Source organism: Methylomonas sp. AM2-LC, assembly GCF_039904985.1.
Lineage (GTDB): Bacteria > Pseudomonadota > Gammaproteobacteria > Methylococcales > Methylomonadaceae > Methylomonas.
Genome location: NZ_CP157005.1, coordinates 1,845,486 through 2,306,858, shown reverse-complemented (window position 1 = coordinate 2,306,858; position 461,373 = coordinate 1,845,486). Strand labels below are relative to the sequence as shown.

Annotated in this window: 415 protein-coding genes, 3 tRNA genes, 4 pseudogenes and 3 riboswitches (2 of these 425 running past the window's edge); of the genes and pseudogenes, 218 read left to right on the top strand and 204 right to left on the bottom strand. The window is 43.9% G+C overall.

Annotated elements, in window-relative coordinates; translation table 11 throughout:
- The 5 genes in view from ABH008_RS10485 to ABH008_RS10465 are tightly spaced (at most 46 nt apart) and all read left to right on the top strand, a layout consistent with a single transcriptional unit that may run on beyond the window.
- Positions 1-113, top strand: the final stretch of a protein-coding gene (locus ABH008_RS10485; RefSeq protein WP_347989966.1) for an ATP/GTP-binding protein. Its footprint begins 424 nt before the window's first position; the window shows 113 of its 537 coding nt (coding positions 425-537); its start codon lies off the left edge, out of view; the stop codon is at positions 111-113.
- 3 nt (positions 114-116) lie between these two features.
- Positions 117-761 carry a hypothetical protein gene (locus ABH008_RS10480; protein WP_347989806.1) on the top strand — a complete coding sequence of 215 codons (645 nt, stop codon included), beginning with the start codon at positions 117-119 and terminating at the stop codon, positions 759-761.
- Between the two features lie 46 nt (positions 762-807).
- Positions 808-1,170: a roadblock/LC7 domain-containing protein gene (locus ABH008_RS10475; protein WP_347989805.1), complete on the top strand. Its 363-nt coding sequence runs from the start codon at positions 808-810 to the stop codon at positions 1,168-1,170.
- A gap of 24 nt (positions 1,171-1,194) precedes the next feature.
- Entirely contained in the window at positions 1,195-1,671 is a 477-nt protein-coding gene (locus ABH008_RS10470) for a PAS domain-containing protein (protein WP_347989804.1), read from the top strand.
- 15 nt (positions 1,672-1,686) lie between these two features.
- Positions 1,687-2,442, top strand: a complete 756-nt coding sequence (locus ABH008_RS10465) for a PhnD/SsuA/transferrin family substrate-binding protein (protein WP_347989803.1) — start codon at positions 1,687-1,689, stop codon at positions 2,440-2,442.
- A gap of 121 nt (positions 2,443-2,563) precedes the next feature.
- Here the strand turns inward: ABH008_RS10465 and ABH008_RS10460 are convergent, their stop codons facing one another.
- The gene (locus tag ABH008_RS10460) at positions 2,564-5,179 is read right to left on the bottom strand and encodes a chemotaxis protein CheW (protein ID WP_347989802.1); all 2,616 of its coding nucleotides are present in this window, start codon (positions 5,177-5,179) and stop codon (positions 2,564-2,566) included.
- A 65-nt stretch (positions 5,180-5,244) separates the two neighbouring features.
- Complete coding sequence (locus ABH008_RS10455; RefSeq protein WP_347989801.1) at positions 5,245-5,439, bottom strand: hypothetical protein; 195 nt, start codon at positions 5,437-5,439, stop codon at positions 5,245-5,247.
- Between the two features lie 220 nt (positions 5,440-5,659).
- Between ABH008_RS10455 and ABH008_RS10450 the strand changes: the two genes are divergently transcribed.
- Entirely contained in the window at positions 5,660-6,202 is a 543-nt protein-coding gene (locus ABH008_RS10450) for a flavin reductase family protein (protein ID WP_347989800.1), read from the top strand.
- Between the two features lie 182 nt (positions 6,203-6,384).
- Here the strand turns inward: ABH008_RS10450 and ABH008_RS10445 are convergent, their stop codons facing one another.
- Entirely contained in the window at positions 6,385-7,842 is a 1,458-nt protein-coding gene (locus ABH008_RS10445; RefSeq protein WP_347989799.1) for a rhomboid family intramembrane serine protease, read from the bottom strand.
- Positions 7,843-8,262: 420 nt separating this feature from the next.
- On the opposite strand from ABH008_RS10445, the gene ABH008_RS10440 reads away from it, so the two are divergent.
- The gene (locus ABH008_RS10440) at positions 8,263-10,161 is read left to right on the top strand and encodes a pyruvate kinase (protein ID WP_347989798.1); all 1,899 of its coding nucleotides are present in this window, start codon (positions 8,263-8,265) and stop codon (positions 10,159-10,161) included.
- Positions 10,162-10,342: 181 nt separating this feature from the next.
- Here ABH008_RS10440 and ABH008_RS10435 read toward each other — a convergent pair whose 3' ends face one another.
- Complete coding sequence (locus tag ABH008_RS10435; protein ID WP_347989797.1) at positions 10,343-11,386, bottom strand: rod shape-determining protein; 1,044 nt, start codon at positions 11,384-11,386, stop codon at positions 10,343-10,345.
- Positions 11,387-11,625: 239 nt separating this feature from the next.
- On the opposite strand from ABH008_RS10435, the gene gatC reads away from it, so the two are divergent.
- From gatC to ABH008_RS10410, 5 genes are all read left to right on the top strand, one after another.
- Positions 11,626-11,913, top strand: coding sequence for an Asp-tRNA(Asn)/Glu-tRNA(Gln) amidotransferase subunit GatC (gene gatC / locus ABH008_RS10430; protein ID WP_347989796.1), 288 nt, complete (start codon positions 11,626-11,628; stop codon positions 11,911-11,913).
- 8 nt (positions 11,914-11,921) lie between these two features.
- Positions 11,922-13,373: an Asp-tRNA(Asn)/Glu-tRNA(Gln) amidotransferase subunit GatA gene (gatA, locus tag ABH008_RS10425; RefSeq protein WP_347989795.1), complete on the top strand. Its 1,452-nt coding sequence runs from the start codon at positions 11,922-11,924 to the stop codon at positions 13,371-13,373.
- An 11-nt stretch (positions 13,374-13,384) separates the two neighbouring features.
- Positions 13,385-14,824 (top strand): Asp-tRNA(Asn)/Glu-tRNA(Gln) amidotransferase subunit GatB, encoded by a 1,440-nt coding sequence (gene gatB, locus ABH008_RS10420; protein WP_347989794.1) that lies wholly within the window; start codon positions 13,385-13,387, stop codon positions 14,822-14,824.
- 231 nt (positions 14,825-15,055) lie between these two features.
- On the top strand, positions 15,056-15,511 hold the full coding sequence (locus ABH008_RS10415) for a hypothetical protein (RefSeq protein WP_347989793.1): 456 nt from the start codon (positions 15,056-15,058) through the stop codon (positions 15,509-15,511).
- Between the two features lie 395 nt (positions 15,512-15,906).
- Entirely contained in the window at positions 15,907-16,965 is a 1,059-nt protein-coding gene (locus ABH008_RS10410) for a hypothetical protein (RefSeq protein WP_347989792.1), read from the top strand.
- Positions 16,966-17,327: 362 nt separating this feature from the next.
- Here ABH008_RS10410 and ABH008_RS10405 read toward each other — a convergent pair whose 3' ends face one another.
- On the bottom strand, positions 17,328-17,582 hold the full coding sequence (locus ABH008_RS10405; protein WP_347989791.1) for a hypothetical protein: 255 nt from the start codon (positions 17,580-17,582) through the stop codon (positions 17,328-17,330).
- Between the two features lie 465 nt (positions 17,583-18,047).
- Here ABH008_RS10405 and ABH008_RS10400 point away from each other — a divergent pair, with 465 nt between their 5' ends.
- Complete coding sequence (locus ABH008_RS10400) at positions 18,048-18,233, top strand: hypothetical protein (RefSeq protein ID WP_347989790.1); 186 nt, start codon at positions 18,048-18,050, stop codon at positions 18,231-18,233.
- Positions 18,223-18,531: a type II toxin-antitoxin system RelE/ParE family toxin gene (locus ABH008_RS10395; protein WP_347989789.1), complete on the top strand. Its 309-nt coding sequence runs from the start codon at positions 18,223-18,225 to the stop codon at positions 18,529-18,531. Before ABH008_RS10400 ends, ABH008_RS10395 begins: the two co-directional genes overlap by 11 nt.
- Before the next feature lie 267 nt (positions 18,532-18,798).
- Here ABH008_RS10395 and ABH008_RS10390 read toward each other — a convergent pair whose 3' ends face one another.
- Complete coding sequence (locus ABH008_RS10390) at positions 18,799-18,963, bottom strand: hypothetical protein (protein ID WP_347989788.1); 165 nt, start codon at positions 18,961-18,963, stop codon at positions 18,799-18,801.
- Positions 18,964-19,255: 292 nt separating this feature from the next.
- Between ABH008_RS10390 and ABH008_RS10385 the strand changes: the two genes are divergently transcribed.
- The 3 genes from ABH008_RS10385 (at position 19,256) to ABH008_RS10375 (ending at position 21,693) form a co-directional block, all read left to right on the top strand.
- Positions 19,256-19,741: a hypothetical protein gene (locus tag ABH008_RS10385; protein ID WP_347989787.1), complete on the top strand. Its 486-nt coding sequence runs from the start codon at positions 19,256-19,258 to the stop codon at positions 19,739-19,741.
- A gap of 118 nt (positions 19,742-19,859) precedes the next feature.
- Positions 19,860-19,939: riboswitch (cyclic di-GMP riboswitch) on the top strand.
- Between the two features lie 58 nt (positions 19,940-19,997).
- Entirely contained in the window at positions 19,998-20,573 is a 576-nt protein-coding gene (locus ABH008_RS10380) for a hypothetical protein (RefSeq protein WP_347989786.1), read from the top strand.
- Between the two features lie 157 nt (positions 20,574-20,730).
- Positions 20,731-21,693 carry a hypothetical protein gene (locus ABH008_RS10375; protein ID WP_347989785.1) on the top strand — a complete coding sequence of 321 codons (963 nt, stop codon included), beginning with the start codon at positions 20,731-20,733 and terminating at the stop codon, positions 21,691-21,693.
- A gap of 275 nt (positions 21,694-21,968) precedes the next feature.
- Here ABH008_RS10375 and ABH008_RS10370 read toward each other — a convergent pair whose 3' ends face one another.
- Both ABH008_RS10370 and ABH008_RS10365 read right to left on the bottom strand, forming a co-directional pair.
- Positions 21,969-22,562, bottom strand: coding sequence for a hypothetical protein (locus ABH008_RS10370; RefSeq protein WP_347989784.1), 594 nt, complete (start codon positions 22,560-22,562; stop codon positions 21,969-21,971).
- Positions 22,563-23,115: 553 nt separating this feature from the next.
- On the bottom strand, positions 23,116-24,969 hold the full coding sequence (locus ABH008_RS10365; protein ID WP_347989783.1) for a TonB-dependent receptor: 1,854 nt from the start codon (positions 24,967-24,969) through the stop codon (positions 23,116-23,118).
- A gap of 115 nt (positions 24,970-25,084) precedes the next feature.
- Positions 25,085-25,309, bottom strand: a riboswitch (cobalamin riboswitch).
- A 288-nt stretch (positions 25,310-25,597) separates the two neighbouring features.
- On the opposite strand from ABH008_RS10365, the gene ABH008_RS10360 reads away from it, so the two are divergent.
- The 4 genes from ABH008_RS10360 to ABH008_RS10345 all read left to right on the top strand — a co-directional run bounded on the left by ABH008_RS10360 (position 25,598) and on the right by ABH008_RS10345 (position 28,060).
- Positions 25,598-25,807, top strand: coding sequence for a hypothetical protein (locus tag ABH008_RS10360; RefSeq protein WP_347989782.1), 210 nt, complete (start codon positions 25,598-25,600; stop codon positions 25,805-25,807).
- 568 nt (positions 25,808-26,375) lie between these two features.
- Positions 26,376-26,981 (top strand): TIGR02281 family clan AA aspartic protease, encoded by a 606-nt coding sequence (locus ABH008_RS10355; protein ID WP_347989781.1) that lies wholly within the window; start codon positions 26,376-26,378, stop codon positions 26,979-26,981.
- Positions 26,974-27,666, top strand: coding sequence for a hypothetical protein (locus ABH008_RS10350; protein ID WP_347989780.1), 693 nt, complete (start codon positions 26,974-26,976; stop codon positions 27,664-27,666). The genes ABH008_RS10355 and ABH008_RS10350 overlap by 8 nt, the downstream gene beginning before the upstream one ends.
- A gap of 244 nt (positions 27,667-27,910) precedes the next feature.
- On the top strand, positions 27,911-28,060 hold the full coding sequence (locus ABH008_RS10345) for a hypothetical protein (protein ID WP_347989779.1): 150 nt from the start codon (positions 27,911-27,913) through the stop codon (positions 28,058-28,060).
- 402 nt (positions 28,061-28,462) lie between these two features.
- Here the strand turns inward: ABH008_RS10345 and ABH008_RS10340 are convergent, their stop codons facing one another.
- Positions 28,463-29,497: an IS110 family transposase gene (locus ABH008_RS10340; protein ID WP_347985910.1), complete on the bottom strand. Its 1,035-nt coding sequence runs from the start codon at positions 29,495-29,497 to the stop codon at positions 28,463-28,465.
- A 237-nt stretch (positions 29,498-29,734) separates the two neighbouring features.
- Between ABH008_RS10340 and ABH008_RS10335 the strand changes: the two genes are divergently transcribed.
- The 5 genes from ABH008_RS10335 (at position 29,735) to ABH008_RS10315 (ending at position 37,152) form a co-directional block, all read left to right on the top strand.
- Entirely contained in the window at positions 29,735-31,627 is a 1,893-nt protein-coding gene (locus tag ABH008_RS10335) for a PAS domain S-box protein (protein WP_347989778.1), read from the top strand.
- A 233-nt stretch (positions 31,628-31,860) separates the two neighbouring features.
- The gene (locus ABH008_RS10330) at positions 31,861-33,084 is read left to right on the top strand and encodes an HDOD domain-containing protein (RefSeq protein ID WP_347989777.1); all 1,224 of its coding nucleotides are present in this window, start codon (positions 31,861-31,863) and stop codon (positions 33,082-33,084) included.
- A gap of 30 nt (positions 33,085-33,114) precedes the next feature.
- Complete coding sequence (locus ABH008_RS10325; protein ID WP_347989776.1) at positions 33,115-34,746, top strand: HD domain-containing phosphohydrolase; 1,632 nt, start codon at positions 33,115-33,117, stop codon at positions 34,744-34,746.
- A gap of 260 nt (positions 34,747-35,006) precedes the next feature.
- A complete protein-coding gene (locus ABH008_RS10320; protein WP_347989775.1) occupies positions 35,007-36,341 on the top strand; it encodes an ATP-binding protein in 1,335 nt (444 codons plus the stop codon).
- Between the two features lie 241 nt (positions 36,342-36,582).
- Positions 36,583-37,152, top strand: coding sequence for a hypothetical protein (locus ABH008_RS10315; protein WP_347989774.1), 570 nt, complete (start codon positions 36,583-36,585; stop codon positions 37,150-37,152).
- 520 nt (positions 37,153-37,672) lie between these two features.
- Here ABH008_RS10315 and ABH008_RS10310 read toward each other — a convergent pair.
- The gene (locus tag ABH008_RS10310) at positions 37,673-38,452 is read right to left on the bottom strand and encodes a hypothetical protein (protein ID WP_347989773.1); all 780 of its coding nucleotides are present in this window, start codon (positions 38,450-38,452) and stop codon (positions 37,673-37,675) included.
- Positions 38,453-38,791: 339 nt separating this feature from the next.
- Between ABH008_RS10310 and ABH008_RS10305 the strand changes: the two genes are divergently transcribed.
- From ABH008_RS10305 to ABH008_RS10295, 3 genes are all read left to right on the top strand, one after another.
- Entirely contained in the window at positions 38,792-39,394 is a 603-nt protein-coding gene (locus tag ABH008_RS10305) for a hypothetical protein (RefSeq protein WP_347989772.1), read from the top strand.
- A 436-nt stretch (positions 39,395-39,830) separates the two neighbouring features.
- A complete protein-coding gene (locus tag ABH008_RS10300; RefSeq protein WP_347989771.1) occupies positions 39,831-40,400 on the top strand; it encodes a hypothetical protein in 570 nt (189 codons plus the stop codon).
- A gap of 407 nt (positions 40,401-40,807) precedes the next feature.
- A complete protein-coding gene (locus ABH008_RS10295; protein ID WP_347989770.1) occupies positions 40,808-42,001 on the top strand; it encodes a methyl-accepting chemotaxis protein in 1,194 nt (397 codons plus the stop codon).
- Between the two features lie 49 nt (positions 42,002-42,050).
- Here ABH008_RS10295 and ABH008_RS10290 read toward each other — a convergent pair whose 3' ends face one another.
- On the bottom strand, positions 42,051-42,452 hold the full coding sequence (locus tag ABH008_RS10290) for a DUF2934 domain-containing protein (RefSeq protein ID WP_347989769.1): 402 nt from the start codon (positions 42,450-42,452) through the stop codon (positions 42,051-42,053).
- A 347-nt stretch (positions 42,453-42,799) separates the two neighbouring features.
- Between ABH008_RS10290 and ABH008_RS10285 the strand changes: the two genes are divergently transcribed.
- A complete protein-coding gene (locus ABH008_RS10285) occupies positions 42,800-42,979 on the top strand; it encodes a hypothetical protein (RefSeq protein WP_347989768.1) in 180 nt (59 codons plus the stop codon).
- Between the two features lie 209 nt (positions 42,980-43,188).
- Here ABH008_RS10285 and ABH008_RS10280 read toward each other — a convergent pair whose 3' ends face one another.
- The 3 genes from ABH008_RS10280 to ABH008_RS10270 form a co-directional block, all read right to left on the bottom strand.
- Complete coding sequence (locus ABH008_RS10280) at positions 43,189-44,136, bottom strand: NAD-dependent epimerase/dehydratase family protein (protein ID WP_347989767.1); 948 nt, start codon at positions 44,134-44,136, stop codon at positions 43,189-43,191.
- 279 nt (positions 44,137-44,415) lie between these two features.
- A complete protein-coding gene (locus ABH008_RS10275) occupies positions 44,416-45,105 on the bottom strand; it encodes a response regulator (RefSeq protein WP_347989766.1) in 690 nt (229 codons plus the stop codon).
- Complete coding sequence (locus ABH008_RS10270; RefSeq protein ID WP_347989765.1) at positions 45,102-46,469, bottom strand: ATP-binding protein; 1,368 nt, start codon at positions 46,467-46,469, stop codon at positions 45,102-45,104. The genes ABH008_RS10275 and ABH008_RS10270 overlap by 4 nt, the downstream gene beginning before the upstream one ends.
- A gap of 841 nt (positions 46,470-47,310) precedes the next feature.
- Here ABH008_RS10270 and ABH008_RS10265 point away from each other — a divergent pair.
- The 4 genes from ABH008_RS10265 (at position 47,311) to ABH008_RS10250 (ending at position 53,449) form a co-directional block, all read left to right on the top strand.
- Complete coding sequence (locus ABH008_RS10265; RefSeq protein ID WP_347989764.1) at positions 47,311-47,541, top strand: hypothetical protein; 231 nt, start codon at positions 47,311-47,313, stop codon at positions 47,539-47,541.
- Positions 47,542-47,732: 191 nt separating this feature from the next.
- Positions 47,733-48,818, top strand: coding sequence for an efflux RND transporter periplasmic adaptor subunit (locus tag ABH008_RS10260; RefSeq protein WP_347989763.1), 1,086 nt, complete (start codon positions 47,733-47,735; stop codon positions 48,816-48,818).
- A 22-nt stretch (positions 48,819-48,840) separates the two neighbouring features.
- Positions 48,841-52,023, top strand: a complete 3,183-nt coding sequence (locus tag ABH008_RS10255) for an efflux RND transporter permease subunit (protein ID WP_347989762.1) — start codon at positions 48,841-48,843, stop codon at positions 52,021-52,023.
- Positions 52,016-53,449: an efflux transporter outer membrane subunit gene (locus tag ABH008_RS10250; RefSeq protein ID WP_347989761.1), complete on the top strand. Its 1,434-nt coding sequence runs from the start codon at positions 52,016-52,018 to the stop codon at positions 53,447-53,449. The genes ABH008_RS10255 and ABH008_RS10250 overlap by 8 nt, the downstream gene beginning before the upstream one ends.
- Positions 53,450-53,720: 271 nt before the next feature.
- On the opposite strand, the gene ABH008_RS10245 is transcribed toward ABH008_RS10250, so the two are convergent.
- Positions 53,721-54,080 carry a hypothetical protein gene (locus tag ABH008_RS10245; RefSeq protein WP_347989760.1) on the bottom strand — a complete coding sequence of 120 codons (360 nt, stop codon included), beginning with the start codon at positions 54,078-54,080 and terminating at the stop codon, positions 53,721-53,723.
- Positions 54,081-54,785: 705 nt separating this feature from the next.
- On the opposite strand from ABH008_RS10245, the gene ABH008_RS10240 reads away from it, so the two are divergent.
- The 4 genes from ABH008_RS10240 (at position 54,786) to ABH008_RS10225 (ending at position 62,179) form a co-directional block, all read left to right on the top strand.
- Entirely contained in the window at positions 54,786-55,340 is a 555-nt protein-coding gene (locus ABH008_RS10240) for a papain-like cysteine protease family protein (protein WP_347989759.1), read from the top strand.
- A 934-nt stretch (positions 55,341-56,274) separates the two neighbouring features.
- Complete coding sequence (locus ABH008_RS10235) at positions 56,275-59,442, top strand: filamentous hemagglutinin N-terminal domain-containing protein (protein WP_347989758.1); 3,168 nt, start codon at positions 56,275-56,277, stop codon at positions 59,440-59,442.
- 85 nt (positions 59,443-59,527) lie between these two features.
- Positions 59,528-61,369: a ShlB/FhaC/HecB family hemolysin secretion/activation protein gene (locus ABH008_RS10230; protein WP_347989757.1), complete on the top strand. Its 1,842-nt coding sequence runs from the start codon at positions 59,528-59,530 to the stop codon at positions 61,367-61,369.
- 147 nt (positions 61,370-61,516) lie between these two features.
- On the top strand, positions 61,517-62,179 hold the full coding sequence (locus ABH008_RS10225) for a TonB family protein (protein ID WP_347989756.1): 663 nt from the start codon (positions 61,517-61,519) through the stop codon (positions 62,177-62,179).
- Positions 62,180-62,359: 180 nt separating this feature from the next.
- Here ABH008_RS10225 and ABH008_RS10220 read toward each other — a convergent pair whose 3' ends face one another.
- Positions 62,360-64,336 carry a serine/threonine protein kinase gene (locus tag ABH008_RS10220; RefSeq protein ID WP_347989755.1) on the bottom strand — a complete coding sequence of 659 codons (1,977 nt, stop codon included), beginning with the start codon at positions 64,334-64,336 and terminating at the stop codon, positions 62,360-62,362.
- A gap of 557 nt (positions 64,337-64,893) precedes the next feature.
- Here ABH008_RS10220 and ABH008_RS10215 point away from each other — a divergent pair.
- Positions 64,894-65,241, top strand: coding sequence for a hypothetical protein (locus ABH008_RS10215; RefSeq protein ID WP_347989754.1), 348 nt, complete (start codon positions 64,894-64,896; stop codon positions 65,239-65,241).
- Positions 65,242-65,471: 230 nt separating this feature from the next.
- On the opposite strand, the gene ilvD is transcribed toward ABH008_RS10215, so the two are convergent.
- Positions 65,472-67,325, bottom strand: a complete 1,854-nt coding sequence (gene ilvD / locus ABH008_RS10210) for a dihydroxy-acid dehydratase (RefSeq protein ID WP_347989753.1) — start codon at positions 67,323-67,325, stop codon at positions 65,472-65,474.
- A gap of 329 nt (positions 67,326-67,654) precedes the next feature.
- On the opposite strand from ilvD, the gene ABH008_RS10205 reads away from it, so the two are divergent.
- Positions 67,655-68,128 (top strand): type II secretion system protein, encoded by a 474-nt coding sequence (locus ABH008_RS10205; RefSeq protein ID WP_347989752.1) that lies wholly within the window; start codon positions 67,655-67,657, stop codon positions 68,126-68,128.
- 157 nt (positions 68,129-68,285) lie between these two features.
- On the opposite strand, the gene ABH008_RS10200 is transcribed toward ABH008_RS10205, so the two are convergent.
- Complete coding sequence (locus ABH008_RS10200; protein WP_347989751.1) at positions 68,286-69,110, bottom strand: hypothetical protein; 825 nt, start codon at positions 69,108-69,110, stop codon at positions 68,286-68,288.
- A gap of 437 nt (positions 69,111-69,547) precedes the next feature.
- Between ABH008_RS10200 and ABH008_RS10195 the strand changes: the two genes are divergently transcribed.
- Positions 69,548-71,494, top strand: coding sequence for a hypothetical protein (locus ABH008_RS10195; RefSeq protein WP_347989750.1), 1,947 nt, complete (start codon positions 69,548-69,550; stop codon positions 71,492-71,494).
- A gap of 538 nt (positions 71,495-72,032) precedes the next feature.
- A complete protein-coding gene (locus ABH008_RS10190) occupies positions 72,033-72,440 on the top strand; it encodes a bacteriohemerythrin (RefSeq protein WP_347989749.1) in 408 nt (135 codons plus the stop codon).
- Between the two features lie 204 nt (positions 72,441-72,644).
- On the opposite strand, the gene ABH008_RS10185 is transcribed toward ABH008_RS10190, so the two are convergent.
- Together ABH008_RS10185 and ABH008_RS10180 are read right to left on the bottom strand one after the other, a co-directional pair.
- On the bottom strand, positions 72,645-74,186 hold the full coding sequence (locus ABH008_RS10185) for a diguanylate cyclase (protein ID WP_347989748.1): 1,542 nt from the start codon (positions 74,184-74,186) through the stop codon (positions 72,645-72,647).
- Positions 74,187-74,720: 534 nt separating this feature from the next.
- The gene (locus ABH008_RS10180; RefSeq protein ID WP_347989747.1) at positions 74,721-75,695 is read right to left on the bottom strand and encodes an AAA family ATPase; all 975 of its coding nucleotides are present in this window, start codon (positions 75,693-75,695) and stop codon (positions 74,721-74,723) included.
- A 493-nt stretch (positions 75,696-76,188) separates the two neighbouring features.
- On the opposite strand from ABH008_RS10180, the gene ABH008_RS10175 reads away from it, so the two are divergent.
- The 8 genes from ABH008_RS10175 (at position 76,189) to ABH008_RS10140 (ending at position 82,465) form a co-directional block, all read left to right on the top strand.
- Positions 76,189-76,701 (top strand): terminase small subunit, encoded by a 513-nt coding sequence (locus ABH008_RS10175; RefSeq protein ID WP_347989746.1) that lies wholly within the window; start codon positions 76,189-76,191, stop codon positions 76,699-76,701.
- Positions 76,679-78,202, top strand: coding sequence for a hypothetical protein (locus ABH008_RS10170; RefSeq protein WP_347989745.1), 1,524 nt, complete (start codon positions 76,679-76,681; stop codon positions 78,200-78,202). Before ABH008_RS10175 ends, ABH008_RS10170 begins: the two co-directional genes overlap by 23 nt.
- A complete protein-coding gene (locus tag ABH008_RS10165) occupies positions 78,203-78,556 on the top strand; it encodes a hypothetical protein (protein ID WP_347989744.1) in 354 nt (117 codons plus the stop codon).
- A gap of 59 nt (positions 78,557-78,615) precedes the next feature.
- On the top strand, positions 78,616-79,452 hold the full coding sequence (locus ABH008_RS10160; RefSeq protein ID WP_347989743.1) for a hypothetical protein: 837 nt from the start codon (positions 78,616-78,618) through the stop codon (positions 79,450-79,452).
- 15 nt (positions 79,453-79,467) lie between these two features.
- The gene (locus tag ABH008_RS10155; RefSeq protein WP_347989742.1) at positions 79,468-79,740 is read left to right on the top strand and encodes a hypothetical protein; all 273 of its coding nucleotides are present in this window, start codon (positions 79,468-79,470) and stop codon (positions 79,738-79,740) included.
- Positions 79,741-80,002: 262 nt separating this feature from the next.
- The gene (locus ABH008_RS10150) at positions 80,003-80,431 is read left to right on the top strand and encodes an Hsp20 family protein (protein ID WP_347989741.1); all 429 of its coding nucleotides are present in this window, start codon (positions 80,003-80,005) and stop codon (positions 80,429-80,431) included.
- Between the two features lie 160 nt (positions 80,432-80,591).
- Positions 80,592-81,599 (top strand): ribokinase, encoded by a 1,008-nt coding sequence (locus tag ABH008_RS10145; RefSeq protein ID WP_347989740.1) that lies wholly within the window; start codon positions 80,592-80,594, stop codon positions 81,597-81,599.
- A 101-nt stretch (positions 81,600-81,700) separates the two neighbouring features.
- The gene (locus ABH008_RS10140) at positions 81,701-82,465 is read left to right on the top strand and encodes a GntR family transcriptional regulator (protein WP_347989739.1); all 765 of its coding nucleotides are present in this window, start codon (positions 81,701-81,703) and stop codon (positions 82,463-82,465) included.
- A gap of 364 nt (positions 82,466-82,829) precedes the next feature.
- On the opposite strand, the gene ABH008_RS10135 is transcribed toward ABH008_RS10140, so the two are convergent.
- Both ABH008_RS10135 and ABH008_RS10130 read right to left on the bottom strand, forming a co-directional pair.
- Positions 82,830-84,491, bottom strand: coding sequence for a portal protein (locus ABH008_RS10135; protein WP_347989738.1), 1,662 nt, complete (start codon positions 84,489-84,491; stop codon positions 82,830-82,832).
- Positions 84,491-84,697: a hypothetical protein gene (locus ABH008_RS10130; protein ID WP_347989737.1), complete on the bottom strand. Its 207-nt coding sequence runs from the start codon at positions 84,695-84,697 to the stop codon at positions 84,491-84,493. The genes ABH008_RS10135 and ABH008_RS10130 overlap by 1 nt, the downstream gene beginning before the upstream one ends.
- A 204-nt stretch (positions 84,698-84,901) precedes the next feature.
- Here ABH008_RS10130 and ABH008_RS10125 point away from each other — a divergent pair.
- The 3 genes and pseudogenes from ABH008_RS10125 to ABH008_RS10115 form a co-directional block, all read left to right on the top strand.
- Positions 84,902-85,105, top strand: a pseudogene (locus ABH008_RS10125) (type II toxin-antitoxin system CcdA family antitoxin); the annotation flags it as partial.
- Between the two features lie 288 nt (positions 85,106-85,393).
- Positions 85,394-85,831: a PIN domain protein gene (locus tag ABH008_RS10120; RefSeq protein WP_347989736.1), complete on the top strand. Its 438-nt coding sequence runs from the start codon at positions 85,394-85,396 to the stop codon at positions 85,829-85,831.
- The gene (locus ABH008_RS10115) at positions 85,828-86,028 is read left to right on the top strand and encodes a hypothetical protein (RefSeq protein ID WP_347989735.1); all 201 of its coding nucleotides are present in this window, start codon (positions 85,828-85,830) and stop codon (positions 86,026-86,028) included. Before ABH008_RS10120 ends, ABH008_RS10115 begins: the two co-directional genes overlap by 4 nt.
- Positions 86,029-86,265: 237 nt before the next feature.
- Here ABH008_RS10115 and ABH008_RS10110 read toward each other — a convergent pair whose 3' ends face one another.
- The 19 genes from ABH008_RS10110 to cutA all read right to left on the bottom strand — a co-directional run bounded on the left by ABH008_RS10110 (position 86,266) and on the right by cutA (position 109,873).
- Complete coding sequence (locus tag ABH008_RS10110; protein ID WP_347989734.1) at positions 86,266-86,547, bottom strand: antibiotic biosynthesis monooxygenase; 282 nt, start codon at positions 86,545-86,547, stop codon at positions 86,266-86,268.
- Between the two features lie 64 nt (positions 86,548-86,611).
- Entirely contained in the window at positions 86,612-87,154 is a 543-nt protein-coding gene (locus tag ABH008_RS10105; protein ID WP_347989733.1) for a DinB family protein, read from the bottom strand.
- Between the two features lie 440 nt (positions 87,155-87,594).
- A complete protein-coding gene (locus tag ABH008_RS10100; RefSeq protein WP_347989732.1) occupies positions 87,595-88,497 on the bottom strand; it encodes a hypothetical protein in 903 nt (300 codons plus the stop codon).
- A gap of 194 nt (positions 88,498-88,691) precedes the next feature.
- Entirely contained in the window at positions 88,692-91,277 is a 2,586-nt protein-coding gene (mprF, locus tag ABH008_RS10095; protein WP_347989731.1) for a bifunctional lysylphosphatidylglycerol flippase/synthetase MprF, read from the bottom strand.
- 62 nt (positions 91,278-91,339) lie between these two features.
- The gene (locus ABH008_RS10090) at positions 91,340-92,695 is read right to left on the bottom strand and encodes an AcvB/VirJ family lysyl-phosphatidylglycerol hydrolase (protein WP_347989730.1); all 1,356 of its coding nucleotides are present in this window, start codon (positions 92,693-92,695) and stop codon (positions 91,340-91,342) included.
- A gap of 31 nt (positions 92,696-92,726) precedes the next feature.
- Positions 92,727-93,608 (bottom strand): alpha/beta hydrolase, encoded by an 882-nt coding sequence (locus ABH008_RS10085; RefSeq protein WP_347989729.1) that lies wholly within the window; start codon positions 93,606-93,608, stop codon positions 92,727-92,729.
- A gap of 339 nt (positions 93,609-93,947) precedes the next feature.
- Complete coding sequence (locus tag ABH008_RS10080) at positions 93,948-95,006, bottom strand: hypothetical protein (RefSeq protein ID WP_347989728.1); 1,059 nt, start codon at positions 95,004-95,006, stop codon at positions 93,948-93,950.
- Positions 94,987-95,337: a hypothetical protein gene (locus tag ABH008_RS10075; RefSeq protein ID WP_347989727.1), complete on the bottom strand. Its 351-nt coding sequence runs from the start codon at positions 95,335-95,337 to the stop codon at positions 94,987-94,989. The genes ABH008_RS10080 and ABH008_RS10075 overlap by 20 nt, the downstream gene beginning before the upstream one ends.
- Positions 95,338-96,123: 786 nt before the next feature.
- Positions 96,124-96,438: an addiction module antidote protein gene (locus ABH008_RS10070; RefSeq protein ID WP_347989726.1), complete on the bottom strand. Its 315-nt coding sequence runs from the start codon at positions 96,436-96,438 to the stop codon at positions 96,124-96,126.
- Between the two features lie 191 nt (positions 96,439-96,629).
- Positions 96,630-98,483: a methanol/ethanol family PQQ-dependent dehydrogenase gene (locus ABH008_RS10065; RefSeq protein WP_347989725.1), complete on the bottom strand. Its 1,854-nt coding sequence runs from the start codon at positions 98,481-98,483 to the stop codon at positions 96,630-96,632.
- Positions 98,484-99,119: 636 nt separating this feature from the next.
- Positions 99,120-99,482: a c-type cytochrome gene (locus ABH008_RS10060; RefSeq protein WP_347989724.1), complete on the bottom strand. Its 363-nt coding sequence runs from the start codon at positions 99,480-99,482 to the stop codon at positions 99,120-99,122.
- Between the two features lie 8 nt (positions 99,483-99,490).
- Positions 99,491-99,919, bottom strand: coding sequence for a hypothetical protein (locus ABH008_RS10055; protein ID WP_347989723.1), 429 nt, complete (start codon positions 99,917-99,919; stop codon positions 99,491-99,493).
- An 11-nt stretch (positions 99,920-99,930) separates the two neighbouring features.
- Entirely contained in the window at positions 99,931-101,355 is a 1,425-nt protein-coding gene (locus tag ABH008_RS10050) for a hypothetical protein (protein ID WP_347989722.1), read from the bottom strand.
- A 477-nt stretch (positions 101,356-101,832) separates the two neighbouring features.
- Entirely contained in the window at positions 101,833-102,459 is a 627-nt protein-coding gene (locus ABH008_RS10045; protein ID WP_347989721.1) for a cytochrome b/b6 domain-containing protein, read from the bottom strand.
- A 14-nt stretch (positions 102,460-102,473) separates the two neighbouring features.
- Entirely contained in the window at positions 102,474-102,896 is a 423-nt protein-coding gene (locus tag ABH008_RS10040; protein WP_347989720.1) for a DUF1924 domain-containing protein, read from the bottom strand.
- A gap of 369 nt (positions 102,897-103,265) precedes the next feature.
- Positions 103,266-105,923 (bottom strand): tetratricopeptide repeat protein, encoded by a 2,658-nt coding sequence (locus ABH008_RS10035; RefSeq protein ID WP_347989719.1) that lies wholly within the window; start codon positions 105,921-105,923, stop codon positions 103,266-103,268.
- Positions 105,916-107,139 carry a hypothetical protein gene (locus ABH008_RS10030; protein WP_347989718.1) on the bottom strand — a complete coding sequence of 408 codons (1,224 nt, stop codon included), beginning with the start codon at positions 107,137-107,139 and terminating at the stop codon, positions 105,916-105,918. Before ABH008_RS10030 ends, ABH008_RS10035 begins: the two co-directional genes overlap by 8 nt.
- A gap of 200 nt (positions 107,140-107,339) precedes the next feature.
- Complete coding sequence (dsbD, locus tag ABH008_RS10025; protein ID WP_347989717.1) at positions 107,340-109,574, bottom strand: protein-disulfide reductase DsbD; 2,235 nt, start codon at positions 109,572-109,574, stop codon at positions 107,340-107,342.
- Positions 109,556-109,873 (bottom strand): divalent-cation tolerance protein CutA, encoded by a 318-nt coding sequence (gene cutA, locus ABH008_RS10020; RefSeq protein ID WP_347989716.1) that lies wholly within the window; start codon positions 109,871-109,873, stop codon positions 109,556-109,558. The genes dsbD and cutA overlap by 19 nt, the downstream gene beginning before the upstream one ends.
- 73 nt (positions 109,874-109,946) lie before the next feature.
- On the opposite strand from cutA, the gene ABH008_RS10015 reads away from it, so the two are divergent.
- Positions 109,947-110,393, top strand: coding sequence for an FxsA family protein (locus ABH008_RS10015; protein WP_347989715.1), 447 nt, complete (start codon positions 109,947-109,949; stop codon positions 110,391-110,393).
- A 58-nt stretch (positions 110,394-110,451) separates the two neighbouring features.
- Here ABH008_RS10015 and ABH008_RS10010 read toward each other — a convergent pair whose 3' ends face one another.
- Positions 110,452-110,724 (bottom strand): DUF2892 domain-containing protein, encoded by a 273-nt coding sequence (locus tag ABH008_RS10010; RefSeq protein WP_347989714.1) that lies wholly within the window; start codon positions 110,722-110,724, stop codon positions 110,452-110,454.
- A gap of 106 nt (positions 110,725-110,830) precedes the next feature.
- On the opposite strand from ABH008_RS10010, the gene uvrD reads away from it, so the two are divergent.
- Both uvrD and ABH008_RS10000 read left to right on the top strand, forming a co-directional pair.
- On the top strand, positions 110,831-113,008 hold the full coding sequence (gene uvrD / locus ABH008_RS10005) for a DNA helicase II (RefSeq protein WP_347989713.1): 2,178 nt from the start codon (positions 110,831-110,833) through the stop codon (positions 113,006-113,008).
- Between the two features lie 30 nt (positions 113,009-113,038).
- On the top strand, positions 113,039-113,896 hold the full coding sequence (locus ABH008_RS10000) for a transporter (protein ID WP_347989712.1): 858 nt from the start codon (positions 113,039-113,041) through the stop codon (positions 113,894-113,896).
- A gap of 30 nt (positions 113,897-113,926) precedes the next feature.
- Here ABH008_RS10000 and ABH008_RS09995 read toward each other — a convergent pair whose 3' ends face one another.
- The 4 genes from ABH008_RS09995 to ABH008_RS09980 form a co-directional block, all read right to left on the bottom strand.
- Positions 113,927-115,045: a GGDEF domain-containing protein gene (locus tag ABH008_RS09995; protein ID WP_347989711.1), complete on the bottom strand. Its 1,119-nt coding sequence runs from the start codon at positions 115,043-115,045 to the stop codon at positions 113,927-113,929.
- Positions 115,046-115,461: 416 nt separating this feature from the next.
- The gene (locus tag ABH008_RS09990; protein ID WP_347989710.1) at positions 115,462-117,636 is read right to left on the bottom strand and encodes a glutamine synthetase III; all 2,175 of its coding nucleotides are present in this window, start codon (positions 117,634-117,636) and stop codon (positions 115,462-115,464) included.
- Between the two features lie 219 nt (positions 117,637-117,855).
- A complete protein-coding gene (locus ABH008_RS09985) occupies positions 117,856-118,257 on the bottom strand; it encodes a type II toxin-antitoxin system VapC family toxin (protein WP_347989709.1) in 402 nt (133 codons plus the stop codon).
- Positions 118,257-118,481: an AbrB/MazE/SpoVT family DNA-binding domain-containing protein gene (locus tag ABH008_RS09980; RefSeq protein WP_347989708.1), complete on the bottom strand. Its 225-nt coding sequence runs from the start codon at positions 118,479-118,481 to the stop codon at positions 118,257-118,259. The genes ABH008_RS09985 and ABH008_RS09980 overlap by 1 nt, the downstream gene beginning before the upstream one ends.
- 263 nt (positions 118,482-118,744) lie before the next feature.
- Between ABH008_RS09980 and ABH008_RS09975 the strand changes: the two genes are divergently transcribed.
- The 4 genes from ABH008_RS09975 to ABH008_RS09960 all read left to right on the top strand — a co-directional run bounded on the left by ABH008_RS09975 (position 118,745) and on the right by ABH008_RS09960 (position 121,900).
- Positions 118,745-119,401 carry a penicillin-insensitive murein endopeptidase gene (locus ABH008_RS09975; protein WP_347989707.1) on the top strand — a complete coding sequence of 219 codons (657 nt, stop codon included), beginning with the start codon at positions 118,745-118,747 and terminating at the stop codon, positions 119,399-119,401.
- A gap of 288 nt (positions 119,402-119,689) precedes the next feature.
- Positions 119,690-120,592, top strand: coding sequence for a hypothetical protein (locus ABH008_RS09970; protein WP_347989706.1), 903 nt, complete (start codon positions 119,690-119,692; stop codon positions 120,590-120,592).
- A 57-nt stretch (positions 120,593-120,649) separates the two neighbouring features.
- Positions 120,650-121,201: a hypothetical protein gene (locus ABH008_RS09965; protein ID WP_347989705.1), complete on the top strand. Its 552-nt coding sequence runs from the start codon at positions 120,650-120,652 to the stop codon at positions 121,199-121,201.
- Between the two features lie 51 nt (positions 121,202-121,252).
- Positions 121,253-121,900: a hypothetical protein gene (locus tag ABH008_RS09960; RefSeq protein WP_347989704.1), complete on the top strand. Its 648-nt coding sequence runs from the start codon at positions 121,253-121,255 to the stop codon at positions 121,898-121,900.
- Here the strand turns inward: ABH008_RS09960 and ABH008_RS09955 are convergent.
- Positions 121,876-122,130, bottom strand: a complete 255-nt coding sequence (locus ABH008_RS09955; protein ID WP_347989703.1) for a hypothetical protein — start codon at positions 122,128-122,130, stop codon at positions 121,876-121,878. The two genes, ABH008_RS09960 and ABH008_RS09955, sit on opposite strands and share 25 nt — an antisense overlap.
- A 1,034-nt stretch (positions 122,131-123,164) precedes the next feature.
- On the opposite strand from ABH008_RS09955, the gene ABH008_RS09950 reads away from it, so the two are divergent.
- The 9 genes from ABH008_RS09950 (at position 123,165) to ABH008_RS09910 (ending at position 136,429) form a co-directional block, all read left to right on the top strand.
- Positions 123,165-123,476 carry a hypothetical protein gene (locus ABH008_RS09950; protein ID WP_347989702.1) on the top strand — a complete coding sequence of 104 codons (312 nt, stop codon included), beginning with the start codon at positions 123,165-123,167 and terminating at the stop codon, positions 123,474-123,476.
- A 574-nt stretch (positions 123,477-124,050) separates the two neighbouring features.
- Positions 124,051-125,952, top strand: coding sequence for a prenyltransferase/squalene oxidase repeat-containing protein (locus tag ABH008_RS09945; RefSeq protein ID WP_347989701.1), 1,902 nt, complete (start codon positions 124,051-124,053; stop codon positions 125,950-125,952).
- Positions 125,953-126,013: 61 nt separating this feature from the next.
- Positions 126,014-128,782 (top strand): transglutaminase-like domain-containing protein, encoded by a 2,769-nt coding sequence (locus ABH008_RS09940; protein ID WP_347989700.1) that lies wholly within the window; start codon positions 126,014-126,016, stop codon positions 128,780-128,782.
- A 4-nt stretch (positions 128,783-128,786) separates the two neighbouring features.
- The gene (locus tag ABH008_RS09935; protein ID WP_347989699.1) at positions 128,787-133,556 is read left to right on the top strand and encodes an RHS repeat-associated core domain-containing protein; all 4,770 of its coding nucleotides are present in this window, start codon (positions 128,787-128,789) and stop codon (positions 133,554-133,556) included.
- A 60-nt stretch (positions 133,557-133,616) separates the two neighbouring features.
- A complete protein-coding gene (locus ABH008_RS09930; RefSeq protein ID WP_347989698.1) occupies positions 133,617-134,216 on the top strand; it encodes a hypothetical protein in 600 nt (199 codons plus the stop codon).
- 44 nt (positions 134,217-134,260) lie between these two features.
- The gene (locus tag ABH008_RS09925; protein WP_347989697.1) at positions 134,261-134,818 is read left to right on the top strand and encodes a hypothetical protein; all 558 of its coding nucleotides are present in this window, start codon (positions 134,261-134,263) and stop codon (positions 134,816-134,818) included.
- 140 nt (positions 134,819-134,958) lie between these two features.
- Complete coding sequence (gene xrtM / locus ABH008_RS09920) at positions 134,959-135,411, top strand: exosortase family protein XrtM (RefSeq protein WP_347989696.1); 453 nt, start codon at positions 134,959-134,961, stop codon at positions 135,409-135,411.
- The gene (locus ABH008_RS09915; protein WP_347989695.1) at positions 135,392-136,021 is read left to right on the top strand and encodes a hypothetical protein; all 630 of its coding nucleotides are present in this window, start codon (positions 135,392-135,394) and stop codon (positions 136,019-136,021) included. Before xrtM ends, ABH008_RS09915 begins: the two co-directional genes overlap by 20 nt.
- Positions 136,022-136,045: 24 nt before the next feature.
- Positions 136,046-136,429, top strand: a complete 384-nt coding sequence (locus tag ABH008_RS09910; RefSeq protein ID WP_347989694.1) for a hypothetical protein — start codon at positions 136,046-136,048, stop codon at positions 136,427-136,429.
- Here the strand turns inward: ABH008_RS09910 and ABH008_RS09905 are convergent.
- Positions 136,424-136,606 carry a hypothetical protein gene (locus tag ABH008_RS09905; protein ID WP_347989693.1) on the bottom strand — a complete coding sequence of 61 codons (183 nt, stop codon included), beginning with the start codon at positions 136,604-136,606 and terminating at the stop codon, positions 136,424-136,426. The two genes, ABH008_RS09910 and ABH008_RS09905, sit on opposite strands and share 6 nt — an antisense overlap.
- Positions 136,607-137,122: 516 nt before the next feature.
- Here ABH008_RS09905 and ABH008_RS09900 point away from each other — a divergent pair.
- The 5 genes from ABH008_RS09900 (at position 137,123) to ABH008_RS09880 (ending at position 141,120) form a co-directional block, all read left to right on the top strand.
- Positions 137,123-137,365 carry an AbrB/MazE/SpoVT family DNA-binding domain-containing protein gene (locus tag ABH008_RS09900; RefSeq protein ID WP_347989692.1) on the top strand — a complete coding sequence of 81 codons (243 nt, stop codon included), beginning with the start codon at positions 137,123-137,125 and terminating at the stop codon, positions 137,363-137,365.
- On the top strand, positions 137,362-137,772 hold the full coding sequence (locus ABH008_RS09895) for a type II toxin-antitoxin system VapC family toxin (RefSeq protein ID WP_347989691.1): 411 nt from the start codon (positions 137,362-137,364) through the stop codon (positions 137,770-137,772). Before ABH008_RS09900 ends, ABH008_RS09895 begins: the two co-directional genes overlap by 4 nt.
- Positions 137,773-138,680: 908 nt before the next feature.
- Positions 138,681-138,902: a YceK/YidQ family lipoprotein gene (locus ABH008_RS09890; protein ID WP_347989690.1), complete on the top strand. Its 222-nt coding sequence runs from the start codon at positions 138,681-138,683 to the stop codon at positions 138,900-138,902.
- Positions 138,903-139,126: 224 nt separating this feature from the next.
- Entirely contained in the window at positions 139,127-139,858 is a 732-nt protein-coding gene (locus ABH008_RS09885; RefSeq protein WP_347989689.1) for a class I SAM-dependent methyltransferase, read from the top strand.
- A 248-nt stretch (positions 139,859-140,106) separates the two neighbouring features.
- Entirely contained in the window at positions 140,107-141,120 is a 1,014-nt protein-coding gene (locus ABH008_RS09880; protein ID WP_347989688.1) for a hypothetical protein, read from the top strand.
- A gap of 90 nt (positions 141,121-141,210) precedes the next feature.
- On the opposite strand, the gene ABH008_RS09875 is transcribed toward ABH008_RS09880, so the two are convergent.
- The gene (locus tag ABH008_RS09875; RefSeq protein WP_347989687.1) at positions 141,211-141,567 is read right to left on the bottom strand and encodes a hypothetical protein; all 357 of its coding nucleotides are present in this window, start codon (positions 141,565-141,567) and stop codon (positions 141,211-141,213) included.
- Between the two features lie 248 nt (positions 141,568-141,815).
- Complete coding sequence (locus tag ABH008_RS09870; protein WP_347989686.1) at positions 141,816-142,178, bottom strand: SirB2 family protein; 363 nt, start codon at positions 142,176-142,178, stop codon at positions 141,816-141,818.
- A gap of 436 nt (positions 142,179-142,614) precedes the next feature.
- On the opposite strand from ABH008_RS09870, the gene queF reads away from it, so the two are divergent.
- From queF to ABH008_RS09780, 18 genes and pseudogenes are all read left to right on the top strand, one after another.
- The gene (gene queF, locus ABH008_RS09865) at positions 142,615-143,004 is read left to right on the top strand and encodes a preQ(1) synthase (RefSeq protein WP_347989685.1); all 390 of its coding nucleotides are present in this window, start codon (positions 142,615-142,617) and stop codon (positions 143,002-143,004) included.
- A 6-nt stretch (positions 143,005-143,010) separates the two neighbouring features.
- Positions 143,011-143,304 carry an EscU/YscU/HrcU family type III secretion system export apparatus switch protein gene (locus tag ABH008_RS09860; protein ID WP_347989684.1) on the top strand — a complete coding sequence of 98 codons (294 nt, stop codon included), beginning with the start codon at positions 143,011-143,013 and terminating at the stop codon, positions 143,302-143,304.
- Positions 143,294-144,154, top strand: a complete 861-nt coding sequence (gene asd, locus ABH008_RS09855) for an archaetidylserine decarboxylase (protein WP_347989683.1) — start codon at positions 143,294-143,296, stop codon at positions 144,152-144,154. The genes ABH008_RS09860 and asd overlap by 11 nt, the downstream gene beginning before the upstream one ends.
- 118 nt (positions 144,155-144,272) lie before the next feature.
- A complete protein-coding gene (gene yajC, locus ABH008_RS09850; RefSeq protein WP_347989682.1) occupies positions 144,273-144,623 on the top strand; it encodes a preprotein translocase subunit YajC in 351 nt (116 codons plus the stop codon).
- A gap of 65 nt (positions 144,624-144,688) precedes the next feature.
- On the top strand, positions 144,689-146,539 hold the full coding sequence (gene secD, locus ABH008_RS09845) for a protein translocase subunit SecD (RefSeq protein WP_347989681.1): 1,851 nt from the start codon (positions 144,689-144,691) through the stop codon (positions 146,537-146,539).
- Between the two features lie 219 nt (positions 146,540-146,758).
- Complete coding sequence (ndk, locus tag ABH008_RS09840; RefSeq protein WP_347989680.1) at positions 146,759-147,190, top strand: nucleoside-diphosphate kinase; 432 nt, start codon at positions 146,759-146,761, stop codon at positions 147,188-147,190.
- Positions 147,165-148,277 carry a 23S rRNA (adenine(2503)-C(2))-methyltransferase RlmN gene (gene rlmN / locus ABH008_RS09835; protein WP_347989679.1) on the top strand — a complete coding sequence of 371 codons (1,113 nt, stop codon included), beginning with the start codon at positions 147,165-147,167 and terminating at the stop codon, positions 148,275-148,277. The genes ndk and rlmN overlap by 26 nt, the downstream gene beginning before the upstream one ends.
- Positions 148,267-149,037 carry a type IV pilus biogenesis/stability protein PilW gene (gene pilW, locus ABH008_RS09830; RefSeq protein ID WP_347989678.1) on the top strand — a complete coding sequence of 257 codons (771 nt, stop codon included), beginning with the start codon at positions 148,267-148,269 and terminating at the stop codon, positions 149,035-149,037. The genes rlmN and pilW overlap by 11 nt, the downstream gene beginning before the upstream one ends.
- A gap of 24 nt (positions 149,038-149,061) precedes the next feature.
- Positions 149,062-150,348 (top strand): histidine--tRNA ligase, encoded by a 1,287-nt coding sequence (gene hisS, locus ABH008_RS09825; protein WP_347989677.1) that lies wholly within the window; start codon positions 149,062-149,064, stop codon positions 150,346-150,348.
- Between the two features lie 28 nt (positions 150,349-150,376).
- Positions 150,377-151,030, top strand: coding sequence for a tetratricopeptide repeat protein (locus ABH008_RS09820; RefSeq protein WP_347989676.1), 654 nt, complete (start codon positions 150,377-150,379; stop codon positions 151,028-151,030).
- A gap of 12 nt (positions 151,031-151,042) precedes the next feature.
- Positions 151,043-152,257, top strand: a complete 1,215-nt coding sequence (bamB, locus tag ABH008_RS09815; RefSeq protein ID WP_347989675.1) for an outer membrane protein assembly factor BamB — start codon at positions 151,043-151,045, stop codon at positions 152,255-152,257.
- Between the two features lies 1 nt (position 152,258).
- Complete coding sequence (gene der, locus ABH008_RS09810; RefSeq protein WP_347989674.1) at positions 152,259-153,656, top strand: ribosome biogenesis GTPase Der; 1,398 nt, start codon at positions 152,259-152,261, stop codon at positions 153,654-153,656.
- Positions 153,657-153,745: 89 nt separating this feature from the next.
- On the top strand, positions 153,746-154,246 hold the full coding sequence (gene tpx / locus ABH008_RS09805) for a thiol peroxidase (protein WP_347989673.1): 501 nt from the start codon (positions 153,746-153,748) through the stop codon (positions 154,244-154,246).
- Between the two features lie 669 nt (positions 154,247-154,915).
- Positions 154,916-155,230 (top strand): hypothetical protein, encoded by a 315-nt coding sequence (locus ABH008_RS09800; RefSeq protein WP_347989672.1) that lies wholly within the window; start codon positions 154,916-154,918, stop codon positions 155,228-155,230.
- Entirely contained in the window at positions 155,227-157,401 is a 2,175-nt protein-coding gene (locus tag ABH008_RS09795) for a mechanosensitive ion channel domain-containing protein (protein ID WP_347989671.1), read from the top strand. The genes ABH008_RS09800 and ABH008_RS09795 overlap by 4 nt, the downstream gene beginning before the upstream one ends.
- Before the next feature lie 393 nt (positions 157,402-157,794).
- Complete coding sequence (locus ABH008_RS09790; RefSeq protein WP_347989670.1) at positions 157,795-158,403, top strand: hypothetical protein; 609 nt, start codon at positions 157,795-157,797, stop codon at positions 158,401-158,403.
- Positions 158,357-158,668, top strand: a pseudogene (locus ABH008_RS09785) (DUF4158 domain-containing protein); the annotation flags it as partial. The gene ABH008_RS09790 and the pseudogene ABH008_RS09785, both read left to right, overlap by 47 nt.
- Positions 158,669-159,000: 332 nt before the next feature.
- A complete protein-coding gene (locus ABH008_RS09780) occupies positions 159,001-159,504 on the top strand; it encodes a prepilin-type N-terminal cleavage/methylation domain-containing protein (protein WP_347989669.1) in 504 nt (167 codons plus the stop codon).
- A 44-nt stretch (positions 159,505-159,548) separates the two neighbouring features.
- On the opposite strand, the gene ABH008_RS09775 is transcribed toward ABH008_RS09780, so the two are convergent.
- The 14 genes from ABH008_RS09775 to ABH008_RS09710 all read right to left on the bottom strand — a co-directional run bounded on the left by ABH008_RS09775 (position 159,549) and on the right by ABH008_RS09710 (position 174,220).
- Positions 159,549-159,911 carry a helix-turn-helix domain-containing protein gene (locus tag ABH008_RS09775; RefSeq protein WP_347989668.1) on the bottom strand — a complete coding sequence of 121 codons (363 nt, stop codon included), beginning with the start codon at positions 159,909-159,911 and terminating at the stop codon, positions 159,549-159,551.
- 121 nt (positions 159,912-160,032) lie between these two features.
- The gene (locus tag ABH008_RS09770) at positions 160,033-160,230 is read right to left on the bottom strand and encodes a hypothetical protein (protein ID WP_347989667.1); all 198 of its coding nucleotides are present in this window, start codon (positions 160,228-160,230) and stop codon (positions 160,033-160,035) included.
- Positions 160,231-160,486: 256 nt separating this feature from the next.
- Positions 160,487-160,873: a T6SS amidase immunity protein Tai4 family protein gene (locus ABH008_RS09765; protein WP_347989666.1), complete on the bottom strand. Its 387-nt coding sequence runs from the start codon at positions 160,871-160,873 to the stop codon at positions 160,487-160,489.
- Complete coding sequence (locus tag ABH008_RS09760) at positions 160,870-161,361, bottom strand: type VI secretion system amidase effector protein Tae4 (protein ID WP_347989665.1); 492 nt, start codon at positions 161,359-161,361, stop codon at positions 160,870-160,872. Before ABH008_RS09760 ends, ABH008_RS09765 begins: the two co-directional genes overlap by 4 nt.
- A 1,628-nt stretch (positions 161,362-162,989) precedes the next feature.
- Positions 162,990-164,165 carry a lysophospholipid transporter LplT gene (gene lplT, locus ABH008_RS09755; protein WP_347989664.1) on the bottom strand — a complete coding sequence of 392 codons (1,176 nt, stop codon included), beginning with the start codon at positions 164,163-164,165 and terminating at the stop codon, positions 162,990-162,992.
- Complete coding sequence (locus tag ABH008_RS09750; RefSeq protein WP_347989663.1) at positions 164,158-166,332, bottom strand: AMP-binding protein; 2,175 nt, start codon at positions 166,330-166,332, stop codon at positions 164,158-164,160. Before ABH008_RS09750 ends, lplT begins: the two co-directional genes overlap by 8 nt.
- A 253-nt stretch (positions 166,333-166,585) precedes the next feature.
- Positions 166,586-167,590, bottom strand: coding sequence for a sulfate ABC transporter substrate-binding protein (locus ABH008_RS09745; protein WP_347989662.1), 1,005 nt, complete (start codon positions 167,588-167,590; stop codon positions 166,586-166,588).
- A 305-nt stretch (positions 167,591-167,895) separates the two neighbouring features.
- Positions 167,896-168,090, bottom strand: coding sequence for a YezD family protein (locus tag ABH008_RS09740; protein ID WP_347989661.1), 195 nt, complete (start codon positions 168,088-168,090; stop codon positions 167,896-167,898).
- A 383-nt stretch (positions 168,091-168,473) separates the two neighbouring features.
- Positions 168,474-169,703, bottom strand: a complete 1,230-nt coding sequence (locus tag ABH008_RS09735) for a caspase domain-containing protein (protein WP_347989660.1) — start codon at positions 169,701-169,703, stop codon at positions 168,474-168,476.
- 11 nt (positions 169,704-169,714) lie between these two features.
- Positions 169,715-170,203: a hypothetical protein gene (locus ABH008_RS09730; RefSeq protein ID WP_347989659.1), complete on the bottom strand. Its 489-nt coding sequence runs from the start codon at positions 170,201-170,203 to the stop codon at positions 169,715-169,717.
- 70 nt (positions 170,204-170,273) lie between these two features.
- Positions 170,274-170,651, bottom strand: coding sequence for a hypothetical protein (locus tag ABH008_RS09725; protein ID WP_347989658.1), 378 nt, complete (start codon positions 170,649-170,651; stop codon positions 170,274-170,276).
- A 28-nt stretch (positions 170,652-170,679) separates the two neighbouring features.
- Positions 170,680-171,042 carry a hypothetical protein gene (locus ABH008_RS09720; protein ID WP_347989657.1) on the bottom strand — a complete coding sequence of 121 codons (363 nt, stop codon included), beginning with the start codon at positions 171,040-171,042 and terminating at the stop codon, positions 170,680-170,682.
- A 539-nt stretch (positions 171,043-171,581) separates the two neighbouring features.
- The gene (locus tag ABH008_RS09715) at positions 171,582-172,412 is read right to left on the bottom strand and encodes a PHP domain-containing protein (protein ID WP_347989656.1); all 831 of its coding nucleotides are present in this window, start codon (positions 172,410-172,412) and stop codon (positions 171,582-171,584) included.
- Complete coding sequence (locus ABH008_RS09710; RefSeq protein ID WP_347989655.1) at positions 172,412-174,220, bottom strand: ABC transporter ATP-binding protein; 1,809 nt, start codon at positions 174,218-174,220, stop codon at positions 172,412-172,414. Before ABH008_RS09710 ends, ABH008_RS09715 begins: the two co-directional genes overlap by 1 nt.
- Positions 174,221-174,306: 86 nt before the next feature.
- On the opposite strand from ABH008_RS09710, the gene ABH008_RS09705 reads away from it, so the two are divergent.
- The 5 genes from ABH008_RS09705 to galE all read left to right on the top strand — a co-directional run bounded on the left by ABH008_RS09705 (position 174,307) and on the right by galE (position 180,223).
- Positions 174,307-176,223, top strand: a complete 1,917-nt coding sequence (locus ABH008_RS09705) for a transglycosylase SLT domain-containing protein (protein ID WP_347989654.1) — start codon at positions 174,307-174,309, stop codon at positions 176,221-176,223.
- Positions 176,224-176,300: 77 nt separating this feature from the next.
- Positions 176,301-176,816, top strand: coding sequence for a 3-hydroxyacyl-[acyl-carrier-protein] dehydratase FabA (fabA, locus tag ABH008_RS09700; protein ID WP_347989653.1), 516 nt, complete (start codon positions 176,301-176,303; stop codon positions 176,814-176,816).
- Between the two features lie 9 nt (positions 176,817-176,825).
- A complete protein-coding gene (gene fabB / locus ABH008_RS09695) occupies positions 176,826-178,046 on the top strand; it encodes a beta-ketoacyl-ACP synthase I (RefSeq protein WP_347989652.1) in 1,221 nt (406 codons plus the stop codon).
- A 47-nt stretch (positions 178,047-178,093) separates the two neighbouring features.
- Positions 178,094-178,951: a tRNA 2-thiocytidine(32) synthetase TtcA gene (gene ttcA / locus ABH008_RS09690; protein ID WP_347989651.1), complete on the top strand. Its 858-nt coding sequence runs from the start codon at positions 178,094-178,096 to the stop codon at positions 178,949-178,951.
- A gap of 228 nt (positions 178,952-179,179) precedes the next feature.
- Entirely contained in the window at positions 179,180-180,223 is a 1,044-nt protein-coding gene (gene galE / locus ABH008_RS09685; protein WP_347989650.1) for a UDP-glucose 4-epimerase GalE, read from the top strand.
- 5 nt (positions 180,224-180,228) lie between these two features.
- On the opposite strand, the gene ABH008_RS09680 is transcribed toward galE, so the two are convergent.
- Positions 180,229-181,341: a sensor domain-containing diguanylate cyclase gene (locus ABH008_RS09680; protein ID WP_347989649.1), complete on the bottom strand. Its 1,113-nt coding sequence runs from the start codon at positions 181,339-181,341 to the stop codon at positions 180,229-180,231.
- Between the two features lie 408 nt (positions 181,342-181,749).
- Here ABH008_RS09680 and ABH008_RS09675 point away from each other — a divergent pair, with 408 nt between their 5' ends.
- Positions 181,750-183,705: a PAS domain S-box protein gene (locus tag ABH008_RS09675; RefSeq protein WP_347989648.1), complete on the top strand. Its 1,956-nt coding sequence runs from the start codon at positions 181,750-181,752 to the stop codon at positions 183,703-183,705.
- Between the two features lie 37 nt (positions 183,706-183,742).
- Here the strand turns inward: ABH008_RS09675 and ABH008_RS09670 are convergent, their stop codons facing one another.
- Both ABH008_RS09670 and ABH008_RS09665 read right to left on the bottom strand, forming a co-directional pair.
- Positions 183,743-184,117, bottom strand: coding sequence for a Rieske 2Fe-2S domain-containing protein (locus ABH008_RS09670; RefSeq protein ID WP_347989647.1), 375 nt, complete (start codon positions 184,115-184,117; stop codon positions 183,743-183,745).
- A 95-nt stretch (positions 184,118-184,212) separates the two neighbouring features.
- A complete protein-coding gene (locus ABH008_RS09665) occupies positions 184,213-185,220 on the bottom strand; it encodes a helix-turn-helix domain-containing protein (RefSeq protein WP_347989646.1) in 1,008 nt (335 codons plus the stop codon).
- Between the two features lie 263 nt (positions 185,221-185,483).
- Here ABH008_RS09665 and ABH008_RS09660 point away from each other — a divergent pair, with 263 nt between their 5' ends.
- Positions 185,484-185,924, top strand: coding sequence for a hypothetical protein (locus tag ABH008_RS09660; protein WP_347989645.1), 441 nt, complete (start codon positions 185,484-185,486; stop codon positions 185,922-185,924).
- 228 nt (positions 185,925-186,152) lie between these two features.
- Here ABH008_RS09660 and ABH008_RS09655 read toward each other — a convergent pair whose 3' ends face one another.
- The 3 genes from ABH008_RS09655 to ABH008_RS09645 form a co-directional block, all read right to left on the bottom strand.
- Positions 186,153-189,182, bottom strand: coding sequence for a putative Ig domain-containing protein (locus ABH008_RS09655; protein WP_347989644.1), 3,030 nt, complete (start codon positions 189,180-189,182; stop codon positions 186,153-186,155).
- A 469-nt stretch (positions 189,183-189,651) separates the two neighbouring features.
- Complete coding sequence (locus tag ABH008_RS09650; RefSeq protein WP_347989643.1) at positions 189,652-192,156, bottom strand: TonB-dependent receptor plug domain-containing protein; 2,505 nt, start codon at positions 192,154-192,156, stop codon at positions 189,652-189,654.
- 17 nt (positions 192,157-192,173) lie between these two features.
- Complete coding sequence (locus ABH008_RS09645; RefSeq protein WP_347989642.1) at positions 192,174-193,574, bottom strand: HupE/UreJ family protein; 1,401 nt, start codon at positions 193,572-193,574, stop codon at positions 192,174-192,176.
- A gap of 268 nt (positions 193,575-193,842) precedes the next feature.
- Between ABH008_RS09645 and ABH008_RS09640 the strand changes: the two genes are divergently transcribed.
- Positions 193,843-194,106, top strand: coding sequence for a hypothetical protein (locus tag ABH008_RS09640; RefSeq protein WP_347989641.1), 264 nt, complete (start codon positions 193,843-193,845; stop codon positions 194,104-194,106).
- Positions 194,107-194,378: 272 nt separating this feature from the next.
- Here the strand turns inward: ABH008_RS09640 and ABH008_RS09635 are convergent, their stop codons facing one another.
- Positions 194,379-194,618, bottom strand: a complete 240-nt coding sequence (locus ABH008_RS09635; protein WP_347989640.1) for a toxin-antitoxin system HicB family antitoxin — start codon at positions 194,616-194,618, stop codon at positions 194,379-194,381.
- A 425-nt stretch (positions 194,619-195,043) separates the two neighbouring features.
- Positions 195,044-195,562, bottom strand: a complete 519-nt coding sequence (locus ABH008_RS09630) for a hypothetical protein (protein WP_347989639.1) — start codon at positions 195,560-195,562, stop codon at positions 195,044-195,046.
- Between the two features lie 519 nt (positions 195,563-196,081).
- Between ABH008_RS09630 and ABH008_RS09625 the strand changes: the two genes are divergently transcribed.
- Positions 196,082-196,441: a hypothetical protein gene (locus ABH008_RS09625; RefSeq protein ID WP_347989638.1), complete on the top strand. Its 360-nt coding sequence runs from the start codon at positions 196,082-196,084 to the stop codon at positions 196,439-196,441.
- 943 nt (positions 196,442-197,384) lie between these two features.
- On the top strand, positions 197,385-197,786 hold the full coding sequence (locus ABH008_RS09620) for a hypothetical protein (protein WP_347989637.1): 402 nt from the start codon (positions 197,385-197,387) through the stop codon (positions 197,784-197,786).
- A 46-nt stretch (positions 197,787-197,832) separates the two neighbouring features.
- Here ABH008_RS09620 and ABH008_RS09615 read toward each other — a convergent pair whose 3' ends face one another.
- A complete protein-coding gene (locus ABH008_RS09615) occupies positions 197,833-198,297 on the bottom strand; it encodes an SRPBCC family protein (protein WP_347989636.1) in 465 nt (154 codons plus the stop codon).
- A 164-nt stretch (positions 198,298-198,461) separates the two neighbouring features.
- Here ABH008_RS09615 and ABH008_RS09610 point away from each other — a divergent pair, with 164 nt between their 5' ends.
- The 4 genes from ABH008_RS09610 (at position 198,462) to ABH008_RS09595 (ending at position 201,171) form a co-directional block, all read left to right on the top strand.
- The gene (locus ABH008_RS09610) at positions 198,462-199,025 is read left to right on the top strand and encodes a heme-binding protein (protein ID WP_347989635.1); all 564 of its coding nucleotides are present in this window, start codon (positions 198,462-198,464) and stop codon (positions 199,023-199,025) included.
- Positions 199,026-199,035: 10 nt separating this feature from the next.
- Complete coding sequence (locus tag ABH008_RS09605) at positions 199,036-199,407, top strand: CbiX/SirB N-terminal domain-containing protein (protein ID WP_347989634.1); 372 nt, start codon at positions 199,036-199,038, stop codon at positions 199,405-199,407.
- Between the two features lie 185 nt (positions 199,408-199,592).
- Positions 199,593-200,525: a protein-methionine-sulfoxide reductase catalytic subunit MsrP gene (gene msrP / locus ABH008_RS09600; RefSeq protein ID WP_347989965.1), complete on the top strand. Its 933-nt coding sequence runs from the start codon at positions 199,593-199,595 to the stop codon at positions 200,523-200,525.
- Between the two features lies 1 nt (position 200,526).
- The gene (locus ABH008_RS09595; RefSeq protein ID WP_347989633.1) at positions 200,527-201,171 is read left to right on the top strand and encodes a protein-methionine-sulfoxide reductase heme-binding subunit MsrQ; all 645 of its coding nucleotides are present in this window, start codon (positions 200,527-200,529) and stop codon (positions 201,169-201,171) included.
- A 453-nt stretch (positions 201,172-201,624) separates the two neighbouring features.
- Here ABH008_RS09595 and ABH008_RS09590 read toward each other — a convergent pair whose 3' ends face one another.
- The 4 genes from ABH008_RS09590 to smbP form a co-directional block, all read right to left on the bottom strand.
- The gene (locus ABH008_RS09590) at positions 201,625-202,215 is read right to left on the bottom strand and encodes a hypothetical protein (protein WP_347989632.1); all 591 of its coding nucleotides are present in this window, start codon (positions 202,213-202,215) and stop codon (positions 201,625-201,627) included.
- A 9-nt stretch (positions 202,216-202,224) separates the two neighbouring features.
- Entirely contained in the window at positions 202,225-202,854 is a 630-nt protein-coding gene (locus ABH008_RS09585; RefSeq protein WP_347989631.1) for a hypothetical protein, read from the bottom strand.
- A gap of 511 nt (positions 202,855-203,365) precedes the next feature.
- Complete coding sequence (locus ABH008_RS09580) at positions 203,366-205,009, bottom strand: hypothetical protein (protein WP_347989630.1); 1,644 nt, start codon at positions 205,007-205,009, stop codon at positions 203,366-203,368.
- A 689-nt stretch (positions 205,010-205,698) separates the two neighbouring features.
- A complete protein-coding gene (gene smbP / locus ABH008_RS09575; RefSeq protein WP_347989629.1) occupies positions 205,699-206,043 on the bottom strand; it encodes a small metal-binding protein SmbP in 345 nt (114 codons plus the stop codon).
- A gap of 613 nt (positions 206,044-206,656) precedes the next feature.
- Here smbP and htpG point away from each other — a divergent pair.
- The 3 genes from htpG to ABH008_RS09560 all read left to right on the top strand — a co-directional run bounded on the left by htpG (position 206,657) and on the right by ABH008_RS09560 (position 211,562).
- Positions 206,657-208,591, top strand: coding sequence for a molecular chaperone HtpG (gene htpG / locus ABH008_RS09570; RefSeq protein WP_347989628.1), 1,935 nt, complete (start codon positions 206,657-206,659; stop codon positions 208,589-208,591).
- Positions 208,592-208,986: 395 nt separating this feature from the next.
- Positions 208,987-210,240, top strand: coding sequence for a glycosyltransferase family 4 protein (locus ABH008_RS09565; protein ID WP_347989627.1), 1,254 nt, complete (start codon positions 208,987-208,989; stop codon positions 210,238-210,240).
- Positions 210,241-210,425: 185 nt separating this feature from the next.
- A complete protein-coding gene (locus tag ABH008_RS09560; protein WP_347989626.1) occupies positions 210,426-211,562 on the top strand; it encodes a hypothetical protein in 1,137 nt (378 codons plus the stop codon).
- 650 nt (positions 211,563-212,212) lie between these two features.
- Here the strand turns inward: ABH008_RS09560 and ABH008_RS09555 are convergent.
- The 3 genes from ABH008_RS09555 to ABH008_RS09545 all read right to left on the bottom strand — a co-directional run bounded on the left by ABH008_RS09555 (position 212,213) and on the right by ABH008_RS09545 (position 216,396).
- The gene (locus ABH008_RS09555; RefSeq protein WP_347989625.1) at positions 212,213-213,760 is read right to left on the bottom strand and encodes a hypothetical protein; all 1,548 of its coding nucleotides are present in this window, start codon (positions 213,758-213,760) and stop codon (positions 212,213-212,215) included.
- A gap of 241 nt (positions 213,761-214,001) precedes the next feature.
- Positions 214,002-215,006: a cytochrome-c peroxidase gene (locus ABH008_RS09550; protein ID WP_347989624.1), complete on the bottom strand. Its 1,005-nt coding sequence runs from the start codon at positions 215,004-215,006 to the stop codon at positions 214,002-214,004.
- A 227-nt stretch (positions 215,007-215,233) separates the two neighbouring features.
- A riboswitch (cyclic di-GMP riboswitch) is annotated at positions 215,234-215,313 on the top strand.
- A gap of 912 nt (positions 215,314-216,225) precedes the next feature.
- The gene (locus ABH008_RS09545; protein WP_347989623.1) at positions 216,226-216,396 is read right to left on the bottom strand and encodes a hypothetical protein; all 171 of its coding nucleotides are present in this window, start codon (positions 216,394-216,396) and stop codon (positions 216,226-216,228) included.
- A gap of 195 nt (positions 216,397-216,591) precedes the next feature.
- Here ABH008_RS09545 and ABH008_RS09540 point away from each other — a divergent pair, with 195 nt between their 5' ends.
- The 8 genes from ABH008_RS09540 to ABH008_RS09505 all read left to right on the top strand — a co-directional run bounded on the left by ABH008_RS09540 (position 216,592) and on the right by ABH008_RS09505 (position 221,492).
- Complete coding sequence (locus tag ABH008_RS09540) at positions 216,592-216,750, top strand: hypothetical protein (protein WP_347989622.1); 159 nt, start codon at positions 216,592-216,594, stop codon at positions 216,748-216,750.
- Between the two features lie 120 nt (positions 216,751-216,870).
- A complete protein-coding gene (locus ABH008_RS09535; RefSeq protein WP_347989621.1) occupies positions 216,871-217,107 on the top strand; it encodes a hypothetical protein in 237 nt (78 codons plus the stop codon).
- Positions 217,104-217,319, top strand: a complete 216-nt coding sequence (locus ABH008_RS09530; RefSeq protein ID WP_347989620.1) for a DUF2283 domain-containing protein — start codon at positions 217,104-217,106, stop codon at positions 217,317-217,319. Before ABH008_RS09535 ends, ABH008_RS09530 begins: the two co-directional genes overlap by 4 nt.
- Before the next feature lie 228 nt (positions 217,320-217,547).
- Positions 217,548-218,084: a transposase gene (locus ABH008_RS09525; RefSeq protein ID WP_347989619.1), complete on the top strand. Its 537-nt coding sequence runs from the start codon at positions 217,548-217,550 to the stop codon at positions 218,082-218,084.
- 162 nt (positions 218,085-218,246) lie between these two features.
- On the top strand, positions 218,247-218,414 hold the full coding sequence (locus tag ABH008_RS09520) for a hypothetical protein (protein ID WP_347989618.1): 168 nt from the start codon (positions 218,247-218,249) through the stop codon (positions 218,412-218,414).
- A 250-nt stretch (positions 218,415-218,664) separates the two neighbouring features.
- Positions 218,665-219,276: a DUF4082 domain-containing protein gene (locus ABH008_RS09515; protein ID WP_347989617.1), complete on the top strand. Its 612-nt coding sequence runs from the start codon at positions 218,665-218,667 to the stop codon at positions 219,274-219,276.
- 262 nt (positions 219,277-219,538) lie between these two features.
- Positions 219,539-219,760, top strand: coding sequence for a hypothetical protein (locus ABH008_RS09510; protein ID WP_347989616.1), 222 nt, complete (start codon positions 219,539-219,541; stop codon positions 219,758-219,760).
- 181 nt (positions 219,761-219,941) lie between these two features.
- A complete protein-coding gene (locus tag ABH008_RS09505; protein WP_347989615.1) occupies positions 219,942-221,492 on the top strand; it encodes a hypothetical protein in 1,551 nt (516 codons plus the stop codon).
- Positions 221,493-221,545: 53 nt separating this feature from the next.
- Here ABH008_RS09505 and ABH008_RS09500 read toward each other — a convergent pair whose 3' ends face one another.
- From ABH008_RS09500 to ABH008_RS09485, 4 genes are all read right to left on the bottom strand, one after another.
- Entirely contained in the window at positions 221,546-222,271 is a 726-nt protein-coding gene (locus tag ABH008_RS09500) for a glycosyltransferase family 25 protein (RefSeq protein ID WP_347989614.1), read from the bottom strand.
- A 299-nt stretch (positions 222,272-222,570) separates the two neighbouring features.
- Positions 222,571-223,854: an L-fucose:H+ symporter permease gene (fucP, locus tag ABH008_RS09495; RefSeq protein ID WP_347989613.1), complete on the bottom strand. Its 1,284-nt coding sequence runs from the start codon at positions 223,852-223,854 to the stop codon at positions 222,571-222,573.
- Between the two features lie 10 nt (positions 223,855-223,864).
- Positions 223,865-226,054: a glycoside hydrolase family 3 N-terminal domain-containing protein gene (locus tag ABH008_RS09490; protein WP_347989612.1), complete on the bottom strand. Its 2,190-nt coding sequence runs from the start codon at positions 226,052-226,054 to the stop codon at positions 223,865-223,867.
- 582 nt (positions 226,055-226,636) lie between these two features.
- Positions 226,637-228,067 (bottom strand): IS66 family transposase, encoded by a 1,431-nt coding sequence (locus ABH008_RS09485; protein WP_347985933.1) that lies wholly within the window; start codon positions 228,065-228,067, stop codon positions 226,637-226,639.
- A 269-nt stretch (positions 228,068-228,336) separates the two neighbouring features.
- Here ABH008_RS09485 and ABH008_RS09480 point away from each other — a divergent pair, with 269 nt between their 5' ends.
- Positions 228,337-228,789, top strand: a complete 453-nt coding sequence (locus ABH008_RS09480) for a hypothetical protein (protein ID WP_347989611.1) — start codon at positions 228,337-228,339, stop codon at positions 228,787-228,789.
- Between the two features lie 43 nt (positions 228,790-228,832).
- Entirely contained in the window at positions 228,833-229,540 is a 708-nt protein-coding gene (locus ABH008_RS09475) for a hypothetical protein (RefSeq protein ID WP_347989610.1), read from the top strand.
- Between the two features lie 47 nt (positions 229,541-229,587).
- Here ABH008_RS09475 and ABH008_RS09470 read toward each other — a convergent pair whose 3' ends face one another.
- Complete coding sequence (locus ABH008_RS09470; RefSeq protein ID WP_347989609.1) at positions 229,588-230,349, bottom strand: SDR family oxidoreductase; 762 nt, start codon at positions 230,347-230,349, stop codon at positions 229,588-229,590.
- 257 nt (positions 230,350-230,606) lie between these two features.
- On the opposite strand from ABH008_RS09470, the gene ABH008_RS09465 reads away from it, so the two are divergent.
- Positions 230,607-231,854 carry a hypothetical protein gene (locus ABH008_RS09465; RefSeq protein WP_347989608.1) on the top strand — a complete coding sequence of 416 codons (1,248 nt, stop codon included), beginning with the start codon at positions 230,607-230,609 and terminating at the stop codon, positions 231,852-231,854.
- Positions 231,855-232,136: 282 nt separating this feature from the next.
- On the opposite strand, the gene gspD is transcribed toward ABH008_RS09465, so the two are convergent.
- From gspD to ABH008_RS09405, 12 genes are all read right to left on the bottom strand, one after another.
- Positions 232,137-234,473 carry a type II secretion system secretin GspD gene (gene gspD / locus ABH008_RS09460; RefSeq protein ID WP_347989607.1) on the bottom strand — a complete coding sequence of 779 codons (2,337 nt, stop codon included), beginning with the start codon at positions 234,471-234,473 and terminating at the stop codon, positions 232,137-232,139.
- Positions 234,460-235,074, bottom strand: coding sequence for a hypothetical protein (locus tag ABH008_RS09455; protein ID WP_347989606.1), 615 nt, complete (start codon positions 235,072-235,074; stop codon positions 234,460-234,462). Before ABH008_RS09455 ends, gspD begins: the two co-directional genes overlap by 14 nt.
- Complete coding sequence (gene gspM, locus ABH008_RS09450; protein WP_347989605.1) at positions 235,071-235,661, bottom strand: type II secretion system protein GspM; 591 nt, start codon at positions 235,659-235,661, stop codon at positions 235,071-235,073. Before gspM ends, ABH008_RS09455 begins: the two co-directional genes overlap by 4 nt.
- A complete protein-coding gene (locus ABH008_RS09445; RefSeq protein ID WP_347989604.1) occupies positions 235,658-236,824 on the bottom strand; it encodes a PilN domain-containing protein in 1,167 nt (388 codons plus the stop codon). Before ABH008_RS09445 ends, gspM begins: the two co-directional genes overlap by 4 nt.
- A complete protein-coding gene (locus ABH008_RS09440) occupies positions 236,802-237,767 on the bottom strand; it encodes a type II secretion system protein GspK (RefSeq protein WP_347989603.1) in 966 nt (321 codons plus the stop codon). Before ABH008_RS09440 ends, ABH008_RS09445 begins: the two co-directional genes overlap by 23 nt.
- Before the next feature lie 117 nt (positions 237,768-237,884).
- Positions 237,885-238,538 carry a prepilin-type N-terminal cleavage/methylation domain-containing protein gene (locus tag ABH008_RS09435; RefSeq protein ID WP_347989602.1) on the bottom strand — a complete coding sequence of 218 codons (654 nt, stop codon included), beginning with the start codon at positions 238,536-238,538 and terminating at the stop codon, positions 237,885-237,887.
- An 11-nt stretch (positions 238,539-238,549) separates the two neighbouring features.
- Positions 238,550-239,014 (bottom strand): prepilin-type N-terminal cleavage/methylation domain-containing protein, encoded by a 465-nt coding sequence (locus ABH008_RS09430; protein ID WP_347989601.1) that lies wholly within the window; start codon positions 239,012-239,014, stop codon positions 238,550-238,552.
- Entirely contained in the window at positions 238,998-239,465 is a 468-nt protein-coding gene (locus ABH008_RS09425; protein ID WP_347989600.1) for a GspH/FimT family pseudopilin, read from the bottom strand. The genes ABH008_RS09430 and ABH008_RS09425 overlap by 17 nt, the downstream gene beginning before the upstream one ends.
- A gap of 6 nt (positions 239,466-239,471) precedes the next feature.
- Positions 239,472-239,897, bottom strand: a complete 426-nt coding sequence (gspG, locus tag ABH008_RS09420) for a type II secretion system major pseudopilin GspG (protein ID WP_347989599.1) — start codon at positions 239,895-239,897, stop codon at positions 239,472-239,474.
- Positions 239,898-239,915: 18 nt separating this feature from the next.
- Positions 239,916-241,133: a type II secretion system F family protein gene (locus tag ABH008_RS09415; protein ID WP_347989598.1), complete on the bottom strand. Its 1,218-nt coding sequence runs from the start codon at positions 241,131-241,133 to the stop codon at positions 239,916-239,918.
- Positions 241,134-241,193: 60 nt separating this feature from the next.
- The gene (gspE, locus tag ABH008_RS09410; RefSeq protein WP_347989597.1) at positions 241,194-242,900 is read right to left on the bottom strand and encodes a type II secretion system ATPase GspE; all 1,707 of its coding nucleotides are present in this window, start codon (positions 242,898-242,900) and stop codon (positions 241,194-241,196) included.
- Between the two features lie 220 nt (positions 242,901-243,120).
- Positions 243,121-244,227, bottom strand: a complete 1,107-nt coding sequence (locus ABH008_RS09405) for a GNAT family N-acetyltransferase/peptidase C39 family protein (RefSeq protein WP_347989596.1) — start codon at positions 244,225-244,227, stop codon at positions 243,121-243,123.
- Positions 244,228-245,080: 853 nt separating this feature from the next.
- Between ABH008_RS09405 and ABH008_RS09400 the strand changes: the two genes are divergently transcribed.
- The 3 genes from ABH008_RS09400 (at position 245,081) to ABH008_RS09390 (ending at position 246,817) form a co-directional block, all read left to right on the top strand.
- On the top strand, positions 245,081-245,335 hold the full coding sequence (locus ABH008_RS09400; RefSeq protein ID WP_347989595.1) for a plasmid stabilization protein: 255 nt from the start codon (positions 245,081-245,083) through the stop codon (positions 245,333-245,335).
- On the top strand, positions 245,332-245,748 hold the full coding sequence (locus ABH008_RS09395) for a type II toxin-antitoxin system VapC family toxin (protein ID WP_347989594.1): 417 nt from the start codon (positions 245,332-245,334) through the stop codon (positions 245,746-245,748). Before ABH008_RS09400 ends, ABH008_RS09395 begins: the two co-directional genes overlap by 4 nt.
- Positions 245,749-246,052: 304 nt before the next feature.
- The gene (locus ABH008_RS09390) at positions 246,053-246,817 is read left to right on the top strand and encodes a methyltransferase (RefSeq protein WP_347989593.1); all 765 of its coding nucleotides are present in this window, start codon (positions 246,053-246,055) and stop codon (positions 246,815-246,817) included.
- A 133-nt stretch (positions 246,818-246,950) separates the two neighbouring features.
- On the opposite strand, the gene ABH008_RS09385 is transcribed toward ABH008_RS09390, so the two are convergent.
- Together ABH008_RS09385 and ltrA are read right to left on the bottom strand one after the other, a co-directional pair.
- Positions 246,951-247,700: a hypothetical protein gene (locus tag ABH008_RS09385; RefSeq protein ID WP_347989592.1), complete on the bottom strand. Its 750-nt coding sequence runs from the start codon at positions 247,698-247,700 to the stop codon at positions 246,951-246,953.
- Positions 247,701-248,162: 462 nt separating this feature from the next.
- Positions 248,163-249,494, bottom strand: a complete 1,332-nt coding sequence (ltrA, locus tag ABH008_RS09380; protein ID WP_347989591.1) for a group II intron reverse transcriptase/maturase — start codon at positions 249,492-249,494, stop codon at positions 248,163-248,165.
- Between the two features lie 584 nt (positions 249,495-250,078).
- On the opposite strand from ltrA, the gene ABH008_RS09375 reads away from it, so the two are divergent.
- The 7 genes from ABH008_RS09375 (at position 250,079) to ABH008_RS09345 (ending at position 257,197) form a co-directional block, all read left to right on the top strand.
- On the top strand, positions 250,079-250,909 hold the full coding sequence (locus ABH008_RS09375; protein ID WP_347989590.1) for a transposase: 831 nt from the start codon (positions 250,079-250,081) through the stop codon (positions 250,907-250,909).
- A gap of 344 nt (positions 250,910-251,253) precedes the next feature.
- The gene (locus ABH008_RS09370) at positions 251,254-251,772 is read left to right on the top strand and encodes an aspartate carbamoyltransferase (RefSeq protein WP_347989589.1); all 519 of its coding nucleotides are present in this window, start codon (positions 251,254-251,256) and stop codon (positions 251,770-251,772) included.
- 102 nt (positions 251,773-251,874) lie between these two features.
- Positions 251,875-252,051 (top strand): hypothetical protein, encoded by a 177-nt coding sequence (locus ABH008_RS09365; protein WP_347989588.1) that lies wholly within the window; start codon positions 251,875-251,877, stop codon positions 252,049-252,051.
- A gap of 326 nt (positions 252,052-252,377) precedes the next feature.
- Positions 252,378-253,394 (top strand): lytic transglycosylase domain-containing protein, encoded by a 1,017-nt coding sequence (locus tag ABH008_RS09360; protein WP_347989587.1) that lies wholly within the window; start codon positions 252,378-252,380, stop codon positions 253,392-253,394.
- A gap of 370 nt (positions 253,395-253,764) precedes the next feature.
- Entirely contained in the window at positions 253,765-255,645 is a 1,881-nt protein-coding gene (locus tag ABH008_RS09355; protein WP_347989586.1) for a di-heme-cytochrome C peroxidase, read from the top strand.
- 214 nt (positions 255,646-255,859) lie between these two features.
- Positions 255,860-257,041: a pyridoxal phosphate-dependent aminotransferase gene (locus ABH008_RS09350; RefSeq protein WP_347989585.1), complete on the top strand. Its 1,182-nt coding sequence runs from the start codon at positions 255,860-255,862 to the stop codon at positions 257,039-257,041.
- Positions 257,042-257,121: 80 nt separating this feature from the next.
- Positions 257,122-257,197: transfer RNA gene (locus ABH008_RS09345), tRNA-Thr, on the top strand.
- Between the two features lie 475 nt (positions 257,198-257,672).
- Here ABH008_RS09345 and ABH008_RS09340 read toward each other — a convergent pair.
- Both ABH008_RS09340 and ABH008_RS09335 read right to left on the bottom strand, forming a co-directional pair.
- Entirely contained in the window at positions 257,673-257,993 is a 321-nt protein-coding gene (locus tag ABH008_RS09340) for a helix-turn-helix domain-containing protein (RefSeq protein ID WP_347989584.1), read from the bottom strand.
- Positions 257,994-257,998: 5 nt separating this feature from the next.
- Complete coding sequence (locus ABH008_RS09335) at positions 257,999-258,295, bottom strand: transcriptional regulator (RefSeq protein ID WP_347989583.1); 297 nt, start codon at positions 258,293-258,295, stop codon at positions 257,999-258,001.
- A 1,386-nt stretch (positions 258,296-259,681) separates the two neighbouring features.
- Between ABH008_RS09335 and ABH008_RS09330 the strand changes: the two genes are divergently transcribed.
- The 7 genes and pseudogenes from ABH008_RS09330 (at position 259,682) to ABH008_RS09300 (ending at position 266,767) form a co-directional block, all read left to right on the top strand.
- On the top strand, positions 259,682-263,377 hold the full coding sequence (locus tag ABH008_RS09330; RefSeq protein WP_347989582.1) for a DUF6701 domain-containing protein: 3,696 nt from the start codon (positions 259,682-259,684) through the stop codon (positions 263,375-263,377).
- Between the two features lie 288 nt (positions 263,378-263,665).
- Positions 263,666-263,848 (top strand): annotated as a pseudogene (locus ABH008_RS09325) (IS481 family transposase); the annotation flags it as partial.
- Between the two features lie 439 nt (positions 263,849-264,287).
- The gene (locus tag ABH008_RS09320) at positions 264,288-264,662 is read left to right on the top strand and encodes an EF-hand domain-containing protein (RefSeq protein WP_347989581.1); all 375 of its coding nucleotides are present in this window, start codon (positions 264,288-264,290) and stop codon (positions 264,660-264,662) included.
- A 161-nt stretch (positions 264,663-264,823) separates the two neighbouring features.
- Entirely contained in the window at positions 264,824-265,105 is a 282-nt protein-coding gene (locus ABH008_RS09315; protein ID WP_347989580.1) for a hypothetical protein, read from the top strand.
- Between the two features lie 449 nt (positions 265,106-265,554).
- Positions 265,555-265,737 (top strand): CsbD family protein, encoded by a 183-nt coding sequence (locus ABH008_RS09310; protein ID WP_347989579.1) that lies wholly within the window; start codon positions 265,555-265,557, stop codon positions 265,735-265,737.
- Positions 265,738-265,943: 206 nt separating this feature from the next.
- Complete coding sequence (locus tag ABH008_RS09305; RefSeq protein ID WP_347989578.1) at positions 265,944-266,093, top strand: lmo0937 family membrane protein; 150 nt, start codon at positions 265,944-265,946, stop codon at positions 266,091-266,093.
- Positions 266,094-266,320: 227 nt separating this feature from the next.
- Positions 266,321-266,767 (top strand): DUF2383 domain-containing protein, encoded by a 447-nt coding sequence (locus ABH008_RS09300; protein WP_347989577.1) that lies wholly within the window; start codon positions 266,321-266,323, stop codon positions 266,765-266,767.
- A 230-nt stretch (positions 266,768-266,997) separates the two neighbouring features.
- Here ABH008_RS09300 and ABH008_RS09295 read toward each other — a convergent pair whose 3' ends face one another.
- A complete protein-coding gene (locus tag ABH008_RS09295) occupies positions 266,998-267,378 on the bottom strand; it encodes a four-helix bundle copper-binding protein (protein ID WP_347989576.1) in 381 nt (126 codons plus the stop codon).
- Between the two features lie 144 nt (positions 267,379-267,522).
- On the bottom strand, positions 267,523-268,923 hold the full coding sequence (locus tag ABH008_RS09290; RefSeq protein WP_347989575.1) for a sorbosone dehydrogenase family protein: 1,401 nt from the start codon (positions 268,921-268,923) through the stop codon (positions 267,523-267,525).
- Between the two features lie 804 nt (positions 268,924-269,727).
- Between ABH008_RS09290 and ABH008_RS09285 the strand changes: the two genes are divergently transcribed.
- On the top strand, positions 269,728-270,288 hold the full coding sequence (locus ABH008_RS09285; RefSeq protein ID WP_347989574.1) for a ferritin-like domain-containing protein: 561 nt from the start codon (positions 269,728-269,730) through the stop codon (positions 270,286-270,288).
- A 767-nt stretch (positions 270,289-271,055) separates the two neighbouring features.
- Positions 271,056-271,604: a formaldehyde-activating enzyme gene (gene fae, locus ABH008_RS09280; protein WP_347989573.1), complete on the top strand. Its 549-nt coding sequence runs from the start codon at positions 271,056-271,058 to the stop codon at positions 271,602-271,604.
- Positions 271,605-271,996: 392 nt separating this feature from the next.
- On the opposite strand, the gene ABH008_RS09275 is transcribed toward fae (ABH008_RS09280), so the two are convergent.
- From ABH008_RS09275 to ABH008_RS09260, 4 genes are all read right to left on the bottom strand, one after another.
- Positions 271,997-272,563, bottom strand: a complete 567-nt coding sequence (locus ABH008_RS09275; protein ID WP_347989572.1) for a nitroreductase family protein — start codon at positions 272,561-272,563, stop codon at positions 271,997-271,999.
- A gap of 316 nt (positions 272,564-272,879) precedes the next feature.
- Positions 272,880-273,557 (bottom strand): hypothetical protein, encoded by a 678-nt coding sequence (locus ABH008_RS09270; protein ID WP_347989571.1) that lies wholly within the window; start codon positions 273,555-273,557, stop codon positions 272,880-272,882.
- Between the two features lie 496 nt (positions 273,558-274,053).
- Positions 274,054-275,154, bottom strand: a complete 1,101-nt coding sequence (locus tag ABH008_RS09265) for an NADH:flavin oxidoreductase/NADH oxidase (protein ID WP_347989570.1) — start codon at positions 275,152-275,154, stop codon at positions 274,054-274,056.
- Between the two features lie 244 nt (positions 275,155-275,398).
- Positions 275,399-275,983 carry a DUF308 domain-containing protein gene (locus ABH008_RS09260; protein ID WP_347989569.1) on the bottom strand — a complete coding sequence of 195 codons (585 nt, stop codon included), beginning with the start codon at positions 275,981-275,983 and terminating at the stop codon, positions 275,399-275,401.
- Positions 275,984-276,311: 328 nt separating this feature from the next.
- Here ABH008_RS09260 and ABH008_RS09255 point away from each other — a divergent pair, with 328 nt between their 5' ends.
- From ABH008_RS09255 to ABH008_RS09235, 5 genes are all read left to right on the top strand, one after another.
- Positions 276,312-277,973 carry a DUF1800 domain-containing protein gene (locus ABH008_RS09255; RefSeq protein ID WP_347989568.1) on the top strand — a complete coding sequence of 554 codons (1,662 nt, stop codon included), beginning with the start codon at positions 276,312-276,314 and terminating at the stop codon, positions 277,971-277,973.
- Positions 277,974-277,978: 5 nt separating this feature from the next.
- The gene (locus tag ABH008_RS09250; RefSeq protein WP_347989567.1) at positions 277,979-279,343 is read left to right on the top strand and encodes a DUF1501 domain-containing protein; all 1,365 of its coding nucleotides are present in this window, start codon (positions 277,979-277,981) and stop codon (positions 279,341-279,343) included.
- Positions 279,344-279,522: 179 nt separating this feature from the next.
- Entirely contained in the window at positions 279,523-279,672 is a 150-nt protein-coding gene (locus tag ABH008_RS09245; RefSeq protein ID WP_347989566.1) for a hypothetical protein, read from the top strand.
- Between the two features lie 29 nt (positions 279,673-279,701).
- Positions 279,702-280,145, top strand: coding sequence for a hypothetical protein (locus ABH008_RS09240; RefSeq protein WP_347989565.1), 444 nt, complete (start codon positions 279,702-279,704; stop codon positions 280,143-280,145).
- 1,239 nt (positions 280,146-281,384) lie between these two features.
- On the top strand, positions 281,385-281,666 hold the full coding sequence (locus ABH008_RS09235; protein ID WP_347989564.1) for a hypothetical protein: 282 nt from the start codon (positions 281,385-281,387) through the stop codon (positions 281,664-281,666).
- A gap of 140 nt (positions 281,667-281,806) precedes the next feature.
- Here the strand turns inward: ABH008_RS09235 and ABH008_RS09230 are convergent, their stop codons facing one another.
- From ABH008_RS09230 to ABH008_RS09215, 4 genes are all read right to left on the bottom strand, one after another.
- Positions 281,807-284,686: a tetratricopeptide repeat protein gene (locus tag ABH008_RS09230; protein ID WP_347989563.1), complete on the bottom strand. Its 2,880-nt coding sequence runs from the start codon at positions 284,684-284,686 to the stop codon at positions 281,807-281,809.
- Between the two features lie 1,524 nt (positions 284,687-286,210).
- Positions 286,211-287,020 carry an ABC transporter permease gene (locus ABH008_RS09225; protein ID WP_347989562.1) on the bottom strand — a complete coding sequence of 270 codons (810 nt, stop codon included), beginning with the start codon at positions 287,018-287,020 and terminating at the stop codon, positions 286,211-286,213.
- Positions 287,017-287,754, bottom strand: a complete 738-nt coding sequence (locus ABH008_RS09220) for an ABC transporter ATP-binding protein (protein WP_347989561.1) — start codon at positions 287,752-287,754, stop codon at positions 287,017-287,019. Before ABH008_RS09220 ends, ABH008_RS09225 begins: the two co-directional genes overlap by 4 nt.
- Positions 287,751-288,725, bottom strand: coding sequence for a PQQ-dependent catabolism-associated beta-propeller protein (locus ABH008_RS09215; RefSeq protein WP_347989560.1), 975 nt, complete (start codon positions 288,723-288,725; stop codon positions 287,751-287,753). Before ABH008_RS09215 ends, ABH008_RS09220 begins: the two co-directional genes overlap by 4 nt.
- A 526-nt stretch (positions 288,726-289,251) precedes the next feature.
- Between ABH008_RS09215 and ABH008_RS09210 the strand changes: the two genes are divergently transcribed.
- A complete protein-coding gene (locus tag ABH008_RS09210; protein WP_347989559.1) occupies positions 289,252-290,037 on the top strand; it encodes a metallophosphoesterase in 786 nt (261 codons plus the stop codon).
- 42 nt (positions 290,038-290,079) lie between these two features.
- Here the strand turns inward: ABH008_RS09210 and ABH008_RS09205 are convergent, their stop codons facing one another.
- Positions 290,080-291,105, bottom strand: a complete 1,026-nt coding sequence (locus tag ABH008_RS09205; protein WP_347989558.1) for a nucleotidyl transferase AbiEii/AbiGii toxin family protein — start codon at positions 291,103-291,105, stop codon at positions 290,080-290,082.
- Positions 291,098-291,694 carry a DUF6088 family protein gene (locus tag ABH008_RS09200; protein WP_347989557.1) on the bottom strand — a complete coding sequence of 199 codons (597 nt, stop codon included), beginning with the start codon at positions 291,692-291,694 and terminating at the stop codon, positions 291,098-291,100. Before ABH008_RS09200 ends, ABH008_RS09205 begins: the two co-directional genes overlap by 8 nt.
- A 525-nt stretch (positions 291,695-292,219) precedes the next feature.
- Here ABH008_RS09200 and ABH008_RS09195 point away from each other — a divergent pair.
- The 5 genes from ABH008_RS09195 (at position 292,220) to ABH008_RS09175 (ending at position 296,381) form a co-directional block, all read left to right on the top strand.
- Positions 292,220-293,347 carry an acyltransferase gene (locus tag ABH008_RS09195; RefSeq protein WP_347989556.1) on the top strand — a complete coding sequence of 376 codons (1,128 nt, stop codon included), beginning with the start codon at positions 292,220-292,222 and terminating at the stop codon, positions 293,345-293,347.
- Between the two features lie 343 nt (positions 293,348-293,690).
- Complete coding sequence (locus ABH008_RS09190) at positions 293,691-293,945, top strand: type II toxin-antitoxin system RelE/ParE family toxin (RefSeq protein WP_347989555.1); 255 nt, start codon at positions 293,691-293,693, stop codon at positions 293,943-293,945.
- Complete coding sequence (locus ABH008_RS09185) at positions 293,942-294,301, top strand: helix-turn-helix transcriptional regulator (protein ID WP_347989554.1); 360 nt, start codon at positions 293,942-293,944, stop codon at positions 294,299-294,301. Before ABH008_RS09190 ends, ABH008_RS09185 begins: the two co-directional genes overlap by 4 nt.
- A 515-nt stretch (positions 294,302-294,816) precedes the next feature.
- The gene (locus ABH008_RS09180; RefSeq protein WP_347989553.1) at positions 294,817-295,341 is read left to right on the top strand and encodes a phosphatase PAP2 family protein; all 525 of its coding nucleotides are present in this window, start codon (positions 294,817-294,819) and stop codon (positions 295,339-295,341) included.
- On the top strand, positions 295,338-296,381 hold the full coding sequence (locus ABH008_RS09175; protein ID WP_347989552.1) for an MJ1255/VC2487 family glycosyltransferase: 1,044 nt from the start codon (positions 295,338-295,340) through the stop codon (positions 296,379-296,381). The genes ABH008_RS09180 and ABH008_RS09175 overlap by 4 nt, the downstream gene beginning before the upstream one ends.
- 126 nt (positions 296,382-296,507) lie before the next feature.
- Here the strand turns inward: ABH008_RS09175 and ABH008_RS09170 are convergent, their stop codons facing one another.
- Positions 296,508-297,518 carry a hypothetical protein gene (locus ABH008_RS09170; protein ID WP_347989551.1) on the bottom strand — a complete coding sequence of 337 codons (1,011 nt, stop codon included), beginning with the start codon at positions 297,516-297,518 and terminating at the stop codon, positions 296,508-296,510.
- Positions 297,519-297,772: 254 nt separating this feature from the next.
- Between ABH008_RS09170 and gcvH the strand changes: the two genes are divergently transcribed.
- The 7 genes from gcvH (at position 297,773) to ABH008_RS09135 (ending at position 302,903) form a co-directional block, all read left to right on the top strand.
- Positions 297,773-298,147 carry a glycine cleavage system protein GcvH gene (gene gcvH, locus ABH008_RS09165; protein WP_347989550.1) on the top strand — a complete coding sequence of 125 codons (375 nt, stop codon included), beginning with the start codon at positions 297,773-297,775 and terminating at the stop codon, positions 298,145-298,147.
- Between the two features lie 10 nt (positions 298,148-298,157).
- Positions 298,158-298,517: a diacylglycerol kinase gene (locus ABH008_RS09160; protein ID WP_347989549.1), complete on the top strand. Its 360-nt coding sequence runs from the start codon at positions 298,158-298,160 to the stop codon at positions 298,515-298,517.
- Between the two features lie 11 nt (positions 298,518-298,528).
- Positions 298,529-299,461 (top strand): carbohydrate kinase family protein, encoded by a 933-nt coding sequence (locus ABH008_RS09155; RefSeq protein ID WP_347989548.1) that lies wholly within the window; start codon positions 298,529-298,531, stop codon positions 299,459-299,461.
- Positions 299,458-300,261 carry a nucleoside triphosphate pyrophosphohydrolase gene (gene mazG / locus ABH008_RS09150; protein ID WP_347989547.1) on the top strand — a complete coding sequence of 268 codons (804 nt, stop codon included), beginning with the start codon at positions 299,458-299,460 and terminating at the stop codon, positions 300,259-300,261. Before ABH008_RS09155 ends, mazG begins: the two co-directional genes overlap by 4 nt.
- The gene (locus ABH008_RS09145) at positions 300,261-300,752 is read left to right on the top strand and encodes a hypothetical protein (protein WP_347989546.1); all 492 of its coding nucleotides are present in this window, start codon (positions 300,261-300,263) and stop codon (positions 300,750-300,752) included. Before mazG ends, ABH008_RS09145 begins: the two co-directional genes overlap by 1 nt.
- Positions 300,753-301,124: 372 nt before the next feature.
- The gene (locus ABH008_RS09140) at positions 301,125-302,114 is read left to right on the top strand and encodes a hypothetical protein (protein ID WP_347989545.1); all 990 of its coding nucleotides are present in this window, start codon (positions 301,125-301,127) and stop codon (positions 302,112-302,114) included.
- Between the two features lie 57 nt (positions 302,115-302,171).
- Entirely contained in the window at positions 302,172-302,903 is a 732-nt protein-coding gene (locus ABH008_RS09135; protein WP_347989544.1) for a hypothetical protein, read from the top strand.
- Positions 302,904-303,383: 480 nt separating this feature from the next.
- Here ABH008_RS09135 and ABH008_RS09130 read toward each other — a convergent pair whose 3' ends face one another.
- Positions 303,384-303,674, bottom strand: coding sequence for a hypothetical protein (locus ABH008_RS09130; protein WP_347989543.1), 291 nt, complete (start codon positions 303,672-303,674; stop codon positions 303,384-303,386).
- Positions 303,675-303,901: 227 nt separating this feature from the next.
- On the opposite strand from ABH008_RS09130, the gene ABH008_RS09125 reads away from it, so the two are divergent.
- The 3 genes from ABH008_RS09125 (at position 303,902) to ABH008_RS09115 (ending at position 306,559) form a co-directional block, all read left to right on the top strand.
- Positions 303,902-305,455: an efflux transporter outer membrane subunit gene (locus tag ABH008_RS09125; RefSeq protein ID WP_347989542.1), complete on the top strand. Its 1,554-nt coding sequence runs from the start codon at positions 303,902-303,904 to the stop codon at positions 305,453-305,455.
- Between the two features lie 181 nt (positions 305,456-305,636).
- On the top strand, positions 305,637-305,774 hold the full coding sequence (locus tag ABH008_RS09120) for a hypothetical protein (protein ID WP_347989541.1): 138 nt from the start codon (positions 305,637-305,639) through the stop codon (positions 305,772-305,774).
- 23 nt (positions 305,775-305,797) lie between these two features.
- Positions 305,798-306,559 carry a zinc ribbon domain-containing protein gene (locus ABH008_RS09115; RefSeq protein WP_347989540.1) on the top strand — a complete coding sequence of 254 codons (762 nt, stop codon included), beginning with the start codon at positions 305,798-305,800 and terminating at the stop codon, positions 306,557-306,559.
- A 5-nt stretch (positions 306,560-306,564) separates the two neighbouring features.
- Here ABH008_RS09115 and ABH008_RS09110 read toward each other — a convergent pair whose 3' ends face one another.
- From ABH008_RS09110 to ABH008_RS09100, 3 genes are all read right to left on the bottom strand, one after another.
- Positions 306,565-307,083, bottom strand: coding sequence for an aspartate carbamoyltransferase (locus tag ABH008_RS09110; protein ID WP_347989539.1), 519 nt, complete (start codon positions 307,081-307,083; stop codon positions 306,565-306,567).
- 190 nt (positions 307,084-307,273) lie between these two features.
- The gene (locus ABH008_RS09105; protein WP_347989538.1) at positions 307,274-309,010 is read right to left on the bottom strand and encodes a hypothetical protein; all 1,737 of its coding nucleotides are present in this window, start codon (positions 309,008-309,010) and stop codon (positions 307,274-307,276) included.
- A gap of 257 nt (positions 309,011-309,267) precedes the next feature.
- Positions 309,268-310,086, bottom strand: coding sequence for a hypothetical protein (locus ABH008_RS09100; protein ID WP_347989537.1), 819 nt, complete (start codon positions 310,084-310,086; stop codon positions 309,268-309,270).
- Between the two features lie 342 nt (positions 310,087-310,428).
- Between ABH008_RS09100 and ABH008_RS09095 the strand changes: the two genes are divergently transcribed.
- Positions 310,429-320,676, top strand: coding sequence for a filamentous haemagglutinin family protein (locus ABH008_RS09095; protein ID WP_347989536.1), 10,248 nt, complete (start codon positions 310,429-310,431; stop codon positions 320,674-320,676).
- Positions 320,677-320,919: 243 nt separating this feature from the next.
- Here the strand turns inward: ABH008_RS09095 and ABH008_RS09090 are convergent, their stop codons facing one another.
- Entirely contained in the window at positions 320,920-321,546 is a 627-nt protein-coding gene (locus ABH008_RS09090; RefSeq protein WP_347989535.1) for a hypothetical protein, read from the bottom strand.
- Positions 321,547-322,134: 588 nt separating this feature from the next.
- On the opposite strand from ABH008_RS09090, the gene ABH008_RS09085 reads away from it, so the two are divergent.
- Both ABH008_RS09085 and ABH008_RS09080 read left to right on the top strand, forming a co-directional pair.
- Complete coding sequence (locus ABH008_RS09085; protein ID WP_347989534.1) at positions 322,135-323,019, top strand: hypothetical protein; 885 nt, start codon at positions 322,135-322,137, stop codon at positions 323,017-323,019.
- A gap of 262 nt (positions 323,020-323,281) precedes the next feature.
- Positions 323,282-324,124 carry an Rpn family recombination-promoting nuclease/putative transposase gene (locus ABH008_RS09080; RefSeq protein ID WP_347989533.1) on the top strand — a complete coding sequence of 281 codons (843 nt, stop codon included), beginning with the start codon at positions 323,282-323,284 and terminating at the stop codon, positions 324,122-324,124.
- 13 nt (positions 324,125-324,137) lie between these two features.
- On the opposite strand, the gene ABH008_RS09075 is transcribed toward ABH008_RS09080, so the two are convergent.
- The 6 genes from ABH008_RS09075 to nudE form a co-directional block, all read right to left on the bottom strand.
- The gene (locus ABH008_RS09075; RefSeq protein ID WP_347989532.1) at positions 324,138-325,310 is read right to left on the bottom strand and encodes a heparan-alpha-glucosaminide N-acetyltransferase domain-containing protein; all 1,173 of its coding nucleotides are present in this window, start codon (positions 325,308-325,310) and stop codon (positions 324,138-324,140) included.
- Positions 325,311-325,503: 193 nt separating this feature from the next.
- The gene (locus ABH008_RS09070; RefSeq protein ID WP_347989531.1) at positions 325,504-326,385 is read right to left on the bottom strand and encodes a carbohydrate kinase; all 882 of its coding nucleotides are present in this window, start codon (positions 326,383-326,385) and stop codon (positions 325,504-325,506) included.
- Between the two features lie 191 nt (positions 326,386-326,576).
- Positions 326,577-327,851: a magnesium/cobalt transporter CorA gene (gene corA / locus ABH008_RS09065; RefSeq protein ID WP_347989530.1), complete on the bottom strand. Its 1,275-nt coding sequence runs from the start codon at positions 327,849-327,851 to the stop codon at positions 326,577-326,579.
- 92 nt (positions 327,852-327,943) lie between these two features.
- Positions 327,944-328,672: a phosphate signaling complex protein PhoU gene (gene phoU / locus ABH008_RS09060; protein ID WP_347989529.1), complete on the bottom strand. Its 729-nt coding sequence runs from the start codon at positions 328,670-328,672 to the stop codon at positions 327,944-327,946.
- Between the two features lie 174 nt (positions 328,673-328,846).
- Positions 328,847-330,247 carry a mannose-1-phosphate guanylyltransferase/mannose-6-phosphate isomerase gene (locus tag ABH008_RS09055; RefSeq protein WP_347989528.1) on the bottom strand — a complete coding sequence of 467 codons (1,401 nt, stop codon included), beginning with the start codon at positions 330,245-330,247 and terminating at the stop codon, positions 328,847-328,849.
- 175 nt (positions 330,248-330,422) lie between these two features.
- Entirely contained in the window at positions 330,423-330,974 is a 552-nt protein-coding gene (gene nudE / locus ABH008_RS09050) for an ADP compounds hydrolase NudE (RefSeq protein WP_347989527.1), read from the bottom strand.
- Positions 330,975-331,279: 305 nt separating this feature from the next.
- Here nudE and yrfG point away from each other — a divergent pair, with 305 nt between their 5' ends.
- Positions 331,280-331,936: a GMP/IMP nucleotidase gene (yrfG, locus tag ABH008_RS09045; RefSeq protein ID WP_347989526.1), complete on the top strand. Its 657-nt coding sequence runs from the start codon at positions 331,280-331,282 to the stop codon at positions 331,934-331,936.
- Here the strand turns inward: yrfG and rhlB are convergent.
- Positions 331,899-333,197 (bottom strand): ATP-dependent RNA helicase RhlB, encoded by a 1,299-nt coding sequence (rhlB, locus tag ABH008_RS09040; RefSeq protein WP_347989525.1) that lies wholly within the window; start codon positions 333,195-333,197, stop codon positions 331,899-331,901. The two genes, yrfG and rhlB, sit on opposite strands and share 38 nt — an antisense overlap.
- A gap of 101 nt (positions 333,198-333,298) precedes the next feature.
- On the opposite strand from rhlB, the gene trxA reads away from it, so the two are divergent.
- From trxA to ABH008_RS09015, 5 genes are all read left to right on the top strand, one after another.
- A complete protein-coding gene (gene trxA / locus ABH008_RS09035) occupies positions 333,299-333,625 on the top strand; it encodes a thioredoxin TrxA (RefSeq protein ID WP_347989524.1) in 327 nt (108 codons plus the stop codon).
- Between the two features lie 172 nt (positions 333,626-333,797).
- Positions 333,798-335,054, top strand: a complete 1,257-nt coding sequence (gene rho / locus ABH008_RS09030) for a transcription termination factor Rho (RefSeq protein WP_347989523.1) — start codon at positions 333,798-333,800, stop codon at positions 335,052-335,054.
- Positions 335,055-335,490: 436 nt separating this feature from the next.
- Positions 335,491-337,185, top strand: a complete 1,695-nt coding sequence (locus ABH008_RS09025; protein ID WP_347989522.1) for an ABC transporter ATP-binding protein/permease — start codon at positions 335,491-335,493, stop codon at positions 337,183-337,185.
- A 97-nt stretch (positions 337,186-337,282) separates the two neighbouring features.
- Positions 337,283-338,401, top strand: a complete 1,119-nt coding sequence (locus ABH008_RS09020) for a glycoside hydrolase family 5 protein (protein WP_347989521.1) — start codon at positions 337,283-337,285, stop codon at positions 338,399-338,401.
- Between the two features lie 170 nt (positions 338,402-338,571).
- On the top strand, positions 338,572-340,284 hold the full coding sequence (locus ABH008_RS09015) for a diguanylate cyclase (protein ID WP_347989520.1): 1,713 nt from the start codon (positions 338,572-338,574) through the stop codon (positions 340,282-340,284).
- Between the two features lie 114 nt (positions 340,285-340,398).
- Here the strand turns inward: ABH008_RS09015 and ABH008_RS09010 are convergent, their stop codons facing one another.
- On the bottom strand, positions 340,399-340,788 hold the full coding sequence (locus ABH008_RS09010; protein WP_347989519.1) for a hypothetical protein: 390 nt from the start codon (positions 340,786-340,788) through the stop codon (positions 340,399-340,401).
- 154 nt (positions 340,789-340,942) lie between these two features.
- On the opposite strand from ABH008_RS09010, the gene ABH008_RS09005 reads away from it, so the two are divergent.
- The gene (locus tag ABH008_RS09005) at positions 340,943-341,515 is read left to right on the top strand and encodes a TetR/AcrR family transcriptional regulator (RefSeq protein ID WP_347989518.1); all 573 of its coding nucleotides are present in this window, start codon (positions 340,943-340,945) and stop codon (positions 341,513-341,515) included.
- Positions 341,516-341,614: 99 nt separating this feature from the next.
- Here ABH008_RS09005 and can read toward each other — a convergent pair whose 3' ends face one another.
- Positions 341,615-342,274 carry a carbonate dehydratase gene (can, locus tag ABH008_RS09000; protein ID WP_347989517.1) on the bottom strand — a complete coding sequence of 220 codons (660 nt, stop codon included), beginning with the start codon at positions 342,272-342,274 and terminating at the stop codon, positions 341,615-341,617.
- Positions 342,275-342,485: 211 nt separating this feature from the next.
- Between can and ABH008_RS08995 the strand changes: the two genes are divergently transcribed.
- A complete protein-coding gene (locus tag ABH008_RS08995) occupies positions 342,486-342,677 on the top strand; it encodes a hypothetical protein (protein ID WP_347989516.1) in 192 nt (63 codons plus the stop codon).
- A gap of 63 nt (positions 342,678-342,740) precedes the next feature.
- Here ABH008_RS08995 and ABH008_RS08990 read toward each other — a convergent pair whose 3' ends face one another.
- From ABH008_RS08990 to ABH008_RS08980, 3 genes are read right to left on the bottom strand one after another with little or no spacing between them, the layout of a single operon-like run.
- The gene (locus tag ABH008_RS08990; protein ID WP_347989515.1) at positions 342,741-343,070 is read right to left on the bottom strand and encodes an SMR family transporter; all 330 of its coding nucleotides are present in this window, start codon (positions 343,068-343,070) and stop codon (positions 342,741-342,743) included.
- A gap of 44 nt (positions 343,071-343,114) precedes the next feature.
- Entirely contained in the window at positions 343,115-343,273 is a 159-nt protein-coding gene (locus tag ABH008_RS08985; protein WP_347989514.1) for a hypothetical protein, read from the bottom strand.
- Positions 343,261-343,596 (bottom strand): UPF0175 family protein, encoded by a 336-nt coding sequence (locus ABH008_RS08980; protein WP_347989513.1) that lies wholly within the window; start codon positions 343,594-343,596, stop codon positions 343,261-343,263. The genes ABH008_RS08985 and ABH008_RS08980 overlap by 13 nt, the downstream gene beginning before the upstream one ends.
- 540 nt (positions 343,597-344,136) lie before the next feature.
- Between ABH008_RS08980 and murI the strand changes: the two genes are divergently transcribed.
- Entirely contained in the window at positions 344,137-345,042 is a 906-nt protein-coding gene (gene murI, locus ABH008_RS08975; RefSeq protein WP_347989512.1) for a glutamate racemase, read from the top strand.
- Positions 345,043-345,126: 84 nt separating this feature from the next.
- On the opposite strand, the gene ABH008_RS08970 is transcribed toward murI, so the two are convergent.
- Positions 345,127-345,294, bottom strand: a complete 168-nt coding sequence (locus tag ABH008_RS08970) for a hypothetical protein (protein ID WP_347989511.1) — start codon at positions 345,292-345,294, stop codon at positions 345,127-345,129.
- A gap of 203 nt (positions 345,295-345,497) precedes the next feature.
- Here ABH008_RS08970 and ABH008_RS08965 point away from each other — a divergent pair.
- The 3 genes and pseudogenes from ABH008_RS08965 to ABH008_RS08955 all read left to right on the top strand — a co-directional run.
- Positions 345,498-346,163 (top strand): annotated as a pseudogene (locus tag ABH008_RS08965) (RHS repeat-associated core domain-containing protein); the annotation flags it as partial.
- A gap of 6 nt (positions 346,164-346,169) precedes the next feature.
- Positions 346,170-346,622, top strand: a complete 453-nt coding sequence (locus ABH008_RS08960) for a hypothetical protein (protein ID WP_347989510.1) — start codon at positions 346,170-346,172, stop codon at positions 346,620-346,622.
- A gap of 156 nt (positions 346,623-346,778) precedes the next feature.
- Positions 346,779-347,462 carry an IS6 family transposase gene (locus ABH008_RS08955; RefSeq protein WP_347989509.1) on the top strand — a complete coding sequence of 228 codons (684 nt, stop codon included), beginning with the start codon at positions 346,779-346,781 and terminating at the stop codon, positions 347,460-347,462.
- A 99-nt stretch (positions 347,463-347,561) separates the two neighbouring features.
- Here ABH008_RS08955 and ABH008_RS08950 read toward each other — a convergent pair whose 3' ends face one another.
- From ABH008_RS08950 to ABH008_RS08780, 35 genes are all read right to left on the bottom strand, one after another.
- Entirely contained in the window at positions 347,562-347,990 is a 429-nt protein-coding gene (locus ABH008_RS08950) for a hypothetical protein (RefSeq protein WP_347989508.1), read from the bottom strand.
- Positions 347,987-348,259: a hypothetical protein gene (locus ABH008_RS08945; RefSeq protein WP_347989507.1), complete on the bottom strand. Its 273-nt coding sequence runs from the start codon at positions 348,257-348,259 to the stop codon at positions 347,987-347,989. The genes ABH008_RS08950 and ABH008_RS08945 overlap by 4 nt, the downstream gene beginning before the upstream one ends.
- A 316-nt stretch (positions 348,260-348,575) precedes the next feature.
- The gene (locus ABH008_RS08940) at positions 348,576-349,601 is read right to left on the bottom strand and encodes a Fic family protein (RefSeq protein WP_347989506.1); all 1,026 of its coding nucleotides are present in this window, start codon (positions 349,599-349,601) and stop codon (positions 348,576-348,578) included.
- Between the two features lie 416 nt (positions 349,602-350,017).
- On the bottom strand, positions 350,018-357,511 hold the full coding sequence (locus ABH008_RS08935) for a JAB domain-containing protein (RefSeq protein ID WP_347989505.1): 7,494 nt from the start codon (positions 357,509-357,511) through the stop codon (positions 350,018-350,020).
- 2 nt (positions 357,512-357,513) lie between these two features.
- Entirely contained in the window at positions 357,514-359,715 is a 2,202-nt protein-coding gene (locus ABH008_RS08930; RefSeq protein WP_347989504.1) for a transglycosylase SLT domain-containing protein, read from the bottom strand.
- Positions 359,716-359,801: 86 nt separating this feature from the next.
- Positions 359,802-360,023 carry a hypothetical protein gene (locus ABH008_RS08925; protein WP_347989503.1) on the bottom strand — a complete coding sequence of 74 codons (222 nt, stop codon included), beginning with the start codon at positions 360,021-360,023 and terminating at the stop codon, positions 359,802-359,804.
- Positions 360,023-360,736 (bottom strand): hypothetical protein, encoded by a 714-nt coding sequence (locus ABH008_RS08920; RefSeq protein WP_347989502.1) that lies wholly within the window; start codon positions 360,734-360,736, stop codon positions 360,023-360,025. The genes ABH008_RS08925 and ABH008_RS08920 overlap by 1 nt, the downstream gene beginning before the upstream one ends.
- Complete coding sequence (locus ABH008_RS08915) at positions 360,729-361,187, bottom strand: hypothetical protein (protein WP_347989501.1); 459 nt, start codon at positions 361,185-361,187, stop codon at positions 360,729-360,731. Before ABH008_RS08915 ends, ABH008_RS08920 begins: the two co-directional genes overlap by 8 nt.
- Positions 361,188-361,545: 358 nt before the next feature.
- Positions 361,546-361,977, bottom strand: a complete 432-nt coding sequence (locus ABH008_RS08910) for a Gp49 family protein (protein ID WP_347989500.1) — start codon at positions 361,975-361,977, stop codon at positions 361,546-361,548.
- A 19-nt stretch (positions 361,978-361,996) separates the two neighbouring features.
- Positions 361,997-364,240, bottom strand: coding sequence for a hypothetical protein (locus ABH008_RS08905; protein ID WP_347989499.1), 2,244 nt, complete (start codon positions 364,238-364,240; stop codon positions 361,997-361,999).
- Between the two features lie 3 nt (positions 364,241-364,243).
- Positions 364,244-364,939 carry a hypothetical protein gene (locus tag ABH008_RS08900; protein WP_347989498.1) on the bottom strand — a complete coding sequence of 232 codons (696 nt, stop codon included), beginning with the start codon at positions 364,937-364,939 and terminating at the stop codon, positions 364,244-364,246.
- 3 nt (positions 364,940-364,942) lie between these two features.
- Positions 364,943-365,350 (bottom strand): hypothetical protein, encoded by a 408-nt coding sequence (locus ABH008_RS08895; RefSeq protein WP_347989497.1) that lies wholly within the window; start codon positions 365,348-365,350, stop codon positions 364,943-364,945.
- Between the two features lie 4 nt (positions 365,351-365,354).
- Positions 365,355-366,317 (bottom strand): hypothetical protein, encoded by a 963-nt coding sequence (locus ABH008_RS08890; protein ID WP_347989496.1) that lies wholly within the window; start codon positions 366,315-366,317, stop codon positions 365,355-365,357.
- A gap of 70 nt (positions 366,318-366,387) precedes the next feature.
- Complete coding sequence (locus ABH008_RS08885; protein WP_347989495.1) at positions 366,388-367,263, bottom strand: hypothetical protein; 876 nt, start codon at positions 367,261-367,263, stop codon at positions 366,388-366,390.
- 216 nt (positions 367,264-367,479) lie between these two features.
- Complete coding sequence (locus ABH008_RS08880; protein ID WP_347989494.1) at positions 367,480-369,660, bottom strand: hypothetical protein; 2,181 nt, start codon at positions 369,658-369,660, stop codon at positions 367,480-367,482.
- Positions 369,657-370,256 (bottom strand): hypothetical protein, encoded by a 600-nt coding sequence (locus tag ABH008_RS08875; RefSeq protein ID WP_347989493.1) that lies wholly within the window; start codon positions 370,254-370,256, stop codon positions 369,657-369,659. The genes ABH008_RS08880 and ABH008_RS08875 overlap by 4 nt, the downstream gene beginning before the upstream one ends.
- Positions 370,256-370,483: a hypothetical protein gene (locus ABH008_RS08870; RefSeq protein WP_347989492.1), complete on the bottom strand. Its 228-nt coding sequence runs from the start codon at positions 370,481-370,483 to the stop codon at positions 370,256-370,258. Before ABH008_RS08870 ends, ABH008_RS08875 begins: the two co-directional genes overlap by 1 nt.
- 95 nt (positions 370,484-370,578) lie before the next feature.
- Positions 370,579-371,064, bottom strand: a complete 486-nt coding sequence (locus ABH008_RS08865; protein ID WP_347989491.1) for a hypothetical protein — start codon at positions 371,062-371,064, stop codon at positions 370,579-370,581.
- Complete coding sequence (locus ABH008_RS08860; protein WP_347989490.1) at positions 371,064-371,330, bottom strand: hypothetical protein; 267 nt, start codon at positions 371,328-371,330, stop codon at positions 371,064-371,066. The genes ABH008_RS08865 and ABH008_RS08860 overlap by 1 nt, the downstream gene beginning before the upstream one ends.
- Before the next feature lie 76 nt (positions 371,331-371,406).
- Entirely contained in the window at positions 371,407-371,601 is a 195-nt protein-coding gene (locus ABH008_RS08855) for a hypothetical protein (protein ID WP_347989489.1), read from the bottom strand.
- A 4-nt stretch (positions 371,602-371,605) separates the two neighbouring features.
- Positions 371,606-372,058 carry a Bbp16 family capsid cement protein gene (locus tag ABH008_RS08850; protein ID WP_347989488.1) on the bottom strand — a complete coding sequence of 151 codons (453 nt, stop codon included), beginning with the start codon at positions 372,056-372,058 and terminating at the stop codon, positions 371,606-371,608.
- A 66-nt stretch (positions 372,059-372,124) separates the two neighbouring features.
- Entirely contained in the window at positions 372,125-373,342 is a 1,218-nt protein-coding gene (locus ABH008_RS08845; RefSeq protein ID WP_347989487.1) for a major capsid protein, read from the bottom strand.
- Between the two features lie 93 nt (positions 373,343-373,435).
- Positions 373,436-374,197 (bottom strand): hypothetical protein, encoded by a 762-nt coding sequence (locus ABH008_RS08840; protein ID WP_347989486.1) that lies wholly within the window; start codon positions 374,195-374,197, stop codon positions 373,436-373,438.
- Positions 374,184-374,501, bottom strand: coding sequence for a hypothetical protein (locus ABH008_RS08835; protein WP_347989485.1), 318 nt, complete (start codon positions 374,499-374,501; stop codon positions 374,184-374,186). Before ABH008_RS08835 ends, ABH008_RS08840 begins: the two co-directional genes overlap by 14 nt.
- Positions 374,501-376,180, bottom strand: coding sequence for a portal protein (locus ABH008_RS08830; RefSeq protein ID WP_347989484.1), 1,680 nt, complete (start codon positions 376,178-376,180; stop codon positions 374,501-374,503). Before ABH008_RS08830 ends, ABH008_RS08835 begins: the two co-directional genes overlap by 1 nt.
- Positions 376,180-376,389: a hypothetical protein gene (locus ABH008_RS08825; RefSeq protein WP_347989483.1), complete on the bottom strand. Its 210-nt coding sequence runs from the start codon at positions 376,387-376,389 to the stop codon at positions 376,180-376,182. The genes ABH008_RS08830 and ABH008_RS08825 overlap by 1 nt, the downstream gene beginning before the upstream one ends.
- A gap of 2 nt (positions 376,390-376,391) precedes the next feature.
- Positions 376,392-377,993 carry a hypothetical protein gene (locus ABH008_RS08820; RefSeq protein ID WP_347989482.1) on the bottom strand — a complete coding sequence of 534 codons (1,602 nt, stop codon included), beginning with the start codon at positions 377,991-377,993 and terminating at the stop codon, positions 376,392-376,394.
- A complete protein-coding gene (locus ABH008_RS08815; RefSeq protein ID WP_347989481.1) occupies positions 377,990-378,532 on the bottom strand; it encodes a terminase small subunit in 543 nt (180 codons plus the stop codon). Before ABH008_RS08815 ends, ABH008_RS08820 begins: the two co-directional genes overlap by 4 nt.
- A 155-nt stretch (positions 378,533-378,687) precedes the next feature.
- The gene (locus ABH008_RS08810; RefSeq protein ID WP_347989480.1) at positions 378,688-379,158 is read right to left on the bottom strand and encodes a hypothetical protein; all 471 of its coding nucleotides are present in this window, start codon (positions 379,156-379,158) and stop codon (positions 378,688-378,690) included.
- Positions 379,148-379,357, bottom strand: a complete 210-nt coding sequence (locus ABH008_RS08805) for a hypothetical protein (RefSeq protein ID WP_347989479.1) — start codon at positions 379,355-379,357, stop codon at positions 379,148-379,150. Before ABH008_RS08805 ends, ABH008_RS08810 begins: the two co-directional genes overlap by 11 nt.
- 444 nt (positions 379,358-379,801) lie before the next feature.
- The gene (locus ABH008_RS08800) at positions 379,802-382,261 is read right to left on the bottom strand and encodes a VapE domain-containing protein (protein ID WP_347989478.1); all 2,460 of its coding nucleotides are present in this window, start codon (positions 382,259-382,261) and stop codon (positions 379,802-379,804) included.
- Positions 382,251-382,565: a hypothetical protein gene (locus ABH008_RS08795; protein WP_347989477.1), complete on the bottom strand. Its 315-nt coding sequence runs from the start codon at positions 382,563-382,565 to the stop codon at positions 382,251-382,253. Before ABH008_RS08795 ends, ABH008_RS08800 begins: the two co-directional genes overlap by 11 nt.
- Before the next feature lie 18 nt (positions 382,566-382,583).
- Positions 382,584-382,880, bottom strand: coding sequence for a LuxR C-terminal-related transcriptional regulator (locus tag ABH008_RS08790; protein WP_347989476.1), 297 nt, complete (start codon positions 382,878-382,880; stop codon positions 382,584-382,586).
- 100 nt (positions 382,881-382,980) lie between these two features.
- Positions 382,981-383,051, bottom strand: a tRNA-Ile gene (locus ABH008_RS08785).
- A gap of 91 nt (positions 383,052-383,142) precedes the next feature.
- Complete coding sequence (locus ABH008_RS08780; RefSeq protein ID WP_347989475.1) at positions 383,143-383,355, bottom strand: YdaS family helix-turn-helix protein; 213 nt, start codon at positions 383,353-383,355, stop codon at positions 383,143-383,145.
- A 35-nt stretch (positions 383,356-383,390) separates the two neighbouring features.
- On the opposite strand from ABH008_RS08780, the gene ABH008_RS08775 reads away from it, so the two are divergent.
- From ABH008_RS08775 to ABH008_RS08765, 3 genes are read left to right on the top strand one after another with little or no spacing between them, the layout of a single operon-like run.
- Positions 383,391-383,834 (top strand): helix-turn-helix transcriptional regulator, encoded by a 444-nt coding sequence (locus ABH008_RS08775; RefSeq protein ID WP_347989474.1) that lies wholly within the window; start codon positions 383,391-383,393, stop codon positions 383,832-383,834.
- Complete coding sequence (locus ABH008_RS08770; protein ID WP_347989473.1) at positions 383,835-384,206, top strand: hypothetical protein; 372 nt, start codon at positions 383,835-383,837, stop codon at positions 384,204-384,206.
- Positions 384,207-384,329 carry a hypothetical protein gene (locus ABH008_RS08765; protein ID WP_347989472.1) on the top strand — a complete coding sequence of 41 codons (123 nt, stop codon included), beginning with the start codon at positions 384,207-384,209 and terminating at the stop codon, positions 384,327-384,329.
- Between the two features lie 96 nt (positions 384,330-384,425).
- Here the strand turns inward: ABH008_RS08765 and ABH008_RS08760 are convergent, their stop codons facing one another.
- Entirely contained in the window at positions 384,426-384,740 is a 315-nt protein-coding gene (locus ABH008_RS08760; protein WP_347989471.1) for a hypothetical protein, read from the bottom strand.
- A 180-nt stretch (positions 384,741-384,920) separates the two neighbouring features.
- Between ABH008_RS08760 and ABH008_RS08755 the strand changes: the two genes are divergently transcribed.
- From ABH008_RS08755 to ABH008_RS08690, 14 genes are all read left to right on the top strand, one after another.
- Positions 384,921-385,277 (top strand): hypothetical protein, encoded by a 357-nt coding sequence (locus ABH008_RS08755; RefSeq protein ID WP_347989470.1) that lies wholly within the window; start codon positions 384,921-384,923, stop codon positions 385,275-385,277.
- Positions 385,277-386,110 carry a DUF2303 family protein gene (locus ABH008_RS08750; RefSeq protein ID WP_347989469.1) on the top strand — a complete coding sequence of 278 codons (834 nt, stop codon included), beginning with the start codon at positions 385,277-385,279 and terminating at the stop codon, positions 386,108-386,110. The genes ABH008_RS08755 and ABH008_RS08750 overlap by 1 nt, the downstream gene beginning before the upstream one ends.
- A gap of 52 nt (positions 386,111-386,162) precedes the next feature.
- The gene (locus ABH008_RS08745) at positions 386,163-386,555 is read left to right on the top strand and encodes a hypothetical protein (protein WP_347989468.1); all 393 of its coding nucleotides are present in this window, start codon (positions 386,163-386,165) and stop codon (positions 386,553-386,555) included.
- Between the two features lie 100 nt (positions 386,556-386,655).
- The gene (locus ABH008_RS08740) at positions 386,656-386,937 is read left to right on the top strand and encodes a hypothetical protein (RefSeq protein ID WP_347989467.1); all 282 of its coding nucleotides are present in this window, start codon (positions 386,656-386,658) and stop codon (positions 386,935-386,937) included.
- 24 nt (positions 386,938-386,961) lie between these two features.
- The gene (locus tag ABH008_RS08735; RefSeq protein ID WP_347989466.1) at positions 386,962-387,906 is read left to right on the top strand and encodes a hypothetical protein; all 945 of its coding nucleotides are present in this window, start codon (positions 386,962-386,964) and stop codon (positions 387,904-387,906) included.
- 10 nt (positions 387,907-387,916) lie between these two features.
- Positions 387,917-388,468 (top strand): glycosyl hydrolase 108 family protein, encoded by a 552-nt coding sequence (locus tag ABH008_RS08730; protein ID WP_347989465.1) that lies wholly within the window; start codon positions 387,917-387,919, stop codon positions 388,466-388,468.
- Between the two features lie 7 nt (positions 388,469-388,475).
- A complete protein-coding gene (locus tag ABH008_RS08725) occupies positions 388,476-389,006 on the top strand; it encodes a hypothetical protein (RefSeq protein ID WP_347989464.1) in 531 nt (176 codons plus the stop codon).
- 1 nt (position 389,007) lies between these two features.
- Entirely contained in the window at positions 389,008-389,343 is a 336-nt protein-coding gene (locus ABH008_RS08720) for a hypothetical protein (protein ID WP_347989463.1), read from the top strand.
- On the top strand, positions 389,340-390,161 hold the full coding sequence (locus tag ABH008_RS08715) for a DHH family phosphoesterase (protein ID WP_347989462.1): 822 nt from the start codon (positions 389,340-389,342) through the stop codon (positions 390,159-390,161). The genes ABH008_RS08720 and ABH008_RS08715 overlap by 4 nt, the downstream gene beginning before the upstream one ends.
- Positions 390,162-390,172: 11 nt before the next feature.
- Positions 390,173-390,340 carry a hypothetical protein gene (locus ABH008_RS08710; RefSeq protein ID WP_347989461.1) on the top strand — a complete coding sequence of 56 codons (168 nt, stop codon included), beginning with the start codon at positions 390,173-390,175 and terminating at the stop codon, positions 390,338-390,340.
- Positions 390,341-390,353: 13 nt separating this feature from the next.
- Positions 390,354-390,515 carry a hypothetical protein gene (locus ABH008_RS08705; protein ID WP_347989460.1) on the top strand — a complete coding sequence of 54 codons (162 nt, stop codon included), beginning with the start codon at positions 390,354-390,356 and terminating at the stop codon, positions 390,513-390,515.
- Positions 390,512-390,832, top strand: coding sequence for a hypothetical protein (locus ABH008_RS08700; protein ID WP_347989459.1), 321 nt, complete (start codon positions 390,512-390,514; stop codon positions 390,830-390,832). Before ABH008_RS08705 ends, ABH008_RS08700 begins: the two co-directional genes overlap by 4 nt.
- Entirely contained in the window at positions 390,832-391,095 is a 264-nt protein-coding gene (locus tag ABH008_RS08695) for a hypothetical protein (RefSeq protein ID WP_347989458.1), read from the top strand. The genes ABH008_RS08700 and ABH008_RS08695 overlap by 1 nt, the downstream gene beginning before the upstream one ends.
- 515 nt (positions 391,096-391,610) lie before the next feature.
- Complete coding sequence (locus ABH008_RS08690; RefSeq protein ID WP_347989457.1) at positions 391,611-392,675, top strand: tyrosine-type recombinase/integrase; 1,065 nt, start codon at positions 391,611-391,613, stop codon at positions 392,673-392,675.
- A 66-nt stretch (positions 392,676-392,741) separates the two neighbouring features.
- On the opposite strand, the gene ABH008_RS08685 is transcribed toward ABH008_RS08690, so the two are convergent.
- Positions 392,742-392,831, bottom strand: a tRNA-Ser gene (locus ABH008_RS08685).
- 96 nt (positions 392,832-392,927) lie between these two features.
- On the opposite strand from ABH008_RS08685, the gene ABH008_RS08680 reads away from it, so the two are divergent.
- From ABH008_RS08680 to fae (ABH008_RS08660), 5 genes are all read left to right on the top strand, one after another.
- The gene (locus ABH008_RS08680) at positions 392,928-394,055 is read left to right on the top strand and encodes an ATP-grasp domain-containing protein (RefSeq protein WP_347989456.1); all 1,128 of its coding nucleotides are present in this window, start codon (positions 392,928-392,930) and stop codon (positions 394,053-394,055) included.
- Positions 394,039-395,025 carry a methenyltetrahydromethanopterin cyclohydrolase gene (gene mch / locus ABH008_RS08675; RefSeq protein ID WP_347989455.1) on the top strand — a complete coding sequence of 329 codons (987 nt, stop codon included), beginning with the start codon at positions 394,039-394,041 and terminating at the stop codon, positions 395,023-395,025. Before ABH008_RS08680 ends, mch begins: the two co-directional genes overlap by 17 nt.
- A gap of 305 nt (positions 395,026-395,330) precedes the next feature.
- Positions 395,331-396,248 carry a RimK family alpha-L-glutamate ligase gene (locus ABH008_RS08670; RefSeq protein ID WP_347989454.1) on the top strand — a complete coding sequence of 306 codons (918 nt, stop codon included), beginning with the start codon at positions 395,331-395,333 and terminating at the stop codon, positions 396,246-396,248.
- Positions 396,227-397,090 carry a triphosphoribosyl-dephospho-CoA synthase gene (locus ABH008_RS08665; RefSeq protein WP_347989453.1) on the top strand — a complete coding sequence of 288 codons (864 nt, stop codon included), beginning with the start codon at positions 396,227-396,229 and terminating at the stop codon, positions 397,088-397,090. The genes ABH008_RS08670 and ABH008_RS08665 overlap by 22 nt, the downstream gene beginning before the upstream one ends.
- Before the next feature lie 95 nt (positions 397,091-397,185).
- Complete coding sequence (gene fae / locus ABH008_RS08660) at positions 397,186-397,701, top strand: formaldehyde-activating enzyme (protein WP_347989452.1); 516 nt, start codon at positions 397,186-397,188, stop codon at positions 397,699-397,701.
- A 171-nt stretch (positions 397,702-397,872) separates the two neighbouring features.
- Here the strand turns inward: fae (ABH008_RS08660) and ABH008_RS08655 are convergent, their stop codons facing one another.
- Positions 397,873-398,550, bottom strand: a complete 678-nt coding sequence (locus ABH008_RS08655) for a HisA/HisF-related TIM barrel protein (RefSeq protein ID WP_347989451.1) — start codon at positions 398,548-398,550, stop codon at positions 397,873-397,875.
- 16 nt (positions 398,551-398,566) lie between these two features.
- Here ABH008_RS08655 and ABH008_RS08650 point away from each other — a divergent pair, with 16 nt between their 5' ends.
- Positions 398,567-399,571 (top strand): ATP-grasp domain-containing protein, encoded by a 1,005-nt coding sequence (locus ABH008_RS08650; protein WP_347989450.1) that lies wholly within the window; start codon positions 398,567-398,569, stop codon positions 399,569-399,571.
- A gap of 50 nt (positions 399,572-399,621) precedes the next feature.
- On the opposite strand, the gene ABH008_RS08645 is transcribed toward ABH008_RS08650, so the two are convergent.
- Positions 399,622-399,888, bottom strand: coding sequence for a hypothetical protein (locus ABH008_RS08645; RefSeq protein WP_347989449.1), 267 nt, complete (start codon positions 399,886-399,888; stop codon positions 399,622-399,624).
- Positions 399,889-400,437: 549 nt separating this feature from the next.
- On the opposite strand from ABH008_RS08645, the gene ABH008_RS08640 reads away from it, so the two are divergent.
- Positions 400,438-401,514: a PA0069 family radical SAM protein gene (locus tag ABH008_RS08640; protein WP_347989448.1), complete on the top strand. Its 1,077-nt coding sequence runs from the start codon at positions 400,438-400,440 to the stop codon at positions 401,512-401,514.
- Between the two features lie 42 nt (positions 401,515-401,556).
- A complete protein-coding gene (locus tag ABH008_RS08635) occupies positions 401,557-402,153 on the top strand; it encodes a methylated-DNA--[protein]-cysteine S-methyltransferase (protein ID WP_347989447.1) in 597 nt (198 codons plus the stop codon).
- On the opposite strand, the gene ABH008_RS08630 is transcribed toward ABH008_RS08635, so the two are convergent.
- Entirely contained in the window at positions 402,119-403,027 is a 909-nt protein-coding gene (locus tag ABH008_RS08630; RefSeq protein ID WP_347989446.1) for a MerR family transcriptional regulator, read from the bottom strand. The two genes, ABH008_RS08635 and ABH008_RS08630, sit on opposite strands and share 35 nt — an antisense overlap.
- 90 nt (positions 403,028-403,117) lie before the next feature.
- Between ABH008_RS08630 and ABH008_RS08625 the strand changes: the two genes are divergently transcribed.
- The 10 genes from ABH008_RS08625 to ABH008_RS08580 all read left to right on the top strand — a co-directional run bounded on the left by ABH008_RS08625 (position 403,118) and on the right by ABH008_RS08580 (position 413,517).
- Complete coding sequence (locus tag ABH008_RS08625; RefSeq protein WP_347989445.1) at positions 403,118-404,401, top strand: RNA polymerase sigma factor RpoD/SigA; 1,284 nt, start codon at positions 403,118-403,120, stop codon at positions 404,399-404,401.
- 39 nt (positions 404,402-404,440) lie between these two features.
- Positions 404,441-405,607, top strand: coding sequence for an FtsH protease activity modulator HflK (gene hflK / locus ABH008_RS08620; RefSeq protein ID WP_347989444.1), 1,167 nt, complete (start codon positions 404,441-404,443; stop codon positions 405,605-405,607).
- Positions 405,604-406,470, top strand: coding sequence for a protease modulator HflC (gene hflC, locus ABH008_RS08615; protein WP_347989443.1), 867 nt, complete (start codon positions 405,604-405,606; stop codon positions 406,468-406,470). The genes hflK and hflC overlap by 4 nt, the downstream gene beginning before the upstream one ends.
- A 105-nt stretch (positions 406,471-406,575) precedes the next feature.
- Positions 406,576-408,480 carry an ATP-dependent zinc metalloprotease FtsH gene (gene ftsH, locus ABH008_RS08610; RefSeq protein ID WP_347989442.1) on the top strand — a complete coding sequence of 635 codons (1,905 nt, stop codon included), beginning with the start codon at positions 406,576-406,578 and terminating at the stop codon, positions 408,478-408,480.
- A 114-nt stretch (positions 408,481-408,594) separates the two neighbouring features.
- Positions 408,595-409,008: a hypothetical protein gene (locus tag ABH008_RS08605; RefSeq protein ID WP_347989441.1), complete on the top strand. Its 414-nt coding sequence runs from the start codon at positions 408,595-408,597 to the stop codon at positions 409,006-409,008.
- A 4-nt stretch (positions 409,009-409,012) separates the two neighbouring features.
- The gene (locus ABH008_RS08600) at positions 409,013-409,903 is read left to right on the top strand and encodes a TIGR01777 family oxidoreductase (RefSeq protein WP_347989440.1); all 891 of its coding nucleotides are present in this window, start codon (positions 409,013-409,015) and stop codon (positions 409,901-409,903) included.
- 14 nt (positions 409,904-409,917) lie between these two features.
- The gene (locus ABH008_RS08595) at positions 409,918-411,282 is read left to right on the top strand and encodes a deoxyribodipyrimidine photo-lyase (RefSeq protein ID WP_347989439.1); all 1,365 of its coding nucleotides are present in this window, start codon (positions 409,918-409,920) and stop codon (positions 411,280-411,282) included.
- Between the two features lie 21 nt (positions 411,283-411,303).
- Positions 411,304-411,819, top strand: coding sequence for a lipocalin family protein (locus ABH008_RS08590; RefSeq protein ID WP_347989438.1), 516 nt, complete (start codon positions 411,304-411,306; stop codon positions 411,817-411,819).
- A gap of 325 nt (positions 411,820-412,144) precedes the next feature.
- The gene (locus tag ABH008_RS08585) at positions 412,145-412,522 is read left to right on the top strand and encodes a transposase (RefSeq protein ID WP_347989437.1); all 378 of its coding nucleotides are present in this window, start codon (positions 412,145-412,147) and stop codon (positions 412,520-412,522) included.
- On the top strand, positions 412,519-413,517 hold the full coding sequence (locus ABH008_RS08580) for a class I SAM-dependent methyltransferase (protein WP_347989436.1): 999 nt from the start codon (positions 412,519-412,521) through the stop codon (positions 413,515-413,517). Before ABH008_RS08585 ends, ABH008_RS08580 begins: the two co-directional genes overlap by 4 nt.
- 208 nt (positions 413,518-413,725) lie before the next feature.
- Here ABH008_RS08580 and ABH008_RS08575 read toward each other — a convergent pair whose 3' ends face one another.
- From ABH008_RS08575 to ABH008_RS08560, 4 genes are all read right to left on the bottom strand, one after another.
- Entirely contained in the window at positions 413,726-414,907 is a 1,182-nt protein-coding gene (locus ABH008_RS08575) for an acyl-CoA dehydrogenase family protein (protein WP_347989435.1), read from the bottom strand.
- Positions 414,908-414,950: 43 nt separating this feature from the next.
- Positions 414,951-416,348 carry an outer membrane protein transport protein gene (locus ABH008_RS08570; RefSeq protein WP_347989434.1) on the bottom strand — a complete coding sequence of 466 codons (1,398 nt, stop codon included), beginning with the start codon at positions 416,346-416,348 and terminating at the stop codon, positions 414,951-414,953.
- 413 nt (positions 416,349-416,761) lie between these two features.
- Positions 416,762-417,067: a hypothetical protein gene (locus ABH008_RS08565; RefSeq protein WP_347989433.1), complete on the bottom strand. Its 306-nt coding sequence runs from the start codon at positions 417,065-417,067 to the stop codon at positions 416,762-416,764.
- A 115-nt stretch (positions 417,068-417,182) separates the two neighbouring features.
- Complete coding sequence (locus ABH008_RS08560; RefSeq protein WP_347989432.1) at positions 417,183-419,111, bottom strand: alpha amylase C-terminal domain-containing protein; 1,929 nt, start codon at positions 419,109-419,111, stop codon at positions 417,183-417,185.
- A 750-nt stretch (positions 419,112-419,861) separates the two neighbouring features.
- Here ABH008_RS08560 and ABH008_RS08555 point away from each other — a divergent pair.
- The 3 genes from ABH008_RS08555 to ABH008_RS08545 all read left to right on the top strand — a co-directional run bounded on the left by ABH008_RS08555 (position 419,862) and on the right by ABH008_RS08545 (position 424,089).
- Positions 419,862-421,985 carry a bifunctional (p)ppGpp synthetase/guanosine-3',5'-bis(diphosphate) 3'-pyrophosphohydrolase gene (locus tag ABH008_RS08555; RefSeq protein WP_347989431.1) on the top strand — a complete coding sequence of 708 codons (2,124 nt, stop codon included), beginning with the start codon at positions 419,862-419,864 and terminating at the stop codon, positions 421,983-421,985.
- A 118-nt stretch (positions 421,986-422,103) separates the two neighbouring features.
- On the top strand, positions 422,104-422,808 hold the full coding sequence (locus tag ABH008_RS08550; protein WP_347989430.1) for an MgtC/SapB family protein: 705 nt from the start codon (positions 422,104-422,106) through the stop codon (positions 422,806-422,808).
- Positions 422,809-422,877: 69 nt separating this feature from the next.
- Positions 422,878-424,089, top strand: coding sequence for a DUF2252 domain-containing protein (locus ABH008_RS08545; protein WP_347989429.1), 1,212 nt, complete (start codon positions 422,878-422,880; stop codon positions 424,087-424,089).
- A 34-nt stretch (positions 424,090-424,123) separates the two neighbouring features.
- Here the strand turns inward: ABH008_RS08545 and ABH008_RS08540 are convergent, their stop codons facing one another.
- Positions 424,124-424,621 carry a TlpA disulfide reductase family protein gene (locus tag ABH008_RS08540; protein WP_347989428.1) on the bottom strand — a complete coding sequence of 166 codons (498 nt, stop codon included), beginning with the start codon at positions 424,619-424,621 and terminating at the stop codon, positions 424,124-424,126.
- Positions 424,622-424,674: 53 nt separating this feature from the next.
- Positions 424,675-425,169, bottom strand: a complete 495-nt coding sequence (locus ABH008_RS08535; protein ID WP_347989427.1) for a YchJ family protein — start codon at positions 425,167-425,169, stop codon at positions 424,675-424,677.
- A gap of 104 nt (positions 425,170-425,273) precedes the next feature.
- Here ABH008_RS08535 and ABH008_RS08530 point away from each other — a divergent pair, with 104 nt between their 5' ends.
- Positions 425,274-426,509, top strand: a complete 1,236-nt coding sequence (locus ABH008_RS08530; RefSeq protein ID WP_347989426.1) for a dicarboxylate/amino acid:cation symporter — start codon at positions 425,274-425,276, stop codon at positions 426,507-426,509.
- A gap of 223 nt (positions 426,510-426,732) precedes the next feature.
- Positions 426,733-426,996, top strand: a complete 264-nt coding sequence (locus ABH008_RS08525; RefSeq protein ID WP_347989425.1) for a hypothetical protein — start codon at positions 426,733-426,735, stop codon at positions 426,994-426,996.
- Positions 426,997-427,266: 270 nt separating this feature from the next.
- Here ABH008_RS08525 and ABH008_RS08520 read toward each other — a convergent pair whose 3' ends face one another.
- The 16 genes from ABH008_RS08520 to ABH008_RS08445 form a co-directional block, all read right to left on the bottom strand.
- Positions 427,267-428,259, bottom strand: coding sequence for a DUF2628 domain-containing protein (locus ABH008_RS08520; RefSeq protein ID WP_347989424.1), 993 nt, complete (start codon positions 428,257-428,259; stop codon positions 427,267-427,269).
- A gap of 45 nt (positions 428,260-428,304) precedes the next feature.
- Positions 428,305-428,682 carry a DUF805 domain-containing protein gene (locus ABH008_RS08515; RefSeq protein WP_347989423.1) on the bottom strand — a complete coding sequence of 126 codons (378 nt, stop codon included), beginning with the start codon at positions 428,680-428,682 and terminating at the stop codon, positions 428,305-428,307.
- A gap of 1,051 nt (positions 428,683-429,733) precedes the next feature.
- A complete protein-coding gene (locus ABH008_RS08510) occupies positions 429,734-430,294 on the bottom strand; it encodes a hypothetical protein (RefSeq protein WP_347989411.1) in 561 nt (186 codons plus the stop codon).
- A gap of 36 nt (positions 430,295-430,330) precedes the next feature.
- On the bottom strand, positions 430,331-430,774 hold the full coding sequence (locus ABH008_RS08505; protein WP_347989410.1) for a hypothetical protein: 444 nt from the start codon (positions 430,772-430,774) through the stop codon (positions 430,331-430,333).
- A 125-nt stretch (positions 430,775-430,899) separates the two neighbouring features.
- Positions 430,900-431,745, bottom strand: coding sequence for a hypothetical protein (locus ABH008_RS08500; RefSeq protein WP_347989409.1), 846 nt, complete (start codon positions 431,743-431,745; stop codon positions 430,900-430,902).
- Between the two features lie 1,002 nt (positions 431,746-432,747).
- Positions 432,748-433,368, bottom strand: coding sequence for a class I SAM-dependent methyltransferase (locus ABH008_RS08495; protein WP_347989422.1), 621 nt, complete (start codon positions 433,366-433,368; stop codon positions 432,748-432,750).
- A 136-nt stretch (positions 433,369-433,504) separates the two neighbouring features.
- The gene (locus ABH008_RS08490; protein WP_347989421.1) at positions 433,505-433,969 is read right to left on the bottom strand and encodes a DUF2147 domain-containing protein; all 465 of its coding nucleotides are present in this window, start codon (positions 433,967-433,969) and stop codon (positions 433,505-433,507) included.
- A gap of 29 nt (positions 433,970-433,998) precedes the next feature.
- Positions 433,999-435,237, bottom strand: coding sequence for a hypothetical protein (locus tag ABH008_RS08485; protein ID WP_347989420.1), 1,239 nt, complete (start codon positions 435,235-435,237; stop codon positions 433,999-434,001).
- 3 nt (positions 435,238-435,240) lie between these two features.
- The gene (locus ABH008_RS08480; RefSeq protein WP_347989419.1) at positions 435,241-436,032 is read right to left on the bottom strand and encodes an outer membrane lipoprotein-sorting protein; all 792 of its coding nucleotides are present in this window, start codon (positions 436,030-436,032) and stop codon (positions 435,241-435,243) included.
- Positions 436,029-438,383: an MMPL family transporter gene (locus ABH008_RS08475; RefSeq protein WP_347989418.1), complete on the bottom strand. Its 2,355-nt coding sequence runs from the start codon at positions 438,381-438,383 to the stop codon at positions 436,029-436,031. Before ABH008_RS08475 ends, ABH008_RS08480 begins: the two co-directional genes overlap by 4 nt.
- Before the next feature lie 149 nt (positions 438,384-438,532).
- On the bottom strand, positions 438,533-439,855 hold the full coding sequence (locus ABH008_RS08470) for an aminotransferase class I/II-fold pyridoxal phosphate-dependent enzyme (protein ID WP_347989417.1): 1,323 nt from the start codon (positions 439,853-439,855) through the stop codon (positions 438,533-438,535).
- Positions 439,852-446,223 carry an SDR family NAD(P)-dependent oxidoreductase gene (locus ABH008_RS08465; protein ID WP_347989416.1) on the bottom strand — a complete coding sequence of 2,124 codons (6,372 nt, stop codon included), beginning with the start codon at positions 446,221-446,223 and terminating at the stop codon, positions 439,852-439,854. Before ABH008_RS08465 ends, ABH008_RS08470 begins: the two co-directional genes overlap by 4 nt.
- Positions 446,220-447,770, bottom strand: a complete 1,551-nt coding sequence (locus ABH008_RS08460; protein WP_347989415.1) for a polyketide synthase — start codon at positions 447,768-447,770, stop codon at positions 446,220-446,222. The genes ABH008_RS08465 and ABH008_RS08460 overlap by 4 nt, the downstream gene beginning before the upstream one ends.
- A gap of 372 nt (positions 447,771-448,142) precedes the next feature.
- Positions 448,143-449,438: a citrate synthase gene (gene gltA, locus ABH008_RS08455; RefSeq protein ID WP_347989414.1), complete on the bottom strand. Its 1,296-nt coding sequence runs from the start codon at positions 449,436-449,438 to the stop codon at positions 448,143-448,145.
- 395 nt (positions 449,439-449,833) lie between these two features.
- Complete coding sequence (locus ABH008_RS08450) at positions 449,834-450,208, bottom strand: hypothetical protein (RefSeq protein ID WP_347989413.1); 375 nt, start codon at positions 450,206-450,208, stop codon at positions 449,834-449,836.
- 393 nt (positions 450,209-450,601) lie between these two features.
- Complete coding sequence (locus ABH008_RS08445; RefSeq protein WP_347985983.1) at positions 450,602-451,762, bottom strand: IS30 family transposase; 1,161 nt, start codon at positions 451,760-451,762, stop codon at positions 450,602-450,604.
- A 78-nt stretch (positions 451,763-451,840) separates the two neighbouring features.
- Between ABH008_RS08445 and ABH008_RS08440 the strand changes: the two genes are divergently transcribed.
- A complete protein-coding gene (locus ABH008_RS08440; protein ID WP_347989412.1) occupies positions 451,841-452,353 on the top strand; it encodes a YqiA/YcfP family alpha/beta fold hydrolase in 513 nt (170 codons plus the stop codon).
- 311 nt (positions 452,354-452,664) lie between these two features.
- On the opposite strand, the gene ABH008_RS08435 is transcribed toward ABH008_RS08440, so the two are convergent.
- The 6 genes from ABH008_RS08435 to ABH008_RS08410 form a co-directional block, all read right to left on the bottom strand.
- The gene (locus ABH008_RS08435; protein ID WP_347989411.1) at positions 452,665-453,225 is read right to left on the bottom strand and encodes a hypothetical protein; all 561 of its coding nucleotides are present in this window, start codon (positions 453,223-453,225) and stop codon (positions 452,665-452,667) included.
- A gap of 36 nt (positions 453,226-453,261) precedes the next feature.
- Positions 453,262-453,705, bottom strand: coding sequence for a hypothetical protein (locus tag ABH008_RS08430; RefSeq protein WP_347989410.1), 444 nt, complete (start codon positions 453,703-453,705; stop codon positions 453,262-453,264).
- A 125-nt stretch (positions 453,706-453,830) separates the two neighbouring features.
- Entirely contained in the window at positions 453,831-454,676 is an 846-nt protein-coding gene (locus ABH008_RS08425) for a hypothetical protein (protein ID WP_347989409.1), read from the bottom strand.
- Between the two features lie 871 nt (positions 454,677-455,547).
- Complete coding sequence (locus tag ABH008_RS08420; protein WP_347989408.1) at positions 455,548-455,850, bottom strand: XRE family transcriptional regulator; 303 nt, start codon at positions 455,848-455,850, stop codon at positions 455,548-455,550.
- Entirely contained in the window at positions 455,847-456,047 is a 201-nt protein-coding gene (locus ABH008_RS08415; protein ID WP_347989407.1) for a type II toxin-antitoxin system RelE/ParE family toxin, read from the bottom strand. The genes ABH008_RS08420 and ABH008_RS08415 overlap by 4 nt, the downstream gene beginning before the upstream one ends.
- Complete coding sequence (locus ABH008_RS08410) at positions 456,038-456,190, bottom strand: hypothetical protein (RefSeq protein WP_347989406.1); 153 nt, start codon at positions 456,188-456,190, stop codon at positions 456,038-456,040. The genes ABH008_RS08415 and ABH008_RS08410 overlap by 10 nt, the downstream gene beginning before the upstream one ends.
- Positions 456,191-456,453: 263 nt before the next feature.
- Here ABH008_RS08410 and ABH008_RS08405 point away from each other — a divergent pair, with 263 nt between their 5' ends.
- Complete coding sequence (locus tag ABH008_RS08405) at positions 456,454-456,630, top strand: hypothetical protein (RefSeq protein WP_347989405.1); 177 nt, start codon at positions 456,454-456,456, stop codon at positions 456,628-456,630.
- A gap of 237 nt (positions 456,631-456,867) precedes the next feature.
- Here ABH008_RS08405 and ppgK read toward each other — a convergent pair whose 3' ends face one another.
- From ppgK to ABH008_RS08385, 4 genes are all read right to left on the bottom strand, one after another.
- Positions 456,868-457,650 (bottom strand): polyphosphate--glucose phosphotransferase, encoded by a 783-nt coding sequence (gene ppgK / locus ABH008_RS08400; RefSeq protein WP_347989404.1) that lies wholly within the window; start codon positions 457,648-457,650, stop codon positions 456,868-456,870.
- A 672-nt stretch (positions 457,651-458,322) separates the two neighbouring features.
- Positions 458,323-459,387 (bottom strand): cobalamin-independent methionine synthase II family protein, encoded by a 1,065-nt coding sequence (locus tag ABH008_RS08395; protein WP_347989403.1) that lies wholly within the window; start codon positions 459,385-459,387, stop codon positions 458,323-458,325.
- Positions 459,388-459,427: 40 nt separating this feature from the next.
- Positions 459,428-460,105 (bottom strand): (5-formylfuran-3-yl)methyl phosphate synthase, encoded by a 678-nt coding sequence (locus tag ABH008_RS08390; protein ID WP_347989402.1) that lies wholly within the window; start codon positions 460,103-460,105, stop codon positions 459,428-459,430.
- Positions 460,105-460,671, bottom strand: coding sequence for a DUF447 domain-containing protein (locus ABH008_RS08385; protein WP_347989401.1), 567 nt, complete (start codon positions 460,669-460,671; stop codon positions 460,105-460,107). Before ABH008_RS08385 ends, ABH008_RS08390 begins: the two co-directional genes overlap by 1 nt.
- Positions 460,672-460,839: 168 nt before the next feature.
- On the opposite strand from ABH008_RS08385, the gene ABH008_RS08380 reads away from it, so the two are divergent.
- On the top strand, positions 460,840-461,373 hold the 5' portion of the coding sequence (locus ABH008_RS08380; RefSeq protein WP_347989400.1) for a response regulator. Its footprint extends 270 nt past the window's final position; the window shows 534 of its 804 coding nt (coding positions 1-534); its start codon is at positions 460,840-460,842; its stop codon lies beyond the right edge, outside the window.

The following is a 461,373-nucleotide window of genomic DNA, read 5'->3' as shown; positions in this document are numbered from 1 at the left end:
ACAGTCAGGGATTAAAACTGCCGGTATTTTCAGTCGATGCCAGAGAAAAAAACGATGTATCGTTGCTAGTGCAAGCTTTATTGTTTTCACTGGATCCTGGCCTGATAGGTTAGTCCATGCAAACATTAAGTTTAGTGGAAGGATTATATTTATATCCTACTCCAGCAGGTGCATTTTATGCCACGGCTTCACAGACAGCTGATAAAGCCCGTGATTTTTTATTAAACTTGCTAAAACAACAACAAACCCCGGCCTTAACCCTGGTTAACTTACAAAAACTGACCGGAATTGCCGAACCCGAAAAAGCCATGGAGCAGCTTCTACACTGCCAAAAACTAGGCTGGGTACAAGGCGTGGATAACCCCTTAACCGTTCCTGGCGGCACAATAGAAGATCTGTTGCCGGACTTGTTGGCAAAAATCTCCGAGCACAATAAAGTGCTGTTGGCCGATGAACAGGGCTTTTATTTAGTATGCAGTGGCTTTCCGCATGAAGTAGCGGAAGAGCTATCAGCACTTAGCGCCGAACTAGCTTCTGTCTACGCACGCCGTTCTGGCTTATTAATGAATAACATGGGCATTTTTAGCCAAGCCTGGGCTATCGTCGATGCTTGGGGACACAGTCAGATTGGCTGCTGGCCCTTATTCATTGGCAACCAGCGGTTTGTGTTGGTTATTTCCGGTGTTCCCCATTTCAATCATGCCGAGTTTGTCACATTAGTTTGGATGTTGATCACTCGTTATTTGAAAACCAGCAATTAACAAACATGTTGATTGTTTCAGTTAACTTACTTAGGAGGGTAAAAATATGAAAGCAGAAATGTTGATTTCGGTTTTAACAGATCTGAATGGAACGACAGCAGATATTGAAGCATCGGGAGTTATTTCAACCGATGGTTTAATCATGGCCTCTGTATTACCAGCAGGTATGGATGAAGATCGTGTGGGAGCCATGAGTGCCGCCATGCTGTCTTTAGGCGACCGAACTGCGCAGGAATTAAATCGCGGAAATCTTGAGCAAGTGTTAATAAAAGGTGCCAAAGGTTATGTCTTGATGACTTATGCAGGCAACGAAGCCGTGCTAACGATATTGGCAAAACCCAATGCTAAACTTGGACTCATTTTCCTCGATGTTAAACGTGCTGCTGCCAGCATTTCTGAAATGATCTAAGCCCGCTACCGATAGGAGTATTGAATGATTGTTGATATGCAGCCAGAATTTATCGTGGGTGAGTATAAGGAAACCACTCAGCATTTTTTTAATGGGTGTAGCCGCAAGGTGTTTTACACTGAAATTGAAACACCTTATCCAGACGGTAAGCTAATTGTCTCTACGACGAGTCCTGAAGGTATCATAAATCATGTCAATAAAGCGTTTGTAGAAATGTCGGGATACACGGAAGAAGAGTTATTGGGGGCTCCACATAACATTCTTCGGCATCCCGATATGCCAGCTGTCGCCTTCAAAGATTTATGGGATACCATACTCCGCGGCGAAAAATGGCAGGGTATCGTCAAAAACCTGCGTAAAGATGGTGGGTATTATTGGGTAAAAGCAACGGTAATTCCTAATGTACGAGCAGGTAAAGTTGTTGGTTACACCTCGGTGCGCCGGAAACCGTCCAGAACTAAAGTTGAAGCCTGTATCCAGCTTTACCCCACCCTTTTTTAACACAGGAGATTCTACATGAGCTATCTGTTTACGGTAAGTCCTGATTTTGCTCCAGATCGCTTGTCGGGTTGGTATATTTTCAATACCTGGCTACAAAAAAATACATTTGAAGCCATTCATTTAGAGCTATTTAATAACTACAATAAATTACACGATGCTATCGGTGCCGGTAAAGTAGATTTGATTTACGCAAATCCATTCGATACGGCCTCTCTGGTTAGGAATTACGGTTTTTTACCCTTGGTAAAACCTGAAGGCTTATCGGATGAAGCTTTGATTGCGATCAGAGCCGATAGTGACACAACGGATGTTACCGAATTAATACCAGGAACACGCATCGCCCTAACAAATGACCCAGATGTAAAAATGATAGGCATGATGATGCTGGAGCCCAGCGATTTGGATGCAGGCAGCATTGAAACCATTCCTTCGGAAAATTATGTTTTGGTGGCTAAACATTTACTACGAAGTGAAGCAGAAGCAGGCATTTTTCTGGCAGAGGCATACGACAATCTGTCGGCACTCATAAAAAATCAGTTAAAAGTGCTAGTACGCAGTCAAATCAGCGTTATTCATCATGCGTTGATGATAGGCCCAAACTTTCAGCACAAACGCGAGGAAATTCTGGCCTTATTAACAACCATGCATGAATGCGAAAAAGGTATGGGTGTTTTGAACAGTCTGGGGTTTAAAGGTTGGCAAAAGATTGAAGATGAAGAGATGGAGTTTATGATTGATTTGATGGATACCTTGAATACCGATATTTTGTAAAACGGGCTTAGTAGCCCTTGCCATGTGGGCAGGGCTTTATGGTGCGGTTCGTGCCTTACCGCACCCTACAATGGCTGTTGCCAATGCTTATTAACTTGGTATTTGGACTCGTCTATAGTTTTTAATTGGTCATTCTGGATAACTTCATTCCAGAAGCCAATTTCTCGGCTAAGCGGTCTATATTTAAAACTAATAATAAAAATTCGTCGGCTGCATTATCAGGGGCAATGGCGGTGTCGGCTAATAAGGATCCACCGCTGAGCATGGGTGGTAATTTATTCATACGGGATAGTTCGATCTCTGGGATTTCGCCTAAGGCATCTGAAATAATCCCGAAACGGGTGCTAGGGTCATACTGTATAACGATCACTTGCTGTGAGTTACGATCAGAACACAACGCTTGATTCTCTGTTGCACAGACAGCCGTTCTTATATCGAAAACTGGAATAGGTATTTGATCGTACACTAAATAGCCTTCGCATTCTGCGCCTGCACCGGGTGCTGGCGTAATATTGTTTGGATCAACCGCTTCCAAAATTTGGTTGGCGCGGATACCAAACCATTCCTTTCCTAATCTAAAAGTGGCAATTTCTACATTATCGCCTTTATTGCCGCGATCGGAATGGATGGTTGGACGGGGAACTTCTTGAACTTTGTCTGGATTTTCGTTAATGGCACATAATTGTTTGCCTACTAGCGCAATCACGGTGTTTTTATAAGCATCGCTCTCACTCTTGTATTCTCTATATCCTTTAGAGGCATAAGCACCTATCGCATAGTATTCGCCTTGCAGAGCAATGACATCCATTAAGTTTTCACCCGATTTTAGATGCAATAAGTAGCTAGAAACGGGCAAATTTTCGCCGGGTTTATAACGATCATCAGAACAAGCAATAACACGACCCTCTTGGTTTACAAAAACTGCAAACGAACTTGAATCGATCTGTCCATCGGCATTTTTGGGTAGCGCATCTTGCAACATTGCCGAAAATTGCGGTGTTGCATCGAAAACGATGCCTATACCACCAAGCACTTTATTTTCATGTGCATCTGTTATGGCAGCGCCATAGATATAGGTGGGTTGGTTATTATAAAAGCGAGTTACGGTAAAGTCGGAAACAGCATAGCCTTGTGAATCGCCTATCATCAGTACACGTTTATGCCAATCTTCCGCAACATTCTGCCCAACCAGATGTGATTCGTTGACATTGGATACGGCCAAAATACGTCCGTACTTATCAAAAACAAACAAATTGGTATAAACGGTATATAAATTATTGATATAGGTTAGTATGCTTGAAATGCGCTGTTTACCTGTAGCAGAAACTTCAGCTTCAGCAAGTATTTCGCGGAATGATGAAGTGAGCGCCCACCAGCGGCAGTCGTTGGCGCGTTCATATAAGTTACGATCCATGATATCGATAGCGAGAGACGCTTGAAAGCGGCTATCTTCAAGTACGGATGTCACCACTGTTTCGTGTAAATTGGCGATGGATTGCTGAAACACTGATTGGGTTTTAGCGCCCGTGTTACTGATTTCCCACAACAGAATTTTGGAAAATCCGGCATCTTTTCCATCTTGATGATGATATTGTTTTACGTTCCCATTCCACACTGAACGATTAAGTTCTCTTTGAATCAATTCGGCTTGCTGCGGTATGTTACGCAAACTTTCGCCAAATAATTGTGAATGCTCCATAACCGTATTGAGTCTTTGCTGTGGGATGGTGTTAAGGATACCTGAAGCGTCACGATTAAAGGCATGTTGTAAGGGCAACATCACATGCGCATACCATTTAGGCCCGGCATAACCTTGGTAGTTATGACTAGTACGCGTACAGGCCAGATATTCCTGACCGGCAAAGCGCTGAATACGAAACTCCTTATCCAATACGGGCGATAATTTTACCTGAAGGGCGATATGATCAATGTCCGAACTGGCAATAACGTGCCCTGCTTCATTCAAGAGTGTAATGACAGACCAATCATCCTCAGCCACTAAATTATTGAATATACCTGCTAATTCGTTCTCGAATCTAAAACAAAGGCATAAAACACCGATTGCGATATTTTCTTCGTCTAGCACTCGATACGAATACACTAATGAAGTTGATTCATCAGGCAAAAAATCGATAGTATCAAAGGTTTCGAGGTAGCCATCTGTTGTTTCGAGGGATCGTTTTACGAGAGAATGTTGGGTTTGTTCTACCGTGTTTTTATCATTTAGACGCACCAAAATTTTACCTTCGGTATCCAATAAAACAATATCTGAATAAACTGAATACTTAGAATAGTATTCAAAAAATCGCTCCTTTAGCTTAACTAATGACACTTCCAAATCATGCATTCTGGAGAATTTTTTTTCTAATAATTTTGCTGATTTAGCGACAGCAATAATATCCTCATCTGTTGCTAAAAAACCAATATCGGCAGTGCGTTCAAAAAGATTTCTGACCAGTATGTCAATGGCTACTTGCGCCTTGGATGTCATCTCTAAAACACATTTTCGCAAAGTTTCGTTAGCAAGTTGATTTAAGAGTGATCCGGTTAACTTTTGGAAAGATTGGCGAGTGCCATTCATATCCGTACCCGTACCCGATAACTGTCCCAGCAAGGTAAGATTATCCCAAATACCTTGTAAATTATTCAGTTCTACTCGGCATTCTTCTACGATTTGCATATGCCGTATCATCTTGGTTAAGCTTTCTTCTACATCAAGGCTTTTGTTATTAAGCATAAAAAGTTTTCCGCATGTTCAATACTATTTCCAATCGGTGTAGTTGGTTGAGGATAACAAGTAAGCTAATCGCCTATTTGTTTCTTGTTGCTGTGCTTAATTAAACAGTTGTGTTTAGGCATCTGATGCTTTTTCTCAATGATTTCTGGGATGTTGGGTTGGGTTAATGGTTGGGTTAAGGTATTTATGCGATTATTAAAATGTTGCAAATCGCTAATGTCTTTTTTTCCATGCTTATCTGCATTCTGCTGATTAAGCAAGCATTACGCCAAAATTTTTATGAAGAGTAGAAATCATCATTAATTTTAATAAAGGCTTAAAATTCAATGTAATTTAAAGTGTAGATGTCAGTTATCTTAATTCCACCTCCCCTTTAACGCACACAGGTGGTGCGCATTCATTAAAATAGTGCGAAAGTACAGGTTCAATAATGTTGTGACGCAAAAAGTTAGGCGTAACTGATGGTAAGGAGGTAATTAAATGAATGCGTTTGACATGAGTAAAGCGTTTACCTTGATAGAACCTGGACCTGTGGTACTAATCACCACTAATGATGGCTTGAAAAATAATATCATGACCCTTTCGTGGACTATGGTGTTGGATTTTACCCCTACATTTGCCATATGCACGGGGCAATGGAATTATTCGTTTGCCGCTCTATGCAAAACAAGAGAGTGTGTGATTGCAATACCCACTGTTGACATGATAGATACAGTCATCGGCATAGGTACTTGCTCGGGTAGTGATACGGACAAATTTGCCCAATTTAAGCTGACCGCTGTGCAAGGTAAAATTGTCAATGCGCCATTGATTAAAGAATGTTTAGCGAATATTGAATGTAAGGTTAGTGATATCGTCAAAAAACACAATATAGTGATTTTGGATGCTGTTGCCGCCTACTTTGACCCCTTACATTCTGAGAAACGGACTATCCATGCCGTGGGTGATGGCTCGTTTATAGTTGATGGGCGCACACTGGATCGAAAAAAAATGATGGCATCCAAAATTCCAACCGGTATTTGACTGTATTATGTTTGCCATGCGCTTTGGTTTTGCTTGACACATGCCCCCATTTTAAGCTGATAACTATGGATGCGCATCTGTCGTGAGTGCTGCGTCAATAGCATCGGCACCCCCCGATGCCAGCTTACCTTTACCTTGAATAGTGGCTTAATGCCAGCATTGACTAAGCAAAATGCTTAACACTACAGCGACTCCAGTACTCTGGCTTCTTGGGAATCGGGAAAAAGCAATTGTAAACGCTGCCGGTTTTTTTCTGCATGTTCGGCTTTTCCGGCCAGACGCTGGCGTTTAATCAAAGCGGCCAGCAAGCCGGGCAATTTAAGGTCGTCACTTGCATTTTGTAGCAGTTTTTCCAGTAAATGCTCTGCTTGGCTGAGATGATGAAAATGGATAAAACGGGCGATCAAATCCAATGCTTGAGTTTGCTTAATCTTTGGCGAACTGGCAATTTGCATATGTATTTTGTACATTTGAGCTTGCAACGCCACACTGGTATCGTCTTTGCTGCTTAAGGCAAACACTTTGGATGATAGGCGTTGAAAGTGCGTACTTAAGGGTTGGTTTTTGCATAGGTTAAACAGCTTGGCCAATAGTTCCGGGTGGCCGGGATATTTTTCCAATAAAATAAAATAGGCCTGTCGCGCTTTGTCTATCTCCAGTTTGTGCATTAAAGCGTCTGCCAGTTCTAATTCCTGCTTGTATCCACCCTGCGCTGCTTCCTGCTCAAACTCGGTGTCCACTTTAAGCTTACCCAGTAATCGCGCCATGTACACCAACAAGGCACCTGTCACCAAACCACCGGCATGAGCCATATAAGCGACATTACTTTCGGGTGTGGATAATTTCTGGTAAATCTCATTGCCGACCCATACCGGTAATAAGACAATGGCGGGTAATCTAGCCAGATCGAAATAGATTAAAATCCAATAGAAGAACTCAATTTTGCGTAAACCAAACAATACCGTGTACATACCCATGACTGCGGCAATAGACCCAGAAGCCCCTACCAGAGCAATGTCATGTCCTAAACTGGCGGCCCAAAACACGCTGGCGGCTCCCATCCCTCCCAGCAGGTAAAACAGCAAAAAACGCACACTGCCCAGTGCATCTTCAACGATATAGCCTACCAGTAACAATATCAGCATATTGCCGAATAAATGTCCAAATCCAGCATGCATAAACTGGTGGCTAATAAAGGTAATGGGTTTTAGGTCGCGACTGTCAAAAGCGTAACGATCTGAAAAACGCGTACCTAACATGCGGTTAAATTCTTGGCGTTGCGGTTTCCAGGTATAGTAGATACGTTCGTTATCTTTCACTATTTTATCTGCCGCTAAAGACTTGAGAAATACGCGATCATGTTCTAATTCGCCTAATACGCTATAGTCTTTTTTCTCGATTTTTTGCGCTATTTTATCCGCTTTTTCCACTTGACCCTGTTGGCGCAAATATGCTTCGTAGCGTGGAAATTCGATAGTTTGTAGATCGTGCTGAAAATAATATACGGCCGCCAAGTCTCTGGCTTGGTAATCTTTGTACTGGAAGCCAAAAAACACAAAGCAATTAACCAGCACCAGCAACAGCGTAACGATAGGTGGACGCCTCCAATCCGGTTTACGACCAACAGGGACAATCAGCATAAGCAAATCCAAAAACAGAGGGTTGACGATATACAGTGATGACTAATTTACCAGGAATGCTTTAATTTTTCTATGCATTTTCACTCATGCTGACTAGAGCCAACAATCTGCTTGACTGCAGCAATTGCCTGCACTATTTTTTAACATTATGCATAGCGCTTTTGATTGAACACTAATGACGTAGCCCAGTTTAATAAAAATTAATATCCTTGACTGCTTTCTTCATTACCCCGCAATTTTAATGAGTGCCTAAAACAAGCAATTAACTAATTTTGGCCATTTTATTTTTAAGCTATCTATAACGATAAAATAAACTCATTATATGTATTGTTATTTGAACCTAAGAGGGTCTTAGCGCTCTAATTTTGGATAATTAGCCTGGGCAAATCCCCTACACTTCAACTTTTCAGGATGATAGCAATGACGAATACGGCTTCTGTGCTTGCAAGTGATGATTCCTATCAATTGATACTAAAACAATTGTTGAACGAAATGTGTTCCATACGCAAAAGTGTGGTTGAGAACGCCGCTTATCGGTTAGCAAAATACTCGACGCTTTACCGCTCTGGGGTGTTTACCAAAAGTGCGATTAATCTGGCGCAATATTTAGCGCTCCGACAATTCGACCTAAGGCACTTGCAATTGCGCTTGGCACAACTGGGTTTATCATCCCTGGGAAGAGCGGAAGCCTCTGTACTGTCTACCCTGGATGCAGTAATCGATATTTTGCGCCGTGCAACAGAACCGGGTTATGTTTCTGATGGCAAAAATCCCAGCGAATATGGTTTCTCGCGCGGGCAGCAGTTACTCGACCAGCACACCATTGAATTATTTGGGCCTTATTTCGAAAAAAGTAAAGCGCATGTCATGGTGACACTTGGTACTGAAGCGGCTTGGGATTATCAATTGATTTGCGAGTTGTTGCAGAAAGGCATGACCTGTGCGCGCATTAATTGTGCGCATGATCAGACCAGTATCTGGCAAGCCATGATCAGAAACGTGCGCAGAGCAGAAGCCGAATCGGGCAGGCGCTGTCGTATTTTGATGGATCTGGCTGGTCATAAAATCAGAACCGGTGCCATACAGCTTGGCCCTGCCATTCACCACATCAAAATAAAATGTAATGCCTACGGTAAATGCATAAAACCCGGCCGACTGATACTTTACAATACTGCGCTGCCAGCCAAGCCAGCAGTGGATACAGAAACTGTAGAGTTTAAAATTGGACTTAGTGATGACTTTTTTCGCCAGTTGACAGTGGGTTCGGAACTGGCTTTTACCGATGTGCGTGGCAAAGCACGCAAACTGATAGTTGAAACTATCTTAGCGGATGGAGAATTACAGGTTTGTTGTGAGCAAAGTAGTTATCTGGAATCCGGTACTGAGCTTACTCTGTTTAACCCGGCTGAAGATTCTGAACAGTCTGTAGGCACTGGCAGGCTGGGTAGCTTTTCAGGACAAGCACAGACTATTCTGCTATTTAAAGATGATTTACTGTTACTGACCGAACACAGTATAGAGGGAGCGCCCGCTGAGTACGATAAAGAGGGAGCTATTATCAAACCAGCATACATAGGTTGCACTTTGAATGAGGTTGTCAGCCGCTTGACTGTTGGCGACCCGGTGTGGATAGATGATGGCAAATTAGGTGCCGAAGTGACCGCTATTAATGAAGACGGTGCTTTACTGCGTGTTACCCGAGCAGGTACTCGGGGTGTAAAAATAATGAGTGATAAGGGCATTAATTTTCCTGCCACGAATCTGGCCTTACCGCCCTTAAGTGAAAAAGACCTGGAAGATCTGGATTTTGTGTGTGAGCATGCTGATTTAGTGGGCTTTTCTTTCGTAGAATCGCAAGCAGACATGGAATATTTGATTGAGGAATTGGCTAAACGCAGCGCCACAGACTTACCGATTATCGCCAAAATTGAAACTAACAGAGCCGTTAAGAACATGCCGGAAATCATACTTGGCACTATAGGCCGTCATAGCTTGGGTATTATGATTGCGCGTGGCGATTTGGCGGTGGAACTGGGCAGTGCGCGACTGGCGGAAATACAGGAAGAATTGCTTTGGCTATGTGAGGCGGCACATGTACCGGTAATTTGGGCAACACAAGTATTGGAATCTATCGCTAAAAAAGGCACAAAATCCAGACCCGAATTTACCGATGCTGCCATGGCGGTAAGGGCTGAATGCGTAATGTTGAACAAAGGCCCTTATGTGGTGGATGCCTTATCGGCTTTAGTGAATGTGATGATTAGAATGCAGGAACATCAGCACAAAAAATTTCCACGTCTGCGGGCATTGCATTGGTGACATGCACAGGCTGTTGGTGGTGTGTCAGGTAACGGGTGTCGGCAGTTATTTTGCTGACACCCTACTTGTCATTATGGTTGTTTGATCATTTTTGACATGTTTTGGCTTCGAGCCCCGGATTCCATTTCATTGCATCCAGGCTACATATGTCGAATTAACTGAAGTGCATCCGGGGACGATTTTATTCCAGAGAAAACGCAGAAGCGCCTTTGGAATCCAGCATTTCTAATACCATACCGCCACCGCGGGCTACACAGGTTAACGGATCATCGGCGATGTAAACGGGTAAGCCAGTTTCTTCGGATACCAAGCGGTCAATATCTTTCAGCAAGGCTCCACCGCCGGTCAGCACGATACCGCGACTGGCAACATCGGCACCCAGTTCGGGTGGGGTTTGTTCCAGTGCCACGCGTACGGCACTGATAATGCCCGACAAAGGTTCTTGCAAGGCTTCCAGTATTTCGTTACTGTTTAACATAAAGCTACGCGGTATACCTTCGGCCAGATTGCGACCCGTGACTTGCATTTCCCGTACTTCACTGCCTGGGTATGCGGCACCGATTTCGTGTTTGATTTTTTCGGCAGTGGCTTCACCAATCAGGGTGCCGTAGTTACGGCGCACATAGCTGATAATGGATTCGTCGAAGCGATCGCCACCGATACGTACTGAAGCTGAATAAACGATACCATTTAAAGAGATTACCGCCACTTCGGAAGTACCACCGCCAATATCCAACACCATAGAACCATGGGCTGTATCGACTGGTAAACCGGCACCGACTGCGGCTGACATGGGCTCTTCTATCAAATATACTTCACGTGCGCCAGCCATAGCCGCAGATTCGCGAATGGCGCGTCTTTCTACTTGTGTGGAACCGCAAGGTACACAAATCAAAATACGTGGACTGGGTCTTAATAATTTGTTTTCGTGTACTTTTTTAATAAAATGTCTGAGCATGCGTTCAGTGACCGCGAAATCTGCAATCACGCCATCTTTTAAGGGCCGGATGGCGGTAATGTTGCCGGGGGTACGACCCAGCATATTTTTAGCGTCAGCACCAATCGCAGCGATGGTCTTTTGTCCTCTGACTTTATCTTCTTTGATAGCCACAACGGATGGTTCGTTTAGAACTATACCTTGGCCTGGAACGTAAATTAGTGTGTTTGCCGTTCCCAGATCGATAGATAGATCGTTGGAAAAAAGGCCACGAATTCGTTTAAACATGATTACCCCAGAACGCACTGTAAATCCTGCTACTTTAACAATCAAGCGGGCAGTTGGGCAAGATATAAAGTATTATATTTATATAAATTGTACTTCAGATAGTGTCAGGGGCTTTGCCATCAGCCTTGTTGCAGTCAAGAACTTGATAGGGTTTCCCGCTTCTGGGCGGGTGCTGGCACACTCAAACTAAAGCACTTAAGTACAATACAAGAATATTTTAAAAAACACGGAGCCAATACATGTCGTTGACTACAGATGACGTTAAAAAAATCGCTCACCTGGCTCGGCTGGGAATTGCCGAACAGGATATTGAGCATTATGCTAAAGATTTATCCGGTATGCTGGATTTAATGACGCAAATGGGAAGTCTGGACACACAAGGGGTAAAGCCGATGGCGCATCCACTGGACCAAACTCAACGCCTGCGTGCGGATGTGGTTACCGAAACCGATCAGCGTCAACGTTTTCAAAGCATTGCACCACAAACCGAAGCCGGATTGTATCTGGTACCTAAAGTGATTGATTAAGGACGATTATGCATAGCAAAAGCCTTACCGAACTGGCAGCGGGTCTGCGCAGTAAACAATTTTCCAGTGTGGAACTGACGCAGGCCTTTTTGGCGCGTATTCAGCAGTATCAACACCTGAACGCTTTTATTACCGTTAGCGCGGAAAGCGCGTTGCAACAGGCGGCACAGGCCGATGTGGCATTGGCGGCTGGCACTGCCGGGCCACTGACGGGTATTCCACTGGGTCAAAAAGACATCTTTTGTACACAAGGCATTAAAACCAGTTGCGGCTCCAAAATGCTGGACAATTTTATTGCTCCTTACGATGCCACGGTGATTCATCACTTTAATCAGGCTGGTGCGGTGATGCTGGGCAAACTGAATATGGATGAGTTTGCCATGGGTTCCTCTAACGAAACCAGCCATTATGGTGCGGTGCGTAATCCTTGGGATGAAAACTGTGTACCGGGCGGCTCTTCGGGTGGCTCTGCGGCGGCGGTGGCGGCTGGATTGGTGGCGGCCAGTACCGGTACTGATACCGGTGGTTCTATTCGTCAGCCAGCGGCCTTATGTGGCATTACTGGCTTAAAACCTACCTATGGTCGGGTGTCGCGCTATGGCATGATCGCCTATGCGTCCAGTCTTGATCAAGGTGGACCGATGACACGCAGCGCCGAAGATGCGGCAATTTTGCTGCAAACCATGGCGGGTTTTGATGAGAAAGACTCTACCAGTGTGGATACCGCTGTGCCTGACTATAGCGCCACGCTAAACGACAGTTTGCAGGGATTGAAAATCGGTTTACCTAAAGAGTTTTTCAGTGCCGATTTGGACAGCGCCATGGCCGCTGCGATACAGGCCGCTATTGCCGAATATCAAAAACTGGGTGCGGAAGTGGTGGAAGTGTCCATGCCTAATTTAAAACTGGCTATCCCCGCATATTATGTGATTGCTTCGGCTGAATGCTCTTCTAATTTATCCCGTTTTGATGGGGTGCGCTTTGGTTACCGCTGTCAAAATCCGGAAGATTTAAGTGATTTATACACGCGTTCGCGGGGTGAAGCGTTTGGCGCAGAAGTGAAACGCCGTATTTTGATGGGTACTTATGCCCTGTCTGCTGGGTATTACGATGCATATTATCTGAAAGCGCAACAGGTGCGGCGTTTAATCAGTGATGATTTTAAACGCGCGTTAAGCAGCGTGGATGTCATCATGGGGCCGGTGACGCCTAGCCCGGCTTTCCGCATCGGTGAAAAAACTGGCGATCCGATTCAGATGTATTTATCCGACATTTACACCATTGCCATTAATCTGGCGGGTTTACCGGCCATGTCTATTCCGGCTGGGTTTGTAGACAACAAACCAGTGGGTTTGCATGTGATCGGCAATTATTTTAGCGAAGCACGTTTGCTGAACATAGCCCACCGCTATCAGCAAGTTACCGCTCATCATCAACAAATTGCGCCTGGCTTTGCCTGAGGAATACGCTTATGAACAGTCAATGGGAAGCCGTTATCGGCTTGGAAATACATACGCAACTGGCCACACGCTCCAAAATATTTTCTGCGGCTGCGACTGCCTATGGCGCAGAGCCGAATAGTCAGGCCTGTGCGGTGGATTTAGGTCTGCCCGGCGTATTGCCGGTGTTGAATGAGGAAGCGGTGCGCATGGCAGTGACTTTTGGCTTGGCGATTGATGCTGAAATTGCGCCGCAATCCATCTTTGCGCGTAAAAACTACTTTTATCCGGATTTACCCAAAGGTTATCAAATCAGTCAGTTTGAATTACCGATAGTGGGTAAAGGTTATCTGGATATTGAGGTGGATGGGGTTAAAAAACGCGTGGGCATTACCCGTGCGCATTTGGAAGAAGATGCGGGGAAATCGCTGCATGAAGATTATCAAGGCTTAACGGGTATCGACCTGAATCGGGCCGGTACGCCGTTGTTGGAAATTGTTTCGGAACCGGATATGCGCTCGGCCAAAGAAGCCGTGGCCTATATGCGCAAGTTGCACGAACTGGTACGTTATCTGGAAATTTGCGATGGTAATATGCAGGAAGGCTCGTTCCGCTGCGATGCCAATGTCTCGGTACGGCCTAAAGGCCAGGTGGAATTTGGTACACGTGCCGAAATCAAAAACATTAACTCGTTTAAGTTTGTGGAAAAAGCCATCAATCATGAGATTGAGCGCCATATCGACATTCTGGAAAGCGGTGGGCGTATCGTGCAGGAAACGCGTTTGTACGATGCCAACAAAGACGAAACCCGCTCTATGCGCAGCAAGGAAGAAGCCAACGATTATCGTTACTTCCCCGATCCTGATTTATTGCCAGTGGTGATTGAAGACAGCCTGAAAGCGGCTATTAAAGCCACGCTGCCAGAACTGCCCGAAGCTAAGAAACAGCGTTTTGTGGCGCAATATGCGCAGGATGATGAAACGGCTAGCACCCTGACCTCTTCGCGCGAATTGGCGGATTATTATGAAGCACTGGTAAAAATCTCTGGCTGTGAAGCTAAATTATGCAGTAACTGGCTAACGGGCGATGTGTTGGGCGCTTTAAACAAGGCAGGACTGGAAATTAGCGACTGTCCAGTCAGTACCGAACGTTTGGCTGGCTTGTTGCAACGCATTGCCGATAAAACCATCAGCGGTAAAATCGCCAAACAAGTGTTTGATAAGTTATGGAACGGTACGGCGAGTGCCGATGAGATTATCGAACAGGAAGGCTTGGTACAAATTACCGATATGGGCGCGATTGCGGCCATTATTGATGCCATTATCGCTAAAAACCCTGCGCAGGTTGAGCAGTATCGTAGTGGTAAGGATAAGGTGTTTGGCTTTTTTGTTGGGCAGGTGATGAAAGAAAGCCAGGGTAAGGCCAATCCTGAGGAAGTGAACAAATTGTTAATTGAGAAGTTGAGTGGTTAGAGGCTTTAGTCAGTTAATTGTGTTTGTTTAAGCTGGTTTTTATAGGATGATGCCGACGTAAGAGCGCATCTTTCGCGACAGATGCGCTTCACTCTGTTCAGCACCTATAGGCCTGACTCATAATTTGCAGGGTGTCAGGTAGCTTAAGACCGACACCCGTATTGCGTTACACTCCATACAGGCTACGCTGTTTTAATATAAGCTACCAATCATCAATAGTGAGACATATCTGTGAGTTTATGGATTGCGCGCGGTAAAAACTTTGCTATGTATATGGGTATCAGTTTGGCGGTGCCTTTGTTATTGCTGTTAATCGCCACACAAGCACCACCTGCCCTTGCCAAACCGGGTATCGAATTTGCCATATTACCGATGGAGCTGTTTAATTTTGATACTCAGACCTTGAATCAACTTACCGTGTTTGTGTTCGGCAGTTTGCTGCCTAATTATGCGCCGATACAAATTGTTATTTTGTTTATATTTTGGTTTTGTGTGTCGTTGGGGATGGCTTTATTGTTTAAAGTGAGTCCGGGTATATCGTTTTCTAAAAAGATTAGTTTGGTTTTGGGGTTGATAGTTTTAGCGAATGCAGGTGTGTATTGGCGTGATCAAAAACAGATTGATAGTTGTTTAGAGCAAGGTGGCCGCTGGCATTGGGGGTTTGGGGTTATTTGTGTTATTGAGTGATTGAGTGATGGTTTTGGGGGGTTATTGATTTGGTGATGTATTTAGAACGTTTTGGCTTGAGTCGGTAACGACTTGCAGCCAGCGTAATAAGAATGTTGCCTTCAGAATCTTACGATTACGCTAACATTAATCGTACCTACGCACTCTAATTCTAGCTAGCCCTAAGCGCGTTCCATATTTTTGTAATAAAAATTTAACATTAAATTGTTTTGAATTGTAATTTTGGCATGATTTAATATCCACTGAGAAAAAAAGTTAATACTGTCGAAAGGGAGTAACTGAAAATCGCCGGGGTTGTATCTCACGGATAGCCTGATTAAAGCTCATTTAAAATAATGAACTACTTTCCAGTGACTCAAACTAAATTTTCTATAAATCGTAAATGGGTTTCTTTTATGGAATTAAGAATTAAAAAACATCTCGGTACAATTATCATGTTTGGTGGCTCAATTTTTTTTTCGATGCCAAATTATGCTGATAGCTACTCCTTTACAACTTTGACAGATACAAATACTGTGCCTGGTTCAAACTATCCAGTATATGCTGACCATATTAATAACAGCGGGGTCGTCGTGGGTATACTAGCTGGAAATTTATATGGTCAAGGTTTTATTTATAACGGTAGTAATTTTAGCAGTGCGCAGGGTGGTAATAATTTAGGAATCAACAATAACGGACAGTTAACTGGGAGCAATCTGTTTTGCTACGGTTATTGTGTAGCTGGCACTAATATCTCCGGTTTTATTTCCAACGGTAGTTCTATCACCTCTTTCAAAGAACCAAATGCGTACATGGGACCAACCTATTCCCTAGGCATCAACGATAACGGTGTGGTTGCGGGATATTTTGTCGTTAACCATCCAAATGACATATATAATCCTGGCCAAGCTAATGTAGGAAATAATGGCTATATATATGATGGAAAAACTTATACCACCATTGATGTACCCAACTCATCGGAAACCATCGCCACTGACATTAACAACAATGGAGAAGTCGTGGGGTATTTTGGCAACGCGACAGGTATACATGGTTTTGAATACAACCTTGTGACTATCAATTTAGGTTTTATGGGGTTGCCACTATTTATGCAGTTGCCATCTTATACAACAATAAACGATCCCAACGCAACTTCCGGCACTTGGATTACCGGTATAAATAATAATGGAGAAATATCGGGGTATTACAATGACGCTACTGGTGCACATGGCTTTATTTATAACGGCAGTACATACACCACAATTGACGACCCACTAGCTGTGGCAGGCACGACCAAAATTACCAGCATAAACGATAGCAGACAAATTGTTGGACAATTTACTGATTCGTTGGGCATTACCCAAAGTTTCATTGCCTCACCTACTGCTGTACCTCTCCCCTCATCCTTATGGTTATTCGCTTCCGCTCCTTTAGGTTTTTTAGGCTTTAATAGCCGCAAAACTATTCAAAAATAATCCGAAACGGAGTAATTAAGGCCATAACGTAATCATCAATGCAATGCGATAAGGATTGAGTAATACGAAATTTTCTAGCTTATCACATTGACAGCTTTTGTATCATTATGGGTGTTTGATAGTTTTTGCAGTGTTTTGGCTTCGAGATCCCGGATTCCATTGCATTTCATCCAGGCTACATTTATTCAATTAATAACGCGGTAAAGGCCTTAAGACACAATCATCCGCTGAAAATCGTGGAAACGGAGCGCAAGCGAAGTGAAGATTTTTAGTCCCCGATAGGCGTAGCGCCGGGCGGGTTATCGCAGCGAAGCGAAGAAAACCTGCAAGGCATCGCGAAACGCCGTCAAGCCATTTGGAGCCTAGCTCTTAAGCCGTTTAGGCGCAAGAGCAGGCGACGAGGGCGAATCGGGGCCGCCGGAGGCATTAAATGGTCGCGTAGTTTTTGCCGCTTGTTGGGGCTGGGATGCCCCTAAACAAGCTTTCGCAAAAATAGCGACTCTCTTGAATGCAGTTGCTTCATAGGGTGCCAATAGCGAAGCGTATTGCACCTGTTGCATGGTAAAACTTGTGGTAATACACGGATTAACTTGTTTATTCAAAGTCGTATGGTGCATGCAGCAAAGCTCAGCTTTAGGATGTGGTGAGCGAAAGCAAACCGCATTTTATTAACAAGCAACATCTTTATTTGATTTTGTTATTCTTTTGTCCAGTCTTCAAAATGAAGTTCATTATTGAATTTCTTTAATAAAGGGAATAATGTATCAACGCGGTAAGCCTCAATTGCCTAGGCAACAGCCTCATAGAGCGCATTAGATTCAACAAGATCAGGAGCAATCATCAAAGCCGTAGCCTTGGCGAAATCCGTGGTGGGCACAAAAGGCTGTTGCTATGGCGGGTTATGATGCGCGAGAAATAAAAAACGGAATCAACACGTATCTAACACGCCCTACGACCCTAGCATTAATAGATTCGTAACTTGTGTTAAACTATTTTTTAAGGGGTAATGTTGAAACTGATCCCGGATAGCTAAAACACAAAACTAGGCGATTGGTAGACAAAGTATCTTAGGGGTAAACATCATGCAAACAGCAAAACAATCGGCAAAACAACTAATTGAACAGATTCCCGATCAGGCGAGTTGGGATGATATTATGTATGAGTTTTATGTCAAGCAAAAGCTAGAGAAAGGCTTACAGGCTGCTCAAGAGGGCCGTACCGTTTCCCATGAAGAAGCTAAAAAACAGCTTATGGCTAATGCGGATTGAATGGACTGAACCTGCCTTGGATGATTTAGTAGGGATTCAAGCCTATATCGCTAAAGATTCACCCTATTATGCCCGGCAATTTGTGGAAAGATTATTTGAAGTGACCGAACACTTGTATGCTTACCCTGAAATGGGACGTAAAGTACCGGAAGCCGAAGATCGGGAGGATATTCGGGAACTTATTTTTCATGGTTACCGGATTATGTATTGGCAGCAACCTGACCGGATTGCAATTTTGACCGTGATACATGGCAGTAGAGATTTAGCTGGCATGGATAATAAACCGTGGCTTGCCTGAACTTAATCAACGCGATAAGGCTTAATCATCAAAGCAATTACCTCATAGGGGTCAATAGCGAAGCGTATTGCACCTGTTGCATGGCAAAATTTGTGGTAGTACACAGATTAACTTGTTTATTCAAAGTCATAAGGCGCATTCATCAAAGCAGCAGCCTAATAGGCAAAAGCTGTATTGCGCCCTATCCCGCTTATCGCGTTTCCAGCCTGCTTAGCCTGCTCCAGTCGTACCTTTTTGACCTAGGGCAAGACGAAAACCCATAAATTCTTACACGTAATTCGGGGCTAAGCTGGCGCGAAAAGCTGATCGGCAGCTTCCACCTGGACCGATAAAGCTGCCTGGCGCTATCCAGCGTAAATACTGGCTGACGCCTTGTATCTGCAATAACAGATACGGGCCGTATACGTTATTTTCGCCCAATTTTGTCGCCAAAGGCGCAGCTAGTTGTGATGGTAAGTGGTAGGTGTTTGTGTATAGTATACCGAGACAAGATATTTAGCTGAGGAAACTTGTTAATCTGGAATTAATTTAAATATTGAATAGTAAACTCCAAACTTAAACGACAAAACCAGTACTTTCGTACGGGTACTAATGTAGTATTGACCCATTTCCAGGGCTTTACTATGATTTAATCGAAATTCAATATCCAGAATTGAAGAAATTTTTACTATTTATGGCATGACTTTTTTCTCAATGTCTTAAAATCATCTAGAGGGATATTAAAATGAAAATAATAATTACGCTTTTTATCGTATTTCTGTCGGGCTGTGCTACGTTTACACGTCCAGCTAGCTATGACAGCTTGGGGAATAATGGCACTTATTGGATGAGTTATGATTCTTCACGCCGTGGTGCTTTTATAGACTTAAGAGACGGAAAAATACGTTCCTGTGCAGAACAAGCGCCCGATGTTGCGTTATCTTTCGCTAATACGGTTAAAGCAAATGCGACTTCCAATGGTGTAACTGGCGGTATAGACACGTCTTTTGCAGCAACCGCATTAGCACTTGCTGGCCGTGATGACCTGGTATTATTGGAACGCGAAGCTCTATTTAGAATTTGTGAAGCTAATTTAAATGGATCTGTGGCTAATAGCGATGTTGGTCCACTTATGGAAGCCTTATTCAAGCATGTAGAAGTAATGTCTATCAATAAAAAAGAACAGGCAAATGCAACACTTAAAACACTTCAAACCTTGCAAGTTAAATAATGCAAAAGTTGTTAGGGTTGTATGATGTGGTGAGCGAAAGCAATACGCGATTACAGAGGATAAAGAAAATATGTTAGATAGATTTGAATTTCCTTATTTTTTATGTTAAAAATTCTCCAAGAGTAAAGGCCAACTCTATCGAATGATGGAAGCGGAAAGTCTTAGGGTTCCTAATGCAAGGATTGCTGGATTGCCTCTTTGAAATAAAGATATTCACTAAATACATATTTTTCAAATACTCAAAGAGGGTTTGTTCATGGATTTTCGATTTACAAAAACACTAATCTTAGCGATAGGTTTAGCTCTTGCAAATAGCGCAAACGCCAATCTGATAGATGTTTCGTATACAACGAGTGGCTCTGCCGGTAATTGGACGTACGATTTCACAGTGGCGAACAATGTAGGCGACCCGAATAACATTTACTTCTTCGGCGTATATATACCTAACGGCACCTACTCAAACGCACCAGGACCTTTCACCACAGAATACTCGGGTTGGACGAACTGGGGGCTGGGGGGATCCAATATACTCTATAGCAATACATGGACGGACCAATCCTTGGGAGGAATAGTCAGTGGTGCGAAGTTGAGCGGATTTGATGTCGGATCTACAACAACATCAGCGTTGGCGTCGGTACAATGGTTCGCTTTCACTTATAACTCTAATGAAATAACATACACCGCTGGCGGCAATTTCAACGGTTTTACCTTTAATCCAGGGTTTGAAGGGGTTGCCAATGTAACCTCATCAGTTCCAGAAGCCGAAGAATGGGTAATGTTGTTATTAGGCTTGCCATTATTAAGCAGGGTTGTGCGTCGTAAACCATGTTAACTCTGCACCAAGGTAACCAGAATATTCTAAATCTGGCTACTCTGATGAATTTTTGATTATGCAAGGACATAAGTCGTAATTGCCAACGCGATAAGTTCATTTAACACATTAGCTGTAAAGTCGCTACTCAAACCTACTCACTTTTGCCAGGTACTTAATGGAAACAACCACTGTCGAGCAACAACAAACCCCTTCAGCTAGTCATCTCTGGTTGCGTCATTTGTTATGGATATTTTTATCGCTGATTTTTGCTGTTTTAATCCTGCTTTATAAGTTATCTTCAACGCCGCTGAGTACTGCCCCAACCAATGAACTTTTTTACCTAGTGTTTTACAATTTGTTCGGGGCTATCATCGGCCAATATTTATTTACCAAATTATCCGGCCGCAAAACGCTAAATTGGCGAGTTTTTTATATGCTCTTGTTTTTAACTAGCGGGGTATTAGGTGATCGTATTGTCTATGATCAAAAACAAATTTTCGGTTTTAAACAGTCAGTACAAGAAATTCAGAATAGTAGCACCAGTATTCAAGGCAGTAATCGAGCTAATGGGGTGTTAGGCGAAATTGAAGCTGTGTTGAAAAAAAGTCATAATCAAACGCTGCAATTGAGCAAGGAAATGGACAACGATTTTACGGCTGCCGGCAGTGAACGGCTATTGGATGCCAATCGGTTAAAAGGGGATAAGAATTTTAGGGAAAGCAAAGAGATGATACAAAAATTTAACCAGATTATCGATCAATATCACGCCAAACAAACTGCCCTGCTGAATAGCATCCGCCAACAGCTTACGCAGCTAAGCCTAGACGAACAGGCCAGCAAAGAATTGCTGGAACAATTTGATAAAGGTGCGATTGATTATCACGAATTTATCGATAAAGACGCGCAAATTTCCAGGCTAACGGTCACCGAAATGAGCAACACCATTGATTTTTTGGCTAATAAAAAACACATCTGGAGCGTTGAGAACGGCCAATTCATGTTTACCAGCAATAGCTCATTAACTGGATTTAATGCGCATATTGCAAAAATCCAGCAATTAGCTCAACAACTCATTGATTTACGCACAGCATACGCTGAACGGAGAAAACAGGTAGTGAGCCGTTTAATTGACAACTAGTTGCTAATGGTATTACTTTATATGCCTGTAAACAAACAACTATTTTAGTAGCCTAGTGAATCAGCGACAGACACTATTAAAAACAAGAGTAATCAAATTTTATTAGCCCCACTCTAGATTTTTAAAGGTTTGCAGCTTCGATTGTTGGGTTGCAAAAAACTGCAACCCAACGAAACTTTGATGCTTTATAACGTTTTGACGTGAGTCGGTAATAATTTGCGGGATATCAGATGCGTTAATGGCCGACACCCGTATTGCGTTTCACTCCATACGGGCTAGGTTGACTGGTGTTGTTTTCGGGTTAATGCGGCAAAACCTAACAATCCAGAAACAAACATGACTAGGGTTGAGGGTAGCGGAACTGTGAATGTGCCTACCGACCAGGTACCTGGAGCGACGCTGACAAAGGTGGTGCTTTGGTAGGGAATGGCGGTATCGTAGCTACTTTCGGTATCACCAGTGGTAGACGCCAAATAAGTAACCACCGCAGCATGGTAGACGTTGTAGTTTGCGGGCCGGGTCACTCGTGTGTATGGTGAGGTGGCTTCAATACTCCATGCCGACACTTGAGCATTAGTAATGGTAATATCGAAAACCGAAATGGTTGGTGTTCTGGTTACGCCACTGCCATCTATGAATGACGCTGTAAAAAAGTTTTCCTTAAAGCCTGCTGGTTGTGCGGCAACCGAGGCAAAATGGTAAGTGCCATCTGCTAAGGCGTTGTCGACCGTAAAACTGCCTGCAAACGATACATTTCCGGTAAATCTTGGATCTGCGTTATCGGTGTCAGTATAGGTAACATAAGCGTTTGCCTGATTGGCAGCGAAAATGGCAAGGGTAAAAAATACTGTTTTGAGGGTATTGTTCATGGTCTTAGTTTAATTGAATGATATTTGACGCCGTTTTAGCTTAAAGTAGCCACCCATTCAGCTAAAAAACCTAAATCACTAGGGGTGGTTTAGAGTTGTTTATACTGTTTGGGGTGATTAAAACGTTTAAAATCACTTAGAACCCGCAATTACCATACCAAAATTATAGGATATTATTAATACCTATATAAATCAAAACATTGATAATTTATACTATTTCCAGAACAGGCATTTTCTTTATTTTGTCTAGCATAAGCCTGCAAACTTGGTAGACAAATAGGCGTGAGTATACGTTTTTTGCAGTCCAGATAAGTTTTAACGGTTATGTAGTTTACATAGCGTTTGCTGATGTGTAGGGTGCGATATTGGGAGTGATACAGTCGATTTCGTTTACTCTATCTTGCGCACGGGCTTTTCTTGTTAAATAGAGTATGTAGGCTTTTTGCATGCTTACTGCTTCGATTGTTGGGTTGCAAAAAAGCAACCCAACCTACGCGCTATCAAAAAGACCAACACTTCTTTGCGTTTCTATGCATAGGGGTGTTAGTTGTTATTAAAAGTTGTAATGGACGGTAACGAAGAAGTTGCGGCCAAAGTTGGCGTAGCCTTGTCTGTTAACCGTATCAAAATTGGTTTGGTATTGTTTATCCAGCAAATTGTTTAGCTTGGCGCTGACAGACCAGGATTTATCGAACTGGTAGCCGCTGCGTAAATCAATGGTCAGATAGCCGCCTAGCCTGTCGTTGTTGGCGGTGTCTGCAAATCTGCCCGCCTGGGCGATGAGCTTTGCGCCGTAATCCCAGTTTCCATAGGCACTGGATAGGTCGTAGGAAAAGGTTTCCTGCGTGCGGTTGGCTAACAATAAATGTGATTTAGCATTTTTGGGGGACAGTAAAGTGCCGTTTAATTTGTGTTGCCATCCCATTAATTTCCAGCCCAATTCTGCTTCAAGACCTTCTATGACGGCTTTATCAATATTGGAGGGTAACCATACCCCGCTACTGTTGGGAGCCCAGTTGATCAGATTATCAACATTGGTGTGATAGGCTCTTAACTCCCAGTTGAGTACATCGATACTGCCAGCAGCGCCTACCTCTACCGTACGGGAGTTTTCGGGTTTTAAGTTGGGGTTATTTTGGCCGGGATAATACAAATCGTTAAAGGTGGGTGCTTTAAAGGCGTTACCAAAACTGGCAAAGGTGTTGATGGCTTTATGCCAATTTGAGCGCCAGCCAATATTACCGGTAACAACATCACCAAATGACTGATTATTATCCCAGCGGATGGAGCTATTGAGAAAATGGTTTTCAAATACTTTATTATGCAATTCGCCAAACAGGCCATAATCGTAGCGGGAGTTTTTGGTAAATACCGAATCACTTTGTAATTGATCCAGACGGTAATCCACGCCCAAGGTTGCGTTATGGTTTTTATTGAAACTTAATTGATTTAACCAACTGACATTCCATCTTGAGGTATTGAACATACTTGAAAATTGGGTATTGCTAAAATTGGTTTGATCATCCTGCGTCTGGCCGAATTTTAAACTGGTGCGCCATTGCTCATAAATATCCCACGAACCATTGATACCCACCACTTGCGAGACGAATTCGCGTTTATTGGGGCCGCCAGAATAGCCGACATCAAATAAATTGGTGCCTTCTGCACGCATGAAAAACGATTCTATGTCACCTTTATTAAAGTGTTGCCCCAGTCGGGCATTGACGGCGGTATTGCGATAACCGTAGCCGTTGGGATTGGCACCAAAAGGTGGCGTGACATAGGCCTTAAAACCATCGCTTTGCAGATTTGAGGCACCGACAGAATAGGTGGTATTGTCAATTTTACCGCTGACGGTACCCGATTCGTTATGTGTGTTGTAAGAACCGCCGCCGGCGTTTATGGAGACGTGGTGAGTGTCGTCGGTTTTTCCTTTGCGAGTAAAAATTTGGATAACACCGCCTATCGCTTCCGAGCCGTACAGACTGGATTGCGGGCCTCTGATAATTTCTACGCGCTCAATCTGATCTATGGGCAGTAACTCAAATGCGGTGGTGCCTAATGACACCGAACCCGCGCGAATGCCGTCGATCAACACTAACATTTGATTGGAGTTTGTGCCACGCATAAAAATACTGGTGGGCTGACCGTAACCACCACTTTGCACTACATCCAGGCCAGTGGAACCTTTCAGTAGTTCTGGCAAGGTTCTTACCTGTAGAGTGTCAATATCTTCACGGGTAAAAACGGTCATGGCCGTGGCTAATTCGTTCTTTTTGGTATCACTGCGTGTTGCTGTTACCAATACATCAGACAGGGGTGCCTCTTGCTGGGTTTCTTCAGCGTGACTTGTAACGGGCATGACTAGCCCGGCCAACATTATAGAAGGGAAAATAAGTTTGTTCATTGTTTCCTCTGTGCCCGCCGCACATATGGGTAAATTAATGACGACGGAGGAAAATGAAACGAGAATGACAAAATACAACTATTGAATTTCGCTATTCCATCCACAGCCCTCCGCTGTCTCGAATATGCGATGTGGCCAGTCTCCGGGCTTATAAGCGGATTATCCTAGACTGCAGCCTTCCCATGCGATTTGCACAGTGGCATTGTTGCAGCCCTTAACTTATTGACCGTTGCGGGGGGCAGCGTTGGCTTTGTTACATAAGCAATTATGCAGCGCACCAACTTCCTGTTTCAGCTAAGCTTTGAATAAAAGCTTAGTCACCATAAAGCCAGTTAATGTTAACAAAATAAAAGCTGAGTAACAAGTTTAGCTATTTGCAAGCAACCTACATGGAATCTAGTTTTAGGCAGTTTTGCCTGGGTATTTATCCGTTTAAGCGCGGTTTATGGCTGCGTTTTCTAACATTTTCAACAGGGTTTGCAGCGCTGCAAGCATTTGATTTAAAATAGACTAAAAGCTTGTTTGTGCAAAACCATGCGCTGATACCCTCTTGCATCGACAAACGCTGGACGTATAGTTTAGCTAGGCTATTGTCCGGGCTTTATGGTGTTGCCGCCCGTTAACTCTTATGATGACTCTCTATACATTACACGCGAAAATCGGGCCAAATAAATGGATACGGCTGAGTGAATTATCTAAATCGTTGTCTGAATTGGATAAAGAATACACGCTACGTGAGGATGCAGATAAAGCCAAAGGTTATGCCAAGAATTATCTGAAAGCACACGAACCTGCCAACAAGGTGCCTTTACGCATTCAGAGCCGGATAATTGATTAACGGGTTTTCGGTAGCTGCCGGATAAAAAACTTTTGCCGCGATTAATGCTGGGGTTGATTTTGAGGTTTATGCGGGTGGGTTTAAGCTTTATGATGCGGTTCAAGCCTCACCACATCCTACGCAAGGCCATAAGGTTAAAGGCAAGATGTATAGCTTATCTACCAAGGCATTGGATGTGGTGAGCGGCAGCGAACCGCATCAGTTTACAGTCAATACAGCTACCCTCTTTATCATCATTCAATTATAGTCTTTGCCGTGATTTTGCGGGTGACATATATGATTAAGGCTATGATGCGGTTGGTGCCTCAACACATTTTGGCAGGTGCCTTGCGAGTCTGGATTTGAAGGTTTTTTTAACAGCGGCCTTAAAAAATCTTTTGCCTCGATTAATAACTTATCGCAAACAACACTTACACGTGTATTATTTAGTATAAAGGGCAAGTTTTACAGCCTGTGCAGACGCTGGGTGGTGTATCAGTCGTGACTGATGCGCTACGCTTCGTACCGTCCATTGATTTAAACAAACTATACACTTAAAGTAATTGCCATTCTGGCCTGTCCCTTATTAATGATTAAACAAAAAAATCAAATAAACGCGGTCTTTTCCCTATTAAAATATATTAGTTTGCTGTTTATCTGTGCAGTAGGCTATGCCGTTGAAATGACACCTGGCGCGGAAGCGGGGCAAATGGTGTTACATGCTGATGGCAATGGGCATTTTCGCGGTACCTTGTTGATTAACAAGGTTTCTATGCCGTATGTGATTGACACCGGCGCTACTATAACTACCATCCCGATGAACCTGGCGGCGCAAGCGGGTTTATCGTTAGGTCATCAGATCGAAATTGCCACCGCTGGCGGACGATCCTTTGCCAAAACCACCACGCTGAAAAGCATGCAAATCGGCGCTTATGAAATTAAGAATATTGATGCGCATGTCAGCCAGTATTTAAAGGAAGTGCTGGTGGGTATGAATACCCTAAAGCATTTTAAAATTACGCAAACAGCCGATACCTTGACGCTCAGCCTTAATCAGAGCAATGAATCCGGCGTTTCCATACCGAGCGATTTGACGACGCCTGAGAGCATAGACGATACCCCATCTAGACCTATTAAGAGCAAGGTGGTCTGTGATACTGAAAAACATTGTGTGACCCGTTTTGATAATGAATAAATTAGGGCGCTTTATCTGCCAACTATTTGCATTCATTGTGCTTTATGCTTTAATCATAGTGTCTAACGAGGTACATGCAGCGCTCAACAGCCATGCTCTGCTTAACGAACCACTAGCGGTTGCCAGCCCCAAACCGCTGCCAGCACTGGAACAAGCGCTTAACAAAGCCCGCTTGGCACAGAATGCGGCCTTATTAGCCAGCCGCCAGGCTTTAAAAGCGGCAGATGCCGCGCGTAATGCACTGGCTCAGGCTTTAAATGGCGATAGCAAGTATAACGTGATTACCGATAGCGAGGGTTATCGCTATGCGGGCGGCTGGCTGGCTAAACGACCGAATAATAAGGGTTATCATGGCTTTGGGATCTTATCGTGGCCTAATGGTAATCGTTACGAAGGTGGTTTTTTACTGGGTCGTAAAAATGGTTATGGGGTGTTTAATGGCGGCAATGGTGACCATTATCAGGGAGTGTTTATTGATGGCGAAATTGGCGGTTACGGTCAATATCTGTTTCCAGAGGGTAACCGCTATGAGGGTGAGTTCCGCCATGGATACCGACACGGTTATGGGGTGATGGTGTATGCCAATGGCGAGCGCTATGAAGGCGAATGGCGCGACAATGAGAAAAGAGGTTACGGGGTTTTATTTGCACCGGATGGTAAACAATTGCAAGCGGGTATTTGGTAGGCTGTGTAGTTTGTGATTGTGGCTGGCCGTTAAGGCTTTATGCAGCAGTAAACCGCATCAGTTTTACAGCTACCCTCTTTATCTTCATCCAAATCAGTTTTACAGCTACCCTCTTTATCTTCATCCAATTGTAGTATTTGCCGCGATTTTGCGGGTGACGCATGCAATTAAGGCTTTATGATGCGGTTCGTGCCTCACCACATCCTACGCAAGGCCATTTTGCCCGCGTGAGGTTACACCCAAGATGTATAGCCTATCAACCAAGGTATTGGATGGGGTGAGCGGCGGCGAACTGCATCAGTTTACAAGCCAATACAGCTACCCTCTTTATCTTCATCCAATTGTAGTATTTGCCGTGATTTTGCGGGTGACGCATGCAATTAAGGCTTTATGATGCGGTTCGTGCCTCTCCACATATATGGACTTCCCCCCTATTGCAAGACAAATTTTACCAAAATGAATGATTTCAAAAGTAATCAAGATTGCCGCCATATATTCGGTTTCAATTAGAGGTTGATTAATTTAACCACTGAACCTTGATGAACGTATTCGCGCGCTATTTCCACAAACATCCTAACGATTTTTAAAATCTATGTGCTTGAACGGGATAAATAGCACCGGTCTGACCTGTTGTTATCATCAATTGGATTTACTTGCCTCCGCAATCTGTTTTACTCTGTGTTACACCATTCACTTTTAATCATATCAACTGAGGGTTATCCACGCCTTACCCAACACCGGAACCCTTCTATCACGTGTAGGTGTTGGGTAAGGCGTGGATAACCCGGCCTACACGCTACGACATGACTACATCGGCGGACCTAACCTCATACCTCTTATTTTGTGTAGCCATTACCCACAAAATTCGGGCATTTTTATTGGCCAGTGCGACGGCCGCTTTGTTAAAACCACGTCGTTCAATTAGCGCCTGCAACCATCGACTTAGCGAGTCTGTTTTACCTTGGCAGTTTTTCAAGACTGATCGGGCGCCGTGAATCAGTAAAGTTCGCAGATAGCCATTACCTCGTTTACTGATACCCAACAACACCACCTTGTCACCACTCGTGTGCTGTTTGGGTACAATGCCTAAACTGGCTGCATAATTTTTGCTTTTGGTATAGCCTTTACCGTCCCCTATATCCGATGCAGCCATAGTAGCCGTAATGGCTCCTATACCTGGAACCTCTACAAATCGTTGACATAATTCGCTCTGAATACAGAGTTGATCAATCTGCTTATCATACTCTTTGATCGTTTTATCCAATTCCTTGAGTTTTTCAAGCTGTTTGGCAAACAGATTTCGACTGATCACGCTTAAACCATTCTCAGCATCTTCAATAATTTCAGTGAGGTGCGTTCTGAGCTGATTGATGCCTATAGGCAGCACAATTCCCCACTCACCTAAAAAACCCCGAATTCGATTCGCCACCGCCGTCCGTTCATCCACTGTACTTTGACGCAATCGATGCAGCATTTGAATATCTTGCTGCTCAAGCGTCTTAAGCGAAACTGTTCGTCTTTTCGGTTGGTGTGTTGCCGTCCAAATAGCCTCTGCATCGTTATAATCATTTTTATTGCCCACCACAAACCCTTTCACATAACGGGCATTCAGCAATACCACTTCATGCCCCAGTTTCTTGATTTCTCGCGCCCAATAATGCGAGCCTCCACAGGCTTCCATACCAATGATACTGACTGGCAAGTTCGCTATGTACGACAATAAATCCGCTCGCTTTACTTTCTTTTTAATCTGTTTCAGTTCAGCATTAAAACTCACCAGATGAAAAATGTTTTTTGCTAAATCTAAACCAATTACGTTATTCTTGATCATGGATTTCTCCTTACCCTTGTTTATTTGCCAGGTGCATTATGACACCGTTAGGGGTGGGGAGAAGTCCATGCCATCATCCTACGCAGTGGTTTGTTTTTACAACGATTTCTATGATTTCGATACTCAATCAATTGTCCGTTATTTTCTTTCAAAGTTTTAGCTAGCTCACATTAGCAGATTAAATTAACTGCTATACTCAATCGAAATTAAAACATCAGTTCAAGGGTATCGCTGCGCATGGCTGAAAGACTCAATACAAAACGTTTTTTTAGCTCGATTTTTACAATTATAGCGTTTATTTGCTTAGTGTTTTCCATATTACAGTGGTATAGCTTTAATGATATTGAAAGTAAACAACAGGAACTGACACAGCAGCAGCATAACGTGATGCTGGTTAAGGAGATCCGCAATCACGCAATCCAACTACAGCAGTATTTAACCAATGTTGCTGCCACACATCGCCAGCAAGGTTTTCAGGCTGCTGCCAGCCACTTGCATGCTTCGCAATTTGAATTACGGGAATTGTGTACCGACCTACCAAACTTAGCTGTACGTTGTGATGCCATAGAAAGGGAAATTATTTCAACGTATGAGATTGGTGTAAAAATGGATTGGGATTATATCAATCAGGGTATGGAAGCCGGCAATTTGCTCATGATTGAATTTGACAGCAAAAACGCTGCATTGACTGCTGAGCTAAGCGATTTGGCACAAATACTGAGCGCGGACTTAATGAACGATATGACAGACAACAGTATCACTCTGTATCTGAATCGATTAATTTTGATTTTATCCACACCGATGATCTTGGGCATATTGGGGGTGTTTATTGCAAAAACCAGTCGGATTATTAAAAGTAAAATGAACGACCTAAGAGATCGTACTGCGCAATTAAATACCATTCTGGATACCGCCGCCAGCGCCATTATTACCATAGACAAACATGCGGAAATTTTAAGTTTTAATCAGGCCGCCGAACTGATATTCGGCTATCAGCAGTCAGAAGCACTGGGCATGACTATCAATAGTTTAATACCTGCATTTATGAGTGATAAACAGGATAACTATTTACAACATTATCTGAAGACGGGTGATAAAAGCCAATTGGCAACTAGCCTTGAATTTGAAGCACTACGCAAAAACGGTGAGCATTTTCCGATTACTCTGCGCGTTAATCCCATGAAAATTCATGGACAAGTGTTTTTTTCCGGCGTAATAGATGACATTAGTGAAACTAAAACCCTGCAATCACAATTAAATCAGGCACAAAAACTAGAAGCCATTGGTCAGTTGGCATCGGGTATTGCGCATGAAATCAATACGCCTATCCAGTATATCGGTGACAATCTGATGTCTGTGTATGAAAATTTTAACGACATTATTGCTTTCCGCGAGGATTTGGATCAGTTAGGCGATGCCGATTTTAAACAGGCATTGCAGGCACTGGATAAGCGTTTTGATCTGCCTTATATTCTGGAAGATAGCCCAAAAGCAATTAAGCAAGCCAAAGAAGGTGTGGAAAGAGTGGCGGAAATTGTAAAAGCCATGAAAACTTTTTCTCATATTGATAGTGGCTTAACTTTAATGAATATTAATCTGCATGAAGCTCTAAATAGCACTTTGACCATTACCCGCAACAGTTACAAAAATATAGCCGATGTGGAAACAGATTTTGCAAACAATGTGGACTTTATAGAGTGTTATGCCAGCGAATTAAATCAGGTGTTTCTGAATCTGATTATTAATGCTACTCATGCTATTGAAGAAAAACAGCAGGGACGCGGCTTGATTAAAGTCAGTACCCGTAAACTGGATGAAAATACGGTTGAAATCCAAATTGCTGATAACGGTGCAGGTATTCCCGAAGCCATTAAGGAAAAAGTGTTTAATTTGTTTTTTACCACAAAACCCGTGGGCAAAGGTACCGGGCAGGGTTTAAGCTTGGCGCATAGTATCATTGTGGAAAAACATCGCGGTAAATTGTTTTTTGAATCAACAGTGGGTAAAGGTACCACCTTTCATCTGCAATTGCCGCTGTTGCAAGATAATAAAGTTAAGGTAGCGGAAACACAAAGGGTAGACAATTTTTTATTGGACAATCTAACTCCCACCTTGATGGAAACCACCTAGAAATGTTGAATTTATGTGATTGAAGACTAAGCTTGTTGATTATGGGTAAGTTTGGGTTAGGACCGGGGAATGGGTTTGTGTTTACTGGATTGGAATTTGCTTCGACGCTGGGTTTCATTGGCATTCAACCCAGCCTACGCCACATAACACCTTACGGCCCATTAATTTAAAATAACAATAACTACGCTGAATTGTACCCACTTTTATAAGCAGATTACTTAACTGGCTTGGACATGACAATTAAAAATATCTTGTTTGTTGACGATAATGAAAACATCATTAACGGTATCAGACGACAGTTACGACCTTACCGTGACGAATGGAATTTGTTTTTTGCCGCATCGGGCGGCGAAGCCTTGGCACTGATGGAAAAGCAACCCATCGATTTGATTGTATCCGACATGGTTATGTCGCAGATGCGTGGCGATGAATTGTTAAAACAGGTCAACCAAAAATATCCGGCTACAGTACGTATGATACTGAGTGGTTATACCGATGAAGAAACCTTGCGTAATGGCTTGGAGGTTGCTCATCAATATCTGAGCAAACCTTGTAGCGCAGAAGTATTGCGTGAGGTAATTACCCAGGTATTTAAAATTCAGGCCTGTGTGAGTAATCCGCTCATTATTGCCGGTATTGGCGATATCAACAGTCTGCCCACCCTGCCAAAAATTTATCATGATCTGAATCGTACTATTGCCGACGAAAATACTACCATGCAGGATGTGTCTGCAATTTTCTCACGCGATATGGTGCTGTCAGCAAAATTGTTGCAATTGGTCAATTCGCCCTATTTTGGTTTAAACCGCAAAATTTCCAGCCTGACTGAAGCGGTTAATCTGATTGGGGTAAAAAAATTAAGCAACTTGGTATTGTCTGTACATGTTCGCAATTCGTTTCCGGTCGATAACCCACATATCGAACGTTATATGGAGTATCTGTGGCTGGATGCTGCCCGCGTTTCGGACTTGGCCATGCTCATCGCATTATCTGAAGAGCAACCGGATGACCGTCCGCATCAAGCCTATTTGGGGGGGTTGCTGCATAATTTGGGTTTGCTGATTTTTCTGTCGCGGGGCGGCGATAAATTGAAAAAACTCATGGAGTTGACCAAAAACTCCACCAAACCCGTGTGTGAGTTGGAAACCGCTATTTTTGGTTTTACCCGTTGTGAAGCTGCGGCCTATGTATTAAGCCTGTGGAAAATTCCACCGCGTGTTATAGAATCCATTTTATTGCAAAAAACCCCTAATGAATCGGATTATGATGGTGTGAATGCCCTGACAGCTGTGCATGTAGCTGCTTGTTTATTGCGCCCTTCTGTGATGTTGGGCTATGACCGCCTGTTTGAAATTGACCTGAACGAAGACTATTTGCGCCGTATTAACAAATGGGACAGACTGCCGCATTGGCAGTTATTAGCCGATAAAGTGCTTAGTCAATATGAAAAAAAATAAACCCGCCTTACTCTTTAGTTTGGAATGCCCATGAACGCACCTATAGCGACTATTAGCCAAAAAATCCTGTTTGTGGATGATGAAGTGCTGTTGCTTGAGGGTATAAAACGCCAATTGCGCCGTGACCTGGATGTTGATATTGCCGAAGGCCCTCTGGCAGCGTTGACGTTATTGGCAGAACAGGGACCGTTTGCAGTGGTAGTGTCGGATTACAATATGCCTGACATGGATGGTATAGCCTTTCTGAATGAGGTATACACCCACTACCCTAAAACGGTACTGGTGATGTTAACCGGGCGCACTGAGTTGGATATTGCAGTAAACGCTTTACATAATGCGCATATTTCCCGGTTTTTGAACAAGCCCTGCCCCAAAGAAATTTTACTGGAAACTCTACAGGATGGTTTGGAGCAATACCGGTTACGCATTAGTGAAGAATTATTGCAAATTCAATTGCAACAAAGTAATGCCCAGCTTAATGAGTTGAACAATCATCTGGAAAGCCTAGTGGCGGAAAAAACCCTGACTTTGCAGATTCAGTACCAGTATGCGGCGCAAATGACCCGTATCAAGCATATTAACGAGATTGTGTCCGCCTATATTGCTACCCTGGAAAAACTCACCGGCCTGACTGATTTGCGTTTATGGCTGAGTCCTCACCAGGATGCCCAGTTTAGTTGTTATTATCCAGCCTTGTGTCCACACCTGAATTTTAATGCGCAAGCACTGAGCAACGGCTTACTGTCCACAACGCTTAAACATCGGCAAACCTGGTGTTTAGAGCCGGATACGACACTAGCAGTCGGTGAGCAGGAACAGGGTATTTTGGGTGATCGCTTGTTAATGCTGATACCCTTGGTTAACCAACAGGATGTATTGGGCTTACTAGTGTTAGCTGGTGATGCTCTCAAGCCGCTAAGCAGCGAAGTGCGTAATGCTGTGAACGGCATGACCGATATTACCGCGACCGCACTGCAAAGCTACTGGTATAGTGAAGCTCAGGAAGAAGCGCAGGATGCCATTATTACTTCGCTGGCTAAATTATCCGAATACCGTGATCCGGAAACCGGTGCGCATTTGGAGCGCCTAAAGCGCTACTGTTATTTGATTTGCCAGTATCTGGCTACTACCGACAAGTTTCGTGACATTGTCACTCCAGCCTTTAGTAAAGATTTGGTACGCTCTTCTCCCTTACATGATATTGGTAAGGTTGGCATTGTGGATGCCATTCTGAAAAAACCCGGCCGCCTGACGCCTGAAGAATTTGAAATCATGAAGCATCATGCGGCCATCGGCGGCGATACCTTGCGTAGCGTCTATGAAAAATATCCTTCTCAGAGTTTTATTAAATGCGGGATGGATGTGGCTTATGGTCACCACGAAAAATGGGATGGCAGTGGTTATCCCTTAGGCTTACAGGGTGAAGCAATTCCTTTGGTGGCGCGGATTCTGGCTTTGGTGGATGTGTATGACGCCCTCACCTGCCGACGCGTGTATAAGCCACCCTTTCCGCGTGAAAAAGCCAATAGTATTATTTTAGAAGGCAAAGGCAGCCATTTTGACCCGGATATGGTGGATGCTTTTATTGTTTTGGAAGCAGACTTTCATGCTATTTCCGAGCTGTTAGCAGACGTGATTGAGGAGCCAGTTGCTTTACAATAATGGATGTAATCAACGCTAATGAGTGGCATTAATGGTGACTGATACGCATATCTTCGTTCAGCACCTAGAGCGCGAATTAGCTTTTAGTACTAGAGTAGTTGGCAGATCACGCGGTATAACTAATGCTAAAGAATGGCATCGATAGCAACTGATGCGTATCACTTCGTTCAGCGCATCCTACAGCCATTGCTTGCTAAAATTTTTTACCACGCATAGTGACCCGGTTTTTGACTATTCTCACAACTACTTAAACTCTGACTATGTTTATCGATGACGAAGAAAAATCGACCATTCTGGTCATTGATCCTAATCCGATTTTGCGGGAACAACTGGACGAAATATTTAATGGCAATAAAGAAGCCAGTTTAAACCAGAATGCGGACAATTGTAGTTATGCCATTTTAGGTTGTGTAAGCTGCAGGACCGCTAAAGAACACGTTTATGAGCAATTGGCAGCGCATAGGCCGTTTCAGTTATTGTTTGTTGAATCGCAATTATGCGATGGGGATGGATTAAATCTGATAAGTGATTTATGGCGCATGGACGCTGATATTCATGTGGTGTTATGCAGTGCGGATAGCCAATTAAACTGGCAACACATAGTGGAGACTGTTGGTGAAAGCGATCAATTATTGTTTTTACAAAAACCCTTTAGTCTCTTGGCGTTGCGGCAGATTGTGCATGCGTTATTACGCAAATGGCAGTTGAATAAACAATCGCATAATGTGATGAAGTTTATGGAAAAGCAAATAATTGAACGTACTGAAGCGATTGCCGAAGCCAACCGCAATTTACATCAGGCCGAGAAACTAGCATCCATTGGTCAATTAGCGGCGGGCATTGCGCATGAAGTTAACACGCCGGCTCAATATGTCGGCGACAATATCAATGCACTCGGCTCTGTTTTTGACAGTTTAACTAAGCTGATAGATTTTTATCGGCAACAATTGCAATGTCTGGGTAATCCTGAACTAATACTGGAAATGCAGAAACGGGAGCAACGCGAAGATTTACCTTTCATCCTGGATGATACCCCCTTGGCTTTGCAACAATCGCGTGAAGGCATGGAACAGATTAGCCAGATTGTTCAGGCTATGAAAGGTTTTTCGCACGTGGGTGCGGGCACCCTGAGCCGTGTGAATATTAATTTATGTTTAGAAAACACCCTGATTATCGCTCGCAGCAGTTATAAATACATTGCGGATTTACATACTGAGTTTGGCGAAATTCCTTATATTGAATGTAACGCTGGCGAATTAAATCAGGTGTTTTTAAATATTATTGTCAATGCTGCTCATGCCATTGAAGATAGCAAAAAAGACCACGGTCTGATTAGCGTGATTACCCGCCCTACTGAAACAGGTATAGAGGTACGCATCTCTGACACGGGTACTGGCATCCCCAAACACATTCATGACCGAATTTATGACCCCTTTTTTACCACTAAAGTGGTGGGGCGAGGCAGTGGTCAGGGCTTGAATATTGCTTATCGGATTATCAAACAGCATCGTGGCAGCATACACTTTGAAACCGTAAGTGGCGAAGGGACAACGTTTATTGTTGCTTTGCATCAGCACCTGCCTTTGGTGGAGTGAGATTTAGCCAGCCTAATATGGGTGTAGGCAGCGCCGCCTATTCTGATAGCGTTGGCCGTCATGTAGAGTGCGTTTATTTACTATTCTCGAAACTATGCTATTTTTGTTATACCTTTGCGTAGTAAACCGACACTCTGCATAGCATGTGCACTTTATAACAAGCGACTCAACGCGTGGGAAAAATCAGACTGCTTTGTTAATCGCGGCAGAGAGACTTAAACAATAACAATCAGGTTAACAGATGAAAATAAAATCACTTCCCCTTATTATTTCTGCCTTACTAACATCCAGCTTGGCTTATGCTGTACCGAACGAAATACCAGCCACTATTACTAATACCTCGATATCGTCTAATGTGGATAACGGCTATGGTGCTTTGAAATGGACATTTGGTGAAGGCTTTTTTCCTGAACTCGTGGTGGGCTTTCGGCATGCATCGGTCAGCTCTAACGGCGATGTATATGGTGGCGATGCTTCTTTTGCCTTTAAAATTTTTGATGGTAAAAGCTGGGGGTTTTTACCCGGCAAATTTAGACTTAAATATTTTAACGGTGCTGATTATTTGCAAGCTGAAGTAGGTGGCGGTTATGATTTTGGCAAGAACAGTTTCTTTGTCGGCATCGGTGGTCAAGCACCTTTTTCTACACTGGGTTTAGATTACAGCTTTACGGCCAGCAATCCTTTAGAACCTTATTTTATGCTTAACTCGCTGGGGCAGTATACCAAACCGGGTACACGTCAGTTGCTAAGCTGTCCATCGGGCACACAACTGCTTGCAAATGGCAACTGTGCTTTTAACCAGCAAGTATAACAAGCTAACAGGGGCTAAGCTTTATGTGGCTAAATACCTCGGCAGAACTTTTTAGTGTGTTCTGGCGGGGTATCATAAATGCTATCAATAGGTTTTAGGGCTAATGGTGCGATTGGTACCTTTCTACATCCAACTAAAATTTTGAGCTTGATGGTTGTGATTAGGGCTTTATGGTGCGGTTCGTAAACTCACCGCACCCTACGTGCTATTATTAATTTTTGATACGTACTGGCGTGAATAGCTTCGACAGACTCAGGACGAACGGTTTTTTTCGTTATTAGCCATGTGTAGACGAGGTAGAAGATAACATATGCTATCGATAGATTTTAGGCCTATTGATGCGGTTCGTTCCTCACCACATCCTACGCAGGACTCCTCTTTGCCCTGTTTAATTTGCTTGGTGCATTTGACAGCGTTAGGGGTGGGAGGAGTCCATGTCATTATTCTATGCAACTAATACCGGTTTCATTACTGTCTAATAAAGGCCGAATCAGATTGCAATTGAGTTGTTTGCCAGGGCTTAATGGGGTTGCGTGACGACCATTTGCGCTTTGGCGTAGGCACCACGATAGCTGACCGGAAAGTCGTTAATTGCATTACCGGCAATCAGTTGTCCTATGACATTATTGCGCGATGTGTAGAAATTAACTACCGAACTAAAATCAAAATTGATCAGCGGAAATGTAGTGGCCATTTTTACTTCATGTTCGCTGCCAGCAAACCACCAATTAGCCAAAAATGGGCTGGGGTAAGTTGGATTGGTGACCGTGCCGTGCAAAAACCAGGTGGGTGAAGTAGCATCTAGTGGCGCTACGGCGGCATATAATTCGCTGGGGCCTTGTGCCGGGCTGTATTCATAGTCCAGACCACCAGCATACGCTGCGGGTACGCCAAAATGATTTAAGGCTTCCACCAGTTCTGGGACATTACTGGCGTAGGACAGGGTGTAGTTATTGATGCCGGTGTTGGGATTGCTGGCTGTACCATCCGGTGAAATTAATTCGATCCCCGTATGTGCCACCCTGCCCGGCCGCGCACGGTGATTTGCCACACTGATGCCCTGACAATCGGATACACGCACCACTAAATATGCTTGTGTGCCGTTGGTATCCAGAGCGAACTGCGCGGGGACCAATGCGCGGGCGCTACTGGCATCGACGGGTGCAACGCCTGCAAATTCGGTGCAGTTAGTAAAGTTGACGGTTAAGGCTTGGTGATGCGCGTGGTCGTCAGCATTGACGATAGGCGCAATGACTAGCGTTGGTAAGCTTAAGCAGAGGCTTAGTAGAAAGCGTTTCATGGTTCTCTCCATTTTATTATAAATATTAATGATTTGACTGTGTGTCGAGGCGATTTTAGACATATATCCAGCGGCTTGGCAAGTAATCGTCTATGCTCGGTTTTTGCGCACAACACACAGGGGGGATAACAGTAGCGTAATACCTGCTATGGATGCGTTTTAGGCCAAAGCATGCGCTTTGTTTCTTATCACAGTCTGCGAAACTTACTTTTTTTATTATTGTCAAAACTATGCTATTTTGTGTCTGCTCAGCGCTGTACGCCGACACTTTGCTGCATAGTAGTCCTACCATGGGCTGCTCAAAGCGGGTGACACATACAATAACAATTAGGTTACTCCATGAAATTAAACACACTACCGCTCATTATTTCTACTTTACTCAGTTCAAGCCTTGCCTTTGCTGTTGGCGATGCGCCGACTATTATCACGAATACGTCAATATCGTCTAATGTCGATAACGGTTACGGTGGTTTGAAATGGACGTTTGGTGACGGTTTTTTTCCAGACATCGTGGTGGGCTTTCGGCATGCGTCGGTCAGCTCTAACGGCGATGTATATGGTGGCGATGCTTCTTTTGCCTTTAAAATTTTTGATGGTAAAAGCTGGGGCTTTTTACCCGGCAAATTTAGACTTAAATATTTTAACGGTGCTGATTATTTGCAAGCTGAAGCCGGCGGCGGTTATGATTTTGGCAAGAACAGTTTCTTTGTCGGCATCGGTGGCCAGGCACCATTCTCTAATATTGGTTTAGATTATAACTTTACTGCTAGCAATCCTTTAGAACCTTATTTTATGCTTAACTCGATTGGTCAGTACACCAAACCGGGTACACGTCAGTTGCTGAGCTGTCCGACAGGTACGCAATTGGCAGCTAACGGTAGCTGTATCACCTTTTTAAATGCACCTATACTACAACAACCTAATAATGGCCAAGTTCTATAGCCTGAGTTTAGATAAACATCCACTAACTAGGTTATAGCCGTAAGGCTATGGTTTTTATCACTCTGTATGGTAACCTGGAAAAACCCGGCTTTTGTGCTTGGACTGGGCTTAGTACGAACGGTAAGCTATTGATATATAAATACCACCGTTCGCCCTGAGCCTTTCGACTTTGCTCAGGAGAGCCTTGTCGAAGGGTGGTTTTTTGGAAGTACCGGTAAATTTGTTAATGTCAGGAGACGCATCTATTGGAATAGATGCGCTGTCATTTTTTCAACACATCTTCTATTCCTCTGCTATTTTTGTTGGTACTCAGCGTAATCAACTGACAATCTGCTTGCCATGTTTATCCTACAACGACAGCTCGATATGCTTGAAGTGTTCGATATATTTGCTAAACGCGGCAGAGAGACTTAAACAATAACAATCAGGTTAACAGATGAAAATAAAATCACTTCCCCTTATTATTTCTGCCTTACTAACATCCAGCTTGGCTTATGCTGTACCGAACGAAATACCAGCCACTATTACTAATACTTCGATATCGTCTAATGTGGATAACGGCTATGGTGCTTTGAAATGGACATTTGGTGAGGGCTTTTTCCCTGAAATCGTGGTGGGCTTTCGGCATGCATCGGTCAGTTCTAACGGTGATGTATATGGTGGCGATGCCTCTTTTGCCTTTAAAGTTTTTGATGGTAAAAGCTGGGGGGTTTTACCGGGCAAATTTAGACTTAAATATTTTAACGGTGCGGATTATTTGCAAGCTGAAGCAGGCGGCGGTTATGACTTTGCCAAAAACAGTTTCTTTGTCGGCATCGGTGGCCAGGCACCTTTTTCTACGTTGGGTTTAGATTACAACTTTACGGCCAGCAATCCATTAGAGCCTTATTTTATGCTTAACTCGCTGGGACAGTATACCAAACCGGGTACACGTCAACTGTTGAGTTGTCCAGCAGGTACGCAACAGGCTGCCAATGGCAGTTGTGTGTTTAATAATTTTGGCTAAGCGCTTTTGCTTTGCTTAGATAGACGTCTGCAATTAATGATAGTGACTTTAAGCGATAGTACTTGGTCACTATCCACGTTTTTTTGAGCTTGTGCTGACGTGGTTAGTGTGTCAATCGCGATAGATGCGCTTCACTTTGTTCAGCACATCCTATATAGGGTGTTGGCATTTCTATAGTTATTCACTTCGATGCTGGATTTCGTTATTATTAAACGCCCATCTACGCCGCGATAAGGTTCAGTCAATCCAAGTGTCAGACTTGATAATTGCAGTTTTTTATCCTGACATATCCAACCTTGCATTGCATGGGTAAATTGCAAAAAATTTGCTATAAATTAAGCAAATTAAAGCAATATTTATCCATCCCATTCTACTCATTGAGTTTATACTGTTACTGAGGAGGATCGATGCAAACAATACACTCATTATTGAATCGGATTCGGCAATTTAACGTTCAGTTTTTTTTGCTGGTGGTACTGGTTTTGTCAGCTTTGCTCGGCATTAATCTGTGTGTGTTAAACGGTATTAACGGCATGCAGTTATGGCTGATTTCCGCAGGCTGTTTTGTGCTGATTGCGGCTTTTGCAGGCAATTTATATGTGCAAGTGCGGCGCTTACTGGGGGGTAGCCCTAACTATTTACGCAGTTTGATGCGTGATATTTCCAACGGCGAATTGCACGAAGAGTTGCAACTGGTTGATCTGGATAGTGACAGTATGCTGGCGGGGATTACCCTATTGCGCAATACCCTAATCAGCAGCGTAAAGCAACTTTATGCAAATACACGGGAAATTAATGCCGGTGTGCAACAAATGTCTGCTCAATATAACGAAATTAGTTTTGCCTCGCAAATGCAGACGCTTTCTACCCAGCAAACCACCGAATCGATTACCGAAATTCAGGCGCGTATCAACACCATTTCTAACATCGTCACTGAAACGGAAGTAATTTCGCATAGGGTAGTCAGTCAATCCGTTTACGGTGCTAATTTGTTAGCGGATAGCCTGAAAGGCATGGCTGAAATTAAAGTGATGATACAGGAAACTGCAGAACGGATTGGCCGCTTGCAGGATGGTTCCAGAAATATTCATGAAGTGATTAATTTAATCAAAGGCATCGCTGATCAAACTAATTTGCTGGCTTTAAACGCTGCAATTGAGGCGGCACGCGCGGGTGAACAGGGTCGTGGATTTGCGGTGGTGGCTGAAGAAGTGCGTAATTTGGCCAAGCACACCACTAAAGCTGCTGTCGATGTATCCCGAATGGTGAATGAGGTGCAGGAAGAAACTTATCAGGTTGTGATCTCTATGGAGCAGGTACAACCCATGATAGATACCGGCGTCAATCATTCGGAAGTGGCTGTGGATGCGTTAAAGACCATTGAACAACAGGCTGCACAAACTTTGCAGAAAATTAATTGTATTTCCGCAGCGGTACAGGATGAAATTAATCGTTCGGTGGATATTGTGGACAATTTGGGGCAGATTAACGAGATGCTAAAAGTAACGGATGCGGCGGTTGGGGCTGCTGCCAATACAACGGTGGGTCTGGAACGCTCGGTAGCGGGATTGGAATTGGCGGTAAAGCGGTTTAGTGCTTAAGGCTGTTAATCACCTAGTATGAAACATGCATGGCAAAGCCTGTGCTGGTTTACTGCTGTGGATGCCATTTGGCAATTAATTTTTTACATTCGGTTTTCCACAAACAGGTTTCGGACTGATTACACTCGGTATAGAAACAAGGCTCGTTTTTGCTGGCGACCTGTATGGCATGTATTAAATCGAGTACCTGAGTCAGACCGCTTGAATTGACCACCCCAACCGCTGTGGCCAGACGTTGCAAACCGATAACACTGACGCCGCCGTCTTCATACGCCAGCTGCAAATAGCGCTGAATCAGCATTTTACAAAACTCTTTTTCGGCTTGTAGCCAATCATCCAGCGCCCTGCCGGGTATAAATTGCCTGTGTTCTGCCAGAAAGTAGGCCGCCTCAGATACCCATAACTCACGGTAGGCTGCTTCCCGCAATCGCGATTCTGATCGTGCTTTCATCCGGGAACGATCATTAAAGCTATATCCAACATGCACAACCTCTAAAAATTAACAGTAGTGTAAGAAAATGTGGCGCTTTAGGTAAAAAGTTGAGACTGATTGGCTTTTGTTTAGTTCAAAAATTTACACTTTAACTGTGAGATAACTTACACAATTAGCTGATTTAAAAATACTGTATTTTTAGAAAAAAATACAAAATATTGATTTTAATAGATTTTATTATTTTGTTTGCCTCGATTTTATCGAGATTAGAGATTAAGCATTACCCTAAAGTACTATTTACATAGCCGATTGATGTGCGCTAAGCTTAGCTTATACGACTATCAACAGTAATGGGTAAACCTGAAATGATGACTATGCTGAAACTCTTTTTTGCAAAACCTGCGCAGTCGCATATATCCGATTTTTACTTTAGCCAGTTTTATCATAAGTTGGGTGCGGTTTATGTGTCAGTGAATGCGGCAATCGTGGCTTATAAAGCAGACCGTAAAGCCAAAAAAGCCATTAAGCGTTTTATAATCGGATAATTCTGTTAACGCGGCTAAGGTGCTTAGCGCTGTAAAGGCTTGCTGGGTTACGATGCGCAGATGTGTTATCTATGCTTTAAGTTTTAACAAATTGCGCACCTAACCCAGCCTACGGCCTTCAATTTTAGGGATTTATTGCAATTGGCTCAACCCATTTCAGCCATAGTATCTACGAGCATTGTTATCGCCAGATAGCAGTTTATAACACCCTAGGCAAAATAGTTTTGTTTTGCCCAGGTCACGGTGTCTTGAGTGGCTTGCTCTTCGCTCACCAGTTTGACATCAAACTCGGCACGAAAGCGACTGTCGTCCACAATAAAAGGCTCATTCCATTGATAGGTCATTTCGTTTAATTCGTGCAGCATAGGTATGACCAGTGCCAACGGCTTTAGCAACCAACCCGGCACCGACTTGATGTTAAGCGCGTGGTTGAGATAAGGGGCAAAGCGTTTTGCTAAGGCTCGGGTGGTGACTGCGGGTTGGCAGGGCAACATCCAAGTTTGACCGGTAGCGTGATCCCCTGCCCCGCCCAAGGCGGCAAGGCCTTGGGCTACATCGGGGATATAATGGTAGGTATGCACCACATCAACATTTAGGGGCATCATTATGGTCTTTCCGGCTAAAGCGGGTTTCCAGAAGAAATCGCCAAAAAAGGTTAAGTTGCCGCGTGGCCCATAAAAATCGGCTGCTCTACCACAAATGGCGCGAACTTGACCTTGTTGATGTGCTTTAAACAAGGATTCTGCCAGTTGGGCGCGTATTTCGCCTTTTTTGCTAGTGGGATTGATGGGAGTATTTTCGTTCATGGGCTTACCGTGGGTAGCGCCATATAGGTATAAATTGTCTAAAACCACCAATCGCGCACCGACACTGCCAGCTGCATCAATCAAGTTTTCCAAGTAAATCGGCAGAAGTTCATGCCATATTTTGGCCGAATACTCTGGGTTAATGCAGTGATAGACCACTTCTGCACCCATGCAGGCTTGGTAACAGAAAGCCGCGTCGGCAACATCGCCTAACATCAATTCAGCCTCTGCCGGCACAGTGGCGGGGCTACGTTTTACGATGCGCACCCGATGTCCGGCTTGTAGCAGGATTTGAGCTAAAAAAAAGCCAACTTGGCCAGCGCCGAAGATGACATGCAAGTCTGGATTCATTGTTTTTATCCTTGCTGCTTGATGATTTAATGATTGGAAATCTGCTACTATTGAATGAGCGTCATCGTTAAGATTATATTCAGTCTAAACGCAACGAGGTCTATTCGTCAACGAGACAATCTATTAGGACGTTAGGCTACAGCACACTGGATAGCTGTGCATTACTTCGATCAGAACATCATTCGGCTGTGAGCCAAGCGGAGTGCATACAACGCGATTAATGCGCCTTCTGGCATCGGCACATATAGGGGTTTAACGATATCTGTATAGTAAATATTTTTATTGTTTTACATCGGTGGCATCATAACGGTAGCCGGCACCGTAAACCGATTGAATTAATTCTTGTTCGGGAATTAAATCGGTTAGTTTTTTTCTTAATTTTTTGATATGGCTGTCTATGGTTCGATCTGAAACAATACGCTGATCCTGATAGATCATATCCATTAACTTTGAACGTGAAAAAATTCGACCGGGTTGCAGATACATGGTCTGTAACAGCTGAAATTCAACGGAGGTTAATTCCACGTCTTTACCTTCTGCCGATACTCGAAATGTATTCGGGTTTAGTTTTATTTTAGAGAGATTTGCTGTGGGCTGTTCCGCTTGTAATTGTTTGCGTCGTAATACGGCTTTGACACGCGCAACCATTTCGCGAAGACTATAGGGTTTACAAATATAATCATCTGCACCCAACTCCAGACCCAGCAAACGATCTATTTCTTCTATACGCGCCGTAATCATAATGATAGGTACGTTACTGAAAGCACGAATTTCGCGGCAAATATCCAGACCATCGCAACCTGGCAGCATTAAATCCAACAAGATTAAATCCGTAATATTTTGCTTAAACCAGGGTACAACTTCATAACCATTTTTTAAGCTATCGACATTAAAGCCCGCGTTTTGTAAATATTCGAGCTGTAAATTTGCCAGTTTTACTTCATCTTCAACAATCAGAATACGGTTCATACGCTCAGTGGAAATTCTAAGTGAATAGTTAACCCTTTCAGGGCGGAAGGTAAAGCTTGAATAGAACCATTATGCGCTTTGACTATATTGCTGCATATTGCCAAACCTAATCCAGCGCCACCTGGATGATGGTTAAACGAACTGTCTTGACGATAAAAGCGATCAAACAACTTAGGGATTTCGCTTTCCGGTACGCCTGGAGCGCTGTCAGAAAAATTGAGTTGCAGATTATCCTTTTCCAAGGAAATAGTAATGGCTAATTGACCATTTCTATCTGTGTAGTTTGCACTGTTTTTAAGCAAATTCCGGTACAGTTGTGACAAACGGTCTGGATCGGCGTAGATACTGACGGGATGCGCTAAATTTTCTTTCCATAACACCTGGATGTTTTTGTTTTGGAAATCGGGTTGTATGGCGTCCAAATCGTCTTTTAACAGCTCGATGGGATCAACATGGGTTTTGCGATAACTTAACGCGCCTTCATCCGACAACGACAGAAGATAGAGATCTTCTGTTAAACGGTTAAGCCGCATCACATCGGCAAACAGTGAATCGATTGCCGCTGCGTTTAAAGGGCGTATACCGTCTTGTAAGGCTTCTAATTCACCACGTAAAACGGCTAAAGGCGTCCTGAATTCGTGTGAAATATCGGCCACCCAACGGCGTCTGGCTTGTTCCGAATGCTGCAATGCGGCAGCCATATCGTTAAAATCGCGTGCTAATTGTCCGAGTTCATCCCCTGAATCAAGCGGGAGACGCATATCGTAGCGCCCCACTGCTAAGGCTTTTGCGGCGCTGGTAATCAGCTTGATTGGTCGACCTAAAATATAGGCTAATAATAAGGCCAGCCCGGCAGACAAACCTATCATTAACAATGCAATCCAGATAAACGATTCTGATTGCCGCTCTAAAAACTGTGTTTCACTGACATGGCTAACTGCTTTTCCGGGAAGTAACCCCAGGTATCCGACAATCTGTTCTTGATAGAGTATGGGTAGTAAGGTGAGTTGTGGCAACGACTCTTCACGACCAAAAATGATTTTTTTCTCGCCATCCAATAGCATTACACGTAATTCCAGCGGTGGAAACAGTCTTTTTTCGGATTCTTGGACGATGGCTGGCGGCCAATCACTTTTAGGCTCTTCTAAAGCTTGCTTAATCCAGGCTGGGGAGCGCAGGCGTGGGTTGGATTGCAACAACAAATCAATCCACTTTTGTTTGTCGCCTGATAGTTTGCTCCAATTCTGCTGGCTTGCATAGTAATCGGAAAGTCCTTCGACCAGATGATAAACCCCCTCTTTTTGCCTAGTCTCTATGAAATCTGAAAAACCCTGATGTAAAGACCAGCGCATAAACAGATACATGCCGGAAACCACAAAAAATGTCGTTGCAAGAAAGGTTAAAAATAATTTGAATCGGACTGATTTGAATATAAATGCTGTCATGGAATGAATTTTAAACCGTATATACCCTATTTATTATATTTATTTTCGACTGTGAGCGGACATGCTAATCGCTTCACCATTTATTTGGGGGTAAAACAAATAATCGGTTTTCCACAGTTAATGTAACGACAAAATGCTTAAAAAATTGGGAGGAAATGTGCAAATACAGTGAAAGTATGCATCGTAACGGGATTATTAAAACCATCAGCCCCGAATGGCACTGACTTATGCGAATTTTCTTTAATATTCAAAGATATAATTACGTAGGACATGGTGAGGCACGAACCGCATCTTCCGCGAATTAGGCATAAGCTGAATGTTCAGCCGACTTGATGCGGTTCGTTACCTCACCACATCCTACAGGTATGCCATTGTTAATAAAGGTAAACAGGCTTAAGTCAGTGCCATTCCCATCAGCCCCTTTAAGTTACCGGCAATGACTATTGTCCGGGCAAACAATTCATCTCAGTTTGCATACGCTCTTGACGGTATCTGCCTGATCAACATTGGTGCTTGCACGAAATTTACACATTTCCTTCAAATTGTTTGCGCTTTTCATCGGTAGTGTAAGTATCCAGAACCGAAGGTCCTGTTTTGCATCCTTCAGCATAGAAAAAACCGCCATGTACGAAAAAATGTCTAGTATTAAAGGGTACTATCCATCTGTATAGCGGCAATGTCTATGCTTACTGGTTTTAATGGATGGCGGTATGAGAAAGCATGCAATCACAGTCATTTAACAACGAGATTAAGAATGTTAATGAACAAATTAGAAAACAGCCCATTAGCTGGAAAAAAGAGCAAATTATCCGTTATTGAACAAGCAGTACAACGCGCCGATCGCGATGGAGTGCCTAAGGCTGCAGCGGATTTTGGGATTCCTGAATCCACTTTGGAAGCTTGGCGGGAAAATCTACGTCTGGTCGATGAAGTGGCATTGTTGGAGATATCAACCACCCATTTTTTAAACAACCCCAGATTCAGCCATTAAATGATAGCTACTATTAATCGTTTCATAAGTTCTCGCGTGGAAAACACCCTGCATGCTTCGACAAACGCTGGACGTACGGTTTTTTTCATGATCAGCCTTAGGGATATAGACCGCGAAACTTTTGCAACGATTAATATTAGAAATATTTAGTGTACGGAACTTAAAGCATCAAGTATGAGATACAACATAAAATGATTACGAAAACATCTGTAGTTCTAGTCTTAATTGCCACTTTACTAAGTGGTTGCCAACATGCAGACACGGAGGAAAAGGAAGAAATGCCTACACTGGAGGCAACCACACCTTTACGAGAAGACACTGACGTTACCAAAGAATATGTCTGTCAAATCCATGCCATTAGACATATTGAAGTACGTGCATTGGAAAGAGGTTACTTACAGAATATTTTTGTAGATGAAGGACAATTGGTGCCTAAGGGACACCCTATGTTTAAGATCATGCCCAATATTTATCAGGCAGAGTTGCTAAAAGAGCAAGCCGAAGCCAGTACCATGAATATTGAATACCTGAATACCAAAGGTTTGGCGGATCAAAAAATCGTTTCTCCAAATGAATTGGCTTTGGCAAAGGCAAAGTTAGACAAAGCGAATGCGGAAGTAAAACTAGCGGAAACCCATTTGGGCTTTACCGATGTTAATGCGCCTTTTGAAGGCATTATGGACCATTTGAACGTGAGAAACGGCAGTTTGGTTGAAGAAGGTGCGTTGCTGACCACCCTTTCTGATATTAGCAAACTGTGGGTGTATTTCAACGTGCCGGAAGCCGAATATCTGGATTATAAGCAGCACAAAAATGATCGCGCTTCCACCACCGTGCGCTTAAAAATGGCCAATGGGCAAATTTTTAATGAAAACGGCATTATTGAAACCATAGAAGCGGATTTTGATAATACTGCTGGTAATATTGAATTTCGTGCCACGTTCTCTAATCCTGACAAACTGTTACGGCATGGTGAAACCGGCACTATCTTAATGGAGAAGCCGTACAAAAACGCGATGCTGATCCCGCAAAAAGCTGTATTCGAAATTATGGATAAAAGCTATGTGTACATTATTAATAAAGAACAGAAACTTGAACAACGACTGATTAAAATCGAAGTGGATATACCCAATCTGTTTATCATTAAAGAGGGCTTGCAGGACGATGACAAGATTTTGATCGACGGCTTACGCAAAGTACACGCCGGACAAGAAGTGAAAATTGATTTAAGGCCCCCAGAAAAGGTTCGCTCAGAGTTGAAATTGTATACCGAGTAACCATTTTTATAAGAGATCAATCATGTTTAATGTATTTATCAAAAGACCGGTGATGGCGATTGTGTTATCACTTGTGTTTCTATTTATGGGTGTGTTGGCGATTCGAAGTTTGCCAATTGCCCAGTTCCCGGATATTGCGCCGCCACGGGTCACGGTTGCGTTATCGTTTCCAGGCTCCAGTGCCGACGTGCTGGTCAAATCGTCCCTGATTATGATAGAACGCGCCATCAATGGCGTACCCGGCATGCGATACATCACCTCGGATGCGACCAGTGCGGGCGAATCAACCATTCAAGTGTATTTTAATCTGGGCGTTGATCCTAATATCGCCATGGTTAACGTAAAAACGCGTGTGGACCAGATGATGAGCCGACTGCCTAAACTGGTACAGTTGGAAGGCGTTATCGTGAACTTTGTTCAGCCCAGTATGCTGATGTACGTTAACTTGTACAGTAAAGACAAGAACGCGGATCAGAAGCTGTTATTTAACTATGCCTATGTCAATGTTATTCCGGAAATTCAGCGTATTACCGGTATTGCCCAAGCAACCATATTGGGTGCCCGTCAATATGCGATGCGGATTTGGCTGAATCCAGACCGGATGCGGGCCTATAGTGTCTCGGTAGACGAGGTGATGGATGCCATTGGCGATCAAAGTATTATCGGACGTCCGGGAAGGTTGGGCCAAAGTACCGGTCTTGCTGCACAGGCCAAAGAATATGTGTTGGTATATAAAGGACGTTTCAACAAGCCGGAAGAATATGGTGACATTATTATCCGGGCCACCCCGACAGGTGAGATTCTGCGCATTAAAGACGTTGCCAGGGTTGATCTAAACAGCGAGTTTTATAATATCTACTCGGATAAAGACGGCTACCCTTCGGCATCTATCGTACTTAAACAAAACTACGGCACGAATGCGCAAAAGGTTATCGAAGATGTGAAGATAAAACTGGAAGAGTTGAAAAAAACCTTCCCGGAGGGCATGGACTACGAAATCAACTACGATGTCTCTAGATTCGTTGAAGCATCGGTTGAAAAAGTGCTGCACACCTTGGCCGAAGCGTTCGTGCTGGTGTCTTTGGTGGTGTTTATTTTCTTGGGCGACTGGCGCTCTACCCTGATTCCCCTGCTTGCGGTTCCAGTTTCGTTAATCGGGGCATTTGCGGTGATGTCGGCATTCGGGCTTTCGATTAACTTGATTACGCTGTTTGCCTTGGTGCTGGCCATCGGGATTGTGGTGGATGACGCCATCGTGGTGGTGGAGGCGGTGCATGCAAAAATGGAAGCTGAGCATTGCACGCCGTATGTCGCTTCCAGAAAAGTATTGGGCGAAATCGGTGGTGCTATTGTGGCGATCACATTGGTGATGGTGTCGGTGTTTATCCCTATTGCCTTTATGTCTGGCCCGGTCGGCGTATTTTATCGGCAGTTTGGTATTGCCATGGCATCGTCCATCGTTATTTCAGCGATTGTGGCGTTATCGCTATCGCCAGTGCTGTGCGCGATGATCCTTAAAAGCAATCATGGACAACCGAAACGGAGAACACCGATCAGTATGTTCATTGATGCATTCAACGCTGTTTTTGAAAAGATTACCGGCCGCTATATTAAATTCCTCAATGCAGTCATCATGAGACGAATGCTAACCTTATTGATTTTAGGTGGATTTAGCTTCGGTATTTATTCTGTCAGTTTAACCTTGCCTTCCGGTTTTATTCCGGGTGAAGACCAAGGCATGATTTATGCGATTATTCAGACACCGCCGGGTTCAACCATTGAGGTGACCAACAAAGTGGCACGGCAGCTGGAAGAGATTGCCGAAAAAATTGATGGCGTGCAATCGGTTTCTTCTTTAGCGGGCTATGAAGTACTGACTGAAGGCCGTGGTTCGAATGCGGGTACCTGTATTATCAACCTGAAAGATTGGTCGCAGCGTAAACATTCCGTACAGGATATCATCAGCATATTGGAGGAAAAAACCCATGACATTGGTGCCGTTATTGAGTATTTCCAACCTCCGGCAGTACCGGGTTACGGTGCGGCATCCGGCTTGGCATTTCGTTTATTAGACAAAACCATAGACACGGATTATTTTGAGTTTGACAAAATTAACCATACCTTTATGGATGCCATGCGTGAGCGTAAGGAGTTGACTGGATTATTTACCTTTTATGCGGCCAATTATCCGCAATACGAACTGGTTATTGATAATAAACTGGCCATGCAAAAAGGGGTTACCATCGATAAAGCCATGAATAATCTTGACATTATGATTGGTAGTACCTACGAGCAAGGCTTTATTCGTTTCAATAACTTTTTTAAAGTTTATGCACAAGCGCTGCCCGAATTCCGCCGCTCCCCTGAAGATGTGTTGAAGTATTTCGTGAAAAACGATAAAGGCGATATGGTGCCTTACTCGGCCTTTATGACCATGAAGAAAACGCAAGGACCTAACGAGATTACTCGTTACAACCTCTACAATTCTGCGGCTATTCGTGCCGAGCCGGCTGCGGGTTATACCACCGGCGCTGCCATCAAGGCTATCCAGGAAGTGGCTGCTGAAGTATTACCGAAAGGCTTTGATGTGGCCTGGGAAGGCTTGTCGTTTGACGAAGCCCGCCGTGGTACCGAAGCGATAGAGATTTTCGTGATTGTTATCGTGTTTGTGTATCTGGTGCTGGCGGCACAGTACGAAAGTTTTGTGTTGCCGTTAATTGTTATATTTTCGCTGCCACCCGGTATTTTTGGTGCGTTCTTCCTGCTGAAAACCTTAGGTTTAGCCAACGACGTCTATTCCCAGCTGGGGTTGGTGATGCTGATTGGTTTGCTGGGCAAAAACGCGGTATTGATTGTGGAGTTTGCGGTGCAGAAACAAGCCCAAGGCATGTCTGTTAAAGAAGCGGCGATTGAGGGCGCGAAAGCACGGTTTAGACCTATCCTGATGACCTCATTTGCGTTTATAGCCGGTTTGATTCCCTTGGCCATGGCAACCGGTGCAGGCGCTGTGGGTAACAGAACCATAGGTACCTCTTCGCTGGGCGGGATGCTTTTCGGTACCGTGTTTGGCGTTATTATTATTCCAGGACTTTATTACATATTTGCAAAAATGATAGAAGGTAAAACTTTAATTAAAAACGAAGATATTGATCCTTTAACAGAAACTTATCACTATGGTTCCGGCGATGAAAACGATTATGACTAAAATTTTTCATCCAATCGCATTAGGCTTGCTGGGCTTGATGATGCAAGCCTGCGGTATTCCTGACTTGACTGTCAAAAACGAAGATACTCATCTTCCTGAGCAGTTTAAAACAGATCTTACCGAACAGAGCACGGGTGGCCCGGTAGTGAAATGGAAGGATTTTTTTGAAGATCCCAATCTATTAAGCTTGATTGACATAGCCATTGTTAATAACAAAGAAGTGAATATGATGCTGCAACGAATTAGCGTTGCAGAAAATGAGATTCAAGCGCGTAAAGGTCAATATTTACCCTTTGTTAAGTTAGGTGCTGCTGCGGAAGGCGAAAAAGTGGGTGACTTTACCCGCAATGGCGCGGTTGAAAATAGCCTGATGTTAAAAAACGGCCAGGCCTTCCCTACCGTGTTGGGTGATTACCGCTTTGGGCTGTTTTCTACCTGGGAAATTGACGTTTGGAAAAAGCTGAGAAATTCGGCGCAGGTAGCTGTGCTGGAATTTATGGCCACCAACGAAGGTAAAAACTTTTTGGTGACAAATCTGGTCTCTGAAGTGGCACATTCTTATTATGAACTGCTGGCCTTGGATAATCAGCTGGATAATTTAGTCCAAAATATCACTATCCAGCAAAATGGTTTGGAGATTGTCAAGCAACTACAGTTTTTTGCAAGAACCAGTACCCTGGCGGTGAAACGTTACGAAGCGGAAGTGGCCAAAAACCAAAGTAAAATGTATGAAATTAAGCAGCAGATTACTGTGGTTGAAAATCGTATCAATTATTTATTGGGACGTACACCACAGCCTATTCAGCGTGCTTCGTCAGGTTTTATGGAGTTAAAACCTAAATTTATTCAGGCCGGTATTCCGTCGCAGTTGTTGCAAAACAGACCGGATATTAGAAAAGCGGAGTTGGAACTGTCTGCGGCGAAGTTAAATATCGATGTCGCTAAAGCTAATTTCTATCCGTCTTTTGGCATTAACGCGGGTATCGGTTTTGATGCGTTTGCGCTTAAATATTTGATTAATACGCCGGAGTCTTTAGCGGCCTCTATTGCTGGTGAGTTGGTGGCGCCGGTGGTTAACAAAAATGCCATCATCGCCGAGTATAAAAACTCGAACGCTAAGCAGATTCAAGCGGCGTATGAGTATGAGCAGAGTATTATTAACGCGTTTACCGAAGTGGCCAATCAGCTTTCGAATATTGATAATCTGGATAAAAATTATCATCTTAAAAGAGGCCAAGTAGATGCACTGGTCAAGTCCATCGATATCTCTGTGCAGCTGTTTAAATCGGCGCGTACCGATTATCTGGATGTGTTATTAACACAAAGGGATGCGCTAGAAGCCAAAAAAGAGTTGATTGAAACCAAACAGAAGCAAATTATCGCCATGGTGGATTTGTATAAATCGCTGGGTGGTGGTTGGCAGTAGATTGGCCGGGTTGGGTTAGCTCGATAGAGGTAACCCAATCTACGATTTCTTTTGCTAAGACGACATGTTGGGTTATGGCTTGCGGGTAATCTGATCTAAGTTTTGAGTTTGATGGTGGGGATTGAGGCTTTTGGTGGGGTTGGTGGCCAGGCCGCATGGGAAGCTTTTCATGCCCATGATTACGCTGACGCTAATCGTGGCTACGCCGGTTATATTCAACTTTAATGATATTTATATGCAAATTAATAGCATTGTTAAATTTGTGTATTATTTATTTTTTATTAGTTTCGTTTTGGATAAATTCACATAAAGCAAAAAGAGCACTTTCAGGGCAATCTATTCGTTTTTGTTTAGGAAGTTTGGCTGCAGTTGTATAATAATCTAAATGTCTATGTGGCCTATTGACTCGACCTCCTTCTTCTAGAAGATTATCATAATATTTATTCCTTTTATCAATAAATTGAGATTTACTGATTAAATACCGATCAGCAACTTCACAAATAAAAGTATTTTTTTTGCACGAATAACATTCTACTGATGGTCCAAAAGACTCAGGGCCAAATTTGCTTCCTGTTTGCAATGCTTTAGACCAATTTAAAGGGCAGCCTGTTTCAATCTTATCGTTATTCATAAGTACCCATAATGGAATTGCTAGGAAATGGGTGAAGATGAGTCAGCTTGTGCCGAAAAATCGGGTTGAGCGACAAGTTATTAGCTAACTTCTTGGAAATCATAGTGATATGCCTGTATTTTTAAAATATCACCCGTTTGCATTTCAATCCAATAAAATTGACCATCAAACTTAACAGTATTAATACAGGATGAATCACCCCATTGTGAATGGTGAGGAATTTCGGCATTTGTAACATTTTCAAAAATAAGTATGCATGGCTTTGCTTTTATTGTCGGATCTAGGAATACGTCCAATTTTATCGTTACACGCTTTTGAGTCCAACTAAAAGTTATCTCTTGTACGACTGAGATAAAGGGCCGATGTGCCAACCCAACTAACAATTGAGCTGATTAAGGCTTTATGGTGCGGTTCGTGACCTCACCGCACCCTACGAGCTTAGAAAACCTGTTGCCATCTAATAGCCAATTGAAAGGTAAGGTTTTGGGCCATAGGCGACATTCGGTTTAATTAGTCAATGAACAAAAATGAAAAATAAGCCGAGAGTAGGCTTGCAGAAATAAGCTGGGTTGAATGATAATGAAAACAGTTTCAAACCCAAACTGATAGTTTGAATGCAAAGAAATGCGTTTATTTACAAGCTTTAGCTGGGTTTTACGTTGATCAACTCAGCCTTCGGCTCTACCGCCCTAACAGGAAAATATTATGTATCTTGATATTGGATTTGTTTCTCAATTGAATTTCGGAGCGGGGAATAACATGAACGACCCGACTGGTTGCTGGTATGCATCCGCCTCGATGATCGGCTTTGCGTACGAAGCTGGGCCGCGTTTAGGTATTCCACAATTATATTCTCGCCCTATCACTCACGCTGACGGCAGTTCTGGAACCGGACATTGGGCGATGGAATTGGGTTGGGTAGACACTTTAATGAAAAATGAAAACCTGGTAAAACTTGATGGCGGATTACCCGACAAACCCGTTCTAATTGCCACTGCCTTAAAGAAATGGGGACCATTAATGCTATCCTGGTGGAAAACCAATCAGAATGGTGCTTCCTATGGCCATGCGTCAGTGCTTATTGGAATTGAAAAGGATATCGTAATATTGCATGATCCTGAGAATGCGCCAAGAAGCCGGATACCATTATCAGACTTTTATCCTAGATATCAGAAGATGGCGGGTGCAGGCCAAATTTGGTGGCCGGTTTTACGCAGAAATGCACCAGCATTTAGCTATACGGGCAAAGTAGTTGGGTAAATACGGTTGCTTTAATCTGCGTAAGCACAACATCATTAACGTTAGGCACCAGGAATGTTGGTGTTAGGCTATTCGGTCATGAGGATAGATTAACTTTCAATTGATACGCCGTCCGCTGGTTGGCACATCCTACCCAACCAATAATTGAGCTTGATGGTGGCGATTAAGGCTTTTTGGTGCGGTTCGTAATCTCACAGTACCCTACGAGCTGGGTTGCTTGGTTTTCATTTCATACCATCAATAATTTAGATGTCTATAATAATGGTTGGCATAAATCACACCACTAATAGCTATCCATTGCAACGCCTTCCTGCGGGTCGCGTTTCTCCAAATCGGGCTAGCCAGCTAAATCCAGATTCTGCAAACTAAATAACTATAAAGCAGACATTTAATGCCGATATTAAGATAGTAAATAACATTAATACCAGTCACCAGTCATTACGCTAAATTCAAGTTCTATTACCGATAACAAAATACTGAGTTTACCCGGACTAACGTCTTTTTTTTAATCATCAGATACAAATTTACGTCATTCCAAGTTCAAACTAGAGGTTTTTGGGGTGAACAGTAATTGTTGCCTATTACGAAATAGTTTTGTCGTATTTTCAACACCAATAATTCGTTGACGAACAAGTGAGGTTAGCGCTATCGTTATATACAGCTGAAGATAACGAATTCGAATAAAAGCGGTTGTAATGATAGACCTGGTGCATTTATTTTCCATATTGTCGAGTTGGTTTATCGCGCTCATTACTTTTAATACTTTTAGAGAAAGTTGAGTTATAGCAATCAAAAACACGGGGTATTACAGTTATGTTGCATGATAAGGCTTTAATCTGGGCGTTACTGGTCGTAGTAACGGAGCATTTCACTGGTAAACAATTGGCACATATTGTGTTATTTACAAAATGTAATAACAAGGGTGGATAAAATCATGATTGTAATCCAGCTCTTGTGCGAACCATTCTCGCACCCTAAACTTGTTCTTGCCATTTCGACTACCCTAGCAATAAGCCCCTATGCGCTGCTGGCGGCCCCCATAGACGGAGTAGTCACCAGCGGCAACGCTCAGATTGTCCAATCAGGCACGGCAACCAACATCACCCAGCACACGTCGGAGGCGGTGATCAACTGGCAGGGCTTCTCTGTGGGTAGTGGTGAATCGGTCAATTTCTATCAGCCTGACTCATCGTCAATCACCCTCAACCGGGTACTGGGTAATGAACGAAGCGTTATCGACGGAGCGCTCAACGCCAATGGACAGATATTTCTAATCAATTCGAATGGAATACTGTTCACCAAAGGCAGTAGTGTCAACGCCGCCGGACTGGTAGCGAGCACGATGGACATTAGCAACAAAGATTTTGAAACCGGGCACTATGTCTTTCAGGAAAGCAGCGGCAGCGGATCGGTGATCAACATGGGCACCATCAGCGCGGCTAACGGCGGTTATGTAGCACTGCTGGGCAAGGAAGCACTTAATCAGGGTGTTATTGTCGCCACCCGCGGTACGGTTGCGCTAAGTGCTGGTGAGCAGATCACTCTCAACTTTAACGGTGACTCACTGCTTAACGTCAGTATAGACCAGGGCGTGCTTAATGCGCTGGTGGAAAACCGGCAGGCAATCTATGCAGACGGTGGCAAGGTTTTCCTTACCGCCCGTGCGGCTGATGAACTGCTAACCAGTCAGGTGAACAACACTGGGCTGATAGAGGCGCATACCCTTGGCGATCTCAAGGGGGAGATCGTCGCACATGCCTATGGCGGTAGCGCCCATATCAGCGGCACACTGGACGCTTCGGCGCCTAACGGCGGCGACGGCGGTTTTATCGAGACCAGCGGCGATAAGGTGGAGATTGCCAGCAGCGCGCGCATTACGACCCAGGCGGCGGCTGGCAAGACCGGTCACTGGTTCATCGACCCAGATGGCTTTACCATCGCTAAGGCCGGTGGCGACATAACAGGTGCGGCGATCAGCAACGCTCTCAACTTAAATAACATTAACTTCGCCTCAACTCAAGGCGGGGGCAATAACGGTGACATCAATGTCAACGACCTGGTGAACTGGTCGGCCAACACCACTCTTGGACTGACTGCAACCCATAGCATCAACATCAATGCGCCGATCACTGGTGCGAACGGCGGTCTCACGCTGAGTGCCGGGGCAGACGTCAATTTCAACGCGCAGTCCTCCGCCAATGTAGCAACCTTGACCGCGACCGCCGCTGGCAATGTCAACTTCAATGCGCCGCAATTCTGGACAACGCCAGGCACCAGGACCTTCGCCGGCAATAACATCAACGTCAACGATGCCGTGAGTTGGTCCGACGGCGTTCTGAGTCTCAATGCAGCCAAGTTCATCAATCTGAATGCGGTGATGACGGCGAGCGACAATGCGCGACTGGTAGCGACCTATAACACCGGCATAGATACCAGCACCGATGCCAACGGGGTTCCGACGCCTACCTACGGCACGCCATTAGGGGGCATCAACCCGCTTTTTGACAGCACGCGACAGGAGTTCGTGGGCAGAATCGATTTCACTAACAATACTGCCACTAACCCTCTGACTATCAACGACCATCAGTACACGCTGATCACCAGCATTGGTGCATCGGGCGCGCATGATATGAGCATTATTGATGCGAATGGAGGCATCGGCTTTTATGCCCTGTCCACTGATCTGACCGCACCCTCCACAGCCTTTTCTCAGGTACCGGTACTTCAGCTCGGCGGTGTCGATGCCGCCTTGAATTACGTGCCATCTGCCCTGGAAGGGCTTGGCCACGCCATCAGGGACCTGACTATCAATCAGCAGCAACAACAATATGGCACTGGCTTGTTCGGAATGATCGTCGCTGGAAGTTCTGTCAGCAACATCAATCTGGTCAATATCAATGTGACGGGAGCGTATGACAAGGTCGGTTCTTTGGTCGGTTACAACTACGGCGGTTCTATTAGCAATGCCTATGCGAGCGGTGCGGTAAACGCGACAGCGGTTACAGACTCATTTGGAAGTCTTCATAATGTGAATTATGTCGGCGGCTTGGTCGGGTATAACCTGGGAATTATTTATCGGTCCGGGGCGAATGTGGATGTGACGACAAAGGATGTTTGGTACGTCGGCGGTTTCGCGGGCATCAATGACTCATACGGCACTGCCCCCTTGGACGGCGTCATTATTGGGTCATACGCAAAGGGTGCAGTGAACCTGAAGTTCACAAATTATAACGCTGCGGTCAATCCAGTAGACGACACCGGCTTCGGTGGCTTCGTCGGCACTAACCACTTCCATATTAGCAGCTCATCGTCGAGCGGACCGGTCAATGTCGTGGCACAAACACCCCTAGGCTTTCCAATCTCCCTCGCTAACATTGGCGGATTCGCCGGTGTGAATTCCGGTTTTACCTCGGGTACCACTGCCCTCATCAGCGACTCGTCCTCGTCATCATCCGTAAATGCTCAAGTAGTCGGCGGTCCGGACCAAGGAGGTTTCGGCAATGTCGGTGGCTTTGTGGGGCGAAATGACGACGGGGTCAATAATTCATCCGCGTTTGGGCATACTTACGCGGACAATTCGTATAATGTCGGTGGCTTCGCCGGCGGCAACTTCGGCGTTTTAACCGGAAATACCTTCAACTCGGCGACCACCGGCCAGAATTCTGGCGTTGGCGGCAGTGGTGATGTACCCCCTTCAAATGTGGGTGCTACCAATACGACGGCCACACAGCCGTCAACTACCCAGGGGTGGCAGCCGTCGTCTCAGGCAAAGTACGCAACTGACGCGCGAGCCCAGGCTCAAGCCCTGGCCAATCAGTCTATTACACAGCGGGGCGACGTGGCAGCACTGGATCAATCGGCCACGCAAGCCACTGTGGCCAGTACAGCATCACAGTTGGGATCGGCGCGGATGGCGGAGGTTCAACGCTATGCGGATTCCAGCGCCCTCGCCTCCCCCTTGCCAGACTCAGCGCCACCCTCTATTGACAATAACATTGTTTCCATCGAGCCCTCTAGTTATTCGGCACATGTGCAAAGTATTGAAGTCGATGGCGTGATTTATGACTTAGACGAGGAGGATAAAAAACAGGGTAAAAACTAAATCATTAAAATTAGATTGGCGTCGACTTACTGTTGACCCGTGAGAGATACCTCATAGACTCGCATTATATTTATAGGGACAAACTATGAATCAACAGTCAAGATGCCTCTGTAACGTAATCGGCATCCACAGGCATAGTGATGATTTTGATCCGCTTTCTGGCCTTTTTTTCCAGTTTTTAGTTATCAAAACTAAGCAAATGAACCGTTTTTTTCGCTCTGACTCCATTGCAAATTGCCGACTACTACTTTTTGTACCGATTTTAAGCTTTATAGGTTCCGCAGCAGTGCAGGCCGCGCCTCCAGTGGTGCCTAACTATGGCGCGGGCGAGGCTGTCAAAGATGCGCAACCGCTACGTAGCCTTACACCGCACGAGGCACCCGAGCCGGAAATCATCGAGCAAGAAACGCGTCCACTGGTACTGTCCAAAGGTGAGAGTTTGATGGTGCGTGAGTTCCGCATTGAAGACAGCGAATTCATTCCCGAGGCCGAATTGCAAGCGGAACTGGCCCCTTATAAAGGGCGCTCGCTTGGCATGACCGAGATTCAGGAAGCTGCCGCCAAACTCACCGCGCTTTATCGCAGCCGGGGCTACTTGGTAGCGCGAGCCATTGTGCCAAAGCAAGACGCCACTTCGGGGGTGCTGACTATCCGAATTATCGTCGGAAAATATGGCAAGTTCACGCTCGACAACCAATCACTGGTCGGTGACGATTTGCTGCTCGGTAATTTCGCTTCGCTACAAGGGGATAATGCGGTATCGAGGGCCGAGTTGGAGCGCGCCATGCTGCTCATCGACGACCTGCCCGGTGCAGCCATGCCCAAACTTACGATCACGCGGGGCAAGTTGTTCGGTACCTCGGATTTCGGCATTGAGGTACCTAAAGACAAGCGAGTACAAGGTTATCTGCAGGGCGACAACTTGGGGTCACGATACACCGGTGAGTATCGGCTGAGTGGTGGGACATCCTTGAATTCGCCATTAGGCTTTGCCGATCAGCTTAACGTTCGCGGGCTGGTCAGCGACGGTACCGGGCTGGTCAATGGCAGTACGTCATACAACTTCCCGTTGCTGGACAACGGTCTTCGGGCACAAATCTCTGCTTCGGTAACAACCTACCAACTAGGCTCCAACTATGCCAAACTCGATGCGACAGGCACAGCCTATTATTTCGAGTCGTCGCTGAGTTATCCGCTGCTACGTAGCCGCGAAGAAAGCCTGTATCTATCGCTGGGGCTAGCAAAGAAGTTGTTGCGCGATACTGTCGGCGTATCTGGGTTCATTACTGCTAGAGAGGCGCAAACCGCCAATATGACTGTGCGCCATGAGCAGTGGGGTTCTTTATTCAATATGGGGGTATATCACAACCTGACGGGAGCCTTCACCTACGGTAATCTGGACTACAACGACCCTGAGCGAAAGGTTTTCAACAAAGCTGGTGTCAATACTGTAGGGGATTATGCGCGTTTCAATTTTGATTTTTCTAGCATAATCTCGCTGACTCCGTTATGGAGTCTGAACGCTACACTTAGCATGCAAAAAGCGTTGATAAACAAAAATCTCGATCCCATCGAGCAGATGTACCTGACCTGCAGCAGCTGCGTCGGCGTTAAGGTTTACCGCGAGACGATCAGCGGCGACAACGGCTTTATGGTCGGAACTGAGCTACGCTACAGCCTGCCGGTATGGGGCAGCATTAAGCATTCGGCAGGGGTGTTCGCCGACACCGGCGGGGTCTATGCAGAGCATGCCGGTTTTACGCAGGTGAGTCATATCCAACTGTCCGACGTAGGTATAGGTTACTACGCAGGCTGGGGATCTTTCAATTCGCTGGTCCAGTTCGCGCATAGTATTGGACCTATCCCAGTTGCCGTGACAAGCGAAGAGACTTACCGTCTGCGAGCGCAGGTTGGTCTGGCGTTCTGAGTCGATTAAATAGACGTCGACAAGAATAGCATGGCAGACACCGGACTTGAATGTGCTGCACCCTAGGTGAGCTTAGGAAATGAAGAGATACAACTAGTGGCAGGGATAAAATCGTTGGTATTTGAATATCGTTGTGTCCTACTCAGCATGGCAGCTTCACTGGGGCTGCATACAGTTGTGGCTATTGGTATATTAGGCAAAAACCAGAGCAAGCCGCCGCAACGTGAAGAGTTAGTGGTCGAGTTGATTGGTATGGTGAGTACCCGCCAGGTCGAACAGAAGCAGCAGGGAGAGGTCAGTCCTAGCAGCACGCAGAAAGCGGCCAAAAAGATGATGACGCGCGTCCACAAGGCCTCGAATCCGGTAAAGGCAATGGCTAGGCCGGAAAAGACTAAGCCTGAACCACAACCACAATCGGAGCAGCAGGCGTTAAGCGCTACGCCGCCCGTAATTGGCAATACGGCGCCTTTGGGGTCTGAATCGCCGCAGATGCAACAAATTTTAAAGCCGCGCGAATCCGAAGCAAGCCTGATCCGCGCGTATCTTGCTGGTCTTAAACGGGAGATCCAGAATCATCTGGACTATCCAGATGACGCGCGTGACATTGGTAACGTAGGCGCCCCTACAATCCGCTTTACCATTACCGAGAGCGGCGACATTCTGCCAGGTTCGTTGTCCATTTACCTGAGCAGCGGTTCGGCACAGCTTGATGAACAGGCCATACGAGCAGCACAGAGCTCAGCCCCGATGGCTAAGCCGCCGCGGCCGATGACAGTGACGATTAAGGTGGCATTCATCCAAGACAAGTGATCTGGGTAGAACTGGCAAGGCCGTAGATGTGCCAACCAACAATTGAGGTTGATGGTGGCGATTAAGGCTTTTTGGTGCGGTTCGTGGCCTCACCGCACCCTACAGGCTACGGCTATTAGTTTAAATAATATAGTTCGCTTGGGTTATAGGTATTTTGGTTAGCATTATACTTGCGTAATATCACCAGGCTTCGAGTACCACGACTTTCCAGGCGCGATTTTCGGTGGGGCGTAAGGTTTCCCAGGAGGCGATGCGGTGGGAGGTTTCGGCTTCGGCTGCGGACTGATTTTCATAATAGCCGACCCCTGCTTCCTGCTTGGCTATTTGTTGGGATAGTTGGCGCAGCTCTGGGATTTGCAAGTAACGGTCTTCGCGAAACAGATTGCGGCCAATTTCATCAGGATTGTTGTCGTACAAAATTAGTCCATCGTCTTGCACTACCCAGATATCGCGTTGCGCAGTATGTTGGTCTTCTGCCAATAAGCCGCCTAAAAACTCGGCAGCTTGTATACGTGCTGCAATGAAGCCTGTTACTTGCTGGCCCTGCTTAACAGGTACCACCAGTGTGACGGCGGCAAAGCCTTCTGGAGCCATATACACGCGACTGAGTACCGGCTGGCCGGTTTGCAGGGTTAAAATATTGTGTTCCAATTGCGAGGTATCGGCACCGATGGCGTGTCGATATTTATCTGGCACCACCGCCATAATGCGCCCCGGTGCCTGACTGGCAGCGATACTTTCCACACCAGCGGATTGTTCAAGCAGCACAGCCAGTGCCTTAGTCAGCTTTGGGCCGGGATTAACGTTGTGCAGACTAGCTGCCAGTTGTGTCTGCCCTTGTTGCAGGGTTGCCAAACGCTGCCGAATCAGGCTGGCAATATGATCTGCTGCGGTGAGGTTGGTATTGGAGATGCGAGTGACCTCCGCCAGTGCGGTTTCTACTTTGTGCTTTTCGCGTTTTACGTTTTCGCTTTCTGTCTCGGCCAGTTGCCGGGCTTGTTGGGCTTCTACACCAAATTTAAAGGCCAGCCCGGCACCGATGAGTATGGCGATCAATACTGCCAGTGCTGCCAGCAGTGCAATGCGGTTACGGGCGATAAAACGCCGCAATAGTTCGGCGGGTGAATAGGCGTAGGTATTCACTAAGCGCCCGTCTCGGTAGGCACATAATTCTTCGGCCAGTAAGGCGGCATTGGCAAAGCGTAGGCTGGGATTTTTTTGCAGTGCTTTATCGCAAATGGCGGTTAACTCTGGCGGTAATGCTAATTTGGGATGCCGGGTTAGAGGCATGGGCTGGGTACTGCTTAATTGCGCCAGAATATCATCGGTGCTGCCACGTAAGGGTGGATGCCCAACCAGCAAATAATAAAGCATGCAACCTAAAGCAAACACATCGGAACGTGCATCCACTTGGCCGAAACTTGGATCGGCCTGTTCTGGAGCCATATAGGCTGGCGTGCCCAATATATCGCCGATACAGGTTAGTTCTGGATTATCCTGCTGACTGGGTTGTTGTGGGGTAAGGTTGTCGGCTTCGTTTTCGACCTTGGCTAAGCCCCAGTCCAGCACGATGGTTTCGCCAAATGGCCCTAAGACGATATTGCCCGGTTTGATGTCGCGATGGATAATGCCTTTGGAATGCGCGTAGGCGATGGCTTCACACACATCGATTAATCTGTCTAATAAACCTAACCGCTGCGCTAGTGCCTGTTCGGGGGCCGGACATTGATTGCAGGCGTTAAGTTTTTTAGCCAGAGTGTCGCCACGCACCAAACGCATGACGTAGTAGGGAGCGCCACTCTCTTTTGTACCTAGATCGTAAACGGGCACAATACCCGGATGTTCCAGGCGTCCGGTAATGCGTGCCTCGCGCAGGAAACGGCTGCTAAGCGATTCGTCCTGATGTGCGGCTTGATCGAGCATTTCTTTGATGGCCACTTCGCGGCCGATGCGTTCATCAAAACCCAGTAATACCCGGCCTACCCCGCCCTCGCCTACTGCGCCACGCAGGGAATAATCACCAGAAAATTTTTCGAACTGTTCGCTGTCTGCGGCGTTTTCGGTGACGGGGGTTGGATAATGCCGTGAACGTAGCACGGTTTTATCATCCTCTGGCCGGGGTTTTATTAGGGTGTAATCATCATCGGAAGCTATCATTTGCCGGTTTATTAAAGCAGTTAGCAAGCTTTAAGTGTAGACGCAAATGCAAATGATGAGAGGGAGATTAGGTGAGGATAATAGTTAATGTTGTTTTTTAATGCCTTGGGGATTAGCCAGTATAGGTCGCAATCGGTGTAGCCTTAATGCAACACGGTGGCCTTTGACCATGGGGATTGGGGTAATGTAAACCAAAATTTTGAGCTAGATGGCTGCGATTAAGGCTTTGGGGTGCGGTTCGTGACCTCACCGCACACTACGCTTTTCATTCCCACGATTACTTACACTAATCGTGGCTACACTGGCTAAAACTAAAGGTATTGGTTTTTTGTCGGCTCCTTAGTATACGGTATATCAAGCCAGCCATCTTGTGAAAAATAACGCATAAATAATGTTAATTTATTGATATTTTTAAAAAATCTGTATTTATAAAATGAGTCAGCCTAGTTACTTTTGCATTGTTATGCGCAATGGACTTGGCTTGTGTCTATTTTTAAAAAATCCGGTAGTCTCAAACTTTACCGGGATTAATATCATTTTAAAATCGGAGTCTTGTCATGAAAAAATATACAATGCTGCTACTGGCTTCCCTATTTATGTCACCATTTGTAAATGCAATGGAAATGTCAAATGGATGGTGTGCGCCTGAAAACGCTAGTTGTGATGGTAGCATCGATAGTGGTGATACTAGTGGCGGCGGCGGTGTTAGTGGCGGCGGTGGTGGCGGAACTGGCAGTACTGACCATGAGTTATGTATGTTGGGATGCGATCAAGACCTTAATACAGAATTTCTAAATGACTGTGTGGCTAGGGATAACCTTGAAAGTGAACTTGCCTGTTTGGAATCCGCCCTAGCACAGTATCGTTATTGTGCTGCTGACTGTGATAATAGATATAGTCATTAACGCTGACATGGGTGACAGTTGCATTTGTTTCTACCCACACGATAAGCTGCTATAGGTCGTAATAGGCGAAGCCGTATTGTGACACGGTGGCTTTCCTCTGGATAAACGAGTTAGAGCTTCTCAACTAACCCACTATGGGTATTGGGGTAATGCAAAGCAAAATTTTGAGATTAATGGCAGAAATTAAAGCTTTATGGTGCGGTTCGTTTCCTCACCGCACCCTACGGAGCTTAGTTTCTTTCGACTTGTGATACGTCTCTGACAGCACCTTTGGCGGCGGAGGTGGTCATGGCGGCATAGGCACGTAAGGCGGCGGAAACGGTTCTATCCCGATTGACCGGTTTCCAGGCGGCGGTACCTTTGGTGTCCATGGCCTGACGGCGGCTTTGCAGGGTTTCTGCTGACACGGCCAAATTTATGCTGCGGTTGGGTATATCAATTTCGATAGTGTCGCCCTCTTCTACTAAGCCTATGGCACCGCCCTCTGCCGCTTCTGGTGAGGCGTGGCCGATGGAAAGTCCTGAGGTGCCGCCTGAAAAACGACCGTCTGTGAGTAAGGCGCACACTTTTCCTAAACCTTTTGATTTGAGGTAGCTGGTGGGATACAACATTTCTTGCATGCCTGGGCCACCTTTGGGGCCTTCGTAGCGGATAACCACTACATCACCCGCAACGATTTTGTCGCTTAAAATACCTGCAACCGCATCGTCCTGGCTTTCGAAAATACGGGCGCGTCCGGTAAATTTAAGTGCGCTGTCATCGACACCTGCGGTTTTGACGATACAACCTTCTAAAGCAATGTTGCCGTACAATACGGCCAGACCGCCATCTTGCGAATAAGCATGGGCTTTGTCGCGTATACAGCCTTCGGCGCGGTCGTCATCCAGGCTAGCATAGCGCATGGATTGTGAAAACGCTACGGTGGTGGCTATGCCACCTGGTGCAGCTTGGTAGAAAGTTTTTACCGCATCGTCTGTGGTTCGCAGAATATCCCACTCTTCTAGCGCGGCTGCCATGTTAGCGGCATACACGGTGGGTACATCACGATTGATCAGGCCGGCACGATCTAGTTCGCCTAAAATACGCATAACACCACCAGCCCGGTGTACGTCTTCCATGTGGTACTTTTGTGTAGCGGGTGCAACTTTGGATAAACACGGTACGCGGCGGGAAATAACATCGATATCGGCCATGGTGAAATTGACGCCCGCTTCGTGAGCGGCGGCCAATAGATGCAACACGGTATTGGTAGAGCCACCCATAGCCACATCCAGACTCATGGCATTTTCAAAGGCGGCAAAGGTGGCAATATTACGTGGCAGTACCGCGTAATCGTCTTGTTCATAATGGCGTTTGGCCAGTTCTACGATGCGACGACCGGCACTTAAAAACAACTGTTCTCTGTCGGCATGGGTAGCCAGCAAAGAGCCATTGCCGGGTAAAGATAAGCCTAGGGCTTCGGTCAGACAGTTCATGGAATTGGCGGTAAACATGCCCGAGCAGGAACCGCAGGTGGGGCAAGCAGAGCGCTCCACGGCAGCCACTTGTTCATCGCTGATTTTGTCATCAGCGGCTTCTACCATGGCATCGACTAAATCCAATTTTCGAGTTTGACCGTTCCAGTTGACTTTACCGGCTTCCATGGGGCCGCCGGAGACGAAGATGACGGGTATGTTTAAACGTAATGCGGCCATCAACATGCCGGGGGTGATTTTGTCGCAATTGGAAATACACACCAAGGCATCGGCACAGTGGGCGTTGACCATGTATTCCACGCTGTCGGCTATCAGGTCGCGGCTGGGTAGCGAGTACAGCATACCGCTGTGGCCCATGGCGATGCCATCATCCACGGCGATAGTGTTAAATTCTTTTGCCACGCCGCCGACTTTTTCGATTTCGCGCGCCACGAGTTGCCCCATGTCTTTTAAATGCACATGTCCGGGTACAAATTGTGTAAAGGAGTTGGCGATGGCGATGATGGGTTTGTTGAAATCGCCTTCTTTCATGCCAGTAGCCCGCCAGAGGGCGCGTGCGCCTGCCATATTACGGCCATGGGTGGTGGTGCGGGAACGATATTGTGGCATGAGAGACCTCGATATATGTAAAGCGGAAATTGGACAATTGTACTCTATGCGTCTAAGTTGCTCCAGCGAGATGCGTCTGGCTCGGTTTAATTTTTTTGGGTTTAGGTTGGGTTATGTGGCCGAGTTTGCCTTGGTTTGGTGTAATCTTGATTAAAATTTTGAGTTTGATGGGGGTGAGTAAGGCTTTTGGTGCGGTTCGTGACCTCACCGCACCGAGGCTGCAAAGGCTTTGTAACTTGTATTTACACTTACTTCAATTATATTTAACTAACGTTATTTAACCTTAATAAAATTGACTAAACAAAGTTTTGAGAAAATAAATGGGATAATTGCGGAAATTTCAAACTGGATTTACCTTAATTGAACTGGTACTTGCAATTGTCATTCTCGGCATTCTTGCGGCTACAGCCTTACCCAAAATACTTAACGTGGACACTTCGGCCAAAATCAATTCGGTTAATGCACTGGCCGGGGCAATTCAATCTGCCGCTAACAACTATAATGTTTTGTGTGCAGCAACTCCCAGTTGCAATCTTAAAAATGATCAACTACATATTTATATTAACAACCAGTGGCTTTGGTTGAATTATGGCTGGCCAGACGCGGGTGACGATATTGGTGTAGACGAAATAGACACTACCTTAAGTACCAGTGGATTTACCATATCCACGCCGAATATTTATACTACGGTGTTCAGCCTCTCCAGCGCACGAACCCCAGCCAACTGTAGTGTATCGTATTTGCAGGCTTTATATAACGTAAGATACAGTCCTGTAATCACCACGATCACTACGGGTTGTTAATGGATTTGGGTTTTGTCACAATGTTTTACAGCATCAGGGAAAACACGCTTTCGTTTTAAATTAATAACAATGGCTACAGGGAGGGTTAAATGTGGGTAAAAATACTCTACACCTCCAAAATAGCTATAACACCTGTACTGTACTCAATAAATATCCATTAATCATAGATTCGTTCGTGAAGATCGCCACCGAAATGGAAGTTTGCTTTCAGGAAGAATAAATCGGAGCCTTCGGTTAATCCAAAACCCAAACCCAGCGAGGAACGTAGGGTATCAAATAACACTGTGTGTACAGTTGGCACTACATAGTGCTGTTGTTGGCCTATGGGGGTAATGTCGTTAACTTTGCCGGGTGCGCCATAGATTTGCAGACCCAGCCGGGTCAATTCGCTCATTTGATAGCTGGCTTCGCCGCGATATCCGACTTCGAATACTTCTTTGTGGTTGTCGCCTATCATAACTTTATCAATATCTGGAGCGTTGATAATGAAAGTCCAGTCGCCTATGTCTTTTTGCATAGTGAGCATGAATTCGCCCTCTACCTGATCATCATTGAATTTGGAACTCCACCATTCAATTTCGCTGTACCAACCCAGATCAACGGGTAACTCGCCTGCTTCTGCAAAGCGGCCTCGAAACCGGAATTTGGAACCCGCATATTGCAGATCTTGTGCATCGGGTTTGGCCAGATTGAGGTAGTAGGCAAAATCGAACTTGTCGGTTATACCGTATTCCAGTTCCACCGCGTATCGCATCATGCTCTGACTGGCATAGGTGGGTGATGTTCCGCCCTGCCCTTCTGCATGACCTGAAACGATATAACTGCTCAGCAATTCTGGATCGACATTGCCCTTGCCTTGGGTTTGGTAGCCATAGACCTGAAACTCGAAAGGATCCACATCGGCGCAGACAGGGGCTGTTATAAGCAATGCTAACCAGCCACAACAATACGGTAGCCAACTGGCCTGGGGTTTGCAAAACATGCTAATGCCTCGTTTATATCAATGAATTAGAAATAATGATAACCATTCTCATTTGTATTTGTCAAATCAATTCAATTTTATAAGGTTTTTAGGAGAAACCAGCGGGTGACCAATGGAATTGAAATACGAGTCTGTGAAAAGCAAACTTGATTAGTAACAGCCGCTATAAATCGTGATGTTTTAAGGGCTGAATGGCTAGTCTGGTGTGGTATTGCGGTGGTATAAGGTGAGCTTAATTTGGACTTGACGCAGTGGACTTCGTCTGGTATCCTTTTGGACATTATGCATAGAGTGCTGCCATGCTACTTAAGTGCTTAGGCACTCTGGATAAGGAGATCGTTATTTGTAATGGTCTCGATTGAACGACAGCCTTTACCTACGATTTTTACAATGGCGATAATGCCCTGACTCCGACTACCCGAATCACCAGGAAAACCATGATTAATCAGATTCTTGCAAAAAAAACCAAGAGCCATTGCGGCAAAACCCTGACATTAATGGCATCGGCAATGCTGTTTAATAGCATAACGGCGCAAGCGCAGATCTATACCATACCCTACTCGATTACGGGATCAACAGGTTTAGCTGGAATAGATGTTGGTATTAGCGGTAGCGACGGCCAAAACCTGGATATCATTAGCGTTACGGCTTCCCTGTTACATCCCAATCAGGTTGTAGCCGGCGATATAGTTAATTTGACTCAATACGCACTTTCTGGCGCTGGCGGCAGTTCGGTGTATGCCTATGGCGGTAAGGGTGGTTATGTTAATTCCATCCAGGATTGGACCGAATATAACGCTGCATCAACCAATATTCATACCACTGCCCTCGCTGCCAATGGTGGGAATTCTACCTATTTTAAAGGTGGTTTGGGTGATGTGGCTTTTGCATCCAGCACTGTTAAACTGGGCGGCAATGGTTTGCTGAATGTGGTTGGCTCTGGCGGTAACGGTGGTAGTGGTAATATGGGTGGCGCTGATGGTGCTAACGGGGTCGCGCAGGCCAGTGGCATTACCAGTCTTGACCATAGCATGGATGTTACGGTTTCCGCCGACGGCGGCAGCGCTGGCACGGGTATCATTGGTGCGGGCGGTAATGCCGCTAAGGGTGTAGTAGTGAGTGCCTATGGCCAATCGGATACTGGCACAGTCTCTGTCTCTGCCACACAAACGGGCGGCAACGGTGGCGCTGCCTATCATGGTATTGATGGCGGGGGTGGCGCTGATTCTGTGGTCAGTAATGTGGTGAGCGGCTCGACAAGCGGTATGCTGACCTTATCTCAACGCGCGACCGGTGGAAATGGCGGCTTTTCTTACGGCTCTGGACAAGGTGCCCATATTGCTGGCGATGGTGGCGTTGGCTCTTCTAGCCTTAACTATACTGACAGCAAGGCCAGCCAACTTAATGCGTATGTCTACGCGCGCGGTGGGCAAGGTGGCGCTTCCGACGGCGGAGTGATTGGAAAAGGTGGAAATGCGCTGGCGACCCTTAACTTAACATCAAATAATGTAGGTGCCGGCGTTAAAGCGATATCACAGGCCATTGGTGGTAATGCAGGTAATAGCGCAAATGGCATACAGGCCAACGCAACGGCGACAGCCACGGCCTCTATGGTGGGTGAAAACGACAGTCAAGGTGCTTATGCAACTGGCTGGGCGCAGAGCGCTGTTAACAGCAACGCCACTGCCACCAGTATTGCCCGCAGTTCGTTGACTAATCCGGCTATTATTGCTACCGCCAACAGCAATACGGTGTCGGGCGGTTTGGCCGATAGCCAAAGCGCGGCTTTTTATCAAAACCTGACCTATAACATACAAACAGACTTTATCGGACAACCGACCAGCTCTGTATATGCCACAGCCATGCCGACCTATCCCACTTCAGCGCTACCCGATGGCGGATCGGTGGTTATTGGTGAATTCGATGCCGAAGGCAATTATCTAACCACTCAAAGCGGTGTGTCTACAGTAACCGACACCGTGAGTTTTGATATCGATACCAGCCAGATACCCTTGACAGGCAATATCTTCCTTTCGGGTAAAGGCTTTGCTGTTGGTAACTTGAGTTTATCGCAAAGTGAAAGCGTCAAGATCAACGGTACTATCGAGACTTTTACTATCCAGATTATAGCGCACTTAAACAGTGTTGGCGCTGCATTCGGTTATAATTTTATTGCTTATGATCCTGTCGCAAATCCTAATATGCAAAATTTTAATCAGAGCTTTAGTTCGGCTAAGGATGTTAACAACTTTTATAGCCAAAACCAGATATTTGATATGGGACCGGCAGTGGTTGCCACGCCGTTGCCAAATGTAGGGTTTATGATGCTGTCTGGCCTTGCTTTGCTATGGGGTACGCAACAGAAACGTAAAGTGGTGGCCTAGATTGCGGCTTTAGAGTTGGTCTTTGCCGGGTTTGTTAAAGCGGGATTTATACAGGGCTAATGTAGGCCAAAATTTTGAGTTTGAGGTGGGTGAGTAAGGTTTTGGTGCGGTTCGTTCCTCACCGAACCCTAAGGGGCTTGATCAAAATTTGGGTTTGATATGGGCGAGTATGGCTTTTGGTGCGGTTCGTTCCTCACCGCACCCTACGACTGGCAATATATTCCTTTCGAAAGGAGGCGTGTCGATCGCAACCGCTGCACTTCATTTTGTTCAGCACCTATAATCCTTTGTTTGATTTATTCGAAATCAGACCCAATAGTCATATTTGCTTACCCTAAAATACCGTTTTTACAACAGAAAGTCGCCAGAGACTGTTTGCATATTGCGGGATAGCAGTTTTGCATTATGCCAAATACCCAGCATATTTTTACGTTTATTATTCTTACAATAATTGAGGTTTAATAGCTCTGAGAAGCGGAGTGGTTTATGACCACCCCCACTTCTCGGTTTGTATTGATAATAAGAACAGGAGACGAGCATGTCTTTACTTAACTGGTCTAGCGCTTTTTGCGTTGGCGTAACAGAAATTGATGATCAACATAAAAAACTGGTTGATATGGCAAATCGACTGAATGATGCCATGCAAATTGGTCAGGGCCGGGAAGCATTGGCTAAGATACTCAATGAACTGGTGGACTATACGGTTTACCATTTTGGCACCGAAGAAAAACTAATGAGTGTGCATCAGTATCCGAATCAGGCCGCACATAAAGAGGAACACAAAAAGCTTATTGCTGCTGTTAGTGATTTCAAAAGAAAATTTGATACTGGGGATGCGGCAATTACGTCTGAAATTATGAATTTTCTGCGTGATTGGCTGACCAAACATATTTTGCAGTCTGATAAGTTATTTGCGAAAGATTTGAATAGCAAAGGGGTAAAATAGCTTAACTTTATTTAACTTAAGCTGATTATCCTCTTGCTTTAGTAACAGTTATTTCAATACGATGGCGCATCAATCGCGACTGATGCGCTTCACGTTGTTCACACATATAAGACCATTGATTTTAATTACAATCAGTTGTTAAAAGCGTATAGCGGCAATACTGCGGGAAACGAAGTGACTGGTTAGAAGCGGAGAAAATCGCATCTAGACTAAGGCCACGATACGATTGCGGCCCAGTGTTTTTGCCTGGTAAAGCCGTTTGTCAGCTTTATTTAGTAATTGTTCGATAGTGGTGTCTTGTTCGGTTAATACGGCAATGCCCATTGATACCGTAATGCGCAAGCATACTGCTCGCTCGACGCGCATATCGGTACAGTTAATGTTTTCTTGTAGGCGTTGCGCAAGCTCGACTGCACCGTCCAAATCGGTTTGTGGTAATAGTACGGCGAATTCTTCACCACCCAGGCGACCGATGACATCCACGGCGCGAAAGGTGTTGCGTAAAATGCTGCTAAACATTTGCAAGACTTTATCACCGGCTTTGTGACCGTATTCGTCATTGACGCGTTTAAAAAAATCCAGATCCAGCATAATTAAGGCCAGTGATTGCTGATAACGCCGGGTTCTGGCCAGTTCTCTCTCAGCCAGTTCTATAAAATAACGGCGATTGGCAATTTCGGTGAGGAAATCAATATGCGCCCGATATTCGAGTTCGGTTTGTAAACTCTTTTGCTGGGTAATATCTTGCACTGAGCTGATGCTGGAAATACTGCCTTGTTCATCCAGTAACGCCGCTACCGATAAGTTTACCCAGGCTATAGAACCATCTTTGCACAGATAGCGTTTTTCCAGTTCATATTGTTTCAACGTTCCATTCATTAATTGTTTAAACAGATGAATGTCCTGCCCCAGATCGTCGGGATGGGTAATGGCCTGAAAATATTTAATGTTGTACATTAATTCATCATGACTATAGCCAGTAATGTGGCAGAAGGTTGTATTGACCAGCTGGAAACTACCCTCGCTATTCACTTGTGCAATACCCACTGCTGCGTTTTCGAAAATACCACGAAAGCGTTGTTCGCTGGCTTGCAGTGCTTGTTCGGTTTTTTTTAAGGCATCCACATCGGTATGTGTACCGCTCATACGCACAGCATTGCCGTATTCGTCTCGTTCCACAACTCGCGCCCGATCCAGTATCCATTTATAGGCACCGGATTTGGTTTTCATGCGATACATCAGTTGGTGTTCGCTAGTGATACCTTTTAGTGCTGCTTCAATGGATGCGCAGGCGGCTTCTCGATCTTGCGGATGCACAAAATCGGACCATTGCTGGGTGGTTTCATTAATTTCTTTAAAATGAAAGCCTAACATTTCTGCCCATGTGGCATTGCGTTTGACCTCGTTGCGGGTAAGATGCCAATCCCAAAAGCCTAATTGGCTGCCGTTCAGCACACTGAGCAAAGTTTCTTCACTTTGCTTAAGCTTGTCAATTTGCTTGTTATGCCGAGCAAAAACCTCATTTAACCCGCTATAGAGCACTAGCGAACTGAGTATCATAAACAAGGTTATGTTGAGACATGAAAAAAACGTAACAATGTCAGAAAAATGCAGCACATACACGCTTATCAGATAGCTAACTGTTACCCACAGCGCAGCAAACCCGATGTAGAGTTGTATTTTTTTTCGCAAAGCCAGCCATGATCTGGCTTTCTGCTGCTTTAGTATTGATTCGGTACTGTTCATTTTTTAAGGAATAAATGACTCAATTATTAGTCTATAAACCGCAATTTAAGTAGAGTCTATCAGCTATCAAGACCAAGAATAAAGAATTAAATAGCAAAATTTAACGGTGATAGCTGGCTGAAAAAAAATAAGGTATCTAAAAAGTTTGAATAGAGTTCCCTAATCCAGTAAACCAACAAAGCAGGCACCTTTGTTTGCGGTTTTAGCTGTAGGTACACTGAGCCTAGGTAAAGGTTTTTGACCAAGCCGAACTCAGTTTATCAAATAACTTAGTCATCGTAACTATTCTGTGTGGTTTTTTATAATTCAATCAATGGACTGTAGATGTGCAGAACGAAGCGAAGTGCATCGTTTTCGAGATTGATGCGCCTCCTGACGTAGACACATCCTATAAATATTTACCTGATACTATGTGGGTGCAATAGTGATAAATCAACATACTTGATCACCAATAGCATACATCAGAGGTCAATTAGCTAAAATTAATAACTAACTGCCAGACATAGCAGCCACCTAATCTTGGGGTATTTGCGTTTATTTAACCTTGTAGCCTTGGTCAAAAATAATATCGGTGAGCATTTCGTAATCCAGAGTCATGGCTTTGACTTTGTTTTGCGTGTTTTTGATTAAGGTTGTATAGCTAACATCAGATTCTTGAAGTTTTTGACACATGCGTGCGTAAGACTCTAGCATTTGCTGAGAATGGGTGGTAGCAAATATCTGACAATTACATTGTTTGGAAATGCTGAATACTAATTCTGAGAGTTTATCTAGCTTACTGTAGTGCACGCCTTTATCAATTTCGTCTATAAACAAATAACCATTACGATTGGCACAAATACCACACACCAGGGTAATAAAGTGACGTAAACCTTCGCCAAATTCCACAATGTCGCGGTATTCTCGCTTGCCCGACTCGGCCACGCAGCACTGCGGTTTATCGCCGATGACTTTAAAATTAAGTATGCTGTGATCAAAAGCGTTAATTAAATGATTTAATTCGGCTTCTTTATCCTGTTTCTGAATGAAATGATAGGCTTGTGCCAGTTTGGCATCCGACCAGCCTGAGCTTTCTATAAAATTAAATGTACCAACATGCTGATAACTATCAAATTCTATTTTATTGGCTGCAATGTTAACCACGCTGTCATTAATAGTGCCAAAGTAGGCTTTGATTTCGTTATTTTCTTTAATGGCTAAAAACTGTTTATTAATATTGGAGCTGAGTTTAATGTCTTTTATATATTCTAAAAAACTACGCGCGCACTCGGCATCGATACCGCCAGTAATATTTCTTTTTTCGCGCATGGCTTTTACGGTAATGAGACCAATCAATAAATACTTGATATCTTTAGCATACAGATTAATAAAACAAGCTTCCATAAAAGCGGTTTTACCAATATTGTTTTTACCGCTAACTAGATTAATACGCTTAAAACCTTTGGCTTCCAGGCCATTGAAGCATTTGTATTGATTGATTTCAATATTCTTAAGGAAGTGGTTTGACATTAACTTATATTTTCCAATAATTTGTATGTATCCGTTACTTGTAGCGGGTTTGGCTTCAGTTAAACAGTGTGCTAATGCGTCAGCACTTTTAAAACCTAAAAGATAACGCTGATCTGGCCGTTATCCTTTAGAGATATTAGCTATACTTGTGAACTTTACGGCTGACAAGACAGGGGGCATAAGCTTGATTACTATTTGCCTAATTTAATTACTCTGAAGAGTCTTTATATCATAAATTAGCACGTCACATTGAGTGAAATTTACACTGGCACGGCATACTCTTGCTGGCTACAGATCAACCTTAGCCTCTTTAAGGCCATAGCGACTGATTTACGCGCTAATCGCCGCTATGCTCACCTATTTTTGTAACTATCAGCTGACTTTTCGGCTAGCCGCATTAACAGCCTTGCCTTGCCAAACTCATCCACACTAAAACGGTTGATATAAACCATTAATCAGATACAATTGGTTTATATCAACCGTATAAACTTTTATGCCACTCTCTAAAAAACAACAGCTATTTATTGACGAATATTTGATTGATCTAAACGCCACGCAAGCAGCTATACGAGCGGGTTATTGCGTTAAGCGTGCCAGTGATCGTGGTTATCAGTTGTGTCTGTCTCCCCTTGTTCAGGCACAAATTGCGGAAAAAATGGCAAAGCGTGCGCAGCAATTGGCACTGGATCAAAACCGGGTGGTGTTAGAAATTGCGCGTTTGGCATTTAATGATCCACGCCGTGCATTTGCGGCAAACGGTGCCCTGCTTGCCATTCAAGACTGGCCGGATGAGGTGGCGGCGGCCATTTCTTCGATAAAAGTACATGAAATAAAAGACAGCGAAGGGAATGTGATCGGCGAGTGTAAGGAAATTAAATTTTGGGATAAAGGCAAGCAACTGGAGTTGGCTGCCCGACATCTGGGTATGTTGAAAGATAAACTGGAACTATCCACGCCTGTTTCTGAATTAATTAAGGCCGCACGTGAACGCATCCGCACAGATTGAGTTGGCTGAGTGGATGGCAAAGTTCTATGCCGATCCGTTGGGGTTTGTCTTGTACGCATTCCCCTGGGACACTGACCCTGCCCTGCAGATTGTGCCTTTAACCGCACCTTATCAGCGCCGCTTCAATTGCCGTTTTGGCCCGGATGTTTGGGCCTGTGAGTTTTTGGATGAATTAGGCGCGCAGGTTAAACAACGTAATTTTGATGGCGTACATGCGGTGGACGCGATTCGCATGACGGTAGCATCTGGGCATGGTGTGGGAAAGAGTGCCATGACCGCCTGGATAGTTAACTGGATAATGTCGACCCGGCCATTTGCCAAAGGCATTGTCACCGCGAATACTGCGGAGCAGTTATCCAGCAAAACCTGGGCAGAAATCAGCAAGTGGGCGAAAAAATCGGTTACCCGCGAATGGTGGAAAATCAGCACAGGTAAAGGCGCCATGAAGATGTGTCATGTAGATCATCCTGAATCCTGGCAGGTATCTGCACAAACTTGTCGGGAGGAAAACGCCGAAGCTTTTGCCGGTTTACATGCGGCAGATTCCACGCCTTTTTACTTGTTTGACGAAGCCTCTGCCATACCGGATGCCATTGCCGAAGTGGCTGAAGGTGGTTTGACTGATGGCGAGCCTATGTTTTTTAAATTTGGAAATCCAACACGTAATAGTGGTGATTTTCATCGTTGTTTTCATGGTCAGCGCCATCGTTGGATTTGCCGACAAATTGATTCGCGCAATGTGGCCATCACCAATAAAAGACAACTGCAACAATGGCTGGACGATTATGGCGTGGACAGCGACTTTGTAAAAATCAGGGTGCGCGGGTTGTTTCCCAGCCTATCGGCCAAACAGTTTATTGCCACTGCCGATGTGGATGCCGCGTTGGGGCGAGAATTACGCCAGGAACAGTTTAATTTTGCGCCAAAAATTCTGACTTGTGATCCGGCCTGGGAAGGTGATGATGAATTGGTGATTGGTTTACGCCAAGGTTTACTGTTCAAGATTTTACGGGTTATACCCAAGAATGATAACGATATTCATATCGCTAACATTCTGGCGCGGGATGAGGATGAGCAGCAAGCAGATGCAGTGTTTGTAGATGCGGGTTACGGCACGGGCATCGTTTCGGCGGGTACCACGTTGGGTAGAGATTGGACCTTGGTGTGGTTTGCTTCGGCAGCGGCGGATGCGGGTTGCTTGAATAAACGTGCAGAAATGTGGAAGTTGATGCGCGACTGGTTAAAGTCGGGTGGTTGTTTGCCTGACGATAAGGTGTTGTATGCGGATTTAATCGGCCCGGAAACGGTGCCACGCCTGGATGGCAAAATACAGTTGGAAAGTAAGCAGGATATGAAACGGCGCAAGCTGGCATCGCCGAATCGGGCCGATGCACTGGCTTTGTCGTTTGCAGCGCCGGTGACGAATAAAGCAGCGGCTGATTTTAATCAACGTTCGCGGGAGCAGGCAATCCGCGGCCACGACCCTTTTGCGAGGTTTTAAATGATAGCTTGGTTACGTGCAAAAACGAATCCGGTACCGATTCATTATGATTGTTTATTGTTGCTGAATAGCGGCGAAGTGGTACTGGGCAGGCCGCAAGCAGACTGGTTGATAGTGGCTTGGTCTACACTGAACCGCCCAGACTGGGTGCAGAGTAAAACCGTTAAACCTGGTCATGCGCGTGGAGAGCGCCATCCTAAGGTGTTTTTATCGGATGCGGATTGCGAATTAATCCGCGATTTGTATGGTGATGGCGGTGTGTTGACTTATCAGCAGCTGGCGGAAAAGTTTGAGTGTAGTAAGTCTACGGTCAGGGATATTGTTAAGTGTCGGACGCGGTATGTGAGTCAATAACGGATTTTTATCTATTAATTCGAAATACCTATACAATTGACTGATGAGTAAAATGAAATATGGTATTCTTTGCCTATAAATATAAATTATCAGCTGAACTAAAAACATTATTTCCAGCTATTCTTTTGGATTTTTTTTGTAAAAACCACACAATCAGAAAGATGACTGCGCAACCTCAAACAACTGCCAAGGAGCTTGTTGATAGACTTGCCGGTTTTGCACGTTCTGAAAAAACACCTTCCGAATTTGAAATAGCTGCATTTAAGCGCGAGTCTAAAAAACTTGCTAAGGTTGATCAAGCAAGGTCAGACATGTGTTTAGGCATGATCGCCTGTCTTGAAGGAAATATTGAGGTATGTAAAAAAAAGCATGAACTATCTATTCGTAACGGTCAAGAGTTTGAATTTCATATTAACTATTATGCTTCTTTAATTCACCTCAAACGACTGTATGATGCTAATTTATGCCTTGAAAATGCATTGCTTTTATATCCTAACAATCCTGAGCTAATAAGTGAGATTATGATTAACTCATACTTTTTAGGCTTGTATGATAAATCACTCCAGTATGCTGATAGATTGGCAAAAGTTGATTCCGGTATACTGATCACAGATATATCAAGTGAATCCAAATTGGTTTTAGATTTAGGTATATCTATTGATTCACTTTATCAGGCTGCTAAATTCATTGACGAAGTATGCCGTAACTACTCTGTAAAAATGGACCATGTTAGATTAATACAAGTGGAAGATGGGGTTTTAAAATGGATCGAAACATCAACCGATGTGGCGACGACAGTTGCTATGAATTGTGATCTGTTTGAAAAATTTGCCAAAGCTGATGACTTTGATTTGGGTGATTTTTCGGTATCATTTAGATCTAGAGCAATTGGTTAAAAATGAGAAGAATTTTTGATCTTTGCTAAAAACTTGCCCGATGATATTGAAATTAATCTAAGAAATGCCATCAGTAGAGCTTATTATGCCGCTTACCACTCCTGCCTTGGAAAAATTGAAGTTGATAAAACGGTAAAAGGTGGTGTGCATCAAAAGTTGATTACTTCCTTGAAAAAAACACCTAATAGTAAGGCCAAAGAATTGGGTTATGCACTTGAAGTACTTAAGCGAAACAGGACTATTGGGGTTGATTTTAAGAAACTCTGCAGTACGCGATTCTTTGTTTAATATATCAATCTCCACTTTTTCGTAGTTGATGCCTAGTTGGTTTAACAACAATCTAATTTTGTAGCAATTTCCAGAGGGTAAAAAATCATAAAGTTTGTACATTTTTGTTCCGAAGCTGTTTTAAAAGGCTTGCTTACTCTAGCATTTAGCATCCAGCATTTTCTATTGATTTTTTCTAAATCATCCACCTTGAAATTTTTCTGCCTAACTCCATTTTGGTTTTGTAAGAATAATTTTTACTGGATAACACAGGAGAAATGACATGACTACTTTGAGTCCATTTATGCACAGGGGTTTGATTGACGAATTATTTCGCGATGTTAACCCTGGTTATTTTATTAAACCTTTACACGGTGACGGCCTACCCGCTCAGATTAAGGTGGATATAAAAGAAAATCCATCCGAATTTATTGTACACGCCGAAATTCCCGGCACAGCCAAAGAAAACATCCACGTGAGCATAGAGCGCAATGTGGTGACTATACGCGCAGAGATTTTGCAACTGGATAGTGAGAATAAGGATGATAAATTATTACGCAGTGAACGTTATTTTGGTGAAGTGTCGCGCAGCTTTCAATTGCCCGTAGAAATTGACGACGTTAACAGCAAAGCGCGCTACGAAAATGGCGTATTGACGTTGAATTTATTGAAAAAGCAGAAACAGGCTGGGCAACGCATGTTGATTGATTAATCCCCTGCTTGTGGGTAGGAGTGTGGTGCTGTACGAGGAGCGTGAAAACAACAAACTGCTCAATATACGGCATCACATCGCCTACCTATGCCATTAAATTGATGGACAACCCATCTAATCAGCATTGATAATACTTATTAAAAGCTGATTAAATACCAAAATGCACAAATTAGATGCCAATAACAGCGAGAATTTACCCGCAATAGACTCTTTAAAGTTTTTTGTGGCTGCAAACTTTGTACAGGCCTGTTGCTGGAAAGTACCGCGCTTACCGGTTTTGGGTGAAACACTGGTGGCCTCTGCATTAAGTATAGAAGCGGGCGGCAAGGGTTTAAATGTGGCTATTGGTTTGCGTCGTTTGGGGGCGCAAGTTGATGCATTGTTGGGTATTGGTAACGATGCAGCGGGTGACAGCTTGACTCGCTTATTAGACAAAGAGAACATCCCGGTAACACATGTGCATCGACTGGCTGGCGCCTCCGGTCATGGTGCTGGCTTGATTACCGCTGGCGGTGAGAATGCCATAGCTGTCTATCCGGGTGCCAATCTGTTACTGCGTGATGAACATGCCGAGCTGGCGGAAACCGCTATCAGCGCGGCCAACTGGGTGTATGGCCAGTTTGAAACGTCTGTGTCTGTGGTGCAGCGCTGTTTCGAGTTGGCTAGACAACATGACTGCTGTACAGCTCTTAACCCTTCGCCCTGGCAGGAAATACCCCCTGCCCTATTGGCCGCAACCGATATATTAGTGGTAAACGAGATTGAAGCGGCAAAGCTGCTGCATATACCCGATTTACCCATCAATTTGAGCGCTATTGCCAGCGTGTTAAGCAGCGCCAGTGAACAATTATGGGCTAGCTGGTCGGGGCAATTGTTAGTGGTAACACTGGGTGAATTGGGCTGTGTGGCATTACAGCCAAAGCACACGGCGCTGGCGATACCGGCTTTTAAAATAGAGGCATTAGACAGTGTGGGTGCAGGCGATGCTTTTGCGGCTGGCTTACTGTATCAACTGGCCTTAAACACCTCCCTGGCCGAGGCCTTGCGTTATGCAAATGCCTGTGGAGCAATGCTAGCATCAAAGCTTGGGGTACTGGACGTATTACCCAATCATGCTCAGGTAGCCAGTTTTATAGCGGCTGCCCCTCATTCGTCAACTACAGTGTGAATTATTTCGCTGATAGACTGTGATCTTTACACTTGCTTTTGTAAATTCTTGACTGATTTCGGCTATAATAGCAGCCGTGTTCAGTTCTTTGTAGGACTCTAATGCTTAAAACTCCTAGTCATGAGAATGTGTTTCAGCAATTACGTCTGGATCATCATAGTTCTCAACCTTATTATCAGCAATTGCAACAACAATTACTGGGTCTCATTGAGTCGGGTGCGCTTGCGCCAGGCCAGAATTTGCCCGCCGAACGAGCGCTAGCCGATTTACTGCAAATTAGCCGCACCACGGTTAAACGCTGCTACGACCAGATGCGCGAAGCGGATACTCTAGTAACGCTGGGGCGTGGTGGTACGGTGGTTCAGGCTCCAAAAGGTATTAGTCCAGAGATGGGGCGTTTGAAAGGTTTTACCGAAGAAATGCAGGAACTAGGCATGTCGCCCAGTACCAAACTGCTGGAACGTAAGATCGTGCAAGATCGTACTTTGGCATCGATGTTTGGTCGCCCGGCTGTGGCAAAATTCTTAAAACTGGTACGTTTGCGCCTGGCAGACGAACAAAGCATGTCACGGGAAGTTGCTTGGTATGACTTAACGCTGGCACCTTCGCTGGCAGATTGGGACGCCATGGGTTCATCTTATGCTTATTTACAGGAAAACTGTCAAATACGTTTCGCTAATTCTGAACAAAGCATAGAAGCGGTATTAAGCTCTGAAGAGGAATCTCAGGTTTTTGGCTTTACGCAACCCAGCCCGTGTTTATTGATTAAACGGCGTATTTATTCTGATCGTCAACAATTAGTTGAATATGTGGAAGGTACGTTTCGGGGCGATGCGTATGCGTATAGAATTAAACTGCAGGTGTAGCGTATCCAGATAATCTGATTAATGCTCGGGTGGCCGGAAAGAACTAAAACCACCCGAGACGCCAATCAGTTTGCTACTGAAGGCTTATTTCTCGATTAGAGGTTCTCGTTTCCGATTGTGATAGGTTTTGTTTTCGTGGCTTGCGCGGCAGTGGCAATATTCTTTTTGCGGATAGCCGTAATCTTTTGTGTCTTTTATGTGTTTTTTCCTCATGACATTTCACCTTTGGGTTAAAGAAACGATGGTTAAATTCTATAAAGCACTCCAGTTTAAAACCGTTATTTACATCACAATACTGACAGAGAGTTTAAAGCCGTTTCTGACCACTACGCGCTGTAATATGACGGTTTGATGATAGCGTACCTTATGTGTCATTTTTCTGCAACATTCCCAATACATCGCCTGCAACATTGCCCGATTGGGTGGAAGTTTGCCCCAGATTTCTCAAGGTTTCGCTACCTTGTTGCAGAGCCGTTTGTTGTTGTGCGGCTTGCGCTTGCTGGGTGCGTTGCTGGCGAATCAGGGCTAATTGCTGTCCGGCAATCACCAGCTCTGGATCGATACTGAGCTTATCGCTATACAAATCTGCCCAATGATCGGCATCGAATTTATCCAGTACCTCGGGCTTTATGCTGGCGATATGCCCCAGGTTTAATACGAAACGATCGATACCATTAAGAGCCACGGCTTTTTGCGCTTGGGCTAATAAAGATACGTATTCGATATTGAGATTATGGCCTTGTAGTTCTGGGGGTGGCGCGGGCAATAAACCACCTTGTAACAAGCGGGTAAAGGTGTTTTCCAGTAAAGGATCGAGTAGTTCGTTATTTAGGCGCTCGACCACCGGGCCGAGCATCAGCATTTTTTCTTCGTGGCGTTCGGCCACTTCGGTTGCCGTCATATTTTGATTCTGTTCTGATATCATCATGAACAAATCCGCATAAAACGCCGAGTTGATGCGACCACGCACATCTTGAATATCTTCCAATAAATATTGCAGGTTTAAATTGACTTCGAATGCGGTTTTTACCCCTTGACTGGCAGTTGCGGCATCGTAATAACTAATGCCACCCGGAAACAGCTGGTTTTCGCGGTTTTTCATGCTGCTGGGTAATTGCAGTGGCGGATTGGCCTGATAATCGATGGCTTGCGATTTACGGAACTGTTGCGCCTGTAATTGTTTAACATCGCCCAATGCTTCCATACCGGGGCTGTTACCGTAAATATCGCCGCCTTGCGTAGCCCAGCGTGGCACCAAACACGGGAACGATTGAAAGCCGGATTCGCGTAATACTTTTGTGGCATTGCCGGTTTCCCAATACACGGAACGAAACGGCATATTGGCGGCATCACGCTTGTTGGCTAGTCGTTCGTTACGCGGTTCTATAGCATGGCGTAAGGTAACCCAACTGTCTTGTTGCTGGTTTTTTACTAGATTCTGCACGGTGGTTGAACAGTTTTCGTAGCCAAACTCGGCGACGATTTCAGCGGCAGTTTTATCGAATTCGCGATACAGGGTAACCACATCGCCTTTCCAGTCGGTGGCGATGGCGTATTCGCCTATGGTAAACGGGTGCAGATGCAGGATATTTTGGTAATCGTCTGCCATTACGGCTGCGCCAGTACCAAAAGCGCCCAGTTCTTCGTAGAGCATGTGCAAGACTCGATAGGCATTTGAACGCGCCAGTACGTCTTGTACTTGCTCGGTGACTTTGTTTAACCAGATTTTGACATTTTGCTGCGCCATTAATTCTGGATCGCTAACTGCCAGTTTAAACCAGGGACGTGATGGACTGGTCATGCCCGACATCATGCCAGCGGCTAACACGCGCAAAGCGCGGCTGGCAGTGCTGTCGTATAGTGTATTATTACGCTGCCAGCCTTTGTCTCTATCGTTTACAAAATAACGGCCATTGCGTGGCAATAGGTAACGGCTGAGTTCTGACCAGTGTTGCCACCAGGAGGAACGTTCGTTTTTTAATACTTGCCAGCGTTGATTGAGTTTATCCAGTTCTGACTCACTCATTATTGCCCCAGCAGGGATTGTTTACCCAGATTAGTGTTGTTAAGCGGCTCTGCACCCATGCCTGTAGTGAGTAAAGTGCCATTTTGAGGGTTATTAGCCTGTGCTGCGGTATTGGCTCTGACCACGGCGGCGCTGGGTGTTTGTGCATATTGCGGGGGTGGCGGTGGCGCAGGTGGTGCGGCGGGGGCCGAGGCTCCAAAACACATAGATTTTCTCCAGATTGTTGATAATGACTGGAGTTTAGGGGGGGATGGGTGGAGTTATCCGCACTTTTGGGGGTTGGAAATATAGGCAACGCTCGTTAATCTTGAAATGCATACCTGGCATGCGAAGAATCCCTGCGCATAAATCTCCCAGCTGGAGATGATATGTAAACTACTTACAAACCCAATGCATCCAAAACAGCGGCCAATTTCAGCATCAACGCAGATTTATTGAATCAGGCTACAGAGCTGAATATCAACTTATCAGCCACTTTGGAACAGGCACTCACTGAAGTGATACGCCATAAGCAACGCCAACAGTGGCAACAAGACAATCAGCAATCTATCATGCAATATAATCAATTGGTAGAAAGCGAAGGTTGTTTCAGTGATAGTTTACGGAATTTTTGATGGTGCAATTTACGCTTTAGCTTAATTCGAATCGACAAACCCAAAACCGTTATCCTTATTTGCTTGATGTACTGAACGACTTTCTTGATGCATTGCAAACCCGTTTGGTTATTCCTGCGGTAAAACTGACCGGCCAGTAGCCAATATCACCCTTGAATCCATTATTCACATGGTAAGATGAGCATTATATGCTGAACACACATGAAATGATCTAGACAAATTTACTAACCAGCAAATTTGCATTTAAAATGAAGTATTGTATTTTTCCGACTTAAATATGAATTAATTATGCTTTTATATTTAGATAATTGCTGCTTCAACCGCCCTTACGATGATCAGTCGTCGGCCAATATTTTCCTGGAAACTCAAGCTAAATTGTATATTCAGGAAAATATTTTAAACGGAAAGTATCAATTGGTTTGGTCTTATATTTTACAATACGAAAACGATCAAAACCCTTATATTAACCATAAGCTAGAAATACACAAATGGAAACAACAGGCAAGCCAATTAGTTTCTGCATCAACAGAAATCATTGTTAGGGCAAAAAATTATCAAACAATTGGCATGCATGCAAAAGATGCTTTGCATTGTGCTTGTGCTGTTTCTGTTAACGCAGATTATTTTATTACAACGGATAAGCAATTGATAAAGGCAGGCAAAAAGCTCGCCGAGCTTAAGGTTATAAACCCGCTTTCATTTATCCAAGAGGAAGTTAGCTCATGAAAACAGACAATGAAGTAATTCACAGTGGCTTTGAATCCATTTTCTCCACCCTCGGAATGGTTGATGCCGAGCGTTTTATCATGTTAATTAAACGTGATAAATTTGATTATACCGAATGGCAAAAAAAACTATGGGCTAACGAGACGGTGGAATCCCTATCTGCACAAGCGCAAAAAGCATGGGAACATTCTGTTTGAATTTTGGGTTAGTTCATCCAAATCCATTCGTGAGGGCGAACTGCTTACAGCTAAATAATTTTTTAACGTAAAGAAAGTTACGATGCGCGTAGCCGTTTGAGAACAATTAAAGCTCTAACTAATGCGCATATAACCCACTCTACGCAACTATACAATTTAGGCTAAATCGATTATGAGCCAAGTGATTAAGTTTACCTAACAAATTCGCTTTTATCCAAAACGTATTGATTTTATAGTTTATAGCACGCCTTGCTCTATTGCCTGTAAATAGATAAATTCCGGTGCTTTTACGCCCGCTTTTTTCCTGATTTCCACCAATTCCGGTGACTCGAAAAAGCGCCGCGCATTGTCCAGCGTAGACCATTGCGAGAAATGGACGATGTTATTCGCATCGTTATCGTAGCGTAGTAATTGGTAGCTGATTTCGCCCGCGCTTTTCCTGATATCTGCGGCTTGATCGAAAACGGCTTTCCAGGCTGGATAGGATTCCACTTCGTGAATAATTAATACATAGGGCATGCACACTCCAAAATAGGTTGTTTTGCTATTAATTTTAACAGGTCTTGCTTCGCTAACTAGCGTTTTACTCAGCAGCTTGATTAGGAATAAGCTCAAGCAGATCGGTAACACCCACATCAATACCCTGTTGAGACAGCAAGGTAGTCGCCTGGCCACGATGATGGGTTTGATGGTTGAAAAAGTGCATCACCAAACTGAAAAAGTTTTTGTTGGCAGCGATGCCTTTCATGTTAGCGTAGTGTAAAACATGGCTTAAATCAGCTTCTGTCAGTGATTTTGCCCAGGCATTGATAACGCCATCCAGCCAATGCCGATGTTCTGTCAGACTAGGCAAATCTGTAAACAATAACTGATCAAGCCGTTCCGGTGATGGAAGTGCTTGCATGGGTGCAAGTGACAAATGCTGGCTGGGGTGAGCTGCAAAACGTTTGAGCCAAACGGTATCCGCCACCACTATGTGATTAAGTGTGCCAAGAATTGATGTGAAGTAAGCACCTTTGTCTGCCTGTATTTCTTCTGCGGATATTTGCGCTGCTGCTGCATAGAGCTTGGCGTTCATCTCTGTGTTGTAAGAGGCCATGAGAATGATATGATCGAGGCGGCTCATGATAGGGTTCCCAAAAATGTATATTCTAGCAGGGGCGTGGCTGGGTGGAACAGCGTAAAACCTAGCAGCTGCTATACATTTTTAGTTATTTGGTGGAATTTGTGGCACCCGCAGGTATTTTGGGCGACTAGGGCTTTATGGTGCGGTTCGTGACCTCACCGCACCCTACGATATTGTCAAAACACACTTGAATTATTTAACGAAATATCTTATACCCGCAAGTTTTTGGCAACTTGGCAGTTTTGTTATGCCCACGCTGGTTTACGATGCGCGCAGCAGCTTTGGTATCTTTAAAGTCAACCAATTGCGCGTCTAACCCAGCCTACGCTTTAGGTCGTAGGCTGGGTAGAACAACGTGAAACCCAGCAGAGGTATTGAAATTAGCAAACTTCTTTGCCATCAAACTGGACTTTAGTTTACAAACCGATAATAAAATACCTTTAGGCAGGTACGACGCAGTAGCTAGGTACCCAGGTTTTTTCCATTAAGGGCGTCGGGATTTCTTTATAATCGAATACCAGGGCTTCTTTAATCATGTTATCAATGTTAAAGAACAGTTTGGTTTCTGGGATGTCGTGGAAGAACATTTTGAACAGCGGCGGTGTAATCCAGGCTGAGACTTTAATGCCAAAATCGCCTATATAATTGCGGCGTTGGCCAATGTGCGCCAGTTCGTCTATGGTAATTTCGTTTAATAATTCGCGTAAACGCGCACAGGCTTCGGGTTCGTCGGCAAAAACTTCGTCCAGAATATTATCCACATAGCGATAAAACATAATGCCCATCAGCTCGGTTACAAAGGCAAACGGGCTCATTAAATCTTCCGGTAGTTTGGGGAAGAATTCGTAGACTTTTTGTGCGATGGGGCCTAAGGGTACCCATTCGGTTTTATCCAAACCTAAGGTACAAAACATTTCATGAAACAGACGTGTATGCGAAAACTCTTCAGCTAGGTGATAGCGGCTGATACGGTCGGTAACATCTTTTGAGTTGGCAAAATCGGGGGTTGCCGCCCATGCACCGGTAATACCCACCCATTCGTGGCGGGCAAATTTGTAAATACAGGTTAACAGCAAGGTTTTACGATCCAGCGTACTAACATCATCCTTTAGTTCTACATAATTTCTATAAAAAGCCTCGGGCTGGGCAAAAGGCTGTCTTAATGTAATGGGATTGGCTTTAAAATGCGCTAGTACGGCGCGTTTTTTAGTTAGATCTTGTTCGCTTTCCAACAAATCGCCGGAATGCTGCTGGGTAAAATCCCAATAATTTTCAAAATTATCCTGGCGCTGTTGAGAAGAACTGGGCGAAAAGATAGAAAGGTATTGTTTTACTTGATTCATAATTACCAGGCTGCTTATTGTGATAAGGTATTGTTAAATGGTCGTTTTTTGTGTTTTGCAAAACCCCTGCCTTCAAGCTGGCAAGCAGGGTGAATTGCCCTTGACATGTTTCCCGGTAGCAAACCTGAAGTTAAGCCAATAACATAGTAGCTAATTTTACCACACGCGGGGTCTGCTAAGAATCTATGTGCCAATTATTTGCTAAAGATGCCGTGCCATCCCCCCGAAATTAAGCGGGTAATGATCATCAAAATATAGGGTACCGACAAACTGGCTGGCGCCGCCAAATAGCGGGGCTGCCAGTGCGGGGCAAATTTGGCTTTATATTCATACAGACCTTCAAAATTGTAAAACTGGTCTCCAATATCAAAGATAGTGGTGCCTATTTTATGCCATAGCGGTGCCAACGGGTGCCGCTCCAACCCCGCCAAGGGTGCCATACCCAGCGAGAACCATTGGTAATGTCCAGCTTTGCCCCACAGCATTAATTCTGCAAATAGAAAATCCATAATGCCCTTGGGACTGGAGGGATCGTAACGCATTAAATCGATGGATAACTCCTCCAGTTGACTGGTTTTCCATAAATTGGCAAAAGCTTTTATTTCGCCCAATTCGTCTTTAATCACCACGATATCGGTGTGACGTAAATAGCTTTCCGAAAAAAATCCCAAGGAAAAGCCTTTTTCACGCGTATGTTTGTTTTGCAACCAAGCATCGGAAATTTGCCGTAAACGCGGCAAGGCGGCTTCTATGTCTTCTAGGTTAGACAGTATTTCAAAGCGATAGTTCAATTTGGTAAATTTATTTCTGGCGCTACGCTGATCTTCTCGCTTTTTACCTTCTAAGCTAAACTGACTTAAATCAATACGCGCTTCTTCACCCAGTTTAAACAGCGACAACCCCTGATCCAGATAATAGGGTAACAACTCGGCACTGACCTGATAAAACACCGCTTTGGCACCATAATTATCCGCCTGTTCGCGAAACTGCCAGAACAAGTCGTCAAATGCGGCATTGGCACCAATAGGGTCGCCCATGGCAATCCAGAATTGTGGGGTAATATCGAACATGATGAAAGCGTTGCGCTGCTGATTCCAGAATAAATACTTATCGCCCAACAACGCTAAAAACCCATGGGTATTAGCATAAGCCAGCATAACACTATTAGCTTCGCTCAGTTCGGCAGCATCCGGTTTAGCCAAATACTGCGGGGGCGCTACACTCAGCAAACGCACCAGACCGTAGCAAACCATCACCACACAGATGAGTAAACCGGCACGTAAAAAGCGCGGTGCATTGCCGTCATAAGAAAACTGCCACCACAAATCATGGGCATATTCCACATCGCGATAGGCAAAAAACCCCAGCCATAAGGAGCTCAACAATACCACGCTAGTCATCACCAGCCAGGTGCGGGTAAATGACATATGCAACAGCGAGGAACGTCGCGGAAAGTAACTGCGTGCGGGCAACATTAATAGAAATACCAACATTAACAAGCTGGCTTCTAACCAATGCCAACCTTTAAGCAAAGAAAACACGGCACCTGTCGCCAGCAATAACAAACTCCCATACCAGGCTGCATCTATTTTCAGGCGAATGCCGCGCGCCAGAAACAGCAGTAGTAAACCGATTAAGCTACCGGCCAGATGCGAAAACTCTAGCACCGGCAATAGCAGAAATTGACTTAAATCCTCACTGATATCTTCGTCTAGCGGAATAACACCAGAGAATAACAATAAACTGCCGATAAAGAACAAGAGTACCGAGCAGATTTGCGGCACAATGGCCGAAGCCAGACGACTAACCGCCAAACCGCTATCGACGATGATCTGGCGGCAATGGTAGACTTCGTAAGCGAACAGTCCGCAACCGGCCAGTAGTAAGGGTAGAAAATAATAAATCACTCGATACAGCAACAGTGCCGCAATTAAGATTAAATGCTGGTCTTGGGCTTCTATATCGGACATTAACCACAGAAACGCACTTTCAAAAATACCGATACCCCCCGGCACCTGGCTGATGACCCCTACCACTTGTGCCACCACAAATACGGCCAGAAAAGCACCAAAGCTGATATCGACTTTACCGAGCAACAGCACCCACAACACCAATGAAGACAATACCACATCCAGGCTGGCCACCAAGGTTTGCCAAACCGCCATGCGCGGTGAAGGTAAATGTAATTCGAAATTCTTGATGGTAAGCGGTTTACGCCAGAAAAACACCGCCAGCCAAAACACCGCCAAGCTGGCCGCACACACCAGGCTGACCCAATGTATGGCAGCCGGTTCTTGTACACTACTGACCAAAAAACACGGCAACAATAAACTACCTAACAAACCTAAGCTGAGTGCGCCCAATAAATAGGTTACGGTTTGGAATAAGGATATTTTTAATATATCCCAGCCTGGCACGCCCCATTTTGAATAAAACCGATAGCGTATGGAACCACCCGCAGCCCAGGCATGACCAGTATTGTTACTGATGGCATAGCCTAATAAAGCGGGTGGTATCATTTCCAACAACGGGATGTGTTTATGACCGGTAAACCGTAGCGCCAACCAATCATAGCCCGCTAATACCAGATAATTAATCACCGTTAAGGCAAAAGCCAGTAGAGCAATACGCCAGGGTGTGGTGCGTAAAGACGAAAGAATATCGTCCAGATTATGCGATTGTAGTTGATTGTGAACAATAATTAACGCACAGATAAACAACAGTAAGGGTAATAACTGTGCCAGTTTATGTGGGATTTTGCTTAAGGTTTCACGGTTCATGATTAGGTTAATTAAACGTTAGGTTGATGGCAAAACTCAACAAGTATTTGCATAATCATGGTTTATTTAGCGGCGATAGAGGTGGTAATCCCCTTTTGCCGATACACATCCAAAATTAAACGGGTTAATTTGGCATAGTCTTCATCAAAATGATGTCCACCGGGTAATTCTAAAATGTGCGCTTCGCTATTTTGTAATTGCGTACAGGCGGTTTCGGCTTTTTCTTCTGCGCCATACACACATAAGAGCTTTTGCTTGGGGATACGTGCCAACTCCGGCGCCAGGGGCTGCCCCTGCCCGCTTTGTCCTAACCAGCCGGAGACATGGATTTCAAAATCGGCAGTCTGGGCCAGAGCCAGCAATACCAATAAACTAACACTGTCCTTATCTTCGGCACTCAGGTGATTATATACAGCGGGCATGATATCGGCACCAAACGAATAACCAGCCAATATAAATTTTTTGCTACCCCAATGCTGACGGTAATAGTGCATGGTGCTACTTAAATCCGCCGCGACCTGTTCTGCGGGTTTTTGTTTCCAGAAATAGCGTAAAACATCGACCCCCACCACCGGATAATTTTGTTTGGCCATTTCACCCGCCACGGTACGATCCAAATCACGCCAGCCACCATCGCCTGAATAAAAGATAGTGACGCTATCACTGGCTGTGGCTGCGGGGACTTCTACCACGGGCATATTGGTTGCAGCCTCTTCGGTGTGATTAACCAGAATATTAATCTGCTGCACCAATAATGTATCTAAGGGCGTATCGTAAGCGGCAATGCGGGTATCTGCCTTAGCTAAGGCACGCACAAAAACCCCTGTTTTATCTTCTGGCTGATCGGCCCAGACCGATAACCAGTTACTGTTGAGGCTACCTTGATACTTTAAGATTAAGTCTTTGTCTTGTTGCTGGGTGGCCAACGGTGGACATAAGACTAAATCTTCGGGTAAATTGACCGAAAAATCGATAGAAACATGCGTGTTATCTGTTTTGCTATTGAGAGCATGAATAAAGGGTAATAACGCACCTTGCGAGATACCGCTAATAATATGCTGGGGCTGGATTAATTCGGCATGCGGCTCCAACAGCGTGTTAATTGCGTTATTTAAATGCGTGCTATCCAAACACTGACCAGAGGCGGCATTATAGTCGCTTAAAAAACGAGGGCTATCGACTATAAAGACGGTAACGCCCAATTCTGCCAGACGTTTGCCCAAAGTTAAGGCTGGATATTTTTGCGTATCGGCAAATACCAATGTGCTGGCCTTAGCACCCCATAAGGGTTTAGCAATTAAGCCGTTATAGCCCAGGGCTTTATACATTAAAGGGGGATGCGTATAAACCGCCCAGATAATGACGGGGGAAATCAGGCTTAAAAAGGCGTAAATAAGAGATCTTTTTTTGAATTTCATACAACTTTCGCTAAAGAGGCCGTGAAGTGTTTCATGGCGTGATGGGAATTTGTAAAAAGCTGGCAATTAACTGATTAATCTGCTCAGGATGGGTAAAGGGTGAAGCGTGTCCGGCACCCAATACGATTTCGATACTGCCCTGCGCCAACATTTGCGCCATTTCACCCGAGTGCGGTAAATCAATAATATCATTCTCTCCGGCAATCACTAAAGTGGGTGCGGCAATGGCTTGTAAATCACTGTGTTTAAGTTGCGGCTGGGTTTGCCATAATGTATTTAATTCGGCTTCCAGTTCGGCATGCCTATCCCCTGCCCCAGACCACCAGACCTGAAACCAGCTTTTTAGGGTATTCATTAGGCTATAAGACACATCAGGATCTGGCGTATCAAAACCACCAATCACACCACCCGGATGAAAATTGGCACTAATTGCCACGATGCGATCTACACGTTCAGGTGACTGCAAACCTAACAACAAGGCGATAATGCCGCCATCACTCCAGCCGACAATATCGGTACGCGTTATGGCCAGCCTATCCAATACTTTTAAGGTATCTTCGGCAAAAATTTCGTAACTGAGCACATCACTGCCACGGCTGGAACGCCCGTGTCCGCGCGTATCCACCAACACCACCTGCCGCCCGGCTTTTACCAGCCAGGGAATTTGCGAAAACCAGCAGAGTTTGTTACTTAAGCCGCCATGCAACATCAGCACCGGCTTGCCACTACCTATTACTTCGTAATGTATATGCGCTTGCCGATAATCGATATTACCCGTGACAACCGGCGCATCAGTGCTGTATTTCCACAGCATATAATTAAGAAAATTAGTAGACATGGGGGTTAGCCAAACAAAAATTGCCAGTAAACTTAACAGGAAAAATGCTGAAAGCATAGACAGCAATCGTTTCATAACAGGCAACAGTGACAAGCAATGTTTCATTATAACAATGATTGTTGCTGTGGGTGGGAATGAGCGGTTTTGTTTGGATTATGTCGGACTAAGGTAGCTATGAGCTGTGATGTTTTGTGTTTTTAACGTAGCCTGGATGAAATGTAATGGAATCCGGGGTTCGAAGCTGAAGCACTTTAAGGGTTTTTGGGACAAGATGATTTGCAGGGTGTTAGCGATATACGTGCCGACTTGTCGTAATACGGCTTCGCCTATTACGACCTATTCTGGCGTGTCGAATTGGATGAAATTTAATGGAATCCGAAGCGGGCTACATTTTATTATTTTTCGAAAAACACATTAAATTAATCGAATATCACACCTTTGATGTTTGATGTTTGATGTTGACGTCTGCTCTAATGCCAGTTTTTGCGCAACGATACAAAATATAATGGTAGGCCCAACCGTTACACTGAAGAAGTTATACGACATTTCGTAGCCTAGCACCGCTGTAAATATCAAACTTAAGCCGATGATCGCAACTGTCAGAAAGTGATTGTTTATTGACAAATTTTTTGCCAGCGAATCAAGGTAAATGAAACGTGCTACGACTAACAAACAGAGCAAGAAAATGCCCCCTTGAGGCCTTAAAAACCGAATATAAACAGCTACACCTCTTTTACGTTCTAATTGATAGTTCATATGCTGTTTAAACAAATCCCAATGCTGGAAGATGTGTATTAACTCAACAATAAATGCTAAACCCACCACCATAAACAAAAACCAATCCAGTGTGCGAATGACAGGCATTTTTTTGGCGTAGAAATAAAGCGCAAAATTTATTGCAAAATAAGCAAATGCGGTAGGAGCCAGGATGGGATGGATTAACATACTGCCAAATAAGAGTGTAGCCGCTGCCACTCTATAGCTATGTAAATGTAACAGAAGGCAAATGGCCAACACGGTGAAAATCAGTGCCTCCATGCGCACCATATTCGCCGCAAATATCAGGGGTGGGGTTACCAGCAACAATGTGGATAAACAGCCGATGAGCCATGAGTCTGACAACTTTCGAAAAGCCAGTGCAAATAGACAGACACCCAAGGCAACGGTTACTTCACAGGTGTAACGGGCAACTTCTATGCTATGTCCAAACAGGGCTAAAGCACTTCCTATAAACAGTGTAAAGCCGTCTGGAACCCAGAATATTCCTTGTGGCGCATTTATATTGGCGGGTTGAAGTGACTGGTGTTCCGCCCACCATAAGGCTGGCAGATAAAATCGCGCTTCGTCGTTGCAGGGTAACGGAAAACCAAGTTGATTCAAGTAGGCCAGCAATAAAACTATAGCGCCAGCCAGAATAGCAAATAGTTCATAAAAGCCAATAAGGTAAGGGCGATTAATTTGTATTTTTGTCATCTGCATTTGGGCATGGATATTGAGTGACTTGATAGCCAAAGCGTTTATCAGTTGAAAACCATTGGTCTACAATAATTTCTGTGGCGCTATTCTCATCGGTACTTTTATACTGTGGTGGACTCAGTTCCCGTACCCGTAACATTTGACAGTTTTCTTTATCGGCATTAGAAAAAGGTGTTACTACTGTTTCCCTAACCGGTTCGCAACTAGCTAAACGATTTGCAGCGCCTATTAAATAGGGAGAAACCACATCATCATCATCGAACAGTATTTTATTGATACCGTTCTTTCCACACTTTACTTTTGCTATTGCTGCTATGCCGTCTTTCATTTTAGAAAAGCTGCTCACATCATTTAGGTGAGTAGCGGAAAAAATTATGTTGCCCTTAATATTGTAGGTAACCAACCATTGCATGCAATAGTAACAAACAGCAATCAGGCACAGTTTGCTTGTTTTGGACAAAGTCATAATTGTCTGTAAATTTATTTAGAATGAGGTTATCAGCTTGAAAGGTGCATTAACAATAATCGACGGCTATTTAGCAGACTGTGTTTGTAAGACTAGTCTGTCAAAACAGCTAAATACCAGAGCTTTGCTAGCTGTTTTTACTTTTTTGCGAAGTAGTATAAACCATTGTTTCACACATCTAAAACAGTTGGTTAATAAAAACCCGCTTGTCTTGCGTTATCGAATAAGTTAGACGCTACTGGATTATTATTAAGCATAAAACGCCACATTTTTTTGCGCCTGGAGTGAGCATTGTGAAAACCGCATTCAAAATAAGGTGTTAGCGGTATACGTGCCGACACCCATTAGACGTAGCCTGGATGAAATTTAATGGAATCCGGGGCTCGAAGCTGAGGCGCTTTAGGGATTTTTGGGACGGGATGATTTATAGGGTGTTAGCGATATACGTTCCGACTTGTCGCAATACGGCTTCGCCTATTACGACCTATTCAGGCTTGTCGAGTTGGATGAAATGCGATGGAATCCGGGTTTCGAAGCTGTGTTGCTTTAATGATTTTTTGGGCGATAAGATTTTCAGGGTGTTAGCAGTATAAGTGCCGACACCCGTATTTAGTTACACTACATACGGGCTACACATTGATTGATAAACTAAACTTCTGAGCCTGAAGGTGACTGTAGCGGCTGGACACTAAAGCGAAGCCCTAAAGCTCTTAGAATTGCAGAAAAGTTACTCAAGGCCGGATTACCCTTTTCAGATAAGGTACGATAAAGGTGAGTTGGATTAAGTTCCGCAGATTCGGCAACCATTTGCAAACCCCCAAAAGCCTTGGCTACTTTTCCAAGTACAATCAAAAATTGGCCCTGATCACCATCCGCAAGAATAGTGTTTAACAGTTCAATAACGTAATCAGGGTTTTCCCGAAACTTTGCTTCCATGACATCAGCATGTGTTATCTCTTTCATGTTAACCTCTCGTTTGCCAGTTACGCCTGTATTCGCAAGCGGTGTGAATATCGTACACCTATTGCCATTATTCAAGAGCTGGCAATAGGTTGATAGTAAAGGCTTGGCGACAAATACTTATCACCAAGCCCGCTCTTTTTTAAGCCATGTTAACGGCGCTTAATATCCATTTGACTGATCCGCTTAAGCGCTTAATCCGGCAGGGCAAACACAGTAAAAGCACCGCCCAATTTGGTATAGGAACTTAAACTTCTGTAAGCCCCCACTGCACCCAGACCTTCTGAATTGGTTGCAGAGGTACCGTCGTCCAAACCTGCCGCGATGCCAATACCGGCCCAGCCGCCGATACCGGATAGAACGCCGACATATTGTTTGCCTTCATATTCCCAGGTATTGACATTGCCAATGATGCCGGAAGGTGTTTTAAATTTATAAAGCTCTTTTCCGGTTTTAGCGTCTACCGCTTTCAGATAACCTTCCAGCGTGCCATAAAACACCACACCACCGGCAGTTGCCACAGAACCGGACCAAACAGAGAATTGTTCTTTGTTAGACCACACAATTTTGCCGGTTTTGGCATCAAAAGCTGTAAATTGGCCCAAATTGGTGGTTCCGTCTTTTTGACCTGTCATCACATCGGTACCTGGCGGCATCATACTTACGGTGGCACCCACGTAAGGTTGGCCAGCGGTGTAAGAAACTTCGAATGGTTCGTAGTTCATACAGATGTGGTTGCCGGAAACATAGAACAAACCCGTTTGTGGAGAGTATGAAACAGGTTGTTGATTTTTCGCGCCTAACACTGCCGGGCAAATTCCTGCGGTGTTAACATCTTCACCATGGATTTCCGGACTGTAATCAGAGGCGACAACGGGGCGGCCCGATTTCATATCGATGTGCGTAGCCCAGTTAACGGCTTTGTCGAATTTTTCGGCAACCAGTAATTCGCCCGTTTCCCGATCCAGCGTATAGCCAAAACCATTACGGTCAAAGTGAACCAAGGTTTTACGCAATTTGCCGTTAATTTCTTGGTCTACCAAAACGGATTCGTTGATACTATCGTAGTCCCATTCATCGTGCGGAGTGATTTGGTAAACCCATTTAACTTCACCGCTGTCAGCATCTCGCGCCCACAAGGACATGGACCATTTATTGTCACCCGGACGTTGTGCCGGATTCCAAGTGGATGGATTGCCAGAACCGTAGTAAATCAAGTTCAATTTAGGGTCGTAGCTGTACCAACCCCAGGTGGCACCACCTCCGATTTTCCATTGATCGCCTTTCCAGGTACTTAGGCTGGATTCAGGGCCGACTGGTTGAACCTTGCCCTCTTTCCAAGCCGTGGTTTTGCTGGGATTAATTAAAGTGTCTTTATCTGGCCCCATGCTGTAGCCTTTCCACTCTAGTTGACCCGTATTGATATTGAAAGCCGCCAAAAAGCCGCGCACTCCAAATTCACCACCGGCAATACCCGTTATCACTTTGTCTTTTACCACTAACGGGGCATTGGTGTTGGTCATGCCCAATTTAGGATCACCATTTTGCACGCTCCATATTCTTTTACCGGTTTTCGCGTCCAGAGCAGTAAGAACGGTATCGGCTTGTTGCAGAAAAATTTTGCCATCGCCATAAGCCAAGCCACGATTTACGGTATCGCAGCACATCACAGGAACAGTAGCGTCTGCGTTTTGGACTGGGGTAAATTCCCAGATGACGGCTTTGGTTTTTTGATCGATGGCATAAACGGTGTTTGGGAATGGCGTATGAATATACACCACGCCGTTAACCACTAATGGCCCACCTTCATGACCACGCAATACGCCAGTGGAAAAAGTCCAGGCGGGTTGCAGATTTTTAGCGTTTGCAGTATTGATTTGAGAAAGTTTGCTATAGCGGGTTCCTGCGTAATCTCCACCCCAAGTTGCCCAGTTGCCAGGGTCTTGTTGTAATTTTTCAAGATCACTGTTGGCCATCGTTACAGCGGGTGCCGCAAGAATTGCAGCTATAGTTGTAGCAAGCAACCAGTTATTGACAGGCTTATTCATAGTGTACCTCCAGGTAATCTGTTAAATCGACAGAGTGTGTTTTATAGTTGTTAAGACTTGTCTGTGCAGCGTCGTCATTGTTTATTCGAATGCTAATTAGCGTGGATTAAAGACGCGATGAAACAACTTTACCGGTCAGTTTTTCGACAGTTTTTGAATCTGTCAGATTAAAATATATTACAATTAGTGCTGTTATTTTCATAGGTTTATCAAATGTTTCCGTTAAAAGCATGTATATAAAACATCTATTTATGAAATTAGTAAAATATCGATTTTCTATGAGTTAATAGGTTTTTCCTATTTAATTAAAAAGACAACACGTTTTATGATTGTTAAATTGAATTGGTTAACGTAGCCTGGATGAAATGAAATGGAATCCGGGGTTCGAAGCTGAAGCGCTTTAAGGATTTTTTGGACGGTATAACTTGTAGGGTGTTGGCGGTATAAGTGCCGACTTGTCGCAATACGGCTTCGCCTATTACGACCTATGCAGGCTTGTCGAGTTGGATGAAGGAATCTGGGATTTGAAGCTGAAGCGCTTTAGGGCTTATTGGGGAGGGTTGACTTGCCGGGTGTTAGCAATATAAATGCCGACACCCGTATTTCGTTCCACTACATGCGGGCTACATTGGTGAATTACTGCGGGTGGTTTTGCCCATAATCAGCATAAAAACTAGCTAAATTGGCAATATCCTGATCAGTTAATTGTGAAGTAACGCCATTCATGTAGGGGTGAATGCGTTTATTATCGCGAAAATCTTTAAGTTTTGCGGCCAGATAACCTTTTTTCTGTCCCAGAATATTCGGCGACATCACCATCGCCACGCGAATATTTTGCGGCCCATGACAGCCACCACAAGTTAAATAGGCAGTGCGTTCGGCTGCGGCTGCTGTATCGGCAGCGGGGGTTTTTTCAAACACTGCACAGCCTTGCAGACCAACAGCCAGTAAACTGATGGTTAACATCAGGCTTGCAAATCGTTTTATCGTTTTAATCATCACTCTGTTTACCATTTTTTAGCGGGTAGACGGGAATAGAATTCACTTAAATCTATAATTTGCTGATTGGTGAATTTTGCGGCGATATCTTCATGCCCTTCGCATTGGTTACCCTGATTGCGACAGCCTGCCAGCCAGCCACACAGATACAATGGTTCTTGACCTGCCAAATTGGGTACCGTATCAGAAACACTGATACCCTGGTTGCCGTGACAACTGCTGCATTGACTGTCAGCCAAATTTTGAATGGTTTTGATTTTGCTCTCGGCCAAATCAAAACCGGCGGTATTACCCAAGGCATGTCCCATATGCTGATGGCTAATGCCCTCAGGACAGCTTCCTGATTGTGCTGCGGCAAAAACAGCAGTATTGAGCACCCATAAACAAAACAGGGCCATTACCTTGAAATTAAAGCTTATTTTTGAATAATTTTTCATAGAATGCATCATTAAAACATTATATTACCGGAAACATACAAGGTATTGTTTGCTTCAGGACTGCGTCCGTTACCATCGTAATTGCTATAGGCACCATTGAATTGTGTATAAGCCCAATATTGCATAGACAGGCGCAAATTTAGATAAGGATCGGAGCCTGCAACACCCTTACCAAACGGTACATAGTCGGCTTCGAATAACAATGAATTGGTATTGGGCGAACCGTTAAAACTGCCCGTTATAGCATTGCCACTACCGTATAAGGTAGGATCTATACTGCCGGTCATATTCATCCAGCCCACGGTTAAATTATAGGTTTGCTTATAAGTCCACATCCCCATCATCATGAGACTATTCAGGTGATTCTGGCTGTTTGCCGAGATTCCTAAGCCTTGACTAGCAGTCATATTCATTTCGTCGCGGGTATATCTAAACATAGCCATCAACATATTATCGTCGTTCAGCATATAAGAATAATTTGCATCGGCGTTATATTCAACATAGGTATCCAATCCACTGGAACGTTGATATTGCGGAAAAACCCGTGCTGCTAAACCATAGGTACCTATCATCATGGTATGTGGACCAACAGTATGTTGTAAAAATGCCCGCCAATAGGGTGCTGGACCATCGATTTGTCCGGTTTGTAAAGACGTACCGTGCGCAGCGCTAGATACCCCCAACCCTTGTTGCATCACCCTGGCTTGTGAAGTGTACGCACCCGCTTCCAGATACAGATGATTATTAATCATGGTATAAAGGGTAGCGCCCGCCGTATAGGCACCCGACATCAAACCCTGCAAATAGGGGTGAGCGGCAGGTTGCACAGTAACCGAAGACTGAGTATAGGGATACATCCACGCATAGGTAGACATCCAAAAATCAGACATAGTGGGTGCATTGTTAAGCGATAAACCATAGGTGATGTTATTACCGTTGTAAGCTAAGTGATTAGCATAACGTATATCAGCCATTGCCAAACTGATAGAGCGACCAGTCTGTGGACTAATATTCATCTGTAGATAACTGCCGATTTTATTGGTAATACGTCCTGTGTAATACACTGCTGTCCAATCATTTACCAGATTATTATTAGCTGATGATTGATATGATTTATTACTGACATAGGCATCACCCGTATTATCCTTCTGGGTATTAGTGAAAGACCCTACTATTTCCAACGAAAACGGATTCAATGCATCTGGCAACTTATTAGCATTACCCGCCACATAACCATCCAGCTTAAATTTTTGACCGTATTGGGTTAACCAAGGCCCATAGCCTTGCATATGGCAAGCAGTACAAGGCTCACCCGTTTGACGTGAAAACGCGGTGGTCGCCCAACTTGATTGCAGCGGAGCCAAGCAACACAGAATAATTAAACACAGCCGGTAGAGCCGCATTTTTTGGGTAGTAAATGAAACTGCTAAAACCATTTTAGACTCAATGAGGAGACAAAAATTACTGAATAGCAATTTTTATACCTATTAATATAAGCCACTGTTTCTTATATTTACAGCCCAATTGTACGGAGAAAAATAACGCTGGATTGACTCAAAATTAATTAAACTATGTTATTTAACACATTTTTACTGTGTCATATAACCTAAAAATAGTAGCGTAGAAGCTACCTGCTAGCATTACACAGCTGAACAAATTTACGCTTTTAATTCTTATTTATACTTTATTATCATAGTGTTAAGAATATTTTTTCTAAATATACCCAGCTAATTTAAGAAAAAATCTAGCGAATTTACACCATAGCTTGCGCGCTACTGCGGAATTATTTTTAATTAAACTATGTTATATAACACAGTTTAATTAATTAACTGACTTCATAAGTCAATTTTTAACGCTTACGCTATCACAGAGTGAGTGTTGCGGCTCGTAAGCTCACCAATCGGGGTTTACAATTAATTAAGGTTTAATTGATCCTGAAAAGACCATAACCAAAAACCAATGACCGTTAGCAACAACAGCACGGCGATGAGTGTATGCGACTTGGGAATGGCATACTCAGCAGCGATTATTTTTTTGCCATCCAGCATGGCACGCAGCAAATTCTCACGCTGCCAATAACTACTGAACAAAACACCCATAATGTGGATTAATACCAGACATATCATTAGCGTGGCAGCAACATCGTGACATTCTTCCAGCTCTGCCCCACCCAAATCAGCATAGATTAGCCAACCTGAAATACTGCATATCAGACCGACTGACAATATTAGCAAAATGGCAATAGCACCCAGAGGGTTATGTCCAATAGTCGGCTTGGATTGTCTGTTCGGTAAATTTTTAAGGTAGTGGAGCGTGGTGGCAGGTTTATACAAAAAAGCCGTAAAACGCACGTAACGACTACCGACCACACCCCAAAACAGGCGAAATAGTAATAAAGCAAAAAAGCTAAAACCACTGGTGATATGCACTAAGGCCCAACGCTCGCTCTCGGCACTAAAATAGGCCAGCAAAAAGTTAAGTACCAGTAACCAGTGAAAACACCGGGTCGGCAAATCCCACACCAATCTGCGTTGTTCCATAACGGTTTTACCTATTAATGCCCAAGTGATAATAAATAGCTAAGCACATCGCCTTTTTCTTGAGCCGTGCATTCGCGACTCAGCACATCTTTACAATTACGCTTAAACCATTTATCCACTTTAGCGCCACTGGTAAAGCGTTCGGCATTGGCTGCTGGGGCCATGGGTTGTATCTCTTTTTCGGTAACAATATGTTTGCCGGGCATTAAGGGATTATCGGTATGACAACTGGAACAACTCCAATCGCCACCGTGGCGCGCTTTAAAAAACTGTTCGCCACGCCCGGCATCAAAACCCGTAAAACTGGCAGTATCGGTTTTGGCTTGTGCTGAAAACTGGCTTAAAAAATCCTGGGCTTGTTCGGCTTTAAGCGGGTAACTGCTTAGAGCCGCAATCATTAGGATTAGCAGGCTGATTTGGTTAGTCTGTAAACGCATAAGGGCTATTGATAAATGGTGAGTTTAATAAGGCATACCGATAATTTTTTACCGCCTGTCTGTTGCTTGAGTAATTTACACCAAAAATAGGCAAACGAATCAAAAGTTCAGTTTTGATTGATTTTAGCGAAAAAAGTTTAAGTAAATGTTTTGGTAACTATTCAGCTTATTTTTTTCAATTAGAATCAATGGACTATAGGATGCGCTGAACAACGTGAAGCGCATCTGTGGCGATTGATGCGCCTCCTGACGTCGGCACATCCTATCTAGGCTTACTTTTACGGTGAACAGTTACAAAATATCTAAATTACCTCGCGTAGCCACGATTAGCAACAGATGCTGCATAGGATATTGATTTATATATAATTATTACTTAACCTTACTTAAGTTTAATCGCTTCGTGATTATTTCTGCCTGATCAGGCATCCCTAAGTCTTCCAGCAAACTCACTAAATTGGCATTCACTGTCAAAATATTGGGATGTCCTGGTACTAAGCTGTTTTCTAAAATTGCCAACGCCTGTCTCATTAGGGGTTCGGCCTCGGCTAGGCGGTTGGTGTCCTGAAGTAATCGAGCGAGGTTGTTGAGATCTCTGGCCACATTGGGATGATCTATCCCAAAGCTGGCCTCATCAATTGCCAAAGCCCTGCGCATCAGTGGTTCGGCCTCGGCTAGGCGGTTGGTGTACTTAAGCAATTGAGCGAGGTTGTTGAGATCTCTGGCCACATTGGGATGATCTATCCCAAAGCTGGCCTCATCAATTGCCAAAGCCCTGCGCATCAGTGGTTCGGCCTCGGCTAGGCGGTTGGTGTACTTAAGCAATTGAGCAAGGTTGTTGAAGCGTATTGCGACATTGGGATGATCTACCCCAAAGCTGGCCTCATCAATTGCCAAAGCCCTGCGCATCAGTGGTTCGGCCTCGGCTAGGCGGTTGGTGTCCTGAAGTAATCGAGCGAGGTTGTTGAGATCTCTGGCCACATTGGGATGATCTACCCCAAAGCTGGCCTCATCAATTGCCAAAGCCCTGCTCATCAGTGGTTCGGCCTCGGCTAGGCGGTTGGTGTCCTGAAGTAATCGAGCGAGGTTGTTGAGATCTCTGGCCACATTGGGATGATCTACCCCAAAGCTGGCCTCATCAATTGCCAAAGCCCTGCGCATCAGTGGTTCGGCCTCGGCTAGGCGGTTGGTAGCCTTAAATAATTGCGCAAGATCATTTAGCGTCCATGATAGTAAACCATCATCGCCAAGCGGCGTTGCTTCCTCTAATGCGGCTTTCAGTTCAGTTTCAGTTTCCCCCCAACGCGCCAAGGTCATCAAAATTTTGCCAAGCCGTAAGCGTAACTCCACGCGGTACTTGGCCTGCGGTAGCAAAGTCAAATACTCACGCAGAAACGCGATTTTAGTTTCCGACCAGGAATTGAACGTCAACCCCTCCCCCAACATTTTCACTTTGTCGACGAACGACTCAAGTTCCCCTGCCCGCAAACTATCCCAACAAGTAATTAACTCATCAATTTCCGTTAAGTAATCCAGTTGTGGTTCAAACTCCGCACGATTGACGATCCAGGTACCCATATTGTCTAAGGGAATGCTGCGCACCTCACGAAGATAGACTTTGGCGTATTCGGGGTTTCCCTCTTTTACATGCATGTTGGCCAAGCGCAGCTTCTCGCTCGCTCGTTCTTCAGCCGTTCCCACTTCGGACAAGTAGTCGAGTCCAGCATGTAAATCTGCTGAGGAAATTGCGTTATGTGGCGCATCAAACTCGCCATTGTGCAGGCGCTGGCGGTATTCTTCGCGCTTGCGATTTCTCTCCTCTATGGATGGATAAAACTGCGCAAAAAACTCCACCAAAAATGGCAGCCGTTGCCGTGCGCCACGACTGACGTTCATCGCCAGCCAGATATCAAAAAAACCTTCACGTATGGTGTAGAAGCGCGAACGTTTATCGTCTACGTTTTCGATTGAGCGGATATATTGCGATGTAGACAAACGTTTCAGTAACGTTGAGACTTGCGCCTGTTTCATGCGCATTTTAGCGGCGATTGCCGTGGGTGTTTTAGGCTGGTCACGCATGATTGCCAGGGTTTCCAGTACCGCCCGTTCTTGTGGGCCGAGGTCGCGCATTCTATCCTGATAGAAAGGGGTGATTCTATCCAACAACAGTTCAAACTGCCGCTTCACCTCCGAAACTGCCTCATGGGCAATTAACTCGTACAACATTAAGGTCAGGCGCGGACTGCCACCCGTCATCCGATACAGCGCCAACAATTTTGGCCGCAGTTGGCTAAAGTCTGCCAGTAAATCGTTACGTTGTTCCCACTCCAGATTTTTGTGTATCAAGGCTATGGTTTGTGTTTCGGACAGTTGATCAAGAATCTGCACATCAAAAAAGTCGTAGAAGGGTTGTTTATGATCGGTAATTCCACCGAAATGCAGCGGAGCCGTTGCCACCAGCAAGCAGCCGTTGTCTTCCATGAAAAAACCGCGTAGCGCCGCAATGGAACGGGTATCTTTGATTTGCTGTTCGAAAACCTGGTGCAAGTTCTCCAGCATAATGATGAGCGCTTGCTGGGTTTGGCGACGGCGCTTGCGAATGGCCTGAATCAGCGTATCGACGATAATTTCATCGCGTTCCTCACTTGCTAATTGTTGCTGCAATTGCCGCCATTGCGGTTCATCCGGCAAAGTGTCACTCAGAATTTCACACACGCCCAACAAAAAATCGCAGAACGAAAGAACGCGATGCGATTCTTCTGCAAAGCGCACCACGTGGTAAGCACTTGTCAACGCCACATCGCGGCCAATTTCATCTTCGATGAGTGATAATAAATGCGTTTTACCAATACCACGCGGCCCGATAAACAGAAAGTGATGTTTGGGTTTCTTGTTAATCGTTTTGCGCAAAATCTCGATAACATCCTGGAATAGCGACTCCCGACCCACAGTGATACTGCGTCTATGCTCTGGACCTGTGATACCGGCGCGATACAGACCTAATTGCGAACTGGGACGCGAATCACGCATAGTATTTTCTCCACCAATCTTTGAGTAAACCGCTGGCAAAGTCGTATTGGTCTGGCGATGCCTCTACCACGTAAAAATCGTTTTCGAGATCGCGCAGCAACTGATTGAACAGACGTTTTCGCTCATGATCGGCTGGCGAAATACCTAGCGATTGAATAATACGTTCAAACTCTTGTAGCAATGTCGAACGCTCCAGATCAACTGGGCTTAGGCTTAGTTTGGCCAATAGCGCATAGGCGGCTGTGCGTTTGGGTTCGTCGTAATATTGATGGATGCGCGAGTAGTAATGTTGCAGTTTGTCGCGTGCTGCGCTGCTAACGATCAAATCGCCAAATGCGATTTTGACATCGTTCAAAACCAGTGGCCGAGATTCTCGTTTACTGGTGCGATAAAGATCCTGGGTGATCATTTGCAAAAATAATGGCACTGGACGACCAATTCGTTGTGCCACTTCCCTGGGTATACCCTCATCCATGTCCACATCACGCTCTGCTAACATGCGCAACACAAACTCCTCGACCTGAGACGAGGTTAAGACAGGGAGACGTTCTTCGTGCAAAGCGTTGATCAAGTCGAGGGAATCCATTGCATCCAGGGTGCTGGAAAGATTGACTGAGCCACCCAGCAGCCAACGCACAGAATCATGCTTTGGACGCGGATTCAGGCAATGACCACGAAACCAGGCTAAAAACGGACGCACCAAATCCGGATGGTTACGCTTCATGTTCAGGATCATATCCGGAAATTCGTCTACTATGAATAGCAACGGTGTTTTCGATTGCCTAACCACGGTGAAGAAATCATCATCCCCCAAGGCCTTCCATTCATCGTGCAAATTGGGATTTTGCTGACGCAGTGCCACTTTGAATCCGGCAATCTCGACTTTTTCCACTTGACCAAGTAGCTTTCCAATACATTCAGAACCGGTTTGAAATATGTTGCGAAACAACTGCGGGTGCTTTGCTTCGAAAGCATCCAAAAGTGTCAATAGAAATTCGGCGGGATGATCAATATCTTGCACAAATATTGAAATTGCAGAATACCCTGCCTGTGGATATGCAGCCAAATGATCCATAACGCTGGTTTTGCCGGTTCGACGTGGTGCCGTCAACAAAACGTGTTCGGTTCGTAAAGTTTCCCATAACAGATCTATGAAATCATCCCGAAACCACAGATCCTCTGGCTCCAGTGGCGATCCTGTATAAAAATCGGACATAAAATATTCCTAGACAATTTTGTTGTATAACCATGTTGTTAATTAATTATATACATAACAAAATTGTTGTACAACAAAAAACATTCTAAGCGGATTGGGTTGCTACAACCCTTAAGCCAACAGCTAACTGTGGCATAAGCTGATAGTTTCGATTGTTGGGTTAGCGCTATTGAGCCAACCCAACAATCGTGCGTAATTGATTAATGCAATTTTTGCAAAGTCTGCAAAAACTGCGCGGCATCCTGATAACCCACTACCCGACTACTGGTTTTTTCCTGCCCATCTGCTGCAAAAAAGATAATGCCCGGTGGACCAATTAAACCAAAGCGTTTTAATAAGGCTTTATCGTTTTGATTGTTTTCGGTAACGTCGGCACGTAAAAGTACAGACTGCGCTAGGTTTTTTTGCACTTCGGCATTTTTAAACGTATAGGCTTCCATTTCCTTGCAGGACACACACCAATCCGCGTAAAAATCCAGCATAACCGGTTTATGTTCGGCTGCCGCCTGTTTTAGCCTGGCATCCAGTTCTGTCGTACTATGTACGGCTTCGAACACCAGTCCTGATTTAACGGGCGTGCCGCTGTTTTGATTAGCCGTAAAACCTTGCAAAGGTTGCAAGATAGAGTAGCTTCCGGCACTTAAACCAATGATTTCCAGGCTACCGGCCAGCAACACTATAAAACCCAGGCCTTTAGTGAATTTTTGCAGCGGCGTAGCAGGCACTGGCTGCGGTGCAAGTGCATTTAAAAACATGGCCGACATAATCAACAACAACGCCACCAGCAACTGCGTGATGGCCTCCGGCAGGATGCGCGACAGCATCCATATCGCCACAGCCAGCATAATGACGCCAAATACGGCTTTGGTGGTATTCAGCCAGGCACCCGATTTTGGTAAAAATTTGCCAGCAGAAGTGCCGATTAATAATAAGGGTAAGCCCATCCCCAGTGCCATCACAAACAGGGCTGATCCGCCCAATAACACATCGCCACTCTGGCCGATAAAAATAAGGGCGGCTGCCAAAGGCGCTGCCACGCAAGGACCTACTATCAATGATGATAAGGCCCCCATAATTGCCGCCCCCAGATAGGAACCATCACGATGCTTATCGCTGGAGTTTAATACCCGCGCTTGCAGCGCTTGTGGTAATTCCAGATTATAAAAACCGAACATGGATAAGGATAACAGCACAAACAAGGCGCTAAAAGCCGCAATCACCCATGGATCTTGAAATGCCGCTTGTAGATTACTGCCAAACAATGCGGCCAGAACGCCAAACAGGGTGTACATAACAGCAGAAGCCAGTACATAACTTAAGGATAATAAAAAGGCTTTACGGGTGGTAATTCCGTCTCCCTGACCGACAATAATGCCGGATAAAATGGGGATCATGGGAAAAATACAGGGGGTAAAGGCCAACAATAATCCAAAGCCAAAAAAGCTTAGCAGCGTAACGCCCAAGCTATCATTTTGCAAAGTGTTAACAATTTGATCCTGCTCAGAGAGCGGTGCTGTTACGGGAACTGACGAGGCTTCTGCTGCCAAAGCACCTGACAGCGCAGGTAGTTGCAAGTTTACTTGGGTCTGCATGGGGGCATAACATACGCCGCGATCGGCGCATCCTTGAAATTTGGCAGTTAGGGTAAGATTTTGCGCGGCACGCTCGGAGCGCAATAAGGGTATATCAGCACTCACTGCCTGATGATAAATCTCCACCAGCCCAAACTCAGGATCGTTATGCGTTTCGCCCACCGGCAAGGTATAGCTACCCAATTTAACGGAACTGACAGCATCCACACTGATTTTCAGTTTGTCTTTATATAGATAATAGCCTTCCGCTGCCACCCAGCTAACATGCAATGTACCTCCGTCTTTCACTTCGGCAAAAAATTGAAAAGCTTGTTCGGGTTCCAGCAGTTCCTGGTTAAATAAACCCGGAATTAAGGCTTTAACGCCCTGCCCTAGTTGCACTAAGGCGGGCGTATCAGCCACCTTGACAGGCTGGGGTATGCTTAATTCCAACAGATTTTTCTGTGGCGGGTAACAAACCCCAATATCGGCACAGCCCTGATATTTAACCTGTAGTTTGAGAGTTTTTTCGTTCTGTAAATTTTTTATGGGCAGACTGATTTTTATAAAATCGCGATACACCACTTGTTCGCCAAATACGGCATCCTGTTCAATTTGTCCGGCTGGCATTTCAGCCTCGCCCAGTTCAATGCCAGCTGTTTGCGATTGAAATTTAAATTTATCTCTATACAGGTGATAACCGGAGACTATGCTCATTTCCAGCTCTACCTTATCGGCCGAAAACATGTCGGCAGTCAGTTTAAACACCTGTTCCGGTGGCAAAATATCCTGGCCTTCGATAGCGTGGCTTATGCGGGCAACACTTAACAACAAAAGTAGAATAATCAGTCGCGTTGTAAACATGTATCTATCCATTTTATATAGTCCTTGGAACCGCGCTCAATAGCGATAGCAATAATCTCGGGTATTTGGTAGGGGTGTAGTTTTTTTATGGCTGCTTCAATGGCAGCATAATGCCTGTCATGGGTTTTAATTAACAACAAATGTTCCTGCGCGTTTTCTATCTGTCCTTGCCAGCGGTAAACAGAACGGATGCCGGGCAATATATTGACACAAGCGGCTAACTGTTCGTTCAACAGCTGTGTGGCTATGTTATCCGCTGTGTTTTGATCAGGACAAGTACATAATAACAACTGATGCATAACAATATTATCCGGTAAATTGCGAGTAAATGCTTTAGTATTATGTCAATTTTAAAGACTTTTGAGACTGACCGTGAAGCCTATCCAAATTTTGATTGTGTTTTTTTTAGTCATACCGTTTATAGAAATTTATGTGCTACTGGAAGTGGGTAGTTTGATTGGTGCTTTCCCCACCATCTTTCTGGTTGTGTTCACGGCAGTATTGGGCGCGTGGCTATTACGCAGACAAGGCTTCGCTACCTGGCAGCGCTTTCAGGAAAATCTTAAGCAAGGTGTCATTCCCGCTTACGAGATGATAGAAGGACCTATTTTATTAGTGGGTGCCGCGTTGTTATTAACACCGGGCTTTTTTACCGACTTGTTAGGCTTTGCCTGTCTGATCCCTTCCCTGCGCCGCAAAATTGCCCAATACGTCATCGAGAACCACTTACTGACTGCTGATACCGGCAATATGTTCCGCAGTCGTTCCACTATGGAGAGCAATGTGATTGAAGGTGAGTTCAAGAAAGATCAGGAATAAATACTTAAACTGAATCCGCAACCCCCAAGTTACGGATTCAGAACGTACAACTCAGCAATTAATGGCTGTTATCCGCTTCTTCGCTGCTTTCCGGTACAGATGTTGCTTGGGCATCTGCGCCACACAGGGTATTATGACCGAAACCTGAATAAGCAGGACACCAGCCAAAGTAGCTGGTTGCCACCAATACACCGCCAACCAGTAACATTAATACGCTACCCAGGAACAAAGACACAAACAATAGCGCCAGACCAGCATACATGCGGACTTTTTTATCTTTTACGCCAATATTGTGTTCAAATTTTACCAAACGTTTATAATCAAAATTCATGTCCAATCCTCTCTTCTCTAGTTGTGTTTTTATTATCCTGACGCATTGCTTTCCATTAAATAGATAAGCAAATATACACATAGCTCACTAAAAACTGCAAATAAAAATGGATGCTACCCGAATAATTAACACTTTGAATGATGCTCAACGCCTTGCTGTTTCCGCTCCAGCTCAGGCTATGCTTGTGTTGGCAGGTGCAGGCAGTGGTAAGACGCGTGTATTGGTGCATCGTATTGCCTGGCATATAAAAGTCAATCAAATTCCTCCGCAAAATATTTTGGCAGTGACTTTTACCAACAAAGCCGCTCAGGAAATGCGTATTCGGGTGGAAGATTTATTGGCCATCTCCACACGCAGCATGTGGATAGGCACTTTTCATGGCTTGGCGCATCGTTTACTCAGGCAACACAGTAAACAAGCTAAATTACCGGATAATTTTCAGGTGATGGATAGCGATGATCAGTTGCGCCTTATCAAGCGTTTGTTAAAGAATCTGCAAATTGATGATACTAAATGGCCGCCCAAGCAGGTTTTATGGTTTATTAATGCGCAAAAAGAAGAAGGCATACGCGCCCGGCATATGGCCAATAATGGCGACTTCTTTTATAAACAGATGCTACTCATTTACAAAGCCTATGAAGACTTATGTGAACGTTCGGGCCTGGTGGATTTTGCGGAGTTGTTGCTAAGAGCCCATGAACTGTTACGTGACAACGAAGACTTGTTACAGTTTTATCGGAAACGCTTTCAGCAAGTACTGGTTGACGAGTTTCAGGACACCAATACCATACAATACGCTTGGTTACGCTTACTGACAGAAGGCAACAACAATCTGTTTGTGGTGGGTGATGATGACCAATCCATTTATGGCTGGCGGGGGGCAAAAATTGAAAACATTTTTAGTTTTCAAAAACATTACCCTGAGCATCAGGTCATAAAACTGGAACAAAACTACCGTTCTACCACCAATATTCTGCAAGCAGCCAATGCAGTGATTGCTAATAATGACAATCGTATGGGTAAGGAATTATGGTCAGACGCTGGCGAAGGTGAGCGCCTGTCGCTGTATACTGCTTTTAATGAACAGGATGAAGCGTATTTCGTGGTCGAAAAAATCCGGCTGTGGATTAAAGACGGCGGCTTGCGCAGTGATATCGCCATATTATACCGTTCTAACGCCCAATCGCGACAATTTGAAGAACGTTTGATGACCACGGGTGTACCGTATCGGGTATACGGTGGTTTGCGCTTTTTTGAGCGCATGGAAATTAAAAATGCCCTCGCCTATCTGCGTTTATCTACCAATCCGCATGATGATGCCTCTTTCGAACGTATCGTTAATACCCCTACACGCGGTATTGGTTTGAAAACCTTGGATGACATGCGTATGCTGGCGCGTGATTTGCAATTGTCTTTATGGCAGGCAGCGCAGCATATGCTGGCACAAAAACAGTTATCTACCCGCGCCGCGCAGGCCTTACAGGGCTTTATGCAGTTGATTATGCAACTGGCTACGGATACCCAGGGCAAAACCCTGGATGAAACAGTTAAACATGTGGTAGAAACCAGTGGCCTGATTGAATTGTATAAAAAAGAAAAACAGGACAAAGGTGAAGCCAGGGTGGAAAACCTGGAGGAATTGGTGAATGCCGCTAAACTGTTTGATTATGACAGCAGCGCGCTTGAATCTGAAGTACCTCTGAGTGAATTGGACATGTTTTTAACCCATGCTGCTCTGGAAGCGGGTGGTACTCAGGCGGATGCCAGTGAAGATTGTGTGCAATTAATGACACTGCACTCGGCAAAAGGACTGGAATTTAAACTGGTATTTATGGTCGGCATGGAAGACGGTCTGTTTCCCTCGCTGCAATCGGTTGACGACATGAGCCGTCTGCAGGAAGAACGGCGTTTATGCTATGTTGGCATTACCCGTGCCATGTTGCAATTGTATTTAACCCATGCCGAATCTAGGCGCTTATACGGCAAAGATCATTATCCGGAAGCGTCGCGCTTTTTAAAAGAAATACCCACGCAGCTGATTCAGGAAATCAGAATGCGCGCCAATGTTAGCCGCCCCTATGCGCCAACCAGTTCTAATAGCTCTAGCCATACCACGGCGCAGGATACGTTTCGCATGGGCCAGGCCATCAGGCATGAAAAATTTGGCGAGGGTGTGGTGTTACAAACCGAAGGTGAAGGCGAACAGGAACGCGTACAAATTAATTTTAGGCAAGTGGGTATTAAATGGTTGATGCTGGCTTATGCCAAACTGGAGAAGATTTAACAACATTAAACGTGGTCTACCCCCCTACTGATGAAGCCACTGATTTTTATTTTCTTTATATTTGAGCTAATCAGTCCTTGTGCCGTGGCTATTGAGGATGGCGCAGGTAATTATCTGCCTGGTTTTTATGGCGATTTTCAAATGGCTAGCCTACCTAAACGAAGCGGTTTTTATTTAAACAACTTATTTTCAGCTTATCAGGATAACCAAGCCAGCACAGGAAATTTACTGGAAATGCCGGGCATCATTTATGTAAGTGATAAAACCCTATTGGGCGCGACACTTGCCAGCGGTTTATGGCCGACCGTGCAGATAAGCAAAGCCAAGGATGGAGGGAATAGTCAATCCCGTCTGGGCTTGGGCGATCCTTACCTAATGCCGGTTTTGCTAAGCCGAGATTGGGACACTATTAAGCTACAAGGGTTCGAAGGCATTGTGGCACCTTTAGGCTATTATAATAAAGATCAACTGAGTACTGGCTGCAATATCTGGACATTTGATCATAATCTGGCAGTCACCTTTATGCTGCCCAGCGACAATGAGCTATCCGTGGATGTGGGTTATATGCAAAACACCCAAAATACGGCCACCCATTATAAAAATGGCGACGAATTGCATATTGATTATCTGCTGGGGCATTATTTTCAATCTGACTTTGCGCTGGGCATCACCGGTTCTTATTATCGACAAGTGACGGCCGACCAGGCACCTGCACAAAGTTTGGCGAATGTATTTAACCGCGCCGATACCATTGGCCCCGCTGTCATGTATACCCCTCCGCTTGGCAAGCGGAATATTAATATGTCGTTAAAATGGCTGCACGAATTTAATGTGCAGGGGCATATACCGCAGGATTATATTCTGTGGCGGGTAGACAGCCCTTTTTGATATTTTACTGTAGCCGGGGTAAACTGGGTTTTATCTCTGCTGCTTTTGCTGATACATGGCTTTATCGGCACGACCCACAATTTCGCTGGCCGAACAGCCCGAAAACGGAAAAATGCAGCTACCAAGCGAGCCGTGTACCGACAAGCTTTGACTTATACCCGGCGGCTGCATGGGCGCTTGGATAGCCGCGGCTATTTTAGCTTCTAATGCCTCTACATCAGCGTGGCTATCGATCTCTGGCACCAGAACAAAATACTCGTCACCACCTAAGCGGCACACGGTATCGGTATCACGTAATAAGGTCGATAAACGATGCGCCACTTCCTGTAGTACCCAATCACCGCAAGCATGACCCTGTATATCGTTAATGGATTTAAAATCATCCAGATCAATGTAGATGCCTGCCGCTAATTGTTGACCGCGAAATGCATTGGCTATGACACACTCCAGGCGATCAAACAATAATACCCGATTGGGAAGTCGTGTGAGTGGATCATGTAAGGCTAGTTGCTGATGAAAATGGCGTTCTTGTTCCAACACTTGTTTATGCACAAACAGTTCGCGCCTATGTTGCTCTACCAGATAACCCGACACACCACCGATAAGATTGGCGGAAAGAATAAAAAAATCGTGATTGATCATAATGGGCATAGGAAATTCTCGCCACCAGCCAAACAGTAAATTGTAAGTAAGCAAGAAACCAATATCGACACAAACAGCGTAAATAAAACGGGTACCAATAAAGTTATAGGTATAAAAAGTGGTTAATACCAAACCGACGTAATAGTAAACAGCCGTATCGACAGGTAACTGGTACAACATGGCAAGTAAACCACTACCTGCTGCCAGACCCACTAGAGCAAGCAACTCATAAACATGACGCTGAAACAGTGCATGAAAACTGAGGGCAAAAACAATGGCGGGTACCAATAAGGCACTTAACCTGAACAGCCAAACGGTGGTTTTTACTGCTGCCGGTACAAACCAGATATCGAGTATGCCGTATAGCAGATAAACCGTCATACCCACCAAAATAGCGACACGCCCTTGTTGACGCAGACGCTGGAAGTCGTAGTCTCGATATCGGGTTTCGACATCGTCAGCATAGAATCTAAGGGTAAAGGGAGATAGTTTAAATTCAGAAGTCATGCAGTTAGGAATACGATTGAAAAATAGTGCGAAAGTGAATCAGATTATTGCCATTGTAAAGGGGAAAAGCATGCATAACGAAATAAGTTAATTGCTAACTCTAAATTTATAAGGTTTTGAGCTAATGCGATGCCAGAATAACAGCTTTGATCACCAAGCATTGACATTGCTGAAGAGGATGAGTACACAGGAAAACTAATGCAACCTTTAATAGACCCATAAACGTAACCCGTATGCCGTGTAACGACATACGGGTTGGCTTTTCAATCTTAACGCGATAAGCCAGAATAGGTCGTAATAGGCGAAGCCGTATTGCGACACTGTTGCTTTCCACAATGCGGCATTAGGCTGAAGCTAATGCGTCCTTTGCGGCTGGCAGGTTGGTAATTGCGACTTACCGCGTTAATTGTCTCAGTTTACTTAATAAACAACATTTCCTGATAAGTTGGAAATGGCCACAAATTATCGGCAACTTCGCTTTCCAGTAAATCGGCATATTGACGCACTTCGTCCATTAATGGGCGAATGGTTTTTGCGCAAAACTGCATATGTTCTTCAACCGTGGCAAAATCATGTTTGTGTAACGCTGTACTGAGTTTGCTGACGGTGTCAGTCATGTTAGCCAAACTTTCTGCTATCTTAAGCATGCTGGCATTATCCAAGTCTACACCAAAACTTTTAAGGCTGGCTGCTGTTGCGGACAATTCGGACAGGTATTTCACTACTGCCGGATATATGCCGGTTTTGGCCATACTGATAACCAATTTGGCTTCCACATCAATAGCCAGAATATATTGTTCTGCGTAAATTTCAAAACGACTGGCCAGCTCGACGGGCGATAATACGCCAAATTTGCTGAACAATTCCACGATATAGGCTTCTTTTAATACGGGTAAAGCATCGGCTGCTGTTCTTAAATTGGCTAACCCACGCTCTTCTACCGCCATTTTATGCCACTCGGCAGAGTAACCATTCCCGCCAAACACTACCGCTCCATGCTGATCGATAATGTCTTTTAGGGTTTTCAGAATGGCGGTATCCAAATCAACACCTGCAGACAGCTGGCTTTCCAGGCTATCGGCCACCCAATCCAGTGATTCTGCCAGCATGGTATTCATGCTAACCAGTGGGCCTGCCACCGATTGCCCAGAACCTACTGCACGAAATTCAAAACGATTACCAGTAAATGCAAAAGGTGAGGTTCTATTTCTGTCACCTGCATCTTTATTAAACACTGGCAGTGTATTGATGCCCAAATTCATCACTCCGGCGTTTAAAGAACCGGTAATTTTGCCATTACTGATTTGTTCGAAAACATTATCCAGTTGCGAACCTAAATACACAGACATGATGGCAGGAGGTGCTTCATTAGCACCCAAACGGTGATCGTTACTGGCGGTGGCAATTGCGGCACGTAACAGCGGGCCATATTTGTGCACTCCGCGAATAACCGCTCCACAAAACAATAGAAATTGCGTGTTTTCGTGCGGGGTATGGCCAGGATCGAGTAAATTGCCTTGTGTAGCGTTACCCACTGACCAGTTAACATGTTTACCTGAGCCGTTAATGCCTTTAAACGGTTTTTCGTGCAGAAGACAAACCAGCCCGTGTTTTTTGGCGGTATTTTTCAAGACGGTCATCAATAACTGCTGATGGTCGGTCGCGACATTGGCCGATTCGAAAAACGGTGCAATTTCAAACTGACCGGGAGCTACTTCGTTATGTCGGGTTTTAGCGGGAATACCTAAGCGGTACAACTGTTCTTCCACATCCTGCATATAAACTTGAACGCGTTCAGGAATTGCTCCGAAGTAATGATCATCAAACTGCTGACCTTTAGCCGCTGAAGCACCAAACAGGGTTCTACCCGCTAATAACAAATCGGGTCTGCTACTGACAAAATTGGCATCGACTAGAAAGTATTCTTGTTCAGCGCCACAGCTGGAATTAACCGTAGCAATGTCTTTATGCCCCAACAGCGATAAAACCCGGGTGGCGGCTTTGTTCATGGCGGCGTTAGCACGCAGTAAAGGCGTTTTTTTATCCAGTGCTTCACCGGTCCAGGAAATAAACACCGTTGGAATACAGAGTGTTGCACCGTTATCTGTCGTCATTATATAGGCAGGGCTGGTGACATCCCATGCCGTATATCCGCGCGCCTCAAACGTGGAGCGTATACCACCATTAGGGAATGAGGAACCATCCGGCTCGCCTTGCACCAATACTTTACCGCTAAATTCAGAAATGACGGAGCCGTCACTTTGTACAGAAATAAAGCCGTCGTGTTTTTCTGCTGTGGCATTGGTTAAGGGATAAAAGACGTGGGCGTAATAAAGTGCGCCTTTGGAGAGCGCCCAGTCTTTCATGGCAATGGCCACCACATCGGCAATGGACACATCTAATTCGGCACCCACTTCAATGGTTTTCTTAACGGATTTAAATACCTCTTTAGGCAAACTTTCTTTCATTTTACTGAGCGTAAAAACATCAGTAGCCCATAAATCGCTTAGCGATTCTGGCATTTTGGCTGGCATGGGTTGTCTGTTAGTGATGGTTTGAACGGCTTGAACGCGGGCAGTATTTCCACTCATATTTTTTCCTTTCGCTTTAAACAGGGGGTTTACAATTTCAGTAGTCAATTGCTAGCAATTTTCGAACCGATTTTGCATTTAACTGAGAATATGCTCTAAATGACTAAGGAATGAGGGGTAATAAAAATGTTAACTTCATCACATACCGCAAGTAAACGCACCGAAATGGTGCTGTAAACTTTTTTAGCTACATCTTGGTGCAGATTAATAATTGCTGTTTCAGGGTGCTATCACCTGTAGCGATGGAAAATAGGATTGGTATCGGCCTTTGTCGCGGGTAAGAATACTCCAACCTTTTATAGCTGCGTGTGCGCCGATGTAAAAATCGGGCAACGGCGCATGCTTTGTCCCACCCGCTTTACGATACTTCAAAAAGCATTTACCGGCCAGGAAAGCAGCCTCATAGGGTAAATCAGCCCGTTGGATGTAATCGGAGGGCAAGGCATTTTCTAAGTCTTCAATACGTTTAAAACCAACGGAAATTTCTGAATAAATTATGGGGTTTATGTACAGTATAGATTTCTCGGCTAATTCAGCCAGGGTAGTTGATGACCATTCATACCAGTGTTGATCTGCTGTAAAAATATCCAATAGTACATTGCTATCAACCAGTATGGGCATTATTCGCCTCGGGTTAAGCGCATAATTTCGTCGGTACTCATTGAAACAGTGCTTTTGCCGCTCATAGCTTCAAGCAATTTTTTTCCACGCACTGATTCTTTAGCCTTACGAATCCGCAGTTCATCCCCTATACGTTCAAATTCAACATCGGTGTGGGGTAGCATTCCCAATGCCTCCCTAAACTCTTTTGGAATGGTTATTTGGCCTTTCGAAGTAATCAGCATTAGCAAACTCCTGATAGTAAGAATAATACCAGTATTACATATATTAAAAATGAAATCTAATTCTCAACGCCTAAGCAGGAAGATTTGGTAAATAACGAAACGAATTGCTACAAGTGCGGCTTTGATCATACCGGGCATTACAATGAAGCTAATTTACCTTAACAGGTTATAATTACAATTAAAATCAACATAATTACTGAGTTTTACGCGACCCTTACTGACCCCCACAACAATGCATGTATCGAACTAGCCTGCTAGCACTTATGCTCATTTCTGTACCGACTCATGCCAATGAAGAAAGTGTTTGCTTTGGCAGTCAGGATAGTGGGCGTCTTGAGCATGGCTGGCAACTGCCCTCTGGTGGTAAAAATTATACTGCCTACAGCCAAACGGGGGTTTTGTTAGGCAGAAATTATGTGCATAGCCAAGTTTATAAGGTTGTTGTAGACGCTTACGCTATGTTAGAAACACAAGCTCCCGCAAAGGTTTTTGTTTATGGGGAGTCGGGTGATAAAGACGGCGGTAAGTTTAGACCGCATAAAACCCACCAAAACGGCTTATCTGTGGATTTTTTTGTACCTGTTGTCGATAGTGATGGTGTTTCTGTGCAACTGCCAACCTCTATTCTAAACAAATGGGGCTATGGTATTGAATTTGTAGGCAGCGGTGAATACCATGGCTTAAACATTGATTATGATGCAATGGCTTTACATCTTTGGACCTTAAAAGCTTCCGCAGAGAAAAATGGCGTAAAAATTTGGCGTGTTATTTTTGATAACGATCTTCAGGTGCAACTATTTAAGTCGCCTGAAGCGAAAGGATTAAGGGAGGTGATGGCCTTTTCAACCAAAAAACCGTGGGTTAGGCATGATGAGCATTATCATATTGATTTTAGTGTGCCATGCCAGCCTCTCAGCTAAATTTGTAAACACTAATGTTTTTTTAGTATAAATATATGTCGCCAATGTATCTTATTTTGCTTAATGCTTTCTTTATGGTTCTATTTGTTTTTTAAATTACGGTTTGTTTATCTTTTGGAGAGAGTTTAAAAACAAAAATTCGGCATTATATGTATTCTGTTTCAACCAATTTCCTATGGCAATAAGATTCTATAAAATATTTTTACCGACTTTTTTTATAATTTTTTCTATCAAAATTGCATTTGCAATATTTCAGATATATAAATTGACTCTACAGTAAGAATTAAAATGGATTCACATTATTTATCTGATATTGGCCTATATTGTACGCTTGCTGTTTTTTTTGCAATAATTTTTATTCTACCTTTTAGAAAATTACCAGAAGAAAAAATGAAGCTATCGTTACATTCTGAAAGATGTACGACTTATTGGAAAGCAATGCATGGTATATTAGTATCTGGTGGCCCATCGGCAAGAATTACTTTTTATGATAATTTTTTTATTGTTGCACGGGTGACGATACAGCCAAATGTACCGATTCCTGGACAATTGACGTTATCTGCGGCAAATCAGCATTGGCAAGATGGCAATGGTGCGCCCTTGAATATTGACATTAGTACACTGGATTTGAGTAACGTTCAACTTCCAGCAAATTCTCTATATCGCGCTCAACCAAATTTTGATGGAAGTAGTTTTTCATCTGCCAATGATGCCTTCGTTTACGGTACTGTTACCCTTTATCCAGGCCCTAATAATACTGTTGTTGGTGGGTATGATACCTATAACTTTGATTATAAAGATTGGTCTTTAAGTACAGCTCCGAGAAACATTTCCACATTTTTTGCTAAGGTTATCGCCGGAAATGGTACACCTTACAAAATTAATTTTACTGGAACTGGTCAAGTAGGAAAAACTGCAAGCGGTTCTGGAGCTTCAAATGCCACTAATCAAGCAGCAAATGCTGCGGCAGCCGCTGTTAATAGTGCAATGGATAATATTAATTCCATTTTGAGTGCACCAGTACCGTCAGCACCCGTATCATCGCCGAGTTCAGGAACGACATACCCATGTCCGGCATGTTTGCCATCTAATTTTAATGATGAGCAAATTAGCGCAGCTGATGGTGGATTCATACTGTATCCGAATATGTCTAATACAAGTCAAATTCAAAGCGTTTATAGCAAACACTAGCTAACCGCTTAATTTGGAAATGGATAATTGTAATGGCAAAAATAGAGGAATTTTTTCTTGTCCGATGCTATGACAGTATTTCTTCGTAAGTGCATTAGTGTTACATTTGCTACCTTAGCTTTATTTTCGGCACTGTTCGCTATTGTTTTTATTTTAGGGGCATTTAGCGGCATTGCTGAAGATACAATTCAAAATGCGCGAGAAATCTCAAAGTCTTTTTCTCTCGCATCTGGCTTTGTTGAGCGTTTCAAAAACGAACATGGTCGCTTTCCTTATGAAAACGAATTTTCAGAGTGGGCAAAAACTCAACCCGAAAATATCAGTCTGCATGATATGGAAATCATGTACTTTCAGCAGCAATTCCCTCCCGAAGTTATCGAAAAATTTGGATCACCACCCATCGATAGTTATATCATAGAATATTGGAGAGGTGAGTGGGAAGAATACTATGCTTCGTGGGTCAATGCTTCTACATTAGAGTTAGACGTTAAGAAGTTATATTTCCTTGGCCTTCCTCCATTTCTTGATAGTTTATCGCTTTTTGTTCTAAGTTTGGTACTTGGTGCTATAGCTTACTTTATCTGGACGCGCGATGTTGACGCTGGTTGAAAATAAGGATAACGAAGTAAGTTACAACATCGTAAAATTTACTAGAAATATTTGTCAAAGAAAATGTGCGTTTTAGTTCGGTTAAAGCAATTTATCCATACTATTTTCATCACGGTGCTTTTTTTTGGATTTGGTTTGGCAGGCGCTGATGTTTCAAATGATAAATATTTAGTGTTTGTTGGTGAGAAAATAAGCGTTGACCCTGTTATTCCTATTCATGGCGAGGCTAAATTTGATCTACAATTTACTGCTAAATATCGAGTCCTAGAAAAAATTTATGGGGATTATGATAGTGAGTTTATCGAATTCAATGTATTCGATCATCACGGATTTCCTTCCTTTGCAAAATATGAACATGCGCTAATTTATATCGTGATCCACAACGGGAAGTATTATCATGCAAAGTATATGTATTCGCCCTTGTTCGAAACGGTAGACGGTAAGTGGGCTGGGCCTTATTATGATGCCGAAGACTATAATCATGTCAACAATACTGATACGCATATCAAGCCTGAAATTATTTTATTTCGGAAACCGGTAACATTCGATATTTCGCACTGGCAATCAAGCGATGTTAAAAAGTTTTATCCTAAGTGTAGCTGCTTGCAATCGAAAACGCGCAAACCAGCAATCAGCGCAATTTTCGACCGGAATTATCTGCAACTGACGGCGGCTCAAACCGACATTATTTGCAACTGAACTTGCAATCGATTACGCAAACTTGCAATCATCCAGCGCAAACCAGGATTATTTGCAACTGACACCAGTTCCAGAAACTCAACACCAAGGAAACAATATGGACGTTGATTCGTTGACGAGATAGTTGGACGATCAAGACCAGATTCGGCGTGAAGCGCATCTTGGCAAGACAAACTTCCAGAAAACGGACGTATTCTGGACTTGTTATTTTCCGAAGTCAGTGTCAGCATGTGCGCCGTACGTTACGAAGGATTGGTATGTATTTCATACGCGCTACTCGCTTGGAATCACTTAGTTACAGCCTGGCGATTTCTAATTTGTAGCTGCTTGATTGGCAAAAACCGACTCAAGTCCGTATTTTATATTAGATATTTGGGGTGCTTGTTAATGACGCAACTGACTTTCGTTAAGAAAAAACTCTAATTATCCCGTACTGGAATTAAGGCGCTTTAACCGAGCATGAACCTAAAAGTAAAAGTATTTTCAGTAATTTTCTTTACAGTAATCATGCTAGTCAGTTCCATCCAATTATTTGACACATATTACTTTCTACCAAAAACTGTTTTGAAAATTAACGAACTACCTAAGTCCACTGAGATTATTGAATCAGGTAATAACGCAAGTATTGGGACTCAGCTATTTGTTAACCAATGGTTATTTGGCATATCAACTGAACAACTGCCAATAATTTTGTCTGGGCACCAATACTTATCATGTACGGGAGTATCTAAAGGCTACATAGTAGCCGATACCCTACAACGCCACAAAAAGTTCTTTTATTCCAACTGTTATGAATTCAAAGATGATTCATCAAATATTCGGCCACTTACGAGGATTTTTGCAAATAGCACTGACACAGAGCTATTGGTTGAGTATCAGACTGATTAATATGACAACAAATCTCTCAACCATGACGCTTTGCGCATACGGGCATGCTAAAGACTGCGAGCAAGCGTTCATTTTATATTGAAGACTGAGTCTTAATAGCTGACTGTGAATGGTCGAGAGTGATTTTTCAGTTGCAAATAATCCTGGTTTACGACAGATAATTGCAGGTTGGTGGCAACGATTGCAGGTTCAGTTGCAAATAATGTCGGTTTGAGCGCCCGTCAGTTGCATTTAATTCTGGTCAAAAATTGCGCTGATTGCAGGTTTATGGGTTTTTGATTGCAAGCTACTACATGTAGGTCTTATGAAGAACATCGTTGTGTTGCTATTCACCACAGCTTCAATTTTAGTTTCAGTAACCGGGTACTGTGATCAGTTGCGGTTCACGGGGAACACTCGCGCCGATATTACTCTGATAAAAGATGCACTACGTAATGTGCAATTACTGGCTCAGGCTAAATTTGCATGTGAGAGCATAGAAGCTGTTGAGGCAGAGGCGCTGCCAGAAGACTACAAACCACCCAGTGGGCCTTACCCAGAGGGAGAAGCAAAAACACAGTATGAAAGCTGGATTGTCACGCTGTGCGGGAGGAAAGATCAGTTCTTGATTGCTACATGGCATACCCCACCAAACCCCGGAGTTATGTTCCGTGTGGGATTTCCTTTTCCTTCGGCACCCAAGCAATGAGGCCAATTCATTAAAACCTTTTAAGCTTGTCGTGACAGATTTTTGAACTGATCCGGCCAAGTAAATAAACTGATTATTTTTTATCATGGATTTAAGTCTTAAATTCATGAAGTTAACTAGCATTTACTGACCTGAATTGTGCTTAAGCGCAATTGAATTCTAAATTTTTTGAACTTTTCAAAACATGTCATCGAATTGACATATTCGTTATTTATAATGACTCCAAAAATAAGGCCGTAACGCCTGCTTTTGCTGCTTTTGCTGCTTTTGCTGCTTTTGCTGCTTTTGCTGCTAGATTTTTCTTTCACCCCTCTTTTTCATAAAGGATTGTGAAACTCATCGCAGCGTAAGGAAGTGCTGATCTCAGATATAAGCACAGCTCGTTCACTAGATGTGTTTATCCACTCAGCCATAACGTATCCATTCAAGTTGGTTTAACCAACTGAATTTTAAACTCAGCGCCCATGCGCTGTAGTTTGACCCATAACACTCGCAAGACTGTTGTTAAACCCTTCGTCTGAAGGATTCAAAAACGTGCGCGTCAAAAATGCGCCTGTTAAGGATGGGTATATTCGTGAAAATGCGTTATTTTATTGCTTTATTGGCGGTTATTAGCTGTTTGGATGCACAGGCCACCTCTTATAATGCCAATCTGTCGCAAGGTGTGAAGTGGTTAACCGGTCAGCAGAATAATGACGGTAGCTGGGGTGCTAATCCTAATTTACAGCCGGTATACACCAGCGCGGCGGTGCAGGCCTTAGCCAGAGCTTATAACACGGATGCCGCTTATTATGCCGGGGTCACCTGGCTGGAAGATCATGCCATCAACAATGTGGATTTGACTTCCCGTAGTGCGGAAGCCTTGATCAGCCACGGCGATAGCCTGGGCGCTGCTTTGACCTATTTGAACAATGACCAGTATGTTAACAGCGGCACTTATGCCGGTTGGGGCTTGAACGGCAATTACACCAGCTCCACCTTGGACACGGCGTTAGCACTGATTGCCATTAAAGACTTAGGGACAGACGCCAATCTAGCCGCCGCCGTGACTTTCCTGCAAAATCAGCAAGGCACAACTGCTGGTAATCAAGGCTGGACGATTAACAGCAGCTCCAATACCAGCAGCGATCCCGCTGTCACCGCTATTGTGATTCAGGCATTAGCCAGATTCACCGGTACTTATTCCGCGCTATCCACCAATATTGCCAATGGATTGACTACCTTAAACAGCCAGTTGAACAGTGCTTCTCCGCCTATTCAATTGGCATTGGCGGCACAAGCGGCCCAGGACGCCGGTGATACAGCCAAGGCGACGACTTTTCTAAATTACCTGGTTGCCAGCCAAAGCACGACTGACGGGTCTTGGAATCAAGACCCTTATATCACTGCCGTAGCCACTCGGGCCATTGCTACCAATGTGCAGGCGGCTGCGCAAAGCACCATCGTGCCGATTACCGATCAAAATCTACAGGCCGCCATCAACAAGGCTTTGGGCCGGAACGCAATGGACAGTCTGAACTTAGGCTTACTAGCGCAACTGACCACGCTTAACGCTGCCGGTGACGGCATCAGCAACTTAAGCGGTTTGCAAAACGCGGTTAATCTTAAAACCATCAATTTGAACAACAACAATCTTGCCAACATTAGCGCCATTAGTTCCTTAACGGGCGCGACCGTCACTTGGTATGACAATCCCGGCAATCCTAGCAATCCGCCTGGCACACAAGTACCGGCCATGCCGCCATTAGCCATGCTGATATTGGCGGCTGGTTTGTTCAGCATGATGCAATTTTTCAATCGTAAACCGGTTTCCGGCAAGGCCGGGCAGTTATTCGGTTTGCTGGTAATGTGCTTGCTGATGGTCAGCGGTAATAATACTTACGCTCAAACTGTAACGAGCAACGGTAATAACTCGCTACCTGCGCCAGCTACGACCTTGCCGGAATTACGCGCCAAGGGATTGCCTGCGGAAAAGTTACAAATTATTCAGCAAATAGGTGGCAATGTTCTGCAAGCCAAGCGCACCGCTACGGTGGAACCGGGTGATAAAGATGTGTTAAATCAAGTTCAGGCGACGGTTGCTAATTTACTTAAAATTGAAAAGCAAGGTGTTGGAAACATCGGGCTGAGCGCTAATGCTCAATCTCAACAAGAGGGTGCTTTAAAGAAAGCGCAATCGGCGGCTTGGGAAGTTGTGACAACACTGCGCCAGGAAAGTAGCTTATTACAAGGCTCAGGCAAAAAATTGCCTAAAAAGCAAATTCTATCCGGCGGTAAGCACGTAGGCGAGCAGCGCGGCAGATTGTATGTGTTATGGGCTAATCAATTGGATAACATTCTGGGTAATCAAGATACCAGCGCCCGGTTAAAGCAATTGACAGATTTAAATAATCAACTTCTACCCGTAACCAGTATCTCTAAACGATTAGATAATCCCGGCAGCACACCGAAAATGCATCTTAATTCGCGTTTGTAAGCCCCAAGCAATGAGTGATAGTTGTTATCAATCTAACGAACAAATTAAAAGGATAGTTGTTATGTTAAGCCGCGAGTGTTTCCTTAAAAAAAGATTCAATCAATTTGTCATTTCGGCGCTGTTCAGTTTTTTGTCTTTTTCCGTTAATGCGACACAACCAACCACGGATGAAATAGATTTTACCTCAACGGCAGCTCAGCCATTGGCAAACGAAGCCCTGCAATTGGCGAAACAGGGCAATGCGGTGGCGATCTACGAATACGCCTACAACAATTTCATATTTGAAACTTATCACGGCTCTCGTTCCGGTTCAGCTAATACTTTCTTAGGTCTGCATGGCAGTGATGTCGATATTGCCAGCACCTTAATCGCCATGCTGCGATCACAAAACATCCCGGCCCGCTATGCGACCGGCACAATACAGCTTAGCGCCGCCCAATTGAACAACTGGTTTGGTGTCGGTAATAGCAATGTCGCATTTCAATTAATGGTAGATCAGGGTTACCAAAAGCTTAGTTATTCAACTGGCGGCGCCTATACCGCCCTGAGCGGAACACAGACCTCGACAGGTTTTGCGTATTACTTTCCAACCTCGGCAGTGACTTCCGTGCAATTTGAGCATGTATGGGTGGAAGCATTGATTCCGTTTGATCAGTACCGCGGTTTACCCACCCCAACAACAGTGGATTGTTCGGTAGCCGCTAATGCTTCTCGCTGTGTTTGGGTGCCTTTGGACGCCAGCTTTAAGCAATACAGCTACAACAGCTACGGACTTGACCCAACAAGCGGAACTAGCCCCGTTACTTTTGATTACAATTGTTATTACAATGCTTATCAGACCGGCTATAAATGTTCATCCGGTGCTAATCCGGTTTCATTTCAGAATAAAAATCCTCTGACCATATTGGAAGGTCAAATTACAGCTTGGCTGCAAACCAATTATCCTGGGAAAACTTTGGATGATGTTGCCAATGAAGGCCAACTCATCCAAGTGCATGACGGCTTGTTACCGGCTTCTTTGCCTTATCCGGTAATTGGTAAAGTAAGAACATATGATTCGGTTGATCTCCATGATGCGGCTGCGCCGCCGGTTTGCACCAGCGCCTGTGCGGAAACAAAAAAATGGGCTAAAACGCTTTCCATCAATTTTAATACCACGGCAGTGGTGACCACCACAACTTCCAGTACTTCATATCCGATCAGCGGCACAACTCAGCCGGTTAAAGTCGCAACGCTTAATACGGCGCGTTTGACAATGCATGTGACCACTGCGGCTTCGAGCAATGTGCCTTCGATCACCTTATATTTGGGCGGCCAGCAAATTTTAGCGCCTGCAACCGGTAATATTCCGGGATATACGCTGAATAATGGCGACTTATATTCCGTTACTTTAAATGTTGACGGAGTGCCTGATCCCTTGGGTGGCACAAATGAAAGTAATTTTTCCGCCGCTTATAATAATTTAACTTATGGCGGATATTATTTACTGGCCATAGGCGGTTCTTATTCCAACTGGTCACAGGTTCACAATGCGGCGGATCAATTGATTGCCGATAGTGCTACCTATAAGGTCGTGCTTAATCCAAAAGACGCAGGCACAAGCAATGGCGCTTGTGATTTTACGATCGGTTTGAATTGTACACCTTATGTCGATACTGCCGGCACTGGTGTGTATGCCGCTACCGATCCTACGTTGTTAAATGACCCGACGGCATTGGATGCTTTAACCGGCGGATTGCTTTACACGGCGTCCAGCCAATATTTAGCGTATTATCGCGACTATATTGATCGTGCTAACCACTTGATGAAAACTGCCTTCGAGCCGGTCTGTCTTTTTGGTTTAGTCAGCTCTACTTATGAAGCCGAATATCTGAACAATACCGCTTTCTCCGTCATGCCGGGCGGTTTGGTTATCGACATGAAAGGCCAAGAGTTTGTTGGAGGCTTTAAAGTCAATGCCAGTCCGACCATTGCTAACAGCCAATTTCTATTCCAAGGACACATGATGTCGGCGCTTGAGCATGAAATTTGGCAGGAATTAACCGGTTATGATGCTGTTTCCACCGTGCGCGGTATCCAAATGGCCTTGGCCAATACCAGCGGCTTGGGAACATCCTTGTTGACTGTGAATAGCCAAAGCTCGGTACAAAGCAACTATGCCACTTTCGGTTTTAGCTCTACTTTGCCTAGCGGCTTCACCGCTGATCCATTTACGATTTTTTCAACCAAGCCTTATACCTGGACGAATACCAAATCGCCCGTCAGCTTTGATACCTTGTTAGGCACGGTAAGCAGCAGCAATACTTCGGTGCAGCTGGAAACGCATACATACACCTATGATCCGACAAACGGTGCCTATATATATGCTTGGGCCAATTGTACAAACAATTTGATCACTAGCGTCAAAACAGTTTCCTCTATTCCGGCCAGCGCTGGTGCCACCACTTGCTGGGGAACGCCTATTTCAGGAACGCAAGCAGCGGTGCTAAGCGAAATCAGCACCGATTGGTCGAATAACATCATTCCATTCTTGAATTACTATATTACTGACCAATTTACTTATTTTGATCAAAGTCAGGGATTCACGACGACGAATCGTTTATACCGTAGCTATCCGCCTCTGGTTAGCCAGTATTCGCCCAGTACGGTTGCGTCGATTAGAAACGACTTCTACATCCCGCCTAGTAATTCATCGATTTCCTACACCATGCCGTCAACTACGGTAGTGACGCCTTTTAACCGGTTTGAAGTGTATATTCGCAGCAATATCAATACCTCCACTGGAAATTACAACAGCTTAGATTTTGTTATCGGCAACCTGGGACTATAACGTCATGGAACAGTTACACTTTTTAAAAAAATTAAACCTTAGTTTATGGGTCTCGGCCTGTGTTTTTTTGTTGGGTAACGAAGTTGTTCAGGCGGGTGGCTATGTCAACGGCAACCAAACTTTAAATCCCGCAAATACCGGCTCGGTGACTGTTACGCCGACTTTTAATAATGCCCAGTTCACTAATAAAGTTCTGGTGTCAACGGTGAACAATAATCCTATTAAAACACCTTCTACCGCCGATCCGGTGTCGACGATTACCGGCAACAATTACCATGATGAACTGGATTTCCAGATTCGTGGTCGTAATGGCTTAAATTATGTATTCTCTCGTACTAATAACAGTGCTCAAGTTGCAGCTACCGCTGATATTGGCATGGGATATGGTTGGGTACATTCGTATTCCATGAATCTGGTATCCAATGATTTTGGTTCTTGTCCAAACTGTACAAAAGCACAAGCGCCGCAAAACTTTGATAGCATAACATCATCCATTACCTATACCGATGAACGTGGCGGTCAGGTTAATTTCTTGGAAACTCCGACGACAACCAATGGTGTCACGACTTATAGTATTGGTAACGCTTTAGGTGATTTTGACACTTTAACCATTGCCAGCCCTGTTACAACTAATGGTGTTCAGAATCAATTACTGACGTTAGCTTTTCGCAATGGTACGCAATATCTATTTAAGGTCACTGGCGGTGATATCGGCTTGACGCCCAATCTGACCGCCAAGCTGACCACGATTAAAAACCAATGGGGCGATCAGCTTAATATCAACTATGACAGCAGCGGTCGCATATCGACCATTACCGATAATCTGGGCATTAGCACCCGCACCGGTTTGACTTTTAACTATGCTAATGGCGACAACCATATCAGCAGCATTAACGACTGGGCAGGCAGAACCTGGAAATATTCCTATACCAGCGGGTATTTAAGCACCTACACCGATCCTTTAAACAATGTGTTAAGTTATTACTACACAGCTGGCAAGTATTACAATAACTTTCAAACCGGTGTTGGCAATTATCTGCTGCAATCCGTTGTCAAGCCGCAAACTCGCAATGGCCTTTCTGTTTATACTATCTTCAATTTTTATCAAAACGGTAGGGTCATTAACTATTGGGATGGTATGCAGGATACTGAAATAATGGATTACGACTTGTACCGTCAGCGTACCCGCGTTACTGATCCGCGCGGTTTTGTTCGTCAATACGATTACGATGGTAATGGTTTTCAAACGGAAATGAGAGAACCGGATGGCGGTATTTTGAACTTTACCAGTCAAGCTGATAATTTACGAGCCACAAAGACCGATGCTTTGGGGTATAAAACCCAATACAGCTACTGTCTAAATCAATCTTTGACCGCTTGCGCTACCAGCTCCGGTGGCAGTGATACCGGCGGTAATGTGACGTTAGAACAGGACGCATTAGGTTACACCATTAAAACCACTTATGGCCCTTACGATCAGGTGGCCAGCGTCACTGACAAAAACGGCAATACCACTAACACTAGTTTTTACACCACAACCGGTCAGCAGACCAACAAATGCGATTTGGCCGGTAAGCCTAACACCGTCAGCATCGCCGTTTTGGGCACAGCCACTAATGTGGCCTTGCAGACTTATTGTTGGAATAGCAATGGTACGTTAAACAATTTGAAGGAATATCTGGACACGGCCAGCGCGCACATCCGCACCACCGGTTATACTTACGATAGCACTGGCCTGAACGTTACCGATGTCAACGTCACGGCCACCAACACCACGGCGGTTATCCATACCCAGTTTACCTATGATAATTTAGGCCGGATGCTGACCAACACGTTAAACCGCACCACGTCCATTACCAACAGCGCCTTAGAGCAGCTAACCACGACTCACACTTATGATGCGCTGGATAGAGAAATAAAAGTGCAAAACCCGGAAGGGCGCATTGACCAGACTATTTATGACGGTAATGGCGAGATTTACCAGCAAATTACCTGGTATCCTAGCACCACGGCTCGCCCCAACTGTGCAGCTCCAGCCACACCAACGGGATACACTATTAGCTATGTGCAATGTACCGAAGCCACTTATAGCTATGATGCCGCCGATAGGCCAATCAGCGTAACCGATATTTTTGGCAAAACCATCAGTATGGTTTACGACCAATCCGGCAACATGATTAGCTTCACTGATGCAAACGGCCATACTAGCCAGTTTCAATATGATGCCATGAATCGGGTGACGGTTGCGATAGATGCTAATGGCCGCACCAGTAAGTCGGTTTACAACGAACGCGGTGATCTGGTCTCCGCCACCAACCCTAATAATGAAACCGTGACCAAGGTGTACGATGCGTTAGGCCGTTTAACCAAGGTGATGGACAATATTGGCAACGTCACCACTTTTTCCTATGATAAAAACGGTAATACAATCTGTGTGGTAGACGCCAACGGTAACAGCGTTTCAACCGCGCTAGGCCATCAACCGGTTAACTCCTTAGGCTGTACGGTAAGCTACACCTATGACCAGCTCAACCGTAATACGCAAGTGACCGACGCACAGAATCATGGCACTGCATTTACCTACAATTTACTGGGTCAAACTTTAACGATTACAGATGCTAATAGTCACTCCACTACCTTAGCCTATGATGATCTGGGGCGTTTAACAACGGCAATCGATCCAATGACCAATAGCGTCGGCGTGGTGACGGACGAAGCAGGTAACGCCATTCAGATGACCAACCGCAAAGGTCAGATCAGCCAGCACTTTTATGACGTAATGAACCGTAAAACTCAAAGCAGTTATACAGCGGACGGAAGCAGCGACACTTTTACTTACAATAGTTTTGATGATTTGACTAATGTGCAAAATAACAGCACGGGCAATACTTTCAGCTACAGCTTCAATTACGACAGCAAACACCGTTTAATCAGCAAAACCGACAGCAGATTAGGTTTATCGGAAAGTTGGACATATGATCCGGTGGGCAACATCTATACCAAAACCGACTATCAAGGCAATGTCACCACCTACCAGTATGACGACAGCAACCGTTTGACTGCGGAAACCAATCCGGTTTATCTGGAAGTCAGCTACCATTATGATCCTGCTGGCCGCATATTAGACCGTATTCTCAGTAACGGCGCAAAAACCAGCTATAAATACGATGCTGGTGGACGCTTAAGCAGTCTGGTGAACAGCACCATCACTAACGCCTTGGTCAACAGCACCACTTATACCCGGGATGCGATAGGCAATATTTTGACCGCGATAGAAGCCAGCGGTACCAGCCAGGTGGCTGGCAGCAGCACATTTACCTATGATCCGGAATACCGCTTGTTGACAGCGGCTTACCCAACCACGACCAATAACGAAACCATTACTTATGATCCGGTTGGCAATCGCACCAAATACATCAAAGGTAGCACCACGCTTTTTTATAACGTCAATGCCGCCAACCGCTATACCACCACCAACACCACCAGCGCCACTGGCCCGGTGTATGAAACGTATACTTATGATAAAAACGGCAGTCTGACCAATATTACCGGAAACCGCACCCTGACCTTGACTTGGGATGCCCATAACCGGGCTAGTCAAATCCAGGTAGGCGCTATTCTTCCTTATAGTTACCAATATGACATCAACAGCTACCGGATATTGAAAAACCTGGGCGCAACCACTAGTATTAATAACTATTATCTGGAAAATGGAAAACTGGAATCCATTTACGATAACAGCGGCAATGTGCAAGCCAAATACATGCGCGGCAGTGTCATTGATGAGGTAGTCAACGGCTATCAAACCAACAGTGGGGCGATGACTAACTACACCTATCATCATGATGCCCTGGAATCCGTACTGGGACAAAGCGGCAATACCGGCACTGTGGCTGCCGCGCAAGGCTATACCGCGTTCGGTAGCATTGTTAACGCCACTGGCAATAGTAACAATACCTTAAAATATAGCGGCAGGGATCTGGATAGTGAAACTGGGTTGTATTACTATCGCGCAAGGTATTACGATCCGTTAACCGGCAGGTTTTTGAGCGAAGACCCAATCAGATCAGGCATTAATTTTTATACCTATTGCGGCAATAATCCAGTGAATTGTAATGATCCGTTTGGATTAACCCAAAATGATATTGATGTTGCAAGGCAACTGGCAATCCAAACACAACCTGATCTAAAATTTCCAGCTAGTTATGGTTCTCAAGACTTGCCGGGAAAACAAGTTGGATGGACTATGTTTGAAAGTGATAAACCAGATGCAGTTGCATGGGCTACTGTACTAGATATACGGTATCAACAACCACTAAGTGATGAAGATGCAGCTAAACTGTTAGATACCATTATTCACGAAGCGATACATTTTACTTATCAATTAGGTGATTCACGTCAACCTGATGATAATGGAAAGGGATATCCATATACTGAAGCTAATCACAGAACGACAAAAAGCTTGATCAGATTGTATAACCAAATGCGTAAACAAAATGGTGGGAATACATCAAATCCGGCAAAACCATCAAGTTCAAACAATAATTCCTCTGTTCCAGATGCAGGTCTTATAGCGGCAACCAACAGTGCAATGGATTCTATAAATTCAATGTTGCAGCCTAATATTCCGGCGGCCCCAGTTCGGGTCGGTATAGTTGAAGTACTCCCACTCGAAGAAGCATCTAATGATGGAGGTGGGGCTTATGGCGGCTTTGTAATCTATCCAAATATGTCTAATACAAGTCAGATCAAAAGTGTTTATAGTAAACATTAATAAATAAATTATATTATATATGGTTATAAAAATATTCACTGATTTTACTAAATAAATGTAATGAGCCATTATTTAACAAATAAATATTCTTTGATAACTTGTTTATCTATTTTGTTGCTTGTAACCTGCTTTCAAACAAGTGCAAAATCTGTTGCAAATAAAAAAATAGATTTACCTGGTAAATGTAGCAACAATAATAAGCTCCTAATATTTGACACCACTTTTGCAGCAAGTCAATCAGGCGATAATAACTTTGAAAAAGGCATCTATATTTTTACTTTAAGCTGTAGACTTGGAAGTTGGTCTCTATCGCTTTTTTCAATGAATGAATGTCATGTCAATGAAGGTGGCGTCAAAAGTTTCGAGCCGAGCTTGGTTGGTTGGTATGATTTGTATGGGCAAGTAGAAGCCAAGCAAATTGATGACAATAAATTTAAAATAACAGTTTATCAGGCTGAAAATAAGCAGTTGCCTGCTAATATATTGCTTACTTTTGATCAAAATATACAGCCTTTTAAAAATCTGGAATCGATAGAACTTAGTGGGTTTATTGATCAAAATGCACTGCCAGACCGGGTTATACCTGTCGATTATTTACCGCTGTTGCATAACAGGTACAAAAATCCGGACTGTCCTATTCTTTTAAGGGGGATAGACTGAAGTTAAGCTATTAATTTTTGCAGACAGATAAATTGATATATGCTATGTTAAAACTAATAATATTTCTAGCTGGATTAAATGTTTTATCCGTTTTTGAGGCTAAAGCATCTGAATCATTGCCTAACATAAAAGGTATTGAATTTCCTTTTAGTTTTACTGTGGCTACACATGAAAAAAATGAAGGCATAATTAAAAATGAAGTTAAATTGTTTCAAATTCAATGCAGACCTGACCGATGTATTTTAAAAAGGTTTTCTCTGAATAATTGCAAAAAAAATCAAGACGAACAACTTTCATCAAAGCCAGTTGGGGGGAATATTAGTACTGACACTGATTTCTTAACGGCAGAGTTGAACAATGGCATACTGAAAATGACTTTATATCAAGCAACTGGGCATAATATGCCAGCTACAATTATTGCTACATTTGATAATCAATATTTAACTAAATTGAAAACATTTGAAGCAACTGGTTTTATAGATACAAACCAAAGTTTGGAATCTTTTTATGCAAATTTTGATAAACGTATAGAATATGTACCTGTCAAAGGGAAAATTCTAAAAAATCTTGATTGTCCAATTTTTTTGCCTGGAATTAATTAATATAAAACACTTTATTATTTATATAATGAATATTGTTGTCATTAATTTTAATAATTACTAGGCTTTTCAGTTACTACAATCTAAAAAAACCATGACTTATGTTTTTGTGGCAGTTTATTCTATTTGTTGGCTGTTATTGGTTGTTAAATCAGATTTATTTTCTGATTCCCGATCAGATATATAGTGATATGATCTATCACTATGGCGTAGTATTACAATGCGCTAGTCTAATCAATGCCTTTGCTCCACTTGAACAGGTTGCAGCCGTCCAGAACCATTTGATGTCTGTTCATGCCGATCTGCAAATTATTCGTGGCTGCGATAGTGCCGGGGTGTTGTTTTTGATGATGTCTGCCGTGTTGGCTTTCAGGGCTAACTGGCCGAAAAAGCTGCTGGGTTTAGTCTTGGGTATTGCCTTAATTTACGGCTTGAACATTGCGCGGGTGACGGGCATCTATTTTCTGGTGGCTTATCATCGGGAGTGGTTTGAGTTTGTGCATGTTTATCTGGCTCCAACATTGATGACCCTCTTCGCTTTTATTTTTTTCGCCTGGTGGGCCATTGGCTGTCGAGATGTGGCTAAACCGGCGTGATCTCATTTTCTTTAGTCTAAAAGTGCTGTTGGCATGGGCGGCGCTGACCGGCTTGATCGTGTTTTACGGGGAATGGCTGCTGACACCGTTGTTCCCTTTGTTTAAGGCTATTATGATTTCGGTGGTTTCCGGATTTTCGCCTACTTTAAAATTCATCCCGGCTGTGGATGGCGGCCAACTGAAATTGACCGTGTGGGTACTGAGTACCGTGCCTATCGGTACCGGGATTGTGATGCCGAAAGGCATTGAGCTGTCCTCATCCATGCATGTGCTGCATGGCCTGGTTCCCATTGCCGTGGCGCTTTCCATTTTACTGGTCTGGCCGGTACAAAGTTGGAGACACAAATTGCTGTTAATCGCCCTGGGTATATTGACTTCGGTGTTGATTTTGCTGGCGACCGTACCGGTATTATTGGTCGCCTTGCTGGAAATGCCTTTTCAGGAAAAAGCCATGCAGGCCAATGCCCTACATCAAGCCCCTTGGTTTATGGATTGGATGATCTTTTGCGAAATGGGCGGGGCTTTACTCCTGGCGTTCATCGGGGTGTGTTTTTGCATTGGGTTGCAACGGTTTGTCTGGCGGATGCGAGCATCACTTCTGATTGGTTGATAGATATAAAGAGGAATAGTATCAATGGGTAAAAAGCAAACGATCATCATTGCGGTGGCGGCCGTGTCGGCGCTGGGTTTTCTGTTATGGGCCGTCAACCAACAACAAAGTCATCAACCGCAAGATAAAGAGCCTGCGCCGCAATTGCCTTCGCCGATTGCCATGCAGAGCATGGCGAATCAGAAATGCCCTAAATTGATTCAAAATAAAACCGGCGCTCAAGTCCACTTCCCTTCCAAAAGCGATACGGATCAAAAAACTTACGTGACCATGGCATGGACTGGCGGCAAAGGTGCTAATTTTAAAACGGCTTCCTGCACGGTGCTGTTTTCATCTGGAGAGGTCTCCAAATTGGTGATCGATGATCAGGTATTGATCGACGTTACGGCTAAATCGCCTCAATCATAGAGACGCACGGCAAAAACCGCCCGTTGCGCCGTTTTCCGGATTGGATTGAGCGGCATTGGAGGAAACGCCCGCCGGAAAGGGTTTGGCTGGCCAAGCGGGGACGACCGGTTCTTCGGCGCTTTTTTTTGCTATACTTTTAGTGCCGATAAGCCCACTTCCCGGAACTAATCCTACCATGTGAAAGCCGGACGGTGGTTGCCGATCTTCACCGCGCAATCGAGCTATCCAAAAAAGACGTGATGAAAATAGCTGGTTATTTCGACACGTTCCCTTTACATGTTTACCGTATCGACATATTTTAATGATGTGTCGAAATATTAAGGATTATTAAACATGACATGACTGCCCGATCAAGCTTATAACCATTTACCCAGGGCAAACGCATTAAAATTTTAAGCCAAATACGAAGGTAGTTCCAACATATAAGTATTTTTGATTAGTCGGCGACAGCCTTCCGCAGTGTACTGGTCTTCTTTTTCACCTTGAGAGAACGCAATCGACTTTGAAAAGTAACATGTGCTCGGAAAAATTTGCGACAAAACCCAAACTCAATCAAGACAACCAACTTGATCTTTAATTCTCCTTACTATATAGTAAGGATGAAGCAATATTGTAATCTTATGCGGTTTTTGCCTAGTAAGTTAGGGGCATGACCTAATAAGCAAAAATGTTACAACGATTTAGGGATTTATTATGGCAACATCGACAATCACCAGCAAAGGGCAGATAACTATTCCTGCTACGGTTCGGGCGGCACTCGGTATCTCAGCAGGCGACAAGGTTGAGTTTGTCCAGGTGGAATCGGGGCGCTTTGAATTGTTGGCGGCCACCTTGCCAGTGAGCGCTTTAAAAGGCATGGTCAAGAAACCAAGCAAACCGGTAACCATAGAGGAAATGAGCGAGGCTATTGCTTCAAATGGGGCAAAGGCTAAGTGATCGGCCTAGATACGAATGTATTGGTTCGTTACATTACCCAAGACGACCCCATTCAATCTGAACAGGCAAACGCGCTTTTAGAATCCCTTTCAACTGGTTTAGAGGCTTATATTACTGTTGTTAGCTTGGTGGAGCTGGTTTGGGTTCTGTCTAGCTGCTATGGTTCAAGTAACGCTGAAATAAGCAATGTGCTAGAGAGCTTGATGCACACCAAGCACATCATCGTTCAGAACGCAGATATTGTTTGGAAAGCGTTACGCAATTACAAGGAGGGTAAAGCGGATTTCCCAGATTGCCTAATAAAGCATTCATCATTCAATGCAGGTTGCAGTTCCGTAGTCACTTTTGACGTTAAAGCCGCCCGGGATAGTGGCATGAGCCTTATTGGTTCTGAGTCTATTAAATAGCTGAAGTTTCCCAATTTTTAAATGCCCTAAGCCCGCTATTAATGCGGAGTGGGTATTTAACGCAGGGTTTGCATCGTTTATGGCAAACCCCAATTTAATTCGTTTTCCTTGTATAGGCTGCTGACTCAAAAACTGGGAAACTTCAGTTAAATAGGTGTGGTTGTCAATTAGGGCGTCCATTTTGGGTATACCCTTACGGTACACCGCCATTGAGACAACTTTTACGTATCAATAGGGTTTATTTTGGTTTTTGAGACACTTCAGCATGAAAGTCTAGACCTAAATGAGACGAAATCAGGGGTATTCTACAATTGCAAATATTGTGAGCCCGCGAATATGAATTGCGAGCCGGTGCCGATACCGGACAGTCGACTGGGTTAGAAGATGCCTTAACTATTGAAATTGGAAAGTTACCCCGAACGACGGCAATTGGCCGGGTCAAGCCAAAGAGGACGCAAGGTTGCTTGCCGAAAAGCTGCCATTCGCTGAATTAAGGGATGGAAAATTTCGCCAGCTTCCTCAGTGTCCGGTTATGGCCGGGTCAAGCCAAACACGACTCAAGGTTGCTTGCCGAAAAGCTGTCATTCGCTGAACTTAGGTATCGAGAATTTCGCCGGCGTCCACAACTGCCGGTTATGGATGGACGGAGCCGGTAGCCACCTGTGATTTTCTCGAAATATTGCTAGTTCGAATTTCAGGGATACGGTAATTTTCAACATTCGACAAGGTAGAATTGAAAGTTGGTTTTTCATTGTTTTCAACAATCAATGGTTTTTTTGACTCAGCCAAACTTTAACTCTTCAACACCCAATTCCGAATACCCATTTATCAACATGCTGATTAAATGCCTAGTATTAACAATGGCGTGTTTAGCCCTCTCCGGTTGCGCGGGCATGTGGGGACGGGCAATGATGGCTGAGCCGCCCACGTGCGGCATGTTTTTTGGTGGTGTTATCGGCGATACCACCGAATTTATGATGGATACAGCAGAGCCTTGGGTGGTCGCAGGGGGTGTTCTTGACCTTCCGTTTAGCTTGGCAACTGATGTGATTTTAGCGCCTTACGATTTGTATCAATTGCAAAAGGCAAATTATGTTTATTGCGGACGTGCTAGCACCGGCATGCAGTAACTGGTATTTGTTGTTAGTCAAAACCGAGTCAAGTACCCGATAGCAATTTCATACTTTACTAAACGCAGTTGCTTTGAGACTATGACAGATGAGAAAGTCGAAATAGTCACGAATCGACTTAAGTAAAATCCTAAACTATATAACACCTCGGACGATGTTTTTTGACGCTAATATCCGTCAAACTGCACGCCAGAATTAAATCCACCCTTTATTACAGGTAAGAAATGAGCACAATTGTCGCTGAACGTTTGTTTGATGGCCCCATCGCTGAAGAATATAATCTCTTACATATCATTTGCCCGGCTGCAGCTGATATTAGTCAGCGTATTGGTGAATTTGTTGGTCACTGGAAAGAGTCTAATGCTTTAGACAGCATAGAGATATTGGAAATCGGTTGCGGCACTGGCTTTACCACAAAGCAATTGTTACGCCACAGCCCTAATTCCCGCTTGACGGGTATCGACAACGCACCCGATATGCTGGAGCAAGCGGCTGTTAACCTTAACTCGGCAATATCAGAAAACTTTGTTAGCTTGCTTGAGGTAGATGCCCTGTCACATTTGCAAGCCACGCCCAGTGCTAGCCTGGATGTGGTCGCCAGTGCCTATGCTATCCATAATTTTCTGGATGGCTATCGCGAACAAGTTTTACACGAAATTTATCGCGTGTTGAAGCCGGGTGGATTGTTTGTCAATGGTGATCGTTATGCAGTGGATAACAGTCTGGAGCATTTACGTCTTACCCAAGCAGAGGCGCGTGAATATTGCCAAGTATTCACCAAAATGCAACGCCCGGATCTGTTGGCAGAATGGATAGTGCATTTATTTAGCGACGAATCGCCTGATCACATTATGCGTCTGCAACCCGCGCTGCAAAGCATGCAAACAATTGGTTTTCAAGCCGTTACTCTGCATTACCGCCAAGGGGTCAATGCGCTTATCAGTGGCACAAAATAATCACTTATCTTGTTGCCAAGCGGTCATGCTGGGTTACGGCTAGCGCCTAACCCAGCCTACGCCATTGATTTAAAATAATTTTTCCTCAAAAAAGTAGCATTCTACCCCACTGATTGTTTTTTTCTATTTGACGCAAGCTACAAATTCATTTAACGTTATATTTGTATATATACATCGAATAAGCTTAAGCCATGTTGCGCATTCGCCTATACCTGGCAATTTATTAATCAGACCTTAGGATCATACTTATGTTAGAAATAAAACTACCGCTGAGCTGGGCCTCCACTTTTGGATCGGCACTCTTGTTATTAAGCTCGGCAACGACAGCCTCAGCTGACACAGCCGTGAGTCTAGGTGGATTTTTAAGCGCCTCCAGTCCCACTAGTTTTACGATTGCCGACTTGCAAACTTATGCAAGCCAGCATGCGTCTGCCGTTAAGAGCGTGACGGTTGGCAGTGATACCTACACGGGCGTTTCACTGTTTAGTTACCTTAACTCTGTGGTTGCAACCGATCCGAAAGTGCCTAAGAATGATATTTTGCGCGACTATGTGGTCGCGTCTGGCAGCGGCGGCTCCAGTTTTACCTATGCTTTAGGCAGTTTGAGTGGCAGTGGTTTCGGCAATTTGAACGATATTATTGCTTACAGTGACAGTAATGGCGCTTTAAGTAATGCCAGTATTATTGCCGCTGACGGCGCAAATATTACTAATTTAAGCAGCCTGAACATTGGACATGTCGATTATTCAGGCGCAGGTGCAGGCGGACAAAATACCAGCTTTGTAGTGAATGGCTTAGTCAGTAATCCAACCGTTTACAGTGCAGCTAATTTGCCGAACACGCTAGGCACTGATAATGTCACTATAGGCACCAATACTTATAATGGCGTCTCGCTATGGAATCTACTGCTTCAGGCAGGGCTTTCAACCGACCCGGCCACCTTAGCCAATGAATATGTAATCGCTACCGGTACGGACAACTACCAAGCCATCCTATCGCTGGAAGAGCTTAATCCCTTATATGGCAATCTAAATGATATTTTGGCCTATGGACTTGGCGGTGGTTCTTTGGGAACAAACGGTTTTGCGCGCATAGTATTACCGGGTGATACCAAGGCGGGCCGCTTTGTGTCTAATCTGGAAAGTTTGACGGTTGTATCCTCAGTGCCGCTTCCCACCTCAGCTTTACTGATGTTAAGTGGGTTACTGGGTATGGGGTTCAGAAGTCTTGCTAAAAATCTGAAATCGCGACTGACGGTTTAAACAAGTTTGCTTCGCTTTTTAAGTATGGGGAATTTGGCGCTGATGATGGCGTTAAATTCCCTTACTCTGTTAATCTTTGTGGCAAGTCAATTAATCTTCTACAGGCTTGCCGTCTGTCAACGCATACCAGCCAACTGCTATTCTGAAAATCATCCAGATTAAAGTCATGGCCAAGGTAACAAAACCAACGCCAAATTCAAAAGTCAGGCCGGAAATGGCAAAGCCTGCCAAGGCTATCCAGGTGGTTTTAATCTGGGAATTAAAATGTGACTCCAGCCAAGTACCTTCTACTTCTTTGCGTTTATAGAAATTGATGGCCACCCCCAATAGTAATGGCAAACCTAATAAGGTAAAGGCAAGTACTTGGCAAAGATAAACAGTCGCGGTTATTTTTTTTAAGGTTTGCAGCGAATCTACAGCTGTTTGTTTGGTTGTAAAGCTATTCATTAAGCACCTCGTTGATGATACTGCGGGTTAAATTAAGGTTTGAATTAAAGCATTTGCTCCATTTTCAAACTTTGTACGATTAAGATCAGTTTATAAAATCTCTAACCTTAAGGTCTGTACGCTACCACACGCAAAATCATCACTTTGGTGACTATTACCGTTAGCCGATATGCTGGGTTACGGCTAGCGCCTAACCCAGCCATTGATTTAGCTACGGCTTTCGTCATTGAATTTAAGAGTATCCATCTTTACAGAAAGAAAAACGCTTGCTTGGTAAAGGCTACTTTGACGATATATACCACCACAATTAATGCACCTGCAAACGCATACCAGCGATTATCGCCCTGAGCGCGTATAGCAACTATACCCAAGCCGATAAAGGCAAACATGGCTATTATTTTGGCTATTATCCAGCCGTAATCGCCAGCCAGCCAGTTTCCTTCAAAAACTAAACCCACCCCGGTGAGTAACAATAAGGTAGCCAGAACATGCGGGGTAATTTTCATCCATTTGGCGGCTAATAATTCGGGTTTAAACTGCGCGATTAACACTCTAGCGATAAATAAGAGCACGACAATCGCAACGAAGAGTAAATGGGTATGTTTCAGCATAAAAGTTCCAGATTTAAAAAAAGTGACAACCAAGAGGCACTCAACACCTAATACCTACCCGCTTGGATGGTTGGACTTCTTGCCGTCTCACCATCCTACAAGCAAACCCTGCCAGTGTGTTTTGCACATCAGTAACTTGCTTACTTTACCCCTAAGCCGGGCTGCAAGCAAAAGCAAAAATTATTACCACGATTCAGCGCAATTTTTTTGCAATTAAAATCAAGGAGCTATAGCCTGTGCCGCACAAAGTAAAACGCATCTGTCGCGATAGATGCGCCATTTGGCGTTTGCTCATGCTAGGCTGGCTTACATTCCTTACAAATCATCAAACTTTGGCATTTGGCTAGCCACTCGGCATTCAAAACAACTGGACTAAAAATAAATTTGCTGCAAAAACTGGTAAAATACGCTTTTTTAGCGTTTGCATACTACGACCATGACCACCCAACCCAGCACTGAACTCAGTACCTTCGATAACCCCAGACCGGGCCGCGACTTTACCATTCGTATTGATATACCCGAGTTTACCTGCTTATGTCCTATGACGGGTCAGCCTGACTTTGCCAAGCTAACTCTTGAATATGTACCTGCTGCACTGTGCGTGGAATTAAAATCGCTGAAATTGTATATGTGGACATTCCGTGAACGCGGTGCTTTTCATGAAGCGGTTACTAATGAAATACTGGACCATATCGCCAGCCGCATTAACCCTAGCTTTATGCGTCTGCGTGCCGATTTTAACGTGCGCGGTGGCATCTATACCACGGTAGTGGTTGAGCATCGTGACCCAAACTGGGTAGCACCCAGCGTGGTTACCCTGCCCTAAGCCCTGATGAGCAGTAAAACCTATTACACCAGTGATATTGCCGTTGCTTTAAAATACGATGGCAAAAATGCCCCTAAAGTCACCGCTAAAGGGGAAGGTTTTACTGCACACCAAATTCTGGAAATTGCCGAAAAACACGGCGTTCCCCTGCAAACCGATCCAGAATTGGCCCGCGTATTGGCACATATTCCACTCGGCGATGAAATTCCTCCACAACTGTATATTGCCGTGGCTGAAATCATCGCTTTTGCCTATTATCTGAGCGGAAAAACACCGGAAAACTTTCAAAATGACCTTTAAAGAAATTGTAACTGTACTCCCCCAATATCTGCTGCCACATCATTTATTATCGCAGTGGCTGTCTAAATTGACGCATTGCGAAAACCGCCTGTGGAAAAACTTTTTTATTCGTACCATTATTAAGGTGTATGGCGTGAATATGAGCGAGGCTAAACAGCCAGACATAAACGCTTATAAGAATTTTAACCAGTTTTTTACCCGTGAACTGCAAGCAGGTGCGCGTCCGCTTACGGCGGAAGCCGAGGCTATAGCCAGCCCTGCCGATGGTGTTATCAGCCAGGCCGGAGCTATTACTGAGGGTAGAATTTTTCAAGCCAAAGACCATAGCTATACGGTTGAAGAATTGCTAGGTGGCAATAGCGACCGCGCCAAGCCGTTTGTTAACGGCAGTTTTGCCACAATTTATCTGTCACCCAAAGATTACCATCGTCTGCACATGCCATTGTCTGGCACCTTAACAGAAATGGTGCATATTCCTGGGCGCTTGTTTAGTGTTAATGGCACGACCGTGAATAACGTGCCTAATTTATTTGCACGTAATGAACGGGTGGCCTGTATTTTTGATAGTGAAGCAGGTCCAGTGGCATTGATACTGGTGGGCGCTATTTTTGTATCTAGCGTTGAAACAGTGTGGCACGGCGTAGTAACCCCACCGTCTTGCAAAGAACCACGTAGCTGGCAGTATAGCGTAGATGCACCACAACTGGCTAAAGGCGCGGAAATGGGGCGTTTTAATATGGGTTCTACCATTATTGTCTTGTTTGCTGAAAACAAGGCCACTTGGAATGACGATTTGCAGGCTGGCAAAGCGGTCAGACTGGGTGAAAAACTCGGACACTGGCAGTTCTGAGCATAGACGACTGCAAAGCCAATACGATAACTGAGTTTTGTGTGGCATAATAGGCGGGTTTTCCAGTTTGCTAGCTGGACATTAATACAACATAACGATAACAAGATAGAGGATAACAATGAGTTTTTTTATCTCTGATGCCTTGGCACAAGCGGCACCAACTAGCGTACAACCCGGCTTTGAAGGCATGCTTTTTCCTGCGGGTATTTTGCTGTTTTTTTATTTTCTGTTTATTCGTCCGCAAGCAAAGCGTACCAAAGAGCAGAAACAAATGCTGGCAGCACTGGATAAAGGTGCAGAAGTGGTCACCAGCGGTGGCATTTTAGGAAAAGTCATTGATCTGGATGAAAATTTTGTTAAACTTGAAGTTTTCGAAAACAGTTTTATTCTAGTGCAACGCCATCAAATTGCCAATATGATGCCTAAGGGTACTTATAAAACATTGAACAACAAAAAACCTAAAATTTAAGCTTGGTCTGACTTTATACCCCTGTAACTAACAGTCTGACTGTCACTGCTTTTAATGGAATAACCATGCAAAATCATTTCCCTGTCTGGAAGAACGTTCTAGTCTTAACCGTTCTGCTTATCGGTTTTATTTATTCGCTGCCAAATTTGTACGGTAATGATCCTTCTGTACAAGTGGCCTCCTCCACGTCTACTCCGCTGGAGCAAAGACAGGCAGATAGCGTGGCAGCCAATATTAAAGATGCTGGGTTTACGCCTAAATCATTTGAATTTAGCAATGGCAAAGTTCTGGCTCGGTTTAGCAATACCGACGAGCAATTAAAAGTAGCTGATTTGTTAAAAGCTAAAATGTCCAACAATGCCACAGTGGCCTTAAGTCTGGCACCGGCCACACCGGGTTGGCTAAGGGCACTGGGTGCAGAACCCATGCATTTGGGTTTGGACTTACGCGGGGGGGTTCACTTTCTATTAGAAGTGGATATGGATGCCGCCATCAAGCAGGATGAAGAACGCTATGTGAATGATATTCGTTCCGCCTTCAGAGACGCTAAAATCCGCTATCAATCGGTTTCCAAAGAAGCCAATGGCATTAAAATCAGTCTGCCGGATAATAACGAAACCAAAGCGGCTGCCATAGAAGTATTGAATAAAGATTTTAGACAGTTGGATATAGACGAAAAAACCGATAGCGAATTGCTGGCAACTATTCCTGAAAAGCAATTGAAAGAATTAAAAAAATCGGCCTTAGGTCAAAACATTACCACCTTACGTAACCGTATTAACGAAACAGGGGTCGCCGAACCTATCATCCAACAACAGGGTGAAGATCGCATTGTGGTGCAATTACCTGGCGTACAAGACACCACCAGCACTAAAGACCTGTTAGGCACCACCGCTACGTTAGAATATCGCCTGGTGGATACTGAACATGATGTGCAATCGGCGGTTGAAGGCCATGTACCTGTAGGTAGCCGTATTTACCCTGACAAAAATGGACGTCCGGTATTATTAAAACGGGCGGTGATTGTGACAGGTGATCAGATTACTGATGCCTCGTCTGGTCTGGATCAGGAAGGCACGCCGGCTGTATTTATTACGCTTGATAATGTCGGCGCCAAAAAAATGGGCAAAATGACCCAAGATAATATTGGCAAACCCATGGCGGTGGTGTTTATTGAGTATAAATCGCAAACCAAAGTGGTTGATGGTCAAAAAGTTCAACATAAAGAAAAAGTTGAAAAAGTGATCAGTGTCGCGACTATTCGTGACTCATTTAGCAAACGTTTCCAAACTACCGGTTTGGATAATGTTCAAGAAGCCCGCACATTGGCATTATTATTAAGAGCAGGCGCTCTGGCCGCACCAGTGGAAATTGTTGAAGAACGCACCATTGGTCCAAGTCTGGGTCAGGAAAATATTAATCAGGGTATTTTGTCCATTGAAGTGGGCTTTTTCCTGGTGGTTGCTTTCATGCTAATTTATTATCGCGGTTTTGGTTTAATTGCCAATTTCGCACTATTTTTTAACTTGCTGGCTTTAACCGCCATTTTATCCATGTTGCAAGCGACCTTAACCTTACCGGGTATGGCAGGTATCGTATTGACACTGGGTATGGCGGTGGATGCTAACGTGTTGATTAACGAACGTATCCGCGAAGAGTTACGCAATGGTCACAGCCCGCAAGCCAGTATTTATATTGGTTATGAAAAAGCCTTTGCGACCATTTTTGACTCTAACACTACCACCTTACTGGTTGCTTTAGTGTTATATGGTTTTGGTACCGGTCCGGTAAAAGGTTTTGCGGTGGTATTGGCACTGGGTATTATCACCTCTATGTTTACGGCCATTACCGGTACGCGGATGTTGGTCAACTGGATTTACGGCGGTGATCGCCAAGTGGAAAGACTGTCTTTGTAAACAGAGATAGCAGTGCTGAACACCAGGATGCGCATCTGTTGCGATTGATGCGCCTCCTGACGTCGGCACATCCTATAAATGCTTGACGTAGCTTGTGTTACGGCTATTGCCTAACCCAAGCTAAGCCTACTATTTTTTGGATTGCCACACGGAATACGTGCATCCTTCGCGCAAGCGTAAACTAATTTCTTACACTACTATTAAATTTGGAGTTTTAAAATGGCAATTGAACGTACGTTCTCAATCATCAAGCCTGATGCGGTCGCTAAAAATGTGATTGGTGAAATTGTAAGTCGTTTCGAAAAAAACGGTTTGCGCGTAGTCGCAGCAAAAATGTTGCAACTGAGTCAAGAACAAGCTGAAGGCTTCTATGCTGTGCATAAAGAACGTCCTTTCTTCAATGATTTAGTTAAATTCATGATCTCTGGCCCCATCTTTGCCCAAGTGCTGGAAGGTGAAAATGCTGTATTAAAAAACCGCGAACTAATGGGTGCTACCAACCCTAAAGATGCAGCACCAGGCACTATCCGTGCGGATTTTGCGACTAGCATCGACGAAAATGCGGTACATGGTTCTGATGCTGCCGAAACAGCTAAAGAAGAAATTGCTTTCTTTTTCTCAGCTAATGATCTCTGCGACCGCATCCGTTAAGCCGCCGCTGGTTAATCTGCTGGATTTTGACAGAAAAGGTTTACAAGCCTTTTTTGTCAATCTCGGCGAAAAACCATTTCGGGCCACACAGGTTTTAAAATGGATTTATCAGGAAGGTGTCACTGATTTTAATCAGATGACCAATCTGAGCAAAACCCTGCGCACCTATTTACAAGACTATTGCCAGATTAAAGCGCCAACTATTGTCGCTGAACAACTGGCCAGTGATGGTACTTGCAAATGGGCAGTTGAAATGCATTGTGGTAATCGCGTTGAAACAGTGTATATCCCGGAAGAACGCCGCGCCACTTTATGCGTTTCTTCTCAGGTAGGCTGTGCGCTGGCGTGTACCTTTTGTTCCACTGCCAAACAAGGTTTCAATCGTAATCTAGCGGTCAGCGAAATCATCGGTCAGCTGTATCTGGCGCAACAGCGCATAGGTAATGCACAAAGAATCACCAATGTGGTGATGATGGGCATGGGCGAACCACTGTTAAATTTTGACAATGTGGTTGCCGCCATGAATTTAATGATGGACGACTTCAGTTATGGGCTGTCTAAACGTCGAGTGACTATCAGCACGTCTGGGGTAGTACCAGCCATGCGACGCTTGAACGAGGTGTGTGATGTAAGTATGGCGGTATCGCTGCATGCTCCTAACGACGAATTACGCAACCAGATAGTACCCATTAATAACAAATACCCGTTAAGCGAATTAATGGACGCTTGCCGGGAATATGCTAAAACCGGGCCGCGTAAACATATTACTTTCGAGTATGTGATGCTGGAAGATATTAATGACAGTGTCGAAAATGCGCATGCTTTGGTAAAACTGTTAAAAAATGTACCCTCCAAGGTGAATTTGATTCCGTTTAACCCATTTCCACAATCGGATTATCAATGTTCCAGTTTTAGCGTTATTTTAAAATTTAGAGATATCTTAAATAATGCCGGCATAGTGACCACCATTAGAAAAACGCGTGGCGAGGATATTGATGCGGCCTGTGGACAATTAGTGGGACAAGTACAAGACAAAAGCCGCAGACATTTAAAATTGCAACAGGCTAAAACCATTCATGCAAATTAGATTGGCCACTCAAGTTGTGTATTTTTTAAGTCTTAGCCTACTCACGTGTGCTTGCGGCCTAATACCCAACATGAGCGGCGACTCTAAATCCAATGCTGAAAAAGCACAGATTTATCTGGAAATGGGTATCAATTACCTGGAATTCGACAAACTGGATATTGCCAAGGAAAAACTGGATTTAGCTCTCCGATACGATTCGAGCAACCCAAATATTTACAATGCATTAGGCAGCTTTTACGAACATATTAAAGACTATGCCAATGCCGAAATGAGTTATGACTCTGCCCTGAGTAAAGGCCCGGACAACTTTGTGGTGGAAGCCAATGTCGGACGCTATTATTGTGAGCGTGGTAATTTTGAAAAAGGCATAAGTTTAACTCAAGAGGCGATAGAGCAGCCCATGAATAATCGCCAATGGTATGCCTATACCAATAAGGGCGTTTGTTTTGAGAAGCAAAACAATTTTGCAAAAGCTGAAGAGTTTTTCCGTCTCGCGTTAAAATTACAACCGGAATTTGCACCTGCCCTGTTGGAAATGCAAAAAATCAGTTACGAAAACCGCCAGTACATGTCTGCTCGAGCATTTCTGGAACGTTATTTATCGGTATCCCAGCATACGCCACAGTCTTTATGGATTGCGTTTCAGACTGAACGGGCGCTAGGTAACAGCAAAGCGGCTGAAGACTATGCTAACCAGTATCTGGAAACCTTTCCGGCAGCCAAAGAATCCGATCAAATTAGAACCCTACTCGGAAAATAATCCGACAGTGATAGAATAAAAAACATGGCCAAACAACAACAGGCTCTACAAGCCATACGCGGGATGCACGACATCCTACCTGAACACTCACCACGCTGGCAATGGCTGGAAGCCAAAGCCAAACAGGTGTTGAGTGCATACGGTTATCAGGAAATCCGCTTACCGATTGTAGAAAAAACCGAATTATTTAAACGTTCAATTGGTGAAGTGACTGATATTGTCGAAAAGGAAATGTATACCTTTGACGACAGAAACGGTGATTCACTCACATTACGCCCTGAAGGCACCGCCGGCTGTCTGCGTGCCTGTCTGGAGCACGGGCTGCTGCATAATCAAAGCCAGCGCCTATGGTATTACGGGCCAATGTTTCGTCACGAACGCCCACAAAAAGGCCGTTATCGGCAGTTTTACCAGTTAGGCGTAGAAACCTACGGTATGCCTGGCCCGGATATTGATGCTGAAATCATATTGTTAACCGACCGGTTATGGAAAAATCTGGGTATTCGAAACAAAGTGGAACTGCAAATCAACTCGCTGGGCACCAGTGCGGAGCGCGCCAGTTATCGGGACATTTTAGTCACTTATTTTAAACAGCATATTGAATTGCTGGATGAAGATAGTCTGCGCCGCCTGGAAAGCAATCCGTTACGCATTTTGGATAGTAAAAATCCGGCCATGCAAGCCATGCTGGCACAGGCACCGGTATTATTAACCCATTTAGGCGAAGAAAGTCTGGCTCATTTTAATACGCTAAAAGCCACTTTAGATGCCATTGGTATTGGCTATCAAATCAATACCCGTTTGGTGCGTGGCCTGGATTATTATGGAAAAACCGTGTTTGAATGGGTAACCGATGAACTCGGTGCGCAAGGTACAATTTGTGCGGGTGGCCGCTACGATGGTCTGATAGAACAATTAGGCGGTAAAGCTAACCATGCTATTGGCTTTGCCATGGGTATGGAACGCATTCTGGCCTTACTGGAACAAACTGACAATCTGGCTCTCGAAGCCGTTGCCGATGTGTATATGATCCGGGTAGGTGCCGCAGCAGAAGCCGCTGGCATGCAATTAGCCGAACGTATTCGCGACCATATTCCCGGCTTAAAACTGGTGGTCAATTGCGATGGCGGCAGCTTTAAAAGTCAATTTAAAAAAGCGGATAAATCCGGTGCTAGCTATGCCATTATACTGGGCGACGACGAAGTGGCGCAGCAGGTGGCGGCTTTAAAATCTTTACGCATTGAGCAGGAACAAACTACCCTGCCCTTTGCAGATTTACTCAATACCTTGCATCACTGGCATACCAACTAATTCCTTACAACTGCATAAGAGACACGACGTGGCAATTTACGATACTGAAGAAGAACAAATTGAACAATTTAAAAGATGGTGGAGCGTTAATCAAACCTCGGTCATCATTGGTGTTATAACCGCCATTGTGATTGTCAGTGGCGCTAATTTTTGGCAACGTTACCAGCAGGAAATCCGCACTCAGGCTTCGCAGGCTTTTCAAGAAATGCTGGATAATGCCGCCAAAAATAATTTGGATGGGGTTGAAAAAATCGCAGAAAAATTAAATAAAGAATATGCCAGTTCTGCCTATGCGCAATTTGCTGCGTTGGAATTAGCTAAAGTTAAAGTGCAAAAAGGCGATCTGGAAGCGGCCAAAGCCATTTTGGACAAGCAAATTAAAACCACGGATAGCGACGAAATTAAACATTTGGCACGCTTGCGCCTGATTGAACTGGACATTGCTACTAAGCAGTATGAACAAGGTTTACAGTTGATTGCAAGCGTTGATCCTGCCACTAGCGAAGGATTTGCCGCCAATTACGACGAATTGCAAGGCGATATCTATGTAGCGATGGACAGATTGGATGAAGCACGTACTGCTTATCAAAGCGCCATCAGAACTGGCCAGGCTACGCCGTTAATTCAATTTAAACTGGACGATATTTCGGCCCCGGCTTTCACTGCAACACCCGCAAAATAGGCATTGGCCACCATGTTATTTTTCCGTAATCGCCCGCCACTCTCTGTTTCAGTTTTTTTCTGCTGCCTGTTATTGTTAACTGGTTGTGCGGGTTTGGATACCATGGGCGATATGATGTCCGGGATTACCGATTTGTTTGCGGATGACGATACGGCTGACCCACCCGCAAAACTGGCGGAAGATTATCAGGGTGAAATACAGGTAGATTTATTATGGTCCGATTCCGTTGGAGTGGGTGCCGATAATAAATCGCTAAAATTGCTACCTAAAGTACGTGACGGTATTATTTACGTTGCCGATTTTCGTGGTTTGCTGCAAGCGCGTTCGGTTATTGATGGCGAAATTCGCTGGGAAACTAAAACCGAATATAACTTTGCCGCTGGCCCCGGCCTAGGTAGACAAGTGCTGATTATGGGTACTAACCATGGCGAAGTATTAGCGTTTGATATTAACACCGGCGCACTTAAATGGAGTACCACCGTATCCAGTGAAGTACTGGCGGTGCCGGTGATCGCTGAAGGCAAAGTCATCGTACGTACCACCGATGGCAAAATCATCTCATTACGCGAAGAAGATGGCGGCGTACAATGGTCTGCTGAACATAGCGTGCCTGCTTTAAGTATCCGTGGTGCTGGTACACCGCTGGTGCTGGATGACAGTATGATTGTAGGTGCAGCCAACGGCAAATTACTGGACATTCAGATTAAAGACGGCAAAGTGTTATGGGAATCGACCATTTCCATACCCAGCGGCCGTTCTGAAGTGGATCGTTTGGTTGATTTGGATGTTGATCCGGTGGAAAGCCGAGCCTCATTATATGTTTGCAGTTATCAAGGAGGAACAGCCGCCGTTTCTAAATCCGATGGTGAAGTCATCTGGCGTAACGAAAACGTATCCTCTTATACCGGCATTAGTTACGACTCCCGTTATTTATACATCAGTGATACCCATGGCGAAGTCTGGCAAGTGGACCAGCGCAACGGCGGTTCGTTATGGAAACAAAAAGATTTACACAATCGCCAGCTTAGTGCGGCGATTAATTATGAAAAATATGTGGTAGTGGGTGATTTTGAAGGTTATGTACATTGGCTTTCAACCATGGATGGCCGTCTGTTGGGCCGTATAAAAGTATCGAAAGCTGCCATTGAAACCAAGCCCGTCATTGTTGACGGTATCGTTTACGTATATTCAAAAGACGGCATCCTCGCTGCCTTGAAAGTGAGATAAAATGCTCCCAGTTATTGCTTTAGTGGGTCGACCGAATGTCGGCAAATCTACCCTGTTTAATTATTTAACGCGCAGTCGTGAGGCGCTGGTGGCCGATTATCCGGGTCTAACCCGCGACCGCCAATATGGCCGGGTAAAACGTGGTGAACGTGATTGTCTGGTGGTTGACACTGGCGGTATTTCTGACGACGGCGATGGCATTGATGCTTTTTCCAGAAAACAGGTGGATATTGCCCTGCAAGAAGCTGACGTCATCTTCTTTTTGGTGGATGCGCGCGACGGTTTAAATGCCAGCGACGAAATGATTGCAGAATCCTTGCGTAAACTGGCAAAACCCGTGGTTTTGGTCATCAATAAAATGGATGGCATCAACAGCGATACCGTCACTCACGATTTCTACAGTTTAGCCTTAGGCGAACCCATTCCCATTGCCGCCACACACGGTCGTAATATCCACGAACTGCTCGAGCGTATTGACGAGCTGTTGCCTGTCACTGACGACGATATTGAAGAACAGGAAAAAGGCATTGCTATTGCCATAGTGGGCCGCCCGAATGTGGGTAAATCCACCCTGGTTAACCGCCTATTGGGTGAAGAACGTGTGGTGGTGTTTGATGAAGCGGGCACCACGCGTGACAGTATTTATATTCCTTTTGAACGTAACGGCCAAAAGTTTACCCTGATCGACACCGCAGGCATGCGCAGACGCGCCAAAGTATCCCTGCTGGTAGAAAAGTTCAGCATTATTAAATCGTTGCAAGCCATTGAAAAATCGCATGTGGTCATTTATTTAATCGATGCGGTTGAAGGCGTCACTGATCAGGATGCGCATATTTTAGGTTTAATTCTGGAAGCTGGCCGGGCCTTGATTATTGGTCTGAATAAATGGGATGGCCTGAATGCTGAGCATCGCGAATTTGTCAAAAAGCAGATCGACATTAAATTAGCGTTTTTAGAATACGCAGAAAAGCACCCGATTTCGGCTTTGCATGGCAGTGGCGTAGGCAAATTGTTTGACACTGTGCATAGCTTGTATGATTCGGCCATGATCGATATGTCTACCCCGTTATTGACCCGCATTTTGAACGACGCGCTGGCAGCACATCAACCACCGCTGGTGAGTGGACGCCGCATTAAATTGAAATACGCGCACCAAGGTGGTCGTAATCCACCCATCGTGGTTATCCACGGCGTACAGACCGATGCCCTGCCCGGCGCTTACATCCGCTATCTGATGAATTATTATCGGGAGCAGTTACAATTAAAAGGTACACAGGTGCGACTGGTATTTAAATCGCCAGCCAATCCGTTTGAAGGCCAAAAGAATAAACTAACCGAACATCAGCAGAAAAAACGTAGACGTTTGGTGACCTACCGGAAAAGTCAGAAGAAAACGTAAGAGTGCTTAGTAAGCCCTCAATTTTTTAACGACTATCGCCAGTTTTAATCGGTATTAATCAGACATTTATTAACTGACAGGAGCTAAGCATGGCCACTATTACCTTTCAAGGCAAACCCATCAATACGGTGGGTGAATTACCCGCAGTGGGCGTCAAGGCACCTGCCTTTAAACTGACTAATCGCAAAATGCAGGATGTAGGTTTAGAGGCTTATGCAGGCAAACGCAAAGTATTAAATATTGTCCCCAGCCTGGACACACCGACTTGCGCCACCTCTACCCGCAAATTTAATGAAAAAGCCGCGCATATTCACGATACAGTGGTACTGGTCATCTCTGCCGACCTGCCCTTTGCCCAAGCCCGCTTTTGCGAAATTGAAGGTATTAAACACGTAGAAGCTTTATCCAGCTTCCGCTCCAGTTTTGCGCATGACTATGGTGTACATTTGCTGGATAGCATACTGGCAGGACTAACAGCACGAGCCGTATTGGTAATTGATGAAAATGATCAGGTTATTTATTCACATTTAGTACAAGAAATTACCGAAGAGCCCGATTACGCAGCGGCTTTGGCTGTTTTAAACGCGTAGACTGTATGTAACGGGTGTCGGCTGTATACAGTGCTGACACCCTAGATGATATATTGGGTAAAGCAATGCAAAGCCCAATATATTGAAGCGGATTTGCTGTAACTATCCTATGTCTAAAAAAATCAACTTATACAATCTGGTTTATTGCTTCTAACATTGGTTTTCCTGTCGCCAACTCAACACAGAAGCTATCTATCTAATAGAAGTAAACCAGCGTAGCTACGATTAGCGTCAGCGTAATCGTGGGAATGAAAAGCTTCCCATTCATAGAGGCACTTTTTAACAATCGGTTACGCTTAACTAATCCTACGTAATTATTGGGGTAACAGCTTAAATATTGCTATTGGTGGCGATGAGTTAAATAAATGCTACCGTTGGGCAAGGCTAATGGATATTCGGGCAGTTTACATTCCCACGATTACGCTGACGCTAATCGTGGCTACGCGAGTTCGTCCAACTTTTACCCTGCAAATCCACAATTCACCAAAAATTCCGCTTGTACGGATAATACCTGGAAAGCTTTTGCCGAGTAATCCCAAACAATGTTATTACTCTCGTTAAGCCCTATCACAGTATGCTGGCTAACGAACAGACGGCAAAGCTAAATAATGGCAAGATACACATTGCGGCTTTCTAAAGGAAGGGAGGCTAATTAGTATTGGAGCATACATGATAGCAAACGTGTCAACAAAGCAAGGGGTATATGCCGCGTTAATGGAGGATATTCTGCTTGCCGTTACAAATAACTGGGCTGTCAATCGTGTTTCACTGAGCCAAGCAATTCATGGATTAGTTGAGACTGGCAACCAAGTCTTACAAATTTACGTGAGACTTTGCGCCACACAACCAGTAAATCTTACACATACTCAAGGCCAAGTCTGGCGATTGATGGTTTCTATTCTAATTTTTGCGCTTGGCGTAATAGCATTCATCGATGCCGCAGCGTTGTATAAACGCCGATTAGTTAAACCCGACCGACTATGAAACAGCTACTTTTCATTATAGTCTGGCTTTATGCGACTACAATTTCAGTTACGCAAGCCGTCGCCAACAACGGCACCGAACAGGTTTTGCAGTCCGATAAAGCGGCAACAAGCGTTCCGAAATTGCCTGATCCGGCAAAGTTAGCCACGAATTGGTGGCTATTTTTTGTAACAGACCCTGCATTGCTCAAAGATCGTATCGAACAATTTGCACAAGAATTAAAGCGCCTTCAACCAAAATTATTGGCAACTGGCAAAGCAGACACGCAAGCAAACCTTGATCGGCTTAAAACGAATTTACTTACTTACTTAGATGTACGTAGCAAAACTGCGCTGAAAACGCCAGCGGAAATTACCTTACAAAACACCTATACCATTGAAGAATGGTTAGATATCGTTCATCAGCAGCGTACCCTGGATATGGAAATACAATCCGCTCAGGAAGATTTACTGATAGATGAAAACCAAATTAAGGCCACTGAGCAGCGTTTTGATTCACAAACTGCCGCCTATCAGCAAGCCGATACCAAATTAACACCCGGTATTGTATTAATGGCGACTTGGGCGAAGTTTGCCACACAAGGCGAACAGTTGCGCCTGCAAAAACAGGCACTGGCAGCAAATAACATGCAATTGGCGCAACTCACTCAAGCTGCGACCACAGCCGAGGAGCGGTTGTTTATATCCGCAACCTATTTACAACAACTCAAAAAAGAACTATTCAGCAAAGAACAAGAATTTAATAACGCGCATGCCATTCTTATTCACTTAGAAACCGCTAGTGACACGGGCAAAGGCAATGGTGATGAAATACAGGCCTATAAACTACTTTTTGAACAAAGGATTAGAAATGCCACCATTAGCGCGGCTATTGCCAATACAGTGTTTAGCCGTGAAAAAATTCAACAGGTGCTGGCACAATTATTAGTGTCCAAAAACAATGTCGAACCTCAAGCGCTCAGTGCAGAGCTTCATGACAATAGGGATAATATTAGCCAAATTAATGCTCGGCTGGGCGTATGGCGCCCTGAAACAGAACGCGAACAAAGTCGAGCCAGCAAATCATTGGCTGCTCTGCTAATTGCTAACGTAAAACAAAACAATGTGATCGTTAAGCTCACTCAGCAACGTCTGAACGAAGTGCAAGTCAGCTTGCTTGCCCTACAACGTCTGGATAGCGAAATTCGTGACGCCAATCTTATTGCAGACAAAGCCAAAGCCCTACTGACTGGTCAGCAAAGTGTAATGAAAAATGGACTAGAGGACATTAAAATTTTTTCTGCGCAGACGTGGAAAATGCTAGGCAATAACTTAAGCACCAGTCTATTTAAAATTGGTGAGTCACCCGTGACATCGCTGGGCATCGTAAGACTGCTGTTTATCATCAGCATGTCCTGGACTCTTTCGCATTTTGTGCGGCGTGGTTTAAGACATTTTAGCGAGTGGCGACACGGCAGTATTGGGTTTATCTATACGCTAAGCAGACTAACGCATTACCTGATCTTAATTGCGGGCATCAGTATCGGACTCTCCAGTATCGGCGTAGATCTCAGCAATTTTGCCTTGATAGCCGGCGGTTTAAGTTTGGGCATCGGCTTTGGTTTGCAGGCTATCTTCAGCAACTTTGTTTCTGGACTGATTGTGCTTTTCGAGCGCAGTTTGCGAATCGGCGATTTCGTCGAACTGTCTACCGGGATTACCGGAGAAGTACGTGCCATCAATGTGCGCAGTACCCTACTGACTACTCAGGATATGGTGGAAATTTTGGTGCCGAATTCTGAATTTGTTAATGGTAAAGTGATCAATTGGACCTTAAATGACGCATCGCGACGTTTCCATATCCCGTTTAGCGTCGCTTACGGTAATGACAAACAGTACGTGCGGGAAGCTGCTTTAAAGGCTGCAGCTAAAAGCCCACATACACTGAAAGATTACAAAGGCCGGGAAGCGGAAGCCTGGCTGATCGGTTTTGGCGATACTAGCCTAAACTTTGAACTGGTGGTGTGGCTACAGCCACAAGCCGTTAAAATACCTCAGCAAGTTAGAGCGGATTACTACTGGGAGCTGGAAACTGCGCTGACAAAACAGGGCATTAAATTGCCTGCTACGCTTGCGGCTAGTATCTTATTGCCTGAAGTAGTGCCTGGTTTAGACGTTGCAGGGGTGAAGTGATTAATCGGCAAAACGGCAAACTGCCTTAAGCCAGCGTAGCCACGATTAGCGTCAGCGTAATCGTGGGAATGAAAAGCATCTAAGCATAGAGACGCATTTAAACAATCGGTTACGCTTAACTAATCCTGCGTATTTGTTGGAGTAACTGCTTAAATATTCATATTGGCGGCGATAATAAAAATTGGTGCTACTGTTGAAAGTAAGGCTAATGAATATTCGGTGAGCATACATTCCCACGATTACGCTGACGCTAATCGTGGCTACGTGAGCCACATGCATGCAGCTAAACTTAAAAGCTAATCATTATTTATAAAGAGTAATCAAGAGAATAATTTGGTATAGTTAGGCGAAAATGGTACGATACAAATAACCTTACTAATACTTTTTATGGTTATGCAGCGACTTATCTATTGTATTTTCGTCTTTGCACTTTTCCTTAAGTTTGATTTAGCAAAAGGCGATGAATACTTTGCGTTTGTTGGTGAAAAGATAAGCGTAGAACGTATTGACCCAAGCCCCGACACAATTCAGTTTTCTCAAAAATACAATGCAAAATATCGCGTACTAGATATAGTCTACGGTAATTATAATAGTGAAATAATAGAGTTCACTTTATACAGTCATAAAGGATCCCCAGCGTTTGCTGGATTTGAACACGTGCTACTTTATATGACTGTTCATGAAGGTAAATATTATCATCATAATGTTTATTCACCATTATTTGAAACAGTGGATGGAGAATGGGCTGGACCTTACTACACCAATGGCTACAGTTATAAGACAAATATCGAGCCAGAAATTATTTTTTTTCAAAAGCCAGTATCATTCGATATTTCGCAACTCCCGTTTGAGTATATTAATGAATTCTACCCTAAGCCTTACTACAAATATCAGAATAAACGTGCAATAGCAGTTTATGGTAATTATGTGCCAGAATTATTTCTGCTTGCGTTGAATGGAGTGCTACGCGCTGACGATTTTAACCCAGGACGAGATCAATGATCTTTACGAAATACCCACGCTGGATGACGACGAGCGATCATTTTTATTTGCCATCGATATCGATGACATAGCCGTGCTCGATAGCTTTGAAAACAACACCGCCTGTAAAGTGGATTACATCCTACAGCTTGGTTATTACCGGGCTGTCAATTACTTCTTCCTATTCGGCATCCAAAAGGTTAAAGCTGATGCAGTGTTCATCATGCGGCTTTATTTTCCAGATGAGCCATTTCCCAAAAAGCAGGTGTCTAAAAATTATCACTATCCCCAGTACAGCTGGTTTTGTGATCACTATCGAGACTGGTTGGGGCGACGGGATTAACCAAGGCCGAGATTGCTAATCAAGTTGGCGTGGGTGAAGCTACGGTTTATAGGGTATTGGCTAAAGTAAGAAAAAGTTAATCTATTGATTATATTGTACTATAATTAACTTTCTGACGAAGATGGCACTTTTGACTGCTATGTGGTAACTACCCCATTTGATAAGAAATCGTTATTATTGAACATTCCAAACTTTCGGAGTTTGGGCTTAGCCACCCTAACAACACTTTACTTTTTAAAGTTGACGGTAGTTTCTACACAGGGAACAATTGGTAGATGAAATTTAATAAAAGCGGCTTTACCTTGATTGAATTAATTGCTGTCATCGCTGTTCTAGCTGTACTTGCAGCTGTTGCCTTACCTCGTTTTATCAATTTTGGCAAAAGCGCCAGAATTGCGGCTTTAAACGGTTTAGCTGGCACGCTTAACAGCACTGCAAATATGGGATACGCGATGTGTCTGGCGCAACCCAGTGTTTGCAATCCTACCGTCTCTGCTTGCTCAGGCTCATATCCATATTTCATGAATGGTTCAAACAAAATCTACACTCATTACGGCTGGCCTAGTGGTTGGGGTGCTTGCTGGGTAAATACCACTAGCGGCTCTATTGTGGATTTAATTCAATTATCGAGCGATTTTAGCTGGTCTACACAACCAGGAAATTTCAACGGTATATTCCAACTCCAAAACAGCCCGGATCCCACCAATTGCAAAGTTGTTTATCTGCTAAACTCATCCAGCCAAACTATGGTTGTAAGTATCGAATCCAGCGGCTGTTAGGGGGGGTTGCCAAGTCGCCTCAGTAGATCCCCTACAACTACAAATTAGAGTCTATTTTGGTTATACGAATCATTAGCCAATTCCTTAAGCACATTAGGCTGACGTTCAGCGATCTTGAATAAAGTTTTTGCGGCCCCGGTTGGCTGTCTGCGCCCCTGTTCCCAGCCTTGTAATGTACGCACCGAAACCCCCAATAGCTTTGCGAATTGCAGTTGAGTCAGCCCAGTGTTTATTCTTGTGCTAGCTGCCGACGTCAGCAGTTCATCACTTTCTATCGTACCATCGGTCTTAGTCACTAAACGGCGCACAGTACCGTCAGCTTGTGGGATAAATTCGGTTTTACGTGTCCACTCCCCCGATTTCATCTGGCTTACAGACAATAATAGGTCATCACAAAATTGTTTCATTTCGTTATCCACTTTCTGCATCCTCTTTCAATTGTTTTAAAAATGCCGTTGGTAAATTGTCAAACTTGGCTTTGGTGTAAACAATGATCAGAACAATGACACCGGATTCTAAGCGATTAAACTAAATTACTCTAGCCCCGCCACGTTTGCCTTTTCCATACGCCGACCAGCGAACCTTACGCAATCCGCCCGTTCCTGGAATCACGTCCCCAGCAAGTGGGTTATCAGCAATCCAAAATTTAAACGCTACTCGCTCACTATCAGTCCATGTGTTGGCTGCGTACTTTTCAAATATAGCGGTTTCAATAATGGTATACATGTATATATGGTACGCCATTGGCGTATATTGGCAATCTATTTTTTAATAAACGTTTAATTAATGACTTTATGGCCTCGCTGTAAAAGACAGTTGTTATAAGCGTTTTTATAGTGGCATCCGATTGCAATCCCTATTTTGGGGGTGTAAGCCCAAACCGCCGAAAATTCCGACGGCGTAGTCTCAAGGTATGTACCCAACCGCCATTTCGCACACCAGCGCAAGTTTGGCGTTCATATAGAGAGCAAATTTCCTGTGTCTACTTTTTTTTTGAGAACTTGCTGGCCAAGTCATCCAGTTCTTTGCTATGGAATAGATCAATACATTTCATCGTATTGAAATCGGATTTGATTGAGCCTGCATATTTTCGATTTACATACTTCTCTACCAGACTCCTTAGTGTGTCATAATCTTCTATACGCTGTCGTCCGAATTCAAGATAGGCACTTGCAGTTGCATTGGCGTCCTCTCTTGCACCAACGTCTTTGGAAATTTGAGCTAGACAGACACTTAAGGCCCAATTTTTCAATAGTGTTTTCTGTGAATAGCTTTCGATGGGGTATTTCATGATGGGGGCTGTTTTTTCGGCCAGAACTGGCTGAGCACCCACGCACAGCCCCAATCCCATCAAGACAAGTTTTTTCATGGTAGCACCCAAATGGAGGCAGTCTCTGGAACGAAAGGACCATTCTCCGGATCATGCATAAGATGGCAATTATCAGAACATCTGGTACCATCCCACAGGGTCACATGCCCTTTTGCATTACCCCATCCATGTCCCTTAACGACGATGATTCCTTTTATACCAATGAAGTCGGATGGCTTTGGTGACTTTACAGTTTTATCCGGTTTGCCAAACGTATTTTCAAGGTAGCTCATCATGTCGCCAATACGGTAAATATACTGGCGATGATCCGCACCACTAACCATCGCATATCGAGAGCTTTTATGAATGGGGAAACCTGTCATGTTCAACACATAACTCATTCGGATAGGACAAGCATTTTCAAAGCCGCCAGTGGGCAACTTAGTATTCTTCTCTACGTTTCCACCAATCTTTTTCCCAACTTCCACAACTGTGAGCCGCACTGCCATAAAGGCGTTCCATGCGGTGGTGAATAAAGGTCTGTCCATATTTTCCTCGTGTTGAAAAATTTAAAATAGTACCAGTCGATTTGGTTCATTACTGGCTATAACGCCTAACACTTGATTGAATGATTTAGGCCGCGTTTGTTAATAGGGGTAGTTACCACATAGCTGTAAAAAGTGCCATCTTCTTCTGATTGGTGTATTAATTATATATAATCAATAGCTTAAGAATTTTACAGATTTTAACCAGTATTCTATCATTAAGCCACAAAATACCTAAAATCACTCTCAATGGGATATTTTTCGACTTATGATAGACTGCATTTTGGATGCTTTTGGTTAAGTTTAACCAAGATGGCGGTTTTTACAGCTATGTGGTAACTACCCCAAGTAGTGATGGTTTTTGGATAAATAGCTGTGGCAATTCAACCGAATTCACAGATAATTTAGACATGATTTGCATCATCAAGAACGCCTATCGAAGATGATTATGCATAAATCATTCATCAGAATTGCCAAAAATATAGCGATAGCCAGTTATGCATTGTTGATCCCAGCACTGATAACTGGCTGTGTTCCCTTCCCTCACGGTTCGAATTTAACACCGGGAGTCGCTGGACTAATAACTTCGCATGGTATTCCAATTGTATCTACGCATATGAGGTTAGTTTCCGTTTCGTCTGAAGGCTCAGATCCATGTTCTGGCGAATTTTATGAATTTCAGACGTCACCAAATGGCTTGTTCTACGCCCCACCAATTCGTGAGTTTAATTGGTTCATGTACATAATGGCTCATAGGGACTTTCCCTGGACTTTATGCTTGGATCAGCATAATCAGTGGGCTAGCATTTATCATGAAACCACATATACCCTTATGGATACAGGCCCGATGTTGCTAGTTGAGATCTCTTGTAATGAGGAAACAGAATGGAAGTGTAAATTGAAGCCAAACGGATCACCTTCCAATGAGCCTATTCAGTAACTGGAGAAACGCAATGATTAATTTGCATATCTGGGCTATGCTGGCCAGCGTAGCCCAGATTAGCGTCAGCGTAATCGTGGGAATGAAACGCTTCCCAATCATAGAGGCGCTTTTTATCAATCAGTTACTCTTAACTGATCCTGGGTACTTGTTGGGGTAACAGCTTAAATATTCATATTGGTGGCGATGATTAAAATAAATGCTACCGTTGGGAAACTAACAGCTATGCACACAGCGATTTCCAACGCCGTAAAACGCAATTATCAAATTGGTTAACATGCCAGGGTAGCCACGATTAGCTGTAATTTTGACTTTCTGAGGTTAACACATCATGCTATTTCAACCACTTGGAATCGGATTGAATCGCTTTAATGCCAAGTACAACAACCACTAACACCTTGAACGCACTCCAAGCTAGATAACTGAATGGATGGGTGTTTGACCCAGATTGAAAAAAGCCAGCAGCCATTACAATCAAATCCACACTACAGACGATTGTTACAATCACGCCAAAGAGAATCAATAAAATTCTTAACATACCCCCCCTGAAAAGTAAAATTAATTGATCTCTAGCTTAGCCAGCGTAGCAACGATTAAGTTGTGCGAAATATGTTCACTCATTTTTCACACAACTAACCCGCCCTACCTGCTAACTTTTTATCAGATTGCTAACATCGAAAATTAGGTATGCTTATTTTGGTGTAATTTTTTGCGTTACGCTTTCTGGCAAGCGCCACATTAATAACAGGGTGGCTAAAATTAATAGCACACCCAAGCCCCATAAGGCGGTAACGGGGTCTATGTGTTGCGCGGCTGCTAAGGTATATAGGCCAACGGACAGCAACATGGCGACATTTTGAAAAAAGTTCTGCATGGCGACTGCGCCGCCACTACCGATACTTTCTTGCCCCAATTCCTGTAAGGCGGCATTGATGGGAACGATAAACATACCACCTGCGGCACCCATGCAAAATAATACGGCGCGTGCCGACCACTCTGTGTTGGTAAAACCCAAGGCGATAATGAGCAAGCCCATCATATAGGCGGGATAACGGGCGCGGCGTAAATGTTCCAGTGGAATCAGCACGGGCACCACGGCTGCACCTACCACAATACCTAAAGCTAAAAACAGGGTTAAATTGGCAATATCGCTAGTATCTTTAGTCAGTAGTACTAAAGGCGCCCAAGCAATAATGATCACCCTGACACTGGCAGCAGCGGCCCAAAACAAAGATCCGCCCAATACGGCAAAGCGTGGTCTGGGTTCGGCAAAAAAACTGCATATTTCGTGATAAAACAACACAATTTTCCAACCTGCTGGTAGGATTTTAGGCGCTTTAATCGGTAAAAATAAGGTGATGAGTGCGGACAGCAGGAACAAGCCTATGGTAGTCAATAACGCCACGCTAATGGAATAGTCGGCCAGACTGGCTCCGACACTCATACCGGTTAATATTGCCAGTATGGTTGATGACTCTATCCAGCTATTCACTTTTACCAACTGCTGATGCCCTGCCAACTCTGGCAGAATGCCATATTTGGCAGGACTGTAGATAGCCGCGCCCACCCCAACCAGACAATAGGCAATCAGCGGTTCTACTTGTAAAAATAATAAGCCACCACCGATTGCCTTAATGAGATTACCCGCTAATAACACGCGTGGTTTGGGATATTTATCGGCAAAACCACCCACCCAAGGTGCCAGCAACACAAAGGCCACTAAAAACAGACTTTGTAAGGCGGGTACATACCAGCTTGGCGCATGTTCCAGTTTTAACACCATGGCGATCACGGTAAATAAAATCATATTGTCAGCAAACACCGACAAAAACTGGGCTATCAAGAGTGGATAAAAGGCTTTATTCATCGGTTTCAGTGTCGGTATGGGCGTTTAACAGTTGGCTAGCCAGGGTTGTGGAACCGACATAATCAGTTTTGCCCGTGGCCAATATCGGCAGTTTATCCAGTGCAAACACTTTTCTGGGTAAACTGATAGCGGCCACCCCCGGCGAAGCCTGAGCCAGTCCACGCGCACTCGCCAAACGTTGCGTGGTTAACAGTACCAGTTGTTCACCTTTTTTGGGATCGGGCAAGCTGACCACAACATGTTGTGCCTCTGGCCAGGCATTAATGGCCAGTTGCTCAACTGCTGATAGCGATATCATCTCACCACTGATTTTGGCAAAGCGTTTGCTGCGTCCCTGAATAAGAATAAAACCATCTTCATCGACATGCACAATGTCGCCGGTATCGTGCCAGCCTTCGCCGTAAGCTTCAGAACAGGGTGGCACCAAAATACCGGGATGTGCGGGTAGAAAATAGCCTTTCATAATATTGGGGCCGGCCACATGTAATTTACCGGCATTTTCTATGCCCGGCACGGGTTCCAGCTTATGCAACATGCTGGGCATAAAGCGGCCAACCGTACCGGCTTTGTAATCCATCGGTGTGTTAACCGAGGTTACTGGGGATGTTTCGGTAACACCATAACCTTCCAGTATGCGGATACCAAATTTATTTAGCCAGGTCATGCGCGTGGTTTCTTGCAGTTTTTCGGCACCGGCCACTACATAGCGCATTTTATGAAAATCGTAAGCATGCGCTTTCTTGGCATAGGCGGCAAAGAATGTATTGGTACCAAACATGATGGTAGCCCCGGTATCGTAAGCAATTTCCGGAATAATGGAAAAATGCAGGGGCGAGGGATAAAAGAAACTGGTCATGCCATTCATAATCGGTAACAGCGTACCGACAGAAAAGCCAAAGGAATGGAACATGGGTAGATAATTCAGCACAATATCCTGTGGGGTAAAATCGATACGGGCTTTAACCTGTTTGTGATTGGCCAGAATATTGGCATGGGATAATACCACCCCTTTTGGTTCGCCTTCTGAGCCGGAGGTAAACAATACCACGGCCGCTTCATCGGCCAGCAACGGCGAACTTTTATACCAATAATCAGCGGTTTTTGCCTGACACAAACCACTGAGTTTATCCCACACAGTTAAGGATGCAGCAATATCTTCCAGATAGACCAACTTAACTTTTTGTGCCAATTGTGTGGCTTCGTCGCCTAGATTTGCCATTTGGATAAATTTACGCGCGGTTAACACGGTTTTGATTTGCGCTGTATTACAGGCAGAAATCATGCCGGCTGAACCTGTTGTGTAATTTAACATGGCGGGTACCCGTTGATAGAGTTGCAAACCCAACACCACGTTGACTGCTTTACAGGTATTTGGCAACAACACCCCGACATTTTCGTCAGGTTGGGTAATCTGTTTAACGAGTTTTCCGACTATAAGACTGCGGGTAATTAATTGATTGTAGCTGACAGGCACCCGTTCCAAATCTTCTGCAACCGTGTGTTTACCACCATGAATGCGGCGGGCTTCCAGCAATGCGGCAAACAGGGTTTGTTGATAGTGCGTGGTTTCGAACATCATTTCGGTCATGATGTCGGACAGTATTTGTCCGCTGTGCTTGCGTCGGGCTTTACCGGTAATGTCGCCGTGGGTTTCTAGATGGATGGCTGGCAAGATATGTATACGGATAGGCGGAAACCAGCGTAACCGTACCTTATTTTGCAGTCTGGAAAAATGACTGTATTCTGCCCCTTCAATGCGAACTGGCAATACCATAGCCCCGGATTTATCGGCCACCATACCAGGCCCGTCATAAATTTTCATCAGCGAACCGCTATCGGTAATGCGGCCTTCCGGAAAAATAACGGTATGAGTATCGTTTTGTAGATGCGCTATCAGGGCTTTTAGAGAGAGCGGATGGGTGGGGTCCATGGGGAACACTTTGGACAAGCGCAAAAACGGTTTTAACCACCAGCGCTGCGATATATGTGTGTTTATTGCAAAGGTAATGTCTTCGGGTAAAAACACACCCAGCAATAATGGATCCAGAAACGAACTGTGATTGGCAACAATTAAAACGCGTTTGCCCGCTTTTGCATAATTGTCAAGACCGATGACTTTAACTCTAAATAAGACAGTCAGCAGTACCTGTAAAAATTTCTTTAACATAGTATCCTCCTGCTATATATCTTAGCATTAGCTGCCAGGATTTATTTAAACAGGATGACGATATATTTAGTCACTATTCAGGAATCTATCGGACGCCCTTAACTCTTGGGCATCTGAGCTGTTTGCTGATACCCATGCTGGGTTAGGCTGAGCACAGCCTATTTTGAATTTTTTTATTGAACGATATTATCTGGGGCTTACCGTGACTAAGCCTGGAGCGCGGCAGTCACGGCAAGTCCAAAAAATTAAGTGCTTACTTTGCGTAAATTTTGTCAAATACGCCATCATCCAAAAAATGCTTGTTTTGCACTTCTGTCCAGCCGCCAAGCTGATTGATGTTAACCAGTTCCAGCTTGGGAAATTGGTTAGCGTATTTTGCAGCGATTTCTTTATCACTGGGACGATAAAAGTTTTTGGCAATAATTTCCTGCCCCTCTTTGCTATACAAATATTGCAAATATGCTTTAGCTACTTCCGTGGTGCCATGCTTGGCAGCGACTTTCTCTACCACGGCCACAGGTGGCTCGGTAAGAATACTGAATGAGGGGGTAATCACTTCAAAGTTTTCATTGGCAAATTCTTTCAAGACCAGATAAGCTTCGTTTTCCCAGGTAATGAGAACATCACCTATGCCGCGCTCCGCAAAACTGGTGGTTGAACCACGTGCGCCGGTATCTAAAACCGAGGTGTTTTTGTACAATTTATTTAAAAACTGTTTAGCGGCTTCTTCATTGTTGGCGTTATTTTTTAGCGCATAAGCCCACGCGGCCAAATAATTCCAACGTGCACCACCGGAGGTTTTTGGATTGGGGGTGACGACCCCAACACCTTCTTTCAATAAATCATCCCATTGTTTGATGCCTTTAGGGTTACCTTTGCGCACCACAAACACAATAGTGGATGTGTATGGGGAACTGTTCCCTGGCAATAAGGATTGCCAGTTTTCCGGTATCAATTTGCCTTTTACGTTTAATTGATCAATATCATAAGCAATTGCCAGAGTAACCACATCGGCTTCCAGGCCATCCAACACTGCACGCGCCTGTTTGCCACCGCCACCGTGCGATTGATTTATGGTGACGGTATCCCCGGTTTTGGTTTTCCAGTACTTGGAAAATGCTTCATTATATTCTTTGTAAAGCTCTCGGGTTGGGTCGTAAGAAACATTTAACAAGGTAATGTCTGCCGCAAAAGACGAACCTGTTGTCGTGATTGCCAACAGTAAGGCAGCTGTGCTTAATAAACGATTTTTTTTCATATTTACCTTTAAGTTAAATAAAAAATGGGTGTTTTAAGTAATTTGTCGCTGGCCTGATTTGCCATTGATCAGCCCCCTGCAAAGCAAGCATTGAATAGTGCTTAACCGTTATTTCTACTTTTGGGAACTTCGATAAACCTGGCTTTTGTGCTTCGACACGGCTCTCCTGAGTTGTATCGAAGGGTGGTTTTTCGAAACGCCCTTTTATCTAACGTATATAATTATCCGCAATAGCCAGCACTGGTTATTTGAATCTCTACTAGAATAGCTATCACTACTGATGGACTTTATTTTAATAATCAGAGTTACTCGCTAACCCGAAAACGTTCGCGTTTATCGATTTGCACAACCTTGCCATCGTGTACAACAATCTCTACCGAACCAAACCGTATATCTTTTAATATTGCCGCCACTTGCTGAGCAATATCCAACTTATTTTCATGCTTTAAGCTATGATTCACTTGTTGTTGCTGGGTATGTGTTTTAAATGCAAGTGCCATTCTATGAGCTCCTAAAAAATGAGAATGTCTGGTCTGCAATGCTTTGCCTACCTGCCATGATGTTGATTATCTTAATCAAGCCTAAGTCTGATTGAAAACGATATAATTTGAAATGAGTATCTTTATTTTAGATATACGAATGCAAGATTTTGTATGATTTGAGTAAGGTTTCAGAGCTGATTTCGGTGGGGAGTACTACGTTTAGCAGTTAAAATTAAGATCATCTGGTATGCATCATCATGATGCAGATTGCTAATACGGCATCCGAGCGGGTTTTGTGCTGCATGCCGTTTCCAAGGGGGGTATAGGTAAGGAAAACCAGCATGCATCTGAGCAAGGCAGTACCATTCTGGTCTTCACGCTATATAGGAGGGCTAGCTTACTCAATCACCTTTGAAATAAAACTCGCCCTCAATAGATCCATTTTCCCAAGGCACTTGCTGACCACTGGTTTCTTCTTTAACTGCGGTACGCACTTTGCGTAACAACATGCCGACTTCCAGCCCAGGTTGATTTATTTCCTCTAATAGATGCTTGGTATAAGTGCCGTTGCGACCATTGCCATCCAGCGCCACATTATCGGGATTGGTGGCAAAAACCAATAAAGTACCATTGGGAGCAGACATGCCAATCAAACCTCTACCCATAGACCGGGTGGTACTGGGAAATGGATTGTTTCGACAAGCATCCAGGAAAACCAAGTTAAGATGGCTTTTACCTTCCCCCATTTTTTCTACCACATCATTCGCACTGATAGCTTTACGTTTGACATCATCTTCGCGGGTTAAATTGGCATCCACAGGTAATAAATAGTTTTCGCCTTTAACCTGTAAACCGTGTCCTGAATAATAAAACAAACCGATGCCGCCGCCTTTCAGGTTTTCCCCAAACTGGTAAACGGCATCGGCCATGGTCTCGAGACTTGCATTGGTTTTTAAGGTCACTTGAAAATTAACCATTTTAAGCGCTTGTGCCACATCCTCTGCATCATTAGTCGGATTAGGTAATTGTGGCGCATATTGATAGGCACCATTACCTATCACTAAAGCGACTCTGCGCTCTGATTTATTATTGCTGTCCAAATTAATAGTACTGACATTGGGCGCTTTAACGGAACTTGGTGAAGTTGCATGGCTAACAGTGGGTGCCGGAGCGCTTGCCTGGACACTGGGAGTGGTAACCGGCGTAGTGATTGGCATATTAGTCAATACCACTGTATTTTCACTACTACCCGTACTCATTGCATTTCCATTTTTATCATTATTGATAAAATTGAATGAAATCGGTGAACGCTCATCGTAAGGTGGTTGCGTATGATGCGGTTTTTGCTGATAACCGGCAGCTGCCGCAACGATGTCGTGACTCTGCCGATTGACCAGTATTTTAAGTTCCCCCCCGGCACTAATGGGGGAGCCTATGCTTTTGCCATCGACAGTAAATTGGGTATTGTCTTTATTGGAAATTAAGGTAACAACCTGATCGGCATCGGCAGAGGCTTTTGGATAGCTCAGTTTGTCTTGTTCAGAAAATTTGGCTGAGGTGCAAGCACTCAAAATTAATGTGCACGCTATCACCAGCACGATAGGTTTGGTCATCATTCTGGTCATAGTCATGCCCTTTTGGTTTAGTGCTTTTTACGCGTATTCAGCTTTTTTTCTAGCTGAGGTGTCGCTTGAGTGGCTTGAGGTGCCACGGCTTTACAATCGGCAAGCATAAAGCGAAACTCATACACAGGAAAATCATAAGGTGGCCTTAATCTTTCCGTTTTGGCCTCACAACCGGGTGGTTCTGCCACCACGGTATGTTGTGCGCTACTATCAATACAAACCTTTAATTGTTTGGCACGACCCATTTCTTTACCATCAACGGTAAATAGCGTTTGTTCTTCGCTAGAAACCAAGCGTAAAACTTCATCGGCCTGATCGGATACTTTAGGCTCATCAGCGCAGTTTTTGGATAAACCCTCTTCAATATTGGTTTTAGTATCGAAAATACCCGTCTTGGTGTTATCGACCTGCTTTTCAAAGTCGCGTCCAAACTTGGTACCACAACCCATACTCAACATTGTAACCATAGCACTCACTGCAATGAGCGTAGATCCCGTAAATTTCATGCATTTCTCCGTTGTAGCGAAATCAACAATCGCTCATTAACCGGAAAGGTTAATGAGCGATCTATTTTTATTATTGATATTTTGATTTTTCAAGCAAGGATTTCTCGCCGACTTGCATTTTTGCAGCGGTACCTTCCAATTTAACAGTTTGCACGTAATAAAAAGGATAGGATGTATAAGTGGTATCTAGGCGGTAATTGATAATGGTATCAGCACCGGGTTGTTCAGCTAACGCATCACTCATAAGTTTTAATACTTTTTCTTTAGTTAACTTCGGTGGAATTAGGAACATGCCTTCTTTTACCTCCGCACTAATATGTCCCAATGGTTGAACATTTGAATTTGGATAAGCAAAATGGGTTGTAGGCTCAAAAGTCCCGTGTGTTGAAGAGCAACCGATCTGGAACAGGGAAAGAGCTACGATACTTGTAACTGTTAATAAGCGCATGGTATTTCTCATTAGTTAATTAGTTGGATTATTTCAGGACTTGAGTGCCGACCTTCATTTTTGCAGCCGTACCTTCAACGCGATAGGTAACTGTGTATATGGGTAATACCAAAAATTGAGTAATATCCATAAAATGCAGGCTATTAACTAATAAATCTGCCCCAGGACTTTTCTCAATTGCTTTTGTAACCGCTTCGTATTCGAGGCTAGACGGTTTGTCGGGTGGCACAAAAAATGAAGTTTTACTGGCTTGCCCTTCAACATGGCCCTGAGGATAAACATTGCTGTTTGGATAATCAAAATGAGATTGTGGAGATAATTTAGCGACATAGGTTTGTGTGCACCCAGAGGCTAATAAACACAATATACTTAAAGAAAGTAATTTTTTCATGGTTCTTCCAGTTCTTGGATAATTTTAATAATTAAAAGGGTTTGGATTATAAAGCGCACTTCTACTTTCACATCTTTTGCCCCAATAGAAACATAAACGCTTTCATTTAAGGCAAAACCAACAGCCTAATCGGCCAAAGATAAAACGCCACCCATTTAAAGTTTAAAATTATTTTCATTGCAAGAAATAGGTGAATTTCAACATTATCACAAACATGACTAGTATTTCAAGTATAGCGCGGATAGATTTTAATACATGCATTTGAAGCGTTTTATCTAACGATTTTTTTACATCGCCAATTCAACGCTGAAAATGAGGTAGCGCAAGAAACAGTAGGTGACAATTAGGGGAGCTTCGAAAAACCTGGCTTTTGTGCTTCGACAGGCTCAGCACGAACGGTAGGCTATTGATATATAAATACCACCGTTCGCCCTGAGCTTGTCGAAGGGTGGTTTTTCGAAGCTCCCTTAGGTTTGATAGCACTCAGCGTATTACACTACGCCATTGCAGCCTTATGACGAAAACACATTGATAATTAACTAAAACAATTCCCAAACCGGCTTTAATTGCGGCGGCAACGCTGCCAGCCGGCCTAATTCCAGCCAGGGATTATCCGGCGCGTGAAAATCAGAACCCACTGAGGCGTATAACTGATATTTTTGGGCATAGTCAGTGCTAAAGCGGATTTCGTCGGCACTGGCTCGACCGGTCACCACTTCAATGCCCTCACCGCCCATCTCTTTAAAAGCCTGCAAAGCATTTCTCAACCATTTGGCACTGAGTTTATAGCGCATGGGATGAGCCAATACGGCAACGCCTCCGGCTAGTTTGATCCAGTTAATGACATCGGCCAGATCGGCCCAAACGGTGGGTACATAGGCGGGTTTACCTTTGCTTAAATAACGATCAAAGGCTTCTTGCTGGGTGCTGACGTAGTGGTTTGCCAGTAAAAAATCGGCAAAATGTGAACGGGTAATCTCGCCATTACCCGCAGCCAGCGAGACAGCGGCAAAGGCACCCGGTATGTGTTTTTTTTCCAGCTTGGCAGAAATTTTTTGCGCTCGTTCGGTACGTAACAACTGCTGTTTTTGGGTACCGGCAATTAATTCGGCTTGTAATGGATCGATATTTAAACCGACGATATGCAAACACTGACTTTGATAACTGGCGGATAATTCGATACCGTTTATTAATCGGATACCCCATTGTGCTGCGCTTTGTCTGGCTTCTGCTAAACCGGCAGTGGTATCGTGATCGGTTAAGGCCATCACACTGACACCTTGAGCATGCGCACGGCTAACCAGTTGCTGTGGGCTTAAAGCCCCATCAGAAGCGGTGGAATGCGTGTGCAAATCATATATTTCTGGCACTATTGGTAATCTCCGTACAGTTTTGCATAAAGGCCATTCTGCTGAATCAAGGTTTCATGCTTACCTTGTTCACAAATCACGCCTTGTTCAAACACATACACATGATCGGCTTGTTTAACGGCACTTAGGCGGTGGGCAATAATCAGCGTGGTCCTACCATTCAAAAATTGATTAAGCGCCTGATGCAGTTTAAATTCTGTTTCGCTATCCAAGGCCGATGTTGCTTCATCGAGTATTACCACGGACGGCTTACTGACTATCATACGCGCAATGGCTAATCGTTGTCGCTGTCCACCGGATAAGCGCACCCCCTGGCGACCCACCACGGTATCCAACTTTTGCTCTAAATCCATTACGGTGGATTTTAATTGGGCGATTTCCAGTGCATCCCATAACTCTTCATCCGCCACCTGTCGCCCCAAGGTCAGATTGGCACGAATAGAGTCGTTTAACAGCGCCGGATGCTGCAACACCGTGGCCACATGCTCGCGCACCACGTCCAGACCAATGTGATGAATGGGTACACCATCGTAATAGATCATGCCTTGTTGGGGGGCGTACAAACCGATTAGGGTTTGCGCTAACGTGGATTTCCCGCCGCCACTGGCACCGACCAGCGCTATTTTTTCTCCAGCAGCAATATTAAGCGAAATGCCGTTTAACACCGGTTCATCTTTATAACTGAAATACAGGTTTTCAACTGTCAGTCGCACGGTTTTATTCGCCAAAAACGGATTTTGCAGATGCGGGTAATCCGGCTCTTGTTTTAGCAGAGTTAGCGCATTTACTCGATGTAGTGCGCCTTTGGCTGCATAATAAGCCTGCTGAATATTCAGTATCTCTTGCACCGGTGCCATCATGAACCACAAATAACCAAACACGGCCAGCATTTCCCCTATGGTTAAACCGGAATATAAAACCATCAGCATGGAAGTAGCGCGAAAAATATCGAACCCAAACAAAAACGTTAAAAAGCTAAGACGTCCGGTTGCATCACTTTTCCAGGCAAATACGGTAGAATGACTTTTAACGGCATGGGCACTGGCTATCAGTTGTTGACAATAATGCTGTTCGCGATTACTGGCACGAATCTGATGTATGGCTTCCAAGGTTTCACTCAGCGCTTGCTGAAACACAGCATAGGCCTTGTTTTCATTGGCTTTAAGCGTTTTAATTTTTGAACCAATGGCTCTGGCAAAATAAATAACCACCGGGTTTAATACAATAATAAACAAGCCCAGTTGCCAGTTCATCCACAATAGAATAAGTGCTGTACCCAACACAGTTAAGCAGGCCACTAATAATTTACTGATGGTGGAACCAATAAAATTGTCCAGCGTATCCAGATCCGTCACCATATAGGCTGTGACTGTACCACTGCCTAAGTTTTCGTATTCGGACATGGAAATATGCTGCAAATGTTTGACCAGACCAGCACGAATGTGAAAAATAACATCTTTGGCAATCATTGAAAATTGCCGGGTTTGTATCACGTTTAAAACCACCGCTATCAAACGTAACAGCAAGCTGGCAATTAAAACGCCGGAAATATACACGAAAGGCTGTTGCCAAGTAATTGGCAAATAGGGATTAACAAAGTTTAATACGGTGCCGGGATGGTTTAACAGTACCTCATCGACCAGTAACGGCATTAACAGCGGGACAGGCACACTGACTACTACAGCCAACAAAGCAAAAATATGACCAGAAATTAATGGTTTTTTTTGCCGTAAAGCGATATTAAAAATAGTGTGCCAAGAATATTCAGATTGTTTAGGCAAGTCTGTTTTTTTCAAAAGAGAAGACATATTAAGATTGGACTGAGAGAATTATACTACCTAATGTTGACTGCCAAAAACCATTCCGGGTTCACACTTTTATTCTGGAGAATAATATGATACTCGCTATCAGAATGTTATGGTTAACCGCTTTGCTTTTAGCATCGGTGTGCCATGCAGAAAATGCCGTATCCTCTCTCCCCGCTTTGCGCAAAGTGTTCCTGCAAACCGAACAATATATCTATCAGGATCGGGATGCTGAGTATTTTACTTTGGCAGAAACCTTAAAAGACTACCCTTTATATCCGTATTTGCACTATCAATGGCTGAAAAAACATCTGGACGATACACAGGCCGTACAAGATTTTTTAAACACTTACGAAAGCAGTCGCTATAGCCGCTTATTGCGCCCAAAATGGCTATTGCAACTGGCAAAAACTCAGCAATGGCCATTGTTCAGCAAGCAGTATCGTAACAATGACGATCCTGACTTGCATTGCTATTATGCGCAAGCACAATGGCAAAGTGGGCAGCAACAGGCCGCCCTGGAGAGTGCGCGACAATTATGGCTATCTGGAAAATCACAACCAGCCAGTTGTGATGCGGTGTTTGCGTGGCTAAAAACGTCCAGCATTTTTACGCCTAATCTGGTTTGGCAACGCTTTCAGGCGGCGCTAAATCAGGATAACCTGCCGCTGGCAACGGCCTTGCAGACTGGGTTACCGGAAGCCGAACAACCAGATGCACAGCTATGGCTGAAATTACACCAGCAACCCAGCTTACTGGCTGAGGCCAGTGAGTGGAAACACAGTTACCCTTTAGCACCAGCTTTATTTGTGCATACACTATTGCGCTGGCTGGATAGCGATCCCGGCGCCGCTTTGCAAGTATGGGAAACAGAAAAACAAAATTTTGCCATTGCAGCAGATACCTTGTCCGACACGGATAAACGCTTAGGGGTCGCCTTAGCATTAAAACGCGACAGCCGTGCTTATGATAAATTAGCGCAAATTGCTAACAAAGACGCCAGCACGCGTGAATGGGTGGTACGCGCAGCTTTGAATCAACAAAACTGGCAACAAGTCTACCAAGCTTTAAACGATCTGCATGCCGAAGAAAAAATACAGGATAAATGGCAGTATTGGCAGGCCAGAACATTAACATCGCTGGGACAAACCGAGCTGGGTTTAAGCATTTATCAACAAATTGCCAAAAATCGCAGCTTTTATGGCTATTTGGCCGCTGACCATCTTCTACAGCAACCGCTACTGATAGACCATCCCTTGCAGGTGTCTAGTCAGGAGCTGGACAAATTAGAACAAAAAACCGAATTTCAGGTCAGCTCTGAATTACTGGCCATCAACCGCAAACAAGAAGCCAAGCATCAGTGGTGGTATGCTATCGCCAATCTGGAGCAACATGATTTGATGGTAGCCGCTAAACTGGCACAACGCTGGCAATGCCCTGCTCTGGCTATTTTTACCATTGCCAAGGCGAATGAGTGGAATGATATTGAGTTACGCTTTCCATTACAATTTAACAGCCAGATCCAACTAATTGCCAATGATCAACAGCTTGATCCGGCTCTGATTTTTGGCTTGATCCGCCAAGAGAGTGCCTTTGATGAATATGCCGATTCGCCAGCGGGTGCCAAAGGCTTGATGCAAATCATGCCGAAAACGGCACAACAAATTGCTCAAAATTTTAACGAAAACTGGACTGGCGAAACCAGTTTGTTCAATCCGCTGCTGAATATTAAATACGGTAGTTTTTATTTCAAAAAACTGCTCCAGCAATTTAATGGCAATCATGTACTGGCTACAGCGGCCTATAATGCAGGTCCAAACCGGGTAAAACGCTGGTTACCGGAAACAAAATCTTTACCCGGTGACATCTGGATAGAAACTATTCCTTATAAAGAAACCCGAAGTTATGTGTCCTCGGTGTTACTTTATGCCTTGATTTATCAGCAACGGTTGCAAAAAAACAGCCTAAAACTGGAAAATTTAATCTCTATCATCAACCCCGGTTAAAAATTGAGCTGATTTTTTATGCTGACTATTGGATAATGGGAGGTGTTTTCATATCACTCTAATCAGGTAAAAATTTAATGGAGAAACAGCACAGTTTCACACGCGAAGAGTTGTTAATGTCAGGTCGTGGCGAATTATACGGTCCAACCAACGCACAACTGCCACTACCAAATATGCTCATGATGGATCGCATCATTCATATTTCCGACACGGGCGGCAAATATGATAAAGGTGAAATTATTGCTGAATTGGATATTAATCCTGACTTATGGTTTTTTGGCTGCCATTTCCAAGGTGATCCAGTCATGCCAGGCTGTCTTGGTTTGGATGCCATGTGGCAATTGATTGGTTTTTATTTATGCTGGATGGGCGGCCCCGGCAAAGGTAGGGCACTGGGTTGTGGCGAAGTTAAATTTACCGGCCAAGTATTGCCCACTGCAAAAAAAGTGACCTATCGAATTGATCTTAAACGCGTTATATTGCGTAAATTGGTAATGGGCATTGGTGATGCTATCATGGAAGTAGACGGCAAACCCATTTATGAGGCCAGCGATCTACGTGTTGGTCTATTTACTTCTACCCAAGATTTTTAAGGCATCTGTATGAAACGCGTTGTAGTTACCGGCTTAGGTATCGTTTCCAGCATTGGCAATGATCGCACTGAAGTGGTCGAATCATTAAAATCGGGCCGCTCTGGTATTTGTCATGCCGACATTTATGAGGAATTAGGTTTTCGCAGCCATGTGCATGGCCCCATCAATCTGGATATCGACGCACTGATAGACCGTAAGATAAAACGCTTTATGGGTGATGGCGCGGCTTATAATTATATTGCCATGCAACAAGCTATCATCGATGCCGGATTGGAAGACGACGAGGTTTCCAATTATCGTACCGGTCTGGTGATGGGTTCTGGCGGACCTTCCACCTCAAACTTGGTGGATGCTGCCGACATACTGCGCTCCAAAGGCGTCAAAAAAGTGGGCCCTTACATGGTGACCCGCGCCATGTCCAGCACCAACACGGCTTGTCTGGCCACACCGTTCAAAATTAAAGGTGTTAATTACACCATCAGTTCTGCGTGTGCTACCAGCGCACATTGTATCGGTCACGCCATGGAGCTGATACAGCTGAATAAACAGGATATAGTATTTGCTGGCGGCGGTGAAGAATTACACTGGACTATGTCGGTATTATTCGACGCGATGGGCGCCCTCTCCTCCAAATACAATGACAGCCCAGAAACCGCTTCCAGACCTTACGACAGCAACCGGGATGGCTTTGTTATTTCCGGTGGCGGTGGCGTATTGGTGATAGAAGAACTGGAACATGCCAAAGCGCGTGGCGCAAAAATTTATGCCGAGCTGGTCGGTTATGGCGCAACCTCTGATGGTTATGACATGGTGCAACCGTCCGGAGAAGGTGCGGTTCGCTGCATGCAGCAAGCCATGGCAAGCATACACGAAAAGATCGATTATATTAATGCACACGGCACCAGCACCCCGGTGGGCGATACCCGCGAACTGGAAGCCTTGCGTAATGTATTTGGTTCTGGCCATGTGCCGGCAGTCAGCTCCACCAAGTCATTAACGGGCCATGCTTTGGGTGCTGCCGGTGTTAACGAAGCCATCTATTCCTTATTAATGATGCAGGAAAACTTCCTCAGCGCGTCTGCAAATATTACCGACCTGGATCCTGATGCGGCCGATATTCCTATTATCCGCGACTATCAAAGCCCGGTAAGCCTGAATACGGTGATGTCTAACAGCTTCGGATTTGGCGGCACCAATGCCACTCTGATTTTTCAGCGTTATAACGGCTAACCTTAAGTTGCTACAGCTTTTGCGCTGTAGCAACATACTTCAGAGTCATGACCGAATTAGAATATAAAACCAGAACCCAGTTCAACAAACTCCAAAAACGTCTGCGTCGCGGCGTTGGAGAGGCCATTGTCGATTACAATATGATCGAACAGGGCGACAAAGTAATGGTTTGTCTATCTGGCGGCAAAGACTCCTATACCTTGCTGGATATTTTGCTCAATCTGCAAAAAACCGCGCCTATCGACTTTGAAATTCTGGCGGTTAATCTGGATCAAAAGCAACCGGGCTTTCCAGAGCATGTATTACCGGAATATCTTAGTCAGATTCAGGTACCGTTCCACATTATAGAAAACGATACCTATAGTATCGTCAAACGTATCATCCCTGAGGGCAAAACCACTTGCAGCCTATGCTCCAGACTGAGACGCGGCACTTTGTATAGCTTTGCCCATGAACATAACATAACCAAAATCGCTTTGGGTCATCACCGCGATGATATTATCGAAACGCTGTTTTTGAATATGTTTTATGCCGGAAAAATGAAAGCCATGCCGCCTAAATTGCTGAGCGACGATAAGCGCAATATTGTGATTCGGCCATTGGCCTATTGCCGGGAAAAGGATATTAACCGCTATGCGGCATTTAAAAAGTTTCCGATAATACCTTGCAACCTATGCGGCTCTCAGGAAAACTTACAACGCAAAGCAATGAAACAAATGTTAAATGTCTGGGACAAGCAATTTCCCGGTCGTCTGGAATCTATTTTTGCCAGTTTACAAAATATTGCCCCCTCGCAAATGGCTGATACTGGACTTTTTGACTTTGCCACCTTAACGCGTAATCCGGATTCTGGATTAGCGCACCAACCTACTGAAGAGTTTGGACTGGATATTCTGGAGCGTTAAACATCAGGCTATATTTGAAAAATACGTTGACATTATTCCGCGTAAATTTAGGTTTGTATAGTATAGGCTAACGCCAGACGGGCGTAGTAATCGCGACAAATGTGCTTGATTTCGTTCAGGACAAGTTACAGCTCACAACTTTTAAATTATAAAGATTAAATAATACGATAAAACCTAACACTGAATGCGCAAAACACCTAAATGTAATGCTTACATGGACTTTTTACTATGAATAAAACAATTTTGGTGACGGGTGGTGCGGGTTATATTGGCAGCCATACCTGTGTTGAATTGCTAAAGCATGGCTATGAAGTCATCGTAATAGACAATCTGAGTAACAGCAAGATTGAAGCCATTCGTCGTATTGAGACCATCACAGAAAAAACCATTAGCTTTCACCAAGCCGATCTCAGAAACAAAATCACCCTAACCCGGATTTTTGAGTGTTCTAAAATTGATGCGGTTATCCACTTTGCTGGTTTAAAAGCCGTCGGGGAATCCTGTCAGAAACCACTAAGTTATTATGATAACAATATTGGCGGCAGCTTGGTGTTGTTGGAAACCATGACTGAACAAGGGGTTAAAACTCTGGTATTCAGTTCATCTGCTACGGTTTACGGTGACCCACACACGGTCCCCATACTGGAAGATTTTCCATTGCAGACCACTAATCCTTATGGGCGTACCAAATTATTTATTGAAGAAATATTACGCGATGCCAGTGACGCCGATACTTTAAACCAGCACCCACATCCTTGGAAAATAGGCATTTTGCGTTATTTTAATCCGATAGGTGCGCATAGTAGTGGTCTGATAGGTGAAGATCCGCAAGGCATACCCAATAATTTAATGCCCTATCTGGCTCAGGTTGCCATTGGCAAACGTGACATTCTTTCCGTATTTGGTAATGATTACCCTACTCCTGATGGCACTGGCGTGCGCGATTACATCCATGTGGTGGATCTGGCGCAAGGTCATATTAAAGCCTTACAATATCTGGAAGCAAAAGCAGAAAGCAGTGTGGTGTGTGACGCTTTCAACCTGGGTACCGGCATGGGATACAGTGTATTGGATTTAATCAATACCTTTCAAAAGGTTAACAATATGCAAATACCGTATCAAATAACCGCACGCCGCCCTGGCGATATAGCCACCTGTTATGCAGACCCTGGTTTGGCTTATGAAAAACTGAACTGGAAAGCGGAAAAAAGCCTGGATGAAATGTTGGCTGATACCTGGCACTGGCAGAAAAAAAATCCTGCGGGTTATTAAACCAGTTAAATTAATCCGCCATTCTCCACGCGATTTCGACCATTACGCTTAGCCGCATACAAAGCGGTATCGGCGGATTTAATCAAGGCCACAGACATATCGGTTAAGCCGACTTTTTGTCCTTGTACCATCTTGCAGGTTGCTACGCCAATGGAAATAGTGACCGGAATTGGCTCTCCACAATATTCTATCTCTAAGGAAGCGATATTAAAGCGCATACGTTCAGCTATGTCGTTTGCCGTATTATTGTCACACTCGCACAATAAAGCCACAAATTCCTCCCCCCCATAGCGCGAGAGCACATCATTACTGCGCAGGAATTTTTTGCTGACTGAGGCCACTTGCGCCAACACATAATCACCGGCCTGATGTCCATAGCCGTCATTAATGCGTTTAAAAAAATCAATATCCAGAAACAAGCAGGACAGTGCGCTACGATTACGCCGACTGCGCTCCAACTCTTCGGTCAGACGCTGCTCTAAAAAACGCCGATTATTCAATCCGGTTAAAGGATCGATCAAACTGGTATGGCGCAGCGCCTCGAAATTAAGATTATTTTCAAAACAGATGCCTATTACCGCAGCAATATGTTGAATAAAATCAGTTGCCATTTTCTGGGTAAAACGGTTTTCTTCATAACTACCCAGATTAATGGACCCCATACATTTACCGCGCCTTAACAAAGGCACAATAACCACTGAGGCGGGTTTTTTAGGCAAGTCAGGGAAAAAACCGGCACAACTATCAGCTTGATAGATACCTAGAAACGGGCGTATGGGCCTGCCCAGATTACTGTGCAAGCATTGATCATCTGCGACTAAAAATAAAGATTCGACAGCTTGATAATCATAGTTATCAATCTCTAGATAATGGGCAATTTCACCTTTAGGATCGACCAGACAGAGGCTAATGACATCCAAATCCAATAAGGCTTTGCTTTCACCTAAAATAAAATCGATCATCTCTGCTAACGAACTCATCCCCAACAGATGTCGCTCAAAATGCTGTAAGCGCCTTAAAGTATCGCTATTTTGCTGCACTCGATCCAACATGCCATCAAGATGACTTTGCAAAACGGATAAATTGGTAGTGATATCTTCTTCCACTCTGTCTCTCAAATCGATTCCTGACCCCAGTTAAGCCTAGCAGTTTTCTCTAAAATTGTGTGTTTTAGTTGTATAACTGTGGAGTGGTTATTAGAAAAATGACACTATTCGCAGTCAGCACTTGCCATCTATAGTAACGAATTGCCAAAAAACAAGCTAGATACCTAGGTTAAGCAGCATTTGCAAGTCGTTATGTATATTGGATAAGTTTTAACGGAATAAGGTAAAATTTGTGTCACTATTCTCCGTAAAGGCAAGCCTGTATAAAATCTGCTGCTGCCAGTTGGTGTATCAATGGTGACAGACGCGCTAAAGGCTGTTAGCACATCGTATCGCGTATTGATTTAAAATTATAAAAAACTACACTTAATAGTTACAAATTTGGTAACTTTCTCGACTCTTATCCTTTTACTTGGTTTTATGCCGAAAAAATCTCCATACTCCGCGTATTTTAAACTACTCAAGCACCTATCCACAGTCCCTCATCGTGGATTTAGCGGTTATTTTGTAGCGGTTTTATCATGTTTTGCCGCCCTGCTGATCCGCTTGTTAATTTTACCGATGGAATCAGGATTACCCTTTCTAACTTTTTTTCCAGCCGTTATTTTTGCAGTTTTTTTTGGCGGCAAAGGCCCCGGAATTGTCGCCTTGCTATTAAGTACTATCGCTGCAAACTATTTATTTATTCCTCCCTTTGGCTATTTCACTTGGTTTTTTGATCACACCACCATAGGCTCAAATGCGGTTTTTTATAGCCAAGTATTGATAGTGATGTGGGTAATAGAGGCATTTCACAAGCAACGCCAAAACTATACTATCGTTTCTCAACAACTGCGGCTAGATCAAAATCGCATAAAATTCCTAGCTGACAATATGGATGGATTTGCGACTTATACGATAGATCCGCACGGCTATGTACAATCCTGGAACAAAGGCGCACGAAAGCTATTGGGCTATAGTAAAAAAGCCATTTATGGACTATCGAGTCAGCGCTTTTTCACCGAGGAAGACATTAACAGCGGCCTACCTACTTGCATACGCGAACTTGCCCGTCGCAATGGTCATTATGAGAATCCGGGCTGGCGAGTGCGTAAAGATGGCAGTTGTTTTTTTTCCAAAATCATCGTATCCCCTTTGTATGATGAACGCGGTAACTTAACGGGCTTTGTGGAAATTCTTCGCGATTTGTCCGATCAACCTCACTATGAAAAGTATTTGCAAAGCATTATTCAATCAGCGCCTATGCCCTTGTTGATGGTGAATGCTGATGCCGAAATTATTATGGTTAATGCCTATACCGAAAAGCTTTTTGGTTATCAAACCGATGAGTTAACGGGTAAAAACTTTGACGTTTTGGTACCGGAAAGATTTAGAGAACATCATAAAAATTATTTGTCTGAATATTTGCAGAACCCAGACACTCGCAATACCACGGTTGTTCGTGAAATAAAAGGTGTCAATCAACAGGGTAAAGAATTTGCAGTACATATCGGCTTGTGTGCTATTGATTTAGCCGATGGACAATTAATTTTGGCAACCATTAACCCCATCAACCAAGCTAAATTTCGGCGTAGGGATACGGATTTATTATATGCGGGTTTAAATAACAATCCAGACAATGCTAAAAGTGCTGACATACTGAGCGAGGATATTGCGCCCCTAATAGTGGATAAAGCCAGCAATGAAGCCCCTCTGGCAAACGCTGCAAGTGCAACAGTAGTACAGACAAGCAGCGAATCCAGCCCGCCACCACCTGAACAAGTTAGCAATAGCTCCCCAACTCCAGGCACTTTAATGCCTGACTTGGAAAGGGCCGCCAGTTTAGGACTACAAGGCAATCAGTTACTGCTAAAAAAATTACTGTTTAGTTTCGCAGCAAACTACGCAACTGCAGATAGGCAAATTGAAAGCCTGCTGGCGGATAAGCACACAGAAAAAGCCGCCGAATTGTTACATCGTTTGCAAAGTGCTGCCGCCAATCTGGGTTTACAGGCATTAGCCACCACCGCGCAGCAATTTAAGAATGAGCTGCGATGCGCCCATCCTCTGAACGCACAGCCTGAGTTTGCCTTACATCTGCAAGACGCAGTAGCGTCTATTCAACAACAACTACCGGCCGATTTGGAAATAGCGACAAACACCCCTGCTGATCCTGAATTTATTCTGCATAAAATCACAGAATTAAGTGATCGCTTAAAGAAACGCGAAGTACCCAATGACAGCGAAATACTCGCATTAAACCAACTGCTTTTCGCACAGATTGACGAGGATTTACTGAATACTTTTGCCGAAAACCTATCAGCATTTGATTTTTCAAGCGCATTACAAACTTTAGATAAAATTACCGACCAGTATAAAAACAGCTTATCAGCGTAATTTGTTGGTGTCTGCCAGAAAACCGGCAGACACCCCATTAAACGGCTAACTGCGTTTTTTTATCCACCAGATACACCCATTCCTCGGTTTCTGTCACTTTAAAAGCCTTGAGTTTTTTACCTTCACACAAGGCACTGACCGAAGCACCCGTCACCGGATCATAGCAAATGCTGTGCATGGAACACTGAATATAGCGCCCGGAGTCATCAAAGATCTGACTGGCTTCGCAATCCAGCGCTTTAGGCATATGCACGCATTGATTCAAATATCCGTAAACCACACCCTTAAACCTAAGCAATAAGGCATCACGTTTTACGCCTTGATAAATGACAGTTAATGCAAATTTCCCTAACTCTGGCACTTGGGCACTACGGCAAATAGGTGTGGATAGGCTGATTATTAATTTCGACATGACTCATCCCAAACAAAACATAAATTTTGCCAGCATCAACCGGCATTTGCATAATTCTCTACTAAAACAATGGGCTAATCCTAAATTAAGCCCATTTATAGTGTCTTATGCTTTAGGGCCCCCTGCCCTAGTTCGCGTCTAAATTCACGTGGAGAACACCCATAGTGTTGTTTAAATACGCGGCTAAAATGCGCGGCATCATTAAATCCCCAGCGAAAGGCAATATCAGCCACTGGCTGACCTGAAAACAGCGGGCTTAGCAATTCTTTTCGACAATTTTCTAATCTGCGCTTCCAGACAAAACGCATGGTTGATACACCTTCATCAGCGAATAAATCGTTGATATAGCGTACCGACAAACCAGCATATTGGGCAATAATAGTGGTGTTGAGTGCTTGATTACGCAGGTTTTTCTCGATAAACGTTTTGATCGTATTGAGTGAAACGGCCCGACTTCTGGATAAATGATAGTTAGATGGCCGAATTGCGGAGAGCGCCAGTGTCAATAAATCTAATGATTGATCGGAAAGTCTGGCAAATTCTTCGGCCTGCAACTGCGCAGCCTGAGTGGCAAACGCGTGCAGAAAGTTTGCCGCCACAAAACCGATACCCTGATCACCGGGAATACGTAACGCGGTACAACGATCTATGCCCGCCACCCTGTCTCTCATCACTGTTCTGGGGATAGCAAATATCAGCTTGCTGAATTCGCCCGGACAATGGATACGATGCGGCAGAGTTGCATCATACAGAGTCATGTCGCCCGCTTGCAGAAAAACTTCTCTACCATTTTGCTCAAGTAGGTAGTCGCCAGACAGCAGTATGACGGCAAAATAAGCATCCTGACTCGGCAAATAGGCTTCGCCGGGTAAACGCTGTAAAGAAATAGCACTGGATTGAACCACAGACAATTGTAAATCATCCCCAGGGTAAATAATCAGCTGTTGGGACATATCGTCTTTGACAGCAGAGACTATATCAACATGCGTATATTCTCGGCAGATAACCTCGCGTAACCAATTCGCTCTTTCGCGGGGTGGAATAGCGTTTGTGGAAAGCTTGATACAGGCTCTCTCGGGGTTGGAAGGCAGTTTTGCTGGCATAGTCTTCACTTGTTTTTAATGCATATAATCCTTCCAAACAGCCGTTATAGTCAAGTTTTGGTGCCGTTTAGTACCAACACGAAACACTATAAAATGGGATACTAGACAATGTCTTGCAAAGCTTACACCGGCTGGCTTACACGTTTAATATAGATCTGTTCAAGCTAAGCCTATGCAAGCATACTAACCTGCTGTTTACAGGAAAAAAAGTTAGCCTAAATAAACAATAAGCTTACACATTTACTTCAGATAAGGAAAATAAAATGGAAGAATTACTCAACCACACTGCAGCTAGAATTGCGCTGAGTGCCTCTGGCATTTTTTTTATGATCGGTTTATTAACCGGGCTTTGGAAATATATTTGCATGCGGCGCAGTGAGAAACTCGAAGCACCATACTATGTCAACACGGCACACCGTGCCGCGTTAATGTACGCGTTTTCCGCACAATTGCTGGCAGTTTTTGCCGCACTCAGTGCATTTTCCGACACCGTTAATACCCTGGCAGTGATCCCACCGCTGCTGTTTTTTGCTATTGCCATCGGTCACTATATCAATCTTGGCCTAACGACTTTAAGCAATAACAGCATACGCGATTCCTTAGATCGCAATAAAGATTACACTATATTAAATGTCTTATCCGTTGCAGAAATTGGCGGGTTTTCGGTATTGTTAGTGGGATTCTTTTTACGCTTGTGGGCTTAAGCATCCGTTTTCATTGTCTGAACTCAAAGTTAATATCAAAAGAATATACTTTGTAAAAATACTCTAAAATAACATTATTAATCAATGAGCTAGTATAAGTAATACCATTACATGGTGTTACTTATACTAACGTGTCATCTAAAAAAAAAGCCGTGATCAATACAATCACAGCTTCTTATTAATGACTTTTTATGCAGAAAGGACCCGAAGGTCCTTTCATTTTAGTACTTACAGACCGTTATCAACTGTTAACGATGTAGCAGTGATTACGCCATTCAGGACATAACCTTTTTGTACCTGTACGTTATAACCAACACGTATTGCTTTGGTCAAACCGGTCCAGTTACCCTGCCAAGATATTGCAGTACAGGCCGGAACATTAACAACAACACCTTTAATGGTAACAGAAGTACCTGATACTGCAGTTGCATTACCTTGTATACCGTTATAGGTAGTCGCGCCCGCAGGTTTAGTGCATGTCAAAACTGGAGCAGAAGCAATTGTCAGCGGAGCTGTTGTAGAAAATGTTTTACCATTCGCATCAACCACCGATAAGCTTACAGAGAATGTACCATTTGCAGTAGGCGTACCTGCAAGAGTTACAGTACTTCCACTCAAAGAACCACTTAGACCAGCAGGAGCACCTACCGTGACGGTATAAGGCGCTAATCCACCCGTCGGTCCGGCAAATGTCGTGCTATAAAGCTTACCAACAGTAGCCGATGGTAATGTAGGAACTGCAATGCTCAAAGGTGTTACACAAGTGTTTGTAGGAACATCCAAAACTTGTGGAGCAGTGCAAACAGCTGGTTTCGGCTTAACAGTTACAGTTGTTGGAACACACCACATTGGATTACCATTGGGTCCGCCTGACGCAGCACCATAAGAACCAGAATAAGTAATCAAAGCGCCTACTGGGAATGAGCCATTGGCCAGTCCTTGTAAGAATGTGTAAGTTACGCCAGTTGCAGGAATCGCTACATTGTTTGCTGCGGTTGAAATGTATGGAGCCTTGATGATGATTCCATTAAACAGCGCAATATTTGTGTTTCTTGCCGCACTTACAATACTGGTAATAGCTTCATCTGTACCGGCACAAGAGGCTGCGACAGGCGCTGGAGCAATGACCAAAGTTAATGCGCTATTGCTGGTTTGTCCATTGTTATCGTTAACAGAAATTGAAACATTGTAGGTTCCAGCGACAGTTGGTGTACCAATCAATGTGTTTGTAGCGTCAAGCGACATTCCTAATGGAAGTGGATTTGCAACAACAGTGTATGGGCCGATACCACCACTGATACCAATTTGTGCAGCTACGCTACCAGCAGGTACGATAGAGTAGTCAACACCAACCTGACCGCTATACGGAACAGGATAAGTAACATTTAAACCTTGAGCAATTGCAGCAATAGAGGCAACACAATGATTAGTTGCATTGTCAACAGTACCCGAATAAGTCAACAGGTTATTCGCAACAAACGCATTAGCTGCCGTAAGTGGCGCATTAAATGTAACACCTGCGGGCAAATCAACTGTTTGACCATTATTGGCAATACCACCCGCAATGTCAGCAACAGTTGCAGAAGCACTTGTCATCACTTTATTGTTACCTGAACAAGCGACTGGAACAGGAACAGGCGGCACAACTACCACGGGTGCTTTGCTGATTACCAAGTTTGATGACGCTGCATTTTGTGTGAATCCCAGACTATCTTTAACAGTCATTATGATCGCAAATGTACCGTCAATTGAAGGCGTTCCAGCCAGTGTATCATTAACGATAGCCAAATTTGCAGGAAGAGGACTTACAGTTGAGTAGGTTTTTGTTCCATATCCACCCAGAACAGAGAATGGGTATACATAAGGCGTACCAACAGTTGCAGGCGCAAACGTCACATTAAATACCATCGGTGCATCAGCAATATCAATTGCCGTTGTAGCCGAAATGGTTGTTCCATTGCTTTTATCGTCTGCTTGAATGGTAATAGGGAAACTACCGACAACAGAGGGTGCACCGCTAATAGTGACTTTGCTACCAACAGTAGCATAAGTTAACCCTGCAGGCAGACCTGTAATGGTTACTACCAGTACATCGTTTGCAAGAATTGGAGTGACATCAAATGTGCTGCTATAGGCTTGTCCAACAACACCGCCGGCAATCACTGCGTTGATGGTAGGCGCAATGGGAAGTGGCGGAGCTGGCGGAATGTTACCATCAAAGTTTACCCCAGCCATCTGTGCGCCCAAATATCTGCCTACAGTGACTGGAGGCGTCGAACTACCCGATGTATCAACATTTGATCCCGGAATTACTGCACCATTAGCATCTAAAATACCAATTGCTTCATGGGTCTGCGGATCAAAGTCACCGTTATACGCATAGTACTCAAAACGATACGCAACTGCGATTGCACCTGGATCAAGAGCAACACCGCTCAAGTCAATTGTGCCGTTAGCACCACCACCCGTAGCACCCGCATCATACTGCAGACGTTGCCATTCAATTTGGGTTTGGGCTTTTTGCATAAGTGCGTTATTACCCATCAAATCTTCAACAGCAATATTATTCAAAGAGCCAGTAGCAGTCACTTTAACCCAACGTGGCTCACCAAATTCAAACTGATTTGGCGCAGGAGCTGCCATAACTGCATGAATAGCAGCGGCGGGTGGTTGATTGACAGGTGGCGGCAAAGGTAAGCCAGGCGCAGGTGCCGGTGGCTGTACTACAACAGCCGGAGGTACTTGTGCAATATTAATCTGCACGTTTGGTACAAAGGCATCCGTCCTTGAAATTGGACCCGTAGTTGCTCCAGCGGGCCAAGGTGTAGTTTCAGTCAACCAGTTATAACGAACAACGGGTGTAGGCTTATTTGTACTAACACCAAAGTGGTCACACGGATACTGCGGGCCATATCCGTTAGGACCAGGAGCGCCTAATGGCCAACAGCTGTCGTGAGGAGATACGACGAGCGTTCCAGACGGGGTCGATTTTGTATCATCTCTATAAGTAACACGAACACCCGTAGCTGTTGTGGTGACGACGGGAATACCATAGCGTTCCATTCCAGTCCAACGTGTAGCATCACCGAATAGTGAGGTAATGTCAGAGGGTACAATACCATCCAGTTCAATCTCAAAACCATGTGCCACTTTGCCGGTATCATTTATAACGTCAAAATTTGCAACAGGTCCATATGTGGCAGCATTTGTTGACAGTGGTAACATCATTAATGCTGGAATTAATAATAGTTTCTTCATATTTTTCCTATGCTATTTGAGCTTTTTCAATAAATTTTAATTAGTAAAATCGCATAAATGGTTTCACAAACAATTGAAACTGGGTTTAGCCCACGATTTTACGGATACGACACTCATTATTTTTTATATTAAATGTGATGCCGATCACGGCTAGATATAACAATAAATATGCCAATTGTTACCGTATTGAAATTTATGATACTTTTTATTTTGACACAATAAATACCCTACCAAAATTGCAGTCTCTGCAAATTTTGTCTACCTATTTTGCATAAATGATTAATACCGTCATTCGACATTAACAGGATTTGTCGTGTGTCAGTCATTGCGAAATTTCATGATATCAACATGAATTTTTTGTCACGAAGCATGCATAATGACACTCATACAAACGAGGAAGCAGGGTTTCAAGCTGGGTCTCATTTTCACTTAACCCAGCTTACACCCTGCCCTAGTTTACAGGTGGTTTTTAGAAATAAATGGTAATTCCGGCTCTGGCCATGCGTGGTTCGACCGGATGTCTGACGATGCCAAAGGTGCCGGTCTGCGCACCAGCACCAGCGGTTGAGGCATAGTTATAGGCATAAGCAATATCACTGGTGGTTTCGCCCAGCAAATTGAAGATATTGAAATCCAGTTTATAATTTTTCTGTTTGTAGCCTAAACCCAGATTGAGAATATCAACATTCGATGTCCAAAAAGTACCGTTGGAATCCAGCGGCGAATCACCAAAATGCCGCAAGCGCAAGGACCCATACATTCCATTCGGCGCCACCACTTGAATACCGGCCGCGATAACGGTGCCTACCAAATTAGGTATATAGTTGCCGGTACATGCGGCGGTAGCACTTGCCGTAGGGCAGCTCGGCGTGCCGTTTGAATAGTCGGTTTGAGGGGTGTTCACAAAATGACCGTAGCTTTTTGCAAGATCAAAATCCAGTGTTAACCAGTCGGTTGGTTTATAGTAGTTGGTGAACTCCAGTCCATATCGCTCGGATTTACCGTTTACATTAGTCGCCCCCTCATCCCCTGCAAACACCAGCTCTTGGCTGGATTGTAACCACCATAAGGCTAAGGTGCTGTTTAAATTAGGAATAATATTGCTACGTGCGCCGATTTCTCCACCGCGCTGCCACGCCATAGGCGTGACCATGCCACTGCTACCGGCAGCGTTGCCGTCAGGTGTAATTTGTAGTGTCGTACCGCGCGCATCGTTAGAATGATAACCAGAACCGGCGTTTAAGAAATACTCGGTGTTATACCAGGGACCCAGTATCGCGCTAAACTTTGGACTGATCATTTCTTTAGAGCGATAACCGGAATTGGCTGCATTAATGGCGGCAGAAGTGGTCGCATTGGCCAGCGTAATTTCTCCAGCACTGACGGCACTTGAATAAGCCGATGTAGAGGAGGCATCCATTTGTGCTATTGCGGCATTCCCTGTGGTAAAGGGATTAGCAAGCGCCTCAACTTGCATGGTAATAAAATCGGCTCGCAAGGCTTGTATGGTTCGAAACTTCTCGTTCCAGTGGATCTGGTTTTTAAAATACAGACCACCGGTACTTTCCGATACATTATCCAGACTGATGGTATTCAATAATTGTCGGTTAACCGTGTTATATAAACCCAGCCCCATGATTTCGTCGTGCCGGAAACTCATACCATAGGTGTTGTCCATATCCAGTCCGAATAGTTGGTCGTAATGGGTGAGTTCTTCATTGCCACCCACTTGCACCCGATGTTCACGCTGATTCATCTGATCCCCCCAAGGGCCGCTGGTGTAACCACTAAAGTTAGAATACAGATTTAAGTCGTAATAGACCGCATAAACATTGGCATCGTTTTTCCAGTCCTGGCCTTTATTCCAAACATTGGTAGAGAAACTGTAACGATTGGTGTTACCGCCGTCTGACGGACTTAAAGAGCCATAAAGTCCCAATTGACCACTATCTATGGCAGTTTGAGCAATCTGGTTGGTCGCCGTCCAGGCATTGCTATAAGCTTTGGCATTGACTGCTACCCCCCAATTATCATGGTCCTGGGTATAACGCAGTATACCGTTGTATTTATGGCCGTTTTCCGGTACAGCCCACGCGCCGTTATAAGTTTGAAACTCGGCACCATACAGCAAATTGCCATCACCCAGTTTGCTGGAATTGGCCGCTACGGTTCGGTAAAAATCGAACTCGCCGCCGGTAAACTTTAAAAAACCTTGGGGTAAGGTTTTCGTGGTTGTCATTTTGTTAAAACCTGCCGAAGAAAAATCACCAATTTCAGCGTAATACGGTCCTTTACCGTATTCGATTTTATCGACCAATTCTGGAATTAGGCTATTCAGGTCCATATAACCCTGCCCGTGGGCATGGCTGGGCATGTTCATCGGAATGCCATCGACAATAGTGGTAAAATCGGTACCATGATCAAGATTATAGCCACGTAAAAAATACTGATTGGCTTTACCAGAGCCACTGTGTTGAGTCGCAATCATACCGGGGATCAACTCCACCAGCTCACCCGGACGCGATGAGGCACGGAATTGAATTTGTTCCTGACTGATCACCCCCTGTGAAGCAGAACCGGTTTGACCCAGCAAGTTTTTGGAGCGACCGGCTTTAACGCTGATTTCGCCCAACTCCTCAACTTTCAAGGTTTTAATTACGGGCGCGTCTGGATCGCTTTCCTCTACCTGTTTGCCTGAATTTGTTGGCTTTACTTGCGCAGGTGCGGTAGGTTGCTGCTCCTGAAGAGCTGGGGAAGTTTGACTAGGTGTAGTTGCCTGTTGCGTCTGTTTTATAAGCTTAGCGGATTTTTTATTCTTGGCTTTTTTAACCACTTTAGCCTGATCGGATGACGTTACCTGCGCGGTTGACTCAAGACCCGGCGCAGCATGAAGCTCGACAGAACTGCATCCTAAAATAACACCCAATCCGATAATCAGTTGTTTCTTTTTAAAAATAGTGTCGTAACTGCTCACTGCCTGCTCCTGATGCGCTAAATTATTATTTTATTGAAGCCATCTAACTGATAGCTTTTAGGTTTGGATAGAAAAAAGGGGGTATCAGCACTAAGCCATTCTGCCAACAGTGCCATTTTTGCAATTTGAAACAGACTAGGATTGTTAGTGCTTGTAGCAAAAGAATTTTGAGACTTGTAATTATCAGCGTTGCCCTTGCGCGCAACCCAAGGCTGCACAGTAATGCGTTTGACAAAGCGAAGCTGAGGGTAATTAAGACGACGGTGTGATTTGTTTACAGTATTGCCGCTAGGGAAACGGGCAAAACAACACTGAAGATTAGCGGCTTCAGTTAAATAAAAACAGGTATTTTGGAACGGGCGGGGAACGAGGAAAGCATAAAACCAAGCGGGTGGCGAAGTAAGACCAACGCCATTGCTAAGGAGGTGCTTACCAGGTGTATGGTTAATCTTTGGAAAATAATTTTTAAAATCCAAGTTTTGACAATCGGCACTGTCACTGGGATAAAAACGCTGAGTGATGGAAACCACACCCGTATTGATAAAAGAGTGTTTAACAGCAAATAGCTGATAATCAGCAGCGCTGTTTAGTTTCTGCTGTTGCAGCTGTTGCAGCTGTGATTGCTGGTTCTGCTGAGCGGATAGTAGACCGGAAAGCTGAGTAGTGAGTGATGATAGCACTCCGCCGCCCGCATCTTGCCTGGCAAACTGTTCGCTGAGGACATGTGGACTATCAAAGCTGGCATTGGCAGGGTTAACCTGATTTTGAAACTGATGCACGACAGGATTATTATCGTTAATATTGATAACGGATTCTGCGGTTTTAGCCAGTGCCGAGCTGGAAAAAAGTACGGTCAATAAACAAGTAACCGCCAAAACCACCAGTTTGGCAACCAAAATACCGGCACCGTGCAAAAGCAAGGTGGCCAACATAAATCCCGCGATATATGAAAGCAGGCTGGCAGACGTAGAAATTTCCTGGCCGTGCGCGAAACCATGAAAAAAGGCGAAAAAAGCAACAATCAAAACATTGATTTTGCTGCTGAAACGAATGTTGCGCGTGATCAAAACACTGAAAACCGCACAAGAAACTAGAATAATGCCGTCCACATTTGGTATGTCCACACCCGATGCGCCAGCAAGACCACCCAAACTCATGACACTAACAAAAGCCAATGGCAGCATCCAAACGGCTCGCCCACGTAATTGCGCAGCCCAGATACCGACAGCCAGCATGGTCACTAGATGATCCCAGCCGGTTAAAGGATGCGAAAAACCATTCGCTAAACCGATGTCGTTGACATTAATGAAAGATTTACCCAAAAAGGCTATGATCAGCACCAGCGGCAAGCCAAAAGAAAACACTAGCCTGAAAAGACTATATCTTGAATCAGATTGTTTTCTTGAGAAAAAGCGCATTTAACACTCGGCCATTAAGGTGGGTAGGCAGAAAGCATAACAAAAATTTCAAAAATGATACAATAACTGCAGAAAAAAAACCTTATGCAGTTGATTTTTTATCCATTTTGCTAGTGTTTTTGCAAACCGCTATCTGGTAATTGCCCCAATGATTTTAACGGGTGCAGAGCATTAATTAGCCACAGTGCGGTAGCCAGCATGCTAATCGGGTTATTGATAAATTGCAGCATTGCATGAGTCACTTTACATTTCAATCTGGAGACAGTTTATGTCACAAAAAATTATTTTACTCAGCATACTAATCATAGCTTGCCGCTCTGTGTCTGCCGCTGATACTGTTGACCCGGTTTTGACTGCTCCAACCGCATCTAGTGAACAGTCCACGCTTAAACAAGATCAACCTGCTAAAGATGTAGAAAATCAGTCAAAACAGATTAGCACTACTCCAGCCAAAAGATCACGGGTTGAGCAAGACAATTTCCAACAATCTACCAGTAATGCACAGGACTTATTTCAGGGCGACCATAATTAACGGGTTACAATTTCTGCGCCTATGCTGAGCAAAGGAAACATATATTCTTACACTTGATAAAGCAGTCTAACTTTACTAACTGATTGAATTAATAACTCGATAAGCCAGAATAGGTCGTAATAGGCGAAGCCGTATTGAGACGCTGTTGCTTTCAAACTCGTGGCGCAATGGGCTGGACCATTGACGCCCTTTAAGGCTATCACTTTGTGTAGTTGCACCTTATGGCCTTGCGGGAAAACCGCAGGAATAAATCAATATTGACCGATGCTTAATCAAGTCAATTCATCGCCTACTAGCGGTTTTATATCAGGGCTGGCGTTAAGCCAGATATCAAAGGCATTGAGTTCGCCGCGAGATTGCCGCTCACGAAAATAGGTCTCGGTTTTTAACGCGGAAACCTTTTCGGCAATAGCCATGACAAAAAATTGGTTCATTGATACATGCTCTTCCTCCGCTACTTTGCGGGCGTAAGTAAACAGAGATTCTGGGACACGCAAGGCATAGTTGGTCATTAGGTATTCTCCTTTTGCAAATGGCGCAAAAAAGCACCTGGGGTCAAAACCGGCAGTCGAAAATGGCTGGCGGGAACAAAATCAACGCAATAAGCCAGAATAGGTCGTAATAGGCGAAGCCGTATTGCGACACTGTTGCCTTCAAACTCGTGACGCAATAGGCTAGGCTATTGATGCCTTATGAAGCTATCACTTTGAGGTAATTCCCTCGATTACGCTTCGAGACCGTGAAAGTATTCAATTTTTAAAATATTTACCTCTATATCTAGTAGTGAAAAATCACAAACCAACTATATATAGACTATTTTGACAAGAATTATGAATACTTTCACAGTCTCCTTCGCTAATCGTGGCTACATTCGCTAAAAAAATAATACCACTTATATCTGTGCGCAAATTGATCGCCATGTAGAGCTTTTCAGTCATTATGCAATTCGAATGTTGCGAAGAACGAGCTGGACAATAGGATGAGGCCACGACTCAAAACTAGAAATTCCGGGCTGCAGAGGAAGAATGCTGGTCTTTGCAATTCCCTTTTTTCCGGGTACTGTCATCAGTGCATCAACGTTGAGAGTATGTTTTGTATTGTTGTGCATGCTAAGAATCATCATTGAGGTTCCATCTGACTTAACCTCTTGAGTAAATTTGAGGGTCAGATCTGCCTTCTTCAAATCCTGCTGGTATTTAACGGTCTTAATTGAGTTGTCTTGGATGTCGAGGTTGAGACCAAATTCGTCGCCCTTGAAAAGATATACGTCCCCATCATAGACAAAGGGAATTTTCCCAAGCTTCTCTTCGTAAAAGCGCTCTTTATCGACGTGAAGAGTGAGTGTGAACGGCTCACGGAAGATCAAACCCTCGACGAGCTTGTTGGTTGCATCATCCGCTGCAAACGTGATACTAATAGAAGCAAGAAACAAAAGTATTAAGTGGAGTTTTTTCATAGTGAGTTTGAGTCTGTGAGCAATGGAATGCACAACGTTTCTAACGTATTCAGGGACTGCTCCAATATTCTAACATTTAAATACTAGAATATTGCAACTGACTCCAATAGTTACCATTTCAAAGTTATTGTAAATCGTACTCTTAAATTTAATAAAGCAATCCAATTTTACCAATAGCCTGGATTAATAGAGGCATGCTACCTATTTCTAAGGATGAGATAAACTGCGCAACCTGATTAAAAAGACAAAAGTACCAGTTTATACTTCCCACGATTACGCTACGCTAATCGCTGCTACACTGACTACTGAAATTATTTAACGATTCACAAAAAAATGATAAATATTTTCAATTTTGTTAAGAGCAATAAAGCTACGCTTTTTGTATTTATATTCTCGATAGTTGTCTGTAGCAGCCCTAGTTTGGGTAACGGTATTTTTATAATTGCTTACCCGGTGTTGTTATACCAAGGTATTCAATTAATTCGTTTTTGGAGTTTACCTCCAAAACGAGCAAATAAAATGGCAATAATGCTAGTTGCTATTCTTTCGGTGTTTTTGGTAAAGGGTATGCATAGCTATCGCGAACACTCACGACGCGATGTTGCCGACCAGATCGTTAAGGTAATAGAACAATTCAAATTGGATAATAATCGCTACCCCAACTCGCTTGAAGAAACAAATCTAGAAAAAAAGTGGTTGGATCAAGTAATGCTACCTGCCAAGCGATTAGACGAAGCGAAGAAGAAAGAAAAAAATCGCTGGATATATTATTCGTTTCAAGATGAACGTCCCGATTTGATTTATGATGCCTCGTTTGAAATTTTTGATTATTGGTGGTTCAATTTTCCAGCCCAGAGTTGGCAATATACATCGCCCTGAAGCGTTAACTATAATCCGAAAATAGAGTACTTAACATTGGTAAATGTGCAGCAATAGCCTATTAAAATTTCCGACTCTAAAATCAATACCGTTATCAATTCTGTAAGGCAAACATAAAAATGGCATCAGCATTTTCGCACATTGCAATACCAGCGGTTTTATATGCTAGCTTTAAAAGTAAATCTGTAAATTTCAAATTATTTCTATTGGCTGCATTTTGCTCAGTACTTCCAGATGCAGACGTTATCACCTTTAAGTTTGGTATTGCTTACGAATCTCAGTGGGGGCATCGAGGTTTTACACATTCATTGCTATTCGCTTTTGCTTTAGCAAGCATATGTAGTTTGTTTTGCCGCAAAATTGGCGCAAAACCGTTAAGCACTTTCGCGCTTTGTTTTATAGCATGTGCGTCGCATCCTCTGTTAGATGCCATGACAAATGGTGGATTGGGTGTTGCACTGTATTGGCCTTTTAGCACAGAAAGACTATTTTTTCCGTTTAGACCCATTCAAGTTTCTCCCATTGGAGTTGGCTCATTTTTCTCAGAAAAAGGCTTTAGAGTCATTATATCCGAGCTAATCTGGGTTTTATTACCATCATTACTGCTAGGAATAATGGGATTTGTTTGGCGGCGCAGGCATGAAAAACAAAGGCGGTAGCCTGTATTGAACAATTTAAAACCCAGCAGGCTCTTTAAAAAATAACGTTATTTACATTCAATCTATCCTTCGAATTCCTAGGTTTATCAGCTTCGATAGGGAATATACATTCTTAGGTATTTACTCTTGATAAAAAATAAAGCCTGTTTCGTAAATGATACAAAAATACTGATAGATCGGCGGGCTTTTTGTCATCTTCTTAGATAATTTTCATCAGCTATTGAATTTAAATGCGTACCACTTGTCAGTAAAATTAAGTTTACATCGCTAATAGGTAAGCGTTTATGGCAATTTTTATAAAAAACATACCCAACGATACGCACTTAAGTGACCTTTATCATTTTGTTGAGCCTACTTTGAAGCGGCGTTTTCCCTTTAAATCGGCTCAAATTGCTAAAACTGAAATTGTGTCATTTCTGGATAAATCCACCCATCTTACTGAGAATCATGGCATCGTTCATATTGAGCCGGAAGACGAAGATCAAAGGGTGATACGCAAACTCAGCTCTATGCGCTTGCAAAACAAGCTTGTTATTGTTAGAGAATACGTTAGTCGTAATTGGCATAACGACAGAAGGCTAGATTACCCTGAAGTGCCTGCCGTAATTAAAAATAAACGTGTTGCTGATAGAAGGCGTGGTCATCATGTAGAAGTGATTAAAGACACAGCGATGTCTTGGCAATAAGCGAGCGTGACCAACTTATTGCCAGCCTAGCTTTAACAATCTGCGTCTAAGGTGTTAAGCCCCATTGCTGTTTAAGAAACGTATAACGGGTATCGAAAATACGTTTCAATTTTTCGCCGATGATTAAAGCGTGTAATAATTCACCGAGCCAGCCCCACGGCATGGCATAGAAGACAATATCGTCCATGACTATTCCCTCTGCGGTTTCTGTAATACTGACCTCATGACTCCAAAACTTAAAAGGGCCTACACGTTGCTGATAAACAAATCGCTTAGGCTCATCGCAATGACATATTTCCGAAAGCCAGGCCATTGGTAAACCAAATACAGCTTTCATGCGGTAACTGATCAATAGACCCGCATAAATGTTATCGGGTACCGGGGATGTGATTTCAACGTGAAAAAAATCCGGGGTAATTTGATTGAGAAAATGCGGCGAGCTAAAGAAGCGCCAAGCTTCAGTTTGGCTCATCGCTAGCGTTTGTTGCCGATAGAGTGAGTAAATTTTCATCAATGTAGCGTTTAATTGGTTTATATACGCTTAAGTTACCGCAAATTTTTTATTTTGTGGCATGCTACCGTTAACAGCACAATGCAAAAAACTCTATAGAAAATACGCTAGTGAAAAAATTAATCGGATTTATAAGCACTCTTTTTTTGACAGGTTGCACACTAATGGGCATTCGAACCAGTGAAGAAGCACCCTTTACCCTTATATCACAACAGGGTGATATACAAATTCGGCAATACCCAGCCATCGTAGTGGCAGAAACAGAGGTTGAGGCCAATTACGCAAGCAGTGGCAGTATCGGTTTTAATCGCTTGGCTGGCTATATTTTTGGCAATAATATTCAAAATCAGAAAATGGCAATGACCACACCCGTGTTTCGCGAAAATGCCGGTGAGAAAATGGATATGACTGCACCGGTATTTCAACAAGCTGTTGATAATAAATGGCTGATGTCGTTTGTAATGCCGTCAGGCTATGATTTAACCAATTTGCCCACGCCATTGGATAAGCAGGTCGTTCTAAAAGAAACACCCACTAAAAAAGTTGCCGTATTGCGTTATTCTGGCAGTTTAACAGTAGAGCGAATTGCCGAACAAAGCCAAATATTGTCTGATTGGCTAACAGAACATCACTATCGGCAATTGTCTAAACCGCGTTCCGCTGCCTTTGATCCACCCTGGACCCTGCCAGCCTTACGCCGCAACGAAATACATATTGAAATAGAATAGAACCTAAATCGTGCATTTATTACTGATCGCTCACGGCAGCCGCCAAGAATCCTCCAATGACGAAATACGCTCATTAACTGAACGTTTACGGCAATTTGAAACACCTTTTTCCGGAATAGACTGCGCGTTTTTGGAAATTGCCGAACCCTCTATTACGCAAGGATTACAACGTCTTATTGCTAATAATATGACAGAAATTGTGGTAGTGCCTTATTTTCTGTCGGCTGGGCGACACGTGTTAGTTGATATTCCACACCAAATTGAACAGGTAAGACTACAAGCACCGCATGTTGTGATTAGGATAGCGCCGTATTTGGGCGCTGCCGAGCAAATTGATCAGCTGTTGATGCATCAGGCTATGTCCATACTTAAAAATGTGTAAGCCGTTACACGTGTCTTATAGGGCAATGTAACAAAAAATTACGGGTACTTGCGAATTTTATGCGATGCTACCAACACCATTAAAGCTTGTGGTATCGAAATTTTGGCAAACTTCCGAGCAAACATGCGTTTCGCGAAGTTAATCAATAACGGCTATCAAATTATCACCATTTAACACTGACAATGATGAAATCGTATAAATCCACACCGATTGACGCTTCAGAGATCACGCCACAAGAGATATTTCATAATCGCCGACAGTTTATGCAGTTAGCTGCGGGTACCGCTCTGGCGGGATTATTACCCTCTACGGTAATGGCCGGAGAGCCCTTGGCAAATGTCAAAAAATCCACAGAAAGTGTGTCGGACTCATTAACCCCTTTGAAAGATGTCACCAGTTACAACAACTTCTATGAATTTGGAACAGGCAAAGAAGATCCCGCCAAAAACGCCGGTAGTTTAAAAACACGTCCGTGGACTATTACTGTAGAGGGTGCGGTTAATAAACCGAAAGTATTTGATATTGAGGAATTGCTGAAACTGGCTCCTTTGGAAGAGCGTGTTTATCGCTTACGTTGTGTAGAAGCGTGGTCTATGGTGATACCTTGGGTAGGTTATTCGTTAGCTGAATTACTGAAACGGGTAGAGCCAAACGGCAATGCCAAATATGTAGAATTTATCAGCCTGAAAGACACCGAGCAAATGCCCGGACAACGATCAGCCACTCTAAACTGGCCTTATCGGGAAGGCTTACGCATAGACGAAGCCATGCATCCCTTAACAATGCTGGCAGTAGGTTTATACGGTGAAGTATTGCCCAACCAGAATGGCGCACCAATACGTCTGGTGGTACCTTGGAAATACGGCTTTAAGAGCGCTAAATCCATAGTAAAAATCCGTTTGGTAGAAAAACAACCCCTAACCAGTTGGATGGAAGCCGGGCCTAGCGAATATGGTTTCTACTCGAATGTGAATCCCGCCGTTGATCATCCGCGCTGGACCCAGGCCAAAGAACGGCGCATTGGTGAATTTTTAAAACGACCTACCTTACCTTTTAACGGTTACGCAGATCAGGTGGCGCAACTTTATACGGGGATGGACTTAATTAAAAATTTTTAACATGATGTCACTAAAAACGCTTAATAATAAGGCATTAGCCTGGATAAAATTTGCCGTGTTTATAGCGGCATTGATTCCGTTGCTTAAATTAGGCACTGCTGCTTATTTAGATAATCTGGGGGCTAATCCGATTGAAAAAATCACCAAAACCACTGGTTATTGGACACTAACCCTGTTATTAATCTCGTTAAGCATTACGCCATTACGGCGATTCTCTGGCTGGAATTGGCTGCTGCGTTTACGGCGTATGTTGGGGTTATTTGCATTCTTTTACGCCAGTCTGCATTTTTTAACCTATCTGGTGCTGGATCAATTTTTCGATTGGACCAGTATCGTGAATGATATTGTGAAACGCCCGTATATAACCGTTGGCTTTCCAGCATTCTTATTACTGATTCCACTGGCCATTACCTCTAATAATCGCGTCATCAAGCTACTTGGCGGTAAACGCTGGCTGTTATTACATCGCACAGTGTATGTGTGTGCCATCGGTGGAGTGGTGCATTATTGGTGGTTAGTCAAAAAAGATTTAACCAATCCAATCACTTTTGCGGTACTGCTGACCGTGTTGTTGAGTATCCGTTTATTTTACTGGTTGCGCGGGTTGCAAAAATCGGGGGGTTTGTCTTGGAATGTTAGGGGCTAAGTTGTTTCTATGGGTGTATCCAAGGCGGTTATCGCCACCGCCGCCCTAGGTATAAGCTACGCATATCGACCTTTTACGCAAGCAAGTGAGTTTAGCTTGAAAAATATACTATGGGGAACTTCGAACCCCTCCCTTCGACAAGGCTCTCCTGAGTTGAATTGAAGGGCTCAGGGCGAACAGCGATTTTATATATCAATAGTTTACCGTTCATGCTGAGCCTGACTAAGCACGAAAGCCAGGTTTTTCGAAGTTCCCTATGACAAATATGAGTTGAGCCAATTGCAAATCAATCCTTAAAATGAGTTTTCGAACATCAACTTAAGGTGAATTAAAATGCAATCGACTCATTTTGTCATAGTATCTACGAGCTACCCTGTTAATTAGCGTTTAACGCCCAATGCTACGAAACAACTTAGGGTAGCGCCCATTTTAGGTTGAGGTATAACGAGTAATTTAAAAAATTCCTTTTGCATGACCTTCAATCAAGCTATTTCGATTAAGATCATAAAGTATATCTTTACCTACAGATGATGGCCAATTAAAGGGCATCAATGGAAACATAAATAATTGTATCCAAAAGTCGGTATATTCAGATTTTTCAACTGTCCCCAATACAGCGCCGCTTTTATCTTTATATGTAGTTTTGATGATAAACCCTTCACGTACATGACTAGGAATTAATCCCATCGTGAAACCAGTGATAAAAGCCAAACCTTTATTATTTTCACCTTTATCCAGAATATTGATATCGGCATAAATATCTGCAGTATCGCCACCAGATTTTATTGCTGAAAAAAAGTTGGAATCTTCATAAGCGCGCAGCACTTGATTTCGCCAGTTCTCTAAAAAACGAGCATTAGTTTCTGCTGGTTTACCATTTATTTCCAGATTACCAGTCATTTGTATAGCAATGTTTTTATTTTTTATTGCATTTTCAGGGGGCCATTGTGTGATAGTGGGATTTGCACCATCACGAAAGGATGCACAACCATTAAAAAATATAAATGATACAACTACAACTATTATAGTTTTATATATAGACACAAAGACTCCTTATTGAGTGTTATTAATTTTTTTATCATTGAATTTACCAATAGCTTGCGTCAAAAGATCTTGCATCAGTGATGTTCTAGCGTTTATGCCACTGGGTAAAGAATATTCTGTTGACCAAATATTTACATTATGTTCATCATGAATATTGGAAGATACTTGGAATAATTGATTACCTACAGCATCTTGACATGACAAAACACCCGATATATCAGAACTATCAACATAAATGGGGCCGCCAAACCAGATATAAAATGTCAATGTTCCAATCGCCAAGGGAAAATAAGCAGGATGCACGCTACGTGTTTGATTATATTTACTAAACTGAAAGTTGAATTGCACGTCATTGCCGTTCAAATTACCGGGCAAAGTATTAACAGATGAAAAATAGGCGACTTGGCTAAAATAGTTTTTTATGTTGCCTCGCAGAGAATCCTGAACTGCCAATTTATTTACTACGTTTTCATCAGTTATTTTTACGCTTCCAATCCATAAATTACGTTGAATTGATTGTTGTAAGGGATCGGGTTTATTTAGAGTTGTGCCAGTGGGTATTGATACACAACCCGATAACAACAAAAAAGCCGAAAAGAAAGTCTTTCGACAGACAGACTTAATCCTGTTCAGTAACATAAATGCAAAAAAGCTATTGAACAAACTTAATTGAGGATAATATATTGATTCCATTCTTGCCTTATAATTATATTATAAATTTCAAAAGTTTTGATAAAAAGACTGCTATTTTTAGCTGTGCAAATATTTGAACAGCCTTTTACTAACAAATGATTACTGCCACATTTATACATTAAAACTTGTATAGAGCCTACAATGATGTTTCGACTAACTTAAGAGACTAGTCTATGTTAAGTTATATTAGAAGTCAACTTAACAACTGTATACTCTCAACCTTAAAATGCAACATCATCCCCATGTCTTCATGTTCTACCAGATGACAATGATAGGGAATTCACCGGAATAGCTGTCTGGATTGTCCAGATTAGAGGGGAAATAGACTAACAACGCGATAAGCCGAAATAGGTCGTAATTGGCAAAGCCCTATAGCGACACACTGTTGCCTTCGACCATACGGTGCATTACGCTAAAACTAGTGCGCCCTATTAGGTAATGAGTTGTCAATTACGACTTATCGCGTTATATTTCTCCAGCTATCTTCTGATGTAATTCGATATAATTTTTCAGTTTTAAAATGATATAACCAAAACGGATATATAGCCTGCCAACTACTATGTAGTATCACTTTTGCAGAATCGACGGTTGTTTCAGCTGTATTAACATTCGCTGTAAAATTAATGGAAGGATTGGATATACTAAGAGAATTTGTCAGATCCCACGACTCACTAAATATAGGTTCATTATTCACCTGTTCAGGGAAGTTTCTTGGAAGCATTGCAATTAGCGTTATGTCTTTATTATTTTGAAGACCTTGTTCATAAATAGCTGCGTTTATTTTACTAATATTATTGTCGTTAAATTTGCAAGCAGCAATCCATGCTTCACGTTGACCTATCACTGACATTGAAAAGAAGGCAAAAAAACATACAAATATCATGGAAAATAATTTTCTATCCGTCACCTGGTTTAATGAATTAAATAAAGTAATAAAAATGCATGCAGCAGCCAGTGATGTACTAAAGCGAATAGCCCCTAGCGTTCTATTATTAAAACCAGCTGAAACTGGGTAATAATATGAAAACACATAAATTAGATGACAAGCTATAAATAAAATGACGGGTAAAAGAAAAAAATTAATTTTATCAATTATTGTTATTTGTTTTTTATACAAAAAAAATAAATAATCACCATACGAATTATTAATGCAAAATTTTGTTATTATTTTATACAAAAAATAGGAAATTAAACTTAAAACAACGGTTACTAAAAAAAGATAAGGAATTGAAAGTAGTTCAATATTGCTTAAAGCGTGATTCGAAATTTCAATAGAATCAAACAAAGCAATCTTAACACCTTCATTCAAGCTTATAAACAGTTTTAACAAGGAATGATAAAATGAAAAAATATTAATCCTAGAATAATGAGTATTAAATAATATACTTTCTATATAAAATTTATAAACCCCGAATATCAACATAGCAAATATAGCCGGTAGTGCCTCAATTAAAAACACTTTGAAACTTAATCTGTATTTATAAAAAAACACACTTGACACTATATTTAAAATAAATAAAGGAATAAAAGACTCGTAAGAAAGGCAGGAAAATAATAAACAGATTGTAATGATAATATATTTAAAATTAATTTTTTTGGTCGACAAATATAATGCACCAGTCCAAAATAATGCGGCGAGATTAGAATTCATCATAATTGATGAAAATACCGTACTTGAAGAGCAGGGATATACCAAAGCCAGCAAAGACGCTAACAAAGCGATTTCTGCTGAGAAAATGCGTTTTATGGATAGATAAAACAATAAAATTGAACTTAGAAATAGTGTTAAATTAACAAAATGATAAGCCCAGAAATGTAATCCAAAAAACCAATTACACAAACCATGCAATATTGCCGATATTGGGCGTGCAGTCATGGTTAATTGGGATGAAAGCGACCATTGATAATGCCAATACCCTAAATTCTGATTTGAGTTTGGGATGATTAATATGCCTGCATCATCCCCAAGCATGCCGCCATGAATGATATAGGGGATATACAATAGCCCCCAAAGCAGAATTAATATTGATATTTCTTTATATTTAATGGCATGCAGGGTGTTATAAACACCTATCAATTGAGTGTGCATGTTTATTGTCATTATAGTTATCCATTCATAATCCGACAGAGATGCAGTAAGCAATGCCGCAAAACTCAGCACAAAAGCTACTTCAAGATGCTAGTGGCTTGACTTAGCTTAAAAGTATATCACGCACTAACGCCCAATGTATAGAGAACAATTTAAATGGTATTCACTTTCACTTAGGGGAACTTCGAAAAACCTGGTTTTTGTGCTTCGACAGGCTCAGCACGAACGGTAAGCTATTGATATATAGACCACCGTTCGCCCTGACCCTGTCGAAGGGTGGTTTTTCGAAGTTCCCTTAGGATAACGACAAAACCTCTAAAATGACACTCAAAATGGGCAACGCAAAATCAAACCCATCTATTGGTAAACAAGGCCATAAATCAAAGCAATTACCCTATGGGGCGACAATAGCGCAGCGTATTACTTCGCATGATCGGAAGACAAATGTGTTTAAAATGGCTTCGCCTATTACGACCTATTCCTGTTTATCGCTTTAATTGCGTAAGGAAAATTGAAACTTATTGAAAAGACCTTGAAGAACCTCCCTATAGTAACTCGTAAAAGTGAGAACAAAATCTCATCGTTGACAATTAATGCGCTAGCTATTGCTCGGCTTTATATTTATATCATGAACTTAAAAAAAGGGTGCAAGTTCAATTACGTGTTAATTAAACTCGCACCCTTTTGTTTTGCTTATTTTGTTATTTCTTCTCGGTATTAGATGCCTGAATCAAGTGTGATTCAGCATCTTCAGCATGCTTGGTCGCAACGGCGCTGTGCCCACTTTTTTCTTCCTTAATGGCTTCGTGCAAATGATGAATACTGCTTTCAACATGCCCTTTAGATTGTCCTTTCTCTACTTTCAAAGCTTCTTCAGCATGCGCTATGGATTTGGCAGCATGTTCGACAAACAATCCGACATGACCTGCTTTGCCGTGCGTAACAGCCTCATTAACATGCTCTAGTGCTTTGGCAACATGCTCCTCTGCAAACGCAGAAGAACAGAAAAACAACGATGCCAAAATTAGCGGATAAAAAAACTTCATAACTCCCTTCCTGTTGAAATACAAAAATTTATTATTACTGGCAAAAGTACTCGCTAATGCCAAGACAGCATCAACTGGTCGATAAATAAAGACCAACCAAATCACAAATCAATGCTGTTTAACATTACTCTATAATTTAGTAAATTTCAACCTCAAGCCAGCGAAGCCACGATTGATGAAAGACTCCAACACGACAAGCCGGAATAGGTCGTAATCGTAATAGGCGAAGCAGTATTGCGACACTATTGCCTTCGACCATGAGGCGCATTACGCTAATGCCAATCACCCTATTAGGCAACGCGCTGTCAATTACGACTTATCGGGTTAGTCGGTAATTGACTTCAATCGGTGGAATACGGTCGCGATTAATGCGCCTCCTGACGTCGGCATCCTATAAATACTCGCCTTTACGCTGAATAATTAGCATTATTTTCTTCACCCAGACTAACTTTCGCTTATTGGTCAGAAACAAGCAAAATCAACACTATCACTGGCCGCTAAGCAGTAAAATTTAAAATTCTCCAGGTTTTGGACTTGAAAATCAAAATGACTACCCCCAGATTTGCACAGTCTGACATTTTTTATTTAGTCTTAACTTGAAATGAGCACAAACATGACTGTTGAAGCAAAAAAAGAAACTCTGGGGTTCCAAACCGAAGTAAAACATCTGCTGCATTTAATGATCCACTCCTTATATAGCAACAAGGAGATTTTTTTACGTGAATTGATTTCTAACGCTTCTGATGCTGCTGATAAACTGCGTTTCGAGGCTTTAGGTAGCGACACTTTGTACGATGGCGACAGCGATCTGAAAATACGCATCGATTTTGACGAAAACCTGAAAACCATCACTATATCCGATAACGGCATCGGTATGACGCGCGCTGAGGTGCAAGAACATATTGGTACCATTGCTAAATCCGGCACTAAACAGTTTTTTGAACGCTTAACAGGCGACCAGGCCAAAGATAGCGAATTAATCGGTCAATTTGGCGTGGGTTTTTACTCCGCTTTCATTGTTGCTGACAAAGTAACGCTCACTACCCGCAAAGCCGGTGCAACAGCAAACGAAGCTGTGCGCTGGGAATCGATAGGCGATGGTGAGTACTCTATCGAAACTGTCGAAAAAGCACATCGCGGTACCGAAATTGTTCTGCATTTAAAAGAAGGTGAAGAAGACTTTTTAAATGGCTGGAAACTACGTTCCATCGTTAAAAAATTCTCTGATCATATTTCTTTACCGATTATCATGAGCAAGGATATTCCTGCTGAAAAAGATGAAGAAGGTAATGAAACCAGCCCAGCGGGTAAAGAAGATGAAGTGGTTAACAGTGCTTCAGCATTGTGGACCAAATCCAAAGACGAGATTAGCGAAGAATCTTACAACGAATTTTATAAACATGTATCGCATGATTATCAAGAACCGCTGACACATGTGCATAGTAAAGTAGAAGGTACTAACGAATATACCTTGTTACTGTATGTTCCTACCCGCGCACCTTTCGACTTGTGGGATCGTGACGCTAAACATGGCGTTAAACTGTATGTTCGCAAAGTATTTATTACCGACGATGCCGAGCAACTGATGCCGCGCTACCTGCGCTTTATCCGTGGCGTAATTGATGCCGATTCCCTACCTTTAAACGTATCACGCGAGATTTTGCAACAAAGCAAACAAATCAGCACTATTAAAGCGGGTGCGGTTAAAAAAGTATTGGGCTTACTGGAAAGTCTGGCAGAAAACGATGCCGAGAAATATCAGACATTTTGGGAACAGTTCGGTAATGTGATTAAAGAAGGCCCGATTGAAGATCACAAAAACAAAGAGCGTGTCGCCAAATTGTTGCGCTTTTCTTCTACACATACCGACAGCAAAACCCAGAATGTGTCATTGGATGATTACATTAGTCGCATGAAAGAAGGTCAGGACAAAATTTATTTTGTCACTGCAGACAGTTTTGCGGCGGCCAAAAACAGCCCGCATCTGGAAATCTTCCGTAAAAAAGGCATCGAAGTATTACTGTTGACAGACCGGATTGATGAATGGCTGATATCCAGTTTGACAGATTACGACGACAAACACCTGCAATCTATCGCCAAAGGCGAGCTGGACCTGGATAAATTTGATACGGAAGAAGAAAAACAGCACCAGGAAGAAGTGGGTAAAGACTACGAAGCCGTATTAAAACAAATGCAGGAAGTGCTGCAAGACAAGGTGAGTGAAGTACGCCTTAGCCATCGCTTAACAGACTCCCCTGCTTGTTTGGTTACCGGTGTGTATGATATGAGCCTGAATATGGAACGTATCATGAAAGAAGCCGGGCAATCGCTAAATATGATGGGCATGGGTGGCAGCAAACCCGCATTTGAGATTAATCCCGATCATGCGTTGGTTAAAGCCATTAAAAATGAACAGGATGATGGCCGCTTTGCTGACATCACCCACATCTTGTTTGATCAGGCTATTCTTAGCGAAGGCGGTCAATTGGATGATCCATCCGCGTTTGTACACAAGCTGAATCATCTGCTACAAGGTTTGTTAGCTTAATACCTTATGCATAAAGCGCATCTGTTGTTTGGATGCGCTTTATGACTCATTGAGCAGCACTGCTTTTAAATCCACTCATTACTCATGTAGCACTATAAATACAGGTTTTCCATAGCCTGCAATCCTGTCAATTAAGCGCACACCTGCCCTACCCTGCAAAGTTCAACAATCGTCTTTGCCCCCGCCATTAGTGGCTATAAACATAAATATCCTTGTCCAGAGTCGTCTAATTGTTTATGATGAGGACACAAACTCGCTAAGCACATCGTTAATCCATTTTTAAACACCCAGTGGGGTTACGGCTTACGCTTACTGATGTTTTTCACCGCAACATCACTTTCAAGTGTCTATTCATGCGAATCTATACCTCAATAAAACCACTATAACGGCCCTTTATGAAAGTTTTAATTCTTGCCGAACAATGTAATTCTGAATGGGCATCACTACCTTTCTTTTCTTATGAACTGGCAAAAGCCACTGCAGATCAGGTTGATGTGGTAGTTGTAACGCATATCCGCAATAAACCAGCCATTGACAGAACCGGTTTTGGGCGTGCGCAAGTGGAGTATGTCGATAATGAATATATTGCGGCCCCACTTTACAAACTGGCCAATCTGTTTCGTCGTCTTAAACTGGGTAACTGGATGATGGGTATGGCCTTAAGCTACCCGTCTTATATTGCTTTTGAATATGAAGTCTGGAAAAAATATAAGCAACGTCTGGCAGATAATGAGTTTGCGCTAATACACAGAATTTCGCCTGTTTCGCCAACACTGCCTAGCCCGTTAGCCAGCTGGACGACAGTGCCGTTTATACTGGGGCCTATTAATGGTGGACTGGGATGGCCAGACACATTTGTGAATGAATTAAAAAAAGAAAAGGAATTTATCATTTATTTCAGGCAGCTATATCGGCTGTTACCTTATTATCACGCCACTTTTAAACATGTAAAACGGGTGCTGGCCGCGTTTAAACATGTCGAACGCGACATTCCAGAATACGCCTTAGGCCTTGTAGAACGTTTTGATGAATTGGGCATTAATCCAGACGTTTTTAATGCCGACAACAGACTTAACAGCAGCGAACAATGCCACTTTCTGTTTGTGGGCCGCTTAGTACCCTATAAAAACGCAGACGTGGCAGTGCGAGCGTTTTTAGCCGATAAAAATTTGTATGAAAACCATAGGCTCACTATTGTCGGCGATGGCCCGGAAATGCAAAGCCTGCAAAATATCATTAGCAAACACAGTGCAATTAGTCAGAACATTGCGTTAGTGGGGTGGAAATCGGCAGCCGAAATTAGTGCCTTATTAAAAGCAGCACAGGTTTTTGTGTTTCCAACCATTAGGGAAGTAGGCGGCAATGTGCTGGTAGAAGCCATGGCGTGTGGCTTACCCTGCATTGTGCCAGATTACGGCGGGCCGTCTGAATTGGTGAATCAGGAAACAGGCATAAAACTAAAGCTTACCGATAAACCCAATCTGATTAGCGCAGTCACATCTGCCATGCTGGAACTGGCTAATAATCATGAGCAGCGTAATGCCAAGTCCATTAAAGCAGCTGAATTTGCTAAACAACACTATACCTGGGAAAGCAAAGCACGGCAGTTAAAATCCATTTACCAACGTTTGCTAAATGTAGCGGATTAAGCGTAAAAAATACTAGCGCACACCGCATAAGATGCCGTTAGCCATGCGGATTTTTCTGCCGATTGGTCAAGCCGCTAAGGTTTCAGATCGAATATACGTTTAAACAGATCTACATACTCTTTAGAGTGCTGGTTTATCGCATGGAGTAATAACATCGATTTTTAATATTCGCAGTAGGACTTACTATGACCTCGGACCAAAAACAACAGCTCTACGTTCTATTACCCATTTTAATATCGCTGATTCTAATAAATTACCGAGGTTCTTACCCGCAAGTAGAAACGTCATGGATATGGGATTATCAGTTTGGTTTAATCAAGCGTGGGTTAATTGGTAGCTTACTTGGCAGTTGGGTACCTATTAGCAGTAAAACCGTATCGGCTATTTCTTTGCTGGTAATCGTTTCTAGTAGTTTAGTTTATTTATATTTACTGGTTCAGGTCTTTGTAACCGAGCAGAATAGCGCTTTTAGGCTAACCATGATACTTTGGTTGGCAACCATTCCCGGCTTTATTCCACAGCATACCATGAGTGGTGGAATATTAGATTTATGGGCCATTCCTTTTGCGGTTATTCATATACTCTGTACTTATAAGGGCTGGCATCGTCGGGTGTTTTACCCAGAGATTCAGTTGGTTTCCCTGATATTTTGTGTCTTAATTCATGAAGCTTCTGTATTTTTTTTGGGAACACTTTTTTTTGCAAGCGCTCTGCTTGATCAACCTACGCTTAAAGACATACTTCGCTCTAGAGTGACGTATTATGTGTTTTTATCGTTCATTTTCTCTATTACCCTGTCTAAATTCACCCTGTTAAATTACATTTCAATGCCTGATGCGATCAATTACTACCATTCTGTTGCACCGAAAGTGGAGATTGATGAGATGAGCATGAAAGTACAATTTACATCGCTAGACGAAAATAAATCAATGGGTTTGGATGCCATGCGTGGCTCTGGGTTTTGGTTTTATGTTTTATTATATCTGCCGGCATTTATGCCGTTTTACTTACTGTTTTTTAATGCAGCGCGCACATTTAAGCAGCAGCCACTCATGCCAATTGCACTTATTATTACTTTTCTAGTGCCGTTATCATTGAGCATAGTAGCCACTGACGTTGACAGATGGCTTTCCATGTCAAATTTGGCTCTGGCACTACTGACGGTTTTGATTTACGCGCGTGGCAAGCTGGAAAAAACCTTTAATGCCAACGCCTTTCAGTATGCCGTATTATTCACCTTGGTCTACCAATGCTTGATTTTTTCGATCAATAGTAGCTTTCAAACAGTGTTGAAACTGCAAAACCTGTTAAGCAGCCTATAACCATCACCCGTAGTGCATCCTACTCGATACAAAACGTGATTTAATTTATCACAGCAATTATCAAAGCGGTCGCCTCATAGGGCGTCAATAGCCAAGAGTATTGCGCCAGGATGCATGGTAGGCAGATTTTGTTTACGAATACTTTTAGAACATGAATCGCTAAAATATCAATTCATCCCAGACTATCGCTATTCTGGGGTAGTTACCACATAGCTGCCAAAACCGCCATCTTGGTTAAACTTAACAAAAAGCATCCGAAATGCAGTGATTGAGCTCCTCTCATAAGTCACAAAACAGCCTATTTAGAGTGATTTTGGGTATTTTGTAGTTTAGTGATCAATCACTGGTTAAAATCTAAAAACACTTAACATATTGATTGTATTTGGTTAACTCGCCAATCAAGAGAAGATGGCACTTTTGGCAGCTATGTGGTAACTACCCTATTCTACACAGGGTGGCATTTTCTTAAATACGTGACAAGCCATCTGTTTGGCAATAACATTCTGGGATGTTAAGACAGCATTACCTTAACTATACGGCGATTGACTTCAATCGGTGGAATACGGTTTGCACCTATTCCACCCTATGAAAAACCAACCATTTATTGAAGGCCATAAGCCGCAATTATCAAAGGGGTTGCGATGTTATGCTTAAGGCGTGGAAACATACTTACACGCATCAATTGATTTTTTATCCAGTTGCGTTTGTATGTCTTTTACGGCCATAAATTTGGGGGCAGTCTCTATCTTTTGTCCACCGCTTTCCAATAAGCCCCACGAACCCCATTTTCCAGGAATAAAGGTGGAGGAGAACCAGCCAATCATACCACCGCCCACATCAACCCAGTTTTGGTAATGTTGTTTATAGATTTCGTTCATTTTCGGATGTCTATTCGCAGCAATAAACAAATCGGCTAATTTAACGTTATCGGGTAAGTAACCCAGGGCTTGATTAAAGCCAGCACCCACTAAATGTTGACCGGCTTCGTAAGACACCAAACTGATTTTATATTTATCTGCAATGGCTTTCTGTGCTATTAAAAATTGTTTTTGTTTAGCTAAGGCATTCAGTTTAACATCGTCCACTAATTGATCAACCGTCATATTCACGGTTTTTTCAACTAATTCGCTACCGTACTCGTAACCAAAATAATACCCTACCGCCAGAGCATCGGTATGTTTGGCAATATCTTTCCAGCTAAAGATTCTTTCACTCACCCAAGGTACGGTGGCTTGCGTTCCAACTACCCTTACGATTCTATCGGCACCGCCAAACACTTGTTCCCAGGCTTTAAAAATACTCAAAGCGCGATCAGCATAAAACTGATGCGGGTCCATGCCATGTTTTTTTCCTTCGTTCACCATGTAGCCAAATTGCTTAAATCCACCGTTCCAGGCCTCATTCGAATATTCAATGTAAACCTTAAGCTTAGGATCTAAATGCTCTTTTACATAGCTAGCCAGATTAACAATGTAATCATCCGTTGCCATGTGCGGTATATTAAGCCAAGGTGCCACTTGCGCTTTATTGGCTAAGTTAATAATGTCTTCAATGGGAACACCGCCATCAGCACCATAGGCAGTAGTTTGTTTTCTGGTCTGCCAAGTAGTGACCAACGAATCGTTAGTTGCCATAAAATCCATAAAACGCCACACCGGAAACATACCCCAGGTTTTTAGATATCGCTCTCTAAAGGGATGCTCAACATAGTTTTTTTCAAAGTCTGACGGGATTAACCTAAGATTGCGAATATGATTATCTGGATTTGTCTTAATTATATCCAGATATAAATTATTCATATAAGGTTTAAACAAAATTCTGCCTGGGCCTTCCTGTAAAATTTTATCCGCAGGCAGGCCGGTTTTTAACTGGCCTTCACCGTCATACAAAAGCACGTATTTATCATCTAGCTGGGGATCACTCTTCCAGTTGTCGTAGGTTACCAAACTTTCTGGCGCTCTACCTGTTGGATCAAAGCTGATTGGATAGCCATCCTTGTCTAATTGTAAGGCCCTGTTTTCAGGAGAAATCCAGTTGCCAGCGACTTTGGCCAAATCGATAAAAGCCCGGTCGGAAGAAAAGTAAGAAAAACTGTCAAGATTAATACCACCAGCTTTACAAGCGGATATATCGGCCGCCTGAGTGCTTGCTGATAGCGATAACAGTCCTATATTTGCAATTAAAAGTAATTTTTTCATGGGTGGAAAAATCCTTAACATAAAATTGAATAACTGAAAGATAGCGCAGTTTTAAAAAACAGGCATAAAACATCTAATCAGTGTAATGTTAAGCTTTATAGAATGTGCCGACATCAGCAGGTGCATCAATCGCGACAGATGCGCATTACTTCGTTCGGCACATCCTATAAAGCCCATTAATTTTGTTTACAAAAAAGGGGGCTATTAGCCCCCTCTCATCTAGCAGTACAACTTATATACCTTAATTGAAGGTAGTGCCAGGAGTACCGGGTAATGTTGGCATGGTTTGTTGTGGAAACTCCCCGGTCAACGCATTAAGAAAAGCCACGATATCGGCAATATCTGAATCGGGCAAGGTGATGTTCATTTGCATTTTTGCCATCATCTTAACAGCAACATCCAAAGTTTTAACCGAACCATTATGGAAATACGGTGCAGTTAAAGCAATATTACGTAAGGTGGGTACTTTCCACATATGTTTATCACTGTCTTTTTTAGTGACTTCGGCTAGACCCAAATCTTTAGTAAAATGGTATTGCGCGTCAAAATAGCCGTCAGGGAAAACCGGGAATTTTTGGAACGCACCGGGGCCATTAAAGGCTGGGCCACTATGACAACTGGTACAACCCAATTCGGTCACTTTTGTTAAACCGCGAACTTGTTGTGGGGTTAAGGCCGATTTATTACCACTAATATATTTATCGTAAGCACTGTTAGGCGTAATTAAGGTTCTTTCATACGCGGCAATTGCTTTAGTGGCATTCTCTTTAGAGATTGCGTTTTTATCGCCAAATGCGCTTTCAAAAGCAGTTTGGTAACCTTTAATGGTTTTTAAACGTGCTACAACATCATCCCAACTTTTCATACCCATTTCTATGGGGTTAGTAACAGGACCTGCTGCTTGATCTTCCAGACTGGCCGCACGGCCATCCCAGAACTGTACACTATTAAATGCTGCGTTCCACACGGTAGGTGCGCTACGACCGCCTGTTTGCCCATTAACCCCCATCGAATTAGGACGATTGTCTTCACCACCTAGCATGGTGTTATGGCAAGAAGAGCAAGAGACAGTTCCGGTAGAAGACAAACGTGGATCGTGATACAACATTTTACCCAACTGCACTTTTTCTGGAGTAGTGGGATTATTAGCGGGTGCAGGTGCGGTGGTCGGCAAAGTATCTGCCGCCATAACCGAAAATGAGCTGGTTAATGCAATAGCACTGACCAATAGACGAAAACTAAACATGCGAACCTCCTGAGTTATTATTGTATCAATCTGAATAGTTATTTATAATCAATTAGTTATACGTGTTTCCATGAATTGAAATTGAAAAACGATAGACTTGATTTTTTCTTGTTGAATTCTATCGCTTTTCTGGGTTTGAGGCTACTGATAGATTTAAGGCGCAGAGGATATAAAAAAATATGTTAGATAGAATTGAAAATACTTATTTTATATGTTAATTATTAACCAAGAGTAAAGGCCAATTCTACCAAAGGGTAGAAGCGGAAAGTCTTAGGGTTCTTGTTGTAAGGATTGCTGGATTGCCTCTTTGAAATGAAACTTGAAACCATCGGTATTAATTCGGTGAAAATTTATTGTAACAAGCAATTCAAAGGAATATTGATGCAACTCAACTCAACTCAACTCAACTCAACTCAACTCAAATTATAGCAAGTTCATTTCTGAATTTTAGGAAAAATAAGCAGATTATTACAACTGTTTTATTAGCTGGACTTGTCGCTGTTATACCAACCACGCAAGTCACTGCTGCTACTCTTGATTTTGGCACAGATAACACAAATGTTGGTAACTGGTCTTTTTCTGACGGCACAAATAGCCTTAATAGTTATGTAACATATGGTAGCTCAGTTGGTTCAACCTGGGTTACTGGAAGTGGTTACACACTTAGCCAAAATATTACCCAATCAACATATACAGGTTGGTCTTCAGGTGTTCGTGATTTTAATATTAGTAGTATAGACAATTCACAAAATGTTCAAGTAAATATCGCATCATTTGGTGCTGATGACCGCGCAGCATTACTTATAAATGGTACGTTAGTTGACCTTGTTTATACTAAATCAACACCAACAACAGGAGCATTTCAATTTGTATCTGGCGGTTCCTATATTACAGAAAATTTCGACGGAGGTAATACTGGTGGAACATTCACTTTTTCCAGTAATCTGCTCAATATTGGCAGCAATCAAATTGAGGTAATTCTTAATAATACGAATAATGGTGCTAATGGTAATACCATTAGTAATACTGGCGCTGACACTGCTGGGTATTCTCTAAATGCCAGTTTAACATTCACAGGATCTATATCAGCAGTTCCCGAAGCAGGAGAATGGGCAATGATGTTATTAGGCTTGCCATTAATAGTCTGGGTCGTTCGTCGTAAACAATCTTAATAGTTATCAGGGTAGCCACAATTATAATATTCTGGCTACCTTTTTGATTATGCGGCAGGTGTTGAAGCTGTATCTACAGTTTTACTGACTACATTTACAGTTTTACTGACTACATTTACAGTTGCACCTACAAGACCATAAGCCGCAACTATCAAAGCGATTGCCTCATAGGGCGTCAATAGCGAAGCGTATTGCGCCGCATGATAGACACTAACCACCACGTTTGCTAAAATTTTTGGAACACCTAAAATATTTTTTTATTCATGTCCAACTATCGACGCTACCGCATACCCGGTGGAACCTACTTTTTTACCGTTAATCTGCTAACGCGATAAGCCGGAATAGGTCGTAATAGGCGAAGCCGTATTGCGACACTGTTGCCTTCGACCATGCGGCGCATTACGCTGAAGCTAATGCGCCCTATGAGGCTGACGCGTTGGCAATTACGACTTACCGTGTTGACTACCTTTTTTTATTATGCGGCAGGTGTTGACGCTGTATCTACAGTTTTACTGACTCCATTTACTGTAGCACCTACAACATTGGTTAACGAAACCCAGCATCGAAGCTAATCTGCTTTATAGCTGTGCATACTCGCCCAAAACATTACCATCAAAGGTTGTGCATCAATCCGCACAGAATGCGATCAATGCCAAAATTGAACAATGTCTTTTTATACATTATTATAAGACATGGATCACCCAACTACAGCTTATTTTCGTAATGATGTTTTAGTTAAACGGCCCTATATACAGATAGATTGGTGTTTATCAGCGCTGATTCAAACTGCTCACAAAGAAATCCAGGAAGATGGTCGAATTCGGCACTGGATATATGTGCAAGAGCTAGGTAAATATTTGCGAGTGGTAACGCTCGAAGACGGCATAACCCTACACAACGCCTTTCCGGATCGGAGATTTAAACCATGAAGCTTAGCTACGATAAAGAAACTGATTCGCTATATATTCATCTATCCAATACTCCATCTGTTGACTCAGACGAAGTTGCTGAGGGTGTAGTATTGGATTTTGATTGCAACGGTAAGCTTGTGGGAATTGATGTACAGAACGCGAGCCAAAAAACGGATATTGAATCTATATCGCTTGCACATTTACCTTTACAAACTTTGGAAGCAGCATAAAGGCTGGGCTGAGATAACGAAACCCAGCTTCGAAGCGACAAACTTTGCAAATAAAAAGACAAGTTTGTTTTACCCCCAACTTTGTTCGAAAACATTAAGACCATAAGCCGCAACTATCAAAGCGATTGCCTCATAGGGCGTCAATAGCGAAGCCTATTGCGCCGCATGATAGACACTAACCACCACGTTTGCTAAAATTTTTGGAACACCTAAAATATTTTTTTATTCATGTCCAACTATCGACGCTACCGCATACCCGGTGGAACCTACTTTTTTACCGTTAATCTGCTAGAGCGAGAGCCTAATGATTTATTAATCCGCCACATTGACATCCTAAGGCATACCGTTAAAAACGTAAGAAGACGTTGGCCTTTTCATATTGATGCCTGGGTGGTTTTGCCTGATCATTTACACTGTGTATGGACTCTTCCCCAAGGTGATACCGATAACACCACCCGCTGGCGCTTGATCAAGCAAGCTTTTTCAAAAGCATTACCCATCACTGAAAGACGTTCTGCCGTACGTATTGCCAAGGGTGAAAGAGGCATTTGGCAACGGCGTTTTTGGGAACATCTAATTCTTGATGATGCCGATTATGCAGCACATCTTGATTACTGCCACATTAATCCTGTAAAACACGGATTGGTTAAACAAGTGATTAATTGGCCTTACTCCACTTTTCATCGTTGTGTTGATCAAGGTTTATACCCGGCAAATTGGGCAACACCCTTACCCGTTATTGATGTTGATGGTGAACGAAGTTAAACCATGCGGCGCAACGGCTTATCGCGTTGATTGATGTAGATGAATCAAGACAGCTTAGGCAAAGCCCTAAAGCTAACGCGATAAGCCGGAATAGGTCGTAATAGGCGAAGCCGTATTGCGACACTGTTGCCTTCGACCATGCGGCGCATTACGCTGAAGCTAATGCGCCCTATGAGGCTGACGCGTTGGCAATTACGACTTACCGTGTTGCGTAAGCAAGGCATTACTATCCGCAAAACCATAGACACACTGATTGCAACCTATTGTATCGAAAGCGGTTCCCCCTCTTGCATGCAGATAAAAATTTCCAGCCATTTCAACAGCTTTTAGGCTTAATAACAATATAAAAACCTAGCTGAATTAACTATGATAAGTCCGACGATGTTATAAGGCGCAATACAACTACACCCTATATCGGCTGAATAGAAAATACGTTAGGCAGAACTTAATAAACTTTGTTTTTATGTTAGACTATTATGCGTTAAAAGCAAAATAACGCCGTAGGTAAGCGATTAAAGCCATATTGAATTACAGTGCTGCATCGTCTTATGATTAACTTAACATCAAGGATATTTAATTCATGGTTTCTATGAAAACATCAATCACATCAATATTTCTGACATTTTCATTAAGTTTTGGAATTGCACAGGCTGATACACCAGCTATCTCTTTTAATTCATTGGCAGGTAATCTCTCAGGGAGTAATTGGAATCTTGGTTTCGAATTTCAGGCCAACTCCAATGTTGATGTTACAAAACTTGGCTCTTTAACTGCCGGTGTTAGCAGTAGTCCAGTTGAAATTGGTCTATGGGACAGTTCTGGCAACTTATTAGCCTCAGCATCAGTCACTAAGTCAAGCCCAGTATTGAATCAATTCAGCTATGCTGCAATTACTCCAGTGGAACTCAAAGCAGGTTCGGATTACTACGTAGCTTCAGTAGGATATACAAACTACGGGGCAGGTGCAATTGGTGCAACTACTGCGCCACAGATTACCTATATTAAAGATGCTTGGAATTATAATGGCAGCTCTCTCGCTTTCCCATTTAAATCTAATAATTTCAATCTGAGTAACGCTGGTATTTTCGGGGCTAATTTGCAAATTTCAGCAGTACCAGAAGCTCAAGAATGGGCAATGATGTTATTAGGCTTGCCATTAGTAGGCTGGGTCGTTCGTCGTAAACAATCTTAACAAGTTTATAAGCCTCAATTTTGCCTCATTAGAGCCATAAGACGTAATACGGCTTATGGCCTTAAAAAAATTGGATTAGATTTTCAATATACAATGTGTTTTGGTGGGCGTTTTAGTCTTCGATGCTGGGTTTCATTTGCATTTAACCCATCTACGCCATACTTCGCCTATTACACCCAATTCCGGCTTATCGATTTGTTATATGTTACGCTCAATTCTAGTTCCAGTATTGTTATTCATCTTAAGTTCGCTGCTTTGCCTGATGACTTTTTTTGCGGTCTATGCATCCCTGGCAGTTGGCTTAAGCCTCTGCGCTACCGCGCTTATTATGGCCCAGCGAGGCGCTGTTCCTGAACAAAATCGTCGACTGTTCAGGTTAGCACTTACCTTGCCAAGTATGCGTGCAGGCATCGCGCTTCTGTTAGCTCCGACAGTTACCGTTGCACTTGCCACAGCCTTAATGGCGGGCATGTTTAGTGCATAAACAAAAAATGTGACTGTGTCATTATATTTTAAAAGCATGAGTTGTTAGCCTCGACACAGGGTTTCATTCTCATTGGACACCATCTACGCCCTACCCTCTTCCCTTAGTCCGTTTAGATTTACTCAAAATTCGACAGCGGGTGTAAACTTATTCCCACTTATCAAACAATTCCTACTAAAACATGCGTTCATTCAAAGCAACTGATATTTTGGCCTCTTATTCCGAATGCGTTATCGCTACGATGCTATTACTGGCATTTACAGGCATTTTTATCTGGTGCGGATTTAACAGCGTAGATTTTGGTGCGCATTGGGATGAGGGAAAATTGATTGGTTCGGTGATTGATACCGCTAATACCGGGGTGATTTTACCTCGGTGGTATAACTATCCCTCGTTAAGCTATTTAGTTTGTCTTTTTACAGCTCTATTTGGCTATGTTGCCCAGGTAATGATAAATCCTGACATCATTTTCCCGCCTATAGACAAAGAAGGCATTGTGATAATCAATAAGCAATTTATTGATTTTGTTAATACTCAAACTTATCATTTTGAAGTACGTAGCGTTTTTATTTTACTAACCGCCAGCAGCGCACTTGTGGTTAGCCTTTCAGCAAGACTGCTGGGCGTTAATTGGATAGCTTCGGCAACAACGGGCATTACCCTGCTGTTATCCTACCCCATTTTTTATCACTCGCGCTGGATTGCGCCAGATACCTTATTAATGTTAATGACTGCACTGGTTATTTTAACTACAGTATGGGCAAGCAAACATAACAGCAGCCAAACACTGACGTTTGCAGCAATATCGGCAGGTTTGGCTGCAGCGGCCAAATACCCTGGTGGTATCACCTTGTTTTTACCGCTTTACGTTGCCATAAAGGGCAAGCATAAATTCCAGCGACTGGGGATAATTATGACCTTCTTTATGTTAACCTTTCTATTTATCACACCCGGCATTCTGCTTGAACCTGTTGAATTTATAAAGAATGTCAGGGGCGAGATGAATCATTATAAAACCGGTCACGCTGCGCATACCCTTGAAACTAAACTGGACGGCATACAAAAGTTATCGGAGTTTATTTTGTTCAGGCTATTTTCACCGGATGCGGCAATTTCAGTGGGTGTGATACTACTAGCCGTAATGGGTGCGGTATTTATCTGGCAGCGCAATAAAAACCACGCGTCTATTATTTTAATACCCATAATCGCTTACCTAGTCTATTTTTCAACACAAAAAGTATTATTTGTGCGTAATTTGCTGATGTTGACACCTTTTATTGTGGTATTGGTGGGCATTGCCATAGACGCGTTAATGAAGTATTTTCCTGGCAATGTGTTGCGCTTTGCCATTCCTGTCGCCTTTCTGGCATTATTATCTAGCAATTTAAATTACTATTTTAAGGCGGTTGATAGCTTACAAAATCCCCGTCAAGATGCCTGGGGAATGGCTCTGGAACAGTATTTGGATAAAAATCCTACTAAAAAAATAAGCATTTCTGACAAAGCCTTAGATTATGTGTCTGAACGTTATAAAAGCACGCATTCGGCTTTTGTGGCAAGAGAATCGGCAGATATTTATATTTTTACACTTAAAGAAGAATTATGGATTTGTGCAAATCGGCGTAATTCGTTTCGAGTGCTGGCTGGCCCGGATGATACCGATTTGGATTATTACCCAGAATGGGTAGGTTATAATCGCGTGGTGGCATTGGATCAACAGGTGTGTCATTAGCCTTCTAAGCTGGATTACATTTTCATGAAACTCAGCCTAGGTTTTTAAGCCACTCAAGAACGCAATTTTCGTAGCAGCTTGCGCACGATCTGTGTGATGGTACGTATCCCAATGACTTGATCGTACCATTTTAATTCGTGAATATCGGTTCTGGACATGCGTTGATAGCCTAGTTCGGGTACCGACAAAAACACTCTTACATGCGGATGCTCTTTTCTAAACCAAGAATAGGCACCGTCTACATGCATAGGCCCACATTCTGGGCTACCTGCCGGACGGGTTAAAGCTTGTTCCAGATAATTGATCAAACCATCAATCACAGGCTGACGAAAACCTATAAAATGTGCGGTAACCACTGTCAGATCAGAGTCTACTTCAACTAAATCTGCTTGGTTTGTTAGTGCTAAAAGCTTGGATAAGCGGTGGCCGCCATAATAAATGCCCCAATCGGCGGTTTTTAACTGTTCAATTAAACTATCGACTCTTGCTAAAAAATCACTCGCAAAATCCAGATCATCTTCAAAAACTAATATAGTTTCAAGCTGACGACTTCTGGCATCTTTTAACACGCCTAAATGACTTAAAAAACAACCTCTTGCACCAATATTTTCAAACTCCCCCGCATCATCAGGACGAATGGCCGCAAACACATGAATATTAGGATGATCAAGACTTAAACCGATTTTTTTGAATTGATCTTGAATTTCACTGAGGCGATCTGTTCTCGAAGGCAAATTAATAATATAAATACCTTGAAAGTAATCTAATAATTGTGCCATTTTAAATCTAGCCTTTATTCTTCAGTAAAGATTTGATTCTACGCATCAAAATAGAGATTTTCAATTTTATTTTCATGGCTTGCAAGCGATACAAATACTGGTTAAGAGCTTAGCAATAAATCAGTGTGTATTTTTTACGTCTGATCGGCTAGTCCGCTCATGGTTTGACTAGGCTCACCACGAACGGACTAGCCAATGGTGTGCCTACTGCGTTTTCGTGAGCAGCTTATCTATCAAAAAACCTTTCAACCCATTAAATTAGGTAGAGTTTTGCAGGATAGTGACACCTTTACAATTTGTTATAGCGACTTTTCTGCTGTCAGCAAAGACCTAAAGCGTAAGGCTTGATAAACACCATAAAACATAATATAGGCATAACACAGCACTGGCACAAAAAACGCGGCATGAATACCGATGCTATCGGCACACAGCCCTTGTAGCACTGGCAAAATGGCACCACCGACAATAGACGCACATAATATTCCGGACCCTTGACCGGTGTGAGGCCCCAAACCGGCAACAGCCAGTGAGAAAATGGTCGGGAACATGACGGAATTACACAAACCCACCGCCAGTATGCTCCACATTGCCAAGCTTCCAGTACTCAATATGGTTAGCAATACCAATAACATGGCACAAATAGCATTAAAAGCCAACACCTTGGCAGGCGTGGTTTTTTGCATGACAGCCGCCCCCACAAAGCGACCCAACATGGCCCCACCCCAATAAAAGGAAACGTACTTACCGGCTTCTGCTTCTGGAAGATTGCCTATTTGTGCATCACCCAAGAAATTGACTAAAAAACTACCAATAGAAACTTCTGCACCGACATACATAAAAATGGCAATGGCACCTAATACTAAATGCGGATAATGCCAGGCACTGTGTTTTTCTGTATAGCTTAGGGGCTGATTTTCGCTGGTTTGGGTTGCAATTTTCGGTAATTTTAAATAAAAAAACAGCATAGCCAGACTCAACAATACCCCAGCCAAAAACAGATACGGATATTGCACACTGGTGGCCTGTACCGATTGATAGGCGCTTAATTGTTGTGCATCCAGAAGCGTCAGTTCGGCGGGCGATTTGACAGTATTACTTAAAATAAACAGTGCACCAAAATACGGTGCCACAGTCGTTCCCAAGGAATTAAAAGCCTGAGTTAAGGTTAAGCGACTGGACGCGGTTTGACTATCGCCCAGCTCGGTTACATAAGGATTAGCAGCAACCTGTAACAGGGTAATACCCGTTGCCAGAATAAAAAAAGCTATTAGGAACAACGCATAGGAATGTAGTGCTGCGGCTGGATAAAACATCAGACAAGCACAAGCAGCAATAGCCAAACCGACAATAATACCGCCCTGATAATCGATTTTTTTCAGTAAATAACCACAGGGGATAGACACCACAAAATAGGCGGCAAAAAAGCAAAACTGTACCAGCATGGCTTGTGTATAGCTTAACGTAAACACCGCTTTTAAATGCGGGATAAGCATATCGTTTAAACAGGTAATAAAACCCCATAGAAAAAACAATGAGGTTAATACCTTTAACGCGCCTGAGTAAGTATTTTGTGAGTTATACATATCCTGCATACTAGGGATGTGTAACAGTAAATTCGGCAGTTTCGGTACCGACCATCACTTTAAACTCGCCAGGCTCGACTATGCGTTTCATATCAACGCCGATGAAAGACATATCGTCGGCGGTGAGTGTAAACTGCAAAGTCTGCTGCTGACCGGGTTTTAATTCCACCTTTTTAAAGGCTTTCAGTTGTCGGGTAGGTCGGGTGACTGAAGCGGCTTTATCATGTAAATACACCATAACCACTTCTTTTCCAGTTAATTGACCGATATTTTTAACCTTTACGCTGACATCAATGCTTTCGCCAAGCTTAATTTTGTTTTTATTCAGTGTTAAGCCATTGGTTTCGAAGCGGGTATAACTTAAACCATGTGCAAACGCATAAAGCGGCCGATACTGATTAAACTCAAAAGACTCCATGGGTTTATGATCGTAAGGCACAATATCATTGGTATTACGCGGATAAGAAATGGGCAATTTACCACTGGGATTAACATCACCAAATAGAATATCTGCCAGCACCTCGCCGCCTTCCATACCGGGTAAAAACCCCAATACCACGGCCGCCGCTTTTTCGGCTATGGGGGTAATAATGCGTGGTCTGCCGCCCAAAGTGACCAGTATCACCGGTTTGCCAGTAGCCAACACGTCATGCGCCAGTTTTAACTGATTATCGTCCAGATTTAAACTGTCGATGTTGCCCGGTGTTTCTGTATAAGGCTTTTCGCCTAAAGCCAGAATAATGTAATCATGGTTACGCGCCGCGCTGACAACCTGTTCTATATTGATTTCATCACCAAATGCTTTGCCTCCCACATAGCTTACTTGACCTGTAGTTTTTTTCTGTATTGCCTGCAATAGGGTTAATTTGTTTTGTGGATAAAGTTCTTCTTTATCGCCTTGCCAGGTTATAGTCCAGCCGCCATTCATGACACTCAGCAAATTTGCCGCAGGCCCTGTCACCAAAATACTGGCTGTTTTGGGCAAAGGTAACAATTGCTGGTCGTTTTTAGCCAAAATAATGGATTCTTCCGCTGCTTGACGATTGACAGCATTGGCGGCAGGCGTATCAAAATACTCGGCTTCGTTGATCAGAGGATGCGGGTTAAATAAACCCGTGGCAAATTTTACCCGCAAAATACGCGTCACCGCTTCATCGATACGACTGAGGGGTACTTCACCGCTATGTGCCAGTTCCAGCAGTAAGTCGTAAAAAGAGTAATTAAAAGGCACCATGCTCATATCAACGCCGGCCATCACTGCTATTTTTACTGCTTCTTTAGGCGACGCGGCCATTTTATCGCGATCATACAGGCGAATAATGTCTTCCCAATCGGAGATAGTAAAACCAGTAAACCCTAATTCACCCCGCAATATACTGGTTAAATACTGATAATTTGCATGGCCGGGAATACCATCCACTTCACCGGAATTAATCATCACAGTCGGTGCCCCCGCTTTTATGCCTGCGGCAAAGGCGGGTAAAAAATATTCACGTAACGCTCGTTCGCCTATCCAGGCCGGACTGCGGTCTTTGCCGTTTAAAGGATAACTGTAGCCAATATAGTGCTTGAGACAGGTGGGGGCTTTAGTCGCGGCCGAATAATCTGCACCCTGATGACCTTTGATGTACGCACTACCCATGGCACTACCTAAATATACGTCTTCGCCATAGGTTTCCCATAAGCGTGGCCAAAGTGGTTGCCTGCCTATATCCATCACAGGTGAAAAATTCCAATCCAATCCAGAAGCTTTTACTTCTGCGGCGGTAATTTCGCCTTCTTGAAATGATAACTGTGTATTAAAGGTAGCCGCCATATTGATGGCTTGCGGGAATAATACCGAACTGCGCGTGTAGGTTGCACCATGAATGGCGTCAATACCGTAGATGACCGGAATTTTAAGCCGGCTTTTGGCTGCGACTTCGCGGATGCTATTGGTTAAACGCCTCCATTTTTCAATGGGTTGGGCTTTGTTATTGGGGGTAGACGGCGTATTGAGTATAGAGCCTACATGATACTTAAGCACTGCCTCCTCCAATTTTGCCTGATCGATGGGATTATCGATATCCTGAGCGTTTTCTGCTGAAATAACACTAAAGTCGATTTGAGTCATTTGCCCGACTTTTTCTTCCAGACTCATCTGTGCCAGCAAATTCTGAACCTGTTTTTCAATCTGTGGGTTTAATTCTTGAGCGCCCAAGGCTGTCTCCATCGCTACCAAGAGCGAAAAAAATATTAAAGAGGATCTAATTTTCAAGGGGTTTAATATGGAGTTAATAAAAAATCGAAATTATTCAGCTTAAACGAATACCTGTAAGTAAAACCAGAGTTATCGGGTTTTAAGTTAATAGATTTGGAAACTTAGCAGACGTACCAAAGACTTAATTCTGCATTTTAACAGTCTCACAGATAATATAATCCACCAGATCAGAAAGCAGTATCTAAATAAACGAATATCATATCATTCTTTATAAAGCTGCTTACATGCAAAAACCTGATAACACTACCATCATTCTGTGGCAGACCCTCAAAATTACTGTGATTATGCTCACAGTTTACATGTTGCTCACATAACAGCTTTTCAGGAACCATTTAGCTATTCTAAATCCACATCAGAACAATTCAGTTAACACAATAAATACAGATTTGCTCTGCTGTATTCTGAAATGGTGCTTTGCAATGACTTCAAGTCAGCATAAGCGGCATTTTTCACTAGATTCTTAGGAGAAACTATTATGGTAACTATTCAGCGTAATTTATCACGCTCAGCGAATTTTGGTCGTCACCGTATAAAATCCGGCAATTTGCCATTAAAGAGCAGTGTCAACGCTTCGCTGGCTGATATGTTGTTTTTCCGGCATGTTGATAAATAACTTCGAACACGGCAAAAAATATCAGCACCTTCCTGACTACGAAAACAGCCTGAAATCTTTTGGTGAACCTTGGTCATTCTGATGTCGTTCTCTCCTTGGTTATTGGTAAAGGGTACCTTGGCATCAGTCATAAACCTTAAGGTTTGCTGCTCAAAGTTGATTAACCGCTCCAATAAGTTTCGCGATTTACTGCGTTTAAGTCGTCCCCGTTGTCCTTCCTTTCTCTCTGGGAGCGGGGGAGGACATTCCTGCTCAGCCTCTTTAAGAATTGCCCGATATTGATCGGTATAGCCTGCCGCTATAGAATCGGATAAAACACCGCCCTGGGCCTTAACAGCCTCATTGATAGAAACAAGCAACTCTCGCATATCCTTAGCCCATGCTTGGTTCTCTTGTTCTTCGGCATAGGTCAGCTCGCGCAAATGGTGAGCGTTACATAAGGCATGCAGGCAGTTCAACTGGAAATAGGGCTTCCAGTGATCGTGGCAGAGAATACCTGTAAAACGGGTTAAAACATTCATAGCGGTTATTGCTTCCATGCCGCGTTTGGCGTGGGCGTAAAAGAGCGTCCATTGCTGGTTCGAAATACAGTGCAGCCAATGATTTTTCCCATTGATGTTGATCCCGGTCTCATCGGAATGCAATAGGGACGAGGCGAGTATTTTCGTGATGAGTTTCAATTCAAATTGTTCGAGCAAATGATAAGCTTGCTGGTTAAATTCAAAGATTGAGCCGACACTGATCGGTAGTTGGAATTGATCCTGAAATTGCTCTTGAACACGTTGGTAGGGAATGAGTTGATATTGAGACAAATACACGGCCTGTGCTTTGACGCCATTCCCGTATTGCACCGCTTTAGTGACTTCAACCGGAAAAGAGGCTGTAAAACGTTTGCCAAATTGATCTTCCAGAACTTGAGCGCGGTATTCGGTCACAAGGCGCTGAATCTCAATATCAAATACTTGGCGGATCTCAAAACCAACTTCCTGATAGTTCCCTGGTGGTAAAGTCGCCCGATCTAATTCCAGAATTTCAATTTCATCGGGATCGTCCACTTTTTTTAAAGTTGTACCTATCCGACCGAACTGCCCACCGCGCTTTCTATTTTTGCCTTTGTTCTCGTCATCGCCACTGACTTTGTCTTGATCTTTAAAACGATCCGTAGAAGGCGGTTTGCTGCTATTTCGGCTAGTCAGGCTTAAACGATTAGCCATTATTTGAATCAGCATGATCATGACTTCTAAGGTCGCACGCAAAGCTGATGACATATGCTCTTCATCAGCGATCAGTTGCTGAACTTTTTTGATGGTGTCTTCAATGTTGATATTATCGACAGTCAAACTAATATACCGCTAAACCGTTACTGTTAGCGGTATTATAAGGCCAGTTTTAAAAGTCGATTTTTGCCTTCGAGGTTGCGATGTAGGCCACGAACGACCAAGAGTCACTACCCTTCTATTTAATGTTGCAATTGAGGAATTGTAGTTGCCGAATGCGTAGCTAAATACGTCATTCCACTACAAGCTGGCAGTTCACTGAATTTTTTATTTTTCGACCAAAAACCTTGTCAAGCTTTTTTTTAATTATTTACGCTGAATAGTTACCTATTATGAAAACAATTATCGCATTAAGTTTAAGCCTTTCAGTCACCTTGTTTAGCGCACTAGTTCCAGGCAACGAGGCTTTCGCAGGAATGCCAACCGTAGAAAACGGCTCAAGTTGTGAACCGTACTATGGCAGTCAGGCTACGCAGCTTGACCATTATACTGGTGCACATACCAATACTGGCATGTGGGTTACTTGTCCATTAACGGTTACACATACTTCTGGTACAACCACTGGTTATATTTATATAGACACCAATTTTCCCAGTGCTTCATATTGTTACCTAACTAGCTATAGCTATACGGGAGTGAGCCTAGGTTATAAATATCAAGCTATTGCAGCTGGCGTGCAAGATACTATGATCAGTTCAGTACCTGCAAATGAGTGGTCAAGCCATAGCGTCTATTGTTTCGTGCCTACCGGCGGTATTATTTTTGACACTGCATCTTTTTTCTAAATCTAAAAACTTGAGTTGATCGATTTTATTCGGAAGCAAATCCATGAAAACTTATTATGGCTATTATCTCGGGATTGTCGTCGCCCTATGCACTGGGGTATATATTTATAATGCTAAGCAACCCGCAACAGATAGCGTGGAGGGAAAGACGCATGCTATAACTAACACCAATCTGGTTATGCAGCATGCTACCAATGAATTTGCAGCCAGGGATGGCTTTTTGGACAGCAAACAAGCAGGAGTTGGACTTCGAGAGCAGGTGACCGCGTTAAGCAACGACATCGTTCTACTTAAGGCTGAAATATTAAGCTTACGCACGGCCATGCAAGCTCAAAACCTAGCTTCAAATACTGTTGTGGCTAGCTCAATACTGAGTCCGTCTGAAGAAAAACAGCGCCTTTCCGAACAACGTGCCCATGAAGAAGAACGTTTCAATCAACAAGCACAATTATTGGAAATCGATTTCCGCAAACAACGACTCGATGCCAACTGGGCTACTAGAACCAAAAATCTGATAAAAGCCGCGTTAGAGGAAGAACAAATAGTCCCTGCCGACATTATCGGCCTAGAATGCCGATCAAGCATGTGCAGACTAGAGTTAGCTATTGATAATAGAGATGAATTAGCCTCAAAATTGACTATGTTGCCTATAAAAATTGGCTCAGAATTACCTAGTATTTTAATCAGTCAGCACAATGATAACCAAAGCAATACTATTCTCTATTTATCAAAAGATGATTTGGTTTCCTAGTTTAGATTTCTAGATTACGATTAGGCGAGTTAACCCAGCCTCTTAAACTAAGGATAATCCTGACGCGTGGGCCGCACCACAATATCGCTAATATGCACATGCGGCTTTTGGCTCACCATAAAATAAATGGCTTCGGCAACTTCTTCGCTAATGAGTAAGGGTCCAAATTTATCTTTAAAATTTTGCACCATTTCATCGCTATACCCTGCTTCTGCCTGAAAACCACTGATGACCAGTCCCGGTTCTACCAGCGATACGCGTATACCCTGCGGCCCTAATTCTCGGCGCAAGCCTTCCGCTAAGCCATGTACCGCAAACTTGCTGGCACCGTAAACGGCACTAAACGGTGACACATTCCGGCCCACTACCGAACCCACGATAATAATATCGGCAGTGGCCTTAGGATAGAGTGGTGCGTGACTGACCAGCATCTGTCTGGCCGCTTTTTGTAATAGAGCCAGCGTGCCAGACACATTGATTTTAAGCACTTCTGTAAATGCTTCCAAATCAGCATCTTTAACGGAACCGCCCAAACCACGCCCGGCATTAGCCACCACAATATCAGGCGTTTTTCCAAAGTGTGTTTGAGCTGCTGTAAACAAACTATCCAACAACTGTTCGTCGCTAGCATCACCCGCAATACCACGAAAAGCAAGCCCCAACTCCTGTTGCAATTGTTCCAGTTTTTGAGCATTGCGTCCTGTACCGATTACACCATATTCAGCTGCGACAAATTTTCGAGCTGTCGCCTCACCTATTCCGGATGTAGCGCCCGTAACGATGGCTATGCGTTTAAAATTGTTAGGCATAAAATCTCCTTGTTGGTGGTGTAAAATAATGTGGTTAAAAGGCGACTTTTCAGACTAGTCTATTGTAAATTTGGCTGTTATTAACCAGCACCTTACTGAGTAGTTTAGCAAAATCCAGCCGAAAACTGGCTGCTTGCTTACCAAGACTTGCAGGCTAGTGTAGAGCAGAATATTCGACTTAGGTAATCAATCTAGCGCGTTATAATAGCTATCCTTAATAATATACGATCTATCCGCTTATTCGGTTTATGAAACTCATGAAAATATTCAACGGCAAATGGCTATTGTTAGCAACACTGGTATTGGTAAGTGGTTGCGCCAGTTTTGGTAGAGGCATTACTGAAGCCATTCTGGAAAAACAGGATGAGCAGGACATTCGGCTGTGCGAAATAACCGGTAATAATTTTCGAGGGTTAAAACCGCAACTGGAAGTGGCAGGGCGAAAAATGAAAGTATTAATGGTACACGGAGTAGGTAATCATTTGCCCGGCTATTCTACACAATTTTTGGAAAAACTGGCCAAAGAGCTGGATTTACCTGTTACCTCTACCGATGACAAAAATATCAAATTAGCAGAACCGCATCACCCTGACAAAGAATTGGGCAATCTGCGTATCACACGTTATCTGAGCAAAGATAAAAGCCAGGAATTGTTATTTTATGAATACACTTGGTCAGAAATTACTGCTAAAGAAAAATCGATATTGGCCTATGATAATTCTGGCGAACAATCTTTTCGACGCGCTGAAGTCAATAATCTGCTGAAAAAATTTTCCAATGACACCGGACCAGATCCCATTATTTATTTGGGTGAGAGTCGTGAAGATATACTGGGTGGCTTTGCCCAGGCATTTTGCTGGATGATTACTGACGACTGGAACACTTTACCCAACGAAGTACACAAAACCTGTCCACCCAGAAATATTAGCCAGTTTTACAACGACAGCTATGCCTTTGTTTCGCATAGTTTGGGTAGCCGTATCACCATTGATGGTTTACAACGCGTGGCGGCCATGCAGGATAAAAATGAAACAGCACTTTATGATACCGGTATTGCTCAGGCTATGAAAAACAAAGAAATACCTATCTACATGATGTCTAACCAGTTACCCATGTTACAACTGGGTCGCAGCCTGCCTGCCATCAGCAATCAACACCAAACCTATTGCAAGGCGGATGGTGAAAAATACGCAGAGCGCATGCTGGCTAAAACGTCAATAATTGCATTCAGTGATCCCAATGATTTGCTGAGTTATGCTATACCGCCTGATTTTGTATCTAAATATCTGGATTCAAGACTTTGTTTAAATGTGACCAATATTAATATTAACGTGGCCAAAGTCTACGATGCTTTTGGACTGGGCAAATTAGCAAACCCAATGGAGGCACACATAGGTTATGACACCGATGATCGGGTAATTGCTTTGATAGCCAAGGGTATTGGCAATGAAAAAACCGCGCAGATAGTTAATGAGCGCTGCCGATGGACTGAAACGGTTGATTAATCAATCTATAATTTGTCACTATTCGAGTTTTTATACTGTACTGAGAGTGTGGTGGCGTCGTATCAATCTAATTAGATTCGCTTCACTGGGTTCAGCACCTACTACAAATTGATTTAAAATTATAAAAACAACGACGGATAGTTGCTGTTTAATTTTAGTTGGGTTGCAAAAAGCGCAACCCCACCGACGAACTAATCCCGTTATCTTGGCCTGATGGTAAGGCTGAACCAGCTTTTGGCTGGCACAGCCTTACAGTCTGCAAAGAGTGTTTAAGCTCCCTACTTATTGTTGCGTGGTTTCTGGCATCATAGCAGGGATGCGTCTGTCGTCGTATATGCCGGTCAGTTTACGTTTAAACTCTTCGGTCACATCCTGAGCATCCTGACGACTTTTCATAACGCGCGGTGTTAATAAAATAACCAGTTCAGACTTTACTTTATCGCGGGTGGTGCCGCCAAACAGCGAACCTAGATAAGGGATTTCGTGCAACCATGGCACGCCATCGGTATTATTGGTATTGGTTTCTTGAATCATGCCCCCCAGCACCACAGTTTCACCACTTTGTACGGCAACATTGGTCTGAATTTGCCGTTTGGAGATAGTGGGGGAATTGATGGTTGAGGTATTGGTGGAATTGGCCGCGTTGACGCTCTGCATAATATCCATTAATACCAGACCATTGGCATTTACTCTTGGTTTAATGCCCAAGCTAACACCAGTATCGGTATAAGAGTTGGTGGTACTACTACCGCCAATGGAACTGGTTACCGTACCAGTTTGTATCGGCACTGAATCACCCACCAAAATAGTGGCTTCACCATTGTTTAACACCATTAAAGACGGCGAAGAAATGACGTTGACATTGTTATAGGTGGCTTGTGCCTGTAACACAGCCATGATATTTTTGGAATTAAAGATATAAGAAAAACCACCTGTGGCAACGCCACTGGCCAAGGTAGTAATCGCTGTAGTGGTGGCTTCAGCGCCACTACCGCCACTAGCGGTATTATGACCGTGTGTTAAAAACCATTCTATACCGTATTGTAAATCATTAGTTAATTTAACTTCGGCAATAGTCGCATCGATTAACACCTGCATGGGTAAAACATCCAGCTGTTTTAAGACCTTGGACACTGTGGCATATTCCTGGGCATTGCCGACAATAATCAGGGCATTATTACTTTCGTCGGCAATAATTTTTACATTGGGTAACAAAGCCTGTTGTCCACCACTGATACCACCGCCACCGGAACTAATGCCGCCCAAAGTATTGTTGTTACCCATACTACTACTGGAACCGAAACTACCCAGGCCACCTGACATGCCGCTACTTGAACCTGACAATCCTCCACTGGAAGAGCCAGACTGCAAGCTGTTGCTGCCACCGATACCACTGGAATTACTACCCAGCATGCCGCTGCTGTTGCTTCCTGACATGGATGAACGTCCGGATGCGATAGAGGTTTGTGTATTTTGCTGGCGGTTACCGAAAATAACATTTAAGGTATTTGCTAATGCCATGGCTGGATGGTGTTGTACGCGGTAGACATTTACGCCGCCTTTACCTTCGCTATTGGTTTTATCCAGACGCCTTACCCAGGTTTCAATTTCGGTTAAATCCTGTGGACGGTGTGTGACTGCCAAAATTGCATTTAAACGATCAATTTCAATGAAGCGATAAAAGCTGCCGCTGGGGCTGGCTGCGCCGCCGGCAGATGCCGCACCACCTTCTTTGTCTTTTTCTTTTTCTTTTTTACCGCCAGAGCTGGGTTTTGTGGGGGTGGCGTTATTAAAGATCTGCTCCAGTTCATCAATGATGACACCAGCATCGGCATGTGCAGGGGTGATTAAGGCAAAGGAATTGCCTTTCATGACATCTACATCAAAAATATTGATTAATTCCAGTACCCGTTTTAACTCTGAGCCGGAACCTGCCACTAACAGAATATTTCTTTTATCATCCACTTGCAGCAAGGACTTTTCAGGCAATAGCGGTTTTATAATTTCGGCAATTTCATTGGCAGCCACATTTCTAATGGGGATGACACGTAATTGATAACCAGCACCGCCCATACCATTCATGGTGGTACTGTACAAGGCTTCAGTCGACGGTTTAATGACGTACAAGCCGTTTTGATTAACCATTGCGGCATTATTGACACTCAACAACATATCGAGTGCCGGTAATAATTCTTCTTTGGTTAAGGGCTTAGTGGTTTGCAAGGTGACTTTGCCAGTGACTTGCGGACTAAGCGTATAGTTTTTACCGAGTATGTCGCTGAGTATGACTTTGGCCACCTCGCCCAGATCGGCATCATCAAAATTTAAACTGTATTCGCCTTTTCCCCCTTTTGCTTCCCGGTTAACTTCACCCGATTTATCTACATCTGTAGAGAAAGAATGTCCAACTTGATTATTAGCGTCAGTTGCCGGAAAAACCTCGACCTTTGTGGTTTTCTTGCTGTCATCCAGTTTGGTATCCTGCGGCAGGATAACAGTGTCTTCTTGGGCAGGAGCTAATTGTGGCAGCGGCAATTTTGTTTGCATCTGCGGACCAATGAATTCGCAACCAGCCATCGACAACGCCAGTGTCAACAGGGGTAATTTAATTCTTTTCATCGTTTGCATTCTCAGGATTAATATTAGGCGGTGGCACAAGGTTTTTGGGTTGTTTGGGCGGCGGCGGAGGCCTTGACGCGGGTTTGCCACCCGGTACAGCCGGTGGTTCTGCGCGTGGCTTTCTTAATAACACGGTTTTCTGTTGTCCTGCTTGCTGCAAAATAACCCGATCAGGCTGAATATCGTTAAGCACACAACCGGAAATTAATTGTCCGACTTTAATTTTAAGATATTTTTTTGCTTCGGTTTTTTTGGAAAACAGAGCCACGGGTTGATTATCTTTATGGTAGATGCCAATCAATGACCAATCGTCTATTTGACTGATTTCTGCCTGCTGCGCGTTTTCGGCGGGTACTTCGACGATGGGTTTACGACCTTCTATAAATAAGGGCCGTTCCACCACTTCGTTAAATTCTGTTGCCGCGGTTTTAAGATTCACTATGCTGGGTAGTTCGGCAATACTGGCCGTATCGGCTGCCTCTGCTTTCAGTTGCTGTTGTAATTCGCGGTTACTGTATTCGGCATAGCCCCATTCTGCAGCCAGAATTAAACAGAATAAGGCACTGAGCAAGGCTTGAACTTTAAGCAGTTTCAGGTTCATGGTGCTGCACTCCGCATAAAACTGACCACCTGAAAACTCACATTGAGTTGGGAGTTAGAATTGGCGTCATTTTTGTTGCCTACTGGCCGACTGCGACCATTACCACGTATGGGGGTAATGTCGAGTTGATCAACAATTAAAATAGGCACCGAAATTGCAAAAGTATGTAATACGTTACGCAAGGTTTCGGTATTGGCTGTCATGCGCACCCGCACAGCCACGCGATTAAAACCGTTTTCCATTTTTCCAGGCAATCCCTGGGTACTGGTTAATTGTCCGCCGGCATCGGTGACGGCGGTTTTTGCAATTTCTTGTAAGTCAGCTGAAGCCAATGCTTCAGTTGAACGGTTACTAAAATAGCCCTGTTCTTGAAATTGGTTTTTGATGGTTTCCAGATTTTGCGCCACGCTGTCTTTACGTGCGGCAATTTTTTGCTGGCGTTGTAAGCGAAACAACAAATCCGTTTTTTGATCCCGATACTCTAAACCACTGCTGATTAAGGGCAAAATCAACACTAAAAATATCGTAGTGAGTAACATCACTAATAAGCCAACGGCTAACCATTTATGATAGCGCACCAGATTCATGGCTGATCCTCAGGTAAGGAAAAAGATTTGGACGACTCGTTCCCTGCCGCTCCTGAGCTGGTAGGTGCTGCATTGGCTTCTACCCCAGAGCTAACATCCATACTAATCTGAAAACGCTCAAATCCGGTTACTTTATCTTGCGTCAGCGGTGACACAAAACTGACTTTACTGAAATACGGCGAGGCTTCCAATACCCCGATCAAGGATGAGGCGGAAGGTGACTGCCCGGTAATTTGCATATGCTTTTCTGAGTATTGCAAATTACTCAACCAGGTATCGTTCTTTAATAAATGCGTCAACTCATTTAACACCGGCACCAATTCGGGCGTTTGCGTTTTAATGCTGATCAGTTTTTGCGTTTCATCGCGCTGGGCATCAATTTCTAATTGTTGCTGATCAACCAGACGCGTGTCTTTTTCCAATGCTTTGATTTGTGCTTTTAGATAATCCACCGCCTGCTGTTCTTGCCAGACAGGATACACCATGACCGCTATCAACAATATCAGCATTACCCCATTTAATAGCCAATGTATGGATTTTTCAAACGGGTTTGAGCTGGGTTGGTATCGTTCTGGCAACAGATTATAGACACCCTCTGTTTGCGGATACGTGCTTTGTATGGATGCAAATTCTATTCGGCCCGGTTGTACACCCCAGCTATTGAGTTGCGCGAGTAAATCGTCCAGTATGGCTTGCGGCGTTAACACCAGTAACACTTGAATTTGCCCAAAACCGGTTTTGCCCAGGGAAACAGCCGTGTAATACACCTGTTCTCTTTTAAAGGGTGTATAGCGGTCAAGTTCAAAACCCACCACCTGTTGTAGATTTTCCTGCGCGGCTTCCGGCAAATACACAAACTTTGCCATGGCCTGTGCATCGCTCAAACGCAGAATAAAATCGGCTTTGTCGATATCGGCATATTGATTTAGCAGATTTTGATATGCTGCATTATCCTCAATTTTGACCTCAAATACTTTATGCTGCGGGTTATCTTCGCGCAGAAAACACACTGTAAAGCCGTCATTACCGGCAGTAAAAATTAAACTACCCGTTCTGTCGCTGATTAATTGTTTGACTTTTTTGGGTACCAGGAACGCAAGCTCCTTAAGCCACCACCGATAAAAGCCTTTAATGTCTAAATCAATTGTTGATTGTAAATTCATTTTGAATGGTTATTAACTGGGATTCCGTGCCATTAGCAAATAACGAAGGAAGCAACTGATTCTGTTTCCATGCCAATACTTGTTGAGCAGCTTGCGTTGCATCTTGAGTCTGTAATTTAATTATAGCTTGCAATGAGGCAGATGCATTATCTTCCATTACTACGTCAACACCAATAGCATAAATACTATTAGGAGTGCTGGCAGCCGTATTATTGGTATTCGTTGTAGAAGTAGAATTTGAAGTAGTAGGTGTTTGCTGAGAGCCTGTGGGTATCTGTTGCGTTTGACCCGATTCTACACTACGCAGTATCTGTAATACTTCTGGGGTAGCCTCGTTTATATTGACATCGCTTTGTCCAGAGTAAACAGTTAACAACGGTTGTATGGCATTGTAAATTTCTGGGGTTATTCCTATTATCATTTGTAGTTCTTCTAACGATTGTAGCGGACTATTGGTCGGTTTATAAGGCAAGCCTGCCTCATCGTACTGTTTTTTTTCGGCACCCTGAGGTCGAGGTTCGTCATCTGCATCGCGCCAATCAAGAATACTATTTAATAGCTTTTGTTCAGCCCAAAGATCATTCGTTACTGATTTTATCACAGCTGACAAAAGTTTTTCATTGGCGGCATTGATATCGATTTTACCGGCTTCAGAACTGACTTTAATTCTGATTTGTGAGCCATCGGCGCGCAAAATTTGATAGACAGAACCATCAGTCAACCATCGTTGTTCGGGGTCTGGATTTTGCATCATAAAAACAGCTAATTCCATACCACTTTCAGCGGCAGCCATTGCCTCTGCATTTTTTTTCAAAGCCACACTGACACTACTATCACGCCGCATACTCAGCGCAAAGCTTCCCGCCATTAAGCTGAGCAGGGTTAGTATCCAGATAACCACTACTAACGCAAACCCCTGATTTGATTTATTAATGGCGTGCATAGGCTAGTGTTTAGTGCGGTTAAGCAGGTGTTTGGGGTAAAACAACTCTGCATATAAAAAACTGCACGCATTGCTTACAGGCAAAATTATTGAGCTGTCAGCCATTATCAACATACGTTAATCTGGATTACCAATGGAGTGAAGCTGACTGTTTCCAATCTGCCCATCGATTTTGAGCTGAAACACCATATCTGGCCAATAGCTATCATCATCCAACAAAATACTCACCTTAATCAGTTTAGGCAATTTATCGGCAGACCATTCATTCATCCAGCCACCTGGACCGATCTGATCGATATTGCCGAAATAGGCAAACTTGTATGATTTAACATGATCTACCAGAACTTCTTTATCTGCTTGCGCATTGTCTCCACCGATAAATGGTGACAAGGCTACCATTAATTTTGAGGCATCGTCAGTATTGGCGGCGATCTGAAAAATCTGCAAGCCTTTACGTGCCGAGCTGACGGGTAATGCACCGACAAAACGCATGGCTTGTGCTTGCCCAATAAAGGATGGTTGCGGGGTAGCATCGCCCAATAATTCGGGTTGCGTGGTCTGAACCACTGGTAAAATGCTGGTTAAATGTTGCCTAAAAAACTGATACACCACCGCTTTTTTATTAACAGCGACCACTTTGTCTTCGCCCACATTCCAGCTATTGGCTGCAATTTTAAGGCTACTGAACAGTAATACTACCATCACACCCAACAGGGTCATGGCAATGAGCATTTCGATCAGGGTAAATCCTTTATGCGGCTGATTAATCACGTCTTTTGCTCTTAACCTAATTTTAAGGTGCGTAATTCAACACTGCGTGCATTACTGCCCTCATCGCCCCAAATGACAAGCACCTTGACGGCAAACAACGTAGTCTGCTGCTCTGCCTGTCCCGGTTGTCCGCCTGTTTGCCCTGCTAATTGTCCGGTTTGTGCCCTTTGCCCACTGGGCGTCTTTGCAGACTGCTGGTTATTGGCATTATTCTGCCCAACCACATTGACAGAAACCAGCCAGTGATATTTATAGCCTTCTACGCCAGAGGTTTCGCCAATATTCATTGGTGCTTCCACCCCGGTTCGGGCCATTATGGACTCTGCAATTTGCACGGCAATGTTATATTCTTCGGAAATAATGGCATTGTTAACCCCAGAGCCAAAAATCCGCAATACGATAGTGATGGCAACCGCCATAATGGAAAAGGCGACCAATATCTCCAGTAAAGAAAATCCTTTAGGCTGGCGTATCACTGATCTTAACCTCACCTGTTATCCAATTCACATCCAGTCTCCGTATTTGTTTACCCCATTTTAAAATTACGCGCCCACCGGTCGAGGAACCGTCTGAAAAAAAACGGATACTGCCTTCGCCACCTTCACCACCATTGCTACTTGCTGAAAACTCTTCTTGAGCGACAGTGACGGACACTTCTATCTCCCCCGGAAAACGGTACACTTTATCGCGATCATTGATGCGGTAACTGTTATCATCCAGACTGATAGTCACACTCGCTGGTATGCGCGTCATTAAAGCCTGCCCATGCGCATAACGTAAAGCAGACGCAATATCGCGGGCAGTTGCCTGTATTTTGGTTGTCTGATTACCCGAAGAGATATTGGTACCCAGTGCGGCAAAGCCCAACACACTGATGACCAATACAATAATGAGTTCCAGTAATGTAAAACCTTGCTGGGGTTTCACTAGCCATTAATCCCAGCTATTGATATCCTGGTCTTCGCCAGTACCGCCTTCTTTTTCGTCGGCACCGTAACTAAATAGATCGAACTTACCATGCTGACCTGGAAACACATAATGATAGTCTTGTCTCCATGGATCTTCTGGCACTTTTTCTTTGCGCAAGTAAGGCCCATTCCAGCGTCTGGCATCGGAAGGTTTTTCGATTAACGCTTGTAAACCTTGTTGCTGAGAGGGGTAACGACCCTCGTCCAGTTTATACATATCCAGCGCAGAAGACAGATCTTCTATCTGAACCTTAGCCGCTTTGGTTTTAGAATCGCCCATATGCTTCATTACTGCTGGGCCAACGATACCCGCCAGCATGGCTATAATGCCCAAAACCACCAAAAGTTCAAGTAACGTAAAACCTGCGTTACGCGGTAACCCGAATTTCATAATCATTCCTCTAAAGATTTATACTGCAAGATCGTTAACACTTAAAATAGCCAGCAAAATAGACACAATAATGCCACCTATCATCAAACCCAGCGAAATTATTAGCGCTGGCTCTAGCAAAGCTAACATGCGTTGAATGGTGGTGCGTAATTGTTTATCGTAGATAACAGCAATACGCATCAACATTTCTTCCAGACGCCCGGTTTCTTCGCCCATTTTAATCATTTGTACTGCCAGACGCGGAAACATATTTTGCTGGGTTAAGGATTCCGACATGGTTTTACCTTGTTTTAATTGCCCTTCTGCGCTTTCCAGTAATTCGGCCAGCACACTATTGGTGACAGTTTCCCTAACGATGGTTAAGGAGTTAAGAATTGACACGCCGTTACCCAATAATGTTCCAAATGTACGACTAAAATTGGCAATTTCCATATTCAGGATAATATCGCCAAACAAGGGGGCTTTTAAAAACCGTTCGTCCCAAACTTTTCGAGTAACGGGATTGGCCAACTGTGTCTTCATAAATTGTACGGCTGTGATAACGATTAACAGCAGCACCCACCAATAGCTTTGTAAAAACTCGGCCATGCCCACCACAATCTGTGTGGGTACCGGCAGATTTTTTCCAGCGCTTTCAAACATTTCTTTAAATTGTGGCACTACAAAAGTCAGCATCACAAACAGTGACGCCAGTGACATTACCAGCAAAATGGCTGGATAGATAAGTGCTGTACTGACGGTATCTTTTAATTCTTGCGTGCGTTCCAGATAATCGGCCAGACGTTGTAATACGCCGCCCAGATTACCGCCCATTTCCCCTGCACGAATCAGATTTAAATAAAATTTGGAAAATACCCCGCTCCGCCCTTGCAATGCATCGGCCAGTGATTTACCGGCTTTAACCATTTCCAGAACTTCAGCCACCATTTTATTCAGCTTGATATTCTCTTCGGTTAATTGCATTAAAATCATCAGGGAGCGATCCAGTGGCAAGCCCGATTCCAACAGGGTTGCCAGCTCGCCAGTAAACATGCCAATTTCTTTTTGTGATAAGCGCTGTGAGGCGGATTTTAGCTTAAAACCCAGAAAAGTTTTATCTTTAGCCAGTTGCACACGGATCGGTATCAAACCCTGATTTTGCAAATCCAGCAGCAACGTGGCTTCGTCGCTGGCATCACGCACACCTTCTTCGGCAAGCCCTTGATTATTGACTACTTTATAGGAAAATAATGGCATGATTTAGTTTATCGGATTTAAAGGGTATGAATTAAGGTGTACTGAGCAGTCTACACTGACTCAGGATTCTGTGGTTACCCTTAGCACCTCTTCCAGAGTGGTGCCGCCCAGTAACGCTTTACCCACCCCGTCTTCATACATGGTTTGCATGCCTTCCTGAATAGCTGTTTGTTGAATAACAAACGCTTCTTCGTGCTTCATGATTTGTTTGCGAATGGCATCTGACATGCTTAAAAATTCAATAATCGCCATCCGACCTTTATAACCGATATTATTACAACTTGGACAGCCAACAGGCGTAAATACTTTGATTTCGCCAGTTGGTTGCCAGCGTCTGAGTTGCATTTGCTCGATCAAGGCGTCTGAAGCCGCATGGCTTTGTTTGCACAGCGGACAGAGTTTGCGAACCAAGCGCTGTGCGAGAATGCCGTTAATGGTTGAACTGAGCAAATACTCTTCCAGGCCCATGTCTAGTAAGCGCGTGACACCTGCGGCGGCGTCGTTGGTATGTAAGGTAGATAATACTAAGTGACCGGTAAGTGCCGATTGCACCGCAATTTTTGCTGTTTCCAAATCACGCATTTCGCCGATCATGATGACATCGGGATCTTGACGCACGATAGAACGTAATGCCGAGGCAAAGGTTAAGCCGATTTGTGGCTTGGCCTGAATCTGATTAATACCTTCCATTTGATATTCGACCGGATCTTCAACCGTAATGATTTTGCGCGCCGAGGTGTTAAGCTGTTTAAGAGCGGCATACAGACTGGTGGATTTACCGCTACCGGTTGGCCCGGTAATTAAAATAATGCCATGCGGTTGCGCCAGCACTTCCATAAATTGCTGGGCCATTTTGCCGGAAAAGCCTAGGGCAGCAAAATCTAAAACAGCGTTTTCTTTATCGAGCAAACGGATAACTACGCTTTCACCATACATAGTGGGGATGGTGGATACCCGCAAATCCAATTCCTTGCCTATCATTTGCAATTTTATACGTCCATCTTGCGGCAAGCGCCGCTCGGCTATATTTAATTTTGCCATGATTTTTATTCGAGAGAGTACCGCTGCAGTTGACGCTACCGGTGGAGAATCGATCTCTTGTAGCACACCATCAATGCGTAGGCGCACTTTTAGGCTTTGTTCAAACGGTTCGATATGTACGTCAGATGCCCGGCTTTCTACGGCTTTTTGCAGAATAAAGTTTACCATTTTGATAATGGGCGCTTCACTGGCCAAGTCTTTTAGATGCTCTAAATCTTCGGTACCCACTTCTTCGACACTGAGATTATCAACCAGCTTATCCATGGTTGATTTGCCTTCGCCATATTGTATTTCTAGTGCATTATCAATCTCGGACAGTTGTCCGATAGATACCAGAATTTGTTTGCCGGTCGCCAAGCGCAATACTTGAAACACATATTCATCCAGCGGGTCCATGGCTGCGATTTTAATGGCTGTTTCGCTTTCTTCATATCCCGCTATATGGTGATATTTGAGAAAACGTTGCGGGATGAGGTCGGAAAAAGGCGATTGCGGTGGGAATTGTTCGGTACGAATTTGCGGAACATCGCACACATTGGCAAAGGTTTGTGCGACATCGGCATCGGAACACAATCCCAATTTGATGAGTAGTTGCGGCAAGGTGTCGTCCATGGCCGTTTTCTGCATACGTTTGACTTTAGCTAAATCGTTATCCGACAGCTTGCCGTTATTTTTCAACAACTGCAAAAACTCGGTATATTTTTCAGAATTATCGACAATTTCCATGTTTGCTTTTTATACCTAAAAAATGAGACTGCGTGCTGTTGTTTAAATTCTATCAAAACGTCACCGAAAAACCTATGACCGAGCGGAATGAACATAGTTCGTTTGAAGAACAAATTTATCAGCCAGTGCGTAAAACGGGATTATATTAAAAATATAAGTCTATAAAACAATCACTTGAAAAAAATAATTTACCCCTTCTTAACCAGAGCAGGCATAAAGTCTAATCGGCGGTGGCGCGAATAATTACCGCGGTTCGTAAGCGGTTTTTGCCAAAACAGGACATACGCTCCAAATCTTCTTTGGCAATGGGGATATATTGACAATCCAAATCATTTTGGCGTTCCTCGTCTGGATCGGAATCGTGCATGTATAAACAATCATCGTCAAAACCGCTCATCACTACCCAATGCGGTGCTTTTTTACGATCCATGGCATAGGTGCTAATTAAAATTAACGGAATAGCACCGGAATTAAAGGCTGCAATCAATTCATCCTGGCTGATGGGGGTATAGTGGACGGGAATACCCTGCTCTTGCACTTGGCGTTTAAATCCGTTATCTACCAATTCTACAACTTGTTTTTTGGATTCGTTACGCACGCCATCTATAAATAAGGTACCCGTCTGATTAATCCATACTTCCACCGAAAAATGTCGGCGTTTTGCTGCCAGCGCCAAACCCAGCGGATGACAACCGCCGTGCCCGGAGGTCATAAAAATAGTGGTTGCCTCGCGCCATATATTGATTTCTTCTTCCTGTGAGGGCAAATACTGTTTATTAAGTGCATGCATAGCCATCATTAATGCGGCGGGCCCACAGGTAAACGGTGTGGTTTGTCTTAACCAATGCACACTGCGATGCTGCGGTTTATCATGATATGAGCGTATGCGCTTCTGATAGCGCAAAGCATCTTTATGATCCTGATAATAATCTCGATACAAGCCAAAATTCTGAAAACCCAGCGCTTCATAGAGCTTGATGGCCGCAGTGTTATCCACGCTAACTTCTAAGCGTAAATATAAACGGCCATCGGCATTGGCAGCCTGCTCCCCCGCTTTTAACAACGCTTTGGCTATGCCCTGCCCGCGCTGTTGTGGCAGAACGGCCAGCGAATAAATGCGCGCCAAGCGAGTACCGGGATGATGAATAATCAAAATATAGGCGGCCAGAACTTGCTGTGCTTCTGCCACCAGCAAAGCACAATGCGTATTGCTTAACCAATGCTTGAAACTACGCCGGCTTAGTCTATCGCTGTTAAAACAAGCATTTTCCAAAGCGACCAGACTACCGAGATCGCCGGGCTGGGCAGGACGTATCAAAAAATTCATAATAACGTAAATATCATTACTGGGATTATCATAGTCGGTATTGTCTTTAATACTATTTGTGTAACTACTTAGGTATTTAGGGGCTGCTATCGCGACAGATGCGCTTCGCTTTGTTCAATACATCCTATAGCCCATTGATTTTAATTATCAAAAATCACGCCGACTCGTTACTTACTGGGCTACTTTACTCGCAGCATTGCACGCTGACAACCACCCAGTTTGAATAAGCGATTTTATGCTCACTGATTTTCACAAACTAATTTTGATTGAAAGATATGATCTCTGTGTTTTCTCGGCTGAACTTAAAAATTAAGTTAATAAGACTAAATTTTTCCAAATGTTGTAATGTGGAAACTGAGCCCAGTGTTTTCGTTTGCACCTATTCCACCCTATGAAAAACCAACGCTTTATTGAGTGCGCCTTATGGCCTTGACCACATTGTTTTCTCGGAGTAATAAAGGCGTAAACCCTATCTCTACAATTGCAGCTTTGGCAGCTCGTAGCCTCGGTTAGTGAAGCGTAAACGAGGGCAGGATGCTATGGCTTGCCGCAAGCCTATTGTTCCCACGATTACGCTGCCGTTAATCGTGGCTACGCGGGCTCGTTTCTCCTGCTTAATATTTAAACCGGAATGATGTTAAACGTGGGTTAGTTTTGAGGATGTAGTGGATTTCCAAAATGCATGCACCCTTAAAAGTCGATAACATTGCTAGTTTTAGCATGCCTGAATGAAGAGCCTTCCTTTTGTCAAAATATATGTAATATTGACCTTTTACGACATCACGAATACTTGTATAAATGAAGTCAATATCACATAATGCATTCATTGAATGAATGTATAAAAGGTGATGCAATGGCAATGTTAACAGTACGCAATCTACCCGATGATGTCCATAGAGCATTACGTGTGCAGGCCGCCCAACATGGACACAGCACCGAGGCTGAAGTCCGCGAAATACTGACAATGGCTGTCAAGCCTGACGTGCGCGTTCGGGTTGGTGATGCTTTATCTGCATTGGGACGCAGAATTGGCATGACCAACGAGGATTTAGAAGTATTTGATCAAGTCAAAGACAAAACGCCTGCTGAACCATTGAGGTTTGAATGATTGTCCTTGATACCAATATTGTTTCCGAGGCTATGAAGGCTGAGCCACACCCTGTCGTAATGGCTTGGTTGAACGAGCAAGTGGCAGAAACACTGTTCCTGTCCTGTGTAACGCTAGCCGAGTTGCTTTTTGGTATTGCTGCGCTTCCAACCGGCAGAGGTAAGGACGTGCTTTCGCAGGCCCTAGATGGTCTGTTGGAAATATTTAGGGATCGGGTATTGCCATTCGATACCCCTGCGGCACGGCGATATGCTGACTTGGCGGTGACAGCCAGGACTAGCGGGCAAGGGTTTCCAACACCTGACGGCTATATCGCTTCAATTGCGGCTTCACGAAATTTTATTGTAGCATCGCGCGATACCGCGCCTTATGAGGCTGCTGGTGTACCTGTCATTAATCCTTGGAAAACTTAATGAGATACATGACGCGACCATCTTGTCTGAACCACGCCAAATTGAAACGACGCATAGGATCCGGAAGGGCCAGTAATCGGAATCCGGCTTACCAGCAATTTATGTCGTTAGCAGTGCAATTACTTCTTAAAATTAAGTTTTTATAGGCTGTGTTGATACAATGAGCTGTTGCTATCGTGACAGATGCGCTTCACTTTGTTCAGCACATCCTGTAGTCTATTGATTTTAATTATAAAAAATTACGCCGACTCGTTACCTTTCGGGCTACTTTACTCGCAGCATTGCACGCTGACAACCACCCAGCTTGAATAAGCGATTTTATGCTCACTCATTTTCACAAACTAATTTTGCCAGCATGAGCATTTTTCGTTGCCAACAATTTTCGGTGCAACAAAACCACGCAGCTATGAAAATTTGCACCGATAGCCTGTTGTTTGCCGCCATGGCCGATCTTAATGAGGCTAAGCAGGTGCTGGATATAGGCACGGGTAATGGTATCTTGGCGTTGATAATGGCACAATTGGGCGCGACTAACATTACGGGTGTGGAAATAAACCCCGAAGCATGTAGAGAGGCGGCTGAAAATTTTTATAACAGTCCGTGGGCAACCCGCCTGCAATCCGTTAATCAATCGATTCAGGATTTTGCCCAAACCAACCCGCGTCGATACGATTTTATTATCAGTAACCCGCCATTTTTTGAACAGCATTATAAAACCACCGCCAGCGCTAAACGTCTGGCAAGACACAGCGATGGTTTACCGCATGCCGAACTTATTGCGAATGCAGCACAATTATTAAGTGCTGATGGGCGTTTTTATGTGCTGCTACCCACACAGGCCATTGTTAAGTTTATTGACTTGGCAAAACTGGCGGGCCTGTATGTATTTAAGCAAATAGAATTACAGGCGCATACCCATAAGCCGGCCAAAGTAGCGGCACTGAGTTTTAGCCGCCAGCAAACTACTTACCAATGCGAGGTTTTTACTGTTTATTCTAAACCGGGTGAATATAGCCAGGCTTATTGTGACTGTTTACGGCCATTTTTGTTGCGGTTTGCTGAAAGCTAACTGGTTGAAGGGTTTTACTCAATTAAGCTTTGTTGAGTGCATAAAGTACGTCTTTGATGTCGCCGCCAATGCTGGCATCCCCTGACACCAGAATCAGTCCATCGTATTTTAGCGACATAAACATGCTTTGAATTTATGTGTCTAGTTTACGGCGTAAAGCTAAAGTAATCAGAGGCAAACCCAGCAGAAACAGTGTCAATAACTCTGGCTCAGGTATTGAGTTTACAGCTGTTGGTGTATAGTTATAAATTATTTCAGTAGTGCCACCAACAACTGCTTCGCTATTGAAAAATACCTGTCCAGTTGGGAAACCCGTTGCAACAACATTAGGACTGCCGAAATGAATATTTAAAGTGACAGGTAATGTATTTTTTTCAAAATCAAATAAATTAGTAGTCAAGGTTTGACTGTTTGAATGACTAACAGGAAGCGCATCTCCCAAAACAGTGGCGGAACTAGTTGACGATGTAGCGCCTAACATACTTACTGATAGATTATCAACGTAAGAAACACCATTTAAACCGGAAACGGTTACTGGTATAATGCCAATAGCTTGTATTTGCCAAACTTGCCATTGCCAAACTGAATAACTAACCACCCCGAAAGGTGTATCAATTGTTGTTGTTTGTTCACTTCCAGCACTATTAAATGCTGTGACGCTATCAGTACCACTAACAGAAACCAACACCTCAACAGAGTTAAGTATACCTAATGCCTTATTGAAAGAAGGCAGTGTAAAAGTGTCTGAAAATCGAGCATTTATGTCAAAATTTGAGTCGATTTTAGGGGGTGTAGTATGAGTAAATATCTCTGTGTCAGCAAAAACAGAACCACTTATAAAAACTGACGCTAACACAGCTAATCTTAGAATACCTAACTTCATATCGGCCTTTAATATAAAAATTACTGACTTTTAAACAAAAATATCAAATACGATAATTAAAGAATTTTTAGTTTAAAAATTATGATGCACAATTTTAGATTACCGCAACAAAATAGTCGACTCATTTTGAACGTTAAAAAATGCCGCTTTTTTGCAAACAAATGTCGAGTGACACCATTAATGAAAAAATTGACAAAACAGTGAAAAACTTCTGACACAGATAATGAAAATTTTTTGATAATGTGATCTCTGATTTGTCCGACTATATTGAAAGTTTCCAGATAGCGGATCGAATCATACGAGAGCAAGAAGTTCCGGCCTCAAGCAACGTGGACGGCAGGGCCACCGAAAGAATTCACCGGGCACACAATGGGTAGAGTAAGGAGCAGGCTTGCGCCTACCCCTCCTCATCAAACCGTGCTTGCAGTTTTCCCGCACACGGCTTTCCGATGCTCTTCGTACTCAGGCATGCACTGATCGCCAGCCAGCTTTCCCTGGAACCTTAAATAAACCATAGCGTTTGTATAAATCTACGCTAGGAAATCGACCTTCGCCAATCTTTCGATCTTTTATCTTATGGCGTTTCATCAAGTGTTTACGCAGGCGTTGCTCTGCGTGTACCTTAACTTTCTCAAATACCTGACTAGAGTTTTGATAATGGAAATAGTTTGTCCAACCTCTGAGGCTTAGATTAATATTTCTGATCATAATTTCTAGTGGCAGGGTGGTTTGATTTCGCCCCGTCATCTGTGTCAGCTTGTCCTTGATCTTCTTCGCAGATTTAGCTGATGGGCAGACATGCGGGTATGGCTTGCCTGTTCGCCTTCCTTGGCTCATTCTGATTGAAAATCCCAAGAAATTGAAGCTTGATTGGGTAGCGTCAACAATGTGCGTTTTGGATTCGTTCAGGGTAAGACCTAATCTTTCCAGCACTTGCTTTACAACCAACATGGGTGTTTCAACATCCTTTCTACACAACACAACAAAGTCATCGGCATATCTCACCAACTGCGCTTTTAATTTGCCTTTGAGCTGATGTCGTTGCCATATCCGGTCAAGAATATGTAGGTAGCAGTTTGCCAATAGCGGGGAGATTACACCACCTTGCGGCGTTCCTTTACGATTGGCTTTTCCACCACCCAACACCTTCCTCTTACCGTTTTCATCATTACCAATCACGGGGGCTTTCAGCCATTGCTTGATCAGTGCGAGAATCTCACCATCAACAATGCGTTCTGCAACCACTGCCATCAGCTTTGCATGCGGTATGCTGTCGAAATATTTCGTCAAATCAGCATCTATGACTTGTGTATAACCCGCCCATAGCGCATTGGCAATGTCATCCACCGCATCATGCGCCGATTTCTTTGGTCTGAATCCATACGAATTCGGACAGAAGTCTGCTTCGAATATGGGCTCAATGACAAGTTTAACCGCCATTTGCGCCACCCGGTCACGTATCGTCGGAATCCCCAGCGGTCTTAAACTACCATCCGCTTTAGGAATCATAACGCGCCGGACTGGCTGGGCTCGGTAGGTCTTTTCTTTCAGATCATGGACAAGTTCCAACAAAAACTTATCTAACCCAATTACATGCTCTATGGCTTCAAAGCTTATCCCGTCAACGCCGGGACTTCCCTTATTAGCTCTAACCAGACACCAGGCGTGATAGAGGACATCTTCCCGGTATATCTTGTCGTAAAGCGCGTAAAAACGATAGGCTGGTTCTTGCTTGGCCTTGGTATATAGCTTCCTCTGTAATGTCCTGATTTTCGTAGGAGTGACTAGCAACATGGCAATCTCCTCATCCTCCATTCTTGGGTTGCGTGAACAAAGTAGAGCCCCTTCCCTCAGCCAAGGTTATGTTGTCCTTTGGCTTCAAACGGTACTATGAGCCCCTCCGACTCCTGTATTCAGCCATTGAAATTTCGTTTCCTTATATCCAATGATCGATGGCCTCCCCATCCCTCAATACAGGTCTCCAGCACTGGACTACAAATCTTCTAGTACATGCCAACCCTGCTACCCCGGAAGAACACAAACACCATTTCCGTTATTTAAGTGTTCGTACGACGACCTTCCCCTTCTGACCACAGGGTCGGCTTCTTCGATTACGTTTACGAGGCTACTTATAGGTTCACTTTCGTTTCGGCCTGCACTTTTGCTATTTGAAAACTTACGACCCCGTGTCGCCACAACGCCGCTTTCTCATGCTACCGTGGCGTACGGACAATTCCACGGTCGGGACTTTAACCCGCTAGATTTGCAGTTGTTACTGCGTACGGTCAGGTCTTTCAATAACGCATTTTTATGTTAAAATAAATGTACAGCATATACAGAATGAATAACATAAATATATATATGAAAGGTTAAACAATATGGCAAGACCTTTAAGAATTGAATTAGCGGGCGGTTTGTATCATGTCACTTCGCGAGGAAATGCTCGCGATGATATTTTTTTAGACGATGACGATAGATTATGTTGGCTGGAAATATTTGGTCAAGTTTGCGAGCGATTCAACTGGATATGCCATGCTTATTGTTTGATGACTAACCACTACCACGTTGTTATTGAAACCATTAAAGGTAATTTATCAGCTGGCATGCGGCAGTTAAATGAGGTTTATACTCAAAGATTTAACCGCAGGCATCAACGGTTAGGGCATGTCTATCAGGGAAGATTTAAAGGAATTTTGGTTGAAAAAGAGAGCTATTTACTGGAATTGTCGCGATATGTGGTTTTGAATCCCGTTAGAGTGTTAATGGTGTCATTACCTGGACAATGGAAATGGAGTAGTTATAACGCTATGATTGATAGTGTAATACCCCCTAGATGGCTGCAAACGGATTGGTTATTGAGCCAATTTAGCCTTAATAGAGCACATGCAATAATTCAATATCTTGATTTTGTAAATGCTGGCGTTGGTTTGCCACCAATTTGGCAGAATTTACGCAATCAAATTTATTTAGGAAATAAAGACTTTGTTCTACAACTACAAAGCAATTTAAAAGGCAATTCCGAACTTATTAATGAAATTCCCAAGGCTCAACGGCGTCCACCCGCTGAACCGTTAGAGTTCTATAAGAATAATTATCAAAATAAGAAAGAAGGTATGAGGTTAGCATTCAAAACAGGCGACTTTACTTTACAACAAATAGCGACTATTTTTGGTGTGCATTACTCAACAGTTAGTCGAACGGTAAAATGAAATTACTTGCATGTGTCATGGAAAGACCTGACCCCAATGCCCACTATCATGACCCATTTTTGATGTTTATAGATATCAAGCAAATTGGCGTTGCTGAAAAAACACATTAACAAATTAGGTATATGCGGTATAAGGTCTAGCATACCCGTATTTTAGAGCTTTAGGGAACTTCGAAAAAACCACCCTTCGACAGGCTCAGGGCGAACGGCGTCACTTATGTATCAATAGCTTACTATTCGCAATGAGCTTGTCGAAGCACAAAAACCAGGTTTTTCGAAGTTCCCTTTAGTGCTGCATGCGAGTCTAATTGACTATAACAATAACTCACTATCTGGAGCACTATTATGAAACACTACCCTTTGGTTTTTATCAGCTTTCTGCTTTTAGCAACGCCTGTTCTTGCTGCTGATAATGCAGCCGGCAAACCCATTGCTGAAGCAAACAAAAATACGCAGCAGGCCTTGCCAGCTTATGCTTTGGATCAAACCTTACAAACATTTTCTAAATCTGTTCATGGCGGCGTTCTGCATGTGATTGCCAAATTGGATAACAATGTTACGCAAATAAAGCTTATACAAGCGCATCTTCTCAAAATGACCAATGCCTTTAAACAAGGGGATTTTTCCGCTACGGAAGCCAGCCATGGCGCCAATATGCCAGGTTTAGCGCAGTTAAAAGCGGCTAAAACTGACGAGATTAGATTTGATTATAAACCACTGGCAAATGGTGCCCAGATTCATTTTTCCTCTGAATACCCTAAATTGGTGCAGGCATTGCATGAATGGTTTGATGCGCAGATAACCGAGCACGGCAATGCGGTGATTGATGAACATAGCCAGCATCACGCCAAGCCTTCAGAATAAATTGGCTATTTGTATTCTAGGGTTGGAAATTGGAACAGTTCATGTTTTTTAATCGCGCCGTTTTGTACAAAATGTGTTTGGGTGGTTGATGAGGTTGAATTCATGTCTATCCGTTACACTTGGGCAGGATGTGACAACCAGCGGGATGATGATAGATTAAATTTCAATCGATGCGCCGCCCGTTGGTTGGCACATCCTACCCAACTAACAATTGAGATTGATGGTGGCGATTTAGACTTTATGGTGCGGTTTGTAAACTTACCGCACCTTTCGAGATAAATTTGATGCCATTGAAAGCAGCAAGCTGCTTTGCAAATCAGTCAAAATAGTGTTTTTTATTCATTTTTGCTATTCAGCATACAAAACCTTGTCATTTTTTTTTAACAAATAGGTTTATGCACTATAATACAAAACGAATAAGCTGATATAAATCCAGTAGTTCGTTAAACTCTTTAAACCTGAGTATAACCATTACCTTGGAACTGGCTTGTGCAAAATTTTACACGGACGTGTTCCAAATACTTGCTTAATTTGAATCAATTATCATGACCAATACGCATCGACTTTTTTTACGATTTTCGCTTATGCTCGTGACGCTGGTATTTATGAGTGCTTGTACGCAGTCGACAAAAAAAGACTCTCTGGCATTGAATCCGTATGAAACTCAAAATCGTTCTGGAAATATCAACACCCCTAAAAAAGATAAAGTGATAGTCTCGACAGGTATTTTTCCAAAACCGGCCGTACTGGAACCTGCTGTTGAGTTTTGGCGTAAAACATATGCGGTATGGGCGCGTTCGCAAGTTGCTTTTCATGACGATAGGCATTTGGATGTGATTTACGAAGTGATGGATTTACCCGGCAATGTGGGGGAAGGCTTAACCAACGATCAGAAAGAGATGATTAACCAACGGCGTGAATTCTGGCGCAACCAGCTGTATGGACTGGAATACAAATTAAAGTATGGTGCCGAATTAAACGCTAATGACAAACAGTTAATGGCCAAACTGCAAAGCAGCGGCAAATCGGTTAGTTTTTTTAATGGTGCGGGTGATCGTTTGCGTTCGCAACGCGGCACACGGGAACGCTTTAAACGCGGACTGGAAATTAGTGGCCGTTATGATAATCATTTTAGAAAAGTTTTCCAGCAAGCGGGTTTGCCGGAAGATTTAGCCTATTTGCCTCATGTTGAGTCTTCTTTTCAAGTGTCTGCAAAATCGTCTGCTGGTGCAGTGGGTTTATGGCAATTTACTAAAGCCGCCGCCAAAACTTTTATGCCAGGTGACGACAATGCTGAATGGCGTTCTGATCCGTTTATATCTGCTACTGCTGCCGCGCGTTATTTAAGTCATGCTTATAATAAATTGGGCGATTGGCCAAGCGCCGTTACTTCTTATAATCATGGCATAGGCGGTATGAAGCGCGCGCAAACCCAAGTGGGTAATGATTTTGGGCGCATAGTACGTGAATATGATGGTCCGGCTTTTGGTTTTGCCTCGCGCAATTATTATGCACAATTTTTAGCGGCCCGAGAAATTGCTTTGGACCCCAGACAATATTTTAAAGAAGGCATTAGTTACGAAATGCCCGTTAACCCTGGTCAATACTTGGCTTCTGAATAAATGGCTATAAGGGTTGCGAAATTGTGTTATTTCGCAACCTAAATTTCATTCCCCTGCTAAGCCGTAAGGCGCATTACCTAACCCACCCCCCTAGCCAACGGCTAAACAAATTACCCTGCCAAACCGTGCTTCTAGCGGCAAGTTCCGCAAAACTATTGACTTGATTTGTGCTTTACTGTAAAACGCAAAATCGCCTAGCAGCAAAACCTAGCTTTTTTTACTTAAACCACCTGTCTTTTCTAATTGTGGTCTATGTAATCTATGCCCGACTGCTCGATAAATAAGTGCTGTTAATGATGGCCACCGAAATAGAGTTTAGTTACAACGGCCACGGAAAGCTATAAATTATAATAAAGTTGGAGGATAACAAATGTTAGATTTTCATCAGAAATACTGCAAAAATATGGGTTTTATTTTATGGTTGGGCAGCCTATTTTTACCCCAGGTAAACGTAATGGCCGCCACTGGCGATAGCCAGTTTGTTTACCAAGGCCAAAAATGGACAGAAGCTGAGCGCAAAGCCTACTATAGTCAGGATCAAGGATCACAACTGATGCCTCTTAAATGGTTTCAGTCTTTAAAACAAAGCAATGGCGAATTATTTTTGGCCGACAGCTTGAAACGATATGGCTATCTTGCCAATCCTGCCAGCCCTACACCCGGCTTGCCGGTTGGCTTTACCGTCACTAAAGATGGCAGCCATGTGGGGATGACTTGTTCGGCTTGTCATGTGCGCGAAATTTCTGTCGATAAACAGCTTTACCGAATTGATGGTGGCCCCGCCATTGTCGATTTTCAAAGCTTTGCCACTGATTTGGGCATTGCGGTTAAAAGCGTACTTAATGACCCCAAACAGTTTGATGAATTTGCCAAACAGGTGTTAGGCAATGCCGCTACAGCCGACAAACAAGCCACATTGCGTAAACAAGTTGAAGACTGGGATTTGCCCTATCGCACTATCATGGACAATGCCTTACCCAAAGATAAACCTTGGGGACCTGCCCGACTGGATGCGGTGGGCATGATTTTTAATCGGGTAACTGGCCTGGATATTGGTACCTCTGCCGACCACATCATTGCCAGCAACATTCATCTAGCCGATGCCCCTGTTCGTTACCCTTTTGTATGGAATGCGCCTATTCAAGATAAAACCCAATGGCCCGGCTTTGCGGACAACGGTAATAGCATACTGGGGTTATCACGCAATTTGGGCGAAGTAATTGGCGTATTTGCCCATTTTAACCCGCAAAAAGACGATTGGCGGGTGTTAGGCATTGATTATCTGTCTGAGAACTCCGCTAATTTTGATGGTTTAAAAGCACAGGAAGTACATCTAAAAAACATAGGACCACCGCAATGGCCTTGGAAACAAGGCCCTTATGCGATCAATTTACCACTGGCAGCACAGGGTAAAACTATTTTTGAAAGTACCACTAAAACCGAAGAAGGCGGTTGTGCAGCTTGTCACGGCATCCGCAAAGGCAGCCCGCGCGGTAAAGAGCAAACCTGGGCAACCCCATTGTGTGATGTGCAAACTGATCAACGCCAATTTAACCTGTTAAGCTGGCAAGTGGACACTGGCGTATTGGCGGGGGCTCAAATTCCATTTTTGGATAAACCTTTAAAAGCCGAAAAAGAACTGGCTTTTAACGTGTTGGGAATTTCGGTGATGGGCTCGGTTCTGCAACACGAAACCAGTACCGTAGTCGCGCTTGAATCGGCAGCCAAAAAAGAAGCATTGAAACTGGAATCGTTATTAGGTGCTGAAAAAACGCAAAAAATTCAAGAAAAAGCCGCCGCATTGCGTAAATTGCAGGGCAATTTGATTACTGAGCAAACCTCTGTATTACAGGGTGCTTTTCAAACCTTGTCGCATGCTGAACCAGCACCGGGTGCTAGCACACCTACCTGTAAAGATAGTTTTAAAAGCGCCAGCCCTAAACTTGCCTTTGAATCGCGTGTATTACAGGGCATATGGGCGACTGCACCGTATTTGCATAATGGCTCAATCCCCACTTTGACTGATTTATTAGAACCGGTTGCCAATAGAAGCACTGCGTTTAAAGTTGGACAGGCTTACGACCCTATCAAAGTTGGTTTAGCCAGTGAACAAAGCCAGTTTAACTATACTTATCAAACGACCGACTGCAAAGAGATAACATCTGGCAATAGCCGCTGTGGTCATGAGTTTGGTACGCAACTGAATGCCGCGGATAAAAAAGCGCTATTGGAATATTTAAAACAGCTATAAAGTTTGCCTGTAAAAATGACTGCTCTTCCTGTGCATCTGTGCAGGCAGAGCCGTCTTGTTTTAAGCACAGTACCTATTATTCTAGATTGCAAGGTATGGCTTATGATGATGACTCGACCACGCTAAAAACGACAAGTTTGTTAGCAAATCCGCATATTTTCTTCTGCAATACCGTATAATATGCAGCATTTTGAGTTCATTTGCCCGAGGAATCATGAGCATCTTACTGTCCAACAGAGTTAAAGCGGTTAAACCATCCCCTACTTTAGCGATAACCGCCAGAGCTGCAGCCATGCGCGCTGCTGGAAAAGACATTATTGGTCTAGGCGCTGGCGAGCCAGATTTTGACACCCCAGACCACATCAAAGCCGCTGCCATTAAAGCCATTGATAATGGTTTTACCAAATACACCGCTGTAGATGGTACGGCTGGCCTGAAAAAAGCTATTATCCAAAAATTTAAACGCGATAACGGTTTTGACTATCAACCGAATCAAATTCTGGTATCTTGTGGGGGCAAACAAAGCTTCTTTAATTTGGCACAAGCCTTATTGAATGCGGGTGACGAAGTGATCATTCCTGCCCCATACTGGGTATCTTATCCTGATATGGTGTTACTGGCCGATGGCGTGCCTGTGATTATTGAAGCCGGTCAAAATCAACACTTTAAAATTACCCCGGCGCAATTGCGCAATGCCATTACCGCTAAAACCCGGTTGCTGGTGATCAACAGCCCTTCTAACCCAACGGGTGCGGCTTATTCCTTAGAGGAATTAAAAGCACTGGGCGATGTATTGCGCGATTTTCCGGATATTTTGGTGGCCACTGATGACATGTACGAACATGTTTTGTGGAACAAAGGCGAATTTGTAAACTTTTTAAACGCTAACCCGGATTTTTATGCACGGACCATCGTGCTGAATGGCGTTTCTAAAGCTTATTCCATGACAGGCTGGCGTATTGGTTATGCCGCTGGCCCTGTGGATTTGATTGAAGCTATGTGCATTATCCAATCGCAAAGTACATCTAACCCGACATCAATTTCGCAAGTAGCCGCCGAAGAAGCTTTAAACGGCGATCAAAGCTGCATTGATACCATGTTGGTTGAGTTTAAAAAACGCCACGACTTTGTGGTTGCCGAACTGAACAAGATAGAGGGCATTGAATGCATACCGACTGACGGTACTTTTTATGTGTTTCCAAATGTTGAAAAACTGATTGCCAAACTGAGCGGCATTAACGACGATTTGGAATTTGCCGAATACTTAATTGAAAAAGCCGGAGTTGCCTTGGTACCGGGTTCTGCCTTTGGCTGCCCTGGACATATTCGTATTTCTATCGCTACCAGTATGAGTAATCTGGAAAACGCGTTAATACGTATTCAACAGGCTAGTTAATATTGCTGAAAATTTTGGATATTGATTTTGCCTAAAAGGCTTGCCAAGATAAAATTCGCAGAGTATAATGTTCAAATATTGCTGGTGTAGCTCAGTCGGTAGAGCAGCTGATTTGTAATCAGCCGGTCAGGAGTTCGAATCCCCTCACTAGCTCCATATAAAAGAAGGCCTTAGGTGTGAATCTAAGGCCTTTTTTATTGCCTTTAGCTAAAGCAACCTATTTCTAAAAACGCCAACCAACGCACCACATATTTGACCAAATACTGACTTGATAAATTAGCGTTGCGTCACACCCCTCTATTTCGGAAAAACATTCATTGATGTCTTAACTCTGTATTGCCTTAACTAAGCAGTGGTTGAGTTTAAGTATTAAAACTAACCTGACCCCTATAATGATATATGGGTAACCACCGAAGCTTCAGCAACAGGCGCAACAGCACAACAGGTTGCTGACTTAATCATAACAACTGCAAATCAGTGGGCAATAGTTGGGGCAAAAATCGAAGCTGCCAGGCAGGAAGCTAAGCGCATTATTAAAGATACTAATACAACTACGACCAAACAGATTTGTGATGCTGTAGCAGCTTTTAAGGTGGTGATGGATAGCTTGTAAAAGCTTTGTCGATCGTAATTATGAGTGATTAATTTGCGATAGTTCATCAATGACATCAGGATGATTACTGATAATGTGAAGCAAACAAACTACAGCGCCGGACGGACTAAAGCGACCTTGTTCCCAGTCGCGTAAAGTAGCAACAGGAGTTTGTATTAAATCAGCAAATGCCTGTTGCGTTTTGCCTGTTTTATTTCTAGCCTGGCGAAGAAGCATTTGTTCTGGGGTATGTGTTCGTCCGGCTATGCCTTGCTGCATTTCAGCTAGGCTATCAACCAGCCCAGGCAATTCAAATCCAGCATCTGCTTCAATGGCTTTGGCTATTTTTTCAATATCCATAATGTCTATACCTTTTTAAGAATTTCGTTAGGGGAAATATTTTCTTTTTCTGATTTTTGATAAAGCGTGATTAGATAGATGACGCCTTGATCGGATATATTGAAATAAATAACACGTACACCACCGCGTTTACCATGACCTTTGGCTGACCATCTAACTTTTCTAGCGCCATTGGCACCCGGTATAACATCGCCTGCCAATGGATATTGTGCAATCCATGCAATAAAGTCTAGGCGATCATTCTCAGACCAGATTTTATCGGCTAACTTTTCAAAGGTTGGGGTTTCAATAACTGTTCTCATGGTTTTATTATACGGGATACCCGTATAATGTCAAGCAAATTTTAAAACGTAATAATCTTAAAAAAGGCGTACAAAACGCAAAACGCAGGTCAATTAAATCAATCACTTATAAACACCTGTGTACAAAATTATTTTGTGTTATGATTTTGATAAGGTTAGCTTAAGAATGTAATTTGTTATCAGCCGGTCAGGAGTTCGAATCCCCTCACTAGCTCCATATAAAAGAAGGCCTTAGGTGTGAATCTAAGGCCTTTTTTATTGCCTTTAGCTAAAGCAACCTATTTCTAAAAACGCCAACCAGCGCACCACATATTTGACCAAATACTGACTTGATAAATTAGTGTTGCGTCACACCCCTCTATTTCGGAAAAACATTCATTGATGCCTTAAATCAGTGTTGCCTTTACTGGGTGGTGGTTGACTACAAGCGTTGTAATACAGTTTACAACTATTACCCCATATGAAAACCAGCATTTTTTTAGGCTTTGACTCTAAACATTAAAACTAACCTGACCCCTATATATTGTTTATAACCTGACCCCTATATATTGTTTCGGAAAAACATTCATTGATGCCTTAAATCTGCATTACCTTTATTTGACGGTAATTTACTTCAAGCGGTGCAATACAGTTGACACCTAATGCACCCTAAAAACTAGCACTCTTTTAAGTGCCCTTTATGGCTTTGACTCTAAGTATTAAAACTAACCTGACACCTATTTGTATAGATTTTTTATATTAAAAATTGAATCCAACATTTGTAATCTGCCGATCAGGAGTTCGCCCCCCCTCACTAGCTCCATATTAAAGAAGGCCTTAGGTGTGAATCTAAGGCCTTTTTTATTGCCTTTAGCTAAAGCAACTTATTTCTAAAACGCCAACCGGCACACTAAATATTTGACCAAATACTGACTTGATAAATTAGTGTTGCGTCAAACCCATCTATTTCGGAAAAACATTCATTGATGTCTTAAATCAGTGTTGCCTTTACTGGGTGGTGGTTGACTTCAAGCGTTGTAATACAGTTTACAACTATTACCCCATATGAAAACCAGCATTTTTTTAGGCTTTGACTCTAAACATTAAAACTAACCTGACCCCTATATAGAAAGGATATCTATGCATCACACAGGATTGAGGTAATTATTGAGGGCGTTGAAATGGAACAACAGAGTGAATTTCTCGTATCTAACGATTGCCTTTTCTATTTATGTTAACTGATCGGCATATTTTAGGTTTCGCCCTAAGGGGATATTGTTCGATCTATGATATTGTGCATGTTTAATAAGCTAACAAAAATTGCAAAATGTTCCGATGAAGCGCCTTTTTCCACAATGGTCTAAATTAAGTTTTCTGCTCAGGGCACTGATAGTTTTTTGTTTATGTATGAGTTCGTTTAAAGCTCTGGCCAATATCACCTATATCAGCGAGTCTAGCGGTTATAACGGCGCATTACCAACCGATGGATCACCTGGGGCTTTGGTCATTAACAAACCTCCAGGAACAGTGGCAGGCCAAACTTTAATAGCCTCAATTGTTGCTCGTCCATACACTGTAACTTATACAGCTCCCCCTGGCTGGACGCTGATGACCAGTACCCAGCAACCCAATGGAGGTACTTCAACCGCACCAGGAGGTATAACCTTATTAACTTATTACAATATTGTCGGCATTAACGATCCAAACAGTTATACCTGGACATTCTCTAATTCACATTTATCAGGAGGAACAGCCGTAGGTGGCTTTCTGGCCTTTTCTGGCGTAGATACTACCGCCAGCCCAATTAATGTCTGGAGTGCGCAATTAAACCCAAGCTCTATGACGCAATCGACGGCTTCTATTACCACTACCGTGGCTAATAGCATGATCATTTCATCACTTACTTATCTATCGGCTTCCAGTTTTGGCACCCCAACGGGGATTAGTGGTATGGTAGGAAGACTTGATCAATCTGCCCCGTTAGCTGCCAATGCAGTCGGCACTACCATTCAAATGGCTACCGCTACTAAAGCTAATGCCGGAGCAACGGGTTCCGCCACGGCAGTTGCAACCGGGGATTCCAGCTTTGCTGATTATGGCGTTGGGCAATTAATGGCACTAACGCCTTCGCAGGTTGATACTGCGGTTACTATAACGCGAAGCGGTAACTTAATTGCGGGTAGTAGTGCCAGCTATACGCTGAATGTATCCAACTTTGGATTAAAATCTGAACCGGGGCCATTAACCATTGTTGACACCTTATCCAGCTCGTTAAGTTATGCTGCTTATTCGGGCTCTGGTTGGAGTTGCAGTGCTTCAGGAAAAACGGTGATCTGTACACGCACGGGGGCAATAGCGTCTGGTGGGTCAGCGTCCGCACTAGTCCTTTATGTCAATGTGTCGAGCAGTGCGGCGGGTACTGTTACTAATACCGCTACAGTCTCTGGCACGGGAGGCGACCAAAATACGGTCAATAATACTGCCATTGACAGCTATCAATTTCCTTCAGAAATTTATGCTTACTATGCCATGGAAGAAAGCACTTGGGGCAACATACAGGACTACAGTGGTAATGGTCGTTCTGCGTCAGCATTAGGCACGGCCACCCCTACTGCTGGAGCTATTCCTAACTCTCCTTACTCTGCAATTACGGGTAATCCGGGCACTTGTGGGGCTGGGCAAGTGCCAGCCGGTACTACTGCAATGGGTGTAAACACCGGCATTGATGTAAATAGTTTAGGCAATACCGGTACTATCGCTTTCTGGTATACCGATAATGAAAACTGGAATAATGGCAAAAATCGCATTTTATTTGATGCGTCTAACCTGGTGGGCAGCTATTCAAATCATTTTTTCCTGGCTAAAAATAATGTTGGTGCTTTGGTATTCTCTATTTCGGATACTGCCTATACCGTTTCTACTGCCACATCGCCCAGTTATAATTTTTCTGCCAATACTTGGCATTATATTGCCGTAACCTGGGATTTAAGTGTTAATCAAACTGCTATTTATCTTGATGGCAACACTCTGCCTATTGCCACTTCCACGAGCGTACTCAATGGTAGTTTAGGGGACATGGCAACGCTGTATGTGGGAGCGCAACGTATGTCCGGCATCACAGGTTCTGTTTCTGCTTATACCAGTAATACCGCGAATGGCGATATTGACGAACTGCGCTTATATCAGGGCGCTTTGTCGGCCACTGAGTTGTCTTCTCTGGAAACTCAAACACATGCGTGCGTGTCGGTAGTGGCTAATCTGCCACCACCCTATGCCTTTAATTGCATAGAAACTGGTCAGGATGCGTTAAGCGGACATCTTTATACTAAATTGATTAATACAGCGTTTGCTTTTGATGTGGTGGCGTTGAACGATGCCAATAATGATGGGGTTGCCGATAGCGTAGATAATAATTATGCTTCCAATGGCAGCAAAGCGGTCACCTTAGAGCTGGTAGATGGTACGGGTAATGCCAGTTGTGCCCAACGTACGGCTATATCGCCAGCGGTTAATCAGACGCTTATTTTTTCCCAGGTTGGACAATTAACCGCTCAAGGTAGATTACGTAGCGCCTTGATGAGTGTGACAGCTGCCTATCCTAATCTAATGTGTCGGGTTACTGATGCTAATCAGACTCCAAATGTTGTGGGTTGCTCTACGGATAGATTTTCGGTACGCCCGGTGAGTTTTACCGTGACGGGAAGTGTCAATGCCGATGCAACAGGGGTGAGTACCACTGCCACACCCACCATCAAAGCCGGTAGCCAGTTTTCGCTGACCGCCAGCACTTCGGCAACCGGTTATAACGCAGTACCACTAATAGATAACAGTAAAATAACCGCTCATACTGGTGCAACACAAGCGGGTACTCTTTCGGGTAGTTTTAGTGCAGCTACTGCAAATTCGGGTACTGCAACAGGAGCTGCATTTTCCTATTCGGAAGTTGGATATTTCAGCTTCGCCGCCGATGGCGTTTATGATAGTACCTTTACTGCTGTGGATGCTAATGTGGGTGATTGTACCAATGATTTTTCTACCTTGGCTGTGAACAATCAGTTCGGTTGCAATTTTGGAAATACGACTGCAAGTAATTTTTTCGGTCGTTTTATTCCTGACCATCTGGATGTGAGCTTAAACACACCGCAACTGACACCCGCCTGTAGCACCTTTACTTATATGGGTCAACCTGTCAAATTTGCAACAAACCCGATAGCAACAGTGTCCGCTAAAAATAGTGCCGGGTCGGTTACACAAAATTATACAGGCAGTTATTTCAAAATTAATACGAGTAACATTTCTAATGCCACTTATAACGATATCAGTCAAAGCGTTAGTGTACTAAATGGCTATAATCTCGCTATTGCTGATTTAGGCCAAACGTTGGGTGGCACCAACTTTGGATTGGGAACTCTGACGTTTTCAGATACTAGTTACAATGCTTTGGCGATCACACGTCCAAGCAACCCCATAGCACAATACAATGCCAATATTGCCCTAAGTTTTAATTTATTGGATATTGATAATGTAGCAGTAGCCAATATTAACGGTACAAGCATCAATAACTCTACATCAAAAATAAGCTTTGGGGCTAACACGTTGGGAAATGGCATCAGTTTTACGGGTGGCAATAACGCGATGTTGTGGGGACGTTTAGCTATGGGCAATGCACATGGTTCAGAATTATCGCCTTTAGTTATTCCTGTATCTGCTCAGTATTTTAATGGCATTAATTTTGTAGCTAACAGCATGGATAATTGTACTAGCCTTAGTTTAAGCAACCAGATTTACCTTAGTAATGGAACCAGCAATGGTGGCGCTTACCAATCAGCAACCACTGCAATAAGCTTGGGCACGGGCAGTACTAATGCATCTTTACTGGGAAGCACTTTGCTTTCAGGTAGCGGAGGTATTAGCTTTAGTGCTCCCGGTGCCGGAAATACGGGGGCAATCAGCGTGCAAAGTAATATTTCCAATAGTTTGCCATGGTTACTTTACCCTTGGAATCAAAGTAACTCGCAAAATGCATTATCACCCTCTGCCCTGGTAACCTTTGGTGTATATCAGGGAAATTCAAAAGTAATTTATTTTCGGGAAGTTTATTAATACGACAAGTACTAACTTTAGGGATACTCTAAAATCTGTCTAAGGGTACCGAATTTTTACCCCGTACATGCTTTGGAGGCACTATACGATGGTGATGAAATGCAAAACCAACGCCATTAACTATAGTAACCAACTATTGTCCATTTATATAATTCATTGTTATTATAAAAACCACACTTGAAATCACATTGACTCCATTAATTCTCATTGTAAAACGCCGTTATTGCAAAACAAAGAAAAGGAAACCGGTTGAATTTTAATTTAATTTAACACTAACCTTTTAAATGGACTGATCGGGAAACCGAGTATGGCGGTAAAGTGGATCAACACGATTATCAGCTTTAGTTGGCTATCAATGACATTGATCACACCAAAACGAAAGCGATGTCACCACAAACCAGTGGTACCGGCAAACTCTTCCATAAAATGATTTTGCCAGAGTTTTACCGGGTTACTTTCCGCAAAAAAATCTGCTGGTTATATATACATTTTAACTAGATACGCTTTACTTGACGGTTAAATCATATGTTCGTCATCGAACGGACACTCTACACATTTTGCTGTAGATTCAAAGCTAAGCATAAGTCTATTCTTAATCTTACCCGATTACCTATAAGCCTCGCCCCTGTCATCAAATAGAAGTAACCGACAAACTTGAAGTGATGACCATCCAGGATTTTGCAACGAGGCATTCCAGCAAAATTGGAATGGCTGACCACCCCTCTGTTGATATGTGCTGAAGCTTATGGGTAATCAGGCGATAGTAAGTGGACGTTATTTTAATAATATCATTCATAAAAATCTAATTTAGATACTTTTTAAAGAAAAATAAAAGTACATATGCTTAATCAAGCAATACAAATTTAACTATACAAAACAACTTACGAAACCATCACCGAGTATTACTATTATGAAAACTAAAACAAACACACCTAAAATATTTCATAACCCAAATCAGGCCTTTAAAATGATATGGGTTGCAGGCATCATAGGTATTGGTATCAGTACGATTATCAATCCTACATGGGCTGAAAGCTCAAACCCAGTCAATCAAAACTCTAAAATCGAAACAGAAAAAAAACTAGCTGATGGGAATGGCAATTTACCCACATTTTCCCAAGCTGATAGCAATGGGGACCACTATGTTACTAAAGATGAATTGCAAAATCACCCCTCTTTATTGCAGCTATTTGACAAAGTAGACGCTGGTCATAACGGCAAACTCGAACAGCACGAATATCAAAATCTGGAAATGGAGACCAAACGGGAAGGGGAAGTTAAGTAGCAAGTTTAGTACGAAATCTGCAAATAAAGGCATAGCGCCCTACCCTTTAGGCGCTTGTATTTATTTAAATACTTCCTGATTCCCCATACGTTTCAACCCATGTAAACGTCTAGGCAGTACCAATCGTTTTATTTGAAACACGTTCTTAGAGGAGTTTTAACATGCGTAATTTAGTTACTGGATTAATTTTAATCATGACTTTGCCTATGGTTTGTAAGGCCGAAGAAGCACCAAAGCCAAGCGAAGCCTTCACCACCTGTTTACGTGCTACTGAGCGCTTCGAGCAGCAGGAAGCCGCCAATGGGACTAGCAAAACGTCTGCGGCACCGCTGTCTGCTTCGTGCAAGACAGAGTTGAAACCAGCATCGTATTGGCTTTGCATGGACAAGGAATCCATTGCGAAAGTCGATTTTAATGTCGCCCATAGCCATTGTGCGAAATAAACTGAACCAATAAATTATTTTATTTGTTTTCTCGATTGAGATTCTATCAGTAACCTGCGAGAAAAACATATAGTCGCTAAGCGAGCGACAGATAATAAGCGCTTAGCAATCAATCAGTCTGTATTTTTTACGTCGGATCGGCTAGTCCGTTCATGGTTCGACTAGGCTCACCACGAACGGACTAGCCGATGGTGTGCATATTGAGTTTTGTCAGCGGCTTAAGTGATCTGTATCGAAAATTTTACAACAGATTTGTAATTGTTTGCAGAATGCAATCAGCAAACATGCAGGAGTCGATATATGAATTGTTTAATGACTTTTTTCATCAAAAAATTCCTATTATGTTCGATGACGAACAGAGTCTGTTTAATTCTGAATGTATTGTAAAAGATGAGCGATGAAACACATCAGTCTCATTCATAATTAAATTAACTATCAGGAGAAATAACATGAATAAAGACCAATTAAAAGGCCGGGTAGAAGAATCTAAAGGTAAAGTCAAAGAGGTTGTCGGTAAGTTATTCGGTGATAACGAAATGAAAGCAGAAGGTAATGTCCAAATAAATACGGGTAAACTTCAGGCTGTATTTGGTGATATTAAGCATACTATTAAAAATAATCTTGACGATTAATCAGTCGAATTTTGCGACGCGGTTCAGGCTAAACAGAATAGGCTAACCTGTTGCAATAAAATTATTCGATTAACAAAATTAGGTTAGAACCTAAAATGACTATAAAACTAATGGGTTAATATATTTAACACCTTGAAGTTTTATTAAATAAACTAATTATTGTTGAATTTATCTATCATTCAGCAGTCTTTTATGGAGCAGCACAAATGATTCAAACTATTGCAATCATCTTAATTATTCTCTGGGCTCTCGGTTTGGTTTCCGCGTACAGCCTGGGTGGATTCATTCATGTATTATTAGTCATCGCTCTTATTATGCTTTTGGTAGGATTTATTCAGGGTAGACGAATATCATAGCAAGCTCTGCGTTAGTTTGCACCAGCCAAAAATTCGTAACTATATGGATTAGATTTATATTACCAAGATAATCAACAGAGATACTTTTGAATAAGACGAGAACTCGCGCATAGCGGCTTAATCGTAATAATTCATGTCTCCTTCATTTATACAGAGCGCTCTGAGTATCGACGGTATTAACCGAGGCGACTTCAGTTAATCAAATATTACACTATTGGAGTTTTATTATGCATAACATTGAATTACTTAACAAATTTCTGAAAGATGAATTATCAGCAACAGAAACGTATCAACAGGCTTTGGATAAACTAAAGGAAAATGCCGATCTTGGCAATTCTGAATATTTATCCCCTATTTTTTATGAACATAAAGAGGCAGTCTCCAGTATACAAGCGCTAATAAATCAATTGGGAGGAACACCTTCCGAAGACTCCGGCGTATGGGGTAGTTGGGCACAAATAGTGGTAGACGGCGCCAAATTACTGGGTAATAGTGCGACACTAAAAGTCTTGCAAGAAGGTGAAAAAAATGGGGCCGATGATTATGAAAAAGCGCTTTTGGATACAGAGTTATCTGTTGATATTCGCACTTTGATTGAAAGCAAATTATTGGTTTCCAATCAAGCCAATATACGTACTTTAGATCAACTTTTAGACACGGCGAAAGCGGCATAAGCCTTAAAACCGTATAGTATGTCAATTTGTTAGAAACCCTAAGGCATACTGTTAGGGTTTCTATCCATTTCTACAGCTATAATTCAACTTTTTCAAGAGGTGCCCATTTATCATCGGCACCAACATTGTTCGCATTTTTCATGGTTGAGTGCTATTTAGCCATTGACACCCGAGGTAGACGCATTAACACGCTTAACGTATTTCTTATCTGCTAAATCGCTGTCTTTTACTCAGACTTTATTTGCGCAACTACCATTATCTTCAAGTGTGTAACTTGCCATATGCCGACAACTTGCCGCACAGTCACGGCATGCCTTGACACATTCATCCATACCACCAATTTTTTCGCAACTCAGCGCACAGGCTTCACAGATTTCAGCACAAACTTCGCAAATACGCTGATGAAATACAGAGTTACCCAGTTGGGAGTTAGCCGAGGCTTGGCAAATTTCGGCACAGCTCATCATTAGACGGAAATGTTCTGCCTCTACATGCTTACCGCCAGTATTTAGGCAGTGACCCAAAGCAGTTTGTAAACAAACCTGATGGCAATGGCTACAAGCTTCTATACAAGATTGCATACAATGTTTATTGTGATCCAAATGGTTCATGAAATTCCCCAGTATATTAATTAAGTTTGATAAAAAATTGATAAATTTACTGAGCAACAATCAAGATTTAAATTAATACTCAAGTATGGAACGTAACGCTATAAGCATTCTAGTTATAAATTCCGTGCCAATCGGTACGGTATCCTACATAGGTAAGGATGCCGAGCGTAGCTCACACATTTCTCCAGTGGAGGTGTCGGTTTTTAGCATCTTAGATGTTTGGGAATTTAGATTGGATGCAGTAACACGCCAGATAATATTGCCTACATCATCGGCAACCAGTAATGCGATTTGCCGATCAAGCATAGCAACGCCCACAGGTCTGCCGAAAGCTTCATCATCGGTACTTACAAAACCAGTCAGTACCTCAAGCGGATCGCCTATGGGTTTACCGTTACTAAATGGAATGAATATGACCCGATAACCGCTGCGTGGCTTGCGGTTCCACGACCCATGTTGACCGATGAAAACGCCATTTAGATAAGGTGTAGGCCAAGCACTGTTGTTGGAATAAGCGAGTCCGAGTGAGGCTGTGTGTGGTCCGAGTGCATAATCAGGCATAATGGCTTTGGCGACCAAATCGGGACGCTGTGCTTGGATACGCTCATCCACCTGTTGGCCAAAATAACTGTATGGCCAACCATAAAAGCCACCGTCAACGACCGTAGTCAGATAATCCGGCACCAGATCGCTACCCAGTTCATCGCGTTCGTTAACTACTGTCCAAAGCGTTACGCCATCCGCCCCCCAAGCTAAACCATTTGGATTGCGTAAACCCGTGGCATAAACACGGTGAGTTTTTTGTTTTAGATCAAATTCCCAAATAGACGCTCGCCCGTCCTCTTGCGAAATACCGTTCTCGGCGACATTACTATTCGACCCTACCGTTACATACAGGCGCGAACCCTCCTTGTTGCTAAGCAAATTTTTTGTCCAGTGATGATTAATAAGGCCAGCGGGTAAATCCAGCACCTTAATTCCGGTTGCATCAATATGGGGTTGGCCTGGTATATAGGGATATTTGATAATTGCATCCGTGTTAGCCACGTAGAAGTCATTACCCACCAGCGCCATACCAAACGGTGAGTTAAGCCCTTCGATAAACACTGACCGCGTTTCAGCGACTCCGTCGCTATCAATATCGCGAAGTAGTGTAATGCGATTAGCGCTAGCAACACCCGCACCTGCTTTTTTCATCACCCACTTCATGATCCAACCCTTAATGCCGGTTCCATCCTCCGGTTTCGGTGGAGCATTGGTTTCGGCCACTAATACATCGCCGTTGGGTAGCACATAAAGCCAACGCGGATGATCAAGTTCACCCGCAAATTTGTTTACTGTCAGTCCTGCTGCTGCCAAGGGTTTTCCATCAACAGGCCAACCCTTGGCGGTGGCAATATTAATAGTTGAAATTAATGTTGGGTTAGGTGGAGGCAATTGCGGGTGTGGGCCAACGCCGGAAGAAACCGGTAATTGTGCAACGTCACCACAGGCCGTTATTGCTATCCCGACCAAGGCGACTAACAATGAGTTTGTTGGATACATGATCATAAATCTCGATTAAGGTGGAAGACGGTCAACTTGGCGAGACCCTCATCGAACGTCTGAGCTAGAGCTACCGAGCCAAAAGCAGTAAAAAATAATTTATCCGCTATATCAGTCTCAGTCTGTACGGAATCGTACATTGCATAGTTGGACAACCCAGCAGTTGACCATATTAATTACCCCATTAAATACCTATGAATGTCTTTTAAATATATCTAGAGGCGTAAACTAAGTCTGTACGTCATCACCTATATATGTGTGATGACGTACAGACTTAGTTTAGTGCATCCAGTATCTTAAATAAGCGCTTAGCAATAATTCAGTCTGTGTTTTTTACGTCGGATCGGTTAGTCCGTTCATGGTTCGACTTGGCTCACCAAGAACGGACTAGTCGATGTAGTGCATACTGAGTTTTTGTAAGTAGCTTATAGCCGACATGGATGCTAGGGATTATCTTGAATCTTGAGGAGGGCTACTATGCCAACACGCTTATCGTTAGCTATGTTTACCTTAACGCTATGAAGGCAAAATCAAAATGGGAAGCGCTTTGATTTTTGTCCGTACAACTGACAATGATGAACGGACTAAAGCGAAAGACATTTTCATGCATGCTAAAGCAGAGGATATTCACTCAACAGAGGCATCTACCCTAGCGGCTTAAACATCTTTGATTCAATACGAAGCACGAAAATTACGCAATTATAGGCTTTGATCACCATGCCACTCTAGAACTACTGATTGCAGGACTTCGATTTTCTGTCAGTAGACTACCCCATCAATTACAAAACACCACCAGGTAAAAAAATGAATACCTCTACAAACGAAACTTCCATTGATAATGAATCGGTTCTATTGGACATTAAGAGCTTGCGCAAGCATGCCCGCCATAATATCGAGAACGGTGCTGTTACAAAAGGCTACTCAGCAGACCGAAAAGAAGTCATCAGGCTTTTAAATGAAGCACTTGCCACTGAATTAATCTGTGTTCTACGTTACAAACGTCATTACTTTATGGCAAAGGGAATACATTCCGAACCGGTAAAAAACGAGTTTCTGGCACACGCCAATGAAGAAATGCTCCATGCAGATCGTTTGGCAAAACGCATTGTCCAATTGGGCGGTGAACCCAATTTTTCTCCAGACGGATTGAGCGAGCGTAGCCACGCTGAATACATCGAGGGTGATACGCTTAAAGCGATGATCAAGGAAGATCTTATTGCCGAAAGGATAGCTATCGAAAGTTACCAGAAAATAATAGCCTATATGGCTGAGCATGATTCTACGACACAGATTATGCTCAAGGATATACTGGCCAGTGAGGAAGAACATGCGGACGATCTTGCCTCGCTTTTAGAAGGCATATAAACCTAAAGCGCATGGGGGGACGAAACTGTGCGCTTTTCGGTTACAAGCTTGCTGGTTTTATTTTAGGCGGTTTTCTATAAACTTAATGAAAAACATTAGGTTACGTCGGCTTATGAGCGATAAAGGCAGTGTATTGCTTGGTATATCCTTAATACGGTAGTATTCATCTTCTCTCTAACCAGATATACCTGACACCGGCAACACTGATCTCGATTTGATGTTCTGTTTGCCGTTGAGCGGATTACTAAACTTGACCTAAGTTCGGTGTTTGTAGTGAAAAGTTGATCACGCGATTTTCAATTTCCATTAGGTTACCTGATTACTCACAAGCTTCAGCTAAACAGTCATACCAACAGGAATCGGGCATACGTAAGCTTCGAAGCTGGGTTTCGCTATCGCACTTTTCAAGTCATTTTTATTCAACCCAGCCTACACCCTGGATCCTGGTAGGTTCATGCCGGAATTACAGTTTCGATGGCTAATAATTGAAGTTGCTAAAGATTATAGGTAATCAGGTTAGGTTATGCTGATATAGGAAACTTTATTATTTTGATTAAACCCGCTAATAACATCGTGCTTGTTTCTATAGCAATTGAATTTGTCGATTTGTACCATTGCCGCGCCTTATAAGTACGCCTGATAGCTGTTGGTGCCAAGATTGATGTCTAGATTAGCGTCAAAATGACCTGAACCTTACTCCATGTTATGCTACCTGAACATGATAGGGTCATTTTCCCAACCGTTTTTTACCTTAAGAGGAATCCACAATGAGAGAAAGAATCGTGATGCGTACCGGAGAAGCTTTGGTTGCTGGTGGGCCTCCTGGTACCGCCGCAGAACCTGAGGTGATTATTGGCGAACTGGATGGGCCTGTGGGTACGGCAATTGCTTCGCTGACCGGCGGTCAAGTCAAAGGCCACACTCGGGTTTTTGCCATATTAAATACCGATATACAGGTTAGGCCGGTGACGTTAATGGTGAGTAAGGTTACCGTTAATAGTACCCGCTACACCAATATTCTGATGGGTACTGTGCAAGCCGCCATTGCCAATGGGGTTTTGGATGCCGTTCGGGCGGGTGACATTCCAAAAGAAAAGGCCAACGATTTGGGCATTATTGTCTCGGTTTGGCTTAATCCAAGCGTGACCACAGACGATAACCTGGACCATAAAATCCTTTTTGATATTCACCGTAAAGCCATGGCAACAGCCATCCACAAAGCAATGAATAACCAGCCTGATATCGATTGGTTATTGGAAAATCAAGAGACAATTACTCACAAGTATTTCCAAATGGGCTTGGACGGTAAAATCTAAAGTGTTGGGATACGCTGAAATGATGCGGATGGAATGGTCACACTTGTTATTCTTAAAGCGATGGTGTCAAACAGGATTGATTCAGCATTAATTATAATATTGATGGCATTGAACTGTATTGATGCGCCGCCCGTTGGTTAGCACATCGTACAGTCCTTTTGCTATCCGCTTCTTTCAGGCTGGCCTCGCGACTTGCCCTTTGCAGATTTGCTACGGTTGTCGTTACTATCTGCGGTTATCTCCTTTCAGATAACATGTTTTAGCTCATGATGGACACACCTTAATGCGCTACCGCCTACGACAAACTGATGGCAAGCGGTGATATGCGGTTGGCAGCTATTGCACCGACACAATACGACTTATGGCCTTGCTATAATTTATTGTCCACCCTTTCATATCCAGGACAGAACTTCTGGCAGTTTGCGTGAGACGAGGGGCGTTTCAGTAGCGGGAAAACCTACAATAATGGGGGCAATGGCAGTCATTTCTGCAGTAATTCCCAGTTCTTTTTTCCATGCGGGGGTGTTTAAGGCGGTTACGGCTAAGCCGATTACGCAACTGCCAAGCCCGCTGGCGCAGGCAGACAGCATCAGGTTTTGTGCGGCCAGCCAACAGTCTGCGGCAGCAAACTCACCCATCGGTTTTTCACAAATGACGATCAAGGTGGTGGCATTGTAAAAGACATTAAATGCCGGTGCTATGAATTGATCCGCGCCCTGTGTTAGCTCGTGTGGATGTATGGGATCGCCGCCACTAGACAGAAGTTGTTTCACGTCATCCGACAAGCGGTTCAACAGACTCTTGTTTTGAATAACGACAAACACCCATGGCTCTTCATGCATAGCGGTGGGGGCATGCACAGCTGCATTAAGCAGTTGATGGATTGATGCCTCATCGACTTTTTTGCTGGTGTAATCACGGACTGAGTGGCGTGAATTAATGATCTCTGTGATATTCATTTGCTATACCTTAAAGTTTAAAATTTGCAGCGCAAGTTGTCACATATGTTTGAATATTATGTTGACTCAGCATAACGTTGTAAAAGCGGTTAGTCTGTGCGTTAAATAACTTTGTGGTATTGGGGATGGTAAGCGAGAGGAGTAGGTCAATTTGTGCATCGGGCGATAGATGTGCCTGACGGCGGCATCCCTATTTGTCGATTTTTTTTGCTTAAACTTACGATTTAAGGCATTGTCCTTAGGTTTGATTTAAAAAATTTTGGGCGAAAAAAAAACCACCCGAAGGTGGTTTTTTTATGGAACTGTGGGTTTACTCTTAAACAGCTTTGTTGGCATTGCTGTTTCTGCTTAATCCTAAAAAGCCCACTATGCCGGTTAAGAACATCCAAGTGGAGCTAGACAGAGGAACAGCATTCACTGTCCCTGGGCTAGTTAGTGGATAGGTGGGTTCTAAAAACAAAGTGCCACCCACTGTGCTATTGCTATTTTCTGAATGACCAGTGAAAACCAATTCATAGCTATCAGTACTATTAAGTAAGATGCCGCCAAGACTGGCTGAGTAGCTAGTTTGTGTGTAGGTATCAGAAGCGTTTATAGGGCTAACTTTAGTAACAGTGTTACTGGTGAGATGGGCTGCGGTGCTTTTATTTGAGGTAATATCCAATAAGTAGACATTAGTCAAGGAAGCGCCATTGGTTAAAAATGATAAACCACCCGTACCCAGTGTATCAACCGAATTGCCGGTAAATGAAAAAAGCGCGTCACTAGCAACATTAAAAGAATAATAGTCTGTAAAGTTACCAGCTGTGAGATTGAAAATGTTAAAGCTATCTCCTTCTGTAGGAGATGGAACACTCAAAATACTTGCATTTGCCTGAGGTAAGTATATAGCAGCAGATAACGCTAATATAACACCCAAATATCCGTTTTTTTGCTTAACGTTCATACCGATTCCAAAAAAAAAAAATGTAACCACGATCATATTAATGATCATACACATACGTTCAGAATAAATTGCGAATTGCTAGCGGTCTATTGTACTAATGTACAATTTATCTTTTTTGATTAGACCTTAGGCAGCTCAACTCAATATTTACGACCAAATTTTCATTGGCGCAGACTTATTACAGTCATAAGTCTATTAAATTCTACGTGATATGACGAAGATATGTCAAATTGACTTTGTGTCGAAGCAAGCATTTTATTTGCAAACACGCTGCAAAATAATGTAGCAGTGTGCCGAATTTGTGCTATGCAAGGGATGGGTTTAGACGGTACTTTGTTATAAATAAACTTATTTATTAAACACATACATATAACTACGCACAAGCCATAACCCAACCTATCAGTTTTGTAAACGTTTACAGACTCGATTGTTGGGTTACGCTGTGTTGAATGAATTCCGCCTATATAACTGGCAATATATTGGTAATAAATAGTATACGGGGGTTAACTTAGCTTAGCTTAAGCGCAACTTTTCGCCTAACTATTTAGCCATCGGCATGATATTTCTCTAACCAATACGCATAAGGAGCTGGCAATAGCCAAGCAGGACGTTCTACATTCAGTTTTAAAGCTGCCTGATAGGGCCAATGCGGATTTGCAAGATGGGCGCGGCCCACCATAACTAGATCAAGCTCAGCATTTTCAATGGTTTTCTGAGCCACTTCTGGGGCATCAATTCCCCAGGCGGCGGCAACGGGCAAGCCAGCCTCACGACGAATGCGTCCGGCAATGGGGGCAAGAAACGCTGGCGCCCATGGAATAACAGCGGTGGGTGTCGAAAACCCAATGCTGACGCTTAACAGATCCAACCCGGTTTGTTTAAATGCTTTTACCAGTTGAATTGATTCTGCTAGCGTTTGCTCGTCGTTTCCATCGTATTCTATAACACCGAAACGTGCCGTCAACGGCAAATGCTCTGGCCAAACCTGACGTACTTCTGCAAGGGTTTCCAGCAGAAATCGACTGCGGTTTTCAAAGCTGCCACCATAGGCATCATCGCGCTGATTGGCGTAAGTCGAAAAAAAACTCTGGCCTAGGTAACCGTGCGCAAAGTGTAGTTCCAGCCATTCAAAACCTGCATCAACAGCCCTTTTGGCGGCTAACACAAAATCCTTTTGCACACGTTTAATGTCATCCAAGCTCATGGCCTTGGGACATTTCGGCAGATTTGCACCAAAAGGAATGGCTGAGGGCGACAAGGTTTCCCAGCCGCGTGTGTCGCCGTCTGGAATGTGATCATCCCCTTCCCAAGGCCGGTTGGCGCTGGCCTTGCGTCCGGCGTGGGCAATCTGAATACCCGGAACAGCGCCAGCTGCCTTTATATCGGCGACCACGACGGCAAATGCCTCGGCTTGCTGATCGTTCCAGATACCTGTACATCCGGGCGTAATACGGCCCTCAGGAGAAACGGCGGTTGCTTCAACAATGACCAGCCCTGCTCCGCCTCTGGCTAATCCGGCATAGTGAGCATAATGCCAATCGTTGATCAGGCCATCGACAGCGGAATACTGACACATTGGAGGAACCGCGATGCGGTTGCGCAATTTAATATCTTTGATGACAAGGGGTTGGAATAACGCTGACATTATTTCGCCTTAAAATTTAATGGAGATTAGTGCTGATGCTTTGAAAAGCAGCAGCATTTCTAAATATTAAATCATGCAGTGTAGTAGGTAGTTATCTATTGCGCAAAAAAAGAACCGATCCGCAATGTTAGTGCAACAGAATATAAAACGAAATTTTATCAATCATAATTGACACTAGCATGACAGTTCTTTATTTGATTACCCACAAGCCTCAGTTGGTAGGATGGGTAGAGAGCCATTCAACTCATACAGATTTATGCTGCAAGCTAATACTGAGCAATGACCATCCAGTAAAAATCAGGTTAATGCCTAACAATAAACCCGGCACCCATAATGCTGTTCCCGGCCAACCGGCCCATACAATAATCAGCATCAACAACGAGGCTATACCGCTAAAAATCAACCAACCCCAACTCGCCAGCGGCCGAAACATTAACGCCAAATAAATTTTTGCCATGCCATCCATAGCAAAATACAAGCCTAGCAAAACAGCTAAGGTCATACGTCCATCCAGGGGATCGGTCACGAAAAAATAACCGATGATAATTTGTATAATAGCGGAAAAAATCCATAAGCGCGCGCCCGGCAAATGACTGGTAGTAAAGACTCTAACCATTTGCAGTATGCCGCTGATTATCAACAGCCAACCTAAAAACAGGATGATGCCTAAGGTAAACACATTAGGCACAATAATCGCAGCGCTTCCCATGATGATTAAAAACACCCCTTCCACAAACAACCATTTCCAATGTTGTTGCAGATAACCGCGTATTTTTAGTTGAATCTGGTTTATTTCGCTACTTACATTAAATTCTGCATTAATATTCATAAGTCTTCTTAATATCGTAATTTGAAATAACCAGCACCTTTATTGGGCTACCCAAAATGGCACTGCAACCGATAACAGTACACTTAACTGCCAGCGCACTCTCTTAGGTTTAACAACATAGGTGAATGGCTAACAGATGTCCGTGCTTTAACGAACATAGGGTGCTGCGCTACAGCCTGTTACGCGCCTAATTGGTAGAAATAAGCCTTGGGCGGTTAAATCCGCTATTTCTAGGATAATGCCAAATTGCTCACAGTTATAGGCTCATATACCCCCTAGACTACCCACACCACGACATAGCCATACAGTAAACAACCAAGGTAATAACATGCCGAAACAACATTTATTATATTTTGCACTCGCAGGGCTAACGATGGGATCGGCTGCCACCGCTGGCAGTATCAGCCAAGCAGATGTCACTCGCTATCTGGAACAGTCCACCTGGGGGCCAACCTCGGATGCGGTTACGGCCTGCCAAAAACTGGGCAGCATCGACAAGTGCCTGGCGGCAGAATTTAAAATCCCAGCCACCCTTTACAGAGTGCCAGCGGAAATGCCGCCAAGTTCTGGCCTGGGTTGCCCAAAAGGTAGCCCGGCCACCTGTCCTCGCGACCACTATTCTCAGTATCCCAATCAGGTGGAGTTTTTTAAACACGCTTTAACCGGCCACGACCAATTGCGGCAAAGGGTTGCTTATGCGCTTCATCAAATATTAGTGGTATCTGGGGTTAAAATTCCTCAGCCCGGCTATTACGCACCCTATCTGAACGTACTGTTGGACGACGCCTTTGGCAATTTCCGTCAGTTATTGGAGAATATAACCCTTAATCCAGCCATGGGTCACTATCTGGACATGGTGAACAACGACAAGCCATCCGCTAATGGCAAAACCAGCCCCAACGAAAATTATGCCCGCGAGGTGCTACAACTGTTTTCTATTGGTCTAAACTGGCTGAATGACGACGGTTCCATCCTATTGGATAAACAAAACCAGCCTATCCCCACTTATGATCAGGATAGCATTGAGGGCTTTGCGCATGTATTCACTGGCTGGACTTTTGCTAACCGCAATTCAAGCAGTGCCAGCCATTTCCCCAACCCGGTTAATTACGCCGACCCAATGGCACTGTATCGCGATAGCAAGGGGCAGGATATCCACCATGACAAATCCGTCAAAACCTTACTTAGCCTAACGCCGGGGGGTATGGTAACCACCCTGCCCGCCAATCAGGATGCTGAATTAGACCTGAAGGATGCGTTGGACAACATCTTCAATCACCCCAATGTTGGCCCCTATATTGGTAAGCAATTAATACAGCATCTGGTGACAAGCAATCCTAGTCCTGATTATGTTTCCCGTGTCACTCAGGCTTTCAATACAGGAAAAAGCCATGGCTTTGGGTCGGGTAAGCGCGGCGATATGCAGGCAGTTATCGCCGCTATTTTACTAGACCCATCGGCGAGAGGATCGGCACCCGCTAGCGCTAATTTTGGTCACCTGCGGGAACCCGTACAATTCGTGGTTAACACCTTGAAGACTTTAAACGCGCATAGTGATGGCTTTCTCAATCCGTATACCCATATTATGGGGCAAGACCTGTTTTACCCGGCAACCGTGTTCAACTACTATCCGCATCAATACCAGGCTCCCGGTACAGTGCTACAAGGACCGGAATTTGGCATTGATTCCTCGACCAACGCCTTGGCGCATGAAAATTTTGTTAATGAACTGGTGTTCGGCAAAATACAACCCGACAAAACCAGCAGCGGCAGTGGCTTTGACCTGACGCCTTTGAGCAAGCTGGCCGTCAATCCCACCGAGTTGGTTGCCCAGCTTAATCGACAATTTATGCATGGAGCAATGTCAGCCTATATGCAATCCGAACTTTTGACCGCCATTAACCATGTGCCTGCCAAAGAGACCAAACTACGCGCGCAAACTGCGTTGTATCTGGTGCTAGCGTCTGGACAATATCAAATACAGAGGTAACCAGGATGAACCACTCCCGTCGAAATTTTTTGAAAACCAGTGGTTGCGCCTTAAGTGCTGGCCTTTTGCTGCCCAGCTTCAGTACCTGGGGATCGACAATTGCCTCTGGCGTTTCTGGCACATCCAGTTATCAGGCCATGGTGTGCATTTTTTTATATGGCGGTAACGATGGCAATAATATGGTTATTCCTTATGACAGATACGCCGATTATAATCGCATCAGGGGTACGTCCGCGCAATTGAACATTCCGCAAAGCAGTCTGCTAAAAATTCAGGCCGCCAGCCAGGGTAACCAGACTTTTGGTTTGCACCCCAATATGCCGGAACTGCAAAATCTCTATCATGCCGGTAATTTGGCAGTACTTTGCAACACGGGTCCGCTGATAGAGCCCATCACGCGCACTCAATATTTGGACAAAATTGGCCTACCCGATCAGCTTTACTCGCACGCAGACCAGCAAAGGGAATGGCAATCCGCCACCACTTATTCCGACGATCCGTTGGCTGCCACAGGCTGGGGTGGGCGTAGCGCCGATGATTTGGCCGACACTGCCCTCAGTAGCGGCTTGCCGATCATGCTTACTTTCGCTGGAAACGACACTTTCACGCAAGGGGTGAAAACCCATCCATTCGCACCGGGCAACCACTTGGCGGGTTTTCCAAATCCAATGTCGGGCAGTTCCCGCTATCAGGCCTTGCACAACATTCTTAACGAAAGCGGCACACCTACCCTAACCGCTGCTGCCAACAAACTGTTAAGCACTGCGATTAACTATAGCCTTATTTACAATAACGCGATGACGCCGGAACCCACATTGAAAACAGTGTTCCCAAAAACGGATCTTGGCAACCAACTGCTGTCGGTGGCAAAAACCATTGCCGAGCGTAAAACTCTGGCTGGACAGAAGCAAATATTTTTCGTCTCTCTGGGTGGTTTCGACACCCACACGGGCCAATTAGCCACTCAAGCCCGTTTATTGCAGGAAGTCAGCCAGGCTATGCATGCCTTTTATCAGGCAACCGTGGAATTAAGCGTAGCCAACGAAGTGGTTGCTTTTACCATGTCCGACTTTGCACGTACCTTACAACCCAACACAGACGGTGGCAGTGACCACGCCTGGGGGAACCATCACCTGATAATGGGCGGCTCAGTTAAGGGTGGTGATTTCTACGGAAAATTCCCCACCTTAAAACTCGGCGGCACAGACGATACCAGCAGCGAAGGACGCTGGATACCGTCTACGTCGGTGGATCAGTACGCCGCGACGCTGACGGCTTGGTTTGGTCTTAACAACGCGCAACTGCTGGCTAACTTTCCTAACCTACGTAATTTCTCCATACAAAACCTGGATTTTATGCATCCGGTTTAGACTGGTCGTATAGAGCGCGGCGGGCGATTATTTCCCGCCGTCTCCTGGTTTTCTAAAAATTGATTGGTATAACTACTAATTGTTAAACACGTGTTTAGCCTATAACCTACTAGTTTATGAGGTAAATCTAATAAGGTTGCATCCTTTTTGGGTTTTTATATTACAACTGGATTAACAACATGTTATATGCTTTGGCTTTGGCTTTGGCTTTGGCTTTGGCTTTGGCTTTGGCTTTGGCTTTACTGTACCAGCAGTCTGACAGTGATCGCCTAATTGACCAACATAATATGCGGCAAGGTATTAATCTCGCCCTACAACGATCTGCATGACATACAGACCAGCACAAGAGGTTAATATCATGTCAACAGCATCGACACCACTTACCCAGGAAGAATTGATCCAAATCGCTCTGGCAGCAGTTCCCGAGGTGTTTGTGTCATCTATGCGTAGCTATCTTGTTGAACGGCTGGATGGCGGCAACGCTTACTACTTGGTCAAACTGAGTGATAACCAGACTCTAATGGCTATGGTAAGAATTGAGGAAGGCACGGGGCGTGTACTTGGACACCTTAGATTGGCTGGAAGTCATACTGTATTTTCAGTAAATGAGCTGGCTGCAATTAAACTGGCAGGTATAGGTACAAATGCTAAAGCGGATTTAGTCTGGTTCCCCAGCAAGGTCTCAATGTCACCTTTTTTGCCCATTTGGCGAGTGAGGAATGCAGAGCAAACTGTCTATGTCGATCAGGCTGGAACAAGATGGTCAACGTTGCCTGCCATCAACACAAACAACCTAGTCTAGTTGCAAAACACTTTTAGTTCTTCGGGTAGTATTGTGATAGGCCTGCACATGACGACCATGGCTTTGTCTTGCTAACCATAACAAGTATTAAAACTAACCTGACCCCTATATATGTTAGATTGGCTGGAAGTCATACTGTATTTTCAGTAAATGAGCTGGCTGCAATTAAACTAGCAGGTATAGGTACAAATGCTAAAGCGGATTTAGTCTGGTTCCCCAGCAAGGTCTCAATGTCACCTTTTTTGCCCATTTGGCGAGTGAGGAATGCAGAGCAAACTGTCTATGTCGATCAGGCTGGAACAAGATGGTCAACGTTGCCTGCCATCAACACAAACAACCTAGTCTAGTTGCAAAACACTTTTAGTTCTTCGGGTAGTATTGTGATAGGCCTGCACATGACGACCATGGCTTTGTCTTGCTAACCATAACAAGTATTAAAACTAACCTGACCCCTATATATGTTAGACCCCTATATATGTTAGATTGGCTGGAAGTCATACTGTATTTTCAGTAAATGAGCTGGCTGCAATTAAACTAGCAGGTATAGGTACAAATGCTAAAGCGGATTTAGTCTGGTTCCCCAGCAAGGTCTCAATGTCACCTTTTTTGCCCATTTGGCGAGTGAGGAATGCAGAGCAAACTGTCTATGTCGATCAGGCTGGAACAAGATGGTCAACGTTGCCTGCCATCAACACAAACAACCTAGTCTAGTTGCAAAACACTTTTAGTTCTTCGGGTAGTATTGTGATAGGCCTGCACATGACGACCATGGCTTTGTCTTGCTAACCATAACAAGTATTAAAACTAACCTGACCCCTATATATGTTAGATTGGCTGGAAGTCATACTGTATTTTCAGTAAATGAGCTGGCTGCAATTAAACTAGCAGGTATAGGTACAAATGCTAAAGCGGATTTAGTCTGGTTCCCCAGCAAGGTCTCAATGTCACCTTTTTTGCCCATTTGGCGAGTGAGGAATGCAGAGCAAACTGTCTATGTCGATCAGGCTGGAACAAGATGGTCAACGTTGCCTGCCATCAACACAAACAACCTAGTCTAGTTGCAAAACACTTTTAGTTCTTCGGGTAGTATTGTGATAGGCCTGCACATGACAACCATGGCTTTATCTTGCTAACCATAACAAGTATTAAAACTAACCTGACCCCTATATATTTTTTGTTGAACGGCTGGATGGCGGCAACGCTTACTACTTGGTCAAACTGAGTGATAACCAGACTCTAATGGCTATGGTAAGAATTGAGGAAGGCACGGGGCGTGTACTTGGACACCTTAGATTGGCTGGAAGTCATACTGTATTTTCAGTAAATGAGCTGGCTGCAATTAAACTGGCAGGTATAGGTACAAATGCTAAAGCGGATTTAGTCTGGTTCCCCAGCAAGGTATCAATGTCACCCTTTTTGCCCATTTGGCGAGTGAGGAATGCAGAGCAAACTGTCTATGTCGATCAGGCTGGAACAAGATGGTCAACGTTGCCTGCCATCAACACAAACAACCTAGTCTAGTTGCAAAACACTTTTAGTTCTTCGGGTAGTATTGTAATAGGCCTGCACATGACGACCATAGCTTTGTCTTGCTAACCATAACAAGTATTAAAACTAACCTGACCCCTATATACAGTAATTTTATTCATGATATATCCACATCACAATTTTAATAATCTACCGGCAACCCAGTCCCGGTTGTTTTGGAATTCGACATACATAGGAAAAGAATCAGCTAACTCGACCAGATGTCGCTCTGCTGTTTGGTAAAAGCTTTTGGCTAGCTGATTATCACCTGCTATTTCATAAAAGCTACCCAATTTTATGTAGGAAATCGCCAACCCGTTTTTAAAGGACACGTTGTTGGGGTAGGCCTCATACAGCTCTTTTGTTAATTGAAGATCATTTTCAAAAAAGCCCAAGGCCCGCTCCAAATTGCCCAGCGCGGTGTGCGTCTCACCCAGTTTTTCGTAGGAAATCGCCAACCCGTTTTTAAAGGACACGTTGTTGGGGTAGGCCTCATACAGCTCCTTGAATAAGTCAGTTTCCTCTTCAAAAAAGCCCAAGGCCCGCTCCAAATTGCCCAGCGCGGTGTGCGTCTCACCCAGTTTTTCGTAGGAAATCGCCAACCCGTTTTTAAAGGACACGTTGTTGGGGTAGGCCTCATACAGCTCCTTGAATAAGTCAGTTTCCTCTTCAAAAAAGCCCAAGGCCCGCTCCAAATTGCCCAGCGCGGTGTGCGTCTCACCCAGTTTTTCGTAGGAAATCGCCAACCCGTTTTTAAAGGACACGTTGTTGGGGTAGGCCTCATACAGCTCCTTGAATAAGTCAGTTTCCTCTTCAAAAAAGCCCAAGGCCCGCTCCAAATTGCCCAGCGCGGTGTGCGTCTCACCCAGTTTTTCGTAGGAAATCGCCAACCCGTTTTTAAAGGACACGTTGTTGGGGTAGGCCTCATACAGCTCCTTGAATAAGTCAGTTTCCTCTTCAAAAAAGCCCAAGGCCCGCTCCAAATTGCCCAGCGCGGTGTGCGTCTCACCCAGTTTTTCGTAGGAAATCGCCAACCCGTTTTTAAAGGACACGTTGTTGGGGTAGGCCTCATACAGCTCCTTGAATAAGTCAGTTTCCTCTTCAAAAAAGCCCAAGGCCCGCTCCAAATTGCCCAGCGCGGTGTGCGTCTCACCCAGTTTTTCGTAGGAAATCGCCAACCCGTTTTTAAAGGACACGTTGTTGGGGTAGGCCTCATACAGCTCCTTGAATAAGTCAGTTTCCTCTTCAAAAAAGCCCAAGGCCCGCTCCAAATTGCCCAGCGCGGTGTGCGTCTCACCCAGTTTTTCGTAGGAAATCGCCAACCCGTTTTTAAAGGACACGTTGTTGGGGTAGGCCTCATACAGCTCCTTGAATAAGTCAGTTTCCTCTTCAAAAAAGCCCAAGGCCCGCTCCAAATTGCCCAGCGCGGTGTGCGTCTCACCCAGTTTTTCGTAGGAAATCGCCAACCCGTTTTTAAAGGACACGTTGTTGGGGTAGGCCTCATACAGCTCTTTGATTATGCTGAAATAGCTTTCAAAAAAGCCCAAGGCCCGCTCCAAATTGCCCAGCGCGGTGTGCGTCTCACCCAGTTTTTCGTAGGAAATCGCCAACCCGTTTTTAAAGGACACGTTGTTGGGGTAGGCCTCATACAGCTCTTTGCTTATGCTGAAATAGCTTTCAAAAAAGTCCAGCGCCCGTCCTAAATTACCTGTAGTCTTATGAAAATTTCCGAGTCTTTCGCAAAGTAAGGCTAGGTTCTCGTCTTTATCCGCTAAACGTTGCAGTATATTTTCTCCATAATGGGCAAGTACAGCTGCCTCGGCATAACTGGCCTGTATGAAGTGTCCGGTACCGGATTCATAGTCGAGTTGTGCTATCAGCGCGGCCATCAATTCCAGACAATCCGTCAACAGTCGCAGGCGGTTTTTTTCCAGGGTAATTTCCTGCACCACCGGGCTGACTTTAAAACTGCTGTTGGCGTGGTTAGCCAGCCAGCCCTTTTGCGCTAAGGTCAGTAGCGCGGCATCCAAATTCTCCATGCCAACCAATAAAGTCTCCAGCACGGCGTAGGGGATATTTTCCGCTGGTAGCACGGCAAATACAGAAAGCAACACAGTTTCTTGCTCATCTAGCTCGCTTAAATCATACATGGCGGCGATGATAGATTCCGGGCTTTCCTCGCGCAAGGCAGGCCCTTGGGCATGGTAAGCGGTATTGACTACTTGATTCTGTATCGCCAGCAGGCCTTTTTTTTGCAGGTCAGCGAGTAGATCAGCCAAGCGATAACGGGTTTTAAGCCGATTGCTGATAGCTAGCGTTTTCGCCAGCAGCTCAATAACCAGCGTGTTGTAGCCGACAGCTACCAGAATGCTATGCAATACAGTGTTTTCTTCAGGTTGGTGTTGTGGATAGTGTCTTATAAACAGCTCGATAGCTAGCTCAACGGGCAAGTTGGTAATGGGATGATAGGCCGCCTGCTCGAATTCGGAGATGCGTGTGGTGAGCAGAATATGAAAATTCGGGCAGGCGGAAAGCGCCAAATAGTAACGTTTAAGCTCGGTTAAATTATTGGCGTTATCGATGACTAGCAAACAGGGTTGTTGCAAATCAGCCATTTCAGCCAATAAAGCATTTAACTTTTGTTGGGCTTGCCATTCCGGCGGAAATTCAAGCCGTAAGGATATCGCCAAGCTTAACAATGCATTCAGCAGACTACTTTCGGCAAAAACCCAGGCCAGATGTTGATAAGTTTGAGCATACTGCCGGTAATAATGCGCCGCCAGCGTGGTTTTGCCGATGCCGCCTTCTCCATTCACCAGCAACAGCAAATGACCGTCTCGAAATTTTTGATGAACCGCCTGAATATCCGCATCCCGGCCGATAAACACATCAGAAATAAACGGCGGCGCGGTTAGATTTTTTGGTATCCGCTTGTCACCGTAAGTTACAGAGACGTTGCCTTCGGCATAAATACTTTTGTTTCCTTGATCAATTTGACGGTGCTGATCATTCATGAAATTATGCTTAAAAAGTTAAATCGTCTGATTAATATATCTGTTAGTCTGGCATACTTCAAGCAGAAACTAAGAGTATTATAGGGGTCAGGTTAGTTTTAATACTTAAACTCAACCACTGCCTAGTTAAGACAATACAGAGTTAAGACATCAATGAATGTTTTTCCGAAATAGAGGGGTGTGACGCAACGCTAATTTATCAAGTCAGTATTTGGTCAAATATGTGGTGCGCTGGTTGGCGTTTTTAGAAATAGGTTGCTTTAGCTAAAGGCAATAAAAAAGGCCTTAGATTCACACCTAAGGCCTTCTTTTATATGGAGCTAGTGAGGGGATTCGAACTCCTGACCGGCTGATTACAAATCAGTTGCAAATGAAAAACCATAAAACGTCATAACAAACTATAACAATAAATTCAATGTGTTAACGTATTTTCTTTGTTGCTGGTTGTTGTGGTTTTTTACTGTATTTTATCTACAATTGTCCCGCCAGTGTCCCTTGGGACATTGATATTTTGCTGCCCAGTGGTTGTCGATCACGTCCAGCATCGCCGGTGTTGCCCGTGGCCGCCAATCTCGGTGGTGTCGAACCAAGTTGACATTCTAAGCTTTGCGCTCAATGTCGGCAGGCATCCAATGAGCTGTCATTCAACTTACGCAAATAACTGGCGCTGAGTGACTGCGAAGCATCTATGTTAATTTCCCTTATTAAATGCTTTACAACCATATAGCTCATGCTCTGAAATACCATTATTGATACCATATGATAGAAATATCTCCTTCGTTTCTTCAACAAATCCCAAACATCTCTTTACCATTAAAAATGATTCACGACAATAAATTCGTGAAATGAAGGGATTTTCCCATCAGGGCCATAGGTGCTGAACAGCGTGAAGATCATCGATCACGATTGGTGCAGTTCGTAAACTCCCACGTCCTACGCCTCCTTTTGATCGACAGGAGTCGATCACATCCAGACATAATGTGTAACCTGATAGATGTCAGCTTGGAATAGTGACCAGTTGGGTCCACCCAGAGGAATTGGGAAAATAACCAGTCTATTTCGGCGTTTAAAATCGATTGCTTTAGACACAAACTTCCAATGAAAAATAATTTTTATATTAGGGGGATTTGTTAAATTGCAAATTCGAATTTATTACTGTTTGCTATATTGATCTATGGTTTTTCGTTTTAAACTGATTTGTAATCATCCTGTCAGTATTCGAACAATTGATTTACTCAATAAATAACTGATGATATGGTTTAGAAAAAATATAGGTGCAAATTTTACCCCTATATTACACTTATAGGTTTGTAAGCAAATGTTTTAATTATAAATTGTAGTTAATGATTAATTAAGTCTTATCAATTTGGATTAACACAATGCTTTAAGAAAAAAAGCCGATAATCAATTAAGACTATCGGCTTTTTTCTTGTGCGTATGCAAGGCGTTTTATTCAACTGTGACGTGAGTGTGACGCAATAAATAATCAGGACATCAATAAAAACATAAGCTATTGTTTTACAATCAGTCTCCGCCCCCGCCCTTCCTGACCATCATCCCTTTAGACGGGTTATACCCTAAAATGGCCGCACCCATAAATAGGATAAAAGCACTTGCGGTAAAGATGAGTGCTGACTGATTAAATTGTTCGTATAAGGCAAAGCGGATTAATTCTACGGCTTGCGAGAATGGGTTGTATTGGGCTATGTAGTAGAGCCATTCGCTGGATTCTTTGATTTTCCATAACGGGTACAAGGCTGTTGACATAAAAAACAGCGGGAAAATAACGAAATTCATTACCCCGGCAAAGTTTTCCAGTTGTTTGATGAACGAGGATAACAGTAAACCCAACGCGCCCAACATCATGCCGGATAAAACCAGAGCAGGCAATATCCATACAAATCCCATTAAGGGTGGTTGAATATCGTATAACCAGGCAATACCCAGAAAGGCGTAAGCTTGTAATACCGAAACCGCAGTGCCGGCTATCAATTTACTGCTTAACAGGAACCAGCGTGGTAATGGGCAGACCATTAACATGCGCATGCTGCCCATTTCCCGGTCATACACCATAGACAAAGAACTTTGCATACCGTTGAACAACTGAATCATACCTATTAAACCAGGTGTGATATACACTTCGTAAAGGATATAGGTTTCGTAAGGTGGGCTGATGGCAATACCTAATGCGGCGCGAAAACCCGCTGCAAATACAAACAACCACACCAACGGCCTAACCAGCGCGGATACAAAACGCTCGCGCTGATGTAAAAAACGCAGTAACTCGCGGCCAACGATACCAGACAGGGCGCGCCAATAATGTATGAGTTTCATGCGTTCTGCCCCTGGGTTAGTTGCGAAAACACCTCGGCGGCGCTGGCGGCTCCTGTGGTTTGCAACACCGTACTCAGCTTGCCTTGCGCTCGAATAATACCTTTATGCAAAACGATCAAACTATCATCCTCGTTAATTTCATCAATTAAATGTGTGGCCCATAAGACTGCCAATTGCTGTTCTTTAACCAAGGCGTGTACGTGTTCTACTATGGCTTGCCGACTGGGCATATCCAGCCCCACGGTGGGTTCGTCCAGTAATAATAAGCGCGGTTGATGCAGTAAGGCGCGGGCAATTTCGACACGGCGTTTGTGGCCGCCATTCAGTTGCCGGACTTTTTCGAAGCGGCGTTCAAACATGGCAAGCCGTTCCAGTTCGTTTTGAATACGCAAGTCTGCCTGTTTACGGCTTATGCCGTGTAATGCGGCGTGATAACGTAAATTTTGCATAACCGACAAGTCTGGATCGAGCGTGGTTTGCTGAAAGACGACCCCTAAATGCGCTAAAGCCTGACAGCTATGGGTTTTAAGATCGTAACCACATAAGGCTATACGGCCTTCATGACTGTCATACAGGCGGGTAATCAGGGAAAACAGGGTACTTTTACCGGCACCATTGGGGCCGAGCAACAGCGTACATTCACCGGCTTGCACATTAAAACTCAGTTTATCCAATGCTTTTTTTTGCCCATAGGCAAAATTGAGATTATCAACAGTTAAAGCGCTGGCTGTCATGGCTTTACCGTTAAGCCCCAAGGCTCACGACCCACAGCTATGGATTTAGTGACTTTCTGCTCCTGCAAATCGATGATGGATACATCGTTACTTAGGCCGTTGGCGCTATACAGATGTTTTTGATCGGGCGAAAACACGATATTCCAAACCCGCTGCCCTACCAGAAAATATTTTTCCACCTTATAGGTCTGAGCATTAATCACCGCAATGCGGTTGGAGGGACCCAAAGCCACATAAGCAAAGCGTCGTTCTGTGTCGATAACTACGCCCACGGGTTGTATTTGTTCCGGCGTAACACCCGGTATTTCGAATTTAATGTTGTGGATAATTTGTTTAGTGTTGGTATCCAGTACTTGCAGGGTACCGGCCATTTCGGATGTTGCCCACAATTGCTGACTGTCTGCGGTAAAACTGGCAGCGCGTGGCCGGGTATCGACCAAGGTGTTCTCGACAATTTGCCGGGTTTTGGTATCTATCCAGTGCAGCATATTGGTGGTTTCGGAGGTTACTATCACCCAGCGATTATCTGGACTGACCGCCACCCCTTCCGGCTCGACTCCGACTTTAATTTTTTGTACGGCCTTACGGGCGTTAATATCAATAACCGTCACTTCGCTATCATCTTCGTTGGAAACATATAAAAACTTGCCATCCGGGCTGATGGCAAAGGTTTCTGGATCTTCGCCAGAAGGCAGGCGGCCTATTTCTTTTAGGCTATCGCTATCAAACATTTTAATGGTATTTTCATCGCTGGTCGCAACGTATAAAACTTTGCCATCCTGACTAGCCACAATACCGCGTGGCTGTTGGCCTATAGTGATGGTTTGTAATAATTTGCCTGCTACAGGATCCACTACAGCCAGAGCATTGTCTTTTTCCAGAGTAATGAAAACGGTTTCGGCTTGCAGGCTTTGGCTGGCTAGAGGACCCAGCAGGCTGGCGATTAATAAAAAATGCGTGGTTTTTTTCATGATTAGCAGTTAAATAAGGGACTGATTATTTGATTGAGTGCTTTAAACACATGGTTTTACGGTTCATAAGTTCTGGCGTAAAAAAGTCTATCCATGCTGTGACAAGTTCAAAACAAACAAGTTTTGTAACTATTCAGCGTAGTTTTTTTTCAATTAAAATCAATGGGCTATAGGATTTACTGAACAACGTGAAGCGCATCGGACGCGATTGATGCGCCTCCTGACGTCGGCACATCCTATCCAGGCTTACTTTTACGGTGAATAGTTACCAAGTTTTTAATCCAAGCACAACGCCATTACTTTGGTTTCTTTAATGTTATTGTTTATCCGCTGCATAGACATTTTTTTTCGGATTGCCACTCTAAAAAACCTTAAAGTATCTAGGTCTGTCAATTACTTTAAAACGGGCTAAACTACAATAGGCAGTTTACATGATCACGGACGCTTTTCGTACTATGGTATCGCAAATAGGGCGTAAAATCTGCCCTCCCCACGGCTACTTAACTCTATTTATACAGGCATCGGTATGCTAAAAATCCTGCAAATCTCGGACTTGCATATACTTCCTGATGCGGCTGACACGCTGCTGGGGGTGAATACCGAGTTTTATTTTCAGCAAGTTATACAACAAGCACACGCGACACATGTGAAGTTTGATTTGATACTAGTAACAGGCGATTTGGCTCAACACCCTTGCTCTGAAAGTTATATGCGAATTTTGCATATTCTAAACAGTTACCACACCCCAACCCTGTGCTTGCCTGGTAATCATGATGACTTTGCCTTGATGGAATCGCTGTTAAACACAGAATGGGTTAGTTGCCATCCACATTTTATCTTGGAAAACTGGCAAATTATTAGCTTACAGTCCCAAAAACCGGGCAGTGCTGTCGGTGAAATCAGCCCAACGCAATTACAATTTTTAAGCGACTGTCTGCTAGACTACCCCGATACGCCGACATTACTGACCATGCATCATCATTGCATTAGCAGTGAGAGTAGCTGGATGGATACCATGCAGATTGTAAACAGTGATACCCTGCTGGATTGTATCAGCGCATCTGCGCAAGTTAAAATAGTGACTTATGGACACATACATCAAGAGACAAACCGCTATCAGCACGGTATAGGATTTTTTTCTGCACCTGCCAGCTGTTTTCAGTTTACGCCACGAAGTACCTGTTTTGGCGTTACACAACAGCCTCCTGGCTACCGGGTGTTTGAACTTAAAGACGATGGCAGCTATCAGACGCAATGCTACTGGTTAGCCGCAGCGCCAGCAGGTTTAAATCCCGACTTAAAAAGCTATTAAGTCTGCCATCTTATTTTGAGCATGATCATAATGATGACACAATCAAGATATTCGATGTTTATTCACTTGATCTTGGATATCTTGACATTTGTCAATAACCTCGGCAAAGCTAGGTTGATTAATACTCAGCAAACCGTCCTTCAGCATGTTTTCATAATCACGCTCTAATGCAGTTAGTGATTCACCCTGAGGGATAAGCAAAAGCTGCCCTCTTGTAGCAGCGTAATAATCGATTTTTGAGCCGTGCTTATCCTTTTCCACAAAAAACATTGTCTTATGCTCCGCCACCATATTGGCCAGTTCGGCATCGTTGCAAGCAGTAAAAAAGTAAGCTGATTTTGCTAAAGCGGTTAAGTCATACCAGTGACGTGAGTATCGTTCGCCACGCAAACGTCCTTGCAAGCAATACACATGAGCTGCTGTGGCTTTTTCCCAGAATGTCCGCTCAGCAGTCATAACCAGCGGCTTAGCCTTTGGAAAAATCACATTTTCAATTGTCTGTGAAATATCACAAATCACTGAGCGAACATGGTGAGGTTCGCCTGTTGCTCGACCACCAAATTCTAACTGGATTGTGGGTGCTGAATAACCATTGCCGGATTTTACGGCTTGATAACCTAAAACCAGCTTTTCGCTTTCATTCCCCGTTTGCGTTATTTCAGCTTCAATGCCCTCTCGCTGCAAAGCCTTTTCTATAATTGGTTTTACTTTTGTTTCAATCCAGATGGGCAAATTATCACGCACCAGCTTGCTTATCTTTTGTTGCTGACTAGTATTTTTGGGAATAGGGTTTCCATTTGTTAAAAAATTACCCAGCAATTCTCGAATGTCATAAGTTAGATCGACATCTTCCGAGAATCGATCAATGATGCCATATGCCTTAGATAAGGAAGTCCCGCCTTTGAAAGTAAGTTTTTGGGCTAACTCTGATTCATAAATAACTGATATTATCCAAACCACCCAAATATCTTTCTCAAGCAAATGTGCTGGTCGCCCAGTTTTTGTAGCTGCATATTCAAGCGCTTCAGATTTAACGTCTGCACTAAGTTCGAACCATGTCTCAGCCATGCGCTAACTCTTCGCTTACAGCTTTCGCCATCCAACTGGGCAAAAGTGAAAGCACGTTATGCATTGCATCCCACTCTGATTTAGATAGCTTTTCTCGAAGTGTCTTTAATGCTGTAGGTGCTTGTTCAGGTCCTAACCAGGAAAGCGCGCGAACCACCCTACCTGCCTGGCGTTTCCCTAGAACTAATTCCCAGCGCTTTCCGTGTTTGAGTTCCACGCAACGATTACCTAATTGCAATAGGCGAGATGGGCCAGAGGTAAAAAATACCTCGCGTGTCGGTACTTGTGTAGTCAATCCTAATGCATTAGCTTCTGTTGCGCCATTGGATACCACCGTTTCACCGTAACTGGTTTCAATTGCATGCACCACTGACTCGGTTGATGGTGCACGCACCCCGAACCGACCTTCATATGGGGCAACATAAATACCGCGACTTACACGCATCAATTTGCCTTCCTGAACCAGTCGCGATAGGGTCTTGTCCACAGCCGCACGCGACCCCAGATGTAAAAACTCCTTTGGTGACAGTAAGCCACCCTCAGGCTTGCCTTTGGCTGCATACAAAATTTTCTCAACAAGATGACTCATAATTAATTCCTCGCTTTGTCAGAAGTATAATAATAAATCTGACAAAGTGTAAATAACAATCTTGATCACATCTTAGTGAGAACCGGAAAATGCGGTGAACAGGAATGTACCCTATTAAAGCGTTCTGTTGACATTCTTGGCTCCAGCAAGAGCCATTAATTCGGTCTGTATCTATTTGTGTATGCTAAGTATTGTTCAACACATTTATTTTTTGTTGCTCGACTTGATTAAGTTAACTTTAATCTGTAACTACTCACTCAGTTGCTCAGCTACCCGGTTTTGATGCCGTTTATGAAACTACTCGCCCAATTTTTCTAAGCCACTAAATTGCTGACAATGTTGGCTTTTGTTGCTGGGATTGTTGGCAGAGGTGTTCGTTTGTACCAAGCCATGAACGTATTTACAGCGTCTGCTGTCAGCAATCCCAGTAGCAAAAGCGGGGAAGCTGCTAAACTGACATACTGGGTTACTGCTTATTGCTAACCCGAAGTCATTTTATTAAATACTTAAAGATCAACCATTCTTGTGCCAACTAAACAACATATAGCCTATTTGGATTCCATACGTGGTCTTGCTGCGCTAACCGTACTCAGTGAACATTTTATAATTGCTTATGGCTTACCTTGTCAGGAGACCGTTTGTCAATATGTTCTGGATTATTCGCCTTTGCATTTTTGGTGGGATGGCGGTGCGGCGGTATCCATGTTCTTTGTACTCAGCGGTTTGGTGTTATCGTTGAAATATTTTCGTAACAGGCCAACAGCCGATTTAAACCAGTTTAGTTTAATGGCTTATACCATTGCGCGACTGTGTCGAATTTGGCTACCGTATTGTGCTGTATTAGCAATTAGCGCCCTACTTTATAACCAATTTACACTTAACCCACCAAGTCAGACGCCCTTGCCTGCTTCTGACTGGATTACCGATTTATGGCAGCGACACCCGCTGAAAGTTCTGGACATGCTGCGCGAAGCATTTTTGTTAAAACTTCCTGAGGTGGATGTGCTGCTACCGCAAGCCTGGACCTTGAGTATAGAATTGTGTTTATCGCTGTTATTACCCTTGGCATTATTAATAACAACGCGTGGCACAAGCTGGCTGGTGTTCTTTACCTTGCTGGCGGTTTGTTTTTTAAAGTTGCCGGTATTTGCCATACATTTTGTACTGGGCTTACTGCTTGCACAACAGCATGCTTTAATTGCCGACTTTTTAGGAGCAAAACCGTGGCTAAGACGCTTGATAGCGGTGCTTGGATTTATGTTCTATACATTGGGTGATGCCGTTCAGTTACAGATTCCAGAGCCTTTGCTGTGGACCAGCTCTGGCTTGGGTGCAAGTTTGTTATTAATGTATGCCTTAAGTTCGGAACGTTGTCAAAAGGTGCTGTGTTGGTGGCTGTTTCGACTGCTGGGCAAAGTATCTTACAGTAGTTATTTAGTGCATATTGCGGTTTTGCTTTGTGTTACCCCCTATCTCTTAAAAGGTTTGGCGACTATCAGCGCTGAACATACCCTGCTTTGGTTTGGCGGCTGGCTATTAACTGTTGTTGTGGTACAACTGCTATCCTTATTTTCTTATTATTATCTGGAAATACCGTGTGTTTCACTAGGTAAACGACTCGTTCAGCATTGGTATTCAATCAAAACCAAATGAACGGATAATAGGTTCTGCTCTACTACTGCTGTATACAACATAACAGCAAACATAAAGTTATCAGGTCTTGCATAAACACATTTTCGAATACGCGTCCATGAGTTCAACTTTGCACGGAATCGATAGAGTTAATATTAATGTAACTATTCAGCGTGGTTTTTTTTCAATTAAAATCAATGAACTATAAGATGTACTTAACAACGTAAAGCGCATTTGTCGCGATTGATGCGCCTCCTGGCGTCGGCACATTCTATCTAGACTTACTTTTACGGTGAATAGTTACATATTAATAAACACCTTTTTTAGGCAATGAAGATTTATTACAAAATGCTATAATTTAGGCATGTATAAAATCACTTACTTAAAATCCGCTGTAAAAGCCCTTACGAAACTACCGCAACCATTTGGACAACGCATCATTGCTAGCATGAAGCGCATTGCTGAATGCCGGGAAGAAGGCTTGGATATTAAGAAGCTGGAGGGTAGATCAGGTTACCGATTAAGAATGGGGTCTTATCGGGTGATCTATGAAAAGTTTGAAAATGAGTTATTAATTGAGGTTATCAAGATTGGTAGCCGTGGAGATATTTACAAATGAGTGTGCAATATATCGAAAATAACGGGAAGCGCGAATTTGCTATATTGCCGATTGATGAGTATGAAAAGCTGATCGATCTGGCTGAAATGGCCGAAGATGTGTTGGCTTATGATAAAGCAAAGGCTGGCAATGATGAACGCATACCCAGCGAAATTGTAGAACGTATTTTAAGCGGCGAAAATAAGTTGAAAGTTTGGCGTGAGTTCCGGCTATTGACCCAAGCAGATCTGGCTGAAAGATGTGAAATTGCGCAATCCACTATTGCGCAAATGGAAGGTGGCAAGCGTGGTGGCACGATTAGTGTCTATAAAAAACTTGCTGAGACGCTTGGTCTTGATGTGGACGATCTGATTTAGTTTTGCTATTAAAAGAGTCTTACAGAAGACGTAACCACGATTTTCGAAGTGTAATCGTGGGAATTTAGCTAGCTACATAATTGACTTGCTACCGATTTCCACGATTACGCTTCACTAATCGTGGCTACGCATTGAACATACCCTGCTTTGGTTTGGCGGCTGGCTATTAACTGTTGTTGTGGTACAACTGCTATCCTTATTTTCTTATTATCTGGAAATACCGTGTATTTCACTAGGTAAACGCTGCGTTGCCTATTGGCACGCAAAAAAAACTATTTAACACACAATAGCGCTTGGCTTTGCCAGAGCAATAATTCGCATATGCGAATAGTGCTTAGCATTTCAATATTTACAGCGCTGTCACAAAATCTTCAACAAATCTTCATCTATCTGTCATATAGCTCATTTAAGCTGGCTAAGTAACTTAAGGAATCGACACTAAACGGAAAATCAATGATTTCCACCGCTGTTACCAGGTCGCGGTCGACCGATACAGCACCTAAGAGGATATAGCCATGAAGCTGATTAACTCCATCCATCAATTTGATGTTTTCATGTTTACCTGGTTAAACAATGTCAGCATCCACACGACTCTGGTACGTATTTGTCGTTATCTTTCCAAAACTGGCGATGGCCTGCTGTATATTTTATTGGCTGGCTGGTTGTTTTGGTTTCAAGGTGGCAACGATCCGTTACTGCAAAACATGCTACTGGCATTTGCGATTGAAAGACCAGTTTATTTTATTTTAAAAAATGGTTTTAAACGGCATCGTCCACAGCAAGCATTACCAGATTTCCGTAGTGTCATTACACCTTCCGATCAATTTAGTTTTCCATCTGGACACACTTCTGCAGCGTGTTTGATGGCTACACTGCTGAGCTTTTATTTTCCGTACTTATTGATAGCGTTATTTATCTGGGCGGCACTTATTGGTTTTTCGCGGGTGATTTTGGGTGTACATTTTCCTACCGATACATTGATGGGGGCTGCTTTAGGGGTGTGTTCAGCTATTTACAGTCTTAATATTAATTTACTATGAAAATTTTTTACGGTGTACAAGGTACGGGGAATGGTCACATTACCCGCGCCAGAGTAATGGCCAGAGAATTATTGGCAGCAGGTATTGATGTAAAGTTTCAGTTCACAGGACGTCCAGCTGATAAGTTTTTTGATATGGAAATCTTTAACGGCTATCAAATCAGAGAAGGTTTGACGTTTAACACCTCTAAAGGCCAAGTGTCTTACTTAAAAACGGCTTTGGAAGCCAGCCCGATACAATTTATTAAAGATATTTCCAGCCTGGATTTAAGCGGTTATGACCTAGTCATTTCTGATTTTGAACCCGTTACCGCCTGGGCCGCCAGAAAACAAAATATAAAAGTGCTGGGCATTGGTCATCAATATGCATTTTCTCACAATATACCCCGTAAAGGTTCCGATCCTATTGCTAATAAAGTGATGCAATACTTTGCCCCTGCTGATCGGGGCGTGGGTTTGCATTGGCATCATTTTGGGCAACCGATTTTGCCACCGATTATTGAAACCCCTGATTTTCCGACGCAAATACAAGCCAGAAAAATTGTCGTGTATTTACCCTTTGAAGAACCGCAACAGGTGATTGACCTGTTATGCCCGTTTGAGAGTTTTGAGTTTCACATTTACTCGCCGGAAGTGGTTTCTTCAAAGTATGCGCATATACACTGCAAGCCGCTATCCAGATTGGGTTTTCAGAAAGATTTGTATGACTGTACAGGCATTATCAGTAATGCCGGCTTCGAATTGGCCAGTGAGTCTTTACAATTAGGCAAAAAAATTCTGGTAAAACCTTTGCATTCGCAAATGGAACAAATTTCCAATGCGGCTGCTCTGGAACAACTGGGCTACGGTCAAACCATGTTTGATTTAAATGCTAAAGTCATTGAAGATTGGCTACATAATCCGCATGCCATTCATATCACTTACCCCAATATTGCTAAAATTCTGGTGCAGTGGCTGCAAGACGGCATGCCTGAAATGGACAGTGAGTTTATCGAAAAAGTTTGGGATAGTGTGCAGGTTTTGAAAATTAAACATGAGTAACGGTAAAAATACCGCTACTGCGTGGTTAGCTAAAACCCGGCGCTACTATTGATGTAATTTTATTAATAGCACCGGGTTTATCTATAGCGTGCCACTTACGCTTAAGTGTTTAGCCTGCGAGTGGAATCAATCATCATCTTCGTCAGGTATCTGTGCTTTCAATTGTTGGGACAGTAAAGTTTGTGCGCCGGTAGTAACAATTTCTTCGCCAGCAGCAAGCGTTCCGGTCACAAAATAATCATTTTCCCCGGCTGTGTAACTGACTAAAGCTCTGCGACTGAATTGTTGATCGCCGATTTTAATATACACATAGGCTTGCCCCATATTCCACACCAGCGCTGTTTTTGGAACACTGACACCGCTGAGTTGCTGTGCGTCGCTGGCTATCCAGGCGGTAATATGGGCGCCGACAGGCATTTGCCGACCGGTGGCTTTAAAAAAATAATTTTGTCCCTGCGTCAGTGCATCGATGCGTGGCGAAGCGGAAATAAGAGTGGCTTTAATGGCGGATGCACGCTGACCGTGTGTATCAACGGCAATTGTCTGTACAGACGCGGGCAACTGCTGATTAGCTGGCAGGGTAATCTGGATTAAATGTGCGGTATGATTTAAAAACGAGCTAGCGGTTTTATCCGCTGTTCTGACAAACCAGTCGGTTAAAATATCGCCCCATTCCAGGCGACTTGTGTCGAGTATGCTGTTTTGTTGGGCAATACTTGCATCCAGATTGGCTTTGTCAGTTTGCCATTGTGCTTGCTGTTCTTGTAATCGCCGGGTGGAAACGATGTCTTGCTGATGCAGATTTTCGGTACGATTAAGATTGAGATGGGCTTCGTTATAGCGGGCTTTGGCGCTATTTTGATGTGCCAATGCGGCCAGATATTGCTGACGTAACTGTACTAAGGGTTCTGGACTCAGCACGCGGCCATAGGTAGTCAATTCAGCTTGTTGCTGTACCGAGATCAATGGCTGAGTTTTGATACCCGCCAGCTGTTGGGATTTTAAATCTAATCGAAGCATGTCTGGCGCTTCGGTGTTTGCAGGGGCATCCGGCTGTGAATCTGCTGCCCATGTAGAGACTGCAAAACTATTTTGCAAAGCAATGCTGAACACAGCGATAATTATATATTTGCGCATTTAAACTGACGAGTAAATAAGATTTAACTGCGGATTATAAAGAACGAAACCGCTCACGGTTTTTTTTTGTTATGTCCACCAGTGAGCAGGGCAAAAGCAGTTGATCTCGAACTGTCATCTCCTTATGCTAAGTTTGGTAGACTACTGGCATAAAACGGTACGTAGCAACAGGCGTAAAACCTGAACGAGTAACAGGTAGCGATTCAATGCAACAAACACACTATTGAAATCAAGAGGAGTTAAGGATGGTTGATATGTTGGAGAATTTAAAATTTGCACAAACGCACGAATGGGCAAAATTGGAAGATGAGCAGATAGTGAGAGTTGGCATTACCGATTTTGCACAGTCTGAGCTGGGTGACATTATGTTTATTGATCTACCTGAGATTGGTCGTAAGGTGGCCTATCAGGAGCATATAGCTGTGGTAGAATCTGTAAAAACCGCCTCTGATTTATTCAGCCCGGTCAGCGGAACTGTCATCGCCATCAATAGTGCCGTACAAGACGAACCTGAACTGGTGAACGAAAATGCGTTTGCAAACTGGTTGTTTTGTATTAAAGCGGATAATCCCGACGAACTTGCACAACTGATGAATGTTGACGCTTACCAGCAGATGATTGGACAATAGAGGATATATAATGGCAAACCAAAATGCAAAAGGCTTTAAACGCTTAGTTAATGCGTGTTTTTTTTCTATCGCTGGCTTCAAAGCCACTTGGCAACACGAGGAAGCTTTCCGTCAGGAAGTCATGTTATTTGTAGTAACCACGCCACTGGCCTTATGGCTGGGAGCCGACAATATTGAAAAAGTATTGTTAATTGGTAGTGTGGTTCTGGTGCTACTGGTCGAACTATTAAACTCCGCAGTGGAAGCTGTTGTCGACCGCGTTGGGTTTGAACATCATGAGTTGTCTGGGCGGGCCAAAGACATCGGTTCAGCGGCTGTCATGCTATCGTTATTTTGGGCTGGCATTACCTGGGCTTTAATTTTATTGTAAGAAGGAAAAGTATGAATGCATTAATTTGCGGCTCTATGGCCTATGACACCATCATGGTGTTTCATGACAAATTCAAAAACCACATATTGCCTGACAAGCTGCATATTCTTAATGTTTCATTTCTGGTACCTGCCATCCGCAGAGAATATGGTGGCTGTGCCGGTAATATTGCCTATAATTTAAAACTGTTGAAAGAAGAACCGTTCATTATGGCGACTGTGGGCCATGATTTTGAACCTTATGCGCATTGGCTTAGCCAGCACCGCATAGCCAGCCGCTATATCAAAGTCCTGGACGATCACTACACCGGACAAGCCTATATCACCACCGATGTGGACGATAATCAAATTAACGCTTTCCATCCGGGAGCCATGAACTTCTCTCATCTGAATTCTGTACCTGTCGATTCGGAAATTGGTATCGGCATTGTTTCGCCAGATGGAAAACAAGGTATGCAAGAACATGCGGAGCAATTTGCCGAACTGGGTATTCCGTTTATTTTTGATCCCGGCCAGGGTATGCCGATGTTTAACGGCGAGGAATTGTTACATTTTCTGGATTTGGCTAATTACGCCACGTTTAATGATTACGAATCCGAATTGTTACAAGACCGTACCGGATTGACGCTGGAACAAATTGCTGAAAAAGTGGATGCCTTGATTATTACCTTGGGTAGTCATGGTTCGCAAATTTATACTCAGGGTGGGTGTATTGATATACCGGCTGTGGCACCTGCGCAAATTGTTGATCCTACCGGCTGTGGCGATGCTTATCGGGCTGGCTTGCTGTATGGATTAATGAATGATTATGACTGGGAAATTACCGGACGTATCGCTTCTTTATTGGGTTCGATTAAAATCGAGCATGCTGGCACCCAGAATCACACGTTCACCATGACGGAATTTAAACAGCGTTATCAACAAAGTTTTGGTTCTACATTTTGAGTTTAAGCAACACCCAGACTTTATTGGCTTTAATGGCCCGTTTGCGGGATCCGCAAACGGGTTGTGCGTGGGATATCAAGCAGGATTTTCATAGCCTGATACCGTATACCATTGAAGAAGCCTATGAAGTTGCTGATGCCATAGAACGTAATGATTTTGCAGACTTACGCTTCGAATTAGGCGATTTATTATTGCAAGTGGTGTTTCACTCTCAGATTGCCCAGGAACGTGGCTTGTTTGATTTTGAACAGGTAGCGGCGGCCATCTCCGAAAAATTGATCAGTCGCCATCCGCATGTGTTTGCTGACGTGCAGTACGACAACGATACCCAGCGCCAGCAGGCTTGGGAAGCGGCCAAAGCGCAGGAACGGCAGTTAAAAAATCCACAAGCAGAAGCTGAAAGCGTACTTGCTGGCGTAGCTAACAATTTGCCAGCCTTGGTACAGTGCGAAAAAATCCAAAACCGTGCCGCCAGCCATGGCTTTGACTGGCCAGTAATTGAACCGGTTTTTGATAAGGTTAAAGAAGAATTACAAGAAGTACACGAAGCCTGGCAATCTGGCGATCAGGCCCATATACATGAAGAGGTTGGCGACTTATTACTGGTGGCTGTTAATCTAGCCAGACATCTGCATGTCAATCCAGAACTGGCTCTGAAAGCGGCTACCAAAAAATTTACCCGCCGCTTTAATTATATAGAGCAGCAGATTGCCGCTTCTGGACGCACCTTGCGCGATTGTGAATTGCATGAATTGGATGGTTTATGGAATCAGGCCAAACAAACCGAGAAATCTGTCTGATGTACCCACTGTTTAATTTTGCGTTAAGTGCGAAAAATAAACTCGCCAAAAAACAAACTTTAGTTGTTAAGCAACTATTGTTTGGACTATGGCTTGCCTGCCTTACACTGCCAGTGAAAGCGGAATTATTGGGCAAAATTTCTGATGAGACGGAACAACCGACTGCCGATAAAATAGCCCCTGCCCCCAACAATCAGCATAGAATTACTTATCGGGTTATTTGTAGCCCTGAGGGCGAAGTCCTGCCTGATTGTGAGAAACCCCCGCTTGAGGACAGCGCGGACTCTCACACCAGCACGGCTTTGGCAGAAGACAATGCGGCTACAACGGAGCAGAAAACCGAGCAAACACAGGCTAGCGACTCTGTAGTTGAACCCGGCAATTTACCTAAAAAATCGTCCGCTCCGCATAAGCGACATCATAAAGCTCAGCCACATAGCGGCAAAACGTCTGGCAAACAGACGCATCAGCACAGAAAAAACAAGCATTAAGGTGACTGGACAATGACTGGTAAAGTTCGTCCTGAATAGCATTTAATTAATTTTAATTCAATTACGTGGATGTGGTGCAGTACGAGACGCATTGTGTAAAAGTCAGAATTAAATATGACAATGTAGAAAACCAGTTGCAATCTAATCGTACAATGAAAGACAAGGTTCGACCCATTGCTGTCTAATGCCTAATCTGATTCAATGACAGCAACTGCATCATTACCAGACATAATCAACGGACAGCGATGATTTACAGAACAGAAGGCAAAGTTCTCAGCTAATCAATAAATTAGCATGTCAAAGAACATTTTTAGGTAGATATACTGTTAACAGTTAAATAAATTGTTAATGTTCTTGTTGGAGATATTAGTATTGTTTGAAGATAGCGACATAGATAAATACCCTTTTGAAGAAATTCCTCTTGATAGAGATTGCTTTCTAATGAGCGAAATCTACATGAATGAGTTTGATGTGGCGCTTAGAAAGATGCTTCGGAGAGAAGAATGCAACCCTTATGAGGTCGGCTATGTAAGCCCAGTTGCCGTCAGAAAAATAAACAGCAACTCTCTTGATCTGTCTTGGTATCCCAATACATTCACACGGTTTCATGAGGTTTCAATAACCCTCCCCAAAGACAAAATCAAAGTTTGTGTGGGCTGCTGGCAGTACGATATTAAGCCTTATATATTTGTTGAACATAAATGGTTGGAGCAGCTTCATCTGCGGGAGTATTCTGTATTTGCGCTGGTTGACGCTATCGGTGTAAAAAATGCGATAAGAGATAATACCCTTAATAAAGATAAGCTAATAGAGCTAAGAACCAGAATAGATGAGCTTGCAGACAATGAAAGCGAAATAGCTTTCATTTCGTTTGCTGACAGTTTGATACTGAAAACCAATTGGGATGTTGGATATTTTCACAAGGGCATTAAATGCTCATACAGACCTGAAAAAATACTCTATGTAATAAAAGAGCTTGATCGTATTTACCAAGAAGTACTTGGTCTGCCGATTTATGCAGTACTTACGCAGGGTGGTAATGAGTACTATGGCGAACCCTTGTTACACATATCAAAAAGTAAAAATCATATTTGTTTAAATAGTTTGGGTGTGCCATTCGCTGAGCTTCTTGCTATCGAAAGTTCTGCGAAAGCGGCAATTAAATCAAGAATACATCCGCCCATGCAACTGTATTTGGATGAACAGCTGTATCATTCGTTGCAATTCAAATTCGAGTTCGCGAAAAACGAAAAACCTAAGAATGCCTACTCGGCCATTATGAAATCCAGCCAATCTAGCTACTTTTATTCATCATGCGATGTGCTGATAGAGAACTTAGATGATCGAGAAAGCAAACATTAACAAAGCGCTCCAGCCGACGCCAAAAAACGGCACAACTAATCTTTTATGTTGGACGGCATGATGAACCATTTAATCCAACTGGTAGGTGCGACATTTGGTGCTCTACGGAATGGTCTTCTAGTAATTTTTATCGTTGCCTTATTTGCATCAAATGTTCTTCTGCTTACCAACTCCGCTTTCTTTTCAGTGGCGTCAAGTCTCGTTTCTAAGCTACCATTAGGAAGCCTGCTGGAAGGCAGTCCGAGTCGAAAACAAAAGATGCTAGAAGCGGAAAACAAAAGCCTACGTGAGAATAATGAGAAGATGTTCGCTGAACGTGAGCGATATCGGGCGAAGGTCAAGAATGCTCGAGCCGTTTCTAAGAGAATTGCCAAACGCACCGCGCGAAATGTCGCGGTTGATGTGGCTGACATGGTCGCAGAGGCTACACCATACATTGGTATTGCTTTCGTTGTCGCCGATACTGCGATGGATGTTAATGATGGTTGCGATACCGTTCGTGACGTGAACGAAATTCTGGATTCTCTGGACGAAGCAAACGAGAGGGTTGATGAGTCAAAGGTTTGTGGCATGGAGGTTCCGAGCGCCGAAGAAGTAGTCGCTCGAATCAAGAACAACATTGGCGACACATTGCATCAGTCCAAAGAAAATATCCGGGAAAGTGCCAAAAAGTGGAACGAAACGCTAGGCGGAACCATTGATCAGAGCGTGAAGAATGTGAAAGAAGGCGGTCGGGAATTTCAGGATGCCTTGGGGGGAACCATCTATCAGCTGTTACACGGTGATTAATAATAGGGTGTAGTTGCCACACAATCGTTGCAAGCGACGTCTGACCCGCTGAGCCCCCTTGCTCTGCAAACTGCACATCGTTTCCAACCACGCCTGAACATGACCGTTATATGAGCAATTTCCAGCATTAACCGTCCATTCAGAAATTCACTCCAACAGGCAGGTAATGGCCGAACTTTGTCAGTCATTGTCCAATCTGATCTGAGCATGAAAACTTAAATATCAGATTTGGTTTGGACTTTTACAGCTGATACTTTTACAGCTGATAAGCAAGTCATCATGATGCGGTTCGTGCCTCACCGCATCCTACACTACTAGTCAATCAACACCCAAACTGATAACGCAATACTCAGCGCATCTAGCAAAGCGTAATCAAACCTAACTTTCTTACCAGTGCAAGTTGCTCATTACACCTACGATCCTAAGTTTTCTGCTTCATTTTGGACTTTTACACTAAGGCATGTGCAACCCTTAATATGGCTACAAAAACTTGAATACTAACTGGTTATTCAGAAAATAATCAATCACTTGCATACTATTTACACAATCTAGACCTATACTTTTTCTCAGACGCTCAGCAGCATAAATTATGCTGATATACAGCTTGGCTTCTGGAACAAAACACTCGGAAATCTGTCGTAGCATGAATTGATACCTAGCACTTGCTGTAAACTGTGTTGCCACAAAAATGGGGACATTCTGAAAATCAGCATCGTCAAAATAAATGCCATAATGATGATAGACTTTGTATTCTTTACTTAACGGGAACAAGATTTAGAAACCCATACTGCTTTGTATCCGGCTGACTAGCTACACTAATGCCCTATTATGATAACCACCTTGAACATGCCTATTATTGATGGCCTGATTTTTAGTCAAATGCTGATTTTGTCCACAACGCTATCGTTTATTGATATATGTATCGTTTCTGCATAGTCATTTATAAGCGCATTTTTAACCCTACCGCTTGCCTAGCGCATAAACCATTATAATTTTGCATGATATTTTGCTTAAAACGTCCGCTGTTGTATACCTTGCTTAGCACGCAGTTGACAGCTTGTATGATGGGGCCTGACTATGTGCGGCCCGATGTCAATCTGCCGAAAGAATTTAAAGAGGTAAAGGGTTGGAAGCAAACCGAACCACGCGATAACGTAGTGATTGGAAATTGGTGGGAAATATTCAACGACCCACGCTTGAATGAACTGGAGGCACAAGTTGCCAAGGCTAATCAGTCCTTAATTCAGGCGGAAGCGCAATACCAACAAGCAGTACATTTGGTATTAAGCGCGGAAGCGCAATTATTTCCAACCGGTACGGGTACGGGTTCGTTTAACCGCTTTGTAGCCGCCAGTGGTACCAGTATTGCACCAGCCGGGGTTAGAAACCTGATCAACAATGGTTTATCGGCTACCTGGCAACCGGACTTATGGGGTAATGTTCGTCGCCAAATCGAATCTGATGTTAATGCAGCACAGGCCAGTGCCGCCACCATGCAGGCTTTACAGCTCTCTATACAAACCACTTTAGCCGCAGATTACTTTCAGCTTAAAATGCTGGATGCCGAAAAAGTGTTACTGGATGAAACTGTAGCCAGTTACACTAAAACGCTGGAGATTACTCGTAACCGCTATGCAGTGGGTGTGGCGGCAAAAAGTGATGTAGAACAGGCTTTGGCACAAACGGAATCGGTACGCGCCCAGGCAATCAATCTAGGCGTGCAACGCGCGCAATATGAACATGCGATTGCGGTTTTGATTGGGAAAGCCCCACAGGAATTGAATTTGGAAGTGGCTCCGTTGGATGCTCAACCACCGGCCATTCCTTTAAAACTTCCCTCTGAATTACTGGAAAGAAGACCGGATATTGCTTCCGCTGAACGTAAAATGGCGGCTGCGAATGCGTTAATCGGTGCAGCTAAAGCCGCATATTACCCTAATTTAAATCTGAGCATATCTGATGGTTATCAAAGCAGTTTATTAAATATTAATACTTTTTATACACTAGCCAAAAATTACTGGGCTTTAGGTCCTGCTTCCGGAGCCATGACACTCTTTGATGGCGGCGCGAAAAATGCCCAGTATAAAATGGCTATCAACAATTTCGATGCCACCGTTGCTAATTATCGGCAAACCGTTTTAACTGCATTTCAACAGGTTGAAGATAATCTGGCCGCCTTACGCATCTTGGAAGAAGAAGCAGATGTACAAAAGCGTGCGGTTGATGCCGCCAACCAAGCCTTGGCTTTAACGATTAATCAATACAAGGCTGGTACCATCAGCTATATTAATGTAATGACTGCGCAGGCTACCGCATTAACGAATCGGGTTACCGCTGTGCAATTGCAAGGTCAGCGCCTGAATGCGGCAGTACAATTGACCACGGCATTGGGCGGCAGTTGGAATTTAAACATGCTACCCAGTAGTGACGACATTGGTGATCAGATTAAATGGTCTGATTATCTGACCTTGCCCGGTGTGGATCAGGGTAAAAATGAAAACACTGCCAATGTGCCTTTTGCGGATTTATTGCAGATGCATTTTTTACCGTAGGATTTTGCTAGACACACAGTTACAATCTAGAATCAGTAGCACAATTTTTGAACGTCGCAAATGACTATAAAAGAAAACCCGATAGAACATAGATGCAGAATAAGGCGTTTGCAAATTGGAACACACTGCGTTATGAATTGAAATTGAACAGTGACCAAAGTTCTAAATAAGGTATAAATTTATGGAAGCCATTCGTAACATACTGACTGTAAAAAACGGCGAAGTTCATCTGCAATTGCCCCAGCAATTTTGGGGGCAAGAAGTTGAAATTATTGTGCTTGCTATGCAGCAAGCCACTACTTTTCAACTAGCATGCTGAATCACTAATGACATTTGGAAGCCATGATTTGTCCAAAATGCAACTATAAATTATCGGTAGAATCGCCAAGCTGTCCGCAGTGCGGGATCGTCTTTCAAAAGTATTTTAAGTATCATCCTAAACTTAGTGATCACGGCGATTTTCAGACGCCAGCAGAAGCTATCCCTCCCCGCCTGACAGCCACTAGCAACGAGTTATTAACAGAAACACAGCCAAGCAATCCAGCCAACCTTATTGGCGGGTTAATTATTATTGCGGGTCTGATTATTTGGAGTTGGCAATTGATAGGCCCGCCTATTGTAGCGAATGCGGCTGGAAACTCGTTTCTGCATATGGTTAATCTGCCGTTTCATGAGGCAGGACATATCATTTTCCGGCCCTTTGGCGCATTTATTACCTCTCTGGGAGGTACGCTGGGGCAGTTGTTAATGCCGTCTATTTGTATGGGGGTGTTATTACTAAAAAACCGTGATCCGTTTGCTGCCTCAGTTGCTTTATGGTGGATAGGTGAAAACTTTCTTGATATTGCGCCGTATATGAATGATGCCAGAAGTGGCACTTTACCGCTGCTAGGTGGCAACTTCGGCCATTCTGCACCGTATGGCTTTCATGATTGGCAATATTTGTTAACCGAATCTGGCCTGTTAGTTTACGACCATACTTTGGCTAAAATGGTGTTTGCCTTTGGCAGTTTCATCATGCTATTGGCATTAGCATGGAGTAGTTTGTGGTTATTTAAGCGTTATCAGCAACTAAAGTACTCTAACACTCACAATTACTATTAATTGGATTATGGCTGCATATGATGCTGATGATGCATTAGCATGGCATCATGCCCATGATCGTGTAATTGTGCATCAAACCAAGTATGTATTGCAGCAACCCATTCGGGTTTTTGCGCGGTAAAGGTGATGCTGGCACCTTGCGGTTCTGGCTTGTATGCAATTTGTATATCATCCGCTTTGGCTTTTTTTAAAGTTGCCAGACCCGGCATGTCTGCACCATGTATCGATTCTGGACCGGAATAATCCCCCACCTTAAATTTTTCTGCCAACTGTTGCAAATGCTGCCTGATTAACTGAATTTGTGCGACATCATTTGCATCGCGAACCACCACGCGTTGGATACCACCAGTTTCGGTCTTGCTAAACTGGTGCTGGGTTTTCTCCAGTTCAAAAGGCATTACCTGTGCGCCACGTTTAGCAACTTCAGCTTGTCGCAGTGTTTCTTCTGCCAGTAAGCCTTGCATTGACAATAGCAGCACTAATGCCAGTAAGCGTTGTATCAAACTATTTTTTGCTGACCGCATGCTTTTACTCCTAATCAATTTAGTCAAGACAACAGGCCAATAACGGCAGCTGCCACCCGCGCGAGTTAGACAGGCTAAAAGCCTCTAAGCTAGGTTGCACATCCCTGTGCAGTTTAAAGTTTAACGCATAGGCTTAACTTTAATTCCAATTCTTTTTAACTAGCGAATTAAGCGCTAGCAAACCATCGGCCTAGAACAATTGCGCTTGACCATAACTGCTATTAACGGTTGGAATGACACAAGCATTAGGATGATTACCACTATCCAATCGGCTGTAAGGCGTGGTTGGATTTGAAGTATTCCAAACCAAAGGTGGTTGAAAGCCATTATCCACCAAAGACAGATATCCGGCTTGCCCAAATAGTTGCGGACTCAAGCTGTTATTTCTTGATGCAATGGTAGCTGGCAATTTACTATAGGCAGCAATTGCGTTTAAAGCCAAATGTTGATTGGCAGTCACATTTGCTTGGTTCCAGGACAATGCATAAGTGCCTATTATCGGATAATGTCCCAAATAGGCTGCTTCGCCAGTCGGCGCAGCGCCATCTATGGCAATAAACCGATAGTTAGCACCGTTGGTGGCATTGCGTTCTGTGGTCTGGATACTCAAAGCCCACTGATTACCGTGTTTTGTTGTGCAGCTACTCACAGCGGATGAACAAGGCGGTTGTGGGTAGGGAGAGGGATTTGTCGTACCAAACCAACCATTGGTGCCATCATTAAAATCGGCCAGACATTTATCGACTGCACCTAAGCTGGTGGCATATTCCACATCGGTATATGGAGCCGATTGCGGTGTCGCCAGTTCTGGTGCGGTTGATCCCAGACACGGATACTGTAGCAGGTTGGCCAGAACAGCCACTTGTTGTCCCGCTCCATTTTCACGTCTACACAAATGCACCTGCGTATCTAATGGTGCTGACACGCCCGACCCTGTCGGAGCAGCCGCAATTAAATCGTAAAGTGTTTTAGTTGCAGTGATCTGAAACTGTGACCAATCGGAAACAGCCCCGGTGAACAGGCTGGTCAATTGTTGCTTGGTTAAGGTAGGCATACAATCAGGATTGGTATCATTACCCACAGTACAGGTTGAAGGTAATTGCCCCGTTGAAATTTCTGCATATTGCAAAGCATTGCGTAACACTAACGTGACAGGCACACCGATAATATGTCCGCCCAGCGCATGAATATTAGCGGTGGGTATCTGACCCGGTTGAATAGGGGCATAATTAAGCGTAGAACCTGCTGGTGGTAAGGCAACGTTATCCGCAGCGTAAAATACATCGGGGGTTATATCAGAAGTGGCAGCACTGGCTGGAATATTACCGGTAATACCATTCGCTGTGCCCGTTGCACTCACTGTAGAACACGAATAATTCCACTGATAGGTAGAGCCGCCGGTACTATAAGAACCGTTAATAGCTGTACATCCGGCAGTGGTTGGATCTGCCAGGTAGGTTAATACCGCGCTGGCATCGGTGGGATGCGCGACTGCATTCAAACCAATATAGGAAGCGCCTAAACGGCGTCTGGAAATCCAAAGTTTGGTTTTATGATGATTACTGGCATCACCTGTGGTTAAACCGGGTATTTTTGTATCATCGGTATAGCAATAAATGGCTGAGTAGTTGTCGTTAATAGCCGCTGTTGGTGAACCAGACAAATAGTTAAAATATATATGTGTCGTGGTATCGGTATTTGCACTGGTACCTGATAACGCGCCAGGCAGTGCTTTATCCAAACAAACTGCATTGGCCACTACTGTGTTTTTAACTAAAAAACCAAATGCGGGATCGTTAGCCTGCGAGCCAGGAATAAACAAGGATAAATCGGGCGTGCCGTCCTGTGGAGTTAAAGCCCAGGCATTAGCAGACAGCGCCAATGCCATAGCAACGGCGTTTAATTGATATTTGAATGATTTTTTCATGGAACATAACCTTTGCTTAAGGAGTAGCGGTGCTACCCTCAATTTAAAAATAAGTGGATAGGCATCAAATCCTCCTAAAGGCTTAACAATTAATCGTTACATCAGTTATAACCGCGTATCCTTAGCCAAAACGTTACTGAGTACTGACTAAGCGCTCTGCATGAGCGGTCTATTTTCATTATCAGCCTTAAAAATAAACCGCAAATACTTTAGTAACCATTAATATAAAAGCCTGCCTTTAGGAGAAGATACCGAGATCAGCAAGTGATAGCAGTAACCTGATTGCGTTTTTTACCAACCAGTAGCGATAACAGACCACCTATGAACAACCAGCTGGCAGCTGGAAGTGGAACAGCAGTAGCCGCAGCCGTTGATGTCCAAATCACGCCAGTATTGCTCAACGAAAAATAACCTGGCAACAGTGACATATTGACAGGACCATTTTTAGTAACCGTAGCGCCCGGAGAAGACAGATATTGGGCAACCAATTGATTCAAGCCGCCATTACCATAGGTAGAACTCAAATCATTCGTTCCCAAACCTTCACCAATGCCCCAGCTTACAAAGTTGGCGTTAAATCCTGCTTCCTGCAATGAGGTTGAGTCAGTCAATAAGCCGGTACCGGTTAAATTGATGGCAGACACCCTTTTACCGAAATAGGCTACATCCTGAGTAAAGGTAATGTCAGCAGGTGCGTAAGTAAATTCACCATAGGGTGGCACATTAGTGACTAATAGGCCTTGATTGGGATCTTTGTAGCCAGTAGCTGCATTGACACCTGCGATGTTGTATTCAATGGTATCCCCTGCTGCCAAGGCCCCGCTAACCCAAGTGTTATAGGTAGGATCGAGGGTATAATTTAAAGTTTGACCACCGCTTAATGAATTAGCAGCACCTACAAAGTCACCCACAACAACACCCAAATCTGCGTTATAGGAATAACCCGTGTTGATATCGAACGCATTCAAAAATACATCATTTGCTACCAGACTACCCGCTTGGGCGGCTTGTACACTACTCGCCAACACTATACCTAGTGTCAGTTTCTGGTAAAAACCCCAATTTTCCGTTTTCATAAAGACCTCATTAGCGTAATTTGCCATTAGATTGATTTAAATTGCCTATGTCTCACCCTATTGCATCCCTTGCACCGAAAACAAAAAACTGAATAATCCGCCTGTTTCGTTATGTCCATTAATACATAACGTAAAACACTTTTGTATAGGGTGTCAAATATTTCATAGCAAATATATTGTTTCTTTTTGTGAAACAGTACCGCTATTCAAAAATAACATACCGCAAATTATGCACTCTACGACTCATTTATGAGATTTAACCTTGTTTAAATATCAACATATTGCTGTATACACCCAAACAGTGATATATATATGAATATATATTGAAACCAGGGTGCAACTATGCACAGAAATCAATCCGAATTACCCGATCAAACATCCAGCCAGACTGAAAAAATAGCGAATAAAACCTTCTGCTGCCTATTTAAAAGCGGGGTTTTAATCATTTCAAACGCGACGGCTTGTTGGGCTGAACCTGCAGGCTTACCGGTTCCGGTGAATAGTCTCAATCATCTGACTAATCCCAGTTTGCACAACACGGTGAATGTGAGTACGGTTGGGGAAGCCACGGCTTCGATTAGCAGCGATGGGCATACCATGACCATTGATCAAACCACCGGCATGGCTATTCTGGACTGGAGCAGTTTTAATATTGCACAAGGTAACACCGTGCAGTTTGTGCAACCCACCAGTACCTCGGTGGCTTTGAATGAAATAGGCCAGAGTGACGCCAGCCAGATTATGGGTCATTTGCTGGCCAATGGTCAGGTGTATCTGGTCAATACCAATGGTTTTTTATTTGGCTCACACTCTGTAGTCAATACGAATACGCTGGTGGCAAGCAGTCTGGAAATCAGTGACAATGTTTTTCAGCAAGGCATCACCAATGTGGTGACTAATGGCGCCCCCACCACCAACACGGGCAGTAATTCGACAACAACGCCCGTTGCTGCTTTAAGTGGCAATAGCAATAATAGCGTGGAAATATTGGTGGAAAAAGGTGCCAATATTAAGGTTGCTGATAAAGGCCGGGTAATTTTAGCGGCACCCGTGGTTGAAAATGATGGCACCATCAGCGCCCCGGATGGCCAAGTTATTCTGGTGGCGGCAAAAGATAAAGTATTTCTGCAGGAATCCAGTTCTGCGGATTTACGCGGCTTGCTGGTAGAGGTTCAAACTGGCGGCAGCGCAAAAAATCTGGGTACTATTATCGCTGAACGTGGCAATGCAACCATGATGGGTTTTGCCGTTTCTCAGCAAGGAGTGGTTTCTGCCAGCACCTCAGTTGCCTTAAATGGCAGTGTGCGCCTGTTGGCTAGAGAAGGTGCGCAACTGGTTAATACCTCGGTATCTAACACCACGAATTATTTGCTGGAACCCGCCAGTGACAGTACCGTGCGCAGTAACGATTTGGGTGATGGCTTGGGTAAACAAGCAACAGTGACCATGAGCAAAGCCAGTAACACCACAGTGACACTGGATGATTCAGCCGGTAGTGCCGTATTGGGATCTAAACAACCGCAATCCATAGTCGATGTGGAGGCTGGCTATATTGATATGCAAAATGGCTCACAAATTGTGGCGCATGATGGCTTGGTCAATTTAACAGCCAACCAGTCGCCCACTACCAGTAATAGCCATTTTGGCACCCCTCCCACTCTCACGGCCAGCAATAACAATACTAGCCGCATATTATTAGAAACAGGCAGTAGCATTGATGTTTCTGGGGTACAAAACGTGGCAATGGCCATGTCCAGCAATATTCTGGATGTCAGTTTATACAGTTATGAATTGCGTAATGATCCCACTCAAAAACACGGGCTGCTGTATGGAAAAAATGTTGAGATCGATATGCGGCAAGGTACTAGCTTGGCCGATATTTCTGAAGCAGAAGCGGCTATCAAATATTCGGTTGCCTACCATAACAGCCAAGCAGGTACGGTTAATTTAGCCTCTGAAGGCGATGTTATCGTACAACATGGCGCTAATATTAATATTTCCGGCGGTTCTATCGCTTATCAGGCGGGAGAGATTCAAACCACTGAGTTAGTCTCAAATGGCGTGGTATATAGCATGGCTACTGCCAGCCAGAATTTAAACTATCAGCAACTGATTACAGTTAATACCTATCAAGCCGCTTATACACAAGGCATGAATGCCGGCAAAGTAAATATCACTAGCCGTGATGTGCTTTTGGATGGTGCCATTCAGGCTAAAACCATCGCAGGCGAATATCAACGCAATGTCAGCAGTTTACCCAGCGCGGGGCAACTGGCAATCGATACCAGCTGGACAGGATTATTGCAACAAGATGTGATTTTTACCAACACACAAAACCTGACCACTACACCCGACTTAGCCAGCGCGGTTACTTCGCCATTGTATTTGAGTAATACTTTGTTCAGCCAGGGTTTAAGCAGTCTGAATCTGAAAACGGGTGGCGATGTTAGCATAACCCAGGATACGAACCTGACCTTGCCCGCACTGGGAAATTTAACTGTACAAGCCGGGTCTATTTCTGTTGAAGGCAATATTAGTGTACCCGCAGGCACCGTGGCTCTTAGCACTAATGTGAGCAACAATCCGGCTGGAGCTAAACCGGATGGCATTATCTCGCTAGCGAAAGGCAGTGTCATTGATAGCAGTGGCGTATGGGTGAATGATTTGCTGGCAATGTATGATCACCAGCCATTACAGACTTTACCCATCAATGGCGGCAGCATCAGCTTACAGGCACAAGGCGATTTATTATTGGAAAAAGGCGCAAAACTGAATGCCAATGGGGGTGCCTGGTTACAAAACAATACTACACTCAGCGCTGGTTTAGGTGGAAACATCAGTCTCAGTACAGCGGGTATCGGCGCTAATAGTAATACTCATTTACTGCTGGGTGCTGATTTGTCTGCCTTTGGTTTGAGTGAGGATGGACATTTGTCTATTGCTGCCAACAGTATTGATATTGTTGCAGACCCTGCCCTAACCAGCACAACGTCCAGCACCTTATTTCTATCTAACCACTTTTTCGAAAAGAGTGGCTTCAGTACTTATACGCTTACCGCCAATAATGGCGACTTATCTGTCGCAGCCAATACCACTTTGAATTTACAGCAAACTAATTGGCAATTAACGGCGGCGGCTTATAACATGGCGAGTGGTACGCCGTTACAAAATTTAACCGCGCCTATCGAATTGTCCGGTAGTCAACGCAATCCGGTCAATTTAAATTTGAATTTATCGCAAACTGTAGAGGGCGTTAATCCTGCAGCAAGCTTGAGCATAGGCAAAAATGCAGTTATCAATGCAGATCCACTGGCGAGTATCCGTCTCACATCCGACGCCAATATCAACATTGATGGCCGTTTGAATACACTGGGTGGTAGTATCGATATAAGTATTACCTCCCCGGCCAATAGTAGCTCTGATCCCGGTTACAATGCCAACCAAGCCATTTTATTAGGTGCTGACGCTTATTTAAACGCCAGTGGCGGCAGACTACTAACCCCCAATAACCGTAATCAGTTACTGGGAACCGTACTGGATGGTGGCACGATTACCCTTGCTGCAAACCGTGGTTACATTCTAATGGAAAGTAGCAGCACTTTAGATGTTTCCGGTAGCCAAGGCTTATTAAATATTAGCAATGCCCAGGGTCTGCAAACAGAAAACATAGCATCAGCGGGTGGCAGCATTAATCTGACTGCTGCCGAAGGCATGGCCTTACAAGGCCAGTTTTATGCAGCGGCTGGACACGGGCAAGTAGCCACCAACAACGGTGTTGCTGCCGGGGGCAGCCTGAATATTTCTCTGAATGCGCAAAATCGCGGCGAACCCCTGAATGTCAGCTTTCCAACCAGTGAACGTATTATTCAGCTAAGTGCCAAGCCCAGCGTTTTACTCAGCGATGCGCAAATGAGTAGCGGCATTATCCCTGCCAGTATTAATGGTCTTGCCAATATTTCTGCCAGCCAAATTCAGACTGCGGGTTTCGATCATTTAAGCTTGGACACGTTTATCAATGCTCAAAGCATGTTTGCACCTGAGCCCTTAGTGGGTGCGGTGCAAATTGTGGGTGATTTGAATTTGACAGTAAAACTAAGCATAGACCTTGACACCCCTATTCTCACGCATAGCTGGACTGGACCAGCGGATAGCGGCCAAGTAACGGTTACCACCGATATGTTTACTTTGGGTTCCAGCCAAAATCAAACCACCCTGCCAGGAAGCCTGACTAATTCCACCAGTAACGCTTTTAATGGCAAAACACCCGCCATTTTAACCGTGAATGCTGACACTATTAATTTACAGGGCGCCAGTGCATTGAGTGGTTTTAACCAGACACAGCTGTTAAGCAGCGATGCTATCAGTTTAATTGGCGTTAATCCCAACGGACAAAATAACTTGCTGGGTAGTCTGCAACTGACTGGCGAACTGGATCTGGGCGCGCGTGCTATTTTTCCAACCACTATGACGCAATTCAGCATTACTATTGACGCTACGCAAAGCCCAAATGGCTTGGTGAAAATTTTACCCAGCCAGGCAAACCGGGTTACCCCGTTGTCGGCAGGTGGTGAATTAACCATTAATGCCCCTATTATTGATAGTTACGGGGTGATGCTGGCACCGTTTGGCACCATCAATCTGGCTGCATCTTCAGCCTTAACTTTGGAAGCGGGTAGTTTTACCTCTGTGAGTGATTTTGGCATTGATACCGCACAGGGAAAAAACATTGCTCCGCCTGTTACTATTCCTTTCGGCAAAACAGAGGGCAATGCTAGCTATTGGTATTATCCCATTGGTAGCTCACAAAATATTCTAAGCGGTACTCCGGAAAAAGCCATCAGTCTGAATAGCCCCAATATTAAGTTGTTAACGGGGGCTACTATTAATCTTAATGGCGGTGGCAACTTATCTGCCTATGAATTTATTCCTGGCCCAGGCGGCAGTATGGATTATCTGAGCGCCAGTTATCAGCACAGTTATGCAATAGTACCCACCTTAAACGCTGCCTATGCGCCATACGATGCCTTGGCCACTGCAAGCAGCGGCCTGAGTCTGGGTGAAAACATTTATTTAAGTGCCAGCGCAGATGGCTTGGCCGCTGGAAATTATGTATTACTGCCAGCCATTTATGCCCTGCTGCCCGGCGCATATTTAATTACACCGCAAGCCAGTATGCTGGATATGGCCGCAGGAACCACCTATACCAGCAGCGATGGTGCTACGGTAGTTGCAGCTTATACGGAAACGGCAGGCAGTAATGTCGTAGCCAGCCATTGGCAGGGTGTTGAGGTGCAATCTGGACAAGTTGCTTTTGATTATTCGCCCTATCAAGTCACCACAGCCAGCAGCTTCTTTACCAGCCACACGCCCAGTACTGCTGTTGCTTCATTACCCGAAGATGCAGGCAATCTAAGTTTACTAGCCAGCCAAACTTTAAGCATAGATGCCGACATTATGGCCAAAGCCAGTACGGGTGGTTTGGGGGGGCAGCTCGACATTAGTGCCAATAACATCGATATCGCCAATAGTGCCCCTGCTACACCGAGCGCTAATATTACTCTAACTGCCAGTGGCTTAAATGCATTGGGTGTAGACAGTATTTTAGTGGGCGGCGAACGCAAACGCAGCAGCACTGGCACGACTGTAACAGTCAATGCCGAAAACGTGAATGTGGAGGCCAATATTGCTTTAAAGGCACCGGAAATTATTTTAGCAGCCAGCCATTCTATTGATGTCGCCTCAGGAGCCAGCATTAGCGCGACGGGCAGTTTAAACCGCACCGACACACAACTGACTATTGTTAACGGTAGTAGCAATAACAACAGTGGCAATGGTGCTTTGTTAAGAGTATCGAATGCTGGCCAAGCTAGCGTCGTGCGCAATCATGCCGCAACAGATCCGCTTGCGGGTTCGCTCACCATTGAAAGTGGTGCAAGCTTAAGCGGCGCTGGCTCCATATTGCTGGATGCCACTGGTAGTGGCAGTTTACAAGGCAGTATTCAAGGCAGTACACCCAACACCACCTTAGACACTTTAACCTTAAACGGTAGTTTAATCACACTGGGCGGTACCGCCACAGCAAATACTGGCTTCCAGTTAGCAGACAACACTTTAAATACCTTGAAAGTTGCTAATTTGCAACTGCTCAGCGCCAGTACTATCAATATTGCAGATACCATTAATTTGCATCTCAGTCATTTAACGCTGGATGCCAGCGGGCTGATCGGCACAGCTCATGATGGGCAAATCGCCACCATCAATGCCGATAGCGTGGTATTACAAAACAGTACAAATCAGGCTAGCAGCCCCATTAGCGCGGGTACACAACAATTAAATTTATTGGCGAATACCATTACGCTGGGTAGCGGTCACTATGCTCTAGGTGGATTTAAGCAAATTAATTTAGAAGCTAATCAGCATGCTAATGCTGCCCTGAAAGACAGCGGCACAGGCAGCCTAACTAGTGTGGGTGACATGACGATCACCACGCCAGTCTGGACTGCATTGGCGGGTGCCAATACGACTATGACTATTGAAAATGGCCATTTAACCACATTGGCCGATGGCAGTGCGGTTAACAACGCTGCGCTAGGCGCCAAACTGCAGTTGACCGCCGAACAAATTGATCTGTATGGCAATATTGCAATAGCCTCTGGGGTGGTTAATCTACAGGCAGCACAGGATGTAAATCTGCATACGGGCAGCAGTATTGATACATCAGGCCAAGTTATACAGCTGGGTAACGATCAAATCGGTACGGGTGGCGGTAGTATTTCGTTAAAGAGTGATACAGGTAATGTGACGGTAGAAACGGGAAGCAATCTGAATGTGTCCGGCTCTATATTGGGTGCCAATGCGGGCAGTGTGTCACTCAATGCCGCTATGGGTACGATCAATGTAGCCGGCACTCTACAAGGCTTTGCTTATCAGGGCGGCACGGGCGCTAGTTTTAATTTAAACGCACAACATATGCTGGGTAATTTTTCCAAAATTAACTCTTTATTGCAGGAGGGTGGTTTTGATGGTGATTTAGCTCTCAGACTGGGTGAAGGCAATCTGACGATTGGCGCAACTGACAAAGTACAGGCACAGAATATTTCTCTGATCACTGATAATGGCTTGATTAAGGTGTATGGAACACTGGATGTGAGTGGCGCTCAGGCGGGTAGCCTGCAATTGGCCGCAAATAAGGGCATCCTGATAGAAAGCGGCGCAACGCTGAAAGCAGTTTCGACAACGACCACACATGCCGATGGCAGTATCAAATTAAGCTCTGATCCGTTACCTGTTAATGGTATAAATAAAGGTATTGGTGTGGTGATTTACAACGGCGCAACACTAGACGCAGGCAAAAGCAGTGTTGAAGTACTGGTTAATCGTTTAAATAACCATGATGCTGCTGTCAATATTGCCAATAATACCGTATTGGGCAGCGGGGCTTTAAATGTCTACGTCATGGCGCATTATGCTGACCTTACCCCAACCGATGCACTTTTTCAACAATGGCTGACAGACACTCAGCATTATTTAAATGCGGCCAGCACTAACACGGATTTAAACACCCGCTTGGCAGGCTTTAACTTGTTACCCGGACTGGATATACAAACTCACGGGAATTTAAACTGGAATATCTCTACAGCTTTGACCAATCAGGTCAGCACACCGGGCTTACTTAGCATAAGAGCCACTGGCGACATCAATTTTCAGAAAACGCTGAGTGATGGTTTTGTACCGGGTAATACCGCCCTAACCTTACAAAGCGGCCCTTCCTGGAGCTATAACATTGTGGCAGGTGCCGACTTAAGCAGTGCAAACAATCAAGACACCTTAGCCAGCAGTAACGGCTCTGTGCATATAGGCAGTGAGACCAGTGTCAGAACCGGTACCGGTAATATTTATGTTGCTGCCGCTGGCGACATTACCCTGACCGATTTTACCTCGACTATTTTTACGGCTGGCGAAAGTGGCTCTATCCAAGATCCTTATAAAGCCTACCGACCCACAACTTTCAGTGTTCAATATCCTGTGAATGGCGGCAATCTGACGCTGAACGCGGGTGGTAATATTGTGGGTGCCAGTACCCCGCAATTAATGTCTGACTGGTTACAACGTTCCGGCAGTTGGACGGCAAATAGTAGCACGGTGAATAGAAACAACTTGCCAACTGCTTGGGGCATAGATTTCGGCAGCTCGGTGGCAGCCATTACAGGTGCCTATGGCGTCAATTCCAGCCTGGGCTTTATGGAAAATATAGGGGCTTTGGGGGGCGGTAATGTCACTGTGCATGCGGGTGCCAATATTCAGGACTTATCGGTCATGTTGCCCACCACCGCCATTGCCAGCTTACAGAACGGCAGTATGACACTACAGGAAAACGGTGGTGGTAATTTACTAGTAACTGCGGGGGGTAATATTGCAGGGGGTGTTTTCTATGTCGAAAAAGGAACTGCAAATATCTCTGCTAATGGTGCGATTACCGGCGGCACAGAATATTCGTCTGGCCCGATTTTCGCTTTGGGTGATACACAATTTAATGTTACCGCTGCAACTGGGCTGGATGTGGGAGCAGTGCTCAATCCGTTTATTATTGCTCAAGCTGGTGTGCAAAGCTCTAAAACGAATTATTTCAGCACTTATACCGAACAAAGCGGGATTAACTTACAAAGTTTGACTGGCGATATTAATCTGAATAACAACATCAGTTTGATAGAGAATCAAATCAGCACTTGCAGCGATTTGGCCTGTGAGCAAACGGATTTAGTCTACCCGTATTTAAACGCCGAGACCGAAATTGCACCCTTGTTAGCCATGTATCCCGGCAATTTACATGCTTATGCTTTAAGCGGCAATTTGGCAATTAACCATAATCTGAGTTTGTATGCTGCGGCCAACAGCAGTTTTAGCCTGGAAGCCGCCGCCAATATAATACTGGGCGATAACGTGGATTTAACCCAATTAGATATTAACCCGACACAGTATCTGGCGGTTCTGACACCGTTAAATGCCAACAATTTTACTCTGGACACTGCTTATTGGCTAAATCAAAACAGCTACGAAAACACCAATGCCCATGCCGCCGTTCCAGTACATAACAGCGATACCCAACACAATAAAATAATCTCTGCTAAAGGTAGTATTCTTGGCACGGGCAACAGCGCCTTTATCATTTCCGCCAAAGCCACCGATATTAGTGCGGCTCTGGATTTAAGCAATTTGAATTTATCTTTGCAAAATCTGAATAGTACTTATCAGGATGTCAGTAGCCTTAGCGTGGGTGGCAATATCAGCTATACCGCTACTCCAGATCCGGTATCTGGTTCTTTTACCAGTTCCAAATCGCCCGGCATACAAATCGCTGGCCCCGGTTGGCTGAATGTGTGGGCGGGTGGCAATATTGATCTGGGTATTTCAAACGGTATCACTAGTGTGGGCTCTCTATACAACACCGCGCTTCCCAGCCTGGGTGCCAATATTACTGTTTTAGCTGGGCAACCGGCACTGCAAATTAGTATATCGGTAGACGATTACCTGCAAACTTATGTATACAATCCTGATTATGAAGCCTCTTTACAGCAACAATTACAAACATCACAATCCGTTCCCTTAGCAACGGCTTTACAGAACCTGATTGCCGCGATCAATACCAGCAAAACCAATCTGGCACAGGCTAAAAACAGCAATAGCAGCTTACAAGCCGCAATCAGCGTGTTATTTTCGCAATTTAACTGGGTGGATACGGCGGTGAATACCAGCGAGGGAACAGCCGCATATCAAGTCGGTTATGATGCCATAAAGCTGCTGTTTCCTGATCCGGGCAAGGGTAATATCACTTTGAATTTTAGCGAAATCCAAACGCAGGCAGGAGGCAATATTAATCTGCTGGCACCCGGCGGACTAGTGAATGTTGGTCTGAATGCCTCAGACCTTTCTATCAGCAAATCGGCTGATCAATTGGGTATTGTTGCCCAAGGCCAAGGGAATGTAAACATTCTCACTTCCGGTGATGTACAAGTAAATCAATCAAGAATATTTACGCTTGATGCGGGTAATATAACCGTCTGGTCCTCCGAGGGTAATATCGATGCCGGACGCGGGGCTAAATCATCTCTGGCTAGCGAATTCCCCATTGCTAACTACGATGCATACGGGAATCTGATCCTGACCTACCCTGCCACGGTTTCAGGCAGCGGTATCCGCGCTCAATCCGGCTATAACAGCACTGAGATTGGCAATATCAGCCTGATTGCACCGCATGGTGAAGTCAATGCTGGTGAGGCCGGCATAGGCGGTAACAATGTCATCATTGCTGCACTGATTATCGGTAATCCAGGAAATATACAGAACTCTGGCTTTAGTCTGGGTATTCCACAAGCACCCAGTACGGTTATCGCAACTGATAGCACAGGTTCTGCTTTGGCAGGTATTACCAAGCAGGTCAGTATGAATTTGAATACGGAGGATGATACCTTAACCAAACAATCGGCCAAATCTGAAAAAGTGGCTATTTTAGACACTGAAATTCTGGGCTTTGGGCAGTGTAGTGTCGCGGATATTAGAAAGGGTGTATCGGGGTGTGGGGGGGATCACTAGAGATGATTGGCGTTTTAAAAGGGGTAAGATTTACCAAGCAACGGCTTTTCAAGCAAACCATAACTGCTTAGCTACCCGACTTTTGGTGATGGAGTCTCTGTGGGTAGCAACGCGGGCGGAGACAATTGTACTTCTTTCCATCGCGCTGCATCAATTGAATCCCATAGATCGTCCATAGCACCTAACGTAAAGTTAAGGGGCACCGCGATTCTACGGCGTCCTGCTTGAACATTGGGTTGGAGGTCATACGTACTCGATCTTGTTTAAGCATACACCTTTGAATTTAGCTGCTCTAATTGCAGTTCCGACTTCAGTACCAACAACAATAACAGGGGATTGTTCATGAGCCTGTGCAAACTCTAAATCTGTGCGATACATACCTAGAGAAATGGGGAACTCGACACCTTTGAACCGAAGTCGGCTTGTGCCAAAAACACCTGCGTAGCATTCGCATAGATCACAATAGTAAAGAAACCGAATCCCCAATGATGTGCTCTTATCAACTTCTAGAATGTTGCGTATAACAAGCCAATAATGTTTTGGTTGAGATGGCAAGGTAATAAATTCAATGCCATTTATCTCATGGTTCTCGCAAAAACTCTTGAATTTATCCGAAACGATTGTGTAGCCATCATATGTTGAACTGATGTCCATGCTTTTCTTGTGAAGCCTAAAGCTTGGATCAATATAATCATGGTTAATTTTCCTTCCGCATTTGGGACAAGTCGCAGGATGTTGTCCACCATTTTTCAGAAAACGCCAGTCAAAAAACTCGCGCTCTCCATCTAGTGCACGCTGTGTTTCTTCTCCGAGCATATAGCTGACGTTGTCGTGACTCGAAAGGCTATAACCGATAAGCTGCTTTGTCATGATGCCCAACAAGTTATTAAGCTGATAACAGTAAATCTGTCCCTAAACCTGTGTCGCAACAATAAATTTGTAAACTGCAAGAATTTTTCCTTTCCGAATATCATCCAAACCGAATCAATAGCTGAAATTGGAGGATGTCATGTTGACTGTTCCTGCATACGTGATTCAGACGCTAGAGTCGCTGTTTAGCTTACGTAATATTCTGGATTAGAGCGCCGCGATTGTCATTAGCTCGGGTGTGATGAGTTTACGAACCGCACCATAAAGCCTTAATCGCCGCCATCAAACTCAAATTTTTAGATTGGTAGAAAATACATGGTTAGGTCTTTCGATGACACATTTAACCTCTAATTAATACTTATTTTAAGACAAATATGTGTTATTGAAAGACCTGGCCATATTGATTCTGAGTGAAGCTGACCCATAGGCGATAATTGGTTTAATATTAACAATTTAAGCTATAGTATCTACAGTACTTTGCTTATCAAGAGTTACAGACAAACAATTTAGTATTTTCATTAAATTTCGATTCTTGTAATTAAGAAAATATCTAGGTTGGTGTATTTTTCAATTTTTTAGGAGAAAAACATGTCAGATGAATATATTAAACTGATTCGAGATAGCCTCAGATCAAAATCGCACGGGATTATTAGTCGAGGAAATCAGCCCAAAGAAAGTGGTGATGATGATGTAAATTTGCTTACCAAACATGTAGAAGCCAGATTTATCGGTCTTACTTCACATTGCACAACCATACATCATAAAGCTTCTACTATTAGCTTGGAACAATCCACATTACTAAAATCACGAACATATAACAAACTAAATGATTGGTTGAGAACTGGTGCTGGTAGAGCCGCTCCTATACGATCTTTAGATTTACAGGTAAAGGCGGGTAGCCAAATTATTTCTCCGCCTTATGATAGGGAATGGAGTTTGGGCGTTGCGGATGCTTTCGGCGCAAAAGCTGATGGGAAGTTTCTGACGTTACAGCCTAAACCATACGATATATCGGCAGCTGGTGTTGGATTTATTTTACAGTCATCAACGCGATTAATGGCCGAGATAACACCGCAGGGAAATTATCAATTTAGTGTTATATCATTTGAAAATCATCATCCTGATTATTCGTCTCTAGGAGGATTAGGAGTAACCGTTGTGCAAACCAGTAATAATTTAACGACTTTTTCCAACAACATTGCATTGTGGAGTGATAGTAATTTTACCCCATTTTCAGGCATAAACGGTAATGGACTGCTATCCGACACAGCTAACATAGGTTTATTTGGCCCATTTGGTTCAGATAGATTAACACCTTTTACTATCATACTTGAACCGGGTGAAAACTACCTAATTTGGATCTGGGCTTGGCAATGGACAAATGTTCCCGATAATTCCAGTTTTCTGGCTATGCTGAATGTTTCCATACCTTTTATTTCTATTCTGGCAGGTATTCCTCCTATGACTAAATGACAAGTATTTACTTGCCGATAACTCATTATTTGAGCAATGGGTACAAAGCGCGAAGGATGTGGAGAGTTTACGAACCGCACCATAAAGCCTTAATCGCCGCCATCAAGCTCAAATTTTTAGTTTGGTAGAAAATACAAAGTCAGGTCTTTCGATGACATATTAAATATCTAATTAATATATATTTTTAAGTTACGGCTTAAGCCTCCAGAGCTAACTATAGCTTATAATACCTATTCAAAATCATCCCAACAGATACCAACCCGTGCAAACCGATAGCCTTTTCTACCGCTTGTTCCAAAACTGGCCGCAGTTAGCTTTAAGCATGTTGCAATTACCGTTTCAGGCCGATAGTTATCAATTTGTTTCCGAAGAAATCAAACAAACCAGCTTTAGAATCGATGGCATATTTAAACCAACTGCTAACGATTCTACGCTACCGCTAATCTTTGTTGAAGTGCAATACCAACCGGATCAGCACTTTTATGGCCGTTTTTGCAGCGAGATCATGTTGTATTTATACCAGCAAAAACCAGGACGGGATTGGCTGGCTTTTGTGGTTTATCCTAATCGGGCAACGGAAAAACCACCCGCAGCAGAGTTTTCTTTTTTACTCACGCTACCACAAGTGAAGCGGCTTTATCTTGAAGATTATCAACATAGCAATGACCCTGCTTTCACATTATTAAAACTACTAGCTTGTACAGTTGCAGAAACTGCGCCATTAGTGCAAACTTTGCTGGCACAACAAACCGAGAATGGAACTGCACTCAGTAAGGATGTGCTGGAATTTATTGAGACTGTACTAGTCTATAAACTACCGAATTTGAGTCGAGAGGAGATCAGAATCATGCTAGCCTTAAATGATGTGCAATTAAAACAAACCCGTTTTTATCAAGAAGTAGTGGCAGAAGGTAAGATAGAAGGTAAGATAGAAGGTAAGATTGAGGGCGAAACCCAGCTGTTACTTCGACTACTAAACAAACGCTTTGGCCCATTACCGTTATGGGCACAACAAAAACTGGCGGAAGCACAAATCGAACATCTGGAAATCTGGGGGGAACGCATACTGGACGCCAACACACTGGAAGAAGTGTTTAGCGCATAGTGCGGATTATATATCATGGCTTTCTCAAAACGAATAGCAAAGATAATAATAGTTGGCCTAATGTCTTGTATTCGATAGATAAACTGGAAGCCTGAAAGCCATAATAAAAAGTTAGAAAGGCAACAGGGATGTATAAAACCATTAGCCCTATCGTTCCAACTTGGGGGTTTAATGATTGACGCATCATATTACCTAGAGAGTTAGTGCCTTTTGCTAACCAAAAACTGAGTGCTAAAATAACTAATATTAGCGGAAAAAATGTGTTTAAGTCTTTTTCTACGAATACTAAAGAAACCAGATAAATAATATAATAGTGTATGGGTACAACTGCCAAGGACGATGTACCTCTTAATGATAGCGCATGCTTGATAGCTGTTAGGCTTGATAACGCACTGATTATCCACACAAAGGCTAAACTCAACAAAACTACTGCAAAGCTACGGATATAAAAACCAACACCGACAGTACCCCATCTAATGAAAGAAAAACCCCGCCTTTCAGCAACAATACTCAACACTGCGGGTAAAAGCGCTAAACAGATAAGGGTAACAATTAATTTAACTTTATGGGTTTCGATTATTGGACGGTAATGCATAATGTAAAATCCAACTATATAACCCCATAACGGATAAACCATCCAGGGAGAAAGCGGATAAGTTGCACCTTGAACGCCAATATTCCCAAACACCCAATGTTGTAAATTTGTGATGAAATTATTTTCGGTAACTGGATCAAGATGCGGCCCAATTGCATAGCGAAACAGCGAAAAAGTTAAAATCCCTACTAGGCATGAAATAATGGGATTCTTCGAACACCGGATAAACTCAAGAACAACTCCCGATATAGCGATAAACCCCAGAAAATCTATTCCCCAGGCTATGCCTAAACTCCAAAATCCCAACCAATCAGCTAATAGCAGGACGGCTGTTTTATATAAAACCGGATACCAATTAAAATTCTTTAATTTATACGTTGACTGTATACCTGCACCAACCCCTGTCGCAAAAAAAAATAATACAGGCGCATAACTACTGACAACTAAAACAAGATCAAAAATTGAATGACTGTATAACTCTGGCTCTACTAGGTTATATCCGGCATGATTAACTATCATAAAAAGCGCAGCCAATCCGCGCAAAACATCTAACTCATCACAACCTAGCTGTGCTTTATTGATAGCATTCATAATTTGTTATTTCAGGTTATTATTATTGAATCATTTAGGTATAAATTAATCGGAACAATTATTGTTACCGGGATTAAGCCACCCACCCAAATCTTGGCTTTATTAGCATCTAGGCAGGTGGGGGTTAAGAAAATAAATCAGCTTAACTGAAAGACGTGCTTAACTCGCTAATCATCTGTGCCGGATAGGCTATTTATAACGCCCATTCCTCAAGAAACTGCTGATAAAACGCTAAACTATCCACTGTAGCGCCCCGTTGCCCAACTAAAGCGGAGGCAAACGTTTGGGCGCGTTGCAAGGTGATAGGCAAAGTCCAATTTTGTTGAATACCCCACAGTAACACAGCCGAAAAAGCATCTCCTGCACCCACGGTATCAACGACTGTCACCTGCGATTCAGGTGTAACATGGATAAAATCAAGAGCCGTGGTAACAGCAACTGCCCCAGCACTACCTCTGGTGACTATCAATCCGCTTAATTGATACTGTTGCAGAAAAGCGTGCATTTTGCTTTCTAGACTGAGTGGAGTTGGGTTGAGTAACTGTAATTCCTGCTCGTTGAGTTTTACCCAATCGGCCTCGGCTAGCCAGTTCTCCAGCATGGCTTTGTCCCACCACGGACTACGCAAATTAACATCAACAAATACTTTGCCCTGAAAGCGCATTTTTAAGCTACGCAAGGTTTGTCTGCAAGTCTCATGTCGCAAAGCCAAACTGCCATGGTAAAGAATATCTGGCTGAGGATCAGGAAATGCTTGTGATTCGATAAAATCATAAGCTTGATTATCTACAATTTGGTAGCTGGGCTCACCCTTGTGCAAGCTGACACTGACAATACCGGTAGGATGTGTGGCATCAATTTGCAAACCCGCTACGCTCATTCCCCAACCTTGCATTGCGTTACGGATTTGGCTGCCCGCATGATCATCCCCTACCCGACTAATGAATAAAGGTGATTGGCGAAAGGCTTGCAAATGCCAGGCTACGTTGAAAGGTGCGCCACCCAATACCTGCAATCCATCGGGAAAGCAATCGAATAATACTTCGCCGAAAATGGCGATAGTTTTGTTTTGCATAGTGCCGTTACCAGAAATTCTGTTTTAAGCGGTTAGATTAAACTAAGCCATAACTACTCACCCGGTTGATCAGTTACCTGGCTTTTGATGCTGGGCTGGGCGCCGAGATTAGTCAGATAAGTTGAAACACAATGCTGGGTTTCGGCTTTCGCCTCTACCCAGCCTACGATGGTTAACCAGCCAACGAGGGTTTAACGTAACCAGCCTTTACGTCTGAAAAACAGATACGGCAATAGAACGGAGGTGATCATCAAACCTAAGGCAAACGGGTAGCCCAACATCCACTCCAGTTCTGGCATGTGTTGGAAATTCATGCCATAAATGCTGGCGATTAAGGTGGGTGGTAGTAACGCGACAGAGGCCACCGAGAAAATCTTGATGACTTTGTTCTGGTTAATATTGATAAAACCCACAGTGGCGTCCATCAAGAAGTTTATTTTACCAAATAAAAATGCAGTATGACTATTCAATGATTCGATGTCGCGCAGAATTTGCTGGGCATCTTCCAGTTGCGTAGAGGTTAACAATTTACGACGCAATAAAAAAGACACGGCGCGCTGGGTATCCAGAATATTACGCCGGATGCGACCATTTAAATCTTCCTGTTCAGCAATATCGGCCAGAATTTGTGCGGCATCTTCGTCAGTCATGCTATGACTTAATACTTGTTTGCTAACCAATTCCAGTTCTGTATAGATATCTTCAAGCGAGTCAGCCGAATATTCTGCCTCTGCCCCATATAAATCCAGCAGCATATCACGACTATCTGACACAAACCCCGGCTGGGTTCGCGCCCGTAAGCGTTGCAGACGAAATACTGGCAACTCTTCATCACGTACCGAAAACAGTATATCGCCACGTAACACAAATGCCACGGGTATGCTACGGGCTTTGCCTTCCCTATCCAGCAAAAAATCAGAGTGGATATGAATTTCGTCTTGTTCAACATAAAAGCGCGCACTGGCTTCCAGATCTGTCAATTCGGCAGGATCGGGTAATTCCAGTCCGTAATGCTGACCTATCAGTATGCGCTGTGCCTTGGTGGGTGCCAACAAATCAATCCAGATAGGATTAATTGAGGCTAAATCGTGACGACAGGTAATCGCTACTTTAGACAGACGACCATTAACCAGTTCGAAAGCACTCATCTGTCCTTCGCCGCAATGCGGCTCCCTATCCCCCACCAATTCTTCGCGCAGGGTATCGGAAATTTCCCACAGTACATCGTCTTGCCGCTCAACCTGAATTTGCTCCCACACCAGAATAGCATCGTCCAATTCCAGTGAAGAGAGAATTTGGCCAATTTCTATGGCGGTGAGGCGGCGCAATAGTGTGTGTAATTCCACCATATGCTGTTTTTGCACTAGCGATGTGACCAGCTTACGTCGATGCATGGGTTGATTTTGCAACATGCTCTCGACTAGCCGGTGTTTTTTCAGCAGGTCGTTGACGGTTTGCAGGGACACGAGTGGCTCCAAAAAAATACGGTTACCTGCTAATAATAACCGACTTTAGCACTTAAAGTGCCAACAAACTCAAGCAAATTTGATTTTTTTACTTATTTGGATGCGCGAGGGTTGGGTAAATACTCGCTATGCCTGACATTTTGCCCTTCAATCATAAAAATCATGTATTCGGCGATATTTCGACAAAAATCGCCACAACCTTCCAGCGCTTTCATGATTTCCATAATATCCAGTGCGCGGCTAATCACACGTGCATCCTGCACCACAATACCCAGTTGATGCTTGATGCCTTCCTGCAATTCCAACTGACAATCATTATCGTACTTCAATAAGCTATACGCCAAATGTACGTCTTCATTTTCAAGTAAAAACAGCATATTCTGTAACATGAGTTTCACAAAAGTGCCGATTTTAACAATGTCAGTGAGTAGATCGGGATTGGGGTCACTGGATTTTGGATCGAACAATTTCAGGATGACTTTGGCAAAAATGACTATTTCTTCACCGATTTTTTCCAGTTCCGAGGCAATTTTAGAGGTTGCCATCACCCGGCGTAAATCATTGGCGACTGGACATTGACGAGCCAGTATTGCAATCACTTCTGCATCGGTAAGAATTTCTAACTGATTAACGTCCTGGTCACGCAATACTACTTTTCTAGCCATTTCAAGGTCGCCATCATGCAATGCCTGCATAGATTGATCAAGCTGAAACACAACTAGCTTTGCCATTTGCAGTTTCAATTCGTTTAAATGCTGCAACTGCCCATCAAATTGCTGCAAAGTATGTGTGTTGTTAATATTCTCGACTGGATTGCTCATACGTTGACTCACTCGATTAATCGCTGGCGAAACATAAATTAAAGAAATCTAATCAAAATTTATGACAATTTGAAGACAATTTTAAAATAACACCCACTTATCCAAAACAGATCATCCATGATCTGTCGCATTTTCAGGGTAAAACACACTGCGCATTTAAAAACTAATCAGTTTTTAAACACGACCATATTTATCTTTATAGCGCACAATATCGTCCTCACCCAGATAACTTCCAGATTGTACCTCGATCATCACCAGCGGGATGACGCCGGGATTTTCAAGGCTATGCACGACACCTAAGGGAATATAAATGGATTCGTTTTCAGTCACCAACAATTCCTCGCCATTTTTATTCACCGCAGCCGTGCCTTTAACCACAATCCAATGTTCAGCACGATGATGATGTTTTTGCACGGATAATTTTGCACCTGGCTTTACCACGATTTGTTTGGTTTGATGGCGATCACCAAAATCGACCAAATCATAATGTCCCCAAGGTCGATAAACTTTGCGATGCGATTGCGCTTCTACCCGCTGATTGGCTTTCAACTGATCAACGATCAGCTTAACATCTTGCACTCGCTCTTTAGACGCCACCATGATGGCATCATCTGTTTCAATGACTACCAGATTGTCTAAACCAATGACGGTAACCAGTTTATTACTGGAGTGTATAAAGGAGTTTTTGGTATCTACAGTTAGCACATCGCCTTTGATAGCATTTCCAGATTCGTCCTTCTGGGTCACATCCCATAATGCCGACCAGGAGCCCACATCGTTCCAGCCGGCATCCAAAGGAATTACCACTGCTGCATCGGTTTTTTCCATGACCGCATAGTCAATAGAATCGGCAGGACAGGTTGAAAACAAGGCTTTATCCAGCCTGACAAAATCCAAATCCTGCTTTGCCGCTTGCAAGGATGCCCGACAAACTTCTAACATTTTTGGGTTGAATTTTTCCAGTTCCTTGAGAAAACGTCCGGCTTTAAACGCAAACATGCCGCTATTCCAAAAATAATCACCACTCTCCAGATAACGCAGCGCAGTTTCATGATTGGGTTTTTCGACAAATTTAGCCACATTGTAAGCATTACCCTGCCGCACGCTACTGGCTTTAATATATCCGTAGCCGGTTTCTGGCTCAGTGGCGACGATACCAAACGTCACTAGAAAATCCTGTTCAGCCAGTTTACGGGCCTCATCAATGGCTGCATGAAAACTTTCGGTGTCGGCAATGACATGATCAGCAGGTAATATCAGTAATACATCATCTTCTGATTCTGCGCTCAGGGCAGCAATAGCCACTGCCGGGGCGGTATTTTTACCCACAGGCTCCAGCACAATGGCTGCGGGTTTGATACCAATTTCCATTAGCTGCTCTGCAAGCATAAAACGGTGGTCTTCATTGCAGACAGCGATGGGCGCTTTTAGATGTGTGACACCGTTCAATCTCAGCAAGGTTTCTTGTATCATCGTATACTCAGAAACCAAAGGTAAAAACTGTTTTGGATATTGGCTACGAGACAGCGGCCACAGCCGGGTACCGGAACCACCGGATAAAATTACGGGTATCATATTTTTACATCCTTTTTGGCTAATTTAAGGGGGGATTATTCCTCGAATAAGGCATCATAAATCTTGATTGTATCAAGCCCAGTATAGTCTAACATTGACGTAGCGATTAAGGTCAATGGTTACCAGGTAAATGTCTGAAAAAATCAAAAGAGCGTTGCTTCAGCCGCTGTTAAATTTATGCGCCGCGCAGGTAGGCAGCCGCCATATACAAGGCTGCAATAGAACGGGCTTCGCTGCATTCACCACTCAATAACAGCGTATCAATACGGTTAATATCCCAGGGTACCACTTCCAATTCTTCCGGTTCATCTCCAAACAGTTTTTCTGGATATAACTCTTCGGCCAAAAAAATATCGATAGTATGCTCAAGATAGGCGGGTGCCAGTGACACCGTATGCAGATGCTTTAATTTTCGCGCTCCGTAGCCCACTTCTTCTTTCAATTCCCGGTTGGCTGCAGCAATAGGCGTTTCGCCGGCATCCACTTTACCCTTCGGTAGTCCTAATTCGTAACGATGCAAGCCCGCAGCGTATTCTCTTACCAGCAACACTGTATTTTCATCCAGCATGGGCACCATTAAAACCGCCCCCATACTCATTGAGCGGGCCAAACGTTCATAGTGACGACTTTCACCACTACTAAACTCCAATTCCAGTGCTTCAATCCGAAACTGCCGGGTTTGAGCGATAATTGATTGACTACGGATGTGCGGTAAAATTTTGCTCATGACCTGACAAAATGAATTGATTGGTAACACCAATCGTAACAGAGTGATGATAGTATTGCTTCTGGTTTTTCGTTAGCATCGCCACTAAAGGCAATAGGCGTTTTACCTGCAAGGATAACAACAACTAATCAGGGCAAAATACCACACGGTGCTAAGGCACTCAGTATATCGCTAAAATAGCGACAGCCTAAAAAATATTAGCCCAAAGTTCCTATGGCATAGACGTATAAATATGAATTAAGGCGCAATAATCACGAAAGCTGATTAGTTATTATTAATCATCAGATTCAACAGGATAATCCCAAATGATCGCTTGGCAAGAAATAGATACTGTATTACTGGATATGGATGGCACTTTACTGGATTTGAATTTTGACAATCACTTTTGGCAAGAATTTGTACCTTTAAAATTTGCACAACTGCATAACTTGTCCGTAGCAGAAGCCAAACAACAATTAATGCCGCGCTTCAAAGCGATGGAAGGCCAACTGGAATGGTATTGTCTAGACTATTGGACAAAAGAATTGCAATTAAACATTATGGGGTTAAAGCAGGAATTGTCGGGACTGATAGCCATCCATCCGCATGTAACCGAGTTTTTGGACGCGGTACGCAGCAGTGGTAAACGCCTGATACTGGTTACCAATGCTCACCAGGACAGCTTAAACCTAAAAATGGAAAAAACCTCGTTACAGGTATTTTTCGATGCCATCATCAGTGCGCACGATCTGGGATTGGCCAAAGAGCAACAGGGATTTTGGCAAATTCTGCAAGACCAGCAGCAGTTTGAGAAACCGCGCACCTTATTGGTTGACGACAACTTAACTGTGCTGCGTTCTGCTCAGACTTTTGGCATCGCCCATCTGGTATCGATCAGTAAACCGGATAGTCAAGCACCTAAAAAAACCATTGAAGATTTTATATCTATTGAGGACTTTCGGGCTCTGATGCTGGGGTTGTAGTGCGTTGCGGCGACCGCGGTTTATGTTCTCGTGGCGGTCTTTTGCTATGCGGCATCACGCGTTCCCTAGGTAAACGTCGTTCCGGTTTAACGACATCGGCCATCAATAACTCTGGCGTAATTTGCTGCATGGGTATTTTTTCGCCAATAAAATCTTCAATATCCGGCATAGAGTAGGCGTATTCCTCGCAAACAAAACTAATGGCTTCACCACTGGCCCCAAAACGAGCAGTACGGCCTATACGATGCACATAATCCTCAACATCCTGAGGCAAATCGTAATTAAACACATGCGAAACGTCGGCAATATGCAAACCACGCGCAGCCACATCGGTTGCTATGAGCAAGTTCACCCGGTTTTCTTGAAAATCATTCAGCAGACGTTGGCGTTTATCCTGAGGCACATCCCCACTTAACAATGCGGTTTTATAACCGTTGGCTTGCAAATAATCATCCAGTGTTTCCGCACTGCGTTTGGTATTGACGAACACTATGCTGCGTAAGGGTTGATAGTGATTTAACAATCCTAACAGTAATGGAATTTTTTGCTCATTTGCTGGACAAAAAGCCTGTTGATTAATGGCTTTTGAGGTTACTTCCTCTGTTTCGATACGAATCAGCACTGGATTATTCATATGCTCATACGCCAGCTCTGTGACCTTGTAGGACAAAGTGGCCGAGAACAATAAGTTAAGCCGGTTTTCTGGTGGTGGCATGCGACGCAATAAAAAGCGGATATCTTTGATAAAGCCCAGATCAAACATACGATCAGCTTCATCCATGACGGTTACCTGAATATTATCCAGCGTAAAAGCCCCTTGCCGATAGAAATCGATAATACGCCCCGGTGTACCGATAATGATATCGACATTGGTTTTAATTTTGTCGAGCTGCTTTTGATAATCGGTACCACCGTAAATCAGCGCAAATTTCAGATTCAGATACTGACTCATCAACAGCGCATCTTTGTGAATCTGTATGGCCAGTTCGCGTGTAGGCGCTAAAATAATGGCACGCGGATTCTTGATTTTTTCGCTTTCATCGTTAATTAAATGCTGAAAAGTAGCCAACAAAAAAGTGGCGGTTTTACCCGTACCCGTTTGTGCCTGACCCGCAACATCTTTACCGCGCAAAGAAAGTGGCAAGGATTTATCCTGAATAGGCGTACAGTTTATAAAGCCTGCGTCGTTCAAACCCTTGATTATGGAGTCGGAAAGCTCCAGATTACTAAAACGTGTTTCCGTCAAATGTGTTTTTTTCATAGCCTAATAGGATAACTTAAAAATGGCTTTGATTGAAATCGATTGACAATTTCCTGCTTGAGAATCTATAGTTTCGACTTTCTAACTAATTGGAGAATGGCGTGAGTGACTTAGTCCTTCATGTGTCTGATGCTGATTTCAACGAAACCGTAATCAAATCCGATGCCCCTGTGCTGGTTGATTATTGGGCAGAATGGTGCGGCCCTTGTAAAATGATCGCCCCAGTTCTGGACCAAGTGGCTACTGAATATGCAGGTAAAATCACCGTTGCTAAACTGAATATCGACGATAACCCTAAAATACCGCAACACTACGGGGTACGTGGTATTCCAACGTTAATGATTTTTAAAAATGGCGATGTACAAGATACTAAAGTGGGCGCGTTAACTAAATCGCAACTGACCGCTTTTATCGATAGAAACATTTAATTTTATATTGTCGAACCGGATTTATCATAAAACGTTTTGATAAGTCCGGTTATTGCGTTAGAATTATTCGTACTTACACCTTTAGTAAAACCACCCTGAGTTATTCCAAAACTACCTCCCGCTGTAAACGGCTTTCTGCCGCTTTGCGTTTCTATCATTTCTCATAAACCATATGAATCTTACCGAGCTAAAACTAAAACAAGTCAGTGAAATTATTGCAATCGCCGAGTCTTTAGGACTGGAAAATATCGATAGAGCCAGGAAACAGGAGTTAATTTTCTGTATCTTGAAGAAACAAGCTAAGAGTGGCGAAGATATTTTTGGCGATGGCGTGTTAGAAATCTTGCAGGATGGCTTTGGATTTTTACGCACGCCTGGCGCCTCCTATCTTGCGGGTCCCGATGATATTTATGTTTCACCCAGCCAGATACGTCGCTTTGGACTACGCACAGGTGATACTGTCAGCGGCAAAATCAGACCCCCTAAGGAAGGCGAACGCTATTTCGCCATGCTCAAGGTTGAGAGTATCAATTTCGAATCGCCGGAAAACGCTAAAAATAAAATATCCTTTTCCAACCTGACCCCACTATTTGCCAATAAACGTTTCCGTCTGGAACAGGGTAATGGCACCAGTGAAGACTTAACTGCCCGCATCATCGACCTGATTGCACCTATCGGAAAAGGCCAGCGTGGCTTGATCGTTTCTCCGCCTAAAGCGGGTAAAACCATGATCATGCAAAGTATTGCCCATGCGATTGCCGAAAATAATCCAGAATGTTATCTGATTGTGTTACTGATCGATGAACGCCCAGAAGAGGTTACCGAAATGGAGCGTTGCGTACGAGGCGAAGTGGTGTCCAGCACCTTTGATGAACCCGCCACCCGCCATGTACAAGTGGCTGACATGGTTATTGAAAAAGCCCGTCGCTTGGTAGAACATAAGCACGATGTGGTTATCTTGTTAGACTCCATAACCCGACTGGCACGTGCCTATAACATGGTGGTACCGTCCTCCGGCAAACTGTTATCTGGCGGTGTGGATGCCAATGCCTTGGAAAAACCCAAACGCTTTTTTGGCGCAGCCAGAAATATTGAAGAAGGCGGCAGTTTAACCATTATTGCCACGGCACTGGTGGAAACCGGTTCCAGAATGGACGAGGTTATTTACGAAGAATTTAAAGGTACCGGCAATATGGAGTTGCATTTAGAACGCAAAATTGCCGAAAAACGTATTTACCCTGCCATTAATATCAATCGCTCTGGTACCCGTCGTGAAGAATATCTGGTTGATCCAGATGAGTTACAAAAAACCTGGATTTTGCGCAAAATATTACAACCTATGGATGAGTTGGCGGCTTCTGAATTCTTGCTGGGTAAATTAAAAGACTTTAAAACCACTGCTGATTTCTTTACCTCTATGAAACGTTAATCTGAAAACGGTGGGCAAAACCACATTGCCCACCTTTCTACATGACTATTTTCTAAGGTGATACCGAAAAAAGACCGTTTGTCCTAAGCTTGTGTAAAGATGCACGGTCATTTTTTGGTATCAACCTATAAATCGATTAATTTCCTTAAGCATTTCATTGATATCTTGCCTGGCAATGGCACTATTTAAAAGTTTAGTAGGCCAGCTGCAATTCAATAAATAGGTTAATGACTGGCCGCCCAACCAGTAAAGCCCACAGCGTTCTCTCTTCAAGCAAAACCCCGTCAAAACCCTACAACAAACGCGATTAAATAATTTTAATTTTTTCTAACCCGTTTGCCTTTGTTTTTATTAAGTGCTGATATAAAAAATTCATGCTTAAAATAAGGTTAAATTTGATATATTGGGCGATAAAATAATAACAAGGAGAATACCCTTGAGAACCAGCAGCCAGTTTTTTATCCAATTTATCCGACTAGCAGGACCGTTTTGGCAGTCTGAAAACAAAAACACTATCCGTGGTCTATCCCTAGGCTTAATTGTACTAACTGCCTTACAAATTGCGATTTCTGTGATTGTTACCGAATGGAGCGCCAATCTGTTCGATGCACTTGAACAACGTTCCATGACCCGGCTATTTACACAAATCGGCCTGATTATTTTAATTTTTGCCGCTAATATGGCAGTCACTGCGGCGCATTTAGTGGTGAAACGTCGCTTACAACTTGATTGGCGAAAATGGCTGACAGAGCGCATGATAGGACGTTGGATGTTTAATGGCCGCCATTATCTGGTTACACATATTGAGGGTCAGCACGACAACCCGGATGGCCGTATTGCCGAAGATATTCGTATTGCCACGGAATACGCACTGGATTTACTGCATACCTTATTGTTTTGCACCCTGTTATTGATTAGTTTTACCAGCATACTGTGGAAACTATCCGGCACTATTACCCTTAATCTGGGCCTGTTTAGCATTCCGGTTGAAGGCCATTTGGTCATGTTAGCCCTGATGTATGCGGCCAGTGCCTCTATATTGGGTTGGTGGATAGGTCGACCACTGACCACGGCAACCGACAATCGCCAAACCGTAGAAGCCAATTTTCGTTTTGCACTGGTCAAAGCCCGTGAAAACGCACAAGCTATCGCCTTAATAAAAGGCGAAAATCATGAAAACCCACATTTCATGCAATTATTTGGTGGTATCGTCGCCGCCTGGAATGAACAAACCAAATCCTGGGCACGGATTATCATGTTTAGCTCCGGTTATTCTGTGTTATCTATGGCATTCCCTATTTTAGTTTCTGCCCCGCGTTATATTTTAGGCAGTATTACTTTGGGAACCTTAATGCAATCTGCTCAAGCCTTTCAACAACTCGTCTCGTCTTTATCCTGGCCGGTTGACAATATGGGTAAAGTGGCAGAATGGCGGGCATCTGTTGAACGGGTACTTGGCCTTAGTAAGGCTCTGGAACAACTGGAACGCGAAATCGCCAAACCCGATCCGCATCGCATCCGTCTGGTAAAAGGCTCAGAAGGTATTTTGGCATTCCGCGATTTATGCATCTCCAGACTGGACGGTATTGTTTGTGTCTCTTATCTGAATCAGGAAATTATGGCGGGCGAACACATTCTCATCGACGGCAATGCTTTTACCGGTAACAAATTATTTAAAGCCATTGCCGGTGTGTGGCCGTGGGGCGAAGGCAGTATTGAACTTCCCGGTGATGAATCTTTATTTTTTATGCCACCACGCCCTTATTTACCTACAGACACCTTACGCGCTGCCATTTGTTATCCTTATGAAAGTAGTATATTTGATGAAAGTGCCTTGGAAGATGCCTTTTTACTGGCAGGTGTAAAAGATTTATATAGACTGCTGGATGAATCGGGTGACTGGGGTAAAAATCTGGAACGCGAACAACAACAGCGTTTGGGCATGGTTAGACTGATACTACAAAAACCCAAATGGATATTAATGCAGGATGCTTTTGCATCACTGGATCCTAAAGAAGAATTGGCCATGGTAAATTTAATTCATAAATTACTGCCAAATGCCACTACACTTATCATCAGCAAGCAACCAGCCATACAAGCACTACACCAGAGAAAAATAACACTTTGCTAATTTGTAAAGTCTGCGAGCCTGCTGTTTGCAGGCGCGCAGACGGGTTTTAAAACCTTGTCCAGCCGTATTCGTAATTGCGTTAGGCATTGAGAAAACCATGAAAGCGGTGTATACACAAAAACGCGGTAAAAAAATCCGGGGCGTCAATCTAGGTGGCTGGCTGGTTTTGGAAAAATGGATGACTCCCAGCCTGTTTGCCGGTATCCAAGGCGAAGACGAAACCGCCTGGTGTCTGGCAAAAGGCGCTGTGGCAGAAAAACAGTTACAGGAACATTGGCAAACTTTTATACAACGCCACGATTTTGCCTGGCTGGCAAAGATAGGCATTAATGCCGTGCGCATTCCCATTCCTTACTGGTTATTTGGCCCGGACTACCCTTACCACCCTAGCTTTGGCGACACACGCTACCCGTATGTCACTGGCGGTCTGAGTATACTGGATAAGGCTTTCGATTGGGCTGAGGAGTTGGGCTTACTGATCGTATTGGACTTACATACCGCACCGGGTTGCCAAAATGGCTTTGATAACGGCGGCCTTAAAGATATTTGCGAATGGCATACCCAGCAAAACTATCAGGATTATGCTTTAACCGTACTGGAACGTTTGGCCGAACGCTATCAACACCGCCCTGCCCTGCAGGGTATTGAGGTACTTAATGAACCACGCTGGGATATTCCTACCGATATTTTACTAGCTTATACACAAGCAGCTTATCAACGCATCCGTCAATACTGTACTGCCGAACAAGTAGCGGTAGTTTTTCACGATGGTTTCCGACCCTACCACGAATACAACCCGTTATTAGCCGCCAATTACGACAATCTGGTGTTTGATATACACCGCTACCAATGTTTTGTGCAGGAAGATGTAGACACCGATGTGCATGGACATCTGATTAAAGCAGCACAAGACTGGCGACTAGAGGCGGATGACATCATCAGCCATGCCAACTGCTGGACCTATGTGGGTGAATGGAGCTTGGGGCTTAACCCAAAAATGCTGGATTTATGGCAACAAGCCCCACAACAACCTAAAGCAAGTAGTATGGATGCTTTTCAACAAGCGCTGACTTACCGCGCCTATGCCGCCGCACAACTACTGAGTTTTGAAAAATACCTGGGCTGGTTTTTCTGGAGTTATAAAACGGAGAATATGCTGCATTGGTCGTTTCGAGATTGTGTCGCCAGCGGCTGGTTACCGGAACGGTTTGATTAATATTGATTTATCAATTAGGCTTAATGACATACACAGCAATTTGTCAACCAAAGTAAGTCTGGGATTAAAAGCACTCATTATGCTCTAAATTTAAGTATAGATAGAGAAGACAATTCCTGATGGAAGATGCATTCTTCTTCTTGATCGTTTTTATTGAATAGGTCTTAAGTATGTCAGACGAAAATAAAACGTTCGAAGACCCCGCTTATACTGAAAGTGCGGCAGTTGACCTGGCATTACTGCCTCTGTTGGAGCAGATGCTTAATGGTGTGGCCTATTGCCGAATGCTGTATAAGGAAGAGCAGCCAATTGATTTTATTTATGTCTATACCAATCCAGCGTTTGAGCAGTTAACCGGGCTTAAAAAAGTAACTGGCAAGCGTGTTTCAGAAGTCATTCCCACTATACGTCAATCTGACCCCGAACTTTTCAAGATATATGGCTGTGTAGCAGCCGGGGGCGCTCCTGTTAAGTTTGAAACCTATCTGCATGCACTTGGCATGTGGTTTTCGCTATCCGTTTACAGCCCGAAACACGAATATTTTGTTGCCATATTTGATGTGACTACCGAACGCAAGCTGACTTTAGAAAAATTAAAGCGATCTGAAGAAACCTATCGAACCTTGTTTGAGACCGTTGCTCATGGCGTGGTGTATCAGAATAAAAATGGACATATCATTTCTGCTAACCCTGCCGCTGAGCATATTCTGGGCTTATCGTTAGACCAGATGCAGGGCCGAACTTCCATGGATCCGCGCTGGGGAGCCATTCATGAGGATGGCACGCCCTATCTGGGTGAATTACACCCCACCATGATTGCAATTAAAACCGGCAAGCCTGTTTATGACGTGGTGATGGGTATTAAACAGCCTAAGCTTGAACAACCGGTATGGATAAAGGTTTATGCCACACCCATCTTAAAAAAAGGCACAGAAGAAGTTGATTATGCCTATTCTACCTTTGAAGACATTACTGATCGTAAGCGTAATGAAGAGGCGATTAGAGAAAACAGCCTACGACTAAAAACTATTCTGGACAATTTATTTACTTATGTTGCCCTATTAGATAGCAATGGTGTGGTAGAAGAAATAAATAAGGCCACCCTAGAACGCACGGGTTATCGCCGTGAAGAAATTATTGGTCAATATTTTTGTGACGCACCTTTGTGGAATTATAACGATGAGGTTCGGTCACAACTGATCGCAGCCATTAATGCTGCCAAACTCGGCAAATCCAGTCGATATGATGTTGTTGTGAAATTGAATGATGAATTGGTTCCAATTGACTTTCAAATTTCCCCGGTTCTGGATAATTCTGGTCAGATCATAGGGCTGCTGCCAACTGCGGTAGACATTACAGAACGCAAATTTCTAGAAGAAGAACTTAAACGTCAGGCGCATCTTGATTACCTGACAGAGCTTCCTAATCGACGTCGATTTATGGAACAGTGCAAAGTTGAGCTATCGCGTTCGCAGCGTTACGATCTAACGCTTTCAATATTGATGCTGGATATTGATAAGTTCAAATCAATCAACGACATTTATGGGCACCAAGCCGGCGATCTGGTGCTTAAAAAATTAGCCCTTATCTTTCAAAAAGTGCTGCGTAATATCGACATTGCCGGGCGCATGGGTGGCGAAGAGTTTGCGATCATTCTGCCTGAAACGGACATTGAGGAAGCACTGCTGATCGCAGAACGATTACGAGAAATTATTTGCGCAACAGAGGTGTGTTTAGCAAACGGGCTTAACATCGACTTTACTGTTTCTATTGGCATTGCAACCCTGGTGGATAACAATACAAATATCGAGATATTGGTAAATGAAGCTGACAAAGCACTCTATAGAGCCAAGCAGGCAGGCAGAAACAAGGTTTGTACATAAAAGCCTTAATAAAAGTTGGCTATAAATGCTTGCTAGGTGCCGATAAAGTTGGGCAGCCAAAAAGCAGCCCAACCTAAACGACAATTATTTTTTGCAGGTAATTTTTAATAATGCTCACAAAGCATGTTTAAGCAATGCGTAGCCAATCCCAACAAAACCAATAGTGGTAATGCCAAAAGATACAGCAGTATAGATACGCCAATGCTGTTTCTTCCAAAAATCGGTATCAAATGCGGCGATTGTAAACACAGTGGGATTAGCAAAGCCACCTATTGCCACACACCAGCAAGCTAATACGGGCAGATCGATACCAAGGCCATAAAAACCTAAATTGAATAGCGCCATTAAAGCGTAATCGACATGAGCCCTGATCATGGTTTTGTAATCTACCAAAAACTTACCATCGATACCCTCGATTGGGAACCAGCGCGCAAAAGTCATTAGCCATGCGGATAATATTAACGCAGCCATACAGGCAACTGCGCCTAAAAGTAATACACTCATAACAACCTTTTTTATTTTTTATTGTAAAACCAGAAAAACCTGACACAAAAATCATCTTGTGAGACTCTCTGGACATAAACCTTACCAGTCAGAAACTTGAATATAACTTACCGGTCAGTATAATGTCAAACAAGACTAAATTCGGTAACTTCCTATGGCAAAAAATTTGCACCAACGCCTACTCGATGCGGCATCCGAACTGTTTTACAGCCAAGGCATACAAGCCACAGGTATTGAGGCTATAGTCAAACATGCCGGAACCAATAAAATGACACTGTATAAATATTTTCCTTCGAAACAGGATTTGGTGATTGCCTTTTTGCGTAAACGAGATACAGATTTTACACAGTGGTTTGTTGAAAACATTAACCACAAAGCGGATTTACCCAAGGATAAGTTGCTGGCTATTTTTGAGGTGATTGAGGAGTGGATGGCTATTCCTGCATTTCGCGGTTGTGCATTTATCAATGCCACAACTGAGTTTCCGCTGGAAGCCAATCCGGTTCATCAGTTATCAACCGAGTTTTACGATAAATTCAAAAATTATATTAGTGGTTTGGCTGCAGAATGCGGCATAGCACAGGCGGACAATTTAGCGATGCAAATAACGTTGCTGGTTGAGGGCTGTATCGTATCCGAACAGATGAAACATCATTCGGGATCGACACATCATGCCCGGCAGGCAGCCACAATTTTGATCGACACCTATCTGCAACAAGGCGGCTAAGTATTAGTGTTTACGTCAGCTATCCTGTATCAGAGCGGCAACACATAAGATACGCCGACGGCTTCTGTGCAGTTTTTTTTGCTTAGCATGAAGCACTCTTTATGTAGTTAACGCAGAAATCGCATTTGCAATTGCCAATTCCACTAATTTTTCATCTTCTGCATTTCCATTTAAAGTCACATTTAAATCCTTGAGTAATCCGTTATTGAGTCCATAGACCCAACCATGTATGCTCAAATTTTGTTTGCGTCGCCAGGCATGACCTACTACGGTGGTTCTGGTAATATTTCTAACTTGATGGATTACATTAAGCTCGCACAGCACTTTCCAGCGCAAATTGACGTCGATATGCATATTTTTGAAAGCGGGGTAAAGATCGCGCACATCTTGTATATGGCGCAACCAATTGTCAATTAACCCCAAATGAGTACCTTCTAGCGCAGAGAGCACCCCGCCACAACCATAGTGCCCAACTACCATAATATGTTCAACTTTCAGTACATCTATCGCATATTGAATGACGGACAGGCAATTTAAGTCGGTATGCACCACAATATTAGCGACATTGCGATGCACAAATATTTCACCGGCGTTTAGCCCGGTAATTTGATTTGCCGGCACTCGGCTATCCGAACATCCAACCCACAGATACTTTGGCGATTGCACATTGATCATATCGTTAAAAAAATCGGGATCTTTTTCTAAAACTCGCCTAGCCCAGTTAATATTGTTGTTAAATAATTGGTTTAGATTTGCCATAACGATTAATTAAGATTGATAAAAGAAAAACCAGGCTAGAAATTATATTTTTAGCTGATTACTCTTAGCTTATGCTAAACACAACAAAGCGAATTGCGTAAACCCATGGCAATGGGTTTTATTTTTATACAACCCAGGCTACGCCGAAGACTCTGGCAATCTATGCCGGAACGACAGCTTTGATGTATATAAATTGCATTTGCAGAAGCTTATGGGTAATCAGCTATTTTATATAAGCTATTTACCCAGTAAGCATAGACGAGAATTTACTTTTTTATATTACAAACAGCAGAATTTTGCAGGTGAAGCTGTGCCGTTAGAAAAAACATTGGCAACTGCCTGTCAAAAAATAGGAAAAATGAGCGGTTGTATTTTTGATGTGCGCAAAAATAGGTTTAGCTAACTAGACCAAAACCCGCTGTCGTGATGGAAGGGTTACCGCTGCATGAGTGAATCCACAAAATTATTAATTGCTGACTGATTTTGAAAATACGTTGAGTACGATTACGCCTGCGGCTATCAGCAGCATGCCCACCACCGCAGCCGTATCTAGCCTTTGGCCATATAAAATCCAGCCAAGTAAAGAAATACACACAACCCCCGCCCCCGACCAAACGGCATAGGCAATACCAACCGGAATTGTGCGTAGTGTTAAGGAGAGAAAATAGAACGCTAAGCCATATCCAACCACCACTATGACTGACGGATAAAGCTGTGTAAAGCCTTCTGAAGCCTTTAAAGCTGAGGTTGCAAGTACCTCTGAAACAATTGCAATTGCGAGATAGAACCAATTCATACTAAACGCCTAAAAGTGATGTGATAGTTTATGTATATAATCCCTTAAAAATGGGTTAATGCTTCTTTTGAATGATTACGAAGACATTCTTCAGCGACAAATTGTGTAATGGTAACGTGTATAAATAGCTGTGGTAATAGCTGCAAATGATCAACTTTTGCCAGCGCGATGAGTGGCCCAGCATCGGCAATTATGACAACCACGTATCCAGAGTCTCCAGTTCCTTACTCGTTTGCTGATCGGCCACAACAACATCAATATCTAGCTGGGTTAAGTGATCAATAAATTCAGAAATGCTAAGGCCACTAATTTGCGAGGCAGCACCTAAAGACAATACACGATCTTTGAACAAACTTGCCGCTAATGCCGGTTTTAATTGTTCATTGATATCGCCTAAAGATGTCTTTACATTAAAAATCATCGCATTTGGCTCATTGCCTTTCATAATCAAAACAGGTTCTTGCTCAGCATGTCGCAACGCTTCTGATGGATTTTTCTTTAAGTTACGGACATTGGTTGCATACATAGCCTATACCTCAGTCTAAAAATCACAGCGTAGTCTACGCCAAGTAGGAACGCAAATTATTATAGAATAATCAATCATTAACTTTTTATTCGCTTAATAAAATCAGTTTTTTGCATTATGATAAGGCAAGGACATAAGCCGCAATTATCAAAGCGGTTGCCTCATTGGGCGTCAACAGATGCAGGGTAGGCATATTTTGTTTACGAATACTTTTAGCACATGAATCGCTAAAATATCAATTCATGCCAGACTATCGCTATTATAATTATGGTGGCATTTTCTTAAATACGTGATAAGCCATCTGTTTCGCAATAATATTCTTTGGGATGTTATGACAGCATTTCCTTAATTACAAGGCGATTGGCTTCATAGGGTGGAATACGGTTTGTACCTATTCCACCCTATGAAAAACCAACGCTTTATTGAGTGCGAATTATGGCTTTAAATACACTGAACTGAATTTTTTAAACCTGAGCTTTTTTTTGTTTATCCATTTTTTGATTTATTCAACAAAGCCGAGTCCATTCCAAGGGAACATCGGTGTATAACTCCGGACCGAAAGAGTGGCAGGACCGAATCACTGCGCGTTCGGCTGGCGAGATCGCGGGAACGACTTCCTGCTCGATGGCTGCCGCTAGTGCGGTAGGCGTGTTCGACTCGGGCATCGGCGGCTTGTCGGTGCTGCGTCACATCCGCACGCAACTACCACACGAGAATTTGCTGTATTTCGCCGACACTGGTTTTGCGCTTTACGGCGACAAACCAGAAGACGTGATCGTTGCGCGTTCGCTGACGATTGCCGCTTTCCTGATACAACAAGGGGCGAAGGCATTGGTGGTTGCCTGCAATACTGCCACCGCCGCGGCTATCAAGGCCTTGCGTTCATCCTACCCTGCTCTGCCTGTCATTGGCGTGGAGCCGGGTTTAAAGCCTGCAGCGGCGCTGACGCAATCAAAAACCGTGGGCGTACTGGCGACTAACCGCACACTAGCCAGCGCAAAATTCAATTTGCTACGAGAACAAATCAACGCCGCGACCAACGTGCGCTTTGTAACGCAGGCTTGCATCGGTCTCGCTGACCAAGTCGAAAAAGGCGATTTGCAGTCATCGGCGACCGCGTTGCTAGTACATCGCTATGTCGCGCCGCTAATCGCACAGGGTGCCGATACACTGGTACTGGGTTGCACACATTATCCGTTTGTACAAACATTGATCGAAGAAGCGGCGATACGCTCTGGCAAATCCCCGGTCACCATCATCGACACCGGCGAAGCGGTCGCACGCCAATTGCTGCGCTTGTTGGAACAGGATGGAATACAAAACCCGGCCAGCAATACTGGCACGCTGAAAGCGTTCTCGACAGGTAGTAAAACCACACTGGCAGCTGCATTCGCCACGCTGCTGAATCTACATCCGGCCTTTATAGAAGGACGGGTGATGCTTTGAGGTACACATGTTCTAGGCTTGGTTGAATTAATAAAAACAATGGGGATGAATAAATGCAGGGTATTAGCCTGCCCTATTGAATTATCAGCTCTTACGGATGCTAGCATAGACAATTGCAGCGATAAATAACATGACTAAAGTCGCCGTATATATATAAACCGTAATGGCATCGCCAAATATTATACTGCTTGCCAGCATTAAACACGGTGCAGCAATATACCCCATCAGAAATATAAAAAAAGGATTTTTCATTTTTAATCACCTTTGCCTGAAATCAATTGGGGTAGACTTTAATACTGCTAAAATAAATTTGCTTGGTTTCGGTTGAACATATTATAAATTCACACTGTCCACATTGGTTATCATTGTAAAACGCTGATATTGCATAACAAAGAAAAGGAAGCAGTTTGAATTTAAATTAACCTGACCCCTTTAAATATGATTATGATCCGTATGGCAACCCCGTACAAACAGCCGGTACGGGTGCAACGGATTTTAGATACGCGGGTATGTTTTACCTGCCCAATCCGGGCGGCACAGCAGGCACGGGTCTTTACTTGACCCAGTATCGGGCGTATGATCCGTCTACAGGAAAATGGATTTCTAGGGATCCGATTGCGGAAGAAGGAGGTGTTAATCTCTACACCTATGTTAGTAACAATCCACTTCGGTATACTGACCGACTTGGATTAAGTGGGAATTCATCACCTACAACATATAGTTTTCCTTCTAGCCCCCTTACTTTGCCTTTACCAAATACCAATGATCCTCGTTGGATTGGTAGTCCAGCAAACAAAGCTTTTGTTGATAGTGTTTACAACGCATGTCCCAATAACGGTGATGCGAAAAAGCATGGTGGCGACGCTCATAATGATGCAATAGATGAGCTAATTGATAAATTAAAGCAAAACCCTGATGTTGAAAATATTCGTAAAAACCAACAACAGGTTGATGTTAATGGCAATAAAGTAGGTACAAATAGACCTGATGTTCAGTACGATAAAAATGGTGATCACTATGTTGTTGAATATGATAATGTTCCCAAGAATAGTGCTGATCATGGCAATGTCATTCAAGCTAATGACCCTAAAGCAATTGTAGATCTTAATCTTTTGAAGTAATATTAAATGAATAATACGACTTTGGAAGTTTTATTGAATAATTTGGATGGTTCAGGCTCTGATATAGAAATAAATGCTATTCGTGAACTTCGCAAATTAGTAGGTAGCGGATTACCTGCTCTTTTGTTAAACAAGTACCGTGTTTCGAAAAAATGGCAGGTAAGAAGTTCTTGCGTATACCATTCCATTTGTTATGCTCGTGATGTAGAAGAATCAGTTCAGTTAGGGATTGAAGCATTATCAGATAAATCAAAAGTTGTACGGTATAGAGCTTGTATGCTGTTAGCCTGCTCTTTAAATAAAAATGCAATTTCTGTTTTGAAAGAATTAGAGTTGTTAGCTAGTGATAGCGAAACTCAGGCAAATGCTCATGCAGCAATAGACGCTATAGAAAACCAAAATACAAATTATTTTGTTGATCGTAATCACACAGGTAAAGTGAAATTGAATTTTCAATGAAAGCTGCAATGCAAAAACGGTGTAACCCCGATAAGGTACGCTAAATAGAATGCTGCCCAGATGTATCATTCTCGTGATATATATGGAATCAACGGTTTTGTCGCAAATTTTGCTGGCTCTTTGCGATAATGCCCGGAATTTGAGTAGGTCAAAAGCATGATCAATTTCCGTGATGCCCATTATCCAAAAGATGCCATCCTTTACGCTGTTTATTTTTATGTTCGTTATGGCGTATCGTATCGGGATCTTGAAGAAATTTTAGAAGAGCGCGGTGTCCACGTTGATCACTCAACGCTCAACCGCTGGGTGATCCGGTATTCGCCGATGATTGCCGAGGCCGCGAAGAAAAGCAAACGAACGGCCGCCGATTCCTGGAGGATGGACGACACCTATATTAAAGTCAAAGGCCAATGGGTATACCTGTACCGGGCCATTGATAAGTATGGCGATACTATTGATTTTATGCTGTCAGAACGCCGGGATGAAGAGGCGTCCACACGCTTTTTCAAACAGTCGATCGATAACAATGGCCTGCCGAACCGTGTAGTCATCGACAAGAGCGGTTCAAACGAAGCCGGTTTGCTGAACATGAACATCTTGTTATTCCTGGTCGGTTGGATCTACCTCATCGAGATCCTGCAGGTCAAATATCTGAACAATCGAGTGGAACAGGATCATCGGTTCATCAAAAAGCTGACCAATCCGATGCTAGGGTTCAAGGCATTTCATTCTGCCCAAGCGACCTTAGCCGGCATTGAAACGGCGCATATGATCCGGAAGGGCCAGTTGTCGCAAATCGGAATTCCGGCTTACCGGCAATTTATGTCGTTAGCAGGATAACTCTGTCCGGCGGAATGTTGGTTTTTGGTTCCTGAAAAATTTGCGACACAACCTATATTGGGTTGCAAGAGAAAGCAACCCAACCTGTTACTTAACTCGTTATGATTCTAAGAGGCCATTCATAATAGAAGCAGACGCAACTATTTCATTACTAACCCATAGCTGTAAACCCAAGTGAAAATATTCAAATGGTGTTTGTATTTCACCATTATCAAACAGCACAGACGTTCCTATTTCACTTGGTTCACAACCTAAAATTTCACTAAGCTGATTTACGCTCATACCTATGATATTTTTATCTTTGTAAATAAATTCTTCATAAGAAGTAATCGAAATTATTGATTCGTTATCGACATAAATATAAATTTCAACGTTAGGTATTTTATAGCCTACTAAATCAGTTGCATGCCCATCATCTTCATCATCGTCATCCAATAAATGTAATGTGTCAATATAGCTGGCAATCTGATCTCCTAATTTAATAATGCCTAAACTAAAATTAGGCACCCATTCCCAAATACAGCTCATCGTTTACATCCTCGGCTATGTTCTTCACCTTTCCTATTTTTTTGAGCAATTCTTCTAATGTTTTCAATTTTAGCTTTGATTTTCGCTCTTTCTGATCCCGTTGCATTTTCCAATTGTTTTTCAAGATCATCAATTTGTTTTTGTTTTTTTGAAAGAGCTTGATCATCCCCGTGTTTCTCATTCTTGCCATTATCGGTAGCGTTGTAAATATTATCAATCGCACTTGGTTGATCTACTGAATCAGCAATTATCGCAGCACCAAGAGCCACAGTAGCTGCATTAACTAGAAACTCACCTGCCGACCAAAGTGCGATTCCTTCGACTATGCATAAGTCTTCTAAGCAAAGCCCAGTAGAGTCGGTATAATTTAGCGGGTTATTGTTAACATAGGTGTATAAATTAACCCCGCCCTCTTCCGCAATCAGATCTCTTGTGTAAAAAAGGGGTCAGGTTACTTTATATCCTATAAATCAAAAAATTTTTGTAAAAAAATCGATGAGCTTATATCTAACCATCTCACTATATATGGACTTACGCTCTAACATATTAAAGCCAAAATAATGCTCCTAATACCTAGCATTTATTCTATTCTCTTTTAATAAGCCGATATTTTTGTTTAGAACTGGTCGGTTTATCAGGAATCGTTGCTTCTACCAAACCAGCGTCTATTAATGGCATTAAGATATTCTGACGAAATTTGCTTCTGTCTGCGCGTTTAAGAATAGCCATTAATTCAAGCAAACTCATTTCTCCATTAAACTGAGCAAGTAGCCGAATCTGATCTGCGTTTAAATCAGACTTAGTGCCTACTTGCTGCCGACTTGGTGCCTCAACTTCAAAAATCTGAGCCAACACCACTTCCTGCATGGCAACCAATAAGGCTTGCAGCATATATTCTATAAAACCTGTTGCATCACTGGCTTTATCTGCGGCACTTAGTGCTGCGTAATAGTCTGCCTGTTGCTGACAGATTACCGTTTCTACTGGCAAATAAGCCAAGGCCGTTTTCCATTTTGAAAGGATCAGAGTTTGCCATAAGCGCCCCATACGACCATTACCATCGCTAAAGGGATGAATAAATTCAAATTCGTAATGAAAAATACAACTGGCAACCAAAGGATGAACGGCACTTTTTTCCAGCCAGACTAATAAATCGGAGATTAACCGCACAACTTGACTGGGTGGCGGCGCCATGTGTATCAGTAGTTGATCGCGGTAGATTCCAACCCCCGTTTGTCGCCATTGCCCTGCATCATCGACCAAGCCCTGCATTAACAGATCATGTGCTGCCAACAAATGCTTAGGATTATGCGCTTGCCAATCTGGTAATTTTTCATAGGCGGTAAATGCATTGCGCACTTCCTGAATTTCGCGAGGTAAACCTAACACGCGCTTGCCATCCAGTAAAGCGGTTACTTGCTCTAGCGTTAGGCTATTATGTTCAATGGCAAGTGAGGCCTGAATGGTTCGGATACGATTGCCACGCCTTAATTGCGGCGATAAAGCATCATCACCCAATAATGCACTCCAGCGCCCCAGTTGTTCACTGATGTCTGCCACCAAAGTTAAAATGATAGGCGTAATATTGTAGGGTGGCTTATAAGCGGGCATCTATAATTCACTATACGCTTAGATTAAAGCCATAGGAGCAGTATTATAGAAAACTATTGGATAAACTAAAGAAATAGATTTTATGTACATCAATTTACCTATTTCATAATAGCTAATTTATGAACATTTGATCAATTTAACTCTTCAGCATCGGGACGGCTAAAGAGTTAATAAATTTGTGACGCTATTTACTTATCAGTGACTTAAACAAGTAAAAGTAAAATGGCGGAGAGCTAGGGATTCGAACCCCAGGAGGGGTATTAGCCCTCAACGGTTTTCAAGGCCGACATTAATAAAAACAATATCAGTATATTACATCGGTTTCACTTCAGCAATTACAAAAATATTTTATTTATAAGTGACTGTTTTTTATAAATACAATTTACAATTGCTGAAGTGGTTTTAGGATCATATTTTTAATGCCTAGCCTCCTTATACCCAAACGCAATCGCCAACGGATTATGCGTTTTCCCCTGCGCCAACGCCTGCACCCCAGAAATAGTATCATTCACCTGCGCAGCACCCGGCAATTTCCCAACATCACCCAAAAACGACACCATCGCTTTCCGGAACCCATCATCAAACTCACCCTGCCGACCCTGCACAGTCAACTTATACGCATCTTCAACAATCTTCAACGACGTTGGCCCGTGATAATCAAACCCATGTCCCAGCAAACCCTCCTGAAACACACTATCAAACTCCCGAACGCCCACAATCCCGCTTAACATATTCGACAAAGTAGCCGATGCCACTGACCTGGGCAACTCCTCCCACTTATCATCATCACCCGGCACAAACAACGCCAGCAATAAAACAGAATAAAACGCCGTCATCACATACAAATTTAAAAACGTAGCCGCCTTACTCCCTGCAGACTTCGCAGACATACCGCTATTAAGCCCTAAATTCAAAACCGTATTCTGAAACGAATAAAACATCGTAAATAATTTTGCCCACGGAATCCGCTCAACCTCCGCCTGATCCATCATCAACCCACTGCCCTGACTGTCTTTCACCGCCTGATCAGCCAGATCAATCGCCAACCGTTCCTCACGTCCTTCCGCACACGCCTTACTATAAGCACCCACCCAAGTCGGCAAATCCACCATCTCCTGCATGCGAATAATCAGAAAATACCCATTATCATTCAACCAACGCTGAAACGCAGGATCATCATTCAACCGATTACGTGCATCATTCAAATCTCTAAACTGCGTGCGCTGGCGATTAGCCATAAAGCTCGACAACTCATGTACCCGTTCCCTGCTCCATTCTGGATTAGACACATACTGTTTAATCCCCTCAACCATCCAACCCTTACCGATCCGCTCTGCAGTCTGCACAAAACCCGTAATCTGTTGTACACCCGACATCAACCGCAAACCCAACACCGACAAGCCCACATATTGACGCATCACCCCAAACGCACGGCCAACCACATCCGACATATACTTTTCACCACCCGCAATATCTTTTTGCGCATGTTTAAAAATACCCACCGCCTCTGGCCCATAATGCGCACGAATCACCTCATCAACACCGCCTTTTTCTTTCATCAACTGATTCATATCAATCATGATTTCATGAAAGGCCAAATCGTTAACCACCTCATTCAAACCATCAAACAACCCAGCCCAATTCAAAACCAGCGGACGATTAAATACCTCATCTACCCGCGCCTTGGTAAACGAACGGCGTGTAGTCGCCGACGTATAAGCCGCCTGCAATTGCTCTTTTAAAGTCTGGGCCGCGCCATGTTCCGCCGCTTTCTGGCTAGCCCTGGGGTCGAACTTTACAGGATAATAACCACCCGACGCCTTAAACACATGACCATCGGCTGTCGTCACTTCAAATGGCAACGGATCAATCCATGCAGGCTCAACCCCATAAACCCGACGCTCCTTAGCCGCAATCTCAGGCCGCAACGATTCGAATAAATCCCAAACGCCCTGCACTGCCTGCCATTCCGCCAGCGTCAAACTCTCGCGTATTTTCTGCACCTGCTGATAATTCCATTTTTCACCCGCCATTAGCCGCTGCATATTACTCTGATTACCGCTATTAAACGCTACAGCCATCCGTTCAATTCTGTTCAAGCCTCGCCCAATCGGTTTAGATTTACCCCAACCTTTAAATAAACCGCTCACACGCTCATCATCTTGCTGAATTTTTGGCAACTCCGGAAAATACATTACTTCCTGCATACGCCCTAACGCATAAACCGGCGACATTAACGCATCCACCTTTTTCGACAAATCCGCAATCATGCCCGTTTTCCAATCGCTAGCAATATTCAACGGCCTAACGATATACTCCCACATAGCCCCCGCGTCCGTATCACCATCCAGAATACGTGCCGCCGTCGGCATTTTAAAATGCGCAGCCAAAAATGACCGGGTCAACTCACGTAGCCGCCCCGCTTTATCCGTTGCCGTTCGTGTATTCGATACCCTGTCACCAGCATATTTTTCAACCGACGCCACAATCTCCGCTTGCGCCTCCTGCACATTCCTCGCCTTCTGACTCTTAAGCAACTTATTCTTCATGCGCCCAAGATGCTCAATTTGCTCAATCGTATCCTTAAGCCCCCGCAACTCATCAACCCTCAGATCCTTATAATTAATCCTATTCGCCGCATCCAACCAAAAATCAGGAATATCCGGCTCCTTACCAATCGCCTTTTGCTCTTCCACAAACTTCTGCAAACTCGCCCGCCGTCCACGCGTCCGCTGACTCACCGGCCGCAACTCAACCCGCTCCAACAACTCCACAATCTGATCCGTATAATCCGCCGCCACCAAACTCCGTATCGATCGGGAATCGAACTTAGCAAAATACCGAATCATCTTCTCAATCTCATCAAGCGCATCTAAGCATTCCTTGCCCGCATAAAAATTATAAATCTGATTACGCTGCTCAGCTGCCGCCGTCGCCATATCCCCCTTACGCAACGCCTTAACCACGGCTTGGCCAGCGCGTCGCTCCGCTGCTGTATACTGACCAGGCTGTAAATCCCGCACCCGTTGCCGCGCAATAATCTGCCGCGCAAACTCCCTGGCCGCACGTTCCTGTATGCGTTTTTTACCAGACGCTTTAGCCAGCGCATCCGCTTCCGATTTTAAAAACCGCGCCCGCACCTCATTATGTATCGCCAAATTAGCCGCCTGCTCCAACGCAGCAGGGCTGGTAATATCACCATACGTTTCCAACATGCGTTCATCGGTGCGCCGTTCAATTTCCTCACGTGGCGTAGGGGCAGCTGCCAACGTCCGCACCAACTCATCACCACTGCCAAAATCAATACCTGGTAACTCAGCCACCAAATCAGGATGCAACCCATCTTTAGCAGTCATACCCGCATCCTCAAGGTTGGCCACAATCGCCTCTGGCAACTGCATATTTTTCAACGCATTCAAATCTAAGCGCCCCGCGCCCAATCCTGCTGGATTTACCACATGCTCGCCGGGTCTTGCTTCATCAGTAAAGATATCGTTAAACGCAGCCTGATTGCTGTACTGCTTATCCCATCGCAATTCCTTATCAAACAAGTCTTCAAGCTGGTTAGGCAAAGCACCCTTTTCGCCAGGCACAATATACCCATGCTGTACTAAACCCTCTAACATATGATCAATGGTAAGACCACCCACTTTACGTACTACCGGCTTACCAAATACCCCACTCGCTGGCGCTTGTGCCGGATCGAATCCCCAAGTGCTTTCCAGCTCTTCCCTGTTCAAACCGCCTAGTTTTGCAATGGCCGTAAACAAACTATCCAATTCTGGATCAAGCACATCAGGATTCGATTTACGTGGACGTGGTGGGATAATTTTATCGCCCGGTGTTAACTTATTGGTCAAAAACGCCCAGGCACGGTATACAGGTTCACCAAGCACTTCCATGCGTACCTCACGCCTAATCGCTTTTCGCTTGGCCTCGTTCTCTGCCTGCATACGCTTCAATATGCCAGAACGCGCGTTCTGTACCCACTGCAAATCCTGCACAGCCCGGCGGCCTAATAACATATCCGCACTTTCCGTCGCCCCAAACTCGCGCGCCTGATACGCCGCAAACTCATCAGGCGTCATACCCGCTTCCACGGCATCCTTAAATATCGGCATCATAGACTGGCTACGCTGCGCAATAGCAATCTGCTCATCACTCGCCAACAACCGATCAAACACCCTACGCACCTCGTCAGACAACTCCACATTCAACGCCGAAAAATGTTCGTAAACCTTTTTAAGCCACGCCGCAAACTTATTAAATATCCCCGCCAACTCTAACGACGGCGCTTTGCCCTCAAACAAATACGACTCAAACCCGCGCGCAAACTGCTCGTGATAAGGTATCTTTTGCTCAAACGGCAACGCATGCCACGCATCAACCCCGCCATTAATACCAAACCACTCTAATATGCGTTCAAAATCGCCCACAATCTCAACAGGCGCATCCGCTTGTGCAGCCAGATCGGCCAACGTCTCCAAATAAAAATGCCCGCTTTCATGTAAAAAGGTAGACGCATCAGCTTTTTTCAAAAACGTAATCGTATGATCATGTGGCGTAAAAGCACCTCGGTTATCACCTTCCTGGTTAAAATGCGTACCCTTAGTCAATAAGCCGCTTTCAGCATGCGAAATAAATTTACGCCCCTGCTTTTCCAGCACATCTAATACAGAGACATCTGCTCCGCGCAAAAAATTAGCCAAATTATGCTGCTCAATTGGCCGCATATCGCCCTGATTAACCACAATCGCATTCGACGCATTCGACATCGATAACGCCCTAAACAGCGCATCCATACCACCATTACCGCGTAAAACAGAACTATCATTACCATGCATAGGCACAAACGCCACCGGATAATGTTGCGTATCCATCAACATAATACCCGATTGCCCACCACTCACCTGATCAGCAGCGGCAACCGCATTCTTAAAATCATTAACAGACGCATCTGATAATTTACTTTCGTCCGCAAACACACGCTCAATCACAGGCGTTTTAACCGTTTTATTCACGGTACCAGTAGTACCGTACTCATCATTGCTTACATAATCGGTATACACCCATTTACGCCCAGCACCCTCCGCACCACCAATTGCTAACATGCCTCGCGGCGCAATCGCGCTGCCATCAAAAATGTTATAAAGCTTTTTATATATATCCCGATCGGCACGCGACAACTCAGCGGTACCACTGGGATGATTATGCGCAAACCAAATATTCGCCGCACCCTTAATCCTAAACGCTTCACTCACAATCGTTGCCGGGTAAACACTTGCAGACGCAATCGCACCTTTAAACGCACCTACCACAGCCAACGGTTTACCATCTTTATCCGTTACCAACGCATCTAACCGCTCAACAGCCCCACGCGCCAAATACGCTAACGCTTGCGCCGCCTCAGCAGGCGAATTTACCGCAGCCGCACCCAGCTCCCGCGATCCCTCTTCCGACATTTTAGTTTTCGTCGCATACGTACCCGGTGGCGTATCATCGCGGTATAGCGATTCATGCGCAGCCGGGGTGGCTCCAGCGTCTCCTCGCCCTTGGGATAAATCATTGCCGAATAAGTCATGGGTATAAATATCGCCTTTACGCTTTTGATACAACGTAGATTGATGAAAAACAGTATTGTAATCCTGAATATCTTGTGCTAGATTGTCAATAGGCTCTGCATTGCCGATTGAGATCCGTTCAAGACCATCGTGCTTGGCAAGTGACTCAACCAACATGGTTGCAGAGCCTTCCTTTTCCACTTTCAACGATTCAACCGTATAAATCTTACGTCCCTGATCAATCTGCGACGATTCTTTAACGGTCATTTTAACCAAACGCATGCCATCTTTAGTCATCATCGGCGCAAAAAAACGATGCACAGCATTTAAACTATGATGCTTATTATCATCCGCCTTACTCCAACCATGCACAGCCTCAGCAAATAACTTATCTAAATTTGCCACCGCCAACGCATGATCACTCGCAGAACTGGATTTATTCACCGCTTTCGCGCTTAACATCTTATCCAGATTATTACGTGAAACAGACGCTTCAAAACCATGTCCACCTGTTAAAGTAGTACCCTGAAAATCCTTAGCCGCAGCCCGCGCCTCATTAAAACTAACCGCCTGCCGTGGCATACTGGACTTATTCTCAAGCTCAGTCTGATAATACCCCGCCTTACCCAAACCCTCTGCTCTAACCCTAAGAGGATACTTCGCATGCAACGCCTCAGCATCCACACCCAAGCGCCGCGACATCGTGCCAAAAAACGCACTCATCAAATCCGCATACGCCTCATTCACCTTGGGCCGATGCACCCCTATCGCCTGTAAATCCGCCAAAATATTAGCACGCACATTCTGCACAGCCGTCCGTTCAACTGTTTGCCGATCATGCCACTGCAAAGCTTTTTCCATTTCAGAGCGCACCACATCACCACTCTCAAACGACGACATAAACGCGTCGGCTTCATAATGGCTCATCTCCTCAGGCTTCAAGCGCAAATGCTCCAGCAGCCCGCGGTCCATCTCGGTACCGGCTACATGCGTTAAATACTCATCCATCGGAATGCGAACATCGCCACCGCTGGCCAACGCCTCCCCATACTGATCAGCCACAGCAGGCGACACCCGTTTTAAATCATCAGCCAACCCAGATTGATGCAAAACCTTAGCATCAATATACACATTTTCCGCATTGCTACCATTACTGGCATCCTTAACAAAATCCTGAAACGTCGAAATGGACCGACCACGTACTTTATTAGCCGCCGCCAACGCAGACAACGCCGCAATATAATGTTGATCATCCATGCCGTTACGCGCCTGATCCGCACCATTCAAAGCAGAATCAAGGCCTTTCATAATCGCCACCTGACCGCCACCACCCACCAACGTCGCTACCGCCGTTTGTATGGCTGCATCCGGCCGCGCATCCAAATAATCCTGAAACGATTTTTCCGGATGAATATTCAACCACTCATTCATATCTTGCAGCGCGGTGGCGGCTTGTTCGCCTGGCATCTCCCTTGCCAAAAAATCGCCCATGGTTTTCAGCATCGGCGATCCAGCTTTCAAACTTTTAAACAGATTATCAACGCCAAACTTTTCCGTCGCATATTCAATCGCCGCATCACCCGCGCCATACAACACCGCGCGATTGGGCGATAAACCCTCATCACGCGCTTTGCCATAACTCTGGCCGCCCGTCATTGCCGCCATACCTGACAAAGCCAAATCAGGCCTATCTATAGCCAAAGCCGCAGGAAGCGCTAGCGCATTCTGACTCAAAGATTGCAAACCAGAATAATAACCACTCTCCAAATTCCGCAACGGCGAATCAGGCGCTGTCACCATATCACCCGCACCCGCTTCCAAATGTTTACGCCACGCCGTTTGGCTCTCGCGTATATTCTTAAACATAGCGACCACAGGCTCAGCAATATTCACAGGCAATAGCGTACCTGCCGTCGGCTCCAGCAATTGCTGTACCTGCTCAGCACCCGCTTGCAATACACCCGCAATACCCTCGGTACCCGCAAAAATACCCGACGATATAGACCGCCGCGCATTCGTCGGAAACTGCAAAAACTTTTCCAATGTGCCTAAATTATGTACATCATCATGCGATATCGCAGCTTTTTCAGGATCACCCAACACAGCCCCAGTCGCCGGTAACTGACTCACCAAACTGTCATAATCCAGACTATCAACCGTTTTCAGTCGCTCATAATCCGCCTGATTAAACCGCACCGTATCCACCGGCACTTGATATTGCTTAGCCGTAGACTGCAAAGCCGCTTCCTGATCCGGATTTTTATCCGCCACCGCAAACACATTTTGCCGCAAACCCTGCGCCGCATCAGCCGTATACTGATCAATCAACTCATCATAATTATCAGCCATGTTTACAGTCCTAAATGTTTACGATACAACGCATTAATCTCAACCTCATTCGGCGCTCTGCCCACTTTCTGAGCAAACTTATCCACAATCGCCGCTCTGTCCTCAGCGGGTACCGCTAAGTTCTCAGTACCTTTTAATAAACCCGCAATAGTATCGGTTTCATTAGTGCCGTAGATACGCCCAGGCGTCACCACCTTAACCGGCGTAAACACCCCCGCAGCCACTTTCCGCACCTGGTCCTCAGTCAAAGGCTTTTTCTGTATATCCTCCTGGTGTCTAACCGCAGTAATAAATTTCGATTGCAAAGTGGCGACCTTATCTACGACCTCTTTATTTTGTAAGACGCCCTTATTATCAAACCGCGCCCCCGTTTCCAAACCCGCTTGATGTGCATAATCATTAAAAATCGCATCATTACTTTGCAAACGCGTCATCGCCTCCGGCTGTTTCTGCGTAGTCTTCCGCTCCGTCAACTGCTCAAACTGATTGTTACTCAACTGATAACGCAAAGACAGTAAATCGGTCTGTTGTAACTTTGTCCGATTATTCATCAACTCAGACCACAACGGCCAGTTATCCGGCGGCTCCGAACCATTCGCCACTCGATGATCATACTGAATCATAGCGTCATAATGCCCTGCTGGAACCGCAGAGCGGATACTCGGCGGCATCTGCGCCAACTGCCCAGGATTCTGCTCAATCCAGCGCTGTGCCGCCGATAAACCATCAGACTCCTGCTGTTTAATCGCCTGATCATGCAGCCTGAAATTGCTAGACGCTTGCTCACGCACCAACCGCAATGCTTGCGGATCAGCATTGCCGCCCTGCGATTTTAAAAACAAATTCGTCGCATCATTCACAACCTGTTCTTCCGTGGGCCGCGCAAACTGACCACCACCCGTAGAGTACGCGGTCATATTTTTCTGCACATAGTCTTGGGTTTCCTTGGGCAAATACTGCAAAGGGCTACCACCCTGCTCCCGTGCCTGATCAATCGCCGCATCAACCTTACCCGGCCCGGCGTTATAAGCGGCCCACCCCAAACGCAAATCTCCATATTTTTGCATCTGGGTCGATAAATACGCAGACGACAACGCCCGGTTATACTTCACCGCAGCGTCATCTTTAGCGGCATCCCCGCTCCGGTGCGCATTAAACAACTCAGGCAACCACGGCAACCCCGCCGCCTTAGCGGCTTCCGGTGCGGTATCCGGCATAATCTGCCCAATACCAATCGCTCCGGCGGCGCTTTTAGTGGGTGCGCCGGTATCATCCCAATGCTGACCGCTCGATTCACTGCCCACCGTAATATTATTAATACGCGCCTGGTCGCCCGTTTGCAAATAAGGCGCAGCGGCAACCATCGCCTGATTCGCTGCTTGAAGTGCCGCACTCTGAGTACTGTAATTATTCAACGCATGACTAGCCGCCAGCCAATCATCCGGCGTCATATGCTTACCAAAATTTCGTAAAATCTCATTAGCTGCAGCCGGGTTCTTTTGTTCCAAAGCCACCCCAAACGCCCCCTTTAACGCATCACTAGCATGTTGCGTACCTGCAGCAATCCCGGCTTCCGGTGGCAAACCCTCCAACTTGGCCAAGTCACCCGCCGCTTGATAAATACCCCCCACTTGCTGCTCCAACAGCGTCACATTATTATTATTCGCCGCCATGGTCTGCTTGTTGGTATCAATCGTCGCCTGATACACCCCACGCTGATATACCCGCGCCTGCTGGCCCATATGCTGCAATATTAAGCCGGACGTATGCGCCGTCTGCTCATTCGCCCATTCCAAATACTGGCGTTTCGACTCATCATTACCCAGGCTATCCGCCACCGATTGCGCATGGTCTTTAAACGTATTCAACGCACTATCCAATGGCGATACGCCATTCGCATCCGCTTGAAACGCCGAAGCACCCTGCCTGCTCAACACGCCATTATTCGGATCATAAAGCAGCTTATTTAAAAACTGCTGGCTCTGATTACGCCCATCTAACGCCTTATCTCTAAAGAATTGCTGTTGCTGTGCCGAATAAATATCCGAATAAACCTTATTCGCCTCCTCACCCATCTGGCTCAATCCACCCGCCACCACCGCCGCATTCGGATTTAATAACCGCTCCGGGCTGGCGTTAATCTCCTGCCGCGCCTCCGGCAACGCACCCAATTCAGTCGAACGTTGATAACTGGCCACACTCATAAATTCACCTTACAAAAAAAAAGCCCGCAAACGCGGGCTAAAATTTAAACGAAACTTTTTTAAACAAAATACGCGTTAAACGCAAGTCAACCACTCGGTACCGTAATAGGGCAAAAATACACAGGTATCTTAGGCATCACCAACAAACCGCCCGATGTAAACACCATCCAGCCACCCGTAGCAAACCCATCATCATCACGCCAAAACCCCACCCGGCATACGCCTTGCTTAGCCGGTGATGGCCGCTCAAACCATAACAAAATATGTGCACCATCTTTCGGTGCTTGGTCAATCGGCAACCAATCCATTAGCCGCGATTCGTAAACATTAAATTACCGGCATTACCCATGGCATAACGGCTGCCACTCGTTAATAACGTGGAGCCTCCCGTCATCGCCGCTGCCAACCCAGGGCTACTGTTTTTCGCCTGCCAATTTGATAGTGCACTATTCGCGCTATAATTTTGTGCCTGCTGACTATAACCCCACGCAGACATGGCCGCATTGGCTTGTATAGTATTCACATCCGCGTTATTCAAAAAATGCGTCGTCGTCAATAAATCGACCGCACTCCCACTATTCGCCATCACCCCATTCCCCGCCAAGCCTGCACGCTGCTCACCCAACACCTGTGCCGCCTGCTGTTCAGACTGCATCGCCGCCGCCTGCCCAGCCTGTAAAGTGCTACTACGATTATCCAGCGCCAACTGCGCGTTATTCGCCTCTACTTTCGATTGATACAGAGCCGATTGCTGCTGTGCGTTAGATTGCAAATACTGGTTATAACCCGATAACCCAGATGACGCTAACGACAAAGCGGTACCTGTTCCCAGCATACTACCAACACTGCCAATACCCGCACCTGCATACGCACCAATACTACCCATAGTCGATGCCGTGGCTGTAGAAGCCAAGCCCACAGACGTCGCCTCACCCGCAGCTATACCCGCCGCAGCCGTACCACCCTCAGTCCCGGCAACAGAAGCCGCCGCTAAAAACGCCTCCGAAAATCCATCACACATGCGCCACCCTCTCAAACCGCATCACATTAAACCCTGGCCGCGCTTCTTGACTATATAGCATGTCAAATCCCAACAGCTTCAACCACCGCATTACCCGTACCTGGCGCACATCAATCACATTACTCAACACCGGATACACTGCCAGCATGGCATCCACCCCGGCCCGCGCCTCCTTGGTCAAGCGCAACAAATGCTTATCCAACAAATCGGTACCCAACAACCACGGTGCCGCCCGTGTAGTATTAATCGGCGAACAACCCGCAATACACAACAACTCACCATCCGCCAACCAAGCCCTAAGAAACTGCGGATCACTCGCCTGCACACTCGCAATCACCGCCTCACAAGGTTTAAGCGCCGTCACGGCTTCCAGTTCCTCAATATCCCCTGGCCGCAGATGCTCAGCCAGATAAACCAAATCATTATCTTGCGGAAAGCGCGACGTAATCATTCATACCTCTGATAAATACCGCAATTAGGGCATAAATGCCCCTCAGGTGTTAGATGAAACAAATCATTTTCACACTGACAAACCCTGCGTGTTTCCGGTTGAAACTCAAATTTGTATTTGCCTTTCATAGTTAAACATGCAGGACATTCAAGTTTAGTGGTACCCGTGGGTGCTACTGCCTGCCATTCATGTTTACAATGCAGGCAGAATGCCAATCCAAAGCCCGTCTGTTCAGAATAAACCAGGTCGGTTTCAGGTTTTATAAAAGGAACCACCTTATTTTCAGACTTAGGCCATTCACAACCACGATTACCACAAAATGGGGTTCTAACGGATGGATTGCATTTACACATAACTTTTATAGATAACCTTTGCCGTGACACAATCCACAACGATCATCACCGAATTTAAAAACGCCATTGGGATTACATTCAGGGCAAGGACTGTCTCTTAATTTTTGCTCAAGCTCCAATTGTGCATCTTGAAAAAGCTTTGCCCGATAAAGTTCGCATTTCAAACGATACCCCTCTAACTGCCAAACTTTATTACGTGCATTTTCAAAAGCAATCTTGTTTCCCAATTCTTGATCAAAGTTTTCAGGAGAGGCACACGCAGACTCACCGGTCACAGTAAAACCGTTTTTAAGCGTTAACAGGGCCACTGTAGTAGTGGTGCCGGGAAATGTATAAAACGCTTTTTTAGTAATCGCCGTATCAATATCAGACGGCTTTATACGTAGCGCATTTAAACCTTTCGCTTGAATTTCATTCTCAATCTCTTGTTCACTCATAAAATAATCCTCATAAAAACTAACCACCCACCGCAACTTCCAACGTCATCCCCACCACCGTCAACGGCAGCGGATCACTCATCAACACCATCACCTGCGAACTTTCATTCAAACTCGATGTAATCGCCACCTGTAAAATATCACTCACTAACGGCGTAGGCGCACTCGGCGCAAACACCCCAGTAGTCACTTGCACTAAATTCGGCACATCTACCGCCGCATTCCCTGTATAAGGCCCGGCCATAAATGCGCCAGAATCCACTACACGCACCCAAATATCATTGACATCTTTAACGCGGCTCTGCCCCATATCCGCATCACCCTGAATAATCGGCGGCGGCGTTATCAATTGTGCAGTAAACGGCAAACCCACCTGCACCAGTGTCGCTGCAAAATCCAGATTCACCACCCCCCCGGTTACCACTTGCTGGCTCATCACATAACCATCCGCCAAAATAGCCACCGTTTCGCCTTCCAACCAATTCAAGCCAGCGATTGACGAAACAGGCCCCGTGCTACTGGTAAAACTCGCCCCAGCATCCACGTAAAAAGCATTCATTAAATTAACCACTAAAGGCGGATCAATATATTCCAAATAACGTACCGTGTTTCCGTTCACGGTACGCTTCACAATCACATACAACCGATCAGCACCATTTTCGGGAATGGAACAACAGCTTTCAAAAACACCATCCGTCACATGTTGGTGCCAAGCGCGAATATCCTGATCTGGCACATACGTCAACCCCAACAACACCCCCGCACTATTAATCGCCCATACAATCGGATTCGGCGTATGTGTATACGCCATATCCACAATCGTTTCGCCATCAAACAAATGCTGTGCCAGCAAACACAAATCCGCGGATTTATACCCTTGGATGGTCCAGTCAAACGATAACTCGCGCAACCGGCCACCGTTATATTGCGGATACACCACAAAATTATTGCTGGTAATGGGCATTACATTCGCAGCGCCATTCTGCGCCTGACTTTTAATCGCCAAACTGGAGGGCGTCAATGCATCCCCCGAAGCGGTATAAATCCGAAACTCGTTAGAAGCCGTAAATGCAATCAAATCCAACGATTGCACTAAGTGCAATATTTGATTCTGCCCCCGCGCATAAATACCAAACCGCAACGCGTCACTGGCTTGGCTCGGAATCGAATAATCCATATTATTCTCGGTACCCGATTGCGTCGCCCAGCAATTAGACGGTTGATTGATCGTGCCACCAAAGAACTTACGTTGCTCGTAATAACAGACAGCGCCCGGATAATTTCCCGCGCTATTAAAAATGGTGGTGTTTTGCGGCGGCGTCTGCCCCATATCCGGCGTAATATTGTTATCCGTAAATGTATTTACGCCATACGGCACCTGCCCCGCATAACCAAACGCACCGCCATTAATGCTTTTATACACGTTATACGCGCCAATCGTCTGCCCGCTCGGTACTGTCGCCGCCGTCCAAGTAATAGTGTTATAGTCACCCGTCACCGTTAAATCATTGGTGACTGCACCACTGGCTGTGCTGGGCAAACTTTCCTGCACCCCCAAACTATCGACAGTCGTCACTTGGTATTTAAACGTCTCAGTAACAGACGCATGCGGTGCAGTCGCCACCGCCGTCACGGCCGTGGGTGGCGTAAATGCCGACGAAAACGCAATAGGCGCTAATACCCACTGTGTATTTCCCAGCCGTTGCAATTCTTGTGGCGGATAATTTGGATGCACTAACGTAATCACATCGCCCGATTGCACATAATGCAACGTCGATAAATCTGATTGGTTATACGGATTCGGTATTTCATATTCTCCCGTACCCGGCATAGCATACCAATTCAACGGATTAGCAATCGGGGCCAGCCCTGTATTAGCGAGTATGCAGTAATAATTCACACCACCTGCCACCACCGCATCACCCACATGATACGCAGTCACAATCGCCCATGTCGGCAAAGTACCTGCCAACAACACAGCGCCATCGGCATAAAATCTAAAATTACCCGCAGATGCCACAATCACAAAATTCTGTGTCTGGCTAAAGTTAAACTCAATCAACTTGGCATAAGCCGTGCCGTTTTTAATCGCCGCCACAAACGCGGTACCCAAACGCCGAATCACAGGGCCTTGCGGTGTCACCAGCATATTCAAACACGTCGCCAACCCATTCGCCACTTTGTCAATATCCACCCGCTCATACATCAACGGCGATATTTCCCCGGTCGAAAAACTTAATCGTAACGTTCTACTATTCGGCATAAATTAAGCACCGTTTCGCATAGCCAGTGCGGCTGGCACATAACGTGGATGCTCCACACGTCGATTCGCATCCGCCACCTTGGCTTTATCCAGCCAAAACGTATACGTCTGCAACAATTTTTCAACCGCCGTCACACCTACATCCCCTTTAATCATCGCCCCCGCCAATTTACTGGCCAGCATACAACTCAACGCTTGCACAAATAACGGCGGAAAATTCGCAGCACTGGTCACAAACCGCACATACTTCAGCATAGCATTGGCTTGATTGGTCAAAATCAAACCATTACCCTCACTATCTGTTTCACAGGTAAAGTCCTGCTGGGTGGCCAGTTGCATGCCCGGCGAAAACGTCGGGTAAAAACTCACCAAACCCAACGGTGCAGGATAGGCGTTCGAAAATGTCCCGGTAATATCACCCTGTGCATCCGATTCATAAATATCCAAAGGCGTCACGACATCCCCGGGTAACTGATACGCGTACTGCCACAACTGATTTGGATTATCCACATTCGCTAACAACACAGTCGTAGTCGCAAACGTCCAGGCAAACTCCGCCAATAACGTCGATAAAGACAGCGAATACAACGCCTGACAATTCGACGCGGCAACAGATCCATCAGTTAAAGACGAAATCACCGCAGGCTTGCCAATCAAAACCAAGGCGGCATTACAAATATCAACGTCAGTGGTAGCCATAGGTTAAGGGGTGGGTAAGTTAATCGCTAATAATTGCGCTGTAGTGGTCGCAGACGCAATCGCGGCACGATCGGTCACACAATTGGCCAACCACATCGCATCGGATACCGCATTAGGAATGCCGGTCAATGTATTATTTTGTCTAATAACCGCCGCAGCGATAGCCGCCGCATTGTATTGCGCCAAATAAAAGGCTTGTGCTTTAACGATATTAACCGACACGGTGGTGCCATTCAGCATCCAGGCATCAAAAAAAACAGCATCATTTCCAGTCGGCAACGTAGCGTTATCCACAATAATGGCCCCAGCTGGACAATCGCGCGTTAATACCGTTTCAATCGGTATCGCACCCGTAGGCGAACAAACCGAAACACCACCCGCTGCATTGGTAAAAATAATTACTTGTGTCATGGTATTACCTGTAAAAAGTTGCGCTAATAGTATTGGCATCCACTTTGGTTTGGATGTTATTACAGACAATAATTTCGCACGCACTCGCAGAAGAGCCGCCATAATACTGATTGGCTACACTAATATTGCCGTTGTTATCGTTATTTTGTTTAGCAGTAATGCACGCGGCATAATTAGCATCCGCAAACGGCGTAGTAAAGTTAATCGTATAGTCCCCCGCCGCATTACGCGTCACAGAACTCACATTAAAAGACGCCAAAATAGTGGTCGTCGTCACGCCATTAAATCGCACAAAGGCTTGACACAGTACGCCAGGCGATAAAACCGCCAAAGCACTGGTGGCGGTAGTTGTCTGTAAAAAGTTTTTTATCACAGACGATAAGCCCATAGCGGCTAATAAGCCGGGCAAATTTGCCGCAGCAATCACATTGGCCATAAATGCTGAAACAGCAGATTGCGCAATATTAGCTAATTTAGATAACACCGGAACTGGATTTCCATTGCCATCCAATCCTACTCCGAATACCAAACTGCCTGGCGCCTGATTACCAATACCACCCACTGGCACACTCGGCGTACGACTCAACCATTCCGCCAATTGCTGTATCAAAATACACAGCCGATCAAAACCGCTATTAATCGCTTGCGCCGCAGCCCCCGCCACTTGCACATTCACGGTATTCGATAAATTACTGGTAATCACCAGCGACGTCGTAGCCGGTACCACCGCCGTCGTCGTCACCGTGCAACCCGGTGCAGCTACCTGATCCGGATTAATCACCACCGTATAATCCGTACCCAGCACCAAATCAACACCGGAATACGTAGCATTACCCGCAGAATCCGACCACGAAACCAGCACATCCGCCGTGGTATACACCAAAAATGGAAAACTCATCACCAACGTCGTGCTGCCATTCCCTAAAAACGGACCACTTCGCCGCTCATTCGTATTCAGTAATGCCATTTAAAAACTCCAGACATAAAAAAACCCGCCGAAGCGGGTTTTTCTGATTTTAATTATTTAAGTTAATTTATTAATTAACACGCTGAATAGCAACAAACAATGTGTACCTAGCTTTATAAATAGATAGCTTATAGTTGGTTGGAATCAATGCAAAAATTACGTTCCAAATTTCTGCCGCTTCTAATGCAATATCTTCAACTACAAACCAACCACCAACGCGTAATTTAGGCAAAGCAAATTGCAATGTATTGATATTTGCGTCGGGTGAATGCAGTCCATCATCAATAATCAGATCGAACTGATAAGGCAGTTGGTTATCAAGAGCAACGAAAGCAGCGGGATCAGTCTGATCTACAAAAAATGTTTTAATGCGTTCTTCTTGAAAAAGAATGCGAGTATCAATATCAGCACCATAAATATTGGCATTGGGCAAATAATCCCTAAATGCTCTTAACGATGCACCGGGTGAACCAAAAAAACCCATATTCGAAACAACATCAGTATGATTCGTTCCCATACCAATTTCTAAAACATTTCTAATTTCAGTTGTATTACTAAGGATAGCGCCATAGGCATTATGATACCAATGACCACCTTTATCGCTTCGGTACTCTTGAAATTTCTTAATAATTTCATTAACACTATTACGCTCAGCCTCATTTTTCGCAAAATTCTCAATCTCGATTATGTCGGCTTTTCTAAGCTGTATATGATCAACAAACCGACTAAGTGCCGGAAATGTTTGATTAATAGATTGCATAGTAATAGCCGAAATATCCCTATAATCACCCGCACTGGTTGTAGCAAACGATGGGAAAGTCGCTTGAACATTAATACGGTTAAAATTAAACCATTTATGCCAGAGCTCTCGTTTTTTTTGAACAATACCAGGAAAACGTTGGCTAAATTTTTTAGCGTGTTGAATCAGTGTTAAATTTTTGTCCATAAAATTGAGATGTTAATTATGAGAAGATGCGCCATAGCTGGCATGTAAGATTGTCACTATAACAAATCACAAGCGTTAATTAAATCATCAATAAATAATTTGATTGCCAACTCAAATAACATCGCAGATATAAAGTATTACCATCATCTGAATAAATACCGACTGGTGATGCTACTAACTTACTCATGATAATGCCTCTGCTGCGTACATAAACTTTTAAACTAACTGAACAACTGTAAGCGCAGGCGCTAAAGTGGCTGCAACGATTACTAACTGATCTCCTGGTCTTAATACAATATAATTTCCAGCAACTGGGTAAGAGGCTGGGTAAGGGTCATATGTCATAGTAGGGAAGCCTGCTTTATTAATAGGTTCATAAATAGCAGAAGTGATGCTTCCAGTTTGGTTAATAGCTACCCCCAACGCTGTAGTTGTTACAGCAGAACTTATAGCAGTAATAGCTGCAGAATTATTGGTTAACGTTGCTGTTAATACTACAGGACCCCCAGCAGTAGTAAACGTTAAGCTATACTGGCCTGTTGGTCCTGTAAACAGCGCATTTAGCGTACCTGTTGTAGCCGCTGTAATGTTAGCAGTTAGTGTGCCGCTGTAAGATGCTGTTCCAGGCTGAAACAGCACTTGTTGCAAACCTTCGGATTGGTTGATATATGTATTAGATCCCACTATAGTATATGGTTGGGTTGGTATATTATTAGCAACTTGATAAATAGTAACAAGGTTTACTTGGATATGGGGATTATTAGCGGGTGTACTGAAATCCAACGGGGTAGCAGCCGCAGCGCCAAAAAACATCTGTGTAGTCAGATGGTGTGCTGAACCTGTAGGTACTCCAGGAATTAATATGGGCGGCGTAGCAATATTAAGTATATCGCCTGCGTTTAGCGTAGCCCAACCTTGATAATTATCTTGAAAATCAGTTGTTTGACCCGCAAACCCGTAAGTGTGGTAGGAGTCGTCCATCGTTAATGTGGCTTTCAACTCTATTAAATTAGTAGGATTAATTATTTTTACTTGCCACAACGCAACATATACATTATTGGGCTGCACATAATTGAAGTTGCCAAAATTATCCGTAGATAGTGTTATACCTGCTACTGTTCCATTTGATGAGGTAGGATAAGGAATGGCTACCGTTTTTCCAGCTAGCATAATATCCAAACCAACAGGGGTTCCAGAACCGTTTGTGCCAACATTCGTCACACTCGCCTGTGTCTGTCCACCAGTGTAACCATCTAATGTATAAAGCAAGTGACTTGTGCCTGGCACAGCTGTTTTAGCTCCTGCTGCTGCGTTTAACGTCCCTGTTGACGCACTTAGTATATACGGGTCATTAACAAATACACCTCCGCTTGCTGTATCAATGCTAGGTAAAAATTTTGGTACGTTGAATAAGAAAGACATTTTTTTAATAAAGTCTTTTGCTATCAACGTAGCTCCATCTCTATTAGGATGGACTCCTTGGTCTACATATTTTGTTATTGGTGCACCTGTAACTATATTATCTGTAATTGCTTGGTTAAGATAAGTAAATACATTGCCAGGGTACAGACCAGGAAGTGTGTTTACCATCCAATTAGTAATCGCAGCATAATTACTTGTGGCTGGATAAGAGCTATTTGGGCCTGGAGTAAACACTACAATTAGTATATTTGGGTATTGATTTAATATCTTACTAATGGCTTGCTGCAAACTAAGTTGCATAGTAGCTAACTGTGAGGCGGTATATGGGTTTTGACCCATATCATTTTCAAAAATCCCTAGTAGTATCACTAAGTTTGGGGTATCAATCAGTGTTTTAAAGATACCGTCAAAATCTTGCAGCATATATGCGCCAACATACGATGCATTTGGTGCAGATAACGAATATGCCGGTGCAGCGTAAGTACCTAATTCGTCAATACACGCTGGGTATCCTGTTGAGCCGCCACTGCCGGTATATGCCGCTATAGGGTGAAATATAGTAGGTACTGATCTGCAAGGTTTAAACGGTTGCCCGCCTAATGTGTTAATCGCCTCTAGAATACCATTTTGATACTGCGAAACCTGATAAGAAGGTGAAGCCCCAAAAAATGAGTTAGCTGCGTACCCAACTTGATTTTTTGCGTTGATACTATTACCTATACTGAGTACCGTGAACACATTCTCAATAGGTGTATCTAGTGTTAAACCTACGCCATCCCATATCCAAGTTGTTTGACCTATAAGGACAGAGGTACTTGGTACGTTGGGGTTTGCTAAAAAATATGCTTGGGCAGCTGTATAAGTTGTAAATACTTTAACCAAACTTAAAAAATTTCCTGCCCGATCCATAGAACCTAATAAAATATTACCATCATCTGAATAAATACCGACTGGTGATGCTCCTAACTTACTCATGATAATGCCTCTGCAATATGTTCAATTGAATGTTGTCCTAATTCATCCGCCTTATAGACATTAGGAAAATAAAGTCGCTCAGGTTCAAGCACCTGGTGTAAACCAACTGGAAAGTCGGGTATCAAGTCGTATCTACCCGCATAATGCTCAATGGCAAAACCCATGTGCAAAATGGCATCGCGCAAAGTCACATCCACCGTCTTCGGACAAGCAAACAAAATCAGCCGAGTCGGTTTAATCAAAGCCGCCAACAACAACGCCAGCGCCGCTCCCTCGCTATGGCCGCTGATAGTAATGTCCGCATCTAAAGGAAGTTGGTTATACACCCGCAATACCTCAGGATAAATCTGCTCAACCCGGTCCACAAACCCCGCATGCGCCTCACCATCCAAATACGCCTTGGTCACCACCAACGCATCGGTTTTAAGGTCCGAAAAATCCCGGGTACCCCGCAAATCAAGATGAAAATGCCCAGGCTGCGCCATGGTAAAAAACCCAAACCCCTGTGGAATAGCCGTTAATATCGCCCGTCCCTCAAACGGTTTATTCTGATAGGCCGCCACCACCGCCAAAGCCGATTTTTTTGCAAGCGACATTACAACTCACCCCGCTCCGCCGCACGGCGCTCAATATGGCTTTTGGCAATGGTGTGGTTATTTTTAATATGAAAATAAACCGTACTGGTGGTGGTAATCCCACCAAAGAGCACTCCAAATGCCACACCATTGGCATTCAAATAAGTCATCACCTCATTCGCCACCAATCCCAAACTGGTGACAATCGAAGCAATCGCACTCACAATGGCTTTATAAGAATCTGTCACGCTAGCCCCCGCAATCCCTTAAATGCTCCAGTTTCAAAGCAGCCGCCGCCTGCAACTGCTCCACACTCATCACGTTCAACTGCTCCGTGGTATAACTAGGCACTGGCTGGCTGCACTGTGCCGGCGGGTTTAACGGGGCTGGCTGTGATTGCAACGCTTGCACTTGCTGTTGCGGCGTGAGAGTCGAGCAAGCTAATAAGCTGTTGCTGAGTAAGACCAGAAACCACACTTTGTATTTGTTCATTACTTAATTTTCCTGATTGTTCGTTTCTGATAATAGCCATTAACCCAGACGCCACCGCAATACCACCCAACAACGCACCTGGGATATTCCCCGTTAACCCACTCAATACCGCACCCGCCGCATTAGCAGCCAGATCAGTCGTACCCGGCGGAAAATACGCGGCAGCCGCACCAATGGCCGTCGATAACCCCACGCCCGCATAACTCGACGCTTGCGGCCCCGTATTCTGAATAGCCGTTAACACCCCCACCAAAGACGACGGTGCAGACGGCACCTCCGTATACGTCACAGCACCCGTAATCGGATCAACCACTTTCTGACACGTCACGGTAGCCATTACGACGCAGCTCCCGTCGCCCCAGCCGCAGCACTCTGCCCACTCGCACCCGTAATAGAAGCCGCCAAAGCCAACTCACTGGCATACGTTTTCGCAGCCAATACCGATACCACCGTACTAGTAGTATCCTCAACCGCCCAATCACCCACCGACACAGGCCCCGATACAGGAATCGTCGTGCCATCATCCAACGTGGCCGTTAATCCGGTAATCTGTGCAGACTGCACCTGCACTGCCACCGTTTTCGCTAAAAACACTGGTTTCATATTTGCCCCAAACAATAAAAAAAAATTAAAAAAAAAGGCCAGCAAACGCCAGCCCTTTAAACTAAAGACTTAAAACTTAAGTCTTTTCATCACCCTCCAGTGGATCGGTTTCCGTCGGCACCGGCTTGGTTTTCGCCGACGCCTTTACCAGCTGCACGTTATCCCCCAATACCATTCCTTTCGGAAAAGTCGTTTCAAACTCCTCACCCGCCTTAACAATGCGGCACTCATGAGACAGCAATAAATCTTCACTCGCAATATATCTAGCCATAATCTTAAGCCACCGTAAAACCAGAAGGATAATAAGTGTTTTGGCTCGGAGTATCAGCCACAAACGCGCAACTAAATGCACCGGCTGTTAACGGCCCACTGTTCACAGTATACTGCACACCCAAATAACGCTGACCCAGCGCTTGTGCCGATAAATTAGCCTGCGGAATCGGCAACGAAATAGGCCGACGTCCTGCTAACAAATCCGCTACCGGAATCGACGGAATATCACTCAACACCGTCGGTGATGATAACGACGCACTCGCCGAACTAATCACCTGAAACGTCACCGACGCACCCACACCCGCCGCTGTGGTATCCACTGTAAACATCGCATATAAATCATTCCCCGGACCTAAATCACGAGGTTGCGATAAATCAATCGAATACGTCGACGTCGTAGTAGTCGTCACTGCTTGCGCAGAACTCACCTGCAATAAATAATCTACAAGAGACATATATAGACCCTCAAATCAAAAAAAAACAGAATGGGTTAAGCGCAAATCGCAAAACCCAACAACCCCTTAAACCACCAAAGACTCAGCAACACCCAACTGATCAACAATACGTACGGGAATCCCTAAAAAGTTCAACTCCAGCATTTCATCACCAAACTGAGTCGCCGCTTTTTGTATACCGAGATACGCAGAACTCATTTGTTTGGCTTGAATCATCAAACCCTCAGCAATAGTACGATTCGCATAAAAACAGGGGCGGCCCATACGCATATTCGGAATACGCGCAATCGCTTTCAGCATTAAATTGGTCACATTCGTAGCCGCCGTTAATGCCTGGGTATTCTGCACGCCAATCCAATCGGCAATGTTAATATTGGCAATGCGTACCACGTAACGCCAATCTTTAGTCACAAAACCACAATCCCATTGAAACAGGGTTCTAATCGCCTGGTACCAACCGCCGTTACCATCGGGTACAGACTCCTCACCCAAGTCATTCGTGGTTAAACCCGCTGTAGAGCCTTTTGGGAACGTACAAAACACCGTTTCCTTACCCCAAACTACCAGATAAATAGACGCGTTATTAGTACTATTACCACCCGCCAAAATCACATTACCCGCATTACCGGCCGGTGTTGGATTAGCCGGTGAGGTGCTATAACGCGTACTCAAGCCAGAGAACGTCGCATTGTTAACCCCCACATTGCCGTTAAATACGGTCTGTGTCATTTGCTGCACCATCGACTCGATAAACGGCGTAGCCTCACTCAATCGCAACTCAGCCGTATTACCGTTCAATTTGGCTAACTTCGCATCAATATGCGAACGTCCTTCCAACATCGCAATCGGCTCACTAATTTGCGAACTGGTCGATTTGCTCGGTGGAACGCCCTGGTTATAACGTCTAAAATAGACCACTGGCAAACCAGTACGTTGCGACACCACATGCGAGGTAGCCTGATTCGCCTCCACAAACACAATGTCTTCCAAAATATCATTTCGTTGACTCAGTAACTCCGCCAGTGGATCAATCTTGCCATCCGGCGATGTGCGCTTACTCACATCCGCTAACGTCAACTGTCCATTACCCAACGCTACAGCACCCACAAAACCCAGCGCCCAGCTCGAATCACCGTTTAAATAATCAGCGCCAAGCGAAACACCCACAGGCCAATGACCCGCAACAGCCACCACGCCCGATAACAGATCGGCATACGCAAACCCCGAAATACAACCCAACAGCGCAAACAGCGCCACCTTAAAAGCCACACCCCATCGTTTCATTAAAAACACCCCTAAAAGATTCAATCCAAAAACTCGATACCCGCTACCGATTAACCGCTTCATCCCATCCGCACAACTCAAAAACTCCTAAAACTACTTCTTAGGCGCATTAGGAAACATACGCTCCGCTATAGTCGGTTCCTCATGACTACCACCCGCACTACCACCCGGCAAAAACCCATCCTCACCCAACTGCTTACCTACTTTGGCTAGCATCCGTATCATTTCTGGATGATTACCCAACCCCGTGTCTTCCAAATACTTCGAAAACTCTGGCGTCGCCAACTGATCACGCGCCTTAATCGCCAAAGCCACATTTTCTTGCAGCTTCTCGCCACCAATCTCCGGATCAGACTGACTGGCATTCAACCAGGCCGTATCACGCGCCAGTGTTTCCGCGATCTTATTGTCTTCCACTTGCTTCAAAATACTCTGCGCCTGTTTAACGCCCAAATCCGCTAACGCTTGTGCTTGTTCTTGGGTTAAATTGTACGTTTTAGCGGCAGTCGTAAACTCACCCAGCAAATCCGCATTAATGGTTAAGCCATCAGGAATGCTAAAGTCTGTATATTCAATACCTCCAGTCGCACCGCCAGAGCCAGACGCGTCAGTGCCGCTGGCATCTGCTCCAGCATTTCCGCTGCCCACGGCTCCGGATTCTGTTCCAGTAGCGTTCGCCGCTCCCGATCCTGTTCCAGCGCCCGCACCTGTAGCCGCAGCTGTTCCAGTCGTCGTCCCTGTTGCAGCTTCACCAGTTCCCACGCCCGTTCCCCCTGCGCCCGCTTCGCTTGCACCACTTCCGGCTGCACCGGCATTGTTTGTTCCTGCATTACTCACCCCGCTAGCTGTTGACATGTTTTAAATTCTCCGAAAGTAATTGAATATATAAATCAGGAAAATCGTTCCTGATCCAATTAGAAATTTCCACACCCACGCGCCGCGACCCCTCATTAAAGGCCGTTAAATCCGCAGCGCCTGGTACAAAACTTTGCTCATCTTTATGACAGATATACATAATTCGACTTAGCACACGCCGCCCTTGCACGGTATTCAGCACGGTACGCAAATCATTCAACTGCTCCAAACGTTGCAAACGAGCCAATTCAGCCTGTTCGGTCTGACGTTCTTCCAGTTCCTCACGATCTAAAAACCCGTCCATCACGCAGCACTACTCTGTTGTGCCTGCATACGTTGCATTAACTGCCCAGCTGCCGTATCCGGTCCGGTATTGGTATCGCCCAAGGTTTTGGCAATATTCGCCCCATGCGCCAAAATCATATTGTTCTGCATTTGTTGTTGTTGACGCGCTTGTTGCTCTCTAATAAATGCCAAATTCTGATTCGATGTAATCAACACCGGATCAACACCCAGCGTATCGCCCATCACATCCACATAACTATCCGCATCCAGCTTATCCAGCACACTGGGTTTCACCGCCGCGACTTGAATAATGCCCGCCACAAACCGATCAATGGCATTCACATTCACCTGTTTCTGTGCTTGGGCCAACATCGAGATAAACTGAATGGTTAACGAATGGCCATTCAGCTCCGGCGGCGCAGGCGGTAATAAATTCGCTTTCAACATGCGCTCAAAAACAATGGTCACCAGGGGTTTACCCAGCTCATCATTCAAACGTTCCACCACAGGCCCCAGCATCAACAACTTTTCTTCATTCATCGTCGAAACTTGCGTGGCCGTCATGGCGGCAGGTGCCGTGTTTTCAGAAATCATCAAAAACAAATTTTTATACATGGCATCATCAATCCGTTGACGTACATCCTGCTGAATCATCAGCAACTCACGTAAATCCAGAGCTACATCCCACGCCGACCGAATACCGCCATTTTGAGTCGTGGAATCATAAAAAATACGCCCACCCGGAAACGTCTCAATCTCCCGATTCATGTATTCCGTAGGAATTTGCAAGGGCGGCATCACTTTATAGTCAACGGCTTGCAACTTTCTAAATTCGTGCGATTGCAAACCAATCACATCCCCTAAGCAATCCATGCCAGGGCTATTGCCATACATATCACCGCCCTGAGTCATCCAACGCGGAATTACGCACGGAAACTGTTTAAAACCCGATTCGCGCAGCACTTGACCCGTACTAACCGAAGATTCCCAATAAACGGATTTCCACGGCATATTCAATGGCCCTAGCTTGCCAGGTTCCCGATCGGCACGCGGCTCAATCGCATGACGAATAGTGATCCACAAATGCAGATTGCCTTTGTCCCACGCCTGCTTTACAGAATGAGAGCAATTGTTATATCCAAACTCTTTCACCAACGCGCCGACCGTGGCATCAAACTCACGGTAAATGGTGTCCACTTCACCCATAAAGTTAGTGGCAATCGAATACTCACCAATTTCAAACGGATACATCTGGATAATATTTTGAAAACTATCGCCCAGCATGGCACCACCCGTACCAAATGCACCCAATTCGCCATACATCCCATGCAACACCCGATACAAATTCGACTGCGCAAACACATCCAGTACCAAGCGAGAACACTGGCTTAACCATTCTTTAACAGGCTGATACTTCATCAAATCCTGATCAGCCAATTCCAACACAAACCAAGGCCGCGCAGGGCTGGTCATACCCGACATCATGCCCGCAGCCAAAACACGTAAAGCGCGTGTGGCCGTGTTGTCATAAATTGAATTATCCCGACGCCAACCCTTATTGCGATCGGTCAAAAAATAACGACCAGAACGCGGCGTAATGTATTTAGAAATAGACGCCCACTGCGGCCACCACGACGCACGCTCATCTTTCAACGCCTGATAACGCTGATTTAATAACCGCACCTGATTCGAATCCATTACTGCCCCAACAACGTATTACGTTTAGTTTGATTAGCGTTTAATGCTTGCCCCGCACCTAATCCAGAAGTCAACAACGTATTACCCATCAATAACGTCGTCTGTGCAGCCGTCGTTTGCCTAACCGCACCCGGTGTCGCCATCACCGCCGCCTGAGGTGGCGGCACAGTCGCCGGTGTTGCAGGTGCTGATCCACCACCAAAACACATACCTATCGTCCTCTATCAAAGAAATTGTGCGGATCATACCCGCGAGATTGTTGTTGCTTGCTTTGCTGAGTACGATCAAACGCCGCAATCGGATCATGGCCACGCATCTGTTCATCACGATGACCACGATGCATGCTTGATTTTTTATGCACCGGATACGCAAACGATAAAGCCAAAGCATCGGCCCTGTTAGGTGAATGCAGCTTACGCCGCTTCATATCTTGCTTACTTTCCAGTTGAATCTTGCCGTCCATGCGCGGCACGGTTTCAGGCTGTATTAAATTTCGATACAACTCATGGTCGTTATCCTCAATCTTGCCACCGTCTTTCAACCAGTCGCGCATCAACTTCCACATTTCGGCGCGTTTATTTAAACAACCGGTATCGGTAGAAGCGCCGCCAAACCAAACCAATCGCCATTGCCTGCCCAGTGTCTTACCCACCGAAACAATCCCGGTACCATAACCACCGTCAATAAACACCGCATCGGCATTATGCTGATCTTCCAAATTGCACAGAATGTTAGCCACATGCACATCGTTATCATTACGTGGCATGGTATGCAGAACCGTAAAATACAAACCCTGACGCAAACCAATAACCAATTCATCATCACCTTCCCACGCGGGATCACAGGTCAATATCTTGGGCGCAAAATCATACTGTTCAGTACGAAGTTGTCTGCGTTTTGCCAAATCCACATCGGCTGTAGAGATAAACTGCTTAATCGAATGACTGGGGAAAATACCGCGTACCCGGACTTTCACAAAATCCGAATCAATTCCATAATCCTCAACCCACTTAGCCAACTCGACTTTATTGGTAATTGCCACATCCCGACTATCAATCTGCCGGGTATTCCAGCGTTTCGAAATATTGCCGTTAAACACATCAGCAAAATCACCACTATTACGGGTCGGATTACCAAACTTAAACCACATCGGTTCGCCTGTTGCCAAACCACCGGATGCCACTTCGCTAATCTTGTCCGGAATAGCAGACGCCTCGTCAAAAATATAAAACGACGTAGCCGTGGCGGCATGCTGTCCAGCAAACGATTCTGAATTTTCTTCACGGCAAGTTTGAGCAGAACAAAACCAGTCGTCCGGCATTTCTACATGACTCATACGCATAGAGCCACGCCCGGTCGAAATTTTCCACCAATGTGAAGTAATCGACTTTTTAGCCCAATTGGAAATAGCCGCCCAAGTTTTGGTACTTAACTGCTCGTTGGTATTGGCAGTGACTGTGCCATGAGAGCCGGGCCGAGTAGACATAATCCAGTTTACAATCCAGGCGGTCAGTGTAGATTTACCGATACCATGCCCAGAAGCCACGGCCATCTGGATAGGTTGCACGGCATGTATACCATCAAAGCCCCGCGCCCTAACTTCATCACCCAAATCATCCAAGAACTCACAGGCCCACACATCTGGACCATACTCACAGCCAAAGCGTTCGCGATAAGGCGATTCTAATTTGATCAACTGCAAAGAGGGATCAGTAGACCACGGAAACGCAAACATCACGAACCGCAGCGGATCGGCATAACACGCCACCAGTTCATCAACCAATAACTCGTGATCCGCAGCGGTTAAAATCATTTCACCACCTGCAATTTAGGTCGAGCCTGTTTCAATGCGCTTTTTAACGCATCCGCAGTCTGCACAGCCATACTATCGCTATCAGCATCAAACATGCCCAAATGTTTAGCCAGCATTTCCAACGCTTTATTCTTGTCCCAAAAGGCTAATTCTTTCGTCAAACCGACAACCATACCGTAAGCGTCTTTTTGCTCAGATACCTTCACAGATTTAATCGCAGCACTCAGCGAATCAGACCACTCATTTACCGGCCTAAGTGCGCCATGCGCATCAAAGGCTTCACGCGGGTCACTATAAGCAATAGCGCCCAATTCCAGTATCACCCTATCCTGACTAGCGGCTACTCTAACCGCCCTTTCTCGTTGCTTTTCCAAAACCGCCATCTTAATTGTCGGTTTTGATAGGTTTTCATTACCAATCTGCCTAGCGGATTTGTTTGAATACCCCGCACGTAACGCCGCGCCCTCTGGATGCAAGTCAATCAAATACTCATCAACAAACCGCTTCTGTTTGTCATTCAGTAAATCATAAGCACTCAAGAGAAGACCTCAAAAACAAAAAAGGCCTGATGACAATCGCCACCAAGCCCCGATAAAGAAAATTCCAAAAAAAAAGCCCGCTCCATTACTGGGCAGGCTTTCGGCAAGTATAGCGATTTATACCCCTAAAGTGGTGCGGTGTCAAATCCTTTCAATCAGTGCGAAAAACACGATTGCACAGCACCATCTAAACCACTCAAATATAACAACAATTCCCTATAACGATCAGACCAAGTTCGACCAAAATTAGCATGATGAAAACCGACAAATTGGGCTATTTTCCGATGAGATAGCGGTTTAACACCTAAATTATCCACCACCGCCACCTCAGCCAACCGCTTCAAAACAGCCATCGATCGTTCGTTAGACCAGTTGCCCCGGGGTGGCTCCAGTGTCAAAGCCAGCCGTTCCGTGTCTTCAATCAAAAACCAAATCGATTGCTCATCTAAACTATATTTGGCCAACGCATAATGCATCGCCTCTAAACTCAAGCCAGACAACAAACCAGCCAGCTCAGAACGCGACAACCGCACACCCGATCCACACGCACCCGACTGCGGTGCCAACACAGAACCCGGACCCATCAACGCAATCACAAGCGCAAACACAGCATCTCTATCTATCAACCACCCCCGCCTCATCGGCATACAATTTACATTTAAGCCCAAACCGCTGGCCCTTTTCGCAATACGTCTCATCCCAAGCTTCCCGCGCCCAAATACACCCGGTACACGCCCCACTTTCCAGCTTGATCAAAAACTCCAGCGGATCACGATACGCCGCTCTTTCATACACCTCAGCTATCAACACCTCCTGTTTCATCAAAAAACCGCCGCTTTACCTAATTGGCGGTAAATACGTCCAAGGTCGACCAGGCTTAAAAATCAACCCTGGGCGGCTACAGCCCTTGTCTTTTCTATGTTTGCTCTATGTCCTATGTAAAATATAAAAATAGAACGTAAAAAAAACATGAAAACAAAGATAAACACATGTCGCGCGTATACGCGCAGAACGTCAAAAACCTAGGACATTGGACAAACCCAATAACGGCGCGGCCTCTAGACGCCCATGGTTTAGAATCCGCCCAGGGCGGAAGTCAAAAAAACCTAAAAATAGGCCGCCGAGCTAGCGCTAACGCAAGGAAAAACCGCGCGGTCAAAAAATAACAAAAACCGAAAACCGCTAGCGCAGACGAGAGCAATCCGCGTAAATCGGCGTAACAACGCGCCGACGAGGAAATAAAGAGTGCTACGCACGTTATTTTTGATTTTAAACATACGTGTTATCATCCGGCGTCGAAAATTGATTAACATCATCTTTAAGTACACGCTGCAATAACGGTCGCTGAAAACCTTTCCGACGCAACATACCCCCGCGTGGTGTCGATTCCTTACAATTTCGCCACCCCAAAGCCAGCATGACGCGCCCCAAGCGCTGCGCGGCTGCCCCATGTGGGTCTATCTTTTGCCGCTCAATACCACACGCCTTAATCAACAAATGATTCGTCGGAAACCAGTTATACGTTCGCCTGCTCATTTCATTAACATAAGCATCCAACAATTCGATCCACTGATCATCCAGCTTGCGGGCTTCCTGTTCCGGCTCAAAATAAAGCTTCTCTTCTTCACGGGTTGGCCAATAACGTTCACCGGCATTCACGCGCTGGATCGCCTCAGCAAACAACTGTTCTTTATGCTCAGTCAACCACTCCAAACAAACCTCATCACAACGCACAGGCCAAATACGACGATTCCCTGTCATATCTTTCAAATACTGATCCAAGTTAGTTGTGCCACCAAAAAGACAAACACGCGGCGAAGTGACATGCCGTTTATCATAAGGACGCCGAAACTTATCCTGAACCACGGTTAAAAACTGCTTAAAATCCCGATCTTCCGCCTTGCTAAACTGGCCCATCTCCGCCATTTCATGCAACCACACCCCCTGGATAGCCATATTGCCCTCATTGGTGTTCACATCAAACGCCGTCTCACTAAACCACGGATCAGCCAGCGCACGGAATAAAGAAGATTTACCCATCCCTTGCGCACCTTCCAAAACCAGCATGTAATCAAACTTGCAACCTGGCGAAAATATGCGCTTAACCATGCCCATCAAAAAAAAACGGCCAGCTAAAATCAAAAACTCTTTACGCTCCGCCTGCACGATCTCTGCAAGCCAAAAATCTAATCGATCAACGCCATCCCACGCGGGTAAACTCAACAAATAATCACGCACCGGATGATAATGATGGTAATGCGCAGCCAACGACACTGCGTCTTTAATCGTGCCCTGGTTTTTAATAATCAAATTCAGGTTATCCACTAACCATTCATTCAACATCAAATCATCCCGATCTTCCCAATCACCAGGCACCGGGTTCCAGGGCACACCATGACGTTCAAACGCATACGAAAATTCATTAAACCTCGCACAATCCTTTAACAGCGGATGAAATCGTAAAATCTTAGCGACATTCGTCATGCACGGCTCATACGCGCCATTACTTTTTTTAATCAAATCATCCGACCACCACGGCTTTTGACCGGGTTGATCATCATCAATATCAGGCGGATCAGGCGGCATATCCCCCGTACCGGTATCAACCAACGCAACACCCGCAGTGTCCCCGCCGCCAGCGCTAGCAGGCGCAAGGGGTAAATCTGCCTTAACAGCCTGCCGAAACGGCATAGCCTGTGCCTCAATAAACGTAGCTAACGCCTCGCCTGTGCAGCCTTCAGCCACACAATCGGCAATATCCCAGCCATCCTTTTTCTCGCCAGGCATCGGCACAGCCATCAACCACACCGTACAACCTTGCGCAGATAACAACTGCGCAATCTTAATCGCCGTCACCATGCCCGGCTGCTCACCCAGCGACATCAACTCACCGGCAAACTCATTGCGCTGTGGATAACGTTTCGAGTCGCAATCCGGCCAAATGATCACATCACGGCCCGCAATCGGCGACCAGTCCGCCTTATGCGGCACTTTGCCACCGCCCGACCAACACAACACCGGCCGATCAGACAACGCCGCCTGACCCGCATCCGCACACTTCTCGCCCTCTACAATCAGTACCGGTGCATGGTCCGCAAACAAAGCCAGCCGATCCAAACCATACAACGGCCGCGGCTCCGCCCACTGCATAAACCGCCACTCACTTTTTTTCGAGCGCTCATGTTTACACCACGTCAACGGCACCACTTCCTTGCCACCATCACTGGTCACAAACCGGTACACATAGCCCAGCAATTTTCCCTGTTCATCCCTGTACGTATAAATCGCAGACGGCAAACCCCGCACACTATGAAACAGCGGTTTCTCCAGCTCCGCCTCAGGCACACCCGGTACCCAAAACGTGGTATTACTCGGTTTTTTCTCAGCCTCGGCTTTTACCGGCGCAGAACGCTGCACAACCGCTACACCACTATCCAAACCCAATACCGCCGCCAGCTCCTTGGCCGCCGCGCCTTGATCATTATTCAAAAAAAGATAGGCATACAAGCTCACAGGATCCGATCCACCATCCCCGGTGGAAAAATCAAACCAGCAACCCGATAGCACATTAATGGAAAAAGACCCCCGCCGCGAATCCGCCCGCATCGGATTCAAACACGAATACTCGCGCCCCGATCTAACGCCGCCCGGTACCCATTCGGCCACTAATTGAGCCAACTGAGACAGCGCAACCTGATTAATTTTTTTAAAATCGATTTTACCGGCCATTATTCACCGTCGAATCAAGCGGACCAGACACAATCAGCACATGCCCAGTGCGGGTTTTACGATCGGGATAAAACAACGTAGACACAATCGTCTCCGGTAAAATCTCACTACAACCATCCCAGTCCAACACAGGCCAACCTGCATGGCTCGGCATCAACTGCAAACGGCTAATAATGTCCCAATGCACATCATCAAGTGCGCCACACACAATCACGCTCATAACACGCCTGCCAACACCAAAAACAGGAGCATAAAAAATGCCAGCCGCCAGCAACCCAAACGAGAGGGCGCTATAAAAAACCAAATAAACACGCCTATCCCGTCAATCCAGCGCATCGGCAATATCCTCCGGAAATAACCCGGCTTGCATCGCTTTCAACACCGCCGCAATCCGCGCATTCTCATGACCGGCTTTAATGCCCATCTTGTTATAAATGCTACTCACATGCGTCGCCACAGTACTCACCGAGATCAATAATTGCAACGCAATCGCCTTGTCGCTCAACGCCGTGCATAACAAACGCAAAATCTCAACTTCCCGCTCAGTTAAATCAAACGGTGTAATAACACGAAGATCCTTATCTTTCTGCAGCACATAAATCGCCTCCCGCTCAGTCATCACGCACCTCCATAAAACTAATGAGTACAAAACACCTAAACCATACAACGGATAGTAAAAAAACCACCCAGCGCACAAAATAAACACCAGACAAACAGGGAAGCAGCGGAGGGAATCGAACCCCCGACACTAGGCTAATAAGGCCCACGTTCCACCACTGAACTACGCTGCATAAAAAAACCAAAAAAAAGCCGCTGCAAAACCACACAGCGGCCAGGTAGGGAAAGCCCCAGAAGTAACAGAGCGCACACACAAAGCGCAATCAAGCAGCATCTTGATTGCTCTCAGAAATAAAGATATCGGGACGTAGCTCAGACTTAGAAATTTTGCCGCCTGTAATTTTTTCAACATGCAAGGCCATTGCTGGTGAAAATTGACGTTTACCTCGTTTCACCATGGTGATGAAAGAAGGGGTAACACCAATAGCAACAGCAGCTTCTGAGCGTCCACCAAAAAATAAAATTAACTTTTCCATAGTCTAAAAATAACAGTTTGTTACTGAGAAGTCAAATGAAATTAATAACTGAATGTTATTCAACAATAAGTCATGCTATTTGCATGACCGGAAAAGACAGATTATTAGAAGAATTTTCAGCCCGATTTCAGCGGATGATTAACGAGAAAGGATGGTCAAGCGAAAGGCGTGAAGATATTGGTAAACGCTTAGGCGTTTCGGGTCCGGCTGTCACTTACTGGTTCAATGGCAACAGAATGCCAACCATCACCCAAGCAATTATGCTATCTAAACATTTCAATTGTTGCACTGAATGGCTTTTAACCGGCAACGGCCCAATACGCCCAATCGCAGAAACACCCGATTTAATAGATATTTCCTTATTACCGCCCCAGGAAAAGGCTAATTATAAAGCGCTCATTAATACGCGCGTTCAACAAATCAGAGAAACACAAGAACAATACCACGCCCTTACAACAGAGCAGAATAAAATCGCTTAAATGACAGACGAATACATTGAAATAAACCTAAGGCAATATTACCGTCAAAAGCTAATAATCAATATATTAGCTGTTCTAGTAATACTACCTATTAGCATAGGTTTAGAAGCTTATTCGCTAAAAAACAGTGGAGACAACTTTCATAATACATTTGGTTATCTGGGTATAACCGGACTAATAGTCTATCCATTATTTATCGTCAAAGCGTTAAACGCTTTAGGGGTTATTAACAGAATAGAACAGGGTGTAATGCATCCAGACAGAATGTCGTGGCTATTCTCAAACAGACTCGGCGCTGAAAAACTGATATGGTTTTGGACAGTTTTATTTTTCATTGCAGCATCAATTTCAATTTTATTAAGCAAAATTTAAATGACCAAAGAAGAGATTGAAATTTCAATACATAAACAACACGGCGAAATACAAGCACTTATGAATCTGTTGTTGGCATTGGCTATGATACAGATTGTTCATCATGGCTTAAAAATAACATGAAATTTTCTAAGGATGTAGCAACCTTTGTATCCTCTTTTAGCTCAAAGGGAATACCATTAAGCGTAATAACGCACCCAGATTTTAAAATGATTTCAGTCATTGATACCCTCCACATAAACTCAACACTAGACGGCGCAAACCTAAGGCAATTATTCGAAAACTATCAAATATGTTTATGATGTGCTCCGCCAGACATGTAACAAAATCTAGCGGCAATAGCAGTATTTCAAACACCTGATGAACTAGAAAAGCGGCCGATTGTACGGCCTCATCTTGACAAGTTACCTGCAAAGCAAAGCATACAGATTGTTTATGCAAATAGCTCCGCAGCCGATTAAACCCCGTGCGTTTCCACACTTGATGCAACCACTCAAGAAACTTGTAATCAAAATCTACATCTGATTTAACCATATCCCCCCCACTAAACCCGCACCATGCGGGTTTTTTTATGCCTGTCGCATATCTTAACATTTATTTTCTTTCAGAATAACAGATTGTTATTGACAACAAAATAACAGTTTGTTACTGTGGCGCCCAACAGCAAAAAAACCGCTGTTAAAACCATAACCCTTAACAATATAGGTGAGCAACATGCAAAAACCCAATCCCTCATTCCCCGAAATACTCGGCGAATTCGACGCCGGTATTTTCCAAGACAAAGTCCAAGAAGCCCTAAAAATGGTGGCGCTGGGCACCATCAACCACGGCAAAAAAGGCAGCCTGGTCATCCAGATCGATCTGGAACAAATCGGCAACAGCTCCAGCGTCACGGTTAAACACACCGTCAAATACGCCCAGCCCACCCGCAACGGCAAAAGCAGCGAAGAAGCCACCACCAGTACCCCCATGTACGTCAACAACCTGGGCTACCTAACCATCAACCAACAAACCGACGCCGACCTATTCGAAACCAACGGCAACATAACAACCATTCGGAGTATAAAATAATGGATGCAACTGCAATCAAAGCAATTCAAAACGACGCAACAACAAAATATATCAACGAAGTATTAGCCGTTGATCTCAACAACATTGCTGTTGCAATTCCGGATAACGCAAAACTGCAAAGCATCGAGGCATTTCAGCTTGTTCCCAATAAATACCGAGCAAAATTCATAACCCATTTGCTTGGCGAATTTCTCTCATACATCGATCAGCACGGCAGCTCAGATACGGATGTATTCATTGATGCAGAAAATGAAAAAGCCAAAGCCATAATCGACCTCGGTAACCCACTCGAACCAAAATGGGGAAAGCATACTGCTACCCTAATTTTAAAAAAAACGCCCTCATTCGCTGCACTGCTTCAAGCCGATAATGCCGCATTCAGTCAGCAACTCTTTATCGATTTTATCGAAGACTATAACGACCACATTGCATTTTTTACAGAAGAAGACGGCAACGTTATAGAAATCAGCAATCAAAAAGCCATTAGCATTCTGCGCAAACTCACTGTCAACAGCTCCAGCAATAACGAGCATCAGGTTAGTAATTTTGCCGCCAGTGCCAGTGCCATGGAAAAAATCGAAGTAAAAGCCGGAGAGTATCAGCTACCAAGCTACTTCATTTTTAACAGCCGTCCATACGAAGGTTTTAGTGATCAATCGTTCAAATGTTCGCTGCGGACAGTTCACCACGAAAAAAACGTCAATCTCAAATACCGCATCATGCAAAAAGAATCCCAACTCGAAATAATCGCCGAAGAATTTCGACATCATATTAAAAACGGTATCAACGAAGCTGACATCTACATTGCCATCGGCACGCTCGATTACCAATAAATTATTCATCCCCTGCGTAGACACCTACGCAGGCACTAACCCGGAGAAAAATATGAGAGCCCAAAAACTAACCACCCTACTCACCTCTGCCATCACCCACGTACTAACAGACCCCGCCAAAGCCGTGGCCCAAATCCTCCTCGCCATCAGCGAACTACCACCGCGCGAAAATCAAGGCCTTAAAAACGCCGTCCACCAGCTGCTACCCATCACCCCACAGCACACCCACCACGCCGCCGCCATCAGCATACTGCATATCGAAGCGCGTGACAGAAACTGGACCCGAGGCCGCCTAAACTACGCCTGCGACACCTACCAAGACCTACACGCCAAAGGTGGCATGGACACCCTCACCGCCCTAAAACACGCCATCAAACTGGCCGATAAAACCAAAACCCTACCCACCGCCATGGCGGAAAACAACGCACAAATGGAATGGGCATGAAACACCCACGCAAAGGAGAATTTTTAATCTACCTCCCCGACTTACTCCTGCTCATCGTCCTAACGATAGCCATCATAAAACTCATACTCGGAGCAAACGTATGACGCACATAAAAATCACAAACTTAGGCCAACATAGTGTGCAGATAACAAATTTCAATAAAACCACATTCGACCTACAGCCCAATGCTGCCGACGAATTCCCTATAGGACCAAACCAAAGTTTAGAAATCATAAAACTAAGTGGTTTTAGCAACAACCTTTTGCAAATAGAAAATCAAACACCTTTTCGGCTAACCGGCCACACCGAAACGATCTATCCAGGAGACAAAGCCCAACTAGAAATCAATTTATGGAAATTCATCCGTGCGGTTACAAAATAACCCTTTTAAATTAAGGAAACGAACATGAGCACAAAAACCCAACACACCATCATTCTCAACGTACTCGAACACGCCCAAAACCGCATGACCGCCAAACAAATATGGGACAACATCAACCCCGCAGATCAAGGCTTTTTTGCAGGCGGCGTTAGAGACGTCAGCGCCGCCCTTTGCTGCCTGCGCGATAAAAAACACACTGTCGAAAACGGCGACCCCGACACCATCAACGGTGTCGATATCCAAACCTACCAACTAAAAAAACTCAGGAACAAAGATCACACCCAACGCACAACCAACATTGCCGACACCCAACCAGAACCCAAAAAAGTCTATACCGCCGCAGATTGCGCAGAACTCCTGGTCTACAAATCTTTTTTCGACCAAGTGGCCGCTAAATTCAACGCCACCACTCCCACCGAAGCCCTCTCCTGTTTTAACGCCTACTATGTTGCCTTCGAAAACCGCAGCGAAGTTCTGGCACTCCTCAACTGCCAAACCATGATGGACGTCCACGACAAAATAACCCATTTACAAACCGCACTGGATCAACTCAACAAAGACCTCGATCAAGAACGCCAACTCAACTGCGAAAAAATAACGGCCCTAGAAAACGAAATCGCCACCAAAGAAAAAACCATAGACCTATTTCAACAAGACATAGGCTCACTAAAAGACATTTTAAACGCGGGTGGCGTAAATTTTAATCAAGATGACATCATTCATACCCTGGAGCAATCCGGCTTCCTGGTTTTAAATCCCAACAAAACCGACGACATAGACCCCGGATTCATCCAAATCATCACTACAATCCGCAACGCCACCCAAGCTCTGGCTATCCCTGCTATTACGCACAAAACCCAAACCATTAACTTGCTCCACAAACTCGCCCAGGTACCACTCGATATCGACAACCAGCAACTACTCAGCGGCATTTTAACCATCGTCGCAGAACTACCCGAAGCCGCCTAAGGAGAGCGCAATGACAACTAAACCCATCACTATTGCCACCATGATAGCCGATATACTCCAACGCGAAGGCGGCTACACCAACAACCCCGCAGACCGTGGCGGCCCTACCAACCACGGCATAACCTTGCATACCTATTCCGTTTACCTGGGAAGGCTGGCGACCATTGCCGAATTAAAAGCCATCACTCCCACCATCGCCGCCCATATCTACCAATCCCTTTATTACATAAAACCCAACATCGATGTAATCCCATTAGAGTTGCAGCCTATCGTTTTCGACGAATCTATCAACATGGATCCGGAAAATGCAGCAAAACTCCTGCAAGAAACCCTAAAACACTATGACGAAACCATTTCCGTCGACGGAAAAATTGGACCAATTACCGCCAATAAGGCACATGAAATACTAGGACAAGTTGGCGCAACCACCCTCATCAACCAAATGGTCGATCAACGCATCGATTTCTACAAAGCCATCGTTGATCACAATCCTATCCAACACGTCTTCATCAACGGCTGGATCAACCGCGCTAACCAATTCCGTATCACCACAGAGGCTTAATTAAACTATGGCAAACCTAATAGACCACGCAAAATACGAATTAACCCTCGCTGGTTACAATTTAAACCAAACCGAAGAAGATCCAGATAAATGGATATGTGAAAACGTCTTAGAACTTTTAACTATATTCGCCAATCAACTTCATTCGGGTTTTTCAGCACACTTTTGTATCGGTCTTTTTTCAGACCTGGCAAATTATAAATTATTAACTCCCGCTACAGGCGAATGGCGCGAATGGACATATGTGTATTCCCGTACACCCGATTCGGGCGCTTTAAAAGGCCTGCCCATTCGTGTTTTTCAAAACAAACGTATCAGTCATGTATTTCTGGATGAAGAACTCGGAGCCTACGACCTGGATGGCTTAATTTTTAGGGAACCCAACGGCAGTTGTTATACCAATCGAGAAAGTCGGGTATCAATCGAATTTCCCTACACAGCTAAAAGTGAATATGTAGACGTGCCCTACTCACAAGATGGCTACTGCGAAACAGCAGCGGGCCTCAATCCTGATTTTTTTGTTACATTGAGGACGTAGCATGACCGATAAAACCCAACCCACCCTAACCTCCACAGCGCTCCACAAGCGCTTCGAGATATCCCTGACCACCTTTAACAAAGTCTGGAAAACCACAGAACATTACCCAGCACCCCTAAAAATAGACGGCAACAAACCCCTATGGAGCGAAAAACAAATCGCAACATTCGAAAAAACCTGCCACAAAAACCAAACCACCCCGCGCGACGCGTTCCTAGCCGCCAACCGTGCCCATGAAAACGACGCCCGCTACGGCCACATAACAGATAGTTTATCCCCGTTACGCCATCTATTTCATAAAACACTAGCAAAAACCAACCAAGGAAAACGAGCATGAACAAAAACATTCTAGTCATCTATCACGCCAATTGCTTAGACGGATTCGGCGCAGCTTACGCCGCGTGGCGAAAATTTGGCGACACCGCCGACTACTTACCCGCCACATATGGCAGCCAGCCTCCAGACGTGGCGGGTAAAGATATTTATATTTTAGATTTCTCTTACTTTCGCGACATACTCATCGACATGCACAGCAGCGCAAGAAGCTTGATAGTCATCGATCATCATAAAACCGCACAATCAAACTTAGTCGGTTTAGATTTTGCTATTTTTGATATGACTCATTCGGGCTGCATGCTAGCGTGGCAATATTTCCATCCGAGCGACCGCATAAGTAGCTGCCCATTTTTTCTATATTTAATTGAAGATAGGGATTTGTGGAAATTTCATATGCCTAGCACCAAACCCTTCAACGCCGGACTAAGAGCTTTCGTACCGTTCGAATTTGACGAGTGGAGAAAACTGGAATTCGATGGTGCTTATACGCACGTCATAACCGAACGCGGCAAAGATGTCGAACTCGTTCACGCAAAAGACGTCGCCGACTTCGCCCAACACCAACACCCCTGCACCCTAAACGGCATCTCCGGCCTAGCCTGCAACGTCCCCCCCAAATTCTCCAGCGACCTCGGCAACACCTTGGCCAACCAATCCGGCACCTACGGACTCACCTACAGCTACAGCGGCATCGAGCAAAAATGGTGGTGCCAACTCCGCTCAAACGGCAATTTCGACGTCTCAGAAATCGCCAAACACTTCGGCGGTGGCGGCCACAAAAATGCCGCTGGTTTCAGTTCAAGAAATCTGGTGATCTAAAGAGGTGAATCATGATTTTTGAACTCACTAAAACGCAACTCGCATTTTTAAAACAACTCCGCCAAGACAAAGACAAATCACTGTCTGATATTACATTTTTATTTAGCCAAAAATTCAAACTCCAAATAACCCCCGAAAACATTAACGCACTTTTGGGGTGCAGAAAATTTATCCATTAACAGGAAAATCATCATGCAAGACAAAAAACAACAAGGCATTTTTAATAAATTTATCGTTTATCGCGTCGATAATAAAAGTGATTTTGGTGAGAAACATTATGGTTGCGACTATTTCGTTCTCGACCTAACCCACGACCCACTAGCATTCCACGCCATCAGAGCCTATGTAAAATGAATCGACTTGAACATCTACTTTTTATATTGTCCGAAGAATGTTCCGAAGTTGCGCAACGCGCCTCTAAAGCAGCTCGATTTTCAATGGATGAAGTTCAGCCTGGTCAAGATTTAACAAATGAAGAAAGAATATTTGAAGAAATGAACGATGTGCTTGCCATATACGAAATGATTGTTACTGAACGGCAAGGCAAATGCGGGTTATCAAGAACCAAAATTGAAGCAAAAAAACAAAAAGTTGAAAGGTTTCTTAATTATTCCAACAAGGCTTGTGGAACATTAAATGATCCAATTATTTATCCAATTGATAATAGCTAATGCCTGGCATCATAAGCCCCACACAAGTCGCATTTAATGCCCGAGGAGACGGCAAATTCAACCAAACTTTTGCCGAATGGACCAGGCTAATGACCAAAGCAGAAGCGCTAGGATTATCCCGCTTTAAATTCCATCAACTCAAAGCCAAAGGAGTATCAGATACATTCGGAGACAAACAAAGAGCCAGCGGCCATAAAACCGCCGCCATGGTTGATGTATACGACAGAAAACCCGCCCAAGTTAAACCAGCAGGAGAAGAGTAATGGTATCTAAGCATCAAAGAAAAATCACATACCTATTGTGCAAATTTAAAATCTGGAAAGTAAATCATGGAATGTTTAAAACCATCATGATTGATCATCAAGGCAATTTTGAATGGCTCTTTAACTGGAGGCTAAACACGCAAAAAGTTGATAACTTGCACCATGCGCCGGGTTGCGAAGCTAATCACTTTCACCGAATGCGATTGGTGTTTAAGAAATGCAGTTGCGGCGCAAATACGGAAATGCGCCCAGGAGCATCTGACCCAAGAAAAAGAAAGCATTATAAGGTATAGGTGACACATGACCGAATTCCTAACCCCCCAAGAACTCGCCAGCCTAACCGGCTGGATACAACCCAAAAAACAATGCCAATGGCTAACGGCAAACGGGTGGGTGTACACTATCAACGCGGCCAACTGCCCCGTAGTCAACCGCGAATATTGCCGCCAACGCCAAGGCTGTGGCCACAACGTCGGCGCCCAACCAAAAATAGAACCCAACTTTAGTATATTCGTATGACACCCAAACTCCCCGGCCAACCCAAAAGCACCGGCGCCGATCTCCCCCCACGCATGATCCGTGTCGTGCGCAAAGGCAAACACGGCCAAACGTGGCAATCGTACTACTACCAAGGCTACGAAAACGGCAAACGCAAACAAATCCCCCTCGGTACCGATCTCAACCAGGCCAAACGCAAATGGGCAGAACTTGAACAAATCGCCCCACCTGCAGACGCCAACACCATGGCCGCGCTTTTCGACCGCTACGAGGCAGAAGTCATACCAACCAAAGCCCCGCGCACCCAAAAAGACAACAAAGCAGAGCTAAAATTCCTGCGCACCGTCTACGCCCACGTACCCATAGACAACGTGCAACCAAAACACATTGCCCAATACAGAGACGGACGCGGCAAAACCGCCCCCAGCCGCGCCAACCGAGAAATATCAACCCTGTCCGCCATCTTCAACTGGGCACGCGAACAAGGCTACTGCAAAGACAACCCCTGCTTTGGCATCAAAAAGAACAAAGAAAACTCGCGAGACTACTACGCAGAAGACGACGTCTACCAATCCGTCATGGATCACGCCTGCCAAGAACTTAAAGACGCCATGGAACTTGCCTACCTAACAGGCCAACGCCCTGCCGATATCCTGCTGATGAAACTCACCGACATCCGCAACGGCGCACTCGAAATAAAACAAGGAAAAACTAACAAAAAACTACGTATTCTTATGGAACCCGGCAGCAACCTCTACAACCTGGTCGACGAAATAAAGTCCCGCCCCCACAAAATAAAAAGCATGTTCCTCATCGCCTCAGAATCCGGCGAAAAACTCACCTACTCCATGCGCCGCACCCGATTCGACAACGCCAGACACACCGCAGCGCTCGCAGCGCTCGAAGACGGCAACGCCGAACTGGCCTTAAGAATAAAAGAATTTCAATTTAGAGACATCCGCCCCAAAGCAGCCAGTGATATCGAACTCGACCACGCCAGCAAACTACTCGGACATTCGGACAGCAGAATTACACAAAAAGTGTACAGAAGAAAAGGGGATTCAGTGGACCCAACGCGTTAATTGCTGAAGCGCTTCAGCAATTGCACGAAACTTATACAACGCCGAATGTTGCTAAGTGTTTGAAAATGGCGGAGAGCTAGGGATTCGAACCCCAGGAGGGGATAAACCCTCAACGGTTTTCAAGACCGCCGCTTTCGACCGCTCAGCCAGCTCTCCATTAGCCGACTATTATCCCAGATATTTTTTAAAAATCCAGATTTATTTATTCATGCGTAGCATAATGCCCAAATTGCACAACTGCCCTACCCGTTTATGCCACCTTTTCAGCCACCTGCAACGCTGTTAATTATTGCCCAATCAGCACGCATGCTGGTGCAATTAGCCGTTGCTGCGGGCTATTATTCGATTGCCGTTGATTGCTTTGCCGATATGGATACTCTGCAACTGGCAATGTCATGTAAGCGGGTAAATGATTTAAGCTTGGCAGAATTAAAACCCGCCATCGCTAAACTGCAAAAACATCACACCTTTAACTATATTATTTACGGCAGCGGTTTTGAAGCTTTCCCAGAAAGTTTAGAATTTTTGGCTGCACAGGGGCTGCTTTTAGGCACGGCTCCGCTGGTGTTTCAACGTTTATTGGATAAACCTGATTTTTTTAAACAATTGACCCAGCTGGGCATTACCTATCCACACAGCTTATTTTGTAAACCAATCGAAACCAAAAACTATTTATTTAAGCCCTTTTATTCGCAAGGGGGGCAAGAGATTCGTTTCATTAGTGTCACGGATGATGCTGCTATTAATATGGGGTATTGGCAGCAGTATTTACCTGGACAGCCTATGTCTGTCACATTTTTGGCCTGTAACAACCAATTCAGGATACTGGGATATAACCATCAATGGACACACGCTATTGATGATCAAGAATTTCTGTTTGCTGGAGTAGCAAATGGTGCAGAATTGAGTCTGCAAAATCAAGCTCTACTCAGCCGTGTATTAGAAAAACTATTGCCTGTTTATTCCTTACAAGGCTTGGCTAGCCTGGATTTTATAGTGCTGGATGAGCAGTGTTATTTGTTGGAAATTAACGCTAGGCCACCAGCCAGTGCACAATTGTATGGAGCGGACGTATTTAACTGGCATATGCAAGCCTGCCTGGGCAGTTTGCCTACCCTTTCAACACAAGCGACAACGCCATGCGCTTATCAAATTGTATTTGCAGCGTTCACAATACAAATACCTGATGATATACAGTGGCCGGACTGGGTACATGACATACCTGCGGCTGGCGTAATTATTGGCAAGGGACAACCAATTTGCAGTATCATTGCCGCAGAAAATACGGTGCAACAGCTGTCGGATCAATTATTGTACCGACAGCACTTAATCGAAAATATTTTAAAAACAGGTTCTTATCAACATGCAATATCAGGCTAGTGTTAACAAACTCTCTCAACCCTTGGTTCAGTACTTACTTGACCATGCCGATAAACTGCGTTTAGGCATTGAAAAACTGGATAACGGTTGCACCATTATTGATGCAGGTATTAACGTACCTGGCGGATTGGAAGCTGGACGCATTATTACCGAAATTTGTATGGGTGGCTTGGGAACAGCAACCCTTTCACAGTCTTGCTATACTGCACATTGGCCGTTAACTATTAATGTACATTCCAGCAATCCAGTCCTATCTTGTCTGGGCAGTCAGTATGCGGGTTGGAGTATGTCGCATGGCAAATATTATGCTTTAGGTTCTGGTCCAGCACGTGCAATGGCGACCAAAATTAAAGAAGGCGTGGTAGAACCTGTCGAAGAACTCTATAAAGAATTGGACTATCGTGATAGCGCTACACAAACCGCACTGGTTATCGAAAATGATGCCATTCCACCCGTAGAAATTATTGAGAAAGTGGCTAATGCTTGCGGTATTGCCCCTAGCCAATTGACAGTTATTGTTACGCCTACCAGCAGCTTGGCCGGTGGTGTACAGGTTGTCGGCCGAGTGTTGGAAGTGGCTATGCATAAAGCGCATGCCTTACATTTTCCATTGGAAAACATTATTGATGGCACAGGTAGCGCCCCCATTTGCCCTCCGCATCCAAATTTTGTAAAAGCGATGGGGCGTACTAACGATGCCATTCTGTTTGCAGGTCAGGTGCATTTGTTTGTCAAAGGCAGTGATGAAGCGGCTGAAAAATTGGCGAACGAGTTACCCAGCTCCACTTCTAAAGACTATGGCAAACCCTTTGCCGAAATCTTTAAAGCGTATGAATATGATTTTTTTAAAATCGACGCCATGTTGTTTAGCCCAGCCAGCGTAATAGTCACCGCTGTAGAGTCGGGCAAAAGCTTCCGCGCTGGCAAGCTAGATAATGAATTATTGGATTTGTCTTTTGGTTTTAAATAACGAGTAACTCGGTTATTTGTATTGATACGCATAAGTTTGTTGGATATGCCGAACGATTCTAAGGCACATTGGTCTCGGCAGATGCGCCGCCCGATGGTTGGCACATCCTACGGACTGACTTATTAATTGTTACCTATGCTTTGCCAGTCGTTTTTTATTAAGACTGATAATGACCGTTCGTCGCAAGTTTATCGATGGATGGGCGGTCATTTTTACGCAATGACATTAGGGTTTTGTAGCAGCTTAGCTTAAATCCATCACCCGCACATTGTTAATCAACATAGCACCAACCCATTAAAATTCCATTGCTAAATATTGCCATTATTACTGACGACCCCGGCTGGCACGGTAAACAGCTTAGCCAGGCGTTTGCCGCACGCGATTGCCTGACACATTATGTTTCTTTAACAGATTGCCGTTTACAAATTAATGACCACGCCTTGCCGGTATTATTACCGGGTTTTGAATATCAGTTACCCGATGCAGTGTTTGTGCGTGGCGTGCCGGGCGGATCACTGGAAGAAGTGGTGTTTTATCTGGATATTTTACACGCCTTAAAAACGCTAGGAGTGCCAGTTTATAACGACGGGCGAGCCATTGAACTGAGCGTTGATAAAGGCATGACCAGTTTTTTACTGCAAAACGCCGGTTTACCAACCCCTCCTACCTGGGTATTGCGCGACCACGAAGCGGCACAAACAGTGTGCGCACAACAATTGGCAGCCGGGCATTTTTTAATCAGCAAACCTTTATTTGGTTCGCAGGGCGAAGGTATACGCCGTATTGAAAAATCGACCGATTTACTTTGGTTAACCAGTAGTCATGGCATTTATTACCTACAACGTTTTATTGAATGTGAAGGGGATGGCTTTTATGATATTCGCGTATTTGTCATTAATGGCCGTGCTGTGGCGGCTATGCGTAGAAGCGGCATTTCCTGGCTAAACAATGTAGCGCGCGGCGCCTCTTGCGATAGCATTGTGCTAAATTCTCAACTGGCAGATCTGGCAATTCGCGCTACACGCACTTTGCAGATGGATTATGCGGGTGTCGATATTATCAAAGACCATCAAGGCAATTACATTATTATCGAAGTGAATAGCGTTCCAGCCTGGAAAGGCTTGCAGAGCGTTTGTCATATAGATATTGCGGCTAATTTGGCTAATGATTTACTGGATAGACATGTACAGCAGGTACCCGCGTGCTTAGCCCTGAGCAATTAACGACAGCTTACCTGCAAGCCTGTGAAACAGAATTACAGGCCTTTAAACCGGGCAATGTGAGTATTTATAGCGCTGCCCACGATATGACGGTAGACGATTTTCGGGTTAGCGCGGCAGTCAGTGCGCCTGCATTGACGAATCCGGCCTGGTGTTTGGGCGAAAAAATTTATTACGCAGTTAAAGCCACTCGAGAGGCTGTGGCTTGTAATACCAATCTGGGTATCATTTTACTTTGCGCCCCTTTATTACAAGCTGCCATGCAGCAAAAAACCTCGCAGGACTTACGAACTGCTCTAGCAGATGTATTGGCTAATACTACGCGTATGGATGCCGACTGGACATTTAAAGCGATTAGTCTTGCTGCACCTGGCGGACTGGGGTCTACCGAACAACACGATGTCCACCAACCCGCAGAAATTACATTACTAGAAGCCATGATTCTGTCAAGTCCGCATGACAGAATTGCGTTACAGTACACAAATTGTTTTAAAGATATTTTTGAATTCGCTATTTTCGAGTATAATCGTGCTTTCGTTTTGTCTGGCAATTGTGGTTGGTCTGCATTAACGATATTTTGTGAAATGTTGGCGCGTTATCCTGATAGTCATATTGAGCGAAAGTATGGAAAGCTGTACTCGGCGTGGATAAAATCGGAAATGGTTGAGCTTTGCAAAGCCTTAAAAAATTCCGTGCAGCACGAAGAGCTTATGCCTAGGCTTTTTGCACTAGACAAGGCTTTTAAAGCTAAAAAAATTAATCCGGGTACTACCGCTGATATTACGGTAGCGGCAGTATTGGTGATATTTCTGCAAGAGCTTGGTGGCAACTTTAAAACCCACTAAGTTACACAGAAAGATTACGCAATAATGACAATGATTGAACATAATCCAGTTCTATTTGATTTAACTTACATTCTTTATAAGGGGATATTTTAAAAATGGCTAAAATTACAAACTTGCGCGTTGGTGAATCTTTGGTTGGCGACGGCAATGAAATTGCTCACATCGACTTAATCATTGGCCCACGTGGCTCAGCTGCTGAATCTGCGTTTGCAAATGCTTTAACAAACAACAAAGATGGCTTTTCTACTCTGTTAGCTGTTGTTGCTCCTAACCTGTTGGTTAAACCTGCAACTATTTTGTTCAACAAAGTAACCATTAAAGGCTCTAAACAAGCTGTACAAATGTTTGGCCCTGCACAACGTGCAGTTGCCATGGCTGTTGCTGATTCAGTAGAAGACGGCACTATCCCTGTTGAAGAAGCAGACGATTTGTTCATTTCTGTTGGCGTATTCATCCACTGGTTGGCTGAAGACGATGCAAAAATCGAAGAATTCAACTACAAAGCAACTAAAGAAGCTATTGCACGTGCTGTTGCTGGCACTCCAACTGCTAAAGAAGTTGTTGCTGCTAAATCAGCCGCTAAACACCCATTCGCTGCTAACAACGTATAATCGTTAGTATCTAAGGTTGTTAAAAATACCTCGGCTAGCCGGGGTATTTTTTTGCCTGAAATTTAACCGTCTTATTAACGGGAATTGTAACCATTCAACAATAAACTAGACCTGTATGGGATGTACCGACACCAACAGGCGCATCAATCGCGTTTAATGCTCTTCACTTTTTTAACGCCCGCTGATATCACTAGCCCTTATTGCGCCAGTATGCAATGCGGTTGCCAGAAGCACTCCAGACATACCCAAGTTTTCTAGTGCGTGTAAATCCTGTCCATTCCGAACCCCTCCCGCTGCAATAAATTGCTTAACTGGAAAACTTTTTTTTAATAACTGCAACTTTTCAAAATCCGGCCCGGCTTGACTACCCACCCGAGCTAACGTCATTACGATAATCCGCGCAGGCCAATAATCACTCTGCATAAACCAATCAACATGACCCAGTGCTTGCTGTTTATAATCCAGTGACAAAATAAAACGCTCATCAATCTGTTGCGGCATCGCCTGTTGAGATTCAGTAGCGATGATGGCGTTATAGTTTTTAGGGTAATCAACACTCACCGAGTCTAACTGGCGACCATTATCAACCCAAAACTCACGATCAGGATGCTGTTTAAGCACATTGCGTATTAATTCTGCATGATCACCCATACCACAAATAGCATTGAGATCAGCAATATAGAAAGTTTTAAATGGATAAAATGTTAAAAAAGCATTCAATACATCCTCAAAAGCACTACTGGCAGTTAAAATAGAATGTAGATGAATCGGTTTATAAGTACTTCTTTCACCACGTACAGCATGTACTACCTGACCATCTTTTAAATCTATCACTGGAATAATCTGCATAAACTCGGTGCACTGTTTGAAAATACTGGTATTTGAATATATTTGTGGAGGGGGTTTTGCTGATCAAGCCCTACCCAGCTCGTTGGCAATTGAAGGCTGTCTTATGCTACAAGCCTTAACAGACGATTTAGGTTGCCTGGAAAACATACAATTACTTATCCCTTTAGACCAACGCTGCCAAACCATTAATCTACCCACTAACGCCGAAATTGTCTATGTACAATCACAAACCAAGATACTGACAATATTGCCGGAATTGATTGCCCAATGTGACGCCGTATGGCCAATTGCACCTGAAACCAATGGTATTCTTACCTGTATAACGGAGCTGGTTAAACGCCAAAACAAACTATTATTAGCCTCTCCGCCGGATATGGTGGCCTTATGTTCGAATAAACTCAAAACTTATCAGGTGTTAAGCGCACATAATATTCCTTGCGTTGAGACGCAACTACTCAATCAAGATTACATGGAAATAGTCGGACGTAGCGTAGTAAAACCTATTGATAGCTGTGGATGCCAAGATAGCATAATCATAGAAGCAAACCAGCAGTTGAGTCAGAAAATATCTCTATTAAACAATAGTGAGCAGTATATCATCCAGCCCTTTATGGAGGGTCAGGCCACCAGCCTATCTTGCTTGTTTAAACAAGGTAAAGCCTGGTTATTATGTTGTAACCAGCAACTAGTCGCTATAGAAAATCAGGCATTTAATTTAAAGGCGTGTTTGGTTAACACTTCCAGCCAGTACGAATCTGTTTACCTTGAGATAATCGCTGACATAGCGACTGCCCTACCCTCACTTTGGGGTTATATCGGCATAGATTTTATTGAAACCACTCATCGCGGCCCTTTATTACTTGAAATCAATCCACGCCTAACTAGCTCTTACATTGGCATACGCAAAGCGACGGGCATCAATGTCGCCGCACAAGTATTATCATTAATAAGTGCTGAGCCTAGTATGCCACGCAGCCAAAATGGTACAGTCACCGTAAAAATGCTTACAGATCCCAACTAGATAAAAAACCCGCAAAGTTTACACCAAGTACCAAACTCTAAGGATAGCGGTTAAGAACTTAAGGACAACTCGTTTGGAAACGGATAAATAAAACGTGTTTTATTATTGGGCATTACCTCTAAACAAGGCTTTGCGTCAGGCGCTCGCCCCCCAGTATTTTTTTTGCTGATACATTCATTAATAAACGCATCCAACATTGCCATGGCCTGACATTTTGTTTCGTAAGGACCACAATCGCCTTCTCTCGCCTCAAAATACCATTTCACATCACCTGCTGGTAAGCAATTTTCAGAAAATACTCTCTCGTACTCTACCATAATGACACCTCGTCAAGCTTAACGTCACATAAAACATCATAATTCAACAGATGAAACTCTGGCAATCAAATGAAAGACATGATTTATGCTAAATAGCTATAACAAAGCATCATCTTAGACAAGCTATAAAAATATAATACCGATCACCAATACCGTTTCTAACCCAAACGAACTTGAATGTTGTTTGTTGACTCTATTATAAAAATTATTTAATTTCTAAGAAGTAATTCAAAAAATAAAAAAAATATTAAATTGACTCTGGAATTTTGATAGTTGCGTCACAAAAAATATTTATATTATGCTCAAGCTTATATCCACCCTAAAAAACAACAATATTATTAAGGATAAATTCTATTATGGCTCTAATTACATTAGCGTTAAACAACACTAACCCCTAAACACTGACTGTTTAAACTGTGACGGCGATTCGAACACAGAGTTCAAAAATAATGCAAATAGTCTACCTACACCTGAAGCAAAAACAATCAGTAAATCTACTTATCATTTTGACTATAGACAGGTTACGAACAAACTGATCATAATTGCAGCATGAAAAATATCATACATAAAGGCCGTGGCAGTATCAGTAATAGTGCCGGACGCTATGAAAAATCCAGCACCACCGCCATTGATGACGGCTGGAGCAGCCTGGATGCAGAATTACCAGCACTGCATACCGAAATCATCATCGATACTAGTCGTAGCTTAATTAGCTACAACGACTCGCCAGATCTTCCTTTTGACCGCTCGATTAACCCCTATCGCGGTTGTGAACATGGTTGCGTTTATTGTTACGCCAGGCCATCGCATGCTTATCTGGGTTTGTCACCCGGCCTGGACTTTGAAAGTCGCATCCTGATCAAACCCAATGCAGCGCAACTATTAAGACAAGAATTAGCCAAACGCAATTATCAGTGCGCCCCTCTAGCTTTAGGCAGCAATACAGATCCTTATCAACCACTGGAACGTCAGCACAAACTGATGCGGCAAATTCTGGAAATATTAGCCGAAACACGTCATCCTTTAAGCATAGTGACAAAGTCTTCGCTTATTGAAAGGGATATCGACATCCTGTCTACCCTGTCTGCACAAGGCTTGGTATCTGTTTATCTCTCCATCACCACACTGGACAGACAACTGGCAAGAAGCATGGAACCACGCGCAGCGACTCCGCAACGACGTTTGGAAACGCTAAACAAATTACGCGAAGCAGGCATCAATACTGGCGTACTGGTAGCACCGATAATTCCAGGTTTAAACGATCATGAACTTGAAAATCTGGTAACAGCAGCACAAGCTGCTGGAGCCATGAGTGTTGAATACATCTTGCTGCGTTTGCCACTGGAAGTGGCTGAATTATTTAGCGAATGGTTGCAGCAACACTACCCATTAAAAGCCAAACATGTACTCAATTTAATTAAAGAAACTCGCGAGGGCAAGTTGTACAATGCCAACTTTGAGCAACGCTTTCAAGGAACCGGTGCCTACGCAAATTTACTGGCACAACGATTCAGACTCATTTGTAAACGTCTGGCAATAGAGAAATCAATGCCTGCATTACGTACCGATCTATTTCGTAAACCGGATACCAATACTCAACAGATGCGTTTTGAATTTTTTGATTGAGTCAAGCACATGAAAACACCAACCATCGACCGGGTCCGATAGATGATGACAAACAAAAACAATGCACTATTAGCCAGCCAAATAATTCATTACGCAATGGCCGATTGTTTTTTAGGTAAGCTATTAGTAGCCAAATCAGCAGTGGGTGTTTGTGCTATTTGCCTTGCCGACCATAACGAAGAACTACCCCAGGCTTTAATAGAACTAGTTCCGAAAACCACCCTCATTTTGGACCAACAAAGCTGTCAGCAGGAACTGGATCAATTACTTAACTATATTAGCACACCCAGCATTGGCCTAAACCTAACCCTAGACATGCAAGGCACACTTTTTCAAGAGCAGGTGTGGCAAGTTTTATTAAAAATTCCGTTAGGCGAATATCTTAGCTATACAGAGGTTGCTAATCGCGTAGGTAAGCCTAAAGCAGTGCGAGCAGTAGCAAATGCGTGTGCAAACAATCGTTTGGCCATAGCCATACCCTGCCATCGCGTGGTACGGGCAAATGGCAATTTGGCTGGCTACCGCTGGGGCCTGAAGCGTAAGCAAGAATTACTGCGCAGAGAAAGCGAGGCCGTTGGGGTTAACTCCATGACAAGTAACCTGATTAACGCTCACGCTCCTTGTAGCGCCATTGTTTAGCTTTGGCATAAAAATCGTCAATATCAGCTATAAGTTCACACTGTTCTACAGAGCCTGGGGATTCGCTATATAACTGATTTAAAGCTGAACCACCCAGCCAAATAACAGCATTGTTGTTTGCACTCGCTGCGGCAAGTTTATTAAGCTCAATCAGTGTTTCTGGATCAGTGGGGCTTTTGGTCAATCCCAACACTAAAACTTCAATCTGCAATTTTTTTGCCGCCAGCAACAAATCATCTGCGGGTACATTTGCGCCCAGATAGTAACAATCAAAATCCTGTTCGGCTGCAAGCAGACAACACATTAAAACGCCAAATTCGTGAGGTTCACCACTCGGTGTGGCAAACATCATAGCGGGTCGATTTCCAGACAAACTCTGCAAGCTATTGACCATACCCAAAAGTATACGTTTTACACAAGCAGAAAACATATGCTCTTGAGCAATACTTATCTTTTGTTCATGCCACAAATCGCCTACATGAATCAATGCCGGTATCAGCACATCTCTTAGATAAGGCAGTGGTTCTTTTGCCATTAAAGCTCGCTTCAACATTTGTTCGCACTGATTGAATCTGTATTCTGAAAGAGCTGTGCCAATCTGTTCAATGAATTCCTGATAGTTTTCCTGGGTTTTTTTATTCACCTGTTGCAACTTTTGCAGCTCTGAAATAGACAAACCAGTTAGCTTACCAATGGAATGACCTTGCCGACTTAAATTTGCCAGCAACATAAGGTGCTCTAAATCAAGCTGGGAGTAATATCTGCGCCCGCCTTCGTCTCGTTTCGGTGCCACAGTACCGTAACGACGCTCCCAGGCACGAAGTGTTTCAGCACCTAAACCTGTCAAAGATGAAATTGCTTTGATGGAATACATTGTTTATGTTTTGTTTAATATTTTATTTGACAAACATTGTACAATAAGTTAACTTTTGTTCCAACTTATTCTTACTTGCCGAGAACTGAAATGGCACTACGAGACTACTATTCACTAAGCGACACTCTGGCTCAACCAGATTCGGGTGATTTATCGACAGATACCCATCTCGTTGATAGCGAAACATCCATTGATCTTCTTCAGCCAAGTTTTGTCATCCCAAACCCGATACCACCTGCGTCTGACGCGGCTTTATCGTCTCAATCTCTGGCTCAGGAGATGGAACAGTGCAGGAAAAAATTACTTAATATATTGTTTAAGCATCCTGAAACTTTTCAATTAATCACCACTGAATTTGAGCAATCCTTTACCGAAGGTGTTGACTATTCTCTGACAGGGAATGGCAAAAACCAAAGTAACAAAGTTGTACAAAACCCTTTTCTTGTACAACTTGTAACAAATGAATCTGTGACTGTAAACAAAAAAAATGAAAATTTTGTTACTGACACAGAATTAAAAGAAAGTAATCTGCATATATTTCCTGCCGTACTGATCCGTCTAGCAGAACAGGCGGAAACAGTTGCAAATCTGGAGTTGAGCTACCGTCAAGAGTTACGCAAAGCACGTCGTCAACTTCAAAACACCAGACAGAAAATGATAGTCAACAATACTGGACTGGTGGCATTTGTGGCACACAAGCACAAAACCATTAATCTAAGTTTTGATGACTTAATGCAAGAAGGCAGCATTGGCCTGATTAGGGCGGTTGATCGTTTCGATGCAGAGCGGGGAATCTGTTTTTCAACCTACGCTATATTCTGGATTAAACAAGCCATCAGCCGTCTAATAGTTAAACAAGAAAAAGTAGTTCGTTTACCGGTAGCGTTGGCAGAAAAAGCCTCTGCATTGTTTGAAATCATGCGTAATTATTATTTGGAAAACCAACGCTGGCCCACTTTTCACCAATTACATGCGCAATGTAATCTAAGCGATGACGAAATTAAAATTGTCAGTAGCTATTACCAAGCCACTCATTCTCTGGATGCGTCTTTATCCGAAGAAAGTGATGACGACCATACTTTGATGGACAGTATGCAACAACATCAATTTCCATCGCCTTTAAATGAACTTATTGATGATAACCTAGCAAAATACTTGGTCAATAGTGTTGCCAGTTTGCCTGAAAATGAAGCTAACATTTTAAATATGCGATTTGGCTTGCAAAATCAATCAGAAATGACTTTACAAGCAATCGCAGATCAACTAAATGTTACTAGAGAACGGGTTAGGCAAATACAAAACCAAGCATTAAAAAAACTAAAACAACAGTTTGGGTGTGAACTGATGCCTTTCCTTGAAACAAACGATCATTAAGAAAGCACGGCGCTAAACTCAACTACACGAGGAGTGACAATGTCAACAGAAAACCAAAACGCTAGTAAACCTACCCCACCACCCGACTGGAAAGCCGAGTTCGACAAACATTGGCAGCGTATCAGTCAATTAGGTAGTGATTTTTATCAAGGGCACAAACATTATTTTGCCTTACAGAAAATGGGTCCGGTTTTGGGTGGCGCCTTAACTTTTATATGGTTAAGTAGCGGTTGCTATATCGTTGATCAAGGTAATCGCGGTGTCGTCACTCGCTTTGGTGCCTACAGCGAAACCACGCTGCCAGGTTTAAACTGGCACCTACCTTTGCCGATAGAAAGCGTTAAAATCGTAAATGTCGAGCAGCAGCGCTTCATCGAAGTTGGCTATCGCGATACAGGTCGTTTTGCCAAAGCAGCGACTATTCCACAAGAATCGTTAATGCTGACGCGGGATGAAAACATTATTAATGTGCGCCTGGCAGTACAGTATCAGATCAATAACGCTAAAGACTATTTTTTTAATGTCAAAGATAGCGAAGGCACCCTGAAACAATTGACTGAAAGTGTGGAACGGGCGGTGATAGGCAAAAGCGATATGGACTACGTGCTGACTGAAGGACGTAGCGAAATTGTGGCCGAAATCAAACGCGACATTCAAAGTGCAATGGATGCCTATCATGCTGGTATCACCATCGCCAGTGTTAATTTGCAAGATGCGCAACCACCCGAAGAAGTACAAGGTAGTTTTGAAGATGCTATTCGTGCCCGCGAAGATAAACAACGCCTGATTAACGAAGCCGAAGCCTATAGCAACGAAATTATTCCTAAAGCCCGTGGCGCTTCGGCACGATTACTTCAAGAAGCCGATGCTTACCAAATGGAAAAAATTGCCAAGGCAACTGGCGAAACGGAGCGCTTTGAGCAGTTATTAGTGGAATACGAAAAAAATCCGGCTATTACCCGTAAACGTTTGTATTTGGAAGCTAAAGAAAAGCTATACAGTGGTGCCAACAAAATCATGTTGGAATCGGAACGTAACGCACCGCAATTTTACATGCCTTTGGCTACTGAAGGTCATCACAGGGGAACTAACCCGGTACAAGCTGCTGCTTCTGAACAAAACAGCGACGCGATTAGCGACGATAAAAATCATAGCCATAAAGTACCCGTAAACAATGAATTACGCCCTAGCCGGAGCAAACCATGAACACTAAAAATTTATATCTGCTATTACCCATCAGTCTCGGCGTGCTGATTCTAGGTTACTTATCGGTTTTTTATGTGCAACAAAACGAAAAAGCCATTGTGTTTCAACTAGGTAAGTTAGTCAGCACTGACTATGCACCTGGTATCCATTTTAAGACCCCCATCATCAATAAAGTCAGTACATTTGATGCGCGTGTACTGACCTTGGACACCAAGTCCGAGCGTTTTCTTACCTCCGAAAAGAAAAATGTTATTGTCGACTCGTTCGCCAAATGGCGAATCGGTGATGTGGGTCTTTTTTATACCACGGTTGGCGGTGATGAATATCAGGCCAATCTGCGTCTGGAACAAATCATGAAAGACGCCATACGCGGTGAATTTGGTTTGCGCACCATTAAACAGCTCATTTCTGAAGATCGTAGCGAACTGCGTAAAACGCTGATGGACAAACTATCACCCGTAGCAGAGAAATTTGGTATAGAAATGATCGATATTCGTATCAAACGTATAGATTTGCCACCTGAAGTGAGCAGTTCGGTATTTCAACGTATGCGTGCTGAACGTGAACGGGTAGCGCGGGAGTTTCGTTCGCAAGGTGCAGAACAAGCCGAATTAATCAGTGCTGAAGCGGATAAGCAAAGACAAGTGTTACTTGCCAATGCACAACGCGATGCCGAGAATGTGCGAGGACATGGCGATGCGCAATCGGCTGAAATTTATGCGAAAAGCTACGGAAAAAACCCTGAGTTCTATGCGTTTTATCGAAGCTTGCTGGCTTACCAAACCGCCTTTGAAAAAACCGACGATACCCTGGTGTTAAAACCCGATTCGGACTTTTTTAAATACTATAACAGTGAAAAATAGTCACTATTCAGCGTATATAAACTGTAACACTGAATTGTAAAAAATAATGGGTGTCGGCCAAGACCTGACACCTTTCACCTTGTAAGTTATGTCGAGGTTATCAACATGCTTAAACCTATTATTCGTATCATTATCCTTACCGCCATTGGCACGGTGTTGTTTAATTTAGTGATCAATCGTAACCAAACACATTACGAAGAACCCAATTCAGTTAATTACTCTGATTTTATAGCTGATGTTCGCAGCCATGCGGTATCAGAAGTGGTTATTGATGGTAACAACGTAGATGGTCGTAGACAAAGTGGAGAACACTTTACTACTTATAATCCCAATGATCCGCGCATGATTGATGAGTTGCTGGAATATGGGGTAAAAATCAAGGTCGAACGTCCACAAGAACCTTCGTTTTTAATGCAAGTTTTGATTAACTGGGCACCCATGCTGTTGTTGATTGGAGTGACCGTTTATTTCATGCGCAAACAAACAATGATGGGTGCGGGCGGCCAAAACAGCTTTGGAAAAAGCCGCGCCAAACTCATGGCCGAAGATCAGGTTAAAGTGCGTTTCAAAGATGTAGCTGGTGTGGAAGAGGCCAAACAAGATGTCGTCGAAATGGTCGATTTCCTGAAAGATCCCGGTAAATATGAAGTATTGGGCGGCAAAATTCCACGCGGCGTGTTAATGGTGGGGCCTCCCGGTACCGGTAAAACTTTGCTGGCTCGTGCTATAGCGGGTGAAGCGGGGGTACCATTCTTTTCAATCTCCGGCTCGGATTTTGTGGAAATGTTTGTCGGTGTGGGTGCCTCGCGGGTGCGGGATATGTTTGAACAAGCCAAAAAACGCGCACCGTGCATTATTTTTATCGATGAAATTGATGCCGTGGGTCGGCAACGTGGCGCCAGTGGTATGGGTGGCGGAAACGACGAACGCGAACAAACTCTGAATCAGTTACTTGTGGAGATGGACGGCTTTAGCGGTAACGAAGGCATTATTGTTATTGCCGCCACCAACCGAGCCGATGTACTGGACAAAGCCTTACTACGCCCAGGCCGTTTTGATCGGCAGGTACAAGTGGGATTACCCGACATTAAAGGTCGTGAACAAATACTGAAAGTGCATGGCGATAAAGTGCCACTGGCCGACGATGTGAATATTAACGACTTGGCACGTGGCACACCGGGCTTTTCCGGTGCGGAACTGGCTAATCTGATCAACGAAGGCGCTTTGTTTGCCGCCCGCAAAAATCAGCGCGTAGTAACCATGCACGATTTGGATAAAGCCCGCGACAAAATGATTATGGGTGCAGAAAAACGCACCATGGTCATGAGTCGTGAAGATTTATTAATGACCGCCTACCACGAAGCCGGTCACGCTATTGTGGGTCGAAATGTTCCCGAACACGACCCGGTGTATAAAGTCAGCATCATGCCGCGTGGTGGTGCCTTGGGTATTACCATGTTCCTGCCGGAGCGTGACCAGTACAGTGCTAATAAAGACAAACTGGAAGGCCAAATTTCCAGTCTGTTTGGTGGCCGGGTAGCCGAAGCGCTGATCTATGGCAAAAACAAAGTGACCACTGGGGCATCCAACGACATCATGCGCGCTACGCAATTGGCACGCAATATGGTCACCAAATGGGGCTTGTCTGATCGATTGGGACCTATGGATTATGGCGATAATGAAGGCGGCTATATGGGGCCACAAGCCAAACCTATGTCAGAACAGATGTCGAATATGATAGATGAAGAAATCCGTCATGTGATAGACAGCAATTATCAGCGTGCAGAAACCATACTCAAAGATAATATCGAGATTTTGCATAATATGGCTCATGCACTGTTGGAATGGGAAACCATCGATAAATATCAGATTGATCTGTTAATGCAAGGACAAAAACTGGATCCACCTGAAGAAATAATCGAATCGACCAGTAGTGAAATAGAACTGGTAGATGGAGATAGTACTGAAGAACCTTCAGAGTCTAAACCTGGAAGTCTGGCTCTTAGTTAAGTAAGAAACAAACTGTAGCGGTAAGCATACAACCGCTTGCCAGAATAGTTTCCTTCCTCTATATGCCCTTTACATTCAATACTCGTAAAGGGCATTTTTTTACAAGGGTATAACATGCATACCAATACCCGTTTTAGCAAAAACTTTGATGTGCTAAAGCTCATCTGCTCTATCAACTTTAACGCCAGCTTGATTATTTTAGCGGTGGTTAGCGTCATTTCTGCAATGGGCAGCACCCTTATCTTTGATGATCAAACGGATCTTTACGGCCCCATGAGTGGCAATTTGCGACTGATGCTGTTTTATTTATGCCTGACAGAAGTGGCGGTATACAGTTATTGCCGTTTTAGTGGCGACTATAAAGGTTTACTCGTGTTAGGCGTTTTTTTACTGTTATTAACATTGTCATTAGAGTTTTACGGTTCGATAAATCAAGTACCGATAGACGAAAATTATCAATGGTTTTTCTTATATATGGGCTTATCGCATCTGAGTTATGGACGTGTAAGCAAGGTAAACATTATTTAATTTTATGCATAAAAAACACATTCTGATCACGGGTGGCACTGGCTTTCTGGGCACTGCCCTAATAAAACACTGGTTGATTAAAGATTACGACATTACCTTACTAACCCGTAGTGCTAATACAGCGACATCATTATTCGGTTTAAGTGTGCATGTAGTTGAACATTTGGATAGTTTGCCAAAAGACAGTTATTTTGATGCGGTGGTTAATCTTGCCGGCGCCCCCATTTTTGCCAAACCCTGGAGTCAGGCCCGCAAACAACTATTACGTGATAGCCGCATTGCTTTCACCCACCAGTTATTGTCTTTTCTTTCCCAATTACACACCAAACCGGAAGTATTGATTAACGGCTCTGCAATTGGTGTGTATGCAGATGAAAATCACAGCGACAGCGTTAGTTTTTCGCAACAACTATGCTTGGACTGGGAACAAGCTGCCCTGCAAGCTGAAAAAATGCACATGCGGGTATGTTTGCTCAGAACGGGTCTGGTATTAGGAACAGGCGGTGGATTGCTGAAAAATATGTTACCCGCTTTCAAACTAGGGCTGGGCGGACAACTTGGCAACGGCCAGCAGTGGATGTCGTGGATACACCGGGATGATTGGGTAGCCATTGTTGATGAACTAGTAAACCACAGCCATTGGCAGGGTGCTATAGATGCCACGGCACCCAATCCGGTAACTAATAGCGAGTTTAGTCGAACATTAGCTAAAAACTTGCAGCGTCCTTGCCTAGTGAAGACTCCCGCCTGGATACTAAAATTAGTATTGGGCGAAATGTCAGAATTAGTATTGGCCAGTCAACGTATTATTCCATCAGCCTTACTAGACGCTAAATTTACATTTAAATTTTCTGATTTAGCATCAGCGCTGCAAGACGTTGTTGGCAAGCATTAATCGATATCGAAAACATGAAACCTTATGCTAAATCCCTGTTTATTTTTCGCCGCGATTTGCGCATTGAGGATAATACTGCATTGAACGCTGCCTTAGCGCAATCTGAGCAAGTCATTGCAGTTTTTATCTTTAATCCGTTACAAATTGAGGCCCATCCTTACCAAAGCCACCCTGCTCTGCAATTTATGCTGGAAGCACTGCAAGATTTGCAGCGCCAATTTACCGTACAGGGTGGAAAGCTCTATTTCTATACCGATAATCCCGAAAATGTAATTACCCGGCTACACACAGAACATCAGATTGCGGCCGTATTTGTCAATCGAGATTACACCCCTTTCAGCCTACAACGCGATAGCGGCATACAACAACGCTGTCAGACACTGGGTATCGATTTTCACAGTCATGCCGATTTATTACTGAATGAACCAGAGCAAGTCTTAAACAAGACTCATACACCCTATCAAGTGTTTAGCGCGTTTTATAAGCGTGCCAGACAAAATCCGGTAAAACTGCCGAAAAATTTACATGCTGGCAATTTTTGCAGTGCAGAACTTTACGCAACCAGCACAGACTGGCAGACATCGCTTAAGCAAACACATACGAATGTGCTAACAGGCGGACGCCAACCCGCCTTAGCCCTATTACACAATGGATTATCCGCCTGTAAAAACTATAGCCTGGAACGCGATTATCCCAGTTTGACTGCCACCAGCACATTATCGGCCTATCTTAAATTCGGCTGCTGCTCTATCCGCGAAGCATACTATGCCACGCTGCAGCAATTCGACGCAGAGCACCCTTTACTAAGACAATTTTATTGGCGGGATTTTTTTACGCATATCGCCTATCATTACCCATACGTATTTGGTCACGCCTTTCATCGTCGTTATGACAACATTGAGTGGCAAAACCAGGAACCGCTATTTTTGGCCTGGACCCAAGGTATGACCGGATTTCCGATCATAGACGCTGGTATGCGTGAATTAAACCAAACGGGCTTGATGCATAATCGGGTACGCATGCTAGTCGCCAGTTTTTTAGTCAAAGACTTACATATCAGTTGGCGTTGGGGCGAACGCTATTTTGCACAGCACTTGCTGGATTATGATCCCTGTGTGAATAACGGCAATTGGCAATGGGCAGCTTCTACCGGCTGCGATGCGCAACCGTATTTTCGGGTTTTTAACCCCTGGTTACAACAACGTAAATTTGATGCCGATTGTAGGTATATAAAACGCTGGGTGCCGGAATTAGCAAAATACAGCACAAGCCAAATTCATCAATGGCAACAACCAGCGACTGATAGCCACTATCCGGCCCCTATCGTAGATCATGCAGAACAAACTCGACAAGTAAAAGCTTTGTATAAAATCACCTAAACAGCCAATAAACACACCACTATGCGCACTCTATTAATCTTTTGTACTTGCTTACTGACAGCCTGTACCGGCATTCCCAATGGCATAAAACCAGTGACCGGTTTTGAGTTGAATCGTTACCTGGGAACCTGGTACGAAATTGCCAGACTGGATCACCGTTTTGAACGAGGACTAACCGATATTCGTGCTGAATATAGTTTGAATGCTGACGGTACTGTTAAAGTTTTGAATAGCGGTTTTAATGCCGAAGCCGGGGAACGCCAAACCGCAGAAGGCAAGGCACATTTTGTATCGACAGCCGATATTGGCCAATTGGAAGTCTCGTTTTTTGAACCGTTTTATGGCGCCTATAACATCATAGCTTTGGATGCAGATCATTATCAATATGTCATGATCTGTGGCCCAGACCGCGAGTATTTATGGATACTGGCCCGTAAGCCGATATTGGCCGTTTCTATCTTGCAGGAATTACTGGCAACCGCAAATGAATACGGCTTTGCAACCGATCAACTTATTTTTGATGTGCATAATAAATAGGACATTTGTGAGATAGAAGTTCTGCTACCAATAATTCTAAAGCTTTGAATAGTCGCATTTGATGTTCAGGAGGTTTTGACCACTCTTTGCTAAACTTTATATTTTAACGACGAACTGATAGGATGCTGCCAACGTAAGGAGGCGCATCTTTCGCGTTCTAAGACATATTCAATAACCCATTACCGCCGATTCTTTCAGGATTATCCTACTTGGTTTTTTACCGTTAATCTTACAGAACGTCAAAAGAATCGGTTATTGGTAGATAAAATCGATTCCCTACGCACGGCTTTCAGCTACGTAAAACAAAGAAAACCCTTTCGTATTGATGCGATTGTTATTATCGCCTGATCAACTGCATACGATTTGGACATTGCCAACCGAAGATGCAGAATTTTCGACACGCTGGAACATGCTCAAAGGGCATTTTTCTCGTTCTTTAGAAAAATCGGAAAGAATTTCAGAAAGCAGACAAAAACGTGGAGCGCGCGGTATCTGGCAACGGCGTTTTTGGGCGCATGCAATTACCAGTCAGGAAGATTACAATCAGCACGTTGACTATATTCACTGGAATCCGGTAAAGCATGGCTATGTTAAACACGTAATCGATTGGCCGCATTCAAGTTTTCATCAATTTGTGTCACAAGGAATTTATCCTGTTAATTGGGGATGTAGGGATGAATTTAATCTTGATACTGGAGAATGACGCGAAAGATGCGCCTCCTTACGTCGGCAGCATCCTATGAGGCCTTCGTTTTATTAGAATCAGGCGCATCTTATCGCGTTCAATTGAACAACATCAATGTCGCTTACCTAAAAATTAGACCGCTCGGAGAGTGCATCGTGCCCAATAATCAGACAGTGGTACCGGATAACACAGCAGAGCGTACTGCTCTATGGCGTGCGTTACACTTAGAACTCGATTCTGCCCCTCACGTGTTCGAAGATGCAATCGGCTTGCAGCTGGTGGCTCCCGCTAGCGGATGGCAAAATCGCCAAGACATGAGTCCTTTTACGCGGCCCTTTCGCGCCTCAATTTTGGCTCGCGCCCGTTTCGTTGAAGATCTTGTTACAGAACAGGTTGCGCGTGGCATTTCCCAATACGTCATACTTGGCGCGGGACTAGACACTTTCGTTCAGCGAAAGCCTGCGCTTGCCGCAAGCATGCAGATATTCGAGATCGACCAACCCAGCATGCAGGAATGGAAGCGTCAACGCCTCATTGAACTCGGCTTCGGCATTCCACCTTCTCTGCATTTTGTCCCGGTGAATTTCGAAGCAGGAGAGGCTTGGCAGGAGCGACTAGGTGCAGCGGGTTTCGACGCCAAAAAGCCGGCCGTGCTAGCTTCTACCGGCGTAAGTATGTATTTGACTAAAGAAGCAATTATGGCGACGCTGCAACAGGTTGCAACGCTTGTGCAGGGATCGACATTTGTCATGTCATTTATGCTACCCATAGAACTCAACGATCCTGAAATACGTCCCGGCGTCGAGCGTGCAGCAGCGGGCGCAAAGGCAAACGGTACGCCCTGGCTAAGCTTTTTCACGCCAGAGGAAATGCTGGCGCTGGCGCGCGCGGCAGGCTTTAGAAAAGTTGAGCATATATCAGCAGCGGCGCTTACCGAACGCTATTTTGCACACAGAACGGACGGATTGCGTCCACCGAACAATTCGGAAGAGTTGTTGGTTGCCACAACCTAGCGATCTAACATCATTCAAGCTGAGCCGCAACGCGGGCTACGGTTATCGTCTTTTAAATATCAAGTTTTAGCCCATGCGGGCCACACTAGGATGCGGTTGGTACCTAACCGCATCCTTGCTGACATTTAGCTAATTTTAATCACAGACTTTTCAGTATGGTGACTGAGGCTCATGTCTATTTCTAAAATAGAAGACAATCTAATAACGCTTATTCTCCGCCCGCTTCAAATAATTCAAGTGGCAAGCCGACTAGCACTTTGCCTATCCACTCCCGGGCGATGTTGTTAGATGGCCCCATACCGATACCAGCCCTGGCGTCGCGGAAGATTCTTTCAATCGGGCCTTTTTTATAACCGTATCCACCGCTGACATCCAGAGTGTTTCTGGCGGAAATGTTAGCCACTTCTGCTGCATGAACTTTAAACTCGGTTAATGGGATTAGAATTTGCCCCTGTTGCTGGCCTGACGCTTGTAGCTCATCCAATTGTCTGGCCAGTTCGCGCTGCCAAGGCCCTAAGCTTTCAATCAAGACTTTGGACTCACCCAATTGCTGACGCAGCACTTGATAGTCGGATAATTTGCGGTTAAAGTCTTTATGGATGTTATTTGTCAAATGAGTGGCGGCAAGTTCCAGAGCTGCTCTGGCCACTCCATGCCAAACCGAACCCAGGCCAATCAAATAGACTGGTGAAACGCCGTGATAAACAATGTCTTTCCCCTGACCTTCTTCGCCCAAGCGATCACGACTTTCGACTTTAACATTTTTGTAGCTGATAGGACCACTATGATTGCCGCGTACGCCCAAGGCTTCCCATACCCCATGACTGATACCATCCAGTTTGGAATCCACAATAAAAAAGCTGATATCCGTAGCGGATTTGGCGCCTGGAGAGCGGGTTTGGAAAATGTAATAATCGGCTTTACCTGCACTAGTCGTAAAGGATTTTTCAGCATTGAGCAGGTAATGGCTGTCGCCGTCACGGGCAGCTTCGCTAAAATTAAACCACCAATGGCCACCTGAGGCTTTTTCGCTGGTCGAATACGTGCCGACTAAACCGTCTCTGGCAGGTTTTAACCATCGCTCTTTCTGGTCATCGTTGCCGAATAGGTTAATGGTTTGAGCCGCGCCAATGTGCATTACGTACACCAGGCCCGTGGATGCACACCCCCTGCCTATCTCTTCTGCAACGATGGAAAAGGCTACGTGGTCAAGCCCCAATCCGCCCAGTTCCTTTGGAATTAAGATGCCGTTCCAACCCGCTTTGGCCAAGGCGTTCAGATTTTCCTTGGGAAATTCACCTTGATCGGTTTTTTCAGCGTTGGGGCGGATAACGGCATCCACCAAGCTACGAATATCGGCTCTAATTTGTTGATAATTGTGTTGTGACATAAAGCTATCCTTACAAAAAGTTGTTGATGTCGAATTTTGACGTTTAGAATTTAAAGTTTGCTCCAGCACCCAACGCCCATTCGCTGCCGGTGACCGAATAATTGCCTAGCGCTAATGTGCTGCGACTGGCGGAGCCTTCAAATGCATAGGCACCAAAAGCATCCAAACGGAATTTAGGGCTAAAGGCGTAACCGATGCCTGCGGTCAAGGTGTGTTGCCAGACTGTCGGCCCCAAAGTGGTTTGCACAACGCTAATCAAATCGTTACTATTTAATACACCGGGAACGTTGGTATTAAGCGGTAACGTACCTAACCCTGAAAAGCCACCGACTGTACCATTAGGATTGCTGCGCAAAATTTCGGTTGAATAACCGTAGCCGCCACGTAACTGTAAATTTCCAATACTATACTGACCGCCGAATAAGGCCAGAAATTGATCCTGGTAAACATCTTTATATAAAGAGCTGTTCGACCAGTTTTTCCAGATAGCATCAGCCTCTAACAGAAAATCTGAGTTGGGATTACCAGCCAGACCCCAGGTCACTTCCAGAGGTTGATCCAGTTTAACGTTTTGATATTGCTGGGAACCGTTTACAGTGGTTTCCAGTACGCCATGATAGTTGTATTCCAGTGGGCTTTTGATAGACACCCCGACAGACAGCTCTGGCAATATTTTGTAAGTAGCCCCGGTGGAACCACGTATGGAAATGTTATGCACACTGGAGGTAGTTCCGCCGAAATTGCCCGTTAAGGATTGCAATCCGCTAGTATTGCCGCTGGTTCCGAACTGTGCCATACCGTAGCCTATGGTTAAGGCTGCACCCAAGGACAATTTAGAGTCCACCTCATAGGCCGCGCCCAGATTGGCGCTTAACGACAATAACTCCACCAGCAATGGTAGTGTGGCCGCCCCGCCTACTCCGCTACCGCCTAGGCCCAAACCCGCTCCAGCGTTAATCGGTTGGGTACGGTAATCCGCGCCTAATCCAGAATCCACATTTAATCCACCCGCCAGCACAAAACCAGGAGATACCTCGCCGCTTATGGCAAAATCTGGAGCGATGTAATTACCTGCTTGGCTGTGTGATTGATTATTATAGCCGTTACTTGTTTGCTGATTACGTACTACCGGTTCCAAAATCGCTGCACCGAATTCAAAATTAAACCCTTTAAATTGAGACAAAGTAGCTGGATTACCAAACAGAGCTGACGCCACCTCCTGCGGTTTGACAAAAGCAGCCCCCGCCATACCACCTGCTATAGGATTTAAGCTTAAATCTACATCGGTGCCACTGTTTAATGCGAATGATAAGTGGGGCAATGTGGAGCAAGAAAGCAGTAAAGCGTATTGTGCAATCTTCAAATATTTGGCTTGGCTGCAATGAGCATTATTTAAGTTAAGCCTAAGATCGTTTGAAGTGATGATATCTTGGTTCTTCATATCTATTCCTTGTTAGTTTGTCTGTTAAATACCAGCGTACTTGTCTAAATACAAACGAAGGAAAAGCTAAATCCATGCCAAGATTGTTTTGGTTTAAATCAATAAGTTATGAGAATTTCTGTTACTTTTTGCTGCTATAGCGGCAGGTATGGCGCAAAATAGCAAAGATATCAGCAGAGGGTTAGTTTGCTTATTCTTTTTAGGCCTAAGAGTTCCAATTGGATTTTGAGTGCAGAAAACCGAAATACAAACAACTAAAACGTTGTTAAATAACGCTAGGTTCGAGCGATGGGGGGCAAATGTTGTAATGTTGAAACCGACCATTTCTTTCGTTTCGTGAGCCTAAAATTAAGATAATCGTTACCTCTATCTCCAGTTTTAAGTCATAAATACACTTTAAAGTCCATTTACTGTCAATCCGGCTTCCAAAACGCCTTGATTTCTGGATATTTAAAGGAAAGATAGTCCATAAATTCTTGGGAAATGAAGCTTGCCTGCCATAACTCTTTCCCATGATTGAAAACCATATGATATGGATTAACGAAATCGAGAATGAACGAAAAAGGTGTAAGATAATTGCCCTCTTGAATATAAGAGCTTTCTCGCTTGAGACGCTCCCAGTTTGGAATACGCTGCACTAACATGGATTCCTCGTTGGACAAATATAGCAGTTCCTTAAGTATATCTCTGCGTCTATGCCATTCTTTAACCTTTTCCATTAAGGGTTCATCCTCAAGAAATTCACTTTCTCGATGTTGGTTTATCTCGATTACTGTATACACTATGATAAATCGAACAAAGGATTTACTTTATACAATCTAAATTAGATTTCCACTAAGGCTGGTAAGCAAACACCAGCACTCCATTAGCCGGTATGACGATATTGGCTGAAGTTTGAAATCCATGTAATCCCTGCCCTTGCGCCGTAATAGCTCCACCGTTACCCGCGACAATCGGATTGACCCAATTATCGTAGACATCGCTATTAAACACTTCTTGCCAGACACCCCAGTGTGGAAAACCAATTTCATAGTGATAAAAAGTGCTATCGTTAAGACTAAGCACCACAATCACATCCTTACCTATGCCCTCTAGCCAGCGATGAAAAGCCAGTATGCGATTATCGTTATGCACATGAAACACTCTGATAGCATCACCACGTAAAGCAGGATGCAGCCAGCGCAGACGAATGGCATCCTGAGTAAAACGCAGATGATCTGTCATAGACACCTCGCCTGCATCCAAACCTTGCCAATAAATCAGATTTTGTCCGGCTGGATTATCACCCCATTGTTTATCTTCTAAAAACTCCTGCCCCATAAATAGTTGTGGTATGCCGGGTGCAGTCAATAACAAGGCGCTAGCCACGCGGCTGCGGCTGCGCGCATACCAGGAGCGATGATTGAAACCATCCGCCAGGGTGGGTATACGGTTATCACAACCGACTTTTACGATGTCATGGTTTTCCACGCAAGTTACCGCTTGCCAACCATGGGTAAAACCGGGCGGAAACAATTGTGCAGCTATGGCGTCCATATTGACCTGGGCGGCGGCTCCGTAGGCACATTGATTGATAGCACTGCGCACACTGCTACGTAAACCATCATGCTGGGTGACATCAAAACCTGCGCCTCCGCTGCTACTGGAACGGACTATATAGGGATTAACTGGCCAATATTCGGCATTTTGTATAAAACGTGGATTTATAAAACGTAAAGTAGAGGTTAAATCCTGACAAAAACTCCAGCCCGTACCAGCATTAAGATTGGATAGCACGCTGATTTCATCATATCTAAACCCATCAATATGAAATTCTGTTAGCCAATAGACCGCGTTGTTAATCAAAAATTGCCGAACATCGGTATTCCACAGCGCAAAAGATAAGCCCCCTGCCCAGCTTTGATCGGTAAAGTAGAGACTATCGTTATTATTGTAACCAGGGAGCCGATCCCAAAAATAGAGACTATGGTCATCACCCTCAAATCCACCGGCATGATTGTAGACGATATCGAATACCACCGCGATGCCATACAGATGACAGGTATCAATCATCGCTTTCAGCTGATTAGGTCCGGATATTAACTGTTGACTGGTTAGGGCGGGCGCATTTTTAGCACTCCGCAGTTGATTGATTAAAGGCAAATAGGTCGCTAAATCTGAGGCTGGCACTATATAGGGCGAATCGGGCGAAAAGTAATCGCAACCGTTATAGCCCAGCCCCGGATTAGTTTCACATTCATCCACAGGCAATGGTTGCAATACATTAATCCCTAAGGCATTTAGGTATTCCAGCTTTGATAACACATCCAGAAAGGTGGTGTATTTGCCAGTATTAGCTGATAGATAAGTGCCAATATGCAATTGGTAGACTATCATATTGGCGTAATCTGGCGTCTGAAATGCCTGATCCTGCCAGGGATAGGTTTGATCGCTACGGATAATGCAACTGCAGTTGGGAAATGGGTAGTCGGTTGCCAGTTCTCGGGCATAAGGATCGCGTTTATAGCCACTACTACCGCTACCGATCACATAAAAATTATAGAGATCGCCCTCTTTAGCACCCTGCATAAAACCCGTCCAATATCCACTTGCGTCTTTAACGAGTAGATTAGAGTCAGATTGGGTTGCTAGCGATTGTTGGTTAAAAACCCCATTTAAATAGACTTGCTGCGCGCGAGGCGCCCATACCCTAAATGTGGCACCCTCAGCGATGAGTGTAGCGCCCATGGGTGTTGCGGGATTAATATGATCTTGTGCCAGCATAAAATCACCTATCGAAATAACATCATTTAAGGTTGTTCGACATGACTAGCGGTTTTTAAAGCATCTTTTGGCATTCTAGAGAAAAATAGGCCGAAATTTTTACGCTTTGACAAAAACCTGTTACACACGAACGTTCGGCAAAACCCTAGCTATTTTAAACATAATCTCACGATTAAACTCTAACACTAAAACCCATACCTGTAAACATAATTATCCGATTTATAGCTTTAAAATCATAAACATGACATTTTTATTTAAACCCAGTATAGGTTTCTGGGTTGTTACGGCTATTTACAGCAGGCTAAGACAGGCTGGGCTTTCCAGGATAGACTATTTTTAGTTGTTTGATCTGAGCTGCTCAACGGGCGACTTTTCCAGCTTGCGGCTATTAATAAGTAATCCATTTATTCGCAACGCATAGGCTAGATTAAGCAAGCGGTTTCAAATTCTAGTCAGTATTAGGCTAAATAGTCAGGCAACGACAATGAACGCTATAGTCGCTTTAAATCAATAATTTAATTTGCATGCCTGTAAATACATGACGTTTTGCAGGATTGTTTCCACCCTAGCCTTGGTGTAGGATGTGCACTCTGCAAAGCTCCTTGAACCTTATAATCCACTCAACTACTTTACCTATTCGCTTGTATTACAAGAAATTTTATAATGCCAATATTAAGTACTGACCCTTTTTATCCCGCCATGAGGAGTTAAAACCGCAGGATTAGTTAATAGTTGTCCGGTTTACACTTAATGAATAACACCATTGCTCACATTCAATCATTATTCCCTGGATTTTCTCCGGAAGATTGTGCGCTTATCAATCAGGCTTTAACGTCAGTAGAAACCATAGCCGCTCAGTTACCTGCCTCGCCCGCCATGCAAAGGCCAAAAGGCATTGATGTTGCCACTGTATTGATGTCGGTGCATATTGATCTGGAATCTATCCTGACTGCCATACTCAGCGATCCGCGCGTGGTAGAACACATGACCGAAACTGTGGTCAGTACCCAATTTGGTCCAGCAGTATCGGCACTGCTAAAAGACGTGCATTGGTTAAATAAGGTGAATATCTACAGTCAGGATATGGCAAATCACCCCAATCAAACAGAAATATTGCGGCGTATGCTGTTGGCAATGACTCATGATGTGCGGGCGGTATTAATTAAATTGGCGTACCGTATCCAACGCTTGCGTAATTTGGAGCTTGAAGAGGCCGAAATTAGACTATTTATTGCTCAGGAAACACTGGATATCTACGCGCCTCTAGCCAATCGGCTGGGTATCCATCAATTCAAGTGGGAATTGGAAGATCTGGCTTTTCGCTATCTGGATCCTGACAGTTATTTTTCCATTGCCAAAGCCCTCAACGACAAGCGGGAACAGCGGGAAGCCAGTATAGAAAACTTTCTACTGACCTTGCGTGAAAAGCTGGCGAATGAAAACATTCAAGCCAAAGTTTATGGTCGACCTAAACACATCTTTAGCATAGGCACCAAAATGCGGCGCAAGCGCTTGGCTATTGATGAGCTTTATGATCTGCTGGCAGTGCGCGTTATCGTCGATGAAGCGGCTTTATGTTATACCGTATTGGGATTAGCACATAGTACATGGCAATATATTCCCAAAGAGTTTGATGATTATATTGCCAACCCCAAAGAAAATGGTTATCAATCTCTACATACGGTGGTGATTGACGATGTTGGTAACCGGATAGAAATTCAAATCCGTAGTAAAGCCATGCATGAGTTTGCTGAGCTTGGGGTAGCTGCCCACTGGCGTTACAAAGAAGGCAGAAAATTCAATCGCGCTACCGAAAAAAATATTGCTTCGTTACGGCAATTACTGGAAGACCGCGAAAACAACGATAATCTGATCGAAAACTTTCATACCGAATTATTTTCTGATCGTGTCTTTGTACTGACACCCGCCGGTAAACTGGTGGATTTGATTAAAGGCAGCACGCCGCTGGATTTTGCCTATGCCATTCATACGGAAATTGGTCACAGTTGTCGTGGTGCCAAAGTCAACGGTCAGATTAAACCGCTAAGTTATACGCTTAACTCCGGCGAACAAATAGAGATTATCACGCTTAAACATGGCAAGCCTAACCACAACTGGTTAGATCCAAACTTGGGTTACTTAAAAACCCCTCGCGCCATTGCCAAAGTAAAAAGTTGGTTTAAACAGCAAAAACACACAGAAAACATTTCGATAGGCAAGCAGTTACTGGACAAAGAAAGTCGGCGACTCGGCATTAAGCATGTGGATATGCCTGATTTGCTGAAACATTTTAAACAGCCCGATGGCGAACATTTGTATCAAGCCCTGGGCTGCGGTGACATCACCATCCGCCAATTAGCTGCGGCACTTAAAATTCCTGAACTGGAAACAGTACCGATAAGACGGGTCAATCTACAAAGCCCGGCAAAATCTGCTGTGATTGTGGCAGGGCTGGATAATGTGTTAACAACCTTGGCACACTGTTGTTTACCTGTAACTGGCGATAAAATTATTGCGTTTATCTCCCATAAACGCGGCATCACTATTCATCGTCAAAATTGCGAAAATATTTTGCAGTTACCCGCTGACCAGCAAACACAGTTAATTAGTGCCGAATGGAGCACTCATCAAACCATCCGGCATAATGTACCTATCATTATTTATGCCTTCAACGCTCACAACATTCTTAGCGATGTATCGCAACTATTAGCCGCAGCAAAAGTATATATCAGCGATGCTTCGTTAAAAACCCACGAAGATTTATCGGCCATTTTAAATTTGTCGATTGTGGTGGAAAATACCGAACAACTGAGTTTGGTACTGTCCCGCATCAATCAGTTACCAAATATTTTAGAAGTTAAACGAAAATCATAAGTGGGATATGTAACAATAAGCGTTTACAGTCTGTTTAACGAACTTTTTTAACCTTTTATTTTAGCTTATCATCAAAATGCCCCTTGTATCGACCAACATTCTGACAGCATACTGGACTATGCCACAGATTGAAGTAAATCTCATCATACTACTAAACATTCTGGGTTCCTTAGTGCTGGGTATGATAGTTGGGTACGAACGTTCCTATCATGGTCGGGCAGCTGGCATGCGTACTTATGGTCTGGTGTGCATGGCTTCCTCTGCCATTACTGTTATTGTGGGTTTCCCGCATTACTGGTTTGGCGGGCTATTAGCGTTACCAACCAGTGCAGATCCCACACGCGTTATTCAAGGTATTGTCACCGGTATCGGTTTTCTCGGTGCAGGCGTGATCATGAAGGAAGGTCTTAACATCAGCGGCCTGACAACAGCAGCCTCTATCTGGGCTTCTTCTGCCATTGGTATTTTATGTGGCTCCGGGTTTTATTTGGCGGCCATCATGTTAACTTTGATCAGTTCCGCCATTATGATTTGGGGTGGACAGCTGGAATCACTTCTGCCTTCGCGACATGCTCTGGCCATCAGTTTGTTTTTCCAGCCCGACTATGAACCGCAAATGCCGGAGATTCAAGCCCTATTTACCAATTTGGGTTTTACCTTAGGCGAAGGTAGCATTTCTATCATACACAACGCAGATCATGAAGAATGGCATCTGGTAATTTTTGCTGATGCCAAACAAAAGGTCACCGTGCAAGCAGTGGCAAGCGGTTTACAAAAATGCCAGTTTTTAAAAGCTTATCAGGTTGCGTTTGCACGTAACTAACCCCTCATCTGCCAACGGTAAAAACAATTGATACCGTCCGGAACATAATTAATGACTGTGGAGAGTATTATGCAAAATCCTAGCCTATGGGCACGAATAGAAGCCTTCAACAAGGGAAGAGATCCAGAGCGATTATTATTAAAGTATCAAGCCATGCAAAATGATATTTTTTCATTTTTGCGGGGTACCTGCCATTTATTTTATCAGGACTGGCCACAGGTTTCTGAATTGAACCAAGCGCCCTTGGCTTGGATTAGTGGCGATCAACATCTGGAAAATTTTGGCAGTTATAAAGGTGACAATCGCCTTAGCTATTTTGATCTCAACGACTTTGATGAAGCCATTCTGGCACCCTGTACTTGGGATTTGGCACGTTTTCTGTGTAGTCTACTGGTGGGTGCGCAAACACTGGGGGTTGAACAAGCACAAGCCTTAAAGCTGTGCGAAGCGTTCATGAGCAGCTATACGTATGAACTTACAGAATGCAAACCACGCTGGATTGAGCGTTCCACTGCCACCGGCATGATCCGTTATTTACTTAAAAATCTAAAGCGGCGTTCTCGCGTGGATTTATTGAACGAACGTACCACCATTCATCATGGCGAACGTCGTTTAAAACTGGATGGCATTAAAACTTTACCCATCAATGCCGAAGACAAACAACGAGTGATTGAATTAATTGATCGCTTTGCTGCACGTCAGGAAAAACCTGAGTTTTTCCATGTAGTGGATGTAGCACGCCGCATTGCAGGCGTGGGTAGTTTGGGTCTTGAACGTTATGTCATTATGATACAAGGCAAAGGAACAGATAATCATTATCTGCTCGATCTTAAATACCAACCCGGTTCAGCCTTATCCCCTTATGTCACCAATGCACAACCACTCTGGCAAAGTGAAGCAGAGCGCGTGGTTGCTCTGCAACATCGTAGCCAAGCTATATCCCCGGCTTTCCTGTCGGTCATCAATGAGGGAAAACGTTCCTATGTCCTTAGAGAACTAATGCCACAACAAGACCGGCTACATCTGCGACATTGGAACGGTAAATTTCAACGCTTGCAGAAAGTAGTCCAAATTATGGGTAAATTAGTCGCTTGGCAACATATTCGTACCGGTGGTTGGAAGGGCTCTGCCATTGCTGATGAATGGCAAAGTTTTGGACAAAAATCCGACTGGCAACAACCCTTGCTAGACTATGCATTATCCTATAGCAGACAAGTGCGTCTGGATTGGTTAAGTTTTAAAGAAGACTTTGGCTCTAATTTGCCGGGCGCTTCGGATTAAAGTGTAAAGGGTTATTGCAAAGAAAGCAGCCTCCTTAACCCAGGGCTAAAATGTGTTTTTGCAGTTCGGATAGAGCGACTAAGCCGGTTTTTTGAAATACCAGTTGGCCCAATTTATCAAATAAAAACAGACTGGGGGTGAATTGGACATTACCAAAAGCGGTACCAAGCTCACCCTGAGGATCTAGAGCAACTTTATAAGGTATGTGCTTTTCCTGCGCAACATTCAGCACCTGATTGGGGGGATCATAAGACATAGCCACGGCAATAATGGTTAATTCCTGACTTTTAAATTGCTGATGCAATTGAATGAAATCTGGAATTTCCTGTATACAACTATGGCAATCGCTAGCCCAAAATGTAACCAGCACCGGTTTGCCTTTTAATTCTGAAAGGGCAATAGTTTCTCCTGTGATGGTTTTAAATACTACACCAGGAGCAATAGAGACAGAGGAGCCAGTTTGCCAGAAAGCACCTAACACCACCAGCAAGGACACCAGCAGAAGAATAATAATTTTATTATAGTTTTTCATTATGTGATGGTTGTGGGGAGAAGTAATCTTTTGCCATCAACCAGACTGATGGATTAAGCACCGCAGCAACGCTTGAATTTTTTACCACTTCCACACCCACACATAGCATTGCGGCCCGTATCAATATGTGCATTCAACTTACCGGCTGCCTTGATAAGCCCATCCACATATAACCAACGTCCAGCCAGTTTTTCAAAGCGGCTAATTTCGTGCAGATAACAGGCTTCGGCATCTTGCAGATAAAAGGCTTTAAACTCTACTATACCTTTTGTGTCGCCCTGCCCGCCTTTTTTACAGCTTACAATCTGCAAGCTTTGCCATTCTGCGGTTTCTTTGGAAAAATCAATCTTGGCTGGTCGCTTGGCAACCACCCAACTTGCCAGCAAGTATTCCCCATCACGGCGCGTATAGGCGCTAAAACGAGAACGCATGAGCGCTTCGGCAGTTGGTGCCAGCGCCTCACCCCGGTGATAAGGTGCGCAGCATTGGCTATAATTCAAACCCGTACCACATAGGCACAGCATATTTTCAGAGGTAAGTGTCAGCATAGGCTGTTATTTTACCCAAGTTAGGCCCTAAAAAGCGAATCAAGATGTCAGAGCAGTATTTAGCAGTGCGGCTATGTTAAACTCACAGACAGGAGGTTGTTATAGTGCAAATTTCACTGAATACACAAATATTAATGGGTGCCTTATCCGGTGTAGGCTTAGGAATACTATTTATGCAACTCGGCCCAGAGGCTGAATTAAGCAAACAAGGCTTATATATCTGCGGACTGGTCGGCACCTTATTTATTGATATGTTAAAAATGGTGCTGGCACCCCTGGTATTTACCTCCATCGTGGTGGGAGTTTGCAATCTGCGTCTGCATAGTCAGATGCATAAAGTGTGGGTAACTACGCTGGCGTTTTTCACACTTTCCATGGCTATTGCCATTGCCTTGGGTCTAGGTGCATCGAATCTGTTCGAACCTGGCAAAGGTGTGCATCTGGATTTGTTTAACCATGCCAACCAGAACTTTAGCGCTAAACAATTGACATTTCCAGAGTTTATCGCCGAATTTATGCACGGTTTATTTCTGAATCCCTTCGCAGCCTTGGTGCAAGGAAATGTGTTAGCCATTGTAGTTTTCGCGTTAATGCTGGGAGTTGCCATTGTCACAGGTGGTGAACGTTATCGCAATATACAAATGCTCATGCAGGAAGGCCTGGAATTGATGCTACGTATGGTAGGCTGGATTATGCGTTTGTCACCCTACGGCATCATGGCTTTATTAGCAAAATTGTTGGCTACGCAAAGTTTGACACTACTAACCAGTTTGATTAAATTTATTGCGGTGATATTAGGTACCACCTTATTACATGGGTTTGTACTGCTACCTTTATTATTGTTTTTATTCACCGCCATTTCACCACTACGTTTTTTTAAAGGCGCTCGCGAAGCCTTGCTTACAGCTTTTGCTACCAGCTCCAGCTCAGCCACCCTGCCAGTCACCTTACGTTGCACCGAACAACATTTGCATGTCTCTCCCAGTATTGCTGGCTTTGTTATACCATTGGGCGCAACCGTCAATATGGATGGCACAGCGCTTTACGAAGCTTCTGCGGCACTATTTGTGGCTAATCTGGCCGGCATAGACCTGAACTTAACACAACAGTTAATTGTATTTTTCACCACCATGATAGCTGCAATAGGCGCTCCCGGTATTCCCAGTGCCGGTATGGTGACCATGATTATGGTATTACAATCCGTAGGGCTTCCCACCGAAGCGATAGCCATTCTATTACCGATAGACAGAATTTTGGATACAGTACGTACCATGGTCAATGTTGAGGGCGATATGATAGGTAGCTTGGTCGTGCAAAAATGGGTGGAAGAACGAGATTAATTCCCCTCAGTCTCAGGAAAAGCCATTTTTCAACGTTAAACTGCACTTATGCAGCGCTGTTTATGCTGGATTTTTGCTGTATGGTTAACAAAACCGGATTTCAGTCATGCATTTTTTTAGCTTAAACAAAATTATGCGACTTACTGCCAGTTTTATATCGTTAATTATTTTATCTTAACCCCGAACTAATCAATTAGAAATTAGCATCGAGGTGACAAAAACCATGGTAGATTTTGATAGAATTTATTTTAACGAAAAAATCCGTTCTGGTTTGCAAGAATGGTTCTTTGTCAGTCGGGAAGGCTTAATGGGGCCATATGCAAGTTTTGAAGATGCAGTTTTGAATATGCAGGAATTTATCAAAGCTAAATTACAAACACGAAATAGTGGCGGACGAAGTTTTGGTAAATTAGATTTGCTTGGCGAAGATGAACTGCCTTTTATTTTCGCCAAGAAAATATCGTCCCCCCAAAATAAACGATTTTAAAATAGACTTGGTCACCGACCAGCTTTTTCACCTATTTGTATTTTAGGATTACCAATGAAAACCGCCTCTGTTTTTTAAAACGTACCGTTTCATGCAGAACAGGGTTGGATGTGCCAACCAGCGGGCGGCGCATCACTTGAAAGTTAAGCTATCATCATGATCGAATATCATAGCTACATCAATAAACAGCTGGGGTAACATTATCCCGCCTTATATTGATGGTATATAAAACGAATGATGCGCCGCCCAATGGTTGGCACATCCACGGAACTAAAGTTGAGCTCCTGCAATACTGAAACATCTTGATAACACGCCAAAAAATAAAAGCGTCATTACTAAAGGCAAAATAAAATGAGATCTACCACCTATTTTACAAAGCCAAACTACTTGTTCTGTCCTGTCGAGTGAAATGGATTTTATTTTTGAAATTTTAGATTGGCAATGGCGGTAATATACCGATTCAGAATATAATGTAGGTATTATAAATGTTAAAATAATTAATAAAATTTGCCAATGGAATATGCCTGAAATTATTAGCGAAACCACATAAAGAATTCCGTATTGTAGTGCTTCAAACCACATCTTCCGATATATCAGCCAATAAAAAGTGAAAAAGAATGCAGCCCAATTCCAAGTCACCCACGTTTTTTCTGAGTGATAAAAGCTTGAAAAAAGGCTTAAATAATAATTTTGATTTTTTGGACCAATAATAGCTTCATATAATTCAAAATCTTCACCTAGATTACCCCCTTTAAACTTTTGCTCCCCCTTATCTAGATTAACGCCATTAAACATTTCCTGCTCAATTGACTCATAGCCACGTGTTTTATAACTTTCTATTTCCGACTGGTATTCATTCCGAACCCGACTTATTTTATTTTGTTTTATTTGCGATGGGCATTCCTTATTATAGTTATCCAAATGTGTCAGAATAATTATAGATGGAATAAGGTATATAATTGGAAGTATATTTTCTAGCATCACAAATAGCGAAGGCATTAAGCTCAAACAAAGGACTAAAGCACAGATATTCGGTAAATCTTTATGAAATTTTTTATTGTGAGCCCAATAGACACCCATTATTTGCAACATTATTAGGGCTATCATAGCTAGGATAATGCAATATACCAAGAGTGAGTCTGTATATTGATACGGCAGTCTTGCACCAGAAAAATCTATAATTAATGCTGCAGTTAATATAAAAGAAAGTGTACTTGTAACAGTTACAATTAGGAAACGGAGAATAACTGTTTTAAGATACATTAAAATCTCAGAAATCAAATTTTAAAATGAGCGGATTACTACTCTTTAATCCCATGTGGAGACAAAACTAGCGTCCACCCTACTTGGTTGACCATATTTATTTTCATTTGGCTGACTCTTAAAGCATAGAAACACCAGACTGACTATTGGGAAAATAAACCACCATCCATTTTTGCCAATATCATGCATTCTTCTAACTCCAACGGCAATACTTGGAATAAATACCGCAAGCGCATAAATATTATTTAAGGTATTTCCAAGACTACTTATACTCATCCCAGAAAATCCTTCGATAACTGCAGATACAAAGCCAATAGTAAAAGCAATGATACAATTAAAGAATAAGAATATCCAATATTCTTTTCGCGTGGCTCTACCGCTAAATACCGCATAACTTTTTAAAGCATTAACATAATAATTCAAATGAAATTCCCTATTTAAATTCTTTTAAGATTAAAGTTTTCCTGATTACCCATAAGCTTCAGAAAATTCAATTTTTAGTCATCGAAGCCGTCATTTCGGCATGGACCGCCGAAATCCAGAGAGGGTTGAATGGAAATGAAACCCAGCTTCGAAGCTTTCCATACTTGGAGTTATGGTCTACCCACTTAAGCCGGGACAGCTTGAGGTTAAGCCTGACATGGTGTCCCGCTTTAAGTGGGTAGCTGGCTTACGCATACCCACTACACCCCCAGCTGGTATAACCGTTTAGCTGAAACTTGTGGGTAATCAGGAAAGTTTTAGCATAACCTGTTTAATTATAAAGATTTGTGTGTAGTGCCGTAGATACTCTCTTAAGAATCGTAACAAGACGATCATGACTCCACCAAACCAAGAATTATCCAAAAATCACATACCAACCATTTGATTGAATTCAATAATAGAGGTCGTCGGGCTTTATGCCAACCTCATTTTGCAAATAGCCTTTTTTTTAACCCCATTTAACCCCGCTTTATCCTCGTATAGGTGATGAAATTACCCTATTATGAGAATAATGGGTATTTTTGTGAGAATTACTCATTTTTAAACTAGGAGTTGGCTATGAAAAATCGACTTTTTATAGGTGCATTTTTGCTTAAATATTCCCATAATATGATAAATAAGTTGACAATACGATACATTATGCAAAAACAAGGTGATGGTTATCACAAAGAGCAAATCAGAAGTGGGGGTCATACACCAACTCTCACAACAAGAGAGGGTTGGAAGCCTCAGCTCGACTGTGTGCATAGAAACCTAGCCGAGAATTCCATTCTCAATCCAGTCACCAATCCTGGCTGGTAAGATTATGCAGGCATGATTGACGGCTTTAGAGGTTGACGAATTCGCACTAACGACCCTAAACTGACATTCGAAGCTTTGAGTTCAGTGTCTGCAGGCATCCAATTAGCTGCCATTCAACACAGAGCTAACCGGGCGCGCGCCGGAAAACTGAAAAAACCCATATTGTAACCACGATCAGGTGAGCACCGTGTTAGGCATATACTGGTATTGGGTCTTGCGGATTTTGATTCTGCCCACCTTGCAACTGTTCATATATTTCACGCACTATGATTAACATTCTTTCAAATATTTCATATAGAGGAACATCTGGGTCAAGAATATCAGCTAATTCCTTACTTCGCTCAGTTGCCAAGCGAAGAGCGCACCCTAATGGTTCTTTGTTATCGGAGCAAATTGCCACTGCGGCAGCATCATCAATAAAGCCACATAGTCTTTCATAGATAGATCTAAATTTTTTTTCATAGCTGCTAATTTTGGCTTTTGTTAAAAAACTATACCAGTCTAATTCTTCATGTAATTGATTCAATGACTTTCCAACATCAATACCAGATGAAAAAAACTCCGAATTTATTTCTTGTAGTTCATCGTTAAAATCACGGCATAGGATGATAGCCGATTTCTTTAAATCCAAAATCATGTCATATAGCCGACATTCATGCCCTTGTCGCTCGGTTTGCTTAACTAATTCAGCAAATTTTCCTGCAAGACCTATAGCGGAGCTTGTGGTTCCTAATAAAACTCCTATGTCCATTTCATCACCTATTTTAATGTTAAGTGTAAGTGCAGATTATTCGCCATGTTTGGAGGCGGATGGAGCTGGTTTTAGATCGGTTTTTTCTTGTTCTTTACCTGGAAAAGTGGATGTCGGAAACTTAGATATAATTCCTTTCTGAAAATTAGAAAGTTCCGCGCTAATAGTTTGAGGATCCGTTTTTTCAACTCTTACTTTTCGTTGCATTTCTTCGAGTTCGATTACCCATTGATCATGGTATTTATACCGCTCTGAAAAGTGGAATGTACTTTCAACCGTTATTGCTAGTGCAGGAATCGCAGCAAGAAAAGCGATAAGCCATTTATTTGCATTCAAAGTAGCCAAAAATGCCGAAATAGCACTAGCTAAAATAGATGCCCAAAGCAAAATTTGAAGGATACTAAAATCGCGGGATGACCACATGCGGTGTTCCGATAGCTTTTCAGTAATTTCTTTCAGCAAAAATTCCTCTGGTGACATCTGATTCTCCAGTTGATGAGTAAACAAACATAACCTGCCGATGAGCGGCGCCGGAGTGCGAAGCGCTGAGGCGTCCGCTCCATTGGCTGGTTTGGGCATTATAGCGATGCATTGGCAATACGTTCTCATTGAGTGTGTTGCGTTGCTCTACCGAGAGTGCTCTGAGATACCGACAGATTCGCTCCCACTACTGGAGAACTGGTCGCTGTTTCACCATCTGCTGATTTGTTAAGGAGTTTCGCCACAGCTTGGCCTATCGGCGCTAGGACGACTAGTGGTGCATATAGGAGACCGCCAAGCTGTATTGAGGTCCCGATGACAACCTCAGCGTTTTGCTTCGAAGTGCTCAGAGTGTGCCGCAATACGCGCACGATGACCGACTCGGTTTTTCTGTTTCCACGACTCCATGTGTCTCGGGTGACATCCATGCTTATGCGCCGGACATACTGAGCTGCCGCCTCGCGAATTTCAGACAGGGAGGCTTCCTTTTGACTCGAGCATTCGACGATTTCCCAAAAGCATCTCGCCTCGTCCGTTTCTCGTATCGACATAATGAGCGAAGGCGTCAGTTCTGCGAGAGTCTTTTCGTCAATCGCGTCAAGGGTTAGCGCTACTTCATCCAGTTCTTGGTCGTCTGGTTTGGCTCCCATTAATTGCACATTTCCAAGAACTAAATCTAGCTCTCCAGCTAGTTCGCTTGGTATTATAGGTTGGTACCCTAGCAAAGTTGTCTCGGCGCGAATAAGGAGGGCCCTCATAGATGGCACCAGCGCCGGTGATAGCCTCTTTATAACAGTATCGACGGACTGATTGCGATTACGGGGCAAATCTGCAACGTAGTCATATATGGTCTTGTCGTCGACCGTCGCATGCTCAGGATCGAAATTTATAATCCCCAAAATTGGCGTGTTTTCTCTTAGAAAATGGTACGCGACATCAAACTCTCCGTAGTCCTTACCCAGTCTGTTCATACAGGACTGCGATACCGCATAAGCGTCACAGTATTCCGTAAATAATGGGTCTCGCTTTGTCGACTCCGGAAAAAGACGCACCACTGCTGACTCAATACTGGCGAGCCGATTGTCCACATCATCATGCTTGAATCGGTTATCGAGCTTTGGGTGAAATAGCCCTAGACGTTTGTAGAAGTCTCGCAATTCTGGTAGCGACATGAATCGACCATCTTTGAATCTCTCGAAATGTGCGACCTCTAGAAGGCTTTTGTCACAGAGGTCCTTGAAATCAGGATGGTCGGAGTAGGCTCGCAAGAAATTGGGGGAGTTCACGACCATGTGGTCGGCTAAGACGAGTTTTCGGTGGAACAACGCAGAATGCTTTAGGCGCGCTATGTAGGATTGTAGTTGCGACCTCTCATTTGCGAGTGCGGCGTTTCGATGTGCTAGCCCGAAGTATCCGTGCATGTTTTTTTCCCGTTCTTAGAGGTTTCCGCAATACGTAGACGCTTGGAATGAGGCCCAACGGTATTAGTAGTTTCTGTTTATTTACCACGAAACTTGTGTTATGACAATAAATTTGTGATCAGCAAGACCGGTTTAACACTACCAATACCAGAAAACCCTCCACCTTTGCCTGTCGATGAGTCACTGAAATTAACCGGAGCCAATTGAGTGGCGGTTTACCACCAACTGCAAGCCGTTATTCGAACAAAACTTGGCAAGCATACCGTGCCCAGTCGGACGATCAAAGAAGCGAAAAGTCCGTTGGATTTTTGAAGCAAAGTCATCGGCGGCAATGTGCCTGTTTGCAGTCATTCCTCAATGATTATTCTGTGGCGGATTATGGCCGAAATTGCTCTTTCATGCACGATAGATCAAAACTGCTCTAATCAATTATAAGACTTGACAGGTCTTGAGACGAATTGCTGTAAACATTAACTTAAATACGCAAAAGTCGGGCTTTGATCCATAAAAGTGGGGTTAAACAGGTATCTAAATGCTTATTGAAAGAAGCCATTAATTTTCTATTTTGGTATCTTGTTTAATGGCAGTAATCGCCAACCAAGGTTGCTCGTGTAATGGCTTACCAGGGGGGCGGTAGTAAAAGTCCTGTATTGTAAAACCAGCCTGTGTCAGAAATTGTTGACTACTATCAATTTGCATATAATGCCCGTACCTTAGGCCTGACCATCCTTCGCCATTGCCACGCGGATTAGACATAAACAAAACACCGTTGGCACGCAATGTCGTGTGTAATTCCTTTAAAACTCGAGGTAATTCTTGGCTGGGAACATGAAACAAAGAGGCATTCGCAAAAATGCCATCAAAGTGATTGGCTGGCAAGTTCAAGCTCAAAAATGATTGCTGTAAAATTTGACAACCTGTATGAGCACGAGCCATTGCGCAAAATATCTCGCTACCATCCAAGCCTATCGGTCTGTGGCCCAAAGACTTAAAATAAGCAACATCTCTGCCTGGCCCACAACCAAAATCTAGAATATCCAAACATTGATGTTTGGGAAATAGATTTAAAAACGCCGCATAGTTCTGATCAACATCGTGCTCTCTGGTACCCTGCCAATACGCTTCAGCGTGTTGGTTATAATGACTTAAGGTCATAGTTTCGATGTCTGCCAAGGAGGCACTTCTGGGTTCCATAATAACTTGATGAATTAAAAAAAGAACACTTAAACTCGGCTTAAAAAACTTAGGTTTAATTCTAAGTTCTAACCCTGCTAAACATAATACATTAATATTTTGATGAAAATGCACATTATTCTAATTTATCACTATAGCGTTGCCATATCTGGGTACGACCAAATAATTCGATGCCAACATAGCCACGCACGTTTAAACTGGTACCGTCTTCTGAGAGCATAAGTTTCGCTCTGTAAATTTCACCATTATCCGGGTCTAGAATTTGGCCGCCATCCCAAATATTACCACTGCCTGTCAATCCCCACAGTAAACGTAAGCCTAGCAAGGGTTTATCTTTAAATTCGCCCGGACAAAGATTACATAAAGCGTCTGTATTTAAAGTTTTACCGGGTTTTGGAAAGCCTTTTACTATGACACCTTGTAAAATATTGTTATTAGTTTCAATTCGCACTACTGAATTAAGTCGATTATCTTTCTCGTCAATTTGCGCCCACAAGCCATTGATATCGGCTGCCAGTATTTGGCCATTACCGAATATCACACTCAATATAAAAAGAAATTTATAATTTATATATTTCACTGCTATTTGCCTGTTTATGCATAATTGCTTTAAAAAAAACGGATTAAGCGTATCTGCACGTAATCATCTTTACTCATGCCGGTAAGAATACTAGTGTTAGGAATATTCTTAAATAATCTGGATTCAATTTCTACTTTCCAGTTATCCCAAAGCCGACGACTTGCTTCAAAACTCAGCAAAGTTGCTTGTGTATTTAATTGAATAGAGGTTCCAAACAAAAATTGCGTATTTTGCGTATCATTTAAGGTTAATCGCGTCCCTACGAATATATTGTTATCCTGATAGGTTGGCGGTGCGGTAGGATTTAATGCGGTTGGGGATGATTTATCACGTCCATCATACTGATATTCCATCAACCACCCCAGATCAGCGCTACTGGCAAGCACACCATATTGTGTATATTCAAAGCCTGAAACCAGTGCCGCAAAACGATGTCCCTGACCACTGCGTGTCATGGCTTCAAGTTTAAATAACCAGTTACCGACTGCACCTTGCACATCCAAACTGCTCTGGTCTATCAGATCATAAACAGGTGATAATGTGGGGGCACCTATGGGTATGCTATTATTTAATAGCGGAACATGCACTGCAAAACGGGGTTCTCTACCAAGTCCGTAAAAATTTGACACCCCAACATCCCAATCACCAAAAGTTTTACTCCAGCGAATTGCCGAATCAGGATGCCAGCGACTCACACCATGAAACTCTGGAGTGTTAACATCTACGGGTAGGTTAAATCTTAACCGGCCATTGGCAGCCGGAAATGTGCGCTCCCGAAAATACGGTAAATAAAATAGGCTAAAGTTTCCGTAATCACTGGGTACATCCAAGTTCAGCATAGGTTGCCCAAGCTTTTCTTCACTATCGAGATTCTCGACAAAATCGGTTTGGTTAACAATATCTACCAAATGCCGAGATTCGGTAACACCCCAAAATACCTTACCCACACCGGCTTTTACTGTAAAACGGTCTTCCTTATGCAGCCAGTTAAATTCGCGTACATCCCAATGGCTCCTGTTAGTATCCAGACTATCATAGCGGGCAAATGGAATCGCGGTAAATCGATCCCGGCCAGCGCTCCACTCCTGTCTGAATTCTGGTTGTAACATCAGAGAGGGATCAGCAAAACTGCTATTCTGCGTAGCAGCCGCTGCCGGCTCGGTAAAAAAGCGCGTATCTAAACCAGCAAAGCCGGACCATTCAGCAGCCTGACTATTGCTGACTGGCAAACACAGGACAATAGCAAAAATGATCGCCTGTTTTGACATGATCTACTGAACGTTTTTAAGTGCGTTTTCGGCGAAATCGCTGTCTTTAAAACCATTACGAAATTGATACTGATTACGGGCCATCACTGTACTTTTACCTGTTTGATGATTAACCATTTCTAGTTTGCTGGCACGCCAATATTGATTAAGATACTGATGATAATCGCTAAATGACAAGGTTTTTAATAAATCACCCTTACGATCATAGTAATCAATTTTTCGGGGTTGATACATAGCTTTGTCTACCCATTCAATTTGTTTTGAATAACCAGAATATTCATATGCGGGTGTATTTTCCACTACAAAACAATCCTGCCCATCTAATACCTCATCACGAAGATAACGATAGGTATATTTGTTAATTTCCCAAGAAGCGATATCTTCAAATGCAAACTCGCTACCGACAAATGGACCTGATTTATTTACAGAAGAAATACGTTTTACGCGTTTTAAAACAGGCAAATACAGCCATTGATCATCGGGTTGTAAACCGTGCGAAAAGGTTAATACCGCAGTACCCTGCACATCGGCAGGTTTATGAAATAAACCTAACTCTTTATCACCATCATCTTTTACTTCCAGGGTTTTAATCGAAAACTCCCGAATACTTTCTTCGCCTTGTTCATTGCGCAGTGTAAAAATCGATTCGTAAGCACTGTCACCAAACCCCGAATCACGCCGATCTGTTTCTCGAGCGATAGCCATACCCTTCTCTTCTGGTGTTTCATCCGCATGGCTACAAACTGCAGAAAAAGTTAAACTGGTGAATAACGCGATATACACATATTTTTTCATGAGCATTTTCCTGCTTCAGTAGATTTTTTAAAGACGTTATTTATGCGAACCAATAGGCCTTCGTAAAGTAAAAGGATGGGTGGTAACAACAGGAATTCGGCAAACAATCCGAGTGCAAAAATAATGGAGGTTAACAACCCCATTTCATAATTGATTTTGAAACTGGAAAAGGTAAATAAAGAAAAACCCATTATCAGTACTGCCGAGGTAACCCACAAGGCTCCTCCCACATTAGAAAAGGCATAATGCAACGCTAACTCTGGATCCATGTTTTTTTCTTGGCGCGCATACTGATATTTACCCAGAAAATGCACGGTATCGTCAACCAGAATACCTAGCGTCATGGCCGCTACTACAGAAGAGGCTAATCCTACTTGACCCACCATCAACCCCCACAGCCCAAAGGCCATGCCTGCCGGAACCAAGTTTGGGATAAGACTTAGTAAACCTAAACCCAACGACCGTAACACAAAGATCAAAATGATCGATATTAAAGTGGTGGATAAGAGTTCGCCGCTAATCATACTGATAGTGTTACGTTGACCAATATGCGAAAACAACAACGTGGCACCCGTGCCATCTGTGTTTTTTATCAGGGGTGCATTGGCTTTTAACCAAGCCTGAGCGCGGGCTTCCAGGTCTATACTTTGCTGACTGGAGAGACTGGGCAAAGTTACAGTCACCCGTGTTGCCGATTTGCTGACGTTAACTCTGTCATTTATATCCAGACCATACGGTAACGACATTTCGAACATCAGTAGATATTGTGCGGCCATTTCACGACTATCTGGTAAGCGAAACCAGGCGGGATCGTCACCATGCATATTCTGATTTAATTTCTTTAAAATATCGTTAAGCGCATAGACATGAATGGTTTCTGGCTGTTGCCGATACCAGTTCACAAATGCCTCTACCTGATTATAGAACGCAGGTTCATTGATACCGCCCTGAGTACCTTGCTCTAACGAGTATTCGATATTGTATATTCCAGTTAAATGGGTAGTAGTGTAGTCAGTATCCTGTCTAAATTCGACCGATTCATCAAAGTATTTAACATATTCATCATCCAGAGTATTCAATGGGATACAGGCCAATAGTGCCAAAGTAATCACTGATAAAACCGCTAACTGTTTGCCGGGATGCCTAATCATAAAATTTACCATCCTATGAACCGCTTTGCCACTCCAGCTGCCAGCATTTTCTTCGTTTTCTATTCGCCCTTTATTGGCGGGTAAAAGTAACATTAAAGCTGGTAAAAAAGTAATGGTTAAAAAATAGGCAGCGACAACACCCATGGCAGTAATATTCCCCAAATCGCGAAACGGGGGTGCATCACTAAAATTCATAGACAAAAAACCTATCGCGGTGGTCAGATTGGTAAAGAATATGGCCTTAAAATTATTGATCATACTATTTTGAATGGCTGAACGTTTATCCTGACCTTTAGCCAAACCGCTATAATAGCTGGTTAAAATATGCACTGTATCTGCGACAGCCAGAGTCAACATAATAGTCGGTGCGGGTATGCTGGATGGTGAAAAAGCAATGCCCAGCCAACCTGCAAGCCCTACCGCAATGACGATGGATAAAGTCATCATCAGCAAAGCAGCAGTCATACCTAGAAACGATTTCAGAAACCACCATAAGGCTAAGGCAATTATGACTAGCATTGCCGGCGTCAGCGTCTTCATATCTAATTCGGAACTTTCCGAAAAAGCGGTATCCAGCATTATCGCCCCAGTCAACCGAATTTCAATTTCTGGGTGCGTTTGCTTTAATTCGCTGACCAAATTCCTTACATAGGTTGCAATAGCTAACGTTTCCGCATCCTGGTTCTCATTGGTACGCTTTACCACCACATTGATACCCGTAACTTTCGCATCAGGGGAGATTAGACGCTTTACTAATAAGGGCTCATGTAAAGTCAAATATTTAAGGTGCTGAATTTGCACTGCATTCAACTGTTCAGCATGACTTATTAAATCAGCTACTTTTAATTCATCGCCCTCAGCAGAACTGTTTTGGAAATTAGTGATTGAGTCCACCCTTGTTGAATAGGGAGTTTGCCAAAGTTTTTTGGTTAACTGCTCTATGATAGCCAGATTTTGGGCAGTAAATACATCACCGTTATTTGGGGTTAATACCAATAGCACATTGTCATCACGTACATAGGTTTTTTGTAAGGTTTCAAACGCAATCAATTGCGGATTATCATTACTGAAAAACATTCGATAATCACTTTTAAAATGTACAAATGCGATACCGTAACCAGATGCTATGGTTAACATCAGGGTTAAGACGATAACCTGCCAGGGATTGCTAAGTAGCAATTCCGAATATTTGCGTACCATTGATTTATTCTCTTTGCTTTGTTATTAGACCACTGATTTAGAGCGGTAAAAGGTTATACCTAGCTTGACCTTAAATCAGAACAGAATGACTAACATTAAGCCGTTTTGAATTGAATAAAGTCTAAGTCTAATGAATTTATATACCGTTTCTATACTTTATTTAAATTTTCAGAAACGGTTGCAATCGTATAATCGATTTCCTCAAAGGTATGCGTGCAGTTTATAAAAAATCGCAAGCGCGCCTGATTCAACGGCACGGCCGGATAGATAATTGCATGCACATTAATATTCTTTGTATTTAATAGATTGGCGAGTTTCACCGCTTTTTCAGAATCACCGATAATAACGGGTACCACTGCGGTGCCAGTACTAATACCCGTATCCAACCCGTATTCCTGTGCCTTTTTAAGGAAATATGCTGCATTTGCCTGCAATTTTTCCACCCGCCAGATTTCTTTTTTTAATTTACGCAGACCACATAAAGCCGCTGCAGCAGTCGGTGCAGGCATACCCGCACAATACAATACAGCTCCCGGTGCGTTATAGCGCAAATTGTTGATCATATTTTTACTGCCTGCGATAAATCCTCCTGCACTGCCCACTGACTTGCTGAGACTGCCCATCCAGATTTCGATTTCATTTGACTTGACACCTAAAGCCTCTTGCACACCCCGACCTGTTGCGCCAATTGTTCCCATAGAGTGTGCTTCGTCCAACATAATTGAGGCATCGTGCCGATGTGCTACTTCTATGATTGGTCTGATATTTGCCAAATCACCATCCATAGAAAACACACCTTCCGTTAAAATAATGGCTCTTTCATAAAGATGTCGATGCATTTTTAACAAACGATCCAAACCTTGGGCATCATTATGCGGAAATGTTAATCGTCTGGCTCCAGACAACAAAGCTCCCGTCACCATAGAGTTATGAATTAATTCATCGTGAATAATCAAGTCTTTATCGGTAAGCAAAAAGCCTAATGTAGCTACATTGGTTAAAAAACCACTGACAAACAATAAGGCATCCTCAGTGCCGAAAAAGGCTGCGAATTCGGCTTCTAACTCATCATGTAATGGAATTTGTCCAGCGACCATCCGCGCGGCAGATACCGAGGTACCGTATTGATCAATCGCATCTTTAGCAGCCTGCATTACTTCGGGATCAGTCGCTAAGCCCAAATAATTATAGGATGAATAGTTAATTTTCCAGGCATCACCGATTAACACCTTAGCGCCGTCTCTTTTAGTCCATGCCTGAAAATAGGAATTACCATTGATACCCATATTTTCAAAGTTTTCTTTCATTTTCAGAAACTCAAGCGCACCAGGATGATTATCAAAGCCTCTAGCTTGATGATGGATTATTTTTGCGGCCACCGGATTAACTATACTTCCGACTTTTGCCCCTTCCGGCTTTGCGGCACCTGATGAAAGCAATTGTCTTGCTAATGCTCTACTATCCTGATTCATGCTGTAGCACCCTCTTTTGATTCATTAATAATGATTGGAATAATTTCTGTTTTCACTTGTTCGCTGGGGACTGATGCCACTTGCATTAAAGTAACAACATCTGCAGCTATACTCAGTATGGATTTACTGGACAACAACGATAAAACAGAGAGTTCGATTTGAAATGAACGATTCACCAATGTTTGCAATTCGACAGCAGTGATAGAATCGATACCAAAATTTTCCAGTGCGGCATCTAGATCAACCTCATCAGCATTCATTTGCAAAATACTGGCAATATGTTCAGCAACAATGTATGCGGCTGTTTCAATTTGTTGCTCTTTAGGCATTAATGCCAAAGCACTGGCAATAGATGTATTGTCGGAACCTGAACCATACTTACTGATCAAATCTTGATAGCGATGCGAACTGGCGGCACCTGGTTCTGCGTATTCCCAGGTTGGCCAATCGACATTGACCATCATTAGGGTTGGGACATTCCATTGATAAATTCTATTAAATACAGCTTGCAGCATTGGTTCATCAAAAGCATGTAAGCCTTTCATTTTCAAATAGCGTTCCAAATCGGAATTGGCTGCCGCCATACCCACTTGAGCAGGGCCTAATTGTAAGCTATTGGCAGGCAGGCCTTGCGTAGCACGGTATTCAATCAAACCATCCATGAAGGTATTCGCCAGACAGTAATTAGCCTGATAGGTATTGCCCGATTGTCCTGAGATTGAAGAAATAACCAGAAACAACTCTAGATCAACATTATTTTTGGTGAGTTCATGCAGGTTATTTGCACCGATAATTTTTGGGATGGCCACACGTTTGATCGCCGCTTCGTCCATATCCATCAGAGTTCTATCATCAAGAACCCCCGCAGCATGGATAACACCACCCAATTTACCCTGACTTTCTATCGCGGATATAACATTGATAAGATCCTGTCGAATACTGACATCACCAGCATAAACAGCAACAGAAACCCCTAACGCTTCCAATTGCGCTACCGCTGCCTGCGTATCAGCAGTATTGGCACCTTTGCGTCCTAACAACGCCAAACGTTTTGCGCCATGCTCCACACACCAATGCGCATAAGCCAAACCAACACCGCCTAAGCCACCCGTGATTAACACTGTTTTATCTGCGCTAAGTTGTTGCAGCATACGTGATTTAATAGCACTGACAACCGGTGTTTGATCAAGATCAATCACCACTTTGCCAATTTGTTTAGAACCCGATAAATAAGTAAAGGCTTCTATGATTTGATCCGCGCCAAAACGGGTAGTCGGCAACGCCTGAATACATCCGCGATTAGCTAAATCCCAAACTTCTTCGAGTAATTCTAGATATTTTTGTGGTTTTTTAGTACTTAATAAATCAAGATCAATCGCACTATACTGAATACTTTTATCAAAAGGCGTCATACTCAGAGAGCCTTGATTAAGAATATCGCTTTTGCCTATTTCGACAAAATGCCCAAATTCGGCCAATACGTCAAAGCTAATCGCCACTAAGCCACCGCTTGCCGAATTCAAAACGACATCCACACCTTTGCCATTGGTTAACGCCAAAATTTCTTCACCAAAGTTTAAGGTACGTGAATCAACTGTATGATCAACCCCCATATTAAGCAGAAAGTCCCGTTTCACTTGAGTACTGGCTGAAGCAATGATACGTGCACCAAAATGTTTGGCCAAATTAACAGCAGCCAGACCCACGCCACCCGTTGCACCATGGATAAGCACCGTATCTCCAACAGATAATCTGGCAATATCTTTTAACGCCCATAACGCTTTCGCATAGGCCACAAGGAATGCCGCAGCATCCGTCGATTTAAATCCTGTAGGGATGGGCCGGATCAGGGTCGCGTTTAGCTCTGTACGTTTGGTATCCAACAACAAATAGCGACTAAAACAATCTGCTTGTGCTACACAGACTTTATCTCCAAGCTGATAATCACAAACTTCAGAACCCACCGCTACAACGACACCCGAACATTCAAGTCCTAAAGTCATACCCGCTTGTATTGATTCCAGATTTTCTTCGTTTAGTATTCCAACGACTTTAGCCAAGTCTTTGTAGTTGAGTGAAACTGATTCAACCCGAATTTCTACTTGATACTCATTGGGCGGTTTGCGTTCAGTTTTACTAAATACAAGATTATGTAAGGCAGTACGTGCAGGAATATTCAGCTTAAAGCTATGTTGACCGTCATCAATAAACGGGACTTTTACTTTAGTAGCCAGCTCTGCATATTCATTACTATCAATACGCCTAATTTGCATGGCATAACGATTACGGTTTGCAAGTGCAATCTCATCGGGCGGGTTGGGTGATGTCAGCTCGGCTGCCAGTAGATAGTTACTCTCATCAAAATCATCAATATCAATGTGACGAAACTTAATGGCTGATAGTTCGTTACTGGCATTGCGACGCAAACCAATAGACCAAGAACTTAGCCAACCCCGCTGAGAATTACGTATCTCATGCGCCATTGCTTGTTCAGTAACAAATACTATTTTAGCTTGATAGCCTTGCAAGGCAATTTGTTGCAAGCCTAACAACAGTTCAACAGATTCCTCTACTGCTTTTTCAGCGCTAGGCGTGTTAATTAGACAGGCAATTAAATCATAATTGCAGGCGGTCTGAGTCGCTACCAACTCACTTAATTGCTGGAAATAATCGATGCGTTCTGAGCCATAGACTATCAAGCCTTGTCTGAGTTCTTCTGGGACGTTTTCGCCGACTACAGCAACATTGGATATGATTTCATTGTAATCAGGGTATCCGATATTATCCCAGTTAGAACGATAGGTGACATTTTCTATTGCAGTTTGCATTGGATCAGTTGCTAACTGAATAGCGTCGCAACGAATATCCAATAATTCACAGCATACTTGGCCTGCCTGCAATAGAGTAACATTGGCGTGAATACTGCGTTCTGTTCTATGTGTAATTTCCAACCAGGCCACACATTGCTTGGCTAACTTGGCATAGATACGTATTTCCTTGATTGATACTGGCAAGTAAGCCATTTCAGTTTCATTCAGCGCTAACATGGATTGAAATGCGCCATCTATGAGGGCCGGATGAATGATATGCTGACTGTTATCATGTGTTTCTAATTCTACCAAGGCACAGTTAGCCTGTTTTTTCAGTGTTTTAATGGACTGAAAGGTTGGACCATAGTCAAGTCCAAGCGAAAGTAAGCGCTTATATAGCTGTTTGACATCAACGACTTCGAAATGACTGAAATTGAGTGTCTGAAGAGGGTTGGTTTTAGGGGCTGAAAATTTCCCGGTCAACAATTCTGCACTACCATGTAAACTCCATACATCTGCACTGGATGAAGCCGCTGAATAGATGCCTACCTGTCCGGCTTGGGTCAAAATGGTTTTTATTAGCGTGCAGTCAGTATCAGCAACGACCAAAGCACGGTGAAATTGTATGTTACGTAATACTTTCTCGGTTGTAGCAAGATGTTGATCTTGCAAAACGGCCAGTAATATTTCCAAATAACCTGCACCCGGAAAAACGGTCCTTTGCCCTACTTTATGATCTTCCAACCAGCTGATCATAGAACCTGCCAACTCCGTTTGCCAGGTTGGTAACGGATCAGCGGTTCTATAGCCAAGCAATAACTGGGCATCCGGCCATCCTTGACGGGCAATTCGGGCGTATTTATCTTCAAACCAATGCTTTTTACGTTGCCAAGGATAAGCTGGAAGTTTCAGCGTTTTTGTGGGGCAACCTAAATAGTTTCGCAAAGGGAAATTAACACCATTTGACCAAAGTGCAGCAATACAATCACGTAATTGCATTACTTCATCTTCTTTGCGTTTAAGGGTGTTAAAACAAATACCTTTGCTGCCTTGCGCCGCCATAATTTCTTTAATGTAGCCAGTTAAAACCGGGTGTGGGCCTACCTCAAGAAAAGTTTCATAACCTGCTGCCAGCAGACTTTCGATGGCATCATTAAAATAGACTGGGAGACGAACATTCTCACACCAGTATTCGCTACCGAATGCCTGATCGACTTGCTGACCTGTAACGGTTGAAAACACAGGCAGTTGAGCAGGATGAGTAGTCAAATCAGACAAACAGCTGCGTAATTCATCTAAAATTGGATCCATACCGATACTGTGATACGGTACTTCTACCCTCAGTTTACGCGCAAAAACACCTTGTATTCCCAGTGCATCGGCAATGGCATCAATACCGGCCTCATCACCTGACAAGGTAGTATTGTTTGCACTGTTAATCCCGGCAACAGACACTTGCCCACCATAAGCTAAAATGGTTTTTTCTGCTTCAGCCAAACTTAAAGCGGTTGCCAGCATGCTTCCAGTGCCTGCGGTTTTAGCTTGGGTACGACCACGATGGTAAGACACTTTTAGAGCATCTCGCAACGACAATATACCTGATACATAAGCGGAAGTAACTTCGCCCACCGAATGCCCAACCACAGCCGCAGGCCGTATACCCCAGGAAGCAAATAACGCAACCAGACCGATTTGCAGCATAAAGTTTCCGGTTTGAGCAATCGCGGTTTCTGCCATTGCAGATTCAGATTCATCACGCAGCATTTCACCCAGTATCGACCAGCCAGCCAGTTCCTGAAAAATCTGGTCGGCCTGATTTAAGGTCTCTGCAAATACCGGTTCCTGTTGATACAACTGCTGACCCATGCCCCACCACTGCGGCCCCATTCCACTGAAAACAAACACGGGAGCATGCTGATTATTGCTACGACCTTTAAAAATGCCCGCAGCACGTGAGCCGTTAATGCATATTGCTAATTTTTCTTGAAGCTCATCGGCAGTCTCTGCCGTAATTACCCAGCGAAAACTCAACTGCGTTTTTTGAGCCGCATTACGACAAATATTTAATATTTCGCTATCCGTAGCTTGAGAAAACAGCGTTTGATAAATCAGTGCATACGCTTCACATGCTGTTTCTGATGCGCCAGATAAATAAAGGCAATAACGTGGAGGTACCGGTTTAGAATCAACCACTAAAGCTTGAGTGTCCTGCTTATTGGCGGCCATTAACACCGCATGAGCATTCGTGCCGCCATAACCGAAAGAGTTTACCGCTACATAAGCGTTTCCATGCTCATTAAATTTTGGTAACGGTTGATATTTATCCGCAATTTGAATTTTCAAGCCTGAAAAATCAATCGCAGGATTGAGTTCGCTATCCAGCCAGGCTTGGGGTGGAATATGACCGTGTTTAACAACCAACATGGCTTTTAACAATCCAGCTATTCCGGCAGCGGCTTCCAGGTGACCAATACCCGCTTTTACAGAGCCGACAATCAAAGGTTGATCTGCATCGCTTCGCTTTTGACTGATGACACTACCCATAGCCCGCATTTCTATAGGATCACCAACCGGAGTTCCTGTGCCATGAGCTTCAAGATAACTGATATGTCTGGGATCAATCGCGCCATCCCGATACACTTTACTGGCTAAAGCAATTTGAGCGGTTTCACTTGGAACAGTAATTCCTTCGGTACTACCATCCTGATTAACACCAGAACTAAGGATTATGCCGTGTATGGTATCACCATCTCTGACGGCATCGGCCAAGCGTTTAAGCACGACCAGACCGCCACCTTCGCCTCTTCCATAGCCATCAGCATTGGCACTAAATGTTTTACTTCTTCCATCAGACGCTAGAAAATGCCCTTTACACATCATCATCATAATTTCCGGTCTGAACATGATGCTTACCCCACCAGCAATTGCCATATCACAATCGCCTGAACGTAAACCCAGACAAGCCTGATGCACAGCCACCAAAGAAGAAGAGCAGGCAGTATCGACGGTAAAACTCGGTCCTTTTAGATCGAAAGCGTAGGATAAACGATTGGAGATCATCGTCATGGTAGAACTTACAGCGGTATAGGTACCAGCTTGTGATTTAGCGCCAGGAGCCATTTGTGTCAGCAAATTATCTTGCATAAAACAACCAATATAAACACCGGTGTTACTGCCTTGTAACGTATTTACATCGCCTACACTATCTTCCATGGCCTCGAACGCCAATTCTAGTAGTAATCGTTGTTGAGGATCCAATAGCGCTGCTTCGCGGGGCGAGATGTCAAAAAAAGCAGCATCAAAAGCTTCAATATCCACATTAAGAAAGCTGGCACGATTTACATACGATTTTCCGGCTTTATCTGGATTTTTGTCATGGTGAAATTGCCATGACCAGCGCTCCGTTGGTATTTCCCGAACCGCATCTCCACCCGATTTCAGAAATGACCAATATTCTTCAATATTGGTGACTCCTCCCGGAAATCGGCAGGCAGTGCCAATGATGGCAATAGCGTTATGCATTTTTGGGCTGTTTGATTCATGCGTCGAAGATATCATGGCAATTTACTCGGTAAGTGAATTTTGTCTCTCGGTATTGTACGACAAATATTTAATATTTCGCTATCCGTAGCTTGAGAAAACAGCGTTTGATAAATCAGTGCATACGCTTCACATGCTGTTTCTGATGCGCCAGATAAATAAAGGCAATAACGTGGAGGTACCGGTTTAGAATCAACCACTAAAGCTTGAGTGTCCTGCTTATTGGCGGCCATTAACACCGCATGAGCATTCGTGCCGCCATAACCGAAAGAGTTTACCGCTACATAAGCGTTTCCATGCTCATTAAATTTTGGTAACGGTTGATATTTATCCGCAATTTGAATTTTCAAGCCTGAAAAATCAATCGCAGGATTGAGTTCGCTATCCAGCCAGGCTTGGGGTGGAATATGACCGTGTTTAACAACCAACATGGCTTTTAACAATCCAGCTATACCGGCAGCGGCTTCCAGGTGACCAATACCCGCTTTTACAGAGCCGACAATCAAAGGTTGATCTGCATCGCTTCGCTTTTGACTGATGACACTACCCATAGCCCGCATTTCTATAGGATCACCAACCGGAGTTCCTGTGCCATGAGCTTCAAGATAACTGATATGTCTGGGATCAATCGCGCCATCCCGATACACTTTACTGGCTAAAGCAATTTGAGCGGTTTCACTTGGAACAGTAATTCCTTCGGTACTACCATCCTGATTAACACCAGAACTAAGGATTATGCCGTGTATGGTATCACCATCTCTGACGGCATCGGCCAAGCGTTTAAGCACGACCAGACCGCCACCTTCGCCTCTTCCATAGCCATCAGCATTGGCACTATATGTTTTACTTCTTCCATCAGACGCTAGAAAATGCCCTTTACACATCATCATCATAATTTCCGGTCTGAACATGATGCTTACCCCACCAGCAATTGCCATATCACAATCGCCTGAACGTAAACCCAGACAAGCCTGATGCACAGCCACCAAAGAAGAAGAGCAGGCAGTATCGACGGTAAAACTCGGTCCTTTTAGATCGAAAGCGTAGGATAAACGATTGGAGATCATCGTCATGGTAGAACTTACAGCGGTATAGGTACCAGCTTGTGATTTAGCGCCAGGAGCCATTTGTGTCAGCAAATTATCTTGCATAAAACAACCAATATAAACACCGGTGTTACTGCCTTGTAACGTATTTACATCGCCTACACTATCTTCCATGGCCTCGAACGCCAATTCTAGTAGTAATCGTTGTTGAGGATCCAATAGCGCTGCTTCGCGGGGCGAGATGTCAAAAAAAGCAGCATCAAAAGCTTCAATATCCACATTAAGAAAGCTGGCACGATTTACATACGATTTTCCGGCTTTATCTGGATTTTTGTCATGGTGAAATTGCCATGACCAGCGCTCCGTTGGTATTTCCCGAACCGCATCTCCACCCGATTTCAGAAATGACCAATATTCTTCAATATTGGTGACTCCTCCCGGAAATCGGCAGGCAGTGCCAATGATGGCAATAGCGTTATGCATTTTTGGGCTGTTTGATTCATGCGTCGAAGATATCATGGCAATTTACTCGGTAAGTGAATTTTGTCTCTCGGTATTGCATGAGTATTCTATTTTTTATATGCACATCAATCTGTTTGCTTTATAACTTGGATGTAGTGATAAATTTTACAAACTAAGCGGGAATTCGCATGTTCGATTGTAAAAACTAGACATCTACATGGAATAATGCACTACAGGCTTAACGCGAGCCGATTTGCTACTTTAGCAAATAGCTTTTGGGAGGAAGGTGAAGGATAAATAAACGCGTCGACTACCTGTTCGCTGTGAACAGCTTATCGAAATTGATTTTTCGAGGTGTTAATATAACAGCCGCTCAACCCCATTTTAATTCCATGCGGGTTAAACGGAAGTAATAGTGCTACCAAATCCTCAACGATTAGAAATATTTTGCACATCTCTTTTTTCAACGCCCTGATAGAGCTGGCGTGGGCGACCAATTTTTAATTCTGGATCAGAAATCATCTCGTCCCAATGCGCTATCCAACCAACTGATCTGGCCATTGCAAAAATTGCGGTAAACATGGCGCAGGGTATGCCTAATGCACGTAAAACCAACCCCGAATAAAAATCAAAATTTGGATAAAGTTTATTCTCAATAAAATAACTATCTTCCAAAGCGATGCGCTCTAGATTCATCGCCAGTTTGAACAGTTTTGATTCTTGCAAAGCCAATTCATTGATTACTTCATAACAGGTTACTCGCATCAGTTTGGCACGCGGATCGTTGCTTTTGTAAACACGGTGTCCTAAACCCGAAAAGCGAAAAGCATCGTTTTTATCTTTGGCTCTAGTGACATAGCTGCTTAGACGAGAAACATCACCAATTTCTTCAAGCATATTCAATACAGCTTCGTTAACCCCGCCATGATCGGCTCCCCATAAACAGGCAATGCCTGCCGCTACACAGGCATACGGGTTTGCACCACTGGAACCTGCAAGCCTAACGGTTGAAGTAGAGGCATTTTGCTCGTGATCAGCATGTAGAATCAAAATGCGATCCAAGGCTTTAACCAGCACCGGATTGGCTAAGAATTCATCGCAAGGATCGGCCATCATCATGCGTAAAAAATTTTCGGCATATCCTAATTTGCGTTTAGGATACATAAAGGGTTTGCCAATTGAATATTTGTAACACATAGCCACTATGGTAGGCATTTTGGCGATTAAACGTATTGCAGACTGGTAACGGCTCTCCTGACTGGTTATGTCCATAACATCGTGATAGAAAGCCGATAAGGCACCGACCACACCCACTAATATAGCCATGGGGTGGGCATCGCGGCGAAAACCGCTGTAAAATTTGATTAATTGCTCATGCACCAAAACATCCTGACTGATGTGGGTGACAAATTTCCGCATTTCACTGCCGTTGGGCAACTCACCATTTAGAAGTAAATAACACACTTCTAGAAAATCGCAATTTTCAGCCAGTTGTTCAATGGGGTAGCCACGATACAGGAGTAAGCCGGCCTCACCATCCAGATAAGTAATTTTGGATTGACAACTAGCGGTAGAGGTGAAACCAGGATCGTAAGTAAATAGTCCTGTTTGAGCGTGTAGACGCCGAATATCTATGACATCGGGTCCTAAACTGGCCGCTAAAATTGGCAGGTCGACAGCTTGCTTTTGCAGATCAATCAGTACCAGTTTCTCATTTTTAGACATATAAACTTCCTCCAGATTTTTTTACTCGCAGCCAGAGTAACAAAAAAAGACCTCTTACCATAGCGGTAGAGGTCAATAAGTTAGCAGAGCTAAACTACGAGGAGGTACATCAAAAAACGGGTACATATAAAATCGTCTATTGGAAGCTGTTACTCAGTTTTTCCGCTTCACGACTTTATCTTAAACTAAGAAGTTGATTAAACTATACATCGAATTTAAAAATATACAATGAGCACTTTTGTGTTTTTATTATTTCTTAAATTGAAACAATCATTGTGATTACCGTATGTTATGCTGATAAGATAAATTGATACGCAACCTATGCGGCACCAAAAAATCAATTCGCTCAACCTGACCATTTTACAAATGAACTGGCTGGTAACTGACTGACAGAATTATAACGGTACTATTACTGTTTGAGCCGTTCCAGATAATTCAATACAACGCCAGGTTGAAGGGCGATGCGGAATAGTACTTGGGCCGCTAAAAGTTTCATAAATGCCGACTGAATGAAAACTGGCCGTTTCTCCATGCGGTACATTGATAAATGGCAAATAGAATCCAAAGCGTTTGCCACCTGCGTCAATAGTTAATAATAATGGCACAGACACCAACTCGCCCAAACCAGTATCATCAGTCTGCACTTCATTAGCTGTAAAACTTTTGATGAAAGCACCCGACTTATAGGTCAAAACCGGCAAACCAATGGTTTCACCAAGGGTATATTCAATTTCAACACCTGAACCTTTTAAAATATATTTATTTGCCATTTGCTACTCCTGTTAAACTCTTTACAATTAGACACTTGAGAGCGACTAAACACTTAACTGATAAGTTCAATAAGTTCAAAGCAAGCGGGTTTACACATACGCCCCTTTAAACTAATAGCGTCGAAATACAGTTTATATTTGCTATCGCCCTCCTGTTCACAAACGTAAAAGCCTATTTATTGCTGACCAAGCAGACCAATTTGTCTTCTAGTGCTTATTTGTGAACTTATGAGTTAGTTTAACGATAGGCTATAGGCCTGTATGTAACTTATCACACAATTATTTTGTAAATTTTTTAGCCCAGTTCACATCTGAGGAATAGCACAACAAAACTGATTAACTCACATATCAAGCTAATCATCTCTTTTATAGATTAGAAAAGGACAGGTGAGTTCAACTGGTCATTGCAACGCATTCGTTTAGTTTATCACCAGGCATCATGTAGCCCAGTGTTTTTCTAGGTCTCGTATTAAGCTTTAAAGCAATCTCATCTAGGTCTTGCTGACTATAACCGCTTAAATCGGTCCCTTTGGGAAAATATTGTCTTAATAATCGGTTTGTATTTTCATTGGTTCCTCGCTGCCAAGGGCTTCTTGGATCGCAAAAATACATTGCCACATCGGTGGCTACAGTAAATCTTTTATGTTGAGCTAATTCAGTACCACGATCCCATGTCAACGAAGCCATTAAGCCGGAAGGAAGTTGCTGTACCTGACGAATTAATGCATTCACAACATTCGTCGTATCTTTGCCATCAACTTGAACCAGCAACACAAATCGTGACCGACGTTCAACTAGAGTAGCAATATGGCTGTTTTTAGACCCCGTAATCAGATCACCTTCCCAATGCCCAGGTATTGCACGATCCTCAACCTCTGCAGGTCGATCTTTTATCGATACCGCATCAATAATTTGCCCTCTTGGCTGGCCTTCAGTTGTTGATGCCTTACCTCGCCGCATCATTCGTTTCGATCGTAGATGTCCGATTAATTCCTTTTTCAAAACGCCGCGTGCTTGAATATACAGGCTTTTATAGATTGTTTCATGTGAGACATGCATATTGATATCGTTTGGATATTCATGTTTAAGCCAGCCAGCAATTTGCTCAGGAGACCAATCGAAACCGAGTTTAGTTGCCACCATGATTTGTAGTTGAGAATGTGTAGCCAGTCGACAGGGCTTAGGTCGCTGTGCTTGATCCCATGCTTTTGAATCAGCTTCGATTGCTCGATATTGATCTTTATTACCATTACGGGCAATTTCACGGCAGATAGTAGAGGGTGATCTTGCTAGTTTTGATGCAATCTGTCGCATTGATTCACCAGCCGCCAGTCCTCGCGATATTTCTTCGCGCTCAACTAGACTCAGTGACCTAGCCGATCTTGAGCGAGTTGCAGGAATAATTCCACCATGAGCGGATAAAACAGTATGCACGGATCCAGCATGCTTACCAAGGGCACGACCTATCTCACTGAGTGATTGTCCTAATTTCCATCTTTGCCACAACTCAACCTTTTGAGCTGCGGATAAACCGGGTCGACCTTTCTGTGCCATTGATTCACCTCTGTTAATAATATTAAATCAGATAGTGTTGCAATGACCAGTTGAACTCACCCAGCCTAAATGAAAAAAATGAAAAAACTGGTTATATACAACCACGGCAAAGACAGTATTCCTTGGGGAGAAAAACCTCTGGCTTTAGCAGAAATTGCTAAAAAGCATGATTTTATGTTTATTAGCCCCGACTATCAGCTCAGTAATGATCCTGAGTGGCGTGTATCACAACTGCTGGCCATGGATGTATCAGACTATGATTTGATTGTACTTGTGGGTTCCAGCATGGGGGCTTATGTGGCAACAGTGGCGGCGGAAACGATTAAACCCGAAGGCTTATTTTTGATTGCTCCTGCTTTTTATTTACCGGGTTACGCGCACAGCCAATTTAATCCTATCACGAAAAATATCCAGGTATTCCATGGCTGGCAAGATGAAGTGGTACCACCAGAAAATGCCTGGCGCTTTTGCTGTGAGCATCAGGCACAATTGCATATGTACGCTGCCGATCATCGTTTGTTGAGCATTTTGCCGCAGATGGCTAATGCGTTTGGTGACTTTCTTCTGGCTTGTGAAGACAAACTGGAGTAATACTTAAAGTGTTTGCAATTTTAAAAGTTTGATACACCCAATTAATTGGCCATTTGCAAAATGAGGTTGGTATGAAAAACGCTAGGCTCTATTATTGCGCTCGATCAAGTAATTGGAATTTGACTTTCAGATAATTCATTGCTTGGTTGGGTGGGGGTGATTGTCTTGTTACGACCCTAAACTGACATTCGAAGCTTTGAGTTCAGTGTCTGCAGGCATCCAATTAGCTGCCATTCAACACAGAGCTAACCGGGCGCGCGCCGGAAAACTGAAAAAACCCATATTGTAACCACGATCAGGTGAGCACCGTGTTAGGCATATACTGGTATTGGGTCTTGCGGATTTTGATTCTGCCCACCTTGCAACTGTTCATATATTTCACGCACTATGATTAACATTCTTTCAAATATTTCATATAGAGGAACATCTGGGTCAAGAATATCAGCTAATTCCTTACTTCGCTCAGTTGCCAAGCGAAGAGCGCACCCTAATGGTTCTTTGTTATCGGAGCAAATTGCCACTGCGGCAGCATCATCAATAAAGCCACATAGTCTTTCATAGATAGATCTAAATTTTTTTTCATAGCTGCTAATTTTGGCTTTTGTTAAAAAACTATACCAGTCTAATTCTTCATGTAATTGATTCAATGACTTTCCAACATCAATACCAGATGAAAAAAACTCCGAATTTATTTCTTGTAGTTCATCGTTAAAATCACGGCATAGGATGATAGCCGATTTCTTTAAATCCAAAATCATGTCATATAGCCGACATTCATGCCCTTGTCGCTCGGTTTGCTTAACTAATTCAGCAAATTTTCCTGCAAGACCTATAGCGGAGCTTGTGGTTCCTAATAAAACTCCTATGTCCATTTCATCACCTATTTTAATGTTAAGTGTAAGTGCAGATTATTCGCCATGTTTGGAGGCGGATGGAGCTGGTTTTAGATCGGTTTTTTCTTGTTCTTTACCTGGAAAAGTGGATGTCGGAAACTTAGATATAATTCCTTTCTGAAAATTAGAAAGTTCCGCGCTAATAGTTTGAGGATCCGTTTTTTCAACTCTTACTTTTCGTTGCATTTCTTCGAGTTCGATTACCCATTGATCATGGTATTTATACCGCTCTGAAAAGTGGAATGTACTTTCAACCGTTATTGCTAGTGCAGGAATCGCAGCAAGAAAAGCGATAAGCCATTTATTTGCATTCAAAGTAGCCAAAAATGCCGAAATAGCACTAGCTAAAATAGATGCCCAAAGCAAAATTTGAAGGATACTAAAATCGCGGGATGACCACATGCGGTGTTCCGATAGCTTTTCAGTAATTTCTTTCAGCAAAAATTCCTCTGGTGACATCTGATTCTCCAGTTGATGAGTAAACAAACATAACCTGCCGATGAGCGGCGCCGGAGTGCGAAGCGCTGAGGCGTCCGCTCCATTGGCTGGTTTGGGCATTATAGCGATGCATTGGCAATACGTTCTCATTGAGTGTGTTGCGTTGCTCTACCGAGAGTGCTCTGAGATACCGACAGATTCGCTCCCACTACTGGAGAACTGGTCGCTGTTTCACCATCTGCTGATTTGTTAAGGAGTTTCGCCACAGCTTGGCCTATCGGCGCTAGGACGACTAGTGGTGCATATAGGAGACCGCCAAGCTGTATTGAGGTCCCGATGACAACCTCAGCGTTTTGCTTCGAAGTGCTCAGAGTGTGCCGCAATACGCGCACGATGACCGACTCGGTTTTTCTGTTTCCACGACTCCATGTGTCTCGGGTGACATCCATGCTTATGCGCCGGACATACTGAGCTGCCGCCTCGCGAATTTCAGACAGGGAGGCTTCCTTTTGACTCGAGCATTCGACGATTTCCCAAAAGCATCTCGCCTCGTCCGTTTCTCGTATCGACATAATGAGCGAAGGCGTCAGTTCTGCGAGAGTCTTTTCGTCAATCGCGTCAAGGGTTAGCGCTACTTCATCCAGTTCTTGGTCGTCTGGTTTGGCTCCCATTAATTGCACATTTCCAAGAACTAAATCTAGCTCTCCAGCTAGTTCGCTTGGTATTATAGGTTGGTACCCTAGCAAAGTTGTCTCGGCGCGAATAAGGAGGGCCCTCATAGATGGCACCAGCGCCGGTGATAGCCTCTTTATAACAGTATCGACGGACTGATTGCGATTACGGGGCAAATCTGCAACGTAGTCATATATGGTCTTGTCGTCGACCGTCGCATGCTCAGGATCGAAATTTATAATCCCCAAAATTGGCGTGTTTTCTCTTAGAAAATGGTACGCGACATCAAACTCTCCGTAGTCCTTACCCAGTCTGTTCATACAGGACTGCGATACCGCATAAGCGTCACAGTATTCCGTAAATAATGGGTCTCGCTTTGTCGACTCCGGAAAAAGACGCACCACTGCTGACTCAATACTGGCGAGCCGATTGTCCACATCATCATGCTTGAATCGGTTATCGAGCTTTGGGTGAAATAGCCCTAGACGTTTGTAGAAGTCTCGCAATTCTGGTAGCGACATGAATCGACCATCTTTGAATCTCTCGAAATGTGCGACCTCTAGAAGGCTTTTGTCACAGAGGTCCTTGAAATCAGGATGGTCGGAGTAGGCTCGCAAGAAATTGGGGGAGTTCACGACCATGTGGTCGGCTAAGACGAGTTTTCGGTGGAACAACGCAGAATGCTTTAGGCGCGCTATGTAGGATTGTAGTTGCGACCTCTCATTTGCGAGTGCGGCGTTTCGATGTGCTAGCCCGAAGTATCCGTGCATGTTTTTTTCCCGTTCTTAGAGGTTTCCGCAATACGTAGACGCTTGGAATGAGGCCCAACGGTATTAGTAGTTTCTGTTTATTTACCACGAAACTTGTGTTATGACAATAAATTTGTGATCAGCAAGACCGGTTTAACACTACCAATACCAGAAAACCCTCCACCTTTGCCTGTCGATGAGTCACTGAAATTAACCGGAGCCAATTGAGTGGCGGTTTACCACCAACTGCAAGCCGTTATTCGAACAAAACTTGGCAAGCATACGGTGCCCAGTCGGACGATCAAAGAAGCGAAAAGTCCGTTGGATTTTTGAAGCAAAGTCATCGGCGGCAATGTGCCTGTTTGCAGTCATTCCTCAATGATTATTCTGTGGCGGATTATGGCCGATTTCAAGCATACAAAGGGTTAGGTGTAGATGAAATTTACACAGATTCTAACTCTATTTTTACTTTTTTGCCCAGTGCCGTTGCAGCACTGATTAAAGTGGTGAGAGTTAAACTGGTATCTTCTTCATCTAGCAATCGATTAAGCGAAGCCCTGCTAGTGTGCATTTTTTTTGCCATTGCTGTTTTACTGAGCTTAAGTGAAGACATGCCTTCAGAAATTTGCCAAGCAATAACGCGTTTGGCCGCTAGAGCCGTAACTTCTTCAAGAATGGCTTCCTCGCTTAGGAAATCATCGAAGCTACTGCCGACATGAAGATTTTCTACTTGGTGACTATTCATTTCTTACCTCGTAACACTTTTAATCTTTGTTTTGCTAAATCAATTTCAGGCTTGGGTGTTTTTTGAGTCTTCTTGATAAAGCCGTGCAGTAAAATCATCGTATGGTGTTCTATTGAAAACAAAACGCGTGCAATCCGGTTATCAAGTTTGATTCGAACCTCCCAAATGTCACCGTCGATATGATCGACTAACGGCATACCGAGAGGCCAACCGAATTGAACTGTTTAATATCTTCGCCTATCGTTTTCCTGTCTTGGGCGGATAAACCTTTCAACCATTCTCTGACTGGCTCGCTGCCTGCTTCAGTTGCAAAAAATCTAACAGAAAGGATAGCATTCATTTTTACTGCCTACCATATTTGATACGATTGGCTGGTAGGTTTTATTTAAAAAATTGGCCGAAATTGCTCTAATCTATTATAAGACTTGACAGGTCTTGAGACGAATTGCTGTAAACATTAACTTAAATACGCAAAAGTGGGGTTAAACAGGTAATTTAGCTTGAATGTATAGAACAGTTTTGTGGTCGCTGTGTGGCTTGTTATAGTAGCTAAGCAAATCAACAGCTAGCTATTCAGTTTTGAGCATATCTTCAGGGGGCAGCATGTCTAGAGTTTCTAAATTTGCACGCATCAAAGCAGGAATTGTATTAATCATACTCATGTTTTTAAGTATTGCTCCGATTCCTATCAGCAGTGGCATAGGTTTATACGTGGTGATTTTCAGGCCAAACTGGTTTAAAGAGCTGGTTATAAACATTTATGCCGATAAAACTAACTGAAGTGAGCCGCTAAAATACCGACTTCGATAAAAGCAACACCGAAGGGCTCAGGGCAAACAGTGACATTTATGAATCAATAACTTAACGTTCACACTGAGCCTATCGAAGCACAAAAACCAGGTTTATCCAGGTTACCAAAAAACGGGTAAGCGCTCGTTGAAATTAAATCGATACCAATACTCAACAATCAACCACTGCACGAGGGCTTACCGCGTTAATTTGATTAAATAGTTACAATTAAAGCTCTGTTACAACACTGTCAGTTTGTTTGCTTACAGCTGTCGACTTTAATTCAGCGTGTAAGGCTGCACCCACTATGCCAGCTTGATTTAAAAATGCAGCGGGTTTAACAGGCGCTTCGACGCTGAGTTGTGCTTTAAATTTGTCGAACTTTTTACTGGCTCCTCCACCCAATATAATGAGATCAGGCCAAAACAGTCTCTCCATCATTTTTAAATACGTATTAAAACGATTTCCCCAGGTTTTCCAACCCAAATCATGATATTTACGTACTGCATCTGAAGCATGATGTTCTGCTTTAACACCATTTTCCAGATAGAGATGACCTAATTCTGTATTGGGCGTTAATACGCCATCAGTAAACAAGGCTGTGCCAAGTCCAGTACCAATAGTAATTAGTAACACCACACCGGCTTGACCAACCCCTTCACCGAAATGCAGCTCTGCCAAACCTGCAGCATCAGCATCGTTTAAATTGTAACAGGGACAATTTGTAGCGTCTGAAAATAACTTATCAATATTTACACCCAGAAATGTTGGCGAAATATTTGAGGCCGTTCTTACCACGCCTTGCTGGATAGCTGCCGGAAAACCGCAGCCTATGGGTCCCTGCCAGTTAAAATGCGTAACCAGTTCTTTCAGTTCCATTGAAATGGCTTCTGGAGTAGCTGGCTGTGGTGTATCTATACGATGCCGCTCTGTAATCAGTTCACCCGTTAACGTATCTACAATGGCACCTTTAATACCAGACCCACCAATATCAACACCCAGAATATGCATGTTATTTCCTATAAATTTGGATAATTTTTAAGCTAATGCATCTCAAATTATGCTTTCAGGTCTGGTTAGAGAACACCTTACTTAGGTCTAACGACTCAAGCTTATAGCATTTTGATCTGCACTACGATACACAGCAGTCAGGAACAAGCAGTGCATATCCATTCAGATTTTAGCATCTACATTTCCCGTTGCTACAGCTATTTTAACATTTCCTTGCATATTAATACTGCCAATAAGTGCCACGGCCAATTTCATAACTTCCAGCATTATTGGTTTATATTCAATATTATAAGCTGCAGCCAATTCCTATAAAAAATTTAAGCTTTTTAGTCTATATCGCTATCTATCTACACATAAAAGTGTTACGGTGAACGTGAGCCACTAAGGCTCATACACTGTTATGTGTTGATAAAAATCAACACAAGGCAGCTAATTAAATGCGTAAAACCTAAAAAAAATCCATGAAAATAACCACACAAATCATATTGTTAGCATTTGCAGTAATCACTTTAGCAGCATGCGAAGGACAAGGTGTAGGTCCCAGTAAACCGGCAACCACTAAGGAAGCCAAATAAGCGTTAATTCTCTATTTTGGGTTAGGTCCTTCGAGCTAACCCAAAGTTATTGCTTAATTCCGTGCCATTTATCTACAAAAAACTCCGCAACTTAAACCTAAAGTTTCAACTTTTCAGCTGCAAGCTTTGTACCTATCACTCTGGCCTTTATTTTTTCAAAAGCGGTCTCACGTGCCGTTGATTCATCATCTGCAAAGGGTGAAAAACCACAGTCATCCGTTGTGCCTAGCGCATTAAGCGGAATAAATTCTGCGGCCTGTAAAACTCGGTCTCTCACCAACTCAGGTGATTCCACGTCAGAATTCAGAACGTCAATCACCCCTATAAATACACGCTGATCAGAACGTTTATGGGCTTTGATATTTGCCAATACGGTTTCCGGCTCTGGTTCGCTGGCCAATTGCAGGTAGAAATTACCCGCATTGAGTTGAAACAGGCTGGGAAGTAAGCCAGCATAATCCACATCGGCACTATGCGTGGAGTCATGGTCCCCGCCAGGGCAACTATGTATACCAATCTGTTGACGTTCTATTGCGGTAAAGTGTGAAAGTACTTGATTGTTTAACGTAATGAACTGATTAAGTAATTGACCAGAAGGATCTAATTTCAACGCGAGCCGCGCCTCAGTAAAATCGATTTGTACACAATGTGCCCCTTGATCCAGACAACTGCGAATATCTGCCACCGTTCCCAAAATCAAATCCTGGATAAACTTTTCCTGTGGATAGCCATCAATACCTGCTTGAGGATAAATCAGACTGAGTGCCGATGCAGAAATGACCGCCTGTTTCAACGGTAAAGAGGTGAATCGTTTTGCTGCTTTCAGGTAGGAGCCAGCATTAATCGCATATTTAAACGGTCCGGCGGTTAATTTGGGTAACTGCCGTGAATGACCGTCAGCAAAGTTAATCACCACCCCATCATTATCAAGATTATCAAGGCCATGTAAGGCATAGGTAGCAAAACTGGACTTGGATTGTTCACCATCAGAAATGATCGGTGACCCAGTCGCTTCTAATTTCTGTATAGTATCGCGTAAAGCCTCATCGTAACAGTTGTTCAACTGAGTAATGGATAATCGCCCAGCGCTATATTCACTGAGTGCTTCCAGTAATTGTGGCGGACGCGGGATACTGCCTATCGATTCTGTAGGTATGCTCATCATATTTTCCGTTATGTGTGTTTAATTTACTTACATTTATTCAAACCGTTAGCAAAGTCTTAATATGTGTCACTTGCGAAATATCCAAGTCAGACGTACGACAGCCCTTACAACATAATGCGCCACGGAAACCCAAATAATCAGCCTGTAAAGGCAACAAACCGGCAATATCTGCACTGGTAAGCGATCCGGCTAATCCGGTTAATAAAGCATGATTTTGTGCAGTTTGTACAAAAGTTTGCAGTTGCTCAGGTTCTAACAAATGCGGTAAAGAGCCATGCTGCTTAAATTGAGTATCCAACATTACACCACGAAACCCGGCTGCAGCCAAACGAGGTATCAGCGTTAAATCCAGCGGCGCATCTGCAAATAATACCGCGATAAGCGCATAACCATTCTGGGCAAACTCAGCTAAACCCGCAATACATTCTAGTGGCTCTCCCCCAGGAAAAATACCCACTTTAATATAATCAACGCCAGTTTCAGCCATTGCCGCAACAGCATTGCAAACAGTCTCTTTATGCATAGGCAAATCGCCGACCGTGGCACTTACTTTGCTGGTTGGCAATAAATTAAGCACAATATCGGCAACCACTTGCGTATCTAACGCACCTAAAGCGCCCAAGCTTGGTTGTTTAAGATCAATAATATCCACTTGTGCCGCCTCAACTAAACGCGCTTCAGCAAGGCTGTTGACACTGGCCAGCATTAAACTCATTATAGATCCTCACTATTTAGGCGATATTCTTCAATAGCCTGCATTAGCCAACCCCAAGCCTGCCATTCTCTGTCACCACCGGTTTTTTCCAGACCAATACGTAAATAATCAAGTTCGGAACTGATTTTTTCCCAGGGTAATCTACCCAGCCGACTGACCAAAATTGCAGCTTCCAACACCGAGTATTGGGCACGGTTAAAACCTTGAAAAGGTTTATGATTGACACTGTGTAAGCGTGTACAAAATAATCTTGGACGGACACTGTCATCTTCCAGTTGCTCTAGTTTTACCTCAGTATGTGCCAATGCATCAGCCAAGTAATTTCCATTTATACACTCAGTTGGCAGTAGTGGCCAATCACGCCTCCCAGTTACACAACCTGCAAAAATTCGGACATCATCACTATAATTAATAGCCGCTGTCTTGGTTTGTAACAGATTATCCAACGTCAATGAGGGTTTGAACGGCAAAACGATTAATTGATTGGCATCTACATGCACCCCCATTGGCGCAATGTGCGTTTCGCCTTCGGCATTAATGGTCGAAATCAGTACTTCTTGTATCATTGGCAATTACAGTCTATCTTTGATTGAGGTATAAGAGATAAATTTAGAAAAACTTGGCTTTGGTAAATCGACCAACAGTCTCGAACTAGTGTAGTTTTTCAAGGTTCTCTTAGTTACGGTTATTTGATTTATACACTTTTTTAGCCAACTTATCGACCCATAAACTCTATGCACTCTATAAAAATCTCCGATTTATCGATATTGCTAATAGAACCTTCCGCAATGCAGCTTAAAGTTATTCTCCAGCATTTGCGTAGTGAAGGCATCACCAATATTGAAGGAATTTCATCGGGCAAGGAAGCATTAGCCGTTTTAGAACAACATCAACCTGACTTAATTGTTAGCGCTCTCTATCTGCCGGATATGACCGCAATAGAGCTGCTAGAGCGTATCCGTCACGATGAAAAACTTCACAATATTTCATTTATGCTGGTTTCCAGTGAATCGAGTTTTGATGTACTGGATAGCATCAGACAAGCAGGCGTGGTTGCTATTTTACCCAAACCATTCGTGCATGAGGATTTAAAAAACGCTTTACGTTCCAGCATAGAATTTATCGATCCACAAGAAATTTCTCTTGAGCATTATGATATTGAAAATGTAAAGGTTCTGGTGGTTGATGACAGCGCTCTAGCTCGTAAACATATCACTCGAGTTTTAAACAACATGGGAATAGTCAAGATTACTCAAGCGCATGATGGT

Excerpts from the sequence above, each read along its gene's own strand:
- ABH008_RS09940 (WP_347989700.1), top strand. The coding sequence starts at position 126,014 with ATGTTAAGCCGCGAGTGTTTCCTTAAAAAAAGATTCAATCAATTTGTC.
- ABH008_RS08855 (WP_347989489.1), bottom strand. The coding sequence starts at position 371,601 with ATGGCTAGATATATTGCGAGTGAAGATTTATTGCTGTCTCATGAGTGC.
- ABH008_RS09505 (WP_347989615.1), top strand. The coding sequence starts at position 219,942 with ATGCGTTCATTCAAAGCAACTGATATTTTGGCCTCTTATTCCGAATGC.
- ABH008_RS09580 (WP_347989630.1), bottom strand. The coding sequence starts at position 205,009 with ATGACAATAAACATGCACACTCAATTGATAGGTGTTTATAACACCCTG.
- ABH008_RS10070 (WP_347989726.1), bottom strand. The coding sequence starts at position 96,438 with ATGAAAGAGATAACACATGCTGATGTCATGGAAGCAAAGTTTCGGGAA.
- ABH008_RS10195 (WP_347989750.1), top strand. The coding sequence starts at position 69,548 with ATGATTAATCAGATTCTTGCAAAAAAAACCAAGAGCCATTGCGGCAAA.
- ABH008_RS09310 (WP_347989579.1), top strand. The coding sequence starts at position 265,555 with ATGAATAAAGACCAATTAAAAGGCCGGGTAGAAGAATCTAAAGGTAAA.
- ABH008_RS08710 (WP_347989461.1), top strand. The coding sequence starts at position 390,173 with ATGATTTTTGAACTCACTAAAACGCAACTCGCATTTTTAAAACAACTC.
- ABH008_RS08655 (WP_347989451.1), bottom strand. The coding sequence starts at position 398,550 with ATGCAGATTATTCCAGTGATAGATTTAAAAGATGGTCAGGTAGTACAT.
- ABH008_RS09925 (WP_347989697.1), top strand. The coding sequence starts at position 134,261 with ATGTTAAAACTAATAATATTTCTAGCTGGATTAAATGTTTTATCCGTT.
- ABH008_RS09375 (WP_347989590.1), top strand. The coding sequence starts at position 250,079 with ATGGCAAGACCTTTAAGAATTGAATTAGCGGGCGGTTTGTATCATGTC.
- lplT (WP_347989664.1), bottom strand. The coding sequence starts at position 164,165 with ATGAATAAAGCCTTTTATCCACTCTTGATAGCCCAGTTTTTGTCGGTG.
- ABH008_RS10380 (WP_347989786.1), top strand. The coding sequence starts at position 19,998 with ATGGATTTTCGATTTACAAAAACACTAATCTTAGCGATAGGTTTAGCT.
- ABH008_RS09370 (WP_347989589.1), top strand. The coding sequence starts at position 251,254 with ATGAAACACTACCCTTTGGTTTTTATCAGCTTTCTGCTTTTAGCAACG.
- ABH008_RS09290 (WP_347989575.1), bottom strand. The coding sequence starts at position 268,923 with ATGTATCCAACAAACTCATTGTTAGTCGCCTTGGTCGGGATAGCAATA.
- gltA (WP_347989414.1), bottom strand. The coding sequence starts at position 449,438 with ATGTCTAAAAATGAGAAACTGGTACTGATTGATCTGCAAAAGCAAGCT.
- ABH008_RS10260 (WP_347989763.1), top strand. The coding sequence starts at position 47,733 with ATGATTACGAAAACATCTGTAGTTCTAGTCTTAATTGCCACTTTACTA.
- ABH008_RS08470 (WP_347989417.1), bottom strand. The coding sequence starts at position 439,855 with ATGAATCAGGATAGTAGAGCATTAGCAAGACAATTGCTTTCATCAGGT.
- ABH008_RS10370 (WP_347989784.1), bottom strand. The coding sequence starts at position 22,562 with ATGAACAATACCCTCAAAACAGTATTTTTTACCCTTGCCATTTTCGCT.
- ABH008_RS10235 (WP_347989758.1), top strand. The coding sequence starts at position 56,275 with ATGATTGTAATCCAGCTCTTGTGCGAACCATTCTCGCACCCTAAACTT.
- ABH008_RS10330 (WP_347989777.1), top strand. The coding sequence starts at position 31,861 with ATGACAATTAAAAATATCTTGTTTGTTGACGATAATGAAAACATCATT.
- ABH008_RS09500 (WP_347989614.1), bottom strand. The coding sequence starts at position 222,271 with ATGGCACAATTATTAGATTACTTTCAAGGTATTTATATTATTAATTTG.
- ABH008_RS10315 (WP_347989774.1), top strand. The coding sequence starts at position 36,583 with ATGAAAATAAAATCACTTCCCCTTATTATTTCTGCCTTACTAACATCC.
- ABH008_RS09245 (WP_347989566.1), top strand. The coding sequence starts at position 279,523 with ATGTTATATGCTTTGGCTTTGGCTTTGGCTTTGGCTTTGGCTTTGGCT.
- ABH008_RS10265 (WP_347989764.1), top strand. The coding sequence starts at position 47,311 with ATGAACAAATTAGAAAACAGCCCATTAGCTGGAAAAAAGAGCAAATTA.
- ABH008_RS08925 (WP_347989503.1), bottom strand. The coding sequence starts at position 360,023 with ATGGATTGGTTGCCGATTGACCAAGCACCGAAAGATGGTGCACATATT.
- dsbD (WP_347989717.1), bottom strand. The coding sequence starts at position 109,574 with ATGTTTACAACGCGACTGATTATTCTACTTTTGTTGTTAAGTGTTGCC.
- ABH008_RS08745 (WP_347989468.1), top strand. The coding sequence starts at position 386,163 with ATGAGAGCCCAAAAACTAACCACCCTACTCACCTCTGCCATCACCCAC.
- ABH008_RS08915 (WP_347989501.1), bottom strand. The coding sequence starts at position 361,187 with ATGATTACGTCGCGCTTTCCGCAAGATAATGATTTGGTTTATCTGGCT.
- ABH008_RS09170 (WP_347989551.1), bottom strand. The coding sequence starts at position 297,518 with ATGCGCAAATATATAATTATCGCTGTGTTCAGCATTGCTTTGCAAAAT.
- ABH008_RS08910 (WP_347989500.1), bottom strand. The coding sequence starts at position 361,977 with ATGAGTGAACAAGAGATTGAGAATGAAATTCAAGCGAAAGGTTTAAAT.
- ABH008_RS08590 (WP_347989438.1), top strand. The coding sequence starts at position 411,304 with ATGCGCACTCTATTAATCTTTTGTACTTGCTTACTGACAGCCTGTACC.
- ABH008_RS08545 (WP_347989429.1), top strand. The coding sequence starts at position 422,878 with ATGCAAAATCCTAGCCTATGGGCACGAATAGAAGCCTTCAACAAGGGA.
- ABH008_RS09355 (WP_347989586.1), top strand. The coding sequence starts at position 253,765 with ATGTTAGATTTTCATCAGAAATACTGCAAAAATATGGGTTTTATTTTA.
- ABH008_RS09260 (WP_347989569.1), bottom strand. The coding sequence starts at position 275,983 with ATGAATATTAATGCAGAATTTAATGTAAGTAGCGAAATAAACCAGATT.
- ABH008_RS08790 (WP_347989476.1), bottom strand. The coding sequence starts at position 382,880 with ATGACTGAGCGGGAGGCGATTTATGTGCTGCAGAAAGATAAGGATCTT.
- ABH008_RS08970 (WP_347989511.1), bottom strand. The coding sequence starts at position 345,294 with ATGAAAAATCCTTTTTTTATATTTCTGATGGGGTATATTGCTGCACCG.
- ABH008_RS09585 (WP_347989631.1), bottom strand. The coding sequence starts at position 202,854 with ATGTTACTGAACAGGATTAAGTCTGTCTGTCGAAAGACTTTCTTTTCG.
- ABH008_RS09220 (WP_347989561.1), bottom strand. The coding sequence starts at position 287,754 with ATGACAGCCAGCGCTTTAACTGTTGATAATCTCAATTTTGCCTATGGG.
- ABH008_RS10120 (WP_347989736.1), top strand. The coding sequence starts at position 85,394 with ATGCTTTTATATTTAGATAATTGCTGCTTCAACCGCCCTTACGATGAT.
- ABH008_RS10395 (WP_347989789.1), top strand. The coding sequence starts at position 18,223 with ATGCGGATTGAATGGACTGAACCTGCCTTGGATGATTTAGTAGGGATT.
- ABH008_RS09075 (WP_347989532.1), bottom strand. The coding sequence starts at position 325,310 with ATGAATGCTATCAATAAAGCACAGCTAGGTTGTGATGAGTTAGATGTT.
- ABH008_RS09110 (WP_347989539.1), bottom strand. The coding sequence starts at position 307,083 with ATGCGGTCAGCAAAAAATAGTTTGATACAACGCTTACTGGCATTAGTG.
- tpx (WP_347989673.1), top strand. The coding sequence starts at position 153,746 with ATGGCCACTATTACCTTTCAAGGCAAACCCATCAATACGGTGGGTGAA.
- ABH008_RS08580 (WP_347989436.1), top strand. The coding sequence starts at position 412,519 with ATGACGCGAAAGATGCGCCTCCTTACGTCGGCAGCATCCTATGAGGCC.
- phoU (WP_347989529.1), bottom strand. The coding sequence starts at position 328,672 with ATGAGCAATCCAGTCGAGAATATTAACAACACACATACTTTGCAGCAA.
- smbP (WP_347989629.1), bottom strand. The coding sequence starts at position 206,043 with ATGAAGTTTTTTTATCCGCTAATTTTGGCATCGTTGTTTTTCTGTTCT.
- ABH008_RS09190 (WP_347989555.1), top strand. The coding sequence starts at position 293,691 with ATGTATAAAATCACTTACTTAAAATCCGCTGTAAAAGCCCTTACGAAA.
- ABH008_RS10000 (WP_347989712.1), top strand. The coding sequence starts at position 113,039 with ATGAAGCCACTGATTTTTATTTTCTTTATATTTGAGCTAATCAGTCCT.
- ABH008_RS10270 (WP_347989765.1), bottom strand. The coding sequence starts at position 46,469 with ATGTATCTGTTTATGCGCTGGTCTTTACATCAGGGTTTTTCAGATTTC.
- ABH008_RS09250 (WP_347989567.1), top strand. The coding sequence starts at position 277,979 with ATGAACCACTCCCGTCGAAATTTTTTGAAAACCAGTGGTTGCGCCTTA.
- ABH008_RS09300 (WP_347989577.1), top strand. The coding sequence starts at position 266,321 with ATGCATAACATTGAATTACTTAACAAATTTCTGAAAGATGAATTATCA.
- gspE (WP_347989597.1), bottom strand. The coding sequence starts at position 242,900 with ATGGAAATTGTCGATAATTCTGAAAAATATACCGAGTTTTTGCAGTTG.
- mprF (WP_347989731.1), bottom strand. The coding sequence starts at position 91,277 with ATGAACCGTGAAACCTTAAGCAAAATCCCACATAAACTGGCACAGTTA.
- ABH008_RS09740 (WP_347989661.1), bottom strand. The coding sequence starts at position 168,090 with ATGGCACTTGCATTTAAAACACATACCCAGCAACAACAAGTGAATCAT.
- ABH008_RS09970 (WP_347989706.1), top strand. The coding sequence starts at position 119,690 with ATGGATTCACATTATTTATCTGATATTGGCCTATATTGTACGCTTGCT.
- ABH008_RS08645 (WP_347989449.1), bottom strand. The coding sequence starts at position 399,888 with ATGGTAGAGTACGAGAGAGTATTTTCTGAAAATTGCTTACCAGCAGGT.
- ABH008_RS08835 (WP_347989485.1), bottom strand. The coding sequence starts at position 374,501 with ATGGACGGGTTTTTAGATCGTGAGGAACTGGAAGAACGTCAGACCGAA.
- ABH008_RS10475 (WP_347989805.1), top strand. The coding sequence starts at position 808 with ATGAAAGCAGAAATGTTGATTTCGGTTTTAACAGATCTGAATGGAACG.
- hflK (WP_347989444.1), top strand. The coding sequence starts at position 404,441 with ATGTCAACAGAAAACCAAAACGCTAGTAAACCTACCCCACCACCCGAC.
- ABH008_RS08920 (WP_347989502.1), bottom strand. The coding sequence starts at position 360,736 with ATGTGTGATGGATTTTCGGAGGCGTTTTTAGCGGCGGCTTCTGTTGCC.
- ABH008_RS10310 (WP_347989773.1), bottom strand. The coding sequence starts at position 38,452 with ATGAAACGCTTTCTACTAAGCCTCTGCTTAAGCTTACCAACGCTAGTC.
- ABH008_RS09980 (WP_347989708.1), bottom strand. The coding sequence starts at position 118,481 with ATGCTGATTACTTCGAAAGGCCAAATAACCATTCCAAAAGAGTTTAGG.
- ABH008_RS10215 (WP_347989754.1), top strand. The coding sequence starts at position 64,894 with ATGAAAAAATATACAATGCTGCTACTGGCTTCCCTATTTATGTCACCA.
- ABH008_RS09885 (WP_347989689.1), top strand. The coding sequence starts at position 139,127 with ATGAGCACAATTGTCGCTGAACGTTTGTTTGATGGCCCCATCGCTGAA.
- ABH008_RS10305 (WP_347989772.1), top strand. The coding sequence starts at position 38,792 with ATGAAATTAAACACACTACCGCTCATTATTTCTACTTTACTCAGTTCA.
- ABH008_RS08435 (WP_347989411.1), bottom strand. The coding sequence starts at position 453,225 with ATGGACATAGGAGTTTTATTAGGAACCACAAGCTCCGCTATAGGTCTT.
- bamB (WP_347989675.1), top strand. The coding sequence starts at position 151,043 with ATGTTATTTTTCCGTAATCGCCCGCCACTCTCTGTTTCAGTTTTTTTC.
- gspM (WP_347989605.1), bottom strand. The coding sequence starts at position 235,661 with ATGAATCTGGTGCGCTATCATAAATGGTTAGCCGTTGGCTTATTAGTG.
- hisS (WP_347989677.1), top strand. The coding sequence starts at position 149,062 with ATGGCCAAACAACAACAGGCTCTACAAGCCATACGCGGGATGCACGAC.
- ABH008_RS08430 (WP_347989410.1), bottom strand. The coding sequence starts at position 453,705 with ATGTCACCAGAGGAATTTTTGCTGAAAGAAATTACTGAAAAGCTATCG.
- galE (WP_347989650.1), top strand. The coding sequence starts at position 179,180 with ATGAATAAAACAATTTTGGTGACGGGTGGTGCGGGTTATATTGGCAGC.
- ABH008_RS08900 (WP_347989498.1), bottom strand. The coding sequence starts at position 364,939 with ATGGCTACCACTGACGTTGATATTTGTAATGCCGCCTTGGTTTTGATT.
- ABH008_RS09145 (WP_347989546.1), top strand. The coding sequence starts at position 300,261 with ATGTACCCACTGTTTAATTTTGCGTTAAGTGCGAAAAATAAACTCGCC.
- ABH008_RS10035 (WP_347989719.1), bottom strand. The coding sequence starts at position 105,923 with ATGCGTGATTCGCGTCCCAGTTCGCAATTAGGTCTGTATCGCGCCGGT.
- ABH008_RS10130 (WP_347989737.1), bottom strand. The coding sequence starts at position 84,697 with ATGTGTTTTGGAGCCTCGGCCCCCGCCGCACCACCTGCGCCACCGCCA.
- ABH008_RS09115 (WP_347989540.1), top strand. The coding sequence starts at position 305,798 with ATGATTTGTCCAAAATGCAACTATAAATTATCGGTAGAATCGCCAAGC.
- ABH008_RS09255 (WP_347989568.1), top strand. The coding sequence starts at position 276,312 with ATGCCGAAACAACATTTATTATATTTTGCACTCGCAGGGCTAACGATG.
- ABH008_RS10090 (WP_347989730.1), bottom strand. The coding sequence starts at position 92,695 with ATGAAATTCAAAAAAAGATCTCTTATTTACGCCTTTTTAAGCCTGATT.
- rho (WP_347989523.1), top strand. The coding sequence starts at position 333,798 with ATGAATCTTACCGAGCTAAAACTAAAACAAGTCAGTGAAATTATTGCA.
- ABH008_RS09275 (WP_347989572.1), bottom strand. The coding sequence starts at position 272,563 with ATGAATATCACAGAGATCATTAATTCACGCCACTCAGTCCGTGATTAC.
- ABH008_RS08445 (WP_347985983.1), bottom strand. The coding sequence starts at position 451,762 with ATGGCACAGAAAGGTCGACCCGGTTTATCCGCAGCTCAAAAGGTTGAG.
- ABH008_RS10480 (WP_347989806.1), top strand. The coding sequence starts at position 117 with ATGCAAACATTAAGTTTAGTGGAAGGATTATATTTATATCCTACTCCA.
- ABH008_RS09875 (WP_347989687.1), bottom strand. The coding sequence starts at position 141,567 with ATGAATAGCTTTACAACCAAACAAACAGCTGTAGATTCGCTGCAAACC.
- can (WP_347989517.1), bottom strand. The coding sequence starts at position 342,274 with ATGGCAAATCTAAACCAATTATTTAACAACAATATTAACTGGGCTAGG.
- ABH008_RS08480 (WP_347989419.1), bottom strand. The coding sequence starts at position 436,032 with ATGAAAAAATATGTGTATATCGCGTTATTCACCAGTTTAACTTTTTCT.
- ABH008_RS08680 (WP_347989456.1), top strand. The coding sequence starts at position 392,928 with ATGCCACCTTTTCAGCCACCTGCAACGCTGTTAATTATTGCCCAATCA.
- ABH008_RS09630 (WP_347989639.1), bottom strand. The coding sequence starts at position 195,562 with ATGAAAAAACTCCACTTAATACTTTTGTTTCTTGCTTCTATTAGTATC.
- ABH008_RS09530 (WP_347989620.1), top strand. The coding sequence starts at position 217,104 with ATGAAGCTTAGCTACGATAAAGAAACTGATTCGCTATATATTCATCTA.
- ABH008_RS09085 (WP_347989534.1), top strand. The coding sequence starts at position 322,135 with ATGTCAGATGAATATATTAAACTGATTCGAGATAGCCTCAGATCAAAA.
- ABH008_RS10465 (WP_347989803.1), top strand. The coding sequence starts at position 1,687 with ATGAGCTATCTGTTTACGGTAAGTCCTGATTTTGCTCCAGATCGCTTG.
- ABH008_RS08690 (WP_347989457.1), top strand. The coding sequence starts at position 391,611 with ATGACACCCAAACTCCCCGGCCAACCCAAAAGCACCGGCGCCGATCTC.
- ABH008_RS08565 (WP_347989433.1), bottom strand. The coding sequence starts at position 417,067 with ATGGAAAAGGTTAAAGAATGGCATAGACGCAGAGATATACTTAAGGAA.
- ABH008_RS09515 (WP_347989617.1), top strand. The coding sequence starts at position 218,665 with ATGGTTTCTATGAAAACATCAATCACATCAATATTTCTGACATTTTCA.
- ABH008_RS09705 (WP_347989654.1), top strand. The coding sequence starts at position 174,307 with ATGATACTCGCTATCAGAATGTTATGGTTAACCGCTTTGCTTTTAGCA.
- ABH008_RS10400 (WP_347989790.1), top strand. The coding sequence starts at position 18,048 with ATGCAAACAGCAAAACAATCGGCAAAACAACTAATTGAACAGATTCCC.
- ABH008_RS10275 (WP_347989766.1), bottom strand. The coding sequence starts at position 45,105 with ATGAACCGTATTCTGATTGTTGAAGATGAAGTAAAACTGGCAAATTTA.
- ABH008_RS08405 (WP_347989405.1), top strand. The coding sequence starts at position 456,454 with ATGTCTAGAGTTTCTAAATTTGCACGCATCAAAGCAGGAATTGTATTA.
- ABH008_RS08385 (WP_347989401.1), bottom strand. The coding sequence starts at position 460,671 with ATGATACAAGAAGTACTGATTTCGACCATTAATGCCGAAGGCGAAACG.
- ABH008_RS08715 (WP_347989462.1), top strand. The coding sequence starts at position 389,340 with ATGAACAAAAACATTCTAGTCATCTATCACGCCAATTGCTTAGACGGA.
- ABH008_RS09790 (WP_347989670.1), top strand. The coding sequence starts at position 157,795 with ATGCAGCGACTTATCTATTGTATTTTCGTCTTTGCACTTTTCCTTAAG.
- ABH008_RS09520 (WP_347989618.1), top strand. The coding sequence starts at position 218,247 with ATGCGCCCTATGAGGCTGACGCGTTGGCAATTACGACTTACCGTGTTG.
- ABH008_RS09340 (WP_347989584.1), bottom strand. The coding sequence starts at position 257,993 with ATGGATATTGAAAAAATAGCCAAAGCCATTGAAGCAGATGCTGGATTT.
- ABH008_RS09185 (WP_347989554.1), top strand. The coding sequence starts at position 293,942 with ATGAGTGTGCAATATATCGAAAATAACGGGAAGCGCGAATTTGCTATA.
- ABH008_RS09175 (WP_347989552.1), top strand. The coding sequence starts at position 295,338 with ATGAAAATTTTTTACGGTGTACAAGGTACGGGGAATGGTCACATTACC.
- ABH008_RS09350 (WP_347989585.1), top strand. The coding sequence starts at position 255,860 with ATGAGCATCTTACTGTCCAACAGAGTTAAAGCGGTTAAACCATCCCCT.
- ABH008_RS08750 (WP_347989469.1), top strand. The coding sequence starts at position 385,277 with ATGGATGCAACTGCAATCAAAGCAATTCAAAACGACGCAACAACAAAA.
- ABH008_RS10255 (WP_347989762.1), top strand. The coding sequence starts at position 48,841 with ATGTTTAATGTATTTATCAAAAGACCGGTGATGGCGATTGTGTTATCA.
- ABH008_RS08520 (WP_347989424.1), bottom strand. The coding sequence starts at position 428,259 with ATGTATCTTAAAACAGTTATTCTCCGTTTCCTAATTGTAACTGTTACA.
- yrfG (WP_347989526.1), top strand. The coding sequence starts at position 331,280 with ATGATCGCTTGGCAAGAAATAGATACTGTATTACTGGATATGGATGGC.
- ABH008_RS09555 (WP_347989625.1), bottom strand. The coding sequence starts at position 213,760 with ATGAAAAAATTACTTTTAATTGCAAATATAGGACTGTTATCGCTATCA.
- ABH008_RS09710 (WP_347989655.1), bottom strand. The coding sequence starts at position 174,220 with ATGTCTTCTCTTTTGAAAAAAACAGACTTGCCTAAACAATCTGAATAT.
- ABH008_RS09330 (WP_347989582.1), top strand. The coding sequence starts at position 259,682 with ATGAGTTCGTTTAAAGCTCTGGCCAATATCACCTATATCAGCGAGTCT.
- ABH008_RS08705 (WP_347989460.1), top strand. The coding sequence starts at position 390,354 with ATGCAAGACAAAAAACAACAAGGCATTTTTAATAAATTTATCGTTTAT.
- ABH008_RS09535 (WP_347989621.1), top strand. The coding sequence starts at position 216,871 with ATGGATCACCCAACTACAGCTTATTTTCGTAATGATGTTTTAGTTAAA.
- ABH008_RS08955 (WP_347989509.1), top strand. The coding sequence starts at position 346,779 with ATGATCAATTTCCGTGATGCCCATTATCCAAAAGATGCCATCCTTTAC.
- ABH008_RS09005 (WP_347989518.1), top strand. The coding sequence starts at position 340,943 with ATGGCAAAAAATTTGCACCAACGCCTACTCGATGCGGCATCCGAACTG.
- ABH008_RS10340 (WP_347985910.1), bottom strand. The coding sequence starts at position 29,497 with ATGATCAAGAATAACGTAATTGGTTTAGATTTAGCAAAAAACATTTTT.
- ABH008_RS09770 (WP_347989667.1), bottom strand. The coding sequence starts at position 160,230 with ATGTATACCATTATTGAAACCGCTATATTTGAAAAGTACGCAGCCAAC.
- ABH008_RS09105 (WP_347989538.1), bottom strand. The coding sequence starts at position 309,010 with ATGAAAAAATCATTCAAATATCAATTAAACGCCGTTGCTATGGCATTG.
- rhlB (WP_347989525.1), bottom strand. The coding sequence starts at position 333,197 with ATGAAAAAAACACATTTGACGGAAACACGTTTTAGTAATCTGGAGCTT.
- ABH008_RS09675 (WP_347989648.1), top strand. The coding sequence starts at position 181,750 with ATGCCGAAAAAATCTCCATACTCCGCGTATTTTAAACTACTCAAGCAC.
- ABH008_RS08440 (WP_347989412.1), top strand. The coding sequence starts at position 451,841 with ATGAAAAAACTGGTTATATACAACCACGGCAAAGACAGTATTCCTTGG.
- ABH008_RS09525 (WP_347989619.1), top strand. The coding sequence starts at position 217,548 with ATGTCCAACTATCGACGCTACCGCATACCCGGTGGAACCTACTTTTTT.
- ABH008_RS08505 (WP_347989410.1), bottom strand. The coding sequence starts at position 430,774 with ATGTCACCAGAGGAATTTTTGCTGAAAGAAATTACTGAAAAGCTATCG.
- htpG (WP_347989628.1), top strand. The coding sequence starts at position 206,657 with ATGACTGTTGAAGCAAAAAAAGAAACTCTGGGGTTCCAAACCGAAGTA.
- ABH008_RS09470 (WP_347989609.1), bottom strand. The coding sequence starts at position 230,349 with ATGCCTAACAATTTTAAACGCATAGCCATCGTTACGGGCGCTACATCC.
- ABH008_RS10335 (WP_347989778.1), top strand. The coding sequence starts at position 29,735 with ATGGCTGAAAGACTCAATACAAAACGTTTTTTTAGCTCGATTTTTACA.
- ABH008_RS08695 (WP_347989458.1), top strand. The coding sequence starts at position 390,832 with ATGCCTGGCATCATAAGCCCCACACAAGTCGCATTTAATGCCCGAGGA.
- ABH008_RS10360 (WP_347989782.1), top strand. The coding sequence starts at position 25,598 with ATGATGACTCTCTATACATTACACGCGAAAATCGGGCCAAATAAATGG.
- ABH008_RS09320 (WP_347989581.1), top strand. The coding sequence starts at position 264,288 with ATGAAAACTAAAACAAACACACCTAAAATATTTCATAACCCAAATCAG.
- ABH008_RS10280 (WP_347989767.1), bottom strand. The coding sequence starts at position 44,136 with ATGAATCCAGACTTGCATGTCATCTTCGGCGCTGGCCAAGTTGGCTTT.
- ABH008_RS09560 (WP_347989626.1), top strand. The coding sequence starts at position 210,426 with ATGACCTCGGACCAAAAACAACAGCTCTACGTTCTATTACCCATTTTA.
- fucP (WP_347989613.1), bottom strand. The coding sequence starts at position 223,854 with ATGTATAACTCACAAAATACTTACTCAGGCGCGTTAAAGGTATTAACC.
- ABH008_RS09405 (WP_347989596.1), bottom strand. The coding sequence starts at position 244,227 with ATGAATTTTTTGATACGTCCTGCCCAGCCCGGCGATCTCGGTAGTCTG.
- ABH008_RS08630 (WP_347989446.1), bottom strand. The coding sequence starts at position 403,027 with ATGTATTCCATCAAAGCAATTTCATCTTTGACAGGTTTAGGTGCTGAA.
- ABH008_RS09990 (WP_347989710.1), bottom strand. The coding sequence starts at position 117,636 with ATGAGTGGAAATACTGCCCGCGTTCAAGCCGTTCAAACCATCACTAAC.
- ABH008_RS08585 (WP_347989437.1), top strand. The coding sequence starts at position 412,145 with ATGCGATTGTTATTATCGCCTGATCAACTGCATACGATTTGGACATTG.
- ABH008_RS09295 (WP_347989576.1), bottom strand. The coding sequence starts at position 267,378 with ATGAACCATTTGGATCACAATAAACATTGTATGCAATCTTGTATAGAA.
- cutA (WP_347989716.1), bottom strand. The coding sequence starts at position 109,873 with ATGCATCAGTTGTTATTATGTACTTGTCCTGATCAAAACACAGCGGAT.
- ABH008_RS08535 (WP_347989427.1), bottom strand. The coding sequence starts at position 425,169 with ATGCTGACACTTACCTCTGAAAATATGCTGTGCCTATGTGGTACGGGT.
- der (WP_347989674.1), top strand. The coding sequence starts at position 152,259 with ATGCTCCCAGTTATTGCTTTAGTGGGTCGACCGAATGTCGGCAAATCT.
- ABH008_RS09015 (WP_347989520.1), top strand. The coding sequence starts at position 338,572 with ATGTCAGACGAAAATAAAACGTTCGAAGACCCCGCTTATACTGAAAGT.
- ABH008_RS08720 (WP_347989463.1), top strand. The coding sequence starts at position 389,008 with ATGACCGATAAAACCCAACCCACCCTAACCTCCACAGCGCTCCACAAG.
- ABH008_RS10185 (WP_347989748.1), bottom strand. The coding sequence starts at position 74,186 with ATGAACAGTACCGAATCAATACTAAAGCAGCAGAAAGCCAGATCATGG.
- ABH008_RS08890 (WP_347989496.1), bottom strand. The coding sequence starts at position 366,317 with ATGGCATTACTGAATACGAATGAGCGGCGAAGTGGTCCGTTTTTAGGG.
- ABH008_RS10450 (WP_347989800.1), top strand. The coding sequence starts at position 5,660 with ATGAATGCGTTTGACATGAGTAAAGCGTTTACCTTGATAGAACCTGGA.
- ppgK (WP_347989404.1), bottom strand. The coding sequence starts at position 457,650 with ATGCATATTCTGGGTGTTGATATTGGTGGGTCTGGTATTAAAGGTGCC.
- fabA (WP_347989653.1), top strand. The coding sequence starts at position 176,301 with ATGGAGAAACAGCACAGTTTCACACGCGAAGAGTTGTTAATGTCAGGT.
- ABH008_RS08600 (WP_347989440.1), top strand. The coding sequence starts at position 409,013 with ATGCATAAAAAACACATTCTGATCACGGGTGGCACTGGCTTTCTGGGC.
- ABH008_RS10160 (WP_347989743.1), top strand. The coding sequence starts at position 78,616 with ATGGTATTCTTTGCCTATAAATATAAATTATCAGCTGAACTAAAAACA.
- ABH008_RS10050 (WP_347989722.1), bottom strand. The coding sequence starts at position 101,355 with ATGGTTTTAGCAGTTTCATTTACTACCCAAAAAATGCGGCTCTACCGG.
- ABH008_RS08740 (WP_347989467.1), top strand. The coding sequence starts at position 386,656 with ATGACGCACATAAAAATCACAAACTTAGGCCAACATAGTGTGCAGATA.
- ABH008_RS10290 (WP_347989769.1), bottom strand. The coding sequence starts at position 42,452 with ATGAAAGCACGATCAGAATCGCGATTGCGGGAAGCAGCCTACCGTGAG.
- ABH008_RS09440 (WP_347989603.1), bottom strand. The coding sequence starts at position 237,767 with ATGCACGCCATTAATAAATCAAATCAGGGGTTTGCGTTAGTAGTGGTT.
- ABH008_RS10410 (WP_347989792.1), top strand. The coding sequence starts at position 15,907 with ATGGAATTAAGAATTAAAAAACATCTCGGTACAATTATCATGTTTGGT.
- ABH008_RS08820 (WP_347989482.1), bottom strand. The coding sequence starts at position 377,993 with ATGATTTTAACCGCTGCGGATCACGAGTTATTGGTTGATGAACTGGTG.
- ABH008_RS08395 (WP_347989403.1), bottom strand. The coding sequence starts at position 459,387 with ATGAGCATACCTACAGAATCGATAGGCAGTATCCCGCGTCCGCCACAA.
- ABH008_RS09665 (WP_347989646.1), bottom strand. The coding sequence starts at position 185,220 with ATGCCAGCAAAACTGCCTTCCAACCCCGAGAGAGCCTGTATCAAGCTT.
- ABH008_RS08780 (WP_347989475.1), bottom strand. The coding sequence starts at position 383,355 with ATGGAAAAGTTAATTTTATTTTTTGGTGGACGCTCAGAAGCTGCTGTT.
- ABH008_RS09550 (WP_347989624.1), bottom strand. The coding sequence starts at position 215,006 with ATGTTTAGTTTTCGTCTATTGGTCAGTGCTATTGCATTAACCAGCTCA.
- ABH008_RS08800 (WP_347989478.1), bottom strand. The coding sequence starts at position 382,261 with ATGGCCGGTAAAATCGATTTTAAAAAAATTAATCAGGTTGCGCTGTCT.
- ABH008_RS10055 (WP_347989723.1), bottom strand. The coding sequence starts at position 99,919 with ATGAAAAATTATTCAAAAATAAGCTTTAATTTCAAGGTAATGGCCCTG.
- ABH008_RS08700 (WP_347989459.1), top strand. The coding sequence starts at position 390,512 with ATGAATCGACTTGAACATCTACTTTTTATATTGTCCGAAGAATGTTCC.
- ABH008_RS09400 (WP_347989595.1), top strand. The coding sequence starts at position 245,081 with ATGGCAATGTTAACAGTACGCAATCTACCCGATGATGTCCATAGAGCA.
- ABH008_RS08640 (WP_347989448.1), top strand. The coding sequence starts at position 400,438 with ATGAAAAATATCATACATAAAGGCCGTGGCAGTATCAGTAATAGTGCC.
- ABH008_RS08540 (WP_347989428.1), bottom strand. The coding sequence starts at position 424,621 with ATGAAAAACTATAATAAAATTATTATTCTTCTGCTGGTGTCCTTGCTG.
- ABH008_RS08840 (WP_347989486.1), bottom strand. The coding sequence starts at position 374,197 with ATGTCAACAGCTAGCGGGGTGAGTAATGCAGGAACAAACAATGCCGGT.
- ABH008_RS10295 (WP_347989770.1), top strand. The coding sequence starts at position 40,808 with ATGCAAACAATACACTCATTATTGAATCGGATTCGGCAATTTAACGTT.
- ABH008_RS08420 (WP_347989408.1), bottom strand. The coding sequence starts at position 455,850 with ATGAATAGTCACCAAGTAGAAAATCTTCATGTCGGCAGTAGCTTCGAT.
- ABH008_RS08755 (WP_347989470.1), top strand. The coding sequence starts at position 384,921 with ATGCAAAAACCCAATCCCTCATTCCCCGAAATACTCGGCGAATTCGAC.
- msrP (WP_347989965.1), top strand. The coding sequence starts at position 199,593 with ATGAAATCGTATAAATCCACACCGATTGACGCTTCAGAGATCACGCCA.
- ABH008_RS08895 (WP_347989497.1), bottom strand. The coding sequence starts at position 365,350 with ATGACACAAGTAATTATTTTTACCAATGCAGCGGGTGGTGTTTCGGTT.
- ABH008_RS09900 (WP_347989692.1), top strand. The coding sequence starts at position 137,123 with ATGGCAACATCGACAATCACCAGCAAAGGGCAGATAACTATTCCTGCT.
- ABH008_RS09335 (WP_347989583.1), bottom strand. The coding sequence starts at position 258,295 with ATGAGAACAGTTATTGAAACCCCAACCTTTGAAAAGTTAGCCGATAAA.
- ABH008_RS08485 (WP_347989420.1), bottom strand. The coding sequence starts at position 435,237 with ATGTCAAAACAGGCGATCATTTTTGCTATTGTCCTGTGTTTGCCAGTC.
- ABH008_RS09395 (WP_347989594.1), top strand. The coding sequence starts at position 245,332 with ATGATTGTCCTTGATACCAATATTGTTTCCGAGGCTATGAAGGCTGAG.
- gatA (WP_347989795.1), top strand. The coding sequence starts at position 11,922 with ATGCATAGCAAAAGCCTTACCGAACTGGCAGCGGGTCTGCGCAGTAAA.
- ABH008_RS09670 (WP_347989647.1), bottom strand. The coding sequence starts at position 184,117 with ATGTCGAAATTAATAATCAGCCTATCCACACCTATTTGCCGTAGTGCC.
- ABH008_RS10105 (WP_347989733.1), bottom strand. The coding sequence starts at position 87,154 with ATGAGCCGCCTCGATCATATCATTCTCATGGCCTCTTACAACACAGAG.
- ttcA (WP_347989651.1), top strand. The coding sequence starts at position 178,094 with ATGACCGAATTAGAATATAAAACCAGAACCCAGTTCAACAAACTCCAA.
- ABH008_RS10285 (WP_347989768.1), top strand. The coding sequence starts at position 42,800 with ATGATGACTATGCTGAAACTCTTTTTTGCAAAACCTGCGCAGTCGCAT.
- ABH008_RS10440 (WP_347989798.1), top strand. The coding sequence starts at position 8,263 with ATGACGAATACGGCTTCTGTGCTTGCAAGTGATGATTCCTATCAATTG.
- ABH008_RS09215 (WP_347989560.1), bottom strand. The coding sequence starts at position 288,725 with ATGAAAAAAACCACGCATTTTTTATTAATCGCCAGCCTGCTGGGTCCT.
- ABH008_RS09540 (WP_347989622.1), top strand. The coding sequence starts at position 216,592 with ATGCGCCCTATGAGGCTGACGCGTTGGCAATTACGACTTACCGTGTTG.
- nudE (WP_347989527.1), bottom strand. The coding sequence starts at position 330,974 with ATGAGCAAAATTTTACCGCACATCCGTAGTCAATCAATTATCGCTCAA.
- ABH008_RS08940 (WP_347989506.1), bottom strand. The coding sequence starts at position 349,601 with ATGCCCGCTTATAAGCCACCCTACAATATTACGCCTATCATTTTAACT.
- ABH008_RS10010 (WP_347989714.1), bottom strand. The coding sequence starts at position 110,724 with ATGAATTTTGATTATAAACGTTTGGTAAAATTTGAACACAATATTGGC.
- ABH008_RS09225 (WP_347989562.1), bottom strand. The coding sequence starts at position 287,020 with ATGAAACTCATACATTATTGGCGCGCCCTGTCTGGTATCGTTGGCCGC.
- gatB (WP_347989794.1), top strand. The coding sequence starts at position 13,385 with ATGAACAGTCAATGGGAAGCCGTTATCGGCTTGGAAATACATACGCAA.
- ABH008_RS08560 (WP_347989432.1), bottom strand. The coding sequence starts at position 419,111 with ATGCTGGCACAAGATCATATTAATCCCGCAACACCCATGGGCGCTACA.
- ftsH (WP_347989442.1), top strand. The coding sequence starts at position 406,576 with ATGCTTAAACCTATTATTCGTATCATTATCCTTACCGCCATTGGCACG.
- ABH008_RS09055 (WP_347989528.1), bottom strand. The coding sequence starts at position 330,247 with ATGATACCCGTAATTTTATCCGGTGGTTCCGGTACCCGGCTGTGGCCG.
- ABH008_RS08475 (WP_347989418.1), bottom strand. The coding sequence starts at position 438,383 with ATGGTACGCAAATATTCGGAATTGCTACTTAGCAATCCCTGGCAGGTT.
- ABH008_RS08775 (WP_347989474.1), top strand. The coding sequence starts at position 383,391 with ATGAAATTAATAACTGAATGTTATTCAACAATAAGTCATGCTATTTGC.
- ABH008_RS08950 (WP_347989508.1), bottom strand. The coding sequence starts at position 347,990 with ATGAGCTGTATTTGGGAATGGGTGCCTAATTTTAGTTTAGGCATTATT.
- ABH008_RS09155 (WP_347989548.1), top strand. The coding sequence starts at position 298,529 with ATGAATGCATTAATTTGCGGCTCTATGGCCTATGACACCATCATGGTG.
- ABH008_RS10245 (WP_347989760.1), bottom strand. The coding sequence starts at position 54,080 with ATGAATAACGATAAGATTGAAACAGGCTGCCCTTTAAATTGGTCTAAA.
- ABH008_RS09955 (WP_347989703.1), bottom strand. The coding sequence starts at position 122,130 with ATGCTGACACTGACTTCGGAAAATAACAAGTCCAGAATACGTCCGTTT.
- ABH008_RS09915 (WP_347989695.1), top strand. The coding sequence starts at position 135,392 with ATGTGGCTAAACCGGCGTGATCTCATTTTCTTTAGTCTAAAAGTGCTG.
- ABH008_RS08845 (WP_347989487.1), bottom strand. The coding sequence starts at position 373,342 with ATGAAACGATGGGGTGTGGCTTTTAAGGTGGCGCTGTTTGCGCTGTTG.
- ABH008_RS08865 (WP_347989491.1), bottom strand. The coding sequence starts at position 371,064 with ATGGCTACCGTGACGTGTCAGAAAGTGGTTGATCCGATTACGGGTGCT.
- ABH008_RS09635 (WP_347989640.1), bottom strand. The coding sequence starts at position 194,618 with ATGACCAACTATGCCTTGCGTGTCCCAGAATCTCTGTTTACTTACGCC.
- ABH008_RS09660 (WP_347989645.1), top strand. The coding sequence starts at position 185,484 with ATGGAAGAATTACTCAACCACACTGCAGCTAGAATTGCGCTGAGTGCC.
- gspG (WP_347989599.1), bottom strand. The coding sequence starts at position 239,897 with ATGAAATTCGGGTTACCGCGTAACGCAGGTTTTACGTTACTTGAACTT.
- ABH008_RS08760 (WP_347989471.1), bottom strand. The coding sequence starts at position 384,740 with ATGGTTAAATCAGATGTAGATTTTGATTACAAGTTTCTTGAGTGGTTG.
- ABH008_RS10080 (WP_347989728.1), bottom strand. The coding sequence starts at position 95,006 with ATGACAAAAATACAAATTAATCGCCCTTACCTTATTGGCTTTTATGAA.
- ABH008_RS09730 (WP_347989659.1), bottom strand. The coding sequence starts at position 170,203 with ATGAAATTTACGGGATCTACGCTCATTGCAGTGAGTGCTATGGTTACA.
- ABH008_RS09615 (WP_347989636.1), bottom strand. The coding sequence starts at position 198,297 with ATGAAAATTTACTCACTCTATCGGCAACAAACGCTAGCGATGAGCCAA.
- ABH008_RS09930 (WP_347989698.1), top strand. The coding sequence starts at position 133,617 with ATGAGCCATTATTTAACAAATAAATATTCTTTGATAACTTGTTTATCT.
- ABH008_RS09230 (WP_347989563.1), bottom strand. The coding sequence starts at position 284,686 with ATGAATGATCAGCACCGTCAAATTGATCAAGGAAACAAAAGTATTTAT.
- ABH008_RS10220 (WP_347989755.1), bottom strand. The coding sequence starts at position 64,336 with ATGATAGCTTCCGATGATGATTACACCCTAATAAAACCCCGGCCAGAG.
- ABH008_RS09200 (WP_347989557.1), bottom strand. The coding sequence starts at position 291,694 with ATGAGTCATCTTGTTGAGAAAATTTTGTATGCAGCCAAAGGCAAGCCT.
- ABH008_RS08460 (WP_347989415.1), bottom strand. The coding sequence starts at position 447,770 with ATGATATCTTCGACGCATGAATCAAACAGCCCAAAAATGCATAACGCT.
- ABH008_RS08725 (WP_347989464.1), top strand. The coding sequence starts at position 388,476 with ATGGCAAACCTAATAGACCACGCAAAATACGAATTAACCCTCGCTGGT.
- ABH008_RS08770 (WP_347989473.1), top strand. The coding sequence starts at position 383,835 with ATGACAGACGAATACATTGAAATAAACCTAAGGCAATATTACCGTCAA.
- ABH008_RS10190 (WP_347989749.1), top strand. The coding sequence starts at position 72,033 with ATGTCTTTACTTAACTGGTCTAGCGCTTTTTGCGTTGGCGTAACAGAA.
- ABH008_RS09120 (WP_347989541.1), top strand. The coding sequence starts at position 305,637 with ATGGAAGCCATTCGTAACATACTGACTGTAAAAAACGGCGAAGTTCAT.
- ABH008_RS09880 (WP_347989688.1), top strand. The coding sequence starts at position 140,107 with ATGTTAGAAATAAAACTACCGCTGAGCTGGGCCTCCACTTTTGGATCG.
- ABH008_RS08410 (WP_347989406.1), bottom strand. The coding sequence starts at position 456,190 with ATGAATGCTATCCTTTCTGTTAGATTTTTTGCAACTGAAGCAGGCAGC.
- ABH008_RS10355 (WP_347989781.1), top strand. The coding sequence starts at position 26,376 with ATGATTAAACAAAAAAATCAAATAAACGCGGTCTTTTCCCTATTAAAA.
- ABH008_RS09595 (WP_347989633.1), top strand. The coding sequence starts at position 200,527 with ATGATGTCACTAAAAACGCTTAATAATAAGGCATTAGCCTGGATAAAA.
- ABH008_RS10145 (WP_347989740.1), top strand. The coding sequence starts at position 80,592 with ATGCACAAATTAGATGCCAATAACAGCGAGAATTTACCCGCAATAGAC.
- ABH008_RS10230 (WP_347989757.1), top strand. The coding sequence starts at position 59,528 with ATGAATCAACAGTCAAGATGCCTCTGTAACGTAATCGGCATCCACAGG.
- ilvD (WP_347989753.1), bottom strand. The coding sequence starts at position 67,325 with ATGCCACAATATCGTTCCCGCACCACCACCCATGGCCGTAATATGGCA.
- ABH008_RS09205 (WP_347989558.1), bottom strand. The coding sequence starts at position 291,105 with ATGGCTGAGACATGGTTCGAACTTAGTGCAGACGTTAAATCTGAAGCG.
- ABH008_RS09070 (WP_347989531.1), bottom strand. The coding sequence starts at position 326,385 with ATGCAAAACAAAACTATCGCCATTTTCGGCGAAGTATTATTCGATTGC.
- ABH008_RS10150 (WP_347989741.1), top strand. The coding sequence starts at position 80,003 with ATGACTACTTTGAGTCCATTTATGCACAGGGGTTTGATTGACGAATTA.
- ABH008_RS09655 (WP_347989644.1), bottom strand. The coding sequence starts at position 189,182 with ATGAAGAAACTATTATTAATTCCAGCATTAATGATGTTACCACTGTCA.
- ABH008_RS09180 (WP_347989553.1), top strand. The coding sequence starts at position 294,817 with ATGAAGCTGATTAACTCCATCCATCAATTTGATGTTTTCATGTTTACC.
- ABH008_RS08850 (WP_347989488.1), bottom strand. The coding sequence starts at position 372,058 with ATGTCTCTTGTAGATTATTTATTGCAGGTGAGTTCTGCGCAAGCAGTG.
- gatC (WP_347989796.1), top strand. The coding sequence starts at position 11,626 with ATGTCGTTGACTACAGATGACGTTAAAAAAATCGCTCACCTGGCTCGG.
- ABH008_RS10470 (WP_347989804.1), top strand. The coding sequence starts at position 1,195 with ATGATTGTTGATATGCAGCCAGAATTTATCGTGGGTGAGTATAAGGAA.
- ABH008_RS09305 (WP_347989578.1), top strand. The coding sequence starts at position 265,944 with ATGATTCAAACTATTGCAATCATCTTAATTATTCTCTGGGCTCTCGGT.
- ABH008_RS08990 (WP_347989515.1), bottom strand. The coding sequence starts at position 343,070 with ATGAATTGGTTCTATCTCGCAATTGCAATTGTTTCAGAGGTACTTGCA.
- ABH008_RS09480 (WP_347989611.1), top strand. The coding sequence starts at position 228,337 with ATGAAAACAATTATCGCATTAAGTTTAAGCCTTTCAGTCACCTTGTTT.
- ABH008_RS09010 (WP_347989519.1), bottom strand. The coding sequence starts at position 340,788 with ATGAGTGTATTACTTTTAGGCGCAGTTGCCTGTATGGCTGCGTTAATA.
- ABH008_RS09975 (WP_347989707.1), top strand. The coding sequence starts at position 118,745 with ATGCTCATTTCTGTACCGACTCATGCCAATGAAGAAAGTGTTTGCTTT.
- ABH008_RS08605 (WP_347989441.1), top strand. The coding sequence starts at position 408,595 with ATGCATACCAATACCCGTTTTAGCAAAAACTTTGATGTGCTAAAGCTC.
- ABH008_RS10115 (WP_347989735.1), top strand. The coding sequence starts at position 85,828 with ATGAAAACAGACAATGAAGTAATTCACAGTGGCTTTGAATCCATTTTC.
- ABH008_RS10365 (WP_347989783.1), bottom strand. The coding sequence starts at position 24,969 with ATGAACAAACTTATTTTCCCTTCTATAATGTTGGCCGGGCTAGTCATG.
- ABH008_RS08885 (WP_347989495.1), bottom strand. The coding sequence starts at position 367,263 with ATGGACAAAAATTTAACACTGATTCAACACGCTAAAAAATTTAGCCAA.
- mch (WP_347989455.1), top strand. The coding sequence starts at position 394,039 with ATGCAATATCAGGCTAGTGTTAACAAACTCTCTCAACCCTTGGTTCAG.
- ABH008_RS08930 (WP_347989504.1), bottom strand. The coding sequence starts at position 359,715 with ATGAGTGTGGCCAGTTATCAACGTTCGACTGAATTGGGTGCGTTGCCG.
- secD (WP_347989681.1), top strand. The coding sequence starts at position 144,689 with ATGCAAAATCATTTCCCTGTCTGGAAGAACGTTCTAGTCTTAACCGTT.
- ABH008_RS09765 (WP_347989666.1), bottom strand. The coding sequence starts at position 160,873 with ATGAAAAAACTTGTCTTGATGGGATTGGGGCTGTGCGTGGGTGCTCAG.
- ABH008_RS08450 (WP_347989413.1), bottom strand. The coding sequence starts at position 450,208 with ATGGCAAATAAATATATTTTAAAAGGTTCAGGTGTTGAAATTGAATAT.
- ABH008_RS09510 (WP_347989616.1), top strand. The coding sequence starts at position 219,539 with ATGACTTTTTTTGCGGTCTATGCATCCCTGGCAGTTGGCTTAAGCCTC.
- uvrD (WP_347989713.1), top strand. The coding sequence starts at position 110,831 with ATGGATGCTACCCGAATAATTAACACTTTGAATGATGCTCAACGCCTT.
- ABH008_RS09285 (WP_347989574.1), top strand. The coding sequence starts at position 269,728 with ATGAATACCTCTACAAACGAAACTTCCATTGATAATGAATCGGTTCTA.
- queF (WP_347989685.1), top strand. The coding sequence starts at position 142,615 with ATGACCACCCAACCCAGCACTGAACTCAGTACCTTCGATAACCCCAGA.
- ABH008_RS09800 (WP_347989672.1), top strand. The coding sequence starts at position 154,916 with ATGATAGCAAACGTGTCAACAAAGCAAGGGGTATATGCCGCGTTAATG.
- ABH008_RS09995 (WP_347989711.1), bottom strand. The coding sequence starts at position 115,045 with ATGACTTCTGAATTTAAACTATCTCCCTTTACCCTTAGATTCTATGCT.
- ABH008_RS09360 (WP_347989587.1), top strand. The coding sequence starts at position 252,378 with ATGAGTGCTTGTACGCAGTCGACAAAAAAAGACTCTCTGGCATTGAAT.
- ABH008_RS10065 (WP_347989725.1), bottom strand. The coding sequence starts at position 98,483 with ATGAATAAGCCTGTCAATAACTGGTTGCTTGCTACAACTATAGCTGCA.
- ABH008_RS10030 (WP_347989718.1), bottom strand. The coding sequence starts at position 107,139 with ATGTCCGATTTTTATACAGGATCGCCACTGGAGCCAGAGGATCTGTGG.
- ABH008_RS10040 (WP_347989720.1), bottom strand. The coding sequence starts at position 102,896 with ATGCGTTTACAGACTAACCAAATCAGCCTGCTAATCCTAATGATTGCG.
- ABH008_RS10345 (WP_347989779.1), top strand. The coding sequence starts at position 27,911 with ATGTATAGCCTATCAACCAAGGTATTGGATGGGGTGAGCGGCGGCGAA.
- ABH008_RS08575 (WP_347989435.1), bottom strand. The coding sequence starts at position 414,907 with ATGTCACAACACAATTATCAACAAATTAGAGCCGATATTCGTAGCTTG.
- ABH008_RS09210 (WP_347989559.1), top strand. The coding sequence starts at position 289,252 with ATGCTAAAAATCCTGCAAATCTCGGACTTGCATATACTTCCTGATGCG.
- pilW (WP_347989678.1), top strand. The coding sequence starts at position 148,267 with ATGCAAATTAGATTGGCCACTCAAGTTGTGTATTTTTTAAGTCTTAGC.
- ABH008_RS09645 (WP_347989642.1), bottom strand. The coding sequence starts at position 193,574 with ATGCGCTTTTTCTCAAGAAAACAATCTGATTCAAGATATAGTCTTTTC.
- ABH008_RS09445 (WP_347989604.1), bottom strand. The coding sequence starts at position 236,824 with ATGAATTTACAATCAACAATTGATTTAGACATTAAAGGCTTTTATCGG.
- ABH008_RS09620 (WP_347989637.1), top strand. The coding sequence starts at position 197,385 with ATGGCAATTTTTATAAAAAACATACCCAACGATACGCACTTAAGTGAC.
- ABH008_RS09265 (WP_347989570.1), bottom strand. The coding sequence starts at position 275,154 with ATGTCAGCGTTATTCCAACCCCTTGTCATCAAAGATATTAAATTGCGC.
- ABH008_RS10140 (WP_347989739.1), top strand. The coding sequence starts at position 81,701 with ATGCTTAAAACTCCTAGTCATGAGAATGTGTTTCAGCAATTACGTCTG.
- ABH008_RS10075 (WP_347989727.1), bottom strand. The coding sequence starts at position 95,337 with ATGAAAGACGGCATAGCAGCAATAGCAAAAGTAAAGTGTGGAAAGAAC.
- ABH008_RS10300 (WP_347989771.1), top strand. The coding sequence starts at position 39,831 with ATGAAAATAAAATCACTTCCCCTTATTATTTCTGCCTTACTAACATCC.
- ABH008_RS10320 (WP_347989775.1), top strand. The coding sequence starts at position 35,007 with ATGTTTATCGATGACGAAGAAAAATCGACCATTCTGGTCATTGATCCT.
- ABH008_RS08510 (WP_347989411.1), bottom strand. The coding sequence starts at position 430,294 with ATGGACATAGGAGTTTTATTAGGAACCACAAGCTCCGCTATAGGTCTT.
- ABH008_RS08525 (WP_347989425.1), top strand. The coding sequence starts at position 426,733 with ATGGTAGATTTTGATAGAATTTATTTTAACGAAAAAATCCGTTCTGGT.
- ABH008_RS09870 (WP_347989686.1), bottom strand. The coding sequence starts at position 142,178 with ATGCTGAAACATACCCATTTACTCTTCGTTGCGATTGTCGTGCTCTTA.
- ABH008_RS09125 (WP_347989542.1), top strand. The coding sequence starts at position 303,902 with ATGATATTTTGCTTAAAACGTCCGCTGTTGTATACCTTGCTTAGCACG.
- ABH008_RS09455 (WP_347989606.1), bottom strand. The coding sequence starts at position 235,074 with ATGAACCTGAAACTGCTTAAAGTTCAAGCCTTGCTCAGTGCCTTATTC.
- ABH008_RS08415 (WP_347989407.1), bottom strand. The coding sequence starts at position 456,047 with ATGCCGTTAGTCGATCATATCGACGGTGACATTTGGGAGGTTCGAATC.
- ABH008_RS10250 (WP_347989761.1), top strand. The coding sequence starts at position 52,016 with ATGACTAAAATTTTTCATCCAATCGCATTAGGCTTGCTGGGCTTGATG.
- ABH008_RS10405 (WP_347989791.1), bottom strand. The coding sequence starts at position 17,582 with ATGCACCATACGACTTTGAATAAACAAGTTAATCCGTGTATTACCACA.
- ABH008_RS10200 (WP_347989751.1), bottom strand. The coding sequence starts at position 69,110 with ATGTTTTGCAAACCCCAGGCCAGTTGGCTACCGTATTGTTGTGGCTGG.
- ABH008_RS09935 (WP_347989699.1), top strand. The coding sequence starts at position 128,787 with ATGGAACAGTTACACTTTTTAAAAAAATTAAACCTTAGTTTATGGGTC.
- ABH008_RS10350 (WP_347989780.1), top strand. The coding sequence starts at position 26,974 with ATGAATAAATTAGGGCGCTTTATCTGCCAACTATTTGCATTCATTGTG.
- ABH008_RS09760 (WP_347989665.1), bottom strand. The coding sequence starts at position 161,361 with ATGGACAGACCTTTATTCACCACCGCATGGAACGCCTTTATGGCAGTG.
- ABH008_RS10385 (WP_347989787.1), top strand. The coding sequence starts at position 19,256 with ATGAAAATAATAATTACGCTTTTTATCGTATTTCTGTCGGGCTGTGCT.
- ABH008_RS09745 (WP_347989662.1), bottom strand. The coding sequence starts at position 167,590 with ATGAAAAAAAATCGTTTATTAAGCACAGCTGCCTTACTGTTGGCAATC.
- ABH008_RS10045 (WP_347989721.1), bottom strand. The coding sequence starts at position 102,459 with ATGGAACAACGCAGATTGGTGTGGGATTTGCCGACCCGGTGTTTTCAC.
- ABH008_RS09640 (WP_347989641.1), top strand. The coding sequence starts at position 193,843 with ATGTCACAAAAAATTATTTTACTCAGCATACTAATCATAGCTTGCCGC.
- ABH008_RS08905 (WP_347989499.1), bottom strand. The coding sequence starts at position 364,240 with ATGCCGAATAGTAGAACGTTACGATTAAGTTTTTCGACCGGGGAAATA.
- ABH008_RS08830 (WP_347989484.1), bottom strand. The coding sequence starts at position 376,180 with ATGGATTCGAATCAGGTGCGGTTATTAAATCAGCGTTATCAGGCGTTG.
- ABH008_RS09910 (WP_347989694.1), top strand. The coding sequence starts at position 136,046 with ATGGGTAAAAAGCAAACGATCATCATTGCGGTGGCGGCCGTGTCGGCG.
- ABH008_RS09735 (WP_347989660.1), bottom strand. The coding sequence starts at position 169,703 with ATGACTATGACCAGAATGATGACCAAACCTATCGTGCTGGTGATAGCG.
- ABH008_RS09720 (WP_347989657.1), bottom strand. The coding sequence starts at position 171,042 with ATGAAAAAATTACTTTCTTTAAGTATATTGTGTTTATTAGCCTCTGGG.
- ABH008_RS08625 (WP_347989445.1), top strand. The coding sequence starts at position 403,118 with ATGGCACTACGAGACTACTATTCACTAAGCGACACTCTGGCTCAACCA.
- ABH008_RS09985 (WP_347989709.1), bottom strand. The coding sequence starts at position 118,257 with ATGCCCATACTGGTTGATAGCAATGTACTATTGGATATTTTTACAGCA.
- ABH008_RS09385 (WP_347989592.1), bottom strand. The coding sequence starts at position 247,700 with ATGAAGTTAGGTATTCTAAGATTAGCTGTGTTAGCGTCAGTTTTTATA.
- ABH008_RS10175 (WP_347989746.1), top strand. The coding sequence starts at position 76,189 with ATGCCACTCTCTAAAAAACAACAGCTATTTATTGACGAATATTTGATT.
- ABH008_RS10110 (WP_347989734.1), bottom strand. The coding sequence starts at position 86,547 with ATGCCCTATGTATTAATTATTCACGAAGTGGAATCCTATCCAGCCTGG.
- gcvH (WP_347989550.1), top strand. The coding sequence starts at position 297,773 with ATGTTGGAGAATTTAAAATTTGCACAAACGCACGAATGGGCAAAATTG.
- ABH008_RS09090 (WP_347989535.1), bottom strand. The coding sequence starts at position 321,546 with ATGACAAAGCAGCTTATCGGTTATAGCCTTTCGAGTCACGACAACGTC.
- ABH008_RS08595 (WP_347989439.1), top strand. The coding sequence starts at position 409,918 with ATGAAACCTTATGCTAAATCCCTGTTTATTTTTCGCCGCGATTTGCGC.
- ABH008_RS08825 (WP_347989483.1), bottom strand. The coding sequence starts at position 376,389 with ATGTGTTTTGGTGGTGGATCAGCACCTGCAACACCGGCGACTGTGCCG.
- ABH008_RS10460 (WP_347989802.1), bottom strand. The coding sequence starts at position 5,179 with ATGCTTAATAACAAAAGCCTTGATGTAGAAGAAAGCTTAACCAAGATG.
- ABH008_RS08390 (WP_347989402.1), bottom strand. The coding sequence starts at position 460,105 with ATGAGTTTAATGCTGGCCAGTGTCAACAGCCTTGCTGAAGCGCGTTTA.
- ABH008_RS10135 (WP_347989738.1), bottom strand. The coding sequence starts at position 84,491 with ATGAGTGAGTCAGAACTGGATAAACTCAATCAACGCTGGCAAGTATTA.
- ABH008_RS08465 (WP_347989416.1), bottom strand. The coding sequence starts at position 446,223 with ATGATATCTTCGACGCATGAATCAAACAGCCCAAAAATGCATAACGCT.
- ABH008_RS10375 (WP_347989785.1), top strand. The coding sequence starts at position 20,731 with ATGGAAACAACCACTGTCGAGCAACAACAAACCCCTTCAGCTAGTCAT.
- ABH008_RS10060 (WP_347989724.1), bottom strand. The coding sequence starts at position 99,482 with ATGATTAAAACGATAAAACGATTTGCAAGCCTGATGTTAACCATCAGT.
- ABH008_RS09365 (WP_347989588.1), top strand. The coding sequence starts at position 251,875 with ATGTCTATCCGTTACACTTGGGCAGGATGTGACAACCAGCGGGATGAT.
- ABH008_RS08765 (WP_347989472.1), top strand. The coding sequence starts at position 384,207 with ATGACCAAAGAAGAGATTGAAATTTCAATACATAAACAACACGGCGAA.
- ABH008_RS09235 (WP_347989564.1), top strand. The coding sequence starts at position 281,385 with ATGGCTATGGTAAGAATTGAGGAAGGCACGGGGCGTGTACTTGGACAC.
- ABH008_RS09775 (WP_347989668.1), bottom strand. The coding sequence starts at position 159,911 with ATGAAACAATTTTGTGATGACCTATTATTGTCTGTAAGCCAGATGAAA.
- fae (WP_347989573.1), top strand. The coding sequence starts at position 271,056 with ATGAGAGAAAGAATCGTGATGCGTACCGGAGAAGCTTTGGTTGCTGGT.
- ABH008_RS08635 (WP_347989447.1), top strand. The coding sequence starts at position 401,557 with ATGATGACAAACAAAAACAATGCACTATTAGCCAGCCAAATAATTCAT.
- ABH008_RS10100 (WP_347989732.1), bottom strand. The coding sequence starts at position 88,497 with ATGAATCAAGTAAAACAATACCTTTCTATCTTTTCGCCCAGTTCTTCT.
- ABH008_RS10445 (WP_347989799.1), bottom strand. The coding sequence starts at position 7,842 with ATGCTGATTGTCCCTGTTGGTCGTAAACCGGATTGGAGGCGTCCACCT.
- ABH008_RS09905 (WP_347989693.1), bottom strand. The coding sequence starts at position 136,606 with ATGGTAGGATTAGTTCCGGGAAGTGGGCTTATCGGCACTAAAAGTATA.
- ABH008_RS10240 (WP_347989759.1), top strand. The coding sequence starts at position 54,786 with ATGTATCTTGATATTGGATTTGTTTCTCAATTGAATTTCGGAGCGGGG.
- ABH008_RS09315 (WP_347989580.1), top strand. The coding sequence starts at position 264,824 with ATGCGTAATTTAGTTACTGGATTAATTTTAATCATGACTTTGCCTATG.
- ABH008_RS08735 (WP_347989466.1), top strand. The coding sequence starts at position 386,962 with ATGAGCACAAAAACCCAACACACCATCATTCTCAACGTACTCGAACAC.
- ABH008_RS10180 (WP_347989747.1), bottom strand. The coding sequence starts at position 75,695 with ATGTCAAACCACTTCCTTAAGAATATTGAAATCAATCAATACAAATGC.
- ABH008_RS08980 (WP_347989513.1), bottom strand. The coding sequence starts at position 343,596 with ATGTATGCAACCAATGTCCGTAACTTAAAGAAAAATCCATCAGAAGCG.
- ABH008_RS08500 (WP_347989409.1), bottom strand. The coding sequence starts at position 431,745 with ATGAACAGACTGGGTAAGGACTACGGAGAGTTTGATGTCGCGTACCAT.
- ABH008_RS08875 (WP_347989493.1), bottom strand. The coding sequence starts at position 370,256 with ATGTCGCTTGCAAAAAAATCGGCTTTGGCGGTGGTGGCGGCCTATCAG.
- ABH008_RS09565 (WP_347989627.1), top strand. The coding sequence starts at position 208,987 with ATGAAAGTTTTAATTCTTGCCGAACAATGTAATTCTGAATGGGCATCA.
- ABH008_RS09625 (WP_347989638.1), top strand. The coding sequence starts at position 196,082 with ATGGCAATAATGCTAGTTGCTATTCTTTCGGTGTTTTTGGTAAAGGGT.
- ndk (WP_347989680.1), top strand. The coding sequence starts at position 146,759 with ATGGCAATTGAACGTACGTTCTCAATCATCAAGCCTGATGCGGTCGCT.
- ABH008_RS09475 (WP_347989610.1), top strand. The coding sequence starts at position 228,833 with ATGAAAACTTATTATGGCTATTATCTCGGGATTGTCGTCGCCCTATGC.
- ABH008_RS08555 (WP_347989431.1), top strand. The coding sequence starts at position 419,862 with ATGAATAACACCATTGCTCACATTCAATCATTATTCCCTGGATTTTCT.
- ABH008_RS08570 (WP_347989434.1), bottom strand. The coding sequence starts at position 416,348 with ATGAAGAACCAAGATATCATCACTTCAAACGATCTTAGGCTTAACTTA.
- ABH008_RS08995 (WP_347989516.1), top strand. The coding sequence starts at position 342,486 with ATGGGTAATCAGCTATTTTATATAAGCTATTTACCCAGTAAGCATAGA.
- fabB (WP_347989652.1), top strand. The coding sequence starts at position 176,826 with ATGAAACGCGTTGTAGTTACCGGCTTAGGTATCGTTTCCAGCATTGGC.
- ABH008_RS09095 (WP_347989536.1), top strand. The coding sequence starts at position 310,429 with ATGCACAGAAATCAATCCGAATTACCCGATCAAACATCCAGCCAGACT.
- ABH008_RS08935 (WP_347989505.1), bottom strand. The coding sequence starts at position 357,511 with ATGGCTGATAATTATGATGAGTTGATTGATCAGTATACGGCTGATGCG.
- ABH008_RS09100 (WP_347989537.1), bottom strand. The coding sequence starts at position 310,086 with ATGAAAACGGAAAATTGGGGTTTTTACCAGAAACTGACACTAGGTATA.
- ABH008_RS09160 (WP_347989549.1), top strand. The coding sequence starts at position 298,158 with ATGGCAAACCAAAATGCAAAAGGCTTTAAACGCTTAGTTAATGCGTGT.
- ABH008_RS09240 (WP_347989565.1), top strand. The coding sequence starts at position 279,702 with ATGTCAACAGCATCGACACCACTTACCCAGGAAGAATTGATCCAAATC.
- ABH008_RS09610 (WP_347989635.1), top strand. The coding sequence starts at position 198,462 with ATGGGCATTCGAACCAGTGAAGAAGCACCCTTTACCCTTATATCACAA.
- gspD (WP_347989607.1), bottom strand. The coding sequence starts at position 234,473 with ATGAAAAGAATTAAATTACCCCTGTTGACACTGGCGTTGTCGATGGCT.
- ABH008_RS09020 (WP_347989521.1), top strand. The coding sequence starts at position 337,283 with ATGAAAGCGGTGTATACACAAAAACGCGGTAAAAAAATCCGGGGCGTC.
- ABH008_RS10435 (WP_347989797.1), bottom strand. The coding sequence starts at position 11,386 with ATGTTTAAACGAATTCGTGGCCTTTTTTCCAACGATCTATCTATCGAT.
- ABH008_RS08425 (WP_347989409.1), bottom strand. The coding sequence starts at position 454,676 with ATGAACAGACTGGGTAAGGACTACGGAGAGTTTGATGTCGCGTACCAT.
- ABH008_RS09780 (WP_347989669.1), top strand. The coding sequence starts at position 159,001 with ATGAAATTTAATAAAAGCGGCTTTACCTTGATTGAATTAATTGCTGTC.
- ABH008_RS10165 (WP_347989744.1), top strand. The coding sequence starts at position 78,203 with ATGATAGCTTGGTTACGTGCAAAAACGAATCCGGTACCGATTCATTAT.
- ABH008_RS09415 (WP_347989598.1), bottom strand. The coding sequence starts at position 241,133 with ATGCCATTATTTTCCTATAAAGTAGTCAATAATCAAGGGCTTGCCGAA.
- hflC (WP_347989443.1), top strand. The coding sequence starts at position 405,604 with ATGAACACTAAAAATTTATATCTGCTATTACCCATCAGTCTCGGCGTG.
- ABH008_RS09270 (WP_347989571.1), bottom strand. The coding sequence starts at position 273,557 with ATGATCATTAATATGATCGTGGTTACATTTTTTTTTTTTGGAATCGGT.
- ABH008_RS08960 (WP_347989510.1), top strand. The coding sequence starts at position 346,170 with ATGAATAATACGACTTTGGAAGTTTTATTGAATAATTTGGATGGTTCA.
- asd (WP_347989683.1), top strand. The coding sequence starts at position 143,294 with ATGACCTTTAAAGAAATTGTAACTGTACTCCCCCAATATCTGCTGCCA.
- ABH008_RS08730 (WP_347989465.1), top strand. The coding sequence starts at position 387,917 with ATGACAACTAAACCCATCACTATTGCCACCATGATAGCCGATATACTC.
- ABH008_RS09860 (WP_347989684.1), top strand. The coding sequence starts at position 143,011 with ATGAGCAGTAAAACCTATTACACCAGTGATATTGCCGTTGCTTTAAAA.
- ABH008_RS08860 (WP_347989490.1), bottom strand. The coding sequence starts at position 371,330 with ATGAAACCAGTGTTTTTAGCGAAAACGGTGGCAGTGCAGGTGCAGTCT.
- ABH008_RS09750 (WP_347989663.1), bottom strand. The coding sequence starts at position 166,332 with ATGTTAAAGAAATTTTTACAGGTACTGCTGACTGTCTTATTTAGAGTT.
- ABH008_RS10325 (WP_347989776.1), top strand. The coding sequence starts at position 33,115 with ATGAACGCACCTATAGCGACTATTAGCCAAAAAATCCTGTTTGTGGAT.
- ABH008_RS09135 (WP_347989544.1), top strand. The coding sequence starts at position 302,172 with ATGATGAACCATTTAATCCAACTGGTAGGTGCGACATTTGGTGCTCTA.
- ABH008_RS09725 (WP_347989658.1), bottom strand. The coding sequence starts at position 170,651 with ATGCGCTTATTAACAGTTACAAGTATCGTAGCTCTTTCCCTGTTCCAG.
- ABH008_RS08550 (WP_347989430.1), top strand. The coding sequence starts at position 422,104 with ATGCCACAGATTGAAGTAAATCTCATCATACTACTAAACATTCTGGGT.
- ABH008_RS09465 (WP_347989608.1), top strand. The coding sequence starts at position 230,607 with ATGAAAATATTCAACGGCAAATGGCTATTGTTAGCAACACTGGTATTG.
- ABH008_RS08880 (WP_347989494.1), bottom strand. The coding sequence starts at position 369,660 with ATGAGTAAGTTAGGAGCATCACCAGTCGGTATTTATTCAGATGATGGT.
- ABH008_RS10225 (WP_347989756.1), top strand. The coding sequence starts at position 61,517 with ATGGCAGCTTCACTGGGGCTGCATACAGTTGTGGCTATTGGTATATTA.
- ltrA (WP_347989591.1), bottom strand. The coding sequence starts at position 249,494 with ATGTTGCTAGTCACTCCTACGAAAATCAGGACATTACAGAGGAAGCTA.
- fae (WP_347989452.1), top strand. The coding sequence starts at position 397,186 with ATGGCTAAAATTACAAACTTGCGCGTTGGTGAATCTTTGGTTGGCGAC.
- ABH008_RS09795 (WP_347989671.1), top strand. The coding sequence starts at position 155,227 with ATGAAACAGCTACTTTTCATTATAGTCTGGCTTTATGCGACTACAATT.
- ABH008_RS09890 (WP_347989690.1), top strand. The coding sequence starts at position 138,681 with ATGATGGCTGAGCCGCCCACGTGCGGCATGTTTTTTGGTGGTGTTATC.
- yajC (WP_347989682.1), top strand. The coding sequence starts at position 144,273 with ATGAGTTTTTTTATCTCTGATGCCTTGGCACAAGCGGCACCAACTAGC.
- rlmN (WP_347989679.1), top strand. The coding sequence starts at position 147,165 with ATGATCTCTGCGACCGCATCCGTTAAGCCGCCGCTGGTTAATCTGCTG.
- ABH008_RS10085 (WP_347989729.1), bottom strand. The coding sequence starts at position 93,608 with ATGAAACGATTGCTGTCTATGCTTTCAGCATTTTTCCTGTTAAGTTTA.